At 53.8% G+C, this 461,373-nt stretch carries 451 protein-coding genes, 5 tRNA genes, 4 pseudogenes, 5 riboswitches and 3 other annotated features (2 of these 468 only partly in view); of the genes and pseudogenes, 382 read left to right on the top strand and 78 right to left on the bottom strand.

Annotated features, from left to right (window positions below):
- From murA to ileS, 15 genes are all read left to right on the top strand, one after another.
- Nucleotides 1-121: the final stretch of a UDP-N-acetylglucosamine 1-carboxyvinyltransferase gene (murA, locus tag ACZ439_RS23170; RefSeq protein WP_127608538.1), read on the top strand. The gene continues 1,148 nt to the left of window position 1, outside the view; only the last 121 of its 1,269 coding nucleotides appear in the window; its start codon lies beyond the left edge, outside the window; the stop codon is at nucleotides 119-121.
- Between the two features lie 102 nt (nucleotides 122-223).
- On the top strand, nucleotides 224-1,015 hold the full coding sequence (locus tag ACZ439_RS23175; protein WP_127608539.1) for a cell division protein FtsQ/DivIB: 792 nt from the start codon (nucleotides 224-226) through the stop codon (nucleotides 1,013-1,015).
- Nucleotides 1,016-1,201: 186 nt separating this feature from the next.
- Nucleotides 1,202-2,446, top strand: coding sequence for a cell division protein FtsA (gene ftsA, locus ACZ439_RS23180; RefSeq protein WP_127608540.1), 1,245 nt, complete (start codon nucleotides 1,202-1,204; stop codon nucleotides 2,444-2,446).
- 50 nt (nucleotides 2,447-2,496) lie between these two features.
- Complete coding sequence (gene ftsZ, locus ACZ439_RS23185) at nucleotides 2,497-3,639, top strand: cell division protein FtsZ (RefSeq protein WP_054795532.1); 1,143 nt, start codon at nucleotides 2,497-2,499, stop codon at nucleotides 3,637-3,639.
- A 246-nt stretch (nucleotides 3,640-3,885) separates the two neighbouring features.
- Complete coding sequence (gene spoIIGA / locus ACZ439_RS23190; RefSeq protein ID WP_464620266.1) at nucleotides 3,886-4,794, top strand: sigma-E processing peptidase SpoIIGA; 909 nt, start codon at nucleotides 3,886-3,888, stop codon at nucleotides 4,792-4,794.
- 47 nt (nucleotides 4,795-4,841) lie between these two features.
- Complete coding sequence (gene sigE / locus ACZ439_RS23195; protein WP_054795533.1) at nucleotides 4,842-5,564, top strand: RNA polymerase sporulation sigma factor SigE; 723 nt, start codon at nucleotides 4,842-4,844, stop codon at nucleotides 5,562-5,564.
- A 159-nt stretch (nucleotides 5,565-5,723) separates the two neighbouring features.
- Nucleotides 5,724-6,506, top strand: coding sequence for an RNA polymerase sporulation sigma factor SigG (gene sigG / locus ACZ439_RS23200; protein WP_127607235.1), 783 nt, complete (start codon nucleotides 5,724-5,726; stop codon nucleotides 6,504-6,506).
- A gap of 156 nt (nucleotides 6,507-6,662) precedes the next feature.
- Nucleotides 6,663-6,965, top strand: coding sequence for a YlmC/YmxH family sporulation protein (locus ACZ439_RS23205; protein ID WP_054795534.1), 303 nt, complete (start codon nucleotides 6,663-6,665; stop codon nucleotides 6,963-6,965).
- Nucleotides 6,966-7,039: 74 nt separating this feature from the next.
- Nucleotides 7,040-7,900: a peptidoglycan editing factor PgeF gene (pgeF, locus tag ACZ439_RS23210; protein ID WP_464620267.1), complete on the top strand. Its 861-nt coding sequence runs from the start codon at nucleotides 7,040-7,042 to the stop codon at nucleotides 7,898-7,900.
- 69 nt (nucleotides 7,901-7,969) lie between these two features.
- A complete protein-coding gene (locus ACZ439_RS23215) occupies nucleotides 7,970-8,659 on the top strand; it encodes a YggS family pyridoxal phosphate-dependent enzyme (RefSeq protein WP_464620268.1) in 690 nt (229 codons plus the stop codon).
- Between the two features lie 30 nt (nucleotides 8,660-8,689).
- Nucleotides 8,690-9,118, top strand: coding sequence for a cell division protein SepF (locus ACZ439_RS23220; RefSeq protein ID WP_141333752.1), 429 nt, complete (start codon nucleotides 8,690-8,692; stop codon nucleotides 9,116-9,118).
- A 23-nt stretch (nucleotides 9,119-9,141) separates the two neighbouring features.
- On the top strand, nucleotides 9,142-9,411 hold the full coding sequence (locus tag ACZ439_RS23225) for a YggT family protein (protein ID WP_054795537.1): 270 nt from the start codon (nucleotides 9,142-9,144) through the stop codon (nucleotides 9,409-9,411).
- Nucleotides 9,412-9,427: 16 nt separating this feature from the next.
- Nucleotides 9,428-10,210, top strand: coding sequence for a YlmH family RNA-binding protein (locus ACZ439_RS23230; protein WP_127607243.1), 783 nt, complete (start codon nucleotides 9,428-9,430; stop codon nucleotides 10,208-10,210).
- A gap of 120 nt (nucleotides 10,211-10,330) precedes the next feature.
- The gene (locus ACZ439_RS23235) at nucleotides 10,331-10,810 is read left to right on the top strand and encodes a DivIVA domain-containing protein (RefSeq protein WP_127607245.1); all 480 of its coding nucleotides are present in this window, start codon (nucleotides 10,331-10,333) and stop codon (nucleotides 10,808-10,810) included.
- Nucleotides 10,811-10,893: 83 nt separating this feature from the next.
- Nucleotides 10,894-11,160 (top strand) — a binding site (T-box leader).
- Between the two features lie 55 nt (nucleotides 11,161-11,215).
- Complete coding sequence (gene ileS, locus ACZ439_RS23240; RefSeq protein WP_155615257.1) at nucleotides 11,216-13,993, top strand: isoleucine--tRNA ligase; 2,778 nt, start codon at nucleotides 11,216-11,218, stop codon at nucleotides 13,991-13,993.
- Between the two features lie 96 nt (nucleotides 13,994-14,089).
- Here ileS and ACZ439_RS23245 read toward each other — a convergent pair whose 3' ends face one another.
- Nucleotides 14,090-14,851: a TraR/DksA C4-type zinc finger protein gene (locus ACZ439_RS23245; RefSeq protein ID WP_054795538.1), complete on the bottom strand. Its 762-nt coding sequence runs from the start codon at nucleotides 14,849-14,851 to the stop codon at nucleotides 14,090-14,092.
- A gap of 106 nt (nucleotides 14,852-14,957) precedes the next feature.
- Here ACZ439_RS23245 and lspA point away from each other — a divergent pair, with 106 nt between their 5' ends.
- Genes lspA through ACZ439_RS23260 form a run of 3 tightly spaced genes read left to right on the top strand, consistent with a single transcriptional unit; the run spans nucleotide 14,958 to nucleotide 17,630 of the window.
- Nucleotides 14,958-15,488: a signal peptidase II gene (gene lspA / locus ACZ439_RS23250; protein WP_054795539.1), complete on the top strand. Its 531-nt coding sequence runs from the start codon at nucleotides 14,958-14,960 to the stop codon at nucleotides 15,486-15,488.
- Nucleotides 15,485-16,441: an RluA family pseudouridine synthase gene (locus tag ACZ439_RS23255; protein WP_054798716.1), complete on the top strand. Its 957-nt coding sequence runs from the start codon at nucleotides 15,485-15,487 to the stop codon at nucleotides 16,439-16,441. Before lspA ends, ACZ439_RS23255 begins: the two co-directional genes overlap by 4 nt.
- Nucleotides 16,442-16,457: 16 nt before the next feature.
- Nucleotides 16,458-17,630, top strand: coding sequence for an aminotransferase A (locus tag ACZ439_RS23260; protein WP_141333749.1), 1,173 nt, complete (start codon nucleotides 16,458-16,460; stop codon nucleotides 17,628-17,630).
- Between the two features lie 82 nt (nucleotides 17,631-17,712).
- On the opposite strand, the gene ACZ439_RS23265 is transcribed toward ACZ439_RS23260, so the two are convergent.
- Both ACZ439_RS23265 and dapD read right to left on the bottom strand, forming a co-directional pair.
- On the bottom strand, nucleotides 17,713-18,861 hold the full coding sequence (locus tag ACZ439_RS23265) for an N-acetyldiaminopimelate deacetylase (RefSeq protein ID WP_054795541.1): 1,149 nt from the start codon (nucleotides 18,859-18,861) through the stop codon (nucleotides 17,713-17,715).
- Nucleotides 18,862-18,956: 95 nt separating this feature from the next.
- Nucleotides 18,957-19,670 carry a 2,3,4,5-tetrahydropyridine-2,6-dicarboxylate N-acetyltransferase gene (gene dapD, locus ACZ439_RS23270; RefSeq protein WP_054798717.1) on the bottom strand — a complete coding sequence of 238 codons (714 nt, stop codon included), beginning with the start codon at nucleotides 19,668-19,670 and terminating at the stop codon, nucleotides 18,957-18,959.
- Between the two features lie 499 nt (nucleotides 19,671-20,169).
- On the opposite strand from dapD, the gene pyrR reads away from it, so the two are divergent.
- From pyrR to pyrE, 7 genes are all read left to right on the top strand, one after another.
- The gene (pyrR, locus tag ACZ439_RS23275; protein WP_054798759.1) at nucleotides 20,170-20,751 is read left to right on the top strand and encodes a bifunctional pyr operon transcriptional regulator/uracil phosphoribosyltransferase PyrR; all 582 of its coding nucleotides are present in this window, start codon (nucleotides 20,170-20,172) and stop codon (nucleotides 20,749-20,751) included.
- Complete coding sequence (locus tag ACZ439_RS23280) at nucleotides 20,748-21,656, top strand: aspartate carbamoyltransferase catalytic subunit (protein ID WP_141333748.1); 909 nt, start codon at nucleotides 20,748-20,750, stop codon at nucleotides 21,654-21,656. The genes pyrR and ACZ439_RS23280 overlap by 4 nt, the downstream gene beginning before the upstream one ends.
- Nucleotides 21,657-21,702: 46 nt before the next feature.
- Nucleotides 21,703-22,986 carry a dihydroorotase gene (locus ACZ439_RS23285; RefSeq protein ID WP_054795604.1) on the top strand — a complete coding sequence of 428 codons (1,284 nt, stop codon included), beginning with the start codon at nucleotides 21,703-21,705 and terminating at the stop codon, nucleotides 22,984-22,986.
- 41 nt (nucleotides 22,987-23,027) lie between these two features.
- Nucleotides 23,028-24,209 (top strand): glutamine-hydrolyzing carbamoyl-phosphate synthase small subunit, encoded by a 1,182-nt coding sequence (carA, locus tag ACZ439_RS23290; RefSeq protein WP_127607256.1) that lies wholly within the window; start codon nucleotides 23,028-23,030, stop codon nucleotides 24,207-24,209.
- The gene (gene carB, locus ACZ439_RS23295; protein WP_127607258.1) at nucleotides 24,196-27,411 is read left to right on the top strand and encodes a carbamoyl-phosphate synthase large subunit; all 3,216 of its coding nucleotides are present in this window, start codon (nucleotides 24,196-24,198) and stop codon (nucleotides 27,409-27,411) included. Before carA ends, carB begins: the two co-directional genes overlap by 14 nt.
- A 110-nt stretch (nucleotides 27,412-27,521) precedes the next feature.
- Nucleotides 27,522-28,262, top strand: a complete 741-nt coding sequence (gene pyrF, locus ACZ439_RS23300) for an orotidine-5'-phosphate decarboxylase (RefSeq protein WP_054795542.1) — start codon at nucleotides 27,522-27,524, stop codon at nucleotides 28,260-28,262.
- Between the two features lie 85 nt (nucleotides 28,263-28,347).
- Entirely contained in the window at nucleotides 28,348-29,004 is a 657-nt protein-coding gene (gene pyrE / locus ACZ439_RS23305; protein WP_054795543.1) for an orotate phosphoribosyltransferase, read from the top strand.
- A 160-nt stretch (nucleotides 29,005-29,164) separates the two neighbouring features.
- Here pyrE and ACZ439_RS23310 read toward each other — a convergent pair whose 3' ends face one another.
- The 8 genes from ACZ439_RS23310 to ACZ439_RS23345 form a co-directional block, all read right to left on the bottom strand.
- On the bottom strand, nucleotides 29,165-29,809 hold the full coding sequence (locus tag ACZ439_RS23310; RefSeq protein WP_054798718.1) for a methylthioribulose 1-phosphate dehydratase: 645 nt from the start codon (nucleotides 29,807-29,809) through the stop codon (nucleotides 29,165-29,167).
- Nucleotides 29,806-30,468 (bottom strand): 2-hydroxy-3-keto-5-methylthiopentenyl-1-phosphate phosphatase, encoded by a 663-nt coding sequence (locus tag ACZ439_RS23315; protein ID WP_464620269.1) that lies wholly within the window; start codon nucleotides 30,466-30,468, stop codon nucleotides 29,806-29,808. The genes ACZ439_RS23310 and ACZ439_RS23315 overlap by 4 nt, the downstream gene beginning before the upstream one ends.
- Nucleotides 30,465-31,745 carry a 2,3-diketo-5-methylthiopentyl-1-phosphate enolase gene (locus ACZ439_RS23320; RefSeq protein ID WP_201318403.1) on the bottom strand — a complete coding sequence of 427 codons (1,281 nt, stop codon included), beginning with the start codon at nucleotides 31,743-31,745 and terminating at the stop codon, nucleotides 30,465-30,467. Before ACZ439_RS23320 ends, ACZ439_RS23315 begins: the two co-directional genes overlap by 4 nt.
- A gap of 15 nt (nucleotides 31,746-31,760) precedes the next feature.
- Entirely contained in the window at nucleotides 31,761-32,630 is an 870-nt protein-coding gene (proC, locus tag ACZ439_RS23325; RefSeq protein ID WP_054798760.1) for a pyrroline-5-carboxylate reductase, read from the bottom strand.
- Between the two features lie 25 nt (nucleotides 32,631-32,655).
- Nucleotides 32,656-33,927 carry a glutamate-5-semialdehyde dehydrogenase gene (locus ACZ439_RS23330; protein WP_155615260.1) on the bottom strand — a complete coding sequence of 424 codons (1,272 nt, stop codon included), beginning with the start codon at nucleotides 33,925-33,927 and terminating at the stop codon, nucleotides 32,656-32,658.
- Nucleotides 33,928-33,961: 34 nt separating this feature from the next.
- The gene (gene proB, locus ACZ439_RS23335) at nucleotides 33,962-35,095 is read right to left on the bottom strand and encodes a glutamate 5-kinase (RefSeq protein ID WP_464620270.1); all 1,134 of its coding nucleotides are present in this window, start codon (nucleotides 35,093-35,095) and stop codon (nucleotides 33,962-33,964) included.
- Between the two features lie 63 nt (nucleotides 35,096-35,158).
- Nucleotides 35,159-35,372: a binding site (T-box leader), on the bottom strand.
- A 76-nt stretch (nucleotides 35,373-35,448) separates the two neighbouring features.
- Nucleotides 35,449-36,534 carry a GGDEF domain-containing protein gene (locus ACZ439_RS23340; RefSeq protein WP_164751787.1) on the bottom strand — a complete coding sequence of 362 codons (1,086 nt, stop codon included), beginning with the start codon at nucleotides 36,532-36,534 and terminating at the stop codon, nucleotides 35,449-35,451.
- Between the two features lie 107 nt (nucleotides 36,535-36,641).
- Nucleotides 36,642-37,844, bottom strand: a complete 1,203-nt coding sequence (locus ACZ439_RS23345; RefSeq protein ID WP_054795547.1) for a pyridoxal phosphate-dependent aminotransferase — start codon at nucleotides 37,842-37,844, stop codon at nucleotides 36,642-36,644.
- 189 nt (nucleotides 37,845-38,033) lie between these two features.
- Between ACZ439_RS23345 and ACZ439_RS23350 the strand changes: the two genes are divergently transcribed.
- Complete coding sequence (locus ACZ439_RS23350; protein ID WP_127607274.1) at nucleotides 38,034-38,837, top strand: carbon-nitrogen family hydrolase; 804 nt, start codon at nucleotides 38,034-38,036, stop codon at nucleotides 38,835-38,837.
- A 66-nt stretch (nucleotides 38,838-38,903) separates the two neighbouring features.
- On the opposite strand, the gene ACZ439_RS23355 is transcribed toward ACZ439_RS23350, so the two are convergent.
- Complete coding sequence (locus ACZ439_RS23355; RefSeq protein WP_127607276.1) at nucleotides 38,904-39,875, bottom strand: LysR family transcriptional regulator; 972 nt, start codon at nucleotides 39,873-39,875, stop codon at nucleotides 38,904-38,906.
- A gap of 172 nt (nucleotides 39,876-40,047) precedes the next feature.
- Between ACZ439_RS23355 and leuC the strand changes: the two genes are divergently transcribed.
- The 16 genes from leuC (at nucleotide 40,048) to ACZ439_RS23435 (ending at nucleotide 63,417) form a co-directional block, all read left to right on the top strand.
- A complete protein-coding gene (gene leuC, locus ACZ439_RS23360; protein ID WP_054795548.1) occupies nucleotides 40,048-41,466 on the top strand; it encodes a 3-isopropylmalate dehydratase large subunit in 1,419 nt (472 codons plus the stop codon).
- Nucleotides 41,467-41,501: 35 nt separating this feature from the next.
- Nucleotides 41,502-42,107, top strand: a complete 606-nt coding sequence (leuD, locus tag ACZ439_RS23365; RefSeq protein ID WP_141333743.1) for a 3-isopropylmalate dehydratase small subunit — start codon at nucleotides 41,502-41,504, stop codon at nucleotides 42,105-42,107.
- Between the two features lie 135 nt (nucleotides 42,108-42,242).
- Nucleotides 42,243-43,115 carry a 3-hydroxyacyl-CoA dehydrogenase family protein gene (locus ACZ439_RS23370; RefSeq protein WP_127607280.1) on the top strand — a complete coding sequence of 291 codons (873 nt, stop codon included), beginning with the start codon at nucleotides 42,243-42,245 and terminating at the stop codon, nucleotides 43,113-43,115.
- A complete protein-coding gene (locus ACZ439_RS23375; RefSeq protein WP_127607282.1) occupies nucleotides 43,112-44,326 on the top strand; it encodes an acetate kinase in 1,215 nt (404 codons plus the stop codon). Before ACZ439_RS23370 ends, ACZ439_RS23375 begins: the two co-directional genes overlap by 4 nt.
- Nucleotides 44,327-44,395: 69 nt before the next feature.
- Nucleotides 44,396-45,694, top strand: a complete 1,299-nt coding sequence (asnS, locus tag ACZ439_RS23380; protein WP_464620271.1) for an asparagine--tRNA ligase — start codon at nucleotides 44,396-44,398, stop codon at nucleotides 45,692-45,694.
- A gap of 57 nt (nucleotides 45,695-45,751) precedes the next feature.
- The gene (locus ACZ439_RS23385; RefSeq protein ID WP_127607286.1) at nucleotides 45,752-46,429 is read left to right on the top strand and encodes a DnaD domain protein; all 678 of its coding nucleotides are present in this window, start codon (nucleotides 45,752-45,754) and stop codon (nucleotides 46,427-46,429) included.
- A gap of 517 nt (nucleotides 46,430-46,946) precedes the next feature.
- Entirely contained in the window at nucleotides 46,947-47,792 is an 846-nt protein-coding gene (locus tag ACZ439_RS23390; RefSeq protein ID WP_127607288.1) for an ABC transporter ATP-binding protein, read from the top strand.
- Nucleotides 47,785-48,852 (top strand): efflux RND transporter periplasmic adaptor subunit, encoded by a 1,068-nt coding sequence (locus ACZ439_RS23395; protein WP_373423818.1) that lies wholly within the window; start codon nucleotides 47,785-47,787, stop codon nucleotides 48,850-48,852. Before ACZ439_RS23390 ends, ACZ439_RS23395 begins: the two co-directional genes overlap by 8 nt.
- Nucleotides 48,852-51,764: an ABC transporter permease gene (locus tag ACZ439_RS23400; protein ID WP_464620272.1), complete on the top strand. Its 2,913-nt coding sequence runs from the start codon at nucleotides 48,852-48,854 to the stop codon at nucleotides 51,762-51,764. The genes ACZ439_RS23395 and ACZ439_RS23400 overlap by 1 nt, the downstream gene beginning before the upstream one ends.
- A gap of 7 nt (nucleotides 51,765-51,771) precedes the next feature.
- Nucleotides 51,772-52,701, top strand: a complete 930-nt coding sequence (locus tag ACZ439_RS23405) for an ABC transporter ATP-binding protein (protein WP_127607292.1) — start codon at nucleotides 51,772-51,774, stop codon at nucleotides 52,699-52,701.
- Nucleotides 52,698-54,173 (top strand): ABC transporter substrate-binding protein, encoded by a 1,476-nt coding sequence (locus ACZ439_RS23410; RefSeq protein ID WP_127607294.1) that lies wholly within the window; start codon nucleotides 52,698-52,700, stop codon nucleotides 54,171-54,173. Before ACZ439_RS23405 ends, ACZ439_RS23410 begins: the two co-directional genes overlap by 4 nt.
- Nucleotides 54,174-54,222: 49 nt before the next feature.
- Nucleotides 54,223-56,442, top strand: a complete 2,220-nt coding sequence (locus tag ACZ439_RS23415; RefSeq protein ID WP_464620273.1) for a hypothetical protein — start codon at nucleotides 54,223-54,225, stop codon at nucleotides 56,440-56,442.
- Nucleotides 56,443-56,638: 196 nt separating this feature from the next.
- Nucleotides 56,639-57,160, top strand: coding sequence for a GbsR/MarR family transcriptional regulator (locus tag ACZ439_RS23420; RefSeq protein ID WP_054798722.1), 522 nt, complete (start codon nucleotides 56,639-56,641; stop codon nucleotides 57,158-57,160).
- A gap of 115 nt (nucleotides 57,161-57,275) precedes the next feature.
- Complete coding sequence (locus ACZ439_RS23425) at nucleotides 57,276-60,374, top strand: efflux RND transporter permease subunit (RefSeq protein WP_464620274.1); 3,099 nt, start codon at nucleotides 57,276-57,278, stop codon at nucleotides 60,372-60,374.
- 51 nt (nucleotides 60,375-60,425) lie between these two features.
- Complete coding sequence (locus tag ACZ439_RS23430; RefSeq protein WP_127607302.1) at nucleotides 60,426-61,682, top strand: efflux RND transporter periplasmic adaptor subunit; 1,257 nt, start codon at nucleotides 60,426-60,428, stop codon at nucleotides 61,680-61,682.
- Between the two features lie 31 nt (nucleotides 61,683-61,713).
- Nucleotides 61,714-63,417 (top strand): hypothetical protein, encoded by a 1,704-nt coding sequence (locus ACZ439_RS23435; protein ID WP_054798723.1) that lies wholly within the window; start codon nucleotides 61,714-61,716, stop codon nucleotides 63,415-63,417.
- Nucleotides 63,418-63,489: 72 nt separating this feature from the next.
- Here the strand turns inward: ACZ439_RS23435 and ACZ439_RS23440 are convergent, their stop codons facing one another.
- Nucleotides 63,490-64,497: a phosphatidylinositol-specific phospholipase C/glycerophosphodiester phosphodiesterase family protein gene (locus ACZ439_RS23440; protein WP_464620275.1), complete on the bottom strand. Its 1,008-nt coding sequence runs from the start codon at nucleotides 64,495-64,497 to the stop codon at nucleotides 63,490-63,492.
- A gap of 180 nt (nucleotides 64,498-64,677) precedes the next feature.
- Here ACZ439_RS23440 and ACZ439_RS23445 point away from each other — a divergent pair, with 180 nt between their 5' ends.
- From ACZ439_RS23445 to ACZ439_RS23470, 6 genes are all read left to right on the top strand, one after another.
- A complete protein-coding gene (locus ACZ439_RS23445; RefSeq protein ID WP_054795552.1) occupies nucleotides 64,678-65,250 on the top strand; it encodes a phosphatidylglycerophosphatase A family protein in 573 nt (190 codons plus the stop codon).
- A 371-nt stretch (nucleotides 65,251-65,621) separates the two neighbouring features.
- Nucleotides 65,622-65,698, top strand: a tRNA-Met gene (locus tag ACZ439_RS23450).
- A gap of 7 nt (nucleotides 65,699-65,705) precedes the next feature.
- Nucleotides 65,706-65,779 (top strand) — tRNA-Ile (locus tag ACZ439_RS23455).
- A 229-nt stretch (nucleotides 65,780-66,008) separates the two neighbouring features.
- Complete coding sequence (locus ACZ439_RS23460) at nucleotides 66,009-67,229, top strand: MFS transporter (protein WP_464620276.1); 1,221 nt, start codon at nucleotides 66,009-66,011, stop codon at nucleotides 67,227-67,229.
- Nucleotides 67,230-67,384: 155 nt separating this feature from the next.
- Nucleotides 67,385-67,472: riboswitch (cyclic di-GMP riboswitch) on the top strand.
- Between the two features lie 598 nt (nucleotides 67,473-68,070).
- A complete protein-coding gene (locus ACZ439_RS23465; protein WP_464620277.1) occupies nucleotides 68,071-68,706 on the top strand; it encodes a CBO0543 family protein in 636 nt (211 codons plus the stop codon).
- Nucleotides 68,707-68,902: 196 nt separating this feature from the next.
- Nucleotides 68,903-69,346, top strand: a complete 444-nt coding sequence (locus ACZ439_RS23470) for a DUF6376 family protein (RefSeq protein ID WP_054795554.1) — start codon at nucleotides 68,903-68,905, stop codon at nucleotides 69,344-69,346.
- Between the two features lie 38 nt (nucleotides 69,347-69,384).
- On the opposite strand, the gene ACZ439_RS23475 is transcribed toward ACZ439_RS23470, so the two are convergent.
- Complete coding sequence (locus tag ACZ439_RS23475) at nucleotides 69,385-69,621, bottom strand: hypothetical protein (RefSeq protein ID WP_054795555.1); 237 nt, start codon at nucleotides 69,619-69,621, stop codon at nucleotides 69,385-69,387.
- Between the two features lie 133 nt (nucleotides 69,622-69,754).
- On the bottom strand, nucleotides 69,755-69,988 hold the full coding sequence (locus ACZ439_RS23480; RefSeq protein WP_054795556.1) for an alpha/beta-type small acid-soluble spore protein: 234 nt from the start codon (nucleotides 69,986-69,988) through the stop codon (nucleotides 69,755-69,757).
- A gap of 169 nt (nucleotides 69,989-70,157) precedes the next feature.
- Between ACZ439_RS23480 and ACZ439_RS23485 the strand changes: the two genes are divergently transcribed.
- Both ACZ439_RS23485 and ACZ439_RS23490 read left to right on the top strand, forming a co-directional pair.
- Nucleotides 70,158-70,243, top strand: a tRNA-Leu gene (locus tag ACZ439_RS23485).
- 189 nt (nucleotides 70,244-70,432) lie between these two features.
- Nucleotides 70,433-70,651 (top strand): spore germination protein, encoded by a 219-nt coding sequence (locus ACZ439_RS23490; protein WP_054795557.1) that lies wholly within the window; start codon nucleotides 70,433-70,435, stop codon nucleotides 70,649-70,651.
- A 77-nt stretch (nucleotides 70,652-70,728) separates the two neighbouring features.
- Here ACZ439_RS23490 and ACZ439_RS23495 read toward each other — a convergent pair whose 3' ends face one another.
- Nucleotides 70,729-71,214, bottom strand: a complete 486-nt coding sequence (locus ACZ439_RS23495) for an Hsp20/alpha crystallin family protein (protein WP_054795558.1) — start codon at nucleotides 71,212-71,214, stop codon at nucleotides 70,729-70,731.
- A gap of 134 nt (nucleotides 71,215-71,348) precedes the next feature.
- On the opposite strand from ACZ439_RS23495, the gene ACZ439_RS23500 reads away from it, so the two are divergent.
- From ACZ439_RS23500 to ACZ439_RS23535, 8 genes are all read left to right on the top strand, one after another.
- Nucleotides 71,349-71,570 (top strand): spore germination protein, encoded by a 222-nt coding sequence (locus ACZ439_RS23500; protein ID WP_054795559.1) that lies wholly within the window; start codon nucleotides 71,349-71,351, stop codon nucleotides 71,568-71,570.
- A gap of 17 nt (nucleotides 71,571-71,587) precedes the next feature.
- Nucleotides 71,588-71,815, top strand: coding sequence for a spore germination protein GerPB (locus ACZ439_RS23505; RefSeq protein WP_054795560.1), 228 nt, complete (start codon nucleotides 71,588-71,590; stop codon nucleotides 71,813-71,815).
- Nucleotides 71,816-71,830: 15 nt separating this feature from the next.
- Nucleotides 71,831-72,466 carry a spore germination protein GerPC gene (gerPC, locus tag ACZ439_RS23510; RefSeq protein ID WP_054795561.1) on the top strand — a complete coding sequence of 212 codons (636 nt, stop codon included), beginning with the start codon at nucleotides 71,831-71,833 and terminating at the stop codon, nucleotides 72,464-72,466.
- Nucleotides 72,444-72,626: a hypothetical protein gene (locus ACZ439_RS23515; protein WP_054795562.1), complete on the top strand. Its 183-nt coding sequence runs from the start codon at nucleotides 72,444-72,446 to the stop codon at nucleotides 72,624-72,626. The genes gerPC and ACZ439_RS23515 overlap by 23 nt, the downstream gene beginning before the upstream one ends.
- A 2-nt stretch (nucleotides 72,627-72,628) precedes the next feature.
- Nucleotides 72,629-73,018 carry a spore germination protein GerPE gene (locus ACZ439_RS23520; protein WP_464620278.1) on the top strand — a complete coding sequence of 130 codons (390 nt, stop codon included), beginning with the start codon at nucleotides 72,629-72,631 and terminating at the stop codon, nucleotides 73,016-73,018.
- 216 nt (nucleotides 73,019-73,234) lie between these two features.
- Complete coding sequence (locus ACZ439_RS23525) at nucleotides 73,235-73,624, top strand: VOC family protein (RefSeq protein ID WP_201318413.1); 390 nt, start codon at nucleotides 73,235-73,237, stop codon at nucleotides 73,622-73,624.
- A 239-nt stretch (nucleotides 73,625-73,863) separates the two neighbouring features.
- Nucleotides 73,864-74,061, top strand: a complete 198-nt coding sequence (locus ACZ439_RS23530) for a hypothetical protein (RefSeq protein ID WP_127607321.1) — start codon at nucleotides 73,864-73,866, stop codon at nucleotides 74,059-74,061.
- A gap of 188 nt (nucleotides 74,062-74,249) precedes the next feature.
- A complete protein-coding gene (locus ACZ439_RS23535; protein ID WP_464620279.1) occupies nucleotides 74,250-74,513 on the top strand; it encodes a hypothetical protein in 264 nt (87 codons plus the stop codon).
- Between the two features lie 43 nt (nucleotides 74,514-74,556).
- Here ACZ439_RS23535 and ACZ439_RS23540 read toward each other — a convergent pair whose 3' ends face one another.
- Complete coding sequence (locus tag ACZ439_RS23540) at nucleotides 74,557-74,721, bottom strand: DUF3973 domain-containing protein (protein WP_201318415.1); 165 nt, start codon at nucleotides 74,719-74,721, stop codon at nucleotides 74,557-74,559.
- A gap of 139 nt (nucleotides 74,722-74,860) precedes the next feature.
- On the opposite strand from ACZ439_RS23540, the gene ACZ439_RS23545 reads away from it, so the two are divergent.
- The 3 genes from ACZ439_RS23545 to ACZ439_RS23555 all read left to right on the top strand — a co-directional run bounded on the left by ACZ439_RS23545 (nucleotide 74,861) and on the right by ACZ439_RS23555 (nucleotide 75,817).
- Nucleotides 74,861-75,082, top strand: a complete 222-nt coding sequence (locus ACZ439_RS23545; RefSeq protein ID WP_054795565.1) for a hypothetical protein — start codon at nucleotides 74,861-74,863, stop codon at nucleotides 75,080-75,082.
- A gap of 155 nt (nucleotides 75,083-75,237) precedes the next feature.
- Nucleotides 75,238-75,402 (top strand): hypothetical protein, encoded by a 165-nt coding sequence (locus ACZ439_RS23550; protein ID WP_464620280.1) that lies wholly within the window; start codon nucleotides 75,238-75,240, stop codon nucleotides 75,400-75,402.
- Between the two features lie 178 nt (nucleotides 75,403-75,580).
- Complete coding sequence (locus ACZ439_RS23555; protein WP_054795566.1) at nucleotides 75,581-75,817, top strand: hypothetical protein; 237 nt, start codon at nucleotides 75,581-75,583, stop codon at nucleotides 75,815-75,817.
- Between the two features lie 180 nt (nucleotides 75,818-75,997).
- Here the strand turns inward: ACZ439_RS23555 and ACZ439_RS23560 are convergent, their stop codons facing one another.
- The 5 genes from ACZ439_RS23560 to ACZ439_RS23580 form a co-directional block, all read right to left on the bottom strand.
- Nucleotides 75,998-76,528 carry a GNAT family N-acetyltransferase gene (locus ACZ439_RS23560; RefSeq protein ID WP_127607329.1) on the bottom strand — a complete coding sequence of 177 codons (531 nt, stop codon included), beginning with the start codon at nucleotides 76,526-76,528 and terminating at the stop codon, nucleotides 75,998-76,000.
- 143 nt (nucleotides 76,529-76,671) lie between these two features.
- The gene (locus tag ACZ439_RS23565; protein ID WP_464620281.1) at nucleotides 76,672-77,532 is read right to left on the bottom strand and encodes a DUF421 domain-containing protein; all 861 of its coding nucleotides are present in this window, start codon (nucleotides 77,530-77,532) and stop codon (nucleotides 76,672-76,674) included.
- A gap of 107 nt (nucleotides 77,533-77,639) precedes the next feature.
- Nucleotides 77,640-78,644: a hypothetical protein gene (locus ACZ439_RS23570; protein WP_201318417.1), complete on the bottom strand. Its 1,005-nt coding sequence runs from the start codon at nucleotides 78,642-78,644 to the stop codon at nucleotides 77,640-77,642.
- Nucleotides 78,645-79,284: 640 nt separating this feature from the next.
- A complete protein-coding gene (locus ACZ439_RS23575) occupies nucleotides 79,285-79,776 on the bottom strand; it encodes a phage lytic cycle repressor MrpR family protein (protein WP_201318418.1) in 492 nt (163 codons plus the stop codon).
- Between the two features lie 167 nt (nucleotides 79,777-79,943).
- Nucleotides 79,944-80,591 carry a hypothetical protein gene (locus tag ACZ439_RS23580; RefSeq protein ID WP_464620282.1) on the bottom strand — a complete coding sequence of 216 codons (648 nt, stop codon included), beginning with the start codon at nucleotides 80,589-80,591 and terminating at the stop codon, nucleotides 79,944-79,946.
- 183 nt (nucleotides 80,592-80,774) lie between these two features.
- Between ACZ439_RS23580 and ACZ439_RS23585 the strand changes: the two genes are divergently transcribed.
- Nucleotides 80,775-80,963, top strand: coding sequence for a YqaE/Pmp3 family membrane protein (locus tag ACZ439_RS23585; protein WP_054795574.1), 189 nt, complete (start codon nucleotides 80,775-80,777; stop codon nucleotides 80,961-80,963).
- Nucleotides 80,964-81,041: 78 nt separating this feature from the next.
- Here ACZ439_RS23585 and ACZ439_RS23590 read toward each other — a convergent pair whose 3' ends face one another.
- Nucleotides 81,042-81,983: a bile acid:sodium symporter family protein gene (locus ACZ439_RS23590; RefSeq protein ID WP_464620283.1), complete on the bottom strand. Its 942-nt coding sequence runs from the start codon at nucleotides 81,981-81,983 to the stop codon at nucleotides 81,042-81,044.
- Between the two features lie 265 nt (nucleotides 81,984-82,248).
- Nucleotides 82,249-82,321, bottom strand: a tRNA-Val gene (locus ACZ439_RS23595).
- Nucleotides 82,322-82,544: 223 nt separating this feature from the next.
- Here ACZ439_RS23595 and ACZ439_RS23600 point away from each other — a divergent pair.
- Nucleotides 82,545-83,483, top strand: a complete 939-nt coding sequence (locus tag ACZ439_RS23600; RefSeq protein ID WP_464620284.1) for a hypothetical protein — start codon at nucleotides 82,545-82,547, stop codon at nucleotides 83,481-83,483.
- On the opposite strand, the gene ACZ439_RS23605 is transcribed toward ACZ439_RS23600, so the two are convergent.
- Together ACZ439_RS23605 and ACZ439_RS23610 are read right to left on the bottom strand one after the other, a co-directional pair.
- Complete coding sequence (locus tag ACZ439_RS23605) at nucleotides 83,480-83,911, bottom strand: PilZ domain-containing protein (RefSeq protein WP_054795575.1); 432 nt, start codon at nucleotides 83,909-83,911, stop codon at nucleotides 83,480-83,482. The genes ACZ439_RS23600 and ACZ439_RS23605 overlap by 4 nt on opposite strands.
- Nucleotides 83,912-84,016: 105 nt before the next feature.
- On the bottom strand, nucleotides 84,017-84,244 hold the full coding sequence (locus tag ACZ439_RS23610; protein ID WP_127607340.1) for a hypothetical protein: 228 nt from the start codon (nucleotides 84,242-84,244) through the stop codon (nucleotides 84,017-84,019).
- A gap of 176 nt (nucleotides 84,245-84,420) precedes the next feature.
- Here ACZ439_RS23610 and ACZ439_RS23615 point away from each other — a divergent pair, with 176 nt between their 5' ends.
- Nucleotides 84,421-84,714 (top strand): DUF1811 family protein, encoded by a 294-nt coding sequence (locus ACZ439_RS23615; RefSeq protein ID WP_127607342.1) that lies wholly within the window; start codon nucleotides 84,421-84,423, stop codon nucleotides 84,712-84,714.
- Nucleotides 84,715-84,795: 81 nt separating this feature from the next.
- Nucleotides 84,796-85,311, top strand: a complete 516-nt coding sequence (locus ACZ439_RS23620; RefSeq protein ID WP_054795577.1) for a divergent PAP2 family protein — start codon at nucleotides 84,796-84,798, stop codon at nucleotides 85,309-85,311.
- On the opposite strand, the gene ACZ439_RS23625 is transcribed toward ACZ439_RS23620, so the two are convergent.
- From ACZ439_RS23625 to ACZ439_RS23635, 3 genes are all read right to left on the bottom strand, one after another.
- Nucleotides 85,280-86,914, bottom strand: coding sequence for an ATP-binding protein (locus ACZ439_RS23625; protein ID WP_054795578.1), 1,635 nt, complete (start codon nucleotides 86,912-86,914; stop codon nucleotides 85,280-85,282). The two genes, ACZ439_RS23620 and ACZ439_RS23625, sit on opposite strands and share 32 nt — an antisense overlap.
- 151 nt (nucleotides 86,915-87,065) lie before the next feature.
- Nucleotides 87,066-87,299 carry a DUF3892 domain-containing protein gene (locus ACZ439_RS23630; RefSeq protein WP_054795579.1) on the bottom strand — a complete coding sequence of 78 codons (234 nt, stop codon included), beginning with the start codon at nucleotides 87,297-87,299 and terminating at the stop codon, nucleotides 87,066-87,068.
- A gap of 114 nt (nucleotides 87,300-87,413) precedes the next feature.
- Nucleotides 87,414-88,151, bottom strand: coding sequence for an MBL fold metallo-hydrolase (locus ACZ439_RS23635; RefSeq protein WP_054795608.1), 738 nt, complete (start codon nucleotides 88,149-88,151; stop codon nucleotides 87,414-87,416).
- 221 nt (nucleotides 88,152-88,372) lie between these two features.
- On the opposite strand from ACZ439_RS23635, the gene ACZ439_RS23640 reads away from it, so the two are divergent.
- On the top strand, nucleotides 88,373-88,987 hold the full coding sequence (locus tag ACZ439_RS23640; RefSeq protein ID WP_127607348.1) for a stalk domain-containing protein: 615 nt from the start codon (nucleotides 88,373-88,375) through the stop codon (nucleotides 88,985-88,987).
- Between the two features lie 100 nt (nucleotides 88,988-89,087).
- On the top strand, nucleotides 89,088-89,375 hold the full coding sequence (locus tag ACZ439_RS23645; RefSeq protein WP_054795580.1) for a DUF1292 domain-containing protein: 288 nt from the start codon (nucleotides 89,088-89,090) through the stop codon (nucleotides 89,373-89,375).
- Nucleotides 89,376-89,431: 56 nt separating this feature from the next.
- Here the strand turns inward: ACZ439_RS23645 and ACZ439_RS23650 are convergent, their stop codons facing one another.
- Entirely contained in the window at nucleotides 89,432-89,851 is a 420-nt protein-coding gene (locus ACZ439_RS23650) for a DUF1885 family protein (RefSeq protein ID WP_054798735.1), read from the bottom strand.
- Between the two features lie 147 nt (nucleotides 89,852-89,998).
- On the opposite strand from ACZ439_RS23650, the gene ACZ439_RS23655 reads away from it, so the two are divergent.
- Complete coding sequence (locus ACZ439_RS23655) at nucleotides 89,999-90,841, top strand: Cof-type HAD-IIB family hydrolase (RefSeq protein WP_054795581.1); 843 nt, start codon at nucleotides 89,999-90,001, stop codon at nucleotides 90,839-90,841.
- A 64-nt stretch (nucleotides 90,842-90,905) separates the two neighbouring features.
- Here ACZ439_RS23655 and ACZ439_RS23660 read toward each other — a convergent pair whose 3' ends face one another.
- A complete protein-coding gene (locus ACZ439_RS23660) occupies nucleotides 90,906-92,375 on the bottom strand; it encodes an aminotransferase class I/II-fold pyridoxal phosphate-dependent enzyme (RefSeq protein WP_459558714.1) in 1,470 nt (489 codons plus the stop codon).
- 223 nt (nucleotides 92,376-92,598) lie between these two features.
- On the opposite strand from ACZ439_RS23660, the gene ACZ439_RS23665 reads away from it, so the two are divergent.
- Complete coding sequence (locus tag ACZ439_RS23665; RefSeq protein ID WP_054795582.1) at nucleotides 92,599-93,777, top strand: MFS transporter; 1,179 nt, start codon at nucleotides 92,599-92,601, stop codon at nucleotides 93,775-93,777.
- A gap of 320 nt (nucleotides 93,778-94,097) precedes the next feature.
- On the opposite strand, the gene ACZ439_RS23670 is transcribed toward ACZ439_RS23665, so the two are convergent.
- A complete protein-coding gene (locus tag ACZ439_RS23670) occupies nucleotides 94,098-95,672 on the bottom strand; it encodes a copper amine oxidase N-terminal domain-containing protein (RefSeq protein WP_164751788.1) in 1,575 nt (524 codons plus the stop codon).
- A 169-nt stretch (nucleotides 95,673-95,841) separates the two neighbouring features.
- On the opposite strand from ACZ439_RS23670, the gene ACZ439_RS23675 reads away from it, so the two are divergent.
- From ACZ439_RS23675 to ACZ439_RS23700, 6 genes are all read left to right on the top strand, one after another.
- A complete protein-coding gene (locus tag ACZ439_RS23675; RefSeq protein WP_164751789.1) occupies nucleotides 95,842-96,633 on the top strand; it encodes a sporulation protein in 792 nt (263 codons plus the stop codon).
- Nucleotides 96,634-96,763: 130 nt separating this feature from the next.
- Nucleotides 96,764-98,557, top strand: coding sequence for an AfsR/SARP family transcriptional regulator (locus ACZ439_RS23680; protein ID WP_054795588.1), 1,794 nt, complete (start codon nucleotides 96,764-96,766; stop codon nucleotides 98,555-98,557).
- A 71-nt stretch (nucleotides 98,558-98,628) separates the two neighbouring features.
- Nucleotides 98,629-100,110 (top strand): SpoIIE family protein phosphatase, encoded by a 1,482-nt coding sequence (locus tag ACZ439_RS23685; protein ID WP_164751790.1) that lies wholly within the window; start codon nucleotides 98,629-98,631, stop codon nucleotides 100,108-100,110.
- Nucleotides 100,097-101,725 carry a PP2C family protein-serine/threonine phosphatase gene (locus ACZ439_RS23690; protein ID WP_164751791.1) on the top strand — a complete coding sequence of 543 codons (1,629 nt, stop codon included), beginning with the start codon at nucleotides 100,097-100,099 and terminating at the stop codon, nucleotides 101,723-101,725. Before ACZ439_RS23685 ends, ACZ439_RS23690 begins: the two co-directional genes overlap by 14 nt.
- 71 nt (nucleotides 101,726-101,796) lie before the next feature.
- Nucleotides 101,797-102,216 carry an ATP-binding protein gene (locus ACZ439_RS23695; protein WP_054795594.1) on the top strand — a complete coding sequence of 140 codons (420 nt, stop codon included), beginning with the start codon at nucleotides 101,797-101,799 and terminating at the stop codon, nucleotides 102,214-102,216.
- A 9-nt stretch (nucleotides 102,217-102,225) separates the two neighbouring features.
- The gene (locus ACZ439_RS23700; RefSeq protein WP_054795595.1) at nucleotides 102,226-102,591 is read left to right on the top strand and encodes an STAS domain-containing protein; all 366 of its coding nucleotides are present in this window, start codon (nucleotides 102,226-102,228) and stop codon (nucleotides 102,589-102,591) included.
- Between the two features lie 173 nt (nucleotides 102,592-102,764).
- Here ACZ439_RS23700 and ACZ439_RS23705 read toward each other — a convergent pair whose 3' ends face one another.
- From ACZ439_RS23705 to ACZ439_RS23725, 5 genes are all read right to left on the bottom strand, one after another.
- A complete protein-coding gene (locus ACZ439_RS23705) occupies nucleotides 102,765-103,499 on the bottom strand; it encodes a hypothetical protein (protein WP_201318422.1) in 735 nt (244 codons plus the stop codon).
- Between the two features lie 94 nt (nucleotides 103,500-103,593).
- Nucleotides 103,594-104,232, bottom strand: a complete 639-nt coding sequence (locus ACZ439_RS23710; RefSeq protein ID WP_054795596.1) for a DUF1054 domain-containing protein — start codon at nucleotides 104,230-104,232, stop codon at nucleotides 103,594-103,596.
- A 210-nt stretch (nucleotides 104,233-104,442) separates the two neighbouring features.
- Nucleotides 104,443-105,489, bottom strand: a complete 1,047-nt coding sequence (locus ACZ439_RS23715; protein ID WP_127607368.1) for an ABC transporter substrate-binding protein — start codon at nucleotides 105,487-105,489, stop codon at nucleotides 104,443-104,445.
- 45 nt (nucleotides 105,490-105,534) lie between these two features.
- Nucleotides 105,535-106,299: an ABC transporter permease gene (locus ACZ439_RS23720; protein ID WP_236595859.1), complete on the bottom strand. Its 765-nt coding sequence runs from the start codon at nucleotides 106,297-106,299 to the stop codon at nucleotides 105,535-105,537.
- Complete coding sequence (locus ACZ439_RS23725; protein WP_054798762.1) at nucleotides 106,232-107,071, bottom strand: ABC transporter ATP-binding protein; 840 nt, start codon at nucleotides 107,069-107,071, stop codon at nucleotides 106,232-106,234. Before ACZ439_RS23725 ends, ACZ439_RS23720 begins: the two co-directional genes overlap by 68 nt.
- Nucleotides 107,072-107,228: 157 nt before the next feature.
- Here ACZ439_RS23725 and ACZ439_RS23730 point away from each other — a divergent pair, with 157 nt between their 5' ends.
- The 7 genes from ACZ439_RS23730 (at nucleotide 107,229) to gndA (ending at nucleotide 115,482) form a co-directional block, all read left to right on the top strand.
- Nucleotides 107,229-108,134 (top strand): stalk domain-containing protein, encoded by a 906-nt coding sequence (locus tag ACZ439_RS23730; protein WP_054798763.1) that lies wholly within the window; start codon nucleotides 107,229-107,231, stop codon nucleotides 108,132-108,134.
- A gap of 420 nt (nucleotides 108,135-108,554) precedes the next feature.
- Nucleotides 108,555-109,151 carry a hypothetical protein gene (locus ACZ439_RS23735; RefSeq protein WP_054798746.1) on the top strand — a complete coding sequence of 199 codons (597 nt, stop codon included), beginning with the start codon at nucleotides 108,555-108,557 and terminating at the stop codon, nucleotides 109,149-109,151.
- 160 nt (nucleotides 109,152-109,311) lie between these two features.
- The gene (locus ACZ439_RS23740; protein ID WP_054795600.1) at nucleotides 109,312-110,322 is read left to right on the top strand and encodes a LacI family DNA-binding transcriptional regulator; all 1,011 of its coding nucleotides are present in this window, start codon (nucleotides 109,312-109,314) and stop codon (nucleotides 110,320-110,322) included.
- Nucleotides 110,323-110,365: 43 nt separating this feature from the next.
- Nucleotides 110,366-111,634: a nickel pincer cofactor-dependent isomerase, group 22 gene (locus ACZ439_RS23745; protein WP_127607374.1), complete on the top strand. Its 1,269-nt coding sequence runs from the start codon at nucleotides 110,366-110,368 to the stop codon at nucleotides 111,632-111,634.
- 13 nt (nucleotides 111,635-111,647) lie between these two features.
- Nucleotides 111,648-113,192, top strand: coding sequence for a gluconokinase (gntK, locus tag ACZ439_RS23750; RefSeq protein ID WP_464620285.1), 1,545 nt, complete (start codon nucleotides 111,648-111,650; stop codon nucleotides 113,190-113,192).
- Between the two features lie 12 nt (nucleotides 113,193-113,204).
- Nucleotides 113,205-113,975, top strand: coding sequence for an SDR family oxidoreductase (locus ACZ439_RS23755; RefSeq protein WP_127607378.1), 771 nt, complete (start codon nucleotides 113,205-113,207; stop codon nucleotides 113,973-113,975).
- A 94-nt stretch (nucleotides 113,976-114,069) separates the two neighbouring features.
- Nucleotides 114,070-115,482, top strand: a complete 1,413-nt coding sequence (gene gndA, locus ACZ439_RS23760; RefSeq protein WP_054795601.1) for an NADP-dependent phosphogluconate dehydrogenase — start codon at nucleotides 114,070-114,072, stop codon at nucleotides 115,480-115,482.
- A gap of 16 nt (nucleotides 115,483-115,498) precedes the next feature.
- On the opposite strand, the gene ACZ439_RS23765 is transcribed toward gndA, so the two are convergent.
- A complete protein-coding gene (locus ACZ439_RS23765) occupies nucleotides 115,499-115,831 on the bottom strand; it encodes a hypothetical protein (RefSeq protein WP_127607379.1) in 333 nt (110 codons plus the stop codon).
- 139 nt (nucleotides 115,832-115,970) lie between these two features.
- On the opposite strand from ACZ439_RS23765, the gene ACZ439_RS23770 reads away from it, so the two are divergent.
- Complete coding sequence (locus tag ACZ439_RS23770) at nucleotides 115,971-116,099, top strand: hypothetical protein (RefSeq protein WP_269058714.1); 129 nt, start codon at nucleotides 115,971-115,973, stop codon at nucleotides 116,097-116,099.
- 47 nt (nucleotides 116,100-116,146) lie between these two features.
- Here ACZ439_RS23770 and ACZ439_RS23775 read toward each other — a convergent pair whose 3' ends face one another.
- Nucleotides 116,147-116,440: a rhodanese-like domain-containing protein gene (locus ACZ439_RS23775; protein WP_141333727.1), complete on the bottom strand. Its 294-nt coding sequence runs from the start codon at nucleotides 116,438-116,440 to the stop codon at nucleotides 116,147-116,149.
- Nucleotides 116,441-116,510: 70 nt separating this feature from the next.
- Between ACZ439_RS23775 and crcB the strand changes: the two genes are divergently transcribed.
- The 15 genes from crcB to ACZ439_RS23850 all read left to right on the top strand — a co-directional run bounded on the left by crcB (nucleotide 116,511) and on the right by ACZ439_RS23850 (nucleotide 130,421).
- Entirely contained in the window at nucleotides 116,511-116,924 is a 414-nt protein-coding gene (crcB, locus tag ACZ439_RS23780) for a fluoride efflux transporter CrcB (RefSeq protein WP_464620286.1), read from the top strand.
- A complete protein-coding gene (locus ACZ439_RS23785; RefSeq protein WP_141333726.1) occupies nucleotides 116,921-117,292 on the top strand; it encodes a fluoride efflux transporter FluC in 372 nt (123 codons plus the stop codon). The genes crcB and ACZ439_RS23785 overlap by 4 nt, the downstream gene beginning before the upstream one ends.
- A 38-nt stretch (nucleotides 117,293-117,330) precedes the next feature.
- Nucleotides 117,331-118,626 carry a 3-phosphoshikimate 1-carboxyvinyltransferase gene (aroA, locus tag ACZ439_RS23790; RefSeq protein WP_054795602.1) on the top strand — a complete coding sequence of 432 codons (1,296 nt, stop codon included), beginning with the start codon at nucleotides 117,331-117,333 and terminating at the stop codon, nucleotides 118,624-118,626.
- A 95-nt stretch (nucleotides 118,627-118,721) separates the two neighbouring features.
- Entirely contained in the window at nucleotides 118,722-119,573 is an 852-nt protein-coding gene (locus tag ACZ439_RS23795; RefSeq protein ID WP_127607387.1) for a C39 family peptidase, read from the top strand.
- A 71-nt stretch (nucleotides 119,574-119,644) separates the two neighbouring features.
- Complete coding sequence (locus tag ACZ439_RS23800) at nucleotides 119,645-120,073, top strand: CoA-binding protein (protein WP_054797013.1); 429 nt, start codon at nucleotides 119,645-119,647, stop codon at nucleotides 120,071-120,073.
- Between the two features lies 1 nt (nucleotide 120,074).
- A complete protein-coding gene (gene thiE, locus ACZ439_RS23805; RefSeq protein WP_464620287.1) occupies nucleotides 120,075-120,761 on the top strand; it encodes a thiamine phosphate synthase in 687 nt (228 codons plus the stop codon).
- Between the two features lie 112 nt (nucleotides 120,762-120,873).
- Nucleotides 120,874-121,665 carry a hypothetical protein gene (locus tag ACZ439_RS23810; RefSeq protein WP_054797015.1) on the top strand — a complete coding sequence of 264 codons (792 nt, stop codon included), beginning with the start codon at nucleotides 120,874-120,876 and terminating at the stop codon, nucleotides 121,663-121,665.
- A gap of 154 nt (nucleotides 121,666-121,819) precedes the next feature.
- Entirely contained in the window at nucleotides 121,820-123,718 is a 1,899-nt protein-coding gene (locus ACZ439_RS23815; RefSeq protein WP_127607391.1) for a glucose PTS transporter subunit IIA, read from the top strand.
- Nucleotides 123,711-125,501: a phosphoenolpyruvate--protein phosphotransferase gene (gene ptsP, locus ACZ439_RS23820; RefSeq protein ID WP_155615448.1), complete on the top strand. Its 1,791-nt coding sequence runs from the start codon at nucleotides 123,711-123,713 to the stop codon at nucleotides 125,499-125,501. The genes ACZ439_RS23815 and ptsP overlap by 8 nt, the downstream gene beginning before the upstream one ends.
- 66 nt (nucleotides 125,502-125,567) lie before the next feature.
- The gene (locus tag ACZ439_RS23825; protein ID WP_054797016.1) at nucleotides 125,568-126,101 is read left to right on the top strand and encodes a type 1 glutamine amidotransferase domain-containing protein; all 534 of its coding nucleotides are present in this window, start codon (nucleotides 125,568-125,570) and stop codon (nucleotides 126,099-126,101) included.
- Between the two features lie 21 nt (nucleotides 126,102-126,122).
- Complete coding sequence (locus tag ACZ439_RS23830; protein WP_141333722.1) at nucleotides 126,123-126,527, top strand: VanZ family protein; 405 nt, start codon at nucleotides 126,123-126,125, stop codon at nucleotides 126,525-126,527.
- A gap of 141 nt (nucleotides 126,528-126,668) precedes the next feature.
- Entirely contained in the window at nucleotides 126,669-127,085 is a 417-nt protein-coding gene (locus ACZ439_RS23835; RefSeq protein WP_127607399.1) for a hypothetical protein, read from the top strand.
- Nucleotides 127,086-127,225: 140 nt separating this feature from the next.
- Complete coding sequence (gene ccpA / locus ACZ439_RS23840; RefSeq protein ID WP_127607401.1) at nucleotides 127,226-128,254, top strand: catabolite control protein A; 1,029 nt, start codon at nucleotides 127,226-127,228, stop codon at nucleotides 128,252-128,254.
- A 38-nt stretch (nucleotides 128,255-128,292) separates the two neighbouring features.
- Nucleotides 128,293-129,000 (top strand): 5'-methylthioadenosine/adenosylhomocysteine nucleosidase, encoded by a 708-nt coding sequence (locus ACZ439_RS23845; protein WP_054797017.1) that lies wholly within the window; start codon nucleotides 128,293-128,295, stop codon nucleotides 128,998-129,000.
- 35 nt (nucleotides 129,001-129,035) lie between these two features.
- Entirely contained in the window at nucleotides 129,036-130,421 is a 1,386-nt protein-coding gene (locus ACZ439_RS23850) for a glycine--tRNA ligase (RefSeq protein ID WP_155615449.1), read from the top strand.
- A gap of 155 nt (nucleotides 130,422-130,576) precedes the next feature.
- On the opposite strand, the gene ACZ439_RS23855 is transcribed toward ACZ439_RS23850, so the two are convergent.
- The 3 genes from ACZ439_RS23855 to ACZ439_RS23865 form a co-directional block, all read right to left on the bottom strand.
- The gene (locus tag ACZ439_RS23855; protein WP_464620288.1) at nucleotides 130,577-132,043 is read right to left on the bottom strand and encodes a DUF5050 domain-containing protein; all 1,467 of its coding nucleotides are present in this window, start codon (nucleotides 132,041-132,043) and stop codon (nucleotides 130,577-130,579) included.
- 707 nt (nucleotides 132,044-132,750) lie between these two features.
- Nucleotides 132,751-133,929, bottom strand: coding sequence for an acetoin utilization protein AcuC (locus tag ACZ439_RS23860; RefSeq protein ID WP_127610494.1), 1,179 nt, complete (start codon nucleotides 133,927-133,929; stop codon nucleotides 132,751-132,753).
- Between the two features lie 15 nt (nucleotides 133,930-133,944).
- Complete coding sequence (locus tag ACZ439_RS23865; protein WP_054797020.1) at nucleotides 133,945-134,577, bottom strand: GNAT family N-acetyltransferase; 633 nt, start codon at nucleotides 134,575-134,577, stop codon at nucleotides 133,945-133,947.
- 144 nt (nucleotides 134,578-134,721) lie between these two features.
- Here ACZ439_RS23865 and acsA point away from each other — a divergent pair, with 144 nt between their 5' ends.
- Nucleotides 134,722-136,446, top strand: coding sequence for an acetate--CoA ligase (acsA, locus tag ACZ439_RS23870; RefSeq protein WP_127610498.1), 1,725 nt, complete (start codon nucleotides 134,722-134,724; stop codon nucleotides 136,444-136,446).
- 69 nt (nucleotides 136,447-136,515) lie between these two features.
- Here the strand turns inward: acsA and ACZ439_RS23875 are convergent, their stop codons facing one another.
- On the bottom strand, nucleotides 136,516-137,214 hold the full coding sequence (locus ACZ439_RS23875; protein ID WP_054797021.1) for a type 1 glutamine amidotransferase: 699 nt from the start codon (nucleotides 137,212-137,214) through the stop codon (nucleotides 136,516-136,518).
- A 158-nt stretch (nucleotides 137,215-137,372) separates the two neighbouring features.
- Nucleotides 137,373-140,498 (bottom strand): transglycosylase domain-containing protein, encoded by a 3,126-nt coding sequence (locus tag ACZ439_RS23880; protein ID WP_155615452.1) that lies wholly within the window; start codon nucleotides 140,496-140,498, stop codon nucleotides 137,373-137,375.
- A 185-nt stretch (nucleotides 140,499-140,683) separates the two neighbouring features.
- Nucleotides 140,684-140,949 (top strand) — a binding site (T-box leader).
- A gap of 59 nt (nucleotides 140,950-141,008) precedes the next feature.
- On the opposite strand from ACZ439_RS23880, the gene tyrS reads away from it, so the two are divergent.
- Nucleotides 141,009-142,265: a tyrosine--tRNA ligase gene (tyrS, locus tag ACZ439_RS23885; RefSeq protein ID WP_054798751.1), complete on the top strand. Its 1,257-nt coding sequence runs from the start codon at nucleotides 141,009-141,011 to the stop codon at nucleotides 142,263-142,265.
- A gap of 116 nt (nucleotides 142,266-142,381) precedes the next feature.
- On the opposite strand, the gene rpsD is transcribed toward tyrS, so the two are convergent.
- The gene (rpsD, locus tag ACZ439_RS23890) at nucleotides 142,382-142,981 is read right to left on the bottom strand and encodes a 30S ribosomal protein S4 (protein ID WP_054797022.1); all 600 of its coding nucleotides are present in this window, start codon (nucleotides 142,979-142,981) and stop codon (nucleotides 142,382-142,384) included.
- Nucleotides 142,982-143,345: 364 nt separating this feature from the next.
- Between rpsD and ACZ439_RS23895 the strand changes: the two genes are divergently transcribed.
- From ACZ439_RS23895 to ACZ439_RS23910, 4 genes are all read left to right on the top strand, one after another.
- Nucleotides 143,346-143,951: a TVP38/TMEM64 family protein gene (locus ACZ439_RS23895; RefSeq protein ID WP_141333720.1), complete on the top strand. Its 606-nt coding sequence runs from the start codon at nucleotides 143,346-143,348 to the stop codon at nucleotides 143,949-143,951.
- Nucleotides 143,952-143,973: 22 nt separating this feature from the next.
- Nucleotides 143,974-145,092 carry an aminopeptidase gene (locus ACZ439_RS23900; protein WP_054798765.1) on the top strand — a complete coding sequence of 373 codons (1,119 nt, stop codon included), beginning with the start codon at nucleotides 143,974-143,976 and terminating at the stop codon, nucleotides 145,090-145,092.
- 97 nt (nucleotides 145,093-145,189) lie between these two features.
- Complete coding sequence (locus tag ACZ439_RS23905; RefSeq protein ID WP_054797024.1) at nucleotides 145,190-145,438, top strand: HPr family phosphocarrier protein; 249 nt, start codon at nucleotides 145,190-145,192, stop codon at nucleotides 145,436-145,438.
- A gap of 146 nt (nucleotides 145,439-145,584) precedes the next feature.
- Nucleotides 145,585-145,875 carry an Fpa/YlaN family protein gene (locus ACZ439_RS23910; RefSeq protein ID WP_054797025.1) on the top strand — a complete coding sequence of 97 codons (291 nt, stop codon included), beginning with the start codon at nucleotides 145,585-145,587 and terminating at the stop codon, nucleotides 145,873-145,875.
- Between the two features lie 33 nt (nucleotides 145,876-145,908).
- On the opposite strand, the gene cax is transcribed toward ACZ439_RS23910, so the two are convergent.
- Nucleotides 145,909-146,961 carry a calcium/proton exchanger gene (gene cax / locus ACZ439_RS23915; protein WP_054797026.1) on the bottom strand — a complete coding sequence of 351 codons (1,053 nt, stop codon included), beginning with the start codon at nucleotides 146,959-146,961 and terminating at the stop codon, nucleotides 145,909-145,911.
- Nucleotides 146,962-147,238: 277 nt separating this feature from the next.
- Here cax and ACZ439_RS23920 point away from each other — a divergent pair, with 277 nt between their 5' ends.
- Nucleotides 147,239-147,628: an Asp23/Gls24 family envelope stress response protein gene (locus ACZ439_RS23920; RefSeq protein WP_054798752.1), complete on the top strand. Its 390-nt coding sequence runs from the start codon at nucleotides 147,239-147,241 to the stop codon at nucleotides 147,626-147,628.
- A 405-nt stretch (nucleotides 147,629-148,033) separates the two neighbouring features.
- Here ACZ439_RS23920 and ftsW read toward each other — a convergent pair whose 3' ends face one another.
- Together ftsW and ACZ439_RS23930 are read right to left on the bottom strand one after the other, a co-directional pair.
- Entirely contained in the window at nucleotides 148,034-149,191 is a 1,158-nt protein-coding gene (gene ftsW / locus ACZ439_RS23925; RefSeq protein WP_054797027.1) for a putative lipid II flippase FtsW, read from the bottom strand.
- Between the two features lie 13 nt (nucleotides 149,192-149,204).
- The gene (locus ACZ439_RS23930; protein ID WP_054798753.1) at nucleotides 149,205-149,552 is read right to left on the bottom strand and encodes a YugN family protein; all 348 of its coding nucleotides are present in this window, start codon (nucleotides 149,550-149,552) and stop codon (nucleotides 149,205-149,207) included.
- Nucleotides 149,553-149,761: 209 nt separating this feature from the next.
- On the opposite strand from ACZ439_RS23930, the gene ACZ439_RS23935 reads away from it, so the two are divergent.
- Together ACZ439_RS23935 and ACZ439_RS23940 are read left to right on the top strand one after the other, a co-directional pair.
- On the top strand, nucleotides 149,762-150,949 hold the full coding sequence (locus tag ACZ439_RS23935; protein ID WP_054798754.1) for a M20 metallopeptidase family protein: 1,188 nt from the start codon (nucleotides 149,762-149,764) through the stop codon (nucleotides 150,947-150,949).
- Nucleotides 150,950-151,043: 94 nt separating this feature from the next.
- Nucleotides 151,044-151,481: a CBS domain-containing protein gene (locus tag ACZ439_RS23940; RefSeq protein ID WP_054797028.1), complete on the top strand. Its 438-nt coding sequence runs from the start codon at nucleotides 151,044-151,046 to the stop codon at nucleotides 151,479-151,481.
- A 49-nt stretch (nucleotides 151,482-151,530) separates the two neighbouring features.
- Here ACZ439_RS23940 and ACZ439_RS23945 read toward each other — a convergent pair whose 3' ends face one another.
- Entirely contained in the window at nucleotides 151,531-152,283 is a 753-nt protein-coding gene (locus ACZ439_RS23945; RefSeq protein ID WP_127608484.1) for a thermonuclease family protein, read from the bottom strand.
- Between the two features lie 179 nt (nucleotides 152,284-152,462).
- Between ACZ439_RS23945 and ACZ439_RS23950 the strand changes: the two genes are divergently transcribed.
- The 3 genes from ACZ439_RS23950 to ACZ439_RS23960 all read left to right on the top strand — a co-directional run bounded on the left by ACZ439_RS23950 (nucleotide 152,463) and on the right by ACZ439_RS23960 (nucleotide 156,743).
- Nucleotides 152,463-154,160, top strand: a complete 1,698-nt coding sequence (locus ACZ439_RS23950) for a DNA repair helicase XPB (protein WP_054797029.1) — start codon at nucleotides 152,463-152,465, stop codon at nucleotides 154,158-154,160.
- A complete protein-coding gene (locus tag ACZ439_RS23955) occupies nucleotides 154,157-156,220 on the top strand; it encodes a helicase-associated domain-containing protein (RefSeq protein ID WP_464620289.1) in 2,064 nt (687 codons plus the stop codon). Before ACZ439_RS23950 ends, ACZ439_RS23955 begins: the two co-directional genes overlap by 4 nt.
- Before the next feature lie 76 nt (nucleotides 156,221-156,296).
- Nucleotides 156,297-156,743, top strand: a complete 447-nt coding sequence (locus ACZ439_RS23960; RefSeq protein WP_127608481.1) for a YlbF/YmcA family competence regulator — start codon at nucleotides 156,297-156,299, stop codon at nucleotides 156,741-156,743.
- A gap of 55 nt (nucleotides 156,744-156,798) precedes the next feature.
- Here the strand turns inward: ACZ439_RS23960 and ACZ439_RS23965 are convergent, their stop codons facing one another.
- On the bottom strand, nucleotides 156,799-157,833 hold the full coding sequence (locus tag ACZ439_RS23965) for an asparaginase (protein WP_054798755.1): 1,035 nt from the start codon (nucleotides 157,831-157,833) through the stop codon (nucleotides 156,799-156,801).
- Nucleotides 157,834-157,886: 53 nt separating this feature from the next.
- On the opposite strand from ACZ439_RS23965, the gene ACZ439_RS23970 reads away from it, so the two are divergent.
- From ACZ439_RS23970 to ACZ439_RS24000, 7 genes are all read left to right on the top strand, one after another.
- Entirely contained in the window at nucleotides 157,887-158,153 is a 267-nt protein-coding gene (locus ACZ439_RS23970; RefSeq protein WP_127608480.1) for a YlbG family protein, read from the top strand.
- Between the two features lie 191 nt (nucleotides 158,154-158,344).
- On the top strand, nucleotides 158,345-158,785 hold the full coding sequence (locus tag ACZ439_RS23975; RefSeq protein WP_127608479.1) for a hypothetical protein: 441 nt from the start codon (nucleotides 158,345-158,347) through the stop codon (nucleotides 158,783-158,785).
- A gap of 149 nt (nucleotides 158,786-158,934) precedes the next feature.
- Nucleotides 158,935-159,846 carry a selenium metabolism-associated LysR family transcriptional regulator gene (locus ACZ439_RS23980; protein WP_054797030.1) on the top strand — a complete coding sequence of 304 codons (912 nt, stop codon included), beginning with the start codon at nucleotides 158,935-158,937 and terminating at the stop codon, nucleotides 159,844-159,846.
- A 24-nt stretch (nucleotides 159,847-159,870) separates the two neighbouring features.
- Nucleotides 159,871-160,731, top strand: coding sequence for a PHP domain-containing protein (locus ACZ439_RS23985; protein ID WP_054798756.1), 861 nt, complete (start codon nucleotides 159,871-159,873; stop codon nucleotides 160,729-160,731).
- Nucleotides 160,728-161,594 (top strand): UTP--glucose-1-phosphate uridylyltransferase GalU, encoded by an 867-nt coding sequence (galU, locus tag ACZ439_RS23990; protein WP_054797032.1) that lies wholly within the window; start codon nucleotides 160,728-160,730, stop codon nucleotides 161,592-161,594. Before ACZ439_RS23985 ends, galU begins: the two co-directional genes overlap by 4 nt.
- A 33-nt stretch (nucleotides 161,595-161,627) precedes the next feature.
- Nucleotides 161,628-162,968: a UDP-glucose dehydrogenase family protein gene (locus ACZ439_RS23995; RefSeq protein ID WP_054797033.1), complete on the top strand. Its 1,341-nt coding sequence runs from the start codon at nucleotides 161,628-161,630 to the stop codon at nucleotides 162,966-162,968.
- 261 nt (nucleotides 162,969-163,229) lie between these two features.
- Nucleotides 163,230-166,829, top strand: coding sequence for a CheR family methyltransferase (locus ACZ439_RS24000; RefSeq protein ID WP_464620290.1), 3,600 nt, complete (start codon nucleotides 163,230-163,232; stop codon nucleotides 166,827-166,829).
- Nucleotides 166,830-167,012: 183 nt separating this feature from the next.
- Here the strand turns inward: ACZ439_RS24000 and ACZ439_RS24005 are convergent, their stop codons facing one another.
- Nucleotides 167,013-168,800, bottom strand: coding sequence for an Rqc2 family fibronectin-binding protein (locus tag ACZ439_RS24005; RefSeq protein WP_127608477.1), 1,788 nt, complete (start codon nucleotides 168,798-168,800; stop codon nucleotides 167,013-167,015).
- 226 nt (nucleotides 168,801-169,026) lie between these two features.
- Here ACZ439_RS24005 and ACZ439_RS24010 point away from each other — a divergent pair, with 226 nt between their 5' ends.
- From ACZ439_RS24010 to spoVM, 19 genes are all read left to right on the top strand, one after another.
- Nucleotides 169,027-171,813, top strand: coding sequence for a calcium-translocating P-type ATPase, SERCA-type (locus ACZ439_RS24010; RefSeq protein ID WP_464620291.1), 2,787 nt, complete (start codon nucleotides 169,027-169,029; stop codon nucleotides 171,811-171,813).
- Between the two features lie 158 nt (nucleotides 171,814-171,971).
- Nucleotides 171,972-172,820, top strand: coding sequence for a diaminopimelate epimerase (gene dapF, locus ACZ439_RS24015; protein WP_464620292.1), 849 nt, complete (start codon nucleotides 171,972-171,974; stop codon nucleotides 172,818-172,820).
- 24 nt (nucleotides 172,821-172,844) lie between these two features.
- Nucleotides 172,845-174,749 (top strand): bifunctional homocysteine S-methyltransferase/methylenetetrahydrofolate reductase, encoded by a 1,905-nt coding sequence (locus ACZ439_RS24020; protein WP_464620293.1) that lies wholly within the window; start codon nucleotides 172,845-172,847, stop codon nucleotides 174,747-174,749.
- A 29-nt stretch (nucleotides 174,750-174,778) separates the two neighbouring features.
- Nucleotides 174,779-175,660, top strand: a complete 882-nt coding sequence (locus ACZ439_RS24025) for a YicC/YloC family endoribonuclease (RefSeq protein WP_054798757.1) — start codon at nucleotides 174,779-174,781, stop codon at nucleotides 175,658-175,660.
- Between the two features lie 76 nt (nucleotides 175,661-175,736).
- Nucleotides 175,737-175,997 carry an extracellular matrix/biofilm regulator RemA gene (gene remA, locus ACZ439_RS24030; protein WP_009672664.1) on the top strand — a complete coding sequence of 87 codons (261 nt, stop codon included), beginning with the start codon at nucleotides 175,737-175,739 and terminating at the stop codon, nucleotides 175,995-175,997.
- On the top strand, nucleotides 175,987-176,628 hold the full coding sequence (gmk, locus tag ACZ439_RS24035; RefSeq protein ID WP_127608473.1) for a guanylate kinase: 642 nt from the start codon (nucleotides 175,987-175,989) through the stop codon (nucleotides 176,626-176,628). The genes remA and gmk overlap by 11 nt, the downstream gene beginning before the upstream one ends.
- Nucleotide 176,629: 1 nt before the next feature.
- Nucleotides 176,630-176,845: a DNA-directed RNA polymerase subunit omega gene (gene rpoZ, locus ACZ439_RS24040; protein WP_054798758.1), complete on the top strand. Its 216-nt coding sequence runs from the start codon at nucleotides 176,630-176,632 to the stop codon at nucleotides 176,843-176,845.
- A 57-nt stretch (nucleotides 176,846-176,902) separates the two neighbouring features.
- Nucleotides 176,903-178,126, top strand: a complete 1,224-nt coding sequence (gene coaBC / locus ACZ439_RS24045; protein WP_155615688.1) for a bifunctional phosphopantothenoylcysteine decarboxylase/phosphopantothenate--cysteine ligase CoaBC — start codon at nucleotides 176,903-176,905, stop codon at nucleotides 178,124-178,126.
- The gene (gene priA, locus ACZ439_RS24050; RefSeq protein ID WP_155615687.1) at nucleotides 178,123-180,621 is read left to right on the top strand and encodes a primosomal protein N'; all 2,499 of its coding nucleotides are present in this window, start codon (nucleotides 178,123-178,125) and stop codon (nucleotides 180,619-180,621) included. The genes coaBC and priA overlap by 4 nt, the downstream gene beginning before the upstream one ends.
- Before the next feature lie 295 nt (nucleotides 180,622-180,916).
- Nucleotides 180,917-181,402 carry a peptide deformylase gene (gene def, locus ACZ439_RS24055; RefSeq protein ID WP_127608470.1) on the top strand — a complete coding sequence of 162 codons (486 nt, stop codon included), beginning with the start codon at nucleotides 180,917-180,919 and terminating at the stop codon, nucleotides 181,400-181,402.
- Nucleotides 181,403-181,419: 17 nt separating this feature from the next.
- Nucleotides 181,420-182,367, top strand: coding sequence for a methionyl-tRNA formyltransferase (gene fmt, locus ACZ439_RS24060; protein WP_054797036.1), 948 nt, complete (start codon nucleotides 181,420-181,422; stop codon nucleotides 182,365-182,367).
- An 8-nt stretch (nucleotides 182,368-182,375) separates the two neighbouring features.
- On the top strand, nucleotides 182,376-183,887 hold the full coding sequence (gene rsmB, locus ACZ439_RS24065) for a 16S rRNA (cytosine(967)-C(5))-methyltransferase RsmB (RefSeq protein ID WP_201318438.1): 1,512 nt from the start codon (nucleotides 182,376-182,378) through the stop codon (nucleotides 183,885-183,887).
- Between the two features lie 90 nt (nucleotides 183,888-183,977).
- Nucleotides 183,978-185,060: a dual-specificity RNA methyltransferase RlmN gene (gene rlmN, locus ACZ439_RS24070; RefSeq protein ID WP_054798204.1), complete on the top strand. Its 1,083-nt coding sequence runs from the start codon at nucleotides 183,978-183,980 to the stop codon at nucleotides 185,058-185,060.
- Between the two features lie 8 nt (nucleotides 185,061-185,068).
- Nucleotides 185,069-185,842: a Stp1/IreP family PP2C-type Ser/Thr phosphatase gene (locus ACZ439_RS24075; RefSeq protein WP_054798205.1), complete on the top strand. Its 774-nt coding sequence runs from the start codon at nucleotides 185,069-185,071 to the stop codon at nucleotides 185,840-185,842.
- Nucleotides 185,843-185,850: 8 nt separating this feature from the next.
- Nucleotides 185,851-188,040, top strand: coding sequence for a Stk1 family PASTA domain-containing Ser/Thr kinase (gene pknB, locus ACZ439_RS24080; protein WP_464620294.1), 2,190 nt, complete (start codon nucleotides 185,851-185,853; stop codon nucleotides 188,038-188,040).
- Nucleotides 188,040-188,960, top strand: a complete 921-nt coding sequence (gene rsgA / locus ACZ439_RS24085) for a ribosome small subunit-dependent GTPase A (protein ID WP_201318440.1) — start codon at nucleotides 188,040-188,042, stop codon at nucleotides 188,958-188,960. Before pknB ends, rsgA begins: the two co-directional genes overlap by 1 nt.
- A 2-nt stretch (nucleotides 188,961-188,962) precedes the next feature.
- Nucleotides 188,963-189,622 carry a ribulose-phosphate 3-epimerase gene (gene rpe, locus ACZ439_RS24090; protein WP_054798202.1) on the top strand — a complete coding sequence of 220 codons (660 nt, stop codon included), beginning with the start codon at nucleotides 188,963-188,965 and terminating at the stop codon, nucleotides 189,620-189,622.
- 7 nt (nucleotides 189,623-189,629) lie between these two features.
- Nucleotides 189,630-189,881 (top strand): hypothetical protein, encoded by a 252-nt coding sequence (locus ACZ439_RS24095; protein ID WP_054800044.1) that lies wholly within the window; start codon nucleotides 189,630-189,632, stop codon nucleotides 189,879-189,881.
- 484 nt (nucleotides 189,882-190,365) lie between these two features.
- On the top strand, nucleotides 190,366-190,446 hold the full coding sequence (gene spoVM / locus ACZ439_RS24100; RefSeq protein WP_014652194.1) for a stage V sporulation protein SpoVM: 81 nt from the start codon (nucleotides 190,366-190,368) through the stop codon (nucleotides 190,444-190,446).
- 102 nt (nucleotides 190,447-190,548) lie between these two features.
- On the opposite strand, the gene rpmB is transcribed toward spoVM, so the two are convergent.
- On the bottom strand, nucleotides 190,549-190,737 hold the full coding sequence (gene rpmB / locus ACZ439_RS24105; RefSeq protein WP_054798201.1) for a 50S ribosomal protein L28: 189 nt from the start codon (nucleotides 190,735-190,737) through the stop codon (nucleotides 190,549-190,551).
- Nucleotides 190,738-190,925: 188 nt separating this feature from the next.
- Here rpmB and ACZ439_RS24110 point away from each other — a divergent pair, with 188 nt between their 5' ends.
- The 6 genes from ACZ439_RS24110 (at nucleotide 190,926) to ACZ439_RS24135 (ending at nucleotide 197,977) form a co-directional block, all read left to right on the top strand.
- The gene (locus ACZ439_RS24110) at nucleotides 190,926-191,288 is read left to right on the top strand and encodes an Asp23/Gls24 family envelope stress response protein (protein ID WP_054798200.1); all 363 of its coding nucleotides are present in this window, start codon (nucleotides 190,926-190,928) and stop codon (nucleotides 191,286-191,288) included.
- Between the two features lie 70 nt (nucleotides 191,289-191,358).
- On the top strand, nucleotides 191,359-193,158 hold the full coding sequence (locus ACZ439_RS24115; RefSeq protein ID WP_054798199.1) for a DAK2 domain-containing protein: 1,800 nt from the start codon (nucleotides 191,359-191,361) through the stop codon (nucleotides 193,156-193,158).
- Nucleotides 193,159-193,228: 70 nt separating this feature from the next.
- Complete coding sequence (locus ACZ439_RS24120) at nucleotides 193,229-194,086, top strand: DegV family protein (protein ID WP_054798198.1); 858 nt, start codon at nucleotides 193,229-193,231, stop codon at nucleotides 194,084-194,086.
- Nucleotides 194,087-194,092: 6 nt separating this feature from the next.
- Nucleotides 194,093-196,147, top strand: a complete 2,055-nt coding sequence (recG, locus tag ACZ439_RS24125; RefSeq protein ID WP_054800062.1) for an ATP-dependent DNA helicase RecG — start codon at nucleotides 194,093-194,095, stop codon at nucleotides 196,145-196,147.
- Nucleotides 196,148-196,248: 101 nt separating this feature from the next.
- Nucleotides 196,249-196,536, top strand: a complete 288-nt coding sequence (locus tag ACZ439_RS24130; RefSeq protein ID WP_054800063.1) for a stage VI sporulation protein F — start codon at nucleotides 196,249-196,251, stop codon at nucleotides 196,534-196,536.
- A 112-nt stretch (nucleotides 196,537-196,648) separates the two neighbouring features.
- Nucleotides 196,649-197,977: a right-handed parallel beta-helix repeat-containing protein gene (locus tag ACZ439_RS24135; RefSeq protein WP_054800046.1), complete on the top strand. Its 1,329-nt coding sequence runs from the start codon at nucleotides 196,649-196,651 to the stop codon at nucleotides 197,975-197,977.
- A 59-nt stretch (nucleotides 197,978-198,036) separates the two neighbouring features.
- On the opposite strand, the gene fxsT is transcribed toward ACZ439_RS24135, so the two are convergent.
- The gene (gene fxsT / locus ACZ439_RS24140) at nucleotides 198,037-200,442 is read right to left on the bottom strand and encodes an FxSxx-COOH system tetratricopeptide repeat protein (RefSeq protein WP_464620295.1); all 2,406 of its coding nucleotides are present in this window, start codon (nucleotides 200,440-200,442) and stop codon (nucleotides 198,037-198,039) included.
- A 47-nt stretch (nucleotides 200,443-200,489) separates the two neighbouring features.
- Nucleotides 200,490-200,972 carry a toll/interleukin-1 receptor domain-containing protein gene (locus ACZ439_RS24145; protein WP_054798191.1) on the bottom strand — a complete coding sequence of 161 codons (483 nt, stop codon included), beginning with the start codon at nucleotides 200,970-200,972 and terminating at the stop codon, nucleotides 200,490-200,492.
- A 348-nt stretch (nucleotides 200,973-201,320) separates the two neighbouring features.
- Between ACZ439_RS24145 and ACZ439_RS24150 the strand changes: the two genes are divergently transcribed.
- From ACZ439_RS24150 to ACZ439_RS24180, 7 genes are all read left to right on the top strand, one after another.
- Nucleotides 201,321-201,776 carry a hypothetical protein gene (locus tag ACZ439_RS24150; RefSeq protein ID WP_127608459.1) on the top strand — a complete coding sequence of 152 codons (456 nt, stop codon included), beginning with the start codon at nucleotides 201,321-201,323 and terminating at the stop codon, nucleotides 201,774-201,776.
- A gap of 101 nt (nucleotides 201,777-201,877) precedes the next feature.
- Nucleotides 201,878-202,138 carry a hypothetical protein gene (locus ACZ439_RS24155; protein WP_054798190.1) on the top strand — a complete coding sequence of 87 codons (261 nt, stop codon included), beginning with the start codon at nucleotides 201,878-201,880 and terminating at the stop codon, nucleotides 202,136-202,138.
- 40 nt (nucleotides 202,139-202,178) lie between these two features.
- Entirely contained in the window at nucleotides 202,179-203,492 is a 1,314-nt protein-coding gene (locus tag ACZ439_RS24160) for a glutathionylspermidine synthase family protein (RefSeq protein ID WP_464620296.1), read from the top strand.
- Nucleotides 203,493-203,546: 54 nt separating this feature from the next.
- The gene (locus ACZ439_RS24165) at nucleotides 203,547-203,948 is read left to right on the top strand and encodes a DUF350 domain-containing protein (protein ID WP_054798259.1); all 402 of its coding nucleotides are present in this window, start codon (nucleotides 203,547-203,549) and stop codon (nucleotides 203,946-203,948) included.
- A gap of 12 nt (nucleotides 203,949-203,960) precedes the next feature.
- Nucleotides 203,961-204,350 carry an SMU1112c/YaeR family gloxylase I-like metalloprotein gene (gene gloA2 / locus ACZ439_RS24170; RefSeq protein ID WP_054798258.1) on the top strand — a complete coding sequence of 130 codons (390 nt, stop codon included), beginning with the start codon at nucleotides 203,961-203,963 and terminating at the stop codon, nucleotides 204,348-204,350.
- A gap of 281 nt (nucleotides 204,351-204,631) precedes the next feature.
- Nucleotides 204,632-204,853 (top strand): hypothetical protein, encoded by a 222-nt coding sequence (locus ACZ439_RS24175; protein ID WP_054798257.1) that lies wholly within the window; start codon nucleotides 204,632-204,634, stop codon nucleotides 204,851-204,853.
- A 195-nt stretch (nucleotides 204,854-205,048) separates the two neighbouring features.
- Nucleotides 205,049-205,849: a (2Fe-2S)-binding protein gene (locus ACZ439_RS24180; RefSeq protein ID WP_464620297.1), complete on the top strand. Its 801-nt coding sequence runs from the start codon at nucleotides 205,049-205,051 to the stop codon at nucleotides 205,847-205,849.
- A 63-nt stretch (nucleotides 205,850-205,912) separates the two neighbouring features.
- Here the strand turns inward: ACZ439_RS24180 and ACZ439_RS24185 are convergent, their stop codons facing one another.
- The 3 genes from ACZ439_RS24185 to ACZ439_RS24195 all read right to left on the bottom strand — a co-directional run bounded on the left by ACZ439_RS24185 (nucleotide 205,913) and on the right by ACZ439_RS24195 (nucleotide 207,561).
- On the bottom strand, nucleotides 205,913-206,107 hold the full coding sequence (locus ACZ439_RS24185) for a hypothetical protein (RefSeq protein WP_054798255.1): 195 nt from the start codon (nucleotides 206,105-206,107) through the stop codon (nucleotides 205,913-205,915).
- Nucleotides 206,108-206,173: 66 nt separating this feature from the next.
- A complete protein-coding gene (locus ACZ439_RS24190; protein WP_054798254.1) occupies nucleotides 206,174-207,001 on the bottom strand; it encodes a hypothetical protein in 828 nt (275 codons plus the stop codon).
- A gap of 251 nt (nucleotides 207,002-207,252) precedes the next feature.
- The gene (locus ACZ439_RS24195; protein WP_054798253.1) at nucleotides 207,253-207,561 is read right to left on the bottom strand and encodes a DUF3817 domain-containing protein; all 309 of its coding nucleotides are present in this window, start codon (nucleotides 207,559-207,561) and stop codon (nucleotides 207,253-207,255) included.
- Nucleotides 207,562-208,055: 494 nt separating this feature from the next.
- On the opposite strand from ACZ439_RS24195, the gene ACZ439_RS24200 reads away from it, so the two are divergent.
- The 6 genes and pseudogenes from ACZ439_RS24200 to ACZ439_RS24225 all read left to right on the top strand — a co-directional run bounded on the left by ACZ439_RS24200 (nucleotide 208,056) and on the right by ACZ439_RS24225 (nucleotide 213,211).
- Entirely contained in the window at nucleotides 208,056-209,033 is a 978-nt protein-coding gene (locus ACZ439_RS24200; protein ID WP_464620298.1) for an HD-GYP domain-containing protein, read from the top strand.
- A gap of 46 nt (nucleotides 209,034-209,079) precedes the next feature.
- Nucleotides 209,080-209,490 (top strand): annotated as a pseudogene (locus tag ACZ439_RS24205) (protoglobin domain-containing protein); the annotation flags it as partial.
- 141 nt (nucleotides 209,491-209,631) lie between these two features.
- Nucleotides 209,632-210,084: a methyl-accepting chemotaxis protein gene (locus ACZ439_RS24210; protein WP_464621164.1), complete on the top strand. Its 453-nt coding sequence runs from the start codon at nucleotides 209,632-209,634 to the stop codon at nucleotides 210,082-210,084.
- Between the two features lie 161 nt (nucleotides 210,085-210,245).
- Nucleotides 210,246-211,010, top strand: a complete 765-nt coding sequence (locus ACZ439_RS24215) for an ATP-dependent DNA ligase (protein WP_464620299.1) — start codon at nucleotides 210,246-210,248, stop codon at nucleotides 211,008-211,010.
- A 96-nt stretch (nucleotides 211,011-211,106) separates the two neighbouring features.
- Nucleotides 211,107-211,406, top strand: coding sequence for a putative quinol monooxygenase (locus tag ACZ439_RS24220; RefSeq protein WP_054798249.1), 300 nt, complete (start codon nucleotides 211,107-211,109; stop codon nucleotides 211,404-211,406).
- Nucleotides 211,407-211,882: 476 nt separating this feature from the next.
- A complete protein-coding gene (locus tag ACZ439_RS24225; RefSeq protein ID WP_127608451.1) occupies nucleotides 211,883-213,211 on the top strand; it encodes a TIR domain-containing protein in 1,329 nt (442 codons plus the stop codon).
- Nucleotides 213,212-213,746: 535 nt separating this feature from the next.
- Here ACZ439_RS24225 and ACZ439_RS24230 read toward each other — a convergent pair.
- The 3 genes from ACZ439_RS24230 to ACZ439_RS24240 all read right to left on the bottom strand — a co-directional run bounded on the left by ACZ439_RS24230 (nucleotide 213,747) and on the right by ACZ439_RS24240 (nucleotide 215,770).
- Nucleotides 213,747-213,896, bottom strand: coding sequence for a hypothetical protein (locus ACZ439_RS24230; RefSeq protein ID WP_155615679.1), 150 nt, complete (start codon nucleotides 213,894-213,896; stop codon nucleotides 213,747-213,749).
- 271 nt (nucleotides 213,897-214,167) lie between these two features.
- The gene (locus ACZ439_RS24235) at nucleotides 214,168-214,374 is read right to left on the bottom strand and encodes a hypothetical protein (protein ID WP_127608449.1); all 207 of its coding nucleotides are present in this window, start codon (nucleotides 214,372-214,374) and stop codon (nucleotides 214,168-214,170) included.
- Nucleotides 214,375-214,771: 397 nt separating this feature from the next.
- Nucleotides 214,772-215,770, bottom strand: coding sequence for an NYN domain-containing protein (locus tag ACZ439_RS24240; RefSeq protein WP_464620300.1), 999 nt, complete (start codon nucleotides 215,768-215,770; stop codon nucleotides 214,772-214,774).
- A 348-nt stretch (nucleotides 215,771-216,118) separates the two neighbouring features.
- Here ACZ439_RS24240 and ACZ439_RS24245 point away from each other — a divergent pair.
- From ACZ439_RS24245 to coaD, 6 genes are all read left to right on the top strand, one after another.
- A tRNA-Lys gene (locus ACZ439_RS24245) sits at nucleotides 216,119-216,190 on the top strand.
- 206 nt (nucleotides 216,191-216,396) lie between these two features.
- Nucleotides 216,397-216,531: a hypothetical protein gene (locus ACZ439_RS24250; RefSeq protein WP_464620301.1), complete on the top strand. Its 135-nt coding sequence runs from the start codon at nucleotides 216,397-216,399 to the stop codon at nucleotides 216,529-216,531.
- 327 nt (nucleotides 216,532-216,858) lie between these two features.
- Nucleotides 216,859-217,299, top strand: a complete 441-nt coding sequence (locus tag ACZ439_RS24255) for a DUF4372 domain-containing protein (protein WP_464620302.1) — start codon at nucleotides 216,859-216,861, stop codon at nucleotides 217,297-217,299.
- Nucleotides 217,266-217,856, top strand: coding sequence for a transposase (locus ACZ439_RS24260; protein WP_464620303.1), 591 nt, complete (start codon nucleotides 217,266-217,268; stop codon nucleotides 217,854-217,856). Before ACZ439_RS24255 ends, ACZ439_RS24260 begins: the two co-directional genes overlap by 34 nt.
- 469 nt (nucleotides 217,857-218,325) lie before the next feature.
- Complete coding sequence (gene rsmD / locus ACZ439_RS24265; protein WP_054798241.1) at nucleotides 218,326-218,877, top strand: 16S rRNA (guanine(966)-N(2))-methyltransferase RsmD; 552 nt, start codon at nucleotides 218,326-218,328, stop codon at nucleotides 218,875-218,877.
- Nucleotides 218,878-218,943: 66 nt separating this feature from the next.
- Nucleotides 218,944-219,459 (top strand): pantetheine-phosphate adenylyltransferase, encoded by a 516-nt coding sequence (gene coaD / locus ACZ439_RS24270; protein WP_054798240.1) that lies wholly within the window; start codon nucleotides 218,944-218,946, stop codon nucleotides 219,457-219,459.
- Nucleotides 219,460-219,476: 17 nt separating this feature from the next.
- On the opposite strand, the gene ACZ439_RS24275 is transcribed toward coaD, so the two are convergent.
- Nucleotides 219,477-220,763, bottom strand: a complete 1,287-nt coding sequence (locus ACZ439_RS24275; RefSeq protein ID WP_054798239.1) for a nucleoside recognition domain-containing protein — start codon at nucleotides 220,761-220,763, stop codon at nucleotides 219,477-219,479.
- Nucleotides 220,764-220,912: 149 nt separating this feature from the next.
- Between ACZ439_RS24275 and ACZ439_RS24280 the strand changes: the two genes are divergently transcribed.
- Entirely contained in the window at nucleotides 220,913-221,998 is a 1,086-nt protein-coding gene (locus ACZ439_RS24280) for a SepM family pheromone-processing serine protease (RefSeq protein ID WP_054798238.1), read from the top strand.
- Here the strand turns inward: ACZ439_RS24280 and ACZ439_RS24285 are convergent.
- Nucleotides 221,995-223,257 carry a nucleotidyltransferase gene (locus ACZ439_RS24285; protein ID WP_464620304.1) on the bottom strand — a complete coding sequence of 421 codons (1,263 nt, stop codon included), beginning with the start codon at nucleotides 223,255-223,257 and terminating at the stop codon, nucleotides 221,995-221,997. The genes ACZ439_RS24280 and ACZ439_RS24285 overlap by 4 nt on opposite strands.
- A gap of 134 nt (nucleotides 223,258-223,391) precedes the next feature.
- Between ACZ439_RS24285 and ACZ439_RS24290 the strand changes: the two genes are divergently transcribed.
- The 26 genes from ACZ439_RS24290 (at nucleotide 223,392) to ACZ439_RS24415 (ending at nucleotide 247,925) form a co-directional block, all read left to right on the top strand.
- The gene (locus ACZ439_RS24290; protein ID WP_054800294.1) at nucleotides 223,392-223,916 is read left to right on the top strand and encodes a YceD family protein; all 525 of its coding nucleotides are present in this window, start codon (nucleotides 223,392-223,394) and stop codon (nucleotides 223,914-223,916) included.
- Between the two features lie 45 nt (nucleotides 223,917-223,961).
- On the top strand, nucleotides 223,962-224,135 hold the full coding sequence (gene rpmF, locus ACZ439_RS24295) for a 50S ribosomal protein L32 (protein ID WP_127604602.1): 174 nt from the start codon (nucleotides 223,962-223,964) through the stop codon (nucleotides 224,133-224,135).
- A 163-nt stretch (nucleotides 224,136-224,298) separates the two neighbouring features.
- The gene (gene fapR, locus ACZ439_RS24300) at nucleotides 224,299-224,907 is read left to right on the top strand and encodes a transcription factor FapR (protein WP_054798551.1); all 609 of its coding nucleotides are present in this window, start codon (nucleotides 224,299-224,301) and stop codon (nucleotides 224,905-224,907) included.
- The gene (plsX, locus tag ACZ439_RS24305; protein ID WP_464620305.1) at nucleotides 224,891-225,886 is read left to right on the top strand and encodes a phosphate acyltransferase PlsX; all 996 of its coding nucleotides are present in this window, start codon (nucleotides 224,891-224,893) and stop codon (nucleotides 225,884-225,886) included. Before fapR ends, plsX begins: the two co-directional genes overlap by 17 nt.
- Nucleotides 225,887-225,892: 6 nt before the next feature.
- Nucleotides 225,893-226,879: a beta-ketoacyl-ACP synthase III gene (locus ACZ439_RS24310; RefSeq protein ID WP_155614355.1), complete on the top strand. Its 987-nt coding sequence runs from the start codon at nucleotides 225,893-225,895 to the stop codon at nucleotides 226,877-226,879.
- Nucleotides 226,880-226,921: 42 nt separating this feature from the next.
- A complete protein-coding gene (fabD, locus tag ACZ439_RS24315) occupies nucleotides 226,922-227,860 on the top strand; it encodes an ACP S-malonyltransferase (RefSeq protein ID WP_464620306.1) in 939 nt (312 codons plus the stop codon).
- Between the two features lie 79 nt (nucleotides 227,861-227,939).
- Nucleotides 227,940-228,680 (top strand): 3-oxoacyl-[acyl-carrier-protein] reductase, encoded by a 741-nt coding sequence (gene fabG / locus ACZ439_RS24320; protein WP_054798548.1) that lies wholly within the window; start codon nucleotides 227,940-227,942, stop codon nucleotides 228,678-228,680.
- Nucleotides 228,681-228,844: 164 nt separating this feature from the next.
- Entirely contained in the window at nucleotides 228,845-229,078 is a 234-nt protein-coding gene (gene acpP / locus ACZ439_RS24325; RefSeq protein WP_054798549.1) for an acyl carrier protein, read from the top strand.
- A gap of 179 nt (nucleotides 229,079-229,257) precedes the next feature.
- Complete coding sequence (fabF, locus tag ACZ439_RS24330; RefSeq protein ID WP_127604594.1) at nucleotides 229,258-230,496, top strand: beta-ketoacyl-ACP synthase II; 1,239 nt, start codon at nucleotides 229,258-229,260, stop codon at nucleotides 230,494-230,496.
- A 117-nt stretch (nucleotides 230,497-230,613) separates the two neighbouring features.
- Entirely contained in the window at nucleotides 230,614-231,318 is a 705-nt protein-coding gene (gene rnc / locus ACZ439_RS24335; protein ID WP_127604592.1) for a ribonuclease III, read from the top strand.
- 114 nt (nucleotides 231,319-231,432) lie between these two features.
- Entirely contained in the window at nucleotides 231,433-235,008 is a 3,576-nt protein-coding gene (gene smc, locus ACZ439_RS24340; RefSeq protein ID WP_464620307.1) for a chromosome segregation protein SMC, read from the top strand.
- Nucleotides 235,009-235,160: 152 nt separating this feature from the next.
- A complete protein-coding gene (gene ftsY / locus ACZ439_RS24345; RefSeq protein WP_127604588.1) occupies nucleotides 235,161-236,159 on the top strand; it encodes a signal recognition particle-docking protein FtsY in 999 nt (332 codons plus the stop codon).
- A gap of 325 nt (nucleotides 236,160-236,484) precedes the next feature.
- Nucleotides 236,485-236,835 (top strand): putative DNA-binding protein, encoded by a 351-nt coding sequence (locus ACZ439_RS24350; RefSeq protein ID WP_054798472.1) that lies wholly within the window; start codon nucleotides 236,485-236,487, stop codon nucleotides 236,833-236,835.
- A gap of 38 nt (nucleotides 236,836-236,873) precedes the next feature.
- Nucleotides 236,874-238,241, top strand: a complete 1,368-nt coding sequence (gene ffh / locus ACZ439_RS24355; RefSeq protein WP_054800296.1) for a signal recognition particle protein — start codon at nucleotides 236,874-236,876, stop codon at nucleotides 238,239-238,241.
- A gap of 60 nt (nucleotides 238,242-238,301) precedes the next feature.
- Nucleotides 238,302-238,574 carry a 30S ribosomal protein S16 gene (gene rpsP / locus ACZ439_RS24360; RefSeq protein ID WP_054798473.1) on the top strand — a complete coding sequence of 91 codons (273 nt, stop codon included), beginning with the start codon at nucleotides 238,302-238,304 and terminating at the stop codon, nucleotides 238,572-238,574.
- A 22-nt stretch (nucleotides 238,575-238,596) separates the two neighbouring features.
- Nucleotides 238,597-238,827, top strand: coding sequence for a KH domain-containing protein (locus ACZ439_RS24365; RefSeq protein WP_054800297.1), 231 nt, complete (start codon nucleotides 238,597-238,599; stop codon nucleotides 238,825-238,827).
- Nucleotides 238,828-238,894: 67 nt separating this feature from the next.
- The gene (gene rimM, locus ACZ439_RS24370) at nucleotides 238,895-239,419 is read left to right on the top strand and encodes a ribosome maturation factor RimM (RefSeq protein ID WP_054798474.1); all 525 of its coding nucleotides are present in this window, start codon (nucleotides 238,895-238,897) and stop codon (nucleotides 239,417-239,419) included.
- Nucleotides 239,416-240,168 carry a tRNA (guanosine(37)-N1)-methyltransferase TrmD gene (gene trmD, locus ACZ439_RS24375; RefSeq protein ID WP_054800298.1) on the top strand — a complete coding sequence of 251 codons (753 nt, stop codon included), beginning with the start codon at nucleotides 239,416-239,418 and terminating at the stop codon, nucleotides 240,166-240,168. Before rimM ends, trmD begins: the two co-directional genes overlap by 4 nt.
- Nucleotides 240,169-240,370: 202 nt before the next feature.
- Nucleotides 240,371-240,712: a 50S ribosomal protein L19 gene (gene rplS, locus ACZ439_RS24380; RefSeq protein WP_054800300.1), complete on the top strand. Its 342-nt coding sequence runs from the start codon at nucleotides 240,371-240,373 to the stop codon at nucleotides 240,710-240,712.
- A gap of 74 nt (nucleotides 240,713-240,786) precedes the next feature.
- The gene (lepB, locus tag ACZ439_RS24385; protein ID WP_230876013.1) at nucleotides 240,787-241,371 is read left to right on the top strand and encodes a signal peptidase I; all 585 of its coding nucleotides are present in this window, start codon (nucleotides 240,787-240,789) and stop codon (nucleotides 241,369-241,371) included.
- A gap of 42 nt (nucleotides 241,372-241,413) precedes the next feature.
- Nucleotides 241,414-242,289 carry a ribosome biogenesis GTPase YlqF gene (gene ylqF, locus ACZ439_RS24390; RefSeq protein ID WP_464620308.1) on the top strand — a complete coding sequence of 292 codons (876 nt, stop codon included), beginning with the start codon at nucleotides 241,414-241,416 and terminating at the stop codon, nucleotides 242,287-242,289.
- 335 nt (nucleotides 242,290-242,624) lie between these two features.
- Entirely contained in the window at nucleotides 242,625-243,233 is a 609-nt protein-coding gene (locus ACZ439_RS24395) for a ribonuclease HII (protein ID WP_054798476.1), read from the top strand.
- Nucleotides 243,234-243,631: 398 nt separating this feature from the next.
- The gene (locus ACZ439_RS24400) at nucleotides 243,632-245,752 is read left to right on the top strand and encodes a hypothetical protein (protein ID WP_464620309.1); all 2,121 of its coding nucleotides are present in this window, start codon (nucleotides 243,632-243,634) and stop codon (nucleotides 245,750-245,752) included.
- Nucleotides 245,749-246,048, top strand: a complete 300-nt coding sequence (locus ACZ439_RS24405) for an EscU/YscU/HrcU family type III secretion system export apparatus switch protein (protein ID WP_054796982.1) — start codon at nucleotides 245,749-245,751, stop codon at nucleotides 246,046-246,048. The genes ACZ439_RS24400 and ACZ439_RS24405 overlap by 4 nt, the downstream gene beginning before the upstream one ends.
- Nucleotides 246,045-246,419, top strand: a complete 375-nt coding sequence (locus ACZ439_RS24410; RefSeq protein WP_054796983.1) for a YraN family protein — start codon at nucleotides 246,045-246,047, stop codon at nucleotides 246,417-246,419. The genes ACZ439_RS24405 and ACZ439_RS24410 overlap by 4 nt, the downstream gene beginning before the upstream one ends.
- Nucleotides 246,420-246,473: 54 nt before the next feature.
- Nucleotides 246,474-247,925 (top strand): ATP-binding protein, encoded by a 1,452-nt coding sequence (locus ACZ439_RS24415; protein WP_464620310.1) that lies wholly within the window; start codon nucleotides 246,474-246,476, stop codon nucleotides 247,923-247,925.
- A gap of 168 nt (nucleotides 247,926-248,093) precedes the next feature.
- Here ACZ439_RS24415 and ACZ439_RS24420 read toward each other — a convergent pair whose 3' ends face one another.
- Nucleotides 248,094-249,662 carry a YifB family Mg chelatase-like AAA ATPase gene (locus tag ACZ439_RS24420; RefSeq protein WP_127604574.1) on the bottom strand — a complete coding sequence of 523 codons (1,569 nt, stop codon included), beginning with the start codon at nucleotides 249,660-249,662 and terminating at the stop codon, nucleotides 248,094-248,096.
- Nucleotides 249,663-249,839: 177 nt separating this feature from the next.
- On the opposite strand from ACZ439_RS24420, the gene ACZ439_RS24425 reads away from it, so the two are divergent.
- Nucleotides 249,840-250,097, top strand: a complete 258-nt coding sequence (locus ACZ439_RS24425; RefSeq protein ID WP_054796985.1) for a hypothetical protein — start codon at nucleotides 249,840-249,842, stop codon at nucleotides 250,095-250,097.
- A 39-nt stretch (nucleotides 250,098-250,136) separates the two neighbouring features.
- Here ACZ439_RS24425 and ACZ439_RS24430 read toward each other — a convergent pair whose 3' ends face one another.
- Complete coding sequence (locus ACZ439_RS24430; protein WP_054796986.1) at nucleotides 250,137-250,673, bottom strand: 5' nucleotidase, NT5C type; 537 nt, start codon at nucleotides 250,671-250,673, stop codon at nucleotides 250,137-250,139.
- 275 nt (nucleotides 250,674-250,948) lie between these two features.
- Between ACZ439_RS24430 and sucC the strand changes: the two genes are divergently transcribed.
- The 102 genes from sucC (at nucleotide 250,949) to ACZ439_RS24940 (ending at nucleotide 354,097) form a co-directional block, all read left to right on the top strand.
- Nucleotides 250,949-252,109, top strand: coding sequence for an ADP-forming succinate--CoA ligase subunit beta (sucC, locus tag ACZ439_RS24435; protein ID WP_127604572.1), 1,161 nt, complete (start codon nucleotides 250,949-250,951; stop codon nucleotides 252,107-252,109).
- A gap of 61 nt (nucleotides 252,110-252,170) precedes the next feature.
- Complete coding sequence (sucD, locus tag ACZ439_RS24440; protein ID WP_127604571.1) at nucleotides 252,171-253,103, top strand: succinate--CoA ligase subunit alpha; 933 nt, start codon at nucleotides 252,171-252,173, stop codon at nucleotides 253,101-253,103.
- Between the two features lie 120 nt (nucleotides 253,104-253,223).
- A complete protein-coding gene (dprA, locus tag ACZ439_RS24445; RefSeq protein WP_054796987.1) occupies nucleotides 253,224-254,327 on the top strand; it encodes a DNA-processing protein DprA in 1,104 nt (367 codons plus the stop codon).
- A 40-nt stretch (nucleotides 254,328-254,367) separates the two neighbouring features.
- A complete protein-coding gene (gene topA, locus ACZ439_RS24450) occupies nucleotides 254,368-256,479 on the top strand; it encodes a type I DNA topoisomerase (protein ID WP_127604567.1) in 2,112 nt (703 codons plus the stop codon).
- 63 nt (nucleotides 256,480-256,542) lie between these two features.
- Nucleotides 256,543-257,871 carry an FADH(2)-oxidizing methylenetetrahydrofolate--tRNA-(uracil(54)-C(5))-methyltransferase TrmFO gene (trmFO, locus tag ACZ439_RS24455; protein ID WP_054797010.1) on the top strand — a complete coding sequence of 443 codons (1,329 nt, stop codon included), beginning with the start codon at nucleotides 256,543-256,545 and terminating at the stop codon, nucleotides 257,869-257,871.
- Between the two features lie 127 nt (nucleotides 257,872-257,998).
- Nucleotides 257,999-258,541 carry an ATP-dependent protease subunit HslV gene (hslV, locus tag ACZ439_RS24460; protein ID WP_054796988.1) on the top strand — a complete coding sequence of 181 codons (543 nt, stop codon included), beginning with the start codon at nucleotides 257,999-258,001 and terminating at the stop codon, nucleotides 258,539-258,541.
- A gap of 17 nt (nucleotides 258,542-258,558) precedes the next feature.
- Nucleotides 258,559-259,956, top strand: coding sequence for an ATP-dependent protease ATPase subunit HslU (gene hslU, locus ACZ439_RS24465; protein WP_464620311.1), 1,398 nt, complete (start codon nucleotides 258,559-258,561; stop codon nucleotides 259,954-259,956).
- A 23-nt stretch (nucleotides 259,957-259,979) separates the two neighbouring features.
- Complete coding sequence (gene codY, locus ACZ439_RS24470; RefSeq protein ID WP_054799589.1) at nucleotides 259,980-260,753, top strand: GTP-sensing pleiotropic transcriptional regulator CodY; 774 nt, start codon at nucleotides 259,980-259,982, stop codon at nucleotides 260,751-260,753.
- Nucleotides 260,754-261,006: 253 nt separating this feature from the next.
- Nucleotides 261,007-261,405, top strand: coding sequence for a flagellar basal body rod protein FlgB (gene flgB / locus ACZ439_RS24475; RefSeq protein ID WP_054799590.1), 399 nt, complete (start codon nucleotides 261,007-261,009; stop codon nucleotides 261,403-261,405).
- Between the two features lie 3 nt (nucleotides 261,406-261,408).
- Nucleotides 261,409-261,864: a flagellar basal body rod protein FlgC gene (gene flgC, locus ACZ439_RS24480; RefSeq protein WP_054796990.1), complete on the top strand. Its 456-nt coding sequence runs from the start codon at nucleotides 261,409-261,411 to the stop codon at nucleotides 261,862-261,864.
- A 35-nt stretch (nucleotides 261,865-261,899) separates the two neighbouring features.
- Nucleotides 261,900-262,199, top strand: coding sequence for a flagellar hook-basal body complex protein FliE (fliE, locus tag ACZ439_RS24485; RefSeq protein WP_054799591.1), 300 nt, complete (start codon nucleotides 261,900-261,902; stop codon nucleotides 262,197-262,199).
- A gap of 45 nt (nucleotides 262,200-262,244) precedes the next feature.
- Complete coding sequence (fliF, locus tag ACZ439_RS24490) at nucleotides 262,245-263,852, top strand: flagellar basal-body MS-ring/collar protein FliF (RefSeq protein ID WP_127604722.1); 1,608 nt, start codon at nucleotides 262,245-262,247, stop codon at nucleotides 263,850-263,852.
- A 13-nt stretch (nucleotides 263,853-263,865) separates the two neighbouring features.
- Complete coding sequence (fliG, locus tag ACZ439_RS24495; RefSeq protein ID WP_127604559.1) at nucleotides 263,866-264,882, top strand: flagellar motor switch protein FliG; 1,017 nt, start codon at nucleotides 263,866-263,868, stop codon at nucleotides 264,880-264,882.
- Nucleotides 264,875-265,693 (top strand): FliH/SctL family protein, encoded by an 819-nt coding sequence (locus ACZ439_RS24500; protein WP_464620312.1) that lies wholly within the window; start codon nucleotides 264,875-264,877, stop codon nucleotides 265,691-265,693. Before fliG ends, ACZ439_RS24500 begins: the two co-directional genes overlap by 8 nt.
- 4 nt (nucleotides 265,694-265,697) lie before the next feature.
- Nucleotides 265,698-267,017, top strand: a complete 1,320-nt coding sequence (fliI, locus tag ACZ439_RS24505) for a flagellar protein export ATPase FliI (protein ID WP_127604555.1) — start codon at nucleotides 265,698-265,700, stop codon at nucleotides 267,015-267,017.
- Between the two features lie 8 nt (nucleotides 267,018-267,025).
- The gene (fliJ, locus tag ACZ439_RS24510; protein ID WP_127604553.1) at nucleotides 267,026-267,466 is read left to right on the top strand and encodes a flagellar export protein FliJ; all 441 of its coding nucleotides are present in this window, start codon (nucleotides 267,026-267,028) and stop codon (nucleotides 267,464-267,466) included.
- Between the two features lie 24 nt (nucleotides 267,467-267,490).
- Entirely contained in the window at nucleotides 267,491-268,414 is a 924-nt protein-coding gene (locus tag ACZ439_RS24515) for a MotE family protein (RefSeq protein ID WP_054796991.1), read from the top strand.
- A 27-nt stretch (nucleotides 268,415-268,441) separates the two neighbouring features.
- Entirely contained in the window at nucleotides 268,442-269,932 is a 1,491-nt protein-coding gene (locus tag ACZ439_RS24520) for a flagellar hook-length control protein FliK (protein ID WP_054796992.1), read from the top strand.
- Nucleotides 269,933-269,982: 50 nt separating this feature from the next.
- On the top strand, nucleotides 269,983-270,456 hold the full coding sequence (gene flgD, locus ACZ439_RS24525; RefSeq protein WP_127604549.1) for a flagellar hook assembly protein FlgD: 474 nt from the start codon (nucleotides 269,983-269,985) through the stop codon (nucleotides 270,454-270,456).
- Complete coding sequence (locus tag ACZ439_RS24530) at nucleotides 270,453-270,836, top strand: TIGR02530 family flagellar biosynthesis protein (RefSeq protein ID WP_054796993.1); 384 nt, start codon at nucleotides 270,453-270,455, stop codon at nucleotides 270,834-270,836. The genes flgD and ACZ439_RS24530 overlap by 4 nt, the downstream gene beginning before the upstream one ends.
- Before the next feature lie 108 nt (nucleotides 270,837-270,944).
- The gene (flgG, locus tag ACZ439_RS24535) at nucleotides 270,945-271,769 is read left to right on the top strand and encodes a flagellar basal body rod protein FlgG (protein ID WP_127604547.1); all 825 of its coding nucleotides are present in this window, start codon (nucleotides 270,945-270,947) and stop codon (nucleotides 271,767-271,769) included.
- Nucleotides 271,770-271,835: 66 nt separating this feature from the next.
- Nucleotides 271,836-272,057, top strand: a complete 222-nt coding sequence (locus ACZ439_RS24540) for a flagellar FlbD family protein (RefSeq protein WP_127604545.1) — start codon at nucleotides 271,836-271,838, stop codon at nucleotides 272,055-272,057.
- Nucleotide 272,058: 1 nt separating this feature from the next.
- Complete coding sequence (locus ACZ439_RS24545; RefSeq protein WP_127604543.1) at nucleotides 272,059-272,547, top strand: flagellar basal body-associated FliL family protein; 489 nt, start codon at nucleotides 272,059-272,061, stop codon at nucleotides 272,545-272,547.
- A 42-nt stretch (nucleotides 272,548-272,589) separates the two neighbouring features.
- Nucleotides 272,590-273,588 (top strand): flagellar motor switch protein FliM, encoded by a 999-nt coding sequence (gene fliM, locus ACZ439_RS24550; RefSeq protein ID WP_127604541.1) that lies wholly within the window; start codon nucleotides 272,590-272,592, stop codon nucleotides 273,586-273,588.
- A complete protein-coding gene (gene fliY, locus ACZ439_RS24555; protein ID WP_054796995.1) occupies nucleotides 273,578-274,882 on the top strand; it encodes a flagellar motor switch phosphatase FliY in 1,305 nt (434 codons plus the stop codon). The genes fliM and fliY overlap by 11 nt, the downstream gene beginning before the upstream one ends.
- A 30-nt stretch (nucleotides 274,883-274,912) precedes the next feature.
- Nucleotides 274,913-275,275: a response regulator gene (locus ACZ439_RS24560; protein ID WP_127604539.1), complete on the top strand. Its 363-nt coding sequence runs from the start codon at nucleotides 274,913-274,915 to the stop codon at nucleotides 275,273-275,275.
- Between the two features lie 35 nt (nucleotides 275,276-275,310).
- On the top strand, nucleotides 275,311-275,946 hold the full coding sequence (locus ACZ439_RS24565; protein ID WP_464620313.1) for a flagellar biosynthetic protein FliO: 636 nt from the start codon (nucleotides 275,311-275,313) through the stop codon (nucleotides 275,944-275,946).
- The gene (gene fliP / locus ACZ439_RS24570; protein ID WP_054799594.1) at nucleotides 275,943-276,704 is read left to right on the top strand and encodes a flagellar type III secretion system pore protein FliP; all 762 of its coding nucleotides are present in this window, start codon (nucleotides 275,943-275,945) and stop codon (nucleotides 276,702-276,704) included. Before ACZ439_RS24565 ends, fliP begins: the two co-directional genes overlap by 4 nt.
- Before the next feature lie 27 nt (nucleotides 276,705-276,731).
- On the top strand, nucleotides 276,732-277,001 hold the full coding sequence (gene fliQ, locus ACZ439_RS24575) for a flagellar biosynthesis protein FliQ (RefSeq protein WP_054796996.1): 270 nt from the start codon (nucleotides 276,732-276,734) through the stop codon (nucleotides 276,999-277,001).
- A 10-nt stretch (nucleotides 277,002-277,011) separates the two neighbouring features.
- Nucleotides 277,012-277,791, top strand: a complete 780-nt coding sequence (fliR, locus tag ACZ439_RS24580; RefSeq protein ID WP_155614350.1) for a flagellar biosynthetic protein FliR — start codon at nucleotides 277,012-277,014, stop codon at nucleotides 277,789-277,791.
- A gap of 6 nt (nucleotides 277,792-277,797) precedes the next feature.
- Nucleotides 277,798-278,895, top strand: coding sequence for a flagellar biosynthesis protein FlhB (gene flhB / locus ACZ439_RS24585; RefSeq protein WP_127604533.1), 1,098 nt, complete (start codon nucleotides 277,798-277,800; stop codon nucleotides 278,893-278,895).
- 49 nt (nucleotides 278,896-278,944) lie between these two features.
- The gene (gene flhA, locus ACZ439_RS24590) at nucleotides 278,945-280,978 is read left to right on the top strand and encodes a flagellar biosynthesis protein FlhA (RefSeq protein ID WP_127604531.1); all 2,034 of its coding nucleotides are present in this window, start codon (nucleotides 278,945-278,947) and stop codon (nucleotides 280,976-280,978) included.
- Nucleotides 280,975-282,324, top strand: coding sequence for a flagellar biosynthesis protein FlhF (flhF, locus tag ACZ439_RS24595; RefSeq protein WP_155614349.1), 1,350 nt, complete (start codon nucleotides 280,975-280,977; stop codon nucleotides 282,322-282,324). The genes flhA and flhF overlap by 4 nt, the downstream gene beginning before the upstream one ends.
- Nucleotides 282,317-283,189 carry a MinD/ParA family protein gene (locus tag ACZ439_RS24600; RefSeq protein WP_127604527.1) on the top strand — a complete coding sequence of 291 codons (873 nt, stop codon included), beginning with the start codon at nucleotides 282,317-282,319 and terminating at the stop codon, nucleotides 283,187-283,189. The genes flhF and ACZ439_RS24600 overlap by 8 nt, the downstream gene beginning before the upstream one ends.
- 82 nt (nucleotides 283,190-283,271) lie before the next feature.
- On the top strand, nucleotides 283,272-284,423 hold the full coding sequence (locus tag ACZ439_RS24605; protein ID WP_054796997.1) for a protein-glutamate methylesterase/protein-glutamine glutaminase: 1,152 nt from the start codon (nucleotides 283,272-283,274) through the stop codon (nucleotides 284,421-284,423).
- Between the two features lie 40 nt (nucleotides 284,424-284,463).
- On the top strand, nucleotides 284,464-286,506 hold the full coding sequence (locus ACZ439_RS24610; protein ID WP_464620314.1) for a chemotaxis protein CheW: 2,043 nt from the start codon (nucleotides 284,464-284,466) through the stop codon (nucleotides 286,504-286,506).
- A gap of 49 nt (nucleotides 286,507-286,555) precedes the next feature.
- Nucleotides 286,556-287,017: a chemotaxis protein CheW gene (locus tag ACZ439_RS24615; protein ID WP_054796998.1), complete on the top strand. Its 462-nt coding sequence runs from the start codon at nucleotides 286,556-286,558 to the stop codon at nucleotides 287,015-287,017.
- A gap of 38 nt (nucleotides 287,018-287,055) precedes the next feature.
- Nucleotides 287,056-287,643 (top strand): chemotaxis protein CheC, encoded by a 588-nt coding sequence (locus tag ACZ439_RS24620; protein ID WP_155614373.1) that lies wholly within the window; start codon nucleotides 287,056-287,058, stop codon nucleotides 287,641-287,643.
- Nucleotides 287,640-288,134: a chemotaxis protein CheD gene (locus tag ACZ439_RS24625; RefSeq protein ID WP_054797011.1), complete on the top strand. Its 495-nt coding sequence runs from the start codon at nucleotides 287,640-287,642 to the stop codon at nucleotides 288,132-288,134. The genes ACZ439_RS24620 and ACZ439_RS24625 overlap by 4 nt, the downstream gene beginning before the upstream one ends.
- Before the next feature lie 2 nt (nucleotides 288,135-288,136).
- A complete protein-coding gene (locus ACZ439_RS24630; protein WP_054796999.1) occupies nucleotides 288,137-288,565 on the top strand; it encodes a hypothetical protein in 429 nt (142 codons plus the stop codon).
- 17 nt (nucleotides 288,566-288,582) lie between these two features.
- The gene (locus ACZ439_RS24635) at nucleotides 288,583-289,365 is read left to right on the top strand and encodes a FliA/WhiG family RNA polymerase sigma factor (RefSeq protein WP_155614347.1); all 783 of its coding nucleotides are present in this window, start codon (nucleotides 288,583-288,585) and stop codon (nucleotides 289,363-289,365) included.
- A gap of 23 nt (nucleotides 289,366-289,388) precedes the next feature.
- A complete protein-coding gene (locus tag ACZ439_RS24640; RefSeq protein ID WP_054799599.1) occupies nucleotides 289,389-290,798 on the top strand; it encodes a DUF342 domain-containing protein in 1,410 nt (469 codons plus the stop codon).
- Nucleotides 290,799-290,834: 36 nt separating this feature from the next.
- Complete coding sequence (locus tag ACZ439_RS24645; protein ID WP_054799596.1) at nucleotides 290,835-291,161, top strand: hypothetical protein; 327 nt, start codon at nucleotides 290,835-290,837, stop codon at nucleotides 291,159-291,161.
- A 27-nt stretch (nucleotides 291,162-291,188) separates the two neighbouring features.
- Nucleotides 291,189-291,821: a hypothetical protein gene (locus tag ACZ439_RS24650; protein ID WP_201318462.1), complete on the top strand. Its 633-nt coding sequence runs from the start codon at nucleotides 291,189-291,191 to the stop codon at nucleotides 291,819-291,821.
- Nucleotides 291,821-292,324 (top strand): hypothetical protein, encoded by a 504-nt coding sequence (locus tag ACZ439_RS24655; RefSeq protein WP_464620315.1) that lies wholly within the window; start codon nucleotides 291,821-291,823, stop codon nucleotides 292,322-292,324. The genes ACZ439_RS24650 and ACZ439_RS24655 overlap by 1 nt, the downstream gene beginning before the upstream one ends.
- Before the next feature lie 260 nt (nucleotides 292,325-292,584).
- Complete coding sequence (gene rpsB / locus ACZ439_RS24660) at nucleotides 292,585-293,283, top strand: 30S ribosomal protein S2 (RefSeq protein WP_127604513.1); 699 nt, start codon at nucleotides 292,585-292,587, stop codon at nucleotides 293,281-293,283.
- A 95-nt stretch (nucleotides 293,284-293,378) separates the two neighbouring features.
- Nucleotides 293,379-294,029 (top strand): translation elongation factor Ts, encoded by a 651-nt coding sequence (gene tsf / locus ACZ439_RS24665; RefSeq protein ID WP_127604511.1) that lies wholly within the window; start codon nucleotides 293,379-293,381, stop codon nucleotides 294,027-294,029.
- A 95-nt stretch (nucleotides 294,030-294,124) separates the two neighbouring features.
- Entirely contained in the window at nucleotides 294,125-294,850 is a 726-nt protein-coding gene (pyrH, locus tag ACZ439_RS24670) for a UMP kinase (RefSeq protein ID WP_054797002.1), read from the top strand.
- Nucleotides 294,851-294,853: 3 nt separating this feature from the next.
- The gene (gene frr / locus ACZ439_RS24675) at nucleotides 294,854-295,411 is read left to right on the top strand and encodes a ribosome recycling factor (RefSeq protein WP_127604509.1); all 558 of its coding nucleotides are present in this window, start codon (nucleotides 294,854-294,856) and stop codon (nucleotides 295,409-295,411) included.
- Nucleotides 295,412-295,476: 65 nt separating this feature from the next.
- Nucleotides 295,477-296,244, top strand: a complete 768-nt coding sequence (locus tag ACZ439_RS24680) for an isoprenyl transferase (protein WP_127604507.1) — start codon at nucleotides 295,477-295,479, stop codon at nucleotides 296,242-296,244.
- Nucleotides 296,245-296,264: 20 nt separating this feature from the next.
- Complete coding sequence (locus tag ACZ439_RS24685; protein ID WP_054797003.1) at nucleotides 296,265-297,053, top strand: phosphatidate cytidylyltransferase; 789 nt, start codon at nucleotides 296,265-296,267, stop codon at nucleotides 297,051-297,053.
- A 25-nt stretch (nucleotides 297,054-297,078) separates the two neighbouring features.
- Nucleotides 297,079-298,227 carry a 1-deoxy-D-xylulose-5-phosphate reductoisomerase gene (locus ACZ439_RS24690; protein WP_054797004.1) on the top strand — a complete coding sequence of 383 codons (1,149 nt, stop codon included), beginning with the start codon at nucleotides 297,079-297,081 and terminating at the stop codon, nucleotides 298,225-298,227.
- A 174-nt stretch (nucleotides 298,228-298,401) separates the two neighbouring features.
- Nucleotides 298,402-299,670, top strand: coding sequence for an RIP metalloprotease RseP (gene rseP / locus ACZ439_RS24695; RefSeq protein ID WP_372814080.1), 1,269 nt, complete (start codon nucleotides 298,402-298,404; stop codon nucleotides 299,668-299,670).
- Between the two features lie 34 nt (nucleotides 299,671-299,704).
- Complete coding sequence (gene proS / locus ACZ439_RS24700) at nucleotides 299,705-301,162, top strand: proline--tRNA ligase (RefSeq protein ID WP_141333901.1); 1,458 nt, start codon at nucleotides 299,705-299,707, stop codon at nucleotides 301,160-301,162.
- 107 nt (nucleotides 301,163-301,269) lie between these two features.
- Nucleotides 301,270-305,586, top strand: a complete 4,317-nt coding sequence (locus tag ACZ439_RS24705; RefSeq protein WP_464620316.1) for a PolC-type DNA polymerase III — start codon at nucleotides 301,270-301,272, stop codon at nucleotides 305,584-305,586.
- Nucleotides 305,587-305,769: 183 nt separating this feature from the next.
- On the top strand, nucleotides 305,770-306,228 hold the full coding sequence (rimP, locus tag ACZ439_RS24710; protein WP_054797007.1) for a ribosome maturation factor RimP: 459 nt from the start codon (nucleotides 305,770-305,772) through the stop codon (nucleotides 306,226-306,228).
- A gap of 50 nt (nucleotides 306,229-306,278) precedes the next feature.
- The gene (nusA, locus tag ACZ439_RS24715) at nucleotides 306,279-307,376 is read left to right on the top strand and encodes a transcription termination factor NusA (protein WP_054799598.1); all 1,098 of its coding nucleotides are present in this window, start codon (nucleotides 306,279-306,281) and stop codon (nucleotides 307,374-307,376) included.
- Nucleotides 307,377-307,418: 42 nt separating this feature from the next.
- Nucleotides 307,419-307,736: an RNase P modulator RnpM gene (gene rnpM / locus ACZ439_RS24720; RefSeq protein ID WP_054797008.1), complete on the top strand. Its 318-nt coding sequence runs from the start codon at nucleotides 307,419-307,421 to the stop codon at nucleotides 307,734-307,736.
- The gene (locus tag ACZ439_RS24725) at nucleotides 307,723-308,022 is read left to right on the top strand and encodes a YlxQ family RNA-binding protein (protein ID WP_127604716.1); all 300 of its coding nucleotides are present in this window, start codon (nucleotides 307,723-307,725) and stop codon (nucleotides 308,020-308,022) included. The genes rnpM and ACZ439_RS24725 overlap by 14 nt, the downstream gene beginning before the upstream one ends.
- Nucleotides 308,023-308,044: 22 nt before the next feature.
- Complete coding sequence (infB, locus tag ACZ439_RS24730) at nucleotides 308,045-310,939, top strand: translation initiation factor IF-2 (protein WP_464620317.1); 2,895 nt, start codon at nucleotides 308,045-308,047, stop codon at nucleotides 310,937-310,939.
- A 14-nt stretch (nucleotides 310,940-310,953) separates the two neighbouring features.
- Nucleotides 310,954-311,310 carry a 30S ribosome-binding factor RbfA gene (gene rbfA / locus ACZ439_RS24735; RefSeq protein WP_127604497.1) on the top strand — a complete coding sequence of 119 codons (357 nt, stop codon included), beginning with the start codon at nucleotides 310,954-310,956 and terminating at the stop codon, nucleotides 311,308-311,310.
- Nucleotides 311,307-312,296 carry a DHH family phosphoesterase gene (locus ACZ439_RS24740; protein ID WP_054795793.1) on the top strand — a complete coding sequence of 330 codons (990 nt, stop codon included), beginning with the start codon at nucleotides 311,307-311,309 and terminating at the stop codon, nucleotides 312,294-312,296. Before rbfA ends, ACZ439_RS24740 begins: the two co-directional genes overlap by 4 nt.
- Nucleotides 312,293-313,231, top strand: coding sequence for a tRNA pseudouridine(55) synthase TruB (gene truB, locus ACZ439_RS24745; protein ID WP_127604493.1), 939 nt, complete (start codon nucleotides 312,293-312,295; stop codon nucleotides 313,229-313,231). Before ACZ439_RS24740 ends, truB begins: the two co-directional genes overlap by 4 nt.
- A 35-nt stretch (nucleotides 313,232-313,266) precedes the next feature.
- Nucleotides 313,267-314,211 carry a bifunctional riboflavin kinase/FAD synthetase gene (locus ACZ439_RS24750; RefSeq protein ID WP_181410037.1) on the top strand — a complete coding sequence of 315 codons (945 nt, stop codon included), beginning with the start codon at nucleotides 313,267-313,269 and terminating at the stop codon, nucleotides 314,209-314,211.
- A 184-nt stretch (nucleotides 314,212-314,395) separates the two neighbouring features.
- Nucleotides 314,396-314,665, top strand: coding sequence for a 30S ribosomal protein S15 (rpsO, locus tag ACZ439_RS24755; protein ID WP_054795795.1), 270 nt, complete (start codon nucleotides 314,396-314,398; stop codon nucleotides 314,663-314,665).
- A gap of 238 nt (nucleotides 314,666-314,903) precedes the next feature.
- Nucleotides 314,904-317,009: a polyribonucleotide nucleotidyltransferase gene (gene pnp, locus ACZ439_RS24760; RefSeq protein WP_127604489.1), complete on the top strand. Its 2,106-nt coding sequence runs from the start codon at nucleotides 314,904-314,906 to the stop codon at nucleotides 317,007-317,009.
- Between the two features lie 184 nt (nucleotides 317,010-317,193).
- Nucleotides 317,194-318,237: a polysaccharide deacetylase family protein gene (locus ACZ439_RS24765; RefSeq protein ID WP_127604487.1), complete on the top strand. Its 1,044-nt coding sequence runs from the start codon at nucleotides 317,194-317,196 to the stop codon at nucleotides 318,235-318,237.
- Between the two features lie 68 nt (nucleotides 318,238-318,305).
- Nucleotides 318,306-319,556 (top strand): M16 family metallopeptidase, encoded by a 1,251-nt coding sequence (locus ACZ439_RS24770; protein WP_054795796.1) that lies wholly within the window; start codon nucleotides 318,306-318,308, stop codon nucleotides 319,554-319,556.
- Nucleotide 319,557: 1 nt separating this feature from the next.
- Nucleotides 319,558-320,004: a dUTP diphosphatase gene (dut, locus tag ACZ439_RS24775; protein ID WP_054799138.1), complete on the top strand. Its 447-nt coding sequence runs from the start codon at nucleotides 319,558-319,560 to the stop codon at nucleotides 320,002-320,004.
- 178 nt (nucleotides 320,005-320,182) lie between these two features.
- Entirely contained in the window at nucleotides 320,183-321,079 is an 897-nt protein-coding gene (gene dpsA, locus ACZ439_RS24780) for a dipicolinate synthase subunit DpsA (RefSeq protein WP_054799139.1), read from the top strand.
- Nucleotides 321,079-321,672: a dipicolinate synthase subunit B gene (locus tag ACZ439_RS24785; RefSeq protein ID WP_127604484.1), complete on the top strand. Its 594-nt coding sequence runs from the start codon at nucleotides 321,079-321,081 to the stop codon at nucleotides 321,670-321,672. Before dpsA ends, ACZ439_RS24785 begins: the two co-directional genes overlap by 1 nt.
- Before the next feature lie 42 nt (nucleotides 321,673-321,714).
- Nucleotides 321,715-322,755, top strand: coding sequence for an aspartate-semialdehyde dehydrogenase (locus ACZ439_RS24790; protein ID WP_127604483.1), 1,041 nt, complete (start codon nucleotides 321,715-321,717; stop codon nucleotides 322,753-322,755).
- Between the two features lie 118 nt (nucleotides 322,756-322,873).
- On the top strand, nucleotides 322,874-324,088 hold the full coding sequence (gene dapG / locus ACZ439_RS24795; protein WP_054795797.1) for an aspartate kinase: 1,215 nt from the start codon (nucleotides 322,874-322,876) through the stop codon (nucleotides 324,086-324,088).
- Nucleotides 324,089-324,109: 21 nt separating this feature from the next.
- Complete coding sequence (dapA, locus tag ACZ439_RS24800; RefSeq protein ID WP_054795798.1) at nucleotides 324,110-324,973, top strand: 4-hydroxy-tetrahydrodipicolinate synthase; 864 nt, start codon at nucleotides 324,110-324,112, stop codon at nucleotides 324,971-324,973.
- Nucleotides 324,974-325,187: 214 nt separating this feature from the next.
- Nucleotides 325,188-326,864, top strand: coding sequence for a ribonuclease J (locus ACZ439_RS24805; RefSeq protein ID WP_054799141.1), 1,677 nt, complete (start codon nucleotides 325,188-325,190; stop codon nucleotides 326,862-326,864).
- A gap of 156 nt (nucleotides 326,865-327,020) precedes the next feature.
- A complete protein-coding gene (locus tag ACZ439_RS24810; protein WP_054795799.1) occupies nucleotides 327,021-327,785 on the top strand; it encodes a ClpP family protease in 765 nt (254 codons plus the stop codon).
- Nucleotides 327,782-328,015 carry a YlzJ-like family protein gene (locus tag ACZ439_RS24815; protein WP_127604477.1) on the top strand — a complete coding sequence of 78 codons (234 nt, stop codon included), beginning with the start codon at nucleotides 327,782-327,784 and terminating at the stop codon, nucleotides 328,013-328,015. Before ACZ439_RS24810 ends, ACZ439_RS24815 begins: the two co-directional genes overlap by 4 nt.
- A 65-nt stretch (nucleotides 328,016-328,080) precedes the next feature.
- A complete protein-coding gene (locus ACZ439_RS24820) occupies nucleotides 328,081-330,696 on the top strand; it encodes an FtsK/SpoIIIE family DNA translocase (protein WP_372814083.1) in 2,616 nt (871 codons plus the stop codon).
- 111 nt (nucleotides 330,697-330,807) lie between these two features.
- The gene (sleB, locus tag ACZ439_RS24825; RefSeq protein WP_054795800.1) at nucleotides 330,808-331,635 is read left to right on the top strand and encodes a spore cortex-lytic enzyme; all 828 of its coding nucleotides are present in this window, start codon (nucleotides 330,808-330,810) and stop codon (nucleotides 331,633-331,635) included.
- A 95-nt stretch (nucleotides 331,636-331,730) separates the two neighbouring features.
- On the top strand, nucleotides 331,731-333,047 hold the full coding sequence (gene yfmF / locus ACZ439_RS24830; protein WP_464620318.1) for an EF-P 5-aminopentanol modification-associated protein YfmF: 1,317 nt from the start codon (nucleotides 331,731-331,733) through the stop codon (nucleotides 333,045-333,047).
- A complete protein-coding gene (yfmH, locus tag ACZ439_RS24835) occupies nucleotides 333,048-334,334 on the top strand; it encodes an EF-P 5-aminopentanol modification-associated protein YfmH (protein WP_127604469.1) in 1,287 nt (428 codons plus the stop codon).
- Nucleotides 334,331-335,092 carry an elongation factor P 5-aminopentanone reductase gene (ymfI, locus tag ACZ439_RS24840; RefSeq protein WP_054795801.1) on the top strand — a complete coding sequence of 254 codons (762 nt, stop codon included), beginning with the start codon at nucleotides 334,331-334,333 and terminating at the stop codon, nucleotides 335,090-335,092. Before yfmH ends, ymfI begins: the two co-directional genes overlap by 4 nt.
- 78 nt (nucleotides 335,093-335,170) lie before the next feature.
- A complete protein-coding gene (locus ACZ439_RS24845) occupies nucleotides 335,171-335,425 on the top strand; it encodes a DUF3243 domain-containing protein (RefSeq protein WP_054795802.1) in 255 nt (84 codons plus the stop codon).
- 121 nt (nucleotides 335,426-335,546) lie between these two features.
- On the top strand, nucleotides 335,547-336,401 hold the full coding sequence (locus ACZ439_RS24850) for a hypothetical protein (RefSeq protein WP_464620319.1): 855 nt from the start codon (nucleotides 335,547-335,549) through the stop codon (nucleotides 336,399-336,401).
- A 98-nt stretch (nucleotides 336,402-336,499) separates the two neighbouring features.
- Nucleotides 336,500-337,279 carry a DUF3388 domain-containing protein gene (locus ACZ439_RS24855; protein ID WP_372814085.1) on the top strand — a complete coding sequence of 260 codons (780 nt, stop codon included), beginning with the start codon at nucleotides 336,500-336,502 and terminating at the stop codon, nucleotides 337,277-337,279.
- A gap of 56 nt (nucleotides 337,280-337,335) precedes the next feature.
- Entirely contained in the window at nucleotides 337,336-338,220 is an 885-nt protein-coding gene (locus tag ACZ439_RS24860) for a helix-turn-helix domain-containing protein (protein WP_054795804.1), read from the top strand.
- 106 nt (nucleotides 338,221-338,326) lie between these two features.
- A complete protein-coding gene (locus ACZ439_RS24865; RefSeq protein WP_127604460.1) occupies nucleotides 338,327-338,818 on the top strand; it encodes a YajQ family cyclic di-GMP-binding protein in 492 nt (163 codons plus the stop codon).
- 143 nt (nucleotides 338,819-338,961) lie between these two features.
- A complete protein-coding gene (gene rimO, locus ACZ439_RS24870; protein ID WP_141333910.1) occupies nucleotides 338,962-340,290 on the top strand; it encodes a 30S ribosomal protein S12 methylthiotransferase RimO in 1,329 nt (442 codons plus the stop codon).
- Complete coding sequence (gene pgsA / locus ACZ439_RS24875) at nucleotides 340,287-340,874, top strand: CDP-diacylglycerol--glycerol-3-phosphate 3-phosphatidyltransferase (RefSeq protein ID WP_141333911.1); 588 nt, start codon at nucleotides 340,287-340,289, stop codon at nucleotides 340,872-340,874. The genes rimO and pgsA overlap by 4 nt, the downstream gene beginning before the upstream one ends.
- 39 nt (nucleotides 340,875-340,913) lie before the next feature.
- A complete protein-coding gene (locus ACZ439_RS24880) occupies nucleotides 340,914-342,158 on the top strand; it encodes a competence/damage-inducible protein A (protein WP_464620320.1) in 1,245 nt (414 codons plus the stop codon).
- 183 nt (nucleotides 342,159-342,341) lie between these two features.
- Complete coding sequence (gene recA, locus ACZ439_RS24885; RefSeq protein WP_054795805.1) at nucleotides 342,342-343,391, top strand: recombinase RecA; 1,050 nt, start codon at nucleotides 342,342-342,344, stop codon at nucleotides 343,389-343,391.
- 67 nt (nucleotides 343,392-343,458) lie between these two features.
- On the top strand, nucleotides 343,459-344,163 hold the full coding sequence (locus tag ACZ439_RS24890; protein ID WP_054795806.1) for a RecX family transcriptional regulator: 705 nt from the start codon (nucleotides 343,459-343,461) through the stop codon (nucleotides 344,161-344,163).
- Nucleotides 344,164-344,408: 245 nt separating this feature from the next.
- Nucleotides 344,409-345,950, top strand: coding sequence for a ribonuclease Y (gene rny / locus ACZ439_RS24895; protein ID WP_127604450.1), 1,542 nt, complete (start codon nucleotides 344,409-344,411; stop codon nucleotides 345,948-345,950).
- A 93-nt stretch (nucleotides 345,951-346,043) separates the two neighbouring features.
- On the top strand, nucleotides 346,044-346,838 hold the full coding sequence (locus tag ACZ439_RS24900; protein ID WP_054795807.1) for a TIGR00282 family metallophosphoesterase: 795 nt from the start codon (nucleotides 346,044-346,046) through the stop codon (nucleotides 346,836-346,838).
- Nucleotides 346,839-346,985: 147 nt separating this feature from the next.
- Nucleotides 346,986-347,246 carry a stage V sporulation protein S gene (locus tag ACZ439_RS24905; protein WP_006286829.1) on the top strand — a complete coding sequence of 87 codons (261 nt, stop codon included), beginning with the start codon at nucleotides 346,986-346,988 and terminating at the stop codon, nucleotides 347,244-347,246.
- A gap of 101 nt (nucleotides 347,247-347,347) precedes the next feature.
- Nucleotides 347,348-348,298, top strand: a complete 951-nt coding sequence (locus ACZ439_RS24910; protein ID WP_430104693.1) for a dipeptidase — start codon at nucleotides 347,348-347,350, stop codon at nucleotides 348,296-348,298.
- Between the two features lie 225 nt (nucleotides 348,299-348,523).
- Nucleotides 348,524-350,275, top strand: a complete 1,752-nt coding sequence (locus tag ACZ439_RS24915) for a 2-oxoacid:acceptor oxidoreductase subunit alpha (protein ID WP_127604446.1) — start codon at nucleotides 348,524-348,526, stop codon at nucleotides 350,273-350,275.
- Entirely contained in the window at nucleotides 350,263-351,129 is an 867-nt protein-coding gene (locus ACZ439_RS24920) for a 2-oxoacid:ferredoxin oxidoreductase subunit beta (RefSeq protein WP_054799143.1), read from the top strand. The genes ACZ439_RS24915 and ACZ439_RS24920 overlap by 13 nt, the downstream gene beginning before the upstream one ends.
- 106 nt (nucleotides 351,130-351,235) lie before the next feature.
- Nucleotides 351,236-351,808 (top strand): phosphate propanoyltransferase, encoded by a 573-nt coding sequence (gene pduL / locus ACZ439_RS24925; protein WP_054799144.1) that lies wholly within the window; start codon nucleotides 351,236-351,238, stop codon nucleotides 351,806-351,808.
- Between the two features lie 102 nt (nucleotides 351,809-351,910).
- Nucleotides 351,911-353,398 carry a tRNA (N6-isopentenyl adenosine(37)-C2)-methylthiotransferase MiaB gene (miaB, locus tag ACZ439_RS24930; protein ID WP_054795808.1) on the top strand — a complete coding sequence of 496 codons (1,488 nt, stop codon included), beginning with the start codon at nucleotides 351,911-351,913 and terminating at the stop codon, nucleotides 353,396-353,398.
- A gap of 15 nt (nucleotides 353,399-353,413) precedes the next feature.
- On the top strand, nucleotides 353,414-353,857 hold the full coding sequence (locus ACZ439_RS24935) for a YlbF/YmcA family competence regulator (protein WP_127604442.1): 444 nt from the start codon (nucleotides 353,414-353,416) through the stop codon (nucleotides 353,855-353,857).
- An 81-nt stretch (nucleotides 353,858-353,938) separates the two neighbouring features.
- Entirely contained in the window at nucleotides 353,939-354,097 is a 159-nt protein-coding gene (locus tag ACZ439_RS24940; RefSeq protein WP_164751700.1) for a hypothetical protein, read from the top strand.
- Nucleotides 354,098-354,149: 52 nt separating this feature from the next.
- On the opposite strand, the gene ACZ439_RS24945 is transcribed toward ACZ439_RS24940, so the two are convergent.
- Genes ACZ439_RS24945 through ACZ439_RS24960 form a run of 4 tightly spaced genes read right to left on the bottom strand, consistent with a single transcriptional unit; the run spans nucleotide 354,150 to nucleotide 356,636 of the window.
- A complete protein-coding gene (locus ACZ439_RS24945; RefSeq protein WP_236595868.1) occupies nucleotides 354,150-354,986 on the bottom strand; it encodes an energy-coupling factor ABC transporter ATP-binding protein in 837 nt (278 codons plus the stop codon).
- The gene (locus ACZ439_RS24950) at nucleotides 354,986-355,726 is read right to left on the bottom strand and encodes an energy-coupling factor transporter transmembrane component T family protein (protein ID WP_054795809.1); all 741 of its coding nucleotides are present in this window, start codon (nucleotides 355,724-355,726) and stop codon (nucleotides 354,986-354,988) included. Before ACZ439_RS24950 ends, ACZ439_RS24945 begins: the two co-directional genes overlap by 1 nt.
- Nucleotides 355,723-356,001, bottom strand: a complete 279-nt coding sequence (locus ACZ439_RS24955; RefSeq protein WP_054795810.1) for a PDGLE domain-containing protein — start codon at nucleotides 355,999-356,001, stop codon at nucleotides 355,723-355,725. Before ACZ439_RS24955 ends, ACZ439_RS24950 begins: the two co-directional genes overlap by 4 nt.
- Nucleotides 355,998-356,636: an energy-coupling factor ABC transporter permease gene (locus ACZ439_RS24960; RefSeq protein ID WP_054795811.1), complete on the bottom strand. Its 639-nt coding sequence runs from the start codon at nucleotides 356,634-356,636 to the stop codon at nucleotides 355,998-356,000. The genes ACZ439_RS24955 and ACZ439_RS24960 overlap by 4 nt, the downstream gene beginning before the upstream one ends.
- A 175-nt stretch (nucleotides 356,637-356,811) precedes the next feature.
- Here ACZ439_RS24960 and nikR point away from each other — a divergent pair, with 175 nt between their 5' ends.
- From nikR to hrpB, 4 genes are all read left to right on the top strand, one after another.
- Nucleotides 356,812-357,276, top strand: a complete 465-nt coding sequence (gene nikR, locus ACZ439_RS24965) for a nickel-responsive transcriptional regulator NikR (protein ID WP_054795812.1) — start codon at nucleotides 356,812-356,814, stop codon at nucleotides 357,274-357,276.
- A gap of 148 nt (nucleotides 357,277-357,424) precedes the next feature.
- Nucleotides 357,425-357,610 (top strand): hypothetical protein, encoded by a 186-nt coding sequence (locus ACZ439_RS24970; RefSeq protein ID WP_054795813.1) that lies wholly within the window; start codon nucleotides 357,425-357,427, stop codon nucleotides 357,608-357,610.
- Nucleotides 357,611-357,670: 60 nt separating this feature from the next.
- Complete coding sequence (locus tag ACZ439_RS24975; RefSeq protein ID WP_464620321.1) at nucleotides 357,671-358,075, top strand: YmaF family protein; 405 nt, start codon at nucleotides 357,671-357,673, stop codon at nucleotides 358,073-358,075.
- A gap of 185 nt (nucleotides 358,076-358,260) precedes the next feature.
- Nucleotides 358,261-360,771 (top strand): ATP-dependent helicase HrpB, encoded by a 2,511-nt coding sequence (gene hrpB / locus ACZ439_RS24980; protein WP_464620322.1) that lies wholly within the window; start codon nucleotides 358,261-358,263, stop codon nucleotides 360,769-360,771.
- 64 nt (nucleotides 360,772-360,835) lie between these two features.
- Here the strand turns inward: hrpB and ACZ439_RS24985 are convergent, their stop codons facing one another.
- Nucleotides 360,836-361,159 (bottom strand): hypothetical protein, encoded by a 324-nt coding sequence (locus ACZ439_RS24985; RefSeq protein ID WP_127604431.1) that lies wholly within the window; start codon nucleotides 361,157-361,159, stop codon nucleotides 360,836-360,838.
- A 207-nt stretch (nucleotides 361,160-361,366) separates the two neighbouring features.
- Between ACZ439_RS24985 and ACZ439_RS24990 the strand changes: the two genes are divergently transcribed.
- From ACZ439_RS24990 to ACZ439_RS25020, 7 genes are all read left to right on the top strand, one after another.
- Entirely contained in the window at nucleotides 361,367-362,623 is a 1,257-nt protein-coding gene (locus ACZ439_RS24990) for a M48 family metallopeptidase (protein WP_127604430.1), read from the top strand.
- A 25-nt stretch (nucleotides 362,624-362,648) separates the two neighbouring features.
- Nucleotides 362,649-363,302: a hypothetical protein gene (locus ACZ439_RS24995; RefSeq protein ID WP_127604429.1), complete on the top strand. Its 654-nt coding sequence runs from the start codon at nucleotides 362,649-362,651 to the stop codon at nucleotides 363,300-363,302.
- A 485-nt stretch (nucleotides 363,303-363,787) separates the two neighbouring features.
- On the top strand, nucleotides 363,788-366,139 hold the full coding sequence (gene helD / locus ACZ439_RS25000) for an RNA polymerase recycling motor HelD (protein ID WP_054795817.1): 2,352 nt from the start codon (nucleotides 363,788-363,790) through the stop codon (nucleotides 366,137-366,139).
- Nucleotides 366,140-366,280: 141 nt separating this feature from the next.
- Nucleotides 366,281-367,162 carry a YihY/virulence factor BrkB family protein gene (locus ACZ439_RS25005; protein WP_464620323.1) on the top strand — a complete coding sequence of 294 codons (882 nt, stop codon included), beginning with the start codon at nucleotides 366,281-366,283 and terminating at the stop codon, nucleotides 367,160-367,162.
- 122 nt (nucleotides 367,163-367,284) lie between these two features.
- Nucleotides 367,285-368,283, top strand: coding sequence for an HD domain-containing protein (locus ACZ439_RS25010; RefSeq protein WP_464620324.1), 999 nt, complete (start codon nucleotides 367,285-367,287; stop codon nucleotides 368,281-368,283).
- 227 nt (nucleotides 368,284-368,510) lie between these two features.
- Nucleotides 368,511-369,470: a D-alanyl-D-alanine carboxypeptidase family protein gene (locus tag ACZ439_RS25015; protein ID WP_054795822.1), complete on the top strand. Its 960-nt coding sequence runs from the start codon at nucleotides 368,511-368,513 to the stop codon at nucleotides 369,468-369,470.
- Nucleotides 369,471-369,703: 233 nt separating this feature from the next.
- Nucleotides 369,704-370,498: a lipid II flippase Amj family protein gene (locus ACZ439_RS25020; RefSeq protein ID WP_141333921.1), complete on the top strand. Its 795-nt coding sequence runs from the start codon at nucleotides 369,704-369,706 to the stop codon at nucleotides 370,496-370,498.
- A 146-nt stretch (nucleotides 370,499-370,644) separates the two neighbouring features.
- Here ACZ439_RS25020 and ACZ439_RS25025 read toward each other — a convergent pair whose 3' ends face one another.
- Nucleotides 370,645-370,980: a WGxxGxxG family protein gene (locus ACZ439_RS25025; RefSeq protein ID WP_464620325.1), complete on the bottom strand. Its 336-nt coding sequence runs from the start codon at nucleotides 370,978-370,980 to the stop codon at nucleotides 370,645-370,647.
- Nucleotides 370,981-371,249: 269 nt separating this feature from the next.
- Here ACZ439_RS25025 and ACZ439_RS25030 point away from each other — a divergent pair, with 269 nt between their 5' ends.
- The 32 genes from ACZ439_RS25030 (at nucleotide 371,250) to ACZ439_RS25185 (ending at nucleotide 400,299) form a co-directional block, all read left to right on the top strand.
- The gene (locus ACZ439_RS25030) at nucleotides 371,250-371,645 is read left to right on the top strand and encodes a DoxX family protein (protein WP_464621165.1); all 396 of its coding nucleotides are present in this window, start codon (nucleotides 371,250-371,252) and stop codon (nucleotides 371,643-371,645) included.
- 73 nt (nucleotides 371,646-371,718) lie between these two features.
- Complete coding sequence (locus ACZ439_RS25035; RefSeq protein ID WP_054795873.1) at nucleotides 371,719-372,414, top strand: pirin family protein; 696 nt, start codon at nucleotides 371,719-371,721, stop codon at nucleotides 372,412-372,414.
- A 148-nt stretch (nucleotides 372,415-372,562) separates the two neighbouring features.
- The gene (locus ACZ439_RS25040) at nucleotides 372,563-373,726 is read left to right on the top strand and encodes a HEAT repeat domain-containing protein (protein WP_127604417.1); all 1,164 of its coding nucleotides are present in this window, start codon (nucleotides 372,563-372,565) and stop codon (nucleotides 373,724-373,726) included.
- A gap of 180 nt (nucleotides 373,727-373,906) precedes the next feature.
- Complete coding sequence (locus ACZ439_RS25045; RefSeq protein WP_155614367.1) at nucleotides 373,907-374,638, top strand: MBL fold metallo-hydrolase; 732 nt, start codon at nucleotides 373,907-373,909, stop codon at nucleotides 374,636-374,638.
- Between the two features lies 1 nt (nucleotide 374,639).
- Nucleotides 374,640-375,269: a TetR/AcrR family transcriptional regulator gene (locus ACZ439_RS25050; RefSeq protein WP_054795824.1), complete on the top strand. Its 630-nt coding sequence runs from the start codon at nucleotides 374,640-374,642 to the stop codon at nucleotides 375,267-375,269.
- Between the two features lie 78 nt (nucleotides 375,270-375,347).
- Nucleotides 375,348-375,923: a hypothetical protein gene (locus ACZ439_RS25055; RefSeq protein WP_054795874.1), complete on the top strand. Its 576-nt coding sequence runs from the start codon at nucleotides 375,348-375,350 to the stop codon at nucleotides 375,921-375,923.
- 332 nt (nucleotides 375,924-376,255) lie between these two features.
- Complete coding sequence (locus ACZ439_RS25060; protein ID WP_306439329.1) at nucleotides 376,256-376,696, top strand: GNAT family N-acetyltransferase; 441 nt, start codon at nucleotides 376,256-376,258, stop codon at nucleotides 376,694-376,696.
- 25 nt (nucleotides 376,697-376,721) lie between these two features.
- Nucleotides 376,722-377,333: a TraX family protein gene (locus ACZ439_RS25065; RefSeq protein ID WP_127604411.1), complete on the top strand. Its 612-nt coding sequence runs from the start codon at nucleotides 376,722-376,724 to the stop codon at nucleotides 377,331-377,333.
- A 131-nt stretch (nucleotides 377,334-377,464) separates the two neighbouring features.
- Entirely contained in the window at nucleotides 377,465-377,686 is a 222-nt protein-coding gene (locus tag ACZ439_RS25070) for a cysteine-rich CWC family protein (RefSeq protein WP_054799149.1), read from the top strand.
- A gap of 69 nt (nucleotides 377,687-377,755) precedes the next feature.
- Nucleotides 377,756-378,481 (top strand): ZIP family metal transporter, encoded by a 726-nt coding sequence (locus ACZ439_RS25075; RefSeq protein ID WP_127604407.1) that lies wholly within the window; start codon nucleotides 377,756-377,758, stop codon nucleotides 378,479-378,481.
- A 35-nt stretch (nucleotides 378,482-378,516) separates the two neighbouring features.
- Nucleotides 378,517-378,978 (top strand): DinB family protein, encoded by a 462-nt coding sequence (locus ACZ439_RS25080; RefSeq protein ID WP_054795828.1) that lies wholly within the window; start codon nucleotides 378,517-378,519, stop codon nucleotides 378,976-378,978.
- Between the two features lie 34 nt (nucleotides 378,979-379,012).
- On the top strand, nucleotides 379,013-379,549 hold the full coding sequence (locus ACZ439_RS25085) for an NUDIX hydrolase (protein WP_054795829.1): 537 nt from the start codon (nucleotides 379,013-379,015) through the stop codon (nucleotides 379,547-379,549).
- A 273-nt stretch (nucleotides 379,550-379,822) separates the two neighbouring features.
- Nucleotides 379,823-381,937, top strand: a complete 2,115-nt coding sequence (locus ACZ439_RS25090) for an LTA synthase family protein (protein WP_201318483.1) — start codon at nucleotides 379,823-379,825, stop codon at nucleotides 381,935-381,937.
- Between the two features lie 183 nt (nucleotides 381,938-382,120).
- Entirely contained in the window at nucleotides 382,121-382,357 is a 237-nt protein-coding gene (locus tag ACZ439_RS25095) for a DUF6953 family protein (RefSeq protein WP_164751699.1), read from the top strand.
- Nucleotides 382,354-382,911 carry a cyclase family protein gene (locus ACZ439_RS25100; protein WP_464620326.1) on the top strand — a complete coding sequence of 186 codons (558 nt, stop codon included), beginning with the start codon at nucleotides 382,354-382,356 and terminating at the stop codon, nucleotides 382,909-382,911. The genes ACZ439_RS25095 and ACZ439_RS25100 overlap by 4 nt, the downstream gene beginning before the upstream one ends.
- A 65-nt stretch (nucleotides 382,912-382,976) precedes the next feature.
- A complete protein-coding gene (locus ACZ439_RS25105) occupies nucleotides 382,977-383,855 on the top strand; it encodes a radical SAM/SPASM domain-containing protein (protein ID WP_464620327.1) in 879 nt (292 codons plus the stop codon).
- Between the two features lie 174 nt (nucleotides 383,856-384,029).
- Nucleotides 384,030-385,634, top strand: coding sequence for a LytS/YhcK type 5TM receptor domain-containing protein (locus ACZ439_RS25110; protein ID WP_464620328.1), 1,605 nt, complete (start codon nucleotides 384,030-384,032; stop codon nucleotides 385,632-385,634).
- Between the two features lie 7 nt (nucleotides 385,635-385,641).
- Entirely contained in the window at nucleotides 385,642-386,385 is a 744-nt protein-coding gene (locus tag ACZ439_RS25115) for a LytR/AlgR family response regulator transcription factor (protein WP_054795830.1), read from the top strand.
- A 184-nt stretch (nucleotides 386,386-386,569) separates the two neighbouring features.
- A complete protein-coding gene (locus tag ACZ439_RS25120; RefSeq protein ID WP_141333928.1) occupies nucleotides 386,570-388,630 on the top strand; it encodes a carbon starvation CstA family protein in 2,061 nt (686 codons plus the stop codon).
- A 4-nt stretch (nucleotides 388,631-388,634) separates the two neighbouring features.
- Nucleotides 388,635-388,829 carry a CstA-like transporter-associated (seleno)protein gene (locus tag ACZ439_RS25125; RefSeq protein WP_054795831.1) on the top strand — a complete coding sequence of 65 codons (195 nt, stop codon included), beginning with the start codon at nucleotides 388,635-388,637 and terminating at the stop codon, nucleotides 388,827-388,829.
- A gap of 236 nt (nucleotides 388,830-389,065) precedes the next feature.
- Nucleotides 389,066-389,150, top strand: a riboswitch (cyclic di-GMP riboswitch).
- A gap of 78 nt (nucleotides 389,151-389,228) precedes the next feature.
- Nucleotides 389,229-389,813 carry a GTP cyclohydrolase I FolE gene (gene folE, locus ACZ439_RS25130; RefSeq protein WP_464620329.1) on the top strand — a complete coding sequence of 195 codons (585 nt, stop codon included), beginning with the start codon at nucleotides 389,229-389,231 and terminating at the stop codon, nucleotides 389,811-389,813.
- Nucleotides 389,814-389,829: 16 nt separating this feature from the next.
- On the top strand, nucleotides 389,830-390,645 hold the full coding sequence (locus tag ACZ439_RS25135) for a 6-carboxytetrahydropterin synthase (protein ID WP_127604395.1): 816 nt from the start codon (nucleotides 389,830-389,832) through the stop codon (nucleotides 390,643-390,645).
- A gap of 1 nt (nucleotide 390,646) precedes the next feature.
- Nucleotides 390,647-391,366: an SDR family oxidoreductase gene (locus ACZ439_RS25140; RefSeq protein WP_054799174.1), complete on the top strand. Its 720-nt coding sequence runs from the start codon at nucleotides 390,647-390,649 to the stop codon at nucleotides 391,364-391,366.
- A gap of 158 nt (nucleotides 391,367-391,524) precedes the next feature.
- Entirely contained in the window at nucleotides 391,525-392,316 is a 792-nt protein-coding gene (locus ACZ439_RS25145) for an ATP-binding protein (protein WP_127604391.1), read from the top strand.
- A gap of 16 nt (nucleotides 392,317-392,332) precedes the next feature.
- Nucleotides 392,333-393,379: an alpha/beta hydrolase gene (locus tag ACZ439_RS25150; RefSeq protein WP_201318486.1), complete on the top strand. Its 1,047-nt coding sequence runs from the start codon at nucleotides 392,333-392,335 to the stop codon at nucleotides 393,377-393,379.
- Nucleotide 393,380: 1 nt separating this feature from the next.
- On the top strand, nucleotides 393,381-393,623 hold the full coding sequence (locus ACZ439_RS25155; protein WP_054795836.1) for an acyl carrier protein: 243 nt from the start codon (nucleotides 393,381-393,383) through the stop codon (nucleotides 393,621-393,623).
- A complete protein-coding gene (locus ACZ439_RS25160) occupies nucleotides 393,620-395,062 on the top strand; it encodes a class I adenylate-forming enzyme family protein (RefSeq protein ID WP_164751698.1) in 1,443 nt (480 codons plus the stop codon). The genes ACZ439_RS25155 and ACZ439_RS25160 overlap by 4 nt, the downstream gene beginning before the upstream one ends.
- A 19-nt stretch (nucleotides 395,063-395,081) precedes the next feature.
- On the top strand, nucleotides 395,082-396,671 hold the full coding sequence (locus ACZ439_RS25165) for a methyl-accepting chemotaxis protein (protein WP_127604383.1): 1,590 nt from the start codon (nucleotides 395,082-395,084) through the stop codon (nucleotides 396,669-396,671).
- A gap of 51 nt (nucleotides 396,672-396,722) precedes the next feature.
- Complete coding sequence (locus ACZ439_RS25170; protein ID WP_196426869.1) at nucleotides 396,723-397,034, top strand: STAS domain-containing protein; 312 nt, start codon at nucleotides 396,723-396,725, stop codon at nucleotides 397,032-397,034.
- A gap of 4 nt (nucleotides 397,035-397,038) precedes the next feature.
- The gene (locus ACZ439_RS25175; RefSeq protein ID WP_127604379.1) at nucleotides 397,039-397,881 is read left to right on the top strand and encodes a PP2C family protein-serine/threonine phosphatase; all 843 of its coding nucleotides are present in this window, start codon (nucleotides 397,039-397,041) and stop codon (nucleotides 397,879-397,881) included.
- 13 nt (nucleotides 397,882-397,894) lie between these two features.
- Nucleotides 397,895-399,958 (top strand): FapA family protein, encoded by a 2,064-nt coding sequence (locus tag ACZ439_RS25180; RefSeq protein ID WP_141333933.1) that lies wholly within the window; start codon nucleotides 397,895-397,897, stop codon nucleotides 399,956-399,958.
- 14 nt (nucleotides 399,959-399,972) lie between these two features.
- Entirely contained in the window at nucleotides 399,973-400,299 is a 327-nt protein-coding gene (locus ACZ439_RS25185; RefSeq protein ID WP_127604375.1) for an STAS domain-containing protein, read from the top strand.
- Nucleotides 400,300-400,321: 22 nt separating this feature from the next.
- On the opposite strand, the gene ACZ439_RS25190 is transcribed toward ACZ439_RS25185, so the two are convergent.
- The gene (locus tag ACZ439_RS25190; RefSeq protein WP_054795846.1) at nucleotides 400,322-400,618 is read right to left on the bottom strand and encodes a hypothetical protein; all 297 of its coding nucleotides are present in this window, start codon (nucleotides 400,616-400,618) and stop codon (nucleotides 400,322-400,324) included.
- A gap of 153 nt (nucleotides 400,619-400,771) precedes the next feature.
- Here ACZ439_RS25190 and ACZ439_RS25195 point away from each other — a divergent pair, with 153 nt between their 5' ends.
- Nucleotides 400,772-401,122, top strand: coding sequence for a hypothetical protein (locus ACZ439_RS25195; protein ID WP_054799160.1), 351 nt, complete (start codon nucleotides 400,772-400,774; stop codon nucleotides 401,120-401,122).
- A gap of 69 nt (nucleotides 401,123-401,191) precedes the next feature.
- Here ACZ439_RS25195 and ACZ439_RS25200 read toward each other — a convergent pair whose 3' ends face one another.
- Nucleotides 401,192-402,103, bottom strand: a complete 912-nt coding sequence (locus tag ACZ439_RS25200) for a DMT family transporter (protein WP_054795848.1) — start codon at nucleotides 402,101-402,103, stop codon at nucleotides 401,192-401,194.
- Between the two features lie 100 nt (nucleotides 402,104-402,203).
- On the opposite strand from ACZ439_RS25200, the gene ACZ439_RS25205 reads away from it, so the two are divergent.
- The 14 genes and pseudogenes from ACZ439_RS25205 to fdhA all read left to right on the top strand — a co-directional run bounded on the left by ACZ439_RS25205 (nucleotide 402,204) and on the right by fdhA (nucleotide 415,978).
- Complete coding sequence (locus ACZ439_RS25205; protein ID WP_464620330.1) at nucleotides 402,204-403,091, top strand: LysR family transcriptional regulator; 888 nt, start codon at nucleotides 402,204-402,206, stop codon at nucleotides 403,089-403,091.
- 133 nt (nucleotides 403,092-403,224) lie between these two features.
- A pseudogene (locus ACZ439_RS25210) lies at nucleotides 403,225-403,439 on the top strand (hypothetical protein); the annotation flags it as partial.
- Between the two features lie 60 nt (nucleotides 403,440-403,499).
- Nucleotides 403,500-404,447, top strand: a complete 948-nt coding sequence (locus ACZ439_RS25215; protein WP_164751696.1) for a DMT family transporter — start codon at nucleotides 403,500-403,502, stop codon at nucleotides 404,445-404,447.
- Between the two features lie 197 nt (nucleotides 404,448-404,644).
- Entirely contained in the window at nucleotides 404,645-405,361 is a 717-nt protein-coding gene (locus tag ACZ439_RS25220) for an IclR family transcriptional regulator (protein ID WP_155614322.1), read from the top strand.
- 54 nt (nucleotides 405,362-405,415) lie between these two features.
- A complete protein-coding gene (locus ACZ439_RS25225) occupies nucleotides 405,416-406,150 on the top strand; it encodes a class II aldolase/adducin family protein (protein WP_155614321.1) in 735 nt (244 codons plus the stop codon).
- Nucleotides 406,147-407,397 carry an aromatic ring-hydroxylating dioxygenase subunit alpha gene (locus ACZ439_RS25230; RefSeq protein WP_127604365.1) on the top strand — a complete coding sequence of 417 codons (1,251 nt, stop codon included), beginning with the start codon at nucleotides 406,147-406,149 and terminating at the stop codon, nucleotides 407,395-407,397. The genes ACZ439_RS25225 and ACZ439_RS25230 overlap by 4 nt, the downstream gene beginning before the upstream one ends.
- 1 nt (nucleotide 407,398) lies before the next feature.
- Nucleotides 407,399-407,596: a hypothetical protein gene (locus tag ACZ439_RS25235; protein WP_054795852.1), complete on the top strand. Its 198-nt coding sequence runs from the start codon at nucleotides 407,399-407,401 to the stop codon at nucleotides 407,594-407,596.
- Nucleotides 407,597-407,599: 3 nt separating this feature from the next.
- A complete protein-coding gene (locus ACZ439_RS25240) occupies nucleotides 407,600-408,802 on the top strand; it encodes a Gfo/Idh/MocA family protein (RefSeq protein ID WP_127604363.1) in 1,203 nt (400 codons plus the stop codon).
- A gap of 99 nt (nucleotides 408,803-408,901) precedes the next feature.
- On the top strand, nucleotides 408,902-410,023 hold the full coding sequence (locus ACZ439_RS25245) for a TAXI family TRAP transporter solute-binding subunit (protein WP_464620331.1): 1,122 nt from the start codon (nucleotides 408,902-408,904) through the stop codon (nucleotides 410,021-410,023).
- A gap of 59 nt (nucleotides 410,024-410,082) precedes the next feature.
- Nucleotides 410,083-412,023, top strand: coding sequence for a TRAP transporter permease (locus tag ACZ439_RS25250; protein WP_464620332.1), 1,941 nt, complete (start codon nucleotides 410,083-410,085; stop codon nucleotides 412,021-412,023).
- Nucleotides 412,020-412,706: a cysteine hydrolase family protein gene (locus tag ACZ439_RS25255; RefSeq protein WP_054795859.1), complete on the top strand. Its 687-nt coding sequence runs from the start codon at nucleotides 412,020-412,022 to the stop codon at nucleotides 412,704-412,706. The genes ACZ439_RS25250 and ACZ439_RS25255 overlap by 4 nt, the downstream gene beginning before the upstream one ends.
- A gap of 122 nt (nucleotides 412,707-412,828) precedes the next feature.
- Nucleotides 412,829-413,755, top strand: a complete 927-nt coding sequence (locus ACZ439_RS25260; protein WP_054795860.1) for a LysR family transcriptional regulator — start codon at nucleotides 412,829-412,831, stop codon at nucleotides 413,753-413,755.
- Entirely contained in the window at nucleotides 413,752-414,657 is a 906-nt protein-coding gene (locus ACZ439_RS25265; protein ID WP_054795861.1) for a LysR family transcriptional regulator, read from the top strand. The genes ACZ439_RS25260 and ACZ439_RS25265 overlap by 4 nt, the downstream gene beginning before the upstream one ends.
- Before the next feature lie 103 nt (nucleotides 414,658-414,760).
- Nucleotides 414,761-415,978 (top strand): formaldehyde dehydrogenase, glutathione-independent, encoded by a 1,218-nt coding sequence (gene fdhA, locus ACZ439_RS25270; protein ID WP_127604353.1) that lies wholly within the window; start codon nucleotides 414,761-414,763, stop codon nucleotides 415,976-415,978.
- An 83-nt stretch (nucleotides 415,979-416,061) separates the two neighbouring features.
- Here fdhA and ACZ439_RS25275 read toward each other — a convergent pair whose 3' ends face one another.
- The gene (locus ACZ439_RS25275) at nucleotides 416,062-417,240 is read right to left on the bottom strand and encodes a benzoate/H(+) symporter BenE family transporter (protein ID WP_230876008.1); all 1,179 of its coding nucleotides are present in this window, start codon (nucleotides 417,238-417,240) and stop codon (nucleotides 416,062-416,064) included.
- A gap of 245 nt (nucleotides 417,241-417,485) precedes the next feature.
- Between ACZ439_RS25275 and ACZ439_RS25280 the strand changes: the two genes are divergently transcribed.
- On the top strand, nucleotides 417,486-417,701 hold the full coding sequence (locus ACZ439_RS25280; RefSeq protein ID WP_464620333.1) for a hypothetical protein: 216 nt from the start codon (nucleotides 417,486-417,488) through the stop codon (nucleotides 417,699-417,701).
- 119 nt (nucleotides 417,702-417,820) lie between these two features.
- Here the strand turns inward: ACZ439_RS25280 and metE are convergent, their stop codons facing one another.
- Nucleotides 417,821-420,115: a 5-methyltetrahydropteroyltriglutamate--homocysteine S-methyltransferase gene (metE, locus tag ACZ439_RS25285; RefSeq protein ID WP_464620334.1), complete on the bottom strand. Its 2,295-nt coding sequence runs from the start codon at nucleotides 420,113-420,115 to the stop codon at nucleotides 417,821-417,823.
- A 152-nt stretch (nucleotides 420,116-420,267) separates the two neighbouring features.
- Nucleotides 420,268-420,472: riboswitch (cobalamin riboswitch) on the bottom strand.
- 235 nt (nucleotides 420,473-420,707) lie between these two features.
- On the opposite strand from metE, the gene ACZ439_RS25290 reads away from it, so the two are divergent.
- The 8 genes and pseudogenes from ACZ439_RS25290 to ACZ439_RS25325 all read left to right on the top strand — a co-directional run bounded on the left by ACZ439_RS25290 (nucleotide 420,708) and on the right by ACZ439_RS25325 (nucleotide 428,122).
- On the top strand, nucleotides 420,708-422,297 hold the full coding sequence (locus tag ACZ439_RS25290) for an ABC transporter substrate-binding protein (protein WP_464621166.1): 1,590 nt from the start codon (nucleotides 420,708-420,710) through the stop codon (nucleotides 422,295-422,297).
- Nucleotides 422,285-423,316: an ABC transporter permease gene (locus tag ACZ439_RS25295; protein WP_054795865.1), complete on the top strand. Its 1,032-nt coding sequence runs from the start codon at nucleotides 422,285-422,287 to the stop codon at nucleotides 423,314-423,316. Before ACZ439_RS25290 ends, ACZ439_RS25295 begins: the two co-directional genes overlap by 13 nt.
- The gene (locus tag ACZ439_RS25300) at nucleotides 423,313-424,179 is read left to right on the top strand and encodes an ABC transporter permease (RefSeq protein ID WP_464620335.1); all 867 of its coding nucleotides are present in this window, start codon (nucleotides 423,313-423,315) and stop codon (nucleotides 424,177-424,179) included. Before ACZ439_RS25295 ends, ACZ439_RS25300 begins: the two co-directional genes overlap by 4 nt.
- 42 nt (nucleotides 424,180-424,221) lie before the next feature.
- Entirely contained in the window at nucleotides 424,222-425,139 is a 918-nt protein-coding gene (locus tag ACZ439_RS25305; protein ID WP_054795866.1) for an oligopeptide/dipeptide ABC transporter ATP-binding protein, read from the top strand.
- On the top strand, nucleotides 425,129-425,731 hold the full coding sequence (locus ACZ439_RS25310; RefSeq protein ID WP_054795867.1) for an ABC transporter ATP-binding protein: 603 nt from the start codon (nucleotides 425,129-425,131) through the stop codon (nucleotides 425,729-425,731). The genes ACZ439_RS25305 and ACZ439_RS25310 overlap by 11 nt, the downstream gene beginning before the upstream one ends.
- 184 nt (nucleotides 425,732-425,915) lie before the next feature.
- A pseudogene (locus ACZ439_RS25315) lies at nucleotides 425,916-426,773 on the top strand (carbohydrate ABC transporter permease).
- A gap of 37 nt (nucleotides 426,774-426,810) precedes the next feature.
- The gene (locus tag ACZ439_RS25320; protein WP_464620336.1) at nucleotides 426,811-427,422 is read left to right on the top strand and encodes a carbohydrate ABC transporter permease; all 612 of its coding nucleotides are present in this window, start codon (nucleotides 426,811-426,813) and stop codon (nucleotides 427,420-427,422) included.
- A complete protein-coding gene (locus ACZ439_RS25325) occupies nucleotides 427,394-428,122 on the top strand; it encodes a glucosamine-6-phosphate deaminase (protein ID WP_464620337.1) in 729 nt (242 codons plus the stop codon). The genes ACZ439_RS25320 and ACZ439_RS25325 overlap by 29 nt, the downstream gene beginning before the upstream one ends.
- 142 nt (nucleotides 428,123-428,264) lie before the next feature.
- Here the strand turns inward: ACZ439_RS25325 and ACZ439_RS25330 are convergent, their stop codons facing one another.
- Genes ACZ439_RS25330 through ACZ439_RS25340 form a run of 3 tightly spaced genes read right to left on the bottom strand, consistent with a single transcriptional unit; the run spans nucleotide 428,265 to nucleotide 431,066 of the window.
- Nucleotides 428,265-429,938: a hypothetical protein gene (locus ACZ439_RS25330; protein ID WP_464620338.1), complete on the bottom strand. Its 1,674-nt coding sequence runs from the start codon at nucleotides 429,936-429,938 to the stop codon at nucleotides 428,265-428,267.
- Between the two features lie 59 nt (nucleotides 429,939-429,997).
- Nucleotides 429,998-430,927, bottom strand: a complete 930-nt coding sequence (locus ACZ439_RS25335) for a hypothetical protein (RefSeq protein WP_464620339.1) — start codon at nucleotides 430,925-430,927, stop codon at nucleotides 429,998-430,000.
- A complete protein-coding gene (locus tag ACZ439_RS25340) occupies nucleotides 430,896-431,066 on the bottom strand; it encodes a hypothetical protein (protein WP_164751690.1) in 171 nt (56 codons plus the stop codon). Before ACZ439_RS25340 ends, ACZ439_RS25335 begins: the two co-directional genes overlap by 32 nt.
- A 190-nt stretch (nucleotides 431,067-431,256) precedes the next feature.
- Here ACZ439_RS25340 and ACZ439_RS25345 point away from each other — a divergent pair, with 190 nt between their 5' ends.
- The 7 genes from ACZ439_RS25345 to ACZ439_RS25375 all read left to right on the top strand — a co-directional run bounded on the left by ACZ439_RS25345 (nucleotide 431,257) and on the right by ACZ439_RS25375 (nucleotide 444,917).
- Complete coding sequence (locus ACZ439_RS25345; protein ID WP_464620340.1) at nucleotides 431,257-433,029, top strand: vWA domain-containing protein; 1,773 nt, start codon at nucleotides 431,257-431,259, stop codon at nucleotides 433,027-433,029.
- A 71-nt stretch (nucleotides 433,030-433,100) separates the two neighbouring features.
- Nucleotides 433,101-436,490, top strand: coding sequence for a tubulin-like doman-containing protein (locus ACZ439_RS25350; RefSeq protein WP_464620341.1), 3,390 nt, complete (start codon nucleotides 433,101-433,103; stop codon nucleotides 436,488-436,490).
- A 54-nt stretch (nucleotides 436,491-436,544) separates the two neighbouring features.
- Nucleotides 436,545-438,953 carry a hypothetical protein gene (locus ACZ439_RS25355; protein ID WP_464620342.1) on the top strand — a complete coding sequence of 803 codons (2,409 nt, stop codon included), beginning with the start codon at nucleotides 436,545-436,547 and terminating at the stop codon, nucleotides 438,951-438,953.
- Nucleotides 438,950-440,236: a vWA domain-containing protein gene (locus ACZ439_RS25360; RefSeq protein WP_054800507.1), complete on the top strand. Its 1,287-nt coding sequence runs from the start codon at nucleotides 438,950-438,952 to the stop codon at nucleotides 440,234-440,236. Before ACZ439_RS25355 ends, ACZ439_RS25360 begins: the two co-directional genes overlap by 4 nt.
- Nucleotides 440,237-440,259: 23 nt before the next feature.
- On the top strand, nucleotides 440,260-440,895 hold the full coding sequence (locus tag ACZ439_RS25365; RefSeq protein ID WP_464620343.1) for a hypothetical protein: 636 nt from the start codon (nucleotides 440,260-440,262) through the stop codon (nucleotides 440,893-440,895).
- Between the two features lie 66 nt (nucleotides 440,896-440,961).
- Nucleotides 440,962-442,227, top strand: coding sequence for a TRAFAC clade GTPase domain-containing protein (locus tag ACZ439_RS25370; RefSeq protein ID WP_127604306.1), 1,266 nt, complete (start codon nucleotides 440,962-440,964; stop codon nucleotides 442,225-442,227).
- Nucleotides 442,224-444,917 (top strand): GAP1-N2 domain-containing protein, encoded by a 2,694-nt coding sequence (locus tag ACZ439_RS25375; RefSeq protein WP_464620344.1) that lies wholly within the window; start codon nucleotides 442,224-442,226, stop codon nucleotides 444,915-444,917. The genes ACZ439_RS25370 and ACZ439_RS25375 overlap by 4 nt, the downstream gene beginning before the upstream one ends.
- Before the next feature lie 112 nt (nucleotides 444,918-445,029).
- On the opposite strand, the gene ACZ439_RS25380 is transcribed toward ACZ439_RS25375, so the two are convergent.
- A complete protein-coding gene (locus ACZ439_RS25380; protein ID WP_464620345.1) occupies nucleotides 445,030-446,118 on the bottom strand; it encodes an NAD(P)-dependent alcohol dehydrogenase in 1,089 nt (362 codons plus the stop codon).
- A gap of 241 nt (nucleotides 446,119-446,359) precedes the next feature.
- Here ACZ439_RS25380 and ACZ439_RS25385 point away from each other — a divergent pair, with 241 nt between their 5' ends.
- The 17 genes and pseudogenes from ACZ439_RS25385 to ACZ439_RS25465 all read left to right on the top strand — a co-directional run.
- Complete coding sequence (locus tag ACZ439_RS25385; RefSeq protein WP_464621167.1) at nucleotides 446,360-446,413, top strand: putative holin-like toxin; 54 nt, start codon at nucleotides 446,360-446,362, stop codon at nucleotides 446,411-446,413.
- A gap of 399 nt (nucleotides 446,414-446,812) precedes the next feature.
- Nucleotides 446,813-447,289: a ferric iron uptake transcriptional regulator gene (gene fur / locus ACZ439_RS25390; RefSeq protein WP_054796706.1), complete on the top strand. Its 477-nt coding sequence runs from the start codon at nucleotides 446,813-446,815 to the stop codon at nucleotides 447,287-447,289.
- Nucleotides 447,290-447,625: 336 nt separating this feature from the next.
- On the top strand, nucleotides 447,626-448,105 hold the full coding sequence (locus ACZ439_RS25395; RefSeq protein ID WP_464620346.1) for a hypothetical protein: 480 nt from the start codon (nucleotides 447,626-447,628) through the stop codon (nucleotides 448,103-448,105).
- 27 nt (nucleotides 448,106-448,132) lie between these two features.
- Nucleotides 448,133-448,282 (top strand): 50S ribosomal protein L33, encoded by a 150-nt coding sequence (gene rpmG, locus ACZ439_RS25400; RefSeq protein WP_127604297.1) that lies wholly within the window; start codon nucleotides 448,133-448,135, stop codon nucleotides 448,280-448,282.
- Between the two features lie 36 nt (nucleotides 448,283-448,318).
- Nucleotides 448,319-448,458, top strand: a riboswitch (cyclic di-AMP (ydaO/yuaA leader).
- A 229-nt stretch (nucleotides 448,459-448,687) separates the two neighbouring features.
- Entirely contained in the window at nucleotides 448,688-449,854 is a 1,167-nt protein-coding gene (locus ACZ439_RS25405) for a KamA family radical SAM protein (protein ID WP_054799501.1), read from the top strand.
- 94 nt (nucleotides 449,855-449,948) lie between these two features.
- Nucleotides 449,949-450,145: riboswitch (cobalamin riboswitch) on the top strand.
- Nucleotides 450,146-450,240: 95 nt separating this feature from the next.
- Nucleotides 450,241-451,345 (top strand): annotated as a pseudogene (locus ACZ439_RS25410) (5-methyltetrahydropteroyltriglutamate--homocysteine S-methyltransferase).
- 154 nt (nucleotides 451,346-451,499) lie between these two features.
- Complete coding sequence (locus tag ACZ439_RS25415; protein WP_054796705.1) at nucleotides 451,500-451,721, top strand: hypothetical protein; 222 nt, start codon at nucleotides 451,500-451,502, stop codon at nucleotides 451,719-451,721.
- 14 nt (nucleotides 451,722-451,735) lie between these two features.
- Nucleotides 451,736-452,068 (top strand): hypothetical protein, encoded by a 333-nt coding sequence (locus ACZ439_RS25420; protein WP_127604293.1) that lies wholly within the window; start codon nucleotides 451,736-451,738, stop codon nucleotides 452,066-452,068.
- A 329-nt stretch (nucleotides 452,069-452,397) separates the two neighbouring features.
- On the top strand, nucleotides 452,398-453,081 hold the full coding sequence (gene biuH / locus ACZ439_RS25425) for a biuret amidohydrolase (protein WP_464620347.1): 684 nt from the start codon (nucleotides 452,398-452,400) through the stop codon (nucleotides 453,079-453,081).
- Nucleotides 453,082-453,120: 39 nt separating this feature from the next.
- Nucleotides 453,121-453,561, top strand: a complete 441-nt coding sequence (locus tag ACZ439_RS25430) for a cupin domain-containing protein (RefSeq protein ID WP_127604289.1) — start codon at nucleotides 453,121-453,123, stop codon at nucleotides 453,559-453,561.
- Complete coding sequence (atzF, locus tag ACZ439_RS25435) at nucleotides 453,558-455,342, top strand: allophanate hydrolase (protein ID WP_464620348.1); 1,785 nt, start codon at nucleotides 453,558-453,560, stop codon at nucleotides 455,340-455,342. The genes ACZ439_RS25430 and atzF overlap by 4 nt, the downstream gene beginning before the upstream one ends.
- A 316-nt stretch (nucleotides 455,343-455,658) precedes the next feature.
- The gene (locus ACZ439_RS25440) at nucleotides 455,659-457,197 is read left to right on the top strand and encodes an ABC transporter ATP-binding protein (RefSeq protein ID WP_054796704.1); all 1,539 of its coding nucleotides are present in this window, start codon (nucleotides 455,659-455,661) and stop codon (nucleotides 457,195-457,197) included.
- Complete coding sequence (locus ACZ439_RS25445; RefSeq protein WP_155614293.1) at nucleotides 457,194-458,255, top strand: ABC transporter permease; 1,062 nt, start codon at nucleotides 457,194-457,196, stop codon at nucleotides 458,253-458,255. Before ACZ439_RS25440 ends, ACZ439_RS25445 begins: the two co-directional genes overlap by 4 nt.
- Nucleotides 458,252-459,166, top strand: a complete 915-nt coding sequence (locus tag ACZ439_RS25450) for an ABC transporter permease (RefSeq protein WP_127604284.1) — start codon at nucleotides 458,252-458,254, stop codon at nucleotides 459,164-459,166. The genes ACZ439_RS25445 and ACZ439_RS25450 overlap by 4 nt, the downstream gene beginning before the upstream one ends.
- A 42-nt stretch (nucleotides 459,167-459,208) precedes the next feature.
- A complete protein-coding gene (locus ACZ439_RS25455) occupies nucleotides 459,209-460,375 on the top strand; it encodes a BMP family ABC transporter substrate-binding protein (protein WP_155614291.1) in 1,167 nt (388 codons plus the stop codon).
- A gap of 52 nt (nucleotides 460,376-460,427) precedes the next feature.
- Entirely contained in the window at nucleotides 460,428-461,165 is a 738-nt protein-coding gene (gene biuH / locus ACZ439_RS25460; RefSeq protein WP_236595873.1) for a biuret amidohydrolase, read from the top strand.
- Between the two features lie 48 nt (nucleotides 461,166-461,213).
- Nucleotides 461,214-461,373 carry the start of a cysteine hydrolase family protein gene (locus tag ACZ439_RS25465; RefSeq protein ID WP_464620349.1) on the top strand. It continues 527 nt past the right edge of the window, so 160 of the gene's 687 nt are visible here — the first part of the coding sequence; the start codon lies at nucleotides 461,214-461,216; the stop codon falls past the right edge of the window.

The raw sequence follows: 461,373 nt of genomic DNA on the forward strand, positions 1-461,373 counted from the left end.
GCAAGGCACGACCGTTATCGAACAAATTCATCATATCGACCGCGGTTATGACCGCATCGAACTGATGCTTCGCAGCCTTGGCGCGAACATTCTTCGGACGGCGCCGGTCGTCATGGAATAAGCCATGTTATTTTCATTCATATGAACGCAACCGCCGGGTTATCCCTTTTTCTTCTTGAAAGAGGGGTAATCCGCGGTTTACATATGGCAAGAGGAGGCCCTCATGGAGGAACGACTTCCCGTAATCAAACAACAAAAACAAAAACCGCGCAGCCGCAGCAGCAAAAAGCTGCTTCTGTTTCTTTTTTTGTTTTTCGTCACGCTGCTGCTGGTGCTCTTCTTCCAATCGTCGCTGAGCAAGATTACGGAGGTGTCCATTCAGGGCCAGCAGCTCGTGGCCGAAGAACAAATTCGTACCGCGGCGGCTGTCGTGCCGGGAGATCACTTCTTCTCCGTGTCGTCAGCGCGAATCGCGGCGCAAATCAAATCATTGCGGATGATCGAAAGGGTCGAAGTGAAGAAACGCTTTCCCGGACGAATTGAAATTTACGTTTATGAATACCCGAAGGTTGCCTACCAGTTCGGCGAAGGCGGTCAAGTGGAAGCGCTGCTCGCAGACGGGAGCGTCATTCCCGTCACGATGCATGGAGCCAGATTGGACAAGCCGATCCTGTCGGGCTGGAGTAAGGACGACCCCTTGAAGATACAGCTGTGCGCGGCGATGTCGAAGCTGCCCGAGGCGCTTTTTGCGGATGTTTCCGAAATCAAGCCGGCGCCAAGCGCGTCGTACCCGGATAAAATCAAGATGTATACGCGCTCGCAGTTCGAGATCATTACGACGATCGGTTACTTGCCGGACAAGATGCCCAACATGGAATCGTACATTGCCAGCATCCGTGAGAACAATAAAACGAGCGGCGTGCTGACGATGCTGCTTGCGGATTCATTTGCGCCTTTCGAGGCTGCCGGCAATAAGCAGGAACCGGTCAAATCCGGTACGAAAACGCAGCCTTAGTCTCTATAAATAGGTCTACTCAAGCATAGAAAATAATGATAGAATTATAATTATGGTATATTTTGCGCTTTTCTTTTGAAAAAAATTTCATAAAAAAGAGGAAACCGCCAGAGCGTGTGGAATACTTACAAGCAGGTTTGCTGACCACGGCTCATATACACTACATTTTACAGGAGGTGCCACGGGTTGAGCAGCAATGACATCATTGTTAGTTTGGACATCGGTACATCCAAAGTTCGTGCTATTATTGGGGAAGTCGTTAACGGCGCCATTAACATAATAGGAGTTGGATCTGCCGACTCGCAAGGAATTCGCAAAGGAGCCATTGTCGATATCGATCAGACGGTCCAGTCGATTCGAAGCGCAGTGGATCACGCGGAACGGATGGTAGGCATTCAGATTTCGGATGTGTACGTAGGTATTTCCGGCAACCATATCGCACTTCAATCCAGTCACGGCGTAGTAGCCGTATCCAACGAGGACCGCGAGATCGGAGACGAGGATATCGAACGCGTTATCCAAGCGGCGAAAGTGATTCCGTTAGCCCCCGAGCGCGAAATTATCGGCGTAGTGCCGAACCAATATGTAGTGGATGGAACGGACCAAATTTACGATCCGCGAAGCATGATCGGCGTCCGGTTGGAAGTGGAAGCGACGATTGTGACCGGTACGAAGACGGCCATACATAATTTGCTTCGCGTTGTAGAAAAATCAGGGCTGCGGGTATCGGGGTTGATCTTGATGTCGCTTGCCGCAGGGCACCTGGCGTTGTCGAAAGACGAGAAGGCTATGGGTACCGTGTTAGTCGACATCGGAGCCGGCGCAACGACGATAGCCGTGTTTGATGAGAACCATTTGGTTGCCACTTCCACGTTGCCCATCGGCGGGGAATATATTACGAACGATATTGCATACGGACTTCGCACACAGGCAGACATTGCCGAGAAGATCAAGCTGAAATTCGGATGCGCAGTCGTCGAGCATGCGGCTTCGGACCAAGTGTTTAAAGTAAACCGGATTGGAAGCAACGTGGACAAGGAATTCTCGCAGGTCGATCTGGCGAACATTATCGAACCGCGCGTTCAAGAAATTTTTCATTTGATCCGCATGGAAGTGCAGCGTCTGGGATTTTCCGAGCTGCCGGGCGGTTATGTATTAACCGGCGGAACGGTATCCATGCCGGGCATGCTGGCGATCGCTCAGGTCGAACTCGCTTCGTCGGTACGCATCGCCGTACCGGACTTTATTGGAGTTCGTGATCCTGCGTATACGAGCGGAGTCGGAATTATACAATATGCGTCCAAATATTTGCGGAATTCCAAATCGGGCTCAGGCGCCAAGCGGACGGTAAGCAAGAAAGCGTCTTCCGGTCAAGAGCAGAAGCCTTCGGCCATGGAACGGTTTAAAAATTGGTTAAGCGAGTTTATTTAGCGTGGATCGTGCTCACGCGATGAAAGCCTAATGAGGGGGAAGACGCTAGTATGTTTGAAATTGATATGGACTTGGACCAACTGGCTAAAATAAAGGTCATCGGTTGCGGCGGGGGCGGCAGCAACGCGGTCAACCGGATGATCGACAACGGTGTGAAAGGCGTCGAGTTCATTACCGTGAATACGGATGCTCAAGCGTTACACCTTTCCAAATCCGATACGAAATTGCAGATCGGCGACAAGTTAACGCGCGGTCTCGGCGCCGGGGCCAACCCGGAGGTCGGGAAGAAGGCGGCGGAAGAGTCGCGCGAATTGATTTTTAACGCGCTGAAGGGCTCCGATATGGTGTTCGTTACGGCGGGTATGGGCGGCGGCACGGGAACGGGCGCAGCGCCTGTTATCGCCGAAATCGCCAAAGAATGCGGCGCATTGACCGTCGGCGTCGTCACGCGTCCGTTTACGTTCGAAGGCCGTAAACGGGCGATGCAAGCCGATCAGGGCATTGCCGCATTGAAAGAAAAAGTAGATACGCTGATCGTGATTCCGAACGACCGCCTGCTCGAAATCGTTGATAAGAAAACGCCGATGCTGGAAGCGTTCCGCGAAGCGGATAATGTGCTTCGTCAAGGCGTACAAGGGATCTCCGATTTGATCGCGGTTCCCGGCTTGATCAACCTCGACTTCGCGGACGTGAAGACCATCATGACTGAACGCGGTTCCGCGTTGATGGGCATCGGCGTCGCAACCGGCGAGAACCGTGCGGCGGAAGCGGCCAAGAAGGCGATTATGTCGCCGCTCCTGGAGACGTCGATCGACGGCGCGCGCGGCGTACTGATGAACATTACCGGCGGCGCCAACTTGTCGCTGTACGAAGTGAACGAAGCGGCCGATATCGTCGCGTCGGCTTCCGACCTCGAGGTCAACATGATCTTCGGCGCCGTTATCGACGAGACGTTGAAAGACGAAATTATCGTCACGGTTATCGCGACCGGCTTTGAGCATAAGAGCATCTCGACGACCCAGCGTAAGCCGGGCGGCACAGGCGCTGCGCCAAGCACGGGCGGGAGCCAGCAAGAGAACACGGACAACCGACTGAACAATTTGCGTCCGTTCGGCGGTCAAACGTCTAACGACCAGCTGGACATCCCCGCATTTCTGCGCAACCGGAACCGCAACGGATTCGACAACAAATAATGGCATTGCCGGTTAACGTAACAGCCGTTCTTCCTTAGGGAGAACGGCTGTTTTTTTGCCGTATTAGCCTCTGGGCACAGCTTGGATTAGGCCGATCGGAGGTCAAGGACGTCCCTACCCGTTTGCAGCAACCGACAAAAAAAGATGCTTCCTCCTGTCATGTTTAGACAGACTTTGGAATACCATTGCTATATACTTGTCTCATTCGCAAAAAAGCATGGTGGCGGTAAAGAGAGGTGACGGAAAATGGTCGTTTATATCGATATCATTTTCCTCATCAATGTGTTGATCGACGGCACTTTGATTTGGATGACCGGGTGGTCGCGCAAGCTGCGACTGCGTCCGTGGAGGCTTGTACTATCCGCCGTGATCGGCGGCAGTTATGCGGTTTTTTTGTTTTTTCCGTCGCTTGGTTTTATGTACACCTTTGTCGCCAAGATGGCGTTTTCCTTCGCGATGATGCTGACAGCGTTCGGCTTCGGAGGGATGGCGCACTTTTTACGCAACCTGGGCACGTTTTATGTAATCAATTTCGTGGCGGCCGGATGCGTCGTCGGATGCATGTATGTGCTGCAGTCGTCGCACGACATCTTGAACGGGGTCATGTTCGGTCGCGGATTGACGGGAACGCTTCCGCCCCTCATTATCGCGATTCCGCTAGCCATGTGGATCTACAAGCGGGTCGTGCTGGCGTTAAAGCAAAAGCAAGAAATCGCTTCCTTCATGGCTAAAGTGGATGTGTACATTGATGCGATCGCCTCCAGCTGCACCGGTCTGATCGACACGGGCAATCAACTGTACGACCCGCTGACGAAGACGCCGGTGATGGTGATGGAAGCCTCGCAGTGGGGGGAGTGGATCCCCGAGACGTGGATGGCCAAAATCAGGCGGGCTGAAGTCGACCAGATCGTAGGCGCCATCGGTACCGAACCTTTCATCTGGCAGGACCGGCTGCGGCTGGTGCCTTACCGGGGCGTGAATCGAAGCACGCAGTTTATGCTGGCGCTCAAACCGGACAAAGTGGTCATTACGACGGAAAGCGGACAAATCGAAACGATCAAGGTGCTCATCGGACTTGACGGCGGGCGCTTAAGCTCGGATAACGCTTACCAGGCCATTATTCACCCTTCATTGGTGCAAAGCCACAGCGGTTAGCGTCAAACCAACAGCGGTCAACATACCGGAATAGGAGGAAGCCGAACATGTTAGTCAAGTGGAAGCTAATGCTGCAAATCATGTATTTCCGTCTTTTGCTGCTGCTCGGGCTTAAGGGAGAAGAGATTTATTACATCGGAGGAAGCGAAGCGCTGCCGCCCCCGCTCACCCGCGAAGAGGAAGAATATTTGCTGGAGAAGCTTCCGTCGGGTGATGCGGCCATCCGGGGGATGCTGATCGAACGAAATCTCAGATTAGTCGTATACATTGCGCGTAAATTTGAGAATACCGGCATCAATATCGAGGATCTGGTGTCGATCGGAGCAATCGGTCTTATTAAAGCGGTGAACACCTTCGATCCGGAGAAAAAGATCAAGCTTGCCACGTACGCTTCCCGCTGCATTGAGAACGAAATATTAATGTATTTACGCCGAAACAGCAAAATCCGTACGGAAGTCTCGTTCGATGAGCCGCTTAATATCGATTGGGACGGCAACGAGCTGCTGCTGTCGGATGTTCTCGGCACGGAGAACGATACGATATACCGGAACATTGAGGAGCAGGTGGACCGGAAGCTGCTGCATAAGGCTTTAGATAAATTGTCCGAACGCGAGCGCATCATCATGGAACTTCGTTTCGGGCTGCGGAACGGCGAAGAGAAGACGCAAAAAGATGTGGCCGACATGCTCGGTATTTCGCAATCGTACATCTCCCGCTTAGAGAAGCGAATTATTAAGCGGCTTCGCAAAGAATTTAACAAGATGGTGTAAAATCCGGAGGGTGAAGCAAAAAGCTGCAGTTCGTTCTGTAGCTTTTCCGCGTTCCAGCAGGCCATTCGCGGGTGCTGCGGCGAGTTGGAAAAAAACGCATAAAAAAAATGTCCAGGGGGATAATGTACATTAATGTTTCTCCTTGGGAGGTAATCACGAATGACCCGAAACAAAGTCGAAATTTGCGGCGTCGATACGGCAAAGCTACCGGTTTTGACCAATGCGGAAATGCGTGAACTGTTCGTCGGTTTGCAAACGAAGAATGAACGATCTGCAAGAGAGAAATTAGTAAACGGCAACCTCCGGCTGGTGCTATCCGTTATTCAACGCTTTAACAACCGGGGGGAATACGTGGACGATCTGTTTCAAGTCGGTTGTATCGGACTGATGAAAGCCATTGATAATTTTGATTTAAGCCAAAATGTAAAGTTTTCGACGTACGCCGTTCCGATGATTATCGGGGAAATTCGCAGGTACCTGCGGGATAACAACCCGATTCGGGTATCGCGTTCGCTGCGGGACATCGCTTATAAGGCGCTCCAGGTCCGCGACCAACTGACGAACCAAAACTCGCGCGAGCCCACGATTTACGAAATTTCCGAAGCGCTGAACGTTCCTAGGGAAGATGTCGTCTTCGCGCTCGATGCGATCCAGGATCCGGTGTCGCTGTTCGAGCCGATTTATCACGACGGGGGCGACCCGATTTACGTAATGGATCAAATTAGCGACGATCGCAACAAGGATGTGTCGTGGATCGAAGGAATCGCCTTGCGGGAAGCGATGCGCAAGCTGAACGACCGGGAGAAAATGATTTTATCCATGCGGTTTTTTGACGGAAAAACGCAAATGGAAGTCGCCGATGAGATCGGCATTTCGCAAGCGCAAGTCTCTCGTCTGGAAAAATCGGCCATCTCGCAAATGCAAAAGCACGTAAAAAACTGAAACAGCCGCACCTCAACCGTGAAAATCCGACCCGAACCGCAGGCCAAGCCCGTGGGAAAGGTCTTTTTTTATATGGAAAACGGTACACGCATGGACATTTTGCCCAACTTTCACATACACATAAAGTATCAACTAAAGCTCGGTGGTGAGGGCAGCTTGAAAATATCCGATTTTCAAACGAAGGACGTCATCAATATCGTGGACGGCAAGAAGCTGGGGCAAATCAGCGATCTGGAGCTCGACCTGCGGAACGGGCGAATCGAGGCGATTGTCGTTCCGAACTCGCCGCGTTTCTTCGGATTGTTCGGGGGCGCGACGGACGTTATTATCCCATGGCGCAATATTGTGAAGATCGGGATGGACGTCGTGCTTGTGAAAATCGAAGATATGCGCAGCGTCCGGCAGGAGGAGACCGAGGTCTCCTACGAATACAACCGCAATTACCGCGAAGGGAATTAAGCGCCGAATGGGGTGTTCTTTTCAGGCGTATCGTGTATACTGAATGGTAAACGATGACAGGGGGCGCAAGGGGAATGGAACCGTTTGTTCTCGAGAAAGCCGATAACGGCTGCGAGTTGTTAGCCTTGGCGCCTTTCACGCGCGCCTATCCGCAGCTGTCCGCCGGATTTACGACACGGCTTGGCGGCGTTAGCCGAGGCGATTTCAGCAGCTTGAACTGCGGGCTTCACGTTGCGGATGAACCCGGCGATGTCGTGCGCAACCGGCGTCTGTTGGCCGAGGCGCTGGAGTTTCCGTTCGACGCCTGTACGTATGCCGAACAGGTGCACGGCAACGAGATTCAAGTGGTAACGAAAGCATGGCGCGGAGCGGGCAACGACTCGCGCGAGAAGGCGCTGCAGGCGAAGGACGGGTTCGCGACGAACGAACGCGGGGTTTACTTGCATGCGCTGTTCGCGGACTGCGTGCCGCTTTACTTTTACGATCCGATCCGTCAAGCGGTCGGGCTGGCGCATGCCAGCTGGAAGGGCACCGCACTCCAAATCGCCAAGGCGCTGCTGGAGACGATGAGCGCCGCGTACGGCACGAAGCCGCGCGATGTGAGAGCGGCGATCGGGCCTTCGATCGGTGCCTGCTGTTACGAGGTGGACGACACCGTCATCGGGCGGATCGACCGGGCGCTTCGCGAGGCGGATGAGGAAGCAACCGTTCAACCGGCCGACGTACTGTGTTACGAGCAGCAGCCGAACGGCAAATATAAGTTAAACTTGCAACAAGTCAACCGACAAATTATGATAAAAGCAGGAATATTGCCGTCTCATATCGAAATAACAGGTTTATGCACAAGCTGTCATACGGATCTGTTCTTTTCGCATCGGAAGGAAGGCGGCAGGACGGGCCGAATGGCAGCTTGGATCGGGCTCCGGGAAGCGTAGAGGCTTCCCGCGTTAGAAGCCGTTCGCTGTCTCGAACGCGGTCGATCGTAAATGGGGTGAATAATGAAGTTGAACAATCAATTGGCAGATCGCATACAGCACGTGCAGGAACGAGTGTCAGCCGCTTGCGCCCGCTCGGGCCGCGACCCGAAAGAGGTGCGGACGATTGCCGTTACGAAATACGTTTCGCTGGCGACGACCGGACAAGTTCTCGAAGCCGGACTTACGCATATCGGCGAGAACCGCTGGCAGGATGCGGCGGCCAAGTGGGAAGCGTTCGGATCGAAGGGCACGTGGCATTTTATCGGACATTTGCAAACGAACAAAGTAAAGGACGTCATCGGCAAGTTCGCCTATATTCATTCCTTGGACAGGCTGTCGCTCGCCAAGGAGATTGAGAAGAAAGCTTCCGGGCTGCAGCTGCAGGTGCCTTGCTTCATCCAGCTGAACGTATCCGGCGAGGAGTCGAAATACGGATTGGAGCCGGAATCGCTGATCTCGTTCGTTAGAGAAATACGGGGAATGGATTCGATTCGGATTGCCGGGTTGATGACCATGGCGCCGTACGAAGCGGAAGCTGAGGAAACCAGGCCTGTATTTCGGGGGCTTCGGGAGTGGCGCGACCGCTTGAACGACGCCGGCGTACTTGATTACGAAGTGTCGGAATTGTCCATGGGCATGTCGAACGATTACGAAGTGGCAATCGAGGAAGGCGCGACTTGGGTGAGGCTCGGCTCTATTTTGGTGGGTAAAGAATAAAGCGTCACCAAACAAAGGGAGGGAACGGATATGGGCGTTTATAACAAGTTTATGAATTTGATCGGCCTGCAGGAAGAGGAAGAGCTCGTCGAGCGCGAGCGCAGCTTGGAGCAGCATGAAGAAAATGAAACTCCGGCGCAGGAAGTGCGTAAAACTAAAGGGAACATTGTGAGCATTCATTCGCAAAAAAATATTCGGGTCGTCCTGCACGAGCCGCGTTCTTACGAGGAAACGCAGGAAATCGCCGATCATCTGCGTTCCCGCCGCCCGGTTGTCGTCAACCTGCACCGCGTTCGTACCGATCAGGCGACGCGGATCGTCGATTTCCTGAGCGGTACGGTGTACGCTTTGAACGGCTCGATCTCCAAGATAGGTCCGAATATTTTTCTGTGCACGCCGGATACGGTTGAAATTCACGGTTCCATCTCGGAATTGCTCAACCAGGATGAACAAGCTTGACTACAAAAACGAGGTGAACGTATTTGAGCTCTATTGAAGGTTTCATATCCACACTCGTCAACATTTATCAATACGTGCTTATCGCTTACGTGCTGCTTTCCTGGCTGCCTAACGCGAGGGAGAGCTTCATCGGCGAAATACTGGCTAAGCTGTGCGAGCCGTATTTGGGTCTGTTTCGCCGCTTCATCCCGCCGATCGGAGGCATGATCGACATTTCGCCGATCGTCGCCTTAATTGCGCTACGTTTTATCGGCATGGGATTGGCCGTCGTCATCGGCTACATCATCCCTTAATTGAAGGTGATTTCAACTGACGCAGGATAACATTTACGCTCACTTTCACCCGGATGAGCATCGTTTCGTCGATCAAGCCGCCGAATGGGTGGCCAGGGCCGAGCAGCATGAAGTGAAACGGACCGATTTTTTAGACCCAAGACAAGCGTTCATCTTAACGAGTCTCGTGAATCGAAGCGCAGACGTGCAGGTTCGCTTCGAGGGAGGTCACCCGAACGCCGAGCGGAAGCGGGCGATTGTCGCCCCGGATTACCGCGTACTGGATGATGAAGAGATGGGCATCCGGCTAATCGAAGTGTCTTCCACAGACGACAGCCTGGGCGATTTGGACCATGGCGACTATATGGGCGCAATACTCGGTTTGGGCATTAAACGGGATAAAGTCGGCGACATCTATGTGCTGCCGACCGGATGCCACTTTCTTGCCGCCGCAGAGATCGCCGATTATATCGTGCTTCACTTGAACCAGGTGCATCGTGTGCACGTGCATACGGGCACGCTGCCACTGGACAAGCTGCAGGCCACGGAAACGAAGCTCGACGACATGAACTTGACCGTCGCTTCCCTCCGCTTGGACGGGATTGTCAGCGACGTGTACCGGCTCAGCCGCGCGAAGGTGCTTGTTCCGATCAAAGCGGGCCGCTGCAAAGTGAATTGGAAGCAGGAAGAGGATCCGAGCAAGCCGCTGAAGCAGGGTGACGTCGTGTCGCTGAAGGGGTTCGGCAGGTTCAAAGTGTTGGAAGTCGAAGGGCTGACCAAAAAAGGCAGGTATCGCATTCGAATCGGCAAATATGCATAAATTGCCGATTTTTTTGATTTATGCAGGCAGGAAAAATCTAAGTATTGTCGAAATATACCAATACGCATGGATGTCGAACATCATCGGCGCACGTTGCTCAAATATGCAGGAGGTGCAAGAATGGCTTTAACACCGCTCGATATACATAATAAGGAATTTAGTCGTTCGTTCCGAGGATATGACGAGGATCAGGTCAATGAATTTTTGGATCAGGTTATTAAAGACTACGAGGCGTTAATTCGTGAAAATAAAGAGATGCAAAATCAATTGATTACGATTCAAGAGCGGCTGGATCACTTTGCAAACATTGAGGAAACGCTGAGCAAGACGATCATCGTCGCTCAGGAAGCTGCGGATGAGGTAAAAACGAACGCGAAGAAAGAAGCACAGCTCATCATCAAGGAAGCGGAGAAAAACGCCGATCGGATTATTAACGAATCGCTTTCGAAGGCGCGCAAAATCTCGGTTGAGATCGAGGAGCTGAAGAAACAGGCATCGATCTACCGTACCCGTTTCCGGACGTTAATCGAAGCGCAGCTCGAACTGCTCAGCAAGGAAGATTGGAACTCGCTTGAGCGCACGGAAGTGGAGCAGCCGTAAACCGGACAGCCCGGATATTCATACAAGCCGTGTCAGTTGACGATGCGCGCAATTTTCGATATACTCCTGTTAAGTTACCATATGTGAAAGCGAAGACTGGGACGAGTACTTGGCGTACGGCTGAAGCAAGCGATTCGGGGGTTGGTGCGAGCCCGGACTTCGGCGGCTTAGGAATATCACCCAGGAGCGTCTCTTGAACCGATGCGTAAGTAAAGAGCAACGGATGATCCCGTTATCGATCATGGAGCGAAGATTATAAGCCAATTGATTCATCCGGTCGGGCGTCAGCCGCGGATGGGGTTGGCTATTGTCTTAATCAGGGTGGTACCGCGAGACTTCTCGTCCCTATGGGATGCGAGGTCTTTTTTTTGTTTGGTTTGAATCAAGTCAGGAGCGTGGGTAAATATGTCAAACGTAGATTATGGAAAAACGTTAAACCTGCTGCAAACCGAGTTTCCGATGCGCGGGAACTTGCCGCAGGCCGAACCGAAAATGCAGCAGCACTGGGAAGAGATTGACATCTACCGTCTCGTGCAAGAAAGCCGCAAAGGCAAGCCGAAATTTATACTGCATGACGGTCCTCCGTATGCAAACGGGGATATTCATATCGGCCATGCGCTGAACAAAGTATTGAAAGATATTATCGTCCGCTTCAAAACGATGCAGGGCTACGACGCCCCGTACGTGCCGGGCTGGGACACGCACGGCTTGCCGATCGAGCAGGCCATCGCCAACGGCGGCAAGGTCGACCGTAAAAAAATGAGCGTTCCGGAATTCCGCGATTACTGTAAAGCCTACGCCCTCGAGTGGGTCGAGAAACAAAAGAAACAGTTCAAGCGGCTAGGTATCCGCGGCGATTGGGAGAACCCGTACGTAACCCTGCAGCCAAAATACGAAGCCCAGCAAATCCGCGTGTTCGGCGGCATGGTGAACAAAGGTTACATCTACAAAGGGCTGAAGCCGGTCTATTGGTCTCCGTCCTCGGAGAGCGCGCTGGCCGAAGCGGAAATCGAATATAAAGACAAAACTTCAACCTCGATCTATGTGGCGTTTCAAGTGAAAGACGGAAAAGGCAAGCTGCCCGAGGATGCCGCGATCGTCATCTGGACGACGACGCCTTGGACGCTTCCTGCCAACCTCGGGATCAGTCTGCATCCGGAATTTGACTACGTGCTGGTAGAGGCGGCCGGCCGCAAGTTTGTGCTTGCGCAAGGGCTGCTCGAAGCGGCGGCGAAGGAAATCGGCTGGACAGACGTGAAGGTGCTGTCTGCCTACAAAGGCGCCGAGCTGGAGCATGTGCTCTGCCAGCATCCGTTCTACGACCGCACGTCCCTCGTGATGGTCGGCGAGCATGTCACGCTGGAAGCGGGTACGGGCTGCGTTCATACCGCGCCGGGTCACGGGGAAGATGACTTTGTCATCGGGCAACGTTATAACATCGGCGTGTTGTGTCCGGTGGACGATCAGGGGCATTTTACGGCGGAAGCGCCGGGCTTTGAAGGCATGTTCTACGATAAGGGAAACAAGGTGATCACGGAGATGCTGCAAGCTTCCGGCCACCTGCTGCATATGAACACGATCCAGCATCAATACCCGCATGACTGGCGGACGAAGAAGCCCGTTATCTTCCGTGCGACCGAGCAATGGTTCGCTTCCGTCGATAAATTCCGTCAAGCGATGCTGGACGAAATCAAACGCATCGACTGGACGCCGGAGTGGGGCGAGACCCGTCTGCACAACATGATCGCCGAGCGCGGCGACTGGTGTATTTCCCGGCAACGGGCATGGGGCGTTCCGATTCCGATCTTCTATTGCCGCAGCTGCAACGAGCCGCTCGTGAATGAGTCGACGATCGAGCATGTTGCGGGCATCTTCGAGCAGGAGGGCTCGAATGCATGGTTCTTGAAGGATGAGAAAGAGCTGCTGCCGGCAGGTACCGTGTGCCCGTCCTGCGGACACGACCATTTCCGCAAAGAAACGGATATTATGGACGTATGGTTCGATTCCGGCTCCAGCCATGTAGCGGTATTGGAGACGCGCGAGGAACTGCAATGGCCGGCTGACTTGTATTTGGAAGGATCGGACCAATATCGCGGCTGGTTCAACTCCTCGTTGATCACGGGTGTTGCGGTGAAGGGGCAAGCGCCTTACAAAGGTATCCTGTCCCACGGCTTCACGCTGGACGGCGAAGGACGGAAAATGTCCAAGTCACTCGGCAATACGATCGATCCGAAGCAAGTGGCAGACAAGCTGGGCGCTGAAATTTTGCGTCTGTGGGTGTCCTCAACCGACTTTCAGGCGGATCAACGCATCTCGGATAACATCTTGACCCAAACGTCCGAGGGTTACCGGAAGATCCGCAACACGCTGCGCTTCCTGCTCGGCAACCTGTCGGATTTCGACCCGGCTCGCGATCGCGTCGACGTGTCTGCCCTGAACGAGCTTGACCGATTCGCCATGATTCGTCTGCACCGGATGGCCGACAAAGTAATTAAAGCTTACGACAAGTATGAGTTCCATGTCGTTTATCAAGCGGTGCATCATTATTGCGCCGTCGAAATGAGCGCGTTCTACCTGGATATTCTGAAAGATCGGCTGTACGCCAGCGCGGCGGCGGATCCGGAGCGAAAAGCGGCACAAACCGTATTGTACGACACGCTAACGGTTATAACTAAACTGATCGCGCCGATCCTGCCACATACCGCGGACGAAGTGTGGAAATATATCCCGGGCACGGAACTGGCCAGCGTGCAGCTCGCCTATTTGCCGGAAGTGAATGCGGACTTGTTCGATGAAGCGTTGGAGCAGAAGTGGGAATCGTTCATCTCGCTGCGTGACGATGTGCTGAAGGCGCTGGAAGAAGCGCGCAAGGAGAAGCTCATCGGGAACTCGCTCAGCGCTTGCGTGCATCTGTATCCGAATGCGGAAGCCGCGAAGCTGCTTGCCGGCTTTGACAGGCTGGATCTGCTCTTCATCGTGTCGGGTGTCGTCGTGCACGAAGCGGGAGAGACGGTGCCTGCCGGGGCGCATGCATTCAAGGAAATGGCGGTGTCCATCGCTGTAGCAGACGGTGAGAAGTGCGAGCGCTGCTGGATCGTCACGCCGGAGGTTGGACACGATCCGGAGCATCCTACGTTGTGCAAACGGTGCTCAGGCGTCTTGAAAGAAGGCGCTGCGGTTTAACCCGGTGTATCCGCGCAAACAAGTAACGAGCGATCTCCGGCTGAGGCCGGAACGCTCGTTACTTGTTGCGTTGATTCCGTATTCCGCACGCAACGTTCAGTCGTAGCTGTCCTCCACGGAAGATTCTTGTTCCAGTAAGCCGTAGCCTTCGCCATTGCGCATATAATCGCGGTAAGCCTGGTTGCGGACGACGGTGACCTGTTGGCCGTACAGATCGGTCGCGACGAAGCTTTCGAACGATTCGACGTAACCGACGTTCTCTTCGGCTTCGATCTCCATATCGTTGTAGTTGTTGGATATATCCGGATCTTCCGCCATCGCCGGGGAATTGGATGTGCCCCAGCTCTCCACGATTTGCCAAGCGTCTTCGCCGTCAAATTGATTTTGATCGGGGAGCTCGTCCAAGCTCGTACGTCCGAATGGCGGAGCCAGCAGCTGCTCTTCCACAGGTCTGCGCTCCGATTCGTTCGGGTCGGGCACATGCTTGACGCAGTACGCCGCGGTAGGCATAGCTTGCAGCCGTTCGAACGGTATCGGTTGCCCGCAAGCGCGGCACGTTCCGTATGCACCCGTTTCGATGCGTGCGAGCGCTTCGTTGATGTCGGTTAAGTGACGTTCCGCATTTTCAAGCAAAGCGATGTCTTTAGCCCGCTCGAACATTTCGCTGCCGAGGTCGGCCGGATGGTTGTCGTAAGCGGATAGTTCACCGGTTTGATCGCGGAGCGAATTTTCCAGGCCTTCGTGCTCTCGGTCGGTCAAGTGCGCTTGAAGCCACTGCTGCTCTTCCTGAAGCTTAGCGCTCAGCTCCTGCAGCTGGGCCCCGGTTAACGCGTGATCCCGGGATGGAACGTTCGTCAAGATGATCGCCTCCTCGAGGTGGTTGCCTACCGTTAGTTTAAGCGGACCGGAATTTTTTTAGCTAGGTAAATCCTTGTAATGTCAGCTCGAATAAGGGGTTGTTCCATTGAAATATTTACAATACTACGTGTACGCCGTCATCGTGCTGCTTATCGACCAAGCAACGAAATGGGTGATTGTCAACCGCTTGGTGATTGGAGAATCGCGTTCCGTTATCGGCGAGTTTTTCCAAATTACGTCGCACCGGAATAAAGGAGCGGCCTTCGGCATTCTGCAAAACCAGCGATGGTTTTTCATCGTTATCACGATCTTTGTCGTGATCGGTATCATCTGGTATTTGAAAAAGACGTTGGACGAAGGCAAGAAGCTGCTGCCGTTTGCGTTAAGCTTGCTGCTGGGCGGAGCGCTCGGCAATTTCATCGACCGGGCGAGAACGGGCGAGGTGGTTGACTTCTTCCAATTTACATTCGATTTCAGCTGGCTGCAGACGCCTTATATTTTCCCCATTTTCAATGTGGCGGATTCCGCAATCGTCTCCGGCGTCGCTTTGATCTTCCTGGACGCGTTAATCAGTTGGCGCCGCGAGGCGAAGCAGAACGTCAAGACCGGATCGGAAAGCGGGGATTTGCAGCCATGAGCGGAGTGCAGCAAGAAGTCTCCGGGGATTTGGATTCCCGCCAGGAATGGGTCATTGAAGCGACGGAAGCGGGCGAACGCATCGACAAGTTTCTAACCGAGGCGCTGGATGAGGAGGTGTCGCGGACGCAGGTGCAGCAATGGATCAAGGAAGGCCATGCAACTATCGACGGCCGCGTGGTCAAGCCGAACTACAAGCTGAATGAGGGCGAAACGCTGGCGCTGATCATCCCCGAGCCGCAGGAGCTGGAAGTGGCCGCGGAGCCGATTCCGCTCGATGTCGTCTACGAGGACTCGGACGTGATTGTCATCAATAAACCGCGCGGCCTTGTCGTGCACCCGGCGCCCGGCCATTACAGCGGCACGCTCGTGAACGGGCTGATGTACCACTGCCAGGACTTGTCCGGCATTAATGGGGTGATGCGTCCCGGCATCGTGCACCGGATCGACAAGGATACTTCGGGACTGCTGATGGCTGCGAAGAACGACCTGGCCCACAGTGGGCTGGCCGCGCAGCTGAAGGCGCACACGGTCAACCGCAAGTATATCGCCCTTGTGCACGGCAACGTGCCGCACGACAACGGAACGATCGATGCGCCGATCGGCCGCGATCCTAAGGACCGCAAGCTGTACACGGTCACAGAGAAGAACAGCAAGCGTGCCGTCACGCATTTTCTCGTATTGGAACGATTCGGCGACTACACGTTAGTCGAGCTGAAGCTGGAAACGGGACGAACGCACCAGATTCGCGTCCACATGAAGTTTATCGGGCATCCGCTGGTCGGCGACCCGGCCTACGGCCTGTCGAAGAGCAGGGGCGTCGTCATGGAAGGGCAAGCCTTGCATGCCGCCGTCCTCGGCTTCGAACACCCGCGCTCCGGAAAGTGGCTGGAGTTTGAAGCGCCGCTGCCGGACGATATGCTGCGATTGTTGGACGTACTAAAAACGCGATAAGGAATGAAAGCCGGACATGGAACAATTGGAGAGGCTCATTAATCCGCGGGTCAAAGACATTCAAATTTCAGGCATCCGTAAAATTTCGAATCTGGTCAGCGGATATAAGGATGCGATTACACTGACCATCGGGCAGCCGGATTTTCCGACGCCTGAACATATTTTGCACGCGGCGGAGCAGGCCATCGCCGACCACCGCACGACCTACACGCCGAATCCGGGGCTGCCGGAACTGCGGTCGGCCATTTCACAGTTCGTGAAGGGGAAGTACGGACTGGAGTATGCCGCAGCGGACGAAATCATCGTGACGACTGGCGCAAGCCAGGCGCTCGATATTACGCTGCGGACGCTGCTGACCGAAGGCAGCGAGGTTATTTTACCGGGTCCGATCTATCCCGGCTATGAGCCGCTTGTCCGATTGTGCGGAGGCGTACCGGTCTATGTGGATACGCGATCCAATGGCTTCAAGCTGACTGCAGAACTGCTTGAGCCGCATCTGACGGACCGGACCCGCTGCGTCGTTCTCTGTTACCCGTCAAACCCGACCGGTCGCGTCCTGGCGTCGGAAGAGCTGGCGGAGATCGGACAATTGCTGGCCGATCGGGAAGTGTTCGTCATCGCCGACGAAATTTACAGCGAGCTTATCTACGATGCGCCGCACCGCTCTTTCGCGGCCGTGCCGGGCATGCGTGAGCAAACGATCGTCATTAACGGCTTGTCGAAATCCCATTCCATGACAGGCTGGCGGATCGGCTTCACGCTTGCGCCCGCCTACTTGTCCCAGCATATGGTCAAGGTTCATCAGTACAACGTGACCTGCGCAAGCTCGATCAGTCAATATGCGGCGATTGAAGCGCTGACAGCGGGCGTGGATGACGCTGCCCCCATGAAAGCCGAGTACCGCAAGCGCCGCGATTTCGTATACGACCGGTTGACCGGCATGGGCTTTACGCTGGAGAAACCGGAAGGGGCGTTCTATATGTTCCCTTCGATCGAGCGGTTCGGGTTGACGTCGATGGAGTTCACGATGCGTCTGCTCGAGGAGCACCGCGTCGCGGTTGTTCCGGGGGATGCCTTCTCGCATTTCGGGGAAGGGTACGTGCGGCTTTCGTATGCATACGGGATGGATGTGCTGGAAGCCGGGATGGACCGGCTGGAGGCGTTCGTGAAGAAGCTGCCCCACCGTTGAATTTGGCGCCATGTTATCGAATTTTAACTGCGCAAACAGCCGTTCGGAATGATCCGGACGGCTGTTTGCATATCATTTCAGGCTATTGCTCCGACTTCCAGGTCAGAAAGCGGGTCATGAGGCCGATGGCCGTATCGATGGCCGCTTCGTCCGGCTCGATCTTCGCATGATGCAGCCCGTACGGGGTATTGACGCCGAGCCAGAACATGAAGCCGGGAATCGATTCGAGGAAATATCCGAAATCTTCGCCGGTCATCGCTTCCGTACATTCATGAAGCTTCACGCCGAACTCCGCCTGCGATTCGCTGAGCCAGCTCATAAACTCCGCGGTCACGGACTTTTCGTTATACACCTGCATGTAATTTGAACCGTAATCGATCTCGGCTTTACAGGCGAACGAAGCCTCTATGCCGTTCACGATCGCTTCTATGCGCGATTTAACGAGCTTCATCGTATCGGCGGATAAAGTGCGGATCGTTCCTTCGAGGCGCGCCCGCTCCGCGATGATGTTCTGCTTCGTGCCGCCGTCGATCTTGCCGATCGTGATCACGGCGGAGTCGAGCGGGTTCACATTGCGCGCGATGACGGTTTGCAGCTGGCCGACAAGCTGACAAGCGGCGACGACCATATCGTTGGCGTTGTGCGGGAAGGCGGCGTGCCCCCCGGTGCCCACAAGGTCGATAAAGAGCTCGGACGTGTTGGCGAACAGGATGCCGGGCTTCGTCGCAATCGTGCCGACCGGATATTCCGGGGCGATATGCAGCGCGAAGATCTCGTCCGGACGCCAAGCCTGAAACTCTTCGCTTTCGAGCATCGGAAGCGCGCCGCCCGGACCTTCCTCCGCCGGTTGAAAAATAAACGTCAAATCGTCGCGGATCGGATGAGAGGCAAAATGGGCCAAAATCCCGAGCCCGATGCTCATATGCAAATCGTGGCCGCACGCGTGCATGAAACCGGGATGCGTCGATTTGAACTCGTAACCGGTGTCCTCCTGAATGGGCAAGCCGTCCATATCGGCACGGTAGCCATACCTGCGCTTCGGCGCGGTTCCGCGAACGTTCACGAGAAGACCGGTCCGCCATTTGCGAACTTCGATGCGGTCCTGCGGCAGACGGGAAATAAAGTCAAGCAAATAAGCTTGCGTTTTGAATTCCTGGAAGCCCGGTTCGGGGATTTGGTGCAGCTCGCGGCGCACCTGAACGAACGGGCTGGGAATGACGGTTTTGCTCATAAGCGAACCAGAGCCTCCTATAAGAAAGCAATTTGGGCCGTGCACGGTTAACAGAAAGGCCCGGCGCCAGGCGCCGAGCCGCATCCATGCGCTATTTACAGGGTGCGCAGGTCTTTCAAAATTTCCGTTTTGGACTTTGTCTTGTCGTCCACTTTCTTGATCACGCGTGCTGGCGTACCCGCCACAACACTGAAAGGAGGCACATCTTCCACGACGACCGCGCCGGCCGCCACGACGGAACCTTCCCCTACGCGCACGCCTTCCAGAATAACTGCGTTCGCGCCGACGAGCACATCGTCTTCGATCACGACCGGCTGCGCCGAAGGCGGCTCGATGACACCCGCGAGGACGGAGCCTGCGCCGATGTGGCACATTTTACCGACTTTCACGCGGCCGCCGATGACGACGCCCATATCGATCATGGTGCCTTCGCCGATGGAAGCGCCGATGTTGATGACGGCACCCATCATAATGATGGCGTTGTCGCCGATGCCGACCATATCGCGGATGATGGCGCCCGGCTCGATGCGGGCGTTGATGCCTTTCAGGTCGAGCAGCGGAATGGCGGAGTTGCGGCGGTCGTTCTCGACGACGTAGTCTTCGATTTTCGCGCTTTGCTCGTCAAGCACCGCTTTAATATCGGTCCATTCGCCGAACAGGACGCCGCTTTTGCCGGATACGAACGCTTGGATCGTATCGCCGAAAGCGATGGATTCCAAATCGCCTTTTACATATACTTTCACCGGGGTTTTCTTTTTGCTTGTTTTGATAAGATTAATGACTTCTTCGGTATTCATTTCGATCGACATAATGTTTCACTTCCACTCCTTATGTAAGGTTGCCGCTCGGACAAGCGGACACGAACTACATCTTTTATAGCACAATCCACCGTTTCTAGCAATGTTTAAGACCCCGCATGCCGCAAAAGGAGACCGGGCCCGAACGCGATAACGCAACTGGCGGCCCTGACAGGAAAGGCAATGCCGATTCATCGTCCGCTTGTTCGGTTCGAACGATGAAGGCACCTCGACGTCTATTGACATCCGCTGTCGAACGTGGGATAATGCTCGTAACTGAAAAGCACCTTTAAAATGCAGTCCCGTGAGGCTGACAAGGTGAACGACGAATTGAACGGTCTACCCGGAACGGAACGACTTGGGTTGGTTATGTCCAGCTCATCTCGGTTCCTGCGGGCAGGTTCTATTTTCGCGCACGCTAACCTTGTCCACACGGCAAGGTTTTTTTATGTCTTGCGCAGTCGATCGCTTTGTGATGAAGGAATACAACGGTGAGGAGGTTCCGGTGTTCATGCAGCAAACCGAGCTTGTGCTAATGGACGATACGGCCATACGACGAGCATTGACGCGTATCGCCCATGAAATATTGGAACGAAACAAAGGCTTTGAAGATTGCGTACTCATCGGGATCCGCACCCGGGGTATTCATCTGGCCCGGCGGGTCGCTGAGAAAATTGTCGAAATCGAGGGAGCTAACGTACCGATCGGGGAAGTGGACGTCACGCGATATCGCGACGACCGGACCATCTCCGCACCCCCGCACGTAACCGCCTTGAGCGAAGAGGCGGCTGCGCTCGAAGCCGGACGGCAAAGCCTCGTGGTTCATAAGAAGAAAGTGATTCTGTTCGATGACGTATTGTACACGGGACGAACGGTGAGGGCGGCGATGGATGCGCTGATGGATCTCGGGCGGCCGCAATCGATACAACTGGCCGTGCTCGTCGACCGCGGACACCGGGAGCTGCCGATCCGGCCGGATTACGTGGGGAAGAACGTTCCGACCTCGCGAATGGAGAGCATTGAGGTGCACTTAACGGAATCGGACGGCGCGGACCAAGTGCTCATCACAGGACAGAGGAGGCAAGGCGAATGACACGAACTCAGCTTTTATCCGATAAACATCTGCTCGGAACGAAAGGGCTTAGCGCCGAAGAGCTGACATCCATTTTGGACCGCGCCGCTTACTGGGAGCAATATCCGGTGAAGGTGACCGGTCATTTGCAAGGCCGCTTCGTGGCCAACATGTTTTTTGAGAACAGTACGAGAACGAGATTTTCCTTTGAGGTTGCGGAAAAGCGGCTTGGCGCTGAAGTGCTCAATTTCACAGCCGCCGTATCCAGCGTTCAAAAAGGCGAATCGATTTACGATACGGTACGAACGCTGGAGTCCATGGGCATCGACGCCGGCGTCATCCGCATGAAGCCGAACGGTCTCTTGCCCGAGCTGGTGCAAAAAATCAAGGTGCCGCTGATCAACGCCGGCGACGGCAACAACGAGCACCCGACGCAGGCGCTGCTCGATCTGTATACGATCCGCCAAACATTCGGCGGCTTCAAAGGGCTGCACGTCGCCATCATCGGCGACATCCAGCACAGCCGTGTCGCCCGCTCGAACTTGTGGGCGCTGCAAACGCTTGGCGCGAGGGTCAGCTTCTGCGCGCCGCAAGGCATGCGTGCGGATGAGCTGGGCGAGCACGCGCCTTATGTTACGATCGACGAGGCGCTGTCGGCCGACGTCGTCATGATGCTGCGGGTGCAGCTGGAACGCCACGAAGGCACGCTGTTCGGGTCGGCGGAGGAATACCGCGCCGCCTACGGGCTGACGTCGGAGCGGGCTGCGCGAATGGCGCCGCACGCGATCATCATGCACCCGGCCCCGTTCAACCGGAACGTCGAAATCGACGACGAGCTGGTCGAGTGCGAGAAGTCGAAAATTTTTACGCAAATGAGCAACGGCGTGCCGATTCGGATGGCCGTGATCGAGCGCGCGTTGAGCTAAGCGAAGGGGATTGCGCGAAACATTTTAACCATATGTGGAGGTTTTCATGGGAATTTGGATCTTGAACGCCCGCGTTGTCAGCGCAGGGAATGAAACACAAGCGAAGCACGTGCTGGTGGAGGGCGGTCTCGTGGCCCGTATTGCAGATGCGGACGGCACGTCGCCGGATGTCGGCGGACATGAAGTGATCGATGCCAAGGGCAAGCTGCTGACGCCGGGATTGATCGACATGCACGTGCACCTGCGCGAACCTGGCTTTGAACATAAAGAAACGATTGCGACCGGTACACGCTCGGCTGCCCGCGGAGGTTTCACAACCATCGCCTGCATGCCGAACACGAGGCCGGTCATCGACACGGTCGAGACCGTGAAGTACGTGCTGGACAAAGCGGAAACCGAAGGCGTCGTCCGCGTGCTTCCGTACGGCTGTATTACGAAAAACGAGCTCGGCCGCGAGCTGACCGACTTCGAAGCACTGAAGGAAGCGGGCGTAATCGGGTATACGGATGACGGGGTCGGCGTGCAAAGCGCTCAGATGATGAAAGACGCGATGGCTAAAGCGGCCTCGATCGGCATGCCGGTTATCGCGCACTGCGAAGACAACACGCTGGTAGAGGGCGCCGCCTTCTCGGAAGGCTCTTTCGCTCGCAAGCACGGGCTGAAGGGCATTCCGAACGAGTCGGAAGCGATTCATGTGGGCCGCGATATTTTGCTGGCTGAAGCGACGGGCGTCCATTATCATGTGTGCCACGTCAGCACGGAGCAATCGGTCCGGCTGATCCGGCAGGCGAAACAGATCGGCATCAAGGTGACGGCTGAGGTATGTCCGCACCATCTGCTGCTCTCGGACGAAGATATTCCCGGACTCGACGCCAACTGGAAAATGAATCCGCCGCTGCGCACGCCGCGAGACGTGCAGGCTTGTATCGAAGGTCTCATGGACGGTACGATTGATATCATCGTAACGGACCACGCGCCGCACAGCGAGGAAGAGAAGGCGCGCGGCGTACAGCTCGCTCCGTTCGGCATCGTCGGCTTCGAGACGGCCTTCCCGCTTCTGTACACGAAGTTCGTGGAAACGGGGGCCTGGAGTCTGGAGTTTCTGATCGACAAGATGACGAAGCTGCCGGCCGAAGTGTTCGGACTGCCGTGGGGAACTGTAACTGAAGGTAAACCGGCGGATTTAACCTTGATCGACCTGGAGTCGGAGAAAGCGGTCGATCCGGCGGAATTCGCTTCGAAGGGACGCAACACCCCGTTTACGGGCTGGGTGCTTAAGGGCTGGCCGACGCTGACGATGGTGGAAGGCAAGGTTGTTTGGTCGGTATGATGTAAAGCTTGAAAACAACATTACATAAGGAGTGAGCATCGATGCAGGCAAGATTGTTGTTGGAAGACGGTACGTTGTTTACCGGCAAGGCGTTCGGAAGCACCGGCGACTCGGTGGGCGAGGTCGTTTTTAATACAGGTATCACAGGTTATCAGGAGGTTCTCTCGGACCCGTCTTACTGCGGGCAAATCGTCACGATGACGTATCCGCTGATCGGCAACTACGGCATTGCGCGCGACGATTTCGAATCGATCCGTCCGTTCATTCACGGCTTTGTCGTGCGCGAGCACGAGATCGTGCCGAGCAACTGGAGAGCCGAGTATTCGCTGGACAACCTGTTGAAAGAATACGGCATTATCGGGATCAGCGGCATCGATACGCGGATGTTGACCCGCCGCATCCGCCATCTTGGCGTCATGAAAGGCATCTTGACCACATCGGATAAGCGCGTCGAAGAGCTGCTCGAGCAGTTGAACGGGACGCCGCTCATGACGGACCAAGTGTCCCGCGTCTCGACGAAAAGCGTGTTTAGCGCGCCGGGGACGAAAGAGCGCGTCGTGCTTGTCGATTACGGTTCCAAAAGCGGCATTCTGCGCGACCTGACGAAGCGCGGTTGTGATGTGGTCGTCGTTCCGCAGGATGCGACGGCCGAGCAAATCCGCCGCCTCTCGCCGGACGGCATTCTGCTGTCCAACGGCCCTGGGGATCCGAAAGACGTGCCGCATGCGGCGAAGATGATCGCCGAGCTGCTCGGCGAATTCCCGATCTTCGGCATCTGCCTCGGCCATCAATTGTTCGCCTTGGCGAGCGGAGCCGACACCGAGAAGCTGAAATTCGGTCATCGCGGAGGCAATCATCCGGTGAAAGAACTGAAATCCGGCCGCTGCTACATCACGTCCCAGAACCATGGGTACACCGTTAAGGAAGAATCGATCGCCGGCACGGAGCTGGAAGTGACGCACATCAACAACAACGACCGTACGATCGAAGGCTTGCGCCATAAGAAATACCCGGCTTTCTCCGTACAATATCATCCGGAGGCCGCACCGGGACCGTTCGATTCGAGCTATTTGTTCGACGAATTTCTGACCATGATCCGCGACCATCAAAAAAATACGCCGAAGATTTCACGCCAAGCGCAACTCGCAGCGGCTTACGAACAGCAGGCGAACGGCGCCGCAGGATCCGTTTCGAAAGGGGAATTGACCTATGCCAAAAAATAATACACTTAAAAAGATTCTCGTTATCGGTTCGGGTCCGATCGTCATCGGCCAAGCGGCGGAATTTGACTACGCCGGGACGCAAGCTTGCCAAGCTTTGAAAGAAGAAGGCTACGAGGTCGTTCTGATCAACAGCAACCCGGCTACGATCATGACCGACACGAACATGGCTGATAAAGTATATATCGAGCCGATCACCCTGGATTTCGTCACGCAAATTATTCGTCAAGAACGTCCGGACGGCTTGCTGCCGACGCTCGGCGGTCAAACCGGCCTGAATATGGCCGTGGAGCTCGCTCGCGCGGGCGTGCTCGAACGCGAGAACGTGAAGCTGCTCGGTACGCAGCTGACCGCGATCGAGAAGGCGGAAGACCGCGACTTGTTCCGCGATCTGATGCGCGAATTGGAGCAGCCGGTGCCGGACAGCACGATCGTGACGACGGTGCAGGAAGCGGTTGATTTTGCGAATGAGATCGGTTATCCGATCATCGTGCGTCCGGCCTATACGCTGGGCGGAACGGGCGGCGGGATTTGCGCGAACGAAGAAGAGCTGCTCGAAACGGTCGCATCCGGGATTCGTTACAGCCCGATTAACCAATGCTTGATCGAGAAAAGCATTGCCGGCATGAAGGAAGTTGAGTACGAGGTCATGCGCGATGCGAACGATAACTGTATCGTCGTCTGCAACATGGAGAACTTCGATCCGGTAGGCGTCCACACGGGCGATTCGATCGTCGTCGCTCCGAGCCAGACGCTGTCCGACCGCGAGTACCAAATGTTGCGTTCGGCCTCCTTGAAAATTATTCGCGCGTTGAATATCGAGGGCGGCTGCAACGTTCAGTTCGCGCTTGATCCGCACAGCTTCCAATACTACGTGATCGAGGTTAACCCTCGGGTGAGCCGTTCTTCCGCGCTGGCGTCCAAGGCTACAGGGTACCCGATCGCCAAAATGGCTGCAAAAATCGCGATCGGCTACACGCTTGACGAAATCGTCAACCCGGTCACGGGTCAAACATACGCCTGCTTCGAGCCGACGCTCGACTACATCGTGTCGAAAATTCCGCGCTGGCCGTTCGATAAATTCACCTCGGCCAACCGGAAGCTCGGGACGCAAATGAAGGCGACCGGCGAAGTCATGGCGATCGGCCGTACGTTCGAGGAATCGATCCATAAAGCGATCCGTTCGCTTGAAATCGGCGTCCACCGTCTGTTCTTGAAAGAAACCGATTTGCTGGACCAAGCGACGCTGGAGCAGCGTCTGGTGAAGCCGGACGACGAGCGGATGTTCCTGATCGCCGAAGCTTTGCGCCGCGGCTACACGGTGCAGCAGCTGCAGGACTTGACGAAGGTGGACTGGTGGTTCCTGCACAAGCTCGAGGGCATGATTAAATTCGAAGCCGAGCTCCAGCAGCCGGAACTGACGCCGGAATTGTTATATGAAGCGAAGCGCAAAGGGTTTACGGACCGCGCTATCGCCGAAATTCGCCAGTCGGCCGACAAAGGGCTGAACATGACGAAAGAAGCGGACGTTCGCGCTTACCGCCTCGGCCTGAACCTGAAGCCGGTGTACAAAATGGTCGACACGTGCGCAGCCGAATTCGAAGCTTCGACGCCTTACTATTACTCGACCTACGAAACCGAAGATGAAGTGAAGGAGACGACGAAACAGAAGGTCGTCGTGCTCGGCTCCGGACCGATCCGGATCGGACAAGGCATCGAGTTCGATTACTCGACCGTTCATGCGGTGTGGGCGATTCAGGCCGCCGGTTACGAAGCGGTCATCATCAACAACAACCCGGAAACCGTGTCGACGGACTTCAATACGTCCGACCGTCTGTACTTCGAGCCGTTGTTCTTCGAGGACGTCATGAACGTCATCGAGCGTGAGCAGCCGATCGGCGTCATCGTGCAGTTCGGCGGCCAAACGGCGATCAACCTGGCGGCACCGCTGTCCCAAGCCGGCGTTCGCATTCTCGGTACGGATCTGGAGAACATCGATGCGGCCGAAGACCGTAAGAAGTTCGAAGCGCTGCTGCGCTCGCTCGATATCGCTCAGCCGCCGGGCGGCACCGTCACTTCGGTCGATCAAGCCGTTGGCATGGCTTCGAAGTTCGGTTATCCGGTGCTCGTGCGCCCGTCCTACGTATTGGGCGGCCGGGCGATGGAAATCGTCTACTCCGACGAAGAGCTGCTCAGCTACATGGAATACGCAGTGAAAATCAATCCGGAGCATCCGGTCCTGATCGACCGTTACATGCTCGGTAAAGAAGTTGAAGTCGACGCCATTTGCGACAAAGAAACCGTATTGATTCCGGGCATTATGGAACATATCGAGCGGGCGGGCGTGCACTCCGGCGACTCGATCGCGGTGTATCCGACGCAAACCGTATCGGAAGAGCTGAAGCAAAAAATTATCGACATCACGACGAAAATCGCCCGCGGCTTGCAAGTGGTCGGCCTCGTCAACATCCAGTTCGTCATTTATCAAGATGAAGTGTACGTGATCGAAGTCAATCCGCGTTCTTCCCGGACGGTTCCGTTCTTGAGCAAAGTCACGAAAATCCCGATGGCTAACGTGGCGACACGCGTCATCATGGGTGAGACGCTTGCGGATATGGGTTATGAGAACGGCTTGTGGCCGGAAGACAACTACGTTTCCGTTAAAGTGCCGGTGTTCTCCTTCGCCAAGCTGCGCCGCGTCGACACGACGCTCGGACCGGAGATGAAATCGACGGGCGAAGTCATGGGCCGCGATAAAACGTTCGCGAAGGCGCTCTACAAAGGCTTGATCGGCTCCGGCATGAAAGTGCCGCCGACCGGCGCCATCATCGCGACGATTGCGGACAAAGACAAGGCGGAAGCGACGGAAATTTTCCGCGGCTTCGACCGATTGGGCTACCGCATCGTAGCGACAGGCGGTACGGCGGCGGCGCTTGAAAAAGCCGGGCTGAACGTAACCCGCGTCAACAAGCTGAGCGAAGGCTCGCCGAACATTCTGGATCTGATTCGCAACGGCGAAGCGCATTTCGTCGTCAACACGCTCACTAAAGGCAAAATGCCGGAGCGCGACGGCTTCCGGATTCGCCGCGAAGCGGTCGAGAACGGCGTCGTGTGCATGACCTCGCTCGATACCGTCAGCGCGCTGCTGCACGTGCTGGAATCGATTTACTTCCAATCGACGCCGATGCCTGCGCATCAAGCGTAACTATAAGCAGCAAACCCGAATTAGCACAGTGTCTCCGGCTTGACTGCGGAGCGCTGTGCTAATCCCTTGATGGGGCCCGAATGAGAAGGAAACGAGAAGGAGACGGACGAATGACAAAGAACGGCAGGTTGGCGGCGGAACGCATCATGGTAGCCTTGGACTACGCTTGCGAGGAGCAGGCGGAGACGCTTGTGAAGTCGCTCGAAGGCATTCCTTGTTACATGAAGGTGGGCATGCAGCTTTTCTACAGCGCAGGTTCCGCGTTCGTAGCGAGGCTGAAGGACAAGGGCTACAACGTTTTCCTGGATTTGAAGATGCACGATATCCCGAATACGGTTAAGGGCGGGGCCGAGAGCATTACGCGGCTCGGCGTGGACATGTTCAACGTGCATGCCGCGGGCGGAGTCCGGATGATGGAAGCGGCTCGGGAAGGCGTCGATAAAGCTGTGACCGGAGCGGGACAAGGCAGCAAGCCGCTGCTTATCGCCGTGACCCAATTGACAAGCACGAACCAGGCGACGCTGAACGACGAGATCGGTATTGCCGGCAGCGTGGAGGATGCGGTCATCCGGTATGCGAAGCTGGCGCGGCTTGCGGGCATGGCCGGCGTCGTCGCTTCGCCGCATGAAGTCGCGGGCATCAAAGAGGCATGCGGCACCGGCTTTGTCACCGTGACGCCGGGCATTCGTCCGGCGGGGGCCGACATCGGCGATCAATCGCGCGTCATGACGCCGCCTGAGGCGTTTGCGCAAGGCACCGATTATGTCGTCATCGGGCGTCCCATCACGGCTGCGCCGGACCCGAGAGCGGCGCTGGAAGCGATTATCGCTTCCGTCGAAACGGGCTGCTAAGCTGGAGCTGGCATGTAACCAGCCTGTAACTGGAATGGAGCACGAGCTTTTCAACCGATAATCCCCATAAAAGGAGCATACCCTAATGAGCGCCACAACGATTCGTACCAACCCGCAGCTTGCGGAACAAATCGCAGCCGATTTGCTGTCCATCGGCGCGGTCGCCCTGCGGCCGCAGCAGCCTTTTACCTGGACGTCGGGCTTGAAATCACCGATTTATTGCGACAACCGGCTGACCATCTCGTACCCGGAAGTCCGCGAACGGATCGCGGAAGGGTTCGTTTCGATCATCCGCGAATATTTTCCGGATGCCGAAGTGATTGCCGGAGCGGCGACGGGCGGTATTCCGCACGCGGCTTGGGTCGCGCAGAAACTTGGCCTGCCTATGGTATACGTACGCGATAAAGCGAAAGGCCACGGCAAAGAAAACCTGATCGAAGGCACGATCCGCCCGGGGCAGAAGACCGTCGTCATCGAGGACCTGATTTCCACCGGAGGCAGCTCGCTGAAGGTTGCGCTTGCCGTGAACGAAGCGGGTGCCGCTGCGCTTGGCGTACTGGGCATCTTCTCGTACCAGTTCGATAAGGCGAAAGAAGCGTTCGACGGCGCAGGCGTCCCGTTCGAGACGTTGACCAACTACACCACGCTGCTGCAGGTTGCCCTTGCGAAGGGCAGCATCCAGGAGCAGGATTTGGCTGCGCTGCAGGCATGGCGTGCGAACCCGAGCGAATACGGGAAATAAGTCGAGCAAGGCTTTTAGTTTCGATCGATTTGGAAGGTCAATATATGGAGAAAGCCCTCCGTCACCGTGTGACAGAGGGCTTTCTAATGTTACGGCCCAGCATGGGCGTCATCTCTACGATGTAAGGTAAGTCCGCAACACGGGCCGGCAAGCGCCCTGCTTATTTCTTCAATACAGCAAGCCTATAGGCGTATTCGAACAAAAACTCGAATGCCTCCAGATGGCGCTTCGCCTCGAATGCATTGGCGCCCCAGGCGCAAATGCCGTGTTTGCGAATGAGGATGCCGGGAATGCGCGGGAGAATCGATCGTTCCACGAGCTCGGCGATTCGCGGAATGTCCGCATAGTTGGGCACAATCGGAATCTCAATCTGCGCTTCCTCGTCCCAGATGTTGAACGCCTTGATGAGCTCGACGCCGTCGATCGGCACGCTGCCGCGTTCGGCGTACCACTCCGAGATCACATTGTTGAATACCGTATGCACATGGAAAATGGCGCCTGCTCCGGTTGCCCGATAAATCTCGCAGTGGATCAGCGTTTCCGCCGACGGCTTCAAGCTCGTCGCTTCGATCGCTTTCCCGTTCTGGTCGACGAGCAGGAAGTCGGACGGGGTATTGACCGATTTGTCCTTGCCGCTCGCCGTCACGGCGAAAGCGAACTGCTCGGGGGCGAACCCGCCCACGCGGATCGACAGGTTGCCGCTTGTCCCCGGAAACCATCCCCGTGAGGACAGCAAGGTTTTGATTTCCCGCAGCTCGGCGAACGCCTGCTGTTTCTCTTCTAGCGTAATGGCGCTGAAGCTCACCTTACGTTCAACTCCTCTATATGCTGGATCACATCATAAAAGTTTTCGAACGGCTTATAATTCAAGCCGAGTTCCTTGCACAAATCGATGAGGTGCGCGCGCGCATAAACCGTATCCACAAGCTTGGCCCCCTCGAAGTCGGTCACGCTGTCGCCGATCAGGATACGTTCGTATTCATCTGCGGGATAGGCGCGAATGATCGTCGTTTTGCACATCCCGCAATCGTTATGACAATGCTCGTCGCACGCGTGCGGCCACAAGATACGGAAATGCGAGCCGCTGAAATCGCTGGCGTTGCAGTATATATTGTCGCTCGGAATCGGGAACGCCGACAGTACGGGATACACGAAGAAGTCGATTCCCCCGCTGGTGACGAGAAACGTAATGCCTTCACGCATGCAATAGTCGAGCAGCTCGGCGAACCCCGCACGAATCGTCACATTGCGGATCGCAAAGTCGATCACTTCCTCCTTGCGGGAGGTGGGAAGGAGGGCGAACATGCGTCCGACCCCTTCGCGAATCGTGATTTCTTTGTTAATCACCTGATCCACAAGCTTATCCCAGCCTTCCGGCTGAAAATGCTTCATAATGGCAACGATGTTGTCGTTGACGGTAATCGTGCCGTCGAAATCGCAAAAAATAACGCGCCGCTTGCTCATTCTTTAATCCCCCAAGCTTGAATTGCCGCCTGCAGTTCCGGGTGGGTTTCCGCATACGTTCTTAGCGGAATGCCGCTCAAGCAGCCGTCGATCGCTTGACGGAACGCGCGTCCTCCGGCCGCTGCGCCCATCGGGTGACCATGGACGCCGCCGCCGGCGTTCACCACGACGTCATGTCCGAAGTCGCGCAAGATCCACGGCACAAGTCCCGGATGAATGCCGGCGGACGGCACCGGGAAGCTGGTCCGCAGCGACAGCTGGTCCGCAGCGCGGCCGCCCGTCACATAGCCGGACGCTTCGGTTGTTAGGAGAGCATCCTTGATGGCCATGTTTTCCTCCAGCGGCATGACGACCGATCCGTACGGGGAAGGGAACAGAACGAGATCCGCTCCGGCCAGGCGCATCAGCTTGCCGAGCAGGACGTTAGCCGAAATGCCGTGGTACGCCGAGGGGTAGAAGGCGCCGGCGAGCGCCGGGTGCGCCATAATCGGCACGTTCACGTCGGGATGACGGCTCAGCTCGGCAAGCGCGTCGAATCCGTAGGCCAGCACGTTAAACAGCAGCGCATTGGCGCCGGCTCCGATGGCGCGCCTGGCTTGCTCAACCAAACCGAACGTCGGACCTGTCAGGTTAGCGGCATACAGCAGCTTTTGACCTGTTTCGCGTCCGGCCTGCTCCGCTGCCTCCATGCACACCTCAACGCGTCGTTCGATCGGCGTCAGCGGGTTCTCGAACAAGATCTCATCGTCCTTGATCAAATCGACGCCGCCAAGAGCCTGTTGGTAGAACTGCTCGCGCAGCGCCGGCAAATCGTGGCCGATTACCGATTTGAAGATGCTCATCAGCAGCGGTCTGTCTTGCACGCCGAGCAGGTCGCGTACGCCCTGCAGACCGAAACGAGGACCCGGGAAGGCGTCCAGGAACGAAGGCGAGAAGGTGAGATCGGTCAATTTAATACGGCCGTCCATCGACAGCTTGCCGAATACGGTGACCAGCAGCGCCGGAATGTCGCGGCTGAAGTTGACGTCCGGATAGGCGATCCGAATGTCGGCGTACCGTTCGCCGAGCGATTCGCCGGCAGCGGGTTCATGGACGTCGACGGAGACGACCCGGCCGAGGTGTTTCTCCATCTCGGCCTTCCGCGCTTCGGGCAAATCCGTCCAGCTGCCGACGGTCAGACCGACGGCGATACCGGTTGCTTTCTTATGAAAATCCGCTTTCTCGTCATAACAGCGGTATGTCGCTATGCAATAAGAAGCTGGCAAGGGCAAACTCACGATAATCCACCTCCTTTATTTGTTTTGGGACGTAACGGAATCGCTGATGGCGGCTCCGATTTCGGAAGCGCGCTCAGCCGAGCGAAGCACGGCTTGCGTGACCGTCTCGCTGAAGCCGCGACCGGCCATCAGCTCGAGCGCGGCTTGTGTCGTGCCGTTCGGCGACGTTACTTTGCGGCGCAGCTCGGCCGGCTCCTCGCCGGTCGTCTCAACCATGCGGGCGGCGCCAAGTACGGTTTGCACGGTCAGCCGGCGCGCTTCCTCGCGGTTGAGGCCGCCTTGGACGCCCCCCTCAATCATCGCTTCCATCATGAAATAGATGTAAGCGGGGCCGCTTCCCGACAGGCCGGTGACCGTATCGAGCAGCGGCTCGTCGACGATGCTGACGATGCCGGTCGACCGAAACATGTCGGTCGCGATTTGCCGCTGTTCGGCGTTGACGGCTGCGGAGAAGCTGATACCGGTTGCGCCGAGACCGATCGTGCTGGACGTGTTGGGCATCGTGCGCACAACCGGCATGCGCGGGTTCTCCAGCAGCCCGGATATCGTTTCAATGGATAGCCCGGCAATGACGGAGACGAGCAGCTGGCGCTCGTTCAACAGCCCGCGGAGAAGCCGCACGCCCTCTGCGGCATCCTTCGGCTTAAAGGCGATGACGACGACGTCCGCTTGGCGGATCGCCTGTTCTTTGGCGGCTTCGTCTTGCGTATAACGAATGCCGTATGTCTGCTGAAGCTCCTGCAATCGAGCCGCATTCGAGCGGTTCGCGACGAAGATGCGCTCGCCTTGGACGCCCCCCTTGTCGATCAGGCCGCGAATGACGGCTTCGGCCATCGAGCCTGCGCCGATAAAGGCGATATTTATTGAAGCTAAAGTGTTGGACACGTTGAAGGACTCCTTTATATGTTCGTTATCCCCGGATTTGGCCGTTGCCGACGACACAGTATTTGCTCGATGTCAAGGCAGGCAGGCCCATCGGTCCGCGGACGTGAAGCTTTTGCGTGCTGATGCCGATTTCCGCGCCGAAGCCGAATTCGAACCCGTCGGTAAAACGGGTGGAGGCGTTGTGGTAAACGGCGGCGGCGTCGACTTCATTCAAGAAACGGGCGGCATGGTCGGCATTTTCGGTTACGATGCATTCGGAATGCATCGTCCCGTGAGCGGCGATATGCGCCAGCGCTTCGTCCAACCCATCCACGATACGTACGTTGAGAATGTAATCGTTATACTCGGTATCCCAATCCTGATCGGTGGCTTCATTCATGCCGGGGAAGATGCGGCGGGCCTGTTCGTCGCCGCGCAGTTCAACGTTCTGCTGTGCGAACTGGTGCAGGATCATCTCGAGATGCCGTTCGGCAAACGACTTGTGCACGAGCAGCGTTTCCATCGAGTTGCAGACGGAGGGGCGCTGCACTTTGGCGTTGATGGCGATTTGCAGCGCCATCTCCGGCTTCGCCGAATCATCGATGAACGTATGGCAAATGCCGGAGCCGGTTTCGATGACCGGTACGGAAGCGTTCTTCACGACATTCTGGATGAGCGAAGCGCCGCCGCGCGGAATGAGCACGTCAAGCAGGCCGTTCAGCTTGAGCATTTCTTGGGCCGAGGCGCGGCTCGGATCCAGCACGAGCTGCAGCGCATCGACGGGAACGTCGGTTTCGCGAAGCGCTTCGTGCAGTACCTCTACGATGCGTTTGTTCGATTCAAGAGCGGACGATCCGCCGCGCAGGACGACGGCGTTGCCGGTTTTCAAACACAGTCCGGCCGCATCGACCGTAACGTTCGGGCGGGCTTCGTAGATCATGCCGATCACGCCGAGCGGGACGCGCACCTTGCGGATCGACAGCCCGTTAGGCCGGTCGAACGCTTCGAGCACATCGCCGATCGGATCTGGCAGCTCCACGACTTGGCGCAAGCCTTCGGCCATCGCCGCGATGCGGGACTCGTTTAACGCGAGCCGGTCGAGCAGCGAGACCGAGATGCCGTTCTCGCGGCCGCGCTGCAGGTCGAGCGCGTTAGCGGCGATAATCGAAGAGGCTTCCTGAACCAGCGCTTCAGCCATGCGGAGCAGGGCGGCGTTCTTCTGCCCGGTGGAGAGCAAGCTAAGCTTCGGCGAGGCCGCTTTAGCCAGCTTCGCCTTTATCGTCACTTCAGAAGTATGGGTATCGTAAACAGTCGTCATTCGCCTGTTCCTCCTTTAAGTAAGTAAGCTGATCTTACGAATTTGCGCTATCTCTTGCTTTCGCCGTCGCGGCGAGGGTAATCCATTCGTCGCGGTGTATGACTTCGAGCCGCGGCACCTCGATGCGCTTCAGCACTTCGTCGGTGCTTAACCCGGCAACGGCTTGAAGCTGCCACGCCGCATAATTGACGACGCCCCGGCCGACCGTCTGCCCGCTCGCGTTCACAACCTCGATGACGTCGCCCGGGTGAAAGTCGCCGGAAACTTCCTTCACGCCGGCCGGCAGCAGACTTTTGCCGCCCTCGATGAGCGCCCGTTCCGCGCCGTCGTCGACGACGGCGCGGCCTTGCGGCTGCGAGTGGAAGCCGAGCCACTGCTTCTTCATCGGCAAATTGTGTTCGCTCGTATCGAAATACGTGCCTTTGCCGGAGCCGTCCACCGCAAGCGTCAAGTCGCCGGGTTCCATAACCCGGCCGACGAAGACGGGAATGCCGCCGCGCATCGCGATGCGGGCCGCTTCAACCTTGGAGCGCATGCCGCCGGTGCCGACGGAAGAGCCCGAGCCTCCGGCGATCCGGTAGAGCTCTTCGTCGATTTCGTTCACGCGGTCGATCCGTTTCGCTTCGGCGTTTTTCCGCGGATCTTCCGTGTAGAGCCCGTCGGTATCGGTCAGGATGACCAGCTTGCGCGCCCGTACCAGATTAGCGACCAGGGCGGATAACGTATCGTTGTCGCCGAATTTCAGCTCATCGACCGAGACGGTGTCGTTCTCGTTAATGATCGGCACCATGCGCCTTCGAAGCAGCTCCTCCAGCGTCATCTGCGCGTTATGGATGCGTTTGCGGTTGGAAAAGTCGGAGCGGGTAAGCAAAATTTGACCGACGCCGACACCGTGGCGTCCGAATGCATCATGGTACGCCTGCATCAGCAGCGCTTGCCCGACGGACGCCGAAGCTTGCTTCTCATGCAGAGATTTGGGACGGGATGCATAGCCGAGCTCGCGAAACCCGGCCGCGACCGCGCCGGAGGTGACGAGCAGCACCGGATAACCGGCGCGGTGCAGAGAAGCCAGTTCCGAGGCGAAGAACACGATTTTATCGCGGTTCAGCCCCCCTTCATCCGACGTGAGCGAGCTGCTTCCGATTTTGACGACAATGGCTTGCGACATATACTTCACTCTTTTCCGTTACGATTGGAGGAGGGTCCCGGTAAATGCAAAAAGGCCCCGTCCTCTAAGGACGAAAGCCATAACTTCCGCGGTACCACCTTACTTGATGAGCGTGCTCATCCGTCTTGATCCCTCATAACGGCGGGGAACGCCGTCCAACTCGTCGTTGGCCGTTCAGGGGCGGGTTCGGTAAGTCTTCACGGTAAATTCTCTCAGCCGTCGGAATTTACTCTCTGAGCGTGCAGGGGCTTCCTACTATTCCCATCATTACGTTTGGTTTCTTGTTTAGCATAGCACGCCCGGACGCGGTTTGTAAAGGAGACGGCGCCGTCCGATACGGGTTGGACTTGGAGCTAGCCTGCGCAGGCGGTTCGGTTTTTGCCGGAATGTTTGGCCTCGTACAGCAGCATATCCGCTTTCTCGAACAATCGCTCTTTGTCTTCGTTGGCGCGATGCGCATACAGGCCGATACTGACTGTCACCGAGCTGCCGTCCAACTCAGGGTGCCGCATATTCGCAATGACGGTGCGAATGTCCTCAAGCATCGCATACGCTTCCTTGAACGACTTCTCGGTCATAATGACGGCGAATTCCTCACCGCCGTAACGGGCGGCGAAATCGTTAGGGGTAAGGGCTTCCTGGATGGCGGTTGCGACTGCCCGCAGCACGATGTCGCCGGCGCGGTGTCCGTACGTGTCGTTCACGGTCTTAAAATTATCAATGTCGAGAACGGCGAGGCAAAGCGGGAACGGCTGATGATTCCACAGCTCGAGCAATTTGTCCAAGTATTCGTGAAACGTCCGGTGATTGTAAAGTCCGGTAAGCGCGTCGGTTTTGATCAGCTTGTCCAACACGACATTTTGCACCAGAAGCTCCTGTTTGGCGTCGATGACCGATTGCAAATAGCGGGCCAATTGCCGTCCGCGGGCCACGATCGTTAAGGCGATCAGGAGCACGGCGACTAGCAACAGATGTATCAGGATGATTTGATCCCGGGTTGTCTGTACGCGAATCGCTTCGTTGGCGAACGTCGTGACGTAAAAGCAGGATAAGTTCAGGCCGAAGGCATAGAACGCGATTTGGCGCCGCATGTAGATAACCGAAATCAGCAACGGCAGCACAAACAGCGATTGGATAAACGTGATCATCGAGATCGAGGAGACGAGCACGGCGCACATGGCGGTCGCGGTCGTGATCATGAAGAAATCTTGATAAGCCTTCATTCTCGGCAGCGTCAACTCAGCGACGATGGCGACTGCAGACAAGCCCGCCGTCGGAAACAGGATACATGGGTACAAGGCGCTCTCTTCGCTTACGGAGCGAAACGGGTACCCGACGCATGCCACCGCTAACGACAGAACGATCATGCACCAATACGCATTTAAATAGATACGATGCCAACGATTCATTTGCAGGCTGGAGATCGTGTCGTAGTCCATAGGCATCACCTTAAGCGGTAGAATAAGACTTCGGAATGATGGATGCAATGAGCTTATTCTACCATAGTCCTAAGGTTTGGTATATATGAATGATCCCCTTGGCGGTCTTAAAATAAACCGAGCGCTTCAACCCGGCGCACCGCTTCCTGCAGTCTCGATTCCGGACTTAGCAAGCCGAGCCGTACGTAACCTTCGCCGTGCTCCCCGAAGCCGATACCGGGCGCAACGACGATTTTGGCTTCGTTCAGCAGCCGATCGGCCAGCGTTTCGGAGGTGTATCCCTTCGGAACCGGCAGCCATGTAAAGAAAGAGCCTTGCGATCGTTTCGCTTGCCAGCCGATCCGGTCCAGCTCGGTAAACAGCGCATGACGGCGGGATTGATAAACCGCGACAAGCTCGTCCACGCACGATTGCGGTCCGGTGAGCGCTACCGCCGCCGCCGCTTGAATGCCCCCGAACAGGCTGCAGTAATAATGATCCTGAATCAGGTTGATCATGCGCACAACTTCTTTATTTCCGAGGCAAAAGCCGACCCGCCATCCGGCCATATTGTACGTTTTGGACAGCGTGTAAAATTCGACGCCGACTTCCTTGGCGCCCGGCACCTGCAAGAAGCTGACGGGCTTCGTCTCTTCGAACCCGATTGCGCCGTAAGCGAAATCGCTGGCGACGACGATGCCGTGCTTGGCGGCGAACCGCACGGTTTCCTCGTAGAAGGAGTAAGGAGCCGAGACAGCGGTCGGGTTGTTCGGGTAGTTCATGAACATCAGCTTCGCTTTGTTGAGATCGTCGGCCGCCAGTGAGTCGTAATCCGGCAGGAACGCATTCGACTCCCGCAGCGGCATGAACGCCATGCGGGCTCCGGACAATGCGACGCCGGACCAATAATCCGGATAGCCCGGATCCGGGACGAGGCACACGTCGCCCGGATTGAGCAGACATTGGGCGATTTCGACGAGCCCGGTTTTGCCGCCGAACAAGATGGCGACCTCCGTTTCGGGATCGAGCTCGACGCCGTAATCTTCACGATACCGCTGGGCGACCGCTTCCTTCAGGAACATATAGCCGTTGAACGGCGGATATCTGTGGTATTGGGGGTTCTCCGCCGCTTCCTGCAGCGCCTGTACGATATGCGGCGGCGTCGGACGGTCCGGGTTGCCTTGGCCGAGATTGATGACATCGTGTCCGGCAGCGATTTGCTCGTTCGCTTTGCGCACGAGTTTGGCGAAAAATTGGGTAGGCAGCTCCTGCAGGCGCTGCGCGGGCTGAATGGGAAAAGCGCTGACGGCGCTGGGCGAAGTTGGGTTCATGTTCGTCTCACTCCATTGCTTAGTATCGGTATGCGGGCTGATGCCGCTTTAGTTGAATACGATTAATGTAACATGAATTCCGACCTGTGTACATGGGAATGGCTTTCGCATGAAGGATCCGTTGAAGTTGTCGGCCTCATGCTCTATAGTTAAGGAAATGTCGATTTTACGAAGTAAAGGATGGGGAACATGACACAAGGCACCTGGAACGTCGCGCTGCTGCAGATGGACATAGCCATCGGCGAGCCGGAGCGCAATTACGCCAAGTTGGAAGAAATGCTGAATGAAGCGGTCACGAATGAAGTGAAGCCGGATGTGATCGTCATTCCGGAGATGTGGAACACCGGGTATGCGCTGGACCGCATTCAGGAATTGGCCGACCCGGCCGGAGAACGGACGCGGGCGCTGCTGTCCGGGTTTAGCCGGGAACACGGGGTGAACGTCGTGGGCGGATCGATCGCGGAGAAGCGGGAAGGCGGGGTTTTCAATACGATCTATGCGTTCGATCGTGAAGGGAACGAAGCCGGCGACTATTCGAAAATTCATCTGTTCCGGTTGATGGACGAGGAGAAGTTTTTGCAAAGCGGAGACAAGCTGGGAAGGCTTGAGCTCGACGGCGTTCCGGCGGGGATGATGATTTGTTACGACATCCGCTTCCCGGAATTGTCGCGCAAGCTGGCGCTCGGCGGCGCCCAGGTGCTGTTCGTGCCGGCGGAATGGCCGAATCCGCGCCTGCACCATTGGCGAACGCTGCTGATGGCGCGCGCGATTGAGAATCAGATGTTCGTCATTTCGTGCAACCGTGTCGGCATAAGCGGAACGACGGAATTTTTCGGTCATTCCATGGTCATCGACCCGTGGGGCGAGGTGCTCGCGGAAGGGGACGAAAGCGAGCGCATCGTGCGGGCCACGATCGATCTCGGGCTTGTGAAGGACGTTCGCCGGCGCATTCCGATCTTCGAGGATCGACGTCCGTCGTTGTACGCGGAATAAGCGGGGCTATCCCCGCGCCATGCCGTCATCGCATGGCGAAGGGACACCATTAATGGCAGGCTGGAGTCAGGTCGGCGTGCGCATGACGTCGCGGAACGTCTCCATGAACGCTTCGACCGCCTTGGACAAGTAGCGTCCTTTGCGGTAAGCGACTACGAGCGTTCGCGTCGGACGGCTTTGCAGCGGCAGGTAGGCAGGCGCCAGCTTGCTCCAGCGGCCGCGGGATACCATGTGCGGCACGAAGGCGATGCCCATGCCGGCGGCGACGAGCGACTGCACCGTCTCGATGTTGCTGCTTTCGAACACAATGTTCGGCGAGAAGCCTGCGCTGCCGCACAGCTCGATGGCGATTTGCCGGAAGCCCTGGCCCTTCTTCAGCGCGATGAACGGCTCGTTCCGCAGCAGCCCGATGTCGACCGGCTGCACCGAGCGGTCTGCGCCTGATAGCGGACGGAGCGGATCCGTCCACGCATCGCCTCCTTCACCGGGGGCCGCTTCTGCGGCCTTGGCGGCGAGCGGATGCTGCGGCGGCACCGCCAGCACGATTTCTTCCTCGATCACCGGCTCGTAAGCGAGCGCGTCGTCAAACAGCGGCAGCGACAGCAGCGATATGTCCGCCTGGCCGCTGGCGGTCAAATGCTCGAGGTTCCTCGTCGTCTCCTCGACAAGCACGACGTCGATCTCGGGGTAGCGCTCCTGAAAAACGGGAAGCACGAGCGGCAGGACGTGCGCGCCGGTGATCGGCAGGCTGCCGACGACAAGCCGGCCCTTGCGCATCTGTGAAATATCTTCCATTTCCTTCTTCAGCTGCTCGACGGTGTCGAGTATTTTTTGTGCCTTCTCCACGAAGAGCGACCCGGCATACGTGACCTCCACCGAGTTTGTCGTGCGTTGAAACAAGAGTACGCCGATTTCTTTCTCCAGCTTGGACAGCTGCTGGCTGAGGGAGGGCTGGGCGATGTGCAGCTTTTCTGCGGCGCGGGAAAAGTTTTTGTCGATAGCGATTTGCAAAGCGTATTGCAGCTGACGCAGTTCCATGATCGTTCAAACGGCTCCTTTGGTTCATAATTGATTTATGATGCATTATTATCGAAACCTATCAATGTTATAGCTATTATATCTTGGAACAATGAAGTTGAACATGGTACGATGTAACACATAGAGCAGTACATTCCAAGGATTCATTCATACACAACCCGAGGTGGAACCGATGGCAAAAACAATGTTTGAGAAAATTTGGGATAACCATGTCATTCAATCCGAAGCAGGCAAACCGAGCATCATCTATATCGACCTGCATTTGGTGCATGAAGTGACAAGCCCGCAAGCTTTCGAAGGACTTCGCTTGAGCGGCCGCAAAGTGCGCCGTCCGGACCTGACGTTCGCAACGATGGATCACAACGTGCCGACGAAAGACCGTTTCAACATCACCGATCCGATTTCGAAGCAGCAGATCGATACGCTTTCGAAAAACTGCGCTGACTTCGGGATCAAGCTGTTTGACCTGGACAGCATCGACCAAGGTGTCGTGCACGTTATGGGACCGGAAGTCGGCTTGACGCATCCGGGCAAAACGATCGTCTGCGGCGACAGCCACACGTCGACTCACGGCGCTTTCGGCGCATTGGCGTTCGGCATCGGGACGAGCGAAGTCGAGCACGTGCTCGCGACGCAATGCTTGCAGCAATCCAAAGCCAAAACGCTTGAAGTGCGCATCAACGGCCGCTTGCAGCCGGGCGTCACGGCGAAAGACTTGATCCTCGGCGTGATCGCGAAATACGGTACGGATTTCGCCACCGGTTACGTCATCGAGTATACGGGCGAAGCGATCCGCAACTTGTCGATGGAAGAGCGCATGACCGTATGTAACATGTCGATCGAAGCGGGCGCAAGAGCCGGTTTGATCGCGCCTGACCAAACGACATTCGATTACTTGCGCGGACGCGAGTATGTGCCGCAAGGCGAAGCGTTCGACAGAGCGGTAGCCGAATGGAGCAAGCTGACGACAGACGAAGGCGCTGTATACGACCGTGTGGTTGAATTCGACGCCGAGAGCCTGATCCCGCAAGTGACCTGGGGCACGAGCCCGGGCATGGGTACCGACATTACCGGCGTTGTGCCGAATCCGGCGGACTTCACGACCGAGAACGAGCGCAAAGCTGCTGAGAAAGCCCTGGAGTACATGGGCTTGACGCCGGGAACGCCGATGTCCGAAATCGCGATCGATTATGTGTTTATCGGTTCCTGTACGAACGGCCGGATCGAAGACCTGCGCGCCGCCGCAGCTGTCGCTCAAGGTCATAAAGTGGCTCCGAACGTCACGGCGATTGTCGTACCGGGATCGGGCCGCGTGAAGATCCAGGCCGAGAAGGAAGGTCTGGACAAAATCTTCACCGAAGCCGGATTCGAATGGCGCGACGCGGGCTGCTCGATGTGTCTGGCAATGAACCCGGACGTGCTCCAACCGGGACAACGCTGTGCGTCGACGTCCAACCGGAACTTCGAAGGCCGTCAAGGCCGCGACGGACGCACGCATCTCGTATCGCCGGCGATGGCTGCCGCTGCAGCGGTCAAAGGGCGTTTTACAGATGTGCGCGATTGGGAATTTAAAGTGAAGCAGGAAGCTTAAGCATACACCACATGAGAAATAAGGAGTAGAACGACATGGAAGCCTTTAAAAAGCATACCGGCATCGTCGGCCCGGTCGACCGCGTGAACGTCGATACGGACGCCATCATCCCTAAACAATTCCTGAAACGCATCGAGCGTTCCGGCTTCGGCCAGTTCCTCTTCTTCGAATGGCGATTTGACCCGAAAGGGAACGTCATTCCCGAGTTCAGCTTGAACCAGCCGCGTTACCAAGGCGCTTCGGTGCTGATCTCCCGCGCCAACTTCGGCTGCGGTTCATCCCGCGAGCACGCGCCATGGGCGATTCAAGACTACGGCTTCCGCGTCGTCATTGCGCCGTCGTTCGCCGACATTTTCTACAATAACTGCTTCAAGAACGGCATCCTGCCGATCACGCTCAGCGAAGAGCAAGTGGAAGAACTGTTCCAGCGCACAGCCGCTCAAGAAGGCTATCAGCTGACCGTCGATCTCGAGAACAATACGATCACCGACGACCAAGGGCTGAACATCGTGTTTAACCTCGACGAGCATCGCCGTCAATTTCTGCTGCTCGGTCTTGACGATATCGGCTTGACGCTGCAGCATGAAGACAAAATTGCCGCGTACGAAGCGGCTCATGAAGCCCGCCTTGCCAACAAATAAGCTTGTGTCAAAGTCCGCCGCCCGATAAACCGGGTTTGGCGGACTTTTTTTGCGAAAAGTGTGACAAATGATTTATGAAAATTTCTTCCGCTTGTGTATAATATCACTGGATCGATATGGAGGGGGGACGCCATCATGGTATTTAACAAAATAGGAGTCGTCGGAGCGGGCACAATGGGCCAAGGCATCGCGGAAATGTTAGCCTCCCGCGGGCTTGAGGTGCTGCTGATCGAACGAACGCCGGAGCGTCTGGACCAGGCTTGGGAACAAATGGAGATTAGCCTAGACAAGCAGATCGAGAAATGGGCGATTACGATCCCGGAGAAAAAATTGATTTTATCGCGTATTCATAAGATGACGGACTGGAGCCGGTTGTCCGAGTGCGACATGGTGATCGAATCGATCAGCGAAGATCTGGATTTGAAAAAACAAGTGTTCGCGCGGCTTGACGACCTGTGCCCGCCCCCGATCATTCTCGCAAGCAATACGTCGACGCTCAGCTTAACCGAGATAGCGGCCGCAACGAAGGTGCCGGAGCGGGTGATCGGGCTGCATTTTTTGTACCCGGTATCGAAAATTCATCTCGTGGAAATTATTCGGGCGGTTAAAACGAGCGAGGATACGTTCGAACAAACGCGCCGTTTCGTGGAACAAACGATTCAAAAACGCGGCATTCAAGTGTACGAATCACCGGGCTTCGTGACGACGCGGTTGATCTGCATCCTGATTAACGAAGCGATGCATGCGCTTTCCGAACGGGTGGCGACGGCCGACGATATCGATAGCGCGATGCGGATCGGGTACGATTTTCGTTACGGACCGCTGGAGATGGCTGACCGGTTCGGACTCGATTCGGTGCTGGCGGCGATGGAGCGAATGTTCCGCGAGTTCGGCGAGCTGAAGTACCGGCCTTCGTTCCTGCTCAAACAAATGGTTCGGGCGGGGCATCTCGGGACGAAAACGGGACAAGGCTTTTTTACCTACGATAAGGACGGTGACCGACTATGATTATTCTCGTCATCAACGCCGGGAGCTCGTCATTGAAATTTCAACTGTATCAAATGACGGATGAATCGGTGCTGGCCAAAGGCAAGGTGGAGCGGATCGGCATGGAATCGGCGATTCTCACTTACGAACCGGAAGGGAAGCAGGACATTCGCGAGGTGCGGGAAATTTTGGAGCATACGACGGCGATTCGCCGGGTGCTCGATATGCTGGTCCATCCGGAATTCGGCGTGCTGCAATCCGCAGCGCAAATCGAAGCCGTCGGGCACCGGGTCGTGCATGGCGGCGAGTCGTTCTCCAGCTCGGTGAGGGTGAACGAAGAGGTGAAGCGCGAGATCAAGCGGCTGTTCGACCTTGCGCCGCTGCACAACCCGGCACATATGCTGGGCATTCAAGCGGTCGAGGCGAACATGCCGAATACGCCGCAGGCGGTCGTATTTGATACGGCGTTCCACCAGACGATGCCCGAGACGTCCTATTTATACCCCATTCCGATGGTGCTCTACAAAAAGCACAAAATTCGCCGTTACGGGTTTCACGGCATGTCGCACGCTTATGTCAGCGAGCGGGCGGCTTCGTTTCTCGGCAGGCCGCTTTCGGAGCTGAAGCTGGTGACGTGCCATATCGGCAACGGTGCCAGCTGCGCAGCGGTGCTGCACGGCCAGTCGCTCGACACGAGCATGGGCTTAACGCCGCTGGAAGGGCTGATGATGGGGACGCGCAGCGGGGACATCGATCCGGCGATCGTTCCGTTCACGATGGGCAAGGAAGACCTGACACTGTCGGAGGTCAACTCCATGCTGAACAAGCACAGCGGGCTGATGGCGATCTCCGGCATCAGCAGCGACATGCGGGAGATTACGCAGGCGATGGAGGCGGGCGACCGGAACGCGACGCTCGCGTTCAAGATGTATGAATACCGGCTGCGCAAATACATCGGCGCTTACGCCGCCGCCATGAACGGCATCGATGCTATCGTGTTTACCGCCGGCGTAGGGGAAAACTCGGCCGTGCTGCGCGACGCCGTCTGCCGTAACCTGACGTTCCTCGGCCTGGAGCTCGACGAAGCGGCCAATATGCGCCGCGACGGCGGGGAACGGGTCATCACCAAGCCCGGTTCGCGCGTTCAGGCGCTCGTCATTCCGACGAATGAGGAGCTGGTCATCGCGCGGGATACGCACCGTTTGATTTTCAAATCCAATCATGTAGAATAAGGATAAAGAGCGCCGGTCGAACATCTGTTCACCGGCGTCCCGGATTCGATCAAGCAAGGAGGATGGCTGATGAATCGCAATTTGGTTACGATTCGCCAAGCGGGCGGGCACGTGGAACAAACGGTTACCATCGGTTGTTGGTTACATAATATCCGCTCGAGCGGAAAAATAAGGTTTTTGCAGCTGCGGGACGGTTCCGGATTTATGCAGGGCGTCGTTGTGAAAAGCGAAGTTTCCGAGCAAGTGTGGGAGGACGCAGGCAAGCTGACGCAGGAAAGCTCCTTATACGTTACGGGCGTCGTACGTGAGGATTCGCGAAGCAAGGGCGGCTTCGAGCTCACGGTCACAGGCATCGAGATCATTCAGCTCGCGACCGATTATCCGATTACACCGAAGGAGCACGGCGTCGATTATTTGATGGATCACCGTCACTTGTGGATTCGTACGCCGCGGCAGCGGGCAATTTTGGTCATTCGTTCGCAAATCATCCGGGCGATTCAGCAGTTTTTTGACGAACGCGGATTTCATTTGGTAGATCCGCCAATCTTGACGCCTTCTTCCTGCGAAGGGACGACCAATCTGTTCCATACGAAATATTTTGACGAGGACGCTTACTTGACGCAAAGCGGACAGCTTTACATGGAAGCGGCGGCGATGGCGCTCGGCCGGGTGTATTCGTTCGGGCCGACGTTCCGCGCCGAGAAGTCGAAGACGCGCCGTCACTTGATCGAGTTTTGGATGATTGAGCCGGAGATGGCTTTCGTCACGCATGAAGAGAATCTGGAAGTACAGGAGCAGTTCGTTTCGTATGTCGTGCAGTCGGTGCTGGCGAACTGCCGCAAGGAGCTTGAGGTGCTGGAACGGGATGTGACGAAGCTGGAGCGCATTCAAGCCCCGTTTCCGCGCATTACGTACGACGAAGCGGTCAAGTTTCTGCAGGACAACGGGCACGAGTTTGAGTGGGGCGAAGATTTCGGCGCTCCTCACGAGACGGCGATCGCGGAAAGCTATGACAAGCCGGTGTTCATCACGCATTACCCGACGGAAATCAAAGCGTTCTATATGAAGCCGGATCCGTCTCGTCCGGAGGTCGTGCTGTGTGCGGATATGATTGCGCCCGAAGGGTACGGCGAAATTATCGGGGGCAGCCAGCGCATCGACGATCCGGAGCTGATGGAGGAACGCTTCAAGGAGCACGAGTTATCGAAGGATGCGTACCAGTGGTATCTGGATCTGCGCAAATACGGCTCCGTGCCGCATTCGGGCTTCGGTCTGGGGCTGGAGCGGACGGTCGCCTGGATTTGCGGCCTTGACCACGTCCGGGAGACGATTCCGTTCCCGCGTTTGCTCTATCGTTTGTATCCGTAAGGCCGGCCGGCGGTTCAGTTGCTCGGGTAAGGATACGTTACGGAAAGAGGGGTTGGCATGAGGGGGAACGGGCAAGAAGCGGGGGACTTTGCTGCCTTGCTGCTGGAAGGACTGCAAAGCGGCAGCGTCGAGGTGCCGTACTGGCTGCTGCAATATTATCCCCAGCTGCGTTTAGGGGAACATGAAGTGATGCTGCTGATTCATCTCATGGCGTTCAAGCAGAAGGAAGGCAAGGACTTTCCGACGCCTGAGGAGCTGTGCGCGCGGATGTCGATTGCACAAGACAAAGTGATCACAGTGCTGCAGAAGCTGATGCGGGAAGGATTCCTGCTGATCGATGAAACGAAGGATCCGGTGACGGGGGTACACAGCGAAGCCTACAACTGGTCGCCGCTGCTCAACAGGCTCGCGGCGATTCGCGCGGACGAATGGGAGGCTGCGCGCAGAGCGCAGATCGTTTCGGAGAGCGCGCGCGGGGAGCGGAAAGATATTTTTTCGATTTTCGAGAAGGAGTTCGGCCGGCCGTTGACCCCGATGGAGTTCGAATCGATCACAGGCTGGTTAGACAAGGACGGCCATCCGGAGGCATTGATCTTGGCCGGCTTGAAGGAAGCGGTGTTCGCCGGGAAAGTGCATTTCCGCTACATTGACCGCATTCTGCTCGAATGGCAGCGTAACCGGATTACATCGGTGGAACAGGCGAAGGAACATTCGCAGAAGTTCCGATCCCGGTAAGCTTTATGCAAGAAGTGCACTATCGTACAGATTCCGGTCGAGTTCAACGTGGAATTTGCGAAATATCGAGACATTCGTCCCCGGGACGAATGTCTTTTTTTGCTTCTCGCCAAAAACACCATGGAGCCCGCCCCGAAGTACCCCTAACCTCCTGCAAGCTGTTTTGCGCCCTAACTTGCGCCCTAACCCCTCCCCGAAGTACCCCTAACCTCCTTCAAGCCGTTTTGCGCCCTAACTTGCGCCCTAACCCCTCCCCGGCTTCTTAACGATTTCTTCATATTATCTTCATATCATTTATAAATTTGTCCGGCATCATGAATGAGATATTGCCGTTTTGCGGCGCTCGCAACCCGTGGAACCCGTGCCGCAGAAACCGGAAACATGGATTGTTAATTTGGTAAATATTTTTATTTTGTTGCTGCGTGATGTGTAACCTTTTTTCCAGTTCTGTCGTCTATTTCATGTGTTCCATCAATTCTGACCGGTGGTCGAAATTGTAAAAAAAAGGAGGGTCAACATGTTTCCAGGCTTGCGCAGAAACAAAAAACAAGCGCAGAAGCCAAGTCCCGGCGTACCGGAGGAACCGCAATTCGGCGTCTCCTCCGAAGGCGAGCAAGTTCCCGAAGCGGCGTCCGCAGCCGAACTGGCTGCGCTAGAGCAATCGCTGCCTGCGGCGATCGATACAAGCAAGCCCTTGCTGACGGTGACCGGCGTCGAAAGGTCGTTTCCGGTTGGCGGTCAGCAGCTTCATGTCCTGAAAGGGATTGATATGTCGTTGTATCCGCTGCAGCTTGTAATGCTGAAAGGCCGGTCCGGTTCCGGCAAAACGACGCTGCTGAATTTGATCGGCGGCTTGGATCAGCCGAACCGTGGCGAGATCCGGTTCAAGGAACATCTGTTTCACCAATGCGGTGACGATGAGCGCACCTACATACGAAGAAAAGAAATCGGTTTTATATTCCAATCCTTTGCTCTAATGCCGCTCTTGTCCGCTTGGGAAAATGTGGAACTTTCCTTGCGCATGGCCGGGGTTCCCCGGGCTCAGTGGAAACCTCGCGTGACGCATTGCCTGGAGCTGGTCGGGCTTGTCAGACGGATGCACCACCGTCCCTTCGAGCTGTCCGGGGGCGAGCAGCAGCGGGTGGCGATCGCCAAGGCGATTGCGCATAAGCCGAGCTTGCTGCTGGCCGACGAACCGACCGCCGAGCTGGATTCCCAGATGGGTGCTCAAGTCATGAACGTGTTCCGGGATATTATCCGTACCGAACGCATGACGATCTGCATGACCACGCACGATCCGACAATAATGGAGGTAGCCGACCGTGTTTTCGAAATGGTGGATGGGAAATTTATTAATGCTTAAAAAGGCGGCCAAGCCGGCGGCCATCGCCTGCCTCGCCGTATCGCTAGCCGTTACGGCGGGCTGCTCGGTGCTTCCGAAAGAGGAGGAAGAAGAAACGCTGCCTGCCATCCAGCCGCCGAAGCTGTCGAAGAAGCCGGAGTACGTCGTCAAGACCGATACGCTTGAAACGAAGGTTCGCGGCTCCGGGAAGCTGATGGCGACGGTGGAGGAGGACTTATATTTTACTGATGAAACGAGCCGCCGCATTAAAAATCTGTATGTCAAAACCGGTGACACGGTAGAAAAAGGTCAAATCATCGCCGAGCTCGACGTCACCGAGCAGGAGAGCCAGCTCAAGAAGACAAGGCTGCAGACGCGCAGGGATGAGCTGGCCATGATCGAGACGCTGCGCAATGCCGACGGCAAGAGCGCCGAAGAGGTCGAGCAGGCGAAGATCGATTTCGAGCTGAAGCGCGAGGAATTGAATAAGCTGGAGAGCACGATTGCCAATGCGAAGCTGACGGCCCCATTCTCCGGTACGATTGTGTCGGTGTATGTGAAGAAGGGCGATACGGCGAAGGCGTATGATGCGATCGTCACCATCGCCGATCTGTCACAGCTCACCGTTGCCGCAACGCTCAGCCAGGACGACCTGAAGAAGGTCGCCGTCGGGATGGAGGTTGTGGTCGACGTCAACGCGGCCGGACAGTATAAAGGGACGGTGCAGCAGCTGCCGAATCCGAAAGATCCGAACAGCGGGGGTGGCGGCAGCGGATTCCCCGGCGAAGGGCAGAAACAGCCTGACTCTATCGAAAATTACATGATCGTCAAGCTCGATCCGTTTCCGGAGGGGCTGAACCGGGGCACGATGTTAGGCGTCTCGGTCATTACGCAGCGCAAAGAGAATGCGGTGATCATTCCGCTGGCGGCGCTTCGTTCGTATTCGGGACGCAACTATGTGCAGGTCGTAGACGATAAAGGCAACAAGCGCGAGGTGGACGTGGAGCTCGGCCAGCAAACCTCCACCGATGTGGAAATTGTGAAAGGCTTGACGCCGGGACAGAAAGTAGTGGGTCGCTGATGCTGATGTTCCGTTTCTTGTTTCGCAAAATGTGGAACACCCGCTGGCTGACGTTAAGCACGTTGATCGGCTTGATCATGGCGGTCGCCTTCACGACCAGCATCCCGATGTACGCGGACGGTTCGCTGAAGCGCGTCGTCGCCAAATCGCTGGAAGAAAAAAGCGGCGGTTTGCCGGCAGGCTCGGTCATGATCCGTTATCAAGCGAGCGGCAGCGACCGTGCCGAGCTTAGCGATTTGAACGGTGTCGATGCGTTTATTCGGGAGGACCTGCCGAAGGACATCGCGTTTCCGCACCAGGCTTTCGTACGGACGTATTCGATTCGCGGCTCGCAGGTGTCGCCCGACGATCCGTCGAAGGTCGATCCGAGCAAGCGCAGACAGCTGACGCTGATGGCGCAGACCGGACTGAAGGAGCAGGTGGAGCTGACGCAAGGCACGTGGTTTGCGGAGCAGCCCCAAGGCGGGGCGGTCGAAGTCGTCATGTTCGAGGAGGCGCTCTACCGGGGCGATATGCATGTGGGGGACGTCTTCACATACCCGATCTCCGGAGGGCTCGGCATCGCTCCGCTCAAGATTAAGATCGTCGGCGCGTTCAAACCGCTCTCCGGCTCTGATCCCTACTGGTACCAAGGACTGGAAGGCTTGCTCAGCTCCACGTTCATGAGCGAAGCCGGTTTTCAGGATTATATATTGAACAATAAAAAGATTCCGCTGAACTTGGCGAACTGGTATTATGCGTTCGATTTACGCGACATCCAAACGAGCCAGCTGGCGGGTTTGGAGCGGAAGCTGGAGCGTCTTGACATCACGCTGTTCCAGATGCTCAAAAACACGAGAGTGGACATCTCGTTCATCCCGCTGCTGCAGGAATTTAAAGTGCAGAGCTTGCAGCTGCAAATCTTGCTGTTCACGCTGGCGGCGCCCATGATCGCCATGGTGTTCTATTACATCGTCATGAACGCGAGGCAGTCGCTCGACCGGCAGCGAACCGTAATCGCGGTCATTCGCAGCCGGGGCGGCAGCACAGGGCAAATTATATGGATCTATTTGCTGGAAGGACTGCTTCTCGGCGCAGCCGCTCTGCTTCTTGGACCGCTGCTCGGCTGGTTGATGGCCAAGAGCATCGGCTCCTCCAGCGGTTTTCTCACGTTCGTCGACCGCAAGGCCGTGCCGGTCGGCGTCTCGACGGAAGCGCTGCTGTACGGTGCGGCGGCCGTCGTCATTGCGATACTGGCCAGCGTTATACCGGCCATCGTGTTTGCACGGGCATCGATCGTCAGCTATAAGCAGAAGCTGGCGCGCTCCGATCGGCGGCCGTTTTGGCAAAAGTGGTTTCTCGACGTGCTGCTGCTTGGTCTTGTGGGCTACGGCTACTACTTGTTCGGGCAGAGGCAGGATTTGTTCAGCCGCACGGGCATGACCACCGATCAGCTGCAGGTGCATCCGCTGTTGTTTTTTATCCCGGCTTTGTCGATTATTGCCCTCGGTCTGTTTTTCCTGCGCGTCTTCCCGTGGCTGCTGCGCTTCGGCAATTGGCTGGGCAAACGGGTACTGCCGGTTCCCGTCTACTTGACGCTGACGCAGCTGTCCCGCTCGTCGACGGGCTATTACCCGTTAATGATCTTGCTTATTCTTACCCTTGGACTCGGCGTGTATAACGCCTCGGCTGCGCGAACGATCGACTTGAACTCGACCGACCGCATCTTGTACGCCTACGGTACCGATGTCGTCATGCGCGCCGATTGGCAGGCCGTATCCGACGAGCTGCCGAGTCCGCAGCAAGGAGGCGGTCAAGGCGGTCAAGGCCAGGGCGGTCAGGGTCAGGGCCAAGGCCAGGGCGGTCAAGGGCAGGGCCAAGGCGGCCAAGGACAGCCCGGCGCACCGGGCAGCGGCAATGAGCCCCCTCCGAAGCTGCGCTACATCGAGCCTCCTTTCGAAGTGTTCCGCGAGCTGGAGGGCGTCGAGCATGCGGCTCGGGTCTTGACGGCCAAGAGCAACGTCGTCGTTTCCGGCAAGTCGCTCGGCCAAGGCATGCTCATGGGCATCGACAATGTAGACTTCGCCCATGTCGGCTGGTTCCGTAAAGATTTGTTCCCGATTCATCAAAATCTGTATTTAAACCTGCTCGGTCAGTATGAACAGGCAGTGATCATCCCGACTTCGTTCGCCGAGAAGCATCACATCAAACCCGGCGACCTGATGAATATTACCGTTTCCGGCCAACCGGTCGAATTCGTCGTCGTTGCGGCCATCCCTTACTGGCCGAGTCAATATCCGGATGAAATGCCATTCTTTATCGCCAATCTGGAATACGTATACGATCAGGCGCCGATTACGCCGTACGACGTGTGGCTGAAGATGAAGGACGGGGCGAAGGTGGCTCCGCTGCTCGAGTCGCTGGCGGCGAAGAACGTCGATATCGCAACCGTGAAGGATGTGCGCAACGAACTGATCACCCAGAAGAAGCATCCGGCAAGGGGCGGGGTATTCGGCATATTGAGCCTTGGGTTTCTCGTGTCCGTGTTCGTTTCCTTGATCGGGTACATTCTTTACTGGTTCTTCAACCTATCGAGCCGTGTTGTCCAGTTCGGCGTGCTGCGCGCGATGGGGCTGTCCCGCAGGCAGTTAACCGGGATGCTGCTGCTGGAGCAGGCGTTTACGGCAGGTCTGGCGATTGCGCTCGGTTTCGGCATCGGCAAGCTGACGAGTTATTTGTTCCTGCCTTTTCTGCAAACCGCTGAGAACGTCAAGACGCAAGTTCCGCCGTTTCGCGTTATCTTCGATTCGCGCGATACAGGCCAGCTGTACGTCGTCGTCGGCGTCATGATGCTGACGGGTGCGGCGCTGCTGTTCCTGCACATCCGGCGTTTGCGCGTGCATCAAGCCGTGAAGCTCGGAGAGGAGAAGTGAGGCTGCAGTGATTCATTGCGAAGGACTCGTCAAAATCTACAAGACCGACGATCTCGAGGTCGTCGCCCTGCAAGGCTTGAATATCGAGGTCGCTCCGGGCGAGATGATGGCGATTATCGGCAACAGCGGAAGCGGGAAATCGACACTGCTCAACATATTGGGCGGCTTGGACCGTCCTTCCGCGGGACAGGTGAGGGTCGGCGAATGGAATTTGCTGAAAATTACCGATGACGAGCTTGTGAAGTACAAGCGGAAAACGGTTGGTTTCATCTGGCAAAACAATGCGCGCAATTTGATTCCGTACTTAACCGCGCTGGAGAACGTAGAGATGCCGATGATGCTGAGCGGTACCTACGACCGCGCTTACGCGCGTCAGCTGCTCGAGTGGGTCGGCTTGAAGGAACGCATTCATAACAAGCTGCAGCAGCTTTCCGGCGGAGAACAGCAGCGGGTGGCGATCGCCATAGCGTTGGCGAACCGGCCGTCGCTGCTGCTTGCGGACGAACCGACCGGTTCTGTCGATACGCGAACGTCCGATATGATCATGGATATTTTTCGCCGGCTGAATACGGAGCTTGGGGTCACCATTGTGATCGTCACGCACGATATGACGCTGGCGGGTAAAGTGGACCGTGTCGTGGCGATTCGCGACGGCATGACGAGCACCGAGTTTATTAAACGCAACCCGGACCTCGATCGGGCGGGAGCGGAGTCGGCTGCCTCGCTGGGGGGCGTACATGAGGAGTATGTCGTGCTCGACCGCGCGGGCCGGCTGCAAATTCCCGCCTCGTACTTGAAGTCGCTTGGGATCGAGGGCAAAGCGTCTATGGAATTCGATGGAGAGAAAATCATTATCAAAACGCCGAAGCTGCTGGATGATGTGCAGGCACCGTCAAACTTCGGAGAGAAGAAACCAATCGGAGGGGTAAAACGATGAATAAACGACTGAAACAAACGATGCTGCTTTCGCTCGGCGTCGGCTTAATGGTACCGATGCTGCAGGCTTGTACGAAAGCGGGCGGCTCCGACGACAATACGGAGAAGGTGCTGCGCATCGCGACGACGATGTACAGCGGGCCGGACGGCGAATATTTCCGCCAGCGGTTTACCGAGCTTTACGAATTCGCCAACAAGAACGTCAAAATCGAAGTGATTCCGACCTACGATGAGAAGTACATGTATGGGTATGTCCAGCCTGACCCGAAAGAAAAGCCGGAGGACCCGTTAGCCAAGCTAAAGGAGCTTATGCAGGGCGACAATCCGCCGGACGTCGTCGTGTTCGGCTACGAGCAGCTGGAAGACTTGATAGCCGACAACCTGCTTACGCAGCTTGACCCGATGATAACGAAGGACAAATTCGACACGAGCGACATCGTGCCTGCTGTTATTGACGGCATCAAGAAGCTTGGCGACGGTAAAATTTACGGCTTGTCCCCGACGTTCAACTCTTCGGCGGTCATCTACAACAAGAAGATATTCGACGAAGCGGGTGTCGAGTACCCGACGGACAAGATGACCTGGCAGCAAATGTTTGACCTGTCCCGCCGGGTAGCCAAAGGCGAAGGCGCGGACCGCAAATACGGCTTCTCGTTCTCGACCTACAACATGGGCGGTGATATGACCTACGCGACGCAAATGTACACGGCTCCGCTGCAGCTGCGCATGTTCGACGAGCAGGGCGAGAAGATGACGGTGAACACCGACCAATGGGAGAACGTCTGGAAAACGATGCTGCAGCTCAAAACCGAGAAGCTCCTGCCGGAGCAGCTCGATATGTCGCAAATGAGACAGATGGATCAGCAGCAAACGTATAATCCGTTCCAGCACGACGACTTTTTATCCGGCCGTGTAGCGATGTCGATCATCAACTACGGCGAACTGGATCGCGTCATCAATGCGATGAAGAACGCGGAGGGCATTAAAGGCTTTACTCCGTTCGATTGGGACGTGGTAACGCTGCCGGTGCATGAAGAGGCGCCGGACGTCGGCGGGTTCATGGGTATGGAAGGCGTCATGGCGATCAATTCGAAGGCGCAAAATGCAGCCGAAGCCTGGAAGTTCATCCAGTTCGTGAACGGCGAAGACTGGGCCAAGTTGAAAGCAAGCAGCAATCATAATATCGTCTCCCGTCAGAAGTACATTAAGAAGAAAGACGGCATCGAATTTAACCTGAAGGCGTTCACGACGCTGACGCCGGCGCTGATGCTTGACAACAAGCTGTACCGCGAGCGACAAAACCTGTATCGCGTGAACGAAATCGGCTCCCGCCTGCTCCAGGAAGTCTCGCAGGGCAAACTGCAGGTTCGTGACGCGTTAAAGCAATGGGAGACGGAAGGCAACCAGCTGCTGCAAAAAATTAAAGAAAACCCGAACGGTCCGATCGACATGCCGATGCCGATGGCGGGGTGAGGGTTTTATTGGGCAAGCGACTTCACCTTAGAGGAGGAAAGCAACGAACATGAATCAAAGACGTAAACGTGTCAACAGGGCTTGCTTGTGGTTTCTAGCTTCCGCCTTGACGCTGGGCAGCGCCGTTCCCGCTTTTGCGGCGGACGGCCCGGCCGGCGGAACATCCAGCTCCACCGTGCTTTCGACGGGCAATGCGCCGTCGATCGGGCAAGTGAGCGTGAACGGCAACAGCACGTTCGAGGTGAAAAACTTATCGATGCTACCGGAACAGGGCAGCAAGACTGTCATTTTCACCTTAACGGTCCATAACAACGGGACGAGCGACTTGCAGTTCATCGATTATTGGGTCCGGCTGCGTACGGCTTCCGGCAACCAGATTACGGTGAAGGTGCTCCCGCAGGATAAGGACAAAAACCGGATTACCCCGAAATCGAGTCAGGATATCGGGTTTTATGCGACGGTCAATGAAACGACACAGTTGAATGACCTTATTTTTGAGATTATCCAATGGGATTTCAGTCAAGCGAACTTCGAACGTAAGCTTGGGGAGGTGCAGGTGCCGGACTACTACAGCATCGTGACCCCGGCAGGCGCTCCTCGAACGATTCAAATGAACGGAAACCCGGTCAAGACGCAAATTGAGAAAGTGTATGTCGGAAAAAACGAGAAAAACTACACGCCGACGATCGTGCTGAATATGGCCAATACAGGCAGTCGAAGCGTGGCCGTGCCGACCTATCAATATTTAATTCGAACGAGCGAAGGCTACATGTACCCGCTGAATCCGAAAGGCGCGAAAGAGCAGACCATCCTTCCGCAGACGGATAAGGATATCGAACTGACGGGATCGGTGCCTGTTTCCTTATCGAAGGAAGGGTGGCAGCTGGTGATCGTCCAGAATGCGGCCGATCTCAAGCTGAACCTTCCTGTCGCGTATTACACGCTACCTGCCGTATCGGAACCCGACAGCGTCGGTACGGGCGTCGCGTACGATTTCACCAACAAGGACGGTACGTATTCGGCGGAGCTGAATGCGGTTCAAAGAATGCCGTGGGAAGATCAGGACATTCTGGCAGCGAAGCTGCTGCTCGGCAACAAAGGAACGGAATCGCTGCCATTACCGGACCTAACCGGGTATTTTATGCTGGACGACAACATCAAAGTGGAAGCCAAGCTGATTCGTACGGATAAGGTCATTGGTCTGGCGGCCGGCGGGAGTGCGCAGTACCAGTTTATCGGGAAAATTCCGTACACGTACGAGTTCGCCAAAGCGAAGCTCGTTCTCCAGGAAAAAGCGGCAGTCGGCGGCGGCTCCGGGGGAACCGGCGGCACGGACGGGGGCGGCTCGACGGACAGCGCGAGCTCGGAGGATTTGCTCGAATTCGAGCACAGCTCGGAGCTGATGAGCATCCCGCTTAACAACGTCGGCGAAACGTACAAAGTGACGAGCGTTGGGCGCAGCGCCAGCTACAAGGTGCGCAAGCTGACGACATACACCGGCGACACGGCCGATACGATCGCCGTCCAGCTGGAAGCGGTCAATGAAGAGAAGCGGTATAACAGCGTGTCGAAGCTGGTCGGATACTTCAAAACAGCGGACGGCACCGTTCTCCCGGCGACCTTCGGCGAGATCAAGAACAAGATCAGCCCGGGAGGAACGGCCCTGCTGCTCATGTCGAGCGTCATTCCGAAAGGGATGGATACGAATGGGCTGCAGCTGATGATCGGCGATGCGGTCACGCAAGACAAGCTGACCGAAGGCGAGAACAAGCCGGACGCTTACGTGAACGCCGCCTCGTTCTGGCTGCCGGCCGAGCAGAAGGAAGTGCAGCCGAAGCTGCTGAACATCGATCTGGCGCCGTATAAGCTGTCGATGAGTAAGATTCATACGCGCGGAGACCAAGAGGGCATTCACTTGTTTTTCGATTATGAGCTGAGCAAGAACTTGCTGAACGAAACGAACGTCGAGGGGCGCAAACTCGTTATTTCCTTGGAAGATCGTGAAGATCGCGTTAAGTTCAGCTGGGATTTCGATTTTAAAGACTTTGAGAATTCGGATACGTCGAATGGCAGCGACCCTTCGCAAAATATAACAGGCAAACTGCTGCTCGGCAAGAAAGAAAAGTTTAGATTGGATAAAAATGACAGTAATTTCATTTATTTGGTCTCGTACCTCAAAGATTACGATCTGAAGGTATACGAATCGCTCAACGGTCATAAGAAGCTGCTAGCCTCTCAAAAAATTACCTGGTTTGAAACGACGGACTAATTCATCGTAACCGTGCTTGCTCAGTTTCGTATAACTGACAGGCGCGGTTTTTTTTTACATGATGCTCAGAGAATTGAACACTTGGTTAATTTTATGTGGAACATATTGACAGAGGGGGTTGTTGCACAGTAAGTTATTATCGTTAACAATTTTGTTAACGACGGAAACATACATAACCCTGAGGAGTCTATGTAAGATGAATTCACCACCTGTTTCGTTCTCGGACCTGAAGCGTTCGGAAAGCAACGTGATGTCTCTATCCTTCGAATCTGAGGGCTATAGTCCGCTGGTCGGTAAAATTTTCTCGCTGCTGCTGTTCGCATCCGAGCCGGTCAGTCTGCAGGAAATGGCCGATCAATTGGGTGTGACGAAAGCGGCCGTCAGCGTGCAGGTGCGCACCCTGGAGAAAAACGCGCTATGCACCAAGCTTGCCACCAGCAGCGACCGTAAAGATTATTACTACATCTCCGACGACGTCAACATCATCACGCTTCGAGGGACGAGGCAAAAGATTGAAATTTATAATCGCCACGTTCAAACGACGCTGGAGACGATGGAAACCATCGGGGATCTCCCGCCCGAAGAACGCGCCTCCTACGAGGCTGCCAAGCGGAGGTACAAGGAAGCAGTGGCGATGTATCAGCTTATTTTATCGCGGCTGGAAGGCATCGAAGAGGAGTGGCAGCTCGTGAAACAAAAGCTTGAAGAAGAAGCTTGACGAAAAAGTTTGACGAAGGATCGCCTTCTAGCCGAAAAACATTTTCAAAAAAATGAAGGGGACCCTCCGAAAGCTGCGTCTAAGTTGTCAGCATTTCTAATGGAGGAGTAGAGAGATGAATCAATTAACAAGTTTTTCCATGAAGAACATCACGGCCGTTATCATCATTGTTCTTCTCTTATTCGGAGGCGGGGCCTACGCGGCGACGACGCTGAAAGTAGAAAGCATGCCGGATATCTCGTTTCCGGTCGTCCTCGTCAACACGCAATATACGGCGCCCCCGAAGGACGTGCTCGAAGACGTCACGAAACCGCTGGAGAAGGCGGTCGCGAGTCTCGAAGGGATTAAAAATTTGAAGTCCACGTCCAGCGATAATTTTTCGCAAATCGTGATCGAGCTTGAACAGAGCATCAAGGCAGACGACGCCAAGAAGGACGTAGAGAGCTTGATCGCCAACGTCAAGCTGCCTTCCGCCTCGGAAAAGCCGAAAGTGCAAACGTTTGGTTTCGCTTCTGAGCCCGTATACTACTTGTCGGTTTACGCCAAGAACGGGATGAGTCAGCAAGAGCTTGACAAAGTGTACAAAGACGTCATTTTGCCGGGCTTCAACGCCATGAAAGGGATCGACCACGTAGATTCGATCGGCAACCAGGAATCGGTGCTGACGATGAAGCTGAACGCGAACGCGATCCAGAACTATGGCCTGACCCCGTCGCAGGTGTCGCAAAACATTCGGGCCGCTTTGATGACGAGTCCTGCGGGAACGGTCGACTTTAACGGGAACGAGCAGATGGTTCGCGTGAAGAGCGATTTGAACACGATTTACAATTTGGAGAATATGAAAATTACCGCCCCTACCGGTACGACCTTGCTGCTGAAGGATATCGCGAAAGTGGAAGCAATCACGGAATCCACCTTCTTGTCCCGTCTTAACGGTCAACCGGCGATCGGCGTGCGCTTGTTCAAGACGAAAAATGCCAATGCCGTCGAGTTTGGCAACGAAGCCGATAAGCTGATGGAAGGCTGGAAGAAGGATTACCCGAACATCACCTTCCAAGCGATCTACAACGGCGCGCTTGACATTAAAGAGTCGATCAACGGGATGTTGAAGGAGGGAGCACTCGGTGCGATTTTGGCTTCGGTCATGATCCTGCTCTTCCTTAGAAATGTTCGGATGACCATTATCGTTTTAGTCTCAATCCCGTTATCAACTTTAATTACATTGCTTATCATGGCGCCGCTCGGCATCTCGTTGAACATTATGACACTGGGCGGCATGGCGATCGCCATCGGCCGGGTCGTCGACGACAGTATCGTCGTTATCGAGAATATATACAGCCAGCTGCAAAAGGCGCAGGAGCGAAACGAGTCGGTCATCAAGCTGGCCACCGCCCAAGTTTCGTCGGCCATTACCTCGTCGACGATTACGACGGTAGGGGTATTCGGACCGATCGCATTCGTCAGCGGCGTACTGGGCGAAGTGTTCCGCCCGTTCGCGATTACGCTGTCCGTGGCGCTGTTGTCCTCGCTCTTGGTTGCGGTCACCGTAATCCCGATGCTGGCTAAGCTGCTTGTGCTCGGCAGCAAGAACATCAAAGCTCACGACGAGGCTCCCGTCGGCAAACTAACGCTTACATATAAGAAGGCTTTGACCTGGTCGCTTCGCAACCGGATCAAGACGCTGCTCATCGCCATGCTGGCGCTCGTCATATCCGTCGCCGGTACGGTGCCTTTCCTGGCTTCGGGCTTCATGCCGGAGAGCGAATCGGATAAGATGCTGATGTTGACGATCAAAATGCCTCGCGAAACGACAATCGAAACGATGAACGAGAAAGTGAAGGAAATCGAGAAGATGATGTTCGAATCGAAGGATTCGGCGGGTCAGCCGACGTTCGATTATGTGGAATCGTCCATCGGCTACAACGGGGGATCGGACCGGATCGCCTACCGTTCTTCGTTCTTTGCGGTCGCTTCCGCGAACTCTAATGCGAAGGATGTCGTTCAGGATTTTAAGAAGAACATCGAATACTTGCTGCCGAAAGGCTCCGAGGTTGACGGTTCAGTGCTTTCCATGGGAGGACCTCCTTCCGGCGGCGCTGACTTCAACTATGTGTTGAAAGGGGACGATCTGAACTATTTGCGTGAGGCCGCGCAATTGGTCCGCGACAAAATGAAAGAGTTCCCGGAAATGATTGATATTAAAGACAGCTTGAGCGAGTCGAAGCAAGAAATCGAAATTAGCGTCGATCAAAACAAAGCCAGATTGTTCGGCCTCTCTTCGGCGCAAATTATGGAAGGCGTGCACTCCTGGCTGGCAGAGGAAAAAATCGGCGATTTGAAATTCGACAACGCAACGTTTGAAACGAAGGTCATGCTCGATCCTAGCTTCAAAAACTCGGTCGATAAAATCGGCAGCTTTACGATCATTACGCCTTCCGGCTCCAAGGTTGCGCTGAATGAGGTGGCGAAAGTGCGCCAGATTGAGGCTCCGGTCTCCATCACGCGAGAGCAGCAGGAGCAGTATGTGAACGTAACGGCCAGGATCGATTCGATCGACAAAGGCGGCGTCAGCGCGAAAATTTCGGCAGCGCTTGATACATTAGAGCTGCCTCCGGGCGTACGGACGCAGGTAAAGGGCGTGACGGACGACATTCAAACGAGCTTTAACCAAATGTTTATTGCGATGATTGCTTCCGTCTTCATTGTGTATCTGATCATGGTACTTGCCTTCGGCAACGGCACCGCGCCGCTCGCCATCCTGTTCTCGCTTCCGCTTGCGGCTATCGGGGGGCTGATTGCCTTGCTGATTACAGGCGAATCCATCAATATTACGTCGCTGATCGGCTTCCTTATGCTGATCGGGGTCGTCGTAACGAACGCCATCGTTCTCGTCGACCGGGTACAGCAGCTGCGCGAAGAAGGATACGAAGTCCGCGAAGCGTTAATTGAAGCAGGCCTGACGCGTCTTCGTCCGATCATTATGACGGCCGGCGCTACCATTATCGCCTTGATGCCGCTGGCTCTCGGACTGTCCAAGGGGGCGCTGATTTCCAAAGGTCTTGCTGTCGTCGTTATCGGCGGGTTGACGACTTCTACGCTCCTGACACTCGTTGTCGTACCGGTCGCTTACGATTTAATTAACGGAGTTGTCCGCCGCTTGTTCCGCAAAAAAAATAAAGCTGTCGACGTCACTGCGACAACGGCTGCTCATTAAACCTGAATCAGGGTTTGTTGATTGACAGAGAGGGAAAAGGAGAATCGGTCCATGAATTCGACAATGAAGTCTACGTTGAAACACAGCACCAAAGTGGCGGGAGCCGTTGTGATCTGCACGGCGCTCATCGCGGGCTGTTCCGCACAACCGGCAGCTCAGCCGACGGCTGCCAATGCTGCCGAATCGCAATTGAAGGTCGTGAAAGTCTCACCGGTGGAGAAGAAGAAAATCGGGGATCCGCTTGAGCAAGTGGCCGATGTCGTCGCCTCCGTCCAAATGGATGTAATCACGAAAGTGAACGGCGATGTGCTCGAAATTTTGAAAAAACGCGGCGATGTGGTCGAGAAGGGCGATGTGCTGTTCCGCCTTGATCCGACGGATTTGCAAATTTCCAAAGAGAAGGCGCAAATCGCATTGAACGGCAGCCAGCAGCAATTGGCCAAAACCCGTAAGGATTTGGCTGACGGCAAACAAGATATGGTGAACGGCATCGCAAAGCTGGAAGCCGCGGTCCGGGATACCGAGAAAACCTATAACAAAATGCGCAACGATTATGACCTTGGTCTTGTGACCAAATTTCAGCTGGAGCAGCTTGAAACCCAACTGAACAACTTGAAGCTGGATCTTGAAAGCTCCCGCCAAAAGCTGAAAACGTTCGAGTCTACGAATCAACTCGCCCAGCTGGAGCAAGGCGTGCAGACGGCCGATGTGACGGTTCGCGAATTGGAGCGCAGCCTGAACAACACGGAGGTGAAAGCGACGGCCAGTGGGGTATTGACGGATTTGCCTGTGGAAATCGGGATGACGCTTAGTCCGGGCTTCAAGGGAGCGACGATTCAACAGCTCGACCCGGTGAAAATTAAAGCGGAGCTAACCGAAGAGGCGGCTCAACTGATCCGCGGCAAGCAGGAGCTCGAATTCTACGTTCCGGGCGAAACGGAGCGGGCGAAGGCGAAAGTCGTTTATTTGGCGGATGTCATGGGCGCACAATCCAAATCGTACGCTCTGGAGCTGGAAGTGGCGAATGCTGATCGGAAATTAAAACCGGGCATGAAGGCGCAAGTGTTGTTGACCGATGACAACGATCAAGTCGTGGTGACGGTTCCTACGCTTAGCGTCGTGCGGGAAGGAAGCGAAACGTTCGTCTTCGTCCTGGTCGGCGACACGGCGGAGAAGCGCAAAGTGGAGCTCGGCCGTTTGAACGAGACCATTCAAGAGATTATCTCGGGCGTTAAGGAAGGCGAGCAGTTGATCGTTTCCGGCCAAAACCAACTCAAAGATAAAGAAAAAGTGCAGCTGGCGAAGTAAGGCCAGAGCGGACTTGACAGGAGGAAAACAAGTGAACAACAAACTGAAATTATCTGTAGCATCCGTCGTAATTTCTGTCTCCCTTCTCGGTACCGGCTATTCGGCTCTTGCGGCCGATTCGGCCGCTGCCGGAGCACCGGCTGTCGTTTCCTATAAGTTGACTGATTTGCTGGACGTTGAAGTGAAGGGTGTATTGAACGAGCGTGTCGATGCGGGTACGCGGATCGGCGTAGTCGTGAGATTGAAAAATAACGGCAGCGCCATTACGCGCGTACCGGACTACGAACTGCGCGTTAGAACGAACGAAGGCATCGAGTATACGCTGCAGGGCAGCGCCGCCAATGCCAAATCGCTTCAACCGAAAGCGACGACGGAATTAAGCTACATGACGACGATCGACCGGACGGACGAGGTCGTCTTGTCTCAAGTGAACTGGACGGATGTCGATTATTACGTGTATCCGAAGAAAGAGACGCTGATCGTCGGCATACCGGTTCAGGGTGTCTCTTGGCAAGGCAGCGACACGACGATCACGGATCCGGCGGCGTTGAAGAAATGGTCGGAATCGTTTACGATCCCGGGACTGATCTCGCCGCTGCAATACACACCGGTTTCTTTGAACAAGGAATCGACTGAACAGGGCACCGTGATTGTCGTTCAATTGCTGGCTTACAACCCGACGGGCAAGCGGGAAACGATCCCGGCCTTCGGAATCGACGGCAAGAGCGCCAGCAAGGTTTACGAAGGTTCCCGTGTAGAGCAGCGCAGCCTCGTACTGGAACCGAAGGAAGAGAAATATATTCATTATGCGATTCCAGTCGATCAGGATACAACGATCGAAAGCTTTAACGTGCTGACCCGGGAGTCGTTCGCGCAAGCGGGCGGCGTTACGAATTTCAATGTCGGCCGACTGAATATCATACTGCCTTCGAACGCAGTAACGACAGGCGTTGCCGCGTATAAGATCGGGACGCCGATTGCGTTCGACAAGCTGAGCGAGCTGATTCATCCGGATATGCAAGTGTCGGTTGTCGAGTTTGTGATGGACGAGAACGAAGAGGCCGGCAACAAACATGTAACGGCCAAATTTAAATTGACGAATAACTCCAGCAAACCGGTTGCGCTGCCAACGTTCCAAGCGGATCTGGTTAGCACGGACGGTTACGAATATGCCGGAAGCCGTCAGAACGTCGTCACGCGGACGGTCATGCCGAACTCTTCGCTGACGGTCAGCTACAGCTTCACAGTGCCGGTATCGGAGAAAGGCAATGGGCTTGTCATGAAGATCCAGGATACGACGTCCGCTGCCCCTTACAAATCGACGGTTGCCGTGTTCTCGACGGAGCTTCAAGCTCCTGAGAAAGGCAAATTCAGCCTATATCCGTTCGATGTGAAGGTGAAGGATTGGCATCTCGTTTCCGATTACGGCCCGACGACGCAATACCGTTATGCGTACCGTCTGAAGCTGGATCTGGCGATTCAGCGCGATGAGCAGGTTCAGTTAGACCCGAACTTCTCGAATCTGTTCTTCGAGCTGTACGATTCCTCCGACCGCCTTGTCGGCTCGGCAAGCGGAAGCCTGTACGGAACCGGGCGTCTGGTGAACGGGGAGAACAACATCACGATTAACGGAGCTTCGGAAACGTTTGATCCAAGAATGAAAGTTCGCATTTATGAAACGTTCCAAACGCCTGCGGGCGAAGCGAAACGGTTACTCGCCGAGTTTAAGCAATAATTCCGCTCATTCCTATAAGACGCAACAAAGCCGACCTTCTCGAGGTCGGCTTTGTTGTTTAGCTGCTTGCGGTTACGTGAACTTCGAGGCGATCCAAGCCTTGATCAGGGCGACGAGCCATTCCGCAAAGCCCGCTTCTTCGTGCACTTCAGCGGTTGTCGATGCTTGTGCTTCGGCCGTTGCGGCGGCAACGGCCGTCACCGGGCTCGCGATCACCGGACCTTCCGAAGCCGATTTGGCAGCCGGCGCTTCCAGCGGCTGCAAGCTGTCTGTATAGATCCCATGCACGCCCAATCGGCGAAGACGTTCTTCATCCTTCGGATCATTCACAGTATGGGCGTATACCTTGACGCCTTCTTGCTCGAGACGTCGAATCCAGGCTGCATCGACTCGTTCGACCGGCATGGCAATTGTATCGATACCGAACGATTTCACGACCCGGATCACCTCCCTATGACTGAGGGACGATAAATACAACGAATAGATGATGGACGGGAACGGATAAATTTGCCGCACTTGGCGAATCATTTCGGGGGTATACAACTCGGGTACGATCCGGTCTAGCAGCGCCGGATCTAACGCGTTCGCCGCGTCTATAATTTGCTGGAACTGCATCTTTACCAGTTTCGGATCGGTTTCCTTCGTGTCCGTGATTAAGTAGGCGCCCGGATGCAGTTGAAGCAGGTAAAGGAGTTCTTTGATCTCCAGCGGTTTATATTTTTCAAGGATTAGACGTTCTTTGAATTGGTTGATTGTCATCGCTTGATCGCGGGTTTGTTCGGAGGCAACCGGTTGCTTGAGCAGGCGGGACAAATAGTCAGACCAGTCGTGTCTGGCTACGAGTCTGTCGTCGGACGTTAGGATCAGGTCGGCTTCGAATACGCGAAAGCCCTTGTCGTAATTGCGAATTAAAGCGTCGCCGGCGTTCGCAGCCGCAGTACCGTCGAGCTCTCCCAGTCCGTGCGCGATATACGTATGCTCTGTCCAAGCCGATGCCGCGTGAGCTGTTGTTCCGAAGAGGAAGCCGAAGATCAGGATGGGACTGAGGAGTGCCGAGATGGCAGGTGGACGTAGGGACATGGATTCCACTCCTTATGTCTGTTTGTCATTTATTAAACCAACAGCCAAGGAGTGTAACACGTTTTTGGAACAATGGGCGAACGACCAAGAGCCGTTTTTGATAATTCCGAAAAACACCTGCGTACAAGCGGTTACATCCCATGGTATAATGAAATCACTTCATGTAAAGGGGCGATATTCATGAATCGTCAAGTTCATAGCAAGGAAGTCAAGGCCGCCGTCTACCGGAAGCTCCAGGAGCGCGGCGTCACCATAGAGGATATAGCCCTGATCGTCCGGGAGATGCAATTGCCCTACAACGCGGCGCTCACGATAGATCAATGCGTGGAAGCGGTCCATGCGGTACTGCAGAAGCGCGAGCTTCAGCATGCGATTCTCGTAGGTATAGAGCTCGATGTGTTGGCTGAAAAGGGCCTGCTGTCTGAGCCGATTCAATCGATTATCGCTTCGGATGAAGGCTTGTTCGGCTGCGATGAAACATTGGCGCTCGGGTCAGTTTTCGGTTACGGCAGCATCGCAGTTACGACCTTCGGCCATTTGGATAAACAGAAAATCGGCATCATCAAGCAGTTGGACACGAAGAACGGCCGAGGCGTGCATACGTTTCTGGACGACCTGGTGGCCAGTATTGCATCGTCCGCTGCCAGCCGCATCGCTCACCATCAACGCGACCAGCAAGAGCGGGAGGAGCAGGATAACGTCGTTGTTCCCATCGTGCCGGATTTGGAGACGCCGGAGAAGAACGCAGGGTGATGCCCGCTCGGTGAGGCTATAGATTTTCCTGAAATTGTACAATTATGCGAAAGCATCCTTAGAAATAAGGGTGCTTTTATTGGGTTACACTACAAGCATTGCTTCCTCTTCATTATGGAACCAGGCGGGGTGAGGACTGTTGAGATGGGTCTATTGGGTAAAATTATATGAGAGCAAGTTTCAAGCAGGCTGCTTAGCTAAACGGATGGAAGAAGATTGGTGGATTTACGGGTACGAATGCCCTTCTGAGGTTGAAGTTTTTCGCTCCAGAAAAGGGCGCTTTGGAGTTCGGTATACCGTTTAAATTTGTGCTTGACTGCGAGGATTTATTTGGTGTATATTTATTTTTGTCGCTGTCGACAGCACAATGGCGCGAGGTGGAGCAGCCCGGTAGCTCGTCGGGCTCATAACCCGAAGGCCGCAGGTTCAAATCCTGCCCCCGCAACCAAACTCCAGGGCCCTTAGCTCAGTTGGTTAGAGCGGTCGGCTCATAACCGATTGGTCGGGGGTTCGAGTCCCTCAGGGCCCATACGAAGAAAACCCTTGCCGAACAAGGGTTTTTCTTTATTTGTGGATGACATCATAGAAAGAACTCCCTACGGCTGAAGAAGCTGGAGCGCACGATTTATTGCACCGATGCAGAAAGGCGATACCGCACCAAGCAGTTCGCCTTTTTTTGCTGCCTCCTCCTTTCGGATGTCCTATTGATTGACATATTCGGGCAGTTATTATTTATGGATAGGAAGAGGAAATCTAACATGAATTCATCAAAAAACCAAGCTCCATTGCCGCAAAAGAAGGACCGTTTCCCGTTATCCCTCTTATGTCTCACCATTGGAGCCTTCGCCATCGGCATGACCGAGTTTATTATTATGGGTCTTCTGCCTAACGTCGCCGACGATCTGCACGTTACGATTCCGCAAGCCGGGCAGCTTATTACGAGCTACGCACTCGGTGTCGCCGTAGGCGCTCCCGTGCTCACCGTGATTACCCACCGCATGCAGCAAAAAAAATTGCTCGTTCTGCTCATGTGTATCTTCATTGCCGGCAACGCCTTGTCAGCGGTGGCTCCTACCTACTATTTGCTTATTGCCGCGCGAATTATGACGGCCTTTGCTCACGGATCATTCCTGGGCGTCGGGTCGCTTATAGCAGCCCGTCTCGTACGACCCGAGAAGCGGGCGGGTGCCGTATCCATGGTACTAGCCGGAATAACCGTGGCCAATATTATCGGCGTACCGTTCGGAACTTTCATTGGTCAACAGCTTGGGTGGAGATCTTCGTTCGGAGCGATTACCTTACTGGGGATCCTTTCTCTTATCGGCATTATTCGATTCATCCCCATCATCCGCCAAGATCAACCGTCCAGTTTGGCCCAAGAGTTCCGCAGTCTGGTGAACCCGCAAGTGCTGCTGATGCTGATTACGGGTGCATTGGGATGCGCGAGCCTGTTCTCCGTCTTTACGTACATTACACCGATGCTGGAATCGATTAGCGGCTTTGCCGAACACAGTGTGACCTGGATTCTAGTGTTGTTCGGTTTCGGAGTGACCATCGGGAATATAGTAGGCGGCAAGCTGGCGGACCGGAAGCTTATGCCTTCGGTCATGGTTAACTTTGCTGTACTGGCGGTCATTCTTTCCTTGTTGACCGTAACACTCCGTTATCCCGTTCTTGCCGTCATCACCGTCTTTTGCTGGGGAATCGCAGCCTTCGGCATCATGCCCGGCATCCAAGTACGCATCATGAATTTGGCGCATGAAGCGCCGCTGCTCGCAGCGACCTCCAGCCATTCTGCCTTGAACCTGGGCAACGCTTCAGGCGCTTATCTCGGTGGCCTGACCATTACGTATGCCGGTCTGACTTCCGTACCGTGGCTGGCAGCGATCCTTACCATTCTCGGCCTCGCCGGGGCATTGCTTAGCTATGGAGTCGAGCGGAAGCTAAGCCAACAGGTTTTAGTCAATAATTCGGTATAAAATGTGAGGAATATCGACAGGTAGAATAAAAATATGAAAATAACAAGGGAAAAATTGCCTAATTAGGAATTCCAAAAAAAACCTAAATTCATACAAACGATGCATTGCAATCCTCTTCAAGTTAGATATAATTTGATTGATATCAACCGCATGTACGACGATCATGGCAAAACCATTGAAAAATGGTGACGCAAAGCTATAGGGACTTCGTTGGAATCTCCAATATGTCAGCCAGCTGCCGTAATATAGCCTCCGTTATGTCATGCGGGACAAGAGGAGGTTGATGATGAATGATACAAGAGTTTAAGATGGCCTGGCATCGCTTTCTGGCCAGACATTACGAACTAATGATGGAAGACTGTCTTTGTCCCAGGGAAAAAATGAGATTGGCGGCCAAAGCCAGATACCACTTTGGTAAACGTGTTAGTACGATGGATTCTACCTTATAAGAGCCTGAACTTTGTGTCCCGAGTCGATCGGGGCTATTTTTTTTGCCCGGAAGGCGAGAGAAGTTAGCGATGACCTGCCGCCGTTTACTTAATCAATCGCCTTGACCGGCGCCATACTTTAATCCATTTATTCCCATCCCCATCTGAATAGAAGCGAATGCCGATCCATTTAAGGGGTGTCCAAATTTCAGTGAATTGATAATAGGGCAAGGCACAGCACCTCCTGGTGTTTTATATATGAATTATAAAAGAAGTTGGTTAAAAAGGATGATGAACGGTGTTGTCGAATCAACGTTTTTCTTGATACCTTATCTGATTAGAAATAAATCGAAACGGGGGTGGGTATTCTAGATGTTAATGGATGAAATAAAGCGAAGAAATGAGGGAAAGTCTTGTTGGCAGAACAAAGTAAACAACTTGAACAAATCAACAGGATGCAAGAAAATCTTAGCCTGCTTTGGTTTAACTATTGGCAACAATATTCGAATATAAGCACATGGCAATTTTGGTTTTATGCGGCTCTGCTCATCGTGCCTCTGATTGTGCTTTACGTATTCATCGACAAACGAAGAGCACTGCAAATCGGTTTCTTTGGGTTTAATGTCCATGTATGGTTTACCTATATCGATGCCTATGGCATCAAGAATGGGTTATGGAATTATCCTTATCAAGCAATACCGTCAACCATAACCAGTATCGCATTGGACGCCTCATTTATTCCTGTCGTATACATGTTAGTGTATCAATGGACGCTCCATAAACATAAAAATTATTATTTATATGCGACCGCTTTAAGCGTGCTGCTTTCGTTCTTGTTTAAACCCGCTTTATCGGCCTTCGGCTTATTTCAATTATATAAGGGAGCCAATTACTTTTATTTACTTCTAGGCTATTTAACGATCATGCTGATATCCAAATGGATCACAAACCTTTTCGTATATTTTCAGAACGAAGCCCCAAAAGATACGGTCGTCACGAAAAAGCTCAGCCTGCAAAGATGGTTCCCGAACAAAGCCAAAGCCAAATAACCCCCTGGGTCCGGACACGCTTGACCCCTATGACAAAAACCCTTGCTCAGCAAGGGTTTTTGTCATGTCAAGAACGCTTCGTACCTGTCTCTACGGTTTTCATCCGGTCGAACGACGCAGATGTACCGATTATGAAACCAATCTCCGGTTTCAAAGTAGTATAACGTATAGCGGGAAACGAGGAGGAGGGTAAGACATGAAACGTTATTTGCTGCTATTGGCGCTCGTTATCGGGATACTGCCGGGTTGTTCGGCGCTTAACGAAGTGAACCATACGCTCGATTACATCAATGAAGCGACGAGTTTTGTGAATCGGGCGAGCGGTTTTGCCGAGCAGGTGCCGGTCTTGGCTCAGCAAGCGCTGCTGGATCCTGCGTCCAGAACGGCGCTTCAACAGGAGCTGGAGAGCATGAGGGACGGCATCGTGCGATTTAACGGTCTGGAAGTTCCCAGAGTGGCTCAAGACCTTCATAAGCAGTTGGTCGCGCATAATGAAGCTTTAATGAAAGAATTGACATTGTATTTGGAGCAGATGAATCAGAACGTGATCGATTTCAAAGCGCTTGCGGACTCCCCGATGCTGCAAACGATCAATAAAATCACTCAAACGTTAACGAGCATCCGGGAGCTCGCTCCCTAAGCTCCGGCACCGCGGCCATACTGCCGCCGGAGGGATTTTCAAGTATTCTCTTCGTTTGTTGATTCCTGAACGTAGCGGTCGTAACGATCGTCAATTTCTTGGGCCAACCGCCGGTAAAGTTCCGTTTCTTCAGTGACGGGATCGAACTGGGCCTGGATGCGGATTTCGGTCTTGGCGGGCAGCCGGCGGCGTGCCGTTTCCCTGATTTCGGGTTCTTCCATGCCGGCTTCCAGCAGCGCTTTGGCGAGTTCTTGTTCATAGGGTTGTTGACTCATCGGGCTGGCTCCCTTCTTGATCTAAGGATCTTATACGCAGAAAATTCCCCGCCGGGATAAACCGGGCGGGGACTTATGTGTTACAAACCATCCTTATGTCTGAGGAGGATTCGTTGGAAAGCCATTTTCGCGATCAGCGCTTTCCGAAAGCTTGTCCGGACAGCTGCTGCTCTGCGATTTGTACCAGTCTGCGGGTGATGTGACCGCCGATAGCGCCTGTATCGCGCGTAGCCATATAGCCGTAGTACCCGTCTTGCGGAACCTGAATGCCTAATTCTTGCGCTACTTCATACTTCAATTGCTCTAATGCAGACGCCGCTTGCTGAACGACCAGTTGATTATTGGAACGACTTCTTCCTGTAGCCATGCCTGAAATCCCTCCTGGATTGAATGTTCATTGGCTTTTGTCTGCCAATGTAAGGATATGATTTCCGGTATGCTGCCGATTTATCCATGCCCAGGTGAAAATTTCAATTGATTTTTCCCCGGATCGTGGATATAATAAAAAAAGTCGGGATTTTTCGACGTTACCATAAGCCGGAGTGGCGGAATAGGCAGACGCACAGGACTTAAAATCCTGCGGTAGGTGACTACCGTACCGGTTCGACCCCGGTCTTCGGCAGTACGACAAGTCAGGAAACTCTTTGGATGAACGGATGCGCTAGGCATCGGGACAACCAGGGAGTTTTTTTCATTTGCCTTCTGCGCAGACGAACCCGTGCCTTTAGCTTAGATCGCTTGCTGAAAGTCGGGATGTTTCGCTGAACGTCGTCATATACTTTACAACACACAAGGGAAGAGGAGGGACGACATGCCTTCAATCATACTGGCTCCGATCAAAATTACCGGCAATGAAGGTGATCTGGTGTTTGGCGACGTGCTGCAAATTAATCCGAAAACAACCTTTAAATTTTACTCAGGTTCAGGCGGCAGTAATACGGGCGATTTCAGCGCGACCTTTACACTGATCAGCTTTACCAATTCAGTGGACCCTGATATCGCCGACAGCAACAATGCCGCCAACAATTAACGAAGCAACAGAAAAGAGCACACCACTCATGTCTCCGTGCGGAGCGAGTCAGGTGTGCTTTCCTTTGCCGCGCATCCTCACGTAAACCGGACGTCAATTTCGTAGAATGGATTTTCCGTCGTTTGTTTACGCATATGAAGCTGCAGTATGCCGTTCTTATAGACCGCTTTGCAGCTGCTTGGGACGATGAAGCCGGGAAGCCCGATCGTTTGCGTCTTGTCGTCCGGAAGGCCTTCCAGTCTCAGTTGGTCGGTATTCAGCAGCACCCGGATTTTTCGCACTTGCGCACGGTCGGGGATATGCACCTTGACGATGACGTTATTATGGGTATCGAACACTTCCGAGTGAAAATGATGATTCAACGTCTGCACTTCCATCTGCGGAATCGTTTTTTTTAACACGTCCTTAATGTACCCGTCCACCCAAGACAAATCTCCGGCTGCGGCAGCCGGTCCCGTATCCCCTGAACCCGGTTGTGGCGGAAACGGCATTTTGCCTCCGAAAAATTGTTCGAACTGCTTCCAGTTCATGTCGAAATAAGGATTCGGATTCGATCCGCTCATATAGCCTCACTCCTTCCTTCTACACTATATGACCGTGTGGCCTTCGACATGAGTGTTAAGGCGAAAAGCAAAACATACTTTCGCCGTTCTTCTCATATAATGAACCAAATCCATGACAGGTAGGGTGCTGCATAATGCCGGCCATAGTGGGCGTGATCAAAATCAGCAGAGTTAGTTCGGGCTCTATTGTGCATATCGGCGACTCCATCCAGCTGGCGCCGCGTTCGACGGCGAAAACGTTCGCAGGCGCCGGATCGTTCAACACCGGAGACTTTTTGCGTACATATAACTATGTGAGCACGACCAATACGATTGACAAGGAAGTTGCGGATTCCAACATTGCACTCAACAACTAAGGCAGGTGTCGTCCGCCATGACGAATTGCACCGTCCATCAAAATATCGTGATCCATCAGCTTAAAGTCGGCTCGATCAATAACTCGTCCATTCTGCAAATCGGAACCGCGGGCACGATTCGAGCACTTTCCAATTTATATAACACCGGAGGGATTACCGGGCCCGCGCCTGCGCTTGGGCAGGTAGGAGGGCCCGAAGGAGCTTCTCCGTTTCCGTTGGTGCCGCTGCCTTCCCCTACCATTTAAACGGAGGAATATGCCATGTACGCCGAATATGCGTCCTATTTCCAGAAGCTGAACGACTATTTGAAGTGGCAAACTGAGCGTATCCGTTACTTGGAGAGCCGGATCGACGGCCTAGAGCAGGAGCTGGACAAGGTCAAGTCGCAAGATCGCATACGGATCGATAAGATCGAGTACAATTTCGATCAGCTGAAGGTGGAGAAGCTGGACGGCACGCTGAACGTCGGTATTGCGCCCGCGGGGCTGGGGGCTCAGAACATCGACGACCTGGCGGTCGGCGGCAAGACGGTCTACACGAATACGGCCCGTTCTGAGTCGTTCGAGCGCATTCAGAAGCGAGTCGATGACTTCCTGCTGCAAGCCGCGCCTGCCGAGATGGAGAAACTGCAGGACCGGTATCAGCTCCACTTGAGCGAAGAATTTCAAGATTTCATGATCGGCGACCTGCAAGGGCAAACCGGGCAGCGGATCGAGTATTATATGCAATCGATCGGAGGAAACGGGCAGACGCTTCTTCTTACACAAGAGCAGGAGGAAGCGATCGCATCTAAAGTCATTGATGATGTAAGATCCGGGATTGAGCAGTATTTGATGAAGCAGAAGGACGAGGGGGGAAAGTCGGATGATTCGAATGAATTTGCAGGTGGAAAATAGATCGTTATGCGTCGGCGATATCAAAGTGGTCGGGGTTGCGAGCGCCTCCGTTCTGCTGATAGGAGACACTCAGTCGATCTCGCTGTCATCGGTGTTCGACACGCCGCCGGAATCGTTGATCATCGGCCCGACAATGATTGTTCCAACGGGAGAGGAATAAGTGTGCCGATACCGAACGAACGTACAAGCACGGTGCAGTCGGTCAAGGTTAACGATATCGGGTATGCCTCCTCGCTGTTCGTAGGCGATTTGCGTTATTTTGCTCCGGTAAGCTTGGTATTTGCCGTGCAGAGGGAAATCTCGCGTTTCTCGGGCAGTGAGGGCGATTTGTCAAAATTCTCGACGTTCTGGAGGCCGATTCCAGAGCTGCTGCCGGACGAGGATGTCCAGATGCGTGTTGTCAATGTTGATCCTGTTATTCGAGCCGGCACGGTGCGGGTCACGTCGATCTCCAGCTCCTCGCTCGTGCAGTTCGGGGAGCTGCGCGGCCTTTGCGCCGAATCGCGGGTAAAAAATATCAGGGAGATACTAACAGGATTGCCTCTGAAATAGGAGATGATTGTTAGAAAGCCGGACAAGCGAGCTGATCCTATACGCTACTCGTCCGTTTTTGTGAATGAGGAGGAGCGGATCTAGCAGCCTGAGCTTCGCCGGACCGGCGGACTCGTGCTGCTTTTTGCCTTTCGCGGCTGTGAAGCGCGAAGGCATGTGATATAATGGACAGGGATGATGAATCTGGAGAAATAAACGGCGAGGGAGAGGGATACAGTGGCACGCAAAAAAATCGAGCATGTCGGTGTTATGGTGAAAGACATCGATGCGTCGGTACGTTTTTATAAGGAAGTCGTAGGGTTGGAGCTGAAGGGGCGGTTAGATCATCCGAACGGCGTTATCCAGCTTGCTTTCTTAGGCTTCGGGCAACAGGCGGAAACGGAGCTGGAATTGATTCAGGGCTACAATGAAGGCTTGCCGGCGGAAGGCAAAGTGCATCACATTGCGTTTACCGTGGACGACATTGAAGAAGAATTTGCTCGGATTAAAGAGCTTGACGTAAGGCTCATCGATCAGGAAATTACGACGCTGCCGAACGGCTCGAGGTACTTTTTCTTCTACGGCCCGGACGGCGAGTGGATCGAATTTTTCCAATCGACTCGGTAAGGGAAACGATGAGACAGGCTGCAAACCAATCGCAACCATCTTCGACAACACGGATCAATTGTTACAAATGCAAGCATTTCTATGTCACGTGGGATCCGAATTTTCCTCGGGGCTGCCGTTCTTACGGCATTAAAACGAGCGAATTGCCTTCAAGCCTGATCAGGCGCTCGTCCGGCAAACCATGCTTAACCTTCGAGGAGAAGTAAGCCTTAATCCATTAACGGCAGGTGAAATAGCCCATGCTGTTCAGCAAGCAACAAAAAAAGTTGATGCTCGAAATTTTGCTCAAAGAAAGACGCCGGCTGTTCTCGAAACATAAAGGCGAGCTGCTTGACAAGACGATTGCTGATCTATCGCAAATGATACGAAATGAAGAGATCAACATAACCGAGCCGAAAGATAATATCATCGATTGGAATTCGCGAAAAAAACGATAATCCCGATGCGAACAGCGGCCCCCTGGTGCGTATTTCGTCGCTTTTCCGGACCATGAAACCGGTTGGGCGCGCATAACGCGCCTTTTTGCTCCGTTTATTACGGTCATTACTGTTGTCGTGGAACAATCCCTGCAGCGATTTCGTCTAACGATAGACGGGATGATCATCGATGAGAGAGGGATACAACTATGTTACTTCTAGGACAACGTATACGGAAAGTGCGCTTCGTATGGGAGCGACGGAGAAGAGGGCTGGCGACCGTGCTGTTCGCCATGACGATCGGGGGACTTGACCTTATGACGCTGCCCTCGTTTGCTTGCGCATGCGAAGGGGCGGAACCCCGTGCGCACTGGATGAGCTGGCTGGTGATGGGGTTCGGCGTGTTCGTAGGCTTGGCGATGCTCGTATTTTCCGTCGTGATTGCGGTTAAGGCTTGGAGACGGCGCTATTGACAAGCCGTATCGAGCTTCATGCCGCAGCCCTTCTTTTTCTGTGCTAGGCCGAAGCGCTTGATAACTCTTGCTGCAACGATTGGGAAACGAGACAAAGTCCCGCAGGGTAACGGGTGACGTCGACAATATGGAATCCTGTCTTAAAGACGATTTGGGCGGGCACGTCGTTCAACCGGTGCAATTTACGGCATGCGATACAATAGTACATAGTGTGTCTCCTTTACTCGAGTGATTTTGCACTATCATGTTATGCGCGTTTTCGCGGAAAAATGACAGGGAATCGACCGGACTGGAATCGGAATTGATGATTATTGTTGAGTATACGAAGTTAGGGGCGTAACAAGCGGATGAGTGCGGATAAGATCGAAGCGTGGAGAGACCTGATACGACAGCTGGACGGAGACGGTGCCGAGCCGCAGACGGAAGCCGGACGTATCGTCCATGGTCTATTGGAGGAAGTGGAGCGGCTAAGGGCGGAGAATAAACGGTTGAAGACAGCGCTGCTGAAGGCGGCGACTGCGCAGAAGCCGTCGATGTCGACAAAGCTCAGCGAAGCGCTGAGGGAGTAAGCTCAGATGGGTATGCAGGTGCGGCTGTCCCTGCTTTTTTTTGTAATCGAAATGTAATATTTTCGCCCGCATGAAACGACATCAATTTCATATGCCTCTATCGTATACTAAGGGTACGTCTAGGTAACCTAGGCGAACATTGGGAGGGATTACATATGGGAGAAGACGAGAAAGTACGGTCTGAAGAAGAAGTTGTGGAACAAGTAGTTGTGGAACAAGCTGAAGAGGCCGCTTCGGAAGAAGAGGCTGTTGAAGAAGTCGCATCCGGCGAAGTGACGGAAGATGTATTGTCCGAAGAAGTATCGGAAGAAACCGAATAGTTTGACCCCAATCCCTTATCCTCCTTACCCTGAATAACAAACAAGGACCTGTTCTGAATGGAACAGGTCTTTTTATTGATGGATCGGCTTTATACGGCGGAAGCACCGCTTCTAAGCGGCTGACAGTCGAATAGACTAGAAGAGAAGAGATGCTTTTGGTTTAAGGAGGTGTTTCCGCTTGAAGCGACAAACCGCCCAACGGATCGGGCTGGGCTTGTTTGCCGGCCTCTTGGTCTCAATAGCCGGAGTTCTTTATGTACAGGTTCAAGGATTATTGATGCCTGGACTGGTGTTGGTCGGCGGGATGTTCTTGCTTTGTATGGGCTTGCTGTGGGTTTCGGAAGCGGAGGACGACGCTAAAGCGGCCGAAGAGAAGAGCAAGAATATACGCAAAGTGCGCAGGCATGGAGGTTAAGACGCGAGAAAAGCCGTGTGGTGGACTTGGCCACAACGGCTTTTTTTTGCAGACAGTTTCTTCACAGTACTCGTTAGCGGCCGCACGGGCTGGAAAAGCTTCCGGCTGACGGGCCGCTAGACGCGTGGAAAGGTTTGCGGCCGCGCCGCTCGCTTCGTCTGTTGGGCATCCGGGCCTGGGTCAAGTCGAGGTTTGTTTAAATTGTATTTTCACAACCGGTGTCGTTCTTCGTTGGATCGGCACCAAATCAAGCGACATGGATGGCATGTAAGGGGTCGTATCCTCCTTGTATTCAAATCCGAATTTGATCCAAAACCGTGCGGCTCTTTCACTTTCTGCACGCAATACGATTAGCTCGAACTTGGTGTCTTGGATACGATCCAGCAGCTTGAAGATGAGTTGTGTTCCGAGCCCCTGTCCGATCGGGTGGACGAACAATTCATGAATTTGAATGACGGGGCGATCAAGCTCGAAATCGCTTGTCAGGTATTCCTTCATCGACGGGTCGTGCAGGCTTATATAGAAGCGAAATAAGCCTTCGCCGGAAGGGTTGTAAAAAATCATCCATCTTTCCTTTTCTTTCACAATGGATACTTTAACCGGGGAGCCAATAATTGCCGAGAAGTCTTTCGCTAACTCCTGAAACAAGTTTTCGTCGGTGTTTTTAAGAACATGCGTCAGTTTCGGCTGCCGGATTTCCCATTGCTCCATGTCCCATTCCCCCGAAATGTCGTTTGTTGATTGTATGCTGTTTATCGCGCTTTAATACTCGTCTATCGGCTGCGGGAACGCATAAAACCACCGGCCAACACGATCCGGTGGTTTCCTATGCTGTTATAATGGAGAGACCCGGTCTAGCTGACCAATAACGGTCTAATTTCCGTAATCACTCTTTGTAATTTATGGGAACACTGTTCATACATCTGTTTCGTCGTCTCGTCTTTCGTTGTAAGCCCATATAATTCAAGATCCGCTTCACATTTCTTGAGGGTGGCGAGCAGCGTAGCCTTAAGCTGGGGCTGCGGAACCTTGAGCTGATCGTCATATAGGTCGACGTACAATTGACCATAGGAATCAACTTGCCCTACGAACACATTCTCAAGGGTAGCGCCGATCTTCTCCAGCTCGGTGTATAACCACTCCCGGCTTAATCCGATCGTCGCCAGCGGCTCATCCAACATTTTCCCGTCCATAATAACCGTCTGCGGTTCCTGTTCGGGACCTACTTTAATACCGAGATGCTTGGGGGTTAAAGGTTGGTTTTCTTTGGTTGCCAGCACATTAATTTCGCCGCTGGGCTCCATGACCGCAAACTCAACATCAGCCGCTTTAAATATATTTTTCTTACGCAGCTGCTCCAGCAGTTCATCGGTTGTGAGACGTTCTTTCTTTAGATTGTCCTCCATTATTTTCCCATCCTTGATGAGAATGGTTCCTTTTCCGTCAACCCAGTCCCGGAACACTTTGCTTTTCATCTGTAATATTTCAATAAGAAACGACACCAATACCCAAACGACCAGTGAAATTAAACCTAGATGCCACATCGAATCTAAATCCATTGAAACGTAGGCAGCCAGGCTTCCGATCGTAATGCCCGTAATGTATTCAAAAAAAGAAAGCTGGGATATTTGCCGTTTGCCAAGCAGCTTCGTTAACAAAAAAAGCACAAGAACCGCAAGAAGCGTTCGTAAAGCAACTTCAATCGATTGTGACATAGGTTTATTTGCCTCCAGTTCAATTAATCAACAATATATTTATTTACCGCATGCCTGGTTTTTATGAATGAATCACCAGACGGTAGGGGTTTAGCCCGATCCCCTATTTAGGAAACCATGCTGATGGATGTAATGGTCCACGGTTCCAGCAGAGATCCCCGGATCATTTGGAACGTAAAAGTTGCTTTGTCGACGCGGTTGTTTTCCCGGTACATGTTGACTTCAAGTGGAAATTCCAAAGCTAGTACACCGGAGAACGGTTTGTCAACGTGACTGGATCTTTTGCGAATGCCTTTGAGCCGGTCCTTTTCTTTCAGAAAATAATCAAGCTGCGGATCCTTGGCGTCTGCAAAGCTCATTTTCAAGATTTGCGGTTCCTTCAGGTTTAATGCGATCAAAAAGGCGTCCGCAATTTGATAAGGGGAAGCTTCATTGAAATAATCAACTAATTTTCCGGCAGCCTTATATACCATCAACTGATGTTCAGGATCAACGTTTCCGGAGCCGTGGGTAGAGCTTCCTGTAAAATGGATACAAAAATGGCCCGAAAAATCATTATCCGGAATGCCGTCGCCGCCATGCGGCATGCCGTGCATGGATGCGGCAAGCCGCTGATCCTCGGTTTGAACAATAATTGCTTTTCGCCGCCAGCTCCAGGCTCCGTTGTAGATTTGTTTCATGATGGCGGTATCTTCTTTGGTCAAAGGTTGTACATCCGCGTGTTTGCTTCCCGCTCTTCTCTGCACGTTAAACGAGAGGCCGGTTTCCAGGTCGACGACTTTGAACTTCGCTTGCTTCGGGATCAAGGTTGAAGCATTATCCCACTCGATCATTTGGCCATAGTGTTTGGAGCGCAAGCTATGGACGTAATTCCTGAGTTCCGATTTTATGTGCTCTTGAAGATAAATAATTTCAAGGGTCTTCTCATCGTATAAGTTGCCTGCCTGGTCAACCAGAAAGGTGAGATGCTCTCCATTACGATTTAGGGTCAAGTAAGTATCCAGAACGGGGATGTTTTGGACAGATTTACGCTGACCGTGCTTCAGGAAGCGTTCGAAGTTATTCGTCAGCTCCAGGTTTGTCTCGAGTTCGGAATCAAGGGAAGTTTTCACGGTTAAAACGGCTTTATGAGCCGGTTCCGCTAATGCCCCTTGCCCAACCCACACCAAAGTACAAGCAATAAAAATCGCCAAGGCATGTACGGACTCGGTTCATGATCCATTTCCCCCAGATGAATTGTTCGCATTCATTTTCTGCTTTTACTTGCGAAACAAGTACAGGAAAATAAAGTCATGAATGGGCCAGTTATTATTTTAATGGTTTTCGTCAAAATCTCACAATTTTGTGAACATCGTTCGAGCCCTTTTTTCAGCTCACATCCAGTATAATTTCCATACTCATACTAAATGGGCAAGCGGAGGGATGGCTATGTATATTAACCATGTTAACTATGCCAATGAAATCGGAAACGTGTATTGCTGCTTACGAAATAAAGTGGTTGAATTAAACCAATTCCAAATAGACAACTTTTGCTCAGGATGTAAAATGTTCAAGGGGGGGAATGAAGGTAGAGTGCTGTGTTACTGGAAAGATCTCAGACAAATAAGCGATCCTCATATCGTTTATGATCCGAGAACTGAATATTTAAGCATGCAGAAAAAGAAATTAGACGCGATGTAAAAGAAACACAGCTGCTCATTGCTGCGGATCCAGGTTTCTTCATATAAAAAAGGAGGCTTAATAGCCTCCTTTTTATGCGTATACCTTTGTTTGAAGGGCGGGCTTGCCGGTTGCAAAATGAGTTAGTTCCGGCATCGAAAAAAACTCGGCCAGCCGTTTGAGTCTCATGTAGATGACCCGTAAAATCACAGAATCTAATTCCGTTATCATGCTTTCATTAGCGATGTAATCCTGCACGCTTACTTTGATCAGAAACCGGCTGTCTCGCAAATTTACTGAATTTTGTCTGGTTTGATTATAACCGTTTTGCAAAATATATTTAGTCTGCTCGACAGCGCTTTGAAAAAGCTCAACGCACTTTCGTGTCACGGGAATTTTTCGTTCGATGTCATAAGCATCCTTTAGGGTGAGCATACGGTTGGTTATATCCAGAGAATCCTTGGTCAAATATACTAACTCGTGAACTCCTACACCCTCCATAAGTAAACGAATAATAATTGCATCTTGAGGATTGACGCTTTGACTTTCAACAAAAAGTAATTTTTCAACAAATAAGACAGTCATAGTTATTCAAGATCATCCTTTCCTGCATCTATATTTAACTGACTGGAATAATATAACATTATATTGGCAAATAAATATACGGTGTTAAAATAAGAGGTTTTGTCATTTTTTGCTTGAAAACGATACACTTTTGACAAATATATGAACTCAACCCGTATATGAAAATGTTAGTTTGCCTTTTCTTTTTTTTCTATCCATTTTATGAGGAGCGGCGTTTTCTCATGATACCCCATCCATTTGGTTACACGGACCGTGAAAGAGGCTGTCCCGTTGGTTGGCGAATTCGCCGGGAAGACAGGTGCATGGTCTTGTTGGACTTTGTTTGCAGCTTCTGCAGACCTGATGAAGCGAAGATGCCACGGAAGGAATACATGAAAGAACAAAAAATAAAATGGAATCGAATACCAAACATGCCAGCCTTTTTGAATGAGAAATCCCGCTTTAACTAACAAATACTCCGATAGTAAGGAAAAAGCGACGAACAGACTCGTCAGCACCCATTTATTTTTGGTTGTTACAAAATTCAAATACAAATTGGCAATAGCGGGAGGGACAAACGAGAACATCACGATGTCGGGAATTCCGCCAATGGATGGATCGCCCGAATCGAGCAAGTCCAGCTGAAAAAAGAAAATAATATCCCCCATCCAGGCCATAAATCCTACAACGCCAAAAGTGATGTACCATTCTCTCCAAGTTATTCTTCTTTTGAACCACAATGAGGCTAAAAATAAAAGCGTACCGCCTATGTAAATAAGCCAAGCTCCTTTTGCGTTCAAATCCAGCCGTTGCAGCACTTCTTCCCAATAGTTCATGATGAAAAGTCCTTTCCATTTTGTTCTTCTTGGTTTTAATTTGCCCACTGCTAAAGTGTCTATTCCAACATTCGCAGGGTCAGGGATACGGCAAAGCCATCTGAGCTTGATGTTCCAGCTTACCGAATCCTTTACGGAATCATAACGTAGTATGAAGTATCTCAATAAATCGAGGTGTCGTTTATGTATTTGTTGGCGATTTTGCTTCCTCCTGTTGCTGTATTATTTTGCGGGAAGCCCATTCAAGCCTTGTTGAATTTCATTCTAACGTGCTTCTTCTGGATTCCGGGCGCGATTCATGCGTGTATGGTAGTTCATGAGAGAAAACAAGATAAACGGATGGAGAAGATGGCGAGGAATATGAGAGACTAGTTCAATGTGCTGGAAATCGGAGGGAATGTAAAAAAAAGTATCCACCAACCAAGTTGGCGCGATGCTTGATGAGACGGGCTACTGCTTGTTCTTATCTTCAGTTCTTCTCGCAAACCAGGTGGCCAGCATCGAACCCGACAAGTTGTGCCACACGCTGAACAAGGCGCTAGGCACAGCTGCCAGCGGGCTGAAATGTGCGGCAGCCAAAGCGGCTCCCAGACCCGAGTTCTGCATCCCTGTTTCCAGAGTAACTGCCTTACGCTTGGCCAAATCCATGCCGAACAGCTTGGCAAAGAAATAACCGAGCAGGTAGCCAAGCAAATTGTGGAGGATGACAGCCGCGAAAATGAGCAGTCCGTTGGACATGATTTTCGGCTGGTTCAAGCCTACGACGATGGCGACAATGAGCACGATCGCAATCGTGGAAATGAGCGGCAGCGCTTTGACGCTGGCTTCGGCTTGCTTGCGGAATATAGCTTTCGCAATAATGCCCAGCACGATCGGTAAAATGACGACCTGCAAGATGTCCATAAATAAAGACTTCGCATTAATATCCATCCATTTGCCGGCCAAAAGCGAGATCAAGGCGGGAGTGGCAAATGGCGCGATGATCGTAGAAACCGAAGCGATCGATACGCCAAGCGCTACATCGCCCTTGGCAAGGAACGTCATGACGTTGGAGGCGGTACCGCTCGGGCAGCAGCCGACCAAGATGACGCCAACCGCAATTTCCGGAGGAAGGTTCAAGCCAATGGCCAACAAATAGGCGATGGAAGGCATGATCAGGTAGTGTCCGATGACACCGATGGCGACATCCTTAGGCCGGCGAAACACTTCGCGAAAGTCGGCAGCGGAAAGCGTGAGCCCCATACCGAACATGACGATGCCGAGAAGCGGTGAAATCAAGGATTTGTAGCCGGTGAACAGGTGTGGAGCAAAGAATCCTAGACATGCAAACAAGATAACCCAAAGCGAAAACGTTTTACCTACAAAATTGCTGACTTTTTCTACTGCGTTCATGCTGTTCTCTCTCCTATTTATTCATGCTGTTAACAAATAGTCATTTTACTACGGTAAGATTCAAATGACAATGAAATAAATAGGCCCACACGGGTGGTGTGGGCTTATATTACAATGTATGTCCAGCAAGGGGCGACGCGGGCAGACAGATGACGTTCTTTTCTGGAGAGGCCTTCGGAACATGCGACTTGAGCTTGTCCAAATAAAGAATGAATGAAGTTCGATAAAAAGCGAAAAACCCTTGCTACACAAGGGTTTTTCTGTATGACCTGTAGTGGGCTCGAACCACTGACCCCCACCCTGTCAAGATGGTGCTCTCCCAGCTGAGCTAACAAGTCATGGATAAAGTTATTTCCTTTTTCTTTCGTGTCTCTCAAGGGGACGATTATTATATTATCAAGATCTTAATATTTTGTCAACACGTCATCCCCATTTTTTTAGAACGTTTAGGATTAGGCCTCGATTAAAGCATATGGCTTACAGGTCTCCTGTCGTATTTTCTCAAAGAGCGGTATGTTATAATATGAACGAGGAGTATGGCCAACGAAAGAGGGGACAATCATGAAGGATTTGCCATGGATGATGCAGTCGCAGTTCGGCGGCGGAGATACTGCGGCAATCGAGAACGAAAGCTTGGACTGGGGAGAGCACGAGTACGGAACTCATCGTTACCATGTGCGCCGTTTGGTGGAGGACTCCATCAGTCTGCTGGCGAAGCCCGAGAAAGCGGTGGTGCTTGGAGCGGGGAATCACGGTGAAGTGGATTTGCCGGGGCTGGCGGTGCATTTTCAACAAGTGACCGTGCTCGATACGGAAGATAATATGCTGGAGGAATGGCTGGACAAGACGGGGGGATTGGCACAGAGCCGGCTTCGATCATTGACGCGAGTCGATTATACGTGCCTGGATCAAATTTCGTTCTATGAAAAATTTGAGGAACTGCTGCTGAATGAGTCGTCGGCCGCGGACATCGCCGGATTTTTGCGCGATGCCAGCTTCCAGGTTAACCGCCACGAGGTCGTGCCGCACCTCAAGAAATCGTTCTCGTTTGTCATGTCTTCGGGTGTACATACGCCGTTGTTTTATCCGGATGCGCTGCTGCAGTTCCATGGTTACATGGACCGGTACAACGAAGCGGATATTCGCTCCATCTTAGAAGCGCTTGCCTACTTGCGAAACTCATTGATCACAGGGTACAACAGGCTGCTGCTGTCGTTGGTGAAGCCGGATGGACGGGTGGCGATGTGGACCGATATGATTGTTCTGGATGAGGAGCGGAAGTGGATCGCGGACGAATTGTACGAGGATAGGACGGACGAGGAACGGACGCGCTTCCTGTTCGAGGCGTTTGGCAAGTACGGGCTGGAAGCCGCTGTGTTGGGGCTCAAGGAGCTTCATGACAAACTAAAACCCGACCAGCTGCTGTTTCGCAGTTGGATCGGGCACGCGGATTCGGGGAAACGATATTTGACAGTCGGTTTATCCGGTAAAGCACGCTAAAAATGCTCAAATTCCGCCGTTTCCTCCGGAGTCAGGAAACTGCAGCCAGGTACGTTAGGGGTTCGGCGGAGCTTGATTGCAAGCTGATTTAACATCCTGGTTAACGCCGATGTGTCGGTGTCGTCCAAGGAAAATTGGATGCAGTACTCATAATGGCCGGGCTCCGGCAAAATGGAGCGCACGATCGGGCCGTACGGCCGGTATTCATGGCCCAGACACATAAACCGGAGTTCGGTCAGCAGACCGGGCTTATCCGGTAAGGGCGCCTGAGTAAAGAAGCGTGCGCCTCCTGCGCTTAAATCGACAAGCGCGGCTTTATATAGCTTGGTTTCCGGATCTAAATCGCCCATTCCGAAGATTTTCACATCGGCGCCGAGCGGAACTGTAAACGTTAGGCGAAAGAAATTTCGCTTGTTATTCGTGCTCATAAGCAGACATTCCTTTGCAAATAAAAATATAGTTACTATCGACTCCTCTAGTATATCGTAGCGTGCTTGTCCATGAATATCCGTCTTAAGCAGTAAAAAGCCGCTCTAATAGAGCGGCAATTCGATACATTGATTCACATGCTTCTTATGCAAAACGGCGTTGTTTCCGATAATTTCAATTCGATCGATTTGATTAAAGTCCGAGGTGCCGGCAGCCGAGGAATGGGATGAATTGCGTTCCAATATGTTGATCAGTTGCGGTATCGCTTTTTGATCGCTGGAAATAAAGCTAACCGGAATTTTTTGGTTCATAAATAACAATTCCGTATTCATAACTTCAAATTCCTCCTTCCTTCTATCGGGTAACTTATCATACCACTTTGCTTCGTTATTTTCGATAAATACTTTGTTACATGGCTTGACAGGATGAGCGATGAATAGACAAAGCTTCGACACAATGAATGGGATTCAGGATAAATGTCTTGGGTCTTTCGGAGGGGATATGCCAAATGAAAAAATTATACAGCCAGATGAGTAGAGAAGAACTGCTGGAAGAAATCCGCTGGATTCAATCTGAAAAGGAGAACGCCGAATTCCCCAGTCAACGTGCGGTTGCCGAACGTAAGCTGTATACGGCACAGGCGTACCTGTTGAATCCGGCTGACTTTCCGCCTGGTTTATATAAGGTCGAGGGGATCCAGCTGCCTTTTGAAGTGGCGTATGTCAACGGAATTATGGCTTGGGGCAAACTGGATAACGATCCGGAGGCAAGTTTTCCCATTTCAATGCTTACTCGGTTTTAACTACGGTCTGCCGATTTATTCACGGCTTTCGTTCGCATAGAAAGATACGTCGCGTCTCATCCTAGTGAAGAGGTGATGCGTATGAACCGGGCGTTATGGACGTCCATTGTAGGGGTTGGAGCGGCGCAGCTGTTGAAAATACCAGCGCATTTGCAGGAGCGCAGGAGCTGGTCTTGGTCGGATTTGTTTCGGACGGGAGGCATGCCAAGCTCACATGCGGCAGGGGTCGTATCACTTGCCAGCTATCTCGGATTGAAGAAGGGCTTTAGCAGCGATTCGTTCGCTCTGGCAACCCTGCTGAGCTTGATTGTGATGTTCGATGCGATGGGCATTCGCCGCCATGCCGGCCTGATCGCAATGGAAGTGAACGAGCTCGAAGATACGGTATTCAAGCTGACGCAAGAACACCCCCATCATGCCCACCGAAGACGTGATGCCGAATTGGAAGAGCGCCTCGGTCATATGCCTGCGGAAGTGCTGGGGGGTGCTGTATTGGGAGCCGTTATCGGTTTTCTTAGTTATGTAAGCGAGCCTAGCCGAAATCCCTTCACGGCAGGGCTGGCGTTCACACGGAAATGGTGGTCAGCTCTTCGTTAGCTTGGGGGTTTCGCGGCTCATCCGTTTCCGCGATCGGCAGCGTAATGGTAAACTTTGTTCCCGTCCCCATCAAACTCTCAACCTCAATCGTACCGTCATGATCCTGTACAATTTTATGACAGATGGAAAGCCCGAGGCCCGTGCCTGAATCTTTGGTGGTATAGAACGGAATGAATATTTTGTCCAGCTCGGCCTCGGGGATCCCTTTGCCAGTATCGGCAATTTCGATGACTGCGTAATTTTGCTGCTTATAAAGCCGAATAAAGATGTCTCCCTGATCCACCATGGCTTCGAGCGCGTTCTTCATTAAGTTGAGCAGCAGCTGCAGCATTTTGTCCTGATCCATTAGCATGCGAATATCCATTGGATCATATTCGAAGTGAATCTGATGTCCCAACCTGGTCGTTTCCGAGTCGAGCAGCGAGATGACCCGCTCGATGCAGCTTCGGATCGATTGTACGCGGTATTGGGTAACATGGGGCTTGGAAAATTGCAAAAACTCCGCCGTCAGCATGCTCATCCGGGTTATTTCGTCCATAATTAAATCGTACCACGGCTCCACGTTGTAATTCCCCGCTTTGGATAACTGCAAGAAGCCTTTGATCGTCGTCAGAGGATTGCGAATTTCGTGCGCCATCCCGGACGCTAACTCGCCCACTACGCGCAGCTTCTCGCTTCGCAGCATATGCTCCTCGCGCTTTAGCCAGCTTTCCCGTTTCATCATATAGAGATGATGTTCGGCGAAGGACATCAAATCGTCCTTATTCAAGCCGTCTTGCGGATAGCAGGCCATCCCGAAGTTAATTTCGATACCGGTCAATTTCGGAAATTCCGAAGCGAGCAATTGTGTAATCGTATTGATCGTTTGGCGGGTATTGGTATATTCCATCACGATCGCGAATTCATCGCCGCCGTAACGGCTGATTAATGAACTTTCGGGGAACATGATGCGCAGCAGCTGGGCCGCTTCCTTCAAAATGTCGTTGACTCCTTGAAATCCGTTCGTCGTATTGAGTGACTTCAAGTCTTTACAGTCGGCAAGCACAAGAACGATCGGTTTCTTCTGTTTAACGATCATTTCCATTTGATGGTGAAATTCCTGGAAATTATAAAGGCCAGTCAACGGGTCATGCGTGCTGAGATGTTTCTTCTCGTAGGCCAGCAGCTGCTTCTGCAGCTCCATTTCCTTAATGAGCCTTCCGAATATATAAGCCAAAATGAGACAGCTGACCGCTTGAAAAGCGATATCCGTCAAATGGGCAGCAATGAGCTGCCGGTAGGTTAACGAGACGATTACGTAAGCTCCCATCAAGGCGACGTTGAAGAGAAGCGCTGTCGAAAATTTCGAGACCCGATAATACATCTGGCTCATGTGCAGCAAGTAAAGCGGAAGACACCAGCTTGTCGCGCTGATGGCATGTAGAGCGACCAATAACAATAACTGAATGGAAGTGTTTCCGTAATAAGGACGTTTTATGAAGAAGGTCAGCATGTACAGCAGCGTTACCAGGATTAGCAGTGGGATGCTTGCCGTTAGCCCATAGCCGATCGACCAAGTGCATACAAGAATCGAGTAAATCAGGAAGATCGCATTACCTTTCATTGCGGTACTCCAACTCCCAAATTTTCGCAGATTTTGTTCGTATTAATTGAAATTCTGTATAATTTGATGAAATCCTTCTAAGCGCTGTCAAAATTCAAGTAAAAAAAATGACAAGCCGAGAAAAATACGGCTTGTCGCGGTTGTCCAGTAGTTAGAAGCCAGGCAAGTTGTCCAGGTTGTTGGTCGGGTCTCCGTCAGCGTTCGAACGCAGATGCTCGTCTCCGTCGCGGCCCCGGAAAACGTTGACGCCCGAGATTTGCCCGTTCTTGGCCATGTACTGGGCTTCCTCGTAATCGACGACCTGGCCCGAGGACAATTTCATTTCTACGATATCGCCGTCGCCGTTCTTGCGAACAGCTACGACGTGTTGAGCGGGTTCTTCCATCTATATCGCCTCCTTATGACTAGGATGCTTCAACCAGAGGGAAATTATGCCGAAGAAGGGGAGGACATGCCCGGAGCGAAGCAAACTGATACGCTGGCGCGGTTCGTTTATCGCTTAGAACGTATAACGCTTGAACGGTTCGATAAATCTCATATGTCCCGTTTTCCCTATATAATCTGGCATTTGATCGGAATAATGCATCAGCCAGGTTTTCTGCTGCAAGTCGACCGGCAGCGTGAGCAGCTCCTCCAAACTGGCGTGGACGTGACCCGGCGAATGCAGCTGGCAGTCATGCAGAAAATGATCGCAACCCTTGATGTGCAAGCTCATCAGCAGCTCAAGGTCGAACCTGGCGTCCGCGCTGTAGAACAGACGATCGTTCAGAAGCAGCGAATAGCTTTTCTTCCCGCGAATATGATCGGTCGGAAGCAGCCGGACGGTCAAGTCCGGACGAATGGAGATCGGCGTGTTCTCGGCAAGCGGAATGACATCGAAATAATCGTTCAAGCTCGAAATGCCCTCGTCTTTGTTCTCAAGACCTCCGCGGAGGGAGTGATCCCACAACATATGCTCGATAGAGAAGGGGACGAGAAGCTTGATTCGCCGCTTGAACGTATACAAGCATTGAAAAGCGAGTTCTTCGAGGCCGCCGACATGATCGGCATGGATATGCGTGATCAGGACCGCATCGATTTGATCGAGCGAGATGCCAAGCTCAAACAAGGCTCTTGGTGCGGTGTAGCCGCAATCGATCAATAACGTGAAGTCGTTCAAATAAATCAGCGCATTATTATTATAGAATGTTTTGGCAAACGCGCTTCCTGTGCCTATCATTTGCAGTTGCAGGCTCAATGACGTTCCTCCGCTCAGCTTTTGGCGTTGCAGCCGATATTTTCTATAATCTATCACGCTTTTCAATACGGATTCAAGATAGTTTCGTCACATTTTGCTTAAATTTAACGGTTTGGCTGTCGGTTCTTGACTATTAATAAATTTGGCAAAATCTCCGCAACTCTTGCCGGTCTGTAGAGTATAACTTAGCAAATGCATAATAACGATGGAGGTTACTTGCAATGAAGGTACCGCGATTACTGACGATGGTGCTCTCGCTTTCTTTGTTCGGTACGGCAGGAGCTTTCGCCAGTTCCATGTGGGGAGATTTTGAAGGGTATTCGAAAGTGAGATTGATGGTAAATGACAAGGAGAGGTCGTTTGGTTCGGACGAGACACCCTCTTTTTTAATGAAAGGAAGCGCCGTCGTTCCTGCCCGGATCTTGTCTGACACGCTTCAATCGATTGTGAAATGGGATAACGGCAGCCGTACCGTCTCGGTTTACAAGCCCAATGTACATATGTTTGTCGCCAAGAAGGTGGAAGACGATTATTCCATCAAGCAGCCTTTCGGCGGTGTTAAGAAAGGCGATCGCCTTGATTTTGCGGTTTTTTCACAAATTGACAACCTGGATACGTCCATTTACTCCTTCCGCATTTCCATCGTATCGCCGGGCGGCGAACAGGTGAAGGCGCGCGAAGAAGTGGTGGACGGACAGAAGAGCAGCTTTTGGTACACGTGGCCGTTTAACGTGACGTTCACTGAAGCCGGCCAGTATACCGTTCGATTCTCGATCAAACCGAATGCGGACAGCGACTACGTGGTCGTCTCCGAGAAAGCGATTCTATCCGAATAAATATGGCGGTTTTAGACATGCCTGGTTCATTGACTTGGGATCCGAATGCGTGGTACGATACGTGGGAGCAATCAATACAATGAAGAAATGAGGTCTTCCCATGAGCGATCACATTCATGACGCTTCCTGCGACCATGATCACGAGGATGAGATTTTTATCGTGACGGACCAAGACGGCGTCGAACATGAGATGGTAATGGTGTACACCTTTGAAGCCAAAGAACAGGCTTATGCGGTACTTCTCGATCGCAATGATATGGAAGCCGACGGTGTTATATTCCGAATTGAAGAAGAGAACGGCGAGGCGTTCCTTGCCAGTATCGAAGACGAAGAGGAATGGGATCGCGTTGTTGCGATTTACAACGAGATCGTTGAAGAGCAAGAATAATAAATCTTGAACGAAAAACCCTTCTTGTCAGCAAGAAGGGTTTTTCGTTCGGTCCATCATTTGCGAGGGTTGAAGTACATCGTACGTCCGTTAAACAATTGCAGTTCGGCTTTCCACAGCTTGCCCAAGTATTTGCTGAATTCATTGCCCTTGGATTTGTCACCGTGGGTGCAGCCATCCGGCAGCACCATCTGTACGAAGTGTCGTTCGGCATCGCCGTTTTTCTCGGTTCCGACGCCCATCACGATATATTTGTAGAGGGGGTTGGTCCCTTTCAAAAAAAACCATTTGCCTTCGGCTTCCGGTTTTGATTCGATCGTATACGGAAATCCGGCATCGTCGTACTCCCAGCCGAGCTGTTTGCCGGTCAGTGCAAGCTGCTCCCGGTAATGCTCCAGCTGCTGCTTGAGCTCATCCAGAGTTAACGAGGAAATGGACGAGCCTTCCACGAATTTGATATATGCGCTTTGCGCCATGACCCATGCACCTGCCTACTTAATGAACTGGAACGATTTGACTTTTGTCAAGCACCATGATCATCATAGCATTAAGAAAAACCAAATACAATACTTGTGACGTGAGCGAAAGTCGCCGCGTAAACAAAGAACAGAGAGGGATTTCCCGTGGATAGGAAGAGGTTTGAAGGTTATTTGCTCGTCACGGATATGGACGGAACGCTGCTGAATGCGCAGAAGGAAATCAGTAAAGAAAACTTGGCCGCCATTGAGCGTTTCGTCGCCCAAGGCGGATTGTTTACGGTAGCGACGGGGCGTATTGTCGAACCGGCGGGTTATTTCGTCAAGCAGCTCCCGGTCAACACGCCCGCGATTTTATATAACGGAGCGGTTATCTACGATTATAGCCGGGAGGAAGCGATTTGGCAGTCCAAGCTGCCGGATGCGGGGAAAGCGGCGCTGCAGCAAGTCGTTGAGGCGTTCCCCGGCATCGGCGCGGAAATTTATGTGCAGGGGGAGCCTTACCCGTATGTGCTGCGCGAGAATGAGTGGACGGCGCGGCATCGACAAATCGAGCGGTTTCCGTACCAGCCGATCGACGATGTGACGAAGGTGCCGCCGGATTGGCTGAAAGTATTATTCGCTTGGGAGCCGGAGCGGCTCGATCAGACGAGCGAGGCGATCGTTCGGCTGACCGAAGCTGCGCAGATCGAATGGGTGCGATCCGACGACCGATATTTTGAGATGCTGGCCAGAGGGGCGACTAAAGGCCACGCATTGGAGCTGTTAACGGATAAAATAGGGATAGCGATGGAACGATGCGTGGCGATCGGCGACCATTTGAACGACTTGGAAATGATCCGCAGGGCAGGGATCGGCGTTGCGGTTGAGAACGCGCACCCGCTGCTTGTTGAAGCGGCGAACCGGAAGGGGAAGCATCACCAGGAGCATGCGGTGGCCGATGTGATCGAATGGCTCGAAGCGCAGGCCGAAGCGGAAGCTCGATCGTAAGGCTGTAACCATAAAAAAACGCTTGCCGCGGATCAACCGAAGGCAAGCGTTTTTGACCTGGTCTTTAGAAAATAGCAGGGGTTTCCACGATCACTTTGACGAATTCGATGCTGCGGTCCTCGGGACCTTTAACGGGAAGACCGACCTCGATATGCTCGGTGATATAGTCGATCAAATCCTGCGAAATGACTTCCCCCGGCAGCAAGATCGGGATACCCGGCGGGTACACGTAAATGAACTCGGCGATGATCCGATCGGCCGACTCCTTGAACGGAATAAGCTCCGTATCGCCGTAGAAGGCGTCGCGGGGCGAAAGGGTCAGCTGCGGAATCTTTGGAATTTTGATCACCAGCTCGTTAGCTTGCCGGATGTTGTAATTCTCGGCCGACAAGCGGCGCAGCGCCGCAAGCAGCGTGTCGATGTTCTCCTGGGTATCGCCCGGCGTCACCAGGCACAGGATATTGTACATGTCGCTGAGCTCGACTTCGATGTTGTACTGCTCGCGCAGCCAGTTTTCGGCGTCGTAGCCGGTAATGCCCAGGTGACGGACATGAATATTGACTTTGGTCGGATCGCAGTCGAAGGTTGCTTCACTGCCCAAAATTTCCCGGCCGAAGCAGGAAAGTCCCGGAATCTCGTTGATTTGATTGCGCGCGTACTCCGCAAGCTCAATGGCGCGGTCCGCCATCGCTTCGCCGTTCAACGCCAAATTGCGGCGTGCGCTGTCCAGCGACGCGAGCAGGATGTAGGACGTCGACGTAGTCGTCAGCATGCTGATGATGGTCTTCGCGCGGCGGACATTGACGCGGCCTTCGCGAATGTTCAGCACGGAGCTTTGCGTCATCGAACCGCCGAGCTTGTGCACGCTCGTAGCGGCCATATCGGCGCCGGCCTGCATGGCCGACATCGGGAGCTTGTCGTTGAAGTGGATGAGCACGCCGTGTGCTTCGTCCACCAGCACCGGAATGTTGTAGCCGTGGACGATGTCCACGATTTCTTTCAGGTTCGCGCAGACGCCGTAATAAGTCGGATTGATCACGAGCACCGCTTTGGCGTCGGGATGGCGCTCGAGCGCCCGTCTGACCGACGAGGTCGTCACGCCGTGATCGATGCCCAGATTTTCGTCACGCACCGGCTTTAAGAAAACCGGCTTGGCGCCTGCGAAAATAATGGCCGCCATGATCGACTTGTGCACGTTGCGCGGCACGATAATTTTATCGCCCTGGGAGCAGACGGTAAGAATCATCGTCATGATCGCCCCGCTTGTCCCTTGTACGGAGAAGAACGTATGGTCGGCGCCGAACGCTTCGGCCGCGAGCCTCTGCGATTGTTCGATAACGCCGGTCGGCTGATGCAAATCGTCGAGCGGCGCGATATTGATCAGGTCGATGGAGAGCGCGTTATCGCCGATAAACTCCCGGAACTCAGGGTCCATCCCCACGCCTTTTTTATGTCCTGGAATATGAAATTGCACCGGATTGCGCGCAGCGTGTTCTTTCAACGCAGTGAACAGGGGAGTTTTCGTCTGATCCACGGTCATCCCTACCCTTCATGAATAAGTTATGGTGGCCTGCTTGAAAAAAGCAAACAAATCGAGTATAGCAAAATGCGACACGGATGCAAGCGGTTTTTGTAAAACCTTTGTGAAGTTTGCAGGTTTGTCGATTTTGTTAACCTTGCGTACAATATTTCCATCGTCAAAAAAGATATGGTACAGTTAGATTACTTACTATAAATCGGAAGGAAACGTCACACCTATGGACAAAAGGCTTCTCGTAATCATGGTGCTGATCATGACGATTTTTATCGGCTTTGGCATCATTATTCCCGTGCTCCCCGAGGTTGTAACCGGATCGGGCGCCGAAAGCTTTCATCTGGGCATGCTGCTCTCCGTGTACTCGCTCGTTTCGTTCCTCATGTCGCCGTTTTGGGGAGCTTGGTCAGACCGGATCGGCAGACGTCCGATCATTATGATCGGCACATTGGGGTTCAGCGTAAGCTTCTTCATTTTCGGCATTGCCGGAGACCATCTGGTCCTTATGTATATTTCGCGTATTTTGGGCGGCTTGTTCTCCGGGGCAGTTACGGCCTGTGCGGTCGCTTACGTTGCGGACATTACATCTGAAGAAAACCGGACGAAAGGGATGGGGCTGGTCGGCATGTCGATCGGACTCGGGTTTATTTTCGGCCCGGCGGTCGGCGGCTTGTTAAGCGGCTTCGGTTACCATGTGCCGTTCTTCGCTGCAGCGCTGCTGGCGCTGCTCATGTTCGTATTCGCTTATTTCATGCTGCAGGAATCGGTGTCCGCGGAAGCCCGCCAGCAGACGCGGGATTCGAAACAGTCGCGCTGGACGGCCTTCGTCGGCTCGCTGAAATATTTGTACGTCTTGTCGTTCTTCGTCTCCTTCTCGCTGGCCGGTCTCGAGGCGACGCTGCTGCTGTTCCAACGGGATCAGATCGGAGCTACTCCGCAGCAGCTCGGCATCATGTTCGCCGTAAGCGGCATCGTCGGCGCCTTGATTCAGGGCGGAGTTGTACGCCGTCTTATCAAGCGGGGACAGGAGTCCCGTGTTATCGGCATCGGCTTGTTATTGTCGGCGGCGGGCTTCGTGCTTATTTTGTTTTCCAGCAGCCTGCTCACCGCTTCGATTTACTTAAGCGTATTTGCGGCCGGGAATGCGTTGATCCGGCCCTGTGTAACCTCGCTGATCACGCAGAAGACCAAGGTCGGGCAGGGGGTCGCATCCGGCTTGAGCTCGTCGATGGACAGCCTGGGCCGCATCGCGGGACCGCTGCTCGGAGCCGGCATTTACGATTACAGCCACAGCCTGCCGTTCTTGATCGGCGCAGTGTTGTCGGTCGGAGCGCTCTATTTGTTGTACCGCTTTATAGTATTGGATCGGATCGGCACCAGAACATCAAGTCAGCCGCTCTGACCAAATAAGAAAGCTGCCGTAGGCGATACTCCCGCTGCGGCAGCTTTTTTATAATATCAAAATTTATAAGTTTGATCCGGAGGATCATGATTCTGATATTTCAAGAAAAACTTCCTCTAAAACACGAATGTATCTTCATCGAAAAGGCTTCGATCAGAAGCTTTTCTTACACCTCTTCCGTCTGTTCTTCCCTTCCTCCATGGCGATGGCGCAGATCGCTTTCATACGCAGCACCGCTGTGCCATACCTTCAAAACGCAGACCGTTTTTCTCCACAACCCGGATGGCTGCCCATTCTGACTTGAGGAATGTCTCTTTCGTTTATTTCGCACGCGTTCCTGTTTCGTGGACACCAAATGTAGAGACGGTGATGCCGTCTTCGGTTCGCGTTACGGTCCAATCCCAGCCGCTCTTGTAACCGGAGAGCAGCAGCTTGCCCGTTGCTTGATCTAACGTCCATGTGCCGGTCTGCGGTCCGTTCCAATAGAAGGAGATGGTGCCGTCCGCAGCAATCGTCAAGGTTCCGCCGCTCGCTCCATCGCGGCCTGCCGGGACCCACATGTTCCATTTGCCGATAAAGTAATCAGCTGGGTCTGAGGTTGACAGCGAATTGTCATCGCTGGCTTCTGCTGCGTCTTTACTGACGATGAGAATGGTTCGTGTTTCATCGTTAAAGGTGATTTTTTGGTTTAACTGCTCGCTCACGAATCGCACAGGAACCATGGTGGTGTTGTTATAGATCATGGCCGGGACGTCCATCATGACGGTCTTGCCGTTCACTCTCGCTGCAGATTGACCGATAACCAGCACGATTGTATCCTGCCCTACAGTCAATGTAATGCTGCGCTGCTCGCCGTTCCATTTCACTTGAGCGCCGAGCGCCTCACTGATAAAACGGAGAGGGACGAGAGTTCTGCCGTCGTAGATGAAAGGCGCCGTTTCCAAGGTGTGGGATTTTAAGTTAACCAAAGCCGTTGTATTATCAATTTGCAGCAAAATCCGGTTTCCTTCGTTAACGGGCGTCCGGTTTCCCTCGTTAACGGGCGCTTGAGAGGCTTTTTTTACGATGGTCACCTTGAGTGCCGATGAGATGGAAATCAGATTATCATTTCTGTCATAAGATGCGATTTTATATAGGTACGTATGTCCGGCAAACGTATAATTATCGATATATTGCGGCTCGGTCAGCTTAAAGTCGGTCATTTTCACATAAGGCTTGCCGTTGTCCGAACGGTAGATGTCCCAAGAGACATGTCCGTTTAACTGCTTCCAAGGCAGTGTAATGCTTCCATTCTCCTCAAATTCGTAAACCGCTGAAGGATTGAGAATATCCTTTTCGGGAGAACCCAAGTCCAGGGACACCGGAGGGGAAGTCCCGTTATTTTGACTGTTTGTGCTTCCGTCGTTCTCCTGTTCCGGAACCTCAAGCACATAGGAGAACGTCACTTTAGTAATCGAAAAGCCGTTATCCGGCAAAATGCGGTCGATTTTGATTTTAGAATGGCTGCCGTCATGCAGCACGACGAGATAAACAGCTCCTTGTTCTATTTCAAGCGAATTGGTGAAGCCGGTTACATTACGGTCGGTCGGTTTCGTCAGATCCTCAGAGTCCAGCTTACGAATCGCCAATGCCCCAATGTCGCCGTATTGATTGATGACAATATCTGCATCGGAGCTGCTTGTCGTGTACTTCAACTCAAGTAAATTGAGTCCCCCTCGATCAAGCACGTCACCGGACCAATTCAGCGTATAGGGGTGCAGCTTATCGTAAACGCCGCTTTGCTTATCACCCCATGTAATGGTATCGGCCGCCTGGACCGATCCGAAAAAAAGTGCGCCGGGCACAAAAATGCTCAGCATGAACAGCAACAGAATGGATGCAATCCCTTTTTTCATCTTCTTCACTCCTCGCAAGATTTGATTCATACTCAGCATTCACTATAACGAGCCTTGATTACAGGAAACTTACAAGCTTGCCCAACGGAATATTGCAATGATTTTGTAAGTTATTTGCGATATCATGAGGCATCATTTTCAAGGATGGAAAACGAAAGGATGTGTGCCTGTGTCATTGTTTAAAAAGATGCTGGCTCGGGTAGGTATCGGCAGCGTGAAGGTCGATTTTCGGCTTCCGTCACATCAATTGACAGCCGGGGAAGAAATTACGGGAACGGTCAGGATTCAAGGCGGAAAAACAGAACAGGAATTACAAAGCTGCGAAATCGCCTTATTCACTGAATACACGACCTATTACACGGACTCTGAAGGGGAACACCGGACGTCTACTGCAAAAGTACTTCTGAACGCGTATACGCTTCCATGTGATTTTCACATTCAATCGTTTGAAGTCAAACAATATCCATTATCTATTGCCATTCCGCTGCACACGCCTATTACGTTATCCCGGGAAAAAATATGGTTTGAAACCCGGCTCAATATGGAGAAAGCGGTCGATTCTTTGGATAAAGACAGGATCACTGTGCTTCCCCATCCATTGATGCAGCGTATCTTGGATGCGATGAACCGCCTCGGCTTTCCGCTTGTAGAATCGTATTTGACGGAAAACGGAAACACACAGGTCAGTCCGGACCCTTTTATTCAACGAATCATTTATGGGGTATCGGATGAATACCATTTATTATTGGATGAGATTATGGCAACTCCCGTGTGGATGCCGGATAAGCTTCATTTGATTCTGGGAATCAACAGGAAAGCCGGGCTGCTTCATACGATTGCAGAAAAAGACATCATTACGGAAACGATCGAATTTCTGCCTGAGGAATGGTTAGCAAGAGACAATGATGCCTTTGCGCGGCATATTAAAGCGGTCATAGATAAGGCAACAGCAACGGAATAAGCTGAGGTGATATGAATTATTTTCGCTGAAAGGCAAGGGACGCCGCAGCGCTTTTTATGTTAAGATATAAGAAAGTATAAGATTTCAGCGGTGGATGAAATCAGCTAAGAAAAAGGCGGCGAAAAGGCTCTTGATACCGGATGAAAGCATGGATGGACTGCTGCGAAGAAATCGCTTCCGGGAAGCGGTGATGCGAATGGAATGCGCTTTGCTGGAGGAAAGGGAGGTACAGGAAGAGCTGCTTCGGCAAATTCCTGACTCCTATCTGAACGCTTCCCCGCTGCTTCTGCAAGCACTTGGGAATATATGCTATGGCAACGGTCAGCTTTCCGAGGCGAGACAGCGGTTCGAACAGGCGATGAAGGGGTTCGGAGCGATGGCCCTCCCGGCCCGTCTGTTGTCGGCGATGTGTGCATTGGTGCAAGTGCAGCTGCGGATGGGAGACTTGGCATCGGCAGAAACATTGCTCCTATTTCTTAAGACGGAATATGAGAGGACGCCTTCCGGGGAGCGGGAAGGCGGTCTTCCCCGCGCTTTGGCGGCGGGCAGCCGCTTAATCGATGCCGATGCTCAGGCAAAGATGTGGTATCTCGAAGCGGTTGTGTTGTACGAGCGGAAGCTTCAAATGGACCAGGCTGCCTGTACATTGGCTGAACTTATAACTCAATGCGGTGCCGAGCTTCATCCGAAGGAGTGGAGGGACCTGGAATGGAAGCTGAAGCGATGGTCAGCCGTGACGGAAGACGGCAGCCTCAGTGCAGACTGGATTATATCGCTTCAGAATGCGCAGCTTGAACGCTGGGAGCATGTATACTCACAGCTGAAGAGACAGGTCCATTCCCCTTTCCGGGGGAGGGGGCCGTATTATATTTTGGTCGGCGTGCAAGTGGCTTTCTTTAGGGCGGCGTTACAGGTTTGCCCCGAGGAGGCTGCCGCCTTCGCAGACAGACTAAGCGAGCTAAAGAAACAATACCCCTCCGATATGCAGCTGCAGCACGCTTTGCTGCTTGCCGAGTATGATTGGCTGTTACGCCTTGAGCTCGCTGAGGAGGCAAAAGCGGTTATGCAAGAGGCCGGTCGGATCGCCCGTCATTTGAGGCTGCCGAATTGCTCTTCTTCTCCGGATCTTGTTCAGGAGCCGGAAACGATCCGGATCGAGCAGCCAAAACCACAGGCCGGGTGGTGGATTCGCTTTTTCGGCGGTCTGACGGTCGGGCGCGGTGCCGAGGAGGTGCGCAATATCCGATGGAAACGAAGGAAGGCGCAGGAGTTGTGCGTCTATCTGTTGCTTCAGCCCAAATACACATGCGCGAAGGAGCAGCTTATAGAGATTCTTGAGCTTGGAGAAGATCCCGAGAAGGCCGCTAAATCGCTGTATGTGATTATCCATCAGTTAAAGCAAACGCTGCACGAACAGTTGTCTATTCACGAGGGAGTGTACAGTCGTGAAGGCTTGGTCATTCTCCGTGAAGACGCCTTTGAGTATGTAGATGTGGAACGGTACTTGACGCTGCTTCGGGTGGCCGACCAATTGTGGCTGAAGGACCGCCCCCTAGCCTATGAATTCTATCTGCAGGCTTACGCCCTGTACGACGAGCTGCTTCCCGAGCTTCCATATATTTCATGGCTCGAGAACATGCGGGAGTATGTTCTGGAAAAGCAGGTTGCTGTCATCCGCAAGCTGTGCCTGATGGCAGAGGAACAGCAGGAAACGGTCCTCGAGGAAATGTACTGCCGGGAGTGGATCGATCTTAAACCTTATCAGGAAGAAGCTTGTCAGCGGTTCATGCGTCTATTGATCCGCACGCACCGGCAAAGCGAAGCGGCAGAAGTTTATGAGCGGTTCGCCCAGTGGTGTCGAGACGAGTTGGGGACGGAACCGTCCGAAGAGACTTATCTTCTCTTGGGGGGAAGTACGCGTTGACAATCTTCTCTGATGTGAGGCTGCGCTTGTGTATGATTTACGTTATCCTCCTTACGGGGGCCTCGGCCGGCATGATGCTGTTTTCGAACAAGTTCATCACCGGGAATACAGCGGCTAACCATCTTCTCACGATAAAAAGCTTCTCCATCGGGAACATGATCCTGATCGTCTTGCTCTCTGTTTTCACCTATTATCGGCTGAAGTTACGGGGTGAGGCAGGTCAACCTAATCAGCCTTCAGATATGGAGCTGCAGCGATGGTTTCGGCTGACAAGCTTCCCGGGGGAATTATTCCGGTTCTTTCTGCTCAGCGGGATGTTGGTCTCGCAAATCTATCTTTTTTCAGTACTAGACCTCCCGCCGTGGCCACCGGAAATTACGCTGCAATATGGAAAGAGCACTATGTTTAACTTTACGGCCTATTTTGCGTTTGCCATGATCCACTACTGTACAGCGCGCTGGATTTTGCGGCCTTATCTTCGAGACATGCGCATCTTTCAGCAGGAGATCTTCCGGTTCAGAAGCGCTGCCGGCATGATCATTCTCATCCTGAGCTGCAGTATCGTCTATTTATTGCTGCGCATGTTCTGGTATGCGATTGACACTAGGCTAGTCGGGGAGGCTCCGAAAATCGCCGTACTATTGGTCATTGGAGCGACGGTAACCGTGATCGCTTTTACCGCCATTTATTATACGGCTTATTATTTGTTCCGCGATTTGGAGCGAATGACTGTTAAGCTGCGCGAGTTGGCGGGAATGAAGCGCGGGCAGCTGCACAGCCGTATTCCGATCGCTTCCCCGTATGAATCCGGGGAGCTGGCCATGGCCTTTAACGCGCTGCAGTCCCGGTTCGAGAAGGAATATGCACGCATCGACAATGACATGAAGCTGGCGTTACATGTGCAGGAGCAGCTGTTTGCCCATCGGCCCGAGGAATTCAAGGAATGGCGGTTTGACGGAGCTTGCAGCTGGCCGTTGGAAGTCGGGGGAGGTTTCTATGATGTGCTGCCGTTAACGGATCATCGTGCAGCCATTGCGGCGGGCAGCGTGACAGGGAAAGGCCTGCCTTCAGCGCTGGTTATGTCAGCACTTCTCATGATGCTCCGTACGAAAGTTCAAGATGCAGCTTCAGCGGGAGAACTGTTAACGGAGTTGAATGCTTCGCTGGCCGACATTTTGCCGGACGGCCTTCACATACATATGGCCATCGGGATCATCGATAGTGAACGAGGGATGCTGGAATATGCTTTGGCCGGCAACATGTGTGCGCGGGTCGTTCAGTCGGAGCCATACCTTGAAGGAGGTCCGCATGCGGAGCCGCTGGGAAGCCGTTATCATAGGCAATACGATAACCGGCAATTTCCGTTGCAGAGGGAATGCATCGTCATGCTGCATGCGTCAGGCATGGCTGTTCCGTCAGGAGAGGATGTATACGCAGTATGGGAGCAGCGGGCTGTGCTTCGGCAAGGGTTCGTCTCTTCCAACCAAAGCATGGAGGTTCAAAGCTGTGTCATGGCATTCAGAGCCGGGAGGGACAAGCATGGCGGCACATGACAGGTCGAAAGGACTTATGCTGCGGCTGCTGGCGGCTTATATCGCTGCGTTGTTCGGAGGCTCCATTTTTATTTTTATCAACAATATCGTTATCCATGGAAGAACGATACAGAAATTGCTGGAGTTCAACGTTCCTTTCGTTCTGTTAAGCGACCTTGTGTTCACGCTTTTGCTGCTGGCGATTACATATTGGCGTTTGTATCCGGTCCTCCGATATTTCCGAGTGCAGCCCCCGCATGTTGCCAAATCCATCGTTTTCGACCGGCTTATGCGGTTTCCGCTGGAATTATTTTGGGGAATGGTGCTGCTTTCCATTGTATTCATCGTTTTGTATCATGGGTCAGAAATCATGATGGGCAGCAGAGCCTTAGCTTCGATTGACAATGCTGCCCGTTTGCTCAATAGCGTTTTATCCGAGCTAAGCCTCTCTCTCATCCTGGCCATCCTGTTGTTCAGCATTACCCGGCATCTTCTGCGTTCTTATGCTGTCCGTTTGGAGATACATTCGATTGTCCGTGAGAAACCTTATTCCGCTGTAAGCCTGATTGCTATGTCAGCAGTTGTTTGCTTTGTGATTACATTTTCAGCCGCATCGCGCGTCATTGTTCGATCGAACCCCGATGAACTTTTTAAGGTTAGTGACTTTTTGTTGATAGCCGGGGTATATGCTGCTTTCGCTATCGGAATTGTATCGCTGTATATGGTGGAGCTTCGTAAGGAACTTCGGATGCTGATTGACGGTCTGCACGCCCTGTCCGGAGGAATGAAAACAACCTTGCATCAGAAGCTTACCATCATCTCACTCGACGAAACGGGAAGGCTGGCTGATGCCTTCAATGCTCTTCAACATTGGGTGGAACGAACATACGACGAGGTTGATCGTCAGCTGAAGCTGGCGTACAAGGTTCAGCAACGGCTGCTTCCGACATCTTTTCCCGTAATGGAAGGGGTGGACATTGCGGCCTCCTGCCAACAATGTCAGGAGGTTGGCGGAGATTTTTACGATGTCATTCCACTGGGAGAACGATATTATTGTGTGGCGATCGGCGATGTGACGGGAAAAGGATTGCCGGCAGCGCTGCTTGTGTCCGCTATGATGACAGGACTTCGCACAGAGGCTGCCAAAGGAGGAACAGCCGGGGATATCATAACCAGGCTCAATCGCCATGTTTTTCATATGACGCAAGGAAAGATGTTCACGACTTTGGGGCTGGCACTGATTGACCTGTCATCCGGAACGGCACGGTTGGAATATGCCAGTGCAGGACATCTCGATCCTTACATCTTTCGAAATGGACAGGTGATGGAATTGCAATGCTCATCACTGCCGCTGGGCATTTCACCGGATACGGTTTATCAGGGGATCCTCAATACACTAGCTCCGGGAGATATATTCATTTTGTATACAGACGGCATCATCGAGAGCCGCCATGCATCGGGGGGCATGCTGGGATTCGAATGGTGGGAGCAGGAGCTCCGGCAGCTGTCGCCTTACCGGGGGCTTGAGGAACAGCTGTTAAGGCTGATCAAGCGACCGCAGCATGAGGAAGCGGAAGAGTTGGGCGATGACCGTACGCTTGTTATGGTAAGATGGAACGGATACACAAGCGTGTAAGTTTTTTGTTATAGGAATGGTGGACAATAGAAACGGATCTTATCACGCGTTAGCAGTAGGAGGGAGGATCAATGAGTGCTGCTTCGGTTTTTAAGGAATGGAACATGCCCGGCGAATATGGCTGTGAAAAGAAGATAATGCAAGAGGTTGCCTCCGTTATTGCTCGAATCAATCCGGAAGAACACCGAATTGATGATATAATGACTGTTATTGCCGAGGTATGCTTGAACGCGATCGAGCACGGGAATCTCTCGAATCCAAGCCTCCCTGTGACGCTCCAAATGATCGCGGACAACGAAAAATACAAATTTCGAGTCCTGGATCATGGAACCCGAAAGCCGGTTATTCCTTATGAGCAGCCGCTTTCGGACAAATGGAAGGAGGAACACCCGAGGGGCTGGGGGTTGTTCCTAATAAGAAGACTTTCGGACCGGTTTGAATTTGGTGAGAGGGACGGGAAAGTGTATGTGGATGTTACCTTTTATCGGTAGGAGGTTGCTATGGACAGCCAATTTCGAGCAGACATGCGGACTCATGTAAAAACCGTGATTATTGATTTATATGGCGATCTTTCAAACCAATCCGAGGAAGGCTTGCTTGGTTTACGGGAGTGGGAGCTGGGATTGGGTCAAAATAAGAGGTTTTTGATCCTGAACTTCACGCAGGTTCCTTATATTAACAGTATGGGCATTGCGGTTCTTATCCGCATTGTGAGGTCGCTCATGAAAACCGGATGTCAAACGTTCGCCTATGGGGTCACGCCGCATTATCAGAAGCTGTTTCGCATGGTCGGCTTGACCGAATATATCATGATTTACCCGGATGAGTATTCGATTCTGCAGCGCATTGAAACCATCCAGGAGTGAAAAGGAAGGGAGCAACCAGTTCACGGCAGGATGTCAGCCTACGCGTATATAGATGATGTCGCTCATCAGGAATCCTTTGTTTATCCGATCTTCTTCATCACTAGCATGCTTCCAAAACAATAGGGGACTATGGAAACAGGCGAGGGCCGGGGAGCCTTCGCCTGTGCCCATAATTATTCCGCTTTTTTGTCGCCGGCTGTATGCTTGCGGTCAACCATTTTCTCGATCCACGGCGTCATCTCATCTTTGATTTTGCTAATCAACTGTTCCTTGGTGATTCCCTTGCCTTGAGCAATCTCTGCCAACGATTTGCCGGCTTTGAGCTCCGCCTTCAATTCGTCCTCCGAGATACCTAGAATACCGGCAAGCTTCTCCTTGGCGGGCATCATGATCTGATGCTTGCCTCCGTGTCCGTGCATTCGCTTCTTTCCTTCGCCGTTCAGCTTTTGGTTCACCATGAATTTCAGGTGGTCTTCCATATTCTGCTTCAGCTTCGCCGCTTTATCCGCCGTCAGCTTGCCGGAGGCAGCGGCCTCGTCGATTTGTTTCGTCCGCTCGGCTTGAAGCTTGGCGATCAGATCAGCTTCGCTGATCTTTTTCTCGGCGGCGAGCTGCACCAGCGTCTTGTCCTTCAGCGACTGCTTCAGCGTCTCCTGATCCATGCCGAGAATGGCGGCAGCTTCCTCAAAGATCGGCATAGACTTGCCGTGCTTACCGCGTGCTTTTTCGCCTCTGTCCGACCATTCCTTGGCTCCTGCCGGTTTGTCCGCGCTGTCCTGCGGCTGAACGACGGCATCCGGCGTCTCTGCGCGAACGAATTGCTTCGTGCCGTAAAGCGTGCCGCCGCCCAGCAGCAAGGCAAGCGCTAGGGAGGAGACAATCATTTTTTTGGCATACGTTTGCTTCATAACAATGCACCATCCTTACGTAGGTTTCGGTTTTCACCAACTATAGCGTATGCAAACCATATTAACCTTACTTTAAAGCAAGCTTAGTTTAAAATTAATTTTTCATACCCATAGATAAATGATATAAGGGCAGCAGATGATCGAAAGTTTCGTTAGCGAGTTCAATGAACTTTTCTCCGTCTTGCAGAACAGGGTCGTCTTTCATGATATTTCGTCCGATCAGCAGCTCCGCCTTTTTCACGTCGCGAAACCGCTCAAGGCCTTGTTTCCACTGTTCTTCATCCATGGCTGACAGACTCAGCGCATCTTTCCTCATATGATCGAACGAAATCACAACGTCGGCCGGCAGAAGTTGTTTGATCTCGGGGGCCTGCTGCAGAAACTTCTCTGCGATCTCCTTTTTATTTGGAAGCTCGTAGATGAATGCAAGCCAGATGAAAACCCGATCATCGAACAAGCCGATTTGAAAATGAGGATGCTGCTTATAGCCGCGTTTATTGTTTGCTATAGCCATCCATGTGTCTACGGGCGGATTCACTTTTCTGCGGGCATGCTTTGCAATATGCAGGAACATTTCCAGTCCGGAGCGGACGGAGAGAGACTGTAAAATATCTTCGCCGATCGTTTGGAATTTGGGCTGGATCCGGGTTTGAATGGCTTTCATCCGTTCTTCCAACCCGTTGATCGTAAACGTATCAAAATCCGCTTTTATAAATCCTTTGAATGCCGTCATTCTGCTAGCCTCCACACTTCCTTTTTCTTCAAACAATATAACACACTCTGTGACAGATGACCACGAATACACAGTGAAATTCGACGGCAATCGACACCACATCGATTTCGCCGGGGATGGTGCTTCGCACAAGATGGAGGTGCCTGCCCAAAGCTTATTGATTTCCCGGCGAAACAAACGGAGCTGCGCGCCGCGCAGCTCCGTTTCACTTTACTTGCCCTGCTTCACTTCATCCAGCAAAGAGAGATCGAGGAACTTGCTCAGATCAAGCTCTTCTTTCTTCATGTCTTTGATGTAGCCCGCCTCGATGGAGACACGCGCCATTTCTTCAATCGCTTCCTTACTGACGTCGGTCGTCAGGTTCAGATGAGAGAGCGCAGCCTTGATCAGGCCTACGTCCATCCCTTTGCCGCTGAGCTCCTTCAACCGGTTGTTGACAAGCTCATACGATTTATCGGGGTTTTGCTTGATAAATTCGATCGCTTCGGCGTTCGCTTTGATCGCCTTCTTCGCCAATTCACGGTTTTCCTTCAGGAATTTATCCCCGGCTACCAGAATGACAAGCGGATAGTTTCCTTTGTTTGGCGGAATTTGGTCCCAAGGCACGATGACTTTACCGATGCCTTCCTGCTCCATCTGCGTGCCCCATGGCTCCGGAATAAGCGTGGCGTCGATTTCCTTCTGGCGCATGGCGATGAGCGTGTCCGCCGGAGCACGGGCGATGATCTGAACGCCGCTTTTATCCGTAGTTACTTTCAAGTTGTTCTCCTGAAGCAAGAGCCGCAGCGAAATTTCGTTCGTGCTTCCCTTGGTCGGGATAGCAACCGTCTTGCCGGCCAAATCTTTCACGCTGTTAATGCCGGAATCTTTACCTGCCACGAGCACCGCGCCTCCGTTATTCGAGCCGGAGATGATGCGGAAGTTTTTGCTCTTGATATATTGGTTCGTGGACGGGCCGGGACCTACGAAGCCTAGGTCGATTTGATCCGTTGCCAGGGCGGTGGAGAAATCGGAGCCGTTATCGAAAGCCTGAACCTCGATTTTGACGTTGTCTCCCCAATGCTTTTGAAACAATCCTTGCTCCAATGCTACATAGCCCGGTGCATGCGTCACGTTCTTGAAAATGCCAAGACGCACCGTCTTCGCTGCGGCAGCGTCGCCGCCGGCATTGTTCGGAGCTTCCGTTTTGCCGCCGCAAGCCGACAGGGCAAGCGCACCGGACAGCAAGACTGCGAGTAGTACAGAACCTTTTTTCATCTCTTGTTTTCTCCTTTGCTGTGTAGCCGGATCACTAGTGGATCCTTATTTTTTGCTGCTAATCAGACCGTAACGCACCAACAATTTATCTTCCAGGCGCTTGAAGCAGAAATGGTCGGACACCGTACCGAGCACCGCGATGATAATGACGATACAGAGCATTAGCGCCGTATCCGCCAGATTGCGGCCGTCCTGCAGCAATTGCCCGAGGCCCACGCCTTTGGCGATCAGTTCGCCGGCAACAAGCGCCCGCCAAGCAAACGCCCAAGCGACGCGCACACCGGTCATCATATGCGGAAAAGCGGCGGGCACCATGACCTGATAAAACATCCGCAGCCCATCCCCGGTACCCATCGTTTGCGCTGCCTTAATGTAAATAGACGGGATGTTCTTAATCCCGGTCCGGCTTGCCATCGCCATCGTCCAGGTCGCGCCGAGCGTGGTGATGAAAATAACGGCAAAATCACCCATCCCAAACCAGATGATGGCAAACGGAAGCCAAGCAATACTTGGAATGGTCTGCAGGGCGACAACCAGAAAGCCGATGGTATCGTCAATGAGACGATAGCGGGCGAACAGAAAGCCAAGCGCCGTTCCGACGACGATGGCCAGAACGAAGGCCAGCAGAAGTCTCTTCAAGCTCTGGTAAGTGGCTTCCAGCAGCTGTCCGTGAACGAATCCGTCATAGAAAGCAAGGAACGTCTGGGTGACGGAAGGGAACTTCCAGCCCCAGTCGAAAATTCTAAATCCCGCTTCCCACGCTATCAGCAGCAGAATCAGAAAGATGCTTCTTCTTAAGGCTGTATTCATCGCCCATCTCCTCCTTTACCACTTTTTCCAGTTCATCGGCCAGCGCTTCCATGATGCTGGCTTCCACGTGGCGTAAGACGGAATCGGAGTAATCCCGAGGGCGGGCCGCTTTCACGGCGAACTCCTTCTTAATCGTACCTGGACGGGTCGACATGACGAGCACGCGGTCGGACAGGATAACGGCTTCCCTGATATTATGTGTAATAAACAAAATCGTTTTACGCGTCTTCATCCAAATTTCTTCAAGATCTTTATGCAGGATGAGCCGGGTTTGCTCGTCCAAAGCCGCGAACGGCTCGTCCATCAGTAAAATGTCTGAATCCATGGCGAGGGCCCGCGCGATCGCCGCCCGCTGCTTCATCCCTCCGGAGAGCTCGTGAGGATACCGGTCTGTAAATTTGCTCAGATGAACCGCCTTGATATGCTCCTTCGCCAACGCTTCCCGTTCCGCTTTACGGATGCCTTTCTGCTTCAAGCCGAAGGCGACGTTCTCCAGCACGGTCAGCCAAGGGAAAAGGGCGTGCTCCTGAAACACAACGACCCGGTCGGGTCCCGGACCTTCAGACGGTTTGCCGTTCACGACAATCGACCCTTTCTCAGCTTGATCCAGCCCCGCTACCAGGTTAAGCAGCGTCGATTTGCCGCAGCCGGAAGGCCCGAGCAGGGAGACGAACTCGCCCTTCTGTATTGTTAAAGACACGTCGTCAATCGCGGTGTAAGGAGCGGCACCGCGCTGCTGAAACGTCTTGCTGACGCTGCGAATTTCGATCAACACAATCACTCCTTTCAGATTCTAGTTGTAAAGGACAGATATCAAACCTATTTTATAGGAATTAGTCATCTTGTCAACTCGTTTTTTTGGCAGGAAATCGTCCGGTTTTGTCGAATCAATGGGGACGGCTATTTCATATAAGAAAGGTTTGAATATCATGAAACGTTACCAACGCGTTATGGTGGCTGCGGGCTTGCTCAGCGGCGCCTTTACGGCAGGTGTGTATGCCGAGGACGTCCTGCAGCGGGTGGACGCGTACTTGCGGCCCGACTTTCAAATCGTACTGAACGGTACCGCCGTTCAATTGGAAAGTCCGGCGCTCGTATACAACGACACCAGCTATTTGCCTTTGAAGGAGCTTGCACAGCGGCTCGGAGCCAATATTTATTGGAAGGGCGATACGAAGACGATTTACATCAACAGCCGGATCAATCCCGAGCAGCGCCCGGACGAGCAGGACACGACGTATGAAGCGCTGGAGCTCTCCAACCCTTATTCGGCGATGATGAACTATTTGGGCTCGGATTACCCCGTCCTGCTTACGTATAACGCCAAAACGAGCAACTACGGCTTGTATTACCGGGAGAAGGATGCCAAACGGATGGGGATCGATACGAGCGGTTTGGCCAAAGCGAAGGATCGGTTGACGAATGAAACGTTCGTTCACGAGAAGGAATTGCAGAAGCGATGGCGCCAAGCGCCGAAGCAGGTATATGCGTCCGGCTACGAAGCGTATGTGATCGCCGATGAGCTGCATCCGAAGAAGCTCGGGCTGCTTCGCAGCCACATCAAAGGGATGACCCTGATCAAGTACAGCGATGTGGAGTATTATACGAAGCCGATTATGGTCGAGAAAGACATCGACAAGACGGATACTTACAAGTTCCTGTACCTGGAAACCGTTCGAATGAAAAATGTGCCGGTCCCACAAACCCGCTACAAACTGGCCGAGTTGAGATTGACGCAAGATATCCTGAATCCGGACAGTTACACGGTCAACATTACCAATACATACGACTTGCTGCTCGAAGCCGACAAACGCGAGCATCCGGAGGAGCCTTAATCCGTTCGGCCGCCATGAACAACATCGCAATCGACGACTGTTCTCGCAGCTCTTGTGCATCATGATTCCGGCGCCGAAGGACAAGATCAAGAAGGCTTGTATAAGCCCGCGGGGGATGGCTCCGCGGGCTTGGCGCGTTCGCTCGAAACGTCCCCCGCGATGGATTGGCAGCGCTGTCATGCAGGCAGGCCGCCGAAAAAATAGGTGGTTTTTTCGAAAAAAAAAGTCAATAATCCAAGTTGCTAAAACATATGATTCATAATAAGATAGAACTAAGAAACAGAATAGTCAGAAAATTCACTCAAAGCGATGCGGCTGTTCTTCATTTCTGATTGTTCCATTCATCGAAGCCGACGCAGCAAGGTTCGCGCAAATCGATGAACTTTATTGACACCGTTCAAACCCAGAGGAGGGATTGCCGTGAGTAAAAGTCATGAAGTAGAATATTGCAACCTTGAGTTACGATTTGACCGTCGGCTAATCCGTAACTTCATCAAAACGCTCATTCAAGAGGGTTACTCGCTCTATTGGAATGAAAGCGATCAGCAGTTCATCGTTTCCATTCGTACCGGCCGCAAGCTGGTAAAGCTGAAATTTCAACGCATCGGAGAGCGCTATAAAATCGTCGGCAACTATTCGTTCAAAGACGAAAAACTGGCGGAACTTATGGAGAAAATGATCGGCGATACCCGAGGCCATGCGGTTGTCAAACGGTTCAAAGACCGGCAAATCTTAATTGAGAACATTATGTTCGGAGAAATCATCCGAATGGTGGAAATTTCAGGGGTGGAGCACAAAGTACTTTTTCAAAAAGAGCCGGTGGTGACCGTGGAAGAAATGATGCAAGCATTCCGCTCCAGGCGGCCCGACGAGCGGATCCCGGTATTGCGGCTGGAGCTTGATTACGAATTGGCGATGCTGCATGAGGCGCTTCAAGAAGGGGATACGCGAAAAATTTTAACTTGCAAAGAGAAGCTGAAGGAGCTGCGGCATGAAATGTTATTGCTTGAAATGTAAGACTGAATTGCAATAGGCTTCCCGCTAGACGGATCGAATCTGTCGCGCGGGAAGCCTTTTTAAGTTAGAACCGATGTTCTGCTGCCTCGCTGCATCCCGTATAAGAAATCCGATTGTTAACGTGTGCATGGCTATGATATGATAAAGAGGAGGTGGTTTCATGAGCAACGTGACGATCAAGGACATCGCTAGAATGGCCGGTGTTTCGCATACGACGGTATCCCGGGCGCTCAACGACAGCCCGCTGATCAATCCGGAAACGAAGGAGAAGATCAAATCGATCGCAGGAAGCTTGAATTATACCCCGAACTACAGCGCGAAGAGCCTGGTACTGGACCGATCTTATAACCTGGGGCTGTTCTTTACGACCTTGCGTCAAGGGACCTCGCCCGGCTTTCTATACGAAGCGATTAAAGGGGTTAACGAGATCATCAAGGACAGGTATAATTTGATCGTGCGCGGCATCGACGACTATAAGAGCTACCACCACGTCAATCGCAAAAGCTTTGACGGCATTATGCTGATGAGTCAAAGCGCAGCGGATCAGCCGTTCATCGAATACGCCTCCGATCACGGCATCCCGTTCATCGTACTGAACCGGGAGGTCGAAATGAGCGGTGTCGTGAATTTGATTCCCGACGATCAGAGCGGCGCTTACCGGATGACGGAGTATATGCTGCGCTGCGGCCATCGGAGAATCGCCATCGTGGAAGGGAAAGCGGGCTTCAAATCGGCCCAGGCCCGTAAGGAGGGCTATCGCGAGGCGCTGCTCGCTTACGGGATCCCGCTGCAGGACGAGCTTTGCATTCGCGGGGATTACGGCTTGGAGAGCGGCTACAAAGCGATGGTGCGGCTGCTTGCGCTGCCTGAACGTCCGACGGCCGTCTTTTGCAGCAGCGACGATATGGCGCTCGGAGCGGTGAAAGCGGCGGTAGAACGGGGGTTGCGCGTGCCGGATGACGTTTCGGTGGCGGGCTTCGACGATACGGGCTATTCGGCCTTCACAACCCCTGCGCTGACGACGGTGCGACGGCCGATCGAGGAGATGAGCCGCGCGGGCGCCGAAAGACTTATGGCCCTGCTTGAGACCAAAGAAAGCGCGGAGCGCAAAACATTGTTTCATACGGAGCTCATCGTTCGCGATTCCGTCAAACGGCTGAACACAGAATGAGCCTGACACTCAAACAAAGTCATCTATGGAGGAGAATAAGTAAATGAGCATACTGAAAACACTGCTGCAAGATATCCCCCTGCCGAAAATGGTTCGCATCCGGCAAAAATTCGACGCCACCCGATTGGAAGATCCGGTCGCGGTCCTTCGCACGGAGCTGAACAAACCCGGCGCGATGGACCGGATCCGGCCGGGACAACGGGTGGCGGTCGCTGTCGGCAGCCGGGGAGTGGCACATATTGCCGACTTCACACGCGCAACGGTCGAAGCGATTCAAGCGGCAGGGGCGCATCCGTTCATCGTGCCATGCATGGGCAGTCATGGCGGCGCAACGGCGGAAGGGCAAGTGGATGTCCTGCACCATCTCGGCGTGACGGAAGAAGCGATGGGCGCGCCGATCCTCTCTTCGATGGAAGTGATCGAGATCGACCGGCTGCCGAACGGCCTTCCGGTCTATGTCGACAAGTATGCATCGGAAGCGGACGCGATCGTCGTCATCAATCGGGTGAAACCGCACACGGCTTTCCGCGGCCGGATCGAAAGCGGCATTATGAAAATGATCTCGATCGGGCTCGGGAAGCAAAAAGGCGCTGAAGCCTGCCACCAGCTCGGGTTTAAATATATGGCCGAGAACGTGCCGGCGATGGCGCGGATTATGATCGACAAGCTGCCGATCGTATTCGGCATTGCGCTGGTTGAGAACGCCTATGACGAGACGTGCATCGTCGAGGTGCTGCCGGCGGAGCAAATCGAGGAGCGGGAAGTTGTGCTGCTCGAAGCGGCCAAGGCGCGGCTGCCGAAAATATTGTTCGATCAGATTGACGTTCTTGTGATCGACTATATTGGGAAGAACATCAGCGGCGACGGCATGGATCCGAATGTCACCGGCCGTTATCCGACCCCTTATGCGCACGGCGGACCTGACGTTTCGAAGATGGTCGTGCTCGATCTGACGCCGGAGACGAAAGGTAACGCGAACGGCGTCGGAACGGCGGACTTCACGACGCAGCGTCTGGTCGACAAAGCCGATTTGGTCGCCACCTATGCCAACGGCTTGACGTCGACCGTCTGCGCCCCAACGAAAATTGCGACTACGCTCGAGAACGACGAGTATGCGATTAAAGCGGCGGTCAAAACTTGCAACATCCTCGATTACACGAAGTGCCGTTTGGTGCGCATTCAAGATACGCTGCACGTGGGGGAAATCGAAATATCGGTCAACTTGCTGGAGGAAGCGAAGCTGCATCCGGATATCGAAATATTGACCGAACCGTATGAGCTGAAGTTTAATGCGGACGGGAACTTGAGATAAAGGAGCGTTGCACGTGCTAAAGCCATATATCATCGCAGCCGATATCGGCACGACTAGTGCGAAGACGCTGCTGTTCGACCGGGAAGGACGCATTCTGGCTTCCCATGCGGTCGAATATCCGCTGCATACCCCGAAGCCGGACATGGCGGAGCAGGATCCGGAGCAAATTTTTCAAGCGGTGTTGACCGGGATTCAGGCGGTCGTCCGTCAGGCTTCCGTGCTGCCGGGACAAGTGATGTGCGTGTCCTTCAGCTCTGCCATGCACAGCTTGATTGCCGTCGACGAAGCCTTGAGGCCGCTGACGCCTTGTATAACATGGGCGGATAACCGAAGCGCCGGATACGTGAAACCGGTGAAGGAGCAGTTGAACGGTCACGAGATATATATGCGGACGGGAACGCCGATTCATCCGATGAGCCCGCTGCTCAAGCTGTTGTGGTTTCGCGATCACCGCCCGGAGCTGTTTGCCGCGGCTTATAAATTTATCGGCATTAAAGAATATGTATTTGCCCGGTTGTTTGGGGAATACGTCATCGATCATTCGCTTGCAAGCGCCACGGGGCTGTTCAATTTGCGCAGCCTCGATTGGGACTCGGAGGCGACGGCCCTCTGTGGCGTACGCCGTGAGCAGCTGTCCAGGCCGGTGCCGACGACGCATGTCATGCAAGGCTTGCGGGCTGAAGATGCCGCACGGCTCGGTCTTGCTGCGGATACCCCGTTCGTCGTCGGCGCATCGGACGGCGTGCTGGCGAATTTAGGCGCGGGCGCGTTCGAGCCGGGCATCTATTCGGTCACGATCGGTACGAGCGGCGCTGTGCGCGGCGTCGTCCGTGAGCCGGTGACCGACCCGAAGGGAAGGCTATTTTGTTATGCGCTGAAGGAAGACTTCTGGGTTGTCGGAGGCGCGATCAACAACGGAGGCATCATGTTCCGCTGGGTGCGCGATCAATTGGCGACGGCGGAAGCCGAAGAAGGCCGCCGGCGGGGGATGGACCCTTACGAATATTTGACGGCATTGGCGGCGGAAGTGCCGCACGGCTCGGACGGACTGCTCTTCCTGCCTTTGCTGGCGGGGGAACGGGCTCCCTACTGGAACGCCAACGCCCGGGGCGTATTTTTCGGACTTTCGTTGTACCATCAGAAGAAGCATATGATCCGCTCCGTGCTCGAGGGCGTCATGTACCGCATCCATACGGTGGTCGACGCGCTGGAGGAGCTGAGCGGACCCACACGCGAAATTCGCGCTTCCGGTGGCTTCGCGCGTTCGCCGTTCTGGCTGCAAATGATGTCCGACGTGCTCGGCAGTCCGGTAGCGGTACCGAATACGATCGAGGGCTCCGGCGCGGGCGCAGCGCTGCTCGGCATGTTGGCCGTCGGGGAAATTCGTGATTTCTCCAGCGTTCATAACTGGGTGCAGGTGCGCCATACGCTGCAGACGGATCTCAAAGCGTTCGAAGTGTACCGGCAGTTGACAACCATTTATAGTCGTGTGTACCATCAGTTGAAAGATGAGTTCGATGCGATTGCCGCCTTTCAACAGCAGCACACGTTATCTTAGGAGGGCATAAGCATGGCGAATTTGTTTGATTTAACGGGAAAAACGGCCGTCATCATCGGAGGAAACAGCACGCTGGGAGGCGCGATGGCCGTCGGTCTCGGCGGACACGGTGCGGATGTGGCGATCGTGGGACGAAACCAGGAGAAAGCGCATGAGGTGGCCCGGGCGGTAGAAGCGGCCGGCGGCCGGGCGCAATGCTTCTCGGCCGACGCGACGAATGAGGGCGATTTGCAGCGGGTGCTGGACGAGGTCCTCGCCTGGACCGGGCGCTGCGACGTGCTGATGAACTGTCCCGGCAAAAACAGCACAACGCCGTTCTTCGACCTGAAGATGGACGAATGGGACGCCATCATGGACGTCAATTTAAAAAGTGTTGTGTTGGCCTGCCAGGTTTTTGGGAAATATATGGTCGAGCGGGGCGAGGGCGGCAGCATCATCAATATTTCGTCGGTCTCGTCCGAGCCGCCGTTGTCTCGCGTGTTTACGTATTCGGCGTCGAAGGCGGCGGTGAACAACGTAACGAAGTTTTTGGCCAAAGAGTTCGCTCCCTCGCGGGTGCGCGTCAATGCGATTATTCCCGGCTTTTTCCCGGCGGAGCAAAACCGGAAAATTTTATCTCCCGACCGGGTCGATGCGATCCTGCGGCATACGCCGATGAACCGGTTCGGCGAGGCGGAGGAGCTGCAGGGCGCGGCCGTATACCTCGCGTCGGAGAAAGCGTCGGGCTTTGTAACGGGCTCATTGCTGCGGGTTGACGGCGGTTTCGGAGCGATGACGATTTAAAGGGCTTGAAAATGGGGCGCGAACAATGCTATTTTTAATTGAGATTTATTTTCACAGTATATAAATTGGGATTAGGGAAGGAAGAGAACCAAACATGTCCAAACAGCAAATCGGCGTGATCGGACTTGCGGTCATGGGGAAAAACCTGGCGCTCAACATCGAGAGCCGCGGGTTTACCGTGTCCGTGTACAACCGCTCCCGGGAGAAGACGGATGCATTGCTTGCGGAAGCGCAAGGCAAACGGCTTACGGGTACATACACAATCGAAGAATTCGTGGCTTCCCTCGAGTCGCCGCGCAAAATTCTCATCATGGTCCAAGCGGGCTCCGCAACGGATGATACGATCAACCAACTGATTCCGCACCTCGATAAGGGCGATATTATTATCGACGGCGGCAACGCATACTTCCCGGATACGCAGCGCCGCAACCAAGAGCTTGAAGCGCACGGCATCCGCTTCATCGGTACCGGCGTGTCCGGCGGCGAAGAGGGCGCGTTGAAAGGACCTGCGATCATGCCTGGCGGACAGAAGGACGCTTATGAGCTGGTGGCTCCGATCCTGACGTCCATTTCCGCGAAAGTAGGCGGCGATCCTTGCTGCACCTACATCGGACCGGACGGCGCGGGCCACTACGTCAAAATGGTGCATAACGGCATCGAGTATGGCGACATGCAGCTCATCTGCGAAGCGTACCAGCTCTTGAAAGATGTGCTCGGCGTCAGCACGGAAGAGCTGCACGAAATATTCGCGGATTGGAACCGAGGCGAATTGGACAGCTACCTGATCGAAATCACGACCGACATTTTCACGAAATACGACGAAGAAACCGGCAAGCCGATGGTCGACGTTATTTTGGATTCCGCCGGACAGAAGGGCACAGGGAAATGGACGAGCCAAAGCTCGCTCGACCTCGGAGTACCGCTGTCGATCATTACGGAATCCGTCTTCTCCCGTTTCCTCTCGGCGATGAAGGAAGAGCGCGTGGCGGCAAGCAAAGTGCTGGCCGGACCGGCAACGAAGCCGTTCGACGGCGATCGTGCGGCATTCATCGAGGCAGTTCGCAAGGCGTTGTACGCCAGCAAAATTTGCTCGTACGCGCAAGGCTTCGCTCAGATGAGAGCAGCCAGCGAGGAGTACAACTGGGGATTGGATTACGGCAGTATCGCGATGATCTTCCGCGGCGGCTGCATCATCCGCGCCCGTTTCCTGCAGAACATTAAAGACGCATACGACCGTAATCCGGAATTGAAAAACTTGCTGCTGGACGAGTATTTCAAAGGCATCGTCGAAAATTATCAAGAAGCTTGGAGATCCGTGGTAGGTACAGCGGTATCGCGCGGCATTCCGGCTCCGGCGTTTGCTTCGGCGCTCGCCTACTACGACAGCTACCGGACGGAGCGTTTGCCGGCGAACCTGCTGCAAGCGCAGCGCGATTATTTTGGCGCGCATACGTTCAAGCGGCTGGACAAAGAAGGCACGTTCCATTATCAATGGATCGAAAATTAAGCGGCAGTCCGTTACGTTAGGACTTCCGGTTCGAGCGTGGCGAATATAGTCCGTGCGAAGCTTCCTGCACCCAGCGCTTCAGCCGGTCGGCCTCCTGGTCGAAGCCGTTGCGGCGCTGAATGAGCATAAGTGCGATCTCGGCGAAATAACGGAAGTTTTGAAGCAGTCGTGGCTGGGAAAGATCCATCAGGTTTGGATCTTCCTCGGCCACCTTTTTTTTAATGTATTCCAGCATCCAGACGATTTCTTCTTTGCAAAGAGGGCGCGCAGGGTCCATGATCTGCTCCAGCTTCATCTCGGTCGGATCGGTGCCAGCCGTTTGGTTCCTGAACAAGGCGCTAGGCGTCATTGCAGCATTCTCCTTTCTAAAAAAATGGTATTATTCAGTTTGTTTGTTTTATCTGGTAATTATTCACAATCATCTTATGTTTTTGACAACCTTTCTATTCACGTTACTTAAGCTGTGATATGATAGGATCAGTTTAAACTTGGACTGGTCTTTGCTGCAGGGAGATATGGAGGAACGCGTGCGCACGATTAAGGAAACCGCTGGGCACGCGTATGATTTGGCCGATTTAAGATCGAAACGGACGGACATTCCGTCGAGGAAATCGTGAGTCTCGTCGTTAGCGGCGGCTGGTTTGCTTTGAAGAACTGGCTTGCACTAGGAGGGGTCCCATTCAAGCATGCCGCCTGTCATGTTTTTCAGGTTGGAGAAGCCTTGCGCCTGTAGATATTCAAGGGCTTTTCCGCTTCGGTTGCCGCTGCGGCATACGAGAATCGTCTCGCCGTTCTGCGGAATGTCGGACAGGCGCTCGGGAATTTGCATTAAAGGAATGTGCTTAGCGCCGGGAATCATCCCGAGTGCCACTTCCTCCGCTTCGCGGACATCGATGATGACCAGCTTTTCTCCATTCTTGAGCCGTTCTTTCACTTCGGCCGGGGTAATCGTTTGCACGAGGTAACGCCTCCTTCTGATCTGGCTGCAGGCAGCCGACTGTCCTCATCATACCTAGGAACGGGAAATCGTGTCAATCAAAGGAGGTTTGGCCGCTTTGACCTGGTTTTACGTCGGACTGGCAGGCGTCATCGGATCGCTGGCGCGCTTCGGCCTGTCCGCGGCTTTCATCAAGTTTCCCATCCATTTTCTGCCATGGGGAACGCTTTTGTGTAACTGGTTGGGATGTTTCCTGCTGGGCGGCCTGGCGTACTCCAGCCGTCTTTCGCGGCGGCCGAGATTGCGGACGGCTATCACAACGGGCATGATCGGCGCGTTCACGACGTTCTCCACGCTCAGCTGGGAGCTTTTTGCGCTGCTCCGCGACGGGCTGTGGGCGGCGGCCATCCTTTATGCGCTGGCGAGCTTGTGGGGCGGCTTGTGGTTGGTCCGTCTTGGAAGAAACCTGGAATTTGGGCGGGCAAAGAGGGGATCTGCAGAATGATGTCGAATAATAATATGCTGTGGAACCTGTTGTGGGTGAGCGTAGGCGGGTTCGCGGGGGCCATAGCCCGATACGGGCTGAGCGGTGGAATTGCCAAGCGTTTTCCCCGCAGATATTTGCCCTACGGCACATTGACGGTCAACGCGATCGGCAGTTTTTTGCTTGGCTTTCTATGGGGACACGGAGCCTCCGAGACGACGATGCTGCTGCTTGGGACGGGCTTCATGGGTGCGTTCACGACGTTCTCGACGTTCAAGCTTGAGGCCGAAGCGTTCTTTAGCGACGGGCGGCGGAACAATGCCTGGACTTATTTGGGCGTATCCTACACGCTTGGCATATTGCTCGCCGCTGCAGGATATGCGATTTGAATAAGCGATTTGAATAATCAAGGAGAGATACATACACAATGAAAGCCATCGTCAAACCGACGCCTCGATTGGAAGGCACGATTAACGCACTATCTTCGAAAAATTACACGACGCGTTATTTGCTGATCGGTGCGCTTGCGGACGGCACCAGCACGGTGCATTACCCGGCGCACAGCGAAGACAGCGACGCGATGCGCCGCTGCATCCGCGATTTGGGAGCCGTAATCGAAGAAGACGAAGAGAAGATGGTCATCCGCGGTTTCGGCAAATCGCCCAAGCCTGTCAGCGAGCTGAACGTCGGCAATGCGGGCGCCGTGCTCCGGTTTCTCATGTCGGTCGCCGCTTTCCTGCCGGAAGTGACGTTCGTGAACGCATATCCGGATTCCCTGGGCAAGCGGCCGCACGACGATCTGATCGATTCGCTGCAGCAGATGGGCGTCGAGGTCGAGCATCGCGAGGGCAAGCTGCCGATCACCATTCGCGGCGGCAAGCCGCGCGGCGGACAAATCACTGTTTCGGGCAACATCAGCTCGCAATTTCTCAGCTCGCTGCTGTTCGTAACGCCGCTGCTCGAGGAAGACACGGAAATTACGGTGCTGCATGATTTGAAATCCAAAATCATCGTCGGGCAAACCCTCGAGGTTATTGAGCAGGCGGGTATTCGGATCGAAGCCTCCGAAGATCTGATGCATTATAAAATTCCGGGCAAGCAGCAATACAAGCCGCAAAATTATGTGGTTCAAGGCGATTATCCGGGTTCGGCGGCGATCTTGGCGGCCGCGGCGGTTACGCACTCTGACGTAACGGTGCTGCGACTCGCCGAACAGAGCAAGCAGGGCGAACGCGCCGTCATCGACGTGCTTCGCGCGATGGGCGTCGATTTGACGCACGAGAACGATACGGTGCATGTGCGCGGCAATCAGACGCTTAAGGCAGGCGAGTTCGACGGCGACCATTTTACCGATGCGGTGCTGGCGATGGTTGCGGCTGCCGTATTTGCCGACGGGACGTCCCGGTTTTATAATGTCGAGAACCTGCGTTACAAAGAGTGCGACCGCATTACCGATTTCGTGAACGAGCTGCGCAAAGCGGGTGCAGATGTGGAAGAGCGGCAGAGCGAAATCATCGTCCATGGACGTCCACAGGGCGTCGCTGGCGGGGTGGAAATCAATGCGCACTACGACCACCGCGTCATTATGGCGTTGACGGTTATCGGCTTGCGTTCGGAGCAAGGACTCGTTATTAATGACGCTCATCATGTGGCTAAATCGTATCCGCAGTATTTCGAACATCTGCTGTCGCTTGGCGCGCAGATCGAATTGGTCCAGGCGTAATCGTAGTCTATCGTATCGCATCCGTTTAGGAAAACGGAAAGCTTCCCCAGACAGCTAGACGCTCCAATCAGTATGCGACAAAGGCGGTGAGCATCATGGCCGTATTATGGAAAGGCATTCAAGTCACGTTTGCATTCTTTTTGATTGCCGGTTTGTTGTTTGCCAGCGGTGTGTTCGCCGTCTTGTTATATGCGAAAGCGACAGGGCATGACGCGTGGATCACTCCGGGTCTCCGGGCGCTTGCGGCGGCTCCAGGTCTGGAAGCCGCCGCAGCCGGAACCGCCGCGGACAGTGCGGCAGCGCAGCCGGAGCCGGCTGCTGCAGTGCCGCCGCAGCCGGTCAAGCCGGCAAGCGCAATGCTCGACGCTCCGATGGTTCGCCAGCTGCCGGAGCTGCCTTCAGGCTGCGAGGTGACCAGCTTGACGATGCTGTTGAAATTCCGCGGCCTCGAGAAGTCGAAGCTGGAGCTGGCCGCGGAGATGCCGCGCGACACAACGCCGATTCGTTATAACAAGGACGGCACGATCGCCTACTGGGGCAACCCGAATACGGGGTTTGTCGGCGAGCCGACGGGCGCAGCCAAAGGTTTCGGCATTTACCATACCGCTTTATTCGCGCAATTGAAGGCTCATGTGCCTAGCGCAATCGATTTGACCCGTCAGCCTTTTGCCAAGTTGGAAGAGCAGTTGCAGCTGGGAATACCTTCCGTGGTTTGGACGACGATCGATTATCAGGTGCCTGAGAAATGGGTCGTTTGGGATACGCCGATCGGTCCGATCCAAACGACGTTTATGGAGCACGCTGTACTCTTGGTCGGTTATGACGAGACGTATGTGTATGTGAACGATCCGCTTTCGGGCCGCAGCAAGCAGCCTATCGAGAAAGCGCAATTTATTGCCGTGTGGGAAGCGATGGGGCGCCAAGCGATCAGCTATACGAATGGCTGAGCGTCCCCGGGATCACAATAGCAAGTAGCTATCGCTTTGATCAAGCTTAGTATAAGGAGCGGATGAAAACCATGGCATTTGAAAATCCTTCGCGTGAACGTATTAAAGAACTGCTGAGCGAGGCGCAAAATATTGCCGTCGTCGGACTGTCCGACAAGCCGGATCGGGTTTCCTACACAGTGTCGGAGGCGATGCAGAAGAAAGGGTATCGGATCATTCCGGTCAACCCGATGGTGAACGGTACCATTCTCGGGGAAACGTGCTATGCAACGCTGTCGGACATTCCCGATAAGGTGGACATCGTTAACGTGTTCCGGCGCAGCGACCAAGTCGTCCCGGTGGCGGAAGAGGCTGTAAGCATCGGATCGCGGGTATTGTGGCTGCAGCTTGGCGTTTACAATGAGGAAGCGGCGGAAATAGCGAAAGCTGGCGGTTTGGAAGTCATCATGGACCGCTGCATCAAAGTGGAAGATTCGATCCTGCTGCCCGGAGGAAAATAAAGTGCAGACCAGATCCAAGTCCTTATCCGAGTTGCTGTCGCTTTATCTGGTGACGGATTTGTCACCGGCCGGGGCAGGCAGTGCGCTCGCCACCGTACGAGCCGCGTTGGACGGCGGCGTGACGATCGTTCAGCTGCGCGAGAAGAACGCGCAGCTGCGTCAAACGTTGGAAGAGGGACGCGCGCTCCGGGCTTTGTGCCGGGAGTACGGCGTCCCTTTCCTTGTCAACGACCGCGCAGACCTTGCGCTTCTGCTTGAGGCCGACGGGGTGCACGTCGGCCAGGACGACCTGCCCGGCCTCGCCGCGCGCGAACTGCTCGGTCCAGCCGCCATCGTAGGCGTGTCGGCAGGCACGATGGAAGAGGCGGAGTGGGCCATTGCGCAGGGCGCCGACTATTTAGGCGTAGGTCCGGTATACGCTACGATGACCAAAGGCGATGCCGGCGAACCGATCGGCACGTCGCTGATCTCGCAGATCCGGGCGCGTTGGCCGCAGCTGCCGCTTGTCGGCATCGGCGGCATCCAGAGCGGCAATGCTTCGGCCGTCGTAAGCGCAGGCGCGGACGGGGTGGCTGTCGTGTCCGCGATAACGAAACAAAGCGATCCGCAGAATGCGGCCCGCGAGTTGCGGAGAAACGTCGATGCCGCACGCAACGCTCGCGGGGGAAACGGCGAGAAAAAACGATAAATCCGAGTAATAAAATAAATCCTCCTTGAAGACAATAAGAAAGGCTTTCGGATGAGAACGGCGAAGCGCCTATCTCTGGAAGACTTCCTAAACCGTCCAAGGAGGATTTCGCATGTACAGCCAATTTCAAAACAATTTTCAAAATCAAGCAGGTGCTTCCGGAATTGTGAATTCCCAGTACCGCGGCTACGAAACAAAGTATCAACCGGTCGGATTCGTTCAATCCCAATACAACTCGTCAATTAATCAGGGCGCGAATAACCAGTTCAACGCAGGTATGAACAACATGAACAATCAGCAGCAATTCGTGAACAATCAGCAGCAATTCGCATCTTCTTACTCGCAACAGCAAAGCCCGCAAGCTTACCATACGGCAAGTTACCGCGGCAACCAACAAGGTCATGACGCCTACCTGCGTTCCGACTCCACGCAGCCCGCACAAAGCCAATATGGAATAGGCGCTGCGAGCGGCATCAACAACAGCGCGTACACATCGACATCGTTTGGCTCGAACGCCTTCCAAGCCAACCAACCGAACAACCAGTATCAAAGCGCTCAATCGTTCCACACGGCGGGCTACCGCGGCGATCAGCCGGGTCACGACGCGTACCTGCGTTCCGATTCTACCCAAACGGCTCAAAGCCAGTACGGTATCGGCGCAAGCTCCTACGCGAACAGCCCCTATACGTCTTCGTTTTCCACAGGCATAAACAGCAACCAGCAGCAAATGGGTACGGGCGCTTCTTATTCGCAATTCCAAAACCAAAGCCCGCAGTCTTACCATACGGCAAGCTACCGCGGCAACCAACAAGGTCATGACGCTTATCTGCGCTCCGATTCTACGCAACCCGCGCAAAGCCAATACGGTATGGGCGCAAGCGGCATGAACAGATACCAGTTCTAAATTGAACTGTTCTCGTAAGCGAACGGGCGGGCCGAAAGGCTCGCCTTTATGCGCTTTTTCAAGGCAAATGGTTGTTTGACAAATACCGGGTTAGCGCTTACCATCAAATAGTGCGAGTCAAGTTACGGTAAATTGGAAGGGGGAGCGACACGTTTTGAACTGGATGGGAAATTTGCAGCAGCTCGGACGATCGTTGATGCTGCCGACCATCACATTGCCCGTTGCGGCCATTATGCTGCGTCTCGGATCGCTGCCTTGGGATCAGATGTATATGCCCCGGATCGGTGAAATCTTCACTGCGTTCGGCACGATCATATTTACATATCTCCCTATGATATTTGCCGTCGGGGTGGCGCTCGGGTTGACCGAAAGCGCCGGCATCGCCGGGATGACCGCTCTGATCGGACATTATATGTTCGCGGAGACGCTGCAGCGTTATCTGGGTGAGACGTTTCAACTGGGCGTCCCCGGGGGGATATTGATCGGACTGATTGCGGCCGTGATTTATCACCGCGTCAAACATATTCAGCTTCCTGAGGCCATACAATTTTTCGGTGGACCTCGTTTGGTTCCGCTATTTATGGGACCGGCCGTCTTCGTGCTCGTCCTGCTTATGATTCAAATCGGGCCGCTCATGAATCTGGGGATGCAGAAGCTGACCGATATGCTGCTCAGTTGGGGCGGGTTCGGCACCTTTTTGTACGGAATCATCCATCGTTTATTAGTGCCTTCCGGTCTGCACCACGTGTTCAACAATTTTTTCTGGTTTCAATTGGGCGCTTACGGGAACAACGGACAGCCGGTATTCGGCGATTTGCCGAGGTTTTTCGCGGGCGATCCGACGGCAGGCATTTACATGGCAGGATTGTACCCGATTATGATGTTTGCGCTTCCGGCCATCGCCCTAGCCATCATTCAAGAAGCGCGCGAAGATTTGAAGCCGAAAATTCGGGCGACGTTTTTGACCGCCGCGTTCGCTTGCTTCTTAACGGGTGTGACGGAACCGATTGAATTTGCGTTTTTATTCGTAGCGCCCTACTTGTTCTTCATTCATGCCTTATTGTCCGGTTTGTCCATGTGGATCGCCTATTCGCTTGGCATTCATCACGGCTTCTCTTACTCGGCCGGCGCGATCGATTTTCTGATCAATCTGCACCTGTCCACGAACGGGCTCCTGCTCATTCCGGTCGGGCTTGCATACGGCGTCGTGTATTATGTGCTTTTCCGTTGGGCGATTCGCCGATTCCGCATCCCGACGCCCGGTCGCGAGGAAGGTTCGCAGCTGGAAGAATGGGCCGGCGACATCCCTTACCGTTCGCCGCTCATATTGGAGGCGCTCGGCGGGAAGAACAACATTAAAAATCTGGAAGCGTGCATCACCCGCCTGCGCATAACGCTCGAGAACGATAAGCTGATGGATACGTCCGCGCTGCGGCATCTCGGTGCGGCGGGCGTCATCCGTCTTGGCGGCGGCAATGTGCAGGTCGTGTTCGGCACGTACTCCGAGCTTATTCGCGAAGAAATCAACAAGGTGCTGCGCAAGGATATTCGTCAGGTGCTGTTCAGCTCGCCGATGCAAGGACGCATGATCGCGCTCGAAGACGTTCCTGATAAAATTTTCGCCGGCAAAATCGTCGGTAACGGCGTCGCGTTCATCCCGGATAAGGGCGAGCTCGTTGCCCCAATCGCCGGGCGCATCATTCACGTGTATCCGACGCTTCATGCGCTGGGCATCGAGACGGAGCAAGGACTGCAGGTGCTGCTGCATATCGGGATCGATACGGCGCAGCTGCAGGGCAAGTATTTCACTTGCTATGTGAAAGAAGGCGATCAGGTGGAAACGGGACAACTGCTTGTCCGGTTCAATCTGCAGAAGGTGAAGAAGGGCAGCAAATCGCTGGCTACGCCGATGCTGATCACGAATACGGATGCGGTCAAATCATGGAGCTTTGCACCATATAAAGCGGTGAAGAAAGGCCAGGCTTCGGTCATGTCGGTCGTTCTTAAAGATACCGCCACAACAGTCGTAAGGGGAGGGAACGTTTTTGGTTAGGGGGATCGGAGCTTCATCCGGCATTGCGATGGGCAGGGCTTTCGTCATTCCGACCTGGGAATGGGATTTTCCCGACAAGTTGATTGATGTCGCCGACCTGGCGTACGAATTCGAACGATTGTATGACGGCATCCGGCACTCCAAGGATGAGATCGAGCAAATCAAGCAAGAATTCGTCAGCGTGCTGGGTGAAGAGCAGACACAAATTTTCGACGCGCATTTGGCCATCCTGGAAGATCCGGTATTCATGAACGAGGTCCAGGGTATTATGCAGCGTCAATATAAAGCGGCGGAAGTGGCCGTGAAGGAAACGATCGAAAAATTCGTCAATATGTTCGATCTGCTGGACGACGGGTACATGAAGGAACGGGCGCTTGACATCAAGGATGTCGGCAACCGTCTCCTCAAGCACCTGCTCGGCGCGCTGGAAGAAACGCTGCCGCCGAAGGACGAACCTTACGTGCTCGTCGCGAAGGAGCTTATTCCGTCCCAAATGGTGCACCTCGACGTCAACCAGACGCTCGGGCTGGTTACGATGATGGGCGGCAAAACATCGCATGTGGCCATCATGGCCCGGGCAATGGGCGTTCCTTATGTGCTGGGCGTGGAAGGGAAGCTGTCCACGCCGATCCAAACGGGCGATTATTTAATCATCGACGGCGACGAGGGCCTCGTATTCGTCAACCCTCCGGAGCAAGAGATCGAACGGTATCGGCAGCGGCGGGAAACGTGGAAAGCGCAGCAAGAGCTGCTGCTTCAATTAGCCGACATTCCGTCGCAAACGGAAGACGGCATGACCATGAACCTTGCCGCCAATATCAGCTCGATCAAGGAGCTGGAGCAAGCGATCGCCAAGGGCACTTCCGGCGTCGGGTTGTTCCGCACCGAATTTCTGTACATGAACCGCACCAGCTTCCCGGAGGAGGAAGAGCAATTCGTCGTGTACCGCGAGGTGGCGGAGCGTCTGAACGGCAAACCGCTTGTCATTCGAACGCTTGACATCGGCGGAGATAAGCATCTGGATTATCTGGAGCTGCCGGAGGAGGAAAACCCTTCGCTCGGATACCGTGCGATCCGGATCATGCTGGATCGAACCGATCTGTTCAAAACGCAGCTTCGCGCCATTTTGCGGGCCAGCCATTACGGCAACATCAAGATCATGTACCCGATGATCTCCTCGCTTGACGAGCTTCGCAGGGCGAACGACGTATTGAACGAGGTAAAAGCCGAGCTGGCGGAGGCGAACGTCGCTTTTCGTGCAGACGTGCCGGTCGGCATCATGATCGAGCTTCCGGCAGCGGTCATGATTTCGGACTTGCTTGCCAAGGAAGTCGATTTTTTCAGCATCGGTACGAACGATTTGGTGCAATATGTGCTCGCGGTCGACCGGATGAACGAGCAGGTCGCGCATTTGTACGACCCGTTTCATCCGGCTGTGCTGAGGATGCTGAAAATAACGGTGGATAACGCCAAACGGTTCGGCACGCACATCAGCGTCTGCGGCGAGATGGCGGGCGACGTGCGCGCGCTTCCGATCTGGATTGCCCTCGGCATAACCGAGCTGAGCATGTCGGTGTCGTCGATTCTGCATGTGAAGAACAGTCTGATTCAAAGCCGTCAAAGCGAAGCCTCGACAATTTGGCAGGAGCTTGCGGCCTGTCCAAGCAGCACCGCCGTGCTGCAGGTGCTTGGACGTTATTGGGAGACGGGGATTGCCGCGGCGTCGAAAGGGCCGAAGCCGTCAGAGTCGGATAACTCGCGGCCCGCAAGCGGCTGCTGTTGAACGGGTAGGCGATTGGAAGCGAAACATCCATTATTCAAGCTCAGAACAGGAAAGGAGTCGCGGACCATGGAACTGAAAGGTTACAAAGTGCTTGCCTTCGTGGACGAAGAATTTGAGGATTTGGAGATGTGGTACCCCGTGCTTCGCTTGCGGGAAGCCGGCGCCGAGGTGCATTTGGCAGGCCCGAAGGCGAATCAGGTCTATCATGGGAAATACGGCGTGCCGTTAACGACGGTGTACGCGCTTGACGAGGTGAAGTCCGAAGACTATATCGGCTTGTACGTGCCTGGCGGCTGGGCGCCGGACAAGCTGCGCCGCTATGCGTCCGTTCTGCGGCTGACGCGAGAATTTCATGAGGCGCAGAAGCCGATCGCGCACATTTGCCATGCAGGCTGGGTGCTTGCTTCGGCGAAAATTTGCCAAGGATACACGATGACGTCGACACCGGGCATCAAGGACGATCTGGAGAACGCGGGAGCTACTTGGGTCGACGAGGAAGTCGTGGTTGACCGTCACATCGTATCCGGTCGCAGACCGCCCGATCTGCCGGCGTTTACGAAAGCGTTCGTGGACGTATTGGCGAGCTTCTCACAGAAATAAAAGAGCAGGGGAAATAGCGAAATGAATGTATGGCTTCGATGGCTGCCCTCCGTCCTAGGGATGGCGGCCATTTATTATTTTTCGTCCCGAACGGGCGACGATTTAGGCGGCTGGCTGGACCAAATTCGCATTTGGATCCCCTTTATGGAAGGCTTCGATTGGGGCCATTTCGTATCCTATTACGGACTGGCGCTGACATATTTATGGGGGCTTCGACCAAGACGGCTAAGCTGGCGCACGAAGCTTCTCGTCGTCCTGATGTGCATCGGCTACGGCGTAACGGACGAATTCCATCAGATGTTCGTACCGGGACGCACCCCGGATGTGATGGATCTCCGCAATGATGCGATCGGGGCTGCGCTTGCCATGTTGACCGCTTCCATTCCAAGCGTAGCGCGGTTTTTCGAACGGCGTAACGACTGCTAATAATTGCTAGACTTCGAGCGGCAGGAGAATATGAACGAAGGTAGAATATTTCTATTTATCGGACCAGGAAAGCCGGCTAGGCTTCTTGTGTCGCCATGTTCTCATGTAAGGTTGGGTGTGCCGCCAGAAGGAGTGGTATTGTTGGTGAAGTTATGCAAATGCGGGAAATCGATGAATATCAGGCTCCGCACGGTTATCTATCAGAATAAAGTTGAAATCGATAACGTGCCTATTCATTCATGCGACTCCTGTAACCGGAGCGAAGTGTTTGCCGAAGTGAAGCCCGAGTTAACCGGATTGATCGGAACGCTTGGAGGCAAGCCTGAGAAACAGCAGGTGAATTTTAACGAAATTAGCGAGATCGCTTATCTGATGATGAAAGTGACGGAGAAAAAACGTGCCTCGGATGCGATCGAAGTGATCATAGAGGAGCGGATTAACGAACTGCTCGATTTGCTGCTGCTCGCCCAATCGCTGCAGGACGGGCCGTGGATCGAAGATCTGCGCAAACGCCTGTCGCAGATTGCCAAGCATTCGCTAACGGTGCAAGATTTTTGAAAGCCACTGCTTCGCAGTTGGCTTTTTTGGCATAAATTTGATACTATAAACACAAGCGTAAGCCCAAATTCGTTGCGTAACCCGGCATTTTGTCGTATGATAAGGCTAAATGACCTGATCGCATTATACTTTAAATTACAATGGAGAGAATGGCCGTGACTGTGACAATTTATGATGTAGCCAGAGAAGCAGGCGTTTCCATGGCAACCGTCTCGAGGGTTGTCAACAACAATCCGAATGTGAAACCGCAAACGCGCAAGAAAGTATTTGAAGCGATCGAACGCTTGGGATACCGTCCGAACGCCGTTGCACGTGGACTCGCCAGCAAGAAAACAACGACCGTCGGCGTGGTCATTCCCGATATTTCCAACTCCATCTTTTCGGAAGTGGCGAGAGGGATCGAAGATATCGCCAACATGTACCATTATAATATTATTCTTTGCAACGCGGACAAGAAGAAAGAGAAAGAGATCCGCGTCATCAACACGCTTCTGGAGAAGCAGGTGGACGGGCTATTGTTCATGGGCGGCGCAGTGACGGAAGAACACGTGCAAGCGTTCAAAACGTCCTCGGTGCCGGTCGTGCTTTGCGCAACGGCGGACGAGCAGCGGAAGCTTCCTTCCGTCGATATCGATCACGAGAAGGCAGCGTATGATGCCGTGGCGACATTAATCGGACAAGGCCATCGCGACATTGCGATGATTTCCGGGCATTTGCAGGATCCGGCCAACGGCTTCGCGCGTTACCAAGGATACAAGAGAGCGCTGGAGGAAGCGGGTATTCCGCTTCGCGAAGACTATGTGCGAGTCGGCAATTACCGTTACGAATCCGGGCTTGAAGTGACGAAATATTTCTTAACGCTTGATCCGCGGCCGACGGCGATATTCGCAGCGACGGACGAGATGGCGATCGGCGCCATCCACACGCTGCAGGATAACGGCGTCAAGGTACCGGAAGATGTATCGGTTATCAGCGTGGACAATATCCGGATGGCTTCGATGGTTCGGCCGCAGCTGACAACGGTGGCGCAGCCGATGTACGATATCGGCGCGGTGGCGATGCGATTGCTGACGAAGCTGATGAACAAGGAAACGAAGGACGCTTCGGAGTTATCGCAAGTGATTTTGCCGCATGAGGTCATTCATAGAAATTCGGTGGCTCATCGTTGATATGAGCCACTTCTTTTTGTAAAAGGAGGCAACTGATTTTGGTTTACGATAAGATTGGCGTCATCGGCGCCATGAAAGAGGAAATCGACAAATTCCACGAACATCTGACCGAGACGCGCGAAACGGTAAAAGCCGGAATCACGTTCTATGAGGGCCGTTTCCACGGGCAACCCGTCGTGCTGTGCAAATCCGGCGTCGGCAAAGTGAATGCTGCCGTGACGACGCAGCTCTTGATCGATACGTTCGGCGTGCAGGCGGTTATTTTCACCGGCGTTGCGGGGGCGGTGGACCCCTCCTTGAACGTAGGGGATATCGTCGTTTCCTCGGAATGTTTACAGCACGATATGGACGTGACGGCGCTTGGCTTTCCGCGGGGCACTATTCCGTACGAGGCGACCTCGCTGTTCGCCGCCGACGGGTCGCTGCGTAAACTTGCGGCGGAAGTGAGCCGGGAGCTGTTCGGTGAGCGCGTGCTCGAAGGGCGAGTGTTATCCGGCGACCAATTCATCGCCAGCCGCGAGACGGTAGCAGGGCTGTACGGCGAGCTGCAGGGCGCTTGCGTCGAGATGGAGGGCGCCGCGGTTGCACAGGTGTGCTCGATGAACGGGGTGCCGTTCGTCGTGATCCGCTCGATGTCCGATAAGGCGGACGGTTCGGCGCATGTCAATTTTGCCGAATTCACGTTGATGGCTTCGGATCATTCGTTCCAAATCGTGGACGGGATGCTGAAACGATTGCAAGGCTGACCGAGAATTATACATAGAAGGAGAGTAACAAACTTATGTCTTCTGTAACAATGGATCAACTCGTCGCTTTGGCGAAACACCGCGGCTTTATTTTTCCGGGCTCCGAAATTTACGGCGGCTTGGCCAATACATGGGACTACGGTCCGCTTGGCGTGGAATTGAAAAACAATATCAAACGCGCCTGGTGGAAAAAATTTATTCAAGAATCGCCTTATAACGTTGGTTTGGATGCGGCGATTTTGATGAATCCGCAAGCTTGGGTCGCTTCCGGTCACGTCGGTAACTTTAACGACCCGATGATCGATTGCAAGCAATGTAAAGTGCGGCATCGCGCCGATAAATTGATCGAGAACGCGCTCAACGCGAAGGGCATCGAAATGATCGTCGACGGCCTGTCGTTCGCCGATATGGAGAAGCTGATCGCCGAGCATAAGATCGTTTGCCCGGATTGCGGCGCTTTGGATTATACGGAAATTCGCCAATTTAACCTGATGTTCAAAACGTTCCAAGGCGTTACCGAGTCCGGCGCCAACGTGGTGTACATGCGTCCGGAAACGGCGCAAGGCATCTTCGTGAACTTCAAGAACGTTCAACGTACCATGCGCAAGAAACTGCCGTTCGGGATCGGCCAAATCGGTAAAAGCTTCCGGAACGAAATTACGCCGGGCAACTTCACGTTCCGGACACGCGAATTCGAGCAAATGGAGCTTGAATTTTTCTGCAAGCCGGGCGAGGACATGCAATGGTTCGAGTACTGGCGCGCCTACTGCCGCGACTGGTTGCTAGCCCTCGGCATTAAAGAAGACAGCATCCGCTTGCGCGATCACTCCGACGACGAGCTGTCGCACTACAGCAACGCGACAACCGATATCGAATACAAGTTCCCGTTCGGCTGGGGCGAGTTGTGGGGCATCGCTGACCGTACCGATTACGATCTGAAGCAGCATATGACGCATTCCGGCGAAGATTTCAACTATATCGAGCAAGAAACGAATGAACGTTACATTCCATACTGTATCGAGCCTTCGCTCGGTGCGGACCGCGTGACGCTCGCATTCTTGATCGACGCTTATGAAGAGCAGCAGCTGGAAGGCGACGACAGCCGGACAGTCCTGCATTTGCATCCGGCGCTGGCGCCTTACAAAGCGGCGATCTTCCCGTTGTCGAAGAAGCTGTCCGATGGGGCCCACCAAGTGTTCGCGGATCTTGCCAAGCATTATTTGGTCGACTACGATGAGGCCGGTTCGATCGGTAAACGGTACCGCCGCCACGACGAGATCGGAACTCCGTTCTGCATCACCTATGACTTCGAATCGGAGACGGACGGTCAAGTGACCGTTCGCGATCGCGACACGATGGAACAAACGCGGATGCCGATCAGCGAGCTGAAAGCGTTCCTCGAGTCGAAAATTCAATTTTAATCGCATCTCAGCTTCGAACCCGCAGCCTTTGGTTGCGGGTTTTGTGCGTCTACTCGGGTTAAGGCCAAAAAAGGCCTCCTGAAGGACCTGATCAGAACCGTGATAGCGGCCGATCTTCGTTCTTCAGGAGGCGCAGAATGGCGCTTTATCGCCAATTAGGGTGTCAGCTCGAATCGTTCCAGCCTGTTGTCGCCCATGTAGGATTGCGGGAAATAGAGGGTATCGTCATCGACCAAATATAGAGAGGTCGCCCTTGCGTGAACGAGCGAGCTGCGCTCCGTTCCATCAATCCGCATCTTTTCAATCGAAGCGGAGCCCATGATTCCAAAGGAGCCATGAATGAAATAGAGCCAGCCTTGACGGTAATGCAGTCCCGAAATCAACTGGTCCGATGTGAGGAGGGGAATATCGACCTTGCCGTCCAGACTCAGCTTATTCAATTGCATGCCGTTCTTGACATAATACAGCCATCCGTCGAGAACGGACAGCCTGGATACGCCTTCGGCGAGCTTTGTCCGCTGTGTGCCGTCGGTCGACATCACATACAAGTTCGAAGGTCCGGTTTCCGACTCCTGCATAAGGAAATAAATCCGGTCATCGTGGATGAAAAAGTCAAATTCGCCGCTGCCGCCGACGAGCTCGGTATCGTCCGTGCCATCCTTGTTCATGCTGTGGATACCGGTTGCGGAATAATAACCGCCTCCGGTTACGCCTTCCATGGCTTTGAAGGCGAGACGGGTGTAGTAAATCCGCTCACCGGCTACCCACATCCGGTTCGTGGGAGCCGCAGAAATGACGGTGCGCTGAGATCCGTCAGGTTTAATTTTCAGAATACCGTCCATTTGTTTCATGTCGGGGCTTGAGGACGTGTAATAGATCCAATCGTCCGCAAGCTGGATGTACCTTGCGTTGTCATCGGCCAGCTTGACCTCGCCGGACCCGTCCATGCGCTTTTTGACAAGCTGATTCGGTCCGCTGTATTGCTGAGCGGGGTTCATGTAGAGCCAGTCGCCCTGTACGGCTAACTGTCCGCCATTGGCAAGGTTGAGCGCGTCGGCTTGTTTCGCTTGTACGTCGGCTCCGCTGCCGCAAGCTTGAAGGCCGAAGCCTTGGCCGGTCGTCCAGCTCGTCGTCCAGCCGAACGCGTCGTGGGTGAAGCGCCATGTCATGGGGAAATAGGTCATGTTTCGGTACAGCAGAACGGGGTAAGGCTCCTGCGCGTTATCGACTTTCTGACCGTTCACGGTAACGGGAAACGGCGCCAACATAACCGGTTCCTGCTTCGTCTTATCATTACGCACGGCAGTCAAATCTTGACGGACCGGCTCACAGCCGGCTTTCTTGCTTAGCGACAAGCCGTTAACCGGATCCCAGGCGACGGATAACCCTAGCGCCGTTGTGTTGTTCCAGGTCATCGGGAAATAAGTGATATCCCGATATAGCAGCAGCGGGTAGGCGGCGTGCGTGACATCGAGTACGGTGCCGCTAACGGTGACGGGAAATGAAGGGACGGTTGCCTGAAGGGCAGGGGCCGCGGCATCCGCGCCAAGAGGGGGGAACGTACACGTAACCGTGATTCCGACGAGCAAAGCGCTCAAACTGCGTTTTAATCGTGTTGACATCATGGCTCTCTTCCTTTGGATAAAAGTAGTTGAATCCTTAATATTTCAGATCTAAACCAATAAACGCTGCGCCGACCTGGAATGTTGCGGACCGCCGTAAAATAGGTGGTTTACTTTTTTACCCGGATATACGGCTTCTCCAGCCACTCGAATTTTTCTCCAAGTTCAAATGTACGCAAAAAAACCTGCCATTTCGGCAGGTTGAATTATCATCAAGTGCACAGTGCCAAAAATATGGAGCGCCTCATTTCTGTTAGAGATACGCCTATAGGTGGCCAAATCCTCCTAAATATCGTACCAGATACCACAAATACTTTATAGAAGTCTTTTTAGGCTCCATTAGATTTCCGCAGAAGTATCTGTCACGTGACGCCTTTTTTTAGTAGTCTAATCATTCCTTGACTTAAGGAAACTAATCCGATGACAACTAAAAACATGGCAATGAAATTCGGTACGACCATTATAATCCCACTGCCTTGATCGGGTCCTCCGCTCTCTTTCAAAAGCGTATTCCACCACATGTAACCATAAACGCCAAGGATTAAGCATAGTATGCCAGCCAAAAATCGTAGTAATGCTAAGATCTTTTGCAATAACTACCCCACCTTGTTCACGTTTATTATTAAGAAAAAGTTGTTACGCATAATGGCCAGTTAGTTCAGAAAAAAGGATATCTCACGTGCATTCGCTAGGGCTGCGTCCTCGAGCTAAGCTAAATAAAGCGTTGACACTTCCACCGTTTGGCGATTCTTGGCTTCGATTTCTGCACGGCGCGGCATCGGTTCCCAGGTGTCTACAGGGTCGAGCCACGTGTGTGGGAGGACTTCTTCACTCAGCGGCTGCCATGCGTCAATCCAAGCTTTCGGCAGGGTGAGGGAGGGCTCCGCTAGAAGCCGGTCCCGCAGTGGATGGTCGCTCATCTCCAGCCACAGCAAGCTCCAGGCGCGCGGCACCACCCGCCAAATATCGTAACCGCCTCCGCCAAGCGCAACCCAGCGTCCACCGCAATAGGTGTGGGCCAGGCCGTGGATGATTCGCGGCATCGCACGGAAAATTTCCATGCTGCAATGAATGTGGGCGAGCGGGTCGTACGCATGGGCGTCGCAGCCGTGCTGCGACACGATCAGGTCGGGCTTGAACTGGGCGATCGTGCGATTCAGCACCTCTTCGAAGCATTCAAGCCACGATTCGTCTTCCGTAAACGGTTCCATGGGAACGTTTACGGAAGTGCCGAAGCCGGAACCGTCTCCACGTTCGTTCGCCGCTCCGGTGCCCGGAAACAAATACTTGCCCGTTTCATGAATCGAAAACGTACATACGTCAGGATCGGTATAAAAGCACCACTGCACGCCGTCGCCGTGATGCACGTCGGTGTCGATGTACAACACCCTGGCACCGTAAGCCGCCTTAGCGTGAGCGATCGCTACGGCCGCGTCGTTATAGACGCAAAATCCGGCGCCCTTGCTCGGTAGCGCATGATGCAGCCCGCCGCCCAGATGCAGGGCATGCAGCGATGCCCCGGACATGACCGCATCGACGGCGTGAATCGACCCGCCCACGACACCGAGCGTGATGTCGTGCATGTTCGGGAAGAACGGCGTGTCTTCCGTATCGAGGCCGTACATGCTTGCTTTATCCAGCCACTGCGGCGCCGGAGCAGCCGCGCTTAGACCTTTGACTGCGTCGATATATTCTTGCGAATGGATGAGCCGCAGCAGCCCTTCATCGGCGGAAGCCGGCATGCGTATACAGGAAGCGGGCAAAGTGCCCGATTTTTTCAACAAATCGACGGTCAGATGCAGTCTTTTTTGATTAAAAGGGTGACTATCATTAAAACGGTACGCGGTTTCCCGCTCATTGTAAATAAATATGGCATTCGGTTTCATCCTCTTGCGCCCCCATCAGTACATGAACCGCTGCCGGAAACGGACCCGATCGAATTTCTCGACGGAGGACAGCGGTACGTTTTTGCCGATACGCACCATCAAGCAGTTAGCCGGGTGAGAACAGATTTCCGGGTCGTCGGTTGCATACCAGACCATGTCGACACTTTTCATCAACTTCTCCATCATGTCGCGATATTGCCACACGGTAAGCCCGCTTTTCTCCAAATCCCAGTGCCAATAATACTCGGTCGTAAAGGTAATGACATTCTCCAATTGTTCGTCCTCGAAGGCGAGCCGGATCATTTTCTTGCCGAGGCCGATACCGCGGTAATCGTCGGCCACTTCAATGGCTCCCAGCTCAATCAGGTCTTTCATTCCGCCTTCCGACCATCGTTCCAGTTCGTCCGGGTAATGGAACGTGACGTACCCGACGATCTGCTCCGCATGGCGGGCCAGAATAATACGTCCTTCCGGAAGCTCCGCGATCTCCACCAGGGCCACGAACTGTTCCTTCGGACGGCGAAACGCATCGAGGTCCGGATGCATCGAATAGCCCCGCAGACGCTCGGGAGATACAGGGCCTTCAACGACGATTTCCGTGTCCTGATACGGGATAGTAAAGGAGTGATAGATTTTAAGGTGTTCCATTTGTGAGCGGTTTCTCCCCTCCGACATTCTCTGTTAAGCATAACAAATAAATAGGCGAATAGAAAGATGTTGTGGTATAATATCAGATGTCTAATGAAAGCGTTTTATATAAATAAATACGGATAATTTCGGGAGGTAAGTGGCATGGATCAAGCAAGTGTAGAAAGCATTGCACCTGTAGCAACAACTTCGAATATGAAAAATTACGAAGAAGAACGTGCCGGTTTTAGCTGGGAAACGATCGAACAGACGTTTAGCTGGGCCCAAACGGGCAAAGTCAACATGGCCCACGAAGCCATTGACCGCCATGCGAACTCCGAACGAAAAAATAAAGTGGCGTTGTATTACAGCGACGATCGCCGCGACGAGCAGTACACCTATCACGACATGAAGCTCCAATCCAACCGCTTCGGCAACGTTCTGCGCAAGCTGGGCGTGGGGAAGGGCGATCGGGTGTTCATCTTTATGCCGAGAACGCCGGAATTGTATTTCGCTTTGCTCGGGTCGATTAAAATAGGGGCGATCGTCGGACCGTTGTTCGAAGCTTTCATGGAAACGGCTGTCCGGGATCGTCTGGAGGATAGCGAGGCTGTGGCGATCGTTACTACTCCGTCTCAGCTTTCGCGCGTACCGGTGGATCAGCTTCCGAATTTGAAGCATGTCATTTTGGTCGGCCAAGACTTGCAATTGGGCGAAGGGCAAGTAGATTTCCACAAAGAGATGGCTGCCGCTTCCGAAGAATTGGAGCTTGAGTGGGTAGACCGTGAAGACGGGCTGCTCATTCATTACACCTCCGGTTCCACGGGCAAGCCCAAAGGCGTCTATCACGTCCATAACGCAATGATTCAGCACTATTATACGGGCCGCGTCGTGCTCGATTTGCAGGAACAGGACGTGTACTGGTGTACGGCCGATCCAGGCTGGGTGACGGGAACGTCGTACGGCATTTTCGCTCCGTGGCTGAACGGCGCGACGAATGTGATCCGCGGCGGACGCTTCAGCCCGCAAGATTGGTACAATACGATTCAACGTTATAAAGTATCCGTCTGGTATAGCGCGCCCACCGCGTTCCGCATGCTGATGGGCGCCGGCGACGAAGCCGTGAAACAATTCGACTTGTCCTCGCTGCGTCACGTACTGAGCGTCGGCGAGCCGTTGAATCCCGAGGTCGTCCGTTGGGGGCTTAAAGTATACGGTCAGCGTATTCACGACACTTGGTGGATGACCGAGACCGGCGCCCAATTGATCTGCAATTATCCGGCGATGACGATTCGCCCGGGCTCCATGGGCAAACCGCTGCCGGGCATAGAAGCGGCGATCATCGACGATGCGGGCAACGAGCTGCCTCCATACCGGATGGGCAACTTGGCCATTAAGACGCCTTGGCCTTCCATGATGCGCAAAATCTGGAAGAACCCGGCGAAGTTCGAAGAATACTTCCGTATTGCCGGCTGGTACATCTCCGGGGATTCCGCTTATATGGACGCGGACGGATACTTCTGGTTCCAAGGCCGGATCGACGACGTCATTAACACGGCGGGCGAGCGCGTGGGTCCGTTCGAGGTGGAGAGCAAGCTGGTGGAACATCCGGCGGTAGCCGAAGCGGGCGTTATCGGGAAGCCGGATGCGATGCGCGGGGAAATTATCAAAGCGTTCATCGCGCTGCGCGAAGGGTATACGCCTTCCGACGAATTGAAAGCCGACATCTCCAAATTCGTCAAAGAAGGATTGTCCGCTCACGCCGCTCCGCGCGAGATTGAATTCAAAGACAAACTGCCCAAAACCCGCAGCGGCAAAATCATGCGCCGCGTGTTGAAAGCATGGGAGCTGAACTTGCCGACAGGCGACCTGTCGACGATTGAAGATTAATTCGAACAAAAAGAAAGACAGCGGGCCTGAGAGTCCGCTGTCTTTTTTTATTTGCATCCGCATTGGGGGCTATCGGTTAGCTATCGTGCGAATGGCCGCGAAACGGTCGAGAATGTGCCGCAGGATGCGGAACGACTCCTCACTGCGGTGTGCTTCTTGACGAATGCGGTCTGCCGTTTGAATGAACGGGGCATCGCTCAGCTCGTCTTGCCAACGGTCGAGCATCATGGCCAGGCAGGAAGGCGTTGTCTCCAAATGGAACTGCAGCCCAAGCACCCGCTCCCCGTAGGCGAAGGCTTGATGCCTGCAAGCATCCGAATAGGCGAGGGACAGCGCGCCCTCCGGTAAGTCGAAGCAATCCCCATGCCAATGAAACGAGTGAAAGGAGGCAGGCACATCTTCGAATAAACGGTGTGCAGCGCGCGTACGGGTCACGGGATGCCATCCGATCTCCTTCTGTTCGTTCCGATACACCTTGCCGCCGAGCGCCTCAGCCAGCATTTGGGCTCCCAAGCAAATACCTAACACGTGTTTACCGTGATCAACGGCCGAACGGATGAATCGCTTCTCTTGCTGCAGCCAGTCCTCCTTGTCGTAGGCGCTCATCGGCCCCTCAAGAATGATGAGCCAGTCAAAATCGTCCATACGGGGCAGCGCGATCCCGTCAGGCGGGAACAACACAGTCGTCTGACAGCCTTCTTGCTCCGCCCAAGCGAGTATAACCGAAGCGTCGTCGAACGCGAAATGCTTAAGCAGTACAATATGCATATGAACCCTCCCGAAAACCGAACGTTCATCGCTTAACAGATGATTGCAGGTTTTAGTCTTATTGTAGTAGGGGAGTGAGGTGTCTGTCAATTTACCTAACGTTATAAGTGAGGGGAATGGGTGCAAAAAAACGTCCGGCTGCCGGACGTTTTTTTGCACTATTTCACATACTTCACGGTCGCTGAAGGCTTAGACTCGCCGTATTCATTGGTTGCCGTGATGCGATAAAACCCATCGAACGATACGGCATAATAGCGGAACTGGGTGGCTCCAGTAACCGTGCCGATTTTCTCGAACTTTCCGTCTTCCTTCTCGTTGTAATATACGGTGTACGATTTTACTTTGTCTTTATCGGCGTTCGCTTTCCAGTTTAACTCGATACCGCCGCCGGTCGACTTGGCGGCTAGACCGGAAGGAGCGGCGGGAGCTGTTTTGGCTGCGGTAGCCCCGTTCGTGCTGCCGGGCTTCGATTCGCCTGACTCGCCTGGTTTTGCGCCTTCTGTTGAAGCAAGCGGGTCGCCGCTATCCGGATTCAGGAAGAGCAGTTCCATCGCTGTGCCGTCCGTGAAGGCGGCCTTGCTCGGCGGCGATTCGTGACCCGCCACATCGACCGCGGTGACATAGTAGCCGTGCAGTCCCGGAGCGATGTGGTCGGTGAATTTCGTCTCCGCTCCGGCGAGGACGACTTTCCCCGCGACCCTTTGATAATTGCCGTTATTGGTAGAACGGTACAACCGGTATCCGACCGTATCCGCGCTTTCGCTCGCTTGGAACGTGATGACGCTTGTTTCGCCGGAGTGGGTGGCGACAACGGTTGTCGGCGGCACCGGCGGTTTGCCGTCGTCGGTTCTCGGATCGGTTTCCGACGGGGCGTCCTCGTCAAAGTCTCTAGGCTTGTAGAAATCGATGCTGCGCTTGCGGTCTTGCGGCATCCGGCTCATAATTTCCCCGATTTCTTTGAACAGCTGATTTAACGACTTTTCGCGTTTGATCACCGTCTTCTCCTGCACGAACTCCGCCGGTGTAGATGGTTGCGCTATGTAGTTCAACCCGTTGTAGGTAATGATCGGAAGCTTCACCATGACATTATCTTCATCGGTCGGCACGAATTTCTTGTTGAAAATGTCGGTGGTCAGCTTGCCGGCCGCCGAAACGGCTTCGCTCGGCAGTTTGCCGGATAAGCTCGACACGGTCATTTCGACGATGTTCGGCGGGCGCTTGAATTGCTTGGTCGGGAACAACTCCGGATGTTTCTCGATCGCCGCATTCATGGCCATCGCCCACACGTTCTTGGCGCGGTTCGTACCGCCGGTTTTCTTGCTCAGCTTATGGATCGGCAGTTCATATCCGGCCCATACGCCCAGCGTAATATCCGGCGTATATCCCATAAACCAAGCGTCCGCGTCGTCCTGGGTGGAACCGGTTTTACCGACAATCGGAATTTTACCGTAACTTTTGTACTTGCTCATCAAGTCGGTTGCCGTTCCGGAAGTAATGACGGTACGCATCATATCTGTCATCAAGTACGCCGTTTCTTGAGAGAAGACGGTTGTCGGTTTACTCTCGTGCTCATAGATGATCTGGTTGTTCGAATCGGTAATTTTACGAATCATGAACGCCTCGTTAAAGACGCCCTCATTGCCTATCGTGGCGTAAGCGTTGGTCAGCTCTTTGACGGATACGCCGTATTTTAAACCGCCGATAACGCCCGTCTGCGCGACGTAATCGTCCGGGGTTATGGAACGGATGCCGAGCTTGCTTGCGAACGCCCAAGCTTCTTTGATGCCCACGGTTTCGGTGAACAGCTTGATGGCAGGAATGTTGTACGACTGGTTTAATGCCGTACGGGCCGTGATCAAGCCGTGATATCCGTCATCCCAGTTTTCCGGTATGTGATAGCCGACCTTCGTGCCGTCCTTCAAAATGATCGGCACGTCGTCGATGACGGAAGCCGGCTGAATGGCTCCCTTCTCAAGGGCCGGCAGGAAGGCTGCGATCGGCTTCATGGTGGAGCCCGGCTGGCGATAGGCTTGCGTCGCGTGGTTCAACTGCTCCTTGAAGAAATCCCGTCCTTCCAGCATGCTCAGGATCGCTCCGGTTTTGTTATCGATCATAACGGCCCCGACCTGCTCGATCCCCTTCACCTTGTCATCCGGGGTGAAGTTTTTTTCGTTCTGGGCGATGGAACGCATCTCTTCGTAAATATCTTTGTCGATCGTCGTATAGACGTGGTAACCGCCGCGGCTGAGCTGCGCCTGCATGCTCTTCAGAGCTTCGTTGTACGTTTCCGGGTTTTTCTCCGGGTCGAGATCCGGCTTCTCCGCCTTCAACAGCGCTTTCGCCGCTTCCTTCTCCACTTCGATCATCAAGAACGGGTAAGTGGAGTAAGCTTTCTTCACCCGTTCGGCGAGCGAACCCTTTAAATCGAAGGCAAGCGCCTCGTCGTGCTGCTGCTGGGTGATCTTGCCTTCCTCCAGCATGCGGCGAAGCACCAACTGCTGACGTTGCACGGCGCGCTTGAAGGCGGCGCCGTCGAAGATGCCCTGGCTGTTGAACGCCGAATAGTTGCTTGGCAGCTGTGGAAGTCCGGCCAAGTAGGCGGCTTGCGCCAAGTTCAGCTTGTTTAAATCCTCGATATTAAAAATCCCTTTGGCCGCAGCCTTGATTCCATAGGCATTGTAGCCGGACGAGCCGTTGCCGTAAGGGATTTTGTTCAGATAAGCAAGTAATATTTCGTCTTTCGACATCAGTCGTTCCAGGCGCATGGCGAGAAAAATTTCTTTCGCCTTCCGGCTGTCCGCTTTGTCGAGCGACAGGAATACGCGCCGGGCAAGCTGCTGCGTAATCGTGCTTCCCCCGGTTTGCACATCCTGATTCAGCAGCTTCTGGACTACTGCGCGGGCGGTCCCGGTAATATCGATCCCCATATGCTCGTAGAAATTGTTATCTTCGATCGCAAAAACGGCATCCAGCACGACCTGAGGAATGTCGCTCATGCTGGCGAGCTGCCGGTCTTCCTCGGTGCGCAGCTGGCCGACGACCGTATCGTCCCGGAAGTAAACAAAGCCGGTCAAGGCGTCGTCGTTCATTTGCTTGAGCATCGTTTCTTTATCGCGTACAGGGTCGTCCTTCACGAGTGCGGTTACATATCCGAATGCGGCGCCGCCGGCCAGAAAACCGGCAATAACGCCCGTAATGAAAAGCCATTTGATCGTCAGTACCGTGTATTTACCGGTCGCGCGTACTATTGTTTTGTAAGATCTAGTCTTGTTCTCCGTCTCCATGTAAACCGGGTTCCTCCTGATCTAGAAAAACATTCCTAGTTCATTATAGCATAAAGCGTCAAGCTGAACACCGCGCGGCGGTATCGCTTTCATGACTGTTCCATGACGTTTGGATGAGAGAAACGGGGCGAACCCGTTTGACAATGCCGCCGTTGTATGGTTAAATAATCGGTAATTGTATACGGACAAATGCCAGGATGGACAGCAGTAGGCCAAGGAACGAAGCTCCCAGAGAGCCGGTGGTAGGTGCGAACCGGTACTCGTCTTTGATCGAATTACGGTCCGGAGCAGCGGAGGGGAACGCTTCATGTTGGTTGTGAGCCATCGATGAGCCAGTAGCTTCCGATCGGGGGACCCCCGTTATTCAGATGAAGTGAAAGTTCAGGCGCAGATCTTGAGAGCCTGACTTTAATTAGGGTGGTACCGCGAGCAGAGCCTTCTCGTCCCTTTGTGGAAGAGAAGGCTTTTTTTCTATGTGTTCAGTTTATTTCTTAGGAGGAATCAGTCGTTATGGCAAAATGGGAGGAACTTTCGTCCGCGCAGCAAGAGGAGGTGAATCGTCAACTGGAGACGATTCGCCGCGGCGTCGTTGAGATCGTACCGGAGGACGAATTGAGAAATAAGGTGATCGACTCGGTCGCGACCGGCAAGCCGTTAAACGTTAAACTCGGGCTCGACCCGTCGGCCCCGGACATTCATGTCGGGCACACGGTGGTGCTGCATAAGCTGCGTCAATTCCAGGAGCTGGGCCATCAGGTACAGCTCATCATCGGGGACTTCACCGGGCGGATCGGCGACCCGACCGGCAAGTCGGAGACGCGGAAGCAGCTGACCGAAGAAGACGTGAAGCGCAACGCGGAAACGTATCAGAAGCAAATCTATAAAATTCTCGACAAGTCGAAAACGAACCTGTATTACAATTCGGAGTGGCTTGGTCCGTTGAATTTCGCCGATGTCGTGCAATTGTCGGCTAAAGTGACGGTCGCCCGGATGCTCGAGCGCGATGATTTCTCCAAGCGGTACGGCTCCGGATTGCCGATTCATATTCACGAGTTTTTCTATCCGCTTATGCAAGGCTACGATTCGGTTGCGCTCAAAAGCGACATCGAGCTCGGCGGTACCGATCAGAAGTTCAACCTGTTGATGGGCCGTACGCTGCAAAAGGAATATGGCGTGGCTGCCCAGGTCGCCATCATGAATCCGCTGCTCGAAGGACTTGACGGCGTTAACAAAATGAGTAAGAGCCTCGGCAACTACATCGGCATCGACGAAGAGCCGAACGAAATTTACGGGAAGGCGATGTCAGTGCCCGATGAGCTGATGGCTAAATATTACGAGCTGGCGACGGACATGTCGAACGAAGAGCTCGCCCGGCTGCGCAGCGGGCTGGAGGACGGTTCCGTTCATCCGCGCGATGCCAAAATGCGCCTGGCGCATACGTTCGTGCGGATGTACCACGGCCAGCAAGCCGCCGATGAGGCGCAGCACCACTTCGTCACGGTCTTCCAGCAGCGCGCGCTGCCGGATGATATCGAAGACGTGACGCTGCCTGCGGAGGCGCTCGATAACGGCGTCATCCGCGCGGCGAAGCTGCTGGTGACGCTCGGTCTGCAGACGTCCGGCAGCGAGGCGCGCCGCAGCGTGCAGCAGGGCGCTGTGAAGATCAACGAGCAGAAGGTTGACGACCCGAATGCCGAGCTCACCCCGGCCGATGGCGACATTGTACAGGTCGGCAAGCGCAAATTCGCCCGGATTAAGCTGGGATAAATACAAATACCTCCGTGCCCGAAGCGCTTTATGGCGAGCGGGGCGGAGGTATTTCTTTATGTGGAAATGAAAAAAAAGAACTGTTCCCGGAAGGAACAGTTCGGTGTGATGTAGGATTAACGGCTGTAGAACTCGACGATTTGTTTTTCGTCAATTTCTTGGGCAAGCTCGGCGCGCTCAGGAAGACGAATGTATTTACCTTCCAGGGCGGCTTCGTTGAACTCCAGGTAACCCGGCAAGTAGTTGCGGTTCGCCAAAGCTTCTTTGACGGCGGACAGGTTGCGGCTTCTTTCGCGAAGACCGATCACGTCGCCGGTGCTAACGATGTAAGAAGGAATGTCCACTTTTTTGCCGTTAACGGTAATGTGGCCGTGAGCGACGAGCTGACGAGCGCCTGCACGGGTGTTGGACAGACCCAAACGGTATACGAGGTTGTCCAAACGGCTTTCGAGCAAGAACATGAAGTTTTCACCCGCGATACCTTGCAGCTTGGAAGCTTTGTCGAACAAGTTGCGGAATTGCTTCTCGTTCAAACCGTACATGTGACGAAGCTTTTGTTTTTCTTGCAATTGTACGCCGTAACCGGACAGTTTCTTACGTTGTCCAGGGCCGTGTTGACCTGGAGGGAAAGGGCGTTTCAATTCTTTGCCGGTACCGCTCAAGGAGATGCCGAGGCGGCGGCTTAATTTAAATTTAGGACCTGTGTAACGTGACATTGTAGGATGAACTCCTTTAACCTTAATATAGTTGAGTTAAGCTTGGAACAAACGCGTGAAGATCGTGCCCGATTCCGCTGCTACGCTCCGAAAGATCACCGGAGCTATCGACAAGAAAAACCAGCCGCGGTCCTGTCGGTAACGAAATCTTTAGAGGGTGACACGCCTTCCACCATAAACATGAAGCCCGTGAGGGATCACGCTTATTCTCGACTTCTAATTTTATAAGATTGAAGTAGGCTGTGTCAAGTGGAGGCGGCACGGATCGGGTAATATTTTCGAATAAAGATCACCGCTGCTTAAAGCTCGTGTATGTTTGCTTATTTTGATACAATAATAGAATGTGAGAAGGGAGGGACAACCTTTGGGCCATTGGAATGTCCAGCACATATCGGATGCTTTGGACTCGTTAGGCTGGATCGGCCATATCGGAGGAGCGCTGCTCGTACTGGTGCAGACGCTGGTGCCTTTTATCCCGTTTATCGTTGTCGCCGGGGTTAACGTGCTCTTGTTCGGCTTCTGGATGGGCTTCATTGTCAACTACGTGTTTGCCTGTTTAGGTGCGGTTATCGCTTATTGGGTCGCCAAAAACCTGGGCAGAACATGGGTGCAGCGCAAGCTTGCCAAATACAGCTATCTGGACAAATTTAACGAGAAGCTGAAACGGTACGGACTATGGTTTATTGCAGGCAGCCGCATCATCCCGGTGCTGCCTTCCTTCGCGATCAATTTGGGCGCCGCGGTTATGAAAGTACGTACCCGTCATTTCATTATCGGCACCCTGATCGGCAAAGCGCCGATGGTATTTATGGAATCGCTGATTGGGCACGATTTGCTGCATTTTGGGCAACATAAAGGGAGGTTACTTGTACTCCTCATTCTCTTGGCGGTTATGCTTGCCGTGGGAAGTTATTACAAAAAGAAATGGACGCGAGCCGAACCTGTCGGCAAGTCCGGCAAAAAAGTTTAACGCGATAAAGGAGAGAAGAACGATGCGAGATCCTCGCTTACATACGTTGGCGCGCAATATTGTGCAATATTCGCTCGATGTGAAGCCTGGCGAGAAGGTTTTGATCGAAATGATCGGCTCCGAGCGCGAGCTGGTCCGATGCCTGGTCGAAGAAGTGTACGTCCGCGGCGGATATCCGTACGTGGAATTGATCGATCCCGCCGTTCGGGCGTCCGTGCTGAAGGGCATCACGGAGAAACAGCTTGAGCACTGGGCGGCCCTCGATTTGAAGCGTATGGAAGATATGGACTGCTATGTCGCCATACGCGCAGGTGAGAACGTGAACGAGCAGTCCGATGTGCCGGAAGACAAGATGAAGCTGTACAAGCAGCTGTATCAGAAGCCGGTACATTTGGAGCAGCGTGTGAAACGAACGCGATGGGTTGTGCTTCGTTACCCGAACGCTTCGATGGCCCAGCTTGCCAATATGAGCACGTCGCGGTTTGAGGACTTTTATTTCGATGTATGCAACCTGGATTATTCCGCAATGTCCGCGGCGATGGACCCGCTGCAGGAATTAATGAACAGGACAGACCGCGTACGGATCGTCGGACCGGGCGCGACCGACATCTCGTTCTCGATCAAGGGCATCGGATCGGTCAAATGCTGCGGACGCCGCAATATCCCGGACGGAGAGCTGTACACGGCGCCGGTGCGCGATTCCGTCAATGGCGTTATCGCCTATAACACACCGTCCGTGAGCTCGGGCATTACATTCGACAATATTACGTTCCGCTTCGAGAACGGCCGAATTATCGAAGCGACCGCGAGCGACACGAAACGGCTGAACGAGATTCTGGACACCGATGAAGGGGCGCGTTATATCGGCGAGTTCAGCCTTGGCTTTAACCCGTATATTTTGTACCCGATGAAGGATACGCTATTCGACGAGAAGATCGACGGCAGCCTTCACTTTACGCCGGGCCAAGCTTACGAGCAGGCGGATAACGGCAACCGCTCGTCCGTTCATTGGGATTTGGTGCTGATTCAGCGCCCTGAATTCGGGGGCGGCGAAATTTATTTCGACGACCGGCTCATCCGCAAGGACGGACGATTCGTCGTTCCGGAACTGGAAGGATTAAATCCGGAACGGTTGAAGTAAATACGCCGAAAAATCTAGTTGCATGTTATTCTCTTCCAATGTATCATTAACTAAGCGATTTATTACGACCGTCTCATCAACACATGGAGGGATTTTTATGCCGAACGCAAACAACGCAGCTATTGTGGAGATTTCGCAAACCGCCAACAAATTCAGATCTTCGATTGTTCTCCAATATGAGAATAAGTACATCGACGTTAAAAGTATCCTTGGTTTGTTTACAACGCTCTTGACTTCGAGCAAATACGACCTGCACGTGCACGGTCCGGATGCTGAAGAAGCCAAGCAAGCTATGGCCGAAGTGTTCGAGAAACACGGCTTGAGCATCAACAGCATTCAAGAATAATAAGGTTTAGTCGTAGGGGGCGTTTTCGCATAAAGCGAAAATGCCTTTTTCTATGGAGTTGCACTTGTGTAATGGTTCGATTTCGACTAATATAAATATACAAGCTATTAATTAGATTCATAACGGGGATCACAGGGGGGAGCGCCATGTCGTCGGATGTGCTGCTCAGCTTATCGCAGAAAGCGCTGCTTCTTCTTCAGGAAGATGCGGATAAGATCGAGAAGCTGATCGAAGTACAGATGGAAAACTTGACCACACGCAAATGTCCTCTGTACGAAGAGGTCTTAGATACGCAGATCTACGGGCTGTCCCGGGAAATCGACTTTGCCATTCGTGCCGATTTAATTACCGAGTCGACCGGCAAGCAAATTTTGGTGAAGCTGGAGCGTAATTTGGCGACGCTTTACGAAGCGCTGGATTTGCAAAACAAAGGGTAACCTTCAGACTGAAGGTTACCCTTTGTTTTTGGGTTAAACGAGGAAGAAGGCGATGCCGAGCACCAGATACACGACCAAGAGCAGGACGCCCTCGAACCAGGTGGTTTTTCCGTCACTGGAAATCGATTTGGCAATAAAGGCGGCAACGCCGATGGCGACCAGCTCGTACCCGGTGAAGACGAGGTCCATCGTTTTGCCGAATAATACGGACACGAGGACGAGCAGCGGCGCGACAAACAGTGCGATTTGCAGGCTGCTGCCGATCGCGATCTCGACCGCGGCGCCCATTTTGTTCTTGCGTGCCATAATAATAGCGGCGCTGTGCTCGGCCGCATTGCCGACGATCGCAATGAGGAAAGCGCCTACGAACAGCTCGGATAATCCGTATTGATGGCTGAAGCCTTCGAGCGTGCCCACGAGCCATTCGCTCCCGAATGCGACCATGACCGTGGCAAGGATAAGAAACAGCACGGAGGTCCCTTTGGACCAGGCCGCTTCTCCATGCTCGACAACCGGGTCCGAAAGCTCGTCTTTGTGGGTGACCATCGAGAAGTAAAGCCACAGCAAGTAGGCGACAATAAGGATAGCGGAAACGATAATGCTTAGGTTGATCGTCTCGTTCGTCGTCAAGCTTTTCGTGAAGGCGGCGGGAATGAACAGTGCGATGACGGCGAGCAGCATGAGCGAGCCGTTATGGCCGGCGAGCTTCAGGTTGAACGATTGCTCTTTGTACTTCAACCCGCCGAGCAGGACGCTTAATCCAAGCACGAGCAGCATGTTGCCGATAATCGAACCGGTGACGCTCGCCTTGACGATGTCGAACATGCCGTCCTTGACCAGAAAGATGGCGATGATCAGCTCCGCCGCATTCCCGAACGTTGCGTTCAGAAAACCGCCGAGCCGTTCTCCGGCATAATGAGCGACGCTTTCCGTCGCTTTGCCAAGAAACCCGGCAACGAACACGATCGATACCGCGGAAATCAGAAATTGCACCGTTGGGCTAAAGGTTGGAGCGCCGACATAATGAGCCACTCCGCTCAAAATGAAGCTAGCGATTAGTCCGATGGCAAAACCGTATCGTCTCATAACAATCACCTCATATGGGAAAGTATTCCTTAAATCAACAAACAATATTCTAATCCCCTCCAAGATGTAAGGCAATCAAAATATTTATTGGACCCGCAGTCCGGTGATGAAAAGTACGGAATCGCGGTGCAATAACGCTAAGGGCGAAGCACCGGGAAAAGCCTTGAACTATCAGCTGCACCGGTGTCGAACCTTGTCAATCCGAGGGTACGTTGGATTTGCTTTCCATGAAAGAAGTTATTACAATAGAAGTATAATCGGTGAAGGAGTGATCCTCATGAACGAAGAAATTCAAACTGGTCTTATCCGCATTTCAGATGACGTCGTTGCAACCATAGCAGGACTCGCTGCATTGGAGACGCCGGGGATCGCCGCCATGTCTGGAGGGATGTCGGAAGGATTGGCCAAGCGCCTGAGCGGGAAAAACGCGCAAAAGGGCGTTTCCGTTGAAGTGGGTCAAGTCGAGGCCGCCATCGATCTGCGCGTAATCGTTCACTACGGAAGCAAGATCCAGGAGGTTTGCCGCGATCTTCAAGAGAACGTGCGCGAAGCGGTGGAGAACATGACCGGTTTATCGGTCATTGAAGTCAACGTGAAAGTGGAAGGGGTCGCCTTCCGCGAAGAAGAACCGGTACATACCGAAGACCCGCAGCATCGGGTAAAATAGGAAGATAGCGCAGCAGGGGGTGCCGAGAAATCACCCTCTGCTTTTTCATGTCCGGGGCGAGATGCCCATCGGATTAATTATTCGAAATGATGTGACAATGAGATGAATCAAGAAAAGATTGTGCGAGCATTGAATGGCGAACACCGCCATGATTTTCATTGACTCTCAAGCCTATATTGAGGGAAAAAACTATTTATTTTGGCAAGATTGTATCAATTCATATGAGTATGCCATTGACTTGAACATGGATTTTGCGACCTGGCTTGAACTTCTAATTATAGCTCAAGGAAGAATACTGGTTCTGGCCATCTTTTGTTCCGGACAAACCTAATCCCTGATGAAAATCAGCATCCGAATACCCCAAAAAAACCTAGCGTTGAGCCGCTAGGTTTTCCCGTTTTCTCTCTATCTCGCCCATCGGCGCTCATTCGATTTCTTTCCCGGCTCCCGCTCTTTATCCGGCCGGTTGTATTCCCGCGAGATGCTGAGCAGAATTCCGAGACTCATCAGCGTCACCAGCATGGATGTTCCGCCTTGGCTGATCAGTGGAAGCGTAACACCGGTCATCGGAATGGTGTTGGTAACGCCGCCGATGTTGATGAAGGCCTGGATGCCGATCATGCCGACGATACCGACGCCCGCCAGCATGCCGAACAAGTCTTTGCAGCGTAAGGCCACGATAAGACCGCGCAGCAGGAATACTAAATAAATAATCAAAAATATGGATGATCCGATAAAGCCGAGCTCTTCGCCGATAATGGAGAAAATAAAATCGTTGTGCGCTTCCGGCAGGTAGTGCAGCTTCTGGACGCTTTGTCCGAAGCCGGCGCCGGTCAGACCGCCATGTCCAAACGCATAAAGCGACTGTATGATTTGAAAACTGCCGCCCTGCGGATCGGCGAACGGGTCCAAGAATGTCGTAAACCGGTCGACCCGATAGCTGTCTCCACCCGTTTTTAACAAGTAAACGGACGCCAGCAGCGCGAGGGCGGAGGCGCCTGCTGCGCCGAGCAGCATAATATGCTTGATGCTGGCGCCGCCAACGACGATGACCAGCGCCGCACTCAAAACTACGATCATGGTGGAACCAAGGTCGGGCTGAAACATGATCAGCATGCACAGGAATCCGACAACGAGCAAAGGAGGAACGAGTCCGCGCTTGAAATCGTGGATTTTATCCCCCTTTTTGCTAAGCAAGGCCGCCAAGTAGAGGATGACGGCCAGTTTGGCGAGTTCCGTAGGCTGCAAACCGAAGGAACCGATATAAATCCAGCTTTTGGCGTTGTTCACTTCGCGTCCGACGATCGGCACAAGAAGCAGCAGCACGATGGAGAAGGTAAGGAAGGGGGCCACCCATTTCTGAAACTTGCGGAAATCGACATTCATGCAAAAGAACATGATGACCGTTCCCAAGCCGACGGCCAAGCCTTGCCTAATGACCAAACTCCAAGGATCGTTCATCGCTACGCTTGCGCTGAATACGAACGCCAAACCGATGCACACGAGTAAAAACGTCAGAAAGAGCAGCAGAAAATCAGGCGTTCCTCGTCGCGGCGAATTCATCGAGAGTCTCCGCTTAGTGGGTCAACTTAACTTTCAATTCCGCCAGTTTACCGTTTACGGCTTTCATGATGGAGTCCGGAACCGGAGATTGATAGTCCAAACCGTGCGGGAAGGTCGCTCTTCCGATATAAACGTCTTCAATGTAAAGAATCGCGTAAGGGGATTCCAATTTACCGCTTTCCACCCGTGTATTGATGCGCAGGAAGTAATCTTCGCGGTTTGCTTTATCTTCCAGCTTCAGGTCGTAAGTGGCGCGGTAGTACTCCCATTGCCAACGCACGAACCCGAGTTGCTCCATACTTTCGTCCAAATGGGCGAGATCGCTTTTCAAGCCCTTCAATCCACTGTTCTCAATAATCACAGCAAGCCCTCCTAATCTATGTACATCACTTTACTCATGATAGTATGTTTCCCTTACTTGTGCAAGCCTAATGCATCCCGCCCAAGCGGCGTCAAAGGGAAAATTTGAAATTTTGTGACACATGGATGAAACCGCCCCGCGCATTTGTTACAATAAGAAACGAAGGTACGGATCGTGGACTTAAAGACGTATACAAAGGGGGAAAGACCATGAATATGAATGAAACGCTTGAATCGGTTTTTCCCGAGATGATCGAATGGCGCAGACATATGCACCGGAATCCGGAGCTTTCCTATTACGAATCGGAGACCGCTGCCTACGTAGCCGAACGGCTTCTGGCTTGGGGACTCGAGGTCCGTACATTTGCGGGCAAGGGACATGGCGTCGTTGCGCGGCTGGAAGGCCGGAACGCAGGGCCGACGGTGGCGCTGCGGGCGGATATGGATGCGCTGCCGATCCAGGATGAGAAAGCGTGCGAATACGCATCGACCGTACCCGGCGTCATGCACGCTTGCGGACACGATGCCCACACGTCTACGCTGCTCGCGGTGGCCAAGACGCTGAGCCGGCATCGCGACAGTCTGAACGGCACCGTCGTGTTCCTGTTCCAGCCTGCCGAAGAAACGACGCCGGGAGGAGCGCTGGGGATGATCGAAGACGGCGCATTGGACGGTGTCGATGTCGTATACGGCATTCATTTATGGACGCCGTTCGAGGTCGGCACGGCGGCTTGTAAGCCGGGACCGATGATGGCTGCCGCGGACGAGTTTGTGATCGAGATTAAAGGCAAGGGCGGTCACGGCGGACTGCCGCACGAGGCGATCGATAGTGTGTTCGTCGCTTCGCAGCTCGTCGTGAATCTGCAATCGATCGTCAGCCGTTCAGCCGATCCGACGGAGCCTTGCGTCGTATCGGTCGGATCGATACACGGCGGCACGACGTTCAACGTCATCGCCGAAACGGCGACGTTGAAAGGAACGGTCCGGACCTTTCATCCGGACTTAAGGTCGATGGTAAAGGACAGGCTGGAAACGATCGTGCGCCAGACCTGTTTGATGCACGGCGCCACGTACACGCTTGATTACAAGATGGGGTATCCTCCGGTCATTAATCATGCCGAGGAAGCAGACCGGTTCTTGCGCACGGCGCCGCAGACATTCGGGGAAGCGGGCACGAAGCTTTCGCCGCTTATTATGGCCGGGGAAGATTACGCTTATTATTTGGAGCAAATTCCGGGGTGCTTCATGTTCGTCGGCGCAGGCAATCGGGAGCGGGGAATTGTTTATCCGCACCATCATCCCCGCTTTGACATCGACGAGAATGCGATGCTGCACGCGGCGAAGCTGTTCGTGAGCATGACGCTCGATTATATGAACGAGTACCGGACTTCCCGTTAAGTGCTAGTTCTTCGAAGCGCATGGGATCGCGCCGCCAGGGCAAATCTATGGGAGACGGCGTACCGCCGATTTTTTTCTCAGGAGGATGAGCGCGATGGCATCGAGGACGCTTCGGGAAATCATGACGAAAGATTGCGCGACAGTGACGCTGAAGGACAACGTATATGAAGCTGCCGTAAAAATGAAGCAGGAAGATACGGGATTTATCCCGGTCGTCGACGGTAAGAAGCTGATCGGCGTGCTGACCGACCGCGACCTGGTCATCCGCGGCTTTGCGGCTAAAAAGGAAGGATCCACCGCGATTAAAGAGGTGATGAGCGATAAAGTCGTATCCGTCTCGCCGGATACGACCGTCGATGAAGCGGCGAAGGTGATGGCGAAGGAGCAAATTCGCCGCCTTCCGGTCGTCGAGAACGGGGAGTTTGTCGGTATCGTCTCCATAGGGGATCTGGCGGTGCGCGACAAGTTCGAGAACGAGGCGGGCGAGGCGCTCAGCCAAATTTCCGAGAACCACAAACAAACCGTCAATTAAATGATACGCTCGTATGAAAAATCCTCCGGGGAGCCGGAGGATTTTTTGCTTATTCTTTCGATTTGCGATAACCGGCGTTCTCGGCCTCCTTGGCGCTGCAAAACAGCTGCTCCGGCACGGTTTGCTCGTAGTAGCGGCCGCCGGGAACATGGTATATTTTTTCCTTCCTGGCGTTGATGTTGCCTTTAATCTCCGGATTCGCGCAAGTGGAATCGGCGGCTTCGTTATTTGTTCCCGCGGAGACGCCAGTGCTGCTGCCTGGTTTTTTTCCTGCGGCCCATAAGCCTTTGCCTTGCTCGCGAGCGCTTCTCTCCGCCTGGACGAACAGCTTCGCATACATCACATTCGGCGGCACGGTCATCGGATTGGCGTATCCTTCACGCACCAGCAGTTCGTTGTACATGATTCGCTCCCCTTCGACGAATACGTAGCGCAGCAGTCGGCCGTAAGTATCGGTGTTTCCTGTATCCGTAAACAGAAAGACCTTCCGATTAGACAGACGTTTCTTCGTATACTCGCTGGCCTCTTTGCCGTACGGCTCAATTTTGCCGATGCTTTCCGGCGTGTTTACGCCGATCAGGCGAACTTTATTGTTCGAGGCCGTCTCGAACGTATCGCCGTCGACCACACGTTTCACTTGATCGACCGAATAAGGCTTTCCTTTTAATTGAGGATAATCCGCCAAGACGGCTTGTACGAATGCGTCGTCGTCCGATCCAGCCGTGCCCTCTGGCGGGACCCCGCACCCGGACAAGACGAATATCATTCCCCAGATCACTGCCGCCCAAAGATGTCTCATCATGATTGCAATCTCCTTTACGCCGATCCGCCCCAACGGTAGAGATCGGTTGCTCCACACATTTTTTCACAAATTTCGACGTTTTTCAAGGAATTTCGAGTTTGATTCTCGGTAAAGGAGGTTTAAATCGTGCGCCGTTCCCTCATACTACAAATATCTGTCAATGCTTGGAGGGAACTGCGATGCCTACGTTTCATAAAGACCGGCCGCTCGTTGTACAGCACGACTTCTGCATTTTATTGGAAACGAGACACCCCCAATTCGAGGAAATGCGCGCCGAGCTGATCCGGTACGCCGACCTTGTCAAATCGCCGGATAATATGCATACGTACCGGATGTCGTCGCTATCGCTTTGGAACGCCGCTGCCGCGGGAGTCACGGCCGAGGATGTGATCGCTTTTCTCGAAGCGAATTCGAAGTTCGGTGTCCCGGTGTCGGTCAAGCAGGACATCCGGCGATTTATTGAGCGGTACGGGTTAGTGCGGTTGGAAAGGCTTGGAGATGAGTTGCTTCTAATCTCCGACGATATCGAAATCATTAAGGAAATGGCTCGTTACAAATCGCTCCGTTCCTATGGGCTATGCCAGCTGGATGAACGGACGCTGCGGTTTTCTGCACAGTACCGGGGTTTATTGAAGCAGGAACTGGTCAAGCTCGGATTTCCGGTTGAAGATCTTGCCGGCTACAGCCGAGGCGAATCGCTGCCGATCCAGCTGCGTTCGGATGCCGCCGGTACGGGCGCCTTCGCGCTTCGCGATTACCAGCGCTCTGCGGTCGATTCCTTCTACCGCGAGGGCTCGATGCAGGGCGGCAGCGGCGTTCTGGTGCTGCCCTGCGGCGCAGGGAAGACGGTTATCGGCATTGCGGCGATGGGGAAGCTGTCGTGCGCGACGCTCATTCTGACGACGAACAGCACGTCGGTGAAGCAGTGGAAGCGCGAAATTTTGGATAAAACGGACCTCACGGAGGATATGGTCGGCGAATATACCGGCTTGCAAAAAGAAGTTCGCCCCGTGACGATCGCAACGTATCAAATCTTGACGTACCGCAAGTCGAAGAACGAATCGTTCGTTCATATGGACCTGTTTAATAAACGGGACTGGGGGCTTATCGTTTATGACGAAGTCCACCTGCTGCCCGCTCCCGTATTCCGGGTGACGGCCGATATCCAGGCGACGCGGCGGCTGGGGCTTACCGCTACATTGATCCGCGAAGACGGACGCGAGGAGGACGTATTCTCGCTCGTCGGTCCGAAGCGGTACGAGATGCCCTGGAAAACTCTGGAGTCGCAAGGGTGGATCGCCTCCGTCGAATGTGTCGAGCTGCGGGTGCCGCTGCCGCCCGCCGAGATGGAGGCTTACCGGTCGGCGGCCGAACGGGAACGGATGCGCATCGCAAGCAATAACCGGGCCAAGCTGGACGTTGTGGATGGGTTATTGCGCAAGCATGAAGGCGAGCAGGTAATCGTCATCGGGCAATATTTGGAGCAGCTGCACAAGCTTGCTGAGCGGACCGGCGCGCCGATGATCAGCGGCGAGATGCCGCACGACAAGCGGGAGGCGTTATACCACAGCTTCCGCAGCGGCGAAATTCCCGTGCTGATCGTGTCCAAAGTGGCCAACTTTGCCGTCGATTTACCCGATGCGGCGGTGGCGATACAGGTGTCCGGCAGCTTCGGCTCCCGTCAGGAGGAGGCGCAGCGGCTGGGCCGCATTTTACGCCCGAAATCGGGAGAAAATAAAGCTTACTTTTATACGATTGTCAGCGAAGATACGAAGGAGCAGGAGTTTGCGATGAACCGTCAGTTGTTTCTGATCGAACAAGGCTACAACTACCGGATGGTCGGTGCGGCCGGTGTGTCGGAGGTGACCGTGCGATGAATTACGATCGACTGCTTGCCTTGATGCCGGCCGAACTGCGCGGTCGTCTTGAAGCGGAAACCGTTTATGCGCCGTGGCTGAGGCGAGGACAAGCGCTGGAGCGGCTTTGGCAGGACGATGTGGTGCTGGAGACTGTGTACAATCGGCTTGCGCCGGCGGAACGTACGGTGTTGGACGCTGTCGTGCGGCGGATCGGCTGCGAACCCTTTGACGACGCGCGTTTAGAGCGATCGGTTGGGGCGGCGCTATCCGGTGCGGAGGTACAAGCCGGATTCGCCGGCATTCGGCGTAAAGGACTGGTGTTCGCATTCCGCAAATCGTGGGGCGAGCTTGTGTACCTGCTTCCTGAGGACGCCCTTCCGCGGTGGCAGCGCATCCTCTACCCGCTGCTCGGCGAAAGAGCGGCGGCGGAACGGCTGGACCCGGGTTCGATTGAACTGCAAGCCGGGGGCGGCCGGGAACCTGTCATCGCCATCTTCGACATCCTGACGCTGATTGCGAAGCTGGATATGAAATTGACAAAAAACGGCACGCTGCCGAAGAAAGCCGTTCAACGGCTGAATGAAGGGCTGCCTTGGCAAGACGAGTGCTTCCAAGGCGTGTCGCTGAAGTATGCCTATGCGGACGTCTACCCGTTGAAGACGGCGCTGGTCCTGGATATGCTGCTGAAAATGGGATTACTTGAGATGGATGACGAAGGGTTGCGTCTGCAGGAAGAACAACTGCGTTCGTTTCTCCACGCTACCCGTGCCCGGCAAAACGAACGGTTGTACCGGCTGTGGAAGGAGCTTGCCTTCCCGGCCTATGCGTGGCAGCAGCACGCAGTGCTGCTGCTGGAGACGATCCCGGAAGGCGAATGGTTTGCCCCTGAGATGCTGCTGAGCTCGCTGCGCCGTTACGGGCTCGCCGAGGGCGCGGAAAACTCGGACGATGCGGCCGAACGCGTGCGTTTGCTAAGGGAGCAATGGTTGGAGCCGTTAACCGGGCTCGGCTGGCTGGAGCGAGGCTGCATCGGCCTCGGCCGCGAGGGCCAGGGAGGCGCTTCTACGTATTATCGTTGGCGTTGGCGAGCCGCCGGTACGGAGGGGGAGGCAGTCGAGGAGATGCCGGGTGCCTTCCTCGTGCAGCCGGATTTCGAAATCCTCGTACCGCCTGACGTGCCGCTTTGGGTGCAATGGGAGCTGATCTGCCTATGCGACCCGCCTGTCCGGGACGTGCTCTCCGTAACCAAACTGACCAAGGCGAGCCTCAAGTATGCCCTGGAGCAGGGGAGAACTGCGGACGACGTGCTGTACTTTCTGGAAGAGCACGCGGCATACGGGCTGCCGGACAACGTCCGGTTGACCGTCGAGCAATGGGCGAAGCCGTTCGGCAAAACGAATCTCACGCGTGTCGTGCTGCTGCGCTGCGCCGATGCCGATACGGCGGCAGCCTTAACGAGACTGCCGCCGGTGTCGAAGCTGTTGGGCGAGCGGATCGGGGACATGCATTACGTCATCGACGAGAACGATATCAAGCCGCTCGCCGCCGCATTGGAGAAGGCCGGATTTATGGCCGGGCTTCCGGCTGCCGATCCTGCTGCCGGAAGCGGAGGCCGCCGCTATCCTTCGCTGCACCGGGATTCCGGGCAAGAGAGAACACAGCCGCCGCGTGAACCGGAGTTTGAGCTTGATGCCGGAACGGCGAAGGGGCTCGTCTACTCGCGGCATTCCATCGCATACTTTCAGATGGAAGCGCGGCTGCCTGAGCCTGCCGATCTGTATCCGGACCTGCGGGATATCCCGGCGGCTTGGCTGCGGGATTATCGGAATTATCACCCATCTACGCGCAAAGATATGGTTGAGAAAGCGATCGAGATGCGGACGCTGCTGCAAATCCGCAAGGATGGCGCCGATGTTCGGTTCGCCCCCCGCAAGGTGCAGGAAACCAGAGGCACCTGGTGCATGACCGGGCTCGGGCCGGCGGAGGAACGGAGCGGGAACGCCGGCGAAATTCGTCTCCTTGCCGACGAATGGCAGGAGATGAAGCTGATTTTGCCTGGGATCAACGATAAATATTAATCCAACGGCGTATTTCTTTAAAATGTGATATGATAGAAGGGTAAGCTTATATTATCCGAAAGGCGGGTGCTTAAACATGGCGGTTATGGAATCGCGCACGCTCGATATGTCTGCCATCCTGTTGGAGGCCTACGATTTGGCCGATATGATCAAGTACTCCGCAGAAACCGCGGATTATTTATATTGGAAGCAAGCCAAGGACGCCGATCCGGAAGTGGCGCGTCTGGTGAAGGAGTTCGCCAAGAAGAAAGAGCTTTTCGAAGAGTGCGAACGCTTTGGCCACTATCATCCGAATTATCACGAGGCGCTCGATCAGGTGAAAGCCGTGCAGGCGCAGCTTGACGAAGTAGAGGCGGTTCGTAAATATAAAGAGGCGGAGAGGAAGCTGGACGACCTTCTATATACCGTCTCGGAGACGATCGCACGTTCCGTCTCGGAAACGATCAAGGTGCCTTCGAACGATCCGCTCGCAAGCTCCGGGGGTTGTTCTTCCGGAGGGAGCTGCAGCGGGAATTGCGGCTGAGGCGGGAGTAAGCCGGAACCAATGAAGGGCGGCAGACGCCGCCCTTTCTGTTTTATTAGCATGTGTGTTCTTGTGTGCGAATAAGCCGAAATACCGGCTGAATCCGTCCGACCGTCTCATGCCGGCGATTGACGACGTCCGGCCGGTGGAACGGGGCGAGCCGTTCCGCTTCCTCCTCGCTTAACAGACCGAGCTGCAGCAGCGCTTCCGTTGCAACCGGATACAGCGCCCGTTCGGCGCCATCGTCGACTTTAATGGCGATGCCGATGCCCAGCTCCGGGACGGTCGCCGCGTACAAGCCTTCAGCGCCCATCTTGCCGATAATCCGTCCGGCGGTTAATTCCGCCAAGCGCGTATCATAACGATCCGTGCCCGCTAGATAGAACGGGGAACGGCGGATGGCCGCTATAATGCGCCGACAAGCTTCCGCACGCTTCGGCGCCAAGTCATCCGGGCGCCCGAGGCGCGCATATCCGTAGGCAAGAGCAGCCAGCGGAAGCGCGAATACCGGAACCCCGCAGCCGTCGACGCCAAGCTCGATGCGCTCGGCCGGGATTCCGCACATGTCGCTGACGGTTTGCAGCATTTTGTGCTGGACAGGATGATCGGGGTGAGTATACTGATGAGTAGATACTTGCATCAACGAGGCTAGGGCGAGCATGCCCGCATGTTTGCCCGAACAATTGTTGTGAATCGGCGCGGCCGCGACATGCTCGTATTTGAGCCGATCCGCTTCGCGCCGCAGCAACGGCTCCTGCGGCCCGCAATCAAGAGCGCTTACACCCAGGCCGGCCTTGCCCAGCAAGGACATCGCCGCCTGTGTATGCTCCGGCTCCCCGTTATGGGACGCACAAGTGATGGCCGTTTCGGCATCGGTCAGCGACAGCCGTTCGGCGCCGCCCGCTTCGAGAAGCGGAATGGCCTGCAGCAGCTTGGCGGTGGAGCGGGCGAACGTATAAAAGTGCGGATTTCCCACATAAGCCAGCAGCCTTCCTTGCGAGTCCGATACGGCGATATGGCCGCGATGAACGCTTTCCGTAACCGGACCGCGCGTGACGGCGACAAGAAGTTCGGCATCTGAAGTGGACATCGAGTTTCATTCCTTTCATTGTCTAAGAAAGCTGGAGAAAGAAGGTTAACGATATGTTTACCGAGCGTACCGGAATCATCGTTTGGGTGTCCGACGTCAAGGCGGCGGCTAAGCATTTGGAGAAATACGGAAACGTCCATTTTATTTCCAAGAAGCTGCATTATGCCGCTATGTATGTTTATGCAAGCCGTTTGGACGACACGGTCAAACAATTGCAAAAGCTGCCCTTCGTCAAAAAAGTGGAGCGTTCCTACCGGAATGAAATCAAAACCGAGTATAGCAGTAATATGCCTGATAAAACAAGATTCTACACCCTGTAAGACAAACCCGCCGCCGCAAACGGCGGTTTTTTTAGCATTCTATGACGAAATGAAGGCTCTGGTTCGAACCGGGGCCTTTTATCTAAAGATTTTTTAAGTTGATTCTCGCGAGGGATGCTGTAAAATATAATAGTAGATTAAAAAAGTATATAGGTTTGACGGACTATTTTTGTAGGAAGAGGGTTTGGTTTGTGGCAGAACGCAGAGTCGGCGAACGTGACAACCGAAACGATACCAACCCGATCGTGCTTGGGGGTCGAGCAATTACAGATATCGTGATTACGCATCATGCCCGCAGCCGGTGGGCCGATCGTGTTGAATCCGAGAAAACCGGTTTCCATGACATCACCGAATTTTTGTGGAGCAAATTAAGATCAAATTCCATTCGGACTTACTACAAAAATGAGCAGGACGTCTTTCTGATCGATGATGATCTGGTGATGGTCTGCGAATTCGCCGAAACCGTGAAGCCCGGGCCTCAACCAGGGCCTCCGACTTACAAGATGATCGTCGTCACCTTTCTCGGACGGATGTCCGAAACGATGGAACTGCGCGATTTGCGTTCGTATTACTCGTGGCTGCGCCACTCCCGCCGCATGACATTGATCAAGAACAGCAGGAAGCGAAGATAACGCCAAGCTCTCCGACTTACGATGCGTTATTGAAGGTATGCCCTCAAGGCGTACCTTTTTTCATTTTTAACGCGGGCTTAAAACGTTCGGATGGCTAATCGCCGTTATTTTAGATATAATTTGAAGGAAGACCCTTGCGGAGGTACGTTATGGCGCTCAATTTTCATCAGCTTCACATTTTTTACACGGTCGCGGAAAAGGGCAGCTTCTCACACGCGGCCGGGGCTTTACATATGACCCAACCGGCAGTGACGATGCAAATTCAATCGCTGGAGGATTATTTCGGCACGAAGCTGTTCGTCCGTTCAACCAAGCGGGTCGAGCTGACGGAAGCGGGACGCACGCTGCTGCCTTACGCGAAGAAAAGTATCGAGCTGATTAAGGAAACGGACGTTAGTATGTCAAAGTTCACGCATATGCTGGAGGGCCGGCTTCATCTGGGGGCTAGCCTGACGGTCGGGGAGTACATCCTGCCGCGCTTGCTCGGTCCGTTCGGTTTGGAGTACCCGAATATTTCGGTCAGCATGAAGGTGATCAACACCAAGCAAATTTTGGAGGAAGTCCTGAATCATCAGCTTACGTTCGGGCTGGTGGAGGCTGAAGTGAAGCATTCGGATCTGCATACGGAAGCCGTGCTCAGCGACGAATTGAAGCTGATCCTGCCGAAGGATCATCCGCTTGGCGACTTCGACCTGGTGCCGGTGGAGGAACTGATGAAGTACCCTTTCGTCCTGCGGGAGCAGGGCTCCGGTACGCGGCGTGTGATGGAAGAAGAGCTGACGCGAGCGGGCTATGACCCGTCTTCGCTCAAAATCGTGATGGAGCTCGGCAGCACAGGAGCGGTTAAATCGGCGGTGGAGGCGGGACTCGGCATCTCGATCTTGTCCCAATCGTCGCTTAAACACGAGGCTGCGCTGGGGGTGCTGCAGGTAAAAGATGTGAAGGATGTAAGCTTCGTCCGCAGCTTTCATGCCATTTATTTAAGCTCGACCTTACTGCCGATTTCGGCGGTAACGTTTTTGACGTTTTTACGGGAGCGAGATCTCAGCCAATGGCTGTAGCGCATTGACATTAAGGAGAAGGGGATGTTGGCTCAAGTGGCATTCGCCGATTTGCACACGCATACGCTGGCTTCCGACGGTACGGGGACTCCGACGGACAATGTGAGATTAGCCTCGGAAGCGGGCCTCAGCGCCGTCGCGGTGACCGATCACGATACGGTCGGAGGGCTGGAGGAAGCGCTTCAAGCCGGCGCCGTCTACGGCGTCACCGTCGTGCCTGGCGTAGAGATCAGCACGATGCATGAAGGGGTCGATATCCACGTGCTCGGGTATTGGATCGACAAGGACGACCCTGTGTTGTTGTCCCGGCTGGAACAGCTTCGGCGCGTGCGCGACCGGCGCAACGAGATGATTGTGGAGCGGCTGCGCGAGCTCGGCCTCGACCTGACGATGGACGACGTGCTGCAATCGCTGCAGACCGTTAAGAAGCAAGGCGATACGATAGGGCGCCCGCACATTGCGGACGCGCTCGTGCGCAAGGGCTACGTCGGATCGATGGCTGAGGCGTTCGAGCGTTACCTGGGCAGCGGAGCCGCCGCGTTCGTGTCGCCGCCGCGCATTACGCCCTTTGAAGCGGTTCGCTGGGTTCAGGAAGCCGGCGGCGCGCCGGTGCTGGCGCATCCCGGCTTATACGGGCGGGACGATCTTATCGCTTCTCTTGCCGCGGAAGGCTTGGTCGGACTGGAAGCCTACCATGCCGACCATTCGCCCGGGCAGGAGGCTCACTATGCTGCGATGGCCGATCGTTACGGCTTGGTCGTCACGGCGGGCTCCGATTACCACGGCGAGCGCGGGGGCGTCGTGTTTCACGCCCCGGTCGGAGGACGCCGGATCGACGCTGAGGTCGTCGAGAGGCTGAAACAGAGAAGAGGAGTGAGGACATGAGCGTACGCAAAGCGATTATTCCGGCGGCAGGACTGGGAACCCGGTTCCTGCCGGCAACGAAAGCGCAGCCAAAAGAAATGCTGCCGATCGTCGACAAACCGGCGATTCAATATATTGTGGAAGAAGCGATTTCTTCGGGAATCGAAGATATCATCATCGTGACGGGCCGCAACAAGCGGGCGATCGAAGACCATTTTGACAAGTCGGCCGAGCTGGAGATGATCCTGGAGGAAAAAGGAAACACCGAACTGCTCCAGATGGTCCAGTCGATTTCCAATCTGGCTGACGTTCATTACATACGTCAAAAGCAGCCGCTCGGCCTCGGCCACGCGGTTTTGTGCGCCCGCAAATTTATCGGGAACGAGCCGTTCGCCGTGCTGCTCGGCGACGACATCATTCAGTCGGACCCGCCTTGCTTGAAGCAAATGATCGACTTGCACAGCATGACGGGCACCTCGGTCATCGGTGCGCAGGAAGTGCCGTGGGAGGACGTGTCCAAGTACGGGATTTTGTCTCCGGTGAAGGAGGCATCGGACTTTCTTTGGATCGAGGATTTGGTGGAGAAGCCGGATCGCGATACGGCGCCGTCCAATCAGGCCATCATCGGCCGTTACGTATTGATGCCGGAAATTTTCGGCATTCTGGAGAACAGCGCTCCAGGCCGAGGCGGAGAAATTCAATTGACCGACTCGCTGCGGGTGCTGAACGGGCAGCAGCGTATGGTGATGATGCCGGTCGGCGGTCGACGCTTCGATGTCGGCGATAAGCTCGGCTATATTGAAGCAACCGTCGAGATGGCGCTCGAGCGCGACGAGTTGAAAGGGCCGCTTGAGCGATATTTGCGCGGGCGGTTAGGTTTGTAACGGGCGAATCGAATCAGGAATCGGGAGGCGTTTATGTTCGAACGGATTGCAGTGGTAGGAACCGGGTATGTCGGACTCGTCTCCGGCACCTGTTATGCAGAAGCCGGGCATTTCGTCATTGGCGTGGATCGGGCGGAGGAGAAAATACAGCTCCTGCAAAGCGGTCATATTCCCATCTATGAACCGGGCCTGGATGAAATGGTGCAGCGGCATCTGCAAGGCGGGCGACTGGCCTTTACGACCGATCTGAAGCACGCGGTGCGTCAATCGGATATCGTGTTTCTGGCTGTCGGCACTCCGACGCTCCCGAACGGCGAGGTCGATCTAAGCCAAGTCCAGGCAGCCGTTACTGAAATTGCGGAGGCGATGGACGCGCCAAAGCTCATTGTGATGAAAAGCACGGTGCCGGTCGGCACGTCGCGGCTCGTGGAAGGATGGATTGAGACAGCTTTACGCAAGCCTCTGGCGTTCGATGTCGTGTCTAATCCGGAGTTTCTGCGGGAGGGTTCGGCAATTCGGGATACGCTGCAACCTGACCGGATCGTCATCGGCGCGGACCGCCGGGACGCGGCGGAACGAATTGCCGCGCTCCATGCGTCCTTCGGTGCACCGGTGCTGTACACGGACCGAGAGAGCGCCGAGCTGATCAAATATGCGTCCAATGCCTTCCTGGCAGCCAAAATCTCGTTCATTAACGAGATGGCAAACGTATGCGAGAAGGTGGGCGCCGACATCGACCTCGTCTCCAAAGGGATGGGGATGGACCGGCGCATCGGACCGCACTTTCTGGAGGCGGGCATCGGGTACGGCGGCTCCTGCTTTCCGAAGGATACGAAAGCACAGCTCCGCTTGGCGGAGCATGTCGATTACGATTTTCTTATATTGCGGTCGGTCATCGAGGTGAACCGCCGCCAGCGGGAGAGGTTCGCAGATAAGATCGAGCAGACGCTGGGAGGCCCCTGCACGGTAGCGCTGATGGGCTTGACGTTCAAGCCGGAGACCGATGATCTGCGCGACGCACCGGCGCTCGATATCTTAAGCATGCTGGTGGAACGCGGCTTTCGCGTACGCGCATATGACCCGGTCGCCGCTGAGCTTGCGGCGGATGTTCTGAGTTTGGACGGCGCGGTTTACGTCAGCGACCCCTACGAAGCGTTAACCGGCGCCGATGCGATGGTCGTTACGACGGAATGGAGCGCCGTACGGACGCTGGACCTTGAGGAAGTAAAGGCAAGGCTCGCCAGGCCGGTCGTGATCGACGGCCGCAACTGCTTCGATCCGGTCCAAATGGCGAAGCACGGCATCCGGTATATCGGCGTAGGTCGTCCGGAGATCGTGATTCAGCCGGACAGCACGGCGCTAGTTCGCCAATGAAGCGGTGCGCGAATACGAAAGTTAATAAAGCAAAGCCCGGGAGCTTGTCAGCCCCGGGCTTATTTGCGCTGCAGGTCGTGCACATTTTGCAGCCCATCTGGCGGAAGCGCCGCCGTGCAACATCATCACTCGCATAGGGCGACGGGCCGAAAAAAGGTATATGTTGGGTTAATAGGGATTTTGATGCAGAGTACCCATTTTGATATAATAGACTGGACAACGGTGTGCCGAACAACGCCGAATGAAATGAGGTTGAGGTGAATGAGTGATAAACCAGCGATACAAGAAAGACGGAAGCAGCCTGCTGCGGGCGGTTATATCGTAGGAATTGGCGCCTCTGCAGGCGGTCTGGAGGCGCTGCAGCACTTCTTCGATCATATGGTAGCGGACAGTGGCTTGTCTTTTGTGGTCATTCAGCATCTTTCACCGAATTACAAGAGTTTCATGGCGGAGATTTTGGCCAAGAACACTCGGATGCGCATATACGAAGCGGAGAATCAAATGGAGGTGAAGCCGAACTGCGTCTATTTGATTCCGCCGCGCAAAGCGATTACGATCAACAACCGAAAGCTGCAAGTGACCGGTTATTTGCAATCGGCCGGTCTTTATCTGCCGATCGACATGTTTCTGACTTCGCTGGCCATGGATGTGGGCACCCAAGCGGTCGGCGTCATTTTGTCCGGCACGGGAAGCGACGGCACGCGCGGTGCGGAGGCGATCAAGGAGCACGGGGGTCTGGTTATCGTGCAGGACGAGAAGTCGGCGAAATTCGACGGGATGCCGAATAGCGCCCGATCGACCGGCTGCGTCGACCACGTGCTTGCGCCGAGCGCGATAGCCAATTACTTGTTGGGTCGGGCGGTCGTCGATCATGAGAAAGAAAGGGATATGCCGGGGGACGAAGCGCTGCCATCTATCGTCGGTTGGGACGAGCAAACGATGCAGCGCGTTTTCGAATTGCTGAACATGTCCAGAGGCATCGATTTTTCGCACTACAAGCAGAACAGCATCTTCCGTCGCATGGAGCGTCGAATGAGCATGATCGGCATGAACAAGCAGGCCGATTATTTGCAGCTGCTGCAGAACGACGAGAACGAGCTCGGTTCGCTCGTCAAGGACCTGCTGATCGGCGTTACGCGCTTTTTTCGCGATGCACAAGCGTTCGAGGCGCTGCAGCACAAAGTGATTCCCGCGATCTTGGAAAGCAAGCAAAGCGAGCGGCAAATCCGAATATGGGCGGCCGGCTGCTCGACCGGAGAAGAGGCGTACTCGCTGGCGATATTGTTTCACCAGCATATGGCGAAGACCGGGCAATCGTTCTCGGTAAAAATTTTCGCAACCGATCTGGATCAAGACTCGATTGATTTCGCGGGACATGGCGTGTATCCGGAAGCTGCCATGAAGGGCGTCTCCAAGCGGCTTCGCAAGACGTATTTTACGCAAATCGGCGATATGCACCAGATCAACAAAGAAATCCGCAACATGGTTGTGTTTGCGTCTCACAACATGATCAAAGATCCTCCATTTCATAATTTGGACTTGATCACATGCCGCAACATGCTGATTTACTTGCAATCGGACATGCAGCAGAAGCTCATCTCTTTATTCCATGCTGCTTTGAAACCGAACGGTTATCTGTTCCTCGGGCCAAGTGAAACGCTCGGACGACTGGCGAATTTGTTCACGCCGTTCGAGCGTAAATGGAACATATTTCAGCAGCACAGCATCAACTCGAATAAAGCTGCGGCCGGAGTTCCCGGAATGAACGGTTCTGCGCATATCCCGAAGATTCATCAGATGGCACAGAGGTGGGTTCCGCTCTCGAAAGAGGTTCAAGGCTGCAAAAAAACGGACGATTTGTACACGACGTTCGTCGATGAACATTTGCCACCATGCATGGTTATCGACGAGAACAACGAAGTGCTGCACTTGAGCGGCAACATCAATCCGTACTTGGCGCTTGCGCGCGGAAAGCCGAGCTGGAACATCTATAAGATGGTGGAGGCGCATTTGTCGGTGGCGATCGTTACGGCGATCCAGAAGGTACGCAGGGAACGGCGCGCTATTTATTACAAAGACATCAAGGTCAACAATTCGGAGCATTCGCCGTACATTAACCTGATAGTCAAGCCGTTCTCGTTGACCAATAAAAAGTTCGACAAGCTCGTGCTCGTTTCGTTCGAGGAGTCGGCGCAGCAGCAGTCGCCGCAGGTACGCGTCGTCGAATCGTTCGATATTGAAAATAACGTAAACCAGCGTATGGTGGAGCTCGAGCAGGAGCTGCAGCGGGCCGAAGAGTCGCTGCAGGCTACGATCGAGGAGCTGGAAACGTCGAACGAAGAGCTGCAGGCGACCAATGAAGAGCTGGTGGCCGCCAATGAAGAGCTGATGAGCACGAACGAAGAGCTGCAGTCCGTCAACGAGGAACTGGTGACGGTCAACCTCGAATATCAGTACAAAATTTTAGAACTGACCGATTTGAACAATGATATCGATAACTTTCTGGTCAGCACAAGGATCGGCACCATTTTTCTGGACCGGAATATGTGCATTCGCCGGTTCACGCCAGTGATCGCTCAGGAGATCAATTTGCTGGATGCCGACTGCGGCCGGCCGCTCGCGCACATCTCGCACAACTTCCGCTATAACGGCTTCGTGGAAGACGCGAAGCGAGTGCTCCGAACGTTAGTGCCCGAAGAGCGGGAGATCCAGAACCAAGGCGGCAAATGGTACAGCATGCGCGTGCTGCCGTATCGGACGAGCGACAATGTTATTAAAGGAATCGTGCTTACTTTTGTCGATATTACCGAGCTGAAGAGCGCCAATATCGAAATGCTGAAGCTGTCGTACGCCATTGAACAAAGCCCGTCGATTACCGTCATTGCCGGTTTGGACGGGACCATCGAATACGTCAATCCGAAATTCACGGAAGTGACCGGATTCGAGCCGGCCGACGCCATAGGCGGGCACATTCGAGAACTGCAGCATTGGGAAGGTTCCAGCGTGCCGTTCACGGAAATTTGGAGCCTGCTGTCGGAGGGTCAAGAGTGGAAGGGCGAGCTGGAGAGCCACAGCAGGAACGGATTGACTTACTGGGAATCGGTCAAGTTTTTGCCGATCAAAGATAGCGAAGGACAGACGATTCATTATCTGAAAATCGCTGAAGATATGTCCGAGCGGAGACATACGGAAGAATTGCTGCGCAAGTCGGAAATGCTTTCGGCCGTCGGCCAGCTCGCAGCGGGCATCGCCCATGAAATCCGCAACCCTCTTACCGCGCTGAAAGGGTTCACCAAGCTGCTCCGTTCGGGGGCTCATAACGATAGTTATTTATCGATCATGTCCGCCGAGCTGGAGCGGATCGAGCAAATCGTCAGCGAGCTCCTCGTGCTCGCGAAGCCGCAGGCGGTCGATTATTTGCCGAAGTCGGTCTCCTCCATTCTGAACGATGTGATCATGCTGCTTGATACGCAGGCGATCATTACGAATGTCGAAATCGTCAATGAAATCGACGATCCGCTGCCGCTCATCAGTTGTGTGGAAAACCAATTAAAGCAGGTATTCATTAATGTGGTGAAGAACGGCGTCGAGGCGATGCCGGACGGCGGACAATTAATTGTGCGCGCGCGCCTTGCAGCAGACGGTATGGTGAACATCGGGTTTATCGATCATGGCTGCGGTATTCCCGAAAAGAAGCTTGCGCGTCTCGGAGAACCGTTCTACACGACGAAAAGCAATGGGACCGGCCTGGGTCTGATGGTCAGCTATAAAATTATTGAAAACCATCAAGGCGTGATGGTAATTACGAGCAAAGAAAATGTCGGAACGGCCGTTGTCATTCAGCTGCCGACGATCTCCTGATTTTCTTCCAATACAAGACCCAGCAGATCTTTTTTGGCGCAAGGGAAAGCGTACCAGCCTTCCTATATGTGGGGGAAGCGGGTGAAGCGCAAAAAAAAAGACCGCCTGTCCCGGAATGCAGCATGTCCTTGCTGCTTCATCAAGGGACCGGCGGTCTTTATGTCGTTCTCCCGGCGGCGAACGTTATTTCACGGTAAAGGGCAGCTGTTTAATCCGTTCGGGGTCCGGTGTGACGAACAGCGTCTTCTGATGATCGTAGATGACGAAGCCGGGCTTGGCGCCGCTCGGTTTACGGACGTGCTTGACCAGCGTATAATCGACCGGCACTCCGCTGGATTCCTTCGCTTGGCTGTAATACGCGGCGAGCTGCGCCGCTTCGAGCAGCGTGGCGTCGCCGAATTCCGCGCTGCGAATGACAACGTGAGAGCCGGGAATATCCTTCGTATGCAGCCACGTATCGCCGGGTCCGGCGAGCCGGTTGGTCAAGTACTCGTTCTGCGTATTGTTCTTGCCCACATAAAGAGCAATGCCTTCGCTGGATGTGTAGCAGGCGAGCTGCGGCCTGGCGTTTGCCTTCTTGCGCTTGCCCTTCTTGCCGCGGTCGCGCAAGTAACCTTGTTCTGTCAGTTCCTCGCGGATTTCCTCGATATCGGAGAGGCTCGCGCTCGTAAGCTGCTGCAGCAAATTGTCCAGATAGGCGATTTCCTCGTGCGCCTGCTGCATTTGCTCCTTCACGACGCTTAGGCTGTTTTTGGCTTTCGTATATTTTTTGAAGTACCGCTGGGTATTTTCAGACGGTGACAGCAGCGGGTCCAGCTCGATTTCGATCGGACGCTGTTCTTCATCGTAGTAGTTAATCACTTCGATACGGCTGTCGCCTTTGCGGATCTGATGCATGGAGGCGGTCAGCAGCTCGCCGAGAATCCGGAAACGATCGGCCTGCTGCGCGTCCTGCAGCGTTTCCTCCAGTTTCTCCAGCTTCTTCACGTTCTTGGTCCGCTCGTTCGTCAGTAAGCGGAACAGGTCGCTGACCCGCTGCTTGACCGTATCCCGCTCGGCTTTATCGCTGTAATAGGCTTCCAGGCAGGCGCTTATCGAATCGAATCGGCGCATGCCGCCGCCGATATGCGTCAGTTCGAGGATGGAGAAGTAGCTCTTTCCCGACGACGGATGCTCGGTTATGACAGGCGTCAGCTGCCTTCGCTCCAGCTTGCCGATGAGCTCATGGAACGGCTCCCACAGCTTGCGTACGGCTGAGGCCGCGTCAAGCTCCGGGTCAAAGGCGCCGCCGAAGGCGCGGTATGCGAGCTCGCGCGCCACAAGCGGGCTGATGCCGCTAAAGCGCTGTACGATCGCTTGCTCCCACAGCCGGGCGCCGTATTCCCCGCCGGCTTCCAGCAGCCCGGCGGCCGTATCGCCGAGCTGCTGCTCGAATGCGTCCGCACTCAGGCCGAGCGGCAGCGTCTTGTGCTGCTCCGGCGGAGCCGTGTAACGTACGCCGGGCATGACGATCCGGTAGCTGCTGATCGCCGGTGTGACGTGATGAATGCCGTCCAGAATCGTGCCGGTCGCCGGGTCTAGCAAAATAATGTTGCTATGGCGGCCCATAATTTCCACGACGATCGTCTTCAAGGACAGGTCGCCGAGCTCGTCGCGCTGCCGGATGTGGAAGCGGATGACGCGCTCCATGCCCGGCTGATCGATCGCTTCAATGATGCCGTTCTCGCAATGCTTGCGCAGCAGCATGCAGAACATCGGCGCTTCGAGTGGATTCAAGAAGCTTTCCTCCGTAACGTGTACACGCGGATAGGTCGGGCTGGCCGATAACAGAAGCTTCGTATTTTTGCCTCCGGCGCGAAGCTGCATCACGATATCGTTCGCGGAGGGCATTTGCACTTTATTGATACGGGCGGGCAGGAGGCTTTGCAGCTCGCTTACGAGCCCGTGTGTAACGAGACCGTCAAAAGACATGAGGGAACAACTCCAATCGTGTTTGCCGCTGCGGCGCGGCCGGGCTTACCAGCCGGACCGGACACGCGTTGCGGGCAAACGTAGGCTAAGTTTTAAACGCTACCCCCTATCATGCCATATTTTCATCAAAAACTTAAGGTCTTTTTGCAGCTGCAGGAAAACGTGCTAATTTGCGGCTTGTCTGAATACATTTACCCTAGACAACCTTATGGGAGGGAATGAGCAGATGAGTCAGAAACCGTGGTATCAATGGACGGCCGAGGAGATCTTGCAGTCGTCGGGAACAGAGCCCTCACAAGGCTTGAGCTGGGAGGAGGCGGACAAGCGGCTCGGCTCGCAGGGCAAGAACGAGCTGGCCGAAGGTCAGAGCATCTCGCCGATCACGTTGTTCCTGAATCAATTTAAAGATTTTATGGTGCTTGTACTGGTAGGAGCCACGCTTGTTTCCGGATTGCTCGGGGAGTATTTGGATGCCATTACGATCATTGCGATCATCATTATGAACGGCATTCTCGGCTTTGCCCAGGAGTTTCGGGCGGAGCGTTCGCTGCGCGCGCTGAAGGAACTGTCGGCCCCGAACGCCAAGGTGGTAAGAGCGGGCAAGCTCGAGCTGATTCCGGCCCGCGATCTCGTGCCCGGCGATCTCGTGCTGCTCGAAAGCGGAGACCGGGTGCCGGCCGACATTCGTTTCATCGAAACGTTCGGCACTTACATCGAGGAATCGGCTCTAACCGGAGAGTCCGTGCCGGTGGCCAAGCATACATCCCCGCTGACGCAGGACGATATTCCGCTAGGCGATCAGCGCAACCTCGGTTTCATGGGAACGATGGTCACCCGGGGAACGGCCAGAGGGGTTGTCGTACGCACCGGCATGCAGACGGAGATGGGCAAGATCGCCGATCTTATCCAGAATACCGATGCCATGGAAACGCCGCTGCAGCATCGGCTCGAGCAGCTCGGTAAAATATTGATCATCGTCGCGCTGGCGCTGACGGTGCTTGTCGTCGTCGCGGGGATTGTACACGGCCAAGAGCCTTACGGCATGTTTCTCGCGGGCGTCAGCCTGGCGGTCGCCGCGATTCCCGAAGGGCTGCCGGCGATCGTCACGATCGCGCTCGCGCTCGGCGTGCAGCGGATGATTCAGCGCAAGGCGATCGTCCGCAAGCTGCCGTCGGTCGAGACGCTCGGCTGCGCGTCGGTGATTTGCTCGGATAAGACCGGCACGCTGACACAGAACAAAATGTCCGTGACGCACCTGTGGCTGGGCGGCGAGGTGCTGGAGGTGACGGGCGACGGGTACGAGCCGAACGGGAGCATCATGAACCGGGGCAAGCCCGCCGACCTGCGCGACAATCAGATGCTCCGTCGTCTGCTCCAGGTCGCCGTGCTGTGCAATAACGCCATGCTATATGAAGAAGCGAATGAAACGAAGAAGAAGAAGGAGACGACCGAGCGGAGCGGCGTCTGGGCGATTAAAGGCGACCCGACGGAAGGCGCGCTGACCGTGCTCGGAGCAAAAGCGGGTCTTACGAAACAATCGCTCGACGGGCTGTACCGGCGCACGCTTGAGCTTCCGTTCGATTCCGAGCGGAAGCGGATGTCCGTGATCGTCGAGCATCAAGGCGGACGGATGGCATGCACGAAAGGAGCGCCGGATTTGCTCGTTCAGCAATGCGCCTATGTGCTGTGGGACGATAAAGTCATTCCGTTCACCTCGACGCTGAAGCAAAAGGTGCTCGCCGCAGCCGAGGGCATGGCCAAAAACGCGCTGCGTGTGCTCGGTCTTGCGTACCGCGATTTGAAAGCGACGGAGCGGAATCTTGACGAGTCGACCGTCGAGAGTCAGCTCGTGTTCATCGGTCTGACCGGCATGATCGATCCTCCTCGCCGCGAGGTGCGTGACGCGATCGTGAAGTGCCGCCGCGCCGGCATCAAGACGGTCATGATCACCGGCGACCATCAGACGACGGCGGAGGCGATTGCGAAGCAGCTCGGCATTTTGCAGCAGGACGGGCTGGCCTTGAACGGCCAACAGCTTGCCGCCATGAGCGACGACGAGCTGGATAAGCGGGTGAACGACGTGTTCGTGTACGCGCGCGTATCGCCGGAGCATAAGCTGCGCATCGTCAAGTCGCTGCAGCGCCAAGGCCACACGGTTGCGATGACCGGCGACGGGGTCAACGACGCGCCTGCGATCAAGGCGGCCGATATCGGCATTGCGATGGGCATCAGCGGCACGGACGTCTCCAAAGAAGCGTCGTCGCTCGTCTTGTCCGACGACAACTTCGCGACGATCGTGGCGGCGATTGAGGAAGGCCGGGGCATTTACGAGAACATCCGTAAATTCATCCGATACCTGCTGGCGTCGAATGTAGGCGAAATTATGACGATGTTCCTCGCGATGATGGCCGGCCTGCCGCTGCCGCTCGTGCCGATTCAAATTTTGTGGGTGAACCTGGTGACGGACGGGCTGCCGGCGATGGCGCTTGGCGTCGACCAGGCAGAGAGAGATTTGATGCAGCAAAAGCCGCGTTCGGCCAAAGAAAACATCTTCGCCCGCCGGCTCGGCTGGAAAATAGTCAGCCGCGGCATCTTGATCGGGCTTTGTACGCTGGCGGCATTCTACATTACGCTGAAACAGGGCGCCGATAGCCCGAACGCGCTCATGAAAGCGCAGACCGTGGCGTTCGTTACGCTGGTCATGGCTCAGTTGATTCACGTGTTTGATTGCCGCAGCTCGCGCTCGATATTCCATCGCAACCCGCTCCAGAACGTTTGGCTCGTGCTGGCGGTGGCGTCTTCGCTGCTGCTGATGTTCCCGGTGCTTTACGTCGACGCGCTGCAGCCGATCTTCAAGACGGTGCCGCTCGGTCTCGTCGATTGGGGGCTTGTGCTCGTGTTCGCGGGTATTCCGACGTTCCTTATGGGGCTGGGCAGCTTGCTCAGCACGTCCAAACGCAAACAGACGACGCTGCCCAAAGGGCGCAACCCGATGAAGCCCGTCGTCCGATAAGAATCTCTAAACATGCGGCCCGAGCCGCCTGCAGCGACGCAGGGGCTAAGGCCGTTGCTTTTTTTGGAGCGATGCGGTAAAATTTTGCGGAACCGCTTTGCAGCGTCACTTTTTTACGCTATAGTAGGGGATAAACCGTAAAAATGGGAGTTTTCGCTATGAATTTCACGAAAATGCACGGATTGGGCAACGATTTCATCGTTTTTTCCAATACGGAGACGCTTCCCGCCGACGCTTCCGAGCTGGCTGTCCGCTTGTGCGACCGCCATTTCGGGATCGGGGCCGACGGACTCGTGTTCGTGCTGCCGTCCAACCGTGCTGACTATATGATGCGCATTATCAATTCCGATGGCTCGGAGGCCGAACAATGCGGCAATGCGATCCGCTGCGCGGCGAAGTACATTTACGACAACGGGCTTGTCGATGCGGGGCAAACCGAGCTGACGATCGAGACGATCGGCGCCGGGCCGCAAGTCGTCCAGCTCCAGGTGGAGAACAGACGGGTGACCCGGGTGCGCGTCGATATGGGCGAGCCGGTACTCGCCGGCTTGCAGGTGCCGACGACGGTCGACGCCGAGCCGGTGCTGGAGCATCCGGTCGCGGTAGACGGCCGTGAATTCACGTTTACCGCCGTATCGATGGGCAATCCGCACTGCGTCATTTTCGTGGAGGACGCGGTCCGTTTCGACTTGGCCGCATGGGGGCCGAAGCTGGAAACGCACCCGCTGTTTCCGCGCCGCATCAACGTCGAGTTCGCTACGGTCAAAAGCCGGGACTATGCGGATATGCGCGTCTGGGAACGAGGCGCCGGTCCTACGCTGGCCTGCGGGACAGGCGCCTGCGCGACACTCGTTGCCGGCGTGTTGAATGGCAAAATGGACCGGAAGGGCATTGTCGCTCTGAAGGGCGGCGAGCTGCTGATCGAATGGAACGAGACGGACAACCGCGTGTACATGACCGGTCCTGCCGAGGCGGTGTATACGGGAACGCTCCCGTCACTTATATAAGAAGCAAGAAAGGGGAGGCCGCGAGTGAAACCGGATTTGAGAGAAGCGCTGCGCCGTGGCGTGCTGGTCGGAGATGGGGCGATGGGCACCTATTTATATCAAATGGGCTTTCCCGTCGGCATCTCCTACGAGGAATTGAATTTGCTCAAGCCCGACGTCATTCGGGACGTCCATCGGCGATATTATGAAGCGGGCGCGCGGTTGATCGAGACGAATACTTTCTCCGCAAACCGCGAGAAGCTGTCGAAGTTCGGTCTGGAGGGAGAAGTCGAGGCGATTAACCGGGCCGGCGTGAAGCTGGCGCGTCAAGCGGTCGGGGACGATGCCTATGTCGTCGGGGCTGTCGGTTCGATTCGCGCAGGCAAACGGAAGAACGTCCGTACCGCCAAGGTCAAGGAAGATTTGCGCCAGCAGATCGAGGTGCTGGTCGATGCGGGCGTGGACGGGCTGCTGCTTGAAACGTTTTTCGATTTGGAGGAAATGATGCTTGCGCTGAAGCTGATTCGCAAAGTCAGCTCGCTGCCGGTCATTTGCCAGTTTACGACCGAAGGCGTCGGCGCGACGATGGACGGGGTGCCGATGCCCGAGGCTTTCTCGAAGCTGCTCGCGGCTGGCGCAGACGTCGTCGGCTTCAACTGCCGCAGCGGCCCGAACGGTCTCCTGCGCTCCCTCGAACAGGCGAGCGGCATGGACGAGAAGCCGCCGTTCTCGGTGTTCCCGAACGCGGGACTGGCCGATTACGTGGACGGCCGGTATACGTTCGCCGCAACGCCGTCCTATTTCGGCGAGTCCGCCCGTAAATTCGCCGATCTCGGCGCACGCATTGTCGGCGGTTGCTGCGGCACGACGCCGGAGCATATCGCCGCCATCGCCGCCGCTCTGGAAGGCTACATGCCGAACGAGAGCGGGGCGGAGACACGGGGGATAAGCGGCGAAGCCGGCGTCTTTGCGACGAGTGAATGGCAGAAGGTGCGCGGTATCGCGATCACGGAGCCGCCACCCGCGGAGCCGACGATTGTCGATCTCGTCAAGGAACGGCCGACGGTTATCGTAGAACTCGACCCGCCTCGCGATTTGGATATCGCGAAGTTTATGCAGGGCGCGGCCGCTTTGAAGGAAGTCGGCGTCGACGCGCTGACGATGGCCGACAATTCGCTAGCCGTGACGCGGATGAGCAATCTGGCGCTCGGTTCGATCGTGCAGGAACGCGTCGGGATTCGGCCGCTTATTCACATCGCATGCCGCGACCGCAATATGATCGGTACGCAGTCGCATATGATGGGGCTGCATGCGCTGGGCATCGACCACGTGCTCGCGGTCACCGGCGATCCGGCGAAATTCGGCGATTTGCCCGGCTCCAGCTCGGTGTACGATTTGACTTCGTTCGAGATCATTCGTATGATCAAACAGCTGAATGAAGGGGTTGCTTTCTCCGGGAAGCCGTTGAAGAAGAAAGCGAACTTCATTGTCGGGGCCGCCTTCAATCCGAATGTCAAATACTTGGACAAAGCCGTGCAGCGCCTCGAACGCAAAATCGAGGCGGGCGCCGACTACATCATGACGCAGCCCGTGTACAACGCCGAACTGATCGAGAGCATCTATCAAGCGACGCGTCATGTGAACATTCCGATCTTCCTTGGCATCATGCCGCTCGCCAGCGGAGGCAATGCGGAGTACCTGCACAATGAGGTGCCCGGCATTCAATTATCCGACGATGTGCGCCGGCGCATGAACGGGTTGAAGGGCGAGGAAGGACGCGCGATGGGGGTGCAAATCGCCAAAGAACTGCTTGACGTGGCGATTTCGCGGTTTAACGGCATTTACTTGATGACGCCGTTCATGGCTTACGAGATGACCGTAGAGCTGACGCAGTACGTGTGGGAGAAGGCGGGCCGCAGGGATTTCCACTTGTCCCCACTTGCAAAATGAATTAAAATAGGGTAACGGATGTGACTGCCATGGTGACGAGTATGACCGGTTTCGGACAAGCTGAGCGTTCCATCGCCGGATTTCGGATGCAGATCGACCTCAAATCGGTGAACCATCGATACTGCGAAGTGGCGGTTCGCCTTCCGCGCGAGTTTGCCCGTTATGAGAATACGGTGAAGCAGGCGATCCAACAGCGAGTGAAGCGGGGACGCGTCGACGCGTTCGTTACGGTCGAACGGGACCGTGAGGCGCCGCTCGAGGTCGATATCGATTGGGCGCTGGCGCAAAGCTACCGCCATGCGGCCGAGGCGCTCCGCGAGAAGCTCTCGCTTACGGGCGAGCTCACGCTGCGCGAGGTGCTGGGCTTGCCGGGGATTGTGTCGTTCCGCGACAAACCGGATCTCGATGAGGAGTCGCTTGAATACGAAATCGCTGCTTGCGCCAATGCCGCCGTCTCCGAGCTTGTTTCCATGCGGGAGCGGGAAGGGAATTTTTTGCTGGGGGATATTCACAGTCGCTTGGAAGCCATCGAACGGTTCCGGCAGCACGCCGCCCGGCTTGCACCTCAGATCATTCAAGAATATGCCGTCAAGCTTAGGAGCCGCATTCAGGATATGCTGCAGCAGACGGAGCTGGACGAAACGCGTCTGGCTATGGAAGTGGCACTGTTCGCGGATCGCGCGAGCATCGATGAAGAATTGATCAGGCTGGAAAGTCACGCGGAGCAATTCCGCAAGCTGCTGAGCGAAACGGAGCCCGTCGGTCGCAAGCTCGATTTTCTCGTTCAAGAAATGAACCGGGAAGTCAATACCGTCGGCTCGAAAGCGAGTCATGCGGGTCTTGCCGCCGTCGTCGTGGATATGAAAGCGGAACTCGAGAAAATACGCGAGCAGATTCAAAATATCGAGTAAATTCGGACTATCATTCTTTCTTTTCCGCTCGCGACCGAAACGCCGAGGGAAGCAAAGAACCAGGGGGAACCATTCAATGGCGATCAAACTTATCAATATCGGTTTCGGGAACATTGTTTCCGCGAATCGAATCATTTCCATCGTCAGTCCGGAATCGGCGCCGATCAAACGGATTATCCAAGAAGCGCGAGACCGCCATATGCTGATCGATGCGACCTACGGTCGCCGTACCCGTGCTGTGATTATTACCGACAGCGATCATGTGATCTTGTCCGCCGTCCAGCCGGAAACGGTGGCACACCGACTTTCCAATAAGGACGATGATCATGACGAGTAATGTAAGTGTTTCCCCTTCGGACAAAGGGATTTTGATTGTCCTGTCCGGACCATCCGGCGTAGGCAAGGGCACCGTATGCAAAGCGCTTCGCGCCTGTGCGCCGGACATCGTTTATTCGGTATCGGCTACGACGCGTTCGCCCAGAGAGGGCGAAGTCGACGGGGTGAATTATTTTTTCAAGTCGAGGGAACACTTTCAGCAGTTGATCGAACAGGACCAAATGCTGGAATGGGCCGAGTACGTCGGTAATTTCTACGGAACCCCTCGCAAATTCGTGGAAGATACGTTGAACAGCGGGAAAGACATCATTCTGGAAATCGAAGTGCAGGGCGCCTTGAAGGTGAAACAAAAGTTCCCGAACGGCGTATTTATATTTTTGCTGCCTCCTTCGCTGACTGAACTGGAAAGCCGCATCGTCGGCCGCGGGACCGAATCGGAAGAATCCATTAGAAACCGGATGTCGGTCGCCTTGGAAGAAATCGCGATGATGGAGCAATACGATTATGCGATCGTGAACGATCAGGTCGATTTGGCCTGCCATCGCATTCGCAGCATCTTGACGGCGGAACATTGCCGCAAGGACCGCATGGTGTCAAAAATTCAACATTGGATGGAAGAGGTGAGAAAATAACATGTTGTATCCTTCCATTGACCGGCTTTTGGATAAAGTCGACAGCAAATACTCGCTCGTCGTCGCAGCCGCCAAACGGGCGCGCTTGCTGCGTGACGGAGCCAAAAGCGAAGTTCGTCAAAAACGCTCGCATAAATTTGTTGGCCTGGCGCTAGAAGAAATATACGAAGATCATATTTCGTACGAGAAGCTCCAAAACAAAGAAACGATTAAGTAAAACAACCCTTCGTGGTTGTTATTTTTTTAGCGCAGAAAGGGAGAGGGGATTCGGCGGATGTCGAAAGGGTTGAACGGAAAAACGATCGTCCTCGGCGTTAGCGGAGGCATCGCCGCTTATAAAGCGGCCGCGTTGTGCAGCAAGCTGGCGCAGGCGGGTGCTGAAGTTCGGGTCATTATGACCGCATCGGCCGTTAAGTTTGTGGCGCCGCTGACGTTCCAGACGTTATCGCGTCATGAGGTGGCAGTCGATACGTTCGACGAGAAGGATGCGTCCGTCGTCCAGCACATCGATCTCGCCGACCGTGCGGACCTGTTCGTCGTTGCGCCTGCGACGGCCAACGTGATTGGCAAAATGGCGCACGGACTTGGCGACGATATGCTCAGTACGACGCTGCTTGCGACGACGGCGCCGGTCCTGGTCGCACCGGCAATGAACGTGCATATGTACGCGCATCCGGCCGTTCAGCAAAATATGAAGACGCTGGCGGACCGCGGCGTTCGTTTCGTCGAGCCGGGTACCGGTCAATTGGCGTGCGGTTATGTAGGCAAAGGCCGGTTGGCCGAGCCGGAGGAGATCGTGCGGGCGATCGAGCAGCATTTTGCCGAAGACGGACGGTTGAAGGGGAAGCGGGTGCTGATCACGGCTGGCGCAACGCTGGAACGCATCGATCCGGTTCGCTACATCAGCAACGATTCCTCGGGCAAAATGGGGTACGCGATCGCCGAGGCGGCGGCTCGTATGGGAGCGGACGTCACGCTTGTGTCGGGCAAGGTTTCGGTTCCGGTCCCGCCGGGCGTGACGCTCGTTCAGGCGGAATCGACACTGGAGATGCGCGATGCGGTATTGTCCCGGATGGACGATCAGGATGTGATCATCAAAGCGGCGGCGGTCGCCGATTATCGGCCGGCCGAGCAGTATGAACATAAACTCAAAAAGACGGAAGACGAAATGACGATGAGGCTGGTCAAAAATCCGGACATTCTGCAGCTTGTCGGCGAACGGAAAACGAAGCAGCTCGTCGTCGGTTTTGCGGCCGAAACCCGGGATCTGGAGAAGTTCGCGATGGACAAGCTGCAACGGAAACGGTGCGATCTGCTTGTCGCGAACGACGTGACGCTGGAAGGGGCCGGCTTCGGCACCGATACGAACATCGTGCGCATCTTCGATGCGAGCGGCTTGGTCGAAGCGCTGCCGATGCTGGGTAAGCGGGAGGTCGCATCGCGGCTGCTCAGTCTGATCGCCGACCGTCTGACGAAGGGGGATGCAACGGGCGCATGATCGCCAAAGTGATAGTCGATGTCCCGGCCAAGCCGACGAATCGCGCGTTCGACTATGTGGTGCCGGAGCCGCTGCTCGAGCTCGTGGCCGTCGGCAGCCGGGTCGGCGTCCCGTTCGGCCCGCGTACGGTGCAGGGGTTCGTGGTCGAGCTGCAGAACGGATCCGATATCGACGTAAGCAAGCTGAAGCCGATCAAGCAGGTGCTCGACGTTACGCCGCCGCTTACGCCGGAGCTCGTCAAGCTTGCCCGCTGGATCGGCCGTACGTATGTGTGCCATGAAATTGTCGCCTTGCAGGCGATGATTCCCGGCGCGTTGAAGGCGAAATACGAGCGTCACGTGGCGGTCGCGGAGGAGAGCGAACGTGCAGAGACCGCAGCGATGCTGTTTCCCGAGCATCGTATGATCGTCGATTTCGTCCGCAAGCAGGAGAGCGTTGAGCTCGAGTCGCTGCTTGCGAAATTTCCCGAAGCCGGCGGGCGGATCAAGCAGCTGTTGGAGGAAGGCGTTCTTGTCGAACGGCAGATGGTCAAAGACCGGATGATGGTGAAGAAGGCGCTGACCGTGTTCCCGCCGGACGATCCGTCGCAGCTGGATGCGTGGATCGCGGAGCTACCGGCGCGCGCGGCGAAGCAGCACGAGGTGCTGCGTTTTTTTCGCGAGCAGCCGGTACCGGAGCCCGTGAAGCTGACGGATTTGCAGACCAAGCTGCATATTACGGCATCGGCGGTCAAAGGCTTGGTGGAACGCGGTTGGCTGCGGCTCGAGGAAGTGGAGGTGCGGCGGGATCCTTATGGGTCCCGCACCTTCAAGCCGACGACGCCGCTGCCGTTGACGCCTGAACAGCAGGACGTGTACGACCGGATTCGCCGGGCGGTGCTGGCCCGGGAGCGGCGCATCTTTCTGCTGCACGGCGTAACCGGAAGCGGCAAGACGGAAGTATACCTGCAGTCCATCCAGACGTGTCTGGATCAGGGACGCGAAGCGATCGTGCTCGTGCCCGAAATCTCGCTGACGCCGCAAATGGTGGAGCGATTCAAGGGCCGGTTCGGCCACCAAGTCGCCGTGCTGCACAGCCGTTTGTCGCATGGGGAGCGTTATGACGAGTGGCGCAAAATCGTACGCCGTGAGGTGCGTGTCGTGATCGGCGCAAGATCGGCGGTATTCGCGCCTTTTACGAAGCTCGGCCTCATTATTATCGATGAAGAACACGAATCGACCTATAAGCAGGAAGAGAGCCCGAAGTACCATGCGCGCGACGTGGCGATCGCCCGCGCGCGCGAGCATGGGGCATCGGTTGTGCTCGGTTCGGCGACGCCGTCGCTGGAGAGCATGTACCGCACTAGCGTTGAGGCAGAACGGCTGGCCACGGAGGACCGGCCGCGCTTCGAGCTGTTGTCGATGGCAAGCCGGGTGGAAGGCCGTCCGCTGCCTCCGGTGCATATCGTCGATATGCGGGAGGAGCTCAAGAACGGTAATCGCTCGATGTTCAGCCGCGCGTTGTATAAAGCGATCGAAGTACGGTTACACAAGAAAGAACAGATCGTTTTATTGCTGAACCGCCGCGGGTATGCGACGTTCGTCATGTGCCGCACGTGCGGGTATGTGGCTCAGTGTCCGCATTGCGACATTTCACTCACGTACCATCAGAGCTCGCGCGCCGTCCGCTGCCATTATTGCGGCTATGCGGAGCGGGAGCTGTCCGTCTGTCCGGATTGCGGGAGCGAGCATATCCGCCATTTCGGTACCGGGACACAGCGGGTGGAAGAGGAGCTCGGCAAGCTGTTTCCCGGCATCCGGGTCATCCGGATGGACGTCGATACGACGACGGAGAAAGGCTCGCACGAGAAGTGGCTGACGATGTTCCGCAACCGCCAGGCGGATGTGCTGCTCGGCACGCAGATGGTGGCCAAGGGGCTTGATTTTCCCGATGTGACCCTGGTCGGAGCGCTGGCCGCCGATTCGGTGCTGAATCTGCCGGATTTTCGTGCGGCCGAACGGACGTTCCAGCTGCTGACGCAGGTAGCGGGCCGGGCCGGACGCCACCAGCTGCCGGGCGAGGTGTTCGTGCAGACGTACACACCGGAGCATTACAGCATCGTCAGCGCCAGCCGTCACGATTATTTGGGCTTCATGCGCAAGGAAATGCTGATGCGCAAGCTTCACCATTACCCGCCGTTTCATCAGCTGGTGCTGATTACGCTGTCTCACGAACAGGTGCAGCTGCTGATTCGTTCCGGGGAAGCGCTGGCCGGACGGTTGAAGGCGCTCGCGGTCGCTTTGCCGAAAGACTCGACGGAGTTTGAGGTCTTGGGCCCCGTCGCTTCGCCGATCTCCCGGATCAAAGATAGATATCGATTCCAATGCATGATAAAATATCGGGGAGATTCCCGCATCGAAGAGCTTGTGCAGCAAGCGGTTTCGGTGCTCGACGAACCGGTGAAGCAGCACAAGCTGACCGTCTCGATCGATGTGGACCCGCAGATCTTGATGTAAGCCGCAAGGAGAAGCCGACTTGAACGCTTATTCGTCGGGTCGGCAAGCGTTGTTGAGGAAATAGCGGAGCCTCGAGTTCGTTATTTGCAGGTTGGCAAGCTTGTTTCCGGAACCGGGCGGCGTTTGAAACAGATAGCGTACGGAAGTTCCGCTATGATCCGGAGAAGTCCGTATTCGAAACAGACGGTGTTCTTGTTCCTCTTATTCCTGACGTTACCTTGTGCAGCTGCTCTACATACTATAGGTCTTAGAAGCAACAGCAAGTCATGTTTACTATAGAAAGGTGCTGAACGTTATGGCAATTAAAATCATCGTGAAAGATCCGGACCCCGTTCTGCGGGAAAAAAGCAAGCCGGTGCCGAAAATTACACCCAACATTCATAAGCTGCTGGATGATATGGCCGATACGATGTACGATGCGGAAGGGGTAGGCTTGGCAGCGCCGCAAATCGGTATTTTGAAGCGTGTCATTGTGATGGACGTCGGCGACGAGCACGGGTTGATCGAGCTGATTAACCCGGAAATTATCGAGAAGGACGGCGAACAATTCGGGCCGGAAGGCTGCCTGAGCATTCCCGGACTTCGCGGGGACGTGCGCCGGGCTGAGCGCGTGAAGGTGAAAGGCTTGAACCGCAACGGCGAAGAAATCGTAATTGAAGGCAGGGAACTGCTCGCCCGCTGCATTCAGCATGAAGTGGATCACTTGGACGGGATTTTGTATACGGACTTGGCGGAGTCGATGTATCGAACGCCTGAAGATTCGGAGCAGGACGAAGCATGAGTGTGAGAGTCGTCTTTATGGGAACGCCGGAATTTGCTGTTCCGGCGCTGCAAGCTTTACTGCGGTTCGACGGAGTCCGCGTGGTCGGGGTTGTGACGCAGCCGGACCGTCCCGTCGGACGCAAGCGTGTGCTGACACCGACGCCGGTTAAGGTCGAGGCCGAGAAGCACGCCCTGCCCGTACTGCAGCCGGAGCGTCTGCGACGGCCGGAATCGGTGGAAGCGATTCGCGAGCTGAAGCCGGATTTGATCGTCACCGCCGCTTACGGTCAAATTTTACCGAAGTCGGTGCTCGACCTGCCGAAGCTCGGCTGCATCAACATTCACGCTTCGCTGCTGCCGAAATACAGAGGCGGCGCGCCGATTCACTACGCCGTCATGAACGGTGACAAAGTGACCGGCGTCACGATCATGTACATGGCCGAAGGACTTGATACGGGCGATATGATCAGCCGTATCGAGGTGCCGATCGGCGACGAAGATACAACCGGTACGATGTTCGATAAATTAAGCGCCGCCGGGGCGGCGCTGCTGGAGTCGACGCTGCCGGACTTGCTGGCCGGGCGCGTACAAGCGGTGCCGCAGGCGGATAGCGATGCGGTATACTCGCCCAACATCACGCGCGAGCAGGAGCGGATCGACTGGAACCAGCCGGCCACGGCCATCTGGAATCTGGTGCGCGCGCTGCACCCGCGTCCGGGCGCCTATACGCTATGGAACGGCGAGGTGCTGAAAATATGGGCGTGCGCCAAGCCGAATGCAGCGGAAGTTGCGAGGGCCGGCGTTCAGCCGGGCACTGTGCTGGAAGTGGGCCCCGGCGGCATCGTCGTAGCCGCAGGCGAAGGCGTGCTGCGGATTACGGAGCTGCAGCCGGCAGGCAAGAAAGCGATGGACGCCGCTACGTTCGTGCGGGGCGGACAATTGGCGCCCGGCACGGTGCTGGGTTCGCAGGATGACGGGAGCTGAGATCTAACATGAGCGACACAAGGAAAGCAGGGGCGGACAGCCGCCGCGAAGGGCAGCCGTCTGCCGGATCGCCGCAACGTGCGGGCAACGTACGCGGAGCCGGGACGAGAGGAACGTCCGGAGCAGGACGCGGGGCGGGGCGCCCGAACGCATCGGGCGGCAGGAGCGGTCCCGCCGTTAAACCGCCGGCCCGCAAGCCTGTGCGGGGCACGGCCCGGGAAGCGGCTCTCGACGTGCTGACGCGGATCGACGCCGACCGCGCTTACAGCAACCTGCTGCTGAACCAAACGCTGCAGGCGTACAAGCTTGATAAGCCGGATGCGGGCCTCGCGACGGAAATCGTATACGGGACGGTGCAGCGACTCAATACGATCGATTATTTCTTAACGCCTTTTGTGGCGAAAGGGCTGGCGAAGCTGGAGCCGTGGGTGCGAAGCTTGCTGCGTCTAAGCTTCTATCAGCTGTATTACTTGGACCGGATTCCCGACCACGCGATCGTGAACGAAGCGGTCAATCTGGCGAAGCGCCGCGGCCATTCGGGCATCTCAGGCATGGTGAACGGCGTGCTGCGCAATGTGCTCCGGCGCAAAGGCGAGCTTGCGCTGCCGGCGGATTTACCGCCAGCGGCGCGAATCGCGCTCGAAGAGTCGCACCCCGAATGGATGGTGCGGCGCTGGATCGCGCAGTACGGCGAATCCGCAGCGCGCGACTTGTGCCGCGCAAACAACGAGCCGCCCCGGGTCAGCTTGCGCGCCAATCGTCTGCGGCTCGATCCGCAGACGCTGATCGAGCGGCTGCAGAAGCAGGGCCTGGACGCGCAGGCCTCCGCGCTGGCGCCTTCCGGCGTCGTCGTTCGAGGCGGCGGCAACATGGCGCTGACGCCCGAGTTCGCAAGCGGCCTGTTCTCCGTGCAGGACGAGAGCTCGATGCTCGTCGCCGAATGGGTCGATCCGCAGCCGGGCGAACGGGTGCTCGACTGCTGCGCGGCGCCGGGGGGCAAGACGACGCATATGGCCGAGAAGATGGGCGATCGCGGCGAGATCGTCGCTTGCGACGTGCACGAGCACAAGGCGCAGCTGATCGCCGGGCAAGCGGATCGACTTGACCTGAAGTCGATCCGCACGATGACCGCCGACGCCCGCGAGCTTGACCGCTATTTTCCGCCGGGGAGCTTTGACCGGATCCTGCTCGATGCCCCGTGCTCGGGGCTCGGGGTCATCCGCCGCAAGCCGGACTTGAAGTGGGCCAAAACGGAAGCGGAAATCGCAGCCGTCTGCAGCATTCAGCGCGACCTCCTCGCGGCGGTCGCACCGCTGCTGAAGCCGGGCGGCGTGCTCGTTTACAGCACGTGTACGGTGGAGAAGGCCGAGAACGAAGAGATGGTGCAAAGCTTTTTGCGCGAGCACCCCGATTTTTCGGCGGACGCGCCTCCGGGCGGGCCGGCGGCGATGCGCCAGCTGATGCCGTACGAATACGGCTCGGACGGCTTTTTTATCGCCCGTCTGCGCAAACGAGCATAAGCGTTTAAAATGTGGTAAAATAAAACGTGGCCTTTTCGGCAGTATTGCCCGAAGGGCCTTCAATTTAGAAAAAACGGGTCGTGATAAGATATGGAACTGCCAGCAAGCAAAATGCCCACCAACCTTAAGCCCTACGTCTACGATTATACGTTAGAGGATTGGCAGGCTTGGGTGAAAGAGAACGGAGAGTCGGGCTTTCGCGCCGGCCAAATTTTTGACTGGTTATATGTGAAAAGAGTTTCAAGCTTCGACGCGATGACGAACCTGCCGAAATCGCTGCGGGACAAGCTGCGGGATCAGTTCGACTTCGTCACGTTAAACGAAGTGGCGCACTACCGGTCCAAAGACGGTACCGTGAAGTTTCTATTCGAATTAACGGATAAGAACGCGATCGAAACGGTCATCATGAAGCACAGCTACGGCAACAGCATTTGCGTCACGACGCAAGTCGGCTGCCGGATCGGCTGTACGTTCTGCGCTTCCACGCTAGGCGGCTTGAAGCGGAATTTGACCTCGGGCGAAATTATCGCACAGGTGGTCAAGGCCCAGCAACTGCTCGATGAAACGGAAGAGCGCGTCAGCAGCATCGTCATCATGGGCATTGGCGAGCCGTTCGAGAACTATGACGCCGTCATGAAGTTTCTCAAGGTGATGATTCATCCGAAAGGTCTGAACATCGGGCAGCGCCACATTACGGTATCGACGAGCGGCATCGTGCCGAACATTTACCGTTTTGCGGACGAAGATACGCAGATCAATCTGGCGATCTCGATACACGCGCCAAACGACGAGCTGCGTTCCAAGCTGATGCCGGTGAACCGGCGCTATCCTTTTGCCGACTTGCTGGAAGCCTGTCGTTACTATGTGGCCAAGACCGGCCGCCGCATCACGTTCGAATACGCTTTGATGGGGAATGTAAACGACAGACCGGAGCATGCGGAGGAGCTGGCTCGGGTGCTCAAGACGTTCCCGATGGCTCACGTCAACCTCATCCCGGTCAACTTCGTATCCGAGCGCGACTACGTGCGTACGCCGCGCAACGATATCTTCGCGTTCCAGCGCATTCTCGAGAAGAACAAAGTGAACGCCACGATCCGCCGCGAGCAGGGCAGCGACATCGCCGCGGCTTGCGGACAATTGCGGGCGAAGCATATGGAGTCGGGTGCGAGGTGAAACCTACGATGTTGAAAATGGCCTTTTTATCCGATATTGGACGGGTCCGCACGGTCAATGAAGACCGTGCGCTCGTTCAGGATCAACCGGACGGATGGGCGCTCGCCATCGTCGCCGACGGCATGGGCGGTCATCAGGCGGGCGATATCGCAAGCGCAATGGCGATCGAATGGATTCCGCAAGGTCTGCATCCAATGGACGCTGATCTGAACGGCGAGCAGCGGGGCCAGCGTCTGCGTTCGGCGATCGAAAAAGCGAATGAGAAAATATTTGAGTACGCTTCCGAGCGGGAAAACTACCACGGAATGGGAACGACGGTGGTCGCTGTTCTGGCCAGCAGTGAATCCGCTGTGATCGCGCATATCGGGGACAGCCGGGCTTACCGCATTCGCGGCGGTCATATCGAACAGCTGACGGAGGATCATTCGCTCGTGAACGAGCTGGTCAAGAGCGGGCAAATCAGCCGTGAAGAGGCGGAACACCATCCGCGCCGCAATGTGTTGACACGGGCGCTGGGCACGGAGCCTACGATCGAGGTTGACGTGCAGGAAATTTCCTGGCAGTCCGGCGACATGCTGCTGCTGTGCAGCGACGGCCTTAGCGGTCTCGTGGACCAGCAGCGCATTTTACATACGGTGTTGGGAGAAGGCGATCTTGAGGACAAAGTTCGCGGCTTGATCAACGAAGCGCTGGCTGCGGGCGGCGACGATAACGTCACTGTCGTATTGATGGCTAACGATTCCCGGCATCGGGCGTCGGAACCTAACGGAGAAGCGGGGTGAGGGATGGAATGATCGGCAGACAGCTAGGAGGACGTTACGAAATTCTCGAGCGGGTCGGCGGCGGAGGAATGGCCATCGTATACAAAGGACTAGATATTTTATTACATCGACATGTGGCCGTGAAAGTGCTCCGCCAGCAGTACGTGCACGACGAGGAATTCATCCAGCGGTTCCGCCGCGAAGCGCAAGCGGCCGCCTCCTTATCGCATCCGAATGTGGTCAGCATCTACGACGTCGGTCAGGAAGAAGACGTGCATTACATCGTGATGGAGTACATCGAAGGGACGACCTTGAACGATTTGATTAAAACGAGGGCGCCTCTGCAGGTGGAAGAAGCCGTGCATATCGCCGGTCAAATCTGCGATGCGCTCGATCACGCACACCATAATCAAATCATCCATCGCGACATCAAGCCGCACAATATCCTGATTGGCAAAAACGGACGCGTCAAAGTGACCGATTTCGGCATCGCGCGCGCCGTTACATCCTCTACGATCACACAAACCGGCTCGGTGGTCGGTTCGGTGCATTATTTCTCGCCGGAGCATGCCAAAGGTACGCCGACCGGCGAGCAATCCGATTTGTACTCGCTAGGGATCGTCATGTACCAAATGCTGACCGGTCGTCTTCCTTTTCTCGGGGAGAGCCCGATCAGCGTCGCACTGAAGCATTTGCAGGAGGACGTCGAGGAGCCGCGCAAAGTAAATCCGCTCATTCCGCAGAGCGTCGAGAACGTCATTTTGCGGGCGATGCGGAAAAGCACGACGGAACGGTATCGTTCCGCCAAAGAAATGCTCGGCGATCTGGAATCGTGCCTGCTGCCGCATCGCCGAAACGAGCCGAAGGTCAACTTCCTCGATGACGACGAGCTCGATGAAGAACGGACGCGCGTCATGCCGGCTCTAAGGCCCGACCAATTTACGATCGACCGTTCCTCGCTGCAGGCAGCCGAGGACGACGAGGACGATGAGGAGGAACCTGCGGCTCCGCGCAAGAAGAAACGCTGGGTAAAGCCGCTGGTTATCATCCTTGTGCTGCTTGCGGTGCTGGGCGGCATGTGGTATGCGGTCGGTGTGGTTAAGGCTAAAGTGATGATCGAGCGGGTGGACGTCCCGACCGTCGTCGGCCTGCAGCTCGTGCAAGCGCAGCAGATGCTGCACGACGCGAAGCTGGAATCGGAATTCGAGTACGTCAAGGATGACAAAAATTCGCCTAAGGACACGGTTGTCCGTCAAAGCCATTCCGACATGAAGGTGAATGTCGGCTCGAAGATTACGCTGTACGTCAGCCAAGGGCCGGATAAGAAAAAAATGCCCGACCTGGTGAAATTGAAGCTTGGCGATGCGACAACGCGGTTGAAGGAGCTGGGCATCGCCGAGAAGAACATCGTCGTCGAATCGAAGTTTATGGACGAGCCGCCGGACACGGTCGTGAGCCAGACGCCGGCGGCGGACGAAGAATTCGCCGATCCGGCGGCCGTCATGGTGAAGCTGGTTGTGTCCAAAGGGCGCGAATCCATCCCGATGCCGAATTTGATCGGCAAGACGGAGAATGAAGCGAAAAACATGCTGCTGGTCAACAACCTGAAGCTCGCTAAGGATGGAATTACCTACGAGGCTAGCTATAAGCAATCGAAGGGCAAGGTCATCGGGCAGTTCCCTTACCAGCCGAATGATTCCGTGCCGCCGGGAACAGAAATCACGTTAACGGTCAGTTCGGGTCTTCCGGAAGAAGCCGGACCGATGTCCGTCAGCATACCGATCAAGCCTGCGCAAGAGGGGAAAGCGTCAACGGTCAAAATTTTGTTGACCGACGCGACTTACGACACGCCGACGGAATATCAAACGCTGAGCAACGTAACGAAGACGGAGATGCTTCAAGTGAAGCTGGTCGTGTCCCCGGATAAAAACGCGGTCATCCAGGTTAAGGTGGATAACAATATCGCCGATCTGATTACGGTGACGTATCAGGATTATTTGATGCAAAAAAGCGGCAAGCCTGTAACGCCGGGCACTGGAACGCCGAATACCGGCGCCGGCGGGACGGGGATTCAGCAGCAGGGCGGCACCAACAAGCCGGCCGGGACGGATAGTCAGGCTCCTGCAAACAACGGCGGGGCGAAGCCCGCGCAGGGCGGCACAAGCGTGCCGGCCGGAGGAGCAAGCGGAAATACGACAACGGGAGGCCGAATGTCATAATGCCCAACGGATTGATCGTCAAGGCATTAAGCGGATATTACTACGTGCTGGCGGAAGGGTCCCACGATTCCGAATATATTCAATGCCGGGCGCGCGGCGTCTTCAAGAAGCGGAACATCTCGCCGCTGGTCGGAGACCGGGTCGCTTACGAATTGACGGAGAACGGGGAAGGAACGGTCACGGAAATTTTGCCTCGGTCCTCGGAGCTCGTGCGTCCACCGATCGCCAACGTGGAACAAGTCGTTCTTGTGTTTTCGGTCGGGGAGCCGGCGCTTAACATTCCGCTGCTCGATAAATTTCTCGTGCATACCGAAAGCGCGGGACTGGATACGATCATTTGCTTGACGAAGCGGGATTTGTGGTCCCCGTCCGCATCGGACAAGACGGATGAGGATTCGTCGGAGGAGCTTGAGGCGGTCGTGCGTTTGTACGAGTCGATCGGCTATCCGGTGCTTGTCACGAGCTCCAAGGAAGGGGTCGGCGTGGAAGAGGTGCGTAAACGTCTCTCCGGACGGATCAGCGTGTTCGCGGGTCAGTCGGGCGTCGGCAAGTCGACGCTGCTTAATGCGATGATTCCCGGGCTGCAGCTGGAAACGAACGAAATCAGCATGAAGCTTGGCCGGGGCAAGCATACGACGCGTCATGTCGAGCTGCTGCGCCTGCCGAACGGCGGCATAGTCGCCGATACGCCGGGGTTCAGCCAGCTTGACTTTCTGCAGGTTGACGCCGAAGGTCTCGGCGCATGCTTCCGCGAGTTCGCGCCGTTCGCGGCGCAATGCCGATTCCGCGGCTGCCTTCATCTGCACGAGCCTGATTGTAAAGTGCAGGAAGCGATGGAGCAGGGGCGGATCGCGGCCTCGCGGTATTCGGATTACGTACTGTTTCTGGAAGAAATCCGCGGTCAAAAAAGGAGGTATTAACGATGCTGCGCATAGCGCCATCGATTCTTTCCGCCGACTTCGCCCGTCTGGGCGAGGAGGTGGCAGACGTGGAGCAGGGCGGAGCCGATTGGCTTCACGTCGATGTGATGGACGGGCACTTCGTGCCGAATATGACGATCGGACCGCTTGTGGTGGAAGCCCTTCGGCCGAGAACGAAGCTTCCGCTCGACGTTCACCTGATGATCGAACAACCGGATCGTTATGTGCCGGCGTTCGCCAAAGCCGGCGCAGATCTGATCTCCGTGCATGCGGAAGCGTGCGTGCATCTGCACCGCACGCTTCACGGCATTAAAGAGCAGGGAGTCAAGGCGGGAGTTGTCTTAAACCCGGCTACGCCGTTATCGGCGATCGAATACGCGCCGCTGGAAATCGTGGACTTGGTGCTCGTCATGACGGTAAACCCCGGCTTCGGGGGCCAAAGCTTCATTCCGGGGTCGCTGGAGAAAATTCGTTCGCTGCGTAAGATGTTGAATGAGCGGGGTTTGGCGCACATCGACATCGAAGTGGACGGAGGCATCAATGCCGAGACGGCCAAGCTTGTGGCGGCTGCCGGGGCCAACGTGCTGGTGGCGGGCAACGCGGTGTTCGGCCAACCGGACCGTGCCGCCGCGATCCGCGCCATTCGCGGGGAGGAGCGCTGATTCCAGTTTGCGTGCGGCAAAAGTTGTGGTGTTCGGCCTGTCAGGCGGCGGTCTTATCTTTCTATTCTCGATTATGCAGGATCTGAGCAAGTATGTGTTCTCACTGGGAGCACTGTACGTCGGCTACCAGTTTTTTACGCGCAACGACTCGCGCGCCATGCGCATCGGTTTTGTCGCCGCGGCAGTCGGCTTTTACTTTCTGTTCATATGCTTCTACGCGGTGTTTTTGTTTATGAACGAACCTGCGCAGCCGGCTTGACGCTGTGTAAGCGCCGCTCCAACTTATCGGTTGGGGCGGCGTTTTTTTTCGGGCGTGAGCTGTACATGGCGGACGCATCGGCATTAACATCCGGCTCACCTTGTGCCCCTCCTTCAAACCAAGCGTGACACCTGCAGCGAATCGGCGTGCCCGGCGTGCTGCTATCTTGCTTAGGGTCAAGCGGGAAAGCCGAGAGGAAGAAAGTCCCCCGGACTGCGTAAATCTTGTCTCGTGTGAAGTCATAATTAATCGGAGGAGTTAATAATATAAAGTAAAAAGTTATGGCTCTAGCATGCCATTGGATGTGTGAACCGGAAGAAAAAGGTAAGTCACCTTTGGGGAGCGGTACGAATATAATGCTTACGAGAATGGTTTTGCCGGGCAAAGCCGAGCAACTGCTTACGAAGCGACTTTGCTTTCGCAAAGCTTATGACTATGCTGACGAAGTGGCTTTGCCAGTCAAAGCCCGGGAGGAGGATGCAAAATGAAATTTTACACAATCAAGCTTCCGAAGTTTTTAGGTGGGTTTGTGAAGGCGGTACTTAATACATTCAGTAAAAACTGAACGTACGCCACCCATACTTATACGGGTCGACTTGCAGCCTTCGAAGTTCGGGGCAAACTAAAAAAGCACCTGAAACAGGTGCTTTTTGTCTGCAAGCGCAGATTACACGCGAGTTACTTTGCCGGATTTCAAAGCCTTCGTGCTTACCCAAACACGTTTAGGTTTGCCGTCCACCAGAATGCGGACCTTTTGCACGTTAACTCCCCATGTGCGTTTCGCTTTGTTGTTCGCATGGGATACGTGGTTTCCAGTGCTCGGACTTTTACCGGTAATAAAACATTTACGGGACATGTGTTACACCTCCTTAAAGCATACGCGCTCAAAGCATACTTAACTATGATAGCACAGTGGGTAAAAGCCGTCAACGGAACGAAAGGACAATCTTGGCACTTTTCATGGAAGTTTATTTATTTCTTGCAACAGATATAGTACAATGTTACATAGTCCATCGTAATCTAAATTAAAGGAGCGTTCTAAAGATGGCTATTGAACTGGCTTCACCCTATGGCAAAATATATGTGACGGACGAAGTAGTCTCCGTACTCGCCGGCTCCGCAGCTCTGGAATGTTACGGGCTTGTCGGCATGGCGTCGCGCAACCAGTTCAAGGACGGAATCGCCGAGCTTCTGCGAAGGGATAACCTGAGCCGCGGCGTTGAAGTGCATCGCGATGAAACGGGCATTCTCGCCATTGATTTATATATCGTCGTTAGCTATGGCACGAAGATTTCCGTTGTGGCGCACAACGTTCAAACCAAAGTGAAGTACATGCTTCGCGAAGTGGCGGGATTGCAAGTCGATGCCGTCAACATTTTCGTACAAGGCGTTCGTATCGCCCAATAAGACTAAGCAGAGGCATCAGTTGCGACCGGGCCAAGGGCCTGGCGCGGGATAGGGAATAGCAGGAAGGGGAATGGTCTTTTTGAGTAAGCGCTTCAATGAATTGAACGGTGCGGATTTTATCCGAATGGTGGAGGCGGGGGCTCTTCGGCTGAAGACGAATGTCGATCGAGTCAACGCGCTGAACGTGTTTCCGGTGCCGGATGGAGATACAGGAACGAATATGAATCTAACCCTTACATCCGGGGTCGAGGAGCTGCGGCGCAGGCCGTCCGAACACCTCGGGAAGGCAGCCGAGGCGCTGGCCAAAGGGCTGTTGATGGGTGCACGCGGTAACTCGGGCGTCATTCTGTCGCAGTTGTTCCGCGGTTTTTCGAAAGCCGTGGCCGACCTTAGCACAGCGAACGCGCAGCAGGTCGCAGCCGCTTTTCAGAACGGCGTCGATATTGCGTATAAGGCAGTGGTGAAACCGGTGGAGGGCACCATTCTGACGGTAGCCAAAGAAGCGGCCAAACAAGCGGTCGTGACGGCAAAGCGTCAATCGGATGTGACGACGGTTGTGTCCGAGCTTCTGCGTCAAGGGCAGGACGCTTTAAACCGTACACCCGATTTGCTTCCGGTGCTGAAGCAGGTTGGCGTTGTTGATTCGGGTGGACAAGGCTTGGTATTGATCTATGAAGGGTTTATGTCGGCGCTTGAAGGTCAAGATGAGGTGGTTGAGCCGGCGGATATGCCGTATGTGGCGTTTGGCGCGGTGCAGCCGATCGACGAGCTGCTGGAACCGGAGAATACGGCCGTGAACGTCCAGGCTCACGCCGAACCGAAGAGCGCGCAGGCCCACCTGGCGACGGAAGATATCGAATATGGGTACTGCACCGAGTTCATGATCCGTTTGAACCCGTCCAAGACGGCCTCCCGGCCTTTTGACGAAGCGCTCTTCCGCGAGCAGCTGTCCGCGTATGGAGATTCGCTGCTCGTCGTGGCTGACGACGATCTGGTCAAAATTCATATCCATGCCGAATATCCCGGAACGGTAATGACGCATGCCCAGCAGTACGGCGAGCTGAGCCGGATCAAGATCGAAAATATGCGCGATCAGCACACGCACATTTTGGAATCGGAGCAGCCGTTCGGAACGGTAGAGCCTGCGCTTCAAGCAGCCGCTGCCGCGGTTCCGGCCGAAGCTGCCGCAATCGCGGATACGGACGATTTGAAGCGATACGGCTTCGTAGCGGTGTCCGCAGGCGAGGGGCTGAGCGGAATCTTCACCAGCCTGGGCGTCGATCGCGTGCTGCACGGGGGACAAACGATGAATCCGAGCACGGAGGACATCGTAAAGGCCGTTTCGGAGGTCGAAGCGCATACCGTGTTCGTACTGCCCAATAACTCCAACATCATCATGGCTGCCCAGCAGGCGGTCGAGCTCGTGGAAGACAAGCAAGTGATCGTCGTTCCGAGCAAGTCGATTCCGCAGGGCATCGCCGCCATCATCGCGTTTCAGGAGGAAGCGGCGCCTGACGAGAATGCCGACAATATGCAGCAGGCGCTCCAGCAGGTGCATGCCGGTCAAGTGACGTACGCGGTCCGCGATACGCAGATGGACGGCATCGACATTAAGCAGGGCGATTATATCGGCATTCACAACAGCAAGATCGTCGCTTCGAACCCGGACTTGGTCGCCTCCTGCCGGCAGCTGATCGACAGCCTGCTTGCGGACGGCGCGGAAATATTAACATTGTACGCCGGGGCGGACGCCGAGGAATCGACGACGCAGCAGCTTGTCGCGTATGTGCATGAGGCGCACGGCGACGTCGAAGTGGAAGTGCACGAAGGCGGTCAACCGTTGTACTATTACATTATTTCCGCAGAGTAAGGCACGGTTCGAGACCGTTTCGGTCTCGAGGCGCGTCACCCAATTACCATTTGGACGGGGGGAGGCTCCCATGAGCCAAGTTCGCATCGTAACCGACAGCACAGCCGACATTCCCAAAGACGTACGCGAGAAGCTGGGGATCGAGATGGTGCCCTTGAAGGTATTGTTCGGCACCGAATCTTACCGCGACGCCGTTGATATTAGCGCAGATGCGTTTTATGATAAATTGACGGGTTCGAACGTCATGCCGACTACTTCGCAGCCGTCGCCGATCGAATTTCTCGAAGTGTATCAGCAGCTGGCCGAACAGGGGGACGGACCGATCATCTCGATCCATCTGTCTTCGGCGATGAGCGGCACGTACCAGTCGGCGCTGATCGCGAAGACGATGATCGACGATAAGATCGACATTGACGTCGTCGATTCGAAGTCCGCGTCTTACGGCTTCGGTCTGCTCGTCGTCGCAGCGGCGGAAGCCGCACGGCAAGGGAGGAGCAGGGAAGAAATCTTGGCAATGATTGCCGGGATTCGCGAAAGCACGAAAATATATTTTCTGGTCGATACGCTGGAATTTCTGCAAAAAGGCGGACGTATCGGCAAAGCGGCTGCATTGGTCGGCTCGCTGCTCAATATTAAGCCGATCTTGTCCATCAGCGACGACGGCCAAGTGTTTTCCGTCGATAAAGTACGCGGCACGAAGAAAGCGATGGGCCGCATTGCCGAGATGCTGAAGCAGGATTTCGGCCATCGTCCTCTTCATCTTATTTTTGCTTATACGAAGGGGCAAGAGCATGCGCAGGAGCTGCAAAGGCAGCTGGAGTCTCAATTTCAAGTGCAGAGTATCAACTATACGCAAATTGGCTCCGTTATCGGAGCTCATGCCGGACCGGGAACCATTGCGGTGTTTGCCTATCCGGCTCAGGAGTGAATGAACATGTCGATCGATTTGTACACAGTACCGGTCGGTCAAGTCGTCGGCGTTAAAGGAAAGAAGCTGGAGGAGCTGCACGCGCTTGGCATTTCAAGCGTGGGGCAGCTTCTTGATTATTATCCTTTCCGCTACGAAGATTACACGCTTCGCGACTTGACCCAGGTAAAGGATGGGGACAAAGTTACGGTGAAGGGTCAGATCGTCGGCATCCCGCAGGTGCAGATGTATGGGCGAACGAAGTCGCGCATGCTCTGTAAGGTGCTGGTCGATACCTGGTTCGTGACGGCGGTTTGGTTTAACCGGCACTTTCTGAAGGACAAGCTGACGAGCGGCGCCGAGATCGTGCTGACCGGCAAATGGGATCAGAAGCGGCAGCACATCACCGTAACCGAATCCGAATTTCCCGGACAGGGCGCTTCACAGACCGGAACGTTACAGCCCGTCTATTCCATATCCGGGGCGTTCACGCAAAAGTGGTTCCGCCAAACGATGAAGCAGGCGCTGCTTCAGTTCGGGGAGATGATTCCCGAGGTGCTGCCGGCCGAGCTGCTGTATAAATATGAGCTGCTGCCGCGTAAGGCCGCCGTGAAGCTGCTGCACATGCCCGGCAATATGGAGCAGGGGCAGCGGGCGCGCCGTCGCATGGTGTTCGAGGAATTGTTCCTGTTTCAGCTGAAAATGCAGGCTTACCGGGCGATCAACCATAAGCGCGCCGACGGCGTCGCGCACCCGGTCGATCTGCCGGCCGTGCGGGCGTTCGTCCGTTCGCTGCCGTTCACATTAACGGATTCGCAGAAGAAGGTGATCGCCGAAATTTTGCATGATCTGCAGCAGCCTTACTGCATGAACCGTTTGCTGCAGGGCGACGTCGGTGCGGGAAAAACGGTCGTCGCAGCGGTTGCTTTGTTCGCCGTCGTCAAGGCCGGGTACCAAGGCGCGCTGATGGTGCCGACGGAAATTTTGGCCGAGCAGCATAAACGCTCGCTTGACCGCTTGTTTGAGCCTTACGGCATCCAAACGGCGCTGCTCACCGGGAGCCTGACGGCCCGCGGGCGCCGCGACGTCTTGGGCGCGATGCAGATGGGGCTCGTCGATATCGTCGTCGGGACCCATGCGCTGATTCAGGAAGACGTGTTCTTTCGCGCGCTGGGGCTCGTCGTAACCGACGAGCAGCATCGCTTCGGCGTCAACCAGCGCAGCGTGCTGCGCCGCAAGGGCATGAACCCGGACGTGCTGACGATGACGGCGACGCCGATTCCGCGCACGCTGGCGATTACGGCGTTCGGCGATCTGGACGTGTCGACGCTGCGGGAGCTGCCGAAGGGGAGGAAGCCGATCCAGACTTATGCGGTGCCGCATTCGATGCTGGAGCGCGTGCTCGGGTTTATCAACCGCGAGGTCGAGTCCGGGAGGCAGGCGTATGTCATTTGTCCGCTGATCGAAGAATCGGAGAAGCTGGATGTGCAGAACGCCATCGATATCCACGCGCAGCTGCAATTTGCGTTCCCGTCTTACCGCGTCGGGCTGCTGCACGGCCGCATGTCGCCTGGCGAGAAGGACGAAGTGATGCGCGAATTCAGCGAAGGACGCGTGCATGTGCTCGTCTCGACGACCGTCATCGAGGTAGGCGTCGACGTACCGAATTCGACGCTGATGGTCGTTTACGACGCCGACCGGTTCGGGCTCTCGCAGCTGCACCAGCTCCGCGGCCGGGTTGGCCGGGGCGAGCATCAGTCGTACTGCGTGCTCATCGCCGACCCGAAGAGCGAAGTCGGCAAGGAGCGCATGAAGGCGATGACGGAGACGAACGACGGCTTCGAAATCGCGCGGCGCGACCTGGAGCTGCGCGGACCGGGGGATTTCTTCGGAACGAAGCAGAGCGGGGTGCCGGATTTCCGCCTGGCGGATATGGTGACCGACTTCGAGGTCATGGAGCAGGCGCGCGACGACGCGGCGGAAATCGTCCGGCGTCCGGAATTCTGGACCGGGGCGGCGTACGTGCCGCTCAGGAGCTTCTTGCAGCGGGAGCACATTTTTGAAAGCGAGATGCTGGACTAATTCATGATTTGGGTGCCCGAAGGGTAAACATGGTCAAGCCATCCGTCATAGACTTACGGTATAGGTATGTTTCTATGCTGAAATTGACGGAGGTGGGCGGCGTGAGCTACACGAAATACGGTTTTGACCCCGCACAGGTGGAACGGATCAAGCAAAAGATGAAAAACCCGGAGACGAAGGAACGGGTGAAGATGATTCTGCAGGGCGTGACGAAGGCCGATTTGCAGGATCGGGTGAAAGTGCGGCGTTTCGTAGGGATGCTGACCAAGGCGCTCGGAGAAAAGGTAACGGATCTCCAAATGGAGAATTTGGTAAATTTCATAATTTCGCAAAAAATCGATCCGAACAATACGTTCCATCTTATTAAATTGTGGACCATGTTCCGTTAAACGGAGCATGGTTTTTTTGAAGATCTTCCCGGCTGCATTGTCAAACGTTCAGGCTACGGCTATAATTTTCATAGATTGCTAGATTATGTAGATTTACGGGAGGTACATCGGTATGCCATCGGACTCTTCTTCAAAGCAACAGACGTGGTCGCGGCGCAAGCTGCTGGCGGCGATCGGTACGGGCGCAGCGGGACTTATGTTGGGAGGGAGCGCAAGCTTCGAGCGGACCGCTTCGGCGGCAGCTCCGCTTCCCTCGGCGGCGGGCCCTTGGTTGAACGTTAAAGATTACGGCGCCAAAGGCGGCGGGCTCGTCTTCGAGAATGATGCGCCGGCCATTCAGGCGGCAATCAATGCGGCCGGGTCTTCCCGGTTCGGCGGCACGGTGTACGTTCCTCCAGGACGATATATCATCGATGCGCCTTTGTTTCTGTATTCGAATGTCCGGTTGATCGGAGACGGGCCCGTTTCTTCGGTCATCAAGTCGAACCGTTCGTCGATGGTGATGGTGCAGGGCGCGAAACTGAAGCAGTCGTCGGTGGAACGGCTCGGCTTTGAAGGCTCGGGATCGCTGACAGGCCGCAACGACTTGCAAACGGAGAAGGCGATCGCGCTGACGGAATGCGAGCAGGCTATCGTCCGCGACTGCGCGTTCCAGGCGGTTGCCAACGGCGTCTGGCTAACCGGCTGCCGCGAAACGACGGTGGTCGGCTGTTCGTTCATCCGGCTGTACTCATCGGAAAGCTTGTACGAAGGTTACGGAATCGTTGCTGAGGCGGGCGAGAAGCTCGGCCTTGTCGACAACCGGTTTCAACAGCTGGACAAGCCCTGCATTTACGTATCGGGCGGCTGCTCGCATTCCACGATCGCAGGCAATACGGCTGAAGCTTGCAAGGAATCGCTAATTACCGTTACGTCACCGCTCAAGGCGTGCTCCCACTTGCGGATCGAAGGAAATACGGTGACGTCAACCGGTCTGGCCGCCGGGGAGAAGAGCTGCAGGCATGGAATTGTGCTGCGCCATTACTGCACGGATAACGTAATTGCCGACAATAGAATCGCCGGCGCGTCCGCGGCCGGCATTTGGCTGGAAGGCGACGGGGCGGCGGAGGCTGAACGCCCGAAGAGCAATCTGATCGCCGGCAACCGCATCGTAGATTCGCCGAAAGGCATCGCGCTGCTGAACAGCGACGCCAACACGGTGAGCGGCAACGACGTAAGGCGGACGAAGGTCGGCATCGAGCTGGACACGTCCGGCGAGAAGGACGGTTCCGTTTGCCGGGATAACGTCATCACCGGCAATACGGTGTTTCGCTGCACGGAGGCCGGCATCCGCCTTGCCACGCAGCGCTGCGAAGCAAACGCCGTCTTCGGCAACGGCGGCTCCGCGAACGGCGAAGCGTTGGCCGATGCGGGCAAGGGCACGATCCGCAGCGGGTTTTGAAGTAATGAGGAAGGCTCGGCGCGCATTGGCGCCGAGCCTTATTCATCTTCACCCATGTACTAGTTTAGAATGCTCCTGTATTTGGTAAGGGTTGAAGTGAAATTCAAGAAATCTTTTTGGAGTTCGTAGGCAACCAACAAGCATTCAACAGCTTGTTTAATTAACGGATGGCCGGGTGCCAGTTTTTTTTCATAGATCCGAAGTGCCTTGTTGAAATACGTAACCGCCTTATCCAAATAGAACGGAAGACGCGTCATGCAATACGAGCATCCCAAATTGAGATAACTCTTCGCTAACTCGCTATGATCGGATTTATAAAATTTTTTCTCCATAGCCAGTCCTTGTTCCAAATATTCAATGGCTTCGGTCGTTTTTCCTAAACTTTGATAAGCCGTTCCAATATTAACGAGCTGCGTTGCGGCTTCCAATGAACCGTCCGGGAATGCTTTTTGATTGATGGCAAGCGATTTTCTGTAAAATTTGATGGCAAGTCGATGCTTCCCTTTATGATTATAAGCGAGACCTACGTTGCAAAGGCGAACCGCTATTTTCGGGTGATCCATGTCCAGGTATTGACGGTCGATCCGGTAACAGCGTTTAAAATAAGCGAGCGCTTCGTCATATTGCTCCTGATTAATGAGCGCCAGTCCGAGGTTATTGCAATCGGTTGCCACTTTGGGATGCTCGCGGCCAAACAACTCCTCATCCATCCCGAGGGCTAAACGGCAATGCTGCTCCTGCTCATTGAATCGGTGAAGATTGCTGTAGGCTTGACCGAGGAGAATGTGGCAGGTCGCTATGGAAGGATGCTTGTCGCTGTACAAATCCTGTAACAACTTTATGTTTTGGTTAAGAATTTCTAACCCTCGTTCGTTTTGATCCAGTCTTAAAAGCAGCTCGGCATAGTTGCCATTAATATTGACGGTTTGCAATGATTTTTTTCCGAATTTTTTCCTTGACCCCCGCAGTGCTTGAATAAAAAATGTTCTCGCTTCGGGAAACCGATTCGTTTTCAACAACAGCAAGCCGTAATGATTGCAGGTGGCGTACTCGTTGCTTGCCTTACTTCTCGAAATCAATTGTAGCGCTTGTTGATACAAAGACTCCGATTTTGCGTATTGTGCCATGCGGTAATAGGTAAAAGCCAGCCCGCTGTAGGGGTCGATCAAGCCTTCATATTGTTCGCCTAAAGACTTTTTGACCCAATCGATCGTTTCTTCATAAACATGGATCGCTTTTTCGTAGCTGGAGGTTAGCGTGAAATACTGTCCTAAAAAAGTCATTAAATCAATGGCTTGATCCGTAAATTGATCCATTTGCAGCGCATGTTCGGTAGCGCGTACCAGATGGGGAACAAGCCGTTCGCCGCTAGCGGTGATCTCCAGTTCCGTTTCGTTGCATTTGGAGGTCGATTTTTCCAATAGCCGCAGCACCAGACGCAGCGTCTCCCGTTGCCGGGATTCCGGCAATCCCGCGCGTACAATCTCTTGGATCAGCCGGTGCATGGATAGCGAAGCCTGATCCGCATGAATGATAGAAAAACGCCGTAATTCATAAATATAAGAGTTAAGCGTTAATGAATCCCTAATGGGGTAGTGTTCGAGCTCCAAATCTGTATCGTCCTGGACAAACAAGTCCTTGGGGATATCCTCAGGATGAAGGAAGCTCATCGCGTTAAGCAGACATAGCGCATCCGGCTTACTATCGCGTATTCGCTCCAGCGCTAGTTCCGTGACCTTAACTACCGTAAAATTGTAATTGTACGGTTGGAAAAGCTGGAGCAGCTTTGACTTATATTTATTGTATTCCTCGATATAATCTGCAAGTGAACAGCGGGTGGCTTCAATGTAGGCCCCTGCTTGTTCCAGCGCTAGTGGAAGATTGCCCAGAAGATTGGCCAACTGAAGGGCGGCAGCAGGGTCTGAAACGCCGGATCGCTGCTGGAGATACAACGCTGAATAGTCAGGATCCAGGAGGCCCAGTTCAATCGGTTCGGCAGCATGCATCCAGTTCGGGTTTCTGCTCGTGAGCAGAATGTTACCCCGGACCTCGTCCGGTAAAAAAGTTTGAAGAAGCTTAGGATCATCCATATTATCAAAAACTAACAGCCACCGTTCGTTCGCGCCAAGCCAGTTTTTGACCAGTTCCAGATTGCTGCGTTGCTCCTGATCCGGGTCTATGGGTAATTTCAGCTTTTCTCCGAGCCCGATAAAATCTTTCAGCGCCAGCGTTTCATCTTCTGCGCTCATCCAGTAGATCAGGTCGTATTGATCTTTGAATGTACGGATGTATTCGTACACAATCTGGGTCTTGCCAATCCCGGCCATACCGTGAATAGCAAAAATGCGGTTAGATACCGCTGTATGAACATGGTGGTTCAGATCGGCTATAAACGTATCTCTGCCTACGAAGTTTTTGTTTTTCAGGTGGTGCGGAATATTCCAGTGTGAACGTCTGGCAGACACGGTTTGTGGGCCCATCAAGTGTGTGTCTGATTGTCCCGATGAGCCTGCTAGGGGTTTACACGATTACCCGGAAACGGAACAGTCTTTGCCGCTGCTCCCGGAAAAACGGGTGCTTGATTTGGCTTTGCCCGCCCTAGCTGCACGCCTTGAAGCAGCGCTTCTTCCGCTTCATCGGCCGGTTTGTCGAGCAGGTCGATGTAGATGAGCGGTTTTAACAGACCTTCCAGTTCGCATGGTTTAACGCGCACAGTCAGCAGGGTAGACTGATTACCAGTCGGATCATGAACAAATGCACTTGCCCATTCCGGCTGCGTAAATGCTGAATTCAAATAATCTTGCGACAACACGGCGATGGTTCTTTGGCATTGACTGGCAGCTTCCTGCATTTTTAGAATAAAATTATTTCCCGGTCTGAAATCCCAAGCCTGGATGACGGTTTGATAACCTTTTGCTTCCAACACCCAAGCGATCCATTCCGCCCACTGCACGTCGTTCTTGTTGTAGCTAATAAAGAAGTCTTTATTCGACATATTCATACCCCTCATCATTCGCTATAAAAGATGGAAACAGCTATATATTCGACATCATCCATACATTTCCTTTTATTGCCCGACATGTGAGCTTGTCGCGCTGCCGGTGTACGCGCCTGGGAAATGTACCTGATTTTATCCGAAGGCGCAACTTTGGAGCCCGAAAGTGCGTCTAAGCGAAATGGTAATGGGTAATGCGGCCGTTGTTACGAAACGAATCTTTAGGCGCGGTTTCACGTATGAATGGTACGGATGCCGGATAAGGGCGGATGCAGCCCGCAGGCTGCCCGAAGCGCGGACGACGCCTTGATGCCTCCGCGCGGTCGATGACGGAAAGGAGCGGTTTACTTGGCGCGATTGGAATATCGGTTATATACGGAAGGCGGCGAGACGTTCCCGGTCCTTTATTACTACGAGCAGATCGGGAGAGACGAGGCGGCGCTTCGGTTCGCTTGCGATTATTTCGTCAAAAGCGGACGGGTGTATGAAAAAACGTCATGCGCCGTCGAGTCGGACGGTTACGTCATTTATGTGAAAGAAGCTGAAGAGGAACGAACGATGCCATGGCGCCGGCCGGATGTGAACGGCCCGCGCGGCATCTACATGGAGCTGCGGGAGTACAGCGAAGGCACAGCCGACTACCGGCTGGTCGAGACGTACCGCTTCGCCGATACGCTGGAAGCAATGCTGCATGTGCAAGCGAATTATTTATATGCGGAAGGTCGGGAGTGGCAGCGCACGTCTTCGGAAATCGATGAAGACCGCGAAACGTATGTATATTACGCCATTTCGACTTCGACGTAAATGAATGCAATAGCCCGGAGGGAGAGGCGGCGGAGTTTGGCTTGCCCGGCTCCCGGGCTATGTAATCGCGGTCAGCCGCAAGGGGAGGAGTGAAACGAACGATGGGTCTAACGAAAAGCAGAACGCGCAAAGTCGTTTCGCTGTTCGTCGCTTCGGCGCTCGTGATCGGCGGTGCGGCCGGCTGTTCAAGTAACGGCAGCTGCACGGATCGAAATCAAGACGGCTATTGCGATGACGGAAGCGGGGGACATTCGTCGGGCTACTACGGCGGCTCCAGCGGTAAGGTGAAAAGCAGCACGAGCGGTGCGACATCCGGGATCAGCAAGGGCGGTATCGGCAGCAGCGGGAGCTCCGGCTCTTGACGTGACGGCTCGGGTACAATCGAAACGGAGGAGATGGACCATGACCAAGGAAAGCCGGAGGGTTGCAGATCTCACCTATGCCGAGCGTCGAGAAGCGCTGTATGAGCCGCTGCGCCGGGAAGGCGTGTTCACTTGGGATTGGTTGTACGGCCAAGAGTATGCACTGGCCGGGCTGTGCCGTATCCGCCGGAGCCGGCTTGAGGAGATGCGCCGCGCTGCGGAGGCGCTCGGGCACGTGTATGCGCGCACCGTGCAGATCGTACAGCAGGGCGAGCCCGCTTTATGGACGGAGCTCGGGCTGCCGGAGGCGTCGTTCGGCGCGCTGCGGCTTCGCTTTGATGACACGGTGCCGACGATGATCGGCCGGTTCGATTTTGCGCTGACGCCGGACGGCCTTAAGATGCTGGAGTTCAACAGCGATACGCCGACGGGCATCGTCGAGGCTTTTCACGCGAACGGGCGCATCTGCGCAGCCTACGGCGCGGAGGACCCGAACGCGGGCTGCAGCGAGGCGCTGGGCGAAGCGTTCGAGCGGATGCTGCGGCTGTACCGGGAGGCCGGTTACCCGACGGAGCGCTTTGTGTTCAGCGCGCTCGGCTGGCACGAGGAGGATGCGGGTACGACGCGCTACCTGCTGCAGCAGTCCGGCGTTACCGGCGCTGCGTTCGTGCCGCTGGCCGACCTGCGGGTGAAGGGCGAACGCCTATGGGCGCCCGGCCTGCCGCCGGCCGGCTCGACCGCCTTCGCTGAGCCGCCGCTGCAGCCGGTTGACGTGTTATACCGGCTGCACGCGCTTGAGAAGCTGGCCGAAGACCGCGACACGGACGGTTACCCGACCGGCGAGCATGTGCTGCGGCTGATTGCGGACCGCCGGTTGGCAATCGTCAATCCGCCGTCGGGCTTTGCCGCGCAGACGAAAGCGCTGCAGGCGCTCATCTGGAACCTGCACGAAGCGGACGAGTTTTATACCAAAGAGGAGCACGACACGATCAGGCGGTACATGCTGCCGACTTACTTGGAGCCTTGCTTCGAGCCGGGAACGCCGTATGTGGCGAAACCCATACTCGGGCGGGAGGGCAGCAGCGTCACGATCTATGACGGCAGCGGCGCCGCCCGGGAATCGAGCGGCGAACAGGAGTACGCCGATCAACCGATGGTGTACCAGCAATTTACCGAGCTGCCGCCGATCCGGGTAGAGACGGCGAACGGCCCGTTCGACGGTCGTCTCCTGTGGGGCTGTTTCCTGATCGATGGCAAAGGTTCGGCGGTCATCGCGCGCGTCGGCGGAACCATCACGAGCAATTTATCCTATTATTTGCCGTGCGCTTTGGAGGAAGAGGGCACTGAAAGCTAATTTGCGGGAGGAGAATCGAAGGTGGAGCAATTCGAAAGTGTCGTTAATTTTTTCATGTATTTGGGGGTTACGGTGCCGCTTGTCGGGTTAGGGCTATTGTTTTTCAACCTCGTCACGCCTTACAATGAGTTCCGGTTAATTCGCGATGCCGGGGATGTCACCGATCCGGTCAAGGCGGCGGCAGGCAAAGCGGCGGCCTACGATCTCGGCGGCAAGCTGATCGGTCAAGTGCTGGTGCTCACTTCCGCGGTGTATCATTCCCTGGGGCTTGTCGATTTGATCGTATGGGGATTGATCGGCATCGCCTTCCAGATCCTTATATTTTACTTGTTCGAATTGTTGACGCCATTTAAGGTGTTGGCCGAAATTCCCAGGGGAAACGTCTCCGTCGGCATCTTCTCGTTCTGCTTGAGCCTCGCCTCCGGTTTGCTGATGGCCTCGCTGATCAGTTACTAAGGAGCGGACGCGATGATTCCTATTAAACGCATTCATCATGCCGCCATCATTTGCTCGGACTATGAAAAATCGAAGCACTTTTACGTAAACATCCTCGGACTTACGGTACATAACGAAACATATCGCGCCGAACGGAACTCCTATAAGCTGGATCTGAGGGTCGGCGGCATCTACCAAATCGAGCTGTTCTCGTTCCCCGAAGCGCCGGTGCGCTCGAGCTATCCGGAGGCCCGGGGGCTGCGGCACTTGGCTTTCGAGGTGGACGACGTGGAGGCGGCGGCCGCCCGCCTGACCGCTCAAGGCGTACAGGTCGAACCGATCCGGGTTGACGAGACGTCGGGCAAACGGTTCACATTCTTCGCGGATCCCGACGGACTGCCGCTCGAGCTGTACGAAGCTTAGCGCTGCCAGGAAGGAATAACCGCGCGCAAGACAGGAACGAAACGAAGCGCCTGCTGCCGGCAGGCGCGTTGCCCAGCATGCCCCGCAAGAAGATGTGCCGATCTCGGGCGGTCCCGGGACCGGTCTTCAGAATATGACAACGAAGTTGAAAGAAGGACGGTCCTGGAATACGGCTGGACTCGTTTGCCGGATTGAACCATCTGAAGAACTTAAGATCGTTGCATCGGCATAACGAACCGTTCGCAGCTGCGATCGGTAGCAAGGAGCGGGAGGGGTTGTGCATGGGAGGGATTTTCATCTTTGTCGCGGCCGTTGCCGTCAATTTGATGTTGCTCCTGTTTACCAGTCTGATCGGGGTTGTGCTGATGGATTTGTCCCTCATCGTCACGTTATTAATCGTCGTCTACGAGAACCAATTGAAGCTGCTGTACGGGGGAGCCCCGGAGCCGGACTTATCGAGGCGGGAGGCTGCGGCAGGCGGAGCAATCCAAAGAGGAATTTGACGAGAGTGATTTGCCGAGCGCCAAGGACATTATAGAGTTGCCGGATCGTGACGACGAAAGGCGCAGCGACAACTAGTCAAATTGAACGTGGTAAAAGAAAGCGTCTTCGGTTATAATTGAAAATGAAAATCGTTATCAGCCTATAACGAGGTTAACTTTCCTTTATCGATCCGCGAAAGAAGGCGCTGCATCCTGATGGACTTTCTGACATTGGAACAAAAATATCATATTCGTCGAGAAGACCCGGAGCACTTGATTTGTTCGATTCCTGCCGCCGAATTGCTGGAGAGGCCTAATATGCAGCAGTTTCTGGAACTTTACGGGACGCGTATCCACGCGCTTGAACCGGCTGCGTCCGCCGCTTATTTCAGCGGATGGCTTGGTTATGCGGCGTTTGCACAGCAGTATGCGCTGTCGTTTCACAATCAGGCGTTAGACCTGTCGCTCTCAAACTTCGTTGTGCAGCTGCACGTCAAGGAGAGCTATACGGCTATCTCGTTTAAGCTCGTTCGCGAGGCGGCGCAGCCGGCTCCCGCCGGGGAAGCAGAAAGAACCGCGTGGCTGCGCCGAACGCTGACGGAGCTCTACGGCACGACGTTTCGTCCGCTGCTGGAGGCCGCTTCGGAGGCCGCGGGAATCGAAGTCGGCCAATTATGGGGTCAATTCCCGACGAAGCTGAATTACTTGATGGACGATCTATTGGCGGAGGCGGAAGAGCATGAGCTGCGTGAGCGGATTGCTCAAGACTACAACCGCTTAAGACAGGAATTGAACGGCGAGGTGTTTGGCCGTGCCAAAAATCCGCTCGACGTCAAAATTCGCTGGATGGAAGACTTGAAAGATCCGGACAAGCGTATCCGTATGAAAAACGCCTGTTGCTTGTATTATCGAACCGAAGGCGGCTTTTGCTGCTATACGTGCCCGCGCTTGACGGAAGAGCAGCGCGAGGAGCGCCGTACACAGGCGCGGAAGACGGCAATCGCGCAGGGCTCTTAGCGCTAGGGCTTGCCATACCAAACAAAAACGGAACGAAGGTCGATGACTTTCGTTCCGTTTTCATTAGGCGTGATAGCTGCCGACCGGTTCGTTCAATACCCATTCAAGCAGCATGATTTGTTCGTCGAGCCGGTCGATTTGCTGCCGCAGCGGATGGTTGTCCGCGCCCGCGGCTTCGTTTTCCAGCCGGGACTCCAACGTTTTCTTCTGCATCAGAAGCTCGTTGAGCTTGCGTTTCACTTGATTTTCGGTTCTCATCGTTCCCACCTTTCTTCTCTGGTATGATCTTACCAGAAAAGGGGAGAGCCGAAAAGGCTGGTCCGCTTAAACCATTTCTGCGTAGACGTGTTTATGAGCCTGGCTCAGGAAGGCATCGGGAACTGGGGCCTGAAGCTCGTAGAAAGGAACCGCGCGAACTGCTGCGCGGCACATCGCGGCGGTTTTGGCCGATTCATGCGTGTCGAGTGCTTGAAAGGCCAGTAAATGCCGCAGTCGGCTGACGGCTTCGGTTTCGCTGAGCCGAATTCGGCGAGAATGGAGCGTAGGGCGGTTCAGCAGACACTCGTCTAGCTCGCCATTCAGATGGATTTCAAGCGGATTTCGCAACGAACCGCTGCGGAAAGGCGAATTGAACGCCCGGAGATGATCGCCGGACACTTTAATCAGCGCAGCTTCATCCGATAACAGGGTGTGGGCAAACGGCTTTTCGTTCGTCATGAATGGCCGTGGGGAGGACGTATCGGCGGACATGAGGACACGACCGTCTTCGATCCAACAAGTCGCCCGTACGAGGAGTCCCCAATCCCGGTATGTAATGAGCGCGCTGTACAACGTCAGGAGAGCCTGATTTAAAGCCAAAAGATCATACGCCTCGATCGTTGCTTCCGAATAGTCGCGTGAGACGACGATCAGGAAGTCGCTTCGCCAATATTGTATGAATGCCGCAGTGCAGGAAATTTGCGCTGGCCGCCCGTCGAAGGATTGACCGTACCCTACGTTCGCGCTCAGGATGAGGTCGATCGGGGAGGCGAAGGTATAGCTGGTTGCCGGAACCGCGCAAAATGTACGCGCCGCCCACGTATATAACGTGTCCGAAGGCACTTCCATAACGAGACGGTGTTCGGCAATGTTCAATTCCAGCAAATGAAACATGCAAATCCCCTTTCTATAAATACGATACAAACCGTATAACGTCAGCTGTGACCTTTTACATTGCCGATAGTTTTCTGAAAGGAACAAGAGCTGCTCCATTATGTAACTATAAGATACGAAATGTATCGAGTCAAGCGCTTTTATACACCGTTTGTATCCTAGATAAGAGAAAAGCGGAACTAAGGCATCCTCGTTCCAGGCTATCAGGCCGTAAAGCCCGGATATGAGCCGGAATGAAGATCCTTGTTCCGCTACTGCGGGATAGTTGGCCGCTGCTCTTTTCTCAGCCTCAGGTCGAACAGGAATGGCCCGAACGGCACGAAGGCGGCAATAATCGCAAGCCCTATTTTCCCCATGGACCAGCGATGCACGAAGGCAGCGTTGGCAATGGCCAGCAGGTACAGCACGAAGAAGAGGCCGTGGAGTTGCCCGACTGTCGTAACGGCTTGCGGCATCTCGAAGGCATACTTCAGTGGCATGGCGATTCCGAGCAGAATGAGGAAGGAAAGGCCCTCGATCGCACCGATCAAGCGCAAACGTCCTAGAGCGGTTGTGAGCATCGTTACACCTCGAATGACATTTATCGTTTAAAACTCACTCTTCATTATAACAACAGGCCGCAGGGAACACCATGGACGAGATGTGAACATGAATCGAAATCAAATATTGATAATCTTCGGTATAAGATTGCTTCGATCGGATATCCTAACTAAGGACGGTGACAAGAGAGGTGTGGTTCCGTTGGGCGATCTAACGAGCAATACCAGGGAAGTTGTTATTGAAACCAAATAGGAGCGAGGGGATGTGCCGCAGACACGTTAATGTAGTGCTAAACTGCATGGTGTGATCAAGGTTTGACCCGAGGTTCAGAAGGTTCAAGGCAGTGTACCCATTCCATCACCGTCAGGGACTCCGAGAGGAGTCCTTTTTTAATGCATGGATAATCGAACGTGTGTTCTTTGTTGGCCGTAAACAGGCCTGGACATTTGTGCGAAAGACGTGCTATTGTAACTTTGGTTACATTTATTTTGCATAAAGAATAAGGGGAATGGCCTTGAATCAGAACTTACGTATGTTCCTCTCGTTATCCGATGCCGTCATTATTACCGATGCCGACCATCGTATTCTTGATGTGAACCAGACATACGAGGAAATTACCGGGTACAAACGCGAGACCATCATAGGTGCCAGAGCAAGCATTCTAAAAACGAAATTTACCACAGAAGCGACCTATAGAAGCATGTATGAGGCGTTGTATAAAAAAGAGAGCTGGGCAGGCATTTTTATCAATAAAAAGAAGAGCGGCGAACTTTGGCATTCTTCCATTTCGATTACTCCTTTTCTTATCGAAGGGGAGTGGTTCTACGTCGGACTGTTCAGGGAACTGGAAGATTTGCGAGAAGGCATCTACATAGCGGAAGAACGAAGAAGCTCCTTTCAAGCCGCGCTTTTGAAAGTGCTGGCTATTTCCTGTGAAATCAGAGATCCCGCGATCGAGGAACATCTAACAAGAGTCCAGCAACTAACGGAGCGGTTAATAACGACTCATAATGAGCGCTTGAATCTTAAGCTGAAGGATGAATATGTCCGCAGTGTAAGTCACTCCAGCATTATGCACGATATTGGGAAATCCGGGGTACCCGAAGGTATTTTATATAAGCCGGGGCAGTTAACAAGCTATGAACGTTTAATTATTGAAATGCATCCGCTCATTGGTGTAGATATTCTCGAAAAAATAAATGCAGAGCTGGACGATGAGTTTTTTAAAGATGAATTCGATGTAGCCAGAAACATTATCCTGCACCATCACGAGAAATGGGACGGATCTGGTTATCCTCATCGATTGAAAGGCGCTGACATCCCATTAGAAGCTCGTATTGTCAGTGTGGTGGATGTTTATGACGCTTTAACTTCACGAAGGCCTTACAAGGAAATTTGGGGAAAGGAGAGATCATTGGAATTCCTGCTGGACCACCGTGGATCGTTCTTTGATCCGGATATTATAGATTCGTTTCTTCTTATAATGAAATAAAAGTAGAGTAAGCAGATTTGACTTCATGATGCAGAGGAGCGTACCCATGCTAAACTTATCGGAAGCACGAAAACAACAGCTTGATTACATCGGCATTACCAGCGAAGATTTAACGCTTTTGCAAAGTAAAGAACCTATATTTAAAGAAGTCGTGGACACACTGGTTGATGAACTGTATGAACGGATCATGCAGCGATCAGAACTGAAACGGATTATTGAGGCTCACAGTACGGTTGAACGATTGAAGGAGACGCAAAGGTGGTATTTTCTTTCGCTTGCGACCGGTACCATTGACAATGAATTTATTGAAAAAAGGATTTTTATAGGTCAGGTTCATTCTCGAATCGGTTTAACGACGCAGTGGTATTTAGGAACGTATTTGCTGTATTTGGACTTGGCAACCCATCATTTCAAACGGACGATGCCTGACGCATGGTTATCGGTCATCCAAGCGCTTACCAAAATGTTTAATTTCGATTCTCAATTAGTTTTGGAAGCTTATGAATTCGAAGAGAAGAAGAAAGTCCAAACGCTCGCTGATGAACGGGGCCGTCTCTTGCACGGGATTAGTTCCGCCGTCCAGGAACTTGCTTCGATGATGGTGGAACTCAGCAGCAGCAGCCAATCGGTTGCAGATTCCGCTATTCGTTCCTCGGAATCTCAGGATAAATCCTATCATATGGTGCAATCGCTTACTCAAGAAGTGACGCATATTGAAAATATGGGTTCCCTGATCAAAGAAATATCGGATCAAACTCATTTACTTGGTCTCAACGCGGCCATTGAAGCGGCGCGCGCCGGTGATCAGGGGCGCGGCTTTGAGGTTGTAGCCAATGAAGTTCGTAAATTAGCTTCAAGGTCGAAGGAGGCGCTTGAGCAAATTCAGGAGAAGCTTGAAGTGATTTCACGTTTACTGCAAGAGGTTGAGCATGAGTCCCACCAAACGTCCATCCAAGCGCGGACCCAGGCGGCCAGTTCCGAGGAGTTATCTTCGTTTGTGCAGATGATTGAGAAAGTGACCGCTGATCTTGAGCAATTGCAATCCAACTGAAACCCCAGTGATTCCCTGATTATTCGTGCATAATCCCCGTGGTACAATGATTGCGGGTGATTCTTATGTTCATAGCGCCGATGCTGCTTGAATCACGTCCGGAGCCATTCTCAGACGACGGATGGATTTTTGAACCGAAACTTGATGGTCATAGGGTGATCATGTCGCGGCAATCCGATGAAACCAGATTATGGACGATGCAGGGGAATGAATGCACGAGGCAATTTCCCGAGCTGCACCTGCCGCCAATGGACGGCGATTTCGTGCTGGACGGCGAAGTCTGCTGCACCGATCCGGAGACAGAAGCGATAGATGTTGAGCTTGTGATGGAACGATTCCGGCTGAAAAAGAAAAACAAAATCGATGCGTACTCGAAACAGCAGCCGGTGAATTATATAGTTTGGGACATTTTGTTCCATAAGGGTCGGGATTTGCGGCAGCTGCCGCTAATGAAGCGACGCTCGATTCTGGAGTCTGTTCTTGAGTCGAATCCGAATATATCGATCGTGCCGCATATCGATGGCCGCGGTGAGGATCTATGGGAATATGTCGTGGCGAACCGAATGGAGGGGATTGTCGGAAAGCGGAAAAACAGTAAATACGTGTCCAGGCAATCCCATGATTGGCAGCAAATTATTAACTACCAGTATGCGGATGTGTACCTTGCAGGGTATCGTAAAGATGGATCGGGTTGGCTGATTCATCTGGAAGAGAACGGCAGGCTGCGTCCTTCAGGCATGCTCGAGCTTGGGGTGACGGCTGAGCATCGAGAAACGTTTATGAGCCTGTCCCGGAAACTCCAAGCCCGTGAAGGCCCCAGCTTTGTCTATTTGGAGCCGAAGATAAGAGCTCGGGTGAAATACCGGAACCGGACGCGCGGCGGGATGCTGCGGAAGCCGGAGCTTGTTCAAATTTGTGCAGAATGAACGCATGCATGAAGCGGGTGGATCGGCTATACTCAGGAGAGTGCAGGCGATCCCCGCACTTGGTAAACAGAATCGTTACATCAGGAGGATGAACCCGTGATCGCATTTACAGCTACGTTAAAAGCAAAGCCTGGAAAAGAAAAGGAACTTGAAGAAGCGCTGATTCATATGGTGTCACAGGTGCAAAACGAGGAAGGGGCGTTGGCGTATACCCTGCTCCGGGCCAAAGACGATCCGGGCCAATTTACATTCTACGAAAAGTATAAAGATCAAGCGGCCTGGGATTTCCATGACAACACTCCGCATATACGGGAATTGCGCGAAAAGTTTGCCTTGCTGGTAGATGGAGAAATTAAGCTGACCCATTATGAAGAAATCGCATCCATCCGCCGGTAATTTTTTTGAACGTAGAGATACAATAATTTCTTTGTCACGGGACATCCTACATAAGGACGGTGACAAGAGAGGTGTGGTTTTCGTTGGGCGATCTAACGAGCAATACCAGGGAAGTTGTTATTGAAACCAAATAGGAGCGAGGGGATGTGCCAAAGACACATTAATGTAGTGTACAACTGCATGGTGTGATCAAGGTTTGACCCGAGGTTCAGAAGGTTCAAGGCAGTGTACCCATTCCATCACCGTCAAGGGACTCCGAGAGGAGTCCTTTTTATTTTGCGGCGCGACGGGGAACGTATGTTCCGGAGATATGAGATGAGATGACCAAGCCCGGCAGGACAATGGCCATTACAAAAAAACGATATACTTTTATGGTGATATTTGTTATTTTTTATATGATTGAACTATAGGGGTGTTTCCAATGGTGCAGGAACGTTTGTGTATGGTGACAGGCCATCTTTCGAAGAGGTGCACAGATGAAAGTCTTTATTAGTTACAGCCATGAGGATAAAGATATAACCAATCGAATTGTACGCGAATTAGAAACAGCGGGTCACCACATTTGGCTGGATTCCTGGAGAATCGAACTGGGTGACAATATTTTTGAAAAAATTAAAGAGGGCATTGATAACGCGGATGCCATCATCGTCGTCATCAGTAAAAATTCTCTGAACTCCAGAGGGGTGTTAAAAGAATTTTCGGCAATGGCGCTGGCAGATATATCAAGGGGCAGCAGAAGGATCATACCGGTCCTCATTGACAAAAGCAGCGTGCCCAGTTATCTTTCGGAAATCAAGTATTTAGATTTATCGTCTAACTTTGAAGATGGACTTAAAGAGTTAATCGAAAGCTTGTTCGATAGAGTCGAAGATGGATTTACAGCAGCGGCATCGAACACTTTTACAGTTTCGCACGATAAAGATATTAAAGTCATTGCCAAATCGTTGTCGGACGGAAGGCTCACCTTGATTTGCGGAGCCGGTATTTCCATAAGTGCGGGGATTCCGGCTTGGAATGTGCTATTAAATAAACTATTGGAATCCATGATGACCCGAATATCGAATAATCATGATATTTCAATCGATTTCAGCAATATCGATGACATTAACAGCAGATATTCCAGTCTAATCATCGGCAAGTACCTGAAAAATAATCTGGGCGATGACTTCCAGGCAGAAGTGCGCAATGCCCTGTACTCCTCCGATATTAGGATTAACGATACGATCGAATCCATAGCAAATCTGGCACGGCCCCAACGGGATCGCAAACCGCTTGATTCCATTATAACCTTTAATTTTGACTCGCTCATTGAAGAGCATCTTACTAACAATAATATAAAAAATAAACCGATTTATTGTGAAGGTTTAAAACACAATTCCGATGAAATCCCCATTTATCATGTGCATGGTTACTTGCCAAGATCAAGCCCTATTCCAAAGGATTCCAATATTGTGTTTAGTGAGGATTCCTATCATAGTCAATTTATCGAACCTTTCAGCTGGTCCAATCTTATTCAGCTCAATAAGTTAAACCAGAACACGTGTCTATTGATTGGTTTAAGTTTAACGGATCCTAATTTAAGGCGCTTGCTGGATGTGTCCTCCAGGAAAAATTCAGAGAAGAAAATCAATCATTATATTATTAAGAAGGTACCTACAACTTATCGCGGGGATACTGAGATCATAGATAGACTGGCTTTTTTATTGGAAGAGCAGGATGCGAATGATTTAGGGCTTAATGTATTGTGGATTCATTCGTTCGAAGAAATTCCCGACATTTTAAATCGAATCAATATTGAATCATGATGATGTAGAATGACTAGAACAGGGATGAATGCACTCAAGTCAGGAAAAAATACGGCAACGCGTATGTGTTTACTGGAAGTGCGTGATAAACTGGATCAGGCGAATATAGTCCTCGATAAACATAGGATTCGCAGCTGCAAGCTGGCCCTGTACCCTACAGACGTCAGCTTGTTTGGTTTTCGTTTATAAGAAAAGTGCTGGAAGGTTGTACAGCCGATTAGAAGCATGGAGAAGTTGGAGCAGATGAGGTCAGTTTTCAGAAAACGGTCGGAGCGCGACTGGTTTCTGCTGGTGATGGGCGTTAACGTGGGCTGCGGATCGGTGACCTGCTGCAGCAGATACTTAGCTACAGCGTGCCGAGCATCACCATGCGATACATGGGGACCAACCAAGACATTATAGACGAAGCTATTGGCGACTTTCACTTGTGAAGTGCAGCATCGGATTGATCCCCTATGAAATCCCGATCATAGATGCCGGAAGCCACCCTATTCCTAAATGTCTACACAAATGGATTCACTGCGGGGTCTATAATTTAAATAATCAAAAGCTTTTTGAGGATGAATTCAATAAATCCTTGCTTCTTACGTTTTCTTTTCGATCTAGGTATAAATGGAGATTCATGGGCACTCTTTCTTGAGAGAAGCAGGTTTAGTTCTTCTTGAGTCAAGCCGGCTTCGAACATGGTGATTCAACTCCTTAATAACATCGTTCCCATTAAGAATATCGGCAACCTCGAGCACTAACTGAATAGGGAGAAAAGGGGAATCTCTTTCGCTTTCCAAAGGAATGAGATTTTAGGGTGGACGGGAATCCCGGAACGATTGCAGGCGGCAGTGACAACGGATATCTTGATGTTGTGTTCGACGGCAAATATTTCGAGGAGAACTGCCATCCATGGTGGCGGACAGGTCTGAAAATGATGTTTCTCCCTCTAAAGGGGAGAAGAGGCCATCTTAATGCCCCTCTTCTCTGTGCTGCGATTGCTCCTTACAGCTGTCCTTGTATAAAAATTTTAAGAAGAATAGCGGCGACGTGTAGAGTTCGGTACTTCCTAAAGTCTCCGCCCAACTAATAATAACTAAGAAAGGCAAAAGACCTATGACGAAGACAGCTAAGAACAAGCCAACAGAAAGCGATAAAAGTGCTTTTCTGATCGACATACTTCCCACCTCCCGTCTGTCTTTATCTTCTATGTATATGCATGAAGGCTTGGTCATATTTGGGAAAAGCCGAAACATGTCCGGAATGGCTAGCATTCGAATGGATTCCATCCCTTCACCGTAGTTCAGAATCCTACAGATGGAATGAAATGTATATAAAAAAATAGGTTAATGCTTCATGCTGGTATTCACATCATGCGGCAACTAACTCCCACGGAGCTGGCGGACATTACCCCCGATCGAACTATCTTTTCCTAAATACAAAGACACGAAAAAGAGGAGGGGTATCTCCCCTCCTCTTTTATAACGAATAGTGCTGCTAAGTGAATAAAATAGTGTATAGAGGTTAACGCATAATTGAGTAGTAAGGTAATATTAACCATTTTGGGTGCATAAGTCAACAAGAACTTGTGTGCGTGTCTGTCGTAGCAGCAACCTGAATTGCTGTTTCTTGGATTAATCGAATTCCTAGTTCTTTTAATAAGACAGACGACTTCTTCTTGCCATCATCCATAATCTTAATTCCTTCATAAATATATTCACTTACCTGTAGCTTTTCGATTAGTTCGCTGGCTGCATTAGCTGGAATTGAAAAGTTTTTTGCAAATTGGTCTCGCAACCATCCTGATCCTAAGAACAAATTACGTCCAGCATTTTTTGTATGCCAATCTTTAATAAAAACTAATGCTTTTAAAACGTAATCATTAATATTGTATGTTGTAACGTCTACGTTTAAAAACGTTAATAGATCTTCACTATAGTTAGCAAATGAGGTTAGATCAACATGTTTAGGTGCAGAATCTGAAAGATAAAAAAGCTCCACTTGCTTACTTTTATAAGTCATTCGGCTGATGATTGGTATCATATCACTATCTGCCGTCACAAAGACATAGCAAGATACATTAGGATCTTTGTATGTATGTTCAATGGCATCAATGCATAACTCTATATCAGAAGAATTTTTGCGTTTATCTCCTTCTTTTCCGTTTGAATAAACGTGTCTGATTTGAATTCTTTTCTTCTGCAGACTTGTAAGCTGTGTCTTTATTTTTTCAAAATCAGCGTAAGCTCTGAATGTCCTTACCTTGTCCTGTCCGTATCTACTCCATAGTTTATGGAACAAGTTTTTACTGGGATCGTCATGATTGGGATCGTGTGAATAATTGTTCATTAGTGTCCAGTATACGTTGTCATAATCAACGAATATAGCGACATTGTCCAGCTTATTTTTCTTATTTAAATTACTAAAAGCTTTTTCTGTTGATAGGCTCATCATTTCTGAAAAAAATTTAAATGCATCCAGACTTTCTTCTGGGGGTGGGGCTGCTGTTTCAGAATTAATCGCTTCTTCTTCTAGTTCTTCTGAGTATCTTACTAAATCAGTATCTTTTTCCATAAGTACTCCTTTGTTTTCTCATCCAGTAAGAGGATGGGCTAAGATTTAGTTTTGAAATTAAGTCTACAACAAAAGCCCCATTTTGGCGATATTTGGGATAAATTTTATTTTAATACATTGGTAAGACATTCGAGATAATATACCTTGGTTGCAATAACCCACGCAAAGACCGATCGAATTCCGCACACTAGAGAATCGCGCCATTACTGCCTGGAATGGCAGCATCGCGAGCTTTCCAGATTGAGTGAATCGCATATGGTTAACCTAATAGAATGTACGAATCCCCGCTAGCTACGGCTGGTGGGGGAGTTGATTTTTTATCGTAAAGTGATATAATATACTCAATTCAGGTCCGTAGCTCAATGGCAGAGCAACCGGCTCTTAACCGGTAGGTTGTGGGTTCGACCCCCACCGGGCCTATATATAAATATGCTCCTACTGACCTTTAATTAGGTTAGTTTTTTATTTTTCAAAGAACAAATCTATGTAAAGGCCAGCCATGCACGGCCAGCTCGTGGCGGGACCTGCGACCGTACCCACTACAGGAACTTTAAATTTATTGACAATACGACATGCATGATGATATTGTATACATGGCCGCGTCGTTCCAAGGGAGGAATGTACGCTTGGAAAACAACAACGGCAGTAATAACGGAAGATTTGATCCAAATCAACTTATAATTATTGCATTAATTATCATTGCTTTAATTATCATTGTCCTATTTGGAATCCTAGCTATTATGAAAAGTGGACCAGGGTGAGTTTTGTTTTAGATAATTCTCTTTCTCACCAACCAATATCAATCAATCCAATGAAGTGTCAATGATTTAATAATAATGGAAGTCGCGGCCAACTCTCTTCATTGGGGGTTGGCCGCAAATGTAAATTATGTGTGATAATGAAAAAATTCTCGTCAGATTCTTAAAAGAAACTGATGAGAATTTTTTTTCATTTTTTATCACTAGCGTTGCATTAATGTTCTCAGAATCATCGCAATATTCGGTCTAATGGTCATTCGGACACGAAAAAATCCTTTACAATGGAATGGAAGGTAGTACCTGTCCATAATCCACTGAAAAGGATCAGCCATGGACAAGGATACCCTATTTTCTTCATTTGGTAAATGGATTTCTCCTATTTGTGCAAAAACGTTCACGGAACGCGTTCACGAAGTGGAGCAAGATAAGTATGTCAAGAAGCTTACCACTCTATCGTACCTTAAGCTGTTCTTGCATGCCCAAATTCAACAGCGTGATGGGCTTCGTGAAATTGCCGCCGATGTACTGTGCAAAGACTTTCAGAAGGAGCTCGGCATGAAGTCGATCTCCGCTTCCCAGCTCAGTCGCAAGCATAATCAAGTCGACTCTGCTTTGCTGGAACAAGTATTTATGTCGTTGGTACTTCAAATTCGTCGAAGTACAACTCCAAGTTTCTTACGAAAAGACTTCAAGATCATCGACTCCACAACCATTGGTCTTTGCCTGAAGAAATCCAAGTGGGCCGAATCCGAAAAACAAAAGCGGGTTTGACGCTTCATTTTCGCCTGGCCTATATGGACGATGAGACTGTTGTTCCCGAGAAGGTCATCCTGACACCGGCCAAGAAGAACGATCGCAGTCAATTGGATGCTTTAGCGGACGAAACAGGCTGTACCTACGTCTATGATCGCGGCTACATGGATTACGCTAAGTTTGACGATTACTGTGATCGTGGCATTTTCTTTGTAACTCGAACCAAAAAGAATACAGTGATCCGCCCGGTCGAATCGTTCAAGCTGCCAATAGATGCAGGTGTACTCACGGATGAGATGGTCTATGTCGGTACGCCGCAGAAGCGAATGGAAAACGTATTGCGCCTCATCCCCATCGTGAATTCCGAAGATAATCCGGTCGCCATCCTAACCTACCGCTTTGACTTAGATGCTGATGAAATCGGACAGATATACCGGGAACGATGGGCGATCGAAACCTTTTTCAAATGGTTGAAAGCAGCATGTGCGAATCAAGATTCAGCAGCGAGATGGTTAGCTCAGATTCATTACAAGCCGAGTCGAACATCCGTAGGCAGACGAAAGAAAACGAAGTAAACGAGATTACACAACCCTTGGTATAAACTATATAAATTTACCAAATGGACAGGCTACCTTTAGGTGATCTACCTTTTGGCGGATGGGCAAAATCTCGATGTCTGAATACTTCGACATATTGTAGTAGTGAGTTTTATGCAACGCTAGTGAACCGTGATGAAATATCAGGAATACAAGAAAATTCTTATCTATCCAGGGTTTATTGAGGGTTATAACAAAATTCGGGCCCCGTCTCGCGACGAGGCCCTTTCATGGGAGAGGAGAAACCGGACGAAGAGCTTATGGGGAACGTAAGTCTTCTCCGCGGTTGTCTACGACATTTTCGGATGTCGATGATATAAGGATGACCGCAATAACGGTAAGTTATACATCGGGTGACAAATTTTTTTCAAAGTCCTTTGTGCAATGTTTGTCGTTTATGGTACGATAGCGATGACAATCCATGCAAGCAGAAGGAAGGCTTTTCGACATGAGAGTGATTTCGGGGGATGCCCGGGGACGAGCGCTGAAAGCGGTGCCGGGCACGGGGACCAGGCCTACGACGGATAAAGTGAAAGAAGCGGTATTCAGTATGATTGGTCCGTATTTCGACGGCGGACAGGTGCTTGACCTGTTCGGGGGTACGGGCGGACTCGCGATTGAGGCGCTCAGCCGCGGGATGGAACGCGCGGTTTTGACGGATACCGACAAGAAAGCGATCGATACGATTCGGCAAAATTTGCAGGTAACCGGTTTCGCGGACCGTGCCGAGGTGTATCGCAATGATGCAAGCCGGGCATTGAAGGCGCTTGCGAAGCGGGAGGTCAAGTTTGATCTCGTGTTTCTCGATCCGCCTTATAAATTGAAGGTGATCGGCGGCTTGCTCGAGCAGCTTTTGCAGGACGAGCTGTTGGCGGAAGGCGCCACGGTCGTTGTCGAGCATGATGCGGAGGATCGTTATGACGATCCGGTAGGGGAGCTCGCCCCGTTGCGCCGAGCGGAGTATGGGGATACGGCGATCACCATTTTCCGTAAGGGCTGACGAAGGATGGAACCTGCGTGAACCGACATAATAGAGGGATGTATACAGAGGGAGCTGACCGTACGAATGGATGCAAGTGTGCAACGAAGTGATAGAGTGGCGGTATACCCGGGCAGTTTCGATCCGGTGACGAACGGGCATTTGGACATTATCCGCAGGGCGGCGAAGGTATTTGACAAGCTGGTCGTCGCGGTGCTGAACAATACGAGCAAAAATCCGCTGTTCACGGTGGAGGAACGTACCGAGCTGCTGCGCAAGGTGACTGCCGACTTGCCGAATGTGGAGATCGACAGCTTCCGCGATTTGCTGATTAATTATATGAAGCAAAAGGATGCGCAATTGATCGTCCGGGGGCTGCGGGCCGTTTCCGATTTTGAATACGAGCTTCAGCTCGCGTCTACGAATCGCAAGTTATGCGAGGACATCGAGACGTTCTTTATGACGTCCACGCCGAAATATTCCTACTTAAGCTCGAGCATTGTTAAGGAAGTCGCCCGCTTCCACGGACCGGTGGTCGACTTGGTGCCGCCGGAAGTGGAGCGGGCGCTGCGCGGGAAATACGGGAGCAGGCCAAAGGCGTAACCGGCGTTAGAGGCCGGTTACGCCTTTCGTCCCCGCCCACGTCGGAACAAGAAGGCGGCGAATACGGACAGGACAAGCATGACGAGCAGCACGCTGCCGAACTGCAGCATCATCGGGCTGATGAACGGCCACCCCTGGTTCTGCTCAAGCGACCAACCGCCGTTCCAGGCGGCAATCGGCGCCCAGGTAGACACAGCGGCGCCTTCCTGGAAATACTGCAGGAGCGGGCGCCAGGCCAGCAAGGTCAGGACAAAGGCGATGCCGCCGTGCTGCAGCCTTGCCGACAAGAAGCGGACAAACCGCAGGTCGGTTGCGGCGGTGAAGCTGCGCACCTGGGCGTGCGTGGATAGCCCGCCCCAAGCGAGCAGCGCGCTGAGTGCGGCATACCCGAGCGAGGACGCGCTCCCGGGAGGGCCGACCTGCTGCGTCATCGCATAAGCGCCCAAATGCGGCTCGATGATCCCGGTCATCAAGGCGGTCAACAGCGACGCAGCTTCGCCTTGTCCGATATCGCTGACAACAGCGACGACGATGGAGGTCAGCCCGTCGATCATACCCGTCAACGGGATCGCTTGAAGCAGGACGGAGAACATCATCATATAACCACCGATGACGAACAATTGCTGGACGCCGGAAGATACCGCGTCGCCAAGCAGCTTGCCAAACGTACGGCCGTCGCGGCTGCGAGCATCTTCCAGCGTATGCCAGAAGCGGCTAAGGAAGCCGCGTTCGCCCGGCTGCGTGTCGTAAACGCTCCGCGCTTCGTTCGCCCGCTCTGCGCGAAGGCGGTGCGCCAAGGCCATCAGCAGCGCCGAGCCGTAATGAATGACGGCGAGGGCAAGGCCGGCGGGCGCGCTGTGCAGGAAGCCGACGCCCACGACGCTGATCAAGATGACAGGGCTCAGCAGATGGGATACGGCGAGCAGCCGTTCGCCTTCGTCGCGCGTCAGCTGCCCGTCCTTGCGCATGCCGCCGATGGCGGCGGCACCCGCCGGCATCCCCGCCGTGAATGCGATCGCCATCACGAAGCCGCCGATGCCAGGCACGCGGAACAGGATGCGGAACAGCGGTTCGAGCAGCACGCCTAACGCGTGCAGAGCGCCGAGACCGCGCAGCATCTCGGTGAGGATCAGGAAGGGCAGCAGGGCGGGGAAGACAAGCTTCCACCAGAGCTGCAAGCCTTGTAAAGACGATTGAAATGCCAGGTCGGGGAATAAGATGATGCTGATGACTAAAGCAAGCGCCGAGGCGCCTAACAGGAGCGTCGTGAATTTGGGGGAGAATAAGCTGGATAACCGCGGCATACGAACCCCTCCGGCTTGTCAGAATGGTACATGTTTACGCTTGGCCCGCATGGATTAGACCTGACGGGCGTACGATAGACAAGAACCGGGAGAACCGGAAGAGGCAGATTCGGGTAGAAGATCCGATACGGGAGAGAGAGGAGAGCCGTATGGAGGACAGAAGACATGTGAAGCAGGCGTCCCGCATCGTATTTAGCGTCTTTATCGCGATCGGGCTGCTGTTTATCGTTTATTTTATTCCGCTGCCGCTGTATGTGTTTAAACCGGGTACGGCGGAGGTGCTCGCGCCGATGGTGCAAGTCAAACAGGCGGCCGGTGCGGATCGCGGCGAGTTTATGCTGACGACGGTGGAGCTTAGCGACGTCAATCTCGTCAGCTATGTGCTGTCGTTCGTGAGACCTTATCAGGAACTTCGGCTCAAGAAGGAGCTGCTGCAAAACAACGAAACCCGCGAGGAGTACTCGCAGCGGCAAGAAATTGTGATGCTGACCTCGCAGGCGGACGCGATTCAGGCGGCCTACAACAAGCTAGGGGTGCCGTATCATATTCAGAAGGACGGCGTCGTGGTCCAGCAGGTGTACCCCGAATTTCCGGCGAGCGAAACGCTGCATGCGGGAGACTACATTCTGGAGATTGACGGGCAGGCCATCCAAACGTATGAAGAGTTGCGGGCTGCGGTGGGAAATAAACAAGCGGGAGACACGGTCAAGATCGTTTACAAGCGAGGCGGCGTCACCCGAACGAAAGACATTGCGCTGGCCGTGCTTCCGGAACAGGAAGACGTGGCGGAGAACGCCAAGCGCGTGGGACTGGGCATTGTGCCGGCTGAAGTACACAGCGTGAAAGCGGAATCGCCCGATCATCAAATTGAGATCAAAGCCGGAGAAATCGGCGGTCCGTCCGCCGGACTTATGTTTGCGCTTGAAATTTATAACCGGTTAAGCGCGGAAGATATTACGAAGGGGTATAAAATCGCCGGTACCGGCGAAATTGATCCCGACGGCAAGGTCGGCGTCATCGGCGGCATCAAACATAAAGTCGTGGCCGCCGACCGGGCCGGGGCGGAAATTTTCTTCGCGCCCGAGGACTACAAGTCGCCGACCGGCGGGACAATTCCCAATTACTCGGATGCCAAGGCGAGGGCGGAGGAGATGGCTACACCGATGAAAATCGTGCCGGTCGCGACGCTGGACGACGCTTTGAAGTATTTGGCTGCGTTGACGCCGAAGCCTTAATCGTCCGGATTGCCGGTAGAGGCTAACCGCACCGGCGGCTCGTAATAATCGCGCAGCCAGTCCCGCGGACCGGAATCGCGGTAAGCCAGCGCGTGCACGGAAGTCGCACGCACATCCATCGCTAAGAGAGGCGAAGATTCCCGGGTCACTTTCGTGATGACGGGGACCTTCGCTTTCGTTTTCATCGCCCGCAGCAGCTCGCGTCCGCGCGGGCTGAAGCCCAGCACGCGAATGTACGGCGCCCCTTGCCGCAGAAGCTCCGGCGCAAGGTCCGCCTTGCGGTGCTCGAGCAGGATGCGCAGCAGCGTCCGCTGCAGCTTCGTGCGGGTATACCGCCGTGTCTTGAGCCGTTCCAGCAGCGCCTCCACCGTCCGTCCGCTGCGGGCCTCCTCAGGGTCCATCTCGCGAAGTGCCGCGGCGATGCGGTGCTCAAGTCCTTCGTTGACCTCGCAGCAGTCGGCAAGCCGCTCCGGCGGCTGGGAGAGCAGCTTGTGCAGCAGCGGCTGCGCGAACAGTTCCCAATGCACCGGCGCGCGGCCGGCCCGCCATTCGCGCTCCAGGATGTCTGCCGTGGCTGGCGGCACGTAAGGGCGAATGGCATCCAGCGAGCCGCCGCCGAGCAGCAGCTTGCGCAGGGCGGTAGCGCTGGCAATGCAGCCGTCGGTCACGTCCGCTTGGTTGTAATCCGCCTTCGTGCGGCGGATCGTCCTGGGCGTTATGGAGCTGCCCAGCCGATGCAGGGCAATCAAGTAATGCAGGCCAAGCGTATTGTTCGGCTTTGCCAATTCGTCAACGTCTGCGCCGGGCACGAAGCGGGCGACGGTCCGGCTGTAAGCGGCCGGGTAAGGCAGGCCGCCGGCAAGCTCTTCCCGCAGCAGGGCCGCGAACGCCGGCGGCTCGCGGTGCAGCAGCTCGGCTGCGGCGCTCAGCACGGACAGGTCGCCGCTCTCGCTGCCGAAGCAGAGGCTGTCGACGACGCCCGTCGCCTCAAGCACGGACACCGCACCGTACGCGAACCATTCCGCGGGCTGCGCGGCATAAGCGACGGGCAGCTCGAGCACCAGATCGGCGCCCATGGCGAGCGCCATCTCCGCGCGAGCCCACTTGTGGACAATCGCGGGCTCCCCGCGCTGCAGGAAGTGGCCGCTCATGACGCAGACGGCGGCGTCTGCGCCCGTTTCCTTTTTCGATTGTTGGTAATGATAGCAGTGACCATTATGCAGCGGATTATATTCGACGATAAGACCTACTGTACGCATGGCGGCGATTCCCCCGGATATTTGACTCCTGCTGTCTATCGTTCTATGATTTTACATGATAGCATGAACTGAAAATGTTGACAAAAGGTGAAGCGAGTCGATATAATAATCTTTGTTTGTTTGGAGTGATGCCCATGTTTATACAACTGAAGGAATTGGCGACCAAAGGCTCGATCCGGCTGGAAGGTCAAGAGGATCTCACCGACAACCTGCCCAAGACGGGAAGCTTGCTCGGATACGGACCGCTTCAGGTTCGGCTCGAAGCGCGTGATGTCGAAGGCGCGGCTGAAGTTGACGGAGAACTCGAGATCGACGTCGAGCAATCGTGCTCGAGATGCTTGGCTCCGGTGGCGCAGCATGTGACGGTCCCTTTTCATGAAACGTTCGTGAAGGGTGAAGAGAAGGCGATCGATGAAGAGAGCGACGAGGACGAGGAAGACGACGACGTTCTCTACGTAACCGGAGATCGCATTGAACTGAAGCCTTATTTGGCGGAAGCAGTCATGCTGTCGCTTCCGTTCATTCCGTTATGTAAAGAAGATTGCAAGGGCTTGTGTCCCGTTTGCGGTACGGATCGCAACGAACGCGAATGCGGCTGCAAGCAGGAGAAGGTTGATCCGCGATTGGCCGGGCTGGCGGACTTTTTCAAGAACGAGTAGCTCCGGGGCGCCGAACGCGTGAATTCGTTGAAGGAGGTGGGAAATATGGCAGTACCTCAAAGGAGAACGTCCAAAACACGCCGTGACAAGCGTCGGACTCACTTTAAATTGGAAGTACCGGGTATGGTGAAATGTGACAATTGCGGCGAATTGAAGTTGGCTCACCGCGTTTGCAAATCTTGCGGCACGTATAAGAACAGAGAGATCATCAACCAGTAATTTCATACACACACAAAGAGATAGTATCCGCCGCCAAGGTTGGGTGCTATTTTTTTTGCCTGTCCTCGCTTCCCTTTTCTTGCCGAATCCAGTATACTTTTCTTTATGACTTGGTCATAAGATATAGTGTAAATCATAGGATATACGTAGATTGGATCATAAGGTGGTGCTCGCGATCGAACGCCTTCCCAAAAGACAACGCCAGCAGCAACTGGCGAAAGCTATTGAACAAAATCCTTTCATCACCGACGAGGAGTTGACTCGGCTGTTTCAGGTCAGCATTCAGACGATTCGTCTGGATCGGCTCGAGCTCGGGATTCCGGAGCTGCGCGAGCGGATGAAGCTGATGGCCGAGCAGTCTTACGACCAAGTGCGTTCGCTGCCGCTTCACGAGGTGATCGGGGACGTCATCGACTTGCAGCTCGACAAGAGCGGGATATCGATGTTTGAAATTAAAGAGGAGCATGTGTTCTCGCGAACGAAAATCGCGCGGGGCCACCACATCTTCTCGCAAGCCAATTCGCTTGCCGTGGCGCTCATTAACGATCAGGTTGCATTGACGGCGGCCGCGGACATCAGGTTCGTCCGCCCGGTTCGCCTTTCCGAAAAATGTATTGCCAAAGCATATGTACGTTCCATCTCCAAAGGCAAAGCTAAGGTGGAAGTGTTTACTTACGTTGGCGACGAAGTGGTGTTCCAAGGCAATTTTATTATTTATCACGCGAGCAAAGACCGCTCCGAAGGAGGAGAACTGCATGCGGATAGCGATTGACGCGATGGGCGGGGACCACGCCCCTGCGGCGCAAGTGGAAGGCGCGCTGCTGGCGGCTGCGGAATGGTCCGATACGACCGTCGTGCTCGTGGGCGACAGCGCCCGAATCGAACCGCTGCTTCAAGGCAGGAAGCCGGCGAATGTGGAGGTCCGTCATGCCTCGGAAATCATCGAAGCCGAAGACGAACCGGTGAAAGCCGTCCGGCGCAAGAAGGACGCTTCGATGGTAATCGCCGGGCGTATGGTAAAAGACCGCGAGGTCGACGCGATGATCTCGGCCGGCAATACCGGCGCGCTGATGACGACGGGGCTGCTCGTGGTCGGCCGGATTAAAGGGATTGAGCGTCCGGCGCTCGCTCCGATGCTGCCGTCGCTGGACGGCGAAGGGGTGCTTGCGCTGGACTTGGGCGCGAATATGGACGCGACGCCCGAACAGCTTGTGCAATATGCGATTATGGGCAGCATCTATCGCAGCAAGGTACATGGCCTGAAGGAGCCGCGTGTAGGCTTGCTTAACGTCGGTACCGAAGCGATGAAAGGCAATGAACTTACGAAAGCGGCGTACCTGCTGCTGGAACAGGCGCCGGTTCGATTCGTCGGCAACATCGAGTCGCGCGACATCTTGAAGAAGCCATGCGACGTGATCGTCTGCGACGGCTTCGCCGGCAACATTATGCTGAAATCGCTGGAAGGAGCGGCTTCGGTCATTTTTTCCGTGCTCAAAACGGAATTCACGCGCACGTGGTATACGAAATTGGCCGCAGCTGTCGTGAAGAAGGGAATCGGGCAGTTCCGGAAAAAGATGGACTACAACGAGCACGGGGCGGCGCCTCTGCTCGGCGTGGACGGGCTCGTGCTGAAAAGCCACGGCTCTTCCAACGCGCTCGCCATCAAGAATGCCGTGCGCCAAGCGCGCATTGCGGTTTCGAACGAACTGGTCAGCAGTATACGGGTGGAAATCAGTAACGGAAGCGAGTGACCTAAGATGAGTTTATTGCCTGTCGGCATCATCGGTACGGGTAAATATGTGCCTGAACGGGTGTTAACCAATCAGGAGCTGGAACAAATGGTGGAAACGAACGATGAATGGATCGTCTCCCGGACGGGCATCCGCGAACGCCGGCTCGCGTCGAGTGAGCAAGCAACGTCGGATTTGGCGTACGAGGCGGCGCTCATCGCCCTGCGCAATGCGGGCGTGAGCGCCGAGAATCTCGACTTGATTATCGTGGCGACGGTGACGCCGGACATGTCTTTTCCGTCCACCTCCTGCATTTTGCAGGAGAAGCTGGGCGCCAAGAAGGCGGCTGCGTTCGACCTGTCCGCGGCCTGCTCCGGTTTTATATACGGTCTCGCGACCGGCTCGAACTTTATAGCGACCGGCGTGTACAAGAATGTGCTTGTCGTGGGAGCGGAATGCTTGTCCAGGATTACGGATTACACGGACCGCAACACCTGCATTTTGTTCGGGGACGGGGCAGGCGCGGTCGTGCTCGGCCAAGTGCCGGAAGGACGCGGTTTCAAATCGTTCGAGCTGGGCGCCGACGGCACCGGCGGTCCGCTGCTGAGGGTAGCCGCCGGGGGCTCACGCTGTCCGGCAACGCCGGAGACGCTTCAAGGCAAAGATCATTTCATCTATATGGCCGGAGCGGAAGTGTTCAAATTCGCCGTTCGCATTATGGGTGGTGCGGCGGAAGAAGCGCTTCGCAAAGCGGGTCTGGAGAAGAGCGACATCGATCTGCTCGTTCCGCATCAAGCGAACATCCGGATTATTCAATCGTCGCTGCAGCGTCTGGAGCTCAGCGAAGACAAGTGCATGATCAACTTGGATAAATACGGCAACATGTCAGCAGCCTCGATCCCGGTGGCTTTGGCGGAAGCCGCGGAAGCGGGACGGGTCCGGGAAGGCGACTGCGTCGTGCTTGTCGGGTTCGGCGGCGGTTTGACTTGGGGCGCATCCGCGCTGATTTGGTAACAACGCGATCGTAAGGGGTCAATCGTTGAAGGAGGCTTTCTGATGGGGAAATTGGCATTTGTGTTTCCGGGACAAGGGGCGCAGGCGGTCGGCATGGGCAAAGACATCGTCGAAGCCGACCCGGAGGCGAAACGCGTATATGAGGCTGCGGATGAAGCGCTTGGTATGGCGTTAAGCCGCATTATCCTGGAAGGACCGGAGGCCGAGCTGAAGGCGACGTACAACACGCAGCCGGCGCTCTTGACGACGAGTATCGCCTACCTGGAACGCTTCCAGGCGCGCTACGGCTTGAAGCCGGATTATGTCGCCGGCCACAGTCTGGGCGAATACTCGGCGCTGGTGGCGGCGGGCGTTATGAGCTTCGCCGATGCGGTGCGCACCGTGCGGGCGCGCGGGGAGTTCATGGAAGCCGCCGTGCCGAGCGGACAAGGGGCCATGGCGGCCGTTCTCGGCGCGGACCGCGAAGCGCTGAAGTCGCTGTGCGCGTCAATCAGCGGCGAAGCTGGCATCGTTGAACTGGCGAACTTGAACTGCCCCGGCCAAATTGTCATATCCGGCAGTGTGGCGGGCGTTCAGGCCGTCGGCGAGCGGGGCAAAGAGGCGGGCGCCAAACGGGTTATTCCGCTTGAAGTGAGCGGTCCGTTCCACTCTTCCATGATGCGTCCGGCTTCGGAGAAGCTGGCCGGGGTGTTGTCCGGCATCGAGATGGCGCGCGCTGCAATTCCCGTTGTCGCTAACGTCAACGCCCGGCCGGTACAGGATCCGGCGGAAATCCGCAGCCTGCTCGTGGAGCAAGTATACAGCTCCGTCCTGTGGGAAGACAGCGTAGTCTGGTTGATTGCCGAAGGCGTGGATACGTTCGTCGAATTCGGCAGCGGCAGCGTGCTGGCGGGGCTGATCAAAAAAATCGACCGCAGCGTTACGGTGCATTCGATCAACAGCTTGGAAGCGCTCGAGAAATTTCAAATCGAATCCGTGTGACCCCAAGGGTTGGGGTTGCTTAGGATCGGAGTTCCGCGCGAAGTTATCTGCCGGAACGCGAATCTGGGAGGGATAACGTATGCTTACGGGAAAAGTGGCGCTCGTGACGGGCGCATCGCGCGGGATCGGCCGCGCCATCGCGGTTACGCTTGCCGAAGCGGGCGCCGATGTCGTCGTCAATTATGCGGGCAGCGAAGCGGCGGCGGCGGAGACGGTCGCGCTGATCGAGGCTCTCGGACGCCGTTCGTTCAAGGTGCGGGCGAATGTCGGTTCTTCGCAGGAAGTGGACGAGATGTTCAAGCAAGTGCTGGAGACGTTCGGCCGCATCGACATTCTGGTCAACAACGCCGGCATTACGCGCGACAATTTGATCATGCGCATGAAAGAGGAAGAGTTCGACCAAGTGATCGAAACGAACCTTAAAGGCGTGTTTAATTGTGTGAAAGCGGCTACGCGTCCGATGATGAAACAGCGTTCCGGCCGCATCATCAACATTTCGTCGGTCGTCGGCGCGCTCGGCAACGCGGGACAGGCGAATTACGTGGCGGCCAAAGCCGGCGTCATCGGGATGACGAAGGCGACGGCGAAGGAGTTGTCCTCCCGCGGCATAACGGTCAACTGTGTTGCTCCGGGCTTTATCGAGACCGACATGACCGACAAGCTGTCCGAAGAACTGCGCTCCGGCTTGCTTCAGCAAATTCCGCTCGCCCGTCTCGGGAAGCCGGAAGATATCGCGAAAGCGGTGCGGTTCCTGGCGTCCGACGATGCGTCTTACATGACCGGCCAAACGATACACGTCGACGGCGGCATGTATATGTAACGGACGCCACGGCAACAATGAGCAAAGGTATTCGGTCGTAAACGCCCGATTTCGGGCGATATGCGTCGAAAACGGAAGTCCTCGTGTTTTTTTAACTGCGATTGGGGCTGGCTATGGCAATTTGTCCATAAGTTAAGTATAATACCAAAGAGGAGGTGAACCGGATGTCCGACGTAATAGATCGCGTAAAGCGAATCGTCGTTGACCGTCTTGGCGTTGATGAGGCGGAAGTGACCTTGGAAGCATCGTTTAAAGATGATTTAGGTGCCGATTCTCTCGATGTAGTGGAGTTGGTTATGGAATTGGAAGATGAGTTTGATATGGAAATCTCTGACGAAGACGCAGAGAAAATCGCTACTGTAGGTCAAGTAGTTGAGTACATAAAATCTCATACGTAAGACGTATAAGTCCCGTTACTGTTAAGCGACGGGACTTATCTCCATCTCCGCCTAACGAGGAGCGAAGCCCGGTATATAAGCGCTCTCCTGTTTGACGTAATTGGCTACTAATTCTGGTGACAACGAGAATCGGACGATGCCGGTCTCGGTGCAACCATATTCATAGAGGTGGGTTTATAGTGAAGCAAAGAGTCGTGATAACCGGTCTTGGTGTTATGTCCGCGCTCGGCCGCGAAGTGGAAACGTTCTGGTCGAATTTGCTTGCGGGGAAATCCGGGGTCAGCACCATCGAATCGTTCGATGTAAGCGAGTACCCTACACGGATTGCTGCAGAAATTAAAGACTTCGTTGTTGAAGAATATGTGGATAAGAAAGAAGCGCGCCGCATGGACCGTTTCGTTCAGTTCGCCGTTGCGGCGACGCTGAATGCGTTGAAGGACGCGCAGCTCGACGTTCGCGAGCAAACCGATCCCGAACGCGTCGGGGTGTATGTCGGCTCGGGAATCGGCGGTTTGTCGACATGGGAAGAGCAGCACAAGATTTTGCTTGAAAAAGGACCGAAGCGCGTCAGTCCGTTCTTCATTCCGATGATGATCGCGAACATGGCATCGGGCCAAATTTCGATGATCACCGGCGCAAAAGGCCCGAACAGCACGGCGGTTACGGCTTGCGCAACGGGAACGCACTCGATCGGCGACGCCTACAAAACGATCCAGCACGGCGATGCCGATGTGATGATTTGCGGCGGCGCGGAAGCGACGATCAGTCCAACGGGCGTGGCCGGCTTCTGTGCGCTGCGCGCCATGTCTACCCGCAACGACGAGCCGGAGAAGGCGAGCCGGCCGTTCGATACAGGCCGCGACGGCTTCGTGATGGGAGAAGGGGCCGGGATTTTGATTCTGGAGTCGCTGGAGCATGCGCAGAAGCGCGGCGCCCGTATTTACGGCGAAGTGATCGGATACGGGATGAGCGGCGATGCATACCATATGACCGATCCGGATCCGGACGGCGCGGCCCGCTGCATGGTGAAAGCGGTCAAGGACGCCGATATTCCGTTTGAAGCGATCGATTACATCAATGCGCACGGCACGTCGACCCCGGTCGGGGACAGGTCTGAAACGACCGCGATCAAGAAAGCGTTCGGCGACCATGCCTACAAGCTGGCGGTCAGCTCGACCAAATCGATGACGGGCCATCTGCTTGGGGCGGCCGGCGGCGTCGAAGCGCTGATCTGCGCGCTCGCATTGAAGAACAGCATCATTCCGCCGACGATCAACCTCGACAATCAAGACCCGGAATGCGATCTGGATTACGTGCCGAACACGGCGCGTCCGGCGGATCTGGGCATCGTGATGTCGAACTCGTTCGGCTTCGGCGGCCACAACGCCACCATCATTTTGAAAAAATACGAGGCGTAACTTGCCTCACCAGAATTTGATCCTGCACGATGTTTAATGGGGCTGGGCGAGCTTGGCGGAAGTTACGCATTAGGCGCCCAGCCTCATAACCAATAGCCTATACGAAGGTGATACGACATGCATCGTAATTTAAAACAGTTGCAATCGGAGCTGTCCATCCCGTTTGGGAATCCGGACCTGCTAAGGCAGGCGTTTACGCATTCGTCCTACGTGAACGAGCACCGCATGGGTCATCATAAGGACAATGAGCGCATTGAATTTTTGGGAGACGCGGTGTTGGAACTTACGGTATCCGAATATTTATATGAGAAATACCCGGACCGGACAGAAGGAGAATTGACGAAGCTGAGAGCTTCAATCGTTTGCGAACCTTCGCTCGTCGGTTTTGCCGAGCAGCTCCAATTCGGTTCTTATGTGCTGCTAGGCAAAGGCGAAGAGCTGACTGGGGGACGCACCCGGCCTGCGCTTTTGGCGGACGTGTTCGAATCGTTCATCGGGGCGCTGTATCTGGACCAGGGACTCGAGGTGGTGCGCATGTTTTTGCAGCGGCATATGTTTCCTTACCTGCCGGAGCAGGGGCGGTTATTGACGGCCGATTACAAAACCTTGCTGCAGGAGCATACGCAGCAGCACAATCTCGGTCCGCTTGAGTACAGAATCGTGGACGAACGCGGACCGGCGCACGAGCGGGTGTTTATCGCCGAAGTGTTTCTGCACGATCGGATGCTCGGGCAAGGGGCGGGGCGCTCCAAGAAAGAAGCGGAGCAGCATGCGGCTGCCGGGGCGCTTGAAGCTTTGAAGGTAAGAACGGTGCAATCGTAAAGCAAGGAGGAGCGGCGGCCGGTGGTCGCCGTTTCTTTTTTGCGGCCCGACCGGGATCGGGGTATCTACGAAGCGCTGAGGATGTGTTACAATAGCCGTAAGAGGTGAGCCAATTTGTTTTTGAAGCGTATTGAGCTTTCGGGTTTCAAATCATTCGCCGACCGCACCGAACTGGAGTTCGTGCAAGGCATTACGGCGGTCGTCGGCCCGAACGGAAGCGGCAAGAGCAACATCTCCGACGGCATCCGCTGGGTGCTCGGGGAGCAAAGTGCGAGATCGCTGCGCGGGGGCAATATGCAGGATGTCATTTTTGCCGGAAGCGATGCGCGTAAAGCGGTCAATTACGGCGAGGTGTCGCTGACGCTGGATAATGCCAGTCAATCGCTGCCGCTTGATTTTAACGAAGTGACCGTGACCCGGCGGGTGCACCGGAGCGGGGAAAGCGAATATTTAATTAATAAACAGCCGTGCCGTTTGAAGGACATCACCGAGCTGTTCATGGATACCGGGATTGGAAAGGAAGCGTACTCGATTATCGGGCAGGGCCGGATCGAGGAAATTTTAAGTACGAAATCGGAGGACCGCCGGGGTATTTTCGAAGAAGCTTCGGGGATCGTCAAATATAAATCGCGGAAGAAGGAAACGGAGAAAAAGCTGCAGGAAACCGAGCAAAACCTGCTTCGGATTCATGATTTGGTGTCGGAGCTCGAGGATCAGCTGGATCCGCTTCGCACGCAATCCGAGAAGGCGATTCGCTTCAAGGAATTGAAGGAAGAGCTGAAGTCGAGCGAAATCGCCATGTACGTGTATCAGATCGAACAGATTTACGAGACGTGGGCGGATACGAACACGAAGCTGGAGACGTTGAAGCAGTCTCAGCTGGAGCTTGCCGGTTTCGTCAGCGCGCACGATGCACAGCTCGAGACCGACCGCTGGGAACTGCGGCGCTTGGAAGAAGTCGTCGAAGGGCTGCAGGCGAGCTTGCTGCAAATCAGTGAGGAGTTCGAGAAATGCGAAGGCCAGGGCGAAGTGCTGAAGGAGCGGAAGAAGAACTACGCTTCGAACCGCGCGCAGCTGGAAATTACGGCGAGGCAGCAGGAAGGCCGCTTGGCGGACAAGCAGGCCGAGCTTGGGGAGCTGCGCGGGAAGCTGCAGGCGGTCGCAGGCAGGCTCGCCGAAACGCAAGGGATGCTGCGGGCCGAGGAGGACCGGCTGCTCGGCGTAGCCGGCGGCATCAGCAGCGCCGAAGAAGACCGCTTGAAGACCGAGCTGCTCGAGCTGTTGAACCAAACGGCGAATGCACGCAACGAAGCGCGTTATGCGGAGCAGCAGCTGGAGGCGCTGTCACGGCGCATGGGCCGGCTCGGCGACGAGCACCGCAAATGGCGGGAGCAGCAGGACGGCATTGCGGCGCGTAAAGCTGAGCTGGAGCTCCGGCTCGCGCAAGCGGTCGCCGGCATCGAGGAGGTACGTAACCGTTATTTGCAGGTGAACCAAGGTCTGCGCGCGAAGCAGACACTTTCGGACGAAACGCAGGCGACGGTGCGCAAGTGGGAGCAAAAGCTGGATGCGCTTATTTCACGGCGGGACACGATGAACGAAATGGCCAGCGATTACGACGGCTTCATGCACGGGGTTAAGGAAGTGCTGAAGGCCAAAAGCCGCGGCGATCTTCGCGGGATACGCGGCGCCGTGGCCGAGCTTGTGAAAGTGCCTGCCCAGGTGGAAGTGGCGATGGAGACCGCACTCGGCGGGGCGCTGCAGCATGTCGTCGTCGAGAGCGAGGCGGAAGGCCGCGAAGCGATCGCCTTCCTGAAGCGCCGTCAGCTCGGACGCGCCACGTTCCTGCCGCTTGATGTCATCCGCGGGCGGTCCATTCCGGACAGCGAACAGCGCGCCATTCAAGGCATGGACGGCTTCGTCGGCATAGCGGTCGATCTCGTGCAGTTTGAGGAGACGTACCGGCATATCGTCGGCAGCTTGCTCGGCAATGTGATCGTCGCCCAGACGCTTGAGGTGGCGAACCGCATTGCGGCGCGCGTTCAATACCGTTACCGCGTCGTCACGCTGGAGGGGGACGTCGTCAACCCCGGCGGTTCGATGACCGGGGGAAGCCAGCAGAAGAAAACGACCAGCTTGCTCAGCCGTCAGCGGCAAATCGAGGAGATGGATAAAGAAATCGCCGTCTCCCAGTCGCAGCTGCGCGAGCTGCGTGCGAAATCGGAAGCGATGCGGCAGGAAGTCGCCGATGCGAACAAAGAGCTGGACGAGCTTCGCGCTCTGGGGGAAACCCGGCGCATCGAGGAGCAGCAAATTCGCGCATCGCTTGCGCCGCTTGACAGCGAAGCGAAGCAGGCGGCCGAGCAGCTGGAGCTGTACGGGGCCGACGATGAGTCGCTCTCGGCGGAACGCACGGAGCTGGAGCGCAAACGCGCTGCCGCCCTGGAAGCATTGGAGCGTCTTGCGAAGGAGGAGGCCGATCTGCAGCAAGCGATCCGGGATGCGGAAGTTCGCCGGAAGGCAAGCGAGTTCGCCAAGGAAGAGCTGCAGTCGCAGCTGACCGATCTGAAAGTGAAGGTCGCCTCCCAAATGCAGGAGAAGCAATCCCTCCAAGAGCAGGAACGCCGGATGTCGGCGGAGCTGGAGTCGATCCGGACCGAGCTGGAAGCATGCCGTTCTGCGCTCCGGCAGCTGGAAGCGGACATGGACAATCATGATCAGGCGACGATTCGGCAGATTGAGCAGCTGAACGAATTAAAGCTGAAGAAGCAAGAGGTCGCCGAACAGCTGGACATGAAACGGGCCGAACGGGCAAGCGGCGTGGCCAAGCTGGAAGCGGAGGAGAACAAGACGAAGGAGCAGCGCAACGAGCTGCGTGCGGTCGAGGAGCAGCTGAGGCAAACCGAGGTTCGGGTGAACCGGTTGGATGTCGAGCTCGAGAACTTGTTGAAGAAGCTGTCCGAGGACTACGAATTGAGCTACGAGCTGGCGAAGGAGCGGTTTCCGGTGCCGGAGGACGTGCTCGGTACGCAAAACAAGGTGCGCGACCTGAAACGCGAAATTTCGATTTTAGGCGATGTCAACTTGGGGGCGATCGAGGAGTATCAGCGCGTCAATGAACGGTTCCAGTTTTTGTCGGAGCAGAAGAACGACTTGGTTGAGGCCAAGACGGCGCTGTATGCGGTCATCCGCGAGATGGACGAAGAAATGGCGAAGCGATTCCGCTCAACGTTCGACGCGATCCGCTCTCACTTCGTCGTCGTGTTCGCGAAGCTGTTCGGCGGCGGCCGCGCGGATCTGATCTTGTCCGAGCCGGATAACCTGCTCGATACGGGCATCGAAATCGTCGCTCAGCCTCCTGGCAAAAAGCTGCAAAACCTGCAGCTGCTGTCCGGCGGCGAGCGTGCGCTGACTGCGATCGCGCTGCTGTTCTCGATCATCCGCGTCAAGCCTGTGCCGTTCTGCGTGCTCGATGAGGTGGAGGCGGCGCTGGACGAAGCGAACGTCACTCGTTTCGCCGAATATTTGCGCGAGTTTTCGCAGCAAACGCAGTTTATCGTGGTGACGCACCGCAAAGGCACGATGGAGGAAGCCGATGTGTTGTACGGCGTGACGATGGAGGAAGGCGGCGTGTCCAAGCTCGTGTCCGTCCGGCTGGAGGAAGACGAAGCGATTATGGAGGCCGGCTGATCCGGGCTAGCAGGCTCGCCCTTCCCGGGTGCGGCTGCCGGCCTGGTAGCTTCCTTCGGCATGTTTGGCGGAAATAGCGGAACTGTGGTATCTTAATTTACGCCGATAACCGAAGAAGATTCGCTTATTTTACATAAAAGGTGGATGGTTTCGTGAGTTTTTTTAAACGATTGAAGGAAAGCATTTCGTCCAAAGCCGAGGCGGTGACGAGCAAGTTTAAAGAAGGGCTTGCCAAGACGCGGGATGTGTTCGTCGAACGGGTCGAGGATTTGTTCACGCGCCGGAAAAAAATCGACGAGGAGTTTTACGAGGAGCTTGAAGAGATTCTGATCGGGGCGGACGTTGGCGTAAATACGGTGCTGAAGCTGATCGAGGAGCTGCGCGCCGAGGTGCGTAAACGCAAAATTGAGAGCCCGAGCGAGCTGCAGCCGATTTTGTCGGAGAAGATCATCGCCCTGCTGAAGGGGGAAGAGCACGCCGCATTGAACATGGCTGCCAGCGGGCTGACGGTCATTCTGTTTGTCGGCGTCAACGGTGTCGGCAAGACGACGACGATCGGCAAGATGGCGCATATGCTCAAGTCGGAAGGCAAGAACGTGCTGCTTGCCGCGGGCGACACGTTCCGTGCCGGTGCGATCGAGCAGCTTGAAGAATGGGGGAGGCGCGTCGGCGTCGACGTCATCAAGCAGCAGGCCGGGTCCGATCCGGCGGCGGTCATGTTCGATGCGCTGCAAGCGGCCAAGTCGCGAGGCGTCGACGTGCTGCTGTGCGATACGGCGGGACGGCTTCAGAACAAAGTGAATCTGATGGAAGAGCTGAATAAAATATTCCGCATCATCCGCCGGGAGGTGCCGGATGCGCCGCACGAAGTGCTGCTTGTGCTCGACGCGACGACCGGTCAGAACGCGCTGATGCAAGCGAAGCTGTTCGACGAGAAGTCCGGGCTAACCGGTCTCGTCCTGACGAAGCTGGACGGGACGGCCAAGGGCGGTATCGTTGTGGCGATTCGTCAAGAGCTGAAGCTGCCGGTGAAATTCGTCGGCCTCGGCGAGAAGATGGACGATCTGCAGCCGTTCGACTCCGATCAGTTCGTACACGCGTTGTTTAACAAATGGGTGGAAGCGGAGAAGGAAGAGACGTCCCAAAGTTAGCAGTGAACAGGCGGAAGCCTGCTGCCGAGACCAAACCGTGGATGGGCCGGGGCCTGTCCGTGTGTATATCTTGGGCGCTGGCGGAGAGCAATCCGAAAGCAGAGAACAGTCTGGTTGCAATTGGAGAGCAGTCGGCGCGAGCCCGGCATCAGCCTGAGGAGCCATCCAACAGTTGACTGAGTGTCCTGCAGGGGCAAGGCGTACGGCGCGCATCTTCCGCTTATAGCCTGACAAGGAGAAAAGCTTGACATCTGTTGATCGTTTCAGTATGATAAGTGATGTTGTCTGCTGTAAAGTGTTTTACCTTAACGGAGGTGAGGCGCGGATGTCGGAAGAGAGCGTCCTCCAGAAAACCAATCGGATCAACCTGCTGTTCGATTTTTATGAACGTCTGCTGACCGAGAAGCAGCAAGTGTTTATGAAGCATTATTTTCACGACGATTATTCGCTCGGGGAAATCGCAACGGAGTTCAATATTAGCCGCCAAGCGGTCTACGAACATATAAAGCGTGCCGAATCCGTGCTTGAAGAGTACGAATCGAAGCTGAATCTGCTCGTCAAGCATGAGGAGCGCGGACGGCTATTGGAGCGAATGACCGCTCTAGCGGACGCGCTGCCCGACGATGAGAAGCGTCAGCTGCTTGAGCTGGCGGATCGGCTGCAAACACTCGACTAAACGCGGGGGATATTCCTCCTTAAAGGTGGTGACGACGGATGGCATTCGAAGGATTATCCAACCGGCTGCAAAGCGTCTTCAGCAAGCTGAGAGGCAAAGGAAAGCTGACCGAAGACGATGTCAACGAAGCGCTTCGCGAGGTTCGTCTCGCGCTGCTGGAAGCCGACGTCAACTTTAAAGTCGTGAAAGATTTCGTCGCCAAAGTGAGAGAACGGGCGATCGGCCAAGAAGTGCTGCAAAGCTTTACGCCGGGCATGGTCGTCGTCGATATCGTGAACAAAGAGCTGACCGCGCTGATGGGCGGGACGCAAAGCAAGCTGGCTCGCGCCAACAAGCCGCCGACCGTGATCATGATGGCCGGTTTGCAAGGTGCGGGTAAGACGACGACGACGGGGAAGCTGGCGAAGATGCTTCAGCAGCAAAACCACCGTCCACTGCTTGCGGCGGCGGACATTTACCGGCCGGCTGCGATTAAGCAGCTCCAGGTGCTCGGCGAGCAGCTGAAAATTCCGGTATTCGCGCTGGGCGACAAGGTGAGCCCGGTAGACATCGCGAGGCAAGCGCTGCAGCATGCGAAAGACAATCATAACGATTATTTGATCATCGATACCGCGGGCCGCTTACATATCGACGAGAACTTGATGGACGAGCTGAAGCAAATCGCCCAAGCGGTTAGTCCGGACGAGATTCTTCTGGTCGTGGACGCGATGACCGGACAAGATGCGGTTAACGTTGCCGAAAGCTTCCACAAACAGCTGGAGCTGACCGGTGTCGTGTTGACGAAGCTCGACGGCGATACGCGCGGCGGAGCTGCGTTGTCCGTTAAAGCGGTCACCGGCTGCCCGATCAAATTCGCGGCGATGGGCGAGAAGATGGATGCGCTCGAACCGTTCCATCCGGAGCGGATGGCTTCGCGGATTCTCGGCATGGGCGACATGCTGACGCTGATTGAGAAGGCCCAGGCCGGCATCGACGCGGATAAAGCCAAGGAAATGGAACGCAAGCTGCGGCAGGCGGAATTCACCTTCGACGATTTCCTCGATCAGATGGAACAAGTCAAGAAGCTCGGCCCGCTTGATCAGATCCTGGATATGCTGCCGGGGGCAGGGAAGCTCAAGGGCATGAAGGACGTCAAGGTGGACGACAAGCAAATGGCGCGAATTGCGGCGATTGTGAAGTCGATGACGAAGGAAGAGCGGCAAAATCCGGATTTGCTGAGTCCAAGCCGACGCAAGAGACTGGCTGCAGGCAGCGGCAATTCCGTGCAGGACGTGAACCGGTTCATCAAGCAGTTCGACGATATGCGCAAGATGATGAAGCAGTTCTCCAGTATGATGGGGCCGAAAGGCGCCAAACAGATGAAAAACCTCAAGAAGTTAGGCCGCGGGATGAAGTTCCCGTTCTAAAATAGCCGAAAGGCGCGCGGCTTTTACGCCGTTTATCTTATCAGGGAGGTGAATTTTAACATGGCAACTCGCATTCGTCTTAAACGTATGGGCGCTCACAAAGCTCCTTTCTACCGTGTGGTGGTATCGGATTCCCGTTCCCCGCGTGACGGTCGCTTCATCGAAGAAATCGGTACTTACAATCCGGTGGCTCAACCCGCTGTTGTAAATATTGACGAGGAAAAAGCACTGAAATGGCTTCAAAACGGTGCTCAAGCTTCCGATACGGTCCGCAGCCTGTTCAGCAAAGCAGGTATCATGACCAAGTTTCACGAATCCAAACTGCAGAAGTAATCTGTAAGATTCGGAGGGTACGATGAAAGATCTGATTCTCGTAATAGCGAAGAGGCTTGTCGATCATCCGGATGACGTACGTGTGAATACGGTCGAAGACGAACGCAATATTACGTTCGAGCTTTCCGTTCACCCCGACGATGTCGGGAAAGTGATCGGAAAGCAAGGACGCATTGCCAAGGCGCTTCGCACCGTGGTCACTTCTGCTGCAGTGAAGGAATCGAAACGTGTTTCGGTTGAAATCGTATCATAATGGAAATGATGAGGGTTAGGAGCTGCTTCCTAACCCTTTTCTTGTTAAAGGAGGCCCTGAGATTACGATGAGCGAAAAGCTGTATACAGTCGGTAAAATCGTCAATACGCACGGCATTCGCGGCGAATTGAAAATCGTGCCGCAAACCGATTTTGCGGACGAACGATTCGCCGCAGGCAGCAAGCTGGTGTTCGTCGATCCGAATTCATCGGCGACCTTGCCTGTCACAGTCGAGTCGGCCCGGGAGCATAAAACGATGTTCATTATCCGCTTCCGGGGATTCGGGAATATCAACGAGGTGGAGAAGTACAAAGGCTGGCTGCTGAAGGTCGAGGAAAAATACTTGTCGGAGCTTCCGGACGGCGAGTTTTATTATCATGAGATCGTCGGCTGTACGGTGGTAACAGAAGAGGGCGAAACGCTCGGGGAAATTACCGAGATTTTATCCCCCGGCGCCAACGACGTGTGGGTCGTGAAACGTCCGAAGGGCAAACCGCTTCTGCTTCCTTACATCGACGACGTCATTTTGGATGTGGATGTCGAAGGGAAGAAAGTGACAGCCCGATTAATGGAAGGCTTGCTCGACCTATGAGGATCGACGTGCTGACGCTGTTTCCGGAGATGTTCGAAGGCGTGTTTACCTCCAGCATTCTCGGCAAGGCGAGAGAGAAAGGGCTTGTAGAGCTCCATACCGTCAACTTTCGGGATTACGCGAACAACAAGCATAACACGGTTGACGATTACCCGTACGGCGGTGGAGGCGGCATGGTGCTGAAGCCCGATCCGATCTTCGCCGCGGTGGAAGACATAACGCCGAAAGACGAAACGAAGCCGAGAGTCATCCTCATGTGCCCGCAGGGCGAGCCTTTTACGCAAAAGAAAGCGGAGGAGCTGTCAGCGGACAAGCATCTGATCTTCATCTGCGGCCACTACGAAGGCTACGACGAACGGATTCGCGAGCATCTGGTAACCGACGAGCTGTCGATCGGCGATTACGTTCTGACTGGCGGCGAGCTGCCGGCCATGGTTGTGATCGATAGCGTCGTGCGGCTGCTGCCCGGCGTCCTGGGTAATGAAATGTCAGCGGTGACGGACTCGTTCAGCACCGGTTTGCTGGAGTATCCGCACTATACCAGGCCTGCCACATTCCGCAATTGGAGCGTGCCGGATGTGCTCATTTCCGGGCATCATGGACATATTGACGAGTGGCGCCGCAAGCAATCGTTGTACCGGACTTGGAAGAAGCGGCCCGATCTGCTGGCAGCTGCCGACCTTACCCCGAAGGATCGCAAGTGGCTGGCGGAATTCGAAGCGGAACGTGATCGGACGGAAGCCGATTGAGGGACTCGTCCGACCGAAATTACATAGGCAAAAAAGCAGGAGAAATCCGGAAGTTCATATTGAATAATGCACGAGTTTATGTTATGATATTTGACGTTGTGGCATTTTGCCACGAGTACGGTGGTCCTCTGCGCGTGACGAATGAAAAGACAGGCATCTTAAGAAGCGGCAAGAACACCTGTGTGGAAGGAGGGAGTCATCCATGAATTTGATTCAAGAGATTACGAAGGAACAGCTTCGCAGCGACATTCCGAACTTTCGTCCTGGCGACACGTTGAAAGTGTATGTTAAGGTTATCGAGGGTTCGCGCGAGCGGATTCAGCTGTTCGAAGGCGTTGTAATTAAACGTCGCGGCGGCGGAATCAGCGAAACGTTCACGGTAAGAAAAATTTCTTACGGTGTCGGCGTTGAAAGAACGTTCCCGATTCATACTCCGAAGATCGACAAGATTGAAGTGGCTCGCCGTGGTAAAGTCCGTCGCGCGAAGCTCTACTATCTGCGCGGCCTTCGCGGTAAAGCAGCAAGAATTCAAGAAATTCGATAAGAAGAACACCGGGGGCTTGTTCAGGCAAGCCCCTGTTCTATTTTTTCAGCACGATGCAAAGGGGTAGAACGCCGATGGAGCAGGGACAGGAACAATCCGTGAAAAAAGCGAATTCGGTCAAGAACGAAGCTTGGGAATGGACGAAGGCGCTGCTGCTGGCGGCAGCTCTTGTGATTATCATACGCTGGCTTATTTGCTCCCCGTTCGTCGTAGAAGGCCCGTCTATGGAGCCGAATTTCTACACGGGCGAAAAAATGATCGTGAACAAAATTTTGTACAAGTTCCGTGAGCCGAAACGCGGCGAAGTGCTCGTATTCCTCGCTCCCGACGGCAGAGACTACATAAAACGCGTCATCGCCTTACCGGGCGATAAAGTCCGGGTAGAGGGCGACAAAGTGTACGTCAACGACACGCAGGTCGAAGAAGCTTATTTGAAGGAAGCGTTGGATGAAGCTGCGAAGAAGGGCGTACCTTATAACCGACTGAACAATTTTGCGGAACAAACTGTGCCCGAAAACAGCTTGTTCGCGATGGGCGACAATCGTTCGAACAGCCTGGACAGCCGGGACAGCCGCGTAGGCTTTGTGCCTTATGATCATATCATTGGACGGGCGGATGTCATTTACTGGCCGCTCGATAAAATCAGCCTGATCCATTAACCGGGTCAGGCTTTATGTATACTTAGGCGAGGTGACGATAACATGACGATTCAATGGTTCCCGGGACATATGACGCGGGCGCGGCGTCAAATTCAAGACAAGCTGAAACTGATCGATCTGGCGATCGAGCTGCTCGATGCGCGCATTCCCCTGTCCAGCCGGAATCCGATGATCGATGAGATTTTACAGAGCAAGCCGCGGCTCGTGCTGTTAAATAAAAGTGATTTGGCCGATCCCGAGGCTACGCGCAGGTGGGTTGAATTTTTTGCCGATCAGGGCCTTCCCGCGCTGCCGATCGACGCCGTAGGGGGCAACCCGTCCCGTGAGATCTTGCTGCGCAGCAAGCAGCTGCTGTCTGCGAAGATCGAGGCGCAGATTCGCAAAGGCATGAATCCGCGCGCGATTCGCGCGCTGATCGTCGGCATACCGAACGTAGGCAAGTCGACGCTGATCAACAAGATGGCCGGCCGCAAGGTGGCGGCGACGGGGGATAAGCCGGGCGTAACGAAAGGGCAGCAGTGGATCAAGGTCGGTACGGAGATGGAGCTGCTCGATACGCCGGGCATTCTATGGCCGAAGTTTGAAGATCAGACAGTCGGGTTCCGACTCGCCGCTACCGGCGCGATCAAAGAAGAAATTTTGCAGCCGGAAGAAATCGCCTTGTTCGCGATGCGATATTTGGTCGCGCGCTACCCGGCAGCGGTGGGGGACCGGTTCGGCGTCAACGAGGTGCCTGCCGACCCGTCCGATACGGATGCGGTTGTAGCTTTGATGGAAGCGATCGGCCGGAAACGCGGAGCGCTTGTCAGCGGCGGACGCGTCGACCTGGAGAAGGCATCTCTGGCCATCCTGCGCGAGCTTCGGGCAGGCAAGCTGGGGCGGATTACTTTGGAAATGCCGGATGAAGTTCAGGCTTAACTGAAGGAGCAGCAGCCGCAGTAGCATAGAGGGATGACGTTACGGGTAAAGCAAACGGAGAGCCTTCGCCGAGAATGGCGATTTTCTTGCGTATAACTGCATGCGCAGCAGACCGAGTCCTTGCGCGACGGCGCAATCATAGAAGAGTGAACCCGGCGTTCGAGTCAACGCCGGGCTTTTTCCATATGCTGCGAAAGGCTGCGCGCTCCTATACGAGCAAGACGTTTGCCTGCAGAAGCGTACGTACAGTTCCGGTTTCAGGGATGGTCAGAAGCCGGTGTTCGCGTTATAATGGTACATCATGACAAGTTAGGGAGAGAGTGCGGTTGGATGTCATGCTGGACTATGAACGCAAGTTATGGGAACAAGGGAAAAGGCATATCGCCGGCGTCGATGAGGTCGGCCGGGGATGCTTGTTCGGGGATGTGGTGGCGGCGGCCGTTATTTTGCCGCAAGGGCTTGTCCTGGAGGGTGTGAACGATTCCAAGAAGCTGAGCGAGAAGAAGCGGGAAGCGCTGTTTGACGTAATCCGGCAGCAAGCGCTGGCGATCGGCATCGGCGTCGTCGACGTGGCGACGATCGAGCGAATCAACATCAAGCAGGCGGCGCGGCTGGCTATGAAGAAAGCGGTGGAGCAGCTGCAGCCGGAGCCGGACATGCTGTTGGTCGACGCGGAGAATGTGGACGTCGCTTGCGAACAGCTTGCCGTCATCCATGGGGATGCGTTGAGTCAATCTATTGCGGCGGCGTCGATCATCGCCAAAGTGACAAGAGACCGGATGTGTAAAACCTGGGACCTGGAGTTTCCCGAATACGGTATCGCCATACATAAAGGGTACGCAACCAAGCTGCATCGCGAACGCATTGCCGCTTACGGCGCTTCGCCGCTGCACCGACGAACGTTTTTGAGAAATATCGAATTTGAGCAGCAGGTGTTGTTTTAGTGAAATGTCAGGCAGCTGCTGCCGATATATAGAAGTACCGGAACCGTAAGCCGGCAGGGGCGCGAAGGAAGTGAAGCGTCCCAGGCCGGCTTGTCGTTTAGCTGGCAGAACGTTATGGAGAAGTCGTTAGGACAGGCATTAACAAATTGCAGACATATGGAGCGGCTGCGCGCGCCCGGAACGATTGCACGCAGGCGGATGGGTCGTTCCATGAGCAGCAAGGCGCTTCCGTTTATCGGTTAGGATCATGGCCGAGCTATGATAGGTGAATCGGGATATAGGTTGCGTAATGGGAAATTCTGTTATTTTTTTAAAATCCGTTCATTTCGCAGAAATTCAAATACGAGAGTATCGTTATGGTTGGCATGGCAGGTCAGGGAGACGAAGGAGGGGCAGCGGTGAATATTAGCGGGTTGTTACGCGGCTTGATCGGCGACGCTCAGGTTCAAGAGCCGAAGTCCTTGGAACTGAAGGCCGGGCAAGTCGTGAAAGGGATGGTTCTGCAGACGTTCTCGGACCAGGACGCCTTGATCAATATTAGCGGGGTTCAGGTACGCGCGCAATTGGAAGCGCCGTTAAAGCAAGGGGAAGTGACCATGCTGCAGGTGCAGCCGGAGTCGAAGGACGGTCAAATCGTGTTGAAGCCGCTGCAGACCTCGCAGGTTCAAATAGCCGACGGCTCGCTGGGGGAAGTATTGAAATCGATGGGGATGAGCGACACGCCCGAAAACCGGCAGCTTCTTCAGCTGCTGCATCAGTCCGGCGTTGCATTGTCGAAAGAAACGGTCCAGGCTTTTGCGGCGCTGCAGGCCCGGATGTCTTCCGACATTCCGCAGGAAAACTGGTTGCCGACAGCTGTGATCGCTTATCAAAAAGGTCTTCCGCTGACTCCGGACACCGTAGCTTCTCTAAAACAAGCTGTTCAAGGCCCGCCGCTGCATGAAATGCTGGATCAATTAACGCGCACGGTTGAGAAGGAAGATCAGGGCGGGAAGGCATTGTCTCCGCAGACGCGCGCCTTGGTTGAAGCGGTACGCGTACTGTTGCAGCAGGTCAAAGAGGCCGGCGGCCAGTTGACTGGCGCAAGCGCGCCCGCAGGCGGCACCGCGCAGCCCGGCGGAGCAAGCGCGCCCGCAGGCGGCCCGGCGCAGCCCGGCGGCGTAAGCGCGCCCGCAGGCGGCCCGGCGCAGCCCGGCGGCGTAAGCGCGCCCGCAGGCGGCACCGCGCAGCCCGGCGGCGCAAGCGCGCCCGCAGGCGGCCCGGCGCAGCCCGGCGGAGCAAGCGCGCCCGCAGGCGGCCCGGCGCAGCCCGGCGGAGCAAGCGCGCCCGCAGGCGGCCCGGCGCAGCCCGGCGGAGCAAGCGCGCCCGCAGGCGGCCCGGCGCAGCCCGGCGGCGTGAGCGCGCCCGCAGGCGGCCCGGCGCAGCCCGGCGGAGCAAGCGCGCCCGCAGGCGGCTCGGCGCAGCCCGGCGGCGTGAGCGCGCCCGTAGGCGGCACCGCGCAGCCCGGCGGCGTAAGCGCGCCCGCAGGCGGCCCGGCGCAGCCCGGCGGAGCAAGCGCGCCCGCAGGCGGCCCGGCGCAGCCCGGCGGCGTAAGCGCGCCCGCAGGCGGCCCGGCGCAGCCCGGCGGAGCAAGCGCGCCCGCAGGCGGCCCGGCGCAGCCCGGCAGCGTAAGCGCGCCCGCAGGCGGCACCGCGCAGCCCGGCGGAGCAAGCGCGCCCGCAGGCGGCCCGGCGCAGCCCGGCGGCGTAAGCGCGCCCGCAGGCGGCCCGGCGCAGCCCGGCGGCGCAAACGCGCCTGCAGGCGATCCGGCACAAGCGCGCCCGATCGAAGAAGGCCATCATGCGCTCGGGCGCATCATGAAAGCGATCGGCGTCGAGCATGAGCATCAGGCGTTCAAGCTGCTCGGGACGGATTCGCCGTCGGAAGCGAGAGATAGACAAGCCGATTCGCTGAAGAGCGTGCTGATGCAGCTGGCGCAAGTGCCGGACGCATCGGAAGAGGTCAAGCAGGCCGCCCAGCAGGCGGTGCAGCAAATTACAGGTCAGCAATTGTTGTTGAGTCCAGACCGGAACGCCCTTTTTTCCCATGTCACCCTGTTCGTTCCGCTTGTTCAAGCGGACGGCACGCAGACGGCCGCCATACACATTCAGTCCCGCAAAGGGAAGAAGGGCGGTCTGGATGCGAACAATTGCCGGCTCGTATTCGATTTGCAGATGAAAGCGCTCGGCGATACGTTAGTGGACGTTCAGGTGGTGAATCGAATCGTCAGCCTTCATGTGCATAATGACTCCTCGTTCACCGCGGCGCTTCTGGAGTCGTACCGCGAAGAAATTGCCGGAGGTCTTGCATCGATTGGTTACCAATTTATTTCCATGAAAGTAAGTCCATACCCGGCCAAGTTAAGCGATATTAACGACGCATCGGGCGAAGACCGCATGTCGGGGAAAGATTCCAAATCGAACGGAATTCCGTCGGTCTACTCGCACAAGCCCTATAAAGGGGTGGATATACGCGTATGAGTAAAAACGAACCGTCTGGAGCCGTAAAGAGAGCGGTGGCCCTCAAATATGCGCCCGAAAGCACGGCAGCGCCGAAGCTGGTGGCCAAAGGGAAGGGCCGGATCGCCGAATTGATGCTGGACAAAGCCAAAGAAAACGGCGTTCCGATTCAAGAGGATCCTTCGCTCGTCGAGGTGCTGTCCAAGTTGGACATCGATCAGGAAATACCGCCCGAGCTGTACAAGCTTGTGGCGGAGGTGCTCTCCTACATTTACCGTTCGGATTCCCGGGCGAAGGAATGGAGGAGTGAGCATTGACGGATCGGCTCGCCAATAGGAAACAAAGGGGCGCCAAGAGCGAAGCGGAGGCAGCGGCCTATTTAAACCGCGAAGGATGGACGATTGTTGCACGAAATTGGCGCTGCCGCACAGGAGAGCTGGATATCGTGGCGGAGGAGAAAGGGACGCTCGTTATTGTTGAAGTGCGCAGCCGAAATTTGAACGAGACATACGGTACGCCTTCCGAATCGGTCAACGGCAGGAAGCAGCGCCAAATCCGGGAGACGGCCGAAGTGTACTTGCACCGTTATCGGGTGTACGACCGTCAAGTCCGGTTCGACGTAGTCGCAATCCGGATGGATCGTGAGGACAACGTCATACAGCTGGAACATATCCGCAACGCTTTCTGACGGGAGAGCGATTGCGGATTTTGTATGTTGTCGAGACTTTGGAATTGCAGTGCCTTGGCCAAGGGGGGCGTCTACCGTTGTTGCTTCCTTTCGGGCGGCGTCAAGGAGCAGACGTTTGGCGATTTGTTTATTTTCAGGAAGGTCTCTACGCATAGAAGGATAGCGACAAGGGTTGTCGAATTCTATACAAAAAAATGGTTTTTGTTTCTGGAAGTGGAGAAAAACAGGAGAAATAAACTGGAGGCAACTATGATCGCTTATTTCAAAGATTTCTTGTTAAATATTTTCATTATCTTTTCTCCGCTCGTATTTTATCCCTATATTTACAAAACCAAAAGCAGAATTCTACTATACCGATTGCTGTTGTATATCCTCTTTGCGTTTGCCTTAGTAGTCACCATGTCCTTTCCAATCAATCTGAATGGATTAAATTATGATTTTCGCTCGATTCCTTTAGCGGTCGGAGCTCTGTATGGCGGAACGCAAGTCTCCCTTTTATTATACGCAACCCTCATTTTATACCGCTATCTTGCAGGATATCCGTACAATTTGTTTTACGCCATTGCGTTACTGCCCAGTTTTATTGTGATCGTTTTCTCGCTTAGAAAGTATGCCTATTTAAAGCTGTCTCATAAAATCATAGCAGCGGTCCTTTTATGTACCCTGATTAAACTGACGACATTTACCGCTTATCTCTTCATGACGCAGCAAATCGAACTTTTTATTAATAACCCTATGGAAACCTTGCAGACCTATGCCATCCAAGGTGTAATCGTGGGCTTATGCGTTTATTTAGTGGAATTTCTGAATACCTATTTTCACATGCAAGAAGAGGTTAGCAAAAGCGAGAAAATGAAAATGGTCAGCGACATGGCCGCTTCCGTTGCTCATGAGATTCGGAACCCGCTTACAACGGTGAGAGGTTTTATCCAGTTGTTTGGATCAGAAAACTTAGATAAAGATAAGAGACAACTGTATCAAAAAATATGTTTGGAAGAATTGGATCGTGCCCAGGTCATTATTACCGATTATCTCTCGCTGGCCAAACCCGATCCTGAAATTATTGAAAAGATTCATATTCATGAGGAAATCAGTTATTTATCGAATGTTCTCCTGACGTATGCCAATTACAATAATATACAAATCAATGCTATATTGCCTAAAGAACATCTCCTGCATATTGTGGGAGACCGCTATAAATTTAGACAGGCTTTAATCAATATCGGTAAGAACGCTATTGAGGCCATGTATAATGGAGGTCTTTTGGAAATTAAGGCTTATAAAATGTACGATCAGGTTGTCATCATCATTAGCGATACCGGAATTGGAATGACTGCCGAGCAAATCAAAAGACTTGGAACCCCTTATTATTCGACCAAGGAAAAGGGCACAGGTCTCGGGACTATGGTTTCCTTCGGCATTATAAAAAAGATGAATGGGAAGATCGATATTAAGAGTGAGCAGGGCAAAGGTACGGAATGCAATATTATGTTCCCCAGCGCCTAGTTGAAAATGATGCGGCCGATAGCAGCGGCTATTAGCCGGGACGGCTAAGGCGGATTTGTACCGGCATCCGGTATGCGCGCCAAGTCCGCTTTAATCTTAGCGATATTCGAGTATAGATTGAGGCAGCATCGTACAGGTCGGACAGTGGGCAGGATCCGCAGACGCTTCCTAACGGGAGAGCGATTGCGGCTTTTGCTTCTTGTCGAGACTGCGGTATTGCAGCGCCTCGGCGACATGATGGGCGTTCACTTCATCGCTTCCCTCCAAATCCGCAATCGTGCGCGCGACTTTAATAATCCGGTCATAAGAGCGAACGCTTAAGCCGAGCAGTGTGAACGAACGCTCCAGCAAGGCGGAGGCGTCCCGCTGCAGCCTTCCGTATTCGCGTAAACGGCGGCCGCTCAGCTCGCTGTTGAACAGTATGCCGGTTCCCTGAAAACGCCGTTTCTGCGTCAAGTGCGCCTGCTCGACGCGTTCCCGCATTTCGGACGATGACATCGGCTTCTCCAAGCCGGCTAATTGCTCAAAGGGAACCCGGGGCACCTCGACATGCAGGTCGATCCGGTCCAGCAGCGGGCCGGAAATTTTCGAGCGGTATTGCGCCAATTTCAAGGGGGAGCAGAAGCAGGCATCGTTCCCGTCGCCCGTATCGGCTCCCCAATATCCGCACGGACACGGATTCATCGAAGCGGCCAGCAGAAAATGGGCAGGAAACCGATAGACGGCTTTCGCCCGTCCGATCGTTACCCATCGTTCCTCCATGGGCTGGCGCAGCACCTCCAGCACCGTTCTCGTAAATTCAGGCAGCTCGTCCAGAAATAACACCCCGCGATGCGCGAGGCTGATCTCGCCGGGCTTGGGCACGCCGCCTCCACCGACTAACCCGGCCGCCGATATCGTATGATGCGGCGTGCGGAAAGGGCGTTCCCGCACCAGCTGCCGACGATCGGCGAATTTGCCGGAGGCGCTGTAAATTTTAGTTACGTCTAACGATTCCTGCTCGTTCATGGGCGGCATGATGGTGGGCAGTCGTTTGGCAAGCATCGTTTTGCCCGTGCCGGGCGGCCCGATTAACAGGATGTTGTGCATGCCCGCGGCACTGACCATCAGCGCGCGCTTGACGTGCTGCTGTCCGCAAACGTCGGCGTAATCGTCAGCTTGTGCATCCGCTTGAAGGGACGCTGCTTGTGCAAGCGCAGGGGCTAAAGCCTGTCGTCCGCCATCCGTATCCGCTGTCAGCCTCAAATTCCATTCCGCTAAATGGCTGGCCGGCACGACTTCACAGCCTTGAATCCAGCCAGCTTCCTCGGCGTTATCCCGCGGTACGATCACCCGGCGGATCCCTCGTTTAACCGCCGATTCGATCATCGACAACACGCCGGGTACTGGGCGAATCGATCCGTCCAAAGCCAGCTCGCCAATCAGGAGCGAACGCTCCAGCGCTTCCGGCTCCAGCTGGCCGCTTGTCGCGAGAATGCCTAATGCGATAGCCAGGTCGAATGCGGCGCCTTCTTTGCGAATGTCGGCCGGCGCCAAGTTCACCGTGATTCGCTGCAGCGGAAAGGTAAACCCGCAGTTTTTGACGGCCGCCCGCACGCGCTCGATCGATTCTTTGACCGCGCTGTCCGGCAAACCGACAATATTCATTTGGGGAAGTCCGTTGCTCAAGTCGACCTCAACCTCGATCAATCTGCCTTCCACGCCGTGCAAACATGCGCTCGTTACTTTTCCGTACATGCCAAAAAACACCTCTCCCATGAATTTGCCATGGCTAAAGGTGCTTCCTTATCCGCCTCATTATGATTGTATTGTAATCGTTCCCTCCAAAGCTTGCAACAGTTTGCACGCAGAAGCTGTAACACGACGTTTGAACCGCCGGAATTTTGGCGACAATGGGGCTAGAGGTGATGAGAGATGCAGGAAAAACCGTACTTTTGTCCGAATTGCCGGTCCAATCGTATTAAGTTCAGCATCATATCGAGCTACTCGCAGCGTTTTCTGAAAGACGCGATAACCGGGACGGTCCAGCAGGTGACCGAACCCGAAGCGATCGAAGGCCAGGAGCCGACGATCCAATGTCTGGTGTGTCAATTCACCGGAAACGAGCTGCGCTTCATTAAACAAGCGGAGAGAGAGCCTCGAGAATCGACTTCCATCAATACGATTTATTGAGACCGGAACGCGCATCTTCTTTGACGGAAATGCGCGTTTTTACATGTTTAACGCCTTGGCGAAGAAGTCTCGAACCTCCAGCCAATTATTCACGCGAACGTAACCCGTTTCAAGAATGTTGTGAGGAGACGTAAACAGCAGGCCTTGTCCTTCAAACCGTTCAAAATGCTTCGCATTATCGTCGATCAAGTAATCGGCCCGAATGATGCTTTTATCCCCGCAAAACACGAAATTCATATCCGACAAGAACGGAAAGTGCTCCTTCAGCCAAGCATACTTGGCATTAAAAGACGTCGGCACTTCCATGGCAGCGGTCGTGATGAAGATTTCGTACGATTCGCTCAATTCGCGAATGACTTCCTGACTGTGAGGCATGACCTCCAGGTCGCGAAAGAAGTCGTTCGTCATGAAAATCTCATGTATATCGTCGCTTCTTTCCGGCCGCAATGCGCGCAGCTTAACGCCGTGCAAATCCGCGGCAGTCAATTGTTCCTGGAAGCCCTCGTTATACAAACGCAAATATTTGCTCATGGCATCCGCAATGACTTCATCCATATCAATAGCAATTCGTTTCAACTTCACTCCGCCTTCCGTCTTTGTCTAATTTTGTCGAATCAGAAAACTGCTCCGTTCCGAAAACTAATATTTTGTGAATCTATAAAAATAATATATCGCTATTTTAACATAAAAAATAAGGTATCCGCTTAAAAAAAGTGTTACAATGATAAAGGTTTGCCAGATCGGACATGCTATTGTTTGGCAAGCGCGCGTATTTTTAGCGGTCAACTCTTACCGGAAGGGAAGGGTCGATTCCATAGAGCAAGTCAATACCGATAGGAGGATTTTGCTAAATGAATATCCATGAGTATCAAGGCAAAGAAGTGCTGAAGCAGTACGGGGTTGCCGTACCGGAAGGTAAAGTGGCTTTCACGGTGGACGAAGCGGTGGAAGCGGCGAAGTCGCTCGGTACTCCGGTCGTCGTCGTCAAGGCGCAAATTCATGCTGGCGGCCGCGGTAAAGCTGGCGGTGTTAAGGTTGCCAAAAACCTGGATGAAGTGCGTACATACGCTGAGCAAATTCTCGGCAAAGTGCTGGTGACTCACCAAACGGGTCCGGAAGGTAAAGAAGTGAAGCGCCTTTTAATCGAACAAGGCTGCGATATTAAGAAAGAATACTACATTGGCGTCGTCGTAGACCGCGGTACGGGACGCGTCGTGATCATGGGCTCTGAAGAAGGCGGTACGGAAATCGAAGAAGTAGCCGCTCATTCCCCGGAGAAAATCTTCAAAGAAGTTGTCGATCCGGCCATCGGCTTGCAACCGTTCCAAGCGCGTAGACTCGCCTATAACATCAATATTCCTAACGAGCTCGTAAATAAAGCGGCTAAATTTATGCTGTCATTATATACCGCTTTCGTTGAGAAAGATTGCTCTATCGCCGAAATTAACCCGCTCGTTGTTACCGGCGATGGCAACGTTATGGCTCTGGATGCCAAATTGAACTTCGATTCGAACGCTTTGTTCCGTCACAAAGACATTGTTGAGCTTCGCGATTTGGAAGAAGAAGACGAGAAGGAAATTCAAGCGTCCAAGTATGACCTCAGCTACATCGCGCTCGACGGCAACATCGGCTGCATGGTTAACGGCGCAGGTCTGGCCATGGCGACGATGGACATTATTAAATATTACGGCGGCGACCCGGCCAACTTCCTTGATGTAGGGGGCGGCGCTACCAAGGAGAAAGTAACGGAAGCGTTCAAAATCATTTTGTCCGACGAGAACGTCAAAGGGATTTTCGTCAATATTTTCGGCGGCATTATGAAATGCGACATTATCGCGGAAGGTGTCGTTGCTGCGGCTAGAGAGCTGGGATTGTCTCGTCCGCTCGTCGTCCGTTTGGAAGGCACGAACGTAGAGCTCGGCAAAAAAATCTTGAACGAATCCGGCCTGAATATCGTGGCTGCCGATTCGATGGCAGACGGCGCTCAAAAAATCGTGGCACTGGTGAAATAAGTCGAACGACGCAAACAGGCAAAGCCTTTTCTAAATAATTCAGGGGATGTGAACCATAAACATGTCTATTTTGGTAGATAAAAATACAAAGGTCATCACACAAGGGATTACCGGCGCGACCGGTTTGTTCCATACCAAGGGCGGTTTGGAATACGGTACGCAAATGGTTGGCGGCGTAACGCCGGGTAAAGGCGGAACGAACATTGATATTACGCTGGAGAACGGTACAACCGTCTCTCTGCCGGTTTTCAATACGGTTCAAGAAGCGAAAAAAGCGACCGGCGCGACCGCATCCGTTATTTATGTTGCCGCTCCGTTCGCCGCAGACGCAATCATCGAAGCCGTTGACGCCGAGCTTGACCTCGTCATCTGCATCACGGAAGGTATTCCGGTTCTGGACATGGTTAAAGTCAGCCGTTACATGGAAGGCAAGAAGACCGTCCTGATCGGACCGAACTGCCCGGGCGTCATCACGCCGGACGAGTGCAAAATCGGCATCATGCCGGGATATATTCACACCAAAGGTCATGTCGGCGTTGTTTCCCGAAGCGGAACGTTGACATACGAAGCCGTGCATCAATTAACGACTCGCGGTATCGGCCAATCGTCCGCTGTAGGTATCGGCGGCGACCCGGTTAAAGGCTCCGAGTTCATCGATATTCTTAAATTGTTCAACGAAGATCCGGACACTTACGCGGTCATCATGATCGGTGAAATCGGCGGTTCTGCCGAAGAAGAAGCGGCCGAATGGATCGCGGCGAACATGAAAAAACCGGTTGTCGGCTTCATCGGCGGACAAACGGCGCCTCCGGGCAAACGGATGGGCCATGCCGGCGCTATCATTTCCGGTGGTAAAGGGACGGCAGCTGAGAAAGTGGCCACGATGGAACGCTGCGGCATCAAGGTTGCACCGACTCCTTCCGAAATGGGCTCCACGCTTGTCAGCGTGCTTCAAGAAAAAGGTCTGCTCGAAAAGTGCACGACCCGCAAATAATTCCCGAGAACGGCAAGCAGCCTCTCATTCTCCGCATGACGGAGATGAGAGGTTTTTTTTGTTGGATTCGCCCCGAGTTTCAGTAAAGTTGTTTCTATTATAAGGAGTGATATATACTATATGAACAACCGGCACCTTTTGTTTGCGCTTCATCAACTGCCCGGCATCGGTTGGAAGACGATTCAACGGCTTGTATCCCGATTCGAAACGCTTGACGATATGCGAACGCTGGAACCACGCGAATGGACGCAGTTCGGATTCACACCCGGCCGGGCCGGACAGATGAGTTCCGCATTGCGGGAGCTGTCCGAGCGGACTTTGGAGGACTGGCTCGCGAGGTATGAACGCGAGGGAATCCGCTGGCTGACCGTCTGGGATGCGGATTACCCGGCACTGCTGAAAGAAACGGCCGATCCGCCGTGGATTATATACGGCAAGGGCGACTTCTCTTTAAGCGGGCGATTATGTATCGCGTTGGTAGGGACGCGAACGCCGACCGTGTACGGCAAGCTAACGGCGGAAAGGCTCGGCGAGTCGCTTGCGAATGCCGGTGTTTGCGTCGTCAGCGGCATGGCGCGGGGGATTGACAGCCTATCGCACGAAGGCGCTTTAAGGGGAAAGGGTGGTACGATCGCCGTCCTTGGCTGCGGGCTGGACACGGTGTATCCGCCGGAAAATAAAGCGTTGTTTCACCGGGTCGCGGAGCAAGGGCTGCTCTTGTCCGAATATCCGCTCGGTACGCTGCCGCGCGCAGGCTTGTTCCCGCAGCGAAACCGCATTATTGCAGGGCTAAGCGTGGGCGTCGTCGTGGTGGAAGCGGCGCTTCAAAGCGGATCGCTGATAACGGCCAACCTTGCGCTCGACTACTCGCGCGACGTGTTTGCGATTCCGGGGCCGATTCATTCGGCCAAGAGTCAAGGAACGCTGAAGCTCATCAAGGATGGGGCCAAAATGGTTACAAGCCCGGACGATATTATGGAGGAATATGCGAGCCGGATAGCCTCGGAGCATTCCGCATACATTAAAGACACGAAGGAAACACTGGGAATTATGGCTGAAGACGAACGGAAAATCTATGAATTGCTGGAGTCCGGTCCGAAAACGATCGATCAGCTCTTGGGGCAAAGTCAATTTAACTTTGGACATTTGCACGCAGTTCTGATAAATTTACTAATGATGCGACGAATCGTAGAACTACCGGGATCAGCCTACACGATACCTTGATTTGTATACATATATATATGTTGAAGGGGGAAGGACACCTATGGCCGATTCGTTAGTCATTGTGGAGTCACCCGCAAAAGCCAAAACGATTGGTAAATACTTGGGCAGTAAATATATCGTAAAAGCTTCCATGGGGCACATTCGAGATTTGCCAAAAAGCCAGATCGGCGTTGAGATCAAAAAAAACTTTGAACCGAAATACATTACGATTCGGGGCAAGGGCTCTGTTCTGAAAGAATTGAAAGACGCGAGCAAACGCGTAAAAAAAGTATATCTGGCGGCTGACCCGGATCGCGAAGGGGAAGCGATCGCCTGGCATTTGGCACACTATCTGGAAATTTCCGATCAGGACCCCTGCCGCGTCGTGTTTAACGAGATTACGAAGCAAGCCGTGAAGGACGCGTTCAAGACGCCGCGCAAAATCAATCAGGATTTGGTTAATGCGCAGCAAGCCAGACGTATTTTGGACCGGTTGGTCGGTTATAAGATCAGTCCGCTGCTCTGGAAAAAGGTGAAAAAAGGACTTTCCGCAGGCCGGGTACAATCTGTAGCTGTCAAGCTCATTTACGACCGGGAGAACGAAATTAATGCGTTCGTGCCGGAAGAATACTGGACGATTACGGCAAAGCTGTCTACGGGCAAAGCCGATTTCGAAGCGAAGTTCTACAGCGTCGGCGGCAACAAGAAGGATTTAAAGAATGAAGCCGAGGTTAAAGAAGTTCTTCAAGGGTTAAGCAAGTCGGAGTTTGTCGTCAGCGAGGTGAAAGAGAAGGAGCGGCACCGCAATCCTTCGCCGCCGTTCATCACAAGTTCGCTGCAGCAGGAGGCCGCTCGTAAGCTCGGCTTCCGCGCCTCGAAGACGATGTCCGTTGCGCAGCAGCTATACGAAGGTATTGATCTCGGCCCGGAGGGCACGGTCGGGTTGATCACTTACATGAGAACCGACTCGACCCGTATTTCGCCGGTGGCGCAAGAAGAAGCGAAGGACTTCATTGTGAATAAGTTCGGGGCGGAGTATTACCCGGAGACGCCGCGTGTTTACGTCAAGAAAAACAGCAACGCGCAGGATGCCCATGAAGCGATCCGGCCAAGCTCGGTGCTTCGCGACCCGGATTCCATCAAATCGCATTTGAGCCGGGATCAATTCCGTTTGTATAAGCTTGTTTGGGAACGCTTTGTCGCAAGCCAGATGGCCTCGGCCGTGCTGGATACAATGACCGTCGATTTAACGGCGGGCGAAGCTGTTTTTCGGGCGGTCGGGTCCAAGATAAAGTTCCACGGTTTTATGAAAGTTTATGTTGAAGGCAATGACGACGCGGCCGATTCCGGCGATGACGACGATCGTTTGCTGCCTCCGCTGAAGCAGGGCGATCAGGTAACAAAGAAACAGATCGATCCCAAGCAGCATTTCACACAGCCGCCGCCACGATTTACGGAAGCGCGCCTCGTGAAAGCGCTCGAGGAGATGGGCATCGGACGACCGAGCACGTATGCGCCGACGCTCGAAACGATCCAGAAGCGCGGGTATGTCGCAATTGAAGATAAGAAGTTCGTTCCCACAGAGCTCGGCGAGCTTGTGATCCAGCAGATGATCGAGTTTTTCCCGGAAATCCTGGACGTGGAATTTACCGCGCATATGGAAGAGGGACTCGATCATATCGAGGAAGGCAAGGAAGACTGGGTTCAGGTATTGAGCGAATTTTACGAATCTTTCGAGAAAAGGCTGGAAGTTGCGGAAGAAGAAATGGAGAAGGTGGAAATCCAGGATGAGGTTTCCGACGAAATTTGCGAGAAGTGCGGCCGCAATTTTGTATACAAGATGGGTCGATTCGGCAAGTTTCTTGCCTGCTCAGGCTTTCCGGACTGCCGCAATACGAAGCCGATCGTCAAAGATATCGGCGTGCCGTGTCCGACTTGTCATCAAGGAAAAATCATCGAACGCCGCAGCAAAAAGGGACGCATATTTTATGGTTGCGACCGCTATCCCGAGTGCGAATTCGTCTCGTGGGATAAGCCGATCGGCCAGCCTTGTCCGAAGTGCAGCGGGATGCTGATCGAGAAGCGCAACAAGTCGGGTGTCTTTATTCAATGCGTCTCGTGCGACTTCAAGGAAGAAGCGAAGGACAACGAGAACGAGAGTGAAATGGAGTAACCGCATTATCGCTGACAGCGGTTAGCGGAGGCGTTGATGCGGAACATGCAGGAGGAACGAACGTTGACTGAAGGAAATAAAGTGACCGTCATCGGGGCGGGGCTTGCGGGCAGCGAGGCCGCCTGGCAAATCGCGTCGCAGGGCGTCCCGGTGGTTCTATATGAGATGCGGCCGGTGCGCAAGACACCGGCGCATATATCCGATCAATTCGCGGAGCTTGTCTGCAGCAACTCGCTGCGAGCGAACGGCTTGACGAACGCTGTCGGTTTGCTGAAGGAAGAAATGCGTATCATGAACTCGCTGATATTACGTGCGGCGGACAAACATGCGGTGCCTGCCGGCGGTGCACTTGCCGTCGATCGCGAAGGGTTCTCGGGCGAGGTCACCTCGATGCTGCGCAATCACCCGCTGATCGAGGTTCGCAACGAGGAGCTGGAGACGCTGCCGGACGGGATTACCGTAGTGGCTACAGGGCCGCTAACGTCGCCAGGCTTGTCCAAGCATCTGCAGGAGCTATTCGGCGAAGAATATTTGTACTTCTACGATGCGGCCGCTCCGATTGTCGAGAAAGATTCGATCGACATGAGCAAAGTGTACTTGGCCTCGCGTTACGATAAAGGCGAAGCCGCCTACTTAAACTGTCCGATGAACGAAGAAGAGTTTAACCGTTTCTACGATGCGCTTGTTACGGCGGAGACGGCGCCGATGAAGGAATTTGAGAAGGAAATTTATTTCGAAGGCTGCATGCCGATCGAAGTCATGGCGAAGCGCGGCCGGCAAACCGTTCTATTCGGACCGATGAAGCCTGTCGGACTCGTCAATCCCCATACGGGCGAACTGCCGCACGCGGTCGTTCAGCTCCGTCAGGACAACGCGGCGGGCACCTTATACAACATGGTCGGATTTCAGACCCATTTGAAATGGGGCGAGCAAAAGCGCGTCTTCTCGCTAATTCCCGGTCTGGAGAATGCGGAGTTTGTCCGATACGGCGTGATGCACCGCAATACGTTTATCAACTCGCCCCGCTTGTTGAAGCCGACCTATCAATTCCGCAATCGCGACAACCTGTTTTTTGCCGGACAGATGACCGGGGTGGAAGGATATGTGGAATCGGCTGCTTCCGGCTTGATCGCAGGCATGAACGCAGCGCGCTTCGCCAAGGGGGAAGAATGCGTCGTATTGCCGGCAGATACGGCATTAGGCAGTATGGCGCAGTATATTACGACGGCGGACTTTAAACATTTTCAACCGATGAACGCAAATTTCGGATTATTTCCGCCGCTGGAAGAACGAATCAAGAACAAGAAGCTGAAGTACGAGAAAATCGCTGAACGAGCAATTGCGAAAATTCAGAATTTTTCACAAAACACACACAATTCGGCTTGTCAATGAAACTTGTACTATGTTACGATATACCCGTCTATCATGCATGTACCTTGGTCATGGGTCGGAAACTCACGGAAACTAAGCTTGTAATTAAGCTTAGTTTTCGTCTTGAATAGAGGAGGAAATTCGCCTTATGGAGACATTTCATGCGACGACGATATTCGCGATCCGGCATCAGGGGAAAGGCGCCATCGCCGGGGACGGTCAAGTGACGTTCGGCAACAGTATGGTGATGAAGTCGCAAGCGAAGAAAGTACGCCGATTGTACCGCGGCAACGTCATCGCCGGCTTTGCAGGCTCGGTGGCGGATGCGATCACCCTTTTTGAGAAATTTGAGGCCAAGCTTGAGGAGCATCACGGCAACTTGCAGCGGGCCGCGGTGGAGCTGGCCAAAGATTGGCGTCAAGACCGGGTGCTCCGGCGTCTTGAGGCGATGATGATCGTCATGGATCGTACGGGCCTGCTGTTGATTTCCGGCAATGGCGAAATTATCGAACCGGACGACGGCATACTGGCGATCGGCTCCGGAGGCAGCTTCGCGCTTGCGGCGGGTAGAGCGCTTCACCGGTACGCGCCCGACATGAGTGCCAAGGAAATCGCGAAGGCGGCTTTGACGATGGCTGCCGACATCTGCGTATTCACAAACCATAACATTATCGTCGAAGAGATCGAATAATCCGGGAGGTGGCGGACGTGCCTGCAAACAGCTTGACTCCGAAAGAAATCGTAGCCGAATTGGATAAATATATTATCGGCCAGCGGCAGGCTAAGAAATCAGTCGCCGTTGCCTTGCGCAACCGTTATCGCCGCAGCCGATTGGAAGAATCGCTCCGGGATGAGATTGTGCCGAAAAACATTCTTATGATCGGACCTACCGGCGTTGGGAAGACGGAAATCGCCCGACGGCTGGCTAAGCTTGTCGGGGCGCCTTTTATTAAAGTCGAAGCGACCAAATTTACGGAAGTCGGGTATGTCGGACGCGATGTCGAATCGATGGTTCGCGATTTGGTCGAAACGTCGATCCGGATGGTGAAAGCGGAGAAAACGGACCGATTGAAGGACAAAGCGGAGCAAATGGTCGTCGAACGTATCGCTGCGATCCTTGTGCCGAGCCCCTCGAAATCGAAAGGACAACGCAACCCGTTCGAAATGCTGTTCGGCAATCAAGGAAATCCGGCGGCCGTAACGGAGCCGGAGAATGACGCCGCGATTATCGCCCGACGCAAAGAAGTGAAGGAGCAGCTTGAGCGAGGCGAGCTTGAGCAGAAGGTGATTGAGATCGAGGTGGAGGACAACAGTCCGACAATGCTCGACATGCTGGGCGGCCAAGGTAACGAGCAGGCGGGCATGAATATGCAGGAGCTGTTCGGGAGCTTATTGCCGAAGCGTACGAAAAAGCGCAAGCTGCCGATCAAGGAGGCGCGCAAGACGCTGCTTCATGAGGAAGCGCAGAAGCTGCTTGATATGGACGAAGTCATTCAGGAGGCGGTGCTTCGCGCGGAGCAAAGCGGCATTATTTTTATCGATGAAATCGATAAAATTTGCAGTTCCGGCCGCGGCGGTGGGCCCGACGTATCACGCGAGGGCGTGCAAAGGGATATCTTGCCGATTGTGGAAGGCTCGACCATTATGACGAAGTACGGACCGGTCAAAACCGATTTTATTTTATTCATGGCTGCTGGGGCGTTTCATATTGCCAAGCCTTCCGATTTAATTCCCGAGCTGCAGGGGCGCTTTCCGATTCGCGTCGAATTAAGCAGCCTGACCCAGCAAGACTTCGTACTGATTTTGAAAGAACCCAAAAACGCACTGACGAAGCAGTACACCGCATTGCTCGAGACCGAGGGCATCCGTGTCGAATTTTCAGATGAGGCGATTCTTGAAATTGCGCGGATTGCCGCAGAAGTGAATCAGAACACCGACAATATCGGTGCGCGCCGTCTGCACACGATACTTGAGAAACTGCTGGAGGACTTGTCTTTTGAAGCGCCTGAGCTTACCTTGGAGCAAATCGTAATCTCTCCCGAATATGTGCGCGAGAAGTTGTCCGATATCGTTCAGAATCGGGATTTGAGCCAATATATACTGTAATCGTTTGACTTGGAGGCACGAACATGACACTTTTGATGAAAACCAGAAGGCTGAATAAATTGTTGCAAAAAGAAGCGGGCAATCCGGTCAGCTTTATGGATATGGCGGCCGTTCTCGGCGATATTTTGTCCGCTGATATTTTTGTCGTCAGCCGGAGGGGAAAGGTGCTGGGCAGTTCGCTTACCACGTCGGGGCAGGAGGCTTGGACGAGGCTTTCCGTTCTGCAAGAAAATCGCTTTCCGAACGAATATAATCAACTTCTCATGCAGGTGACGGAAACGTCGTCGAATTTAGAAGCGGGTTCCGCTTATGACGTGTTCGGCGATCATGCGGATGAGCCGAGATTTCATATCACGCTTGTCCCGATTATTGGAGGCGGGGAACGCCTCGGGACGCTCGTGCTGACGAAGCGCGGCCGCGAATTTATCGACGACGACTTAATATTGGCTGAATACGGTTCAACGGTTGTGGCGATGGAGATTTTGCGGGAAAAGGCGGAGCAGATCGAAGTGGAAGCAAGAAGCAAGGCGGTCGTTCAGGTAGCGGTAGCCTCGCTGTCCTTCAGCGAACTGGAAGCGGTCGAGCATATTTTCGAGCAGCTTGAAGGCATGGAAGGGCTGCTCGTGGCCAGCAAAATCGCCGATCGTGTCGGCATTACGCGTTCGGTTATCGTCAATGCGCTGCGCAAGTTGGAGAGCGCCGGCGTCATCGAAACGCGCTCCCTCGGGATGAAAGGGACGTATATTCGAGTCCTGAATGATCAACTTCTTGCCGGTATACAGAGCGTGAAATTATAAAATTTTTTTGAAATGTGTCGAAATTAACAAAATAACATCGTTTTTTGAAGTCCTATATGAAAATATAGGGCTTTTTTCTTATTGAAATCATTTCCATCTTTCTTCAATATAGATATAGTTCTCGGTTACTACAATATATGCCATGGTTGTTTTTATTTTTTTAAAAGATATTGTCGAAGAAAGGAGGATATTACCCCTCCCTTGTTGAATTACTACTCTCAGATTATTTCGTGCGAAAGTAGGAGTTTTTCTTATGATGATCCTGAATAAGCCCGGTTTTCAAATGATGGAACGCTCGTTGGATGCGGCCACCTTACGGCAAAGAGTTATTGCCGATAACATAGCCAACGTCGATACGCCATTTTTCAAGAGATCGGAAGTTCGATTTGAAGAATTGCTGCAGCAGGAAATAAACGGAGGTTCAATCCAAGGATTTCGGACGGATCCGCGGCATATTGAAATTGGGCGTCCTAGTCAGCCCCAGCCGCAGTTGATACGGGACAATCAAACATTAATCAACAATAACCTGAATAATGTCGACATCGATTATGAAATGGCCTTAATGGCCAAGAACCAATTACGCTACAATACGATGGTGCAGCAAGTGAGTGCGGATATCAAAAAGGTTAGAACAGCTATAGGGGGACGGTAAGCGGTGAGATTAACGAACGGTTATGACATAAGTGCCTCCGCCCTGACGGCTCAGCGGTTTCGAATGGATGTCATTTCTTCCAACATTGCCAACGCCGACTCGACGCGCGCGCGCATGGTGAACGGCAAATGGGTACCTTATCAACGAAAGCTCGTAACGATGGAGCCGAAGCAGCAAAGTTTTGCCTACACGCTTCAAAACGCAATGTCCGGTAAGGATGCCGGGGCAGGCGAAGGGGTAAGAATTGCGCAGGTGATTGAAGATACTTCACCGCTTAAGCAAGTATACAATCCGACGCATCCCGATGCGGACGAGAACGGATTTGTCATGCTGCCGAACGTAGACATTCTGAAAGAAATGGTTGACATGATGTCGGCAACGCGATCCTATGAAGCGAATGTTACCGCTTTGAACGCCTCCAAGGCGTTGGTGACCAAAGCGCTCGAAATCGGTAGATAAAAACGACAAGCCATTTGGGTAAAGGGGTTACGAACATGATTGATAAGCTGAGCTTGCAACCGTTAATGACGGTCAAAGCCGCTGAGCCGAAAACCTTGACCGCTGCTGAAGTGTCCGACCAATTCAGTCGATTTTTAAACGGCGCGATTGCGGATTTGAACGCCCAGCAAGCTGGCGTAGATAAATTGAACAACCAATTCGTTAAAGGTGAAATTTCCGACGTTCACCAACTGATGATTGCCTCCGAAAAAGCATCGCTCGGATTGGAACTAACGGTTCAAGTAAGAAACAAAGTTATTGAGGCCTATCAGGAAATTATGCGTATGCAGGTCTAATCTTACTTGATTTATCTTCGTGATGTTCAGGTTGAATGGGGTGAAATGGTGAACGAGAATGTACTCCAATATTGGAACCGCATTAGACAATATTGGAATCAATTTAGCAAAACACAAAAGTTTACACTGATCGCCACTGTGATTTTGATCATACTGACGGTAGGGATCATCAGTTATAATTTTTCCAAGACGGAGTACGCACTGGCTTATACGAATTTGCAACCTAGCGATGCGGCAGCGATCAAAGGATATTTGGACGGGGCTAAAATCCCGTATCAGCTAAGCGATGACGGGAAGAGCATCGGCGTCCCCCGAAGCGAAGTGGCCAACGTCAAATTGGCGGTCGAATCGCAAGGTTTGAACAAAACCGGCAACGTCGGTTACGGCGCATTTAACCAGAGCAGCACATTCGGGACAACGGATCGCGAATTCGACGTGAAATACGTCAATGCCGTTCAAGGCGAACTGCAGCAGTTGATCAATTCCAACAATGCCATCCAGAGTTCCAAGGTTCTGATCAGCTTGCCTAAAGAAAGCGTGTTTCTTCCGAAGGGCGCCGAGCCGGAGAAAGCTACCGCATCCGTCGTTCTTGAGATCAAACCCGGATACACGCTGGATCAAGCAAAAGTAGATACGATGTACAACCTCGTTTCCCACAGTGTGAAGGGATTGCCGGTCGAAAATATTACCATTTCCGATCAGAACGGGGACTTGCTGGAATACTCCAAAGGCAAAGGAAAGACGAACGGTTCGTCCAGCCTGGCGAAAGACCAATTCGAAATCAATAACCAATTCCGCAATGATGTGCAGCGGAACGTGCAACAGATGCTCAGTGCCATCCTTGGCAGAGACAAGGTTATCGTCAGCGTGTTCTCTACAATGAACTTTGATCAAACGAGCTCTAAGCGCAATCTGGTGACGGCTCCCAATGAAGTCGATCAAAGAGGACTTGAAATTTCCGTTCAGGAAATTCAAAAAAATTATAACAGCGACAACAGCGCCGCAAACGCCGGTGTACCGGGAACCGGTGCAACCGATGTACCCGGATATCCAGGCAGTAACAACAGCGGCACGTCCAATTCCGAAGAATTGCAGCGAACCGTAAACTATGAAGTGAACCGCATCACGGAAGAAATCGTAGCTACACCATACACTGTAAAGGATTTAACCATTAACGTCGGGGTTGAACCACCCGATCCGGCAGATCCGAATTCATTAACTCCGCAAACGACGGAAGCGGTGCGCCAGATTCTTGTCAACATTGTTCGCGCGGCGCTGGCAGACAGCAAAGTGACGCTGACCGACGAAGATTTAGCTAAAAAAGTAACGGTGTTTCCCCATACGTTCGCTAAAACGAACGAATCGCAAGCTACCGCTTCCAACGCAATGCTCCTTTACGGAGGCCTGGGCGGATTGGCATTGGCGTTACTCGCGGGAGGGGCTTTCTGGTTCATGCGGCGCAGACGCAAAGCGCAAGAGGAAGCCGAAGCAGCTGCACTGCTCGAAGATGCGGCGCCGAAAGTGGAATTCCCGACTATTGATATCGACAATGTTAATAATGAAAACCAAATACGCAAGCAGCTGGAACAGTTGGCTAAACGGAAACCGGACGAGTTCGTTAATCTGCTTCGTACTTGGTTAGTAGACGAATAGAGGTGTACAGTGCTTGGCTAAAGTACAGCAACCCATTTTATCGGGACGGCAAAAAGCTGCTATTCTTCTGATCAGCTTAGGACCCGAGGTATCGGCCCAAATTTTTAAACATTTGCGGGATGAAGAGATCGAGCAGCTTACGTTGGAAATAGCCAATGTCCGAAAAGTCGATAATGCCGAAAAAGACGCGATTATGGCTGAGTTTCATCAAATTTGCCTAGCGCAAGAATTTATCTCGCAAGGCGGTATCTCGTACGCCAAAGAAATTTTGGAGAAGGCGCTCGGTTCCCAGAAGGCGCTCGACATCATAAACCGACTGACTGCGACGCTGCAAGTCAGGCCGTTTGATTTTGCGCGCAAAGCGGATCCGGCCCAAATTTTAAACTTTATCCAGAACGAAAACTCGCAAACCATCGCGCTTGTGCTCTCTTACTTGCAGCCGGAGCAAGCGTCGATCATTCTTTCTTCGCTGCCGCAAGATAAACAAGCGGATGTCGCCAAGCGGATTGCGCTGATGGACAGCACGTCGCCGGAGGTCATCAGCCAAGTCGAACGCGTGCTGGAGCAAAAACTGTCCGCTACCGTGACACAGGATTATACGAATGCAGGCGGGATTTCTTCGGTTGTTCAAATCTTGAACGGTGTCGACCGCGGGACGGAAAGGACCATTCTGGACTCCCTGGAGATTCAAGACCCGGAGCTTGCCGAAGAAATCAAGAAACGCATGTTTGTCTTCGAAGATATCGTCAACATCGACAATCGTTCGATTCAACGCATTATTCGCGATATCGAGAACGCCGACCTTCAGCTTGCGCTTAAAGTTGCCAGCGAAGAAGTGCGTGAAGCCATCTTCAAGAACATGTCCAAACGGATGGCCGAAACGTTCCGCGAAGAAATGGAATTCATGGGTCCTGTCCGCTTGCGCGACGTAGAAGAAGCACAAACGCGCATTGTATCGACGATCCGCCGTTTGGAAGAAGCCGGTGAGATCATCATCGCACGTGGCGGAGGAGATGATATTATTGTCTAATGTCATCAAGTTTTTTCAATATGTTCCTGTCGAGGACACGAAAATTGTCGAACAACCGAAGCTGCCGTTGCCGGATCTTGAAGAAACGGCTGAGGAAGGCCGCACGGCCGAACAGCAGCAGGAACTCGACGAGCTGAACCGTGAGAAAGCGCAAATCATTCAAGACGCGCAAAGTTTTGCCGAAGAGCAAGTTCGCGCGGCGATGGACGAGGTGGCTGTCTTAAAAGAACAGGCGCAGGCCGAGATCGAGGCCTGGTGGCAAGAACGCCGGATGCTGGACGAAAGCGTGCTGCAGGAAAACAAAGAACAAGGCTATCTGCAAGGCTATGAGGCAGGCTTGGCGCAAGCGGAAGCCGAGCTCCGCGAGCGTTACGACCAGATGCTGCAGGAGGCGGCTCAAACCTTGGAGCAAGCGTATATATTGAAGCAAGAGATCATTCAGGAATCCGAACCGTTTCTTATTGAAATGAGCTGTTCGATCGCCGAGAAAATTATCGGACGCCAGCTGTCGCTGGAACCGCAATGGGTGACGGAGATGATTCGCAAGGTGCTTGCGCGTCGCAGGGAAAAGGGAATGATTGCGCTTTGTGTTTCCCCTTCCCAGTTCTCCTATATTCAAGACGCGCGGGACGAGCTGTTGCTGCATATCGATTCCCAGGCCGAGCTGCAAATCATTCCGGATGGTTCGGTGCAAGATCATGGCTGTGTCATTCGCTCATCCTTCGGCAGTATCGACGCAAGAATCGATACGCAGTTGAACGAAATTAAGCAAGCGCTGCAAGATCTCGCCATCCGCAACGAAGGAGGCTAACCTGATGCAAAGCCCGTCCGCTCAAAAATATATTGATCATCTCAGGCAGATGGATCCGATTCGCGTTAACGGCAAGGTGACGCAAGTTATCGGACTGACGGTGGAATCCGAGGGGCCGGATGCGAGCGTCGGCGACGTCTGTTACATTTATCCGTTTAAATCGAATCAGCCCTTGAAGGCGGAAGTGGTTGGTTTCAAAAATAACAAAGTGATCTTGATGCCGCTCGGCGAGCTGAATTCCATCGGTCCCGGCTGCGACGTAGTCGGAACGGGCAAGCCGCTAACCGTGCAGGTCGGTCACGAATTGCTCGGTAAAGTGCTGGACGGTCTCGGACAACCGCTCGATGGAACGTTCTTGCCGGCAAGAATGACCCATTATTCGACCAACAACGTCCCCAGCAATCCTCTGAAGCGTCCGCGGGTTCAGGAGCCGATTAGTGTCGGCGTGCGTTGTATCGACGGTTTGTTAACGATCGGCAAAGGTCAGCGCGTCGGTATTTTTGCAGGATCCGGCGTCGGGAAAAGTACGCTGATGGGAATGATCGCAAGAAATACGTCAGCGGACGTCAATGTCATTGCCCTTATTGGTGAGCGTGGACGCGAGGTGCTTGATTTTATCGAACGCGACCTCGGACCGGAGGGACTGGCCCGCTCTGTCGTTATCGTCGCTACTTCCGATCAGCCTGCGCTAATTCGGATCAAAGGCGCTTTGATCGCCACTAGCATTGCCGAGTATTTCCGCGATCGCGGACTTAACGTCATGATGATGATGGATTCCGTTACACGTTTTGCGATGGCACAGCGGGAAGTTGGTCTTGCCGTTGGCGAACCGCCTGCAACGCGAGGTTACACCCCTTCTGTTTTTGCTACGCTGCCCAAGCTGCTGGAGCGATCCGGAACCGGGCCGAAAGGATCGATCACAGCGTTCTACACGGTGCTGGTCGACGGCGACGATATGAACGAACCGATTGCGGATGCGGTAAGGGGTATTTTGGACGGTCATATCGTTCTCAATCGAGGTATCGCGAACCGCGGTCACTATCCGGCCATTGACGTGCTTGCGAGTGTCAGTCGGGTCATGAAAGAAATCGTGCCTCAAGAACAGCAGCTTGCAGCCGAAAACTTGAAGCGTTTGTTAGCTGTATATAAAGATTCGGAAGACTTGATCAATATAGGGGCGTACCAGAGAGGGTCGAACCCGGAAATCGACCTCTCCATGGATTCGATCCAATCGATCTGGGACTATACGAAGCAGCGGGTGCACGACAAGTTGACCTATGCGGAAGCAACGGAGCAATTAATTCAACAATTTTATAGGGGTTGAGACCACTGATGCGCTTTCGGTACGCTTTTCAAAAAATCGTGGATCTGAAAGAGAACGAGAAAACTCAAGCGGAATGGGTTTTGTCTGAGGCGATCGGTCAAATGCGTAAAGAGGAGTCGAAGCTTTCCGAGCTTCAACAGTCCAAAACGGATATCCAGGAACAATTGCATGAAGCATCCGGTCGACGGACAACGGTTTCCAATCTCATGCTGCTGCAAAGTTATGTCGATCACATTGAAGGCCGAATTCAGGCGAAACACCGCGACGTTCAGCAGGCGAGAGGGGTCGTGCAGTTGAGACAGGATGATTTGAATGGAAAGATGCTCGAAGAAAAAGTATGGAACAAAGCGAAAGAGAAGGCGTACCAACGGTTCACCGCCGATCTGCTGAAGCGTGAACAGGACCAGTTGGATGAAATGGCGACGAACCGGTATAAACGGCTTTCTTAGCCAAAGCAGGGGAGGTGACGGTAGATGGCAGACGCAGACACAGAGCAAACCGCATCTTACGGCGCCATGGAGCGTTTTCTGATATGGTTCCTCATTCCGTTCGTTTTTACGGCCGTTTTGCTCGGGGTGTTGCTGACGATTTTCGATTACGACGTGATGAATAATGTGTTGAAAACGGCCAATAAAATACCCGTCGTCAACCAAGTGATTCCTGATCCTCAGTCGGATACGGATAGCGGGAAACCGCAGACTGAGGCGGCGAAGGCCCAAGAGGAGGGGGCCGACCCGACGAAGGATGATCAGGTTGCGCAAATGACGTCATCCGTCCAGCAGAAGGATCAGGATCTGCAAAAAGCGGAGGCGGCGATTCAACAACGGGATCAACAAATCAAAGAGCTTCAGTTGAAGAACAGCTCGCTTGAAGAACAAATGAAAACGAAGACACAGTCGGATGAAGAATATAAGGCACAAATTCAGCAGCTGGCAAGCCTGTATGCGAAGATGTCCCCCAGTAAATCGGCACCGATCCTTGAGAACTTGACGTTGAACGAACAAGTGCTGGTGCTGAGTATGATGAAGAACGACGAACGCGTGAAAATTTTGGAAAAGATGGATCCGAAGAAGGCGGCGGAAGCTTCCATTTTGATCAAGGATCAGAAGCTCGTTCGCGATACGGAACTTGCGGCTCTTCAAGAAAGGCTGCAAGCTATGCAAGCGCCGGCAGCCAAGACCGACAAGCTTAGCAAGGACGATCTGGGATCGACCTTCGCCAACATGACGCCGAAAAGCGCTGCGACGGTACTGCTGGAGCTTCAAAAGACGACGCCGGATAAAGTCATTTCCATCTTGAATTCCATGGACAATGCCGGCAGGTCGAAAATTCTTTCTGCCATTTCGGATCAATCGAAAGAAACGGCGGCTTTAATTTCGGCCCGACTCGCTCAATAGAAGCTTGAAAGGAGGTGAAAAGAAAAGATGGAAATTCAAGCTCAATCTGTGGCCCTGGGCGGCACTGCATCTGCAGGCGGAAGCGCCAATTCAGCGGGTTCTGCGCAAGGCTCCGCTTCAGGCGGGAGTGCGTTCTTGACGACGTTAACCGGAATGCTTGTCGGAGAAGCGAATCAAGCCGGCAGCGAGGCCAAGGGCGGGATGAACGGATTAAGCGCCTTGATTCAATGGCTCAACCCGTTAGCGGCGGCCGCTTCCGTTATGAACGAACAGTCGACCGAACTCCAGGCCGGGCAAATTGACGGTCTCCTTCAATTGCTGGAGCAGACGGAGCGTCAGGAAGACGTCGACGCGCTGCTAAGCAATCCGGATCTTCAAGCTTGGCTTGCCGAACTTCAAGCGCTTCTTGCGTCTCTGCTATCGACAGATGCAAGTGCCGGTAAGGATGGCGAAGCGGCTGAGCATCCGAAGCAGGCCGGAGAAAAAGCTCATCCAGGTGAAGAACAAATGTTAAATCCGCAATTGTTCATACCGCTATTGACGCAAGTCGCTACAGACGCTTCGGAGTCTGCGGCGAACGCTCAGTCGAAGTTATTGTCTTCAGCCGAAGTCGTACAGATACTGAAGCAGCTTAAAGAAATAATGGCCGGCGGGCCCCTGCATCCGAGCTTGCAACAAGCGATGAAAGAGTTGCCGTCTGCGTTATTGTCGGCGGCCGCAACATTCGGCGAGTTACATAAAGCGAAAAGCGATACGCAACAGGCTGTGCAAACCGCTGTTTCAGCGAAAGCGAGTACGGATTCGGCGAATCCTTCAACCGCTCCGCTAGTTCAGGTTGTTTCCAATCCGATGCACAAACTCGAAGCGCTCGCTTTGGCACAGCATGCCTTAAAGCTGACGAGCGAACTAAGCGGCAGCGAAGAGGAAGTGCCTTTATTCGAACCGCTTCGTTCGGAGGATGGTCAATCGGGAACTTCCCAGCCGATGACGATGCACGATTTCATGAAACAAGTACAGAACGGGCAGATGGTTTCGAAATCAGCGTCGCTGCATATGCCTGCTTCGTCCTTCACTGAGGATATGACGCAATTTATCGTTAGCTCCTTCGTACTTGGGACGACGGCCGACGGCTTGACAGAAGCGAAAATTTCTCTTTATCCGCAGCACTTGGGTCATGTAGAAGTCAAGCTGACGATGCAAAACGGACATCTGATCGCCCAATTCGTAGCGGACAGCGCAGCGGGCAAAGAAATGTTGGAGGCACAGCTCTCCCAATTGAAGAACACCTTGCAGACGCAAGGCATTCAAGTGGATAAGCTGGAGGTCAGTCAAAGCCAAAGCTATCAATCCGGGATGTTCCAGGAAGGACGCCAACAGCAATCGCAGCAACCGTCCAAGCAGAAAAATTCGGGCAGCAATAAAGCTGCTACTTTAGATGAACTTGGAGAGACGGAAAGGATGTCCGGCGTAGGAGACAATCGGACAGGCGTTAACGGTTCGATTGACGTCATCGCCTAAGTTGCGCTGTACGGCGGTTGGAGATAAGCGGGAAGCAGGAGGTGAACAACATGGCCGATTCCAACATCAGCACGAAAAATATTTGGCCTTATTATTCGAAAGCGAACGTCGACCGCGCAGAAAAGAAGACGGAAGGCAGCGAGCTCGGCAAAGACCAATTTCTGAAAATATTAATTACACAATTAAAAAATCAGGATCCGACTCAGCCTTTGCAGGATAAAGAGTTTATCGCGCAGATGGCGCAGTTTACTTCGGTCGAGCAGCTGACGAATATGAGCAGCGAAATGAAATTGTTGCGCCAGTCTCTAGGCTTCGCATCGGGACTGATCGGCAAAGAAATTACTTGGTCTTACGCAGATAACGAGGGCACGACTCACTCCAAAACCGGGGTTGTCGAGTCGATTACCGTTAAAGATCATCAGCAATTTGCAAAAGTGAACGGCGAAGAGGTCGCGCTCGAAAATATTTCGCAGATCGGCAACCCGGCTCCTTCAAAGGAACCTGCAGGGGGAGAGGCACCATGACGGAACGGATGACGGTAGGTCAGCTATTTCCGAATGGCGTTACGCCTGCGCTCTCGAAGCCGCCTCAAACGAGAACTGGACGGGAAGCGCCATCGACTTCGTTTGATTCGATCTTGCACCACCAATTCGTACGCTTCAGTCATCATGCGGAAGAACGGTTGCGCCAAAGAGGCATTCAGTTCCAGCCCGAACAACTGGCGAAGATCCAGTCCGCCATCGACAAAGCGGCAACGAAAGGCGCCAAAGATTCGTTGATGCTCATTAACGATACGGCTTTAATCGTGAACATTAAGAACCGGACCGTGGTTACCGCAATGGACGGAGCATCAATGAAAGACAACTTGTTTACGCAAATTGACAGCGCCATGATCATTTCTTAAGAACAGGCCGGCCCGGAGTTCGGAGGCCTTGGTTGTGGACCGACTGAAACAACCAGTAACACCATTAAGCAAGGCTGACGAGTTCAGCCTTTAGGAGGCAATCGATCGATGTTAAGATCTCTTTATTCCGGTGTTTCGGGTATGAGAGGATTTCAAACGAAGTTGGACGTTATCGGGAATAACATCGCTAATGTGAACACGGTCGGGTTCAAGACCGGACGCGTGATGTTTAAAGATATTTTGAGCCAAACGGTCGCCGGAGTCTCGGCTCCGACGGAGGAAAGAGGCGGCGTGAATTCGAAGCAGATCGGTCTTGGCGTTACGGTTGCCGCGGTTGATACGATTCATACGCCGGGCAGCGCGATGACGACGAACAAACCGACCGACCTGCGGATCGACGGCGACGGATTTTTCGCGGTTTCCTCGATGGTAGACGGAGGCGACGGCCCATATTTGACTCGTGCCGGTAACTTTGAGCTGGATGCATTGAATCGCCTCGTGAATGCGGACGGGATGTTCGTCTTGAATACCGAAGGCACAGCGGTCACGTTGGAGGATGGCGTTACGGCTTTCTCCATCTCCCAGAACGGGGAGATTATCTCGGTTGCTGCCGATGGAACTGCGACTCCGACCGGACAGCTTATCGCTGTTGCTAAAGTGACGAACCCTGCCGGTCTTGAGAAAATCGGGGGTAACATGTACCGGATGACGCCGAACTCCAACACGGAAGAACTCGATCTGGGCGCCGCTACTGCCGCGAATCCGGAGACGGGAACGGGAGCTATCATCTCCGGTCAGCTTGAAATGTCCAATGTGGACTTAACGAGCGAATTTACGGAAATGATTATCGCACAGCGGGGGTTCCAATCGAACTCCAGAATCATCACAACTTCAGATGAAGTGCTTCAGGAAGTAGTCAACTTGAAACGATAGTAACGTTCAGTATCAGTAAACGGGGGAGCCGGTCTCCCCCGATCCTATCCCAAGCGGAGGTAGCCGATGGTAACGCTCACCCGGCTTAACGGCAAACCGATCATGGTTAATGCCTTACTGATTGAGACGATTGAAGAGACTCCGGATACTATGATTACTTTGGTGACCGGAAAAAAAATAATGGTGCTCGAACCGGTGCCGGAAGTTGTCGCCATGGTACAGCGCTTTTTGCAGACCGTAGGTCTCATCGGCGGAACGATAAAGAGCCTGAATTCGGAGGGGTCGTAAGTTGTTTAAAAGTAAAATTTTTATCATGGTCGTAGCTATACTTATTGCGATAACATTAATTTTAACTGCAGCGTTCGTTCTCTGGAATTACATGGATAAATCCAGTTCCGATCCCCAAGATCAAGCGCAGCAATTGGTACGGGAAGTAAAATCCGGTAAAAAATTAACACCGGTACAAGTGAAAGAAAATACGGTCGAAATGAAAGACGTTCTGACAAACCTGGCCACGGCGAGCGGGGCAAGCGCGAAGTTCGTAAAAGTAAGCTTTGCCTTTGAACTTGAAAACAAGAAGGCTAAAGAAGAGTTTGATTTCCAGCAAAGCCGGATGAAAGCAATCGTAATTGAAACGTTGGCCGATATGACGCCGGAACAAGTTTCGGGCAAAAAAGGCTTTGACAATCTCACTTCAGCCCTTATGAATAGAATGAATGAACTGCTTCACGAAGGTAAATTGAATCAAATCCTTATTACCGATATCGTTCTCCAATAGATTGAGGGATATTCGCGAATAAGCAAGCGGGAGGTGACGCAGATGGTAGATGTGCTTTCGCAGAATGAGATAGACGCCCTGCTAGCGGCGCTCTCATCCGGTGAAATGGATGCGGAAGAACTTAAAAAGGAAGAAACTCAGAAAAAAGTTCGAGCCTATGATTTCAAACGCGCAGTGCGGTTTTCCAAGGATCACATTCGCAGCTTAACTCGAATTCACGAAAACTTTGCCCGTTATTTAACGACTTATTTTTCCGCACAGCTCCGGACCTTTGTACAAATAAATGTTGTCCAGGTCGAGCAGCTGCCTTATGATGAATTCATACGGTCCATTCCAAAAATGACCATCCTGAACATTTTCGAAGCGGAGCCTCTGGAAGGAAGAATGGTGCTCGAGGTGCATCCGAACGTGGCTTTTGCCATGCTCGATCGTTTGCTGGGAGGATCGGGTACCTCGCCAACCAAAATTAACGCTTTAACCGAGATCGAAACGATCGTCATGGAGCGGATTTTCAGCAGAGCGTTTGAAAGTTTGCAGGAAGCGTGGAAGACGGTCATTGATTTGTCCCCAAGGCTGGAAGCTTTGGAGACAAATCCGCAATTTATGCAGATCGTCTCGCCTAACGAAACGATTGCCTTAATTTCGTTAAGCACCAAGATCGGGGATACGACGGGGATGATCAACTTATGTATTCCACACGTCGTCATTGAGCCGATTATGCCGAGATTGTCGGTTCATCACTGGTTTGTGTCCCAGAAGAAGACGAGTGCCCCGGAAGAGCAGACGGCTTTGCAGAATCGGCTTCATAAGGCAAAGCTGCCGATTATCGCAGAGCTGGGCGCTTCCCAAATATCCGTACGCGAGTTTCTCAGCCTAAATGCAGGCGACGTCATTACGTTGAACAAATCGGTAAATGAGCCGCTGCATATACGGATAGGGGAAAGGTTGAAGTTTTATGGCAGTCCGGGTACGACCCGCGGTAAGCTGGCTATACAAATCAGTGAGATTGTCAGTGAAGGAGTAGAAGAGAATGACGAATAATAAGGATTATTTGTCTCAAGAAGAGATCGACGCCTTGCTGAGACAGTCTTCCGAAAGCGAGTCAAGCGGTGGTTTTTCGAGCGGCTCGAGTCCAAGAGTAGAAGACTACTTATCGTCGCTGGAACAAGATGCGTTAGGCGAGATCGGCAATATCACATTCGGCAGCGCCGCGACAGCCTTATCGACCTTGCTCGGTAAGAAAGTCGATATCACCACGCCAAAAGTTTCTGTGATTGCCAGAGCCGACTTGGTCGAAGAGTTTCCTAAGCCGCATGTCGCTGTCCACGTTAACTATGTCGACGGATTTGACGGCATCAACCTGTTGGTCATCAAGACGCGCGATGCGCAAGTGATTGCCGATTTGATGATGGGCGGAGACGGTACGGGGCAAAATATGGAATTGTCTGAAATTCATATCAGTGCCGTACAAGAAGCGATGAACCAAATGATGGGGTCATCCGCTACTTCAATGTCGACGATATTTAACCGATTCGTCAACATTTCGCCGCCGGGAATCGATATCTTGGATTTGGCAGAGGGCGGCGAACCTTCATCGATTCCGCAAGTAGACGTCTTTATCAAGGTTTCATTCCGCTTGACGATTGGCGACTTGATCGACTCCACGATCATGCAGCTGCTGCCCGTCGCGTTCGCGCGGGAGATGGTCTCCACCCTGATGGGCGGCGGAGACATGCAGGAAACGGCCGCTCCGCCGCCGTCGGCTCCGCCTGCTCCGGGCTCGATGGCGCAGGACACGCTTACGCCGCCTCCTGCGGCGCCTTCGAATGATGCATATCAGCAACCGCAGGTTCAGCAACCGATGTACCAGCAAGCGCCGATGTATCAAGAACCGCCGATGCAGCAGCCGATGTACCAGCAAGCGCCGATGTATCAACAGCCCCCGATGATGCAGCCGCCGGGCTATGCGCCGCAGCCTGCCGCTTACGGGATGCCGACAGGGCGTAACGTCAATGTTCAGCCTGCGCAGTTCTCGAATTTCACGCCGCCGCAGCTGTCGCCTGCCGAAGATACGAACTTGAACTTGCTCTTGGACATACCATTGAAAGTAACGGTGGAACTCGGTCGCACGCATAAGGTGATCAAGGACATTTTGGAGCTTTCGCAAGGGTCGATTATCGAACTTGATAAACTCGCAGGAGAGCCGGTTGATATTCTCGTCAATAACAAGCTTATTGCAAAAGGCGAAGTCGTCGTTATCGATGAAAATTTCGGTGTTCGTGTCACGGATATCGTAAATCAGTGGGACCGGATTCAAAAACTGCAACAATACTAAACCATAGCGCTCTAGGAGGACTGTATACCCATGGCAAACCGAATTCTGATTGTAGACGATGCAGCATTTATGAGAATGATGATCCGCGATATTTTGTCCAAAAACGGTTACGAGGTTTGCGGTGAAGCGAACGATGGCGCACAAGCGATCGAGAAATACAAAGAGCTGCGTCCCGATCTAATCACGATGGACATTACGATGCCTGAGATGGACGGTATCCAAGCGTTGAAAGAAATTAAAAAAATCGATGCCAACGCCAAGGTCATCATGTGTTCCGCGATGGGGCAGCAGGCGATGGTTATCGATGCGATTCAAGCCGGCGCCAAGGACTTTATCGTGAAGCCGTTTCAAGCGGATCGCGTTATCGAAGCCATTAAGAAAACGTTGGGGTAACCCGAAACTTCACGAATTGAAGGGAATGTGAGCACTTGAAGAGACTCGCAACCAAGACGTTGCTAGCCGTTCTCGTTCTATGGATGCAGACAGCGGCGTGGTTAGCTGCTGTTTGTTTCGGGGAAACGGGGACCGATGCGCCCGGTTCGAGTCCTTTTGACTCACCGGACAACATCTATTCAGCCGGAGACACGCTCGGGATGATTGTCAAAGTCATTTTTTTTCTTATTCTCATTATCGTCATCTTCTTTGTGATTATGAAGATCATTGCTCAAAAAAATAAGTACTTCACAGGAAGATCCATTCGGTCGCTTGGCGGTTTGCCTCTCGGACAAAACAAATCGATTCAAGTCGTTGAGATCGGGAAGTCGCTCTATATCGTGGGGGTTGGCGAGAACATCCAACTGCTCGAGAAGATTGAAGACGAAGCGGAGGTCGCGCTCATTCGCGACATGATGACTGCGGGTCCGGCTATGACGGAGCCGGCGTTCGAATCGTTTGGCGGCTGGCTGAAAAAGCTGAGACAGAAGCCAGAGGTGGAGGAAGAGCTTGACATTGAAGCAACCTCGTTCCAGCACGTGTTCCAGACCAAGATGACGGACCGTAAGAAGATGATGGAGGAGCTGCTCCAGCAAGACAATAATTCAGATCGGTTGAATGATAAACCATGAAAAAGCTCATCAAATTATTACCGCTGCTTCTGCTTGCCGGAATGCTCTGCTCGGTTTCCGGCCAAGCGTTCGCGGCGGATCCGATTCCGGGTATTAATATCGATATCGGGACAGCGAACAGTCCGGACAATGCGTCGGGTACCGTTACGATCATACTCCTGATTACGATTCTTAGTCTTGCGCCTGCCATCCTCGTCATGATGACAAGTTTCACCCGGATTATCATTGTGCTCGGTTTCGTCCGAACGTCCCTGGGTACGATGCAAATGCCGCCGAATCAAGTACTGATCGGATTGGCGATGTTTCTAACCTTCTTTATTATGGCGCCGACGTTAGGTGAAATAAACGAGACGGCTTTCCAGCCTTATATGAAGGGGGAAATTACGCAAACCGCCGCATTGGATAAAGCGTCGATTGCGATGAAGCAATTTATGTTTCAGCATACGCGCCAGAAAGATTTGAAGCTGTTTCTCGACTATACCAAAGCCGCGCCTCCGAGCGGCGTGGAAGATACGCCGCTGACCGCGCTCGTTCCGGCTTATGCGATTAGTGAGCTGAAGACGGCGTTTCAAATGGGCTTTATGGTATTCATTCCGTTTCTAGTCATCGACATGGTTGTCGCGAGCACCTTGATGGCGATGGGGATGATGATGCTTCCCCCGGTCATGATATCGCTGCCTTTTAAAATACTGCTGTTCATCCTGGTTGACGGTTGGTATTTGGTCGTGCGCTCGCTGCTGCTCAGTTTCAATTCGTAATCGGGACCCGAAAAGGAGGGACTTGCTTTGAGCTCGGAGTTTATTATCGGGTTGGCCGGCGAAGCGGTTTATACAACGTTAAAGGCCAGCGCTCCGATGATGGTGGTCGCTCTTGTCATCGGCTTGATTATCAGCGTTTTTCAGGCAACGACTCAAATTCAAGAGGCTACGCTGGCTTTTGTGCCGAAAATCGTGATGGTGCTCGTCTCGATTCTGATTTTCGGACCCTGGATTCTAAATACGCTCGTCGATTTTACTTATAATCTTATGAACAATCTTTACAAATTCGTCGGGTAGGTACATGTAGATGGCTTGGTTCGTACAGTATCTCCCTGGATTTCTGCTGTTTTTTTGTCGAATTACTTCGTTTTTTGTGGTCGCGCCTATTTTTTCGGGTCGAAATGTGCCTGCGCAGTTTAAAATCGGGATCTCGGTTTTCGTAGCGTTTATCGCTTTTGTCGGGGCCGGCACCCAATCGCCGGTTGCTATGGATTCGATGTACGTGCTGCTGATTATACGGGAAATATTGGTCGGCTTATGCTTGGGCTTTGTCGCCTATATGTTTTTCACAATCGTGCAAATTGCAGGATCGTTCATTGACATTCAAATCGGGTTCGGTATTGCGAACGTCATCGATCCGATGACGGGAACGCAAAGCCCGGTGATCGGCAACCTGAAATTTATGGTCGCCTCGATGCTGTTTCTGTCGCTAAACGGTCATCATTATTTGCTCGAAGCCATCATGCGAAGCTATGAATGGATCCCGTTAAACAACGAGACGTTCGCCAAGTTTTATGGCGGGCAAATTTCAGACTTTATGGTGAAGTCATTCTCAAGCGTATTTGCGTTAAGTTTCCAAATGGCCGCACCGCTTATCGTTGCGATGTTTTTGACGGACGTCGGTCTCGGGCTTCTGGCGAGGGTCGCGCCGCAATTCAATATTTTTGTGATCGGGCTTCCGGTCAAGCTGTTGCTCGGCCTTATTATGTTGGTTTTATTATTTCCTGGTTACGAGTCTCTGTTCAGCAATATTTTCGCCAAAATGATGGAATCGATCAAGAGCTACTTCGGATTGTTTCAAACCTAAGGGGGGATGGACGTGGCGGCACTTCGTTTACAACTCGACCTGCAGCTGTTTGCCGGGGAAAAGACGGAAGACGCGACGCCCAAGAAGAAACAAGATGCAAGAAAACAAGGACAAGTGGCCAAAAGTATGGAACTGCCCGCTGCCTTTATCTTGTTTTTTTCCTTCCTGGCGTTTTACTTGTTCGGCGGGTTCATGAAAGGACATCTGGTCGGCGTTTTCCGATCGATCTATACGGACTTCCTGCTGGTCGACCTCACATCGCCCAATATGATGGTGTTATACGAGCAGCTGGCGCTGCAGATGCTGCTGATATTAAGCCCGATTTTCGTAATCGCGGTCGTCATAGCCGTGCTCGGCAACTATTTGCAATTCGGCTTCCTCCTCACGGGCGATCCGCTGATGATGAAATTCAGCAAAATGAACCCTCTTGAAGGCGCGAAACGAATGTTTTCGATGAGGTCGGTCGTTGAGTTTCTGAAGTCCATGTTGAAAATGAGCATTATCGGTTATGTTGTGTATTCGGTCTTATGGGGCGAGAAAGCGCACATTATGCAGCTAGCGCATCTCCCTCTTCAGGAGATTCTGACTTTTACTTCTTCGCTCGTGTTGAACCTTGGCGTGAAAATCGGAGGCATTTTGATCATACTGGCCATTTTCGATTTTTTGTATCAGAAATATGAGCATGAGAAGAATTTGAGAATGTCCAAACAGGACATTAAAGACGAGTATAAGAAGTCGGAAGGGGATCCGCTGATTAAAGGGAAAATTCGGGAGAAACAGCGCCGTATGGCGATGCAGCGTATGATGCAGGACGTGCCCAAGGCCGACGTTATCATTACGAACCCTACCCACTTTGCCGTGGCTCTCCAGTACGACGGTTCGAAGATGCAGGCTCCGACCGTCATTGCCAAAGGGACCGACTTCGTCGCTCTCAAGATCAGACAAGTCGCCAAAGACCATGGCGTCGCTACGATCGAAAATAAACCGCTCGCCCGGGCTTTGTACGCTCAGGTGGAAATCGGAGAAGCGATTCCCGCCGACATGTTCCAAGCCGTGGCCGAAGTATTAGCCTATGTATACAAACTTAAAGGCAAGGCATTGTGATCTTGGCCTGAAGATAGCGAACGAGAACTAAGTAGAGGGGGCACCGGCTTTGAAAATTAGAGACCTTGTCGTATTGATCGGCATCATCGGCATCATTCTCATGATGGTCGTTCCGCTCCCGATTTGGTTGTTGGACTTTTTGTTGATCCTGAATATTACGCTGGCGCTTATGATTATTCTGGTCGGGATGAATACGACCGATGCGCTGCAATTTTCAATCTTTCCTTCGCTCCTTCTCATTACAACCCTGTTCAGGCTCGCCCTAAACGTCTCCACCACCAGGAACATCCTGGCACACGCCGATGCCGGTAATGTGGTCGAAACCTTTGGTTCATTCGTCGCGGCAGGCAACCTGGTTGTCGGCTTCGTCGTCTTTATCATTCTCGTACTCGTACAGTTTATCGTCATTACCAAAGGTTCCGAGCGCGTTGCCGAAGTTGCGGCACGGTTTACATTGGATGCGATGCCCGGCAAACAAATGAGTATCGACGCCGATTTGAACGCCGGCATGATCAACGAACATCAAGCGAAGGAACGCCGTGAGAAAATTTCACGCGAAGCAGACTTTTACGGTGCGATGGACGGGGCGAGCAAGTTCGTCAAAGGGGATGCGATCGCGGGCATCATCATGCTGATCATCAATATCATTGGCGGTTTGATCATCGGGGTCGCCATGAAAGGAATGTCTTTCGCCGAAGCAGGCGAAAAATATTCGATTATGACGATTGGCGACGGCTTGGTGAGCCAAATTCCGGCGCTGCTTATTTCGACGGCTGCAGGTATTATCGTTACCCGGGCTGCGTCCGACGGCAATCTGGCGCATGACCTGACAACGCAAATTTTCTCCTACCCGAAGCTGCTCTATATCGCGGCAGGTACGGTGACGGCGCTTGGCCTCTTTACCCCGATCCATTTCTGGACGACGTTTCCGATTGCGGGTCTGCTTGCCTTTGCCGCTTATCGGATGCAGCAAATCGTGAACCGCAAGCAAGCGGAGGAGGTGCAGCTCGAGGAAGAGCAGCAAATTGAAGAAGTGCGAAGTCCGGAGAGCGTTATTGGGCTGCTCAATGTGGACCCGATTGAATTCGAATTCGGGTATGGCCTTATCCCGCTTGCGGACACGCAGCAGGGCGGCGATCTGTTAGACCGGATCATTCTCATTCGCCGTCAGTGCGCGCTGGAGCTCGGGGTCGTCGTTCCTGTTATTCGGATTCGCGATAATATTCAGCTGAGGCCGAATGAATACATCATCAAAATCAAGGGCAATATCGTCGCTCGCGGCGATTTACTGCTCGGTCATTACTTGGCGATGAGCCCGGGCATCGATGACGATTCGATTGCCGGGATCGATACGCTTGAGCCGGCTTTCGGTCTTCCGGCACTCTGGATCGACGAACAAACCAAAGAACGCGCAGAGCTTTCCGGGTACACGGTGGTCGATCCGCCGTCGGTGGTCGCGACGCATTTAACGGAAATCATCAAGAAGCATGCTCACGAACTTCTCGGACGGCAAGAAACGAAAGCACTTATCGAGAATGTCAAGGAAAGCTTCCCGGCACTGGTGGACGAGCTCATCCCGAATGTTCTTTCCTTAGGAGACGTTCAAAAAGTACTGGTGAAGCTGCTGCGTGAAAAAATTTCGATCCGGGATCTCGTTACGATATTAGAGACTTTAGCGGATTACGGCACCTATACGAAGGACCCCGATATTTTGACCGAATACGTGCGGCAAGCGTTATCCCGGCAAATCACCCAGCAATTCACGTCGATCGGCGACTCGTTAAAGGTGATCACCGTAGGCCCGAATCTGGAGAAAAAGATAGCCGAATCGGTGCAGCAATCCGATCAAGGCAGCTACCTGGCGCTCGATCCGACTTCAACGCAAGTGATCTATCAACGGCTTAGCGATCAGGTGACCAAACTGATCCAATCCGGGCAGCAGCCGATCGTACTGACATCGCCGACGATCCGCATGTACCTGCGCCAGCTGCTTGAGCGCACGATGCAGGATATTCCGGTATTGTCTTACAGCGAGTTGGAGCCTAACGTGGAAATCCAGAGCATGGGGGTAGTTAATCTATGAGAGTGAAACGGTACGTAGTGGATTCAATGCCGGATGCGCTGCAAAAGATTAGAATCGACTTAGGCCATGACGCAGTGATCATCAACACCAAAGAAATTCGTACCGGCGGATTTCTGGGGATGTTCTCTAAGAAAAAAATTGAAGTCATTGCAGCGATGGATACCGCTTCCCCCGGCGGTTCCGCCGCAGGAGCCAGGACGCCCGCGGGCGAGGCTGCCGTTGTTGCTGCAAAGTCGACAGCTCCCTTTGCGGCTCCGCCTTTCGCTCAGTCTGCCAAAAAGACCGTAGCCGCTGCTTACGGGGCGCAGACGCTGCGGGAAGAGAAACAGCCGGTTCTTGCTTTTCCCGAAGTGCCGGACGTGCTTCCGCCGGAATCGGCGGCATCATTCGTACCGGTTCAAACGGCGGCGCCCGCGCCGCTCATGCCGGTTCAGCGCATTCAAGCGGCAGCTCCGGTGAAAGCGAAGGAAGACATGCTCCTGGAAGAATTAAAGCAGATGAAAGAAATGATGCGCAGACTCTCACAGCAGCATGGAAGTGCCGAACAACTGAATCCCGCGGTTCAGCGGTTCGAGCAGCGTCTGCTTGAACAAGAGGTGGAACCTCATCTTGTTCAGGAACTGATTGCCCAGGTGCTGGAAGATGCAGTAATCTCGGCGGCTGAATTGTCAGAGACGTTCGTGAAGCAGTCGCTGCAGCGCCAACTGCTCGCGATGCTGAGAATGGAAGGCAGCAAGTCCATAGCGGCCGATACGCGCATTGCGCATTTTGTCGGCCCTACCGGAGTCGGCAAAACGACGACGATTGCCAAGTTGGCGGCCGAGCAGGTGCTCAAGCACCACCGCAAAGTCGGTTTCATCACTTCGGACACGTACCGCATTGCGGCCGTCGAGCAATTGAAAACGTACGCGACGATCTTGAACGTACCGCTTGAAGTTGTATTCTCGCCCTCGGATTTAACTAAAGCTTTCGACAACTTGAAGGATTGCGATCTTATTTTCATGGATACGGCCGGACGCAATTTCCGCAACGAAATGTACGTTTCCGAATTAAATGCGTTGCTGAAATCAAGCGGAAAAAGCGAAACGTTCCTTGTGCTCAGCTTGACAACCAAATATAAAGACATGAAAGCCATTACGAGCAACTTCAGCAAATTCAAGCTGCACAAGGTGTTGTTTACGAAGATGGACGAAACTGACTCCTACGGCGCAATCCTGAATTTGGTTCGCGAATTCGGGCTCCAGATCTCCTATATCGCGAACGGACAAAGTGTCCCCGACGATATTAGAGTGCTGCAAGAACAATTCATCATCGATCTGATTCTGGAGGACGATAATCATGAGTGATCAGGCCCAAGGGCTGCGGAATCTGATTAAACATCAGGGCGCCGATCAGGAAAAGGCGACCCGGATCATCACCGTAACCAGCGGGAAGGGAGGGGTAGGCAAATCGAATTTCACCTTGAATTTTGCCCTATCGCTCCAGAAAAAAGGGTTCAAGGTGCTCATTTTCGACGCGGATATCGGACTCGCCAATATTGATGTGCTGATGGGCATCTCTGCAAAATATAATTTGTACCACTTGTTGAAACGGGAAAAAACGGTCTGGGATATCATCCACAAAGGACCGAATGATATACAGTTCATCGCCGGGGGCTCGGGCTTTAACGAATTAATTCGTCTAACGGATGAGCAGCTTGACTATTTCGCGGAACAAGTGAATCAGTTGAACGGACATGTCGATTTCATCATTTTTGATACCGGGGCGGGCTTGTCCAAAGAAACGTTGAAGTTTATTCTCGCCGCACAAGAAACGATTGTGGTGACAACGCCGGAGCCTACTTCCATTACCGATGCTTATGCGATTATCAAAATGGTTCACTCGATGAGTTACGACGTGAAATTCCGGTTGGTCGTCAACCGTGTGACGGATTGGAAGGAAGGGCGGCAAACTGCGGATAAAATCAGAATGGTAGCCAAGCAGTTTATGGATTTGGACATTCCGACGATCGGATACGTGTTGGATGACAATTCGGTTTCCAAAGCGGTGAAAAAGCAAATCCCCTTTACGATCGCTTTTCCGGAAGGCGCGGCTTCGAGGTCGCTGGGCGAATTAACCGACGATTTTGTGTTGAACCAGCTGCCGGCCGACAATCAAGCGGGTTCGGTTAAAGGTTTCCTGAGCCGAATGATTCGTTTGCTGAAGCAATAGCGAGCAGGGATGTTGATTTGGCCCGGTGAACAGGAACAACTTCTGACCTTCTAGCTCAGTGACAACGTAGAGGAGTGAAGCTATGCAGCAGCCGTTTGATGTGTTAGTGGTCGATGATTCCATATTTATGAGAAAAATCATCTCGGATTTTATCTCGCAGGATCCGATGCTGCGGGTAGTCGGGACGGCCAGGAACGGGAAAGAAGCCGTCGAGCAGGTGAAGAAACTACAGCCTCATGCGGTTACGATGGACATCGAAATGCCGGAGATGAACGGACTTGAGGCGCTTCGCGTCATTATGAAGGAAAGCCCGGTTGCGGTCATTATGCTCAGCAGCTTGACGCAAGAAGGGGCGTCCGAGACGATAAAGGCACTGGAATGGGGGGCTGTCGACTTCGTCGGCAAGCCGTCGGGCTCAATTTCGCTCGATCTTCATAAGGTAAAAACCCAGCTGCTGGAGAAGCTTCATATCGCAGTGAGAATGAATGTGAACAAGATTGGGCTGCAGCGCCCGATCCTTCCAGCTGAGCGTCGTCAACCGGAGCTGAAGCCGATACCGCAGGCCCGCACGACAGCGGCTGCAGCGCCATCGAATCCGTCTCCAAAGGCTGAGAGGCGATCGGTTGACCGATCGCAAGCGGGCATCGGGCACTTGGTCGCGATCGGAACTTCCACCGGAGGTCCGCGTGCGCTTCATCAGGTATTGTCGGAGCTGCCGGCGGAGCTTGCGGCTCCGGTCGTGATCGTGCAGCATATGCCGCCGAATTTTACCAGATCGCTTGCTCAACGGCTCAATTCGATATCAGGTCTGAAGGTGGTCGAAGCGGAGGAAGGCATGCCTCTTGAGAACGGCACGGCTTACATCGCTCCCGGCGGAAGTCACATGGCGGTCGCCCGCAATGGGCCGGGCGCTTATCGCATCCATCTGAGCAAAGAAGAGCCGCGCAGCGGCCATCGACCGTCCGTGGATGTTCTTTTTGAATCGCTGCTTCCGCTCAAGGAGTTGAAGCGTCATATCGTGATCATGACCGGCATGGGATCGGACGGCGCCAAAGGGATGCTGGCTCTGAAAGAATCGGGAGCTGTAACCACGATTGCCGAATCGGAAGAAACCTGTATCGTCTACGGTATGCCCCGAGCAGCGGTCGAGCTTAAAGGTGTCATGCATGTGCTGAAGCAGCAAGAAATTGCAGGCAAATTAATATCCGCAATCGGTTTATCGGCCTTATCTTAGTCCTTATACATATAAACGATCCTGATGGAGGTGTACGGTTATGGAAATGAATCAATATCTCTCGATGTTTATTGACGAGTCCAGAGATCACTTGCAAGCGATTAACGAACATATGCTCAGCCTGGAAAGCAGTCCGGAAGACATCAGCATTGTCCAGAACATTTTTCGTTCCGCACATACGTTAAAAGGAATGTCTGCTACCATGGGCTTCGAGGATATCGCCTCGCTGACGCATGAGATGGAGAACGTGCTGGATCTTGTGCGCAATCATAAGTTGAAAATGGATTCATTCATCTTTGATTGCCTGTTCAAAAGCACCGATTCGCTCGAGACGATGGTCGAAGACATTATTCAAGGCGGCACCGGTAAAGCCGACGTTTCGGACATTGTAGCGGCTTTGAAATCCATAGTCTCCGGCGATTACCTGAAAGGCGCTGCGGGGGGATCGGCCAAGCCTGCCGATGGGCAGGACGAAACCAAAGCGGAGCTCGACGAATTCCAGCTCTCGATTGTCCAGCAATCGATCGAAGCGGGGATTCCGGTATTCTGGATCGAGGTCACCGTTCGTCAAGATTGCGTGCTGAAAGCCGCCCGCGCTTACATGGTGTTTAATGTGCTCGAGCAGAACGGGGAAGTCATTAAAGCGAGCCCTTCGGTCGAAGATATCGAGCAGGAGAAGTTCGGCGAATCGTTCGCGGTGTACTACATATCCCAGATCGATCATGACCAGCTGCATAAACAAATTTCCAGCGTATCTGAAATCGATAAGGTCGAATTGGTCGTGCTGAATCAAGAGAAGCTGGCTGAGCGCATGCTGCCGGCCGCGAGAGCGGCACAAAAGGAAGTTGCTGCCGCTGCAGCCGTAGTAACGCCGGAACCTCCTAAAGCCGAAGTGAAGAAACCGCCGGCTGCGCAGGCGGGAGCTCCGGTCGCCAACCGGACGATTCGCGTCGATATCGAACGTTTGGACTTCTTGATGAATTTATTCAGCGAGCTGTTGATCGATCGCGTCCGGCTGGAGCAGCTGGCCAGTGAAATTCGCAAAAACGAATTAACGGAAACGGTCGAGCATATGGCCCGCGTCAGCAGCGACCTGCAGAACATCGTGCTCAAACTGAGGATGGTTCCGGTCGATACCGTGTTCAACCGGTTCCCGCGGATGATTCGCGATGTCGCCAAAACGCTGGACAAGAAAGTGGATTTGATTATTACGGGAGCGGAAACCGAGCTCGACCGTACGGTTGTGGACGAGATCGGCGACCCGCTTGTACACTTGCTGCGCAACGCCGTCGACCATGGTCTGGAACCTACGTCGGAGCGTATCGCCTTGGGCAAACCCGAGACGGGTACCATCCATCTTCGCGCATACCATAGCGGAAATCATGTGTTTATTGAAATCGAAGATAACGGCCGCGGCATTAACCGGGACAAGGTGCTTGGCAAAGCAATCCAGAACGGGGTCGTCACCCAAGAGCAAGCGGCGCGCATGACGGACAAGGAAGTGTATATGCTTCTTTTCGCTTCCGGCTTCAGCACGGCAGACAAAATCTCCGACATTTCCGGCCGCGGCGTAGGTTTGGATGTCGTGAAGACGAAGATCGAAAGTCTGGGCGGCGAAGTGCACGTCGATTCGGAATTCGGTAAAGGATCGAAATGGTCCGTACAGCTGCCGCTGACGCTGTCTATTATTTCCGCGATGTTGATTCGTCTTCACGGTGAGAAATACGCGATTCCGCTTTCTTCGATCGTCGAAACGGCCGCCATTCGCCCGGAGCAAGTTCGAATCGTACACGGCAATCAAATGGTCGACTACCGGAATAGCGTCATTCCGCTGATCCCGTTAGCCAAGCTGTTCGACGTCCCGCAGGGCGAAGACGAATCGGAAGCGGATATCCAGATCGTCGTTATTCGCAAAGGGGAGAAGATGGCCGCACTCGTCGTCAACGAGTTCATCGGCCAACAGGAAATTGTGTTGAAAACGCTGGGGAAATACTTAACCAACCTGTTCGCCGTTTCCGGTGCGACGATTCTCGGCGACGGGCAAGTCGCCTTGATTATCGATACGAACGCTTTAATCAAATAACGATAACCGCGATTGATCTACTGCACGATAATTTGAGGAGGACGAGGGTATGGGACAAGAAATGAAAGTAATCGTTTTCGCGTTGGCGCATGAAGAATACGGCGTTGAAGTTGAAAAAGTAAAAACCATCGAGCGGATGCAGCCGATGACGCGCGTTCCCAAAACGCCTGACTTCGTAAAAGGAGTCATCAACCTGCGTGGGGTCGTGACCCCGGTCATCGATTTGCGCGGCCGTTTTGGTTTCGCGGAGAGCGAATACACCGAGAACACGCGGATTATTATCGTCGGGGTGGACGATATCGAAGTCGGATTAATCGTCGATTCCGCTAACGATGTCATCGATGTGGACACCGACCATATCGCTGATCCGCCTGAAATCGTGGGCGGCATTAAAGCTAAATATTTGCACGGTATTGCAAAAATCGACGATAACCGGCTGCTCGTGCTTCTGAATTTGAAAGAAGTGCTCAATAAGAGCGAGATTGTCCAATTGGAGAACATAGAGGAGTAGATCCTGTGGAATCATTTAACGCATTTGCCGATTTTCAAATGGACGTCCTCAAAGAAGTAGGCAATATCGGCGCCGGACATGCCGCCACCGCATTATCGAAGCTGCTTGATAAGCCGGTCGACATGCTCGTGCCGAAGGTGCGGATGGTTCCATTTGAAGAGATTGCGGATAGCGTGGGCGGAGCGGAGCAGGTTGTCATTGCGATCTTCTTGCGAGTAGAAGGCGAGACGCCGGGCAACTTGTTCTTCATTCTTAAGCAGGAATCGGCCAAAAAACTGCTGCGCAATTTGTTAGGAATCGAAGTTGTCAGCGATGAGGGATATACGGAGATGGAAATCTCCGCGTTAAGCGAGATCGGCAACATCTTGGCGGGTTCCTATTTATCGTCGTTGGCTGACTTTACGAGGCTGAACATGCAGCCTACGGTTCCTTCTCTTGCCATCGATATGGCGGGAGCGATTTTGAGCTACGGCCTTCTCCAATTCGGTCAAATGGGAGATCAAGCGCTCTTGATCGATACGAAGTTTCTTAATGGGAAGGATGAAGTGGAAGGGCATTTCTTTCTCATTCCCGATCCCGAATCGTTTGAGAAAATTTTTATCGCTCTGGGAGTGCAAACTCCATGATCCAAGACAATTTGATCAAAGTCGGAATGGCTGATCTCAACGTTGCCCGCCAGACCGGCGTGCTGAAGACGACCGGCCTTGGTTCGTGCGTCGGCATCACGCTATATGACGCGAAAGCCAAGGTGGCCGGTATGGCCCACGTCATGCTTCCTAACTCGGATATAGCCAAAGAGGGCCAGCTTAATATTGCAAAGTATGCGGACACGGCGATTCCGGAGTTGATACGGTTAATGGAAGCGCTGGGTGCACAAATTCGCAGAATGGAAGCAAAAATGGCCGGAGGCGCACAAATGTTCGCTTTCGGCAGCCAGTCCGATACGATGCGCATCGGACCGCGTAATGTGGAGTCGTGCAAGGAGCAGCTGTCCCGTTTCAAGATTCCGCTTCTGGCGGAAGATACGGGCTCCAATTACGGCAGGACGATTGAATTCGACTGCGAGAAGGGAACTCTTCTCATCCGCAGCGTACAACACGGAGTGAAGGAACTGTAACCATGATTGGATCGATACGGTGGAACTTTATCATCGGCGCTATTGCCTTTATATTCACCTTTATGTTTTCTGTCGGGAACAATATTTGGTTGACGACGCTCCTTCGGAGCGTCTACAGCTTTGCTGTCCTTTTTATACTTGTCTTTGGTTGTCGTTGGCTGCTCGGCACCTTTGCCGGCTTTAATCAATGGAACTCGAACAAAACGGAGCTAGGCGAAGGGGATTCGGACGGCACGAAGGGAACTGTTTTCGATGCCGTCACCCCCCCGGATCAAGATGAGGAGCTTCATCAAATGCTGAAAAAGAAAGTAGACGCTCCTATGCCGGAAGAGGAAACGTTCTCTCCGTTAAACCCGCCCAAATTGTCTACCAAGTTCAGCGAAACGCCGGAGGAATTGGCTCAAGCGGTTCGCCGTATGACTGAAGAATAAGGGGGTGAAAGAGCGTCATGATCGGGCAAAAATCTCATTTAGCGAACATCGAGATGTGGAAGAGGTGGAGAGAAGAACACGATACTGTAGCCAAGCAAACGCTGATCGAAACCTATTTGCCGCTTGTGGACTACGTATCCGGCCGACTTTCCATTGGACTTCCCAAAAACGTATCCAGGGACGACCTCATCAGTTACGGGGTGATGGGGTTAATCGACGCTATCGAGAAATTTGACTACGAACGCGGACTGCAGTTCGAAACGTACGCCTCATGGCGCATTCGCGGAGCGATGATCGACGGACTCCGGCAAGGGGACTGGGTTCCTCGTTCCGTACGCGAGAAGGCGAAGAAAATCGAGGAAGCTTACCAGAAGCTGGAGCAGCAATACCTGCGTTCCGTCACGGATGCGGAGATGAGCGCTTATTTGCAGGTAAGCGAAGGCGATTTTCAACAGATGGTTCAAGATATTGCGGTCACCACGGTATGTTCGATCGACGATCCTATCCGCGAAGAAGAAGCGGAGACCCGTCTTTCGTTATTGATTGACGAAAAGGCAAAAAATCCGGAATCGAAAGTAAAAGAAGTGTACTTGAAAGATACGCTCGCGCAAGCGATTGAACGGCTTACTGAAAAAGAACGCACCGTCGTCTCGTTGTTTTATTACGAAGAACTTTCACTTAGCGAGATTGCTGAAGTTATGAGTTTATCCCCTTCCAGAATTTCACAGCTGCATTCCAAGGCGATTTTGCGCTTAAGGGGTTCGTTAAGCCGGCACAAGTCGCATCTATTTCAAGACTAAGCTACGAAAGCGGGGTTATGAATATGGGCGACCTGGCGATGCCGTTAAGTTATTATTTGGACCTTACCTTATCCGATGATAAACTGACCGCCTACCTGCAGTTTATGAACTGCGACGATAAATTTGCCGTAACTAAAGAACAGCTGGACGAACTGATCAAATCGCATCATATCGTGTACGGTATCGACGAGGACAAGCTCCTTGCGATCGTGAGAGATCCGAAATCGTTTTTCTTTACGAAAACCGCGATTGCAACCGGTCAACCCCCGGCACATGGACAGGACGGTCAAATACGTTTATTGTTCGATTTGGACGGTCAATCCAAGCGTCCGCTGGAAATGGAAGACGGCAAAGTTGACTATAAAGAAGTGACGGCCATCAACAATGTCCGTAAAGGACAGTTGATCGCAGAACGCATACCGGCAGGTAAAGGAACGGATGGACGTGCGGTCACCGGGGAAACCATATTCGCCAAGGACGGGAAGGAAGCTCGCTTCAAGCCCGGGAAAAATGTCGTCTCCGATCCGGATCAGCTTGCCCTTTACGCCGCTATCGATGGGATGGTGACGAAGACGGACCGCGAAAAAATCAACGTCTTCCCGATATTTGAAGTGAACGGCGACGTAGACTATAATATCGGCAATATTGATTTTGTCGGGTCGGTCGTTATTCGCGGCAGCGTGCTTCCGGGATTCCGGATCAAGGCCGCGGGCGATATTCGGATTACCGGTAATGTCGACGGCGCGGATCTCGAAGCGGGGGGCTCGATCGAGATCACCGTCGGTATCCTGGGGCACAATAAAGCGATCATTCGCGCAGGCAAACGGGTCAAATGCTCGTTCATTCAGGATGCGACGGTCGAAGCCGGGGAAGAAGTGCTCGTGGGACAAAGCATCATGCATTGTCAAATTCGCGCCGGTAAACTGGTCGCCTGCAAGGGAACCAAAGGATTGATCGTCGGAGGAATGATTCAAGCGGGCGAATGCGTCATTGGGCGAACGATCGGAAACTCGATGTCGACGGCAACCGTCATCGAGGTAGGCGTGCTGCCGGAGCTGCGCAACGAGCTGCAGCAGCTGCGTACGAATCTAAAGACGTTGATCGAGAATTTCGACAAGACGGAGAAAGCGCTCGTGCTGCTCGACCAATTGGCTGCGGCCGGACAGCTCGGACCGGATAAAGTGGCGATGCGGATCAAGCTGAACCATACGAAGAAGCAGGTTATGGAAGAGATCTCTTCATTGAAGGAACGTGCACTGGAGATTGAGAAGTCGCTTGAAGATTCGGAGCGGGCGAAGGTCGAGGTCATCTCGAGCGTGTACAGCGGTACGAAAATCGTCCTCGGTCGTTACACGAAATTCATCAAGGACACTTCCCAGCGCGTAAAGTTTCAATTGGTGGACGGCGATATTGCGATGCTTCCGATTCAATAACGCAAGGCAACAGCCTGTTACGGGAGGGGAAGTTCAATGAGTTTGAAGGCGGTCGAATTGCAGTTTGCATTGCACAAGAACGAAGAGGTCGGAGTCAAACAGCAGCAGCTGACCCAGAAACCGTTATCCGACCAAGCTTCACTTTCGGAAGCGGCGGCCAAGCAAGTGGTTGAGGAACGCCATAAGAGCACGAAAACCGAGGAATCTGCCCGCGCATCCGTCAAGGATAACGGTGAACGTTCTTCGAAGCGGGGGACATCCGGAACCCCGAAGCGAACGGCCGAAGCCAAAGAACCGGAGAAAGCGCCGATCTCCCGCCATGATCATCCGTTTAAAGGGCATCATATCGATTTATCGCTTTGACATTAAGCTGTGAAAAAGGTGAACGCGTTGAACCAACCTTGGGTATATATCGTCTTGTTCGGCTTGGTGATCATCGTCTACGCCAAGCTTTTGCCGAAAAAAGCCGAGCATAGCGCGGAAATTCCGACCACGATGAAAGATGTGGAAAGCGCGATGGATCACTTTGCCGTCGAGCTGGAAGAGCAGAATAAAACGATCATTCAGCTCTTTACGGAAACCAAAAAAGATTACGAGGTTCATGCCGCCAAGCTTGCTTCCCGTGTCGAAACGCTTGAGAAGCATAATCAGCAGCTCCAATCCGAGCTTCACCGGGTCGGTTTTGTCGCCGAACAAATTCAGAAGCACCAGGCTCCGTCTGCGCCCGTGATTCAGGCAGAGCCTGCCCCGGCGTCTGCGCCCGGCTCCTTGTCAACGAGTGCGGATCCTGCCCGTTCCGAATCGCCGCTTCAAGCTGTCCCTGTTGCGGATCAGGAGCCGGCGGCAACGCGCGAGCAGCCGAACGAACCTGTTGCATTAATGAATATCAAGCAGCGGTACGCCGAATTGTTCGAGTTGTACGAGCTCGGCAAGTCGATGGACTTCATCGCCAAGAAGCTCGGGATGAATAAAGGCGAGATCAGCTTGATCCTGCTGCTTGCGAAACAGGAGGAGCGCCCCTGATGTCCAACAAAAAATCGCTCTTGTACGGACTGGGCTCGGGGATGATCGCCGGTTCCGTGCTGCTCCAGCTGATGAGTTTCTCTCCCGCCGCAAACCAGGGGCTATCCAAAGAAGACTTACAGCAGCCGGCAGCGGAAACGATGACCCGGGAACAAATCAAAGAAAAGGCCTCCGTATATTTCAATGTGTATGAGAAGGATGTTAAAGTATATTTGCAGCCGCAGGTTGACGCCTTAGTCCAGCAGCGCGTGAACGAAGAGCTGGAGAAAGAGAGGGCCAAACCGGTAGAACCTGTCCGAGAAGTTTATATCAACGTAACCAGAGGCCTTGTGCTTTGGCAAGTTTCGGACTTGCTGTATCAGAGCGGGGTCATTGCCGATAAGAAGACGTTTGAGGAAGAAATGAGAAAACGTCGGCTTGCCGGCAGCATAAATACTGGCGTACACGTATTTAAAGGTCCGCAAACGCTCGAACAGGTCATTACCGGCTTGACCGAGAAGTAACCGAACAGACTCCGGGGTTCCGGGGTCTGATTTTGTTTGATTATGGCGAAAAGGGGCGCTAGTTGCAACCTCATGTTACTTATGGTATAGTAATTCTCGGTGTAAAAATCCACACGCCGATGAATTCCGGTGAGCGTGCTTCCGCGTTGCAGCGGGCTGCGACAAAGTTTGCAGCGGCTGACAATAATCTGGGAGTTTCACCGAGAAGATGATATCGCGCGGAGGTACCAAAACAACTAATTTTGAGGAGGTGCGTGAGGATGGCAGTAATCTCCATGAAACAGCTGCTTGAAGCTGGGGTACACTTCGGTCATCAAACCCGTCGTTGGAACCCGAAAATGGATCGTTACATCTTCACCGAAAGAAACGGCATTTATATTATCGACCTGCAAAAAACGGTCAAAAAAGTTGAGGAAGCGTACAACTTCGTCAAATCCGTAGCCGAAGAGAACGGTACAATCTTGTTCGTCGGCACGAAAAAACAAGCGCAAGATTCCGTGAAAGAAGAAGCGGAACGCAGCGGCATGTTCTACATCAACCAACGTTGGTTGGGCGGAACGCTCACGAACTTCTCCACCATCCAACAACGGATTAACCGTCTGCATGAGTTGGAGAAATGGGAAAACGACGGTACGTTCGAAGTTCTTCCCAAGAAAGAAGTTATTATTCTTCGCAAAGAAAAAGATCGTCTGGAGAAATTCCTGGGCGGTATCAAACATATGAAGGGTCTGCCGAGCGCATTGTTCGTCATCGATCCTCGTAAAGAGCGCATTGCTGTTGCCGAAGCTCGTAAGCTCGGTATCCCGATCGTCGGTATCGTTGACACGAACTGCGATCCGGACGAAATCGACTACGTCATTCCAGGTAACGACGATGCGATCCGCGCCGTGAAATTGCTGACAGCCAAAATGGCCGACGCTGTGATCGAAGCGCATCAAGGCGAGCAAACGACAGCTTAAGCAGGCGAATACAAAAAAGGGTGGTTTAAAGGTGCAAAATCCTTTCACCGCCCTTTTTTTAAGGTACATATCCCTAAACCTAAGGAGGCCCTACCATGGCAGTAAGTGCAGCAGCAGTTAAAGAATTGCGTGAGAAAACAGGAGCGGGCATGCTCGATTGCAAGAAAGCGCTGGAAGAAGCAAACGGTGATTTGACGAAAGCTTCCGAAATTTTGCGTGAAAAAGGATTGGCCGCGGCAGCCAAAAAATCCGATCGTATTGCGACGGAAGGTATGATTGAGTCCTACATCCACGCTGGCGGTAAAATTGGCGTATTGGTTGAAGTCAACAGCGAAACCGACTTCGTTGCCAAGAACGATACGTTCAAAACTTTCGTTCGCGACGTAGCTCTTCATATTGCTGCTTCGAACCCGAAATACCTTCGCCGTGACGAAGTTCCTCAAGATGCGCTCGATAAAGAACGTGAAATCTTGACGAACCAAGCCTTGAACGAAGGCAAACCGGAGAAAATCGTGGAGAAAATCGTAGAAGGCCGTCTTGCTAAATTCTACGAAGAATACTGCTTGCTGGAGCAGCCGTTCATTAAAGATCCGGACAAAACGGTTGAAGAAGTGTTGAAAGAGAAAATCGCTACGATCGGCGAAAACTTGTCGATCCGCCGCTTTGTTCGTTACGAGCTCGGCGAAGGCTTGGAGAAGAAACAAGAAAACTTCGCAGAAGAAGTCATGAGCCAAGTGAAACTGTAAGACCTATACGGAATTCCAAAGGCGGGAACACGATGTGTTCCCTCTTTTGTAAATAGAGAAGGAAATGCGTAAGTGATGAAACGGAGGTATGCAGCTTGGAACGTCCGATATTTAAAAGAGTCGTACTGAAATTAAGCGGAGAAGCTTTAGCCGGACAGCAAGGATACGGAATCGAAGCCGACATCATCGCTTCCATTGCACAACAGGTGAAAGAAGTGGTCGATCTTCAAGTCGAAGTCGCCATCGTCGTTGGCGGCGGCAACATTTGGAGAGGTATCGCAGGCAGCGCCAAGGGCATCGATCGGGCCACAGCCGACTACATGGGTATGCTTGCAACCGTCATGAATTCGCTGGCGCTTCAAGACGCGCTCGAAACGATCGGCGTACCTACCCGCGTGCAATCTTCGATTACGATGCAGCAGGTAGCGGAGCCGTATATCCGCCGAAGAGCGATGCGCCATCTGGAAAAGGGCCGAGTCGTCATTTTCGCTGCAGGTACGGGCAATCCGTTCTTCTCCACAGACACGACGGCGGCGCTAAGAGCGGCGGAAATCGAAGCGGAAGTCATCCTGATGGCCAAGAACAAAGTCGACGGCGTATACTCCGCCGATCCGTTCAAGGATGCGACCGCGCAAAAGTTCGAAACGCTGACTTATCTCGAGGTGTTGAACAAAAACCTCGGCGTCATGGACTCCACCGCATCTTCCTTGTGTATGGACAACAATATCCCGCTGATCGTATTCTCCATTACGGAGAGCGGCAACATCAAGCGCGTCGTGCTTGGGGAGAAGATCGGCACGATTGTAAAAGGGAGTGTATAAAACATGCCTCAATCCATTAAGAAAAACGCTGAAGACCGGATGGAAAAAGCTATCGGTTCTTTGAAGAAAGAGCTTCTGACCTTGCGGGCAGGCCGCGCGACGCCAGCGCTTCTGGACCGCGTGCAGGTGGAATATTACGGGGCGATGACGCCGGTGAACCAATTGGCGAACATCAATACACCGGATTCCCGCACCTTGATGATTCAACCTTGGGATAAAAGCTCGGTATCCGCGATCGAAAAAGCGATCATGAAATCCGACCTTGGCTTGACGCCTTCCAACGACGGCAGCAGCATTCGCATCATCATTCCGGCGCTAACGGAAGAACGCCGCGCGGAATTGGTGAAAATGACGCGCAAGTTCGGGGAAGAAGCGAAAGTTGCGATCCGCAACGTCCGCCGCGATGCGAACGACGAGATCAAGAAGCTTGAGAAGTCGGCCGGCCTCTCGGAAGATGAGTCCCGCCGCCATCAAGAAGATATTCAAAAGTTTACGGATAAATTTATCGGTGAAGTCGATAAAGTGCTGCAGGCGAAAGAGAAAGAAATTATGGAAGTGTAACGGGTAAAGACCCCCTTAATTGAGGGGTTTTTAGTCTTTTAGTCTTTCCTGACGGGGGATTGGCAATGAAACCATTCAGAAAGTGGTTCGGAGGAAAGTCGGAAGGGGAAGAGGCTGCAAGCGCGCTCGATTCCGATAATATACCGAATCATGTCGCCGTCATCATGGACGGCAACGGCCGATGGGCGCAGAAACGCGGGCTGCCGCGGGTTGCGGGTCACCATTCGGGGATGAAAAACGTGAAAAAAATAACGATGGCGGCGAATCATATCGGGGTGAAAGTGCTGACGATGTATGCTTTTTCCACAGAAAATTGGAAGAGGCCGAAGGAAGAAGTTGAGTACTTGATGAAATTGCCGCTGGAGTTTTTTCCTAAAGAAATCGAAGAACTGATTGCGAACAACGTCCGAATACGTATGACCGGCTGGCCTGAAGGGTTGCCTGACTATACGTTGAAAACCGTTCAGGACGCGATCGACAAAACGAAACACAATACGGGCCTTATCTTGAATTTTGCTTTAAATTACGGGAGTCGCAAAGAGATGCTTTCCGGTATTCAGAGGCTTGCTCAAGACGCAAAAGACGGGAAAGTGAACCCGGCAGAAATCAATGAGCATCTGTTCTCGCGATATTTGCTGACCGATCCGTTGCCGGACCCCGATTTGCTTATCCGGACGAGCGGGGAGCTGCGGATCAGCAACTTCATGCTGTGGCAGCTGGCGTATTCGGAGCTGTGGTTTACGGACTTGTGCTGGCCGGAGTTCACCGAGCCGCACTTTTATGAAGCGATACAAGAATATCAGCGGCGAGCCCGGAGATACGGCGGATTGTAGCGGCAATTGGAGGAATCGACTTGAAGCAGCGGATCGTTACTGGATTAGTGGCGGGGCTCGGATTTTTCATCATGTTGTACTTGGGCGGCTACTGGTTTGCCGGACTCATTGTTGCGCTCGCGCTGATCGGGTATGACGAATTTTTGAGAATGAACGGCTTGAATCGAAACCGGGTGATCCAGGTCATCGGTTACATCGGAGTCGTCGTGTTGACGCTGCCGTGGCAGTTTGGCTTCATGTCGTCGGCGCAGGGCATATGGTTGTTCCTGTTTCTGTTCTTGGCCGCCACCGTGATCACGAAGAACAAAACGACGATCGATCACGTAGCGACGGCTTTCCTCGGCATGGCATACGTCGGACTCGGCTTTCATTATATGATCGAAACCCGCACCATTCCGGATCACGGGCTGTTTTTGACGCTGCTCGTATTTTTGTGCATCTGGACAACGGATTCGGGCGCTTACTTCACCGGTTCGATGATCGGGAAGACGCCGCTCTGGCCTACGATCAGTCCGAAGAAGTCGGTCGAGGGCGCCATAGGCGGAACGGTATTATCCGTCATCGTGGCGATCGGTTTCGCCTGGTGCCGGCCGGATCTGCTCGGGTACGCGCAGGCTGTATGGATCGGCCTCGTTATCGCAGTCGTCGGGCAGGTTGGCGATTTGGTGCAGTCGGCTTACAAGCGGGTGAAGGGAATTAAAGATTCCGGCATGATTTTGCCGGGTCACGGCGGGGTGCTCGATCGGACGGACAGCTGGCTGATCGTCTTCCCGTTTCTGCATGTGGTTTCCTTAATTCCGCATGTTTAATTATGAGTGCTGGGGGTAGGCCGCAGTGAAAAAGATCAGCATTCTCGGATCGACGGGCTCCATCGGCACGCAGACGCTGGATGTCATCTCGCATGATCCGGAAGCTTACGAAGTTGAAGGCTTGGCCGGCGGTTATAATATCGGCTTGCTCGGGGAGCAGGTCAGGCGCTTTCGCCCGAAGAAGGTAGCGGTGGCGACGCGTGATTTGGCCGAGAGGCTGAGAATCGATGTGCCGGCGGGAACCGAAGTGTTCTATGGCGAAGAAGGGCTGCTCGAAGTCGCTGCGGGGACGGACGCCGAGCTGCTCGTGACGGCGCTTGTCGGCAGTCAGGGCTTAAAGCCGACGCTGGCGGCCATCGAAGCGGGCAAGCACATTGGCCTGGCCAACAAAGAAACGTTAGTAAGCGCAGGGCACTTGGTAACGGCGCTCGCGGAACGGAAGCAGGTTTCGCTGTTGCCGATCGACAGCGAGCATTCCGCAATTTTCCAGTGCTTGAACGGCGAGAATAAAGATCATATACATAACATTACGCTGACCGCGTCAGGCGGATCGTTTCGCGATCGTACACGCGAAGAACTGGCCTCGGTTTCCGTGGAGGATGCGCTTAAACATCCGAATTGGTCGATGGGCGCGAAGATTACGATCGACTCCGCAACCATGGTGAACAAAGGGCTCGAGGTGATCGAAGCGCATTGGTTGTTCGGGTTATCCTACGACCAAATCGAGGTGGTGATCCATCCGGAAAGTATCGTTCATTCGTTCGTCGAGTTCGTCGACTGTAGCATTATTGCACAGATGGGCTTGCCTGATATGCGGGTGCCGATCCAATACGCTTTAACGTATCCGAATCGGATGGTAACGCCTTCGAAGCGTCTGAGGCTGGCCGACATCGGCAAGCTGCATTTTCGGGAAATGGACTTTGCCCGATACCCTTGCTTGGCGATGGCATTTGAGAGCGGCCGAAAGGGCGGCACGATGCCGACGGTATATAATGCGGCGAATGAGGTCGCGGTCGAACGTTTCTTGAAGGGGGACATCTCCTTCCTCGCCATCGAGCGCATTATCGCCGAGGTGATGGCGAAGCATGAGGCGATAGACGGGCCTGACCTGGATACGATTGTCGCGAGCGACGCTTGGGCGCGGTCGGCGGCGGCGCAAATCCGCCGAAGCTGAAGTCCTTGCCCGGGACGGTTGGCAAGCATGTTTGTTCGCGTCCGGTAATATGTTCATATCAAGGGCTCGGCTTGTGTTCCGTTTGTCATTAATGTTAATCTAAGGACATGGAATAGCGCCCTTCCCATGCTAGCAGATGTGAACATTGATGTATTTAAGGAGGCCGTGAACTAGGTGGACGTACTTCAAATCATCGTGCTGAATGTGCTCTTGTTTTTCGTACTCGTGACGGTGCACGAGTGGGGGCATTTTTATTTCGCCAAGCGGGCGGGGATCTTGACTCGCGAGTTCGCGATCGGCTTCGGTCCGAAGGTGCTTTCGTTCGTTCGCGGTGAAACCCGGTATACGCTGAGGCTTCTGCCCATCGGCGGGTTCGTGCGGATGGCCGGCGAAGATCCCGAAATCGTACAGATCAATCCGGGACAACGGATAGCCGTTGCCTTGGAGAATGAAACGGTTACGCATATTTATTTGAACGATTTCGACAGCCGCCGCGGCGCTTTGGAAGGTGTCGTGGAAGATATCGATTTGGAGCGTCAGCTGTTTGTCCGCATGGATGTCGACGGCGCGGTACAGCGCTTTGCCGTTCACCCTCGCGCGCTTATCGTCAGCAAGGAGAAGGAGACGCAGATCGCGCCATGGGAACGCCAGTTTGGCAGCAAGACGGTGGGACAGCGGGCGATGGCCATATTCGCGGGTCCGTTAATGAACTTCATTCTCGCGTTCATCTTGTTCGTCACGGTTGTTTTCGTGGCCGGTATGCCTTTGCCTGATCGGGTGCGCATCTCCGACACCAAGCCCGGTTCGGCCGCGGAGCGCGCCGGATTGATGGGCGGGGACGTTATCGTTGAAGTGAACGGCGAGAAGATCGGCGGCGACAGCAAAAAGCTGACGACGCTGATTCAAAATTCGCCGAACAAGACGATGACCTGGGTGGTTGAGCGCAACAAGCAGCTCGTTACCAAAGAAGTGAAGCCGGAACTGGATGAGAAAGACCGCGTGATTCGTGTCGGCGTCTCGCTCGGCCCGGATACCCGGCCGGCTACGATCGGGGAAGGAATCAGCAACGGGTGGCGCAGCATGGTTTCCGCTACGACGCTCATCTTGGACGGCTTCGGCAAGCTGGCGACCCTGCAGGTGAAGATGGACGATCTCGGCGGTCCGATCCGGATTGTCGAGTTCACAAGCGAGCAGGCAAGCGCCGGACCGGCCCAGTACATCAACTGGATGGCTGTGATGAGCTTGTACCTGGGCTTGTTCAATTTACTGCCGATTCCGGCGCTGGACGGCAGCCGCCTTGTTTTCCTCGGGTTAGAAGCGGTGCGCGGCAAACCAGTCGATCCGAGCCGGGAGAGCATGGTGCATTTCGTTGGCTTTGCCATGCTGATGCTGCTGATGATCGCCGTCACATACAACGATATATTAAGGCTGATTAAAGGATAAATGAATCGCCGTCTGTAGGGGGAGCATTCGAACCATGTCGAAGGATAAACAGGATAAACAATTCGTCAAAGAAATTACGCCGCAAAGTGAAGATTTCTCGCGCTGGTACATCGATACGATCAAGAAAGCGGACCTGATGAGCTACTCACCGGTTCGCGGTTGTATCGTGTTCAAGCCCGACGGCTATGAAATCTGGGAAAACATTCAGCGCGAACTGGACCGTCGTTTCAAAGAAACGGGTCACCGCAACGCCTATTTCCCGCTATTCATTCCCGAAAGCTTCTTTCAGAAGGAGAAGGAACACGTCGAGGGCTTCAATCCGGAGCTTCCATGGGTAACCGAAGCCGGCGGCGAGAAGCTGGAAGAACGTCTGGCGATCCGCCCGACTTCAGAAACGATGATCGGTCATATGTACTCGGAGTGGATCAACTCGTACCGCGATTTGCCGCTGCTTATCAACCAGTGGGCCAACGTGGTACGTTGGGAGAAGAAAACACAGCCGTTCCTGCGCACCAGCGAATTTCTTTGGCAGGAAGGCCATACGGCGCACGAGGACGAAGCCGATGCCCGGAGAGAAACGATGCAAATGCTGGAAATTTACCGCGATTTCGTGGAAAATTTCTTGGCGATGCCGGTTATCATGGGCCAAAAAACGCCTTCGGAGAAGTTTGCCGGCGCCGTCGATACATTCTCTATAGAAGCGATGATGAAAGACGGGAAGGCCGTGCAGGCGGGGACGTCGCATTACCTCGGCACGAATTTCGCCGTCGCCTTCGATATTAAATACTTGGATCGGGACAATCAGCATACGTTCTGCCATACAACTTCGTGGGGCGTCAGCACCCGTTTGATCGGGGCGCTGATTATGGTGCACGGCGACGACCGGGGACTCGCGCTGCCGCCGAAAGTCGCGCCGACGCAAGTTGTCATGATCCCGATCGGGCCTCCGAAGACGCGCGACCAAGTGATCGCTTGCGTAGACGGTCTGTACGATCAATTGAAGCAAGCCGGCGTGCGTGTGAAGGTGGACGACCGTCAGGATCAAAGCCCGGGCTGGAAGTTCAACGAATACGAGATGCGCGGCGTCCCGGTTCGCGTCGAGCTTGGCCCGCGCGATATGGAGAACGGACAAGTCGTGCTCGTCTCCCGCATCACCGGGGAGAAGCGCGTCGTCGCGCAAAGCCAATTTGTAGAAGAAGTGCAAAAACTGTTGACGGAAACGCAGCAGGAAATGTATGATCGAGCCAAGAAGTTCCGTGATGAGAACATGACCGCAGCCGATACGTTGGACGAGCTGAAGGCGTTCCTGCAGCAGAAGCGCGGTTTTACGCTGTCCGGCTGGTGCGGTTCCGACGCTTGCGAGGCGACCGTGAAGGAAGAGACGGGCGCTACAAGCCGGAACATTCCATTTGAACCGGCTGTACGGAAGACCAAATGTCTCGTGTGCGGGGAAGATGCGAAGCATACAGTCGTATTCGGTCGAGCTTATTAAGAAGCGGTTAACCAGGAAAGCATGAATTAAGATAGGGGTACATAAGGGCAAAACGGGATGGAGTTCAATTCCTTTTGCCCTTTGATTGTTTATGGGGGAGGAGCATCATGAGCAGTAGCAGTACGGCTTTAAAACGGGATCGGTTTGAGATGCTGATGCAGCAGGCGAACGTTCCGGCGGATGTCGTGCAGACGTTTTTCGCGGACGGGTACATCGACAAGGTGGAAACGAGCCGTAAAAACCGCGAATGGACGTTCTATATCGTCAAGACGCAGGTCGTGCCCGGAGACATTTATCGTTCGTTTTGTAAAATGATCCGTGACAAATTCGCGCATATCGCGACGATCCGTTTCGTTCTGCATTACACTTCTGACGTGAACCCGGAAAGCGTGGCCCACGAATACTGGAGCATGTTTCTCGAGTGGGTGCAGCGGGAAGCGGCGTCCATCAACGGCTGGATGACCAAAGCCAAGATCGAGGTTCACGGCAAGGTGCTGACGTTGCATTTGCTGGATAGCTTCGGTTTGGAACTCGCGAAGAAGAAAAATATTAACGACTGGATCCGCCAATATTTTAACGGTTTTTTTGGCGTCGATTATCAAGTGAAATACGCTTTGAGCGACTCTCGCGAAGAAGAGCTTGAGAAATTTACGAAGCAGCGGGAGATCGAAGAGAAAGAAGTTACAAGCGTCATTATGACCGCCGTGGAAGCGGAAGAGGCGGCGCAAGCGGCTGTGCCTGATGGCGAAGTCAAGCTGATGGTCGGCTACGATATTAAAGAACCGGCCGTACCGATTCAAGATGTGAAGGACGAGGAGAAGAAAGTAACGGTGCAAGGTACCGTGTTCGGTCTGGATATGAAGGAATTGCGGAACGGAAGCACGTTGTTTACGTTCAATATTACCGATTTCTCAGACTCGATCATGGTGAAATCGTTCGCGAAAACGAAGGAAGACGTGAAGATTTACAGCCTGATCAAAAACGGTACTTGGCTGAAGCTTCGCGGCCGTGTCGAGTATGACCGATTTATGCAAATTCCGGAGCTTGTGATGATCCCGTCCGACGTTAATGAAATCGTAGCTCCCCCTGACCGGAAGGACGACGCGGCAGAGAAGCGGGTCGAATTTCATCTACATACGGCGATGAGCACGATGGACGGCATTACGCCCGTGGATCAATATATCAAAATGGCCGCCAAATGGGGCCATAAAGCGATTGCCGTGACCGATCACGGCGGTGTGCAAAGCTTCCCGGAGGCTTACAAAGCCTCGAAGAAGAATGGTATTAAAGTTATCTACGGCGTTGAAGCCAATATCATTGACGACTCCGTGAAAGTGGCGATGAACGCCACCGATATCGCGTTAGCCGATGCCGAGTATGTCATTTTCGACGTCGAGACAACGGGGCTTTCCGTTACGAACAACAAGATTATCGAGCTTGCCGGCGTCAAGATGAAGGAAGGCAAGGAGATCGGCCGGTTTGCCACGTTCATCGACCCGCACGAGCGGATTCCGTATAATATCCAGCAATTGACGAATATTACCGACGATATGGTGCGCGGAGCGCCGGACATTGCCGAGATGCTGCCGAAGTTTTTGGAATTCGTCGGCGATGCCGTTCTCGTTGCACATAACGCGCGGTTTGATATGGGCTTCCTGAATACGAACTGCAAGCGCCTCGGACTGCCGGAAGTGAACAATCCGGTGATCGATACGCTGGAACTGGCCCGTTTGTTGTACCCGACGATGAAAAATCACCGGTTGAACACGCTGTCCGACAAGTTTAAGGTCAGCCTCGATAACCATCACCGCGCCATCGACGACTCCATTGCGCTCGGATTCGTGCTGTTTCACATGCTGAAGGAGGCGGCGGAGCGCGGGTATACGCAGCTCGACCGGCTGAACGACCAGGTCGGCAAAAACTTGACGACGCAGCGCCCGTTCCACTGCTGCATTTACGCGCAGAACATGATCGGGAAGAAAAACCTGTTCACGCTCGTTTCGCTCTCGCATACCGAATATTTCCACCGGGTCCCCTGCATTCCGAAGAGCAAGCTGCAGGAAATGCGCGAAGGGTTGATCATCGCTTCCGGCTGCGAGAAGGGTGAGCTGTTCGAGACGGTGCTGAACAAGTCCATGGAAGAAGCGGAAGCGGTCGCCGAGTTTTACGACGTGCTCGAGATTCAACCGACTAACGTGAACATGCACCTGGTCGAGAAGGGGCTGGTCGGCAGTCCTTCACTGCTGGAGGACGCAGCCAGACGCATCCTGCAAATCGGGCGCAAGCTCGGCAAGCCGGTCATCGCGACGGGCAACGTTCACTACCTGCACCCGCGCGAGAAAATAAACCGCGATATTACGATTCACGGCATTACCGGCTTCAGCCCGCTCAAGGACATTCGCAAGCCTGACGTTCATTTCCGTACGACGAAAGAAATGCTCGCCGAATTCGAGTTCCTCGGAAAGGAGGACGCCTTCGAAGTCGTCGTTCACAACACGGCGGAGCTTGCAGACCGTTTCGAAGAGCTGGAGCTGTTTCCGACGAAGCTGTTTACACCGATCATCGAGGGCGCGGATGACGAAATTCGTAATAAATGTTACGAGACCGCGCGCAGCATCTACGGCGAGCCGATACCGGAAGTGGTGACGGCGCGTCTGGAGAAGGAGCTAGTCCCGATTATTAAATACGGCTTCTCGGCTAACTATCTGATTTCCGAGCGGCTTGTGAAGAAATCGAACGAGGACGGTTATCTCGTCGGCTCGCGGGGCTCGGTCGGTTCGTCCGTCGTCGCTACGTTCCTGGGGATTTCCGAGGTTAACCCGCTGCCGCCGCACTATATTTGCCTGTCGTGCAAGCATAGCGAATGGATTCTTGACGGCTCGATTCCTTCCGGGTTCGACCTGCCGGATAAAGCCTGCCCGAACTGCGGCGAGAAGCTGAAGGGCGAAGGGCAGGACATTCCGTTCGAAACGTTCCTTGGCTTTAAAGGGGACAAGGTTCCCGATATCGACTTGAACTTCTCCGGAGAATACCAGCCGCACGCCCACAACTACACGAAGGTGCTGTTCGGCGAGAAGAACGTGTTCCGGGCCGGTACGATCGGTACGGTCGCGGAGAAGACGGCTTTCGGATTCGTGAAGAAGTATGAAGAGGATCAAGGCAAAAAGTGGCGCGGCGCCGAACTGAGCCGTCTGGCTTTAGGATGTACCGGCGTCAAGCGAAGCACCGGCCAGCATCCGGGCGGTATCGTCGTCGTGCCGGACTACATCGACGTCAATGACATTACCCCCGTGCAGTACCCGGCGGACGATACGAGCGCCGACTGGAAGACAACGCACTTCGACTATCATGCCTTCGACGCGAACTTGCTGAAGCTCGATATTCTCGGGCACGATGACCCGACGATGATGCGGATGCTGCAGGACTTGACGGGCGTCGATCCGACGACGATTCCGATGAACGATCCGAAGGTCATGAGCATGTTCAACTCGGTCGAAGCCCTGGGCGTGACGCCTGAGAAAATCCGCACGCCTGTCGCCACCTACGGGGTGCCCGAGATGGGGACGAAGTTCGTGCGCCAGATGCTGGAAGAAGCAAAGCCGTCCAGCTTTGCCGATCTGCTGCAAATTTCCGGACTGTCGCACGGTACGGGCGTGTGGCTCGGCAATGCGCAGGAGCTGATCAAGAAAGGCATCTGTACGATCAAAACCGTTATCGGCTGCCGCGACGACATCATGCTGTACTTGATTTATAAAGCGGGGATGGACGCGGGACTGGCCTTCAAAATTACGGAAAGCGTACGGAAAGGGAAGGGCTTGACCGAAGAGTGGAAGGAAGAGATGAAGAAGCATAACGTGCCGGCCTGGTATATCGATTCTTGCGAGAAGATCGAATACATGTTCCCGAAGGCGCATGCCTCGGCATACGTGATCTCGGCCGTACGTACCGCCTACTTCAAGCTGTACCATCCGATCGCCTATTACGCGACGTACTTCTCGGTCCGTGCCACGGACTTTGAACTGGACCTGCTCTGCCAAGGCTATGACGCGATTCTGCGCAGGCTGATTGAAATTGAGGAAAAAGGGTTCCAGGCGCTGCCGAAGGAGAAGAACATGATCTCGATTCTCGAGATGGCGCTCGAGATGACGGCGCGCGGCTTCTCCTTCAAGCCGGTCGATCTGTACAAATCGGACGCCACGAAATTTCTCATTGAGGGCGATTCGCTCATTCCTCCGTTCTCCGCGATTGCCGGTATCGGGGAGAACGCGGCGAAGAACATTGCCGCCGCCAGGGAAGCGGGTCCATACTTGTCGATCGAAGATTTTCAAAGTCGCAGCAAAGCGTCGAAGACGATCATTGAGCTGCTCGGCAGCATGAACTGCTTCCGCGGCTTGCCCGAAACGAATCAGCTTTCGCTGTTCTAAGGAAGACGGACGGCGCGGGAGCCGGAAGGCGCCCATGTTGCATAAACAATCGCACTTATGGTATAATCTGCTATGGTGGTAACAATGTAATATCTCGAAACCGGAGAGTGGGGCAACCCACTCTTTACATTTTGTATTAGGGTTTTCGGCGACTCGTCTCATATAGATAGGAGGAATAGACGTTTGAGCAATCAGATCAAATCGACGGTGGAAGCTTTGGTTCGTCCGTACCTGGACGAGAACCGGTTTGAGCTTGTCGACATTGAATATGTGAAAGAAGGCGGCAATTGGTTCTTGCGAGTGTATGTTGATAAAGAAGGCGGGATCGATATTGACGATTGCGGCCGTATTAGCGAATACCTTAGCGGCAAGCTGGATGAAACCGACCCGATCCCGGACGCTTACTTCTTGGAGGTGTCTTCGCCGGGCGCAGAGCGTCCTTTGAAGAAGCCGCAAGATTATGAACGTGCTGTCGGTCAGCATGTGTTCATTACGACCTATGAGCCTATCGATGGACTGAAGGAATTCGAGGGCACGCTGCGATCGTTCGACGAGAAGACGGTCGAAGTTGAAATCGGCAAGAAGAAGCACAGCCTGCCGTTTGATAAAGTGGCAAGCGCCAGACTGGCTATTTTATTTTAATTGCCGCCGCGCGCGGTTTCGCATTTTATGAGAGGGGGAACTCCATTCAAATGAACATGGATTTTATCGAAGCTTTAAATGAAATTGAACGGGAGAAAGGGATCGCTAAGGACTTGCTGATCGATGCGATCGAAGCGGCCTTGATCTCGGCCTACAAACGCAACTTTAACACGGCTCAGAACGTGCGCGTCGATATTAACCGGCACACCGGTTTGATCAAAGTGTATGCACGCAAAACTGTCGTAGACGAAGTGCTCGATCCGCGTCTTGAAATTACGCTTTTTGCCGCAAGAGAAATGAATCAGAATTACCAGCTTAACGATATCGTCGAGATCGAAGTGACGCCTCGCGATTTCGGACGCATCGCTGCGCAAACAGCGAAGCAAGTCGTGACGCAGCGTATTCGGGAAGCTGAACGCGGGCTTATCTACAACGCTTACGTCGATAAAGAAGAAGATATCGTCAACGGTATCGTGCAGCGCCAGGACCAGCGAAACCTGTACATCGATCTCGGCAAGATCGAAGCGGTCATGCCGCTTACGGAGCTGATGCCGACCGATAAGTTTAAACAAGGCGACCGGGTCAAGGCGTATATTACGAAGGTAGAGAATACGACCAAAGGACCGCAAATCGTCCTGTCCCGCACACATCCCGGCTTGCTGAAACGACTGTTCGAGCTCGAGGTGCCTGAAATTTTCCAAGGCGTCGTTGAGATTCGGTCCGTCGCTCGCGAAGCCGGCTTTCGTTCGAAAATCGCCGTTTACTCCCGCAACGCGGAGGTCGATCCGGTCGGCTCCTGCGTAGGACCGAAGGGGATGCGCGTGCAAACGATCGTCGGCGAGCTGAAGGGCGAGAAAATTGATATCGTCCGCTGGGTCGACAGCGTGGAAGAATATGTGGCGAACGCACTCAGCCCGTCCAAGGTTATCGAGGTGCAGGTGTTCGAAACGGAGAAAATGGCCCGTGTCATCGTGCCGGACTACCAGCTATCGCTGGCGATCGGCATCAAGGGCCAGAACGCGCGTCTTGCTGCCAAGCTGACCGGCTGGAAAATCGACATCAAGAGCGAGACGCAAGCCGAACAGGAGTATGGACGTCCGAAGACCTACACGGAAGAGATGCATCAGGATTCGGTCAGCATCGATTAAGCGGTCGTATCGACCTGTTAGCCATACGGGGGGGAGCAACGGATGAAGCCTAGAAAAACACCGCTGCGCAAATGCGTAGCCTGCCAGCAAATGATGCCCAAGCGGGAGTTGATCCGCGTCGTCAAAACCCCAACCGATGAGCTGCTCATCGATCTGACGGGCAAGAAAGCCGGACGCGGCGCCTACCTATGCGGCAAGTCTTCTTGCTTTAAGCTGGCGAAGAAATCGCGGGCCCTCGATCGGGCGCTGAAGGCGCAGGTCAGCCCTGAAATTTACGACGCACTGGAGCAAGATTTTATAAAGGTCGAAGACGAGTTTATTGCTGGAAAGCATGCGGCGGGTGATGATGACGATGAATGATCGTTTTTTTAATAATTTAGGGCTTGCGATGCGCGCAGGAAAACTGGTGACCGGGGAAGATATGGTTATTGAATCGGTTCGGCACGGGGATGCTAAGCTTGTTATCGTCTCCGAGGACGCTTCTGCCAATACCCTGAAGAAGCTCAGCGATAAATGTAGTCATTATCAGGTTCCTATTCATCAATACGGCAGCCGGGATCAGCTGGGAGCCAGTATCGGGAAAGAAGCGCGAGTCGTCATTGCCGTAACCGATGCGGGATTTGCGCGATTGTTATTGAAGCAGTAAAATCGCTCGGAGGTGGACTGTATTGACAAAACAAGATAACAATAAGGATAAACTAAGAGTATACGAATACGCGAAATCATTGAACATGAGCAGTAAAGAGATTATCACGATTTTGAAACGACTGGGCCTTCCGGTCAACAATCATATGAGCGTAATGGAGAACGATGCGGTGAATAGTGTAGAGAAATTTTTCAAAGATATTAAAGCAAATGCGGCGGCCAAACGCAGTGATTCCGGTTCGAGCCAAGGCTCGAACAAACCGGCCGCGAATACGAATCGTCCAGAGTCGAAACAGCAGACCGTAGCCGTCCAGCCGAAACCGGACCAGCGTCCGGCTTCCGCGCAAGTGCAGACGGCATCGCCTAGACCGAGCGGCAGCCAGCAAGAGGAAAGACCGCAGGGCGGTCAAAGCGGCGAGCCTCGCCAAAGCGCTCAAGGTCAAGGCGGCGGCGGATATCGTCAAGGCGGCCAAGGTCAAGGCCAAGGCGGCGGGCAAAACCGTCAGGGCGGCCAAGGTCAGGGCGGTGGATACCGCCAAGGCGGCCAAGGCCAAGGTCAAGGCGGCGGGCAAAACCGTCAAGGCGGCCAAGGCCAAGGTCAAGGTCAAGGCAGCGGGTACCGTCAAGGCGGCCAAGGCCAAGGTCAAGGCGGCGGGTATCGTCCAGGCGGTCAAGGCCAGGGTCAAGGCGGCGGGTACCGTCAAGGCGGCCAAGGCCAAGGTCAAGGCGGCGGGTATCGTCCAGGCGGTCAAGGCCAGGGCCAAGGCAGCGGGCAAAACCGTCCAGGCGGTCAAGGCGGCGGCCAAAGCTCGTTCGGCGGTGGTCAAGGTAACCGTACAAGCGGCCCAGGCCGTCCGCAGGGAACTCAAGGCGGTTCGACTCCAGGCAGCGGCCAAGGTCAACGCAGCCGTCCCGGCGAATCGCGTCCGAACGATCGCGACCGTCGCGATTCCGGTCGTCCTACGACTATTCCTCCGAAACCGGTGGGAGCGGTTGTAGATATCGACGGTGACGATGCAGGGGCTAAAGCGAAAAAGGCCAGACCGCCGCAAAGGCAGTTCGATAACCGAGGCGGCAATCGCGGCCCGGGCAACCGCGGCAACGGCAGAAACCAGGGCAGGGGCGGTCGTTTCCAACAAGAACCGCCGAAGCCGAAGATCGACAACACGCCGAAGAAAATTATCGTGCGCGGTACGATGACGGTCGGCGAGTTGGCTAAATCGCTGCATAAAGACGCTTCCGAGGTCATCAAGAAGCTGTTGTTCCTCGGCGTGATGGCGACCATCAACCAGGAGCTTGATTTGGACGCGATTCAACTGCTTGCTTCCGATTACGGCGTTGAGGTCGAACTGAAAATTCCGGTGGAGGAAGACAAGTTCGAGAATTTCGAAGAGAAGGACGACGACGAAGATTTGCAGGAGCGTCCTCCGGTCGTCACTATCATGGGTCACGTCGACCACGGGAAGACGACGCTGCTCGATGCGATTCGCAAAACGAATGTGACGGAAGGCGAAGCCGGCGGTATTACGCAGCATATCGGGGCGTACCAAGTTGAAACGAACGGTAAAAAAATTACGTTCCTCGATACCCCGGGTCACGAAGCGTTCACTTCGATGCGCGCCCGCGGCGCCCAGGTGACCGATATCACGATCATCGTAGTCGCAGCGGACGACGGCGTTATGCCGCAAACGATTGAGGCGATCGCCCATGCCAAAGCGGCCAAAGTGCCGATTATCGTGGCGGTTAACAAAATCGATAAGCCGGATGCGAATCCGGATCATATCAAACAAGAGCTTACGGCCTACGAGCTCGTTCCGGAAGAGTGGGGCGGCGATACGATTTTCTGCAACATTTCGGCCAAGCAGCGGATCGGGCTTGAAAATTTGCTAGATATGATTTTGCTCGTATCCGAAGTTCAAGAATTTAAAGCGAATCCGAACAAGCGCGCAAGAGGTACGGTGATCGAGGCCGAGCTGGATAAAGGTAAAGGGCCGGTCGCTCGCGTCCTCATTCAGCACGGTACCCTTAAAGTCGGCGACAGCTTTGTAGCCGGCGTACACTTCGGCCGCGTTCGGGCTATGGTTAACGATAAAGGCAAGAAGTTGAAAGAAGCGGGTCCATCCACCCCGGTCGAAATTACCGGGATGACCGAAGTGCCGCAAGCCGGCGATCCGTTCCTCGTGTTCGAGGATGAGCGCAAAGCAAGGGCAATCGCCGAGAAGCGTGCGATTACGCTTCGTCAGTCGGAGATGGGTGCGAATTCCCGCGTAACGCTGGACGATCTGTACAAACAGATCAAAGAAGGCGAAGTCAAGGATCTCAACGTCATCATCAAAGCGGACGTGCAAGGTTCCGCGGAAGCGTTGAAAGGCTCCCTCGAGAAGATCGACGTGGAAGGCGCTCGCGTGAAAATCCTGCTTAGCGGCGTAGGCGCCGTCACCGAGTCCGACGTTATTCTGGCCTCGGCCTCCAACGCGATCATCATCGGCTTCAACGTCCGTCCGGAGCCGCAAGCGAAAAACACGGCCGATCAAGAGAAGGTCGACATTCGACTCCACAGCATCATCTACAAAGTGATGGAAGAGATCGAATCGGCGATGAAAGGACTGCTAGACCCGACCTATAAAGAAGTGGTCATCGGTCAAGCGGAGGTTCGCAATATTTTCAAAGTGTCCAAAGTCGGAACGATTGCCGGCTGCATGGTCACCTCCGGTAAAATTAACCGAAACGCCGAATTGCGCGTCATTCGCGGCGGTATCGTAGTATTTACAGGGAAAGTCGACTCGCTCAAGCGGTTCAAGGACGACGTCAAAGAAGTCGCTCAAGGCTACGAGTGCGGTATATCTGTAGAGAAATTCAACGATATTAAAGAAGGGGACACGATTGAAGCCTTCGTCATGGAGACTGTAGAGAGGTAAGAGGTGAGGACGCTATGGCAAAAATTCGCGTGGGCCGAGTTGGCGAGCAAATTAAAAAAGAAATCAGCCAAATCATCCAATCTGAACTGAAAGATCCGCGAATCGGTTTCATTACGGTAACCGGCGTTGACGTTACGAACGACTTTTCACAGGCCAAAGTTTACTTAAGTGTCTTGGGCAGTGATGAGCAGAAGCAAGAGACGTTGAAGGCGCTTGGGCGCAGCAGCGGTTTCATCCGTGCCGAGCTCGGCAAACGGATCCGGATGCGTAAAATTCCGGAGCTCTTGTTCAAATTCGACGCGTCGATCGACTACGGCTCCAAAATCGAATCGCTCCTTCATCAGATTAATGAAGGGAACGCGAATCTATGAGCAGCGGATCGGACTATGCCGTACAGCTTCAAGCGGCTGCCGATTTCATCCGGGGGAACGACGATTTTCTGGTGGTGTCTCACATGCAGCCTGATGGGGACGCCGCCGGGTCGACGTTCGGCGTCGCCTGGATGCTGCACGCTATGAACAAGCGCTTTACCTTGATCAACGAAGGACGGATGCCGGAGAAATTTAAGTTTATGGCCGGCTCTCTCCCCATTATCGATTACGAGAAGGACCGCCCGAACCGTATGTTCGGGAAGGTCATCTCCGTCGATTGCGCGGACTTCGGACGAATCGGCAAAGTGAAAGACTGCTTCGAGCCGGACGCCCTCCTGCTGAACATCGATCATCACGCGACCAACGATCTGTTCGGAACGGTGAACGTGGTGAAAGCGGATGCGGCGGCAACGGTTGAAGTGCTGTACGATTTAGCTGTTGAACTGGGCCTGCCCTTTAGTGCGGAATGGAACGTCTGCATTTATTCCGGACTGCTAACCGATACCGGGGGGTTCCGCTATTCGAATACGTCGCCGAAGGTGCTGCAGATTGCAGCTGATTTATTAAATCGCGGCGTTCAGGGGCACGATTTGGCGGAAAGACTGCTCGAAACGATGACCTTCGGACAAATTTCATTGCTGAAGAAAACGTTGAACACTCTTTCGTTCTCTCACGATAACCGGATCGCTTGGCTGTCGGTTTCGCTCGATGATTTACGTTCGTCGGAAGCGGCCAGCGAGGATATGGACGGGCTGGTCAATTATGCCCGTAACGTCGAGGGCGTCGAAGTCGGCATGATGTTCAAGGAGAAGCAGCCGGGGGTTGTGAAGGTCAGCCTGCGATCGGGCGGACAGGCGAACGTCGCAGAGCTCGCGCAGCGGTTCGGAGGCGGAGGTCATGTGCGCGCGGCAGGGTGCACGATCCACGGTACCTTGGAGGAAGCGATCGAACGCGTCGTACAGGAAGTAGGGATGGCGCTCTCATGACGTTGGAAGGCATTTTACCGATTTGGAAGCCGAAGGGCTACACCTCGCACGATGTTGTGGCGAAAGTGCGCCGTATTTTAAAAATAAAACGAATCGGACATACCGGCACGCTCGATCCGCAAGTGACCGGCGTGCTTCCCCTATGTATCGGACGTGCTACGCGTGTCGTGGAGTATATCCAGGATTTGCCCAAGGAATACGAAGCTAACGTCTGGCTGGGCCTGGCTACCGATACCGAAGACTTGACCGGCACGACCATCGAGCGGATGGAAGGCGTCTCCGAGCGACTGACCCCCGAACAGGCGGTCGAAGCTATCAACCGGTTCGTCGGCGATATCGAGCAAGTGCCGCCGATGTATTCCGCGGTTAAAGTCGAGGGGAAACGCCTTTACGAGCTGGCTCGTCAAGGCGTCGAGGTTGAACGGAAGTCGAGAGTCGTTACGATTTATCGGATCGATGTGCTGGAGACCGACTGGAGCGGCGAGTATCCGGCCGTACGCTTTCGCGTACTTTGCTCCAAAGGCACCTACATCCGCACGTTGTGCGCCGATATCGGCAAGGCGCTCGGGGTTCCGGCGGTCATGGCCGAACTGGTGCGTACGTCGACCGGCAATTTAACGCCGGAACGGTGCTTAACTCTCGAGCAGGTGCAGCAGCTGGCCGAGGAAGGCGTCTTGGCCTCGCACCTTGTCTCTATGGAAGAAGCGCTGCGCCATCTGCCGCAGGTGCGTCTTCATGCGGACCAAGTGGCGAAAGCGCTGCTCGGTCAGAAGCTTCGCTTGGACGAAGATCAGCGTGTCGGGCTTGAACGATTACAGCCGGATGAAACCGGACAAATCGCCGCTTATTCCGATGGGGAACCGGAGCTTTTGGTCGGCGTGTACGAATGGAATGCAGAATCAGGCCTGCTGCGGCCGGTCAAAATTTTTTCGTAATTTTCGTAATGGGATTGTAGGTGAACGTAACGATGATGCATACGGTATCGCTTTCGTTTCCGCTGGAAGGGCCAGAGCGGTCTGGCCGTCGTCCGCAGGTGCTGGCGATCGGTGATTTTGACGGTGTGCACCTGGGGCACCAAGAAGTGATACGCCTTGCGGTGGAGCGAGGCCGGGAACTTGACAGCGGCGCAGCGATTATGACGTTTCATCCTCATCCGAGGGAGCTGCTGGGGATGAAGCATTACGTGCAGCTGCTTACTCCGCTGGCATTGAAGCACGAAGTGTTAAGCGGGCTTGGCGTGGACATGACGTATGTGGTCGAGTTTAACGAATCGTTCATGCGCGTCAGTCCTGAGGACTTCGTCGAGCATATGCTCGTGCCGCTTGGTTTGGACACCGTGTTTGTCGGTTTCGACTTTACGTTCGGTTATAAAGGGGCAGGTACGCCCGATACGCTGTGCGAGCTGGCGAAGGGCCGTTTCGCCGTCGAAATCGTGCGCCCGTTTCACCTGCACGGAGACAAGGTCAGCAGTACGAGAATTCGCAGCTGTCTGCAGGCCGGAGACGTGCGCGAAGCGGCGGAGCTGCTTGGACGAGCCTACGAGCTTCAGGGCGATGTCGTGCACGGCGACGCACGCGGCCGCACGATCGGTTATCCGACGGCCAATATCGCCTTATCCGACCCTTATGTGCTGCCCGCCAACGGTGTTTACGCCGTCGAAGTGTTCGCACGAGGGCGCTGGCACGGCGCGGTGATGAATGTCGGCGTGAAGCCGACGTTCACGGACGGCTTGCTTCAACCGACCTTGGAGGCGCATTTGTTTGACTTTAGCGAGACGATTTATGGAGAACGCGTGAAAGTGCGGATGGTCGACTATATTCGGGCCGAGCGTAAATTCGCGTCGATTCAGGAGTTGATCGCACAGATCGGTCAGGACGCCGATCGTGCCAAACAGACGCTGATGGAAAAGAAATAACAGCTGCAAGCGGATTTTATTTTACTTTTATCTATCCGATATGCTATACTATGAAACGTTGTCGAATCGGGATTCGATAGAATCTATCGGATTTCGCCTTGCACATACATCCGTAGCGTGGAGAATCGAGACTCCGACGGTCTCTGGGCTACCGGAGATATACTTATATGGAGGTGAATCAACAATGGCATTGACACAAGAGCGTAAACAGGAATTGATCCAAACGCACAAGACTCATGAAAATGATACAGGGTCCCCTGAAGTGCAAATCGCGATCCTGACGGAAAACATCGTGAACTTGACGAGCCATTTGAAGACGCACAAGAAGGATCACCATTCTCGTCGCGGTCTGCTCAAAATGGTCGGTCAACGCCGTAAGCTGCTGACGTACTTGAAAAACAAAGACGTTAAGCGTTACAGCGCACTGATTGAGAAACTCGGTCTTCGTCGTTAATTCGCGGCTAATTCCACAATCAAAGCAACCACGTTTGTCCTTGGGGCGCTCCAGATCGTTTGCATTTGGATGCACGGGGATTCGGGGTTGCTTTTTTTGGCTAATGTTTTCGCAAAAAGAAGGAAATACTAACCATTACATAGAATGGTTTAGTACAACAGTTCCGTGCGAACGGGCATACATAGGCATATCTCGAAGGCTCATGTTATGAACGAACGCCAACACTAGGAGGTTTTGTATGGAAAGTAAGGTTCAGATGGATCTTGGGGGCCGGACTCTCGTGCTGGAGACCGGACGATTGGCGAAGCAAGCCAACGGCGCGGTCGTTGCCCGCTACGGGGAAACGGTCGTATTATGTACGGTGACGGCTTCTGCCGAACCGAAAGATTTGGATTTTTTCCCGTTAACAGTGAACTACGAGGAGCGTTTGTACTCCGTAGGTAAAATTCCGGGCGGTTTCATCAAGCGCGAAGGCCGTCCGAGCGAGAAAGCGATATTGGCCAGCCGGCTGACCGACCGCCCGATTCGTCCGTTGTTCCCGGAAGGATTCCGGAATGATGTTCAAGTCGTTGCGATCGTGATGAGCGTAGATCAGGATTGCACGCCGGAGATGGCTGCCATGATCGGCGTATCCGCGGCGCTTAGCATCTCCGACGTTCCGTTCAGCGGTCCGGTCGGCGGCGTTATCGTAGGCCGGGTAGACGGTCAATTCGTCATCAATCCGACGCTCGCGCAAGCGGAGAAGAGCGATATTCATCTGGTGGTCGCCGGCACGAAGGATGCGATCATGATGGTCGAAGCGGGCGCGGACGAAGTGCCGGAAGAAGTGATGCTCGAGGCGATCATGTTCGGTCATGACGAAATCCGTAAGATCGTAGCGCTGCAGGAGCAGCTCGTGGCGCAAGTCGGCAAGCCGAAGATGGAAGTGAAACTGCACACGGTGGACGCTGAAGTGAGCAAGGCGGTTCGCGAATTCGCTCAAGCCCGTCTCGTGGAAGCGGTCAGAATTCCGGAGAAGCACGCACGCCAAGATGCGATCGACGCGATCAACGCAGAAACGAAGGAACATTTCATCGCGGTGTACGCGGAAACACCGGATAAGATGGATGACGTTAAAGAAACGTTGTACGATATCGTGAAGGAAGAAGTCCGCCGCCTGATTACGCACGATAAAATCCGTCCGGACGGACGAGCTCTGGATGAGATTCGCCCGATCGAATGCGACATCAATTTGCTGCCGCGTACGCACGGCTCCGGCTTGTTTACGCGCGGTCAAACGCAAGCCTTGTCCATTTGTACGCTTGGCGCGCTGGGCGACGTGCAAATTTTGGACGGGATCGATTTGGAAGAATCCAAACGGTTTATGCATCACTATAACTTCCCTCCGTTCAGCGTAGGCGAAGCAAGACCTCTTCGTCCTCCGGGCCGCCGCGAAATCGGTCACGGCGCTTTGGGCGAACGCGCCCTGGAAGCGGTCATTCCGAACGAAACGGACTTCCCGTATACGATTCGTCTTGTATCCGAGGTGCTCGAATCGAACGGCTCGACGTCGCAGGCCAGCATTTGCGCAAGCACGCTCGCGATGATGGATGCAGGCGTTCCGATTAAAGCGCCGGTTGCGGGCGTTGCGATGGGGCTCATCAAGGACGGCGATCAATTCTCGATTTTGACCGACATCCAGGGGATGGAAGATCATCTCGGCGATATGGACTTCAAGGTAGCCGGAACGGCGAGAGGCGTCACAGCGCTGCAGATGGATATCAAGATCGACGGCATCGACCGCGACATCCTCGCGCAATCGCTGGAGCAAGCGAAGACGGGCCGGATGTACATTTTGGATAAAATGATGGAGCGCATCTCCGAGCCGAAGTCCGAGCTTTCGCAATACGCGCCGAAAATCGTGACCATGCAGATCAATCCGGACAAAATCCGCGACGTGATCGGGGCCGGAGGTAAAATCATCAACAAAATCATTGAGGAAACCGGCGTGAAAATCGACATCGAGCAGGACGGACGCGTATTCATCGCATCGTCGAACAGCGAGATGAACGAGAAAGCCCGTTCCATCATTGAAGGCATCGTACGCGAAGTAGTCGTCGGTGAAATTTATTTAGGCACCGTGCGGCGTATCGAGAAATTCGGCGCGTTTGTAGAGATTTTGCCGGGTAAAGACGGCTTGGTCCATATTTCTCAGCTGTCCACCGAACGTGTGGCGAAAGTGGAGGACGTTGTGAAGATCGGCGACCAAATTACGGTCAAGGTAACCGAAATCGACGCTCAAGGTCGGGTCAACCTGTCGCGTAAAGTACTGCTTACACCTCCGAGCACTCCCGCACAAACTTAATAATCCGCGCTGCACCGCTTGTGTAGTCGTAACGAAGAAAGAGTCAGAGCAGTCTGTCTCTTTTTTGTTGTGTCTGCCTGCATGGTCTTTTGATCGATACCGCGCACGCATCGGCTTCTCCGGGTCTAAACTTGTCTGCCCCTGCATATGAATGGGACAAACAAAAAGAACGGAGACAACCCTTATGAATCGAAAGCAACGTCAACTGCTGTTGGTGGCATCTGCCTGTTTGGGCGGCATGCTGTTGTTCGTTCAGCAATCACCGGGCGTGGAGCGGTTTACCGAGCATGCGCGGCAAGCAGGCGAAGCCGGGCGGTCCTTCGCGTTCGCAGATCCGTTCAAAGCGCTCACAAGGCAAGTATGGCGGGAGGATGCGGGCGACACACGCTCGCAGGCGCTCGCTTACCTGCGCGCCGAGGCGGAGAAGCGGAACGTTCCTGCCGTGAATGCCAAGATCGATCCGGTCTGGAAGGCGCTGCCGGGTTACAACGGGATCGAGGTCGATATCGATCGGTCATTGGCCGCAGCCGAAGCGCAATCGTTTCGACAGCCGCTGCCGATCGTTCTTCGGGAGGTGCCGCCGCAGATCGGGCTCGATCAATTGGGACCGCATCCGATTTATAAAGGCAACCCGCATAAGCGGATGGTCGGTTTGATGATCAATGTTGCGTGGGGAGATGAATATATTACGCCCATGCTGAATACGCTCGAGAAGGAAGGAGTACGTGCGACTTTTTTCCTGGATGGGAAATGGCTCTCGAAAAATGTGGAAACCGCGAAGAAAATTGCGGAACGCGGTCATGAGCTGGGGAACCATGCGTATTCTCACAAAAATATGAGCAAACTGAGCCGCGAGCAGAATACGGCTGAAATTACCAAGACCGAACAACTGCTGAAGGAGGCAGGTGTGACGAACAAGCTATTCGCGCCTCCTTCCGGCGATTTCAATCAGACGACGGTCGAGGTGGCGCATGAGCTGAAGCTGCGTACGATTCTCTGGACCCTCGATACGATCGATTGGAAGAAGCCGGAGCCGGCATCGATTGTTCGCAAAGTGACGACACGGGTGGAGCCGGGATCGCTCATCCTGATGCATCCGACGCCGTCCAGCAGCGAAGCGCTGGCCGGGATGATTCACGCCATCAAGAGCAAAGGACTTCGGCTCGGCACCGTCAGCGAAGTGATTTCGGCGGATCGCATTCCCGAAGTTGAGTCGAAAGGGCAATAATGTTAAGATCTAAATATTATACCAATCGGGTGGCTGCATAAGCCGAACGAATGAGGAGGCTTCTTTGCTTGGACAAATATACCCTCAATAATGGACTGCGTGTCGTCATAGAGAAAATTCCGACGTGCCGCTCCGTCGCATTCGGCATTTGGGTCAAAACCGGATCGCGCAATGAGAATGAAAAGAACAACGGGATTTCCCATTTCATCGAGCACATGCTCTTTAAGGGAACCGACAAATACTCGGCTAAAGATATCGCCGAAATTTTCGACGGTATCGGCGGCAACGTCAATGCGTTCACGTCGAAAGAATACACGTGTTATTATTGCAAGGTGCTTGACGAGCACTTGCCGCTGGCGGTAGAAGTGCTGTCGGACATGTTTTTCCGGTCCGTGTTCGATCCGGCTGAGCTGGAGAAAGAAAAGAACGTTATTTACGAAGAAATTTCGATGTATGAAGATACGCCGGACGATATGGTCCACGATTTGATCGCACGTGCGGCTTTCGGCGGACATACGCTCGGGTATACGATCATCGGCACGCAGGATAACTTGGCTGCGATGAACTCCGACACCTTGAGAAGCTATATGAAAACGCACTATACGCCGTCCAATACGGTTGTCAGCATCGCCGGCAATGTGAACGACGACGTGCTCAAGCTGATCGAGCAGCATTTCAGCGGCTTCGCTGGCGATGCGGCGCCGGAGACGCGGGAACCGCTCGGCTTCCATAGCGAGCTCGAATATTACCAGAAGAAGACGGAACAAAATCATATCTGCTTGTCGCTGCCCGGATTATCGGTGACCGACGAGCGCCTGTACGCGATGATTCTGTTGAACAATGCGATCGGCGGCGGCATGAGCTCCCGGTTGTTCCAAGAAATTCGCGAGAAGCGGGGACTTGCGTACTCGGTCTACTCCTATCATACGTCGTATCAGGACGGCGGGATGTTTACGATTTATACCGGAACCGCGCCGAAGCAAACGGTCGAAGTGCTGAAGGTGACAATGGAGATGCTGGATGACATCAAGCGCAACGGCTTGACTCCGGCTGAACTGCGCAAGGGCAAGGAGCAAATGAAGGGCAGTCTGATTCTTAGCCTGGAAAGCACGAGCAGCCGGATGAACCGCATCGGCAAGAACGAGCTGATGCTCGGCAGACATTACAGCCTCGACGAAATGATTGAGCGGATCGAACGCGTCGAGATGGAACAAATTCAGGCTTTAACCGCAAGTTTGCTGTCAACTCCGTTTGCGCTGGCGATGGTAGGCCAGTCGAACGATGCGATTGACGGGTTCGGGAGGGATCAGCTTGTCTGAGATGTTTGACGTGCGGATTAAACGGCTGCCGGGGAATGAAGACATGCCGCTGCCGGTGAAAATGTCGGAGCTTGCGAGCGGCTTCGACCTGTACGCCGCCGTCGGCGAGCCGGTTGTGCTTGCGCCGGGCGAACGGGCGCTGATCCCGACCGGCTTCGCGCTGGCGATGCCGGGCGAGCTGGAGGCGCAAATCAGGCCGCGCAGCGGACTTGCGTTCAAGCACGGGATAACGACGCTTAATGCGCCGGGCACGGTCGACGCCGATTACCGCGGCGAAGTGAAGGTACTTCTGATTAATCACGGCCGGGAACCGTTCACCATCGAACGGAAAGAACGAATTGCGCAAATGGTATTCCAGCGCGTACCGCAAATTCGTCTGGTTGAAACGGATGAGCTTGACGACACCGTTCGCGGCGTCGGCGGCTTTGGCCATACGGGAACAAAATAACGATAGGGAATTGAGAAGGACAGGGCGCCCCTGTCCTTTTTTTGTGCTTGCCGCTCTTCCTGTAGAGTCCCGGCGAGCCGAAGCTTCGCCTCTTCAGACGTTCTCCCGCGCTGGAACCCATCTCTGGGCAACCGCATAAGATAAGTTATCGAGAGCGATTTAGAAAGAGGTGAAAGGAATGCTGACCGGGATTCATGTGGGTTTGATCGGCGGCGACGCCAGACAGCTCGAGATTATTCACAAATGCTCCGAGCTGGACGCCACTGTCGTACTGATCGGATTCGACAATCTCCAAAACGGGTTCAGCGGGATCACCAAGGCGGAGCTGACGCCGGAAGCCTTAGAAAGCCTGGATGCCCTGATATTGCCAGCCGTAGGAACCGATGACCAAGGACGCGTCGAAAGCATATTTTCTTCGAAGGAATTACGTCTGTCACATGAACATATAGCCGCCTTGCCGAAACACGCCAAAGTGTTCACCGGCATGGCGAAGCCTTACTTACGCGAGCTGTGTTCCACTGTCGGCATCGGACTCGTCGAACTGTTCGACCGCGATGACGTGGCGATCTACAATTCCATCCCGACGGCGGAAGGCGCTATTATGATGGCGATCCAGAACACGGACATTACGATTCACGGCTCCGAATCGATGGTGCTCGGATTTGGCCGTACGGGCATTACGCTTGCCCGGACGCTTCAAGGGATGGGGGCGAAGGTCAGATTCGGGGTGAATAGGCCCGAATATTTTGCCCGCGCCACGGAGATGGGCATGAATCCTTTTTATTCGAAGGAATTGATCTCCCATGTGTCCAAAGTCGATTTCCTGTACAACACGATACCTTCGTTGATCGTGACGGCGCAAGTTATTGCGAACATTCCGCATCGTGCCATCATCATCGACTTGGCTTCGAAGCCGGGCGGCACCGATTTCCGGTTTGCGGAGAAGCGCGGCGTCAAGGCGATGCTCGCTCCCGGATTGCCGGGCATCGTGGCGCCGAAGACGGCGGGCCGGATCATGGCGGATACGATAATCCGCATCATCATGGAAGATGAAGCGACTAGGAGGAATGCCTGATGGATTGGACAAAAATAACGGTAGGTTTCGCGTTGACCGGCTCCCATTGTACGTTTGAGGAAGTCATGCCGCAAATTAAACGTTTCGTCGACGAGGGAGCGAGGGTGGTGCCAATCGTTTCGAATACGATTATGACGACCGATACGCGCTTCGGAACCTCGGAAAATTGGCAAAAACAGTTGAAAGAGATCACAGGAAATGATATTATTTCTTCAATTGTAGATGCCGAACCGCTCGGTCCTTCGAAACTGCTCGATGTCATGGTTATCGCGCCTTGCACGGGAAATACGACGAGCAAGCTGGCCAATGCGATGACGGAAAGCCCGGTGCTGATGGCCGCCAAAGCGCAAATGCGGAACGGACGTCCGCTTGTGCTCGCGATTTCCACGAATGACGGGCTCGGATTGAACGCCATGAACGTCGGCAAGCTGCTGATCACGAAAAACATCTACTTCGTCCCTTACGGACAAGATGCGCCGGCGGCCAAACCGAATTCGCTCGTGGCCCGCATGGACTTGATTATGGAAACGTGCGAAGCGGCGCTCCAAGGCAAACAGCTTCAGCCGATGCTGATTGAACGTTTTAATTACTAAATTTATAGATTATGGCAAACATACTGCAGGGGAGAGAACTACATGTCGAATCAAAAATTGTTTAACGTTGCCGTCGTAGGCGCAACAGGTGCCGTAGGAGAACAAATCATCCGTTTGCTGGCGGAACGGAATTTCCCCATTCAAGAGCTTAAACTTCTGTCCTCCGCTCGTTCGGCAGGCTCGAAGGTTTCGTTTAAAGGTCAAGAAATTACGGTGCAGGAAGCGACGCCGGACAGCTTTCAGGGCGTCGACATCGCGCTGTTCAGCGCAGGCGGAGACGTCAGTAAAGCGCTCATTCCGGAAGCGATCAAGCATGGCACGGTTTGCGTAGATAACACTAGCGCATTCCGGATGGATCCGGAAACGCCGCTTGTCGTGCCGGAAGTCAACATTGACAAAGTGAACGAACATAAAGGCGTTATCGCCAACCCGAACTGTTCGACGATCCAAATGGTGCAAACGCTGAAGCCGCTCTACGACCGCTACGGGATTTCCCGTATCATCGTATCGACTTATCAAGCGGTATCCGGCGCAGGTGCGCGCGCGATCGACGAAATGCTTCGCCAATCCCGTGAGGTGCTCGCAGGCAATGAGGTGGAACCGCAAATTTTACCGGTTGGTTCTCTGCCGAAAAAACATCAAATCGCCTTCAATGCCATTCCGCAGATCGACAAATTCGTCGAGAACGGATTTACTTACGAAGAGATGAAAATGATCAACGAAACGAAAAAAATTATGGGCGACGAATCGCTTGAAGTAACGGCGACTTGTGTGCGTGTTCCGGTTGTTTACGGTCATTCGGAGTCGGTTTATGTCGAACTGAAAAGCGATTTCGACATCGAAGAAGTGAAACAGCTGCTTGCCGATGCACCGGGAATCATCCTCCAGGACAATCCGGCGGAGCAAGTATACCCTCTGGCGACGGATGCCGCCGGCAAGCTGGAGACGTTCGTCGGCCGCGTTCGCCGCGACCTGAGCAATCCTCGCGCGCTCAACCTGTGGATTGTATCCGACAACTTGTTGAAGGGCGCGGCGTGGAATGCCGTGCAAATCGCCGAGTACATCGCGATCGAACAAAACTAACGAAGAGGCTGGCTTCCCGTTTCGTACGGGAAGCCAAGCTTTTGCTTGCAAGCTGCTGATCGAAGACATTCGAAGTGGCTGCTGCAAGTAATGGAAGAACCGAAAGGGGAGATCTTTGATGAAGATCTTGGTGCAGAAATTTGGAGGCACATCCCTTTCCACTGCCGAAGCTAGAGCAAACGTAATCGAACACATTCAAGACGCTTTGAACCAGGAGTACAAACTCGTAGTTGTCGTATCGGCGATGGGACGGAAGGGTGAGCCCTACGCGACAGACACCTTGCTGGATTGGATAAGCAAGAACGGAGACTGTTTACCTGCAAGAGAGAAGGATCTGCTGCTGTGCTGCGGCGAATTCATATCGGCAGCGACGCTTTGCAGCCTGCTGCATGCGAACGGCATCCCCGCTGTCGCATTGACGGGGGCGCAGGCGGGGATTCAAACGAATGATGACTACGGGAATGCACAGATCGTTTCGATCGTGCCGAATCGAATCTTGGACCTGCTTGAGCAAGGAAACGTTGTCATTGTGGCCGGCTTCCAGGGCCAGACGTCAAGCGGGGATTTGACGACGCTCGGCCGGGGCGGCAGCGATACGTCGGCGACGGCGCTAGGCGCTGCGCTGAAGGCCAAAATCGTCGATATATTCACCGATGTGAGCGGCATATTGACGGCGGACCCGCGGATCGTCGAAGATGCGAAGCCGCTGGATGTCGTATCGTATACGGAAATTTGCAATATGGCGCATTTAGGGGCGAAAGTCATCCATCCGCGCGCCGTCGAAATGGCTATGCAAGCCGGCATTCCGGTGCGCGTGCGCTCCACCTTCAACAAGCACCCGGGAACGCTTGTCACGCATCCCGAAGCGATGAAACAATCGGGTACGCTTCATGACCGTTTCGTTACCGGAATCGCGCATGTTCCCGGCATTTCCCAAATTCGGGTAGCCGCGCAGGAAGGCGCATTCGATCTGCAGCTTCGCGTGTTTAAGGCGATGGCGAGAGAGAGGATCAGCGTTGATTTCATTAATGTCAACCCGTCAGGCGTCGTGTACACCGTCTTCGATCAGGAAACGGACCGCGCTTTGAAAGCGCTGGCCGAGCTCGGCTTGACGCCGCTGATCACGTCACATTGCGCCAAGGTGTCGATCGTCGGCGGCGGCATGAACGGCGTTCCCGGCATTATGGCCACGATCGTTGAAGCGTTGACGGACCAAGATATACAGATTTTGCAATCCGCCGACTCCAATACAACCATTTGGGTGTTGGTGCAAGGGGAAGATATGGCCCGGGCGGTACGGGCTTTGCATCGAAAATTCAATCTGCATAAATAAGCTCGTAAGGAGGAGAAGGTCGTGGATTTCGGAAGACTGGTAACGGCTATGATTACCCCGTTCGATGAGAATCTTAACGTCGACTGGGCACAATTCGAGAAAGTAATGGACTATTTGATTGACGACCAACAAAGCGACAGCCTCGTCATTTGCGGCACGACGGGGGAGTCCCCGACTCTCACCAAGGAAGAGAAGCTGCAATCGTTCAAAGCGGCCGTTACGCATGCGAGAGGACGGGCGAAAATTATTGCCGGCACGGGCAGTTACGACACGGCCCACTCGATTCATTTGTCCAAGGAAGCGGAGAAGCTCGGCGTCGATGCGCTGCTGCTTGTCGCACCCTATTACAACCGTCCGACGCAAGAAGGGCTGTACCAGCATTTCAAAGCGATCGCAGAATCCGTTTCGATTCCGGTTATTTTGTACAACGTTCCGGGCCGTACTAGCGTGAACATCGATGCGCAGACGACGATTCGGCTCTCCCAAATTCCGAACATCGTCGCGACGAAAGATTGCGCGGGCACTGACCAATTAACGCAAATCGTGAGCGGCGCTGCGTCCGGGTTTCGCGTGTATACCGGCGATGACAGCATGACGCTGCCGGCCTTATCGGTCGGAGCGTACGGCGTGGTCAGCGTAGCCAGTCATGTAATTGGAAAAGAAATGAAAAATATGATAAACTGCTACTTGCAGGGGAACGTACAGGAAGCGGCTAAGCTGCATGGGCAGCTTTTGCCGATTTTCAGCGGATTGTTCTTCCGCCCCAACCCGGCCCCGGTGAAATATGCGCTTAACCTTCGAGGGGTTTCGGTCGGTGGCGTACGGCTCCCGCTCGTGGATGTGACCGAACAAGAAGGACAATTCATTGCGTCCCTATTTGCATGAAGTCTTCGATGAATCGGTGCCGTTCGCGGCATCGGTTTTCTTTTTTTAGGAGATGCTAAGCAGTACCCGGCACAGGGATGAGCGGTATTTACGGTTTACTTGTAATGGCAAGATTCTTTCATGTATAATGGTGGCAAGTGACTGGTGCGGTTTATGAATTGGTTAATCGTTCATATGGAAAATCGTCGTCAAATCAACCAAGGAGGTTTATACGTTGTCAAAGAAAAATATAGACAAACTTTCGATTTTTGCCCTAGGCGGCGTGGGTGAAATCGGTAAAAACATGTATGTGATTCAGTATGCGAACGACATCGTCGTTGTCGACTGCGGCTTGAAATTTCCAGAGGAGGACATGCTCGGTATCGACATCGTAATCCCGGATATTTCATACTTGACGGAAAACCGCGATAAAGTTCGCGGTATTCTGATTACGCACGGACATGAAGATCATATCGGCGGCTTGCCGTATGTACTCAAGCATCTGAATGTGCCTATTTACGGAACCCGGTTAACCTTGGGGTTGATCGAAACGAAATTGAAAGAAGCGGGCTTGCTTGGCGAAACGAAGCGTCATGTGATCACAGCGGATTCGGAATTGAAAATGGGTTGCATTACAGCGACGTTCTTCAAAACGAACCACAGTATTCCGGATTCCGTCGGGGTTTGCCTGGAAACGCCGGAAGGGAACGTGGTGCACACCGGAGACTTCAAATTCGATCAAACGCCGGTTAACGATCAGTACGCCGATTTGCACAAAATGGCGGCTATCGGACAAAAAGGTGTACTGGCCCTGTTGTCCGACAGTACGAACTCCGAGCGTCCGGGCTATACCGGATCGGAACGCAGTGTCGGCGCAGAAATCGAAGAGGTGTTCCGCAAAGCGAAGCAGCGCGTCATTATTGCAACGTTCGCGTCCAATATTCACCGGATTCAGCAGGTTGTCGACGCTTGCGTGGCAACGCGTCGTAAGCTGACCGTTATCGGGCGCAGTATGGTGAATGTCGTATCGATCGCCAGCGAACTCGGTTACCTGAACATTCCGGACGGTATGCTGATCGAGCCGGAAGAAGTGAACAAGATGGCAGGCGATCGCGTAGCCATTTTGTCGACAGGCTCTCAGGGCGAACCGATGTCCGCGTTAACGCGTATGGCTCGATCGACGCACCGCAAGGTCGACATTTTGCCGGGAGATACCGTCATTATTGCGGCGACTCCGATTCCGGGCAACGAGCGTTACGTCGGGCGTACGGTGGATGAGCTTATGCGCATCGGCGCGCATGTAATTTACGGACCGGGCTCGATAACCGGTGTGCACGTTTCCGGACACGGCAGTCAAGAAGAACTGAAGCTGATGCTGAATATGATGAGGCCTAAATATTTCATTCCGATTCACGGTGAGTATCGGATGCTGCGGCAGCACGGCTTGTTGGCCGAATCCGTCGGCATTCCGCGCGAAGACATCTTCATCGTGGACAACGGTGAAACCGTCGAAATTCAAGACGGCGTCGCTCGCAAAGGTTCGAAAGTGCCGGCGGGCAACATCTTGATCGACGGTTTGGGCGTAGGCGACGTAGGCAACATCGTGCTTCGCGACCGCAAGCTGCTGTCCCAGGACGGCATTCTGGTCGTCGTCGTAACGTTGAGCAAACAGGATGGTGCGATTTTGTCCGGTCCGGACATCATCTCCCGAGGTTTCGTGTATGTGAGAGAATCCGAAGGTCTGCTTGACGAGGCGAACCGGATCGTGACGAGCACGCTCCATCGCCTGATGAATGAAAACGTAAATGAGTGGGCATCGCTCAAAACGCATGTAAAAGATGCACTCGGACGATTTTTATATGAACAAACCAGAAGAAGACCGATGATTCTCCCGATTATTATGGAAGTCTAGTCACTCGCATTAGTCACTTGAACCCTAAGTTATATAAACGTTAAAGCTTCCTTGTTCGGCCGTTGCCGGGTAAGGAAGCTTTTTCTATACGTGCATATTATTGGCGAAGCGTACCATACTAAAGAAGATTTGGATACTTAGTAGGGGGAATTTGCCATGCTGACGAACAGACAGGATCAACAGCCGCAACAACAGCCGCAACAACAGCCGCAGACAGCTCAGGGGCAGGACGAAAATCGCAAGAACGGAGCGGTTGAAGCCATCCAGCAGCTGGGTCAAACCGTCGTGCCGAGCGGCGAATCGAATATCTTTTGCATGACGATCATCGGTCAAATAGAAGGACACATGGTGCTGCCGCCGCAGAACAAGACGACAAAGTACGAGCATCTGATCCCGCAGCTCGTAGCGGCCGAACAAAATCCGAAAATTGAAGGCGTGCTGATCATTCTCAACACGGTGGGAGGCGACGTGGAAGCGGGGCTGGCCATCGCCGAAATGATTGCCACCTTGTCGAAGCCGACGGTCACGCTGGTGCTTGGAGGCGGACACAGTATCGGTGTACCGATCGCCGTGTCGGCGAACCATTCCATTATCGCGGAAACCGCTACGATGACCATCCACCCGATCCGGCTGAACGGTCTGGTTATCGGTGTGCCGCAAACGTTCGAATATCTGGATAAAATGCAGGAGCGCGTCATTCGTTTCGTAACCCGGCATTCCCGTGTAGACGAGGATAAATTCAAGGAGCTTATGTTTAAAACGGGCGAGTTGACGCGGGATATCGGAACGACCGTCGTCGGGACGGATGCCGTTAGATACGGGCTCATCGACAGCTTGGGGGGAATAGGGGAGGCCATCGGCAAATTAAACAGCATGATCGAAGAACGCCGGAAAACACTCTCCGGGGGTGTGGTGCAATGACGCATTACACGATATTGCCGATGGACAAGGTCATGGAAGGCATTGACGCGATGGAGTCGGCGACGCAATTGCTGGAAATCGTCATGAACGGCGTGACGATGCAGGTACAGCCGATCAATCAAACGCAGGCTACCATCGTACGGCTCATAAGCTGCAACCCGCAAGATTTTTTAAATCCGCAGTACACCCCTGGCCGGTTAATCGAATTTAAACCGGTCTTTCCCGGCTAACCGTTTTTGCAGGCGTCCCGTTCAGCTTCGCTCCAGTTTATGGTATAATAGGCTGACGGGGGTGAATGGTTTTGGCCAAGAGGAAGAAGAGTGGCAAAGGTATCAAAACCAATTTAAAATTTGAGCTGTACGGCATCCTGATCTTAACGTTATCCGTCATCGCGCTTTCCCGTGAAGGCTCGGTGGCCCGTTCGCTCACCTATTTGTTCCGGTTCGTGATCGGGACGTGGGATTTTGTCATCCCTCTCGTATTCATATACGTCGCGTTGTACGCGATGATGAAGCGCCAGTGGCCGATTTGGCGAACGGTCCGAAAGTCGGGGATTTTGCTCATCATGCTGTCCCTGCTGCTGATGAGCCACATCAGCTTGTTCACACAGCTGTACCCTAAGGCTGATTTCACGGCAGGACAGATCGTCTTCCAGACGTGGACGAGCCTGGTCGAGGGGCTGAGTCCTTCCGAAGAGGGCCAGAACATCTTGACCGACGGTGTAGGCGGCGGGATGACGGGTTCCTTACTGTATGCGGCATTGTATTTCATGTTCGGCAATTTGGGAGCGCGGCTCATTCAATTTACGCTGGTTGTAGCCGGCTTTATTCTGGTTACCGGGTGGTCGTTCGGCGATCTGGCAGCCAGGCTGCAGGGACGCAAGCCGTTCAAGGATACGCTGCTCGGGCAATTCCTAAAGCGGAAGATGATGGAGCGGAAAGCGGCCAGAGCATCCGAGGCGGCCGCAGCGGCCGCAGCGACCGCGGCAGCGCGCAAGAAGAAAGCGGCGGCTGTTCTCGCAATGCCGATCGACGAAGACTTCGACGAAGAAACGTACAGACCGGAGCCTAAGGCTCGCAAATCCGCGGCCAAGAAACGGTCTTTGTTCTTTGAGCTGTTAAAACCTTCGGAGGACGGCGGGAAGAAAGCGCGCGTTTCCTCGAAACGAACTAAGGATGAGACGTACTCGGAGGCGGACGAAGAAGTAACGGTATACTCCGCTTATGCCGGGGAAGAACCCGATTCGAACGATGGCAACGATGCGAAAGAAGCCGCGGGATACGACTCGGCGATTCCGGTTATTCGCGATTTTCAGGAACAAGTGCGGCAAGAAAGCTATGACGAGAACGAATTGAGCGGACAGCCGCAAGCCTCTGTTACGGGGGCGGCGACCGCAGCAGCCGATCCGGCGGCGCAGCCGCAAGAGCAGCAGAGCCTCGATACCGCGAACGGTGAAGACTTTGACATCAAGACGAAGCCGCTGACGATACCTTACGAACTGCCTTCGCTGCAGCTTTTATCCAAGCCGGCTTCGGGGAAAGGCGCCGATTCGCTGGACTACAAAGCGGTCGCCCGCAAGCTGGAAGCGACGCTGGAAAGCTTTGGCGTCCGCGCCAAGGTGCTCGAAGTGGTGCGGGGGCCGGCGGTGACGCGTTACGAAATTCAGCCTGACGTCGGGGTGAAGGTTAGCCGCATCGTCAGCTTGACCGACGATATCGCGCTGGCGCTCGCCGCTAAGGACATCCGGATGGAAGCGCCAATTCCCGGTAAATCGGCAATCGGCATCGAAGTGCCGAATACCGAGGTGTCGATCGTTACGATGCGTGAGGTCATGGAGACGGCAGCCTTTCAGGATGCCGCCTCCAAGCTGTCAATCACGCTCGGCCGCGACATTTCCGGCCAGCCGATCGTCGGCAACTTGTCGAAGATGCCTCATATGTTGGTTGCGGGGGCTACAGGTTCAGGGAAATCGGTGTGCGTCAACGGCATTATCACGAGCATTTTATTCAAAGCGAAGCCGGATGAAGTCAAGTTTCTGATGATTGACCCGAAGATGGTCGAATTGAATGTGTATAACGGTATTCCGCATTTGCTGGCGCCCGTCGTCACCGATCCGAAGCGCGCTTCGCTGGCCTTGAAGAAGGTCGTCGTCGAGATGGAGAAGCGGTATGAACTGTTCTCTAAGAGCGGCACACGAAATATCGAGGGCTACAATAACATGCTGGTGGAAACGCAAACCGGTGCTCCGCTGCCCTATATCGTTGTCATCGTCGACGAGTTGGCCGACCTGATGATGGTCGCCGCCAATGATGTCGAAGATGCGATTTGCCGCTTGGCGCAAATGGCGCGCGCGGCCGGTATCCACTTGCTGATTGCGACCCAACGGCCTTCCGTAGACGTGATCACCGGCGTGATCAAGGCGAACATTCCATCGCGGATCGCCTTCGGCGTATCGTCGCAAGTCGACTCGCGAACGATTCTTGATTCAGCCGGAGCGGAAAAGCTGCTTGGCCGGGGTGATATGCTTTATTTGCCGATGGGCGCGTCCAAACCGGTCCGCGTGCAGGGGGCCTTTTTATCCGACCAGGAGGTCGAATCCGTTTGTAATTTCGTGCGCACCCAGCGCCAGGTCGAATACGTTGAAGATATGGTACCGCTTGTGGAGGAGAAACAGGACGATCAGGACCTGTTTGAGGACGAGCTTTACGATCAAGCGGTGCAAATCATTTTGGAGGCGAAGCAGGCGTCCGTATCGCTGCTGCAGCGCCGTATGCGCGTCGGGTACACCCGTGCGGCGCGGCTGATCGATACGATGGAAGCGCGGGGGATCGTAGGGCCGTACGAGGGCAGTAAGCCCCGCGAGGTGCTGATCTCCATGGAGCAGTACGAAATCAACCGAATGAGCTCCTAGCGAGGTTGAAGGATGCATTACGAAAGTATTGAATAGAAGCGGCATCCCTTTCTCATAATAACCCTTAAATAGGTCTGACATCATGAGAGTGGGAAAGGTGAGTTGCCGCGAATGAACAAACGATTGATTGTCATCACCGTTAGTTTGGTAGTTGTGTTATTTGCCGGGTTGGAGCTCAAGCACCGCTTACATACCGAGCAAACGTTCAGCAAGAACGAAATCAGGTACGGAACGTCCGGAACAGCAGACGTGTACGAGCTGCAGGGGCGTTTGAAATTCCTAGGCTTTTATAAAGGAGACGTCGACGGAGACTTCGGCTATCAGACGTTAAGGTCGTTGAAATGGTTCCAGTCGGAATTCGGCCTGAAAGCTGACGGCATTGTCGGCGACAAAACAAAGGTAAAGCTGTGGGAAGCCACCAAAGACTGGAAGGCCAAGCACGACGAGCTTCCGCCTTGGGTCACCGGCAGTTCGCAGGGCAACGCTCCGGCGAACAATGCGGCAGGCGGCGGCGGAGCTGCCCCGAGTACAGGCGGAACGGCGCCTGCGCCGACAGGCATGACCCCGTCCACGAGACTCGGTCTATCGCTTCAGGATATGAAGCTGATGGCGAACGCCGTTCACGGCGAAGCGCGAGGAGAGCCGTACATCGGGCAGGTGGCGGTGGCCGCTGTTATCCTTAACCGCGTCAACTCCCCGAGCTTTCCGAACACGGTCTCAGGCGTTATTTTCCAGCCGGGCGCCTTCACGGCTGTGGCTGACGGCCAAATTTGGCTGGAGCCGAACGAAACGTCGTTCAAAGCGGTCCAGGATGCGCTGAACGGCTCAGACCCTTCGGGCGGCTGCCTGTACTATTTTAACCCGGCCACGGCGACTTCAAAGTGGATTTGGACCCGTCCGCAGGTGAAAACGATAGGGAAACATATCTTTTGCAAATAACCTGTAAATAACTCGGCGAAGAAGTGACCGCTTTGCGGTTGCTTCTTCTGTTTATAGAGGAATATAATGGGAATAACCGGAAAGGCGGTAGACCGATGTCGAGAGGGGTTGTTGCAGCTTTGAAGCATATCCAACTTGAACGGGGAACCGTGCGCGGGCTACGCGTGCATGTGCTCCCGACCGAGCAATTTAAAACGTTTGCGATTTCCGTATATATCGGGTGTCCGCTGAAGGAGGACACCGTGACGCCGACCGCTTTGATTCCGTTCGTGCTGCGCCGGGGCAGCCGGGCTTATCCGGAAACGAAACAATTCCGGGAGCGGCTGGACGATTTGTACGGCGCCGGCTTCGGCTTTGACGTTTACAAGCGCGGCGATTATCAGATGGTGCAGTTTCGGATGGACGTTATTCAGGATGATTTTGTCTCAAGCAAGGAATCTTTACTGTCACAGGCGCTGCAGTTTTTAGGCGAGGCGGTGACACAACCGGCGATGGACGCCGATCGGTTGAGGGCCAAATATATCGAATCGGAGAAAACGACCGTCCAGAAGCGGTTGGAAGCGATCGTCAACGATAAGATTCGCTATGCAGCCGAACGCTGCATCGCGGAGATGTGCAAGGAGGAGCCGTATCGGCTGCATCCCCTCGGTCGTATTGAAGATTTGGCAGCCATTGATTCCGAACTGCTGACGAACCGTTACCGTCAATGGCTCGCTCAGGCCCCGATTGACGTGTATGTAGTCGGCAACACCAGTTTAAGCCAGGTACTCCCGTTGATCGAGCGTTCCTTTCAGCTTGGAGACAGCCGCGGAACCGCTCAACCGGGCTATGCCTTGAAGGCGGAGCATCGTCAAGTGACGAAGGTGAACGAAGTGGTGGAACGCCTTGACCTCAATCAAGGCAAGCTGAATATGGGGCTGCGCATCCCGACTTCGTACGGTGACGATTCGTATCCGGCCGCTCTCATGTACAACGGCATTCTGGGCGGTTATCCGCACTCCAAGCTGTTCACAAACGTCAGGGAGAAGGCGAGTCTGGCCTATTACGCTTCGTCCCGACTGGATGGACATAAAGGCATTCTCACGATACAATCCGGCATTGAGATCGGGAATTACGAGAAGGCGGTTCAAATCATTAAAGACCAGCTTCAGGCGATGAAAGACGGGCAGATTAACGACACCGAGCTGCAGCAGACGAAAGCGATGATAACCGGACATTTGCGCGAGCTTCAAGATTCAGCGTTCGAGTTAATCGCCTTCGACTTCAATAACCGGTTGTCGGGAGCGGAGCGCACCGTGCCGAAGCTGATTGAAGCGGTGGAGCAGACGACGCCTGCCGACATACAGCGGATCGCCCGGCAAACCGAGCTGGATACGATTTATTTTTTAACCGACAGCAAAGGGGGACAATAAATGCAAACGATCCCTTACCCGCAAGTCAAGGAAACGCTTTACAGCGAGCAGCTTCCTAACGGATTGACGGTATTCATTTTGCCGAAAGAAGGATTTCAAAAAACATACGCCACGTTCTCAACCAAATACGGCTCGATCGATAATCATTTCCGCGTGGAAGGCCGGCCGGAGCAAAAAGTGCCGGACGGCATCGCCCACTTTCTGGAGCACAAAATGTTCGAAGAGCCCACAGGGGACATCTTCTCCGTATTTGCCGCCCAAGGCGCGTCGGCCAATGCGTTCACAAGCTTCGATCGAACCGCTTACTTGTTTTCGGCGACCGGGCATATCCGGGAAAATTTGACGACCTTGCTTGATTTCGTGCAGCATCCTTACTTTACGGACGAGAATGTGGAGAAGGAAAAGGGGATCATCGGCCAAGAGATTAAGATGTACCAGGATAATCCGGATTGGCGCGTTTATTTCGGGTTAATTGAAACGATGTTTCATGTTCACCCGGTGCATATCGATATAGCCGGCACTGTCGAGTCGATTGGGGAAATTACGAAGGAAATGCTGTACGAATGCTACCATACGTTCTACCATCCGACCAATATGAGCTTATTTGTGGTCGGCGGCGTCGATCCGCAGGAAATAATGGATTTGGTTAAGCAAAACCAGGCGGCCAAGACGTTTAAGCCGCAGGGAGAGATTCACCGTCTGTTTGAAACGGAGCCTGGTGAAGTAAAGGCGCCGCGGAAGGAAAGCACGCTGCCCGTTTCCGTGCCGAAATGCTTGTTCGGCTGCAAGGAATCGAGTCAACCGCTTCGCGGCCGTGAGATGATGAAGCGGGAGCTGGCGATGAAAGTGGTGCTCGACATACTCGTCAGCCCCAGCTCGGCCATTTACCAGAAGCTGTATGATGAGCAGCTCATTTCCGACAGTTTCGGATCCGAATACAACATTGCGGAGCAATACGCATTCTCGGTAATCGGCGGCGACACCAAGGATCCGGAGCTGTTGATCAACCGGGTGAAAGAAGAAATAGACAAGGTGAAAGCGTCCGGCATCGACCGCGCCGATTTTGAACGGAGCAAGAAGAAGAAGATCGGTGCTTTCCTCCGCCAATTGAACTCGCCGGAGGCAATCGCCAACGAGTTTACGAAATACCGTTTTAAGGATATGGACCTTTTTGACATATTGCCGGTGTATGAACAGCTTTCGCTTGAAGATGTGAATGCATGCCTGGCCGATCATTTCAACTGGAACCAGCTCGCAGCGTCCATTGTCCGAAGCGAGGCGAAATGACACCAACCGGAATTAAATCTTTTACCGAACAAACTGTACTAATAACGGGGGCGAGCCGCGGAATCGGCGCGGCGATCGCCCGCCGGTTTGCCTCCGTCGGCATGAACGTTGTCATCCATTATTTGCAGTCGCATGAATCGGCGAACGAGACAGCCCGAAGCTGCATGCGGCACGGAGCCCGTGTACTGACGGTTACCGCTGATTTAAGATCGCTCGATCAAATCGAACGTATGCGCGAGAAGCTCGAACAGCACGGACTTATTCCCGATATTCTGGTTAATAACGCGGGTATTTCCCATTACGGGATGCTGTCTGATGTCACGGAAACGGAATGGGATGACATTATGAACATCAACTTAAAAGGTACGTTTCTGATGACGCGGCAGTTCATGCCCGCGATGATTGCTCAAAAATACGGGCGGATCATTAACGTTTCGTCGATTTGGGGCATCTCCGGCGCTTCTTGCGAAGTCGCATATTCGACGGCGAAGGGCGGGATCAACGCCTTCACGAAAGCACTGGCAAAGGAGCTTGCGCCCTCGGCGGTAACGGTGAACGCAGTCGCTCCCGGCGCCGTGGACACGATGATGATGGCAGGCTTCGACGCGCAGGAGAAAGCGGCGCTTGAGCACGACATTCCGGCGGGAAGGTTCGCCCAACCCGACGAAATCGCTTCACTCGTTTATTTCTTGGCGCTGCCGGAATCCGGCTATATTACCGGACAAATCATAAGTCCCAACGGCGGATGGCTGACCTGACCAACCGTATAAACTTTGCGTGTTTTGCGAATTCTAACCTTTGTAACGTCGATATCACTTCAAAGGAGGAATTGCGGCATGGCAACTGTGCTGAAGGTGTTTGAACGCTGGAAGGAATTTTTAGGAGAGCGTGTAGAGCAAGCAGAGAAAGCCGGGATGAGCGATGAGACGATATCGAAACTCGCGTTCCAGATCGGCGAGTTTTTATCCGATAAAGTCGATCCCGAGAACAAAGAAGAACGCGTCCTGAAAGAACTGTGGGATGTATGTGACGAGCAAGAAAGAAAAACGCTCGCCAAAGCTATGGTGAAGCTTGCCAAAGCGAATAATTAATCATAAGCGTCATTTTAAGCCAGCCTCCTTCCCAGGGGGCTTTTTTTGCGCTGCCTGCGCATAGCTTGGAATGGCGTTTTGAAACGTATATACTAAGGAGAAGAGCTCGGAAGATACAGAAATGAGGGTAGTAAGAAAGATGAAAGGGCTTATCCGAATCATTGCGTTGTTCCTTACCGTCGGTTTGCTCGCCGGGTGCAGCAAAAATATTCCCAGCATCGATCCGGCCTTGCTGCAAAGCAAACCTTCGCTGCTGGTAGTGACCGAACCGAACTTGGCGCCCGATACGAAGCAGCGGCTGCAAGCCGCTTTGGTGGATTGGCGCGATCACCATCAGACCGCCTTCGATTGGTTCGCTGACGTGTCGACGCTGTCGGAAGAACAATTGGAAGCGATCCGTTCCCATGCCTACGATTATATCGTAGTGGCTGGTCATGAACTGGTGCAGGCGACGCTTCCGCAAGCGGAGCAAATTGGAAACCGCAAATGGATTTTGCTTGATGATCAGGTTGTCCGGCAGACATTGTCCATCCAAGGCTCGCATATCATGGTGAAGTCGGTTCTGGAATCGCAGCTTCGCGGCGAATGGGACGAATGGGTCAGGCAGCAGCTCGTCTCCGATCGGGCGATCGAATGGGTGACTACCTCGGCGTATCCGATTCCGTCCGAATGGGCGCCGTCGGAAGAGGCCGAATACGTGTCGCTTGCGGATGCGGAAGGCTGGTACAGTCAATTACAGTTTCAGGTTCGCTCGCACGGCCCTGCGTGGATTGTCGTGTTCGCGCCGCTGGAAAAAAGTCAATTGCAGCGCATTCGCGGCTTGCAGGTGCCTGTTGTTAACATGGCGCAGACGACGGTCGAATTGAACTGGAACGAAATTCTCGTTACCTTGAGGAACAACCTCTCGAACCAGGCGTGGACCCCCGGTTTGCAGCCTTATGAGCAGCGGGAAGCGGTTGTGAAGAAGAATTTTTGAAAACCCGCCTGAAACGGGAGGAATTTATCGAATATTGTAGAATATTTTTCGTATCCCCATTTGTACAAAACCTAACATTCTATGATCGGAGAACGGACATGACGAACGAATATAACGATAAGAAGCAATGGTATATGGAGTATAGAATACATAAGAACCGTCCAGGCTTGCTGGGCGATATCGCTTCTTTGATGGGGATGCTCGACATCAACATCGTGACGATCAACGGGGTGGAAGACCGGACACGCGGCATGCTGCTGCAAACGAATGATGAAGAAAAAGTGGAATTAATGGGTAAAATGTTAAAAAAAGTGGATAATATAACTATAACGGCTCTTCGTACGCCCAAATTGGTTGACATTTTGGCGGTACGTCACGGCCGTTATATCGAACGCGACTCGGACGATAAGAAGACGTTCCGCTTTACGCGCGACGAACTAGGACTTTTGGTCGATTTTCTTGGCGAAGTGTTCAAGCGGGATGGCAATCATGTTGTCGGCTTGCGGGGGATGCCAAGGGTAGGGAAAACCGAGTCCATCATTGCCGGCAGCGTGTGCGCGAACAAACGGTGGACGTTCGTTTCTTCGACCTTGCTTCGTCAGACGGTGCGCAGTCAACTATCCGAGGACGAGATGAACCCGAACAACGTGTTCATTATCGACGGTATCGTATCCACGCTGCGTTCCAACGAGAAGCATTACGGGCTGCTCCAGGACATTATGGGCATGCCGTCCACAAAAGTGATCGAGCATCCGGATATTTTCATCCGGGAATCGGAATATACGTATGATCATTTCGACTGCATCGTCGAACTGCGCACGACGCCTGATGAAGAGATTACTTATGAAAGTTTTACCGGCGGCTTCGATTCCTATTGAGGATGTCCGGCTAAAGGTTCAAAGCATACGACTCATAACGGGAAGGGGTGACAAGCGTGACCGATCTCGGTCTGTTATTGAAGAAAGCGAGAATGGAAAAGAAGATTTCGCTTGAAGATTTGCAGGAAGTGACCAAAATCCGCAAGCGCTATTTGGAAGCGATCGAAGAAGGCAACTACAAAGTGCTGCCCGGCAATTTTTATGTGCGCGCATTTATCAAGAGCTATGCCGAAGCCGTAGGGCTCGATCCGAACGAAGTGCTGCAGATGTATCAGAATGTCATTCCTGCGACGGAAACGGATAAGGTTGAGCCGATCCGCACGACGCGCACATCGACGACCCGAAATACGGAACGTATCGGCAAATGGGCCTCCAACATCATGGTGATCTCTTTTGTCGTCCTTATTTTGGGGATTATTTATTACTTTATGAGCATCAACTACAAAGGCACGAGCGACGCCAGCAACAATTTGCCGAAGCAGATTACCGATAAGATCGAGCCGGCCGCGCCAAAAACGGATAACGGGGGAACCCCGGGCACGGGGGCAAACGGCGGCGGACAGCTCGCGCAAACGCAGCCCGAGCCGATTGCAGCGGCACCGGTCGCGCCTGAGCCTGAGCCTAAGAACGAAGTGAAGCTGGTCAAGAGTGAGCGGGGGACCGATTTTTATGCGGTCAGCGGAACCGATAAGCTCAAGATCGAGGTGAAGGTAGTCGGCGACGAGTGTTGGATGAAGATCGACGAGCTCGGCACAAGCCGCCAACAGCTGCACGAAGGAATATTGAAGAATGGGGAAGTGAAAAGTTGGGAACTTGCCAATCCGGCTTATTTACGTTTTGGCAAAGCCAGCGCCATGGAGATTGTCATTAACGGTCAAAGCTATCCGGTCGGCAATCAGGCCAACGTGAAGAACGTGCAGGTGGACTTCCTGAAATCGTAGCCGCATCGGCGGGCATCCAAGGAGACACGCGCTGCCTTTGTGCAGAGGGTGTCTTTTTTGTTACAATAAAAACTGGTAAAATTTTGACGGGAAGGAAGTTCGATTCATGAGCAGTGAAAATTCATTCGATATCGTATCCAAGCTTGATATGCAGGAAATGAACAATGCGATCAACCAGGCGGAGAAAGAGATCGCCACACGCTTCGATTTCAAGGGCAGCAAGAGCAGCATCACCTTGGAAAAGGAAGAGCTTGTCGTCGTCTCGGACGACGATTTCAAGCTGCAGAACGTACTCGACATTCTGCAATCCAAGATGGCCAAGCGGGGCATCTCGTTGAAAAATTTAGAATACGGCAAGGTTGAGCCGGCCGCGAACAGCACGGTGCGCCAGCGGATTAAAGTCAAGCAGGGCATCGATCAAGACATTGCCAAAAAAATCAATATCCTGATTCGTGATTCGAAGCTGAAGGTGAAAAGTCAAATTCAAGGCGATCAAATTCGGGTCACCGGAAAGAGTAAAGACGATCTTCAGCAAGTCATGCAGCTGCTTCGCAAAGCCGATTTGCCGCTGGAGCTGCAGTTCATCAATTTCCGTTAACGGCACAGAGTAGGCTTTAAACCTTGCGGATTCTAAGACCTGCAAGGTTTTTCGTGTTTTTGACACTGTTTGCGGGAGTATATTATACTTGTAGCAGACCCAATTAGAAGTAAAAGGCTTCATGCCGTTTTGGAGGAAATTTCATGACAGAGAAAGTCAAAGTGGTTACCCTGGGCTGTGAGAAAAATTTGGTCGATTCCGAGATTATGTCCGGCCTCGTCCATGAACGCGGGTACCAGCTCGTAGCCGAGAAGGAAGAAGCGACCATTATCATCGTCAACACGTGCGGCTTCATCGACGCGGCGAAGGAAGAGTCGGTGAATACGATTCTCGATATGGCGGAACTGAAAGAAACCGCGAATTTGAAAGCTTTGATCGTTTCCGGTTGCTTGACTCAGCGCTATAAGAAGGAATTGATGAACGAGATGCCGGAGATCGACGGCATCGTCGGAACGGGTGATTTCGATAAAATCAACGACATTATTGATGAAGCGCTGGCCGGGAAAAAACCGATCTTTGTCGGTAACCCGGTGTTTAACTATGAGAAGAAGCTGCCGCGCCGTTTGTCCACTCCTCGTTATACGGCTTATGTGAAGATTGCGGAAGGCTGCGATAACGCCTGTACGTTCTGCAGCATCCCGATCATGCGGGGCAAGTTCCGCAGCCGCAGCATCGAATCAATTTTGGACGAAGTGGCCCAGCTCGCCGCGCAAGGGGTCAAGGAAATCAGCCTGATCGCGCAAGATTCGACCAATTACGGTACGGATCTTTACGATTCGTTCAAGCTGCCTGAACTTATGAACCGCGTCAGCGAAGTGCCGGGCATCGAGTGGGTTCGGCTGCATTACGCTTATCCGGGATTTTTCACCGATGAGCTGATCGAAACGATTGCCGGCAATCCGAAAATTTGCAAATATATCGACATGCCTCTGCAGCACAGCGAGGACGGCATCCTGAAGCGGATGCGCCGTCCGGGACGGCAGCGCGACGCGCGGGAGCTGATCCGCAAAATCCGCGACCGCATTCCGGGCGTATCGCTTCGCACCTCGATTATCGTCGGTTTCCCGGGAGAGACGGACGAAGACTTCGAGAAGCTCAAAGCGTTCGTTCGCGAAGTAAAGTTCGACCGGCTAGGCGTCTTTACCTATTCGAAGGAAGAGGATACGCCGGCATCCCGGTTGCCGGATCAAGTGGCAGACGACGTGAAGGAATACCGGGCCAACGTGCTGATGGAAATACAGCGTGAAATCTCGAATGAACGCAACAGCGATCGGATCGGCCAAGTGATCGACGTGCTGATCGAAAAATACGACGGCCGGAACGATGTTTATGTCGGGCGTTCGCAGTTCGACGCGCCGGAAATCGACGGCGAGGTGTTTGCCCGCGGCGCCGATTTGCAGATCGGCGAAATTGCCAAGGTTCGCATTACGCATTCGTTCGAATTTGATCTGTCCGGGGAGGTTGTGGCATGAATTTAGCCAACCGGATTACGTTGGCGAGAATTTTTTTAGTACCGATCATCATGTTCTTCCTGCTCATTAACGTCAAATTCCCGCATGTCCGGATCGAGCAATTTACGATTACGTACAATCAGATTATCGCTGCGCTGATCTTTATTATTGCGGCCAGCACGGACAGCCTTGACGGTTATATCGCGAGAAAACGGAAGCTTGTCACGAATCTGGGCAAGCTTCTGGACCCGCTTGCCGACAAGCTGCTCGTATCCGCCGTACTCATCTCTCTGGTCGAGATGGATAAACTGGACGCCTGGATTGCGATTGTGATCATCAGCCGGGAGTTTGCAGTCACCGGCCTGCGTCAAATCGCTCTGCTGGAAGGCACCGTCATGGCTGCAAGCAAATGGGGCAAGTGGAAGACAGCGACGCAAATCACGGCGATTATTGCGCTTCTTATCAACAACTTCCCGTTTGCTTTCATCGATTTCCGTTTCGATCTCGTAGCCAGCTGGGTAGCTGCAATTATTACGCTTTATTCCGGCTTTGATTATTTTATTAAAAACAAACACGTTATCAATTTCGACGACAAGAAACAGTAGGGCGACCTATTGTTTTTGTTGTATCCGGAGGGGAATAGGATGAGAGCGGAAATTATCGCCGTCGGCACGGAGCTGCTGATGGGTCAAATCGCCAATACGAACGCGCAGTTTTTATCTAAAGGCTTGGCCGACCTGGGCATCGGCGTATATTTTCATACGGTCGTCGGTGACAATGCCGGACGGATCAAGGAATCGCTTGCGCTTGCGAAGAGCCGGGCCGACTTGATTATTTGCACGGGCGGTCTGGGGCCTACGCAGGACGACATAACGAAGGATGTGCTTGCCGAGGTGCTTGGACGGCCGCTGGTGATCCACCAGCCTTCGATGGACAAAATGACGGAGCTGTTCGCCAAACGAAACATGCCGATGGTCGAGAGCAACGCCCGGCAGGCGCTGATGCTGGAAGGGAGCGATCCCCTGGCGAACGAAACGGGCCTTGCGGTGGGCGTCGCCTTAACGGTGGACGGCACGCGCTACGTGCTTCTGCCGGGTCCGCCGAGCGAAATGAAGCCGATGTTCGAGCTTCAGGTCAAACCGTGGTTAGAAGCGAATGTCGAAGGTCTGGAGGCGCTTCATTCGACCATGCTCAAGTTTGCAGGCATCGGCGAGTCGTCGCTGGAGCATCAACTGATCGATTTGATCGACGCGCAGACGGATCCTACGATAGCGCCTTACGCCAAGGAAGGCGAGGTGGCCATTCGGTTAACGACGCGCGCAGGAAGCGCGCAGGAAGCCGCACGGAAGCTTAAACCGCTGGAGGATGAGATACGCCGCCGGCTCGGAGGCTTCATCTATGCGGCAGAAGACATCTCGCTCGAAGAATTCCTCTTGCGGGAGCTCGCTTTCCGCGGCCAAACACTCGCCGTGGCCGAAAGCTGCACCGGAGGACAGCTCAGCGATTTGCTGACGGCCGTACCGGGCAGCTCGAACGCTTTCGCCGGCGGGTTGATCAGTTATACGAACCAGGTGAAACACCGCGTGCTCGGCATTCCCTTGAACGAGCTCGAAGGCGAGGGAGCTCCCGGAGCCGTCAGCGCGGAAACGGCGATCCGGATGGCGGAGGCCGTACGGACTTTGTGCGGGGCCGATTACGGACTATCCGTCACCGGCGTGGCAGGACCCTCGGAATCGGAAGGCAAGCCGGTTGGCTTGGTGTATGTCGGGATTGCGGGCGGGGGCGAGGCGGCGGCGGTTGAGCTGCAAGCATGGGGCAACCGCTCGACAATCAAGCTGCGCGCGTCCAAAAGCGCGCTCTATCAGCTGTGGGAACGGCTAAAATCGTAGTTGCCGCTCACTAGAAAATAAAGTATAATAGATTTACGCGGAAGCACCGTAACAACTTTAAACCTTGTTACGGTTTTTATTTGGACCAAGATGCGAATATATGTTCGAGAAAAACCTTGGCAAAGGTTATGAAAACCGTTATGATGGAAACATAAGAGAATATAGAAGAGGGAAGTGAGTCTCTTGACGGATCGTCGCGCAGCACTGGAAAATGCCCTTCGTCAAATCGAGAAGCAGTTTGGTAAAGGGTCGATTATGAAACTGGGTGAATCTACCCACATGCAAGTGGAAACTATTCCAAGCGGCTCGCTTGCGCTCGATATCGCGCTCGGTATCGGCGGTTATCCGCGCGGTAGAATTATAGAAGTTTACGGACCGGAGTCTTCAGGTAAAACGACCGTAGCGCTGCATGCCATCGCGGAAGTGCAGAAGGTAGGCGGCACGGCGGCATTCATCGATGCGGAGCACGCTCTTGATCCGCTTTATGCAAGCAAGCTTGGCATCAACATCGACGAACTGCTCCTGTCACAGCCCGATACGGGCGAACAGGCGCTCGAGATCGCGGAAGCGCTCGTACGAAGCGGCGCGGTCGACATCATCGTCATCGACTCCGTAGCCGCGCTCGTGCCGAGAGCGGAGATCGAAGGGGAGATGGGGGATTCGCACGTCGGGCTGCAAGCGCGTCTGATGTCGCAAGCGCTGCGTAAGCTGTCCGGAGCGATCAACAAGTCGAAGACGATCGCCATCTTCATCAACCAGCTGCGCGAGAAAGTCGGCGTCATGTTCGGGAACCCGGAGACGACCCCCGGCGGACGGGCGCTCAAGTTTTATTCTTCCGTACGTTTGGACGTACGCCGCGTAGAAACGATCAAGCAAGGCAACGATATGGTCGGTAACCGGACGAAGATTAAAGTCGTTAAGAATAAAGTAGCGCCGCCGTTCAAACAAGCGGAGATCGATATCATGTACGGCGAAGGAATTTCCAAAGAGGGCAGCATCGTCGACATCGCGACAGAAATGGATATTATCCAGAAGAGCGGCGCGTGGTATTCCTACAGTGGCGAGCGTCTTGGTCAAGGCCGTGAGAACGCGAAGCAATTCTTGAAGGAAAATCCGCATCTGGCGGATGCGATCGAGAAGAAAATTCGGGAAACCAGCAATTTGGTTGCAGTAGTCGGACCGAATACGGACGATGATGAAGAGGAAGAAGAGGATTTGGCAGTACTCGAATAAATCGGCTTAAGGCACCTTTTCTTAGCAGAAGGGTGCCTTTTCGCCGTTTCTTGTGGAGGTAGTATGGATGACCGGTTATCAAGAAAGCGCACCGCTGGGCGGTTTTATTACGAAAGTGGAGCGTCAGGCGAGAGCTCAGCAGCGGTACAATGTTTTCATAGACGATAAGTTGGCTTTTTCCGTCCATGAAGACATTATGATCAAGTACCGGCTCTTAAAGGGTGCGCAGGTGGAGTCTGCGGAGATGGAACGGATTCTGGCGGCTGAAGAGAGGCATAAGGCTTACTTGAGCGCTGTTCGATTGCTGGCGAGCCGGCTTCGCTCCGAACACGAGATGCGTTCGCGGCTGAAGGAAAAGGAATTTCAGCCGGATGTCATCGAAGACGTGATTTCCCGGCTGAGAACGGAAGGGTACTTGAATGACGCTTTGTTTGCGGAACAAATGGCGAAGCAGCGTTCGCAATCGCAAAAGAAAGGGCGTCACTGGATCAAACAGGAATTGAAGCAAAAGGGCGTACCCAACGAGCATATCGAAACGGCTCTTGCCGGAGTGGACGCGGAGACGGAGCGGGAGGCGGCCTACGCGCTCGTTTCCAGACGTTACAAGCGGGAGTGGGAGGAAGACCCGTCGAAAGCCCGGCGGAAAATCGCTTCCTTCTTGCAGCGCAGAGGGTACACGTTAACCGTCGTTCAACAAGTTCTGGGCAAAATGCCGCAGCGCAGCATGGACGATGATGACTTGGCGGAGTTGGATCTTTCGGAATATGAGTGATCCGATTAAAATATTTATCCTATTTAGATAGGGGGCGAAGGCCAACAGCTTGACAAGCTTCTTGACCAAACTATAAAATAATCATGTATATTCATCATATACAGAATCATTCCTTGACAGCCCAAGGAGACGATTCGCAAAGTAAAATCGCCAATTTTTACTTTTTCTAACGTATGTAGAATGGATTAAACAACCTGATTATCCCAAGCTTACCCCTTGGAGAAACAACGAGGGAGGTGAACTGGATGGAACCGATCATCTGGATCCTGATTGTTCTCGTTGTTGGTGTACTATGCTTCGGGATCGGTTATTTTATCCGCAAGTCCCTTGCAGAGGCGAAAATTTCAAGTGCTGAACATGCCGCACAGCAGATCATCGACAACGCTCGCAAAGAAGCGGAGGCACTGAAAAAGGAAACGGTTCTGGAAGCGAAGGACGAAATTCACAAGCTCAGAACCGAAGCTGAAAAAGACATTCGTGAACGTCGAAACGAAACACAACGACAAGAGAGACGACTGTTGCAAAAAGAGGAATCGCTGGATAAAAAATTAGAATCTCTTGAGAAAAAAGAAGAGCAGGTCGCCAACAAGGAGAAACGAATCGAAGAAACCCAAGCGCAAATTGATCAGATTTATCGTGATCAAGTTTCCGAGTTGGAGCGAATTTCCTCGTTGACGATGGATGATGCGAAACAGATCATCTTGACGAACGTGGAGCGGGAAGTTCGCCATGAAACCGCGCAATTGATTAAAGAAATCGAACAACAAGCCAAAGAAGAAGGCGACAAGAAGGCCAGAGACATTATTACTTTGGCCATCCAAAGATGCGCCGCGGATCATGTGGCCGAAACCACCGTATCCGTTGTTGCGCTTCCTAACGAAGAAATGAAAGGGCGCATTATCGGTAGAGAAGGCCGTAACATCCGGGCACTGGAAACTTTGACCGGTATCGACCTCATTATCGACGATACGCCGGAAGCGGTTATCTTGTCCGGCTTCGATCCGATTCGCCGTGAAATTGCGCGTACGTCGCTTGAGAAGCTCGTAGCCGACGGACGTATTCACCCGGCTCGAATCGAAGAAATGGTGGAGAAGTCCCGCAAAGAAGTGGACGAGCGGATTCGCGAGTACGGCGAGCAAGCGACTTTCGAAACCGGCGTACACGGACTCCACCCGGATCTGATCAAAATTCTGGGTCGTCTGAAATTCCGTACCAGCTACGGTCAGAACGTGCTGAAGCATTCCATGGAGGTCGCTTACCTCGCAGGACTGATGGCAGGAGAGCTCGGAGAAGACGTGACATTGGCGAAACGTGCCGGACTTCTTCATGACATCGGGAAAGCGCTGGATCACGAAGTGGAAGGCTCGCACGTGGAGATCGGCGTGGAGATCGCCAAGAAGTACAAAGAACATCCAGTCGTTATTAACAGTATCGCCTCGCATCACGGCGATACGGAAGCGACATCGGTCATCGCCATGCTCGTCGGCGCAGCGGATGCTTTATCCGCAGCAAGACCGGGTGCGCGCAGAGAAACGCTGGAGACGTACATCCGTCGTCTCGAGAAGCTTGAGGAAATCTCGGAATCGTTCGATGGCGTAGAGAAATCTTTTGCCATTCAAGCGGGGCGTGAGGTTCGCGTCATGGTCCAACCGGAGAAAGTGGACGACACCGAGGCGTTCCGATTGGCTCGGGATATTACGAAGAAAATCGAGAGCGAACTCGATTATCCGGGTCATATTAAAGTGACGGTCATTCGCGAGACGCGTGCCGTAGAATATGCCAAATAACCTGAGAGCAGCACAATCCGAAAGAGAAGTGGCCGACACAGCCACTTCTCTTTCATTAGGTAGACCGATGAGCATGTATAGGGGGTTACGAACATTAGACTGTTATTTATTGGAGACATCGTAGGCTCGGTCGGACGCAAGGCGCTAAAGACGTGCTTGCCGAAGCTGAAATTGAAGTACAACCCGACCTGGATTGTCGTGAACGGAGAGAACGCAGCGGCGGGCCGCGGCATTACGTCGGCGATTACGCGCGAATTTTACGAGCTTGGCGTTCAGGGGATTACGATGGGGAATCATACGTGGGATCAGAAGGACATCTTTGAATTTATCGATGGGGACGACCGGATTGTCCGGCCGGCCAATTATCCGGCTGGCACACCGGGCAAAGGATTGACATTCGTAAAGACCAAAGACAAGGAGCTGGCGATCATCAATCTGATGGGACGCACGTTCCTGCCGCCGCTGGATTGTCCCTTCGCGAAAGCCGACGAATTGGTAGAGGCGGCGCGTAAACGAACGCCGTACATATTCGTTGACTTCCATGCCGAGGCAACGTCGGAGAAGCTGGCTATGGGCTGGCATTTGGACGGCCGCGTGTCGGCCGTGGTCGGTACGCATACGCATGTGCAAACGCATGACGAGCGCATTTTCCCGCAAGGAACGGCCTATTTGACCGATGTCGGCATGGTGGGACCCCGTGACGGTATTCTGGGCATGGAGCGGACGGCTGTTTTATATAAATTTATGACCCAGCTGCCGTCCCGGTTCGTCGTGGATGAAGGCCAGTGGCACTTCCACGCCGTCTGTATCGACTTGAATCCGACGACCGGACTCGGTCAGAAGATGCAGCTGATCCGGATGAATGAAGAAGACCTGTTGTTCGAATAGGCGGCTTGCTCCTTGCCGCTTTTTCTAAATTGACAAACAATTCAAATATTTTCGAAAATACCACTTTCGGTTAGAAGGAATTAACCGCAAATTCCTAGAATATGATTAGTACTGGAAGCTATCATCATTCCCGAGGAGGTACTTTTCATGGAAGTATTAAAGGTTTCAGCAAAATCCAACCCAAATTCCGTTGCTGGCGCACTTGCCGGAGTGTTGCGTGAACGTGGGGCGGCGGAGCTCCAGGCTATCGGCGCAGGGGCGCTTAATCAAGCTATTAAAGCGGTAGCGATCGCCCGAGGATTTGTGGCTCCCAGCGGGGTTGATTTGATTTGCATACCAGCGTTTACCGATATTGTCATTGACGGTGAAGATCGCACGGCGATCAAGCTGATCGTGGAGCCGAGATAGTTCATATACGTTCATATCATAAACCCAAACGCCTGTTTACGCCGTAGACAGGTTTTTTTGGGCTGTGCGCCGGCAGGCGAAGAGAGGGAGGATGAGAGATCGTGACCAGGATCGTCATCGACGGACATTGCGACGTGTTATACAAATTGTTTGAAAACCGAGCGCTTGATTTCTACGGTACGAGCCTCAGCGGATTAGACGTGACGTATGAGCGAATGTGCCGTTCCAATATAAAAGTGCAATTTTTTGCAATTTATTTACCGGAACGTATAACCGTCCCTCATTTTGACTATTACTTGGAATACATCTCCATTTTCTACAGGAAAGTCGCATCGGACGGTCGCATCCGTCCGATTAAGAATCGAGGCGATTTGGAGGCGGTGATGAACGGCAAGCAGCGCGGCGCGCTGTTGACGTTGGAAGGAGCGGATGCCTTACACGGCAATCCGCTTTATTTGCGGACGTTGTACGAGCTGGGCGTGCGGATGATCGGCACGACGTGGAACTACGCGAATTGGGCGGCTGACGGTATTTTGGAGCCGCGGCAAGCAGGCTTTTCCAGGAAGGGAAAAACCTTTATTAAAGAATGTGACGAACTGGGTATTCTAATGGATGCTTCTCATTTATCGGTGGCGGCTTTTTGGGATCTGGCCGACACCGCGCGCTTGCCCTTCGTAGCGTCGCATTCCAACGCGAAGGCGATATGCGGGCATCCGCGCAACCTGGATGACAGCCAAATCCGCGAAATCATTCGCCGCGACGGGCGGATCGGAATCACGTTCGTTCCTTGGTTCGTCAAGAGTCAAGGGGGTGCGACGATTGACGACTTGCTCAAACATATCGATTATATTTGCGCATTGGGAGGCGAACGGCAGGTGGCGTTCGGATCAGACTTCGATGGAATTGACCGCTGGATTCCGCAGCTGGAGCATGCGGGACAATTCCCGCGGCTGGTCGAAGCGTTGGCCAAACGTTATTCGGACGAACAAGTGAACCGATTTCTTTATGCCAATTGGCACTCGTTGTTACAGGCCTATTTGCCGGTTCACTAAAACTTAACATCTGTTTTCTAGATACAAGACCATTAAACTATTCTCTATTTGATATGGATATGATCTAAAATAACTATCTTTACAATTGGGTTAAAACCCTTGCAATTTACCTCTTGACGACTTAAAATTTGGGTGACACCTGAAAGATCTATCGTGGTTTGATCGTCTTTCGGACCGATCAAGGGGTAGCTGCAATGGCAGCGAATTTAAAAGGAGTGGACAACGGTGATTAGCCAATTATCTTGGAAAGTCGGAGGACAGCAGGGGGAAGGCGTGGAGAGTACCGACAAAATTTTCTCTACAGCTTTGACCAGACTGGGGTATTACTTGTATGGATACCGTCATTTTTCCTCGAGGATTAAAGGCGGACATACGAACAACAAAATCAGAATCAGTACGAAACCGATTCGTGCGATTTCCGACGATTTGGACATTCTCGTGGCTTTTGACCAAGAAACGATCGATGTAAATGCACATGAGCTGCGTGAGAACGGCGTTATTATCGCCGATGCAAAAGTGAATCCTGTCGTACCTGAAGGCGTAAAAGCAAGACTGTTCCCGGTTCCGATTACGGCAATCGCCGAAGAGCTTGGCACTTCCTTATTTAAGAACATGGCCGCTTCCGGCGCATCTTGGGCTTTGCTCGGCTTGCCGCTTGAAGTGTTTAATAAAGCAGTAGAAGAAGAATTCGGACGTAAAGGTCCGGCTGTCGTCGAGAAGAACATCGAAGCGGTTCGCAAAGCGGCGGAGTTCGTTCTGAATTTGACTGGAGGACCACTGCCGGAATTCCAATTGGAACCTGCAGACGGCAGACAGAAGCTGTTTATGATCGGGAATGACGCTATTGGCTTGGGCGCGGTCGCTGCAGGCTGCCGTTTCATGCCTGCATACCCAATCACGCCGGCTTCCGAAATCATGGAGTATCTGATCAAAACGCTTCCGAAATTCGGCGGTACAGTGATTCAAACCGAGGACGAGATCGCGGCATGTACGATGGCGATCGGCGCTAACTACGGCGGCGTACGCGCCCTGACGGCTTCGGCAGGTCCTGGTCTTTCCTTGATGATGGAAGCCATTGGCTTGGCCGGTATGACAGAAACGCCTGTCGTTATCGTCGACACGCAGCGCGGCGGTCCTTCCACAGGTCTTCCGACGAAGCAAGAGCAGTCCGACGTCTTCGCGATGATCTACGGCACGCACGGTGAAATTCCGAAAATCGTCTTGTCGCCTTCCTCGATCGAAGAGTGCTTCTATGACACGATCGAAGCGTTCAACCTGGCGGAAGAGTATCAAGTGCCTGTCATTTTGCTGACCGACCTGCAGCTTTCCTTGGGTAAACAAACGAGCGAGCTGCTTGATTACAATAAAATTCAAATCAAACGCGGTTCGCTCCAAACGGGAGAGCTTCCTCCGCTTGAAGACAACAAAATGTTCAAGCGTTATGAGTTTACCGAGAGCGGCGTTTCACCGCGCGTCGTGCCGGGCCAAAAATACGGCATCCACCACGTAACGGGCGTCGAGCACGATCAAGACGGCCGTCCGTCGGAAAGCCCGATCAACCGTAAGAAAATGATGGACAAACGGATGGGCAAACTCAAAAACATCAAAGTCAACAACCCGATTCTCGTGGATGCACCGCATGAAACGCCGGATCTGCTGATCATCGGTATGGGCTCCATCGGCGGTACGATCGACGAAGCTCGCGGCCGTTTGACTAAAGAAGGCTTGAAAACGAACCATGTAACGGTGCGCTTGCTGCATCCGTTCCCGGTTGAGGAACTGAAACCTTATCTGGAGAAAGCGAAGCAAATCGTTGTCGTAGAGAACAACGCAACAGGCCAACTCGCTTCCTTGATCAAATTGAACGTCGGATATGCCGATAAAATTAAAAGCATGCTGAAATACGATGGAAATCCGTTCTTGCCAGCCGAAATCACAAAATTTTGTCAGGAGTTGAACCTTGTATGGCAACGTTAAAAGACTTCCGCAACAATATCAAACCGAACTGGTGTCCAGGGTGCGGGGACTTCTCCGTACAAGCGGCGATTCAAAGAGCGGCTGCCGGCGTGGGTCTTGAGCCTGAACAGCTTGCCGTTGTCTCGGGTATCGGATGCTCCGGCCGTATTTCCGGCTATATTAACGCTTACGGATTCCACGGTGTGCACGGTCGTTCGCTTCCAATCGCGCAAGGTCTGAAAATGGCTAACCGCGAGCTGACGGTTATCGCTGCTGGCGGCGACGGCGACGGCTTCGCCATCGGGATGGGCCATACGGTCCATGCGATCCGCCGTAACATCAACATTACGTACATCGTCATGGACAACCAAATTTACGGGTTGACGAAAGGTCAAACATCGCCGCGTTCGGCAGAAGGCTTCAAAACGAAATCGACACCGGCCGGTTCGATCGAATCCGCCTTGTCGCCGCTTGAAGTGGCGCTTGCTGCAGGCGCAACGTTCGTCGCACAATCTTTCTCCAGCAACCTGAAACAGCTGACTTCGCTGATCGAAGCAGGCATGAAGCACGAAGGCTTCTCCTTCATCAACGTATTCAGCCCGTGTGTGACGTTCAACAAAGTGAACACATACGAGTGGTTTAAGGAAAATATCGTGGACCTGGAAGAAACACCGGATTACGATCCGTCCAACCGCGTGATGGCGATGAACAAAATCATGGAGACGAACAGCTTGGTGACCGGTTTGATCTACCAAGACAAATCGAAGAAAAGCTATGAAGACCTCGTGTCCGGATTCAAACCGGAAGGTCTTAATAAAGCGAATCTCCAGCTCACCGAGCAAGAGTTTGATAAATTGGTGGCGGAATTCAAATAATTTCATGAATTGTACGCGAGCATACGGCCCAAGCCGTATGCTTTTTATTTTGCGGATGGGTATAATGGGGAAGAGAAGCCATAGAAAGATCAAGGAGAGATGGGACATGAAGCAAGTACCGATCGGCGTTTCCGCGAGACATATTCATTTATCGGCGGAGCATATCGAGGTATTGTTTGGAGCCGGCTACGAACTGAGGGTATTAAAGGAGCTTTCGCAGCCGGGTCAATATGCAGCCAAAGAAACGGTAGCCGTTGTCGGTCCGAAGGGGCGATTCGATAAAGTCCGGATCCTTGGCCCCGCACGTCCGCATTCGCAGCTGGAAGTATCCCGGACCGATGCGTTTGCGCTGGGGATGAATCCCCCCGTTCGCGAGTCGGGGCGCACCGAAGGCACGCCGGGGATTAAGGTGATCGGCCCGGAAGGGGAAGTTGAACTCCAGGAAGGCGTTATTATCGCGGCACGGCACATTCATTTTCATACCGCAGATGCGGCTAAATGGGGCATTCGGGACAAGCAGCTGCTGAAGGTGCGTGTGGAAGGCGAACGTTCGCTTGTGTTCGAGCAAGTGATCGCGCGCGTGTCCGACCAATTTGCGCTCGATATGCATATCGATACGGATGAAGCGAACGCAGCGGGTGTGACAACAGGCGATGTCGGTACGATTTTGTCCGAATAGACTGATTTTCATTCAAGTTCTTTGAAAAACGTGCCGTACTAGTGATATAATAAAGGGTACGATCTTTGCGGCACACTGCAGTTTCAGGAGGAACGCGAGTCTATGACGACAACGAACAAATCGAAGAAAGATTATTCCATATATTTTCAACCGCCTTCCTATTCGGATGCGAAGAAGCGGGGGAAAGAGGACATTGAAGTTCATTACGACTTCAACGTCCCGGAAGATATGAAGGAAATCGGCAAGGACAAGTTTTACTTGATCCAAACGTACGGCTGCCAAATGAACGAGCACGATACCGAGACGATTAAAGGGATGCTGGAGCAGATGGGCTACCGGTCTACCGACGACCGCAAGCAAGCGGATATCATCCTGCTCAACACCTGTGCCGTCCGGGAGAATGCCGAGGATAAAGTGTTCGGGGAGCTCGGGCACCTGAAGCATTTGAAGCTTGAGAAGCCTTCGCTGATTCTTGGCGTCTGCGGCTGTATGTCGCAGGAAGAGGGCGTCGTCAACCGGATCATGAAGAAGCATCCGTTCGTCGACCTTATTTTCGGCACGCATAACATTCACCGGGTGCCGGTGCTGCTCAAGGAAGCGATGTTCAGCCGGGAGATGGTTATCGAGGTATGGTCCAAAGAGGGCGATATTATCGAAAACTTGCCGAAGAAGCGTGAAGGCATTAAAGCCTGGGTCAATATTATGTACGGCTGCGACAAGTTCTGTACGTATTGTATCGTGCCTTACACGCGAGGCAAGGAACGGAGCCGCCGGCCCCAGGACGTCATCGCCGAAGTGCGCGAGCTGGCGCGGCAAGGCTTCAAGGAGATCATGCTGCTCGGTCAGAACGTCAATGCGTACGGCAAGGACTTCGAGGACATCGAATACCGCTTCGGCGACTTGATGGACGATATCAGGAAGATCGATATCCCGCGCGTCCGATTCACGACGTCGCACCCGCGCGATTTTGACGATCATCTGATCGAGGTGCTTGCGAAGAAGGGCAATCTGGTCGAGCATATCCATCTGCCCGTGCAGTCGGGCAACAACGAAATCTTGAAGCGGATGAGCCGCAAATATACGCGGGAGCATTATTTGGAGCTTGTTCGCAAAATCAAGAAGGCGATTCCTGATGTCGTACTTACGTCAGACATTATCGTCGGGTTCCCGGGCGAAACCGACGAACAGTTCGAGGATACGCTCTCGCTCGTGAACGAAGTCGGTTTCGACAGCGCCTTTACGTTTATTTACTCGCCTCGGGAAGGTACGCCGGCCGCTGCAATGCCGGACGATATCCCGGCCGAAGTGAAGAAACAGCGGTTGTACCGCTTGAATGACGCATTGAACGCGATCAGCAAGCAACGCAATGAGCTTTTGAAAGGTCAAACGCTCGAGGTGCTCGTAGAGGGCGAAAGCAAGAACAATGCGAACGTGCTGGCCGGGCGGACGCGTACGAATAAACTGGTTCATTTCGAAGGACCGAAAGAACTGATCGGCCAATTTGTGCAGGTACGGATTACGGAAACCCCGACGTTCTACATCAAAGGCGACTGGGTGCAGGAAGCCGTAACACAACAACTGGGAAGCTAAGGGGCGTGTAAACGGATGGCAGAGCAAAAATATACCGATTGCGGCATGGAATTGTATACGAACACGGAATTGATCGTGCGCGAAGATATTTTGGCGAAAGCGCGGGAATTGGCGGATCTGATTTCGACCTCGAACGAGGTTCAGTTTTTTCAAAAAGCGGAGAAGCAAATTGCGAACAACGATCACATTCAAACGCTGATCAGCGCGATCAAGAAAAAACAGAAGGAAATCGTCGCTTTTCAATCGTTCCAAAATCAGAAAATGGTCGATAAAATCGAAAATGAAATCAATGCGCTTCAGGACGAGCTCGATGCCATTCCGATCGTTAGCGAGTTCAAGCAATCGCAGGAAGACATCAACTACCTGCTGCAGCTGGTCATGAGCGTCATTCGCGATTCGATCTCGGAGAAAATCAATGTCGAAGAAGGCGAAGTCGTCAATTCGAGCTGCTCGGAATAAGCGTTCGAGCGTCATCGACGTATAATCGGAAGCCATGCTGGCTATCCTCACCTTATCCGACAACGATAAGGAGGAACAAGCTTGGACATCGTGAAATTCAAAGTCGATACACATAACGAGGCGGATCGGCAGGCGATCCTGCGGGAGCTTGCCGAGCATACCTCGTTAACGGCAAGCGAGCAGGAGCAACTGTTACAGGAGCTGGACGAGCTCGAAGTGCAGTCTGGCGCAGAACCGTAAGCGTAATCTGCAAAGCAATGAAGAAGACCTCTGAACGCCTGGAGAAGGCGGTTCAGAGGTCTTGCTGTTGACGCAGCCATTGCCGGGCTTCCTCCATCCGGATCGGCATCGATTCGGGCGGGTTCCAGGCAAATGCGGACATCAGCTTCGCAACGGGAGGCAGATCAAGCCGGGCGGAGGCGAGAAGCTCGGGACGACATCCGAACAGCTCCCGCGGCGTCATGCTGCCCAGACAGGCGCCTTCGCGTATGACGATCGCTTGTTCCGCCCATTCTGCGACAAGCTGCATCTGATGGGTGGCGATGACGACGGTTTTCCCGCGCTGCGCGAGCAGTGTTAACACGTCGTGGATCAGGCGCTGTCCTTCGGGATCGAGGAATGCCATCGGTTCGTCGACGATGACCGCCTCCGTATCCATGGCGAGCACGCCGGCGATTGCGACCATTTTCTTCTGTCCGAAGCTGAGCTCGCTGGGATTACGGGCAGCGAGCGGCTCAATGGCGAGCAGCGCCATGCATTCTTCCGCGATCCGGTGTGCTTCATGAACAGGGCGTCCAAGCTGCAGCGGGCCGAAGGCGATGTCGTCCTTCACGGTCATGGAGACGATTTGGTCGTCAGGATCTTGAAAGACGACGCCGACCTTCCGCACCCATTCCGCTTGATTGCTCTTCGTCACCGGCTCGCCCATAATGCGGACGGCGCCGGAGGCGCAGCGAAACAATCCGTTCATGTGGAAAATGAGCGTCGATTTCCCGGCGCCGTTCGGACCGATTAACGCCGTCCGGGAGCCGCGCGGAATTTCGAACGAAATGCCGTTCAAGGCTGCAGGCTGAGCGTCACTGCCGCCGTACCGGTATACGACGTTGTCGAATTGAAACATAGGCTCCATCATCCGATCTCCTTCCATAGCTTGTCCGCAAGGAACAGCAGTGCGACCGGCACGGTCGCGAGCGCCGCTAACGCGCCGTCTGCCGAACGGTAGGCGGGGAGCGGGGATTGCGCAGGTACGCCGCGGTAGCCGCGGGACATCATTCCCCAATAAATACGTTCGGACCGCTGCAGCGATCGCTGTAACAGCAGTCCGAGCAGCCGGGCAAGCTCGAGCGTTTGCCGGTAGTTGAAGTAAGCGCGGAGCCGCAAGCCGCGGCTGCGGCGCGCTTGCATCATGCGGAATGCTTCGTCCCGAATGACGAGAGTAAAACGCAGCGTAAACAGAATCAGTTCGATGAAAATCCCGGGAACTTTTAATCGAAGCAGCGCTTGGAAAAACGAGGGAAGCGGCAGCTCGTGGAAACAAACCGTCAGTGCTTGTACGGTGAAAAGCAGCCTGGCCGCATACACGGCCGCCTTCTCTGCGCCAGCGGCGGACAAGGTTAAGCCGTTCCCAAGGGCAATGCCCGTCCCGCTCTCATACAAGGGGAAAAATAAAAACGAGAACAGGACGAACGGAACGATAAGCCGAGCTCTTCCCCAGAAAGAGCGGAGCGGTACATTTGTCATAATCAGGTAAAGCTGTCCCCAGACAAGCAGCGCTCCGAGTATGTCCAACCGGTTCATGCTGACCGCCATCACGATACAAAGCAAGGTTGCCGCAATCCGGAGCGGGGGATAGCGTACGATGGTCTTCATCGGGTTTTGCGGCTGATCAGCTTGCCCAGCAGCAGAAACAGGACGAATGTCAGCACAGTGCCGAATATACCGGCCAGACTGCCCGAATACCAGCCTTCGACTCCCGGAAAGGTATAGTCCGGAAACCAGGACCCAAGCAGCGTGCCGGCCTGTTCGATATATCCGATTTCCTCACCGGCTTTCTCGAAGCCGTCCGGGTGGCTGGAAGCGAGCAGGGAGACGAAGGCGGCGATCAGCAGCGAAGCGATCAGCCAGAAACGAACCGGTTTGTTCATAAGGAAGCGGTCTCCTTCCCTGGCAAATAAAACGACGAACGCAGCGCGATAGGCAGAACGACGGCTGTGATCAGGCCTTCACCGATCCCAATCCACGTATGCCAGAATACAAGCGCCGCCGCCGCGTCCCCCAAACCTACGACGCCGGACAAGGCAAGCTGCACCGAGGCGGCCAAAGAGACAAGTACGACCGAGCACCAAGCGGATACGAACGCCGCCGCCGCTTTGGGGATGAATGAGAGTTTGCTCAAGAGCTTATGGGTGACGACGGCGAAGGCAGGAGCTAGAATCGCCATGTTCAGCACGTTCGTGCCAAGCGCCGTAATGCCTCCGTCTTGAAAGACGATAGCTTGAATGGCCACAACCACAGTCATGACCAGCGTTGCCGGCCAGAAGCCGAACAGCAGTGCCGCCAGTGCGCCGCCGATCAAATGACCGGAAGCCGCTGCGCCGAGAATCGGAAAGTTGACCATCTGCGAAGCGAAAATAAACGCGGACATGACGCCCATTACCGGTACAGCCCGATAGTCAAGCTGACGGCGCGAGTGCCGGACGCTGCCTGCCAATACCGCAGCCGATACGATGGCGGAAGCGCTCCAAACCGCGGGGGATAAAATCCCGTCCGGGATATGCATCCGTTTCTCCTCCTTCTGTATGTAGGAATATGCATGATTTCAAACCATATCATATCACTGTGCTACTTTTATGTAAATGAATAGCACGATATTCGCACATCAAGGTGGAAGGTTTATTTCTTCAGCGCGCATATGCTAGAATAAACAGAGAGATTGTACGCGTCGAGGTGTAAATATGGAAAAAGACGTCTTAACACGATTTGGCGTGTCGATGCCGGAAGAGCTGATCAAGCAATTCGATCTCTATCTGACGGAACAAGGTTATACGAACCGTTCGGAAGCGATCCGGGACCTCGTCCGGCGGGTCCTCCTTGAACCGGGCGGCATGGATACCGGTCAGCTGGTCGCCGGAACTATCGTGATGGTTTACGACCATCACGCTTTCGAGCTGCCGCTCACCTTGATGGAGCTCCAGCATGATTATCACCATCAGATTATTTCCACGATGCATGTGCATCTGAATCACCATCAATGCATGGAGATTATCGTTGTTCGTGGCATGCTCGGTCAGCTGCATGAGCTTCGGCAGCGTATACAAGTGTTGAAGGGCGTACATTACGCCGAGCTTTCGGTTACGTTCGTCGACAATCACGAAACGCCGCAAGACCCTCACACGCCGCACGGACATTCGCACGCTTAGGCGAACCGATCGGCAATTGTTTCTGGATGGCTTCAATAATTTGTCAAGGAAAAGTCGGCTCCGCTATATGCTTCCTCTTTTATTTATGGTATTTTGTAAACGGTAGGGCATTTGCCCGTAATGTGAAGCAAAGGGGAAGTTATATCGGATGGCGACGATCGTCATGTTAGTTTGTTTGGTTGTGATGGGGTCATTCTTCAGTCTCTCGTTCGTATTGGCCTTTAAGAAGAAGAAAACGGCAGCTATTATGTGGCTGATCGTCGGCTTCGTCAGTGCGTTTCTGTTTTATTACGGGATTTATCAAGGGTGGATTTTGATTCCCGAGCAAAAATAAGGCATGAACGGACGATACTCCCGCGTACAATGTGAAGAAATTCGGCGTGGGGGGGAGTCGATGCGGAAATTTCAGGAGCTGCCCGGGGCCACCGCGCCAAGGCCTCTGGCCCATGCGCATTACGCGGGCGGCTGGACGGACACCGTGCTCGGACATGCGCATTCGCTCGAGCTGTTTACTTATCCGGTGAACGGAAGTGCGGCCGATGGACATGTACATACGTTTCAAGGCCATACGCATATGAGCGCCGGACATTTTCACCGATTCTTCGGTTCTACGGGTCCGGCCATCGCGCTGCCGAGCGGGGAGCATATCCATCGGGTCGAATTCAGGCTGGACGATGAGCCCTTCGAACCGAAAGGGAACTTTTATAAAACGGTGCTTTCGGTGAACCGGCACGTCCATCATTTTGCAGCCGCGTCGGGGCCGGAGATCGGACACGATCTCGGGACTTGGGACGAGTGAGCGGGGAGGAAAGATCTGGCGGCTCCACTTCGGAGAAGCCGGGTCTTTTTGTCGTGGCGTCTTGGCCCAAGCTTCGGCAGCTTAGGCGTCGGCCTGCCGTCTTTTACCTGTAAGTCAGGGTGTTCGGTGAGAGGTCGGCCTATCCTGAAACCATGAGTTGATATTCAGAGCAAGAGGTGACCGGGTTGTTACAATTGCCAATAGATGCACTCATTCCGGACGTTCGCCGTACGCTGTCCGCACATGCGCGGGCGGTGCTGGTGGCGGAGCCGGGAGCGGGGAAGACGACAAGGGTTCCTCTGGCGCTGTTGAACGAGCCCTGGCTGCAAGGACGCAAGATCCTCATGCTGGAGCCGCGGCGTTTGGCGGCGAAGGCAGCGGCGCGTTATATGGCCGAAATGCTGGGGGAGAAGGTCGGTCAAACGGTCGGGTATCGGGTAAGACTGGAGACGAAGGTAAGCGCGCAAACCCGGATTGAGGTTATTACCGAGGGCGTGCTTACACGTCTGCTGCAGGCCGATCAGGCGCTGGAGGATACGGGCGTCGTCATCTTTGATGAATTTCATGAACGCAGCCTGCAAGCCGATCTCGGTCTGGCCCTTTGCTTGGAGTCGCAAACGGTGCTGCGTGACGATCTGCGGATTCTGGTCATGTCGGCGACGCTCGACGCGGCGGCGGTTAGTGCGCTGATGGGCGATGCGCCTTTATTGGTTAGCGAGGGACGGAGCTATCCGGTCGTCACGCATCATTTGCCGCGTAAACGGGACGAGACGGTTGAGCAGGCGACGGCAAGAGCGATCGAAATGGCGCTTGCGCGGGATGAAGGCGATATTTTGGCCTTTTTGCCGGGAGCGCGGGAAATCCGGCGTGTCGAAGCCATGTTGTCAGGTTTGAAAAGGGTTCCGGGCATTCGTATCGCGCCTCTGTACGGCATGCTGCCGCAGCAAGCGCAGGAGGCAGCGCTGCAGCCCGGACAACAGGGAGAGCGGAAGATCGTGATCTCGACGCCGATCGCCGAGACGAGCTTGACGGTCGAAGGCGTGCGCATTGTCGTCGACAGCGGCTTGATGCGTGTGCCGCGGTTTTCGCCGCGCACCGGCATGACGCGTCTCGAAACGGCCAAGGTGTCGCGGGCGTCCGCCGATCAGCGGCGAGGACGCGCCGGCCGGCAGGCGCCGGGCGTCTGCTACCGGCTATGGTCGGAAACGGAAGACCGGGCGCTGGCGGAGCATCGTACGCCGGAGATCGCCGAAGCCGATTTGGCCCCGCTTGCCCTGGAGCTGGCCGCCTGGGGAGTCGCGGATCCCGGAGCGCTCCAATGGTTGACGCCGCCGCCGGCTGCCGCCTATGCGCAAAGCGTCGAGCTCTTGAAGCAGCTCGGCGCGTTGAATGCGAGCGGCGCTCTTACCGGGCACGGCCGGCAGATGGCCGAGCTGGGGATGGAGCCCCGTCTCGCGCATATGGTGCTCCGCGCGATTCCGCTTCACCTGGGGGAGATGGCCTGCGAACTGGCCGCTATGCTGCAGGAGCGGGATGTGTTCGGCGGCGACCGGCAGGGCGACGATGCGGATATTCGGCTGCGATTCGCCGCGCTGCACGATTTTGCGAGGCAAGCCCAGGCTGCGCAGGGGACGGCTGCCGACGCGGCGGTCAAACGGCGCGTTCTGGAGGAAGCGGCGCAGTGGAAGCGGAGGCTTGGCTTAAGCGGTGCGACTAGCGCGGACAAGGACGCAAACTGCGGGCTGCTGCTTGCGCTGGCTTACCCGGATCGAATCGGGCAAAACCGCGGGGACGGACGGTTTATTCTCAGCGGAGGGCGCGGAGCGGTGTTCGGCAAGCCGCAGCAGTTGTCGCAAGAGGCTTATCTGGTGGCTGCCGAGTTGGACGATCAGGGAACGGACAGCCGCATCCGGCTTGCCGCACCGCTAACCTTGGACGACCTGTACCGGCACTTTGACGAACTCATCGTCCGGGAAGCGGTTGTCCGATGGGACGACCAAGCCCGTAATGTGCGGGCGCGCAAACGCGAACGGCTCGGTGCGCTGCTGCTGAAAGAAACGGTATGGCCGAATCCGGAGCAGGGCGAGGTCGTCCAAGCGCTGCTCGAAGGTGTGCGTACGGAGGGCCTCGACCTGCTGACGTGGACCAAACCGGCGAAGCAGCTGCGTGAACGGCTTGCTTTCATGCATCGCCATGCGCGCGGGGACGGCTGGCCGGACGTTTCCGATGAAGCGCTGCTGGAGGGGCTGGACGAATGGCTGGCGCCGCATCTGTACGGGATGAAGCAGCGCGAAGATCTGCAGCGGCTGCAGCCTGCCTCGCTGCTCGAAGGCATGCTGTCCTGGCCGCAGCGTCAAGCGCTGGAGCAGGATGCGCCTACGCACGTAACCGTGCCCAGCGGCTCGCGCATTCCGATCGACTACAGCGATCCGGATGCGCCGGTGCTGGCCGTGCGGCTGCAGGAGATGTTCGGGCTGCAGCATACGCCGCGATTGGCCGGTGGCCGGGTGCCGGTTGTTCTGCACCTGCTGTCGCCGGCACACCGTCCGGTGCAGGTGACGCGGGATTTGGCCAGCTTCTGGCGGGATGCGTACTTCGAGGTGAAGAAAGATCTGAAGGGCCGGTACCCGAAGCACGTCTGGCCGGACGATCCGCTGGCGGCGGCCCCGACGAATCGGGCCAAGCCGCGAAGCTGAAGGCATAAAGAGAAGAGACCGCCCGGCACGATGGCCAGGGCGGTCTCTTTCGAGATTGGAATTGTTATTTTACGCGGTACGTGAAAGACTTTGCTTGGGCAGTCCGGAACAAATACCAGCCGCCGATGATCATGGCTGCCGAGATCAGCAGCGCGATAAATTTAGGCAGCCAGTAGAGCAGCAGTACGCCGCCTGCGATGAGGCCGAGCACGCTGCAAATTTTTTTCAGCGCGTTGTCCGCTGTTCGGAGAAAGCGAAATCCGAAGTACAGCAGAATGAAAGCTAAGGCGTACGAGATAAACGCTTCAAACCCGCCCCAAACAAATAATGTGCATACGCCAAGCAATCCCAGCGCGATGCCTCCGATCGATCTGCCGTTCCATACCATATTGTTCTTCACCTGTCCTTTATTCAGTAGTTCGTCATAGGTTTATTGTAAACGATTTAGGCGCAATCGGAAACCGTCCGAAGACGGACGCTAAGCTGGACCTAGGTCGGGGTTGCGTATGATGCGCGTAGGAGGGGAAGCCGCGTTGCAACAACAGAGTCCGAACAGGTTATAATGGACGTATATCCCATTTAAAGGAGGTCGGTTATGCAGGCGCAAACCTCTTGGCGAAAAAAATTCGCGGTTGCTTTTATCATTTACGCTGCTGCGATTGGTCTCTACCTCGCTGCGGCGACAATCCATCCGATTCCGGAAGCTTACCGCGGAACGGCGGCCGATCCCGCCACGTTCCTCGATCCGGCGAAATACAGGCAGAGCCTCCTATATTCGGCACAGCGGAACTGGATTTTTTTCATCAGTTATCCATGGGAATGGGCTGTTTATTTGTACCTCTTGTTCAGTCGAAAAGGGGCGGCTTGGCAATCCAGGCTGGAGCAATCGCCGAAGCTTCGGAAGTTCACGCTGCCGTTATTTGTGCTGCTGCTGCAAGGCTTCGTGTTCCTATGCTTTTTGCCGCTTCGGGTGCTCAGCTATATGTTATCGCGAACGAACGGCATCTCGACCCAAGGATGGGGGAGCTGGCTGCAGGACCGGGCCGTCGACTTTGGCGTTAACTATGTGCTGATCGTGATCGTGGCTTCCGTCGCTTTCCTGATTATGCGAAAGGGCGGGCGCTGGTGGCTGAAGCTGTGGCTGCTGTCGATTCCGTTCACGCTGTTTATGATGTACATCCAGCCGGTCGTCATCGACCCGCTCTATAATCAATTCAACCGGCTGTCCGATCCGCAGCTGGAAGCGAAAATTTTGTCGCTTGCGGACAAAGCGCACATCCCGGCCGAGCGCGTGTATGAAGTCGATATGTCGGAGAAAACGAACGCCTTGAACGCGTATGTGAGCGGCATCGGGGGGAGCTTGCGGATCGTGCTGTGGGATACTACGCTTCAGCGTCTGAACGAGCCGGAAATTTTACTGATCATGGCGCACGAAATGGGGCATTATGTGAAGCATCACTTGGAGTGGAGCGCGATCGGTGCCGTCGGCTCCAGCTTCGTGCTTCTGTGGGCCGGGAGCTTCGCCATTCGCCGTTTGCTGAAGCGATACGGCGATGACTGGGGCATCCGCCGTCTGCATGAGCCTGCTGCGCTGCCGGCGGTGCTGCTGCTCATCTCGGTGCTCACCTTCGTCTCCCTGCCGGTCAGCAATGCCGTTTCCCGGCAAGCGGAGCATGCGGCCGATATCTATGCGTTTCAGCTGATCGGCAGCAAGGAGGGGGCCGTCACGATGTATCAGAAGCTGGCCGAATCGTCATTAAGCGAAATGAATCCGCCGTTGCTCGTCAAGCTGTTTCGCTCCACCCACCCGAGCCTGATGGACCGCATTTTATATGCCCAAGATGCGCCGTAGACGTCATATTGTGTTGATGCCGGGTATGGCTACAGCGCCTCGCTTTATGGATGCGATCGGCGAAGCGCTCGCCGATCGGCTGAAGGCGCATGGCGATGATCGCCCCTCGGTGCAGACGGTGTTTCCTTATGGTGACTGGGGACGGCATCTTGTGCTGCAGCTTCGCGAAATCTCCGTCGACCTCGGCTTGTCCCCGGGACGCGCCGAGCGTTCTATCGGCGCCAGACGTATCCGGGCCGAGCTGCAGGAGTTAACGACGCTGGAAGAAGTGCTTATCGTCGGTCATAGCGGCGGTGGCGTAGCAGGGCTTCACGTATCGCGGTGGCTGCGGAAGGAGTTTCCGCACCTGCGCCTTCGCAACGTGCTCGTCGGATCGCCCAAATGCCGGGTGCTGCCTGACGAGCAGCATGCGGTTCTGGCGATCCGGGCGTCATCCCTTGACGGCCGAACCGTCGACCCCGTCGGACGGCTCGGCAGCTGGGGCGGATGGGAACGGACCCTGCTGGGTCTTGTCCGGTGGAACCGCTGGAAGTTCGCACCGCAGACGCGTATCGAGCTGCCGATCGTCGGCGGGCATCCGGATTATTTTCGCGGGTATGCGCCGTATGTGGATGAGACGGGGATGTCGAACCTGGAGAAAACGGCAGGATGCATCGAGAATTGGTTATCTGCCCATTAATCGCGGGGGGCGTGGAGCAGAGCGTAATAGCGTTCCGCTGCACAGCAGGATAATGAAAAAAAACGACCTGAATCAGGTCTCGAATTAGGTAGGGGTCGCCGGCTTGGCGGGGGGCGGTGCGAGTTTGGCCTGTTCCCCGCACCCGGCGTATTTTTTGTCAAAAGGCCGCGTTTGGTGCGGTTGCCCGGGAAATGAAGATTAGGAAATAAGGGAAATACGGAAAATACGGAAATCCAAGAGATCCAAGAGATCCAAGAAATCCAAGAAATCCAGCCTCTGCTGGAAGCAAAAAAAGAACGATTACGGAATCGTTCTTCGACGTTTACAAATATGAAATTGATTTACATGCCGGGCCGTGTTAAAATCAAATATAACGCTTGAAAATGTAAAGATAAATAATCATATTTATCTAATTTAATATTACCACAATAAAAAGCCCGTGTCAAGCGTTTCCCCTCACATTTTTTTATTAAAGGAGAAGTCGCATGAATTCCAATGAACATCCGCAATGGCAAGAGGAACAACAACGCGTCCGTCACGTGGCGGCGGAAATCCGGGAACGGATCGGATCGCTGCAGGAACAGCTTGGCGCGATTCGCTCCGATATCGTCACGCTCCGCACACACTTCTGGGACGATGTAACGGTTAACTTCGAGGATGCGGCCGAAGCGGCCGAAACGTATGCGAGCATGAAGCAGCAGGCCGAGGTATTGTCCGAGCGGGAACGCAGTCATAAGCATGCCCGGGCGCAGCTGCTCGTTCTGGAGCGGCTGAAAGACTCCCCTTACTTCGGGCGCATTGATTTTCGCGAAGACGGAGAATCCGCTGCCGAGCGAATCTATATCGGCATCGGCTCGCTTCTTGAGAAATCGGGCGAGACCTTCCTGATTTACGACTGGCGCGCTCCCGTCTCCGGCATGTATTACGATTATGCGCCCGGCCCTGCGCAGTACGATACGCCGATGGGGCGAATAAGCGGAACGATGGAGCTGAAGCGGCAGTACATGATCCGGGGCGGCGAGATCCGCAGTTTGTTCGACACCGGGATTACGATCGGCGACGAGCTGTTGCAGCAAGTGCTGGGCAAGCAGTCGGACACCCAGATGAAAAGCATCGTCGCGACGATCCAAAAGGAGCAAAACTCCGTTATCCGCGACACCAGCAGCAAGCTTCTTGTCGTTCAAGGAGCGGCAGGCAGCGGGAAGACGTCCGCCGCTCTGCAGCGGGTTGCTTATTTGCTGTATCGGTATAGGGAGACGTTAAGCGCCGAGCACATTTTATTGTTTTCGCCGAACCCGATGTTCAACAGCTATGTGTCGACCGTCTTGCCCGAGCTGGGCGAAGAAAACATGGAGCAGACGACGTTCCAGGAATACGTTGAGTTCCGTCTTGGAGATGCGTTCGACATTGAGGATCCGTTCCGCCAGCTGGACGATGCGTTGACGATGATGGACACGGCCGATTATGACGTGCGTATGGAGAGCATTAAGTTTAAAGCGAGCCTCTCGTTCCTGCAGGTCATGGAAAGGTATGTGAACGGTTTGAAGGAGGAAGGACTTGTTTTCAAACCCGTTATGTTCCAAAACCGCGAGCTGATCGGTGCGGAGGCGATGCGTCAGCAATTTTATGCGTACGACCCGAGCTGGTCGATTCCGAACCGGCTGCGCCAGCTGGTTGAATGGCTGCAGCAGCAGCTCAAACAATTCGCGCGGGCCGAGAAGCGCAAGCCATGGGTCGAGGACGAAATTGAGCTGCTCGATCAGGACGCTTACATGGAAGCGTATGAGGCGCTGCGCCGCAAGAAACGGTTTACCGAAGAGTCGTTCGACGATTTCGAACAGGAAAAGGCAGCTTTGGCCGCGATGGTTGTCAACGAGCATTTTAAGCCGCTGCGCAGCTGGGTGAAACGGCTCAAATTTGTCGATCTGCCGGCGACGTACGCTGCGTTATTCGCCAGTCCCCGGAAAGCTCTCGATTGGGCCGGCGAAGCGGGGCTGCCCGGATGTTGGCCGGCGGTTTGCGCTCTAACCCTTGATCGGTTGAAGCGTGGAGAGCTGGCGAACGAGGACACGACGCCGTTGTTGTATTTGAAGGACCGCATCGAAGGCGCGCACCGCAATCTGAAGGTGCGGCATGTGTTTATTGATGAAGCGCAGGATTATTCGCCGTTCCAATTCGCGTATTTGATGCAAATGTTCCCGAGCAGCCGATGGACCGTGCTGGGCGATTGGAATCAAGCGATTCACGTACAGGCGGCGGACCGCGACCGGTTCGGCGATTTGATCGCGCTGTTCGGCGAGGAGCAGTCCAAACGTATCGTGTTCACCAAAAGCTACAGGTCGACCCGGCAAATCGTCGAATTTACGCGCGGGATGCTGGTCGGAGGGCAGGTTATTGAGCCGTTCAACCGCGACGGTCTCCTGCCGACGGTAACTTATGCCCCCGATCTTGGCGCCATGCGCGAACAAATCGTACGGCAGCTTGAGACACTGCTCGAAGAAGGGCACCGAACGCTTGCCGTTATTTGCAAAACGGCGGCCGAAAGCCAGGACACGTATGCGGCGCTGAAAGAGCGCTTGCCGGTTCGGCTGATCAGTACGGAGACGGTTACGTTCGAGCCCGGCCTGCTGGTCATCCCCGCCTATTTGGCCAAAGGGGTGGAGTTCGATGCGGTTATACTGCATAACGCCTCGGAGGAACGGTACGGGCGGGAGAGCGAAAGACGTTTGTTTTACACGGCATGTACGCGGGCCATGCATGAGCTGCACTTGTTCCATACAGGGAAAGTAAGCCCCTTTGTGGCGCAAACGCCGCCGGAAACTTATATAAAGCGCTGATGCGGAAAACGGCCGGTCTATTCAGAACCGGTCGTTTTTGCGTCAGCCGGGAAGAAATCGGTTATAGTGAATAAAATAAAGTCTACGGACTATGCTGGTAAGGAAGCCCAAATTAACGATTGAAGGAGGTGCGGGAGTCGGATGAAGAAAAAAAACGTTTTTTTTCAAACCTTAATTTGCCGGTTTCAAGATGACGATGTGTCGGCGTTGGCCGCTCAATTGACTTATTATTTGATCCTGTCGTTCTTCCCGTTTCTCATCTTCGTCGCGGCACTGCTTAGTTTTACCCGTTTTTCGGCTATAGACGCGCTCGAGCGGTTAAGCTTGTTTTTACCGGAGATGTCCAATCAGACGATCTCGGAGGTTTTTTATGAAATCGAGCAGACCCGCAGCGGCTCGCTGCTTTCGTTCGGATTGATCGCGGCGCTCTGGTCGGCGTCCAACGGCGTCAATGCGATTATTAAGGGACTTAACAAGGCGTACGATGAAGAGGAGAACCGCCCGTTCTGGCTCGTCCGTTCGATGTCGCTGCTGACGACGGTCGTTCTTGCGGTTGCGATCCTGTTAAGCTTCAGCATGCTCGTGTTCGGCCGGATGATCGGCGAATGGATTTATCATACGGCACATTTGCCGGGCGATTTCTCGCAGTTATGGGGATGGGTTCAGTATGCAATCCCGCTCGTCGTGTTATGGACGATGTTCGTGCTGTTATATTCGTACTTGCCAAATGTGCGGCTAGGGTATAAAGCGGTCATTCCGGGCGCGATCTTTGCGACCGGCAGCTGGATTGTCGTCTCGATGCTGTTCTCCTTCTACGTGAATCACTTTGACAGCTATTCGAGAATGTACGGCAGCATCGGAGGGATCATCGTTCTGCTGACCTGGTTGTACTTATCGAGCATGATTATATTGTTGGGCGGCCAAATCAACGCAACGCTTCATTTTATGAAGACAGGCAGGGAGAAGCCGCCGTGCAAAGCGTTCTCGTTGTCGCTTTTCGGATGGAGTCGTAAGTCAACGTGAATGAAGTTAATTACATGAATTATTAATTACATTAATTAAAATCCGGCAAAACTGCAAGGAGTAGACGCCATGTCTTCGCCGCCGTATAATAAGATTTCATCTTTTTGGCGGGAGGCCCCTATATGAACCATGGAAAAGATCGCTATGTCAGACAGCCGGCGAACGCAAGCACCTGCTGGGAGCCGATGTATCGCTTGGACGTGCCGCTCGACCCGCTTGAGCGGGGGCTGCTTATGACGGGCGAACTATGGCGGCTGCATCGCGTATCCCATTTCGGAGCGGCCGCTTTAGCCAGTCCGGTCAAACACTCGCGGTACGAGCATACGTTAGGGGTATGGGCGCTCGCCAAGACGTTTTTCCCGGAATGGCGCGAGCTGCATGCGGCGGCGCTGCTGCACGATATCGGCCATCTGCCTTTCTCTCACGCGGTGGAGAAAGCGATCGGGCAAGATCACCATCGCATGACCGAACAATTGATCTTGTCGGCGCCGATAGCCGGTTTGCTGAGCAAACACGGCTTGTCCGCATCGGATATCGTCGACTTACTGAATACCGACTCCCCGTTGGCGCACCGATCCGGTTTTTTGGGCTTGGATCACCTGGACAGCTTCCTGCGCGACACGCATGCAGCAGGCTTGTACGATCGGCATCCGGCGGAGCTGATCCGAAACATTCGTTTCGAAGGCCATGTTGTGAGCACCGATGAAGAGACGGCCTCTCATATACTGGAAGCCGTTGTTCGCGATCACCGCATATTCCTGCATCCGTACCATCTGGCCCTGGATGCGCTGCTGTCGAAGGCCGTGCTGGGTCTCATTCGCGAAACGCCCTGTTTCGCGGAGGAGATCCGGACGATGACGGACGACCGGCTGCTGGTTCGATTCGAGTCGTCCGGGGACGACGAGGTTCGGGCCATGGCGAAGGTGCTGTTTCATCAACCGCATCGGCTCCGCCCGAGTGAGGCGCATGCCCCGCATGCGATTCGGGCGGAAGTCCGCAAGCTGTATCCGAAGCAGCCGCTCGTCAATGGCGTTCCGCTCACCGAGCTGCGGGATGATGCGAAGCTTCTCCTGCAGGAGCTGGAATCGCTGCGCGGCGTGTTCTTTTACCGGATCGATTAGCCGCCGCGTTCGTCGGGAAGGGAGAGTTCTGATCGGCAGATGCAGGGAATCGGATCGCTTGAAGCGTCTCTACAGAGAAGAGGCGCTTTTTGTATTGCCAATCATACCGATACGACCTCAAAAAAATTTGCAGCCTTTATTCAGCGGAACATACAGTTGTGACGTCTATATTAGAGTAAGGCTCAAATCTTGGTCGAAAATGTTGAAGCATGGAGGAGTATTGCGTCATGAAATGGATTCGCCGCATGTTGTTAATTGGCATAACCGCCGTTATCCTGGCTATAGGTTGGCCGCACCTCGACCGCCTGAAGCCGGCAGCGGCCTTCGCGTGGCGCTCCGTCAGCAGCGGGGAATTTCTGAAGCCGGGCCCCGTCATTCAGGGGGAAGCCGCCGCGCTCGTGAATGGGGAGACGGGGGAACTTCTGTTCAGTAAACGGGCAAGCGAACGCATGTACCCCGCAAGCACGACGAAAGTGATGACGGCGCTTATCGCCTTGGAACGGTTGAAGCCGGAAGATCGGATTACGGTTGGCGACGAGGTGAGCTTGCGTACGCCCGGTGAAAGCTCCGCAGGACTGACCGCCGGTCAAAAGCTGACGCTGCGCGATCTGATCGCGGCCATGATGCTGCCGTCCGGCAACGACGCCGCCCGCACGGTCGCCGTCCATGTGGCCCGCAAATCGTGCGGCGCCAAGCTGAAGACGCGGGAAGCGATGAACTGCTTTGCGAAGCTGATGAACGAACGGGCGAAGCAGCTGGGGGCGGACGACTCCCACTTCGTCAATCCGCACGGGCTGCACGACCCTGACCATTATTCGACGGCTCGCGATCTTGCGATCATCGCCGTGAAGGCGATGGAGCAGCCGGAGTTTCGCCGCATCGTAGCAGAGCCCGAGCATCGGGTTGCAGGCAGCGCGGGGGCCGGTTCTGCGGTTTCGAGCAGCGGTTCCCCGGCCCCGCAGCGCTATACGAACCGCAATTTGCTGGTGCAGCCGAGCGGCGGTTATTATTTTCAAGGCGCTAACGGGGTGAAAACCGGATTTACCGATGAAGCCGGCTATTGTTTGGTCGCTTCGGCTCAACGCGGCGGCACTCAACTGATCTCCGTCGTGCTGCGGTCGACGCAATCGGAAGTCTGGACCGATTCGACAGCGCTGTTGACGTACGGTTTCGGGAAATCGTCGTAACGCGTAGAATTGCGGCGCATGCAAAACCGCCGAATGACGGCTTATTTACATTCGGTACCGAATTCGATATAGTGTCTGTAACTGCTGGAAAGTTATTCCTAATGGACGAGCTTGCCGTATTCATTCGGGGGTGTGAACCGGACACCGGGTTCGGTTCCGGCAGTCGGACAGAAAGGACTGTCGGAGGAGACGCAGTACAACGATGTCTTAGGCGGGATGGGAGAGGGAGTCCGGTGATCAGTACGTTGATGTGGGTGTGCATCCTTACTCTGGTGATTCATAGCGTTGAAACGCTGTCTTACGCCATCCGGTTGTCGGGCGTACGCGCCGGGAAGCTGGCTGTCGCGCTATCCATAACGGGGGTCGTCGTGCTTGTGTCGCGTACCGCGAATTTGATTCAAGCGCCGTTAACGGCGAAGCTGATCGACCAGGCGAAAGGCAGCGAATCGTTTCCGCTGGAAACGTATTTCAGATACATTTTGGGCGCATCTTCGCTCGGGACGCTGGTCGCGATTGCGCTGTTTCCGACCTTCGTCTTTTTGTTCGCGAGGGTCATTGCGCATTTGGAAATCGAGGGCTCGATCCCGAAGCTGATCTCCAGCGTCACTGTCGATAAAATCAGGCACGCGAAGCATCACCTGCGCAAACCGCGTCTTTCCATGCTGCGCAGTCTCCGATATTACGGCATTCCGAAGCGGCTGCTCGTCTTAAACGCCGTCGTCACCGCAATCTATACGGTAGGCGTCCTGTCTTCGTTGTATGCGGCTCATCTGGTACCGGCCTACAGTATGACGGCATCGCAATCGTCCGGACTCATCAACGGAATTGCGACGATTATGATGACGGTGTTTGTCGACCCTCAGCTGGCGCTCATTACGGATAAAGCGATTGCGAACGCCGAGGCGCGGAGCAAGCTCGGACGTATTTTCGGCCTGCTGATGATTTCGCGGTTTGCGGGCACGCTGCTTGCGCAGCTTTTTTTCTTACCGGGTGCGTACTGGGTCAGTTTGGTAGTACAGTGGCTGTAACATGGAGGCACTCGACGTTAGCGGGGAATTGACGCACGGATTGATGGATGGAGGATGACCGGGAATGGAGAACAGGATGCATTCGCCGCTGGGCCCCTTGGCCATTAATGTACGGATTCGAACCCGAAAAAGCAGCCCGTGATGCATTAACTTTCGTTCCGACCCCGTCTTCCGGCAAGCCCGCACAGCCCGAGCAAACCGAGCAGCCCCCAGTTGGCCCGGCTTGTGGCGTCGGCTGCATTCGTCTGGAAAGCTTGAATCCCGCCGTAGGGAAGAGGAGTTCCTCCGAGGCCTGGCGGTACGAAGCCCGGCGTACTGCCGGATCGACCGAGCTCCGCCGTACGGTCGAGGCCGGCGCCGGCCGGGCTTGCTGGCGCGGCTGCGAGGGGCGTTATCTGCAGCGCAGCAGCGAAAGATGTCGTCACAGGCACGGACGCAGACAGAGCGGCGAACACGATGAAAAAGAACCAGCTTTTCAACATTCAACATGACCTCCGTTAGCCGGGGAACCCATTTTTCTGATAGCATTCCCCAATTCGCCTGCGCGCTTGCAACATCAATCAAGGAATATTTCGATACCTGTTGACAGCGGTCAAACGATCCGATATATTTATCTTAAATTAAAGATAATTCGACGGGGACGATCGGCCGAAAGGTTGAATTATTTTTATGTATAAATCTTAATATTAAGATTTTATTGCGTAAAGTCTTAACTTTAAGATAAAATAAAACTTTAGGAGGCTTTTTTATGATGATGGACACCGGATTGTTGATCATTCGTTTGGTTGTTGGCTTGACGTTAGCGGCGCATGGCGCTCAGAAGCTGTTCGGCTGGTTCGGAGGCTACGGTCCGAAAGGCACCGGGGGCTGGATGGACTCCATCGGTATCAAGCCGGGCGTACTTATGGCGGTGCTCGCCGGGTTGATGGAGCTCGCAGGCGGCATATTGTTCGCTGCGGGGCTGTTCACACCGGTTGCCGCCGCGTTGATCGCGGTCACGATGCTTGTTGCGATCGTGAAAGTGCACGCTGCTAACGGCTACTGGGTTTCGTCGAACGGATACGAATACAACCTGGTGCTGATTGCTGTTTCAATCGGCATCGCATTCATCGGCGCCGGCGCTTATTCGCTTGACGCGCTGCTGTGAGCTTTGGGCCCGCTGCGCCCGATGGAGCGTAACTCCTCACCTAATACTGTCAAGAGAATGGAGGATTTATTCGATGATACGCATTTATCCCGCTGCTTCCCGTTACTCAGCCGACCACGGCTGGTTGAAAAGCAATTTTAGTTTCTCCTTCGGCGACTACTACGATCCTGAGAACATGAACTTCGGCGTCTTGCGGGTGTTGAACGACGACACGATTGCAGGCGAACGCGGCTTCGGGGCTCATCCGCATCGCGAGATGGAGATCGTCACGATTGTCCTGAAGGGTCAGCTGCAGCATGAAGACAGCACTGGCCACAAAGCCGTCACAACGTTCGGCCAAGTGCAGCGGATGTCGGCGGGCACGGGCATCATTCATTCGGAGGTCAACCCGTCCAGCGAAGAAGTACAGCTGCTGCAGCTTTGGTTCATGCCGGCCGAACGGGGATTAACCCCGTCATACGAAACGACGGATTACGACTTGACGAAGCTGCGCCACCAATTGCTGCCGGTCGTTTCCAACGCATCCGGTCCCCATATCTCGCACATCCATCAAGATATGACGATCTATTTGAGCGAGCTGGAGAACGAAACGATCGACTTTCAGCAGAAGGAAGGGCGGCGTACGTTCCTGTTCGTCATTGAAGGCTCGCTGACGTTGAACGGTGACAACAAGCTCGATCGCCGGGATTCCGCGCGAATCGAGGACGTTACCAACCTGTCGCTTCAAGCCGAAGGTCAGACGCTGTTTATGCTGATTGACCTTCCCTAAAATCAAGATTCCGTAAACCGGTGCCGGTCCTTCGCTGCAAATGCGGGGACCGGCACTTATTTTTATGTGAAAAATCTATATTTTTCAAGTTCAAGCGAATACGTTATACTGTTGCTATATCTTTTCCATCTTGGGGGTTGAACCGTACATGAGCCAGAATGGCGATTACGGCGCGATGGGGCGCCAATATTTACAAGCGGAATCATATGGCGTCGCGGCTTTTTGTTTATATCGCGCGATTTTGGAAAATAAGGAAAACGCCAGTGCGTGGAACGGCTTGATCCTCGCCTTGACTTTCATGCGTAAGGAGTACGATGTCCAGACGGTGCTTGCGAGATTTGCCCTGCAGCCGCAGCTCCCTTATGATCCGGACATGATTTCGTTCGCGATGATGATGTGGCAGAACAACCCGCGTGCGCTCGGGGAATGGATGGCCGCGGTGTCCCGGATGCGGGGGACCGGCGAGCATAAAGCGATGCTGACCGGGCTGGAGGCCGACCTGAAGAAAGCATACGGCGACCTTGTGGAGCAGCACGGCGAAGAGACGTTACAGGAAAAAGGCATGATCCCGCTTGCGGAATATGCCGCCAGACGGATTGAACTTGACTGGATTCACGAAGGCGGATCCGTCGATACGATATATAACAACGCGAAAGAATGGATCGAAGATCCCGAGCAGGCGCTCTCGTGCGTTCGCTTGCTTTGTATGCTGCCGGACCCGCGCAGCGAGAAGCTGCTGCGTCGCGTTTGCCGCAACGAAGAGCTGGATAGCAAGGTGCGCACCCATGCGCTGCTTGCGCTGCGCTGGCTGGGCATACGCGGCAACGTGAAGTTCCATAACTTCGGCGAATCATTCGTCGTTAATCTGGACAATCCGCAGCCGGAGCTGACGGTCTCGGTACCCGCCGTCTTCAAGCCGGCCTTGAACCGGATGATGCTGTGGGTTGCTAAAGAACAAGGTCATGTTACAGCGGACGAATACGAAGCGGCCGCGTCCACCGACGAACCGGAATTTTCGGACGAACTGGCCGAGAAGGTGAAGAATGCCGAGCTTCCTTCGCTGCTGCAGGAAGTCGTGCATACGCTGATTCGCGCCGCCTATGACAAATATTATCCGCTCGTCCCCACGATTCGCGGGACTCGGGACTGGGCCGCCGCATTCCTGATGCTGATGAAGGATTACGCCGTCGGCGTCGGGATGGGTTGGCCGCTCGGCGAACCGGAGCAGATCGAGCAAGCTGTGCTTCACCGCAATTGGCTGCTGAGCGGTTCGCCGGACTTCTATGAAACGCTGCAGTCCGTCCATGCTTAACGCGCCGACCCCGTTATGAAGAGAAGAACCGATTTCCCGCATAAGCTGACGGCGGGGAGGCGGTTCTTTTTGTTATTGAACATAAAATGAAGCGAGCTGCCATTTTTTACTTGCCAAAACTAATAACATTAGTTATTATAAAACTAACAACATTAGTGTATGGGGGCGGTGAATCTTATGATGCGTATGAAAAGAGAATTGACTTTGGCGCAACTTACATTTTTTCCTAGGTTATTTCCGGTAAATTGTTATTTGATTGAGGAAGAAGACGGTTTAACGCTTATCGATGCCGCGCTTTCGGTAAGTTTGAAGGGGATTCTGCAAGCGGCTCGGCTCATCGGGAAGCCGATCGTGCGCATCGCGCTGACGCATGCTCACGGGGATCACGTAGGGGCGCTTGACGGACTGAAGCGCCAGCTGCCGGACGCGCCGGTTCTGATCTCGGTCCGCGACGCACGGTTAATGCGCGCGGATTCTTCCTTGGATCCGGGCGAGCCTCAACGGCCGATCCGCGGCGGCCTGCCGAAGAAGCTGCAAACCCGTCCCGATGTTCTGCTGAAGGATGGCGACCGGATCGGTTCGCTGACGGCCGTCTCCGTACCGGGGCATACGCCTGGCTCGATGGCCTTCTACGACGAACGCACCGGCTTTCTGATCGCCGGGGACGCGATGCAAACAAGAGGCGGAATTGCGGTATCGGGCCAGATGGTGCCTTGGTTTCCTTTTCCGGCGATGGCTACGTGGGATAAACAAACGGCGCTGGACAGCGCCCGGAAGCTGCGCGAGCTGCAGCCCTCGATGCTGGCGGTCGGTCACGGCGATCTGCTGCCGAACCCGCTTCAGGCGATAGACCGCGCGATTGCCCAAGCCGAACTTAGATTAAACGGAAAACCCGCGCAAAGGAGCGTTTAGCATGTCACCGAGAATGGGATTGGATTTACCGGCTATTTTACAGGCAGCCACCGAAATCGCCGATCAGCAGGGCCTGGAGAACGTAAGTTTGGCCGGGCTTGCGAACAAGCTGGACGTTCGTTCTCCATCGCTTTACAACCATGTGAACGGACTTCCCGGTTTGCGCAAGAAGATGGCCGTGTACGGCATCGGGCTGCTCACGGCCGACATGAGGCACGCTGCCGTCGGCCGGTCCGGCGACGAGGCGCTGCGCGCCATTGCCCGCGCCTACGTGAGCTTCGTGAGGAAGCATCCGGGCTTGTATGAGGCGACGCTGCGGGCGCCGGAGGCTGACGATGAGGACCACCGCCGCGAATCGGAGGCGCTTGTCGCCCTGGTCGTCCGTGTGCTTGACGTGTACGAATATCAGGGGGAGGACGTTTATTACGTCGTCCGCTGCTTTCGCAGCATGCTGCACGGCTTTGCCTCCCTGGAGCAGCAGGGCGGCTTCGGGATGCCGCTTGGCCTGGACGATACGCTCGAGCTGCTGATCGATGCGTTTCTGGCCGGCATGCGGGTGTTGAAGCAGCAGCGGGTTAGCGGTCTGACGAAACCCGATGCATGGAGCGAGAGAGCGGGGGATGCGCGATGACTTTTATCGGATTCCTGTTATTGTTCAGTGTGGTCTGCGGAATTTTAGATGCGAAAGCACGCAAGGGGGGATGGTAAGATGTTTGCCGGACATTTTGGATTGGCTGCCGCGGTGAAGGCGAAGACGCCTGAAGTACCGTTGTGGGCATTAGTCGTAAGCACGCAGCTGCTGGACGTCGTCTTCGTCCCTTTGTTTCTGGCGGGGGCGGAAACGATGGAGCCGGTCGGGGCGGGAGGCTACGGAGAAAGCATCATTCATGCCGATTATTCGCACTCCTTGCTGGGAGCGCTGCTCATCAGCCTGCTGGCCGGCTGGATCGGCGGCCGCTTATGGGGGATGCGCGGAGGTCTCGTTATTGCCGCCCTAGCATTCAGTCACTGGCTGCTCGACCTGGCGGTGCACCGGACGGATATGCCGATATTGCCCGGCAATACCGGAGATTTGCCGCTGCTCGGATTCGGCTTGTGGACCTCGGCATCGGCCAGTATCGCCGTTGAGGCGATCCTGCTTGCCGTCGGCTTCTTCTTATACACGCGCTCTATGGTAGGCGCGAAGGGAGTGAAGTCGAACCGCGGAATAAGGTTTGCCGCGATTGGAACGATGGGGGGGCTGCTCGTTTTGTCGCTGCTGGCGGATGTGCTGGGGATCGGTTGACAGGCTGATTTTGTAACTTTTTCCTGGCGGCTTGCGTTAGTTCCGATAGGAGGAAACAAGCTCATGTGGAAAAAAGCGCTGCTTGCCGCTTCGCTGCTGCTGCCGCTAACGTGCGCTCCTGCAGAGGCGGCTAAAGTCGGGCCGCTCATAGGCAAAGCCTCCAAAGCCGGTTGCGGATGACGCGACGGTGATGGGGGCTGCTGTTCGTAAGCCCGAACCACCCGGGCAAGGGGAAGCAAGCTATTCCTTCGCAGGCTTGCAGGAGTCGGGCCGTCTGGTGTCGAAAGCAAATGCGAAGCAATTTCCTGTATAAACAAGAGATGGAGTGAGACATGATGTTAACCAACCTCAAAACCCAATTGCAGGAGCCTGCCGTCCGGGAGCTCCTGGAGTATTCGATATTTCCCGATCCCGACCTGCTGGAGCAAGTCGTCGGCGAGTACGAGCGAAGTGAGGAACTCGAGCTGTATGGCTATGAAGAACAGGGGGAACTGGTCGGCATTGTCGGTTTTACGGTGTCGGATCGGAACGAGATGGAAATTAAACATCTAGCCGTTCACCCCGACGCGCGCGGGCGCGGTTACGGCAGGGGACAAATACTAGAGCTGCTCGCGCTCAAAAAACCGGCCCGTATCGTAGCGGAGACCGATGAGGAAGCGGTAAATTTTTATCGGAATATCGGGTTCACCGTGATCGGATTGGGGGAAAAATATCCTGGGATCGAACGGTACCGCTGTGAATACGAGGCCGAAATCGACGATAACCGGTCCTAATCACGCGTAAGGGGGAGTGGTTGTCATGTGGCAATGGGTCGCCATGATCAGCATGACCGCGGATCATATCGGTTACGTTTTTTATCCGGATGACCCGTTATGGCGGGTTGTCGGAAGGATGGCTTTTCCCGTTTATGCGTATTTGCTCGTTCAAGGCTACCTGCATACGCGCAGCGTCTGGCGCTATTTGCTGCGTCTGTTGTTTATTTTCGCCGTCGCGCAAATTCCTTATATGGCTTTGTTAAAGACGCTGGAGATGAATGTCGTCGGCACGCTGTTGATTAGCTTGACGGTTCTCTGGGCGATCGACAAGCTTTCATGGGGGTTGAAGACGGCCGTAATCGCGGCTGCCGCGGGTCTGCTCCTATGGATTCCGTTCGATTATGGGGTGTACGGGCTTATCCTCGTGCTCGTGTACCGGTATGTCCGCACGTATTGGGCCGTTGCCGCACATGCCGTCTTGACGCTAATCCTGTATGCGGGCGTTCCTATCCAAATGTTCAGCGTATTGGCGACGCTGCTTTTATATGCCGGGGCATTGCCGATAAGCCGTCAGGTGCCGGCTTGGCTGTGGCGCAGTTTTTATCCCTTGCATTTAGGGATACTGTTCATTTGGTTCACGCTTCAGATCAATTAGCGGCATAAATTATTAATCGAATTAAATAGATAGAAGGGGCATCCCTGGGACGGGAGTGTCCTTTTTTGACAAGTCCATGATATGATAGAGCACATGAAGACGGGGCCGGAAGCGGGAAAGGCGGTGAGCGCGTGAATAATGGAACGGCCTGTGCCGGGCAATGTCCGCTTTGCGGAGCGGATAACGGGTGCAGTTACGTGCAGGGGAAGCCGATCGAAGCGTGCTGGTGCTGGAAGGAGCTGGTCCCCAAGACGCTGCTGGAACGGATCCCGGACGAGCGAAAGGGGAAGGCGTGCGTTTGCAGGCCATGCGTGAACGCCGGCGAGAGCGCTGAACGAAACGTGCAGGGCTGATTTTCGGGCAGCTTTCGATATAATGGAAATACTTACATCATAGTCTAGTCGTACAAGGAGGCGAAATCTATCGAGACGTTGCTGATCGGGAGCATTTGTTCGGCGCTGTCGACCGGATTAGGCGCGTTACCGATCTTATTTTTCAAAAAGCTGACCCACCGTTGGCGGGATTTGCTTCTCGCCTTTACGGCGGGCGTGATGGTGTCCGCTTCGATGTTCGGTTTAATCCCTCAGGCGCTTGACGTTTCCAACACGTTCGTCGTTTCCGTCGGCGTCATGATGGGGGTAACGATCTTAAGCTTAATGGAGAAGTTCATTCCTCACATCGATGTGGAGCGTCCGCAGAAGGTCATTTCGGATAAAGCGTTCTTGGTGGTGGCGGCATTATTCCTGCACAATATACCCGAGGGTCTTTCGGTGGGGGTCAGCTACGCGCACGTGAACCCCGAGCTCGGCGCTATCGTGGCGATCGGAATCGGGCTGCAAAACATGCCGGAGGGGCTGCTCGTCGCCTTGTTTTTGAGCTATCAGGAGATTAGCCGTTGGAAGGCGTTTCTGGTGGCGACGCTGACCGGCGTTGTCGAGATTTTTGCCGCGCTGCTCGGTTACGGAATGACCCATTACGTGCAAGGGCTGGTCCCTTACGGTCTGTCGTTTGCCGCGGGTGCCATGATGTTTATCGTATACAAAGAGCTGATTCCGGAAAGCCATGGCGACGGGAACGAGCGGATTTCCACGTTTTCTTTCATCTTCGGGCTGCTCGCCATGATTGTCCTGATGGACCTCTTTAGTTAATTGACCGATCACTCCTGGACGAAAGGAACTACCGTATGATAACGATCAAAACACATCTGGAACGTATGTTTGATCATGTGCATTGGGCCAACCTGCGCATCCTCGCAGCGCTGCAGGCCTCCGATGGCAAACCGGATAAAGCCGTCAGGCTGTTCGCCCATATTTTGGGCGCCGAGAACGTATGGTTGACCCGGATGAACGGGGAAGACGGCGGATCGTTTCCGATCTGGCCGGAGGCCGATTTGGCGGAGTGCGGGCGTATGGCGGAAGCGAATCGGGCCGGGTATGCGCGATTGTTCGAACGCTTGAACGAGAGCGACTTGTCCGAAGCGACGACGTACCGGAACACGAAAGGCGACGTTTTTCAGACGGTGCTGGCCGATATTTTAACGCATGTGTCCATGCACGGCAGCTATCATCGCGGTCAAGTGAACGCGCTGCTGCGCGCCGAAGGCTTCGAGCCGGCCAATACGGATTACATTACGTTCGTCCGGTAATGCGGCGATAATTTCCTGTTCAAGAAGGTGCGGTATGTTAGCCTATAACATTTGTTTTATTCGAAGAAGCGATGAAATTTTACTGCTAAACCGGAATAAGCCCTCCTGGATGGGCAGATGGAACGGCGTAGGCGGGAAGGTCGAGAACGGCGAGACGCCGCGGGCTTCCGTCCTGCGGGAAGTATATGAGGAGACCGGCATCCGGCTGGATACGGTTCGCTTCAAAGGGATCGTCACTTGGCTGGTGGACGGCCGGCATTACGGCGGCATGTATTTGTATACGGCCGAGCTGGAAGCGGCTTACCCCTATGAAACGCCGATCAAGACGGAAGAAGGCATCCTGGACTGGAAGAAGATCGATTGGATCCTCGACCCGAACAACGAAGGGGTCGCGTCCAATCTCCCGCGGTTTATTCCGTTGATGCTTCAGGAGGACGGCTGCTACGATCATCATTGCCTCTTTATGAACGGTGCGATGACCGGCGTCGTGTCCAGACCGATCGCCGCCGCCACGGAGACCGATGCGGCGCTGCTGGCAGGCGCCAGGGAGAAAGCGGAGCTCACCCCATAACGTAATGCGATTTACACCCCACAACCTGCGCCTGCGGCTATGTTGCGGGGTGTTTGCTTGATCCGGACAAAAACAGAACGTAGCCGGGAATATGCAAACGGGGGAAGATCGAATGTCGCGCGGGTAAACCGAAATCCATGGACTGGATATTAACTAAAAATTAATGCAAGAGAAGCTGAAAAACGTAAAGTATGCTATACTGAGACTAGGTGCTTCATAAAAAATTTATAATTCGAGCGACCTACTATATCAGACATCGAATGTGAGGAGAACATGGGGGAACTACAGCTTGCGATTCGTCATTATGGCATTCAAACGGCGCGGCGGTTGCCGTTATTTTTATGTTCAGTTTGGATCGTATTTTTAGTCGAGCTTCTGAGCCGGGGCAAGTGGGGCGATACGTTCGGCTGGACGTTCCTGGCGATTCCGAAACTGACGCTGAACGCCTTGGTCGTGTTGGGGCTGTTGCTGCTGCTCAGCGCGCTTACGAACAGTGTCCGGCTTTCGTTCTGGCTGGTGGCCACCGTCTGCCTGGCGTTCAGTCTCATCAGCGGGATCAAGCTGGAAATTCTCGGCGTCCCTTTCCTGCCCTGGGATCTGCTGCTTACGAGCGAAACGAAGGACATGACACCGTATATCGGCGGCCTGTTCAATTTTACGGTGATATCAGGAGTTGTCGTGTTTATTGCAGTCAGCCTGTTGTTACTTTATAAGCTGCCGCGAGTCGCCGTGAAATTGAAATGGAAGCACCGTACGACGATGGGGTTGTTCTCCGCGCTTCTGCTGGTTTCGATCTATAACGACGGAGCCATTTCCTTGAAGAAACTGGCCAATATAGAAAACCTGGCCTGGGATCAAACGGAAAATGTGAAGACGAACGGCTTTCTGTTGTCGACGATCATGAATTTAAAGTTTTTGAACTTGAAGGAGCCGTCCGGCTATAACGATCAAAGCATCCGCTCGATTGCTTCGTCCGTCCCCCCGGCGGTACCGGTTGCAGGGGATGTGAAGCCGAACATCATTGTCGTCCTCAGCGAATCGTTCTGGGATGCGACGCAAGTGAAAGGCTTGACGTTCAGTCAAGACCCGATTCCCTTTTATCACGCGCTGAGCGCTAAATATTCGAGCGGAACGATGCTTTCTCCGCAATACGGGGGCGGTACGGCCAATGTCGAATTCGAGGTATTGACGGGCAATTCGATGCGCTTCCTGCCGCAAGGTTCGATTCCATATAATCAGTATGTCGATAAAGGCATCGATTCCATGGCCAGCATATTGAAGCGTCAAGGGTACGACACGACGGCGATTAATCCATTCCATAGCTGGTTTTATAACAGCAAGAAGGTGTATGAGAACTTCGGTTTCTCGAAGTACATCTCGCAGGAGTTTTTTGAACCCGACTATGAAGGTCCTTATTTGTCCGACCGCTCCGTGGCGAAGTATATTATCGAATCCGGGGAGAAGACGCCGGGGCCCGATTTTATTTTTGCCAATACGATGCAGAATCATTACCATTACTACCCCGGTAAATTCAAGGAGAATACAATCGAGGTGACCGGCGTGACCGGCGAAGCGAAGGGTCTCTTCGAAACGCTGGCCCAAGGCTTGCAAGGAGCGGACAACATGCTGAAGCAGCTGGTCACGTACTACGAGCAGAAACAGGAGCCGACCATTATCGTATTTTTCGGCGATCATTTGCCAAGCCTCGGCGAAAATTATAAAGCTTATAAAGATAGCGGCTACCTGCAAGAGAACGACCCGGATTTTCTGAATAAAATGTACCGTGTCCCGGTGCTCGTATGGAACAACTACTTGCCTCAGCATCAGGACAAGCTGGACATGAGTCCTTCGTTCCTCAGTTCATACGTATTGAAGCTGGCTGAGCGCCCAGGCACTTATTACACGGATTTTTTATATCAGCTTTCGCAAAAGTCGCCCGTCATCCCGCCGAAAAACATGTACGCGGCGATGGGGATCGATGAGAATGCGTTGCAAAGCTATGAGAAGCTGCAATACGATATTATGTTCGGCAAACAATATGGATACGGCGATTGGGCCGGGACGATCAAGGACCCGAATTACGTATTAGGGCCCGGCAAGCTCGAGATCGAGGACATCCAAGTCCAGGCCTCCGGCGACGATCAGGTTGTGAAGGTGTCAGGGCAAAACCTGCCGCACAATGGCGTCGTGCTTATCAACGGTCAACCGGCTGTCACCGAATGCAAGAAGCTTGGCGAATTAACAGCGGTCGTAACGCCGGAAGCTGCCGGTTCGCAGGAGTTCAATATCGAAATCGTGGTGAAAGATTCCAAGGATATCGTGGTCGCCACCTCCAATAAAGTCGCCTATTCGGCGAATGCGGCAAATGCGGCAAATGAGGTGAAGTAGCCATTCGTATAAACACCCCTTAAGTCAGGCGATGGGATTTACCGCCAGGTAGGTCTAAGCCACTGCCAAGGGGTGTTTTTCTGTTGACGGTACACGTTCCTCCACGCGTACCAACGGTTCGCTAAATCAGCAGGTTTCGGCTATACTGAACAGGGAACCCTTATCAGTTAGGAGAGAATAGATGTGGAATATTCAGCCCAAGATGTTGCGGATTGGATGCTCGCCAAGGTCAAGAATGCGGGCATTTTATATCAAAGCGACGCCGTTAACCATATTGTCAGCCACTTCGGAGAATCCTATATTTATGTGAATGAGAACGGAAATACGTCCATTTCCAAAGAGGTCAAAAAATTATTCAAGAAACTCCATGGCGGCCGGGTTGCCTGGGATCGGGACGGCTTCTTCTGGGGATGGACATGAAGATCATTGATTTATCCGTACCCTTATATACGGGCATGCCTGTTTTTCCCGGCGATCCGGAAGTACGTGTTGCCGTGGTGCAAACCTATGAAACGCATGCGTGGGAATTGCGGCAGCTCATCCTCGGTTCGCATACGGGTACGCACGTTGACGCCTTTTCTCATATGCATGCAGGTCTGGAAACGTTAGATGAAATATCGCTGGAACGTTTTTTTGGCAGGGCTCGGGTTGTCGATCCCCGGCAACCGGATTGGCCCAGAGACAGAGGATTGTTGTTTATAGATGAGGTCGGAATAGAAGCAGCCGGTAAAATCATCGGGTTGAATCCGGGATTTGTAGGCGGGAATCTAACGGAAGAGTTAGAGAGAGCTCTACTCGGCGAGAGAATCATCACGTATACGGATTTAATTCATTTGGACCGGCTGCCGAAGGAAACAGACTTTATGTTTTTTGGAGTGCCCTTAAAGATTAAGGGCGGGGATGGTTCGCCGGTTCGGGCTTTTGCTATTTTGGAAGACGAGTCTCCCGGGATTTCATTGAAAGAAACGCCATGAACGGTTAAAATGAACGGGGAAGCTACTAGCTGCGTACAGCGCAAATAGGATCGGAGTATGGATGGATGAAGAAGTTTAAGAAGTTTTATATCGAAATTACAAGCGTCTGTAATTTGGCTTGCAGCTTTTGTCCGCAAACGAAGCGGCAAGCCAATTTTATTAAAATCGAAGATTTCAAAAAAACGCTCGATCAAGTTCGGCCTCATACGGATTATATTTATTTTCATTTAAAAGGCGAGCCGCTGCTTCATCCCAAGATCGATGAACTGCTCGATATCAGCCATGAAAAAGGGTTTAAAGTCAATATTACGACCAACGGGACATTGCTCCATAAAGCCGGACCTAAAATCATGATGAAACCGGCGCTCCGTCAGATGAACTTCTCGCTGCATAGCTTTGACGGACATGCCGGCTCCACCGACAAGGAAGGCTACATTTGCAGTGTTTTGTCCTATGTGAAGGAAGCGGTACAGAAAACCGGCATGATCATCTCCTTGAGGCTATGGAATCTCGATACGGACAATGCAACGAACCAGCAAAGAAATCGAAATCGCGAAATTCTGGAAATCATCGAACGCGAATTTCATCTGCCCTACAGAATCGAAGAAAAATTCGTGCGAGGCAGCGGATTGAAAATTGCCGACCGTATTTATTTGAATCAGGATCATGAATTTCAATGGCCCGATCTCAAGGCGCCGGAAATAGAGGGAAGCGGATTCTGTCATGCGCTTCGGAACCAGGCGGGTATACTTGTGGACGGAACGGTAGTGCCTTGCTGTCTGGACGGAGAGGGCGTTATTAATTTAGGAAATATTCACCGGACGCCGTTCTCCGAGATCGTGGAGGGCGAACGGGCGAACAATCTGTATAACGGTTTCTCCAGAAGAGAAGCGGTTGAGGAATTATGCAAGAAGTGCGGGTATCGCACAAGATTCAGCGTGTAATCGTTTCGAAGGCTTGGTCAGAACGCTGCTGCTGCGGCTATCTGACCAGCCTTTTTTGCTTTGCGGTGCAAGAATGTCGACAGCTGACCGTTCACTGGAAACGAAATTGTACTGCAAGTGCGGTTCATATCTGCTAGGATAACGTTAAAAGGGTACGCAGGGGGGCATGAAGCGATGCTGCAGCTATTCGTCGATATGATCGAGCGGGTCGGCTTTCTGATAGCGCTCGCATTTGCCTTTTCCCGCAGCCGCTGGATGCGCAGCTATATGAGCTATCAAGGGGACAAGACGTATCAATGGCGGTTTCTTGTTTTTTTCACCGCCTATGCGGTTATCGGAACGTACTCTGGTGTGACCGTCTCCAATTATACGTATCAACCGGCCCCGTGGATCGGCGAGGTTTCCCCGACAGCGGCCATTGCCAATTCCCGGACCGTGGGCGTTGTCATTGCCGGCTTGCTTGGAGGGGTGAAGAGCGGACTGATCGTCGGTATCGCTGCCGGCGTGCATCGTTACAGCCTAGGCGGATTCGTAGCCGTCGCCTGTATGGTTGCTCCTATCCTTCAAGGCGTGTTGGCGGGGCTTTGCCGCAATGCGTTCAAGAGGCGCTTCCGCAAGGTAGCGTCGGTCCAGCTCGCCTTCGTCGTCGGATTCATGGCCGAGTCGCTGCAGATGGGGCTCATTTTATTGCTGGCTAAGCCCTGGGAAGAAGCGGTCGGCTTGGTATCGCTCATCGGATTTCCGCAAACGCTCGCTAACAGCGTCGGGGTTGCGCTTTATTTTGTGCTGTACAATACGATGGAGCGGGAAGAGGACCGTATCGGCGCAGAGCATGCCCACCGAGCGCTGCAAATCGCCGATATGACGATGCCGCTCTGGCGGCTGGAGTTCGAGAAGGCGGTTCAGGAAATCGCCAAGGTGTTGAATGAAGAGACGAAAGCGGTTGGCGCGTTTTTCACCAAGAACGGTTCCGATTGGGTGATGGAAGGAAGAAAGACGAAGTTTTGCATCGACCTGTTCGTTGGCATTCCCAATCAGCGGCCGATCGGACAGTTCCGGTTGTATTTTGAACGGGAGCAGGATGACAATCCATCCCGCCGGCGTATGCTGACTTCCCTGGCCGGACTATTGTCCCAGCAGTATGCGTTTGTCGAATCGGAGAGGCAGGCCCAGCTTCTTGCGGAAGCCGAGATTCGCTCGCTGCAGGCCCAGATGAATCCGCATTTTCTGTTTAACGCGCTGAACACGGTCAAATCGTTCATTCGCACCAAACCGGAAGAGGCGCGTCAGATGGTGATGCATTTGTCGAAATTTTTACGCAAAAATATGAGCAACGGCAACCAAAGAATGGTTACGATTCGCGACGAATATGAATTGGTAATGTCCTATCTGAGTCTGATTAAAGCGCGTCTCGGGGATCAGCTGGAGTTTTACGCCGATATTGACGAACGCGTACTGGATCATCACATTCCTCCGTTTACGATTCAGCCTCTCGTCGAGAACGCTATCGTGCATGGGATCAAGGGCATCGAGAGGACCGGCGTGATCCGGCTCATCGTGAAGGAGGAGCCGGAAAGCGGCGAGAGGCATGCGCGAATTACGGTCGAGGATAACGGAGTAGGCTTGACCTTCATCCGGGAGGACGGGCAGGAAGATCATACAGGCATGGCTTTGCGTAATATCGAACAGCGTCTGAGCTATCATTACGGGAAAGTGCGGCCGCTTGAAATCGAGAGCAGTCCGGGGGAAGGAACGAAAATTACTTTTTGGGTGAGGTGAGGGATCCATGGGCTGGAATATCGTAATTGCCGATGATGAAGCACCGGCAAGGGAAGAGCTTGTATATTTGTTGGAGCAGCTCGCTGACGTGGACCGGGTGACTCAGGCGAACAGCGGCATGGATGCGATTAAGAAAGTGAAGGAACAAGCCCCGGATGTCCTGTTCCTCGACATGGACATGCCGGACTTGAACGGGCTTCAAGTGGCGGAAATCGTCGGCGAGCTGAATTCGCAGGTGAAGATCGTCTTCTCCACCGCCTATGACCAATATGCCGTCGATGCGTTCAAGGTGCGGGCTTTTCACTATATGCTCAAGCCATTCGACGAAGATGATTTGGACAGCGTCTTCCGGGAGCTGCGCAAAACGCGGACGGGAACGGGGACGAAAGCCCCAGCCATCCCGCCGGCCGGAAATTCGTGCGTCAAGCTGGCGCTCGAAATGGAAGAAGGCATTAAGTATGTGTCCCCGAAGGACATCATCTATATTAGCAAGGAGGGCAAGTATGTCCAGGTTCATATTCGCGATAAAGCCTATCACGTTACGTACACGTTGGTAGAGCTGGAACAGAAGCTGGAGCCGTTCGGTTTCTTCCGCTGCCATAAGAGCTATCTCGTCAATCTGGCCGCCATCGCCGAGCTGAAAACGTGGGTCAACGGGGCCTACAATCTGCTGATGGACGATGAGGCGCGAAGCACGATACCCGTCAGCCGCAATTATGTGAAAGCGCTGCGTTTGAAACTTGAAATTTAACATCATAGATGACAAATTCGGCATGATGCGCTTCAGGCGTATCGCGAAGACTCCAGACGATTTATACTATTTGCAAGCGCTCTCAAAATAAACCGGTTGGAGGAATGCAAGACGTACAGCCAGCTTGGGCCTGGTTCGTACGGACTGTGTTCGCGCGACAATAACGCTTACGAGGAGTGGGATCATGAAAAACAAATGGGTTTCGTACGGGGTTTGGGGGCTGATCGCGGCGTTAGGCGCGCTAGGGTTCGCGATGCTCGCGCTTGCGAACGGCGAGAAAATTTCGGCGGCCTGGCTCATCATAGCCGCAATCTGCACTTATGCTTTTGGTTACCGTTTCTATAGCCGGTTCATTGCCAGGAAGATCTACGAATTAAACGACAACCGGGCAACGCCGGCCCATGTGCATAACGATTCCAAGGACTACGTCCCGACGAATAAATACGTGCTCTTCGGCCATCACTTTGCGGCGATCGCCGGAGCCGGTCCGCTGGTCGGTCCGATTTTGGCCGCACAAATGGGGTATTTGCCGAGCATTCTGTGGATTATTATCGGAGCTGTACTTGCGGGCTGCGTGCAGGACTTCGTCACGCTTGTCGGATCCATGCGGCGGGACGGGAAGTCGCTCGGTCAGATGGCGAAAGACGAAGTCGGCCGATTCGGCGGCACGTTAGCTTCTATTGCAACGCTGGCGATCCTCATTATCATCGTCGCCGTACTTGGACTCGTCGTCGTGAAAGCGTTGGCGGAGTCTCCATGGGGAATGTTTACGATCGCCATGACGATGCCGATCGCCATCTTCATGGGCTTCTACATGCGATTTATTCGACCGGGGAAAGTCATTGAGGGCTCCATTATCGGTTTTGTTCTATTGATGATCGTATTATGGGCAGGACAATTTGTTGCCGCCAATCCGGTGCTGGCGAAGATGTTCACCTTCACCGCGCCGCAGATCGCCCTGATGATGGTCGTATATGGCCTGATCGCTTCGATTTTGCCGGTGTGGGTACTGCTTGCACCCCGAGATTATTTAAGCTCTTTCTTGAAAATCGGCGTCATCATTTTACTGGCGGGCGGTATTTTGGTGACATTGCCGGAGCTGCAAATGCCGGCTGTGACCAAGTTTATCGATGGGACCGGTCCCGTATTCTCCGGCAATTTATTCCCGTTCTTGTTCATTACCATAGCATGCGGCGCCGTTTCCGGCTTTCATTCCCTGATTTCTTCCGGGACGACACCAAAGCTGATCGAAAGAGAAAGTCATGCGCCCTTCATCGGATATGCCGGTATGGCCGCGGAATCCTTCGTCGCCGTCATGGCCTTGATCGCCGCGTGCGCCTTGGAGCCCGGCATTTACTTCGCTATGAACTCGTCGCCGGCCGTTATTGGAACCGATCCCGCTGCCGTCGCCGCCAAAATTTCATCCTGGGGCTTCACGCTGACACCGGAACAAATTACGAACACAGCCAAAGAAATCGGTGAAAACACCATTCTCTCCAGAACGGGCGGGGCGCCGACGCTTGCCGTCGGCATGGCGGAAATCTTTTCAACGTTCCTGGCCGGGGCCAAGGCATTCTGGTACCATTTCGCGATTTTGTTCGAAGCGGTCTTTATTTTAACGGCTGTGGATGCGGGCACACGGGTAGGACGCTTTATGCTTCAGGATTTGATCGGCAACTTCTACAAGCCGTTTGCTCAAACGAAAGTGTTCAAGTATAATTTCCTGGCTTCGTTTATTGTTTGCTTGGCCTGGGGCTACTTCTTGTATCAAGGAGCCATCGATCCGTTCGGCGGCATCAATTCGTTGTGGGCGCTGTTCGGGATTGCGAACCAAATGTTGGCTGCCATCGCTCTCGCCGTCGCGGCGACGATTATGATCAAAATGGGCAAGGCCCGCTACGCTTGGGTAGGAATCGTGCCGTTCGTGTTCCTCGCGGTAACGACATTAACGGCCGGCTTCCAAAAAACGTTCTCCTCTCAGGCAAGCATCGGCTTTTTGGCGGCTGCGAAGAAATACCAGGACGGGATCGATCAGGGGCAAGTCATCGCGCCTGCCAAAAATATGGACGTCATGCATCAGATTGTGACGAACAACTATATCGATGCAGGCCTCACGATCTTCTTCGAGATTGTGGTGATCCTGATGATTATTGAATCTTTACGCGTCTGGTACAAAATTTTGATCCAAAAACAAAAACCGGTATTAAAAGAAGCGCCGTTTGTCAAATCTACTTTTGGAGCCTGATGCCATGAGAACGATAACGAGCTTTGCCAGCAAGGCCAAAGCGACAATCAAGGTCATTTTCAGTATTCCGGACTATGAGAAATACTTGAAGCATCAGCAAGAGCGCCATCCGCATGAAACCCCTTTGACGGAGAAGGAGTTCTATATGCTGTCGCTTCACGAGCGTTATGAAAGCGGTAAGATCAATCGCTGCTGCTAACAAGGAGAGACGGAGTAAGGCGGGTGCATGCAGCCCGTCTTGCCCCGTCTCTTCGTTTATGCAACCTGTGCGGCTTCATCCGCCTTTGGCATCAAATGTCGAAAAAATGCGCGATAATATCACGTATTTTTCGACTTTATTCTCATATAGCGTCGAAAAATGTCGTTATATCAAAGATTTCAATAAAGAAATCATTGCTTATCTAGGTATAATAGACTATACTTGGCTTATATTCTTAACGATAATGGCAAACTCATCGAAAGGTGGGGACGCAAAGCTTCGGGTCTAAGGCGGTAACGCTATGACGGCTGGGCCGCCGAATTAGGGACGGATCTGTATATACGAATCCAGTTCTATTCGGACTGGATTTTTTGTTGTTTCTAAGGAGGGAAATACTAGATGACCATACGATCAAATACCAATTTGGCAAGTAAAGATGTTCTTGAAGACAGCATTCGAACGATTCTCGAGCAAATAGGGGAAAATCCGGACCGGGAAGGTCTGCTGGATACACCGAAACGAGTCGCGAAAATGTACCGGGAAGTGTTCTCAGGTGTGGGGGTGAATCCGGAATCGGCGCTGACGACAACGTTCGAAGAGGAGTACGACGGGATCATCACCGTAAAGGATATGACTTATTACACTTTCTGCGAGCATCATCTGATCCCGTTCTATGGAAAGGCGCACATCGGATATATTCCGGATGGGAGAATCGTCGGCTTAAGCAAATTTGCCAGATTGGTAGAGCTGGTCTCGCAGCGTCCGCAGGTGCAAGAGCGAATGACGCAGCAAGTTGCGAGTGCCGTATTGAATGTGCTGAAGCCGAAGGGTGTCATTGTAACCGTGGAGGGAACTCACTTATGCATGTGCGCGCGGGGCGTGAAAAAACCGGGAACGTCTACGGTGACAACGGTGAAGAAGGGGATATTTGCCGACAACGTCTCGCTATGTGAAGAGTTTGACCGTTCCATATCCAGAGCCTAGGAAGGGGGAAACGGCGATGCTTTATTTATCGAGAAGAATCGATTTTTCGGCAACTCACGTTTATCGGGTTCCCCAGTGGAGCGAAGAGGAAAACCTCCGGGTCTTCGGGCGCTGCAGCAACTCCAGCGGCCATGGGCATGATTACAAGCTGGAAGTGATGGTCAAGGGACGATTGAATGAAAAATCCGGGATTGTTGTCAATACAACGGATATTAAACAAATCGTGAGTTCATTTGTGGAAGAGGAGCTCGACGGGAAGTTTTTGGACCGTGAACATTCCTATTTTCAGCATCGCATACCGACTACGGAAAATGTAGTTGAGTACATCTGGAATTCGCTGGAACAGCGGTTTCAAGATTGCGAATTGCACCGGATTCAATTACATGAAAACCACTATTTAAGTTCGGTAAAGGAGGCGGGATGCTTGATACGACTTACACGCAAATATCACTTTTGCGCTGCGCACCGATTACATAGCGTGCATTTGTCGCCGGAGGAAAATAAGAAATTGTTCGGCAAATGCAACAATCCGCATGGGCACGGACATAATTATTACCTTGATGTCACCGTCGAAGGCGAGCCGGATCCGGTAACGGGCATGATCATGAATTTGGCGGATTTGGATGCCATTGTGGAAAGAGAAGTGCTGGATAAGCTGGATCATAAGCATCTGAACCTGGATACGGCTGAATTTAAAGAGTTGAATCCGACATCCGAGGTCGTAGCGCTCGTGATCTACAACATGCTGCGACCGCATCTTCCCAAGCTCCGAAAAGTCGGACTGTGGGAAACGGAAAAAAATTATTTCGAGTATTGCGGACCGGGTGAATGAGATGATTGACTTTCTGCAGCTCCAAGGAAAAACCGTTGCAATTACCGGGGCGTCCCGCGGGATCGGCAAAGAAACGGCATTATTGCTCAGTCAATTGGGAGCGAATCTTGTGCTGGGAGCAAGACATGAAGCCGAATTAAAGCAGGCAGCCTCTCAGATGAATGCGAATACGCTAGCCGTCCCTTTGGACGTAACGAATGAAGATAGCGTTAGCCGATTTGCCGAAGAGGCGATATCGCGGTTCGGCACCATTGATGCACTCATCAACAGTGCGGGCACAGGGGTGTTCGAATCGGTGTTGACGATGTCCAGTGACGATTTCGATCGAATGATCGCCGTTAATTTGAAAGGTACGTTCCTCGCCTGCCAATATTTCGGAAGGCATATGGTTGAAAACCGTGCCGGTAAAATGATTAACGTCGTATCTGTCGCCGGCACGACGGCACTGCCCGGCTGCGGCGGTTACTCCGCTTCGAAATTCGGGGTACTGGGATTAACGAGAGTATTGCAAGCGGAATTGAGGAATAAAGGCATACAGGTAACGGCCGTATTGCCCGGCGCGGTAGCGACTCCATTCTGGGACCGGATGGAACTGAAGCCGGATGCATCCGACATGATTCCCGTTCAATCGTTAGCCAAGCATTTGGTGTATCTCTTATGTCAACCAGAAGGTTCGGTCGTTGATGAAATGACGGTTATGCCTCCGCTCGGGATTTTGTAAAGGGGGAAGTGTCGATTGTGAAATCCATATTTCCTAAATTTTTTGGGAATTTTCATGCAGGAGCTCTAAATGCGCGGGCCCCTCTACCTTCCCCCTTATCAGGCGATAATATCCATGATCATCAACGGCGCGCCTTGATTGGATGGATTGCCAATCGTATGAGTCAACATCTGAATAGGGGTAAAGGGGAATCGGGATTTCTGATCTACCTGTCCTTCACTGCAGCGGAGAACGAACCTCAACCTAAGAACGATGAGGGCCGGTATTTATTATCACTGGCTGCTCGTTTGGTGGAAATGGTGGAGAAGCAGGAGGATGTTTATCTGAAAATAAAGGAAATGCATCTTTCGGATCGGCATCATCGCTGCTTCTTGAAGACTTATGAAGAAATTAAACAAGATCTAACCCAATATATCCCTTCCGCTCCTACAATCGAGCCGGTCGGCCATCCCGAAGAGGATGAAGTATGGCAGGTGTACCGCGACGTGATGTATGCCATCACGCAGCGAAAGTTTCTGCTGATCCGCAAACATGAGGTGGAGCCATACAAGGCAGGCAAGCTATTGTGCACAGCCCCGGTTATCGAACGATCGGACATTCCGAAAGCCAGGGAGCTCGCCAAACAAAGTCTGATCGGTATTGGGATCCCGCAGACCGCGATCATGAGCCATCTCCTTGTTATTTCTGAGGCGATTACGAATATTCTCAAGCATGCTCGCGAAGGAAAGATGACCATGTTTATAACCGACGCTGCCATCCATCTCCTCGTGGAAGATCAAGGGCCGGGCTTTCCGTTAAAGCATCTTCCGAATGCTGCGCTCATGGCGGGTTATTCGACAAAAAAATCACTCGGCCAAGGATTCACGCTCATGATGAAAATGACGGAACGGGTGCTGCTTTCCACGATTCCCGGTGAAGGGTCCTCCCTGATCCTCATATTTAATCGTTAAGGGAGAGTACGAAGCTATGATACCGGATGACCCGACTGTAAAGGGCACCATTCAAAAAACATTGATGACCTGCCTTCTTTTTGAAGGCTTTTGGGACCGCTGGATTGCCCATGGCATTCGAAGAGAAGACGTCGCTGGCTTTCAGCGACGGTTAACAAGCGCCGAAGCTTGGAACGGGATTTTGCAGAAATGCGCGGAGGATTTTGCGAAGCAAGCGATCTTCCTTCAGGCTCAGCAGGACAGGAAGGAAGCGGAGGAACATTTCCGCATGGCCGGCTTGTACTATAACCTGCTGCAGTGGTTGTACCCCACAGGGGATGAGAAGCGAAAGTGGTTTGCACGCTGCAAGGAGCTCTTTCAACGGGCGGATAGGCTTTCCGAGGATCAGATCCTGGAGGCCGTCATCGACGTCGACGGAAACGATTGCTTCGGCAGAATCCGTGTGCCTGAACGGAAGAAGGGCATCATGGTCATCGTCAATCCCATTGATTCCTCCAAAGAAGAACTGTTCACCTACGAGACGGATTTCGCAAAGCTGGGTTTCGTTACGATCAGCTTTGACGGGCCAGGGCAGGGGGAAACTTATGTACGCACGTCATTCAAGGCCACCCGTCTTCATTGGGAAAAGTTTATGAATCAAGTCATTGACTACGCATCGAACCAATACCCGGGGCTGCCTCTCGCTTTATTCGGAACCAGCTCAGGCGGCGCTTGGGCCATCGAAGGAAGCGCTCATCCGAAAGTGAGCAAAGCGATCTCGGTAAGTCCTGCTTGTGCAAGTGGTGTGAGGATGCCGGATTATTTCATGGAGCGTATGGCTTATATCCTCGATGATTCCGCACAAAGCCTGCTTCCGAAGCTGGATAACTTCGATAATTTCAGCCCGATTCTCCTGTTTCATGGAAATAAGGACGTGATGGTCAAGGATACAGATATTTACGAGCTGTACCAGAAGCTTCCGGCGGGAAAACAACTTATCGAATATGAAAATGAAGGCCACTGCTGCAACTTTAAATTACGCGAGATTAGGAAGATTTCGGCCGAGTGGTCTTTAGGAGGTTAACATGATGGACTTCAAGCAATTTTGCCAGCTGCTCTCCGAGCTGACGCACGTTCCGCACGAGAAGATCAACGAAAGCTCATCCTTTCGCGATGATCTGGGAATCGACTCTCTCCAGATGGTCAATGTATACATTCAATTATCGCAAAGATTTGCAATCGGCTTGGAGCAATGGATCGGTTCGGCAGATATTACGACTGTCGGCGGCGTATACCACGCAATGACAAAAGGAGGCATACAATCATGACATTAGCTCAGAAGGTTTTTCACTATCCGGATGCGGACAAGGTCGTATTAACGACATTCTCCGGCCATTATACGAGCCGGGATATCCAGGTCGAGATGGACCGGTATATCTCGTTATTGCGTCCGCTGGAATTAAAGGGTAAAAAAGTAGGACTGCTGGTCCCGGCTATCCCTTCTTATGCAGCTCTTGTCCTTGCCATCAATGAACTGGGCGGTACGATTATCCCGTTAAGCTGGCAATTTCGCAAGGAGGATTTGTCCGCCGTTCTTCAATTTCTTGATCCTCATGTCGTATTTTCCATCAACACGCACAATGGCTTTCCTTTTGCAGAGGTCATGGAGGCTTGGGCGATTGGATCCGGGAAGGAAACTTTGCTGTATACGTCGGACGACTGCAAGGAATGGAAATCTAAAGCTATAGCGGGTGCAGAGAGAGCGCTTGAGCAAGACAAAATCGACTTTATATGCTGCTCCTCGGGAAGCACAGGGACGCCCAAAGGGATGGTTGTCGGCATTCATGCGTTTGATTTCTCGTTTCAATTGCTGAAGGATTTTAACGAATTGAAACCGACGGATGTCGTGTTTTTGAACGCGCCTCCCAACTCGGTGTTTGGCATTGCTTCCTTACTGACCGGTATTCGCTCGGGCGTGCGCATCGTATTTCCGGATAACTTCGAACTGCCCCGTATGATTACACTGATGCAGGAGACGGCCTGCAACAAGGTTGTGAGTACGCCGTCCATTTTTAAAGCGATTTATACATTCGGCCAATCCTTGAACCCGGACGTATTTAAGAAGATCGAGTTCGTCGGCTTGACCGGCGAAATGATGACGGAAGATTACGTGAAGCAATTTGAACTGATGCAGCAATGCAAGTTTGTCGGACAGTATGGCAGCTCGGAGCTTGGAGGCGCGATGCTGTGCGATCTTCGTCAACAATTGGAGTTTACGGTTTATGACGGCGTGCAGTATAAAGTCAAGGAAGACGAATTGCTCCTGAAATCGCCCGCTGCGTTTAGCGGCTATTATCAAAATCCGCAGCTAACCGAACAATGTTTTGATGAGGAAGGATGGTTTTACACCGGCGATCTTGTACGCTTGAATGAGAAGAACAAGCTCGAGTTCATCGGACGCAAGAAGGAGTTGATTAAGAAGGGCGGGCAGCAGGTCATCCCGGGCGAGGTAGAGAAAGTGCTGTCTCAGCATGCAGGCGTGAAGCAGGCTGTTGTGATCGGGGCTCCGCATCCCGTATTCGGCGAGCAAATCGTAGCCTTTGTCGTTCCTCAGGATGATCTGCGCACCGATGATTTATATGCGTTCTGCCGTGCAAAAATTGCAGGCTATAAAGTTCCCGACCGGATTGTAGCTATTGCGGAAATTCCCGTAGCCCAAGGCAAAGTGGACAAAATTACGCTGAGAACGATGGTTGCTAAGCAATAGCGAAGGAGGAGTGCTACCCATGAGTAAATCAACGGCAAGCCAAACCTTGCGCTGGCAGTTCATTCGCAAGATGCTCATTATGATGATAACCATTGCGTTGATCTCCGGTACGTTTCAATACTTTATTCTGCGTGAACAGATCAATGAAAATGTCATGAATGAGGCTTTGATGATTGGCAACAGCATAGAGCACGGCATCAAAGAAACGGATCTTGCCTCCAAATCGATCGAACAACAAATCGACTATAAATTAGAATCCATTTCCGCGCGGATTGCCGATCACTTGCAAGGAAAGTCCCTTGATCATATTACCGATCAGGATCTGATCCGCTTGCGCGATCAGTTTCAAATTGCCGGGATTACCCTTTTTGCAAGAAAAGGGGATGACATCGTAGGGGTTAAATCCTCGGACCCGAAGGAGATCGGGTTTAGTTTCAAAAGCATCATGCAGGAAGCCTTTCTGGCCTTAGACCATTTGCTGCAAGGGAAAAAGCCGGAAGGCAACGGTATCGTCAGTTATGTGAACCAGAATATCATTAATCTTTATATCGCTCAATCCGGCTCGCATGACGATAAACCGAGATTTTTCAAATATGCTTATTACCACCAGCCGGGGACGGATTATGTGATCAATCCGTATATTGAAGCGAATGAAGTGTATCAATTCACGCAAGAGGTCGGCCCGGATTCGTGGATTAAGAAGGTGTTGAGCGAGAACAAATATGCGAAGGAAATTGCGGTGCTGGACCCGCGCGTATTTGAGGACCCGAGCCTGGCTGAGAAAATGTACCCTCCTTTGAAAAAGATTGTCTATGGAACCTATAACGATCAGACTCAGGAAGACGAGCAGATTCTCGTGCAGATGGACAAGAGCGCTCAACGGGTATCTTATGTGCAAAAGTTCAATGGCGAAAAATTGTATAAAATGTTTATCCCGTTTGATGAGGGCCGAGTGATTTATATTTCGCTCGATTACGAAACAATGAGCGCGCCTTTGTATCGCCAATCCCTCATTTTGATTATTTTCGGCTTACTTTCTCTCGTAGCGCTCTTTATACTTACTGCCAACTTCTTTAATAGCATTTACCGTAACATTCAAAAGATCATCATTCAAATCAAACAGCTCGAAGCGGGAGATTTGACGGCGAAAAGTCAAATTCTGGACGGGGGAGAACTCGGCGAGCTATCCGACTCAACCAATACGATGGTCGACACGTTACACCAGTTGTTGACCGATACTCGCGAGAAAGCGACGCAAGCACAAAAGCTGTCCGTTCTCTTAGAAACGGATGCAAACGAGTCTCTCGAAAAAGCGTTCACGATGTCCATGGAAGCGACCGCCGAATCCAGGGATACCGTTGAAGAAATTTATTACTTTTTGGATCAGCTCGAGAAGCATCTGGTTCAGCAGTTAGACGATCCGGGCGCCAAAGTCATTATGGACAAACTGGATGAAATGCGACAATTGGCTAATCACCGGACAAACAATACAACCGAGATTACGATTGCCCTTTCCGATCTGTTCAAAGCTTTGCATGAACAATCCAGTGAACTGTCCGATCTTTCCCATTCCCTTCTGGATGATCTTGCAAAGTTTAAGCTTCAATAAATAATTCCGGCGATGGGCGGCTTACCAAACGAACAGCTAGGAGGAATGATCGTGAGATTGGAAATGAAGCAGCACATACAAGGATCTACGTTGCGCGTAGAAATCATCGGTCTCATGGATTATTCGACCATTGACGACTTTGAACTCGGCATTCCCGATAACGTAACGAAGATCATAGTTGATTTGGCCGGATTGGATTTTATTGATTCTACGGGGATCGGTGCGTTTCTATCCATGATCTATGATGCGAGCGAACGTGGAAGTACGGTTGAATTCGTAAGTATGAATGACGTTATTACCGAATTGTTCGACACCATAGGCATATTTCGAATCATGGAGTCTTTGCAAAAAGGGGGACAGTAAGTTGATGTTCCGAAAAGTACTGCTCCAAACCAACAGTGAGGTTGGTTCCACTACAGAAATGAATAAAACGCTGCAGCGGGAGATCCAAATGGCTCGTAATATTCAAACCAAGCTATTGAATGGGGAGAAGCCTGATCTGACGAACGGCGAAGTATCGGGGGTTTCCTTCCCTGCAAGGTTGATTGGCGGTGATTATTATGATTTTTATCCGCTTTCTAACGGGAAGGTCCGAATTATAATCGGAGATGTGATGGGCAAGGGAATCCCTGCCGCCATGCTTATGATTCTTACTCGCGGAGCCTTCCGAAGCGCTGCAGAAGCCACGAAGGGACCCGGTGAGACGCTTACCGCGATGAATAATGCCTTGTACCGGGACTTAAGAGTGCTCAAGTCCTTCGTCACGGTGTTTTGTGCAGATTGGGAACCGGATACCGGCGTTTTTGTTTATGCCAATGCAGGACATAACCTTCCGGTGATCGTTAGGGCGGAGGTTGGCGTCGTGCAGCCTCATGACTTGAACGGCGTCATGCTTGGCGGATTACCCGGACAGGTTTACAAAGAGAAAGAAATGCAGCTTGAGGATGAGGATCTTGTTTTCTTCTATACGGACGGGATCGTGGAATCCCAGAATAGTAAGGGCGAGATGTTTAAATTGGACAGACTGGTTCGAATTCTTGAACAACATGGGCATAAAAGTGCGGCTGAAATCGAGACGATTGTTGTTGATCATATCAACCTTTTTACGGAAGGCTTGCCCCAAAAGGACGATATTACCATGGTCGTGCTCAAGGCAGGCAAGGAACAGACGGAAATCACAAGCTTTAACTCCCCAATCGTATGTACATAAGGAGGGGTAGCTCTTGTTCGCAAAGGGAAAAAGTGTTGTATCCAAAGGGAAAACCGTAAAAGAAGCGGTAGCCATCGCGTTAGACCTTATGGGTGAAACGATGGAGCATGTGGATATTGAAATTCTCGAGACGGAATCCAAGGGAATACTGGGTATTGGCTCAAGACCTGCGGTAATACGGGTAACGCTCAAGGAAATGGGGGCCGTATCCGAAGCGGAGGACCCGGTGTCCATGGCCACGCTGGAAAAGGAGATGGCCTCTATAGAGCCGGCGGAGGATCGCTTGCTTCCCCCGCTCTCGCCAGAGAAGCGGGATGAATCCGATTTATTAGGAAAAGTCTGGGTTGCGGATGGAATGATCTTTTGCAAAGACGCGGAAGATCACTACCCGCTCATTTCACCAGGGAAAGATATCAAATTTTATAAAAATGACGAACTCATTGAAAAAACAGTGGTGGTCAGCGAACAAGATAGTCTTCATGTAGAGCTTCAAGACGACATACTGGAGCCGCAATGGGAGATCGTGGTAAGCGATGATAAAATGGAAGCCGTGCTCAAGGTAGTCCCGGGAGCCCGCATCTACCGCAGGCTAAAAGAAAAGGCGCCTCACTCCTATATCCAGCTGGAAGTAGAGGAACATCTGATCCCCGTGACGATTGAAACCGGACCCGTCATGGAAAAGCTTCGCGAGTTGGGGATTGTGTACGGTATCGACTATACCCAGATTGCCTCGGCTTGCACGAGTGATGAGCCAGGTGTATTCGTCATCGCGAAAGGCAATCCTCCGAAACCCGGTAAAAACGGCTGCTTCTTATCGCTGCAAGATATGGAAATCAAAAACGGCTTAAAGGAACGTTCGGACGGTACGGTCGATTACCGGGAGATTCGCGAGTTTCCTTCTACGCAGCCCGGACAAGTTTTAGGTATCGTCCAGCCGCCTGTGCCGGGGATGCCTGGCACAACGGTAACCAATGAACCTGTGTTTCCTCCGGAAGTTTTACCCTTGGTTGTTCATGAAGGGAAGGGCATAGTTCTGGTTGGGGATGGAACCAAGGTAGTTGCAACCGAAGCCGGACATCCGCTCATTAAAGAGAAGGGGACAACCGTCCATATTTCAGTCGTTCCCAAATTAATGATCGCCAAGGATGTCGACCTTCAGACTGGAAATTTGCATTTCGTCGGCGATGTTGAGATTGTTGGCTCCATTCAGGATGCCATGCTTGTGGAGGCTCAGGGTAATGTACTCGTTCATCATAATGTAAATCGGGCAAAAATATTTGCAGGCAGCTCGATTATTATTCGAAAAAATATTATTTCAAGTGAAATCAACGCAGGGAAAAATCATATGTTGATCGCGGAGATTCATCACATTCTTGGGGATCTCATCCAGCAAATGCGGAGCATGATCAATGCGATACATCAGCTCTCGACGGTGTCGGCATTTAAAGTTTCCTCTTTTTCCCAGGCGGGGCTTGGTCCCCTAATTAAAATCTTATGCGACGGAAAGTTTAAATCGTTTCCTCAGCTTACGACGTCGCTCATTCATAAGATTCAAAGCGGTACGGGAGTATTGGAGGAAAGTTGGGCGGAATTTAGCGAACGATTGTATAAGGGGTTTATGCTGACCCATTCCGAATTCAGGTCCGTGGAGGAGATGGTTCAGCTTATGAAGCGAGCCGAGCAGCTATTTACCGACACGCAAGAAAATTCGGAAAATGCCGATTGCTTCATTAAAGCAGGCTACACCCTGAACAGCCAGCTGTACTCAAGCGGCGATATCGTCATTATGGAACAAGGGGTGTATAACTCCAAGCTGTATGCGGGTGGATTTATCGAAGTGGACGGATATATCCGCGGCGGTGAAATTTATGCAGCCAAAGGTGTGAAGATTAGCGAGGCTGGAGCTAAGGGCGGCATGAGTACAAGAATCACGGTCCCCAAAGGCGAGACGATTCGGTTGAACAGGGTCATGGAAGATACGATGATCCAAATCGGAACGAAAATGCACAAATTTACGACCCAATCGTCGAACGTGTATGCACGTCTCGATGAAGAGGGGCAGCTGCTGATCAAGTAATAGGGGGTGTCGGAATGTTTCATTACGTCATTGAGCAACAAGGTTCAAAAACCGTCACGTCTTTCGAAGGAGATATGGATATCGATGTAACGGAATTAATGGAAGACGAAATGTTACCGAAGTTATTGGAAAGCAAGGAGATTGAAATCGATTTTGCGAAAGTTCATTTTGTAGATTCGTCGGGCATCGGTTTGTTGATCTCGCTCATTAACAGCCTTCGGGAGCAAGGAAGCCAAGTTGTTATTAAAAAAATTAATCCGGAAGTGATGCAGGTGTTTTCACTCCTCCAGCTTCCGGAAATACTGGGTCGTGATGTGTTTGATGGATTGGAGCAGCAATGAATCATCGCAGCAACCCTGTTGATTAAGCGGTTTGTAAAATTTTCGCTTCCAGGTTGGCTCTGATCATTCTAATCCGCTGCTTCACATAAAAGTCATAAGCCGCTCCTTTCAAATCTTTAACGGAGATGGGCAGGTCCGAATCGTTATCCATAATGATCATTGATCCATCATCAAAAAACTTAAAAGTAAGATCGACCCAATTAGCGTCAGCTATCGTAAGGATCTTCTCAATCTGGGCATCGGAAAGATCGCGGCTGTTCGATTCCATCAGTTTCTTGTAATAGTCTCTTTCAATGAATCTGACTTTGATAGCGTTCATCGTCTACACCCCTCTCCATTATAGAACAAGCGTTCTTATACCTAATTATACAGAACAATTGTTCGCAGTCAAGTGCATTTGGTATAATGAACTTGCAGGGAACACAACCTAACGGATATAAACAAGGAACCTGCCGAAAGGAGACGCCGGGCTATGGACATACAATTGTTGACGGATATGATCAAGGATGACCGCGGCAACTATTACGTGGCGGTTTACAAGAATGGAAAAGAACTGACCTTGGTAAACGCAGCGGTGGAACGGGCTTTCTATGAGGTATTGGAGTTTAATGAAGATTTTAAAACGAAGCATGCGGAGTATGAGCGCCAGTTCATCGGCAAAATAGCCATGGATAAGTTGCGGCACGACGTTGTTTACGCGTCCAGAGAGGACGGTCATGGACGCATGTACGATCTGGATGCGGTTGCCGGCGCATACCGGGTTACGTTTATCGATTCGATCGAATTTTACCGGAATCCCCGAGCCGGACGCAGCTCGAATTGAAAATACGGTTTGTCAGACAAATAGCTGGCCGCGCTCTGCGCGGCCAGCTATTTGTCGATGTATGCCTGATTAATGATGTCCGGTGGCCGCAGCGGAGCTTGAGATCCCCGGTTTGGGCTTCAGGTTCACGAGTAATATGCTGACGAGGACGAACAAGAGACCGACTCCCAAATGAATCGTAATGGGTTCGTTCATCATAAGAGAGCTTCCGGTAATGGAAACCAGCGGGATTAAGAAGGTGAAGGAGGCCACTTTACTGGCTTCTCCGGTACCGATCAATATAAAGTAAGTCAGCCAGCCCAACGCAATGACGAAAATGGAGATGAAGAGCATAATGGCTACGAATGATGCGTCCCACTGAATGCTGGACCAGGCTTCCGAGACCGATCCGGAACCCATTAACAGAATGCCTCCGATGATGAGCTGCATCGCGACAAGCCATACGGAATCCGCACGATCTCCGATTTTCTTCATATAGACGGTGCCGAAAGCCCAACAAAGCGCAGTACCGAGAGCAAGCAAAACCCCGACTAACGAAATATTCCCGGTCAGTGCGCCTGCGCTTATGGTGGCAACGCCTGTAAATCCGAGAATCAGACCGATGATTTTCAGCCTGTACATCGATTCGCCGAGCCACAGCCAGGAGAAGATGCCGAGCAGTACGGGCTGCAAGAACACGATGGCGGAGAAGAGTCCGGCGGGAAGATAACCCAGTCCTATCGTTTGCAATCCGTAAAACAGAACGATATTAAGTAAGGCCGATAACAAGTAGATCGACCAGTTTTGCTTGAAGCGAAGCTCTTTGTATCGAAACAGCCCAATGAACACCAACAACAGTCCGCCGATTTCCGTTCTCAGACCGGCAAACAGCAGCGGCGGCGCGTAATGCAGGGCAAGCTTGGTTAAAGGCCAATTCACTCCCCACATGACGATTAAAAATGCGAGCAGCAAAGAGGCCTGTTTACGTGACGGTCGATGCATGAATAATCGCGCTCCTTGTTGTTTACTGATTGTATATGATAAGCTAAATGATAAGATAAATAAAATGAATGTTTTTTATAAGGAGCATTAGTAATTAGTTATGACGATAACCCAGTATATGGTGTTCGCAAAAGCGATGGAGACCGGCAGCTTCACCAAAGCCGCACAAGCCTTGAATATGACCCAACCGGCGGTCAGCCACGCCATTTCCGGTCTGGAGTCCGATCTGGGCGTCAGTCTGATTGTCCGCGACCGCAGAAAAGGCATTGTCCTCACCGATGTGGGTCAACGGGTGCTTGTTCAGATTCGGGAAATTTTGCAGCGGATCGAGAACATTGAACAGATTGCAGCAGCGGAAAAAGGGCTTGAAGTAGGAACGATTCGGATAGGAACGTTTCCGAGCGCGACGGCCCATTTTTTTCCTAAAATCATCGATTTCTTTCAACGAAATTACCCCAATCTCCGGCTTGAGCTCCATGAAGGAACGATCGAGGAAGTGAAGGAATGGTTGCGGACGAGGGTCGTGGATGCCGGCATCATCATACTCCCGGACGGGAAGATGGATCATATTCCCATACTGCGGGATAAGATGGTCGCGGTCCTAAGGGACGACCATCCGTTATGCCTTCGAGCCTCCGTCACGATCAACGATCTGGACAGTGAGCCTCTGATCGTTTGTCATGGGGGCTACGATGCGCCGATCATCGAGATGTTTCACCAGGCGGGAGTCAGATTGAACATTGCGTATGGGGTTTACAATGTAAACACGGTGCTGAACATGATCAAGGAGGGCTTGGGCGCGGCCATCCTATCCGGCCTTTCCCTCACTCATTTGCCCCCAGGCATCCAAACGCGCGATCTGGAACCCCGGGTTTACCGGGATGTTAGCATTGCCGTACCTTCCTTGCCGGAATGCTCGCTTGCCGTTCAGCTGTTTATCAAAACGATGAAGCAATTATTCGCCCCGGATTCGAATATGTTTCAATAAAATATTTGTTCTATCTGTTACACATAGCAGAACAAGCGACTTGTTGAGGGAAAGATTCCCGCGATACGATACTAATGCTAGCTATGCTCAAGCCATACGCTTCCTGTTTGATTGAATATAACCATTAGGAGGTATCTTGATCAAAGACAATCACATTAAGGCTGCCGGCGGTTTGCGCGAAGCGGTCACGAAGGCACGGAAATCGGTGCCTCACACGATGACGATTGAGGTGGAAGTCGAGAGGCGTCGGTCGGCGTCGACGTCATCTCCATGGGGAGCCTGACTTACTCCGTGGAAGCGTTGGATATCAGTTTGGACTTATATGCTAAAAAATCGGTATACACCTAAAAGAAAGGGCCCCTTGCGGGCTTTTCTTCTTTTAGGCGAATATGCAGAAAAAGGTGAATGATGGGAGAATTGTTGGCTTTATTATCCATGACGTTATTTGCTGTCAATATTATCATTACGAAGATGGCTACTTCCCGGTTGAGCTTAACGCTAGGGTTTTTTATTTCCGCTTCGGTCAATATTATGTTTTCCACGTTGTTGTTCGCTGTTCAATACATGGTGAAGGGTGACATTCAGCCGTTTCATCTTCAGGCATTTCTCTTGTTCTTATTGTCCGGCTTCTTCGCAACTTTCCTGGGACGATGGTTCTTCTTTGAAACGATTGAACGGCTGGGGCCGGCTAAAGCCAGCACGTTCCAGACGAGCAATCCCGTATTCACCGTCTTGATTTCATGGGCTGTGTTGGGCGAATCTCTAAGTGTAGGCAAATGGTTCGCCGTTATCACGGTATTGTTCGGATTGTTTCTCGTGAATTACGTGAAGCCGAAACGGGCATTGACTGCGGAAACCAGCGCTGCCGATTCGGAAATCGCAGCTGCCGGGCAGTCGGGCGGGAACGTGCTCCGGGCGTTGTTTCATCCTTATATCCTGTTGGCGCTGTTGAGCTCGTTAAGCTACGCCGTCGGGAATATTTTGAGGGGATCGGCGGTACAGCAGTGGAACGAGCCGATACTGGGCGCATGGATCGGGGCTGTAGCCGGACTTTTGCTGCATATGACGTTCAGCATGAAAATCAGTACCGTCGCCGATCAAATTCGAAACGCCGACCGCCGGGGACTGTTGCTTTATGCGAGCAGCGGGGTTCTTACGATCACGGCGCAGATTTTATACATCGCGTCAATGAAATGGCTGCCGGTTTCGATCGCAACCGTGATCAATATGTCTACGCCGATTCTGGTCCTGCCGATCAGCTATTTTCTTTTGAAAAATCAGGAAGGGATCACATGGCGGACCCTGCTTGGCGTCTTGCTGGTGCTGGCTGGAATCAACGTCATCATTTTGATGTAAAATCATGCTTCGGAATTATTAATAGTAGTATTAATAATCCCGCAAGTTCGGATTCGCTCGAGCGCGTATAATGGAGTCATACCACATTACGAAATGAGTTCCGCATCGTGGAATGATAGAGGGGGAGGGGCATAATCGCTGAGCGTGAGAAAGTTCAATCCTTGGAGAGGGCTTTACGAATTTTGGAATGTTTCACGATGGAAAAGCCGGATATGTTTCTTGGCGAAATCGCCGAGAAGAGCAAGCTTTCCAAAAGCACCGTCCACCGGCTGCTCGCAACGATGATCCTATGCGGATACGTCAAACAAAACGAAGACAATCAGAAATACAGTTTAAGCTTGAAATTGTTCAGGCTGGGGTCGATCGTCGGAGGAACGATGTCGCTAAGGAGCGTCGCATTATCGTTTATGAAGCAGCTGTGCGGGGAAATTTCCGAAACCGTCGGCTTGAGTATCGTCGATGACGATTATCGGGTATGCATCGAGATGGTAGAGAGCGCCGAAGTCGTTCGGAATTTCGTCAAGGTCGGCCAACGGGTTCCTTTATATCAGGGAGCATCCAGTATGGTGCTGCTCTCGTTCATGCCCGAGGCACGGAAGCGCCGCCTGATCGAACAAGGAGAGAAGGACGGGCAGCTGCTTATGACAGCACCCGAGCTGATGGACCGCCTCGAACAAATCGTCCGGCTAGGGTACGGCACTTCCATCAACGATCGAATACCCGGAGCTTTCTCGGTTTCCGCACCGGTATTCGATCATAGCGGTCACGTTGTCGCCAGCTTAACGGCAGCCGGCCCCGTTCAAAGACTGACGGACAATCGGCTGCAATTCCTCATCGAGAAGGTGACACAAAGCGCCCATCAAATTTCCGCTGCTATGGGTCATTCCGGTGTCATGATGGAAACAACCCGATAAACCGCATGATTATGAAAGCGCTCTATTTTGACTTTGTGCAAGGAGGGATGCAGGTTGGATGCTCAAGTCCATGAATTAAAGCTGCTTGTGACGAAGGCTGTCCGGATGCTGGAGCGTATCGAGCTGCTGGATAATAACGGCCATGTCAGTGTCCGAATACCCGGAGCAGACCGTTTTCTGATCAATTCGCGTAAAGCGAGCCGGGCTTCACTTACCGTTCATGATATTGTCATGTGCGACATGGAAGGCCGACTCGTCGAAGGAGATTCGGAACCGCCTAGCGAGTTCCACATCCATACGGAAATCTATAGAAGAAGAGCGGATGTCGGCAGCGTCATTCACAATCATCCTCATTATCAAACCGTGCTGGGCATAGCGGATATTCCACTAAAGCCGGTGTTTGGGGTCGGGGCCTTCGTACGGGATGTACCGATGTTCGAGGACTCCAGTCTGATCAATACCCGGGAATTGGGAGAACAAGTGGCGGAGAAGCTGGGCAAGGCCAGTTCCGTTCTGCTTCGTCATCATGGAACCGTTGTGGCGTCCGAGAATGTCCAAAGCGCGTTTACAATCTCCGTGTTTCTGGAAGAAAATGCAAAAAAACAATATGACGCCGCCTTGCTGGGACCGAACATGAGGGTGCTGGAGGGCGACAATCTGGAACGCACCCGGTCCTCCAACTGGCAGCCGAGCATCATCCAAAAATTGTGGACGTATCACCAGGAGAAAGCGGAAAAGCAAGGTGCGCTTAACGGAATCGAAGATGACAAGGAGGACGATCATCGATGATTAGTCAAGAACAGAACGAGTTTCTAACGCAAGTCGGTCCAGGGACGCCGCTTGGTCTATTGCTTCGCCGTTACTGGTTTCCGGTTGCTGCCGCATCGGATCTAAATAACACCTATACCAAGAAAGTGCGATTGCTTGGCGAAGACTTGGTTCTATACCGCGACAAGTCGGGCCATTTGGGATTGGTTCAGGAACGATGTCCGCACAGAGGCGTCTCCATGGTGCACGGCATCCCCGAACAAGACGGGCTCCGCTGCCAGTATCACGGATGGTGCTTTAACTCCAGCGGACAATGTACCGAACAGCCTAATGAGCCGGAGCACAGCACCTTTAAAGACCGCATAAAAATCGCTGCCTATAAAGTTCAAGAGATGGGCGGACTGATCTTTGGTTACATGGGTCCGGAGCCTGCTCCGCTGCTGCCCCGATTTGACGGGTTCGTCGTCGACAACGCGATTCGCGTCATCGGTCAGGCGGTGCTGCCGGTGAACTGGCTGCAGATCATGGAAAATTCGATGGATCCGGTTCACACGGAATGGCTGCATGGGCACTACCATGAATACATTACGACACAAAACGGGTCCAAGCAGGAAGTAGCTTTTCAACGCAAGCATTTGAAAATCGAATTTGACCGGTTCCAATACGGTATCGTTAAACGCAGGCTGCTTCACGGTCAAACGGAAGACAGCGATGATTGGAAAGTAGGCCATCCGGTCGTGTTCCCTTATATGCTGGCTGTCGGCAGCGGCGGACTTGGCACTTACGCCTTCCAAATGCGGGTGCCGATTGACGATCACCATACATGGCACGTTTGGTATAACGCTTATGTGCCGGGACCGGACGTAGAAATTCCCGACAATCTGAAAGAGGTCTGTGTCTACGAAGTGCCTTATAAGGATCAGAACGGAGCGTTTATTACCGATTACATTGACGGACAGGACATTATGTGCTGGATTACGCAGGGTGCGGTTGCCGATCGTACCAATGAGAAGCTGGGCACGACGGATAAAGGCATCATTCTATTCAGACAGATGCTGAAGGAGCAGATCGCCAAGGTTGCGAAGGGGGAGGAGCCGATCAATGTGTTCCGCGATCCTGCCGCCAATCAGTTCATTGAACTGCCGCTTGAGCGTAAAAAGCACCATTTCAGCGAAGGCTTCGCCAGTATTACGCAGCGGTTTCAGACGAAATATTGCCCGGTTGCCCAAGATTTAATCGCCTTATTCGAACGGGTAGGAGTCCATTAATATGAGCGAACCAGCCAAGGGACCGGATAAGGTCAAATTTTGCAACGGATGCGGCCATTCGATGCACGATCCCAGCAGCATCATCATTGAATATTGGAGCTCTCATCATACGGTTTATTTCTGCTGGTGCCACGCTTGCGGCTGGAGAGGGGAAGTGGTGGAAGTGAAACGTATGATTACGACCGAGACGGAGGAATAGCCTATGATTTCCGAACCGGGACCGCAGCGTCCGGTGATCCGTGTAGGGATCGCCGGACTCGGGACCGCAACGAAAGCGATGCTTCCCGCTTTCCTTAAACATCCGGGGATACGCATTACCGCTGCCGCTTCCCTGGATGAGGAACAGCTTCGCCAATTTCATGCCGATTTTGCTGCGGAGACTTATCCTAGTGTGGAGCGGATGTGCCTCTCGCCCGAGGTGGACGCCGTTTACATTGCTACACCGACACCATTTCATACGGAACATGTCCTGCTCGCCGCCTCTGCGAAGAAGCACATCATTTTGGAAAAACCGATCGCCACTTCGCTGGAAGAAGCGCTCCGGATGGTAACGGCGGCAGAAGCGGGCGGGGTGACGATGGTGGTCGGCCATTCGCACAGTTTTGACCCTCCTATTTTAAAGATGAGAGAAGTGCTTGAAAGCGGGATCATCGGGAAGTTCACAATGGCCCATACGTGGTGCTACACCGATTGGATGTATAGGCCTCGCCTGCGTGAGGAGCTCCGAACGGAATTGGGCGGCGGGGTGACTTTCCGGCAAGGCGCCCATCAGTTCGATATCATCCGTTTGCTGGGCGGGGGCAAGGTCAGAAGCATTCGGGCGTCTGCCGGCGCTTGGGACCCCAAGAGGCCGACGGAAGGCAGCCATGTTGTTTTTTTCGATTTTGAAGACGGCGCTTCCGCAACCGCCGTGTATAACGGATACGATCATTTCCATACGACGGAATGGACTTCGAACATTGGAGAATGGGGTGAGCGGGTGACAGCCGGAGCTTATGCGTCCAATCGCAAAACGATACGGGCCATGAGCTCGAGCCAAGAGCAAGCGTTAAAGAGCAGCCGCTCCGGTTACAACGGCAAGTCGTCCATGAAATATGCGGACCGTGATGTGCAGCAGCCCTTTTTCGGTCTAACCATCGTCAGCGGGGAACGGGGCGACATTCGGCAAACGCCGGAAGGTCTGATGGTGTATGGCGAAGAGGGAGTCGAGCATCTTAAGCTTCCGCAAGATGTGAATGGGCGTGATAAGGTCGTTGAGGAATTTTATGAGGCGGTGATTCAAGGGAAGCGCCCTGTTCATGACGGAAGATGGGGGCTGGCGAACTTGGAAATTTGTTTAGCCGCACTGAAGTCGTCCCAGGAAAAAAAGGAAATCGTGTTAAGCCACCAGGTGCCGCTGAAGTAGTCAGGATTAGCGATCGTTACTCGTTGATGTCTTCATCGGCACTTCTTAAAGAAACGATTTGTAAGCGATTACAAACAATTTCTAAGGGAGATGAAAATTATGAAACAAACAAAATGGAAGCAACTGCCGCTTACCTTACTGTCGTTCGCCTTGTCCATCGGGATGGCCGCCTGTTCCGGCGCCCCGTCCGAGAAAGCCGCCGCCAGCCAGCCGGCTGCTGCTTCCGGCGCATCCGGGGCTTCCGCTGCAGCCGGAGCCGCTGAGCCAAAGGCCGATCTTCAAATTGACAAAAACAATAAAAATCCGATGACGGTTACGCTTGCAGGAGGGTCGGTCGGCGGTTTTTGGTCGGGTATGGGGCAAGTGATTTCCAAGTCGTTCTCGACTTCTTATCCGGGCTCAGCAGCCACCTATGAACCGGGCAGCGGCGCGGGGAATATCAAGCTCATTGACGAGGGGCAAGTCGAATTAGGCATCGTGCAAGCTATTGAAGTGACGGCTGCCAAAAACGGTATCGCTCCCTTCAACAAGAAATATGAAAACCTGATGGCGCTTGCTACGATCTATGACAACGCTGTTCTTCAAGTCACGGTCCGCAAAGATTTTGCAGATAAGTACGGGTTAACCGGTTTAGCGGATATTTCCGCCAAGAAAGCTCCCGCAAGAATCGCCATTAACCAGAAAGGAAATATGAATTCCCTGGGGGCGAATACGCTGCTTGAGGTCAACGGCATTACGGAGGCGACCTTGAAGCAGTGGGGCGGGTCTTTAACCTGGACAGGAAGCGCGCAGCGGTTTGAGGCTATGCAGAACAACCGGATGGACATTTCCATCGACTTCGTATTTGCGCCGGATTCGAAAGTGGAGGAAACAGCCGTCAATACCGAGCTTGTCCAGTGGAGCCTCGATCAAAAATCCAAGGACGCCCTGAAGAAAGTATGGGAGCTGAATGATATTGTTGTGCCGAAGGGTACTTATAAATGGCAGAAAGAAGATGTGAATACGGTAACGCTGAGCGCCGTTATTCTCGTAAGTAAGAAAGCAAGCGTACAAGATCAATACAAAATGGCGAAAGCTCTGGTTGACAATATCGCCATCCTCCGGGAATTGCACCCGGCCATGAAAGAGATATCCGCGCAAAAGCTGGCGGATACCGGGTCCGTTCCGTTAGCGCCCGGAGCCAAGGCCTTATTTGAAGATGTCGGTGCTCTGAAAAAATAATGAACCTCTACGAGTAGAAATCGCTGAAGTCCTAACAAGATGGAAAGGTGGTATTCAACTTGACGAATGAACATACAGAAGCACCAGGCTCCGGGTTCAAGGAGTGGTTTCGGGAAGGGGCTTTGCGAAGACCCCAGGGCCTATTCCGCATCGTCATTATTGGTTTTGCCTTGGCCTTATCGATTTTTGAAATTTGGCTCGGTGCGATCGGGAATATGGATTTGTTTCAATATGCGGCAATCTTTTACCCTTTTGTACTGGGGATCACGTTCTTGTTATACAGTTCCAGGAAAAATGTAAGAAATGATCTTCCGACATGGTGGGATATCATTTATTCCTTGCTCTCATTCGCCATATGGATTTTCTTTATGGTGAACACGCCGGAATATTTACAAAGAATCCCGTTATTCAACGAATTGACTTCGCTCGAAACGTTTGTAGGGATTGCTCTTGTGGTACTGACGCTTGAAGCGACACGCCGCACACTGGGCTCCTCCTTGACGATTATCGTGCTCGTCTTTATGGCCTACACCGCTTTTGGCCATTTAATTCCCGGAGCTTATTCACACCGGCTGATTACGTTAAATCATTATTTGGACGATATGGTTTACACCGTTAACGGTATATTTGGAACCACGATTGGCGTTGCGGCCACTTACGTGTTTATGTTCGTCCTGTTTGGCGCCTTCTACACGCAAGCCGGCGGGGGAGACTTCTTCTTTAAATTTGCTGCCATGCTCTCCGGCCGTTCTGTCGGAGGACCGGCCAAAGTCGGCGTTATTTCCGCCGGGATGTTCGGCATGATCTCCGGCAGTCCGACGGCGGATGTATTGACAACCGGCTCCGTCAATATTCCGATCATGAAGCGTATCGGATACAATCCGGTTTATGCAGGCGCCGTAGAGTCTGCGGCCTCGGCCGGAGGAAGTATTGCTCCGCCGATTATGGGTTCCGCGGCATTCCTGATGGCGGAATATGCCGGCATTCCCTACAGCGACATTATGATTGCGGCCATCATACCGGCGGTATTGTATTATATGGGGATCTTTCTGCAGGTCCATTTCCGTTCGAAAAAATTAAATATGCCCACCATGGACAGTGTCCCTAAATTTAAGGAAGTGATGAAAGAAGGCTGGATGCATCTGCTGCCTATCTTATTCCTGATATGGGGAATCGAGCAGGGATACACCGCGCCATACGTCGCCATTTTGGCTTGCGCTCTGATCATTGTCATGAGCTGGTTTAATCCGCAGCGAAGAATCGGCCTGCGCAAAATCATCGAAGCGTGCGAAGAAACGCTCATACGCGTCATTCCCGTCACCTTGGCTTGTGCGGCGGCGGGCATGTTTATCGATGAAATTATGCTGACCGGGCTGGCCTCCAAATTCGGAACGATGATCTTCGAGTTTACGTTCGGAGATATATTCTTGTCACTGGTAGCCACAGCGATCATGTGTATTATTTTCGGAATGGGCTTGCCGACGTCCACTTCGTACATCTTGACGGCGGCGCTTGCCGCGCCTCTCTTAATTAATTTGGGTGTCAGCGTCATGTCTGCGCATCTGTTTATCGTGTATTATTCTGTGCTTTCGTGTATTTCTCCGCCTGTAGCAACCGCATGTATCGCCGCAGGCAGCATCGCCCAAGCGGACCCGAACAAGATCGGCTGGGCGGCTTGCAAACTCGCCTTGGTCGCATTTATTATGCCGTTTATGTTTGTGTATCAGCCCGGATTGCTCATGGAAGGAACCATCGGTACGATTCTCGTTGCGGTCTTGACTTCCGCGATTGGCATCGCTTCCTTGGCTGCTGCAGTGGAGGGCTGGCTCCTGAAAAATCTGAACGGGTTTGAGCGTTTAGTCATTTTCGTAGCGGGAGTCATGATGATTTTCCCTCAAGCTTATATGGATATTATCGGGATTATCGCTGCGTCGTCGGTGTTGGTCTCCAAGTATTTAAGTCGGCGCGCACCCAACTTAACGGAGAATAAAAGTATATGATGAAATCATGGGTGGAACGACTTCCGGAGGCAGAGCGGGGAACCTATGAGCAGCTAGGTTACCATACCCGTCAAACGATGGGTTCCAGACCCGCGTTGTTGATCATTGACTGCACGTACGGTTTTACGGGTTCCAGACCGTTACCTTTGGAGCAGGCGACTCAAGAATACCGGACTTCCTGCGGAGAAGCGGCGTGGGAGGCGATGTCCGCGATCCGGCAGGCCGCCGGGCGGTTTCGCGAACTTCAGCTTCCGGTCGTCTATACGGTTATGGACCTGCGGCAAGGGACTTATGCGGGGACGGCGACAAAGCCTAAGTCGGTCACGCATGAAGCTCACGAATTATTTAATCAATTCGCGGAAGACATCCGACCGCTCGACCGCGAATGGGTGATGCCGAAGACCAAAGCAAGCGCCTTCTTCCACACCCCCTTGCTGAGCTATCTCATCAGGCAGCAGGTGGATGCCCTTGTCTTATGCGGAGGCTCCACCTCCGGTTGTGTGCGGGCGACAGCCGTTGACGGATTTTCCAACGGGTTTCCATGCTTCGTTATGGAGGACGGTTGTTTTGACCGCTCCCGATTTGCACATGAAAATAATTTGTATGATCTGGACGCCAAGTACGCTTCCGTACTCACTTGGGAACAATTGAAGCCGTCCATTTCCGCAAACCGCCTTCCTTGATTCAATCTGCCGTTATGTGACAAAAAATCGAAACTTGTTCCGCATGGCGGCACAGCTTTGTTTATGGCAGGGAGCGCGCTGTTAGAATGGGCATAAAGTGATTGGAGCAAGGGAGAATTCGAATGAGGGTGCCGCCGTTAGAAATCGATTTGTTGAAGACGTTTCAACGGGTTGTCACATCAGGGAGCATCAGCAAAACTGCAGAAGACATGTATTTGTCGGTGTCTACCGTCACCGGAAGAATCAAAGCCTTGGAGGATGAGGTCGGTGTCCCGTTGTTTGTCCGAACGGGCCGGCGGATTGAACTCACGGATGCAGGAGCGGCGTTCGTCGCATACGTGGAACGGTTTATGGATCTCATCGAAGAAGGACGGAGCCGGATTCATGCCAGGGGCATGGCCCATGCAGGGCATCTGAATATCGCTGCGACGCCGTTCTTCACCAGCTACATGCTGCCGGACATGATCAGGAGGTTCGCTAAGAAGTTTCCGAAGGTAAGGCTGAAGTTGTCGGCTTGCTCCAATTCCCAGGTACTCAGTTTGGTCACGCAAGGGAAGGCGGACATCGGCATGGTTCAGGAGCAGCCGCAGGAGAAGGGCCTCGTCCGTTATCCGCTGCTCCGCGATCCGGTCATCCCGGTAGTGCCCAAGGGACATCCTTTAACCCGGCTTGAGGCGATCGGTCCGGAAGACGCGGCGTCATGCCCCATATTGGGGTTCGATACGCGTTCGGAGCCATGGAGCCTTCTGGAGCAATGGTTTGCTCGGCACCGTCTTGTTCTCCGGGTTCACATGGAATTCGACCATCCGGAAACGCTGAAACGATATTTGCAGCCGTTCGGCGCTATCGCTTTCCTGCCTGGTCTCACTGTTGCTGAAGAGCTGGAGAGCGGGGATTTGGTCAGTCTGCGGATGGCGCCGCCGCCGGATATCCGCTCTTCCTTGTTTATGGTCTCCCGAAGCGAAGCCTCGAATCATGCACAGGCTTCCCAAGCCTTTATGGAGTTTGCCTTGCGGGAAGCTGCGGAAATAGCGGGGGGTGCCGAATGAACGTATTCCACCTGGATGTGCTCGGCCAGTTGATAGAACACAGCAGCTTAAGCCGGGCGGCCGGGGAGCTCGGCGTATCGCAGCCCGCTGTCACGATGCGGATCAAGGCGCTGGAGGATGAGCTTGGCGTACCTTTAGTTAGCCGGGCAGGCAACAAGCTGACCGTAACCGCCGAGGGCATAGCGTTCTACGAGTGCGCCCGAAGATCGCTGCGCGTGCTCAAGGATGGCCTGGAACGTCTGGCCGATGCTCAGAGCAGCCCGAAAGTGCGGCTGCCTGTGGCAGGAACCCCGACCATCATGACTTACTTTTTACCTCCGCTGATTGGCGATTTTATCCGCAAGCGGCCGGAATGGGATATGCCGCTGCACATCGGGAGCACGCGCGAAGTGATGGAAATGTTGTTTGACGAGGTCGCCTACGTCGGATTTATCGCCGGATACCTGGAGCATCCGGACATGGTCAGCCTTCCGATCTGCGCCTATCCATTCCGGCTTGTTGCTGCGCCGAAGCATCCGCTCGCCCAATGCCCCAGCCTCCATCTTTACGACCTGAAGAACGAACCGCTGCTGATCAGCGAGAGGGAATCCAATTCCTCCTATATGATCCATAATTTGTTTCGGGAGCACGGCCTGCCGATCCGCATCTCCATGGAATTGAACCATTTCGATGCGGTGAAACGGATGGTGATGGCCGGTAACGGCATCGCCTTTCTGCCTTCCATCGTCGTGGATCAAGATGTCGAAGCAGGCAAGCTCGTGGTGCTGCCGCTTCATCTGAACCGCCCGATCAGACGGGAAATCAGCCTGATTTTCCGAAAAACGAGGATCGAGCATCAGGCGCTCGTCGAGCTGATGCGGCAATTCATGCTGTGGCCGGTCGAATTGCACACGAACGCTTGAGTTACTTTACTCAAACATGGTATGATGAATCTGCCGAACTACTTACATAATTTCACATACTTCCGGTTAATTTGTGTAAACGGTTACAGAAGGAGAGATGTTCATGGCAGGAAATCGCGCAGTTGTTTACGTTGGACCAGGAGAAGTGGAGGTTCGGGATATCAGTTATCCCGAATTGATTTTGCGGGACGGACCGGGTGTCAACCCGTTGAACGTCGGCAGGAAATGTGAGCATGGCGTCATTCTGAAGGTGATCACGACTAATATTTGCGGCAGTGACCAGCATATGGTGAGAGGCCGTACAACCGCTCCAAGCGGCTTGGTATTAGGGCATGAGATTACCGGAGAAGTCATCGAAGTCGGACGCGATGTCGAGTTTATTAAGAAGGGCGATCTTGTTTCCGTCCCCTTTAATATTGCTTGCGGCCGGTGCCGGAACTGCAAAGAACGCAACACGAATGTATGCTCGAATGTGAATCCGGACCGTCCGGGCTCGGCCTACGGCTACGTGGATATGGGAGGCTGGGTCGGCGGCCAGTCGGAGTACGTCATGGTTCCTTACGCGGACTTCCAACTGCTTAAATTTCCGGACAAAGACCGTGCTATGGAAAAAATTCTCGATTTGACCATGCTGTCGGATATATTCCCGACGGGATATCATGGCGCAGTAAGCGCCGGTGTCAAGCCGGGATCTACCGTTTATGTCGCGGGTGCCGGTCCGGTCGGTTTGGCTGCGGCCCACTCCGCCCAGCTGCTTGGCGCAGCTGTTGTCATCGTAGGCGACCTGAACAGCGAAAGATTAGCGCAGGCCAAGAGCTTTGGGTGCGAAACGGTTAATTTGCGCGAGCATGCGAACCTGGCTGAGCAAATTGACCAAATTCTAGGGGAGCCTGAAGTGGATTGCGCGATCGACTGCGTAGGATTCGAAGCGCACGGCCATGGCCACGCGCATGGCGAAGCGCCTGCTACCGTATTAAATTCGATTATGGAGGTTACACGTGCGGGGGGAAGGCTTGGCATTCCCGGACTCTATGTAACCGGTGACCCGGGCGCTGTCGATGAAGATGCCAAAATCGGGACCTTAAAAATCCGATTCGGCTTGGGCTGGGCCAAATCCCATACGTTTGTAACCGGACAAACGCCGGTCATGCAGTATCACCGGGAATTGATGACGTCCATCCTGAGCGGAAAAGCCCAAATCGCCAAAGCGGTCAACGCTACTTTGATCTCGCTCGACCAAGCGCCTGCCGCTTATTCGGAATTCGATAAAGGCGCTTCCAAAAAGTTTGTAATTGACCCTCATCTTTCCGTAAAACGATAATAGACCTGCATGCAGGTGCGAAAGAGGATGCCAACGGCAACAGCGGCATCCTCTTTTTTGTATGGCGGCACTCGCTCGCTGCTTCAATTTCCTTCCAAGGCTTTTTCCGCAACCCGATGATCGATGCCTTCTCTTAATATTTTGGCCGAAAGCACGCCGATGACCAGGGACCAGACGGGCGCAGCAATCCCAAGAAAGGTCACGTTGGACACAGCGATCGCAAACGCAAACACGGTGGAATAGCGGTAGGTGGATTCCGAAAAAGCGGATTGCAGGCTGTTCATCAACACCCCGATCAACGTAAATCCCGCGATAATGGTAATAAAAGAAAGCGGCAGCACCTCAATAAAAGAAACGGCCCACCACGCGAACAGGCCAAACACAAGCACCAGGCTTCCTGAAACGACACCCGCCCAGTAACGTTTGTGTTTGGGGCCCGATTCGTCCTGGCTGCAGATGGCGCTCATCATCCCTCCAACGGTGGCAGCATGTCCGCCGAATAAACCGACGAAGGAAGTGGCCAAGCCCGAAATGACCAAGATCCGGTTGACGGGCAGCTCGAAGCCATTTTTTCGGAGCGCGGCAAGGGCTACGGCAATATCGTTGCTTAGAATCAGTACGGCGACCGGTATCGTGATCGAGATGAAAGCATGCGCGGTAAAGGTAGGCATTACGGTTTGCGGCCATGCGAATACCGCTTCTTTCATCGGCGGCAAGGAGCCGCTGACCGCAAGTCCTATGATGCCGAAAACCAGTACCCCGATGATCGGCGGGATTTTCTTGGATATTTTCGGCATGATCAAAAATCCGAATACGGCTAACCCGCCAATAAGCGGAGCTTGCTTGAGGGCGGGAACCATTTTGACGATATAGTTCAGGACCAATCCCGCCAGCATGGCGTCCAGCATCGGTTTCGGAATGTAACGGAGCCACTTGTCGAACAGGCCGGACAACCCGACCAGCGCAACGACGACTCCCGCCAATATGTAGCTCCCTGCCAGTTCGGATAAGGAGAACCCGGAAACAGCCGTGCTTAAAAAGGCTATCGCTGTAATGGAATGGCAGCCGGCGATTGGAATTTTGTACATCAGCGCCAAAGCAAGATTCAATAGGCCGCCGATAATGTAAACGGCACAAATCCAGGAAATGAGCACAGGCCTGCTGAAGCCTGCGGCGTTCGCCGTATCAATCACAAGAATGAGGCCCCCTGTATAAGCCATTAGAGCGGATATGATACCGCTGGATACGTTCTGCGTGTTCAAATGTGGCACCTCCAGCTTCATCTAATTCTTTTATTATAATCCTACCTGTCAAGCCCCCGCATTTCATGCATGGCAAGAGTTCAATTTTCCGTAATAATAATAGCCCGTTCGAGTCATAGGAATCTCTGGGGGAATAAGTAAAATTAAAAATGTGCCATGGAAAGGAACGAGGCCCGTTCCCGTCTCGTAACAAGTAAGTAGGGACGCGGTCCATCTAAGGAATGGCGAAGGAGGAGGGAGCGAACGTGCAGTTTGAGATTTGCAAGCTGGGGAACAGCAGCCTGCCCGGTGTACCGGAAGCAAGAACAGGCGGAAGCGGGACAACGTTGGACAAGTTTGTAGCGAATACGGTCAATCGGCAGCTTGCTCCAGGAGATCTGCTGCCCCTGAGCCCGTACAAGCAGCATACGGCCGTAAACCTGTCTTTATCGTTTCATCCGACGGGTTGTCCGATGTCGTGAACATCGGCTTCCCGAATGAATAGAGCGGCCGCTTTACCGACGATAATCGGAAAGCGGCCGTTGTGTTGTTGTGTGGCGGATATGTTTCCTGCGAGTCGTTAAGCCCGCTGGAGCATGTATCAGACCGGCTTCAAGCTTTGTTCCCGGTACTGTTTGGCGGCAGCGACCATATTCCGGAGGGCTGCGATCGTTTCGTCAACGCCTCTCGTCTTGAGTCCGCAGTCCGGATTGATCCAGAACAATTCGGGGTCCAGCACGGCAAGCGCGCGGTCGATCATTCGCACCATCTCATCCACGGAAGGCACTCTCGGACTGTGAATGTCGTACACGCCAAGACCGATGCCGTGATCGTAGGTGTGCTCCTCGAAGCTGTGCATCAATTCGCCGTGGCTGCGGGACGTCTCGATGGAGATGACGTCCGCATCCAGGGCACGGATCGAATCGATAATATCGTGAAACTCGCAGTAGCACATATGCGTATGGATTTGCGTCGTATCCTTGACCGTCGATGTAGCCAGCCGGAAGGCAAGCACCGACCACTCCAGATACTTCTGCCAATCTTCCCGCTTCAGCGGCAGCCCCTCGCGAAGTGCAGGCTCGTCCATCTGGATCATTTCCACACCGGCGCGTTCGAGCGCTTCCACTTCGCGGCGAAGCGCCAAAGCGATCTGATAGGCCACCGTCTCCCGCGGGATATCGTCCCGGACGAAGGACCAGTTCAGAATGGTAATCGGGCCCGTCAGCATGCCTTTGACCGGTTTAGCGGTCAAGCTCTGCGCATAGACGGTTTCATCGACCGTCATCGGCTTTGTGAATTCCACGTCGCCGTATATGACAGGCGGCTTCACGCAGCGGGAGCCATAGGACTGTACCCAGCCGTTCGACGTGAACGCAAAACCGTCCAGTTTCTCGCCGAAAAATTCCACCATATCCGTCCGTTCAAATTCACCGTGAACGAGCACATCCAGATCCAATTCCTCCTGCAAAGCGATCCAGGTCCGAATTTGTTCCCGGATAAAGGCTTCATACTGCTCCTGGCTCCATTCGCCGCTTCTCCAATGTTTCCGGGCCTGTCTCACTTCGAGCGTCTGCGAGAAGCTGCCGATCGTAGTCGTGGGCAGGAACGGCAAGTTCCACTTGCTCTGCTGAACGGCACGCCGCTCCGCAAAGGGCCGGCTTCGCTCGGACGGCTGGAGGGCGATCCGGCTCGTTTCGGACTGCACCCGTTCGTTGTTTCGGGAAGGGGAGGCGTTGAGCTCCTGAACCGCTTGACGGCTTTGTTCCAGCTCGGCTGCGATTGCCGCGGGACCTTCGTTCACGGCTCGGGTCAATAGTACGAGCTCCTCGAGCTTCTCGTTTGCGAACGCAAGTGCGTTCCGCAGCGTAGGCTCCAGCTTCGTTTCATGTGCGGCCGTGACCGGAACATGAAGCAGGCTGCAGCTTGGCTGGATCATCATTCTCTCATACGGGACGATCGGGGACAACGTGTGGAGCAGCCGGAGCCGCGCGTCCAGATCGGAACGCCAAATGCCTCGTCCGTCGATCAAGCCGACGCCAAGCGTCTTATCTGCAGGAAATCCATATTGCAGCAAATGCTCGCTGTTTTTGTCCAGCCCGTGAGCGAAGTCGAGGCCAATGCCTTGCACCGGCAGCGCAGCGATGTGTTCATACAGATCGACGGCGTCGAAGTACGTTTGCAGCATCAGCTTAAGACGTGGGGCCGCTTCGTGCAGCTTCTTGTAAACGAATGCGACCCGCTCCATATCGGCTTCCGTTAATGAGGTCGCAAGAATCGGCTCATCGATCTGCACCCATTGCGCGCCTTCCTGCTCAAGCTCGCTCAATATGCGGGCATACAAAGGCACGAACCGCTCCAGCAGCTTATCGAAGTGCTCGGTCTTGTAGCCCTTGGACAGCTTCAGGAACGTGTATGGCCCGATCAGGACGGGCTTGCCTTCAATGCCGAGACGGAGTTTGGCTTCCCGGTAGGCCAGGAGCGGTTTGTTCACGGTCAGCTGCGGCTCGGCGCCGTTCAGCTCCGGCACAATGTAGTGGTAGTTGGTGTTAAACCATTTGGTCATCTCGCAGGCCGGGGCGCCCTCGCTGCCGCGGGCCATCGCGAAATAGGCGCTCAGCGGCACTTCGCCGCCTTCGTAACCGAAGCGGCCGGGCACGAGCCCGAACATCGCTGCCGTATCCAGCATGTGGTCGTAGAAGGTGAAATCGTTGACAGGGATCAAGTCGATGCCGCTCGCCTGCTGGGTGCGAAGATGGTTGAGCCGTATTTCTTCCATGCGGCTGACCAGCTCCGTCTCCTGCAGCTTTCCGGCCCAGTAGGCCTCAAGCGCTTTTTTCCATTCGCGCCCGCCGCCGATTCGCGGATATCCCAGGTTGCTGCTTAATGCTCGGTTCATAGGTATTCCTCCAGTTCATTTGTTTTCATAAGCGGTGCTTTCCCATGCAAAAAAGGCATCTTTACCCAGTAAAAGTCAAGGGTAAAGATGCCTCCCGATTGTTTGTACGGCGGCTGCCATCTTTAACACCTCCCTATCTCCCGTAGGTAAAAGCAGTGCTGTCAAAATAGGCAGGTCTCCTGGCTCCAGAATCATCGTCTTACGTCGGCCTTCCCAATCCGAAGGATTAGTGGCGCCGGGTGACGTTCGACTCCTCTGTTACAGTGGCGGGACCGCGTCGGCATTTCACCGAACTTCCCTTTTAAGCTCCGCCCGGCATAACGACCGGTCCGGAGCACCTATTTCCACATGATTCAATTATCGAATACCGAGTAATAGTACAATATTTCTTAGGTTTATTCAAACCTTTTTTACGAACAAGCGGAGAAGAGGCAGAGCAGCGGTTGTTGTAACACAAAGTTTAAAAATAATAGCACAATTGTAGTGACAGAAATTGGTTTCATGTGCTACGCTATGCAAGTGCTACTATACACCTGAATCGTGCTACTGCACACGTTAACAACTTAATTCGAAGGAGTGTTTGAGTTTGAAAATGTGTTTACGATGGACGCTAATGATGCTGTTAGTGGCAGCGCTTTGCATCAGCGGCTGCACCCGGGCCAAGACCGAGCAGGCGGCCGCCCCGAAGGAGGAGCTTGTTCTTGCGATAGGCGGCGAGCCGGAGGGAGGCTTCGATCCGACAACGGGATGGGGGCGCTACGGATCTCCATTGTTTCAAAGCACGCTGCTCAAGCGCGACAGCAGCTTGAATATCGTCAACGATCTTGCAACGGGCTATGAGGTCAGCGGGGACGGTCTGGACTGGACGGTGAAGCTGCGGAAGGATGTCAAATTTTCCGACGGGCATCCGTTAACGGCCGCCGACGTTCAGTATACGTTCCAAACCGCAGCCGCAAGCGGCTCTGCCATCGATTTAAGCAATGTCAAGGATGTGGCGGCGGCGGACGAGCATACGGTCAAGTTTTCATTGAAGGAACCGCAATCGACCTTCGCCCAGATGCTTGTGAGCACAGGTATCGTTCCGAAGCATGCGCACGGCAGCGATTATGCCAAAAAACCGGTCGGCTCCGGCCCTTATAAGCTGGTGCAATGGGATCAAGGGCAGCAGCTGATCGTCGAGCCGAATCCCGAATATTACGGGACGAAGCCCTACTTCAAGAAAATCACATTCCTGTTTCTTGCCGAGGATGCGGCTTTCGCCGCCGCCAAAGCCGGAACGGTCGATATGGCGGCCATCCCTGCGGCGTTCAGCAAACAGCAGGTGAGCGGCATGCAGCTTCAAGCTATACATACGGTGGACAACCGCGGAATCATGTTTCCCTATGTAAAATCGGGCGGCCAAACGAAAGAAGGATATCCGGTCGGCAACGATGTCACCGCGGAATTGTCGATCCGCAAGGCGATCAATCTGGCGCTGGACCGCAAGGCGCTGGTTCAAGGCGTCTTGGAGGGACACGGCACGCCCGCGTATACGATTAATGACGGGCTGCCCTGGTTTAATGCCGAGGCCGTCATTCAAGACGGCGATATGAATGCGGCGAAGCAGCTGCTTGCGGACGACGGATGGAAGGATACGAACGGCGACGGCATCGTGGAGAAAGGCGCTCTGAAGGCCGAGTTTACCCTCATCTACCCGTCAAGCGACGTCACCCGCCAGTCTCTTGCACTCGCCGCAGCCGATTCGCTCAAGCCGCTTGGCATTCAAGTCAAGGTGGAAGGGAAAAGCTGGGATGACATTGGCAAGCAAATGCATGCGAATGCGGTTCTCTTCGGCTGGGGAAGCCACGATCCGGTGGAAATGTACAATGTGTACAGCAGCAAGTTCAGCGGCGTCGATTATTACAATCCCGGATTTTACCACAATCCGGCCGTTGAGGCTTACATGAGTCAGGCTTTGAAGGCGATCCATGAGAAAGACGCCTGGAATCTGTGGAAAAAAGCCCAGTGGGACGGCCAAACCGGCTTGAGCGCGCAGGGGGATGCGCCTTGGGCCTGGCTCGTGAACCTGGACCACTTGTATCTGGTGAAGCTGGGCCTCGATATCGGCAAGCAGAAGATTCATCCGCACGGACACGGATGGCCGGTAACCGACAACATTGAGGAATGGCGATGGAACTCCTGACGCGACGAAAGTCAAGGGCAGGGGGGAACGCCGTTCTGGCGGCAGGCCGGTTTGTACTAAACAAAGGGGTCAAGCTCATCGCGCTGCTGCTCGCTGTCAGCGCCGTCTCCTTTACGCTCGTGCAGTATTCCCCGATCGATCCGGTTCAGGCTTATATCGGAGCGGATATGATGCGGGTGAGCCCGGAACAGCGCGAGGCGATTGCGGCGTATTGGGGGCTGGACAAGCCTCCGTTGGAACGCTACGCGAGCTGGCTGGCTTCATTGGCCAGCGGTGATTTCGGCACCTCCATGATCTATCGCCGTCCCGTCATTGAAGTCATCCAGGAGCGGTTTGCCGCCTCCTTCGCCCTGATGGGCGCGGCATGGCTGCTGTCAGGGCTGATCGGCTTCGCCGCAGGCGCGCTTGCGGCGATGAACCGAAGCACATGGATCGATAAGCTGGTCCGCTGGTATTGCTATACGCTTGCCTCGACACCCACATTTTGGGTCGGATTAGTGCTCCTGCTTGTTTTTGCCGTATGGCTCGGCTGGTTCCCGGTGGGACTGGGAGCGCCCGCCGGGGTGACGGCCGAGCATGTAACCCTGGCCGATCGCATCCGGCATATGATTCTCCCGGCAGCGACGTTAAGCGTTACGGGCATCGCCGCTCTGACGCTGCATACGAGAGAAAAACTGATGGACGTGACGGGCAGCGATTACTGGTTGTTCGCCAGAGCGCGAGGGGAGAGAGGCTTCACCCTATTCTGGCGGCACGGTCTGCGCAATGTGGCGCTGCCCGCGGTCACCTTGCAGTTTGCCTCGTTCAGCGAGCTGTTCGGCGGCGCTGTACTGGCCGAGCAGGTGTTCTCGTACCCGGGATTGGGCCAGGCCGCAGTAGAGGCGGGGCTGCGCGGCGATGTGCCGCTGCTGCTCGGTATTGTGCTGTTCAGCGCCGTATTTGTTTATACCGGCAATGTGCTGGCCGACCTTGCCTATCGCCTGATCGATCCGAGAATGAAAGCAGGTGGCGGTGCATGAATCCTCTATCCGGCGTTATGCGGAAAAGCGAAAAACATCGGCTGAAGCTTCACTTTCGGCACCGGACTTGGCTGTCGGCCGCCGCAGCCTGCGTCCTGCTCGCGCTGGTTGCGGCGGCAGCGGCACTGATCGATCCTGCCGGACTATCCTCGAATCTGGAGCACCGCAACGCAGCGCCTTCGTTCCATCAACCGTTCGGAACGGATTGGCTCGGCAGGGACATGCTGACGCGCACGGTCAAGGGGCTCGCCCTCAGCATCAAGGTCGGCATAGCGGCCGGAGCGTCCAGCGTGATCATTGCCGGCTTGACGGGACTTGCCGCGGCCGTGATGGGCAGAACCGTCGACCGGATCATGACATGGCTGACCGATCTGTTCCTCAGCGTGCCTCATCTGGTCACCCTGTTATTAATCGCCTTTGTGCTCGGAGGCGGGGCCAAGGGCGTCATCGTCGGAGTCGCCCTTACGCACTGGCCGAGCTTGTCGAGAATCATCCGCGCAGAGGTCATGCAGGTGCGCTCCGCGGCTTATGTCACCGTCTCCCGCAACTTGGGCAAAACCCGTTGGTGGATCGCCACGCGGCACATGTTGCCGCATCTGCTTCCCCAACTGCTGGTCGGTCTGATCCTGATCGTGCCCCATGCGATATTGCATGAAGCGGCCATTACCTTCGTCGGCATGGGCCTGTCGCCTCATGAACCGGCAATCGGCATCATTTTGTCCGAATCGATGCGGTATTTATCGTCGGGCTTGTGGTGGCTTGCGCTGTTCCCGGGCTTGTGCCTGCTGGTGCTGGTCCGGGCTTTCGCGATGCTTGGGGAAAGCCTTCAGCGTCTTGTCGACCCGAGGCGGGCGCACGAATAATGGGGAAGGGTCAACGAAGAGAAAGGAGGGATAGCCTTGCCTATGCTGGAAGTGAATGAACTTTCGGTACGTTTTACCCGTTATGAGCGCGGCTTGCGCCAGACCACGATTGAAACGATTCACAAGCTCGGGCTAACGATCGATGCGGGTGAAATTCTGGCTGTCGTAGGAGCCAGCGGTTCCGGGAAAAGCCTGCTTGCTCACGCGATCCTCGGTATTCTCCCGGGCAACGCGCAGGTGTCCGGAACGATCCGGTTTGACGGTGAAGAGCTGACGCCCGCCAGACAGGCACAGCTGAGAGGCAGGGATATTGCGCTTGTCCCTCAATCGGTGCAATATTTGGACCCGTTGATGCGGGTCGGCCGTCAGGTCAGACAGGCCGTTCGGACCGGAGATCCGATAGAACGGCAGCGAAACGCCTTTGCCAGATACAGGCTGAAGCCCGAAGCGGCCGACTTGTTCCCGTTTCAGCTGTCCGGAGGCATGGCAAGGAGGGTCCTGGTCTCGACGGCAACCGTGAGCGGAGCCCGGCTCGTCATCGCCGATGAGCCGACCCCGGGTTTGGACGAGACGGCTCTCCGGGAGGCGCTCGGCCGATTCCGGGAGCTGGCCGACGGGGGCTGCGCAGTCATGCTCATTACGCACGATATCGAAGCGGCGTTATCCGTCTCCAACCGGATTGCCGTCCTGTACGCCGGCAGCGTCGTCGAAATCGCCTGCTGCGAGGAGTTTGCCGGCGATGGAGCGGATTTGCGCCACCCCTACACCCGGGCGTTATGGCGCGCTTTACCGCAGAACGATTTTGTCCCGATTCCCGGCGCGCAGCCGCTGCCGGACGCTTTGCCGCCGGGCTGCGCCTTCGCTCCGCGCTGTTCATGGGCCACGCCGGAATGCGGCGTAGCGCCTCCGGAGCCTCGAACGGTGCGGGGCGGGATGGTGAGGTGCTTGCATGACGCTTGAAGGGCGAAACTTGAGCTTCCGGTACGGAGAGTCCTGGTTGCTTAAGAACGAAGAGCTGCGAATCGAAGCCGGTGAAATCGTCGGACTGGTCGGGCCGAGCGGCAGCGGGAAGTCCACGCTCGCCCGCTTGCTTGCCGGTCACGAACGGCTGCAAGAAGGCAGCGTTGTCGTCAACGGGTCTCCGCTTCCCGCCCGGGGCCGCAATCCGGTGCAGATGGTCGTTCAGCATCCGGAGCAGGCTGTCAATCCGCGTTGGAAGCTGCGGCGCACGCTGCTGGAAGGAGGGACGCCGGACGAATCGCTGCTTATCGGGCTGGGTATCGAGCCGGAATGGCTGGACCGCTTCCCGAACGAGCTGTCCGGAGGAGAGCTTCAGCGAATCTGCGTCGCGCGGGCGCTCGGACCCGGCACCCGTTATCTGATTGCCGATGAAATGACGACGATGCTCGATGCGATTACGCAAGCGCAAATCTGGCAGACCGTGCTGGGCTGGGCGGCGCGGCGCGGCGCGGGCATACTGGTCATCAGCCACGAGCGGCAGCTGATCCGCAGGCTGTGCAGCCGGGTCGTTGAGCGGGGCGCATGCTTGTAAAGTTTGGAGCACGCCATATAAACCCGTGTCCGGGCACATATAGAGCAGGCAAGCTCAAGGCATCCGGCAAAACCGTGTATATTTTTATAAATAATTATAGATTTCTCTCATTTATATGAAGAGCTCCAAAAGCTAAGATGTGTTTACAAGCGGTGATCTAGATGAAAATACGGGAGTGAGAAGGATGACAGAACTAACGCAAGCGTCAAAACGCAATCATTCAGGAAAACTTAACCGATGGATAGAACCTATTTGGGGTTATGTGTTCATTGCGCCTTGGTTGCTTGGTTTATTTGTTTTAACAATCGGACCGATGTCCCAATCTTTTTATTTGTCCCTGACTCAATATAATTTGTTAGAGCTGCCCTCTTGGGTAGGGTTTGAGAATTACAAGGAAATTTTTACGGACGATAAAGATTTTTGGACCGCGCTGCGGGTCACGATCACCTATGTGGTGCTGTCGGTGCCATTAAAGCTGTTCTTTGCTTTAATGGTGGCCATGCTTCTGTTTAAGCCTATTCGCGGCATGTCCGTTTACAGGGCTATCTTTTATTTGCCGTCACTGGTCGGAGGCAGCGTAGCGATTTCCGCCATTTGGCGAAACCTTGATCAATACGCCTGAGACAGCGCTGTATACGCTGGTGATGCTCGCCGTGTGGCAGTTTGGATCTTCCATGGTTATTTTCCTGGCAGCTTAAAGCAAATACCAAAGGATCTTTATGAATCGGCCTCGGTGGATGGCGCTTCCAAGTTTCGTTCCTTCTTTTCAATCACCTTACCGATGCTGACGCCGATCATCTTGTTTAACCTGGTTATGCAAATTATCGGGAGCTTCCAAATGTTCACGCAAGCCTTTATCGTCACGAAGGGCGGTCCTATTAACTCGACGCTAGTCTATGCCTTGTATCTGTATCAGAAAGCGTTTGCTTACTTTAATATGGGCTACGCCAGTGCTTTAGCTTGGATTTTGCTTACGATTATCGCTTTGTTCACGGCTCTTGTGTTCTGGTCTTCCAAAAAATGGGTTCATTATGAAGCGTAAAACATGCTCTTATTTTAATGGATGAGGTGGCGGCTCGATGAAACAAAACAGGCTCTATCAATGTACCTCAAATGAAGAAATACCTAAGTCCAATTTGATTCCTGCCGAGTTTCAGTGGGAAAATTTCTATGATGGCTGGGTAGCGATTCCGGGCTTCAGCTTTGCGCATTTTTTCTACAATTCTTTTTTCATAGCGGTGCTTTCCGTTATCGGGACCTTGCTTTCCAGCGCATTTGTAGCGTACGGTTTCGCAAGATTGAATTTCCCCTTAAAGCGGTTTTGGTTCGGTATCTTGATGTTAACCTTAATGCTTCCTACCCAGGTTACGTTGGTTCCGCAGTATATCTTGTTTAAATATTTCGATTGGGTGGGAACTACCCTGCCGCTGATTGTTCCTCATTTCTTGGCCGTTAGCCCGTTTTTTGTATTTCTGCTCATCCAATTTATTCGTGGAATTCCTAAAGATTTGGACGAGTCCGCGAAAATAGACGGCTGTACGACGTCTGGAATTGCGTTTAAGATCGTACTGCCTCTGTGTACGCCCGCTTTTATTACAACGGCGATTTTCAGCTTCATCTGGCCCTGGGACGATTTTGACGGTAGACCATTTAAAGGTCGGGGTGTATGCCAACCGACGCGAGCTGGGTAGGGCAGCGGGAAGCGAGGCGGCGGAAGCCGTCCGTAACCGGCTTAAGGTGAAGGAGCAAGTTCGTATTGTATTTGCAGCCGCGCCTTCCCAGAATGAGTTCTTGGAGCAGTTAGCTCTGGAGGATGGCATCGACTGGAATCGAATAACCGCATTTCATATGGATGCGTACATCGGATTACCGCAAGGCTCGCCGCAACGGTTTTCGGAATTTCTCAAGAGGAGCATCTTCAACAAAGTACAGCCCGGAGTGGTTCATCTGATCGATGGCAGCGACGGAGTGGAGGCGGAGTGCCGCAGGTATGCGGAATTGCTGCAGGAAGCGCCGATCGACTTCGTATTTCTCGGGATCGGCGAGAACGGGCACCTTGCATTCAATGATCCGCCTGTAGCTGATTTCGCTGATCCTTATGCCGTTAAAGCGATCCCGTTGGAGACCGCATGCAGACAACAGCAAGTCAAAGACGGGTGCTTTCCGGATCTGAATGCGGTGCCTACACACGCCCTAACCTTAACGATCCCTGTACTTATGTCCGCTTACCGACTATTCTGCATGGTGCCGGGTCCGACCAAACGCGAAGCCGTTAGGAATACGTTAAAGCTTTCCATTACGACAGCATGTCCGGCGACGGTCCTTCGCACCCGCCTGAATTGCACCTTGTATGTGGATAACGATTCATTTGATATGACTTCATATGGATAGCCCGCCAGCTTCATTCTTAATCACGAGCCACAGACGACTTTGATCTCTGTGGCTTTATTGTTGTCGTGATCAAAGGGAGGCACTTGAGAAAAACAGTACGACGCATCCTCGTTTTCCAAAGTCCTGCAATGGCTTCAATGAATTACTGTTTTTGAGTCCGGTTTTCCGCCGGTTTCTTAGGTATTTCCGGCTGCGTCTCGCTGCCGGAACCTTCGGGCTTACCCGCGTTGGGCTCCGGCGGATGGGACTTGCCAAGGTCGGGCTTTGTTTCCACTGGTTGAGCGGGCTCGTTCTTAGCCCGATCCGGCTCAGCGCTTTCCGCTCGAACAAGCACATAATGGTCCTGCTCGTAGCGGTAATAGCCGCGCAGCAAGGCTCCCGCGTCCGACGCGCCGGTTTCCGCCGACAGCGGACGGGCAACCGTCAGCTCGCCGTCCTGACCGGACATTATCGCGTCCGCTTCGACGTCAAGAACCGGATGCAGCCCGGTATTGCCGATTTGCACGAGCACATACCGCGCTTTGCGCTGCGCAGAAACGCCTTCGATCAGCAGCAGCTTGTCGCCGCCCGGACTTGCCGGCTCCGAGTAGCGCACCGACTTGGGCTTCACGCCGGGGCTCAGTTCGGTTTCAAGCAGCCCGGGGCTGCCGTCCGCTTGCAGCTGCGCAAAGAAAAGCCGCGTGCCTGTCTCGCTCAAGGCTGCCGCCTGCGCGGATCCGTCCCGTCCTTTGAGCCTCGTCACCGCTGCCAGCTTGCCCGGGGCGCCGGCTGCTTGCAGCAGCTGCTGAGGGTCGTTCGCCAGCTTCCGCTGCTCAACCGCCAGCAGCTCCTTCGACGTGTCGCGGTAATCGCCGATCGTCCGATACAGGGCGATGGCTTCGTCGTACTTGCCGCTGTCGGCAAGCGCAGCCGCTTTTACCAGCCGATTGCGGATAACCGAGTCGACATACGCGTCGATTTTGCTGCCCGGCCCGGCCCAGGCCTCATACGATTTGAGCTGCTGCGCAGCGTCCAGAAATTTCCCCAAATCCTGCTTCTCGACGATGCTGAGCGAACCGAGTGCGAGCTTCTCCAGCTTCGGCGCGATCCATGCCGCCTCCCAGCCCAGCCGTTCATAAGAGATCCTCAATTCTTCGCCGAGCTTCCATACTTCCTTGTAAGGCTTCGTTCTGGCGAGCGCATCCAGCCTCGCCGTATCGCGACTCTGGAGCAGCGCGTTCACCGCTTTGCGCTTGGCGGCGTCGCCGCCGTAATACGCCGCGGGAATCAGGATCAGCTCGGAAGCCGCGCTGCCGGTGTCGTCCGCGGGCTTGCTGCCCGCAAGCCGTTTCTCCGCCGCTTTGCGGGCAGCGGAGAAGGCGTCCGCGAGCGCCGTTTCGAGGTGCGCTTCGCTTGCGGCCTGTGCGAACCGCTCGGCGTCGGCTGCCCCCCGCGCGGCGTGCTGCTGCTTGGCTTCCTGGTAGTCGGCGTGCGCCTTTGCCAATCCGGCCACGCTGCCGGAAGCAGCCGCTTCGGCAATCGAAGCGGAGAGCGAGGCCACGGTTCGCTTCGTGTGAACAACCGGCTGCAGCTCGGCGAGGGAGGCGGATATTTCTTCCTTGTGGTAGTCGAAGCCGGGAACCGAGCTCGCTTTCAGGTACTGCGCCTCCGCTTCCATCAGCCGCCCTGCGGCTTTATGTGCTTCGGCCTGCTTGTACGCGCGAACCGTCTGCAGCGCCGCATACGTTTTCCAGCCCGCCAGGGCGAGCATGATCGCGAGCATCACGGCAGCTGCCGTTCTGACGCGGTTCGCACGTTGATAGGTAAACCCCTTCACAAACTTTCCCGCCTTTACGATTTGGAATGAGCATCTTCACCGGACAGTACCGGTACGGCTTACGGCTTAGACGCGTCGCCGCCGAAGCGGCGGTTCACCGTTTGCCGCACGCGTTCGAACAGCTCGGGATCCTCGTCCGCGCGTTCTGCCGCAAGCTGTTGAAGCCGGCGCAGCCGGTCCTCCGGCAGCGCGTCGGCATAATCCAGCACAAGGCTGCGGTAGAGGGGCAGATGCGACCGGATGCGCAGCGCCGCTGCGGCTGCTGCCGTCAGCACTTCCGAACCGTGCGGAAGTCGTTCGATCTGTTCGCGGTGCTTCACGACATATTGGATCGTCGGCCGGTCAATGAGCTGTGGCTTGACCCGGCCGACCTCCAGCAGATAGGCCACAAAATCGCCGTCGAACCGGTCCGGAATGAGCGAGGTCAGCTCAAGCTCCATATCGCTGCGCAGAATGAAGCGGTTGAGGCACATGAGCTTGAGCAGCCGGATCGGGTTGTCTTTGATGAAAAATCCGATTTCGCGGAATTTCTCGTACGCCGATTTGTAGTCTTCGGCCTTCAGGTCGGCTTCCGCCTTGTCGATATCCTGCAGCAGGCCTCGACGAATTTTTTCATGTTCTTGCAGGAGTAGACGGCTCAATATACGTCTAAGGAGATAAGGCTCATAGGTTTGGCGGATTCTGGCGTAAACCGCGATCAGCACCGCGCCGGTCCCTAAGGCAGCCGCCATCTCGGCAAAGCTGCGCGCCACAAGAAAGCCCGCCGCCGCGAAGATGCCGAGAACGAGCATGTCCGTATAGGCGCGCTGCCGGCTCACCGCCTCCGCGGGCTTCGGAAGCGGCAGCCACGTCTGCACCGCGCCGCAATCCGGGCAGCTCTCGGCGTCCAGGCAGGTGTAGGCGCCGCAGCGCTTGCATTGGCGCAGACGTTGAAACAAATAGGCCGTTCGCATCGTCTTAGTCAATTGGATGGGTTTTTTTGGACTCATGTGACACCTCCTTGAAGCGTCCGGCCAAAGCTTCGTCGATTTGTGCGAGCGAAATGTCGTGTTTTTTATAATAGACGAACGTCAGCAATCGGACCCCTGCATACAATGCGGCGACAAGCAAAACGATCAAGGTTAGCATGGCACTCTCCCCAGGACAGCGAGAATCTTAAGAAAATGATAAGAATTCGCTGAGTAGCATTTTTATTTAGGACCAGATATTATATTAAATTACTAGCGACTGTAATGAACATTGTACAACCCTATCCGACAAAATACTACAAGAGCGACAGCCATCGGGCGCAGGCGCTTGTTTGGAGGAATGACCCGCTGTGAGAAAAAGAAACCTATGGCCGCGCACGCTGCTGCCGCTGCTGCTGGCCGTGCTCCCGCTGCAGACGGCTGCGGCACAGACGGCCGGGCCGGCCGGCGATGCGAGAATGGACGCCGTGCTTGCGGTGGATGTCAGCACATCCATGAACGAAAGCGACGTGAATAAGGTAAGCTTCGAAGCCGTCAAGCTTTTTGTCGACATGGCTTCGGTACAGGGCGACAAAATCGGCGTCGTCGCCTATACGGACCGCATTATGCGCGAGAAAGCGATGCTCCTGATGAAGGACGCGTCGGACAAGCAGAGCGTGAAGACTTTCATCGACCAGCTCGACCGCGGGCCTTACACCGATCTGGCCGTCGGTGTGAATGAGGCGTTGAAGGTGCTGGAGAACGGAGCCGATCCCGCTCATACCCCGGTAGTCGTCCTTCTGACGGACGGCAACAACTCGCTGCCTGCCGGCAGGACGCAGGAGCAGTCGGACAAGGAACTGGCCGGAGCGGTCGAGCGGGCCAAGACCGAAGGCATTCCGATCTATACGATCGGACTGAATGCCGACGGTCAGCTGAACCAATCGGCGCTCGAACGGATTGCGGGTGAAACGGACGCCAAATCGTTCGTGACCAGTTCGGCCGACGATCTGCCGGCCATCCTGAGCGAAATCTATGCCCGCCATTTGAAGCTGAAGGTGCTGCCGATTCAAGAGCTGAACGGGAACGGGGCCTTCCAGGAGGTGGCGCTCGACATTCCGAACGCCAGCGTCAAGGAGGCGAACATCTCGATCATGTCCGGTTCCCCGGTGGAGCTGAAGCTCTCCGATCCGAAGGGCACGGAGGTGCCTGTACCTTCGGACAAGATTCTCTTTTCGTCGTCAAGGGCTTATTCGCTTCTCAAAATTTTGCAGCCCGCACAAGGGACCTGGAAGCTGCAGGTGAAGGGCGCGCCGAAGGATAAGATCAAGATCAACCTCATTTACAACTACGATCTGAAGGTGCAAATGGAGCCTTTGCCTACTCAGACGTGGAAGGTGGGGGATGATGTTGCAGTTCAAGCGTATTTGGAATCGGGCGGCCGGAAAGCCGGAGATGCGGATCTGTACAAAAGCTTGAAAGCGACGCTGATCGTCAAGGATCTGCAAACCGGCAGGACGGAGGAAAAGCCGCTCGTCTCCAGCGCGCAGGGAATTGCCGGCAGCTACAAGCTGCCCGAAGCGCACGAATACGAGCTGAAGGTAAGGGCGGAAGATGCGGGCTACATCAGAGAGACCGACCCGGTCAAGCTGTCGGCGGCGGGTGCCGCCGGCAGGGCGCCGTCACCGCAATCGGGGCCGGAAGCGGCGGAGCCGGGTCTCGGGGCCGGGGCGTGGGCGGCGATCGCCGCCGGCGTTTTGGCCGCTGCGGCTGCGGGGCTGTACGGCTTGGCGCTGTGGCGCAAAGCGAACAAAGGCTTCGTCGGGCAAATGGTGATCGAGGTGCGCGACGAAGATACGGGAGAGCGGACAACCCCGCAGTACCGCAAGCTGGACGCCTTCAAAGGCAAGGTCACGCTTCACCAGCTGCTCCAGCTCGCTCCCGAATTTGCCGAGACGAAGGATATGACGTTCCGCCCCGGGCCGAACGACAGCCTGCTGCTGTATAACGGGTCGGCCTGCGTCATCGAGAAGGGCGGACGGGTACTGGACGCGGCAGGCGGCAAAGAGCTGCGGGCGGGAGACCGCATCCGCATTATGCTCAGCGGGGTCCACCGCTCGGTGACGCTCGAATACATCAAATAGCAGCTTCATGAAAGAGACAAGCAAGCTTGAGCATTCTAACCGTTCATCGTTATCCCATAGGAGGGTCAAACATGAAAGCAGTCGTAAGAGAACATATTCAGCAGCTCGACGTGTCGCTCGGCGGTGGCATCGTCAGCGAGAAAATACGGGTCGACACGATCGACAACCCGATGCTGGTCATCGGTCTCGGAGGAACCGGCATCGATGCGCTGCTCCGCTTAAAGTATCAGGTCAACCGCCGGTTTAAGCTGCCCGAGGACCCGTACACCAAGAAAAAGCGCGAAAAGCCTGACAATATCGAGTTTCTCGCCTTTGAGACGAACGAACACGACCGGGGCAAAAGGTACAAAGGCATCGGCCTCGACCCGATGACCGAGTTTGTGCTGCTTGCCAACGCCGAAATCGGCAGCGTGCTGCAAAACCGCAGCATCCTCGAGCCGTACATCAAGGAATGGCTGTCGCCGGAGCTGACGATTACCGACGGCATTAACGGCGCATCCGGCGTCCGCCAGGCGGGGCGTCTGCTGCTGTTTACCAAGATCGTGCAGGTCGTGCAGACGATCGAGCGCAAAATCAAATCGCTGATGGTCGGCACGAACAAGAAGCTGATGGTGTTCGTGCTGACCGGCTTGTCCGGAGGCACCGGCAGCGGCTGCTTCCTCGACATCTCGTACATCGTCCGCGGCATTCTCGAGCGTGATTACGGTGCGGCCGGGGTGGACAAGGTGAGCATTCTCGGCTACCTGTTTACGCCGGACGTCAATTTGGCGAACAAAAGCCTGACCGAGCATTCGCGCGAATATATCAAGAAGAACGGCTATGCCGCCCTCAAGGAGCTCGACTACTGGATGAACGTCGACGAGCGCGGGGAGCGGTTCCGGCAGCAGTATGCGAACATTCTGAACGTCCAATCGCCGATGCCGCCCTTCAACCTCGCCCACTTGATTTCGGCGACGAATCTCGAGGGCAAGCTGCTGGAGAACGCCTACGATTACTGCATGAACGTAACGGCCGAGAATATCACGAATTTTATGGCCAGCGAGCAGAAGCAATCCGGCGAGGAGTTCGCCATTCACGACTACATCAGCAACATCCGCACGAATATTAACCAGATGCCGAAGGCGTATGCAGCCAACTATCAATACAACATCCTGGGCGCTTCGTCGGCGGTGCTGCCGATTGAAGAGATGACGACTTATTTGGCTTATAAAGTGTTCCAGCGCATGGAGAACATGTTCAATGCCGGTCCGTCCCAGGAGGACGTCGAGAAGCTTGCCCATAAGCTCGGGCTCGATCCCGATTCGATCCACCGCGAATTCGACAAACGCGTGCCGGAGCCGCTGCCCGGCTACAAGAACAGCGAGCGGCTCAGTTACGCGAACGTCGTGAAGCAGCAGGTCGTGCACGTCGACACGGAGCTGGAGCAAAGCTATTTATCCCGCGCGCGCGAGGAATATATCAAATGCCGGAAGCAGCTGCCGGGCGAGATCAAGGAGCGGTTCACCGAGCAGATTACGCGGGTGTTCCTGCATCCGGAGCAGGGCCCGTTCTACGCGTCGCGCATGATCTTGCAGGACAAGGGCTTCTGCTTGCTGAAGCTGATCTCCTCCTACATCGAAGCCTTGAAGGAAAATTTGGCGCGGCTTCCGCGCGATCTCGAAGCGGCTCAGGAAAGCGCGCTGCAAAAGCTCGGCGAAGCCAAGTGCGCGTTCATCTCCAAGGACCGCAAGAAGGATGCTTACATCGAGGCCAAAATTCAGGAGTACCTGCTGCACGCGGATCGTGAGCGGATGGAGCAGATGATCGAGTTTTACGAGGATTTGTACACGCTGATCAACCAGGACAACTCCCGGATCTATCAGGTGTTCACCGAGCTGCTGAACGAGCTGAACCGGATTTTCGAGAAAAACGGCCAAATCTTGATGAACGGCGACGAGCAGGTCGACCACAAGGGGAATAAAACGTACTACTGGAATGTCGTCAGCGTGCCGGATATGGCGAAGATGATCGGCCGGTTGACGGAGGACCGCAACTCGCAGGAGCTGATCCGTGATTTTACGCAGGAGCTGCTGGCGAAGGCCAACCATTGGGTGAAGGAGCAGGAGGTCGATATCGTCGGCTCGATTTCGGACTTCCTCACCGAGCAGTTCGGCGAACTCATCACGAAGTCGATGGAAGAATATTTGATCATCCAATTCGGACATGAGGATTCGATCGAGAAGCTGGTGGAGCAGCGCATCGCCGGAAGGCTGTACGAAGAGGCGAAGCCCGTGTTTCATCTGACCAATTCGTCGGGACACTTCAATTTTCCGTCGTGGGGTTTCGTTTCGGTTCCGGTGAAGGCGCCGAACATCTTCAAGGGCATCCGCAATTTTCAAGACAACGCGATCGCCAATTCGCGGTTCACGATCAAGGAGAGCGAGGTGAAGAACCGCATCTTCTGGCTGAACACGCAGAACGGCGTGCCGTTGTTCCTGTATACGCCGCTTAAGGTATACGAGGAAAGCTACGAGCGCTCGATTCTGGAGCCGGAAGGGATCGGCCGGCATCTCGTGCAGACCGACAAAGTAAACTGGACGTACTTGCCGTCGCCGATTCCCGAGCGTTCCTGGGGCGACACCTATGTGAACGGACGGGTGCGCAGTTACAACGCGGAGGTCCGCGCGCTGTTCGACCGGGCGCTTGCGCTCGGCTGCATCCGTGAGAAAGCGGCCGATTCCGGAGCGATCCACCGCTATGAGTGCGTGCTGTCGGGACCGCTTGACCTGGAAATCAAGGTCGCGTCCTACGCGATGCAGCTGCCGGAAGCGCGTCCGAACTTGAGCGAGGTCAAGCGCTGCGCGACGGAGCTGCGGACGCTGCTTGAGCAGGGGCTGGAGCCGGTGAGCGTGAAGGATATTTTCGGCAGCGTCAGCGAAGAGATGGCGAAAGAAAACCTGATCCGTTCGCCGGAGCTGCTGCGGCTGGTCAAGGAAGAAATCCGCAAATACGAACAGATTCGCGAACGCGTCGAGGAGCTCGATAAGGTGATCGCCGCCCATCAGGACGAGGAGCGGCTGATGAAGCAGTTCATCGAGGCGATGTATACGGGAACGATTGTCCGCAGAGGCGCGCTCTATGTGTACGATCACGGGCCCGACGAAGACCCGTGGGAGCCGTTCGCCAACGTCATGAAGGCCGGACGGTTCCTGGATTTCGAAATATACGCCAAGCTGCGCGGACTCCAGCCGAAGCAGATGGCCCAGCTGCAGCGCAAATCGTCCGAACGGAGCAGGCAAATGACCGCATCCGAAGACATCTCTGACCTGCTCGGCAAGCTGCAGGAAATGGCCGGCGTTTATCAAGACGCCAAGGCGGCGCTCGATTACGACCGCGGCGATTATGTGAACGGGGAAGAGCTGTACCGGTTCTACAAAGAGATGGCCGGCAAAGTGAACGAGATGGTGCGCAGCCTGAAATAGGGCTGACAAGATAGAAAGCCGGAACGGTTCGTCCGGCTGGGGGAGAGAGCGCACATGAAGGAACGACTCGCGGCGTTTACAGATCACTACGCCGAACGAAAGGACAGGACGGAATCGGGCGGGGACGAGCGGCGGAGCCTCCGCCATCCGCTCGTTTATCTCGTCGTCGGCGACCGGTCGAAGCAGGCGCTCGAACGCCTGTTCGAGCTGAATCGCACACAGTGGACGCATCCGGAAGGCGTGATGTATGTATATGCGGGGGCTGAGGAGCTGACGGGGCCGGTGGCCGGCCATGCTTTCCAGTGGCAGCCGCCGGTGCCTGCGGATGCGGACGACAAGCGCTCCCTGAGGTCCCGGCTGCCCCAAACGCTGTACGGCAGCGAGGAGAAGCTGCAGGAGTTGAACGGGCTGCTGCGGCGGCTCGTGGGCCGGATCGGGGAAAGCGGACGCTTGTATGCGTCCTTGATGCAGGTGCACGTCGCCGTGATCACGCGCGCGGACGATCCTTGGAACGCCCTGCTTCCCGAATTGACGGTGCTGCTGAAATCGGTCTTCGCCGAAAGCTTCCGCACGGTTTCGGCCGATCTGTTCGCGCTGCTGCGGGAGAAGCAGGCGCACGGCGATTACGCCTACGATGCGGCGCTTGGCGTCAGCTTCCTGCACGAGCTGGACCGCATGCAAAGCCGCTCGTTCCGGTTCGAGGCCGGGCTGCAAGTGACGGCCGACGGCCTCAAGCTGCCGGCGGTCCATCCGCCTTCGCCCTTGTTCGATACGGCTTACATGCTCGGGGACAAGGACGAGCGCGGACGGTTCGCCGAAGACGATACGGCGGTTTGCGCAGAAATTGTCTGCCGGTTAAGTTTCTTGCGCTGCCGCCAGACGGCGGACGCCGAAATCCGGCACAACCCGTACAATCATCAGCTGTTCCGGCAAAATATGATGCCGCCCGGGTCGGCCGAAGCGCACTATGCCTCGGCGGGCCTCGCCAAGGCGACCCGCCCGGACCGGGCGATCGCGCTCACGGTGCTGCTCGCCCTGCACCGCCGCCTGCTCAGGCTGATGCAGGAGAGGGGCGAAGCCGGACAGCGCGAGCTGCTGGAAGCGCTCGGACTCGATGCGGGGCAAGCCGATACGGTCGTGCAAGCCGCCATGGCTCAGCTGCCCGACCCGGTTGAAGAGATGCACGGCTTGCTCTACGAGCCGATGTCCGTCCCGGAGCTGCGGCGCCTGACGCTGCGTCAGGCGGAGAGCGCGCTCTTCGGGAGCAACGCCCGCGATTTCTTCGAGCGGCAGAGCGAGCGGCTGCGGGGAGCCTTGTCCGCGGCAAGCCATGCGGAACGGCTTCGCCAAGACGTAGAGCAGCGGCTGGTGAGCGATCCGCGGTACGGGCTGTGGGCCGTATACCGCTGGACGTCGGCGGATGAGCGCCACGGATTGACGGGCGCGGTGCGCGAATGGCGGCTGGAGAACGACAGGCGCCTTACGGCGGGGCGCGCGGAGCTGGATGCGCTCTACGAAGAGAGCGCGGACAGGCTGCCCGCCGCCCGCGGCGGCATGCTCGGCCTGTTCGGCGCCAAGCCGAATGTGAAGGCGACGGTCGGCGCGCTGCTGGACCGCGTGTACGGCCTGAAGCGCGAGCTGCTGCGGTTGGAGCTGAAGCGCGAGCTATTGCTGCGTTACGAGCAGCTGCTGGAGGAGACGCACGAACGGCTCAAGCGGTACACGGAGCGCCTTGAGGCGATCGACAAGCGGCTGCAGGAAGCGTGCCGTCTGTGCATCTCCGAGGCGAACGACGAGATGGGCCGCAACGTCGAGGAATACTATGCGCAGGCGGTGGAGGTCATCGCGGCCGAGCTGGAGACGCGTTGGGGAGCCCGATTCGAGTTCGACGAGCGGCGTATGGGTTCCGTGGCGAAGCTCCTGGAACAAGGGGACGAGGCTTATGCGGAGCGGCTGATGCAGGTAGCCCGGAGCGATTGGTTCACTCATTCGCTGTTCGCGCAGCCTTTCGAACAGGAGCTGCTCGAGCGGGCCAACGTGACCGTCAGCTACGAGAACCGGCAGGCGCTGACCAAGGAGGAGCTGTACCGGGATTTATGCCGGGCGCTGGACGAAGAGTCTGCCATTCGGGTGGACGTGTACCGGTTTACGCATCGTCACCGCTATGAGGAGAGCTACTTGTTCGGCGATGCCGACAGCGAGCTGCTCCGTTATGCGCTGGCGTCCGGGGAACAGGCGCAAACGAAGCTGGGCTGCATGCACGAGCAGCGGCGCAGCGGAGTCGAGAAGCTGCGGATTATGGGCGGTTTCCGCCGGGAGGACTTGATGGTTTACCGGGGCGGCAGGCGATTTTACGAAACGTACCTGCAGAACGGTTACCGGTTCCATAGGCCCGGATGGGAAGCTTCGGAGCCGGAAGCGGCTTCCGGGGCGGACGCCAAGGAAAGAGGGGATAGCCGTTGAAACGGCGCAAATGGAATGGTTTGCTCGTCGGCTTCGCCCTGGCGGGCGGACTGGCAGGCTTTATCGCAGGAGAATGGCTGCTGAGCCGCCTGTCGGGCTCGCTGCACGAAACGCTGCTGATGGGATTGTACTTCGGGCTGTTCGCCCTTCTCGTGACGGCCGGCTGTCTGCTGGCGGAAACGATATCGCCCAAGCTGAACGGCGCAAATTGGCGGCTGCGTTACGCTGCCGAAGGATGGAAGTGGCTGGTGCCCGCTTCCTTCGTCCTGCTGTTTGCCGGCGGCGCGCTGTTCCAGTGGGTATACGGGCTTGATTTCGGACGCAAGGCGGCGCCGAAGGATTACGTGCTGCTTCTCGACATGTCCGAGAGCATGAAGGAGAACGACCCGAACATGCAGAGCCGGATGGCGGCGGCTTCGCTCGTGGCCGAGATGTCGGCGGACAAGCGGGTCGGCGTCGCGATTTTCAATGAAAATACGACATGGCTTCAACCGCTCGTCGGCTTGAAGGACGAGGCGGTCAGACGGGATATTGCGGGCAAATTGGAGGGCGCGCCCGAGCCGGTTGGACAGACCGATATCGGCAAAGCGCTCGGGCAAGCGATCGAGCAGATGAACGTATCGGGAACACCGGCGAACCGCGGAGCGGTCATTCTGATTTCGGACGGGTACAGCGAGACGAATGTCGCTGACGTCACCGCGCCCTATGTGTCGCGGGGCTTTGCGATTCACACCGTCGGCATCGAATCGCCGGGGAACGAAGAGGGCAAACGTCTGCTCTTGCAGCTGGCGGAGGCGACCGGAGGGACGTACCGGCACGCGGAGCAAGCCGAACGGATTCCGGAAGCGATCGGCCATATTTATGCGGCCCAGCAGAACGGGCACTTGCTGGAGGAGCGATCCGGACCGGAGGCCGACAGCGTATATCGCGCGTCGCTCCGCGTTGCGATCATGCTGGTTGTCGGCGGGCTGCTCGGGCTTTCGCTCGGCATCGTGTTCGACAACCGTTACTTGGCGAGAAGCTTCCTGCTCGGCGGGTCGGCGGCCGGTTTGCTGGCGGGACTCGTGCTGGAAGGCGGGCTGCTGAAGGACCACCCGGCTTTGACTCGTGCGGCCGCTGATCTCATATTGGCCGTGGTGCTGTCGCTGTCCACCGTCCTGTTTGCGGTGAAGGAAAGCGGCGTCGGAGCGGGCTTGCGCCCGTTCCGGCCGGCATCCGGCTACGGCAGACTGCCGGAGCGAACCGGAACGCAGGGTGAGCGGACCGGCAAACGATTCCGGTAACGGGCTAAAGGAGGAGACGGCCGATGTTGTGGACAACGGCGGAAGAGCGGCATCGCATCATGAAGGCCGCCTCGCGGCTTGCAGAAGGGGAATGTCTGGTGACCTGGCAGTGGCCGGCAGACATTCAATATGTGCAAATTTACAGCTTCGGTCCCGGGGAAGAAGAGTCCGGCGAGCAGCCGGACGAGCGCCGCATGAAGCTGTATACGCGTGAAGAATACAAAGTTCGCGGCGGGTACCGGCTGCCCGCCGATTTCATCGGAGCCCGGTATTTCCGCATCTATCCTTGCTTGATGGAGGAAGGACAGCTGGTGGCGCTGCGCCAAGCGGACGGGGACAATCTCGCCCGCGTCAGCGGGGGGCGCGCCAAAGTCCGCTACTCGATTCAGTACGGACTGGGCTGGTTTGCCAAGCACCGTTCCGTGCGAATCCGGCTGCACTGTGAAATACCGGTTCCGAAGGAAGCGCTCTGTTATGTCAAGAAGCAGGATGCCGTGCCGCTGCACGCGGATGACGGCACAAGGTACCCGCTGCTTCGCGATTTGCCGGCGGGAAGGTCGGAGCTGCCGGAGATCGAGGTCGGACGCCGCGATCAGGTGCGGATTTTTTTGACCGACGGAAGAACGTATGGGGACCAATTCGAGATCGTCCCGGAGTAAGTACACGAAGCTCAGCAGGCTTTGCGTGTAAGCAAACCGGGGAGAAGGAGTTAAGGAGGAACGTGCATGCTGGACTTTTTCAAGAGCATATTCGATAAGAAAGCGCCCGTGAAGGAACGGCCGCCGTATTACAGCATCGTGTGTCCGTACTGCTTTGCCAAATGCGAGCCGTCGGATGTGGTGTTCCGCGCTGCGCACGTCAAGGAGAACGATGACGAGTTCGCCCTGCAGGAGGACGAGCGCCTCAACGCATGGCGCCGCAAGTTCCGGCTCGCCCTGCCCGACATGGAAGCGATCGTCGATCCCGAGTTGATTCCGGAGGAAAACCGGATCTATGCCGGGCAGGTGCTGGTCGCGGTGACGGACCGTTACGGCGTGACGACGCGCCGACGGCTGTGTCCGAGCTGCCACAACGAGCTGCCGATTACGGCCGGGCAGGTGCCGAGCAACATCATCTCGATCGTAGGCGCGTCGCAGGTGGGCAAGTCGGTCTATATGACGTCGCTGATCCATACGCTGCAAACGGAGACAGCGGCGCACTTTCAGGCAGCCTGCATGCCGCTGAGCGCAGACATCTCCCGCAAGTTCCGGCACAATTACCACGAGCCGATCTTTGAGCGCGGCAGCATGCTAGCGTCGACCAACCCGAACGAGCAGCAGGAGCCGTTTATTTTTCAATTCGTGTTCAAGGACGAATCGAAGCCTCCGCTGCTGCTTGTTTTTTTCGATGTGGCGGGCGAAGGCATGGTCGAGCGCGACTACCTGGACATTTATGCGGCGCATATCCAGAACTCGTCGGGTATTTTGTTTCTCGTGGACCCGCTGCAGGTACGCACGATCCGCGACAAAATCCGCCTGAACCTCGGCGGGGAGGAAGGGGAGTTCGCGGGACGATACGACGAGCCCCGGGAAGTCGTCATTTCCCTGTACGAAAACTTCATCTCGCACCAGCAAAGCGGGAAGACGGACATTCCGACGGCCATCGTGCTGACCAAGAGCGATATGCTGCAGTATTTGCAGGAGGAGGACAGCGACTACATCCGGCCGAACAGCAACGTGTTCCGCGATGTGAGGCACCGGGGCTATCTCGACCGTACGGAATTCGAGAATATTAACGGCGAAATCCGGCGTTTCCTCGAAAAGGTGGACCGGCCGTTCAAGGACGCGGTCGACGTTTATTTCCGCAATACGGCATACTTTGCCGTATCGGCGCTCGGTTCGAACCCGGTGAACCGGCGCGTGCATGGCGTGATTAGCCCGATACGGGTGGACGAGCCGTTCATCTGGCTGTTGAACCAGCTCGATTATATCGACAGGAGAGATGCCCCGTGAATGCAAATCCGCATCGCAGCATTCAACAGCATTATTTTACGCGGGAGCGGGAAGGCGTCTTTCGAACGAACGAAGGCTTCGATACGGTAGCCGTGTCGCCCGGTCTTGACCCGGCCTTCATCAAAAACGCGCTGCATCCGTACTGCTTCTACAAGGGTCCTCGCGACCTGCCGGAATCGGGGGACGGGCCATCGGAAGCGGCGTACCCGGCGGCGCTGTCCGTGTATCATGCGGACAACGGCGACCTGGTGATCGGGCAAACGGTCTATACGTCCTCCGATTTCACCGGACAGCGGAGCGCGTTTTTCACCCATCAATACGTCGTGCCTTCCGAACGGAAGGATGAATGGCTGCGCCATCCCGAACGCCTGTTTGCGTTAGGGGGCTTTGCGACTTCCTACGATATCGCGCAGGGCAAAAGCTTGCCGGAGATTCACGATCCATCCGCCGTTTACGGCCATTCGGAAGCGGGGAAGCGGGTGGAGACGGATCGGCTGCTGGCCCGTTTCGGCCTCACGCAAGAGGTGTTCGAGCAGCTGCTCGCGTCGCTGATGGTATCCGTAACGAACCGGCGGAAGGTGTACGTCGTGCTGGACGCCGAGGCGGCGCAGGCGGAACCGGACGCCCGGCAGTTGATGAGGCTCCTGTTCGATTGTCTGCCTTACGCGTTCCGGCGACGACTGGGCGTGTTGACCTTTGCGGGAGAACCGGAAGGGAAACAGCATATTCATGTGACGTTTCTGGAGAAAGGGGCGCTGCGCCAAGCAGACCGGCAGCTCGAACGGGACATGCTGTTCGAGCTGTCGGCCGGGAAGACGACGGGGGCCGAGTCGGCAGGGACGGCGCGCAGACTGCTCGATACGATATGGACGCTGCGCAAGGAGCCGGAGCGTTTGCAGGAGCTGTTCGCGTTCTGCGAGGAGGCGCTGCTCGGGCAGGACGCGGTGCAGTCGCTTTCCTTGCCGGCGTACGACGAGCTGTCCGTGCTGTTCGGCATCGAGCAGGGCGAAGACGCCTTGTACGACGCCGACCGTGTCGGCGTGTGGAAGGCGCTCGGCGTATATAGCAGCGGACCGGGAGCCGGTCGCGGCAAGCCGCGGCTCCGCGAGCTGCTCGTCCGGCTGCTGCGCCTGGAGACTGCCGACGTCAAGCGCATCGCCGACCGGGCGCAGATCGAAGCGATGCTGGGCTGCGAAGCCTGCTTGGAACGCGGCGAACGGGCCCTGCTTTGCCGCGCGCTGGCGTTATACGTGCTGCGGGCGGCGGCAGGCGGGGATATTCGCGCTGCCGCTCCGCTGTTGGAGCCGGTGCAGCAGCGGCCGGAGACGTTCCGGGCCGTATTCCGCGAGCTCTGCGGACTGTCTCCGCGAACGGCCGAGCGCTGCGCAACGTTCGCGCTGGAACGGGCCGAGGGGGCTCGCGCCTTGCAGACGGTGCTGACATTCTGGCTGGCCTATGCGGGTGCGCTGCCGGTGACTTTCCTCGCCGGCGAGACGCTGACAGCCGTCAAGCGGCTGCTCGGCAAGGAATCGCCGGCACGGAAGACCGAGACGGCCTCGGCGCTGTTCCGCTTCTTCGACGAACTGGCCGAACGGGAAGGCCTGCAGCGTTACGTGGATTACGGAGAGCTGATGAAGCTGGAAATTCAGCTGGGGTTGCTGGAAGAGGTGCCACTAAGCGAGCTGGGGGCGGACGATATGGTCCGATTGGGCTTCATGCTGGACCCGCCGGCTCCTGAGCTTCTGCCTCACCTGACGAAGGGCCATCGGCTGACGCTCGAATTGTGGGCGGCGGTGTACCGCGTGCTGACCCTGGAACGCGGCGGTGAGGCCCAAGCGGAGGCCTGGCTTGCCAAGCTTGGACCGCTGGAATTGGAACGGGCGCAAGCCTTCCTTCGCAGCGCGTGGGACGACGGCCTGTCACGCTCCGTATTTTCACGCATCGCCTTCGGCTTCTATCAGGGCGGAGACGGGGTGTCCGGAAGCCGCGGATCGTACGATTTCGATTCCTTGCTCGATTACTTGGCGGCACAAGGCGGCAAAGAGACGGTGTACGATTTCATCGAGTGGAGCGCTGCGGAAGAACGCTTCCCGGGAGCGCGGGGCGGAATCGATCCGCATTACCGGGCTGCGCTGAACCGCTATTTCGATCGGTACGACAAGGGGGCGATGCGTCAGAAGCAGGTCCGGCAGCGGCTGATGGCCGTGCCGAATGCTGCATTTGCCGCGCTGTTCCGCGATATCCGGCAGCGGCAGGCTCCCGCGTGGCAGCGTTTCGCGCTGCGCAGGAAGAAATCGACGCTGCTTGCGGCGATTGTCGGGACGGCAGCGTTGATCACGCTGCTTCTCGCCTGGAAGCCGGTCGTGGCGTTCTTCATCGAGCCGATTCCGGAGCTTCAAGTCGATGAGCTGCCGGAGCGGACGACATCAGGCATTGTGACGCTGAAGGCGCAAGCCACGGATGGTTACGACCGCTCGCCGGGCATTTATATCAATGGCGAGCTGGCCGGCAAGAGCAGCGTCAGTCGAGACATTGTGCTCTCGTCCGGCTCGAACGTCATTACCGTGAGGGCGGAAAACAAGTACGGCGGCAGCAGCGAGCCGGTTCAGAAGACGATCGTGCTGGAGTCGCCGATCGGTCCTAAGCTGCCTGCCGCTCCGCCGAGCGGCATCAACAGCGGCGGCCGGTAGGACGGTATGACAAGAAGGGGCTGCGCGAGCGGCCCCTTCTTGTCACTGCTATCGGTCCTGTTCAACACCGTCTTTTTATGTGACGGTGTCAAGTAATAGCTGAGTTCCTGCTTCAGCTAATTTTCAATATGGGTTTGATAGCTACCCCTTTTTTTGAATCTTCAAATGCATCATTAATTTGAGTGAAATCATAGAACTTGACCAATTTATCAAATGGAAACATTCCTTTTTTGTAGTACTCAACCAATTCAGGAATGAACAATTGAGGTACAGCGTCGCCTTCAATGACTCCTACCATTGTTTTTCCTTCTGCCATAATTTCTTCATGAACATTGATATTCATCTCAGGGGTGACCCCTACAATCGCTAGTTGACCAAGCGGACGCAGTGCTTGCAGACCTTGACGCACCACAATAGGAACACCTGTAGTGTCAATGCCATAGTGGGTTCCACCTTTGGTAACTTCCTTGATCTCTTTAACAACGTCCGCATGTTTACTGTTGATTACATAGGTAGCTCCCAATTCTTTAGCAAGCTCCAAGCGGCTTTCATGGATATCAATGGCAATTATATGTTTACATCCAACTATTTTAGCTGCCATGATAGCACTCAAACCTACCGCACCCGTACCATAAATAGCAATAGAACTGCCAAAAGGCGGTCTTAGTTTGTTTAACACGGTTCCACTACCTGTTTGAATACCGCAGCCTAAAGGGCCTAATAAGGCTATATCAACATCTTTGTCCACTTTTACTACGTTTCTCTCATTTGCTATGGCATAAGTACCGAATGAAGACTGTCCAAAAAATGTAGAAAGTTCATGATGATGTTGATGTAAACGGTGTGTACCATCTTCCATTTTGCCGCCAAAGTTTAATGCGTTAAAGTCCACACAAACAGATGGATGGCCTGTCAAACAATTTTCACAGTGCCCGCAAGATGCATAAGATAATACAACATGATCTCCTGGTTGGACGGTTCTGACACCTTCCCCTACTTTTTCTACAATCCCGGAACCCTCATGTCCAAATACGGCTGGAAATGGGGATAACCCTATATCGCGAGCAACTGCATCCGTATGACATACACCAGAAGCAAAAACTTTAATTAGTACCTCATTTGCCTTAGGATCGGATATTTCCACTTCTTCAATTTTAAATTCTTCTCCCATACTATGAGTAACTGCAGCTTTTATTTTCATTTTTTTCCCTCCTGAAATTAATATTTCATTAAATAAGGAACATAGGGTAACCAAAACCGGCATTCAAGATTTCATTCAAAAATGATTATGTCCTTCTTAAAGTTGTTTGATACTTATTGAACCAGCTTTTTTCTTAAGCGATCTTGAAAATCTCTCATAGCAGAGACTACCCGGTATTTCCAAGGATTCTATGAAAACTCGAAATGTTCTGTGACCCATAACGATCATGTTTCTGTTTGGCATGTTTATTATTGCTCTTTTAACATACATCAGTAATAAGAACAAGAGAAAGTAAAAACCCACCCCAAGTTTGGCAACGCGGAAGGTGGGTCTTTGTCTTTCGAGAGCTCAGAAGGGAATCCCATCCAAGCCAATTGTACGAGGCCAAGTGTTAGCAGCACTTGGTCTTTATTAAATAAATCATAACATATGATGAGCATCCCAGCAATTATTAGTTACCATGACCGAACAACGGATTATTGTAGATTATGCAGCGGACTGAATCGGGGCTCTCGCTGCGATGATGTTCGACCGATGTGTTTGTCATCTTCCGCCTCATGCGGACAATTGAATAATCAATTCCATTGCTTCTTACTTAGAATTGCGATAAGATTAGAATAATTATAAATAGTGAGATTCATTTCGCGGACAATAAAAAAATTTACGCGCGTCGAGACTAAAGGAGAGTGCATCCATGATGGTATTGGAACAACTCGACAAAATCAATCGGCAGTTGAGGAGCAGCAACTATAAATTAACCCCCCAGCGCGAAGCGACGGTTCGGGTTTTATTGGAGAATGAGCAGGAACATCTGAGCGCCGAGGATGTGTATATGCTCGTGAAAGACAAATATCCCGATATCGGCCTGGCTACTGTATACCGGACGTTGGAGCTGCTGGCCGAGCTTCATATCGTGGAGAAGATGAACTTCGGAGACGGGGTTGCCCGCTTCGACCTCCGCAGCGAAGAACATACGCATATGCACCATCATTTGATTTGCACGGTATGCGGGGCGCTCAAGGAAATCAAAGACGATTGGCTGCTTGAATTGGAGAATCGACTTCAACAAGAATATGGCTTTAAAGTAACGGATCATCGTCTCGACTTCATGGGCACCTATCACACCTGCAAAAGTAGCGAATGTAAAAGAGCAAGCAAGGCAATATCTTAAAATACCTTGCTGACGGGGAGTCTTTCGATCTTGGAAAGACTTCTTTTTGTTGTGCAGGAGAAGACCCGCCTGCATAACCGTTGCGAAGTTACCGGAAGACCGAGAGGATCTATGGAGCTGGAAAAATCAGCCTAAACTCGTCGGCGAGGTAAAAACTTCAAGCTTTGCAGTTGACTGGCCGTTAAGGTTAAGGTATGATGTAGAGTAATCGTAAAATTTACAAATATTATTGTCGTGAACGGCCCCGGTCCAAGTTGTAGTGACAAAAATGCTAACATCCGGTCAGGGAACTGACTGCGTGCTGGGTTTATAGCGGTTTACATGGGGGGTGTGACATTGAAGAAGAGCACGCAAAACGATGATGAGACGATCATTAGTCATCACTCCCAGACACAATGGCAACGCCGGGAACAGGAATTGGCCTGTTGGGTGCAGCGAGCGAAGCCAAGAAAGCGTCCCAAACAAACCGTTATTTTGGGGAATACCCCGGTAGATGCCGAACTGCTCATGGCTCTTACCCTCCTTAAGCGGACGCGCATCCAGACGGAATTTTCTTGCGCGGGCGTAAGTTTATTGGATGAACCTGAAGATCATTCGCTTTATGCGTATATAACCATCACCGGCTCGGCGACAGCGGATCGATTCGTACAGCTGGCCCTGACACGGATGAGACACCGTCTGTTTGTAACATGGGAGCCGCGCCGGAACCGGTACGATCTTTCTTCATTTTTTATCGGACACAACCGTTCTTTCTGCTTGCTGATGCAACGATGCGCGGAAATATTCGTTGAGCTTGAGGACGAGCAATCAAGGTAATTGGCAACTGTAGAGGAGGTGAACAGGATGAGGGTAATCGTAACATTGGCTTGCACGGAAACGGGAGATCGTAACTATACGACGACAAAAAACAAAAAGAATCAAACCGGACGATTGGAAATGCGCAAATATTGTCCGCGTCTCCAAAGACACACCTTACATCGGGAAACCAGATAAACATATTTCCTTGACTTATCAAAAATGTTTGTATATCATAAACGTACGCTTAATTTCCGGTTTTCGAATCGGAAAGCGGGGGAACCAATGTAATTGGGGCGAATCATGTAACGATGTAGGGAACCATCTTTCCCGAGCCCGGCAGCTAACCTCGTCAGCAGGAGATGGGTCAAGTTTCTACATGCATTAACCTGCATCTATTGACCCGAGATCAGGGTCTTTTTGTTTGTTTGTTTGAAGACCCTTCGAATGACGATCGGTTATCGCCATGCTGCGATATCGTTCGTCTCGATCGGGTCTTTTTTGTTTTACTTGTTAAAAGAAAGCACAAATCGTTTATTCCAGGAAAAGGAGGGAACAGATCAGGTCTGTGGTTTGAAAAAACTCGTAGTAGGAGGAGCAAATATGACACAGCCGAAATATATAACGGATATTGATAAGATACTGGAAATTCCTGAGGATGAAAGAAAGAAGCTTAAACCGATTACAGATAAGTTTGTATTTCGGGTGAACGACTATTACTTGAACCTGATTGATTGGGACGATCCTGAAGATCCGATCCGAAAGCTGGTCATTCCTAATGAAGGGGAGTTATCCGAATATGGGCGCTGGGATGCCTCCGATGAGGATACCAATTACGTAGTGCCGGGCTGCCAGCACAAATATCGGACTACGGCTCTCTTGCTGGTTTCTGAAGTATGCGGTGCATACTGCCGATATTGTTTCCGGAAGCGACTCTTTCGCAATGACGTTCATGAAGCGACGAAAGATATGGATCCCGGTCTAGCCTACATTGCGAGTCATCCGGAAATTAACAACGTGCTGCTTACCGGAGGAGATAGCTTGATTCTGGCAACAGCCAAATTGGAAAGTATCCTGAGCCGGTTAAGAGAAATCGACCATGTTAAAATTATACGGCTCGGTTCGAAAATACCTGTTTTTAATCCGATGCGGATTTATGAAGACGAACGATTGCTGGAAGTCATCCGCCGTCATTCAAACGTAAACCAGCGGATTTATGTGATGGCGCATATCAATCATCCTCGCGAGATTACCGCCGAAGCCAAGAAAGGCTTTGAAGCTCTTCATCAAGCCGGCGCTATTGTTGTCAATCAGACGCCTATTCTTAGAGGGATCAACGATAACCCCGAACGATTGGCAGAGCTGCTGGATAAGCTGTCATGGGCCGGCGTAACCCCCTATTATTTCTTCGTCAATCGTCCGGTGGCCGGCAATCGCGAGTTCGTTCTGCCGCTGCAGCAAGTGTACCGAATCGTGGAAGAAGCCAAGGCGCGCACTTCAGGCTTAGGTAAAAGGGTGCGTCTATCCATGAGTCACACCTCCGGCAAAATCGAAATTCTGGCTATTGATAACGGAAAGGCCTATCTGAAATATCACCAGTCGCGGGATAACGAATACGGCAAGTTCATGGTGTTGGATTGCCCTGAAGATGCGGCATGGTTCGATGATCTGCCAGGTAGCGATCAATATTGGCAGAAGCCCCAAAAGAAAACCGATGAAGTTATTTCGGTGAATGAGCTCCCTGATCTGCCGCGAGCGCATGCTAGATGAACAACCACATAAGTCATGTAATAAAGCATCGCTGTGCTATATTCTAACTTGATATAAACAGGATAATAGGATAAGATCTTAATTAATTACAACTGAAAACCTGTGGGAACAAGGTGCTCTAGCCATAGCTAAAGCTTAATAGGGAAGTCCGGTGCAAAGCCGACGCGGTCCCGCCACTGTAACGGAGGAGTCTCAGCTATACTGCCACTGATCTTGATAAACGTGGATCGGGAAGGCCGCTGCTTGTTCGCATGCAATCATAGGCATCTTTTCCTTCTTTTTGTTGAGGTGAAGACGTCTTTTTTGCATGGTTTTTCATTTGGATCATCCTATGTGGAGTGAATCCGGCTTCACTACATCCTATTTTAGAAGAGGAGATGTGCAAAATGACGGCAGTACTGGCTAAAGGACCATTCCGGGCAGATCATGTAGGTAGTTTTTTAAGACCGGAGCGACTTAAACAAGCGCGTTTACAAAAGCAAAATGGGGAAATTACAGCAGAGCAATTGCGTATCATTGAAGATGAAGAAATCGTCCGGCTTGTTGACATGCAAAAAAAATCGGGCTTGGCCGCTGTGACGGACGGTGAGTTTCGACGCGCTTGGTGGCATATCGATTTTCTATCGCAGCTTGTTGGTGTTGAGCTCTATGAAACGGAGCAAGGGATTCAATTTCAGGGTGTTCAAACCAAAGCTCACGGAGTGAAAGTAACAGGTAAAGTAGATTTCCATAACCATCCTATGATCGAGGATTATAAATTCCTTCATCAAATTGCAGGCAATCATGTTGCTAAATTTACAATTCCTAGTCCGAACATGTTATTTTTTAGAGGGCATATTGAAGAAGACGTTTTATCCGAATCATGATGAATTTTTTAATGATTTGATCGCAGCTTATCAAAAAGCGATTCAGGCTTTCTACGATGCCGGTTGCCGCTATTTACAATTGGATGATACCTCGTGGTCCGTATTTTTCTCCGAGAAAGGTCAGGAACAAATTGCGGCAAGAGGCTTTTCTGCGGAACAATTAGCACAGCTGTTCACCAGGGCTATTAACGAATCGATAGCCAATAAGCCGGAAGATATGAAGATTACGATGCACATATGCAGGGGCAATTTTAAATCTACTTATGTGGCCAGTGGCGGGTATGATCGCGTATCCGAATTTATTTTTGGCAAACTCAAGGTAGACGGACTGTTTTTAGAATTTGATGATGAGCGATCCGGCGGATTTGAACCTTTACGTCATGTAAATAGAAAGGATATCCAACTTGTATTAGGATTAATCACGTCCAAATTCGGTGAACTGGAAAATCCGGAGCGTATCAAAGCAAGAATTCATGAAGCTGCCCAGTATGTAAGCTTGGATCAGCTCTGCTTAAGCCCCCAATGCGGTTTTGCTTCAACGGAAGAAGGCAATCTTCTCACGGAAGAGGAGCAGTGGGACAAAATACGTCTTGTCGTTAATATTGCACAAGACGTTTGGAATTAATACGGGAATGGTGTGACAAAACCTTGAGAAATCAAGGTTTTTTATTTTTTTCCAAATAATAGTCCGGTTGAGGAGTCAACCGTCAATCATAATTTTTATCTCTTTAACGAAAAATAAATAACAATAATTTTAAATTAAGGAGTCCGATAATGCGATGTTGAAAATTTTGCTTTCTTTGGCTTACTTGATCATCGTTATTTCTTTGATCGCTTCCATTGTATTGATCCGGAGGCAGCGAACCAAAGAAATGGATAAAGGAGTGAATCCCACTTCAGTCAAGCATTACTTCATCGCTAACCCCATGATGATAGCTTATGTGCTGTTTCCGATTGTTCTTGCGATCGGAGCCGCTATTTGGATGTATTATTTTTATTAACGCGGAGGACTAACATGGAGAGAAATAAGTATTATGTATCGGTTCAATCCAGGTCGATCATGTCTAATCAAGGCGATGCCGCCTATGAATTAGAAATCGAGGCAACCGACGAAGAAATTAAGCAGCTTCAGGAGTTGTTTGAAGTCGAGGAAGATTTCGAGATAGACACTTTTTGGAGAGCGCATGCGGCAGGCATTCCTTATCATTACGACCAGGCCAACGTCGGATACGATATGGCCTTACAAGAAATCTATCGAAAAATTCACGCTCTAGGGACGAAGGAAACGAAAGATCAAATTGAAAAAATGCAAATTTTGAATCAATCTTTAACCGGAAAGAGGGACTAGGGTCCCTCTTTTTTAGTCAGGAAAGCGTTAAAAACAAGCAGTAGACTCTATTCCGGAATATCCGGAAAAAGGTCTATTTTTTTTGCACATATGATTTTACAAACGATTTCAATGTAATAAAAAATGACACAATATTTATAATTAATCGTTTTTTGTTAAAAAGACACAATAAAAATCCCCATTAATTGTTGAATGATGATAATGAAATCAGGTTTTTTACGTCATATAATATAACAATAAGGGACGGGGATCATACATTAACAACCTTTTCCCAAACATTTGTTAAGTTATATATCATCGTTTAAGCAGGGAGAAAGGGATGTGATTTTATGCAAGTGGAAGCGAACCCGTACAACTGGCCGTTTGACGGGAAGATTGTGCCGGAGAAAACGGCGCTTGTCATCATCGATATGCAAATCGATTTTTGTGGAAAAGGGGGGTATGTGGATCGGATGGGCTATGACATTTCCTTGACGGCAAGAGCCATTCAGCCTATTCAAGCGCTGTTGGAGAGGGTACGGAAAATTCCAGGTTTTACGGTCATTCATACGCGGGAAGGGCATAAGCCCGATCTTTCCGATCTTCCTGCGAACAAAAGATGGCGAAGTAAACAGATTGGTGCGGAGATCGGTTCTCCCGGGCCCGCGGGCCGTATTCTTGTTCGGGGGGAGCCGGGCTGGAACATTATTGAAGAACTAAGGCCTTTGGAAGGGGAACCGGTGATCGACAAGCCCGGCAAAGGAAGTTTTTATGCGACGGACCTGGATTTGATTTTGAAAAACAAAGGCATTACACATTTGATTTTAACTGGCATTACCACCGATGTATGTGTGCATACGACGATGCGGGAAGCGAACGACAGAGGTTATGAATGTTTGATTTTGGAAGATTGCACCGGGGCGACGGATATCGGCAATCATCAGGCGGCTCTCAAAATGGTAACGATGCAGGGTGGGGTTTTCGGCAGTGTATCCGACTCTTCCCGGGTGCTGAAAGCGTTGGAGCATTTCTAAACGGACAATTCGGCTATCTATCGTTGAGGAGGACATCACATGATCACGGGAAATGAAACCAAAGTTATTGTTGGCGATGAGATGGAATGGGAGCTAATGCCCAACCACAGAGAGCTGTATCACCGGGAAATCTTGAATGCACAGCAGGCGGATGGGCTGGGAATAAGGACCAGCTCCATCCTCTGGGAAAAAATCGGTCCGGGCGGACAGGTGCTCCCGCATTATCATGATGTAGCGGAAATCATCCATATTACGGTTGGGAAAGTAAAGCTGCTGTGTAATGGGGAGTGGAAAAACTATCAGGCCGGGGATACCTTTCACGTTCCGGCAGGAACCGTACACTCCGTACTTAACGACGATATCGTTCCGTCGGAGCAAATCAGTATCTTCCTGCCGGTTGAGGAAGCTGTGCCGCCGAATCAATTTTTTAACACGCACTTGGTAAAGGATGTTACAAAAAAGGATGGTGATAATGGATGAACACCCGCATGCTTCCGAGAGAATTGTCGATTTCTTGGTTACGGGAAATGTATCAAAACAATGTTTGGAGTCCTGAAGAAGTTGTGAATGAAATCATAAACCGGGCCGCCGAAGATGCGGAAATGAATATATGGATTACGCTGCCCAGCATGAAGATGATTCAGCCTTACTTGGACCGTCTGAAGCTTTTGGACAAGGGACAAGCGCCGCTGTGGGGGATTCCTTTTGCGATCAAAGACAATATTGACTTGGCGCATGTACCGACAACGGCGGGTTGCCCGGATTTTGAATATACGCCGACAGAACATGCGACCGTTGTAGAACGATTAATTGAAGCTGGAGCTATTCCCGTCGGCAAAGCGAACCTGGATCAATTCGCAACCGGTTTGGTGGGAGTAAGAAGTCCTTACGGCGAGACAAAAAACGCCTTGCGTGGAGAACTGATCAGCGGGGGTTCAAGCTCAGGTTCCGCAGTTGCTGTAGCGCGCGGTCATGCAGCTTTCGCTCTGGGGACGGATACTGCGGGGTCGGGACGTGTACCGGCTGCCTTGAACAGGCTTGTCGGTTATAAGCCGACGCTGGGAGCGTGGTCGACAAAAGGCGTTGTTCCGGCCTGCGCCGGCTTGGACTGTGTTTCGGTGCTTGCGCACAGTTTGGAAGACGCGCTCGCGGTAGATGCTGTAGCGCGGGGCGTTGATCATGCCAATCCTTGGTCACGAAGCTTTCCGGCTCCGACGCCTGCGCTCCCTCGAAAAATTTATTTGCCTAAGGAGCCGCTGAATTTTTTCGGAACCTTTGCGAACGAGTACAGCCAAGCTTGGGATTTGGCTGTAGAAAGATTGAAGAAGCTGGGCATCCCCGTCGAATATACGGATACAAGCAAGCTATCTCAAACGTCAGCGCTGTTGTACGACGGACCGTTTGTCGCTGAGCGGTGGGCCGGATTAGGCGATTTCGTCGAAGCGCATCCGGGCAGCGCTCTGCCGGTGACGGAACGAATTTTGCGCTCAGGTGCGACAACGGATTACAGTGCCGCTTCGTTGTTTAAAGCCTGGCATACGCTGCAAGCCCATAAGCTTGAAGTAAGAAGATGGTTGGCAGACGCCGTTCTGATCTTGCCGACTTGCGCAGGGACATGGACTCTTCAAGAAGTGAGGAACAACCCGATTACGGCAAACAGTGCTATGGGGCTTTATACCAATCATTGTAACTTGCTTGATCTTTGTGCGGTTGCTGTGCCGGCGGAAGACGCCGCGCCGAATACACCGTTTGGAATCACAATGTTTGCGCTCGCGGAGAACGAAGCGCTGATATGCGGCGCCGCTGCTTGTTTTGCCGATTCCTCTGCCAATCTGGCAGGAGTTGACTTGACGACGGAGTTGAAACCCGTGTCCCGGGATATGGTTCCTGTCGCCGTTTGCGGCCTTCATATGCGCGGGTATCCGTTGGAAAAGCAAATGAAGGAGTTTGGTGCGCGTTTTGTACGTGATGCCGCAACGGCGGCGAAATATCAAATGATCAAGCTGCCGACGGATCCTGCCAAACCGGGTTTGATCAGGAAAGAGCAGGGAGGGGCTTCCATTCGATTGGAATTGTGGGAAATGCCCACGGACCGTTTCGGAGCTTTTGCCGCAGCCATACCTGCTCCGCTTGGGATCGGGAAAATCGAGCTGCTGGATGGAGTGGAGGTTCCAGGATTCATTTGCGAAGCTTATGCCGCGGCAGAGGCCGTAGATATAACGAGCTATGGAGGTTGGCGTAATGCCGTTGAAGCGGTATAGCTGCAGGAATGGATGGATAGGAGCGGCAGTTTTTGCCGTATAACATAACATGAAAGGCTGTCTCAAAAGTGAGCTTTGGAGCTGGAGAGACAGTTTTTTTTAACGGCAAAGCCCCAAACCTGACATTTAAAATGGGATTTTATTGAAATTATATGTTATATATATGTTATTTTTATAAAAAATCACTAAAAAATAATTGTTAATTTTGTAACAAATTCATAAAGATAAAGCGATTGAAAGGTATTATAATAATCTATGTAAATTAATCATTCATTTTAATGTTATTATATATAACATATTTAAGGTGGGTTGGAAGATGAATCATTCTCGGGATACCGCCGATTTCTATCTGTTACGGACCGAAGGCTTAACCAAACGTTTTGGTTCGCTGGTTGTCAATAAAGACATCAATCTGGAGGTGAAACAAGGCTCTATTCACGCCATTCTTGGAGAGAACGGCGCGGGTAAAAGCACTTTAATGAAAATGCTGTATGGGGTATATGCCCCCGATGCAGGCGCCATTTATATGGATGGCGAAGCCGTTTCATTGCATCCTCCCCTTAAGGCGAAGGCAAAAGGCATTGGCATGGTGTTTCAGGATTTTCGTCTGATTCCGGCAATGACTGTATTGGATAATATCGCACTTGCCATGTCGAGTGGTGGTTGGCGCCTTCGGAGAAAGCAGCTTCGTGACAGCATTCTGGGAATTTCCGAAAAGTACGGATTATCGGTTGATCCCGATGCGCATGTATGGCAGCTTGATTTAGGTCAACGCCAGCGTCTTGAAATCGTGAAGGTGCTGCTGATTCCCGGAACGCGCGTGATTATTTTTGACGAACCGACCAGTGTGCTTGTGCCTCAAGAAGTGGAAGCCTTCCTTCAGATGCTGGGTTTGCTTAGACAAGACGGATACGGCATTCTGCTCATTACACATAAGATTAATGAAGTTCTGGCTTGCGCAGATCAGGTAAGCGTTCTGCGCAGCGGTCAAATCACCTTTACAGCGAGCCGCGAGGACGGATTGGATGGGAATGTGCTGATTGCGGCAATGATGGGGGCCAAGACGCTGAAGCCAGTGAACAAGCAAACCCAAGATGCCGCACGGGAAAACCCGGTGGTGCTTCAAATCGAACGCGGGACTATCCTGGGAAGCCATGGCGAAACGGTGCTTAAGGATATTCAATTGACTTTAAGACAGGGGGAAATTACCGGTGTAGCAGGAATTTCCGGGAGCGGACAACGGGAATTGGCCGAAGTGCTGTTCGGTCTGCGTCATTTAACGTCCGGCAGGCTTACGGTTGACGGGAAAGAGTTAGAAGGCGGCACAAAAGCGTTTATGGAGGCCGGGGTCAGCTTCGTCTCTGAGGATCCGCTCAAGGAATCGGTGATCCCGGGTTTTACTATACTTGAGCATATGGTCTTGGATGGAATTCCGATGAAGCCTAAAGGAGCCGGTATCGATTGGCAGCATGTCCGAAGCTTGCTGGAGGGTAGTGAGGAGGCCCGGGCCCTCGCGTTGGCGGCTGCCGATCGGCGTGCGGATCAGCTTTCCGGAGGAAATGTGCAGCGAATGGTGCTTTCCAGAGCCCTGATCAGAAAGCCCAAAATCCTGATCATCAGTTACCCCAGCCGGGGACTGGACATAGGAACGACGCGTACGATCCAACAGCAGTTGATCACATTAGCGGAGAGAGGAACGGCTGTATTACTGTTTTCGGAGGATTTGGATGAATTGTTCAAATTATCGGACAGGCTGGTTGTTCTTTCCGGCAAACAATTGCGAGGGCCTTATCGTCCGTCGGAAACCGATGCATCAGAAATCGGCTCCCGCATGTTGAAAGGAGAATTGGCATGAAGCAGCAAGCGGATACGGTTGCATTACCCGGGCGGTCCTTTTCGCTCGGCGGCAAATTAAAGCTGTTCGCATTTCAGGTCGGCGTATTGATCGTTCCTTTTATGATCTTTGGCGCGTTCCTGTTGTTTTTCGGTGTAAACCCGGTGCAATTGTACGTTTCGATGGTTCGTTCCACATTCGGGAGCGCCTATGGCTTTGGCGAAGTATTGCTGAAGGCAACGCCGTTCATTTTGACGGGCCTTGCCGCAGCCTTACCGGCCAAAGCGGGTTTGATTAATGTGGGAGGAGAAGGACAACTTGCGATCGGTGCTCTGTTTTCCACATGGTTTGCCGTGTTTTATCTTGACCATTTCCCGGCCTGGGCTGGCCTAACGCTAATGCTCGCCGCCGGCGCTCTGGGAGGGGCGGTCTGGGCTGGAGTCACGGCTATTCTTAAGGTCAAGGGTAAGCTTAATGAAACGATCACCAGCCTGCTGTTGAATTACGTCGCCTCCTTTACCGTCGGATTCTTTGTACACGGATTATTAAAAGATCCGAAATCGTTCAATTGGCCCTTTTCCCCCGAGATTGCGCCTTCCTTGCGGCTGCCGGTTATGGATGGCACGAGGCTTCATGCAGGCATTGCAATCGCGTTTGTTCTGGCGGCAGTCGTTTGGTTCGTCTTGGCGAAGACGCAGCTCGGCTTCCGTATTCGGGTGCTTGGCGGTAACATCTTTGCTGCGGAGCGCGCCGGCTTTAAGGTGAACAAGATGTTTTTTTGGGTGCTGATTGCCGGGGGCGCTTTGGCGGGTATAGCCGGGATGATTGAAATTGCAGGTATTGAAGGCCGCCTTCGCCCAGCGACAGGGGTCAATTACGGGTATCTTGGCTTCTTGGCCGCCTGGATGGCCTGGAATCACCCGCTGCGTCTTATCGTTTCGGCGTTTGTGCTCGGGATGATCAGCGTTGCCGGCAACTCGCTTGAGATTGGTTCCGGACTTCCATCTTCTTCGGTCTATATTTTGATGGCGCTGGTTCTGTTCTTTCTGCTCGGCAGTGGAAGGAGGTTGAATAAATGATAGCGGATATTTTGACAGGGGCATTTCGTTCGGGAACATCTGTCATGCTGGCAAGCCAAGGGGAATTGATCTCGGAACGTGCCGGCGTGATCAATCTGGGGACGGAAGGCTCCATGCTTGCCGGGGCACTCGGAGGATTCGCGGTTACGGCTTGGACCGGCAACCCGTGGCTCGGTACGCTGGCAGGCGGATTATGCGGCTTGCTCATCTCTGCAATCCACGCCTTTCTGGTTCTCACCTGCCATGCCAATCAGCTGGCGACCGGACTAACGATCATGTTTTTCGGTATGGGGCTTACTTCGTTTTTTGGACGGGGATTTGTCAGCAAGCAAATCGTCGGTTTTAATCCGATACCTATCCCTTACTTATCGGATATTCCGTTTCTGGGCCAGATTTTATTCAATCATGATCCGTTAACTTATCTATCCATAGTTCTAGTGCCTTTGTTATGGTATTTGTTGTTTCGTACCCGGCTTGGAGTCATTCTCAGAGCTGCCGGCGAAAGAGAGGAAGTGCTCTTTGCCAACGGATTCAATCCGAAGCTGGTCCGGTATGCAGCCGTATTGGCCGGAGGTTTTTTGGCCGGCATAGGCGGCGCTCAGCTTTCGGTAGCTTATACCCACAGTTGGGTGGAGAATATGGTGCAAGGGCGGGGCGTTGTAGCGGTCGCGCTTGTGATCTTCGCTTCCTGGAAGCCGGCAAGGGCGATGCTCGGCGCTTATTTGTTCGGTGCCGCTCAAGCTCTGCAGCTTACCGTTCAGCAGACGCAGCTGCCGATTTCTCCGTTCTTCCTGTTCATGCTGCCTTATCTGCTGACCCTTGCGGCTCTGCTGGTTGTGGAGCTTCGACAGCGAAGCCAAACCCCTGAGGCTCTGGGTAAAGTATTTACCGGAAACTCGGCCGGGTCATGAGGTTTCACTTGAATTTATATATAAAAATGGAGGGAATCACACATGAAATGGAACAAAATGAAGAGCTTTTTGGCATTAACGCTGGCTTCTGTCATTCTTTTGGCCGGCTGCAGCCAACCCGGATCGAATCAAGCGCCAACTAGCGGCAGCGGGGCGGAAGCCGCCAAAAGCACCGGCTCCGTCACTCCGGGAACAGGCGGGACTGCTGTCGGTTTCATCTTCGTAGGCGCGCGTGATGATTACGGGTATAACCAGGCGGCTTATCTGGGCAGTGAAGCGGTCCAAAAGGCGTTCCCGGATTTAAAAGTGCTGCGGGCCGAGAACGTCCCTGAGACGGCAGAGGCTGAGCGGGTCATGGAGCAGATGATCCAGGAAGGGGCCAAAATTATTTTCCCGACCTCTTACGGACACCTTGATCCTGCGCTGAACGTGGCCAAGCGCCATCCCGAAGTTGCTTTCTTTCATCAGGGGGGTCTGAAAACGGCGGACAATTTGGGTACCTATTTCGGTACGATCTGGGAGCCGATTTATCTTGCCGGCGTTGCAGCGGGCAAAATGTCCAAAACAGGGAAATTGGGTTATATCGTTTCCGTTCCGATTCCTCAGGTGCTGCTGAACGTAAATGCTTTTGAGCTTGGAGCCAAATCGGTAAATCCGGATGCGACGACATCGGTTGTCTTTACGGGAAGCTGGTGTGATCCGGGACAGCAGGCGAATGCGGCCAACTCGCTGATCGACAACGGTGTAGATGTATTGACGCAGCATCAAGATTGTACCAAAACGATCATCGAAACCGCCGAACGCAGAGGCGTCATGTCGGTTGGCTATCATGCGGACGCTTCCTCTCTGGCGCCGAAAGGATGGATTACCGGATCTGTATGGAACTGGCCGGATTTATTCGTAGATATGGTGAAAACCGCTGTCGACGGTAAATTTAAAGGCAGCAAGTACGAAGGTAAATATCGCGGAACCTTGAAAGACAACGTCGTTCAAATGACAGCGCTCGGTGCGGGGGTTCCGGATGATGTGAAAAAGTTTGTGGAAACGAAAAAAACGGAATTGCTTGACGGTACGCTGCAGCCATTCAAAGGGCCTATTGAAGATCAATCGGGCAAAATTCAAATCAAGGAAGGAGAAATACCGCCCGTTGAAAAATTGGAAGCCGCCGATTATTTAGTGAAGGGCGTCCTCGGAAATATACCGAAATGAGCACCGTAAACCATTTGTACCGTCAGGCCCGGGTAAGGAGCGTGCGGCGAATTTGAAATGGCATAGACAACAAGGACAATCAGGTAGAATAACCGTTCCGTCTTATCCTTATTCATGGCCTTATGACGGGGAGCTTGTCCCCCGGAAAACAGCGCTGCTAGTCATTGATATGCAAAATGATTTTTGCGGAAGAGGCGGCTATGTAGAACGGATGGGGTACGACCCGCATTTAACGGCGCGTACGATTGATCCGATCCGCAGATTGCTTGAGGTCGTTCGGTCCATCCCCGAATTCACCGTCGTTTTTACCAGGGAAGGACACCGGCCGGACCTTTCCGATTTACCGGACAATAAACGGTGGCGCAGCCGGAGAGCGGGTGCGGAGATCGGAAGCGTCGGCCCCTCGGGCCGAATCTTGGTAAGAGACGAGCCCGGTTGGCGGATTGTGACGGAACTTACCCCCTTGCCGGATGAGATTGTTGTGGATAAGCCCGGCAAGGGCGGTTTTTTCGCTACGGATCTTGATCTGATTCTGAGATCGCGCGGAATTACGCATCTGATTCTCACCGGAATCACCACGGACGTCGGCGTTCATACCACGATGCGGGAAGCCAATGATCGCGGGTATGAATGCTTGATACTGGAGGATTGTACCGGCGCAACCGATGTAGGCAACCATGTGGCTGCGCTGAAAATGGCGACGATGCAAGGCGGTGTTTTTGGGGCGGTGTCCAGTTCGGATAAATTAATCGGCACGCTCCTCAGGCTTCATCTGCATAACTCGAACTGAGCATTGGTTCGCCTGCATTCAAAAATTGCCGGAGACGAGGGAAGTCAAATGATGAAACCAACCCTAACGCTGAATGAGTCCCTGCCGTATCCGTTTGTGTTTCGTCCCGACCGGACAGCTCTTGTCGTCATTGACATGCAGAATGATTTTTGCGCACCGGGAGGATTTGGGGAACGGCTTGGAAATGATATTTCGTCCACACGGTCCA

The organism is Paenibacillus sp. JCM 9796, assembly GCF_055379675.1.

Coding starts and splice junctions, on each gene's coding strand:
- ACZ439_RS23175 (WP_127608539.1), top strand. CDS start 224: ATGGAGGAACGACTTCCCGTAATCAAACAACAAAAACAAAAACCGCGC.
- ftsZ (WP_054795532.1), top strand. CDS start 2,497: ATGTTTGAAATTGATATGGACTTGGACCAACTGGCTAAAATAAAGGTC.
- spoIIGA (WP_464620266.1), top strand. CDS start 3,886: ATGGTCGTTTATATCGATATCATTTTCCTCATCAATGTGTTGATCGAC.
- sigE (WP_054795533.1), top strand. CDS start 4,842: ATGTTAGTCAAGTGGAAGCTAATGCTGCAAATCATGTATTTCCGTCTT.
- sigG (WP_127607235.1), top strand. CDS start 5,724: ATGACCCGAAACAAAGTCGAAATTTGCGGCGTCGATACGGCAAAGCTA.
- pgeF (WP_464620267.1), top strand. CDS start 7,040: ATGGAACCGTTTGTTCTCGAGAAAGCCGATAACGGCTGCGAGTTGTTA.
- ACZ439_RS23220 (WP_141333752.1), top strand. CDS start 8,690: ATGGGCGTTTATAACAAGTTTATGAATTTGATCGGCCTGCAGGAAGAG.
- ACZ439_RS23235 (WP_127607245.1), top strand. CDS start 10,331: ATGGCTTTAACACCGCTCGATATACATAATAAGGAATTTAGTCGTTCG.
- ileS (WP_155615257.1), top strand. CDS start 11,216: ATGTCAAACGTAGATTATGGAAAAACGTTAAACCTGCTGCAAACCGAG.
- ACZ439_RS23255 (WP_054798716.1), top strand. CDS start 15,485: ATGAGCGGAGTGCAGCAAGAAGTCTCCGGGGATTTGGATTCCCGCCAG.
- ACZ439_RS23260 (WP_141333749.1), top strand. CDS start 16,458: ATGGAACAATTGGAGAGGCTCATTAATCCGCGGGTCAAAGACATTCAA.
- ACZ439_RS23265 (WP_054795541.1), bottom strand. CDS start 18,861: ATGAGCAAAACCGTCATTCCCAGCCCGTTCGTTCAGGTGCGCCGCGAG.
- dapD (WP_054798717.1), bottom strand. CDS start 19,670: ATGTCGATCGAAATGAATACCGAAGAAGTCATTAATCTTATCAAAACA.
- pyrR (WP_054798759.1), top strand. CDS start 20,170: ATGCAGCAAACCGAGCTTGTGCTAATGGACGATACGGCCATACGACGA.
- ACZ439_RS23280 (WP_141333748.1), top strand. CDS start 20,748: ATGACACGAACTCAGCTTTTATCCGATAAACATCTGCTCGGAACGAAA.
- ACZ439_RS23285 (WP_054795604.1), top strand. CDS start 21,703: ATGGGAATTTGGATCTTGAACGCCCGCGTTGTCAGCGCAGGGAATGAA.
- carA (WP_127607256.1), top strand. CDS start 23,028: ATGCAGGCAAGATTGTTGTTGGAAGACGGTACGTTGTTTACCGGCAAG.
- carB (WP_127607258.1), top strand. CDS start 24,196: ATGCCAAAAAATAATACACTTAAAAAGATTCTCGTTATCGGTTCGGGT.
- pyrF (WP_054795542.1), top strand. CDS start 27,522: ATGACAAAGAACGGCAGGTTGGCGGCGGAACGCATCATGGTAGCCTTG.
- pyrE (WP_054795543.1), top strand. CDS start 28,348: ATGAGCGCCACAACGATTCGTACCAACCCGCAGCTTGCGGAACAAATC.
- ACZ439_RS23315 (WP_464620269.1), bottom strand. CDS start 30,468: ATGAGCAAGCGGCGCGTTATTTTTTGCGATTTCGACGGCACGATTACC.
- ACZ439_RS23330 (WP_155615260.1), bottom strand. CDS start 33,927: ATGACGACTGTTTACGATACCCATACTTCTGAAGTGACGATAAAGGCG.
- proB (WP_464620270.1), bottom strand. CDS start 35,095: ATGTCGCAAGCCATTGTCGTCAAAATCGGAAGCAGCTCGCTCACGTCG.
- ACZ439_RS23340 (WP_164751787.1), bottom strand. CDS start 36,534: ATGGACTACGACACGATCTCCAGCCTGCAAATGAATCGTTGGCATCGT.
- ACZ439_RS23345 (WP_054795547.1), bottom strand. CDS start 37,844: ATGAACCCAACTTCGCCCAGCGCCGTCAGCGCTTTTCCCATTCAGCCC.
- ACZ439_RS23350 (WP_127607274.1), top strand. CDS start 38,034: ATGACACAAGGCACCTGGAACGTCGCGCTGCTGCAGATGGACATAGCC.
- ACZ439_RS23355 (WP_127607276.1), bottom strand. CDS start 39,875: ATGGAACTGCGTCAGCTGCAATACGCTTTGCAAATCGCTATCGACAAA.
- leuC (WP_054795548.1), top strand. CDS start 40,048: ATGGCAAAAACAATGTTTGAGAAAATTTGGGATAACCATGTCATTCAA.
- leuD (WP_141333743.1), top strand. CDS start 41,502: ATGGAAGCCTTTAAAAAGCATACCGGCATCGTCGGCCCGGTCGACCGC.
- ACZ439_RS23370 (WP_127607280.1), top strand. CDS start 42,243: ATGGTATTTAACAAAATAGGAGTCGTCGGAGCGGGCACAATGGGCCAA.
- ACZ439_RS23375 (WP_127607282.1), top strand. CDS start 43,112: ATGATTATTCTCGTCATCAACGCCGGGAGCTCGTCATTGAAATTTCAA.
- asnS (WP_464620271.1), top strand. CDS start 44,396: ATGAATCGCAATTTGGTTACGATTCGCCAAGCGGGCGGGCACGTGGAA.
- ACZ439_RS23385 (WP_127607286.1), top strand. CDS start 45,752: ATGAGGGGGAACGGGCAAGAAGCGGGGGACTTTGCTGCCTTGCTGCTG.
- ACZ439_RS23390 (WP_127607288.1), top strand. CDS start 46,947: ATGTTTCCAGGCTTGCGCAGAAACAAAAAACAAGCGCAGAAGCCAAGT.
- ACZ439_RS23395 (WP_373423818.1), top strand. CDS start 47,785: ATGCTTAAAAAGGCGGCCAAGCCGGCGGCCATCGCCTGCCTCGCCGTA.
- ACZ439_RS23400 (WP_464620272.1), top strand. CDS start 48,852: ATGCTGATGTTCCGTTTCTTGTTTCGCAAAATGTGGAACACCCGCTGG.
- ACZ439_RS23410 (WP_127607294.1), top strand. CDS start 52,698: ATGAATAAACGACTGAAACAAACGATGCTGCTTTCGCTCGGCGTCGGC.
- ACZ439_RS23415 (WP_464620273.1), top strand. CDS start 54,223: ATGAATCAAAGACGTAAACGTGTCAACAGGGCTTGCTTGTGGTTTCTA.
- ACZ439_RS23420 (WP_054798722.1), top strand. CDS start 56,639: ATGAATTCACCACCTGTTTCGTTCTCGGACCTGAAGCGTTCGGAAAGC.
- ACZ439_RS23425 (WP_464620274.1), top strand. CDS start 57,276: ATGAATCAATTAACAAGTTTTTCCATGAAGAACATCACGGCCGTTATC.
- ACZ439_RS23430 (WP_127607302.1), top strand. CDS start 60,426: ATGAATTCGACAATGAAGTCTACGTTGAAACACAGCACCAAAGTGGCG.
- ACZ439_RS23440 (WP_464620275.1), bottom strand. CDS start 64,497: ATGTCCCTACGTCCACCTGCCATCTCGGCACTCCTCAGTCCCATCCTG.
- ACZ439_RS23445 (WP_054795552.1), top strand. CDS start 64,678: ATGAATCGTCAAGTTCATAGCAAGGAAGTCAAGGCCGCCGTCTACCGG.
- ACZ439_RS23460 (WP_464620276.1), top strand. CDS start 66,009: ATGAATTCATCAAAAAACCAAGCTCCATTGCCGCAAAAGAAGGACCGT.
- ACZ439_RS23470 (WP_054795554.1), top strand. CDS start 68,903: ATGAAACGTTATTTGCTGCTATTGGCGCTCGTTATCGGGATACTGCCG.
- ACZ439_RS23475 (WP_054795555.1), bottom strand. CDS start 69,621: ATGAGTCAACAACCCTATGAACAAGAACTCGCCAAAGCGCTGCTGGAA.
- ACZ439_RS23480 (WP_054795556.1), bottom strand. CDS start 69,988: ATGGCTACAGGAAGAAGTCGTTCCAATAATCAACTGGTCGTTCAGCAA.
- ACZ439_RS23490 (WP_054795557.1), top strand. CDS start 70,433: ATGCCTTCAATCATACTGGCTCCGATCAAAATTACCGGCAATGAAGGT.
- ACZ439_RS23495 (WP_054795558.1), bottom strand. CDS start 71,214: ATGAGCGGATCGAATCCGAATCCTTATTTCGACATGAACTGGAAGCAG.
- ACZ439_RS23500 (WP_054795559.1), top strand. CDS start 71,349: ATGCCGGCCATAGTGGGCGTGATCAAAATCAGCAGAGTTAGTTCGGGC.
- ACZ439_RS23505 (WP_054795560.1), top strand. CDS start 71,588: ATGACGAATTGCACCGTCCATCAAAATATCGTGATCCATCAGCTTAAA.
- gerPC (WP_054795561.1), top strand. CDS start 71,831: ATGTACGCCGAATATGCGTCCTATTTCCAGAAGCTGAACGACTATTTG.
- ACZ439_RS23515 (WP_054795562.1), top strand. CDS start 72,444: ATGAATTTGCAGGTGGAAAATAGATCGTTATGCGTCGGCGATATCAAA.
- ACZ439_RS23530 (WP_127607321.1), top strand. CDS start 73,864: ATGCTGTTCAGCAAGCAACAAAAAAAGTTGATGCTCGAAATTTTGCTC.
- ACZ439_RS23535 (WP_464620279.1), top strand. CDS start 74,250: ATGTTACTTCTAGGACAACGTATACGGAAAGTGCGCTTCGTATGGGAG.
- ACZ439_RS23540 (WP_201318415.1), bottom strand. CDS start 74,721: ATGTACTATTGTATCGCATGCCGTAAATTGCACCGGTTGAACGACGTG.
- ACZ439_RS23545 (WP_054795565.1), top strand. CDS start 74,861: ATGAGTGCGGATAAGATCGAAGCGTGGAGAGACCTGATACGACAGCTG.
- ACZ439_RS23550 (WP_464620280.1), top strand. CDS start 75,238: ATGGGAGAAGACGAGAAAGTACGGTCTGAAGAAGAAGTTGTGGAACAA.
- ACZ439_RS23560 (WP_127607329.1), bottom strand. CDS start 76,528: ATGGAGCAATGGGAAATCCGGCAGCCGAAACTGACGCATGTTCTTAAA.
- ACZ439_RS23565 (WP_464620281.1), bottom strand. CDS start 77,532: ATGTCACAATCGATTGAAGTTGCTTTACGAACGCTTCTTGCGGTTCTT.
- ACZ439_RS23575 (WP_201318418.1), bottom strand. CDS start 79,776: ATGACTGTCTTATTTGTTGAAAAATTACTTTTTGTTGAAAGTCAAAGC.
- ACZ439_RS23580 (WP_464620282.1), bottom strand. CDS start 80,591: ATGAACTATTGGGAAGAAGTGCTGCAACGGCTGGATTTGAACGCAAAA.
- ACZ439_RS23585 (WP_054795574.1), top strand. CDS start 80,775: ATGTATTTGTTGGCGATTTTGCTTCCTCCTGTTGCTGTATTATTTTGC.
- ACZ439_RS23590 (WP_464620283.1), bottom strand. CDS start 81,983: ATGAACGCAGTAGAAAAAGTCAGCAATTTTGTAGGTAAAACGTTTTCG.
- ACZ439_RS23600 (WP_464620284.1), top strand. CDS start 82,545: ATGAAGGATTTGCCATGGATGATGCAGTCGCAGTTCGGCGGCGGAGAT.
- ACZ439_RS23605 (WP_054795575.1), bottom strand. CDS start 83,911: ATGAGCACGAATAACAAGCGAAATTTCTTTCGCCTAACGTTTACAGTT.
- ACZ439_RS23610 (WP_127607340.1), bottom strand. CDS start 84,244: ATGAATACGGAATTGTTATTTATGAACCAAAAAATTCCGGTTAGCTTT.
- ACZ439_RS23615 (WP_127607342.1), top strand. CDS start 84,421: ATGAAAAAATTATACAGCCAGATGAGTAGAGAAGAACTGCTGGAAGAA.
- ACZ439_RS23620 (WP_054795577.1), top strand. CDS start 84,796: ATGAACCGGGCGTTATGGACGTCCATTGTAGGGGTTGGAGCGGCGCAG.
- ACZ439_RS23625 (WP_054795578.1), bottom strand. CDS start 86,914: ATGAAAGGTAATGCGATCTTCCTGATTTACTCGATTCTTGTATGCACT.
- ACZ439_RS23630 (WP_054795579.1), bottom strand. CDS start 87,299: ATGGAAGAACCCGCTCAACACGTCGTAGCTGTTCGCAAGAACGGCGAC.
- ACZ439_RS23640 (WP_127607348.1), top strand. CDS start 88,373: ATGAAGGTACCGCGATTACTGACGATGGTGCTCTCGCTTTCTTTGTTC.
- ACZ439_RS23645 (WP_054795580.1), top strand. CDS start 89,088: ATGAGCGATCACATTCATGACGCTTCCTGCGACCATGATCACGAGGAT.
- ACZ439_RS23650 (WP_054798735.1), bottom strand. CDS start 89,851: ATGGCGCAAAGCGCATATATCAAATTCGTGGAAGGCTCGTCCATTTCC.
- ACZ439_RS23665 (WP_054795582.1), top strand. CDS start 92,599: ATGGACAAAAGGCTTCTCGTAATCATGGTGCTGATCATGACGATTTTT.
- ACZ439_RS23670 (WP_164751788.1), bottom strand. CDS start 95,672: ATGAAAAAAGGGATTGCATCCATTCTGTTGCTGTTCATGCTGAGCATT.
- ACZ439_RS23685 (WP_164751790.1), top strand. CDS start 98,629: ATGATGCTGTTTTCGAACAAGTTCATCACCGGGAATACAGCGGCTAAC.
- ACZ439_RS23690 (WP_164751791.1), top strand. CDS start 100,097: ATGGCGGCACATGACAGGTCGAAAGGACTTATGCTGCGGCTGCTGGCG.
- ACZ439_RS23695 (WP_054795594.1), top strand. CDS start 101,797: ATGAGTGCTGCTTCGGTTTTTAAGGAATGGAACATGCCCGGCGAATAT.
- ACZ439_RS23700 (WP_054795595.1), top strand. CDS start 102,226: ATGGACAGCCAATTTCGAGCAGACATGCGGACTCATGTAAAAACCGTG.
- ACZ439_RS23705 (WP_201318422.1), bottom strand. CDS start 103,499: ATGAAGCAAACGTATGCCAAAAAAATGATTGTCTCCTCCCTAGCGCTT.
- ACZ439_RS23710 (WP_054795596.1), bottom strand. CDS start 104,232: ATGACGGCATTCAAAGGATTTATAAAAGCGGATTTTGATACGTTTACG.
- ACZ439_RS23715 (WP_127607368.1), bottom strand. CDS start 105,489: ATGAAAAAAGGTTCTGTACTACTCGCAGTCTTGCTGTCCGGTGCGCTT.
- ACZ439_RS23720 (WP_236595859.1), bottom strand. CDS start 106,299: ATGAATACAGCCTTAAGAAGAAGCATCTTTCTGATTCTGCTGCTGATA.
- ACZ439_RS23730 (WP_054798763.1), top strand. CDS start 107,229: ATGAAACGTTACCAACGCGTTATGGTGGCTGCGGGCTTGCTCAGCGGC.
- ACZ439_RS23740 (WP_054795600.1), top strand. CDS start 109,312: ATGAGCAACGTGACGATCAAGGACATCGCTAGAATGGCCGGTGTTTCG.
- ACZ439_RS23745 (WP_127607374.1), top strand. CDS start 110,366: ATGAGCATACTGAAAACACTGCTGCAAGATATCCCCCTGCCGAAAATG.
- ACZ439_RS23755 (WP_127607378.1), top strand. CDS start 113,205: ATGGCGAATTTGTTTGATTTAACGGGAAAAACGGCCGTCATCATCGGA.
- gndA (WP_054795601.1), top strand. CDS start 114,070: ATGTCCAAACAGCAAATCGGCGTGATCGGACTTGCGGTCATGGGGAAA.
- ACZ439_RS23765 (WP_127607379.1), bottom strand. CDS start 115,831: ATGACGCCTAGCGCCTTGTTCAGGAACCAAACGGCTGGCACCGATCCG.
- ACZ439_RS23785 (WP_141333726.1), top strand. CDS start 116,921: ATGATGTCGAATAATAATATGCTGTGGAACCTGTTGTGGGTGAGCGTA.
- aroA (WP_054795602.1), top strand. CDS start 117,331: ATGAAAGCCATCGTCAAACCGACGCCTCGATTGGAAGGCACGATTAAC.
- ACZ439_RS23795 (WP_127607387.1), top strand. CDS start 118,722: ATGGCCGTATTATGGAAAGGCATTCAAGTCACGTTTGCATTCTTTTTG.
- ACZ439_RS23800 (WP_054797013.1), top strand. CDS start 119,645: ATGGCATTTGAAAATCCTTCGCGTGAACGTATTAAAGAACTGCTGAGC.
- ACZ439_RS23810 (WP_054797015.1), top strand. CDS start 120,874: ATGTACAGCCAATTTCAAAACAATTTTCAAAATCAAGCAGGTGCTTCC.
- ACZ439_RS23825 (WP_054797016.1), top strand. CDS start 125,568: ATGGAACTGAAAGGTTACAAAGTGCTTGCCTTCGTGGACGAAGAATTT.
- ACZ439_RS23830 (WP_141333722.1), top strand. CDS start 126,123: ATGAATGTATGGCTTCGATGGCTGCCCTCCGTCCTAGGGATGGCGGCC.
- ccpA (WP_127607401.1), top strand. CDS start 127,226: ATGGAGAGAATGGCCGTGACTGTGACAATTTATGATGTAGCCAGAGAA.
- ACZ439_RS23850 (WP_155615449.1), top strand. CDS start 129,036: ATGTCTTCTGTAACAATGGATCAACTCGTCGCTTTGGCGAAACACCGC.
- ACZ439_RS23855 (WP_464620288.1), bottom strand. CDS start 132,043: ATGTCAACACGATTAAAACGCAGTTTGAGCGCTTTGCTCGTCGGAATC.
- ACZ439_RS23860 (WP_127610494.1), bottom strand. CDS start 133,929: ATGAAACCGAATGCCATATTTATTTACAATGAGCGGGAAACCGCGTAC.
- ACZ439_RS23865 (WP_054797020.1), bottom strand. CDS start 134,577: ATGGAACACCTTAAAATCTATCACTCCTTTACTATCCCGTATCAGGAC.
- acsA (WP_127610498.1), top strand. CDS start 134,722: ATGGATCAAGCAAGTGTAGAAAGCATTGCACCTGTAGCAACAACTTCG.
- ACZ439_RS23875 (WP_054797021.1), bottom strand. CDS start 137,214: ATGCATATTGTACTGCTTAAGCATTTCGCGTTCGACGACGCTTCGGTT.
- ACZ439_RS23880 (WP_155615452.1), bottom strand. CDS start 140,498: ATGGAGACGGAGAACAAGACTAGATCTTACAAAACAATAGTACGCGCG.
- tyrS (WP_054798751.1), top strand. CDS start 141,009: ATGGCAAAATGGGAGGAACTTTCGTCCGCGCAGCAAGAGGAGGTGAAT.
- rpsD (WP_054797022.1), bottom strand. CDS start 142,981: ATGTCACGTTACACAGGTCCTAAATTTAAATTAAGCCGCCGCCTCGGC.
- ACZ439_RS23900 (WP_054798765.1), top strand. CDS start 143,974: ATGCGAGATCCTCGCTTACATACGTTGGCGCGCAATATTGTGCAATAT.
- ACZ439_RS23905 (WP_054797024.1), top strand. CDS start 145,190: ATGCCGAACGCAAACAACGCAGCTATTGTGGAGATTTCGCAAACCGCC.
- ACZ439_RS23910 (WP_054797025.1), top strand. CDS start 145,585: ATGTCGTCGGATGTGCTGCTCAGCTTATCGCAGAAAGCGCTGCTTCTT.
- cax (WP_054797026.1), bottom strand. CDS start 146,961: ATGAGACGATACGGTTTTGCCATCGGACTAATCGCTAGCTTCATTTTG.
- ACZ439_RS23920 (WP_054798752.1), top strand. CDS start 147,239: ATGAACGAAGAAATTCAAACTGGTCTTATCCGCATTTCAGATGACGTC.
- ftsW (WP_054797027.1), bottom strand. CDS start 149,191: ATGAATTCGCCGCGACGAGGAACGCCTGATTTTCTGCTGCTCTTTCTG.
- ACZ439_RS23935 (WP_054798754.1), top strand. CDS start 149,762: ATGAATATGAATGAAACGCTTGAATCGGTTTTTCCCGAGATGATCGAA.
- ACZ439_RS23940 (WP_054797028.1), top strand. CDS start 151,044: ATGGCATCGAGGACGCTTCGGGAAATCATGACGAAAGATTGCGCGACA.
- ACZ439_RS23945 (WP_127608484.1), bottom strand. CDS start 152,283: ATGATGAGACATCTTTGGGCGGCAGTGATCTGGGGAATGATATTCGTC.
- ACZ439_RS23950 (WP_054797029.1), top strand. CDS start 152,463: ATGCCTACGTTTCATAAAGACCGGCCGCTCGTTGTACAGCACGACTTC.
- ACZ439_RS23955 (WP_464620289.1), top strand. CDS start 154,157: ATGAATTACGATCGACTGCTTGCCTTGATGCCGGCCGAACTGCGCGGT.
- ACZ439_RS23960 (WP_127608481.1), top strand. CDS start 156,297: ATGGCGGTTATGGAATCGCGCACGCTCGATATGTCTGCCATCCTGTTG.
- ACZ439_RS23965 (WP_054798755.1), bottom strand. CDS start 157,833: ATGTCCACTTCAGATGCCGAACTTCTTGTCGCCGTCACGCGCGGTCCG.
- ACZ439_RS23970 (WP_127608480.1), top strand. CDS start 157,887: ATGTTTACCGAGCGTACCGGAATCATCGTTTGGGTGTCCGACGTCAAG.
- ACZ439_RS23980 (WP_054797030.1), top strand. CDS start 158,935: ATGGCGCTCAATTTTCATCAGCTTCACATTTTTTACACGGTCGCGGAA.
- ACZ439_RS23985 (WP_054798756.1), top strand. CDS start 159,871: ATGTTGGCTCAAGTGGCATTCGCCGATTTGCACACGCATACGCTGGCT.
- galU (WP_054797032.1), top strand. CDS start 160,728: ATGAGCGTACGCAAAGCGATTATTCCGGCGGCAGGACTGGGAACCCGG.
- ACZ439_RS23995 (WP_054797033.1), top strand. CDS start 161,628: ATGTTCGAACGGATTGCAGTGGTAGGAACCGGGTATGTCGGACTCGTC.
- ACZ439_RS24000 (WP_464620290.1), top strand. CDS start 163,230: ATGAGTGATAAACCAGCGATACAAGAAAGACGGAAGCAGCCTGCTGCG.
- ACZ439_RS24005 (WP_127608477.1), bottom strand. CDS start 168,800: ATGTCTTTTGACGGTCTCGTTACACACGGGCTCGTAAGCGAGCTGCAA.
- ACZ439_RS24010 (WP_464620291.1), top strand. CDS start 169,027: ATGAGTCAGAAACCGTGGTATCAATGGACGGCCGAGGAGATCTTGCAG.
- dapF (WP_464620292.1), top strand. CDS start 171,972: ATGAATTTCACGAAAATGCACGGATTGGGCAACGATTTCATCGTTTTT.
- ACZ439_RS24025 (WP_054798757.1), top strand. CDS start 174,779: ATGGTGACGAGTATGACCGGTTTCGGACAAGCTGAGCGTTCCATCGCC.
- remA (WP_009672664.1), top strand. CDS start 175,737: ATGGCGATCAAACTTATCAATATCGGTTTCGGGAACATTGTTTCCGCG.
- gmk (WP_127608473.1), top strand. CDS start 175,987: ATGACGAGTAATGTAAGTGTTTCCCCTTCGGACAAAGGGATTTTGATT.
- rpoZ (WP_054798758.1), top strand. CDS start 176,630: ATGTTGTATCCTTCCATTGACCGGCTTTTGGATAAAGTCGACAGCAAA.
- coaBC (WP_155615688.1), top strand. CDS start 176,903: ATGTCGAAAGGGTTGAACGGAAAAACGATCGTCCTCGGCGTTAGCGGA.
- priA (WP_155615687.1), top strand. CDS start 178,123: ATGATCGCCAAAGTGATAGTCGATGTCCCGGCCAAGCCGACGAATCGC.
- def (WP_127608470.1), top strand. CDS start 180,917: ATGGCAATTAAAATCATCGTGAAAGATCCGGACCCCGTTCTGCGGGAA.
- fmt (WP_054797036.1), top strand. CDS start 181,420: ATGGGAACGCCGGAATTTGCTGTTCCGGCGCTGCAAGCTTTACTGCGG.
- rsmB (WP_201318438.1), top strand. CDS start 182,376: ATGAGCGACACAAGGAAAGCAGGGGCGGACAGCCGCCGCGAAGGGCAG.
- rlmN (WP_054798204.1), top strand. CDS start 183,978: ATGGAACTGCCAGCAAGCAAAATGCCCACCAACCTTAAGCCCTACGTC.
- ACZ439_RS24075 (WP_054798205.1), top strand. CDS start 185,069: ATGTTGAAAATGGCCTTTTTATCCGATATTGGACGGGTCCGCACGGTC.
- pknB (WP_464620294.1), top strand. CDS start 185,851: ATGATCGGCAGACAGCTAGGAGGACGTTACGAAATTCTCGAGCGGGTC.
- rsgA (WP_201318440.1), top strand. CDS start 188,040: ATGCCCAACGGATTGATCGTCAAGGCATTAAGCGGATATTACTACGTG.
- rpe (WP_054798202.1), top strand. CDS start 188,963: ATGCTGCGCATAGCGCCATCGATTCTTTCCGCCGACTTCGCCCGTCTG.
- spoVM (WP_014652194.1), top strand. CDS start 190,366: ATGAAATTTTACACAATCAAGCTTCCGAAGTTTTTAGGTGGGTTTGTG.
- rpmB (WP_054798201.1), bottom strand. CDS start 190,737: ATGTCCCGTAAATGTTTTATTACCGGTAAAAGTCCGAGCACTGGAAAC.
- ACZ439_RS24110 (WP_054798200.1), top strand. CDS start 190,926: ATGGCTATTGAACTGGCTTCACCCTATGGCAAAATATATGTGACGGAC.
- ACZ439_RS24115 (WP_054798199.1), top strand. CDS start 191,359: ATGGTCTTTTTGAGTAAGCGCTTCAATGAATTGAACGGTGCGGATTTT.
- ACZ439_RS24120 (WP_054798198.1), top strand. CDS start 193,229: ATGAGCCAAGTTCGCATCGTAACCGACAGCACAGCCGACATTCCCAAA.
- recG (WP_054800062.1), top strand. CDS start 194,093: ATGTCGATCGATTTGTACACAGTACCGGTCGGTCAAGTCGTCGGCGTT.
- ACZ439_RS24135 (WP_054800046.1), top strand. CDS start 196,649: ATGCCATCGGACTCTTCTTCAAAGCAACAGACGTGGTCGCGGCGCAAG.
- ACZ439_RS24145 (WP_054798191.1), bottom strand. CDS start 200,972: ATGTCGAATAAAGACTTCTTTATTAGCTACAACAAGAACGACGTGCAG.
- ACZ439_RS24155 (WP_054798190.1), top strand. CDS start 201,878: ATGGGTCTAACGAAAAGCAGAACGCGCAAAGTCGTTTCGCTGTTCGTC.
- ACZ439_RS24160 (WP_464620296.1), top strand. CDS start 202,179: ATGACCAAGGAAAGCCGGAGGGTTGCAGATCTCACCTATGCCGAGCGT.
- ACZ439_RS24165 (WP_054798259.1), top strand. CDS start 203,547: ATGTATTTGGGGGTTACGGTGCCGCTTGTCGGGTTAGGGCTATTGTTT.
- gloA2 (WP_054798258.1), top strand. CDS start 203,961: ATGATTCCTATTAAACGCATTCATCATGCCGCCATCATTTGCTCGGAC.
- ACZ439_RS24175 (WP_054798257.1), top strand. CDS start 204,632: ATGGGAGGGATTTTCATCTTTGTCGCGGCCGTTGCCGTCAATTTGATG.
- ACZ439_RS24180 (WP_464620297.1), top strand. CDS start 205,049: ATGGACTTTCTGACATTGGAACAAAAATATCATATTCGTCGAGAAGAC.
- ACZ439_RS24185 (WP_054798255.1), bottom strand. CDS start 206,107: ATGAGAACCGAAAATCAAGTGAAACGCAAGCTCAACGAGCTTCTGATG.
- ACZ439_RS24190 (WP_054798254.1), bottom strand. CDS start 207,001: ATGTTTCATTTGCTGGAATTGAACATTGCCGAACACCGTCTCGTTATG.
- ACZ439_RS24195 (WP_054798253.1), bottom strand. CDS start 207,561: ATGCTCACAACCGCTCTAGGACGTTTGCGCTTGATCGGTGCGATCGAG.
- ACZ439_RS24210 (WP_464621164.1), top strand. CDS start 209,632: ATGGTGGAACTCAGCAGCAGCAGCCAATCGGTTGCAGATTCCGCTATT.
- ACZ439_RS24215 (WP_464620299.1), top strand. CDS start 210,246: ATGTCGCGGCAATCCGATGAAACCAGATTATGGACGATGCAGGGGAAT.
- ACZ439_RS24225 (WP_127608451.1), top strand. CDS start 211,883: ATGAAAGTCTTTATTAGTTACAGCCATGAGGATAAAGATATAACCAAT.
- ACZ439_RS24230 (WP_155615679.1), bottom strand. CDS start 213,896: ATGTTCGAAGCCGGCTTGACTCAAGAAGAACTAAACCTGCTTCTCTCA.
- ACZ439_RS24235 (WP_127608449.1), bottom strand. CDS start 214,374: ATGTCGATCAGAAAAGCACTTTTATCGCTTTCTGTTGGCTTGTTCTTA.
- ACZ439_RS24240 (WP_464620300.1), bottom strand. CDS start 215,770: ATGGAAAAAGATACTGATTTAGTAAGATACTCAGAAGAACTAGAAGAA.
- ACZ439_RS24255 (WP_464620302.1), top strand. CDS start 216,859: ATGGACAAGGATACCCTATTTTCTTCATTTGGTAAATGGATTTCTCCT.
- rsmD (WP_054798241.1), top strand. CDS start 218,326: ATGAGAGTGATTTCGGGGGATGCCCGGGGACGAGCGCTGAAAGCGGTG.
- coaD (WP_054798240.1), top strand. CDS start 218,944: ATGGATGCAAGTGTGCAACGAAGTGATAGAGTGGCGGTATACCCGGGC.
- ACZ439_RS24275 (WP_054798239.1), bottom strand. CDS start 220,763: ATGCCGCGGTTATCCAGCTTATTCTCCCCCAAATTCACGACGCTCCTG.
- ACZ439_RS24280 (WP_054798238.1), top strand. CDS start 220,913: ATGGAGGACAGAAGACATGTGAAGCAGGCGTCCCGCATCGTATTTAGC.
- ACZ439_RS24285 (WP_464620304.1), bottom strand. CDS start 223,257: ATGCGTACAGTAGGTCTTATCGTCGAATATAATCCGCTGCATAATGGT.
- ACZ439_RS24290 (WP_054800294.1), top strand. CDS start 223,392: ATGTTTATACAACTGAAGGAATTGGCGACCAAAGGCTCGATCCGGCTG.
- rpmF (WP_127604602.1), top strand. CDS start 223,962: ATGGCAGTACCTCAAAGGAGAACGTCCAAAACACGCCGTGACAAGCGT.
- plsX (WP_464620305.1), top strand. CDS start 224,891: ATGCGGATAGCGATTGACGCGATGGGCGGGGACCACGCCCCTGCGGCG.
- ACZ439_RS24310 (WP_155614355.1), top strand. CDS start 225,893: ATGAGTTTATTGCCTGTCGGCATCATCGGTACGGGTAAATATGTGCCT.
- fabD (WP_464620306.1), top strand. CDS start 226,922: ATGGGGAAATTGGCATTTGTGTTTCCGGGACAAGGGGCGCAGGCGGTC.
- fabG (WP_054798548.1), top strand. CDS start 227,940: ATGCTTACGGGAAAAGTGGCGCTCGTGACGGGCGCATCGCGCGGGATC.
- acpP (WP_054798549.1), top strand. CDS start 228,845: ATGTCCGACGTAATAGATCGCGTAAAGCGAATCGTCGTTGACCGTCTT.
- rnc (WP_127604592.1), top strand. CDS start 230,614: ATGCATCGTAATTTAAAACAGTTGCAATCGGAGCTGTCCATCCCGTTT.
- ACZ439_RS24350 (WP_054798472.1), top strand. CDS start 236,485: ATGTCGGAAGAGAGCGTCCTCCAGAAAACCAATCGGATCAACCTGCTG.
- ffh (WP_054800296.1), top strand. CDS start 236,874: ATGGCATTCGAAGGATTATCCAACCGGCTGCAAAGCGTCTTCAGCAAG.
- rpsP (WP_054798473.1), top strand. CDS start 238,302: ATGGCAACTCGCATTCGTCTTAAACGTATGGGCGCTCACAAAGCTCCT.
- ACZ439_RS24365 (WP_054800297.1), top strand. CDS start 238,597: ATGAAAGATCTGATTCTCGTAATAGCGAAGAGGCTTGTCGATCATCCG.
- rimM (WP_054798474.1), top strand. CDS start 238,895: ATGAGCGAAAAGCTGTATACAGTCGGTAAAATCGTCAATACGCACGGC.
- trmD (WP_054800298.1), top strand. CDS start 239,416: ATGAGGATCGACGTGCTGACGCTGTTTCCGGAGATGTTCGAAGGCGTG.
- rplS (WP_054800300.1), top strand. CDS start 240,371: ATGAATTTGATTCAAGAGATTACGAAGGAACAGCTTCGCAGCGACATT.
- lepB (WP_230876013.1), top strand. CDS start 240,787: ATGGAGCAGGGACAGGAACAATCCGTGAAAAAAGCGAATTCGGTCAAG.
- ylqF (WP_464620308.1), top strand. CDS start 241,414: ATGACGATTCAATGGTTCCCGGGACATATGACGCGGGCGCGGCGTCAA.
- ACZ439_RS24395 (WP_054798476.1), top strand. CDS start 242,625: ATGCTGGACTATGAACGCAAGTTATGGGAACAAGGGAAAAGGCATATC.
- ACZ439_RS24405 (WP_054796982.1), top strand. CDS start 245,749: ATGAGTAAAAACGAACCGTCTGGAGCCGTAAAGAGAGCGGTGGCCCTC.
- ACZ439_RS24420 (WP_127604574.1), bottom strand. CDS start 249,662: ATGTACGGAAAAGTAACGAGCGCATGTTTGCACGGCGTGGAAGGCAGA.
- ACZ439_RS24425 (WP_054796985.1), top strand. CDS start 249,840: ATGCAGGAAAAACCGTACTTTTGTCCGAATTGCCGGTCCAATCGTATT.
- sucC (WP_127604572.1), top strand. CDS start 250,949: ATGAATATCCATGAGTATCAAGGCAAAGAAGTGCTGAAGCAGTACGGG.
- sucD (WP_127604571.1), top strand. CDS start 252,171: ATGTCTATTTTGGTAGATAAAAATACAAAGGTCATCACACAAGGGATT.
- dprA (WP_054796987.1), top strand. CDS start 253,224: ATGAACAACCGGCACCTTTTGTTTGCGCTTCATCAACTGCCCGGCATC.
- topA (WP_127604567.1), top strand. CDS start 254,368: ATGGCCGATTCGTTAGTCATTGTGGAGTCACCCGCAAAAGCCAAAACG.
- hslV (WP_054796988.1), top strand. CDS start 257,999: ATGGAGACATTTCATGCGACGACGATATTCGCGATCCGGCATCAGGGG.
- codY (WP_054799589.1), top strand. CDS start 259,980: ATGACACTTTTGATGAAAACCAGAAGGCTGAATAAATTGTTGCAAAAA.
- flgB (WP_054799590.1), top strand. CDS start 261,007: ATGATGATCCTGAATAAGCCCGGTTTTCAAATGATGGAACGCTCGTTG.
- fliE (WP_054799591.1), top strand. CDS start 261,900: ATGATTGATAAGCTGAGCTTGCAACCGTTAATGACGGTCAAAGCCGCT.
- fliF (WP_127604722.1), top strand. CDS start 262,245: ATGGTGAACGAGAATGTACTCCAATATTGGAACCGCATTAGACAATAT.
- fliI (WP_127604555.1), top strand. CDS start 265,698: ATGCAAAGCCCGTCCGCTCAAAAATATATTGATCATCTCAGGCAGATG.
- fliJ (WP_127604553.1), top strand. CDS start 267,026: ATGCGCTTTCGGTACGCTTTTCAAAAAATCGTGGATCTGAAAGAGAAC.
- ACZ439_RS24515 (WP_054796991.1), top strand. CDS start 267,491: ATGGCAGACGCAGACACAGAGCAAACCGCATCTTACGGCGCCATGGAG.
- ACZ439_RS24520 (WP_054796992.1), top strand. CDS start 268,442: ATGGAAATTCAAGCTCAATCTGTGGCCCTGGGCGGCACTGCATCTGCA.
- flgD (WP_127604549.1), top strand. CDS start 269,983: ATGGCCGATTCCAACATCAGCACGAAAAATATTTGGCCTTATTATTCG.
- ACZ439_RS24530 (WP_054796993.1), top strand. CDS start 270,453: ATGACGGAACGGATGACGGTAGGTCAGCTATTTCCGAATGGCGTTACG.
- flgG (WP_127604547.1), top strand. CDS start 270,945: ATGTTAAGATCTCTTTATTCCGGTGTTTCGGGTATGAGAGGATTTCAA.
- ACZ439_RS24540 (WP_127604545.1), top strand. CDS start 271,836: ATGGTAACGCTCACCCGGCTTAACGGCAAACCGATCATGGTTAATGCC.
- fliM (WP_127604541.1), top strand. CDS start 272,590: ATGGTAGATGTGCTTTCGCAGAATGAGATAGACGCCCTGCTAGCGGCG.
- fliY (WP_054796995.1), top strand. CDS start 273,578: ATGACGAATAATAAGGATTATTTGTCTCAAGAAGAGATCGACGCCTTG.
- ACZ439_RS24560 (WP_127604539.1), top strand. CDS start 274,913: ATGGCAAACCGAATTCTGATTGTAGACGATGCAGCATTTATGAGAATG.
- fliP (WP_054799594.1), top strand. CDS start 275,943: ATGAAAAAGCTCATCAAATTATTACCGCTGCTTCTGCTTGCCGGAATG.
- fliR (WP_155614350.1), top strand. CDS start 277,012: ATGGCTTGGTTCGTACAGTATCTCCCTGGATTTCTGCTGTTTTTTTGT.
- flhB (WP_127604533.1), top strand. CDS start 277,798: ATGGACGTGGCGGCACTTCGTTTACAACTCGACCTGCAGCTGTTTGCC.
- flhF (WP_155614349.1), top strand. CDS start 280,975: ATGAGAGTGAAACGGTACGTAGTGGATTCAATGCCGGATGCGCTGCAA.
- ACZ439_RS24600 (WP_127604527.1), top strand. CDS start 282,317: ATGAGTGATCAGGCCCAAGGGCTGCGGAATCTGATTAAACATCAGGGC.
- ACZ439_RS24605 (WP_054796997.1), top strand. CDS start 283,272: ATGCAGCAGCCGTTTGATGTGTTAGTGGTCGATGATTCCATATTTATG.
- ACZ439_RS24610 (WP_464620314.1), top strand. CDS start 284,464: ATGGAAATGAATCAATATCTCTCGATGTTTATTGACGAGTCCAGAGAT.
- ACZ439_RS24615 (WP_054796998.1), top strand. CDS start 286,556: ATGGGACAAGAAATGAAAGTAATCGTTTTCGCGTTGGCGCATGAAGAA.
- ACZ439_RS24620 (WP_155614373.1), top strand. CDS start 287,056: ATGGACGTCCTCAAAGAAGTAGGCAATATCGGCGCCGGACATGCCGCC.
- ACZ439_RS24625 (WP_054797011.1), top strand. CDS start 287,640: ATGATCCAAGACAATTTGATCAAAGTCGGAATGGCTGATCTCAACGTT.
- ACZ439_RS24630 (WP_054796999.1), top strand. CDS start 288,137: ATGATTGGATCGATACGGTGGAACTTTATCATCGGCGCTATTGCCTTT.
- ACZ439_RS24635 (WP_155614347.1), top strand. CDS start 288,583: ATGATCGGGCAAAAATCTCATTTAGCGAACATCGAGATGTGGAAGAGG.
- ACZ439_RS24640 (WP_054799599.1), top strand. CDS start 289,389: ATGGGCGACCTGGCGATGCCGTTAAGTTATTATTTGGACCTTACCTTA.
- ACZ439_RS24645 (WP_054799596.1), top strand. CDS start 290,835: ATGAGTTTGAAGGCGGTCGAATTGCAGTTTGCATTGCACAAGAACGAA.
- ACZ439_RS24655 (WP_464620315.1), top strand. CDS start 291,821: ATGTCCAACAAAAAATCGCTCTTGTACGGACTGGGCTCGGGGATGATC.
- rpsB (WP_127604513.1), top strand. CDS start 292,585: ATGGCAGTAATCTCCATGAAACAGCTGCTTGAAGCTGGGGTACACTTC.
- tsf (WP_127604511.1), top strand. CDS start 293,379: ATGGCAGTAAGTGCAGCAGCAGTTAAAGAATTGCGTGAGAAAACAGGA.
- frr (WP_127604509.1), top strand. CDS start 294,854: ATGCCTCAATCCATTAAGAAAAACGCTGAAGACCGGATGGAAAAAGCT.
- ACZ439_RS24680 (WP_127604507.1), top strand. CDS start 295,477: ATGAAACCATTCAGAAAGTGGTTCGGAGGAAAGTCGGAAGGGGAAGAG.
- proS (WP_141333901.1), top strand. CDS start 299,705: ATGTCGAAGGATAAACAGGATAAACAATTCGTCAAAGAAATTACGCCG.
- ACZ439_RS24705 (WP_464620316.1), top strand. CDS start 301,270: ATGAGCAGTAGCAGTACGGCTTTAAAACGGGATCGGTTTGAGATGCTG.
- nusA (WP_054799598.1), top strand. CDS start 306,279: ATGAACATGGATTTTATCGAAGCTTTAAATGAAATTGAACGGGAGAAA.
- rnpM (WP_054797008.1), top strand. CDS start 307,419: ATGAAGCCTAGAAAAACACCGCTGCGCAAATGCGTAGCCTGCCAGCAA.
- ACZ439_RS24725 (WP_127604716.1), top strand. CDS start 307,723: ATGACGATGAATGATCGTTTTTTTAATAATTTAGGGCTTGCGATGCGC.
- rbfA (WP_127604497.1), top strand. CDS start 310,954: ATGGCAAAAATTCGCGTGGGCCGAGTTGGCGAGCAAATTAAAAAAGAA.
- ACZ439_RS24740 (WP_054795793.1), top strand. CDS start 311,307: ATGAGCAGCGGATCGGACTATGCCGTACAGCTTCAAGCGGCTGCCGAT.
- truB (WP_127604493.1), top strand. CDS start 312,293: ATGACGTTGGAAGGCATTTTACCGATTTGGAAGCCGAAGGGCTACACC.
- ACZ439_RS24750 (WP_181410037.1), top strand. CDS start 313,267: ATGCATACGGTATCGCTTTCGTTTCCGCTGGAAGGGCCAGAGCGGTCT.
- rpsO (WP_054795795.1), top strand. CDS start 314,396: ATGGCATTGACACAAGAGCGTAAACAGGAATTGATCCAAACGCACAAG.
- pnp (WP_127604489.1), top strand. CDS start 314,904: ATGGAAAGTAAGGTTCAGATGGATCTTGGGGGCCGGACTCTCGTGCTG.
- ACZ439_RS24765 (WP_127604487.1), top strand. CDS start 317,194: ATGAATCGAAAGCAACGTCAACTGCTGTTGGTGGCATCTGCCTGTTTG.
- dut (WP_054799138.1), top strand. CDS start 319,558: ATGTTTGACGTGCGGATTAAACGGCTGCCGGGGAATGAAGACATGCCG.
- dpsA (WP_054799139.1), top strand. CDS start 320,183: ATGCTGACCGGGATTCATGTGGGTTTGATCGGCGGCGACGCCAGACAG.
- ACZ439_RS24785 (WP_127604484.1), top strand. CDS start 321,079: ATGGATTGGACAAAAATAACGGTAGGTTTCGCGTTGACCGGCTCCCAT.
- ACZ439_RS24790 (WP_127604483.1), top strand. CDS start 321,715: ATGTCGAATCAAAAATTGTTTAACGTTGCCGTCGTAGGCGCAACAGGT.
- dapG (WP_054795797.1), top strand. CDS start 322,874: ATGAAGATCTTGGTGCAGAAATTTGGAGGCACATCCCTTTCCACTGCC.
- ACZ439_RS24810 (WP_054795799.1), top strand. CDS start 327,021: ATGCTGACGAACAGACAGGATCAACAGCCGCAACAACAGCCGCAACAA.
- ACZ439_RS24815 (WP_127604477.1), top strand. CDS start 327,782: ATGACGCATTACACGATATTGCCGATGGACAAGGTCATGGAAGGCATT.
- ACZ439_RS24820 (WP_372814083.1), top strand. CDS start 328,081: ATGGTTTTGGCCAAGAGGAAGAAGAGTGGCAAAGGTATCAAAACCAAT.
- sleB (WP_054795800.1), top strand. CDS start 330,808: ATGAACAAACGATTGATTGTCATCACCGTTAGTTTGGTAGTTGTGTTA.
- yfmF (WP_464620318.1), top strand. CDS start 331,731: ATGTCGAGAGGGGTTGTTGCAGCTTTGAAGCATATCCAACTTGAACGG.
- yfmH (WP_127604469.1), top strand. CDS start 333,048: ATGCAAACGATCCCTTACCCGCAAGTCAAGGAAACGCTTTACAGCGAG.
- ymfI (WP_054795801.1), top strand. CDS start 334,331: ATGACACCAACCGGAATTAAATCTTTTACCGAACAAACTGTACTAATA.
- ACZ439_RS24845 (WP_054795802.1), top strand. CDS start 335,171: ATGGCAACTGTGCTGAAGGTGTTTGAACGCTGGAAGGAATTTTTAGGA.
- ACZ439_RS24850 (WP_464620319.1), top strand. CDS start 335,547: ATGAGGGTAGTAAGAAAGATGAAAGGGCTTATCCGAATCATTGCGTTG.
- ACZ439_RS24855 (WP_372814085.1), top strand. CDS start 336,500: ATGACGAACGAATATAACGATAAGAAGCAATGGTATATGGAGTATAGA.
- ACZ439_RS24865 (WP_127604460.1), top strand. CDS start 338,327: ATGAGCAGTGAAAATTCATTCGATATCGTATCCAAGCTTGATATGCAG.
- rimO (WP_141333910.1), top strand. CDS start 338,962: ATGACAGAGAAAGTCAAAGTGGTTACCCTGGGCTGTGAGAAAAATTTG.
- pgsA (WP_141333911.1), top strand. CDS start 340,287: ATGAATTTAGCCAACCGGATTACGTTGGCGAGAATTTTTTTAGTACCG.
- ACZ439_RS24880 (WP_464620320.1), top strand. CDS start 340,914: ATGAGAGCGGAAATTATCGCCGTCGGCACGGAGCTGCTGATGGGTCAA.
- ACZ439_RS24890 (WP_054795806.1), top strand. CDS start 343,459: ATGACCGGTTATCAAGAAAGCGCACCGCTGGGCGGTTTTATTACGAAA.
- rny (WP_127604450.1), top strand. CDS start 344,409: ATGGAACCGATCATCTGGATCCTGATTGTTCTCGTTGTTGGTGTACTA.
- ACZ439_RS24905 (WP_006286829.1), top strand. CDS start 346,986: ATGGAAGTATTAAAGGTTTCAGCAAAATCCAACCCAAATTCCGTTGCT.
- ACZ439_RS24920 (WP_054799143.1), top strand. CDS start 350,263: ATGGCAACGTTAAAAGACTTCCGCAACAATATCAAACCGAACTGGTGT.
- pduL (WP_054799144.1), top strand. CDS start 351,236: ATGAAGCAAGTACCGATCGGCGTTTCCGCGAGACATATTCATTTATCG.
- miaB (WP_054795808.1), top strand. CDS start 351,911: ATGACGACAACGAACAAATCGAAGAAAGATTATTCCATATATTTTCAA.
- ACZ439_RS24935 (WP_127604442.1), top strand. CDS start 353,414: ATGGCAGAGCAAAAATATACCGATTGCGGCATGGAATTGTATACGAAC.
- ACZ439_RS24945 (WP_236595868.1), bottom strand. CDS start 354,986: ATGGAGCCTATGTTTCAATTCGACAACGTCGTATACCGGTACGGCGGC.
- ACZ439_RS24950 (WP_054795809.1), bottom strand. CDS start 355,726: ATGAAGACCATCGTACGCTATCCCCCGCTCCGGATTGCGGCAACCTTG.
- ACZ439_RS24955 (WP_054795810.1), bottom strand. CDS start 356,001: ATGAACAAACCGGTTCGTTTCTGGCTGATCGCTTCGCTGCTGATCGCC.
- ACZ439_RS24960 (WP_054795811.1), bottom strand. CDS start 356,636: ATGCATATCCCGGACGGGATTTTATCCCCCGCGGTTTGGAGCGCTTCC.
- nikR (WP_054795812.1), top strand. CDS start 356,812: ATGGAAAAAGACGTCTTAACACGATTTGGCGTGTCGATGCCGGAAGAG.
- ACZ439_RS24970 (WP_054795813.1), top strand. CDS start 357,425: ATGGCGACGATCGTCATGTTAGTTTGTTTGGTTGTGATGGGGTCATTC.
- ACZ439_RS24975 (WP_464620321.1), top strand. CDS start 357,671: ATGCGGAAATTTCAGGAGCTGCCCGGGGCCACCGCGCCAAGGCCTCTG.
- ACZ439_RS24985 (WP_127604431.1), bottom strand. CDS start 361,159: ATGGTATGGAACGGCAGATCGATCGGAGGCATCGCGCTGGGATTGCTT.
- ACZ439_RS24990 (WP_127604430.1), top strand. CDS start 361,367: ATGCAGGCGCAAACCTCTTGGCGAAAAAAATTCGCGGTTGCTTTTATC.
- ACZ439_RS24995 (WP_127604429.1), top strand. CDS start 362,649: ATGGCTACAGCGCCTCGCTTTATGGATGCGATCGGCGAAGCGCTCGCC.
- helD (WP_054795817.1), top strand. CDS start 363,788: ATGAATTCCAATGAACATCCGCAATGGCAAGAGGAACAACAACGCGTC.
- ACZ439_RS25005 (WP_464620323.1), top strand. CDS start 366,281: ATGAAGAAAAAAAACGTTTTTTTTCAAACCTTAATTTGCCGGTTTCAA.
- ACZ439_RS25010 (WP_464620324.1), top strand. CDS start 367,285: ATGAACCATGGAAAAGATCGCTATGTCAGACAGCCGGCGAACGCAAGC.
- ACZ439_RS25015 (WP_054795822.1), top strand. CDS start 368,511: ATGAAATGGATTCGCCGCATGTTGTTAATTGGCATAACCGCCGTTATC.
- ACZ439_RS25025 (WP_464620325.1), bottom strand. CDS start 370,980: ATGTTGAAAAGCTGGTTCTTTTTCATCGTGTTCGCCGCTCTGTCTGCG.
- ACZ439_RS25030 (WP_464621165.1), top strand. CDS start 371,250: ATGATGGACACCGGATTGTTGATCATTCGTTTGGTTGTTGGCTTGACG.
- ACZ439_RS25035 (WP_054795873.1), top strand. CDS start 371,719: ATGATACGCATTTATCCCGCTGCTTCCCGTTACTCAGCCGACCACGGC.
- ACZ439_RS25040 (WP_127604417.1), top strand. CDS start 372,563: ATGAGCCAGAATGGCGATTACGGCGCGATGGGGCGCCAATATTTACAA.
- ACZ439_RS25045 (WP_155614367.1), top strand. CDS start 373,907: ATGCGTATGAAAAGAGAATTGACTTTGGCGCAACTTACATTTTTTCCT.
- ACZ439_RS25050 (WP_054795824.1), top strand. CDS start 374,640: ATGTCACCGAGAATGGGATTGGATTTACCGGCTATTTTACAGGCAGCC.
- ACZ439_RS25055 (WP_054795874.1), top strand. CDS start 375,348: ATGTTTGCCGGACATTTTGGATTGGCTGCCGCGGTGAAGGCGAAGACG.
- ACZ439_RS25060 (WP_306439329.1), top strand. CDS start 376,256: ATGATGTTAACCAACCTCAAAACCCAATTGCAGGAGCCTGCCGTCCGG.
- ACZ439_RS25065 (WP_127604411.1), top strand. CDS start 376,722: ATGTGGCAATGGGTCGCCATGATCAGCATGACCGCGGATCATATCGGT.
- ACZ439_RS25080 (WP_054795828.1), top strand. CDS start 378,517: ATGATAACGATCAAAACACATCTGGAACGTATGTTTGATCATGTGCAT.
- ACZ439_RS25085 (WP_054795829.1), top strand. CDS start 379,013: ATGTTAGCCTATAACATTTGTTTTATTCGAAGAAGCGATGAAATTTTA.
- ACZ439_RS25090 (WP_201318483.1), top strand. CDS start 379,823: ATGGGGGAACTACAGCTTGCGATTCGTCATTATGGCATTCAAACGGCG.
- ACZ439_RS25100 (WP_464620326.1), top strand. CDS start 382,354: ATGAAGATCATTGATTTATCCGTACCCTTATATACGGGCATGCCTGTT.
- ACZ439_RS25105 (WP_464620327.1), top strand. CDS start 382,977: ATGAAGAAGTTTAAGAAGTTTTATATCGAAATTACAAGCGTCTGTAAT.
- ACZ439_RS25110 (WP_464620328.1), top strand. CDS start 384,030: ATGCTGCAGCTATTCGTCGATATGATCGAGCGGGTCGGCTTTCTGATA.
- ACZ439_RS25115 (WP_054795830.1), top strand. CDS start 385,642: ATGGGCTGGAATATCGTAATTGCCGATGATGAAGCACCGGCAAGGGAA.
- ACZ439_RS25120 (WP_141333928.1), top strand. CDS start 386,570: ATGAAAAACAAATGGGTTTCGTACGGGGTTTGGGGGCTGATCGCGGCG.
- ACZ439_RS25125 (WP_054795831.1), top strand. CDS start 388,635: ATGAGAACGATAACGAGCTTTGCCAGCAAGGCCAAAGCGACAATCAAG.
- folE (WP_464620329.1), top strand. CDS start 389,229: ATGACCATACGATCAAATACCAATTTGGCAAGTAAAGATGTTCTTGAA.
- ACZ439_RS25135 (WP_127604395.1), top strand. CDS start 389,830: ATGCTTTATTTATCGAGAAGAATCGATTTTTCGGCAACTCACGTTTAT.
- ACZ439_RS25140 (WP_054799174.1), top strand. CDS start 390,647: ATGATTGACTTTCTGCAGCTCCAAGGAAAAACCGTTGCAATTACCGGG.
- ACZ439_RS25145 (WP_127604391.1), top strand. CDS start 391,525: ATGAGTCAACATCTGAATAGGGGTAAAGGGGAATCGGGATTTCTGATC.
- ACZ439_RS25150 (WP_201318486.1), top strand. CDS start 392,333: ATGATACCGGATGACCCGACTGTAAAGGGCACCATTCAAAAAACATTG.
- ACZ439_RS25155 (WP_054795836.1), top strand. CDS start 393,381: ATGATGGACTTCAAGCAATTTTGCCAGCTGCTCTCCGAGCTGACGCAC.
- ACZ439_RS25160 (WP_164751698.1), top strand. CDS start 393,620: ATGACATTAGCTCAGAAGGTTTTTCACTATCCGGATGCGGACAAGGTC.
- ACZ439_RS25165 (WP_127604383.1), top strand. CDS start 395,082: ATGAGTAAATCAACGGCAAGCCAAACCTTGCGCTGGCAGTTCATTCGC.
- ACZ439_RS25175 (WP_127604379.1), top strand. CDS start 397,039: ATGTTCCGAAAAGTACTGCTCCAAACCAACAGTGAGGTTGGTTCCACT.
- ACZ439_RS25185 (WP_127604375.1), top strand. CDS start 399,973: ATGTTTCATTACGTCATTGAGCAACAAGGTTCAAAAACCGTCACGTCT.
- ACZ439_RS25190 (WP_054795846.1), bottom strand. CDS start 400,618: ATGAACGCTATCAAAGTCAGATTCATTGAAAGAGACTATTACAAGAAA.
- ACZ439_RS25195 (WP_054799160.1), top strand. CDS start 400,772: ATGGACATACAATTGTTGACGGATATGATCAAGGATGACCGCGGCAAC.
- ACZ439_RS25200 (WP_054795848.1), bottom strand. CDS start 402,103: ATGCATCGACCGTCACGTAAACAGGCCTCTTTGCTGCTCGCATTTTTA.
- ACZ439_RS25205 (WP_464620330.1), top strand. CDS start 402,204: ATGACGATAACCCAGTATATGGTGTTCGCAAAAGCGATGGAGACCGGC.
- ACZ439_RS25215 (WP_164751696.1), top strand. CDS start 403,500: ATGGGAGAATTGTTGGCTTTATTATCCATGACGTTATTTGCTGTCAAT.
- ACZ439_RS25220 (WP_155614322.1), top strand. CDS start 404,645: ATGGAAAAGCCGGATATGTTTCTTGGCGAAATCGCCGAGAAGAGCAAG.
- ACZ439_RS25230 (WP_127604365.1), top strand. CDS start 406,147: ATGATTAGTCAAGAACAGAACGAGTTTCTAACGCAAGTCGGTCCAGGG.
- ACZ439_RS25235 (WP_054795852.1), top strand. CDS start 407,399: ATGAGCGAACCAGCCAAGGGACCGGATAAGGTCAAATTTTGCAACGGA.
- ACZ439_RS25240 (WP_127604363.1), top strand. CDS start 407,600: ATGATTTCCGAACCGGGACCGCAGCGTCCGGTGATCCGTGTAGGGATC.
- ACZ439_RS25245 (WP_464620331.1), top strand. CDS start 408,902: ATGAAACAAACAAAATGGAAGCAACTGCCGCTTACCTTACTGTCGTTC.
- ACZ439_RS25255 (WP_054795859.1), top strand. CDS start 412,020: ATGATGAAATCATGGGTGGAACGACTTCCGGAGGCAGAGCGGGGAACC.
- ACZ439_RS25260 (WP_054795860.1), top strand. CDS start 412,829: ATGAGGGTGCCGCCGTTAGAAATCGATTTGTTGAAGACGTTTCAACGG.
- ACZ439_RS25265 (WP_054795861.1), top strand. CDS start 413,752: ATGAACGTATTCCACCTGGATGTGCTCGGCCAGTTGATAGAACACAGC.
- fdhA (WP_127604353.1), top strand. CDS start 414,761: ATGGCAGGAAATCGCGCAGTTGTTTACGTTGGACCAGGAGAAGTGGAG.
- metE (WP_464620334.1), bottom strand. CDS start 420,115: ATGAACCGAGCATTAAGCAGCAACCTGGGATATCCGCGAATCGGCGGC.
- ACZ439_RS25290 (WP_464621166.1), top strand. CDS start 420,708: ATGTGTTTACGATGGACGCTAATGATGCTGTTAGTGGCAGCGCTTTGC.
- ACZ439_RS25295 (WP_054795865.1), top strand. CDS start 422,285: ATGGAACTCCTGACGCGACGAAAGTCAAGGGCAGGGGGGAACGCCGTT.
- ACZ439_RS25300 (WP_464620335.1), top strand. CDS start 423,313: ATGAATCCTCTATCCGGCGTTATGCGGAAAAGCGAAAAACATCGGCTG.
- ACZ439_RS25305 (WP_054795866.1), top strand. CDS start 424,222: ATGCTGGAAGTGAATGAACTTTCGGTACGTTTTACCCGTTATGAGCGC.
- ACZ439_RS25310 (WP_054795867.1), top strand. CDS start 425,129: ATGACGCTTGAAGGGCGAAACTTGAGCTTCCGGTACGGAGAGTCCTGG.
- ACZ439_RS25320 (WP_464620336.1), top strand. CDS start 426,811: ATGAAACAAAACAGGCTCTATCAATGTACCTCAAATGAAGAAATACCT.
- ACZ439_RS25335 (WP_464620339.1), bottom strand. CDS start 430,927: ATGAGTCCAAAAAAACCCATCCAATTGACTAAGACGATGCGAACGGCC.
- ACZ439_RS25340 (WP_164751690.1), bottom strand. CDS start 431,066: ATGCTAACCTTGATCGTTTTGCTTGTCGCCGCATTGTATGCAGGGGTC.
- ACZ439_RS25350 (WP_464620341.1), top strand. CDS start 433,101: ATGAAAGCAGTCGTAAGAGAACATATTCAGCAGCTCGACGTGTCGCTC.
- ACZ439_RS25355 (WP_464620342.1), top strand. CDS start 436,545: ATGAAGGAACGACTCGCGGCGTTTACAGATCACTACGCCGAACGAAAG.
- ACZ439_RS25365 (WP_464620343.1), top strand. CDS start 440,260: ATGTTGTGGACAACGGCGGAAGAGCGGCATCGCATCATGAAGGCCGCC.
- ACZ439_RS25370 (WP_127604306.1), top strand. CDS start 440,962: ATGCTGGACTTTTTCAAGAGCATATTCGATAAGAAAGCGCCCGTGAAG.
- ACZ439_RS25380 (WP_464620345.1), bottom strand. CDS start 446,118: ATGAAAATAAAAGCTGCAGTTACTCATAGTATGGGAGAAGAATTTAAA.
- fur (WP_054796706.1), top strand. CDS start 446,813: ATGATGGTATTGGAACAACTCGACAAAATCAATCGGCAGTTGAGGAGC.
- rpmG (WP_127604297.1), top strand. CDS start 448,133: ATGAGGGTAATCGTAACATTGGCTTGCACGGAAACGGGAGATCGTAAC.
- ACZ439_RS25405 (WP_054799501.1), top strand. CDS start 448,688: ATGACACAGCCGAAATATATAACGGATATTGATAAGATACTGGAAATT.
- ACZ439_RS25415 (WP_054796705.1), top strand. CDS start 451,500: ATGTTGAAAATTTTGCTTTCTTTGGCTTACTTGATCATCGTTATTTCT.
- ACZ439_RS25420 (WP_127604293.1), top strand. CDS start 451,736: ATGGAGAGAAATAAGTATTATGTATCGGTTCAATCCAGGTCGATCATG.
- biuH (WP_464620347.1), top strand. CDS start 452,398: ATGCAAGTGGAAGCGAACCCGTACAACTGGCCGTTTGACGGGAAGATT.
- ACZ439_RS25430 (WP_127604289.1), top strand. CDS start 453,121: ATGATCACGGGAAATGAAACCAAAGTTATTGTTGGCGATGAGATGGAA.
- atzF (WP_464620348.1), top strand. CDS start 453,558: ATGAACACCCGCATGCTTCCGAGAGAATTGTCGATTTCTTGGTTACGG.
- ACZ439_RS25440 (WP_054796704.1), top strand. CDS start 455,659: ATGAATCATTCTCGGGATACCGCCGATTTCTATCTGTTACGGACCGAA.
- ACZ439_RS25445 (WP_155614293.1), top strand. CDS start 457,194: ATGAAGCAGCAAGCGGATACGGTTGCATTACCCGGGCGGTCCTTTTCG.
- ACZ439_RS25450 (WP_127604284.1), top strand. CDS start 458,252: ATGATAGCGGATATTTTGACAGGGGCATTTCGTTCGGGAACATCTGTC.
- ACZ439_RS25455 (WP_155614291.1), top strand. CDS start 459,209: ATGAAATGGAACAAAATGAAGAGCTTTTTGGCATTAACGCTGGCTTCT.